Annotated in this window: 381 protein-coding genes, 9 tRNA genes and 4 pseudogenes (2 of these 394 running past the window's edge); 167 read left to right on the top strand and 227 right to left on the bottom strand. The window is 59.9% G+C overall.

Features of this window, described 5'->3' with window-relative positions; all coding sequences use genetic code 11:
* Positions 1-271 carry the final stretch of an ATP-binding protein gene (locus tag AC1DK3_RS06190; protein WP_477191388.1) on the top strand. The gene continues 593 nt to the left of window position 1, outside the view, so 271 of the gene's 864 nt are visible here — the last part of the coding sequence; the start codon falls outside the window, past its left edge; the stop codon is at positions 269-271.
* A 295-nt stretch (positions 272-566) separates the two neighbouring features.
* Here AC1DK3_RS06190 and AC1DK3_RS06185 read toward each other — a convergent pair whose 3' ends face one another.
* The 13 genes from AC1DK3_RS06185 to AC1DK3_RS06125 all read right to left on the bottom strand — a co-directional run bounded on the left by AC1DK3_RS06185 (position 567) and on the right by AC1DK3_RS06125 (position 14,690).
* A complete protein-coding gene (locus AC1DK3_RS06185; RefSeq protein WP_477191387.1) occupies positions 567-2,225 on the bottom strand; it encodes a LysM peptidoglycan-binding domain-containing protein in 1,659 nt (552 codons plus the stop codon).
* Positions 2,226-2,512: 287 nt separating this feature from the next.
* Complete coding sequence (surE, locus tag AC1DK3_RS06180) at positions 2,513-3,277, bottom strand: 5'/3'-nucleotidase SurE (RefSeq protein WP_477191386.1); 765 nt, start codon at positions 3,275-3,277, stop codon at positions 2,513-2,515.
* 8 nt (positions 3,278-3,285) lie between these two features.
* A complete protein-coding gene (gene serS, locus AC1DK3_RS06175) occupies positions 3,286-4,566 on the bottom strand; it encodes a serine--tRNA ligase (RefSeq protein ID WP_477191385.1) in 1,281 nt (426 codons plus the stop codon).
* Positions 4,567-4,684: 118 nt separating this feature from the next.
* Positions 4,685-4,834, bottom strand: coding sequence for a hypothetical protein (locus AC1DK3_RS06170; protein ID WP_477191384.1), 150 nt, complete (start codon positions 4,832-4,834; stop codon positions 4,685-4,687).
* Between the two features lie 146 nt (positions 4,835-4,980).
* Entirely contained in the window at positions 4,981-5,814 is an 834-nt protein-coding gene (gene tatC, locus AC1DK3_RS06165) for a twin-arginine translocase subunit TatC (RefSeq protein WP_477191383.1), read from the bottom strand.
* 4 nt (positions 5,815-5,818) lie between these two features.
* A complete protein-coding gene (tatB, locus tag AC1DK3_RS06160; RefSeq protein WP_477191382.1) occupies positions 5,819-6,298 on the bottom strand; it encodes a Sec-independent protein translocase protein TatB in 480 nt (159 codons plus the stop codon).
* Between the two features lie 47 nt (positions 6,299-6,345).
* Complete coding sequence (locus AC1DK3_RS06155; protein ID WP_477191381.1) at positions 6,346-6,558, bottom strand: twin-arginine translocase TatA/TatE family subunit; 213 nt, start codon at positions 6,556-6,558, stop codon at positions 6,346-6,348.
* A 248-nt stretch (positions 6,559-6,806) separates the two neighbouring features.
* Positions 6,807-7,688 carry an SMC-Scp complex subunit ScpB gene (scpB, locus tag AC1DK3_RS06150; RefSeq protein WP_477191380.1) on the bottom strand — a complete coding sequence of 294 codons (882 nt, stop codon included), beginning with the start codon at positions 7,686-7,688 and terminating at the stop codon, positions 6,807-6,809.
* Positions 7,689-7,728: 40 nt separating this feature from the next.
* Positions 7,729-8,565, bottom strand: a complete 837-nt coding sequence (locus AC1DK3_RS06145) for a segregation and condensation protein A (protein WP_477191379.1) — start codon at positions 8,563-8,565, stop codon at positions 7,729-7,731.
* A 68-nt stretch (positions 8,566-8,633) separates the two neighbouring features.
* On the bottom strand, positions 8,634-9,656 hold the full coding sequence (gene nagZ, locus AC1DK3_RS06140) for a beta-N-acetylhexosaminidase (protein ID WP_477191378.1): 1,023 nt from the start codon (positions 9,654-9,656) through the stop codon (positions 8,634-8,636).
* A 108-nt stretch (positions 9,657-9,764) separates the two neighbouring features.
* Entirely contained in the window at positions 9,765-11,567 is a 1,803-nt protein-coding gene (locus AC1DK3_RS06135; protein ID WP_477191377.1) for an SPOR domain-containing protein, read from the bottom strand.
* Between the two features lie 62 nt (positions 11,568-11,629).
* On the bottom strand, positions 11,630-13,387 hold the full coding sequence (argS, locus tag AC1DK3_RS06130) for an arginine--tRNA ligase (protein ID WP_477191376.1): 1,758 nt from the start codon (positions 13,385-13,387) through the stop codon (positions 11,630-11,632).
* 76 nt (positions 13,388-13,463) lie between these two features.
* Entirely contained in the window at positions 13,464-14,690 is a 1,227-nt protein-coding gene (locus tag AC1DK3_RS06125) for a deoxyguanosinetriphosphate triphosphohydrolase (protein WP_477191375.1), read from the bottom strand.
* A gap of 106 nt (positions 14,691-14,796) precedes the next feature.
* On the opposite strand from AC1DK3_RS06125, the gene erpA reads away from it, so the two are divergent.
* Complete coding sequence (erpA, locus tag AC1DK3_RS06120) at positions 14,797-15,120, top strand: iron-sulfur cluster insertion protein ErpA (RefSeq protein ID WP_477191374.1); 324 nt, start codon at positions 14,797-14,799, stop codon at positions 15,118-15,120.
* Positions 15,121-15,229: 109 nt separating this feature from the next.
* Positions 15,230-16,012, top strand: a complete 783-nt coding sequence (gene xth / locus AC1DK3_RS06115; RefSeq protein ID WP_477191373.1) for an exodeoxyribonuclease III — start codon at positions 15,230-15,232, stop codon at positions 16,010-16,012.
* A 54-nt stretch (positions 16,013-16,066) separates the two neighbouring features.
* On the opposite strand, the gene AC1DK3_RS06110 is transcribed toward xth, so the two are convergent.
* Both AC1DK3_RS06110 and ilvD read right to left on the bottom strand, forming a co-directional pair.
* The gene (locus tag AC1DK3_RS06110) at positions 16,067-17,161 is read right to left on the bottom strand and encodes a tetratricopeptide repeat protein (RefSeq protein WP_477191372.1); all 1,095 of its coding nucleotides are present in this window, start codon (positions 17,159-17,161) and stop codon (positions 16,067-16,069) included.
* A complete protein-coding gene (gene ilvD / locus AC1DK3_RS06105; RefSeq protein WP_477191371.1) occupies positions 17,148-18,872 on the bottom strand; it encodes a dihydroxy-acid dehydratase in 1,725 nt (574 codons plus the stop codon). The genes AC1DK3_RS06110 and ilvD overlap by 14 nt, the downstream gene beginning before the upstream one ends.
* A 418-nt stretch (positions 18,873-19,290) precedes the next feature.
* Here ilvD and AC1DK3_RS06100 point away from each other — a divergent pair, with 418 nt between their 5' ends.
* Together AC1DK3_RS06100 and AC1DK3_RS06095 are read left to right on the top strand one after the other, a co-directional pair.
* Complete coding sequence (locus AC1DK3_RS06100; protein ID WP_477191370.1) at positions 19,291-20,412, top strand: M48 family metallopeptidase; 1,122 nt, start codon at positions 19,291-19,293, stop codon at positions 20,410-20,412.
* Positions 20,413-20,536: 124 nt separating this feature from the next.
* On the top strand, positions 20,537-21,142 hold the full coding sequence (locus tag AC1DK3_RS06095) for a DUF2939 domain-containing protein (RefSeq protein WP_477191369.1): 606 nt from the start codon (positions 20,537-20,539) through the stop codon (positions 21,140-21,142).
* A 192-nt stretch (positions 21,143-21,334) separates the two neighbouring features.
* Here the strand turns inward: AC1DK3_RS06095 and AC1DK3_RS06090 are convergent, their stop codons facing one another.
* The 5 genes from AC1DK3_RS06090 to AC1DK3_RS06070 form a co-directional block, all read right to left on the bottom strand.
* Positions 21,335-24,103: a valine--tRNA ligase gene (locus AC1DK3_RS06090; protein ID WP_477191368.1), complete on the bottom strand. Its 2,769-nt coding sequence runs from the start codon at positions 24,101-24,103 to the stop codon at positions 21,335-21,337.
* A gap of 128 nt (positions 24,104-24,231) precedes the next feature.
* Entirely contained in the window at positions 24,232-24,972 is a 741-nt protein-coding gene (locus AC1DK3_RS06085; protein WP_477191367.1) for a DUF2497 domain-containing protein, read from the bottom strand.
* Positions 24,973-25,304: 332 nt separating this feature from the next.
* Positions 25,305-26,954: a DUF2497 domain-containing protein gene (locus tag AC1DK3_RS06080; RefSeq protein ID WP_477191366.1), complete on the bottom strand. Its 1,650-nt coding sequence runs from the start codon at positions 26,952-26,954 to the stop codon at positions 25,305-25,307.
* A gap of 253 nt (positions 26,955-27,207) precedes the next feature.
* Complete coding sequence (locus AC1DK3_RS06075) at positions 27,208-28,671, bottom strand: TolC family outer membrane protein (protein WP_477191365.1); 1,464 nt, start codon at positions 28,669-28,671, stop codon at positions 27,208-27,210.
* Positions 28,672-28,961: 290 nt separating this feature from the next.
* Positions 28,962-29,615 carry a protein-L-isoaspartate O-methyltransferase family protein gene (locus AC1DK3_RS06070; RefSeq protein WP_477191364.1) on the bottom strand — a complete coding sequence of 218 codons (654 nt, stop codon included), beginning with the start codon at positions 29,613-29,615 and terminating at the stop codon, positions 28,962-28,964.
* Between the two features lie 254 nt (positions 29,616-29,869).
* Between AC1DK3_RS06070 and AC1DK3_RS06065 the strand changes: the two genes are divergently transcribed.
* A tRNA-Cys gene (locus tag AC1DK3_RS06065) sits at positions 29,870-29,943 on the top strand.
* A gap of 864 nt (positions 29,944-30,807) precedes the next feature.
* Positions 30,808-31,287, top strand: coding sequence for a hypothetical protein (locus tag AC1DK3_RS06060; RefSeq protein WP_477191363.1), 480 nt, complete (start codon positions 30,808-30,810; stop codon positions 31,285-31,287).
* Positions 31,288-31,333: 46 nt separating this feature from the next.
* Here AC1DK3_RS06060 and AC1DK3_RS06055 read toward each other — a convergent pair whose 3' ends face one another.
* The 5 genes and pseudogenes from AC1DK3_RS06055 to AC1DK3_RS06035 form a co-directional block, all read right to left on the bottom strand.
* A complete protein-coding gene (locus tag AC1DK3_RS06055) occupies positions 31,334-31,870 on the bottom strand; it encodes a DUF488 domain-containing protein (RefSeq protein WP_477191362.1) in 537 nt (178 codons plus the stop codon).
* Positions 31,870-31,989: an HVA1 family protein gene (locus tag AC1DK3_RS06050; RefSeq protein WP_477192881.1), complete on the bottom strand. Its 120-nt coding sequence runs from the start codon at positions 31,987-31,989 to the stop codon at positions 31,870-31,872. The genes AC1DK3_RS06055 and AC1DK3_RS06050 overlap by 1 nt, the downstream gene beginning before the upstream one ends.
* Before the next feature lie 500 nt (positions 31,990-32,489).
* On the bottom strand, positions 32,490-32,816 hold the full coding sequence (locus tag AC1DK3_RS06045; RefSeq protein WP_477191361.1) for a cupredoxin domain-containing protein: 327 nt from the start codon (positions 32,814-32,816) through the stop codon (positions 32,490-32,492).
* A gap of 12 nt (positions 32,817-32,828) precedes the next feature.
* Positions 32,829-33,342, bottom strand: a pseudogene (locus tag AC1DK3_RS06040) (DUF4142 domain-containing protein).
* A 175-nt stretch (positions 33,343-33,517) separates the two neighbouring features.
* Positions 33,518-35,344, bottom strand: a complete 1,827-nt coding sequence (locus tag AC1DK3_RS06035) for a methanol/ethanol family PQQ-dependent dehydrogenase (protein ID WP_477191360.1) — start codon at positions 35,342-35,344, stop codon at positions 33,518-33,520.
* Between the two features lie 791 nt (positions 35,345-36,135).
* Here AC1DK3_RS06035 and AC1DK3_RS06030 point away from each other — a divergent pair.
* From AC1DK3_RS06030 to AC1DK3_RS06010, 5 genes are all read left to right on the top strand, one after another.
* Positions 36,136-37,545: a cbb3-type cytochrome c oxidase subunit I gene (locus AC1DK3_RS06030; protein WP_477191359.1), complete on the top strand. Its 1,410-nt coding sequence runs from the start codon at positions 36,136-36,138 to the stop codon at positions 37,543-37,545.
* Positions 37,542-38,546 carry a cbb3-type cytochrome c oxidase subunit II gene (locus tag AC1DK3_RS06025; protein ID WP_477191358.1) on the top strand — a complete coding sequence of 335 codons (1,005 nt, stop codon included), beginning with the start codon at positions 37,542-37,544 and terminating at the stop codon, positions 38,544-38,546. Before AC1DK3_RS06030 ends, AC1DK3_RS06025 begins: the two co-directional genes overlap by 4 nt.
* Positions 38,547-38,559: 13 nt before the next feature.
* Positions 38,560-38,724 carry a hypothetical protein gene (locus AC1DK3_RS06020; protein WP_477191357.1) on the top strand — a complete coding sequence of 55 codons (165 nt, stop codon included), beginning with the start codon at positions 38,560-38,562 and terminating at the stop codon, positions 38,722-38,724.
* Between the two features lie 15 nt (positions 38,725-38,739).
* A complete protein-coding gene (locus AC1DK3_RS06015) occupies positions 38,740-39,201 on the top strand; it encodes a cytochrome C (protein WP_477191356.1) in 462 nt (153 codons plus the stop codon).
* A gap of 525 nt (positions 39,202-39,726) precedes the next feature.
* Entirely contained in the window at positions 39,727-40,074 is a 348-nt protein-coding gene (locus tag AC1DK3_RS06010; RefSeq protein ID WP_477191355.1) for a carboxymuconolactone decarboxylase family protein, read from the top strand.
* Between the two features lie 141 nt (positions 40,075-40,215).
* Here AC1DK3_RS06010 and AC1DK3_RS06005 read toward each other — a convergent pair whose 3' ends face one another.
* From AC1DK3_RS06005 to AC1DK3_RS05995, 3 genes are all read right to left on the bottom strand, one after another.
* On the bottom strand, positions 40,216-40,488 hold the full coding sequence (locus AC1DK3_RS06005) for a hypothetical protein (protein WP_477191354.1): 273 nt from the start codon (positions 40,486-40,488) through the stop codon (positions 40,216-40,218).
* A 194-nt stretch (positions 40,489-40,682) separates the two neighbouring features.
* A complete protein-coding gene (locus AC1DK3_RS06000) occupies positions 40,683-41,303 on the bottom strand; it encodes a response regulator transcription factor (RefSeq protein WP_477191353.1) in 621 nt (206 codons plus the stop codon).
* On the bottom strand, positions 41,293-41,961 hold the full coding sequence (locus tag AC1DK3_RS05995) for a sensor histidine kinase (RefSeq protein WP_477191352.1): 669 nt from the start codon (positions 41,959-41,961) through the stop codon (positions 41,293-41,295). Before AC1DK3_RS05995 ends, AC1DK3_RS06000 begins: the two co-directional genes overlap by 11 nt.
* A gap of 491 nt (positions 41,962-42,452) precedes the next feature.
* On the opposite strand from AC1DK3_RS05995, the gene fdxA reads away from it, so the two are divergent.
* Entirely contained in the window at positions 42,453-42,797 is a 345-nt protein-coding gene (fdxA, locus tag AC1DK3_RS05990) for a ferredoxin FdxA (RefSeq protein WP_477191351.1), read from the top strand.
* The gene (locus AC1DK3_RS05985; RefSeq protein ID WP_477191350.1) at positions 42,794-43,093 is read left to right on the top strand and encodes a TehB family protein; all 300 of its coding nucleotides are present in this window, start codon (positions 42,794-42,796) and stop codon (positions 43,091-43,093) included. The genes fdxA and AC1DK3_RS05985 overlap by 4 nt, the downstream gene beginning before the upstream one ends.
* Before the next feature lie 668 nt (positions 43,094-43,761).
* Here AC1DK3_RS05985 and AC1DK3_RS05980 read toward each other — a convergent pair.
* The 3 genes from AC1DK3_RS05980 to AC1DK3_RS05970 all read right to left on the bottom strand — a co-directional run bounded on the left by AC1DK3_RS05980 (position 43,762) and on the right by AC1DK3_RS05970 (position 54,293).
* Positions 43,762-49,746 (bottom strand): DUF3320 domain-containing protein, encoded by a 5,985-nt coding sequence (locus tag AC1DK3_RS05980; RefSeq protein ID WP_477191349.1) that lies wholly within the window; start codon positions 49,744-49,746, stop codon positions 43,762-43,764.
* Between the two features lie 333 nt (positions 49,747-50,079).
* A complete protein-coding gene (locus tag AC1DK3_RS05975; RefSeq protein WP_477191348.1) occupies positions 50,080-53,154 on the bottom strand; it encodes an AAA family ATPase in 3,075 nt (1,024 codons plus the stop codon).
* Entirely contained in the window at positions 53,151-54,293 is a 1,143-nt protein-coding gene (locus tag AC1DK3_RS05970) for an exonuclease SbcCD subunit D (protein WP_477191347.1), read from the bottom strand. The genes AC1DK3_RS05975 and AC1DK3_RS05970 overlap by 4 nt, the downstream gene beginning before the upstream one ends.
* A 74-nt stretch (positions 54,294-54,367) precedes the next feature.
* Here AC1DK3_RS05970 and AC1DK3_RS05965 point away from each other — a divergent pair, with 74 nt between their 5' ends.
* Positions 54,368-55,180 carry a BrxR family transcriptional regulator gene (locus AC1DK3_RS05965; protein WP_477191346.1) on the top strand — a complete coding sequence of 271 codons (813 nt, stop codon included), beginning with the start codon at positions 54,368-54,370 and terminating at the stop codon, positions 55,178-55,180.
* 1,047 nt (positions 55,181-56,227) lie between these two features.
* Here AC1DK3_RS05965 and AC1DK3_RS05960 read toward each other — a convergent pair.
* Both AC1DK3_RS05960 and AC1DK3_RS05955 read right to left on the bottom strand, forming a co-directional pair.
* Positions 56,228-56,449 (bottom strand): phage holin family protein, encoded by a 222-nt coding sequence (locus AC1DK3_RS05960; RefSeq protein WP_477191345.1) that lies wholly within the window; start codon positions 56,447-56,449, stop codon positions 56,228-56,230.
* Positions 56,446-57,195, bottom strand: a complete 750-nt coding sequence (locus AC1DK3_RS05955; protein WP_477191344.1) for a COG4280 domain-containing protein — start codon at positions 57,193-57,195, stop codon at positions 56,446-56,448. The genes AC1DK3_RS05960 and AC1DK3_RS05955 overlap by 4 nt, the downstream gene beginning before the upstream one ends.
* A 377-nt stretch (positions 57,196-57,572) precedes the next feature.
* On the opposite strand from AC1DK3_RS05955, the gene AC1DK3_RS05950 reads away from it, so the two are divergent.
* The 5 genes from AC1DK3_RS05950 to AC1DK3_RS05930 all read left to right on the top strand — a co-directional run bounded on the left by AC1DK3_RS05950 (position 57,573) and on the right by AC1DK3_RS05930 (position 60,876).
* Positions 57,573-57,647, top strand: a tRNA-Asn gene (locus AC1DK3_RS05950).
* A 74-nt stretch (positions 57,648-57,721) separates the two neighbouring features.
* A complete protein-coding gene (locus tag AC1DK3_RS05945; protein ID WP_477191343.1) occupies positions 57,722-58,264 on the top strand; it encodes a HipA domain-containing protein in 543 nt (180 codons plus the stop codon).
* Between the two features lie 363 nt (positions 58,265-58,627).
* Positions 58,628-58,930 carry a hypothetical protein gene (locus tag AC1DK3_RS05940; protein WP_339084956.1) on the top strand — a complete coding sequence of 101 codons (303 nt, stop codon included), beginning with the start codon at positions 58,628-58,630 and terminating at the stop codon, positions 58,928-58,930.
* Positions 58,931-59,356: 426 nt separating this feature from the next.
* A complete protein-coding gene (locus tag AC1DK3_RS05935) occupies positions 59,357-59,545 on the top strand; it encodes a hypothetical protein (RefSeq protein WP_477191342.1) in 189 nt (62 codons plus the stop codon).
* A 395-nt stretch (positions 59,546-59,940) separates the two neighbouring features.
* Positions 59,941-60,876: a DUF5996 family protein gene (locus AC1DK3_RS05930; protein ID WP_477191341.1), complete on the top strand. Its 936-nt coding sequence runs from the start codon at positions 59,941-59,943 to the stop codon at positions 60,874-60,876.
* Positions 60,877-60,951: 75 nt separating this feature from the next.
* On the opposite strand, the gene AC1DK3_RS05925 is transcribed toward AC1DK3_RS05930, so the two are convergent.
* Positions 60,952-62,937, bottom strand: coding sequence for a DEAD/DEAH box helicase (locus tag AC1DK3_RS05925; protein WP_477191340.1), 1,986 nt, complete (start codon positions 62,935-62,937; stop codon positions 60,952-60,954).
* Positions 62,938-63,823: 886 nt separating this feature from the next.
* Here AC1DK3_RS05925 and AC1DK3_RS05920 point away from each other — a divergent pair.
* The 5 genes from AC1DK3_RS05920 to AC1DK3_RS05900 all read left to right on the top strand — a co-directional run bounded on the left by AC1DK3_RS05920 (position 63,824) and on the right by AC1DK3_RS05900 (position 69,075).
* A complete protein-coding gene (locus AC1DK3_RS05920; RefSeq protein ID WP_477191339.1) occupies positions 63,824-64,789 on the top strand; it encodes a LysR family transcriptional regulator in 966 nt (321 codons plus the stop codon).
* Positions 64,790-64,875: 86 nt separating this feature from the next.
* Positions 64,876-65,715: a hypothetical protein gene (locus AC1DK3_RS05915; RefSeq protein WP_477191338.1), complete on the top strand. Its 840-nt coding sequence runs from the start codon at positions 64,876-64,878 to the stop codon at positions 65,713-65,715.
* Positions 65,712-66,779: a putative urea ABC transporter substrate-binding protein gene (locus tag AC1DK3_RS05910; protein ID WP_477191337.1), complete on the top strand. Its 1,068-nt coding sequence runs from the start codon at positions 65,712-65,714 to the stop codon at positions 66,777-66,779. The genes AC1DK3_RS05915 and AC1DK3_RS05910 overlap by 4 nt, the downstream gene beginning before the upstream one ends.
* A 45-nt stretch (positions 66,780-66,824) precedes the next feature.
* A complete protein-coding gene (locus AC1DK3_RS05905; protein ID WP_477191336.1) occupies positions 66,825-67,859 on the top strand; it encodes an isopenicillin N synthase family dioxygenase in 1,035 nt (344 codons plus the stop codon).
* A gap of 331 nt (positions 67,860-68,190) precedes the next feature.
* The gene (locus AC1DK3_RS05900) at positions 68,191-69,075 is read left to right on the top strand and encodes an alpha/beta fold hydrolase (RefSeq protein WP_477191335.1); all 885 of its coding nucleotides are present in this window, start codon (positions 68,191-68,193) and stop codon (positions 69,073-69,075) included.
* A 40-nt stretch (positions 69,076-69,115) separates the two neighbouring features.
* On the opposite strand, the gene AC1DK3_RS05895 is transcribed toward AC1DK3_RS05900, so the two are convergent.
* The 7 genes from AC1DK3_RS05895 to AC1DK3_RS05865 form a co-directional block, all read right to left on the bottom strand.
* Complete coding sequence (locus AC1DK3_RS05895) at positions 69,116-70,021, bottom strand: alpha/beta fold hydrolase (RefSeq protein WP_477191334.1); 906 nt, start codon at positions 70,019-70,021, stop codon at positions 69,116-69,118.
* A gap of 40 nt (positions 70,022-70,061) precedes the next feature.
* A complete protein-coding gene (locus AC1DK3_RS05890; protein WP_477191333.1) occupies positions 70,062-70,319 on the bottom strand; it encodes a hypothetical protein in 258 nt (85 codons plus the stop codon).
* Positions 70,320-70,417: 98 nt separating this feature from the next.
* Complete coding sequence (locus AC1DK3_RS05885; RefSeq protein ID WP_477191332.1) at positions 70,418-70,693, bottom strand: XRE family transcriptional regulator; 276 nt, start codon at positions 70,691-70,693, stop codon at positions 70,418-70,420.
* Positions 70,694-71,814: 1,121 nt separating this feature from the next.
* A complete protein-coding gene (locus AC1DK3_RS05880; RefSeq protein WP_477191331.1) occupies positions 71,815-75,066 on the bottom strand; it encodes an efflux RND transporter permease subunit in 3,252 nt (1,083 codons plus the stop codon).
* A gap of 13 nt (positions 75,067-75,079) precedes the next feature.
* On the bottom strand, positions 75,080-76,420 hold the full coding sequence (locus AC1DK3_RS05875) for an efflux RND transporter periplasmic adaptor subunit (RefSeq protein ID WP_477191330.1): 1,341 nt from the start codon (positions 76,418-76,420) through the stop codon (positions 75,080-75,082).
* A gap of 730 nt (positions 76,421-77,150) precedes the next feature.
* The gene (locus tag AC1DK3_RS05870) at positions 77,151-77,765 is read right to left on the bottom strand and encodes a pyridoxamine 5'-phosphate oxidase family protein (RefSeq protein WP_477191329.1); all 615 of its coding nucleotides are present in this window, start codon (positions 77,763-77,765) and stop codon (positions 77,151-77,153) included.
* 30 nt (positions 77,766-77,795) lie between these two features.
* Positions 77,796-78,395 carry a glutathione S-transferase family protein gene (locus tag AC1DK3_RS05865; RefSeq protein ID WP_477191328.1) on the bottom strand — a complete coding sequence of 200 codons (600 nt, stop codon included), beginning with the start codon at positions 78,393-78,395 and terminating at the stop codon, positions 77,796-77,798.
* 135 nt (positions 78,396-78,530) lie between these two features.
* Here AC1DK3_RS05865 and AC1DK3_RS05860 point away from each other — a divergent pair, with 135 nt between their 5' ends.
* The 5 genes from AC1DK3_RS05860 to AC1DK3_RS05840 all read left to right on the top strand — a co-directional run bounded on the left by AC1DK3_RS05860 (position 78,531) and on the right by AC1DK3_RS05840 (position 84,187).
* Positions 78,531-79,442: a LysR family transcriptional regulator gene (locus AC1DK3_RS05860; protein ID WP_477191327.1), complete on the top strand. Its 912-nt coding sequence runs from the start codon at positions 78,531-78,533 to the stop codon at positions 79,440-79,442.
* 163 nt (positions 79,443-79,605) lie between these two features.
* Positions 79,606-80,688, top strand: coding sequence for a glycosyltransferase (locus AC1DK3_RS05855; protein ID WP_477191326.1), 1,083 nt, complete (start codon positions 79,606-79,608; stop codon positions 80,686-80,688).
* A 243-nt stretch (positions 80,689-80,931) separates the two neighbouring features.
* Positions 80,932-81,339 (top strand): hypothetical protein, encoded by a 408-nt coding sequence (locus AC1DK3_RS05850; protein ID WP_477191325.1) that lies wholly within the window; start codon positions 80,932-80,934, stop codon positions 81,337-81,339.
* 276 nt (positions 81,340-81,615) lie between these two features.
* The gene (locus AC1DK3_RS05845; protein WP_477191324.1) at positions 81,616-82,650 is read left to right on the top strand and encodes an alpha/beta hydrolase family protein; all 1,035 of its coding nucleotides are present in this window, start codon (positions 81,616-81,618) and stop codon (positions 82,648-82,650) included.
* Positions 82,651-82,924: 274 nt separating this feature from the next.
* Entirely contained in the window at positions 82,925-84,187 is a 1,263-nt protein-coding gene (locus AC1DK3_RS05840; RefSeq protein ID WP_477191323.1) for an ABC transporter substrate-binding protein, read from the top strand.
* On the opposite strand, the gene AC1DK3_RS05835 is transcribed toward AC1DK3_RS05840, so the two are convergent.
* Both AC1DK3_RS05835 and AC1DK3_RS05830 read right to left on the bottom strand, forming a co-directional pair.
* On the bottom strand, positions 84,175-84,945 hold the full coding sequence (locus AC1DK3_RS05835; RefSeq protein ID WP_477191322.1) for a FadR/GntR family transcriptional regulator: 771 nt from the start codon (positions 84,943-84,945) through the stop codon (positions 84,175-84,177). The genes AC1DK3_RS05840 and AC1DK3_RS05835 overlap by 13 nt on opposite strands.
* A gap of 14 nt (positions 84,946-84,959) precedes the next feature.
* Positions 84,960-85,703 (bottom strand): hypothetical protein, encoded by a 744-nt coding sequence (locus AC1DK3_RS05830; protein ID WP_477191321.1) that lies wholly within the window; start codon positions 85,701-85,703, stop codon positions 84,960-84,962.
* A 441-nt stretch (positions 85,704-86,144) separates the two neighbouring features.
* On the opposite strand from AC1DK3_RS05830, the gene AC1DK3_RS05825 reads away from it, so the two are divergent.
* The 10 genes from AC1DK3_RS05825 (at position 86,145) to AC1DK3_RS05780 (ending at position 97,666) form a co-directional block, all read left to right on the top strand.
* A complete protein-coding gene (locus tag AC1DK3_RS05825) occupies positions 86,145-87,938 on the top strand; it encodes an APC family permease (protein ID WP_477191320.1) in 1,794 nt (597 codons plus the stop codon).
* A 101-nt stretch (positions 87,939-88,039) separates the two neighbouring features.
* A complete protein-coding gene (locus AC1DK3_RS05820) occupies positions 88,040-88,642 on the top strand; it encodes a dimethylamine monooxygenase subunit DmmA family protein (protein ID WP_477191319.1) in 603 nt (200 codons plus the stop codon).
* Entirely contained in the window at positions 88,639-89,601 is a 963-nt protein-coding gene (locus AC1DK3_RS05815; RefSeq protein WP_477191318.1) for a PDR/VanB family oxidoreductase, read from the top strand. Before AC1DK3_RS05820 ends, AC1DK3_RS05815 begins: the two co-directional genes overlap by 4 nt.
* A gap of 37 nt (positions 89,602-89,638) precedes the next feature.
* Complete coding sequence (locus AC1DK3_RS05810; protein WP_477191317.1) at positions 89,639-90,679, top strand: heme-dependent oxidative N-demethylase family protein; 1,041 nt, start codon at positions 89,639-89,641, stop codon at positions 90,677-90,679.
* Positions 90,680-90,741: 62 nt separating this feature from the next.
* Positions 90,742-91,869 (top strand): aminomethyl transferase family protein, encoded by a 1,128-nt coding sequence (locus tag AC1DK3_RS05805; protein WP_477191316.1) that lies wholly within the window; start codon positions 90,742-90,744, stop codon positions 91,867-91,869.
* A gap of 58 nt (positions 91,870-91,927) precedes the next feature.
* A complete protein-coding gene (locus AC1DK3_RS05800) occupies positions 91,928-93,289 on the top strand; it encodes an NAD(P)-binding domain-containing protein (protein ID WP_477191315.1) in 1,362 nt (453 codons plus the stop codon).
* A 106-nt stretch (positions 93,290-93,395) separates the two neighbouring features.
* On the top strand, positions 93,396-95,747 hold the full coding sequence (locus tag AC1DK3_RS05795; RefSeq protein WP_477191314.1) for a DUF1989 domain-containing protein: 2,352 nt from the start codon (positions 93,396-93,398) through the stop codon (positions 95,745-95,747).
* A 113-nt stretch (positions 95,748-95,860) separates the two neighbouring features.
* Positions 95,861-96,850: an acrylyl-CoA reductase (NADPH) gene (acuI, locus tag AC1DK3_RS05790; RefSeq protein WP_477191313.1), complete on the top strand. Its 990-nt coding sequence runs from the start codon at positions 95,861-95,863 to the stop codon at positions 96,848-96,850.
* Positions 96,851-96,890: 40 nt separating this feature from the next.
* On the top strand, positions 96,891-97,283 hold the full coding sequence (locus AC1DK3_RS05785; RefSeq protein WP_477191312.1) for a tautomerase family protein: 393 nt from the start codon (positions 96,891-96,893) through the stop codon (positions 97,281-97,283).
* Positions 97,284-97,294: 11 nt separating this feature from the next.
* Complete coding sequence (locus tag AC1DK3_RS05780; RefSeq protein WP_477191311.1) at positions 97,295-97,666, top strand: tRNA-binding protein; 372 nt, start codon at positions 97,295-97,297, stop codon at positions 97,664-97,666.
* Positions 97,667-97,711: 45 nt separating this feature from the next.
* Here the strand turns inward: AC1DK3_RS05780 and AC1DK3_RS05775 are convergent, their stop codons facing one another.
* Entirely contained in the window at positions 97,712-99,475 is a 1,764-nt protein-coding gene (locus AC1DK3_RS05775) for a PQQ-dependent sugar dehydrogenase (protein ID WP_477191310.1), read from the bottom strand.
* A gap of 62 nt (positions 99,476-99,537) precedes the next feature.
* Complete coding sequence (locus AC1DK3_RS05770; RefSeq protein WP_477191309.1) at positions 99,538-100,500, bottom strand: SMP-30/gluconolactonase/LRE family protein; 963 nt, start codon at positions 100,498-100,500, stop codon at positions 99,538-99,540.
* A 393-nt stretch (positions 100,501-100,893) separates the two neighbouring features.
* Here AC1DK3_RS05770 and AC1DK3_RS05765 point away from each other — a divergent pair, with 393 nt between their 5' ends.
* Positions 100,894-101,886 (top strand): FecR family protein, encoded by a 993-nt coding sequence (locus tag AC1DK3_RS05765; RefSeq protein WP_477191308.1) that lies wholly within the window; start codon positions 100,894-100,896, stop codon positions 101,884-101,886.
* A 41-nt stretch (positions 101,887-101,927) separates the two neighbouring features.
* On the opposite strand, the gene AC1DK3_RS05760 is transcribed toward AC1DK3_RS05765, so the two are convergent.
* Positions 101,928-104,102, bottom strand: coding sequence for a CHASE2 domain-containing protein (locus AC1DK3_RS05760; RefSeq protein ID WP_477191307.1), 2,175 nt, complete (start codon positions 104,100-104,102; stop codon positions 101,928-101,930).
* A 323-nt stretch (positions 104,103-104,425) separates the two neighbouring features.
* Here AC1DK3_RS05760 and AC1DK3_RS05755 point away from each other — a divergent pair, with 323 nt between their 5' ends.
* The 3 genes from AC1DK3_RS05755 (at position 104,426) to AC1DK3_RS05745 (ending at position 108,392) form a co-directional block, all read left to right on the top strand.
* Complete coding sequence (locus tag AC1DK3_RS05755; RefSeq protein WP_477191306.1) at positions 104,426-105,670, top strand: PQQ-dependent sugar dehydrogenase; 1,245 nt, start codon at positions 104,426-104,428, stop codon at positions 105,668-105,670.
* A gap of 294 nt (positions 105,671-105,964) precedes the next feature.
* Complete coding sequence (locus AC1DK3_RS05750) at positions 105,965-107,518, top strand: amino acid permease (RefSeq protein ID WP_477191305.1); 1,554 nt, start codon at positions 105,965-105,967, stop codon at positions 107,516-107,518.
* A 106-nt stretch (positions 107,519-107,624) separates the two neighbouring features.
* Positions 107,625-108,392, top strand: a complete 768-nt coding sequence (locus tag AC1DK3_RS05745; protein WP_477191304.1) for an SDR family NAD(P)-dependent oxidoreductase — start codon at positions 107,625-107,627, stop codon at positions 108,390-108,392.
* Positions 108,393-108,474: 82 nt separating this feature from the next.
* Here the strand turns inward: AC1DK3_RS05745 and eutC are convergent, their stop codons facing one another.
* From eutC to AC1DK3_RS05730, 3 genes are all read right to left on the bottom strand, one after another.
* Entirely contained in the window at positions 108,475-109,260 is a 786-nt protein-coding gene (gene eutC / locus AC1DK3_RS05740; RefSeq protein ID WP_477191303.1) for an ethanolamine ammonia-lyase subunit EutC, read from the bottom strand.
* Positions 109,257-110,642: an ethanolamine ammonia-lyase subunit EutB gene (locus tag AC1DK3_RS05735; RefSeq protein ID WP_477191302.1), complete on the bottom strand. Its 1,386-nt coding sequence runs from the start codon at positions 110,640-110,642 to the stop codon at positions 109,257-109,259. Before AC1DK3_RS05735 ends, eutC begins: the two co-directional genes overlap by 4 nt.
* Before the next feature lie 116 nt (positions 110,643-110,758).
* A complete protein-coding gene (locus AC1DK3_RS05730) occupies positions 110,759-111,451 on the bottom strand; it encodes a TetR/AcrR family transcriptional regulator (RefSeq protein ID WP_477191301.1) in 693 nt (230 codons plus the stop codon).
* A 350-nt stretch (positions 111,452-111,801) separates the two neighbouring features.
* Here AC1DK3_RS05730 and AC1DK3_RS05725 point away from each other — a divergent pair, with 350 nt between their 5' ends.
* The 8 genes from AC1DK3_RS05725 to AC1DK3_RS05690 all read left to right on the top strand — a co-directional run bounded on the left by AC1DK3_RS05725 (position 111,802) and on the right by AC1DK3_RS05690 (position 122,607).
* Positions 111,802-113,187, top strand: coding sequence for an aspartate aminotransferase family protein (locus AC1DK3_RS05725; RefSeq protein ID WP_477191300.1), 1,386 nt, complete (start codon positions 111,802-111,804; stop codon positions 113,185-113,187).
* Positions 113,184-113,936 carry a gamma-glutamyl-gamma-aminobutyrate hydrolase family protein gene (locus AC1DK3_RS05720; RefSeq protein WP_477191299.1) on the top strand — a complete coding sequence of 251 codons (753 nt, stop codon included), beginning with the start codon at positions 113,184-113,186 and terminating at the stop codon, positions 113,934-113,936. The genes AC1DK3_RS05725 and AC1DK3_RS05720 overlap by 4 nt, the downstream gene beginning before the upstream one ends.
* Entirely contained in the window at positions 113,933-115,279 is a 1,347-nt protein-coding gene (locus AC1DK3_RS05715; RefSeq protein ID WP_477191298.1) for a glutamine synthetase family protein, read from the top strand. Before AC1DK3_RS05720 ends, AC1DK3_RS05715 begins: the two co-directional genes overlap by 4 nt.
* Positions 115,280-115,290: 11 nt before the next feature.
* Complete coding sequence (locus AC1DK3_RS05710) at positions 115,291-116,778, top strand: aldehyde dehydrogenase (RefSeq protein ID WP_477191297.1); 1,488 nt, start codon at positions 115,291-115,293, stop codon at positions 116,776-116,778.
* Between the two features lie 17 nt (positions 116,779-116,795).
* Entirely contained in the window at positions 116,796-118,250 is a 1,455-nt protein-coding gene (locus tag AC1DK3_RS05705) for an NAD-dependent succinate-semialdehyde dehydrogenase (protein ID WP_477191296.1), read from the top strand.
* 80 nt (positions 118,251-118,330) lie between these two features.
* Positions 118,331-119,620, top strand: coding sequence for a 4-aminobutyrate--2-oxoglutarate transaminase (gene gabT, locus AC1DK3_RS05700; RefSeq protein WP_477191295.1), 1,290 nt, complete (start codon positions 118,331-118,333; stop codon positions 119,618-119,620).
* A gap of 114 nt (positions 119,621-119,734) precedes the next feature.
* Positions 119,735-121,057 (top strand): omega-aminotransferase AptA, encoded by a 1,323-nt coding sequence (aptA, locus tag AC1DK3_RS05695; RefSeq protein WP_477191294.1) that lies wholly within the window; start codon positions 119,735-119,737, stop codon positions 121,055-121,057.
* A 53-nt stretch (positions 121,058-121,110) separates the two neighbouring features.
* Positions 121,111-122,607: a CoA-acylating methylmalonate-semialdehyde dehydrogenase gene (locus AC1DK3_RS05690; protein ID WP_477191293.1), complete on the top strand. Its 1,497-nt coding sequence runs from the start codon at positions 121,111-121,113 to the stop codon at positions 122,605-122,607.
* 96 nt (positions 122,608-122,703) lie between these two features.
* On the opposite strand, the gene AC1DK3_RS05685 is transcribed toward AC1DK3_RS05690, so the two are convergent.
* Positions 122,704-123,063, bottom strand: coding sequence for a hypothetical protein (locus tag AC1DK3_RS05685; RefSeq protein ID WP_477191292.1), 360 nt, complete (start codon positions 123,061-123,063; stop codon positions 122,704-122,706).
* A 278-nt stretch (positions 123,064-123,341) separates the two neighbouring features.
* Positions 123,342-124,466 carry an alanine dehydrogenase gene (ald, locus tag AC1DK3_RS05680; protein ID WP_477191291.1) on the bottom strand — a complete coding sequence of 375 codons (1,125 nt, stop codon included), beginning with the start codon at positions 124,464-124,466 and terminating at the stop codon, positions 123,342-123,344.
* Positions 124,467-124,627: 161 nt separating this feature from the next.
* On the opposite strand from ald, the gene AC1DK3_RS05675 reads away from it, so the two are divergent.
* Positions 124,628-125,107 carry an Lrp/AsnC family transcriptional regulator gene (locus AC1DK3_RS05675; RefSeq protein ID WP_477191290.1) on the top strand — a complete coding sequence of 160 codons (480 nt, stop codon included), beginning with the start codon at positions 124,628-124,630 and terminating at the stop codon, positions 125,105-125,107.
* Positions 125,108-125,159: 52 nt separating this feature from the next.
* Here AC1DK3_RS05675 and AC1DK3_RS05670 read toward each other — a convergent pair whose 3' ends face one another.
* The 13 genes from AC1DK3_RS05670 to AC1DK3_RS05610 form a co-directional block, all read right to left on the bottom strand.
* The gene (locus AC1DK3_RS05670) at positions 125,160-126,512 is read right to left on the bottom strand and encodes a L,D-transpeptidase family protein (protein WP_477191289.1); all 1,353 of its coding nucleotides are present in this window, start codon (positions 126,510-126,512) and stop codon (positions 125,160-125,162) included.
* 247 nt (positions 126,513-126,759) lie between these two features.
* Positions 126,760-127,809, bottom strand: coding sequence for a thiamine-phosphate kinase (thiL, locus tag AC1DK3_RS05665; protein WP_477191288.1), 1,050 nt, complete (start codon positions 127,807-127,809; stop codon positions 126,760-126,762).
* A 33-nt stretch (positions 127,810-127,842) separates the two neighbouring features.
* Complete coding sequence (nusB, locus tag AC1DK3_RS05660) at positions 127,843-128,340, bottom strand: transcription antitermination factor NusB (protein WP_339085015.1); 498 nt, start codon at positions 128,338-128,340, stop codon at positions 127,843-127,845.
* Positions 128,337-128,840 carry a 6,7-dimethyl-8-ribityllumazine synthase gene (gene ribH / locus AC1DK3_RS05655; RefSeq protein WP_477191287.1) on the bottom strand — a complete coding sequence of 168 codons (504 nt, stop codon included), beginning with the start codon at positions 128,838-128,840 and terminating at the stop codon, positions 128,337-128,339. The genes nusB and ribH overlap by 4 nt, the downstream gene beginning before the upstream one ends.
* Before the next feature lie 8 nt (positions 128,841-128,848).
* Positions 128,849-130,000: a 3,4-dihydroxy-2-butanone-4-phosphate synthase gene (gene ribB / locus AC1DK3_RS05650; RefSeq protein WP_477191286.1), complete on the bottom strand. Its 1,152-nt coding sequence runs from the start codon at positions 129,998-130,000 to the stop codon at positions 128,849-128,851.
* Positions 130,000-130,593 carry a riboflavin synthase gene (locus AC1DK3_RS05645; protein WP_477191285.1) on the bottom strand — a complete coding sequence of 198 codons (594 nt, stop codon included), beginning with the start codon at positions 130,591-130,593 and terminating at the stop codon, positions 130,000-130,002. The genes ribB and AC1DK3_RS05645 overlap by 1 nt, the downstream gene beginning before the upstream one ends.
* Positions 130,594-130,629: 36 nt before the next feature.
* Positions 130,630-131,748, bottom strand: a complete 1,119-nt coding sequence (gene ribD / locus AC1DK3_RS05640; RefSeq protein ID WP_477191284.1) for a bifunctional diaminohydroxyphosphoribosylaminopyrimidine deaminase/5-amino-6-(5-phosphoribosylamino)uracil reductase RibD — start codon at positions 131,746-131,748, stop codon at positions 130,630-130,632.
* An 8-nt stretch (positions 131,749-131,756) separates the two neighbouring features.
* Positions 131,757-132,284 (bottom strand): transcriptional regulator NrdR, encoded by a 528-nt coding sequence (nrdR, locus tag AC1DK3_RS05635; RefSeq protein ID WP_477191283.1) that lies wholly within the window; start codon positions 132,282-132,284, stop codon positions 131,757-131,759.
* 347 nt (positions 132,285-132,631) lie between these two features.
* On the bottom strand, positions 132,632-133,933 hold the full coding sequence (gene glyA, locus AC1DK3_RS05630) for a serine hydroxymethyltransferase (RefSeq protein ID WP_477191282.1): 1,302 nt from the start codon (positions 133,931-133,933) through the stop codon (positions 132,632-132,634).
* Positions 133,934-134,128: 195 nt separating this feature from the next.
* Complete coding sequence (gene hemA, locus AC1DK3_RS05625) at positions 134,129-135,361, bottom strand: 5-aminolevulinate synthase (protein WP_477191281.1); 1,233 nt, start codon at positions 135,359-135,361, stop codon at positions 134,129-134,131.
* 253 nt (positions 135,362-135,614) lie between these two features.
* Positions 135,615-136,958 carry a L,D-transpeptidase family protein gene (locus AC1DK3_RS05620; RefSeq protein WP_477191280.1) on the bottom strand — a complete coding sequence of 448 codons (1,344 nt, stop codon included), beginning with the start codon at positions 136,956-136,958 and terminating at the stop codon, positions 135,615-135,617.
* Positions 136,959-137,190: 232 nt separating this feature from the next.
* Entirely contained in the window at positions 137,191-137,700 is a 510-nt protein-coding gene (gene ldtR, locus AC1DK3_RS05615) for a transcriptional regulator LdtR (protein ID WP_477191279.1), read from the bottom strand.
* 216 nt (positions 137,701-137,916) lie between these two features.
* Entirely contained in the window at positions 137,917-139,032 is a 1,116-nt protein-coding gene (locus AC1DK3_RS05610; RefSeq protein WP_477191278.1) for an enoyl-CoA hydratase/isomerase family protein, read from the bottom strand.
* 258 nt (positions 139,033-139,290) lie between these two features.
* Here AC1DK3_RS05610 and AC1DK3_RS05605 point away from each other — a divergent pair, with 258 nt between their 5' ends.
* The gene (locus AC1DK3_RS05605; protein ID WP_477191277.1) at positions 139,291-140,511 is read left to right on the top strand and encodes an extensin family protein; all 1,221 of its coding nucleotides are present in this window, start codon (positions 139,291-139,293) and stop codon (positions 140,509-140,511) included.
* Positions 140,512-140,692: 181 nt separating this feature from the next.
* Positions 140,693-141,730, top strand: a complete 1,038-nt coding sequence (hemB, locus tag AC1DK3_RS05600; RefSeq protein ID WP_477191276.1) for a porphobilinogen synthase — start codon at positions 140,693-140,695, stop codon at positions 141,728-141,730.
* Between the two features lie 33 nt (positions 141,731-141,763).
* On the opposite strand, the gene AC1DK3_RS05595 is transcribed toward hemB, so the two are convergent.
* Together AC1DK3_RS05595 and AC1DK3_RS05590 are read right to left on the bottom strand one after the other, a co-directional pair.
* Positions 141,764-142,255 carry a DUF2155 domain-containing protein gene (locus AC1DK3_RS05595; protein WP_477192880.1) on the bottom strand — a complete coding sequence of 164 codons (492 nt, stop codon included), beginning with the start codon at positions 142,253-142,255 and terminating at the stop codon, positions 141,764-141,766.
* 176 nt (positions 142,256-142,431) lie between these two features.
* Complete coding sequence (locus AC1DK3_RS05590) at positions 142,432-142,830, bottom strand: NADH:ubiquinone oxidoreductase subunit NDUFA12 (RefSeq protein WP_477191275.1); 399 nt, start codon at positions 142,828-142,830, stop codon at positions 142,432-142,434.
* 687 nt (positions 142,831-143,517) lie between these two features.
* Between AC1DK3_RS05590 and AC1DK3_RS05585 the strand changes: the two genes are divergently transcribed.
* A complete protein-coding gene (locus AC1DK3_RS05585) occupies positions 143,518-147,276 on the top strand; it encodes a vitamin B12-dependent ribonucleotide reductase (RefSeq protein ID WP_477191274.1) in 3,759 nt (1,252 codons plus the stop codon).
* Between the two features lie 27 nt (positions 147,277-147,303).
* A complete protein-coding gene (locus AC1DK3_RS05580) occupies positions 147,304-147,861 on the top strand; it encodes a hypothetical protein (protein ID WP_477191273.1) in 558 nt (185 codons plus the stop codon).
* 296 nt (positions 147,862-148,157) lie between these two features.
* Here the strand turns inward: AC1DK3_RS05580 and AC1DK3_RS05575 are convergent, their stop codons facing one another.
* On the bottom strand, positions 148,158-148,436 hold the full coding sequence (locus tag AC1DK3_RS05575) for a hypothetical protein (protein ID WP_477191272.1): 279 nt from the start codon (positions 148,434-148,436) through the stop codon (positions 148,158-148,160).
* A 264-nt stretch (positions 148,437-148,700) separates the two neighbouring features.
* Between AC1DK3_RS05575 and AC1DK3_RS05570 the strand changes: the two genes are divergently transcribed.
* Together AC1DK3_RS05570 and AC1DK3_RS05565 are read left to right on the top strand one after the other, a co-directional pair.
* Positions 148,701-149,639, top strand: coding sequence for a hypothetical protein (locus AC1DK3_RS05570; RefSeq protein ID WP_477191271.1), 939 nt, complete (start codon positions 148,701-148,703; stop codon positions 149,637-149,639).
* Positions 149,640-149,915: 276 nt separating this feature from the next.
* Positions 149,916-150,530 carry a hypothetical protein gene (locus AC1DK3_RS05565; protein ID WP_477191270.1) on the top strand — a complete coding sequence of 205 codons (615 nt, stop codon included), beginning with the start codon at positions 149,916-149,918 and terminating at the stop codon, positions 150,528-150,530.
* Between the two features lie 30 nt (positions 150,531-150,560).
* Here the strand turns inward: AC1DK3_RS05565 and AC1DK3_RS05560 are convergent, their stop codons facing one another.
* Positions 150,561-151,316 carry a competence/damage-inducible protein A gene (locus tag AC1DK3_RS05560; protein ID WP_477191269.1) on the bottom strand — a complete coding sequence of 252 codons (756 nt, stop codon included), beginning with the start codon at positions 151,314-151,316 and terminating at the stop codon, positions 150,561-150,563.
* Between the two features lie 89 nt (positions 151,317-151,405).
* On the opposite strand from AC1DK3_RS05560, the gene sfsA reads away from it, so the two are divergent.
* The 7 genes from sfsA (at position 151,406) to AC1DK3_RS05525 (ending at position 163,345) form a co-directional block, all read left to right on the top strand.
* Positions 151,406-152,128: a DNA/RNA nuclease SfsA gene (gene sfsA / locus AC1DK3_RS05555; RefSeq protein WP_477191268.1), complete on the top strand. Its 723-nt coding sequence runs from the start codon at positions 151,406-151,408 to the stop codon at positions 152,126-152,128.
* A gap of 108 nt (positions 152,129-152,236) precedes the next feature.
* On the top strand, positions 152,237-152,734 hold the full coding sequence (gene msrB, locus AC1DK3_RS05550) for a peptide-methionine (R)-S-oxide reductase MsrB (RefSeq protein WP_477191267.1): 498 nt from the start codon (positions 152,237-152,239) through the stop codon (positions 152,732-152,734).
* A gap of 513 nt (positions 152,735-153,247) precedes the next feature.
* A complete protein-coding gene (locus AC1DK3_RS05545; protein ID WP_477191266.1) occupies positions 153,248-154,600 on the top strand; it encodes an efflux RND transporter periplasmic adaptor subunit in 1,353 nt (450 codons plus the stop codon).
* On the top strand, positions 154,597-157,746 hold the full coding sequence (locus AC1DK3_RS05540) for an efflux RND transporter permease subunit (protein ID WP_477191265.1): 3,150 nt from the start codon (positions 154,597-154,599) through the stop codon (positions 157,744-157,746). The genes AC1DK3_RS05545 and AC1DK3_RS05540 overlap by 4 nt, the downstream gene beginning before the upstream one ends.
* A 3-nt stretch (positions 157,747-157,749) precedes the next feature.
* On the top strand, positions 157,750-160,872 hold the full coding sequence (locus tag AC1DK3_RS05535) for an efflux RND transporter permease subunit (protein WP_477191264.1): 3,123 nt from the start codon (positions 157,750-157,752) through the stop codon (positions 160,870-160,872).
* Positions 160,873-161,237: 365 nt separating this feature from the next.
* Positions 161,238-161,876, top strand: coding sequence for a GIY-YIG nuclease family protein (locus AC1DK3_RS05530; protein WP_477191263.1), 639 nt, complete (start codon positions 161,238-161,240; stop codon positions 161,874-161,876).
* Between the two features lie 242 nt (positions 161,877-162,118).
* On the top strand, positions 162,119-163,345 hold the full coding sequence (locus AC1DK3_RS05525; protein WP_477191262.1) for a GNAT family N-acetyltransferase: 1,227 nt from the start codon (positions 162,119-162,121) through the stop codon (positions 163,343-163,345).
* A gap of 47 nt (positions 163,346-163,392) precedes the next feature.
* Here AC1DK3_RS05525 and AC1DK3_RS05520 read toward each other — a convergent pair whose 3' ends face one another.
* Positions 163,393-169,026, bottom strand: coding sequence for a MupA/Atu3671 family FMN-dependent luciferase-like monooxygenase (locus tag AC1DK3_RS05520; protein ID WP_477191261.1), 5,634 nt, complete (start codon positions 169,024-169,026; stop codon positions 163,393-163,395).
* Between the two features lie 272 nt (positions 169,027-169,298).
* On the opposite strand from AC1DK3_RS05520, the gene AC1DK3_RS05515 reads away from it, so the two are divergent.
* A complete protein-coding gene (locus tag AC1DK3_RS05515; RefSeq protein WP_477191260.1) occupies positions 169,299-175,754 on the top strand; it encodes a type I polyketide synthase in 6,456 nt (2,151 codons plus the stop codon).
* Positions 175,755-175,802: 48 nt separating this feature from the next.
* Here the strand turns inward: AC1DK3_RS05515 and AC1DK3_RS05510 are convergent, their stop codons facing one another.
* Positions 175,803-176,867 carry a hypothetical protein gene (locus AC1DK3_RS05510; RefSeq protein WP_477191259.1) on the bottom strand — a complete coding sequence of 355 codons (1,065 nt, stop codon included), beginning with the start codon at positions 176,865-176,867 and terminating at the stop codon, positions 175,803-175,805.
* A gap of 71 nt (positions 176,868-176,938) precedes the next feature.
* Positions 176,939-177,607 carry a 4'-phosphopantetheinyl transferase family protein gene (locus AC1DK3_RS05505; protein WP_477191258.1) on the bottom strand — a complete coding sequence of 223 codons (669 nt, stop codon included), beginning with the start codon at positions 177,605-177,607 and terminating at the stop codon, positions 176,939-176,941.
* Between the two features lie 933 nt (positions 177,608-178,540).
* Here AC1DK3_RS05505 and AC1DK3_RS05500 point away from each other — a divergent pair.
* On the top strand, positions 178,541-179,923 hold the full coding sequence (locus AC1DK3_RS05500; protein ID WP_477191257.1) for an undecaprenyl-phosphate glucose phosphotransferase: 1,383 nt from the start codon (positions 178,541-178,543) through the stop codon (positions 179,921-179,923).
* A 53-nt stretch (positions 179,924-179,976) separates the two neighbouring features.
* Entirely contained in the window at positions 179,977-181,128 is a 1,152-nt protein-coding gene (locus tag AC1DK3_RS05495) for a glycosyltransferase (RefSeq protein WP_477191256.1), read from the top strand.
* A 34-nt stretch (positions 181,129-181,162) separates the two neighbouring features.
* Here the strand turns inward: AC1DK3_RS05495 and AC1DK3_RS05490 are convergent, their stop codons facing one another.
* Complete coding sequence (locus AC1DK3_RS05490; RefSeq protein ID WP_477191255.1) at positions 181,163-182,476, bottom strand: glycosyltransferase family 87 protein; 1,314 nt, start codon at positions 182,474-182,476, stop codon at positions 181,163-181,165.
* Between the two features lie 420 nt (positions 182,477-182,896).
* Between AC1DK3_RS05490 and AC1DK3_RS05485 the strand changes: the two genes are divergently transcribed.
* Both AC1DK3_RS05485 and AC1DK3_RS05480 read left to right on the top strand, forming a co-directional pair.
* Positions 182,897-183,922, top strand: coding sequence for a glycosyltransferase family 4 protein (locus tag AC1DK3_RS05485; RefSeq protein ID WP_477191254.1), 1,026 nt, complete (start codon positions 182,897-182,899; stop codon positions 183,920-183,922).
* A gap of 293 nt (positions 183,923-184,215) precedes the next feature.
* On the top strand, positions 184,216-185,724 hold the full coding sequence (locus AC1DK3_RS05480) for an apiosidase-like domain-containing protein (protein ID WP_477191253.1): 1,509 nt from the start codon (positions 184,216-184,218) through the stop codon (positions 185,722-185,724).
* Between the two features lie 218 nt (positions 185,725-185,942).
* Here AC1DK3_RS05480 and AC1DK3_RS05475 read toward each other — a convergent pair whose 3' ends face one another.
* Entirely contained in the window at positions 185,943-187,301 is a 1,359-nt protein-coding gene (locus AC1DK3_RS05475) for a polysaccharide biosynthesis/export family protein (protein ID WP_477191252.1), read from the bottom strand.
* 414 nt (positions 187,302-187,715) lie between these two features.
* The gene (locus AC1DK3_RS05470; protein WP_477191251.1) at positions 187,716-189,851 is read right to left on the bottom strand and encodes a GumC family protein; all 2,136 of its coding nucleotides are present in this window, start codon (positions 189,849-189,851) and stop codon (positions 187,716-187,718) included.
* Between the two features lie 691 nt (positions 189,852-190,542).
* Here AC1DK3_RS05470 and AC1DK3_RS05465 point away from each other — a divergent pair.
* Complete coding sequence (locus AC1DK3_RS05465) at positions 190,543-191,589, top strand: NAD-dependent epimerase/dehydratase family protein (RefSeq protein ID WP_477191250.1); 1,047 nt, start codon at positions 190,543-190,545, stop codon at positions 191,587-191,589.
* A gap of 106 nt (positions 191,590-191,695) precedes the next feature.
* On the opposite strand, the gene AC1DK3_RS05460 is transcribed toward AC1DK3_RS05465, so the two are convergent.
* Positions 191,696-192,751: a hypothetical protein gene (locus AC1DK3_RS05460; protein WP_477191249.1), complete on the bottom strand. Its 1,056-nt coding sequence runs from the start codon at positions 192,749-192,751 to the stop codon at positions 191,696-191,698.
* A complete protein-coding gene (locus tag AC1DK3_RS05455; RefSeq protein WP_477191248.1) occupies positions 192,748-194,253 on the bottom strand; it encodes an HAD family hydrolase in 1,506 nt (501 codons plus the stop codon). The genes AC1DK3_RS05460 and AC1DK3_RS05455 overlap by 4 nt, the downstream gene beginning before the upstream one ends.
* Positions 194,254-194,457: 204 nt before the next feature.
* Between AC1DK3_RS05455 and AC1DK3_RS05450 the strand changes: the two genes are divergently transcribed.
* The 6 genes from AC1DK3_RS05450 (at position 194,458) to AC1DK3_RS05425 (ending at position 201,422) form a co-directional block, all read left to right on the top strand.
* The gene (locus tag AC1DK3_RS05450; protein ID WP_477191247.1) at positions 194,458-195,441 is read left to right on the top strand and encodes a glycosyltransferase family 2 protein; all 984 of its coding nucleotides are present in this window, start codon (positions 194,458-194,460) and stop codon (positions 195,439-195,441) included.
* An 80-nt stretch (positions 195,442-195,521) separates the two neighbouring features.
* The gene (locus tag AC1DK3_RS05445; RefSeq protein WP_477191246.1) at positions 195,522-197,018 is read left to right on the top strand and encodes a lipopolysaccharide biosynthesis protein; all 1,497 of its coding nucleotides are present in this window, start codon (positions 195,522-195,524) and stop codon (positions 197,016-197,018) included.
* A gap of 382 nt (positions 197,019-197,400) precedes the next feature.
* Positions 197,401-198,690 (top strand): methyltransferase domain-containing protein, encoded by a 1,290-nt coding sequence (locus AC1DK3_RS05440; RefSeq protein WP_477191245.1) that lies wholly within the window; start codon positions 197,401-197,403, stop codon positions 198,688-198,690.
* A gap of 3 nt (positions 198,691-198,693) precedes the next feature.
* Entirely contained in the window at positions 198,694-199,479 is a 786-nt protein-coding gene (locus tag AC1DK3_RS05435; protein WP_477191244.1) for a sugar phosphate nucleotidyltransferase, read from the top strand.
* Between the two features lie 9 nt (positions 199,480-199,488).
* Positions 199,489-200,142, top strand: a complete 654-nt coding sequence (locus AC1DK3_RS05430; protein ID WP_477191243.1) for a PIG-L deacetylase family protein — start codon at positions 199,489-199,491, stop codon at positions 200,140-200,142.
* Between the two features lie 170 nt (positions 200,143-200,312).
* Entirely contained in the window at positions 200,313-201,422 is a 1,110-nt protein-coding gene (locus AC1DK3_RS05425) for an acyltransferase family protein (protein WP_477191242.1), read from the top strand.
* A gap of 40 nt (positions 201,423-201,462) precedes the next feature.
* Here the strand turns inward: AC1DK3_RS05425 and rfbC are convergent, their stop codons facing one another.
* On the bottom strand, positions 201,463-202,011 hold the full coding sequence (gene rfbC / locus AC1DK3_RS05420; RefSeq protein ID WP_477191241.1) for a dTDP-4-dehydrorhamnose 3,5-epimerase: 549 nt from the start codon (positions 202,009-202,011) through the stop codon (positions 201,463-201,465).
* Positions 202,012-202,054: 43 nt separating this feature from the next.
* On the opposite strand from rfbC, the gene AC1DK3_RS05415 reads away from it, so the two are divergent.
* The 5 genes from AC1DK3_RS05415 (at position 202,055) to AC1DK3_RS05395 (ending at position 209,792) form a co-directional block, all read left to right on the top strand.
* Complete coding sequence (locus AC1DK3_RS05415; protein ID WP_477191240.1) at positions 202,055-203,392, top strand: DUF4910 domain-containing protein; 1,338 nt, start codon at positions 202,055-202,057, stop codon at positions 203,390-203,392.
* A complete protein-coding gene (locus AC1DK3_RS05410) occupies positions 203,389-204,552 on the top strand; it encodes an acyltransferase family protein (protein WP_477191239.1) in 1,164 nt (387 codons plus the stop codon). The genes AC1DK3_RS05415 and AC1DK3_RS05410 overlap by 4 nt, the downstream gene beginning before the upstream one ends.
* 184 nt (positions 204,553-204,736) lie before the next feature.
* Positions 204,737-205,996 carry a glycosyltransferase family 4 protein gene (locus AC1DK3_RS05405; protein ID WP_477191238.1) on the top strand — a complete coding sequence of 420 codons (1,260 nt, stop codon included), beginning with the start codon at positions 204,737-204,739 and terminating at the stop codon, positions 205,994-205,996.
* On the top strand, positions 205,993-208,023 hold the full coding sequence (locus AC1DK3_RS05400; RefSeq protein ID WP_477191237.1) for a glycoside hydrolase family 9 protein: 2,031 nt from the start codon (positions 205,993-205,995) through the stop codon (positions 208,021-208,023). The genes AC1DK3_RS05405 and AC1DK3_RS05400 overlap by 4 nt, the downstream gene beginning before the upstream one ends.
* A 257-nt stretch (positions 208,024-208,280) precedes the next feature.
* The gene (locus AC1DK3_RS05395; RefSeq protein WP_477191236.1) at positions 208,281-209,792 is read left to right on the top strand and encodes a lipopolysaccharide biosynthesis protein; all 1,512 of its coding nucleotides are present in this window, start codon (positions 208,281-208,283) and stop codon (positions 209,790-209,792) included.
* 29 nt (positions 209,793-209,821) lie between these two features.
* Here AC1DK3_RS05395 and AC1DK3_RS05390 read toward each other — a convergent pair whose 3' ends face one another.
* The 14 genes from AC1DK3_RS05390 to AC1DK3_RS05325 form a co-directional block, all read right to left on the bottom strand.
* Entirely contained in the window at positions 209,822-210,418 is a 597-nt protein-coding gene (locus AC1DK3_RS05390; RefSeq protein ID WP_477191235.1) for an acyltransferase, read from the bottom strand.
* Positions 210,419-210,901: 483 nt separating this feature from the next.
* On the bottom strand, positions 210,902-212,287 hold the full coding sequence (locus AC1DK3_RS05385) for an O-antigen ligase family protein (RefSeq protein WP_477191234.1): 1,386 nt from the start codon (positions 212,285-212,287) through the stop codon (positions 210,902-210,904).
* A 54-nt stretch (positions 212,288-212,341) separates the two neighbouring features.
* Positions 212,342-213,364 (bottom strand): aldo/keto reductase, encoded by a 1,023-nt coding sequence (locus tag AC1DK3_RS05380; RefSeq protein ID WP_477191233.1) that lies wholly within the window; start codon positions 213,362-213,364, stop codon positions 212,342-212,344.
* Between the two features lie 8 nt (positions 213,365-213,372).
* Positions 213,373-214,851, bottom strand: coding sequence for a GMC oxidoreductase (locus tag AC1DK3_RS05375; protein ID WP_477191232.1), 1,479 nt, complete (start codon positions 214,849-214,851; stop codon positions 213,373-213,375).
* Between the two features lie 9 nt (positions 214,852-214,860).
* Positions 214,861-215,694 carry a phytanoyl-CoA dioxygenase family protein gene (locus AC1DK3_RS05370; protein WP_477191231.1) on the bottom strand — a complete coding sequence of 278 codons (834 nt, stop codon included), beginning with the start codon at positions 215,692-215,694 and terminating at the stop codon, positions 214,861-214,863.
* Entirely contained in the window at positions 215,688-216,926 is a 1,239-nt protein-coding gene (locus AC1DK3_RS05365) for a glycosyltransferase family 4 protein (protein ID WP_477191230.1), read from the bottom strand. The genes AC1DK3_RS05370 and AC1DK3_RS05365 overlap by 7 nt, the downstream gene beginning before the upstream one ends.
* A 608-nt stretch (positions 216,927-217,534) precedes the next feature.
* A complete protein-coding gene (locus AC1DK3_RS05360) occupies positions 217,535-218,740 on the bottom strand; it encodes a hypothetical protein (protein ID WP_477191229.1) in 1,206 nt (401 codons plus the stop codon).
* Positions 218,740-219,132 carry a GtrA family protein gene (locus AC1DK3_RS05355; protein WP_477191228.1) on the bottom strand — a complete coding sequence of 131 codons (393 nt, stop codon included), beginning with the start codon at positions 219,130-219,132 and terminating at the stop codon, positions 218,740-218,742. The genes AC1DK3_RS05360 and AC1DK3_RS05355 overlap by 1 nt, the downstream gene beginning before the upstream one ends.
* Entirely contained in the window at positions 219,129-219,830 is a 702-nt protein-coding gene (locus AC1DK3_RS05350) for an HAD family hydrolase (protein ID WP_477191227.1), read from the bottom strand. The genes AC1DK3_RS05355 and AC1DK3_RS05350 overlap by 4 nt, the downstream gene beginning before the upstream one ends.
* Positions 219,827-220,810 carry a UbiA family prenyltransferase gene (locus AC1DK3_RS05345; protein ID WP_477191226.1) on the bottom strand — a complete coding sequence of 328 codons (984 nt, stop codon included), beginning with the start codon at positions 220,808-220,810 and terminating at the stop codon, positions 219,827-219,829. Before AC1DK3_RS05345 ends, AC1DK3_RS05350 begins: the two co-directional genes overlap by 4 nt.
* 55 nt (positions 220,811-220,865) lie before the next feature.
* Positions 220,866-222,137 (bottom strand): ArnT family glycosyltransferase, encoded by a 1,272-nt coding sequence (locus AC1DK3_RS05340; RefSeq protein WP_477191225.1) that lies wholly within the window; start codon positions 222,135-222,137, stop codon positions 220,866-220,868.
* 411 nt (positions 222,138-222,548) lie between these two features.
* Positions 222,549-223,760, bottom strand: coding sequence for a glycosyltransferase family 2 protein (locus AC1DK3_RS05335; RefSeq protein WP_477191224.1), 1,212 nt, complete (start codon positions 223,758-223,760; stop codon positions 222,549-222,551).
* A 129-nt stretch (positions 223,761-223,889) separates the two neighbouring features.
* On the bottom strand, positions 223,890-224,642 hold the full coding sequence (locus tag AC1DK3_RS05330; protein ID WP_477191223.1) for a WecB/TagA/CpsF family glycosyltransferase: 753 nt from the start codon (positions 224,640-224,642) through the stop codon (positions 223,890-223,892).
* A 243-nt stretch (positions 224,643-224,885) separates the two neighbouring features.
* On the bottom strand, positions 224,886-226,004 hold the full coding sequence (locus tag AC1DK3_RS05325; protein ID WP_477191222.1) for an NAD(P)/FAD-dependent oxidoreductase: 1,119 nt from the start codon (positions 226,002-226,004) through the stop codon (positions 224,886-224,888).
* A gap of 391 nt (positions 226,005-226,395) precedes the next feature.
* On the opposite strand from AC1DK3_RS05325, the gene AC1DK3_RS05320 reads away from it, so the two are divergent.
* Complete coding sequence (locus tag AC1DK3_RS05320; RefSeq protein WP_477191221.1) at positions 226,396-227,214, top strand: hypothetical protein; 819 nt, start codon at positions 226,396-226,398, stop codon at positions 227,212-227,214.
* Positions 227,215-227,302: 88 nt separating this feature from the next.
* Here AC1DK3_RS05320 and AC1DK3_RS05315 read toward each other — a convergent pair.
* Positions 227,303-227,377, bottom strand: a tRNA-Gln gene (locus AC1DK3_RS05315).
* Positions 227,378-228,401: 1,024 nt separating this feature from the next.
* On the opposite strand from AC1DK3_RS05315, the gene AC1DK3_RS05310 reads away from it, so the two are divergent.
* Together AC1DK3_RS05310 and AC1DK3_RS05305 are read left to right on the top strand one after the other, a co-directional pair.
* The gene (locus AC1DK3_RS05310; RefSeq protein ID WP_477191220.1) at positions 228,402-229,445 is read left to right on the top strand and encodes a helix-turn-helix domain-containing protein; all 1,044 of its coding nucleotides are present in this window, start codon (positions 228,402-228,404) and stop codon (positions 229,443-229,445) included.
* A complete protein-coding gene (locus tag AC1DK3_RS05305; RefSeq protein ID WP_477191219.1) occupies positions 229,445-230,431 on the top strand; it encodes a helix-turn-helix domain-containing protein in 987 nt (328 codons plus the stop codon). Before AC1DK3_RS05310 ends, AC1DK3_RS05305 begins: the two co-directional genes overlap by 1 nt.
* Before the next feature lie 79 nt (positions 230,432-230,510).
* On the opposite strand, the gene AC1DK3_RS05300 is transcribed toward AC1DK3_RS05305, so the two are convergent.
* Entirely contained in the window at positions 230,511-231,680 is a 1,170-nt protein-coding gene (locus AC1DK3_RS05300) for an alpha/beta hydrolase family protein (RefSeq protein ID WP_477191218.1), read from the bottom strand.
* Between the two features lie 241 nt (positions 231,681-231,921).
* On the bottom strand, positions 231,922-233,028 hold the full coding sequence (locus tag AC1DK3_RS05295; RefSeq protein ID WP_477191217.1) for a lysophospholipase: 1,107 nt from the start codon (positions 233,026-233,028) through the stop codon (positions 231,922-231,924).
* Between the two features lie 185 nt (positions 233,029-233,213).
* Between AC1DK3_RS05295 and AC1DK3_RS05290 the strand changes: the two genes are divergently transcribed.
* The 3 genes from AC1DK3_RS05290 to AC1DK3_RS05280 all read left to right on the top strand — a co-directional run bounded on the left by AC1DK3_RS05290 (position 233,214) and on the right by AC1DK3_RS05280 (position 234,682).
* Entirely contained in the window at positions 233,214-233,348 is a 135-nt protein-coding gene (locus AC1DK3_RS05290; protein WP_477191216.1) for a hypothetical protein, read from the top strand.
* Between the two features lie 191 nt (positions 233,349-233,539).
* A tRNA-Pro gene (locus AC1DK3_RS05285) sits at positions 233,540-233,616 on the top strand.
* A gap of 136 nt (positions 233,617-233,752) precedes the next feature.
* The gene (locus tag AC1DK3_RS05280) at positions 233,753-234,682 is read left to right on the top strand and encodes a glycosyltransferase family 2 protein (protein ID WP_477191215.1); all 930 of its coding nucleotides are present in this window, start codon (positions 233,753-233,755) and stop codon (positions 234,680-234,682) included.
* Here AC1DK3_RS05280 and AC1DK3_RS05275 read toward each other — a convergent pair.
* The gene (locus AC1DK3_RS05275; RefSeq protein ID WP_477192926.1) at positions 234,679-234,960 is read right to left on the bottom strand and encodes a hypothetical protein; all 282 of its coding nucleotides are present in this window, start codon (positions 234,958-234,960) and stop codon (positions 234,679-234,681) included. The genes AC1DK3_RS05280 and AC1DK3_RS05275 overlap by 4 nt on opposite strands.
* On the opposite strand from AC1DK3_RS05275, the gene AC1DK3_RS05270 reads away from it, so the two are divergent.
* Complete coding sequence (locus AC1DK3_RS05270; RefSeq protein ID WP_477191214.1) at positions 234,853-236,064, top strand: acyltransferase family protein; 1,212 nt, start codon at positions 234,853-234,855, stop codon at positions 236,062-236,064. The two genes, AC1DK3_RS05275 and AC1DK3_RS05270, sit on opposite strands and share 108 nt — an antisense overlap.
* A 1,057-nt stretch (positions 236,065-237,121) precedes the next feature.
* On the opposite strand, the gene AC1DK3_RS05265 is transcribed toward AC1DK3_RS05270, so the two are convergent.
* The 3 genes from AC1DK3_RS05265 to AC1DK3_RS05255 all read right to left on the bottom strand — a co-directional run bounded on the left by AC1DK3_RS05265 (position 237,122) and on the right by AC1DK3_RS05255 (position 240,064).
* The gene (locus AC1DK3_RS05265; protein WP_477191213.1) at positions 237,122-238,012 is read right to left on the bottom strand and encodes an SGNH hydrolase domain-containing protein; all 891 of its coding nucleotides are present in this window, start codon (positions 238,010-238,012) and stop codon (positions 237,122-237,124) included.
* A 76-nt stretch (positions 238,013-238,088) separates the two neighbouring features.
* A complete protein-coding gene (locus AC1DK3_RS05260) occupies positions 238,089-238,406 on the bottom strand; it encodes a hypothetical protein (protein WP_477191212.1) in 318 nt (105 codons plus the stop codon).
* Positions 238,403-240,064: a DUF2793 domain-containing protein gene (locus tag AC1DK3_RS05255; protein WP_477192879.1), complete on the bottom strand. Its 1,662-nt coding sequence runs from the start codon at positions 240,062-240,064 to the stop codon at positions 238,403-238,405. The genes AC1DK3_RS05260 and AC1DK3_RS05255 overlap by 4 nt, the downstream gene beginning before the upstream one ends.
* A 202-nt stretch (positions 240,065-240,266) precedes the next feature.
* Between AC1DK3_RS05255 and AC1DK3_RS05250 the strand changes: the two genes are divergently transcribed.
* A complete protein-coding gene (locus AC1DK3_RS05250) occupies positions 240,267-241,274 on the top strand; it encodes an NAD-dependent epimerase (RefSeq protein ID WP_477191211.1) in 1,008 nt (335 codons plus the stop codon).
* Positions 241,275-241,326: 52 nt separating this feature from the next.
* On the opposite strand, the gene AC1DK3_RS05245 is transcribed toward AC1DK3_RS05250, so the two are convergent.
* Positions 241,327-242,106 carry an SDR family NAD(P)-dependent oxidoreductase gene (locus tag AC1DK3_RS05245; protein WP_477191210.1) on the bottom strand — a complete coding sequence of 260 codons (780 nt, stop codon included), beginning with the start codon at positions 242,104-242,106 and terminating at the stop codon, positions 241,327-241,329.
* 181 nt (positions 242,107-242,287) lie between these two features.
* Between AC1DK3_RS05245 and AC1DK3_RS05240 the strand changes: the two genes are divergently transcribed.
* From AC1DK3_RS05240 to AC1DK3_RS05230, 3 genes are all read left to right on the top strand, one after another.
* On the top strand, positions 242,288-243,190 hold the full coding sequence (locus tag AC1DK3_RS05240) for an AraC family transcriptional regulator (protein ID WP_477191209.1): 903 nt from the start codon (positions 242,288-242,290) through the stop codon (positions 243,188-243,190).
* On the top strand, positions 243,187-244,470 hold the full coding sequence (locus tag AC1DK3_RS05235; protein WP_477191208.1) for an FAD-dependent oxidoreductase: 1,284 nt from the start codon (positions 243,187-243,189) through the stop codon (positions 244,468-244,470). Before AC1DK3_RS05240 ends, AC1DK3_RS05235 begins: the two co-directional genes overlap by 4 nt.
* Positions 244,471-244,550: 80 nt before the next feature.
* On the top strand, positions 244,551-245,459 hold the full coding sequence (locus AC1DK3_RS05230) for an MBL fold metallo-hydrolase (protein WP_477191207.1): 909 nt from the start codon (positions 244,551-244,553) through the stop codon (positions 245,457-245,459).
* Positions 245,460-245,547: 88 nt separating this feature from the next.
* Here the strand turns inward: AC1DK3_RS05230 and AC1DK3_RS05225 are convergent.
* Together AC1DK3_RS05225 and pdxH are read right to left on the bottom strand one after the other, a co-directional pair.
* Positions 245,548-245,985, bottom strand: a pseudogene (locus AC1DK3_RS05225) (DUF1499 domain-containing protein); the annotation flags it as partial.
* Between the two features lie 434 nt (positions 245,986-246,419).
* The gene (gene pdxH, locus AC1DK3_RS05220) at positions 246,420-247,088 is read right to left on the bottom strand and encodes a pyridoxamine 5'-phosphate oxidase (RefSeq protein ID WP_477191206.1); all 669 of its coding nucleotides are present in this window, start codon (positions 247,086-247,088) and stop codon (positions 246,420-246,422) included.
* Between the two features lie 157 nt (positions 247,089-247,245).
* Between pdxH and AC1DK3_RS05215 the strand changes: the two genes are divergently transcribed.
* From AC1DK3_RS05215 to AC1DK3_RS05205, 3 genes are all read left to right on the top strand, one after another.
* A complete protein-coding gene (locus tag AC1DK3_RS05215; protein ID WP_477191205.1) occupies positions 247,246-247,698 on the top strand; it encodes a hypothetical protein in 453 nt (150 codons plus the stop codon).
* 258 nt (positions 247,699-247,956) lie between these two features.
* The gene (locus AC1DK3_RS05210; RefSeq protein ID WP_477191204.1) at positions 247,957-248,646 is read left to right on the top strand and encodes a hypothetical protein; all 690 of its coding nucleotides are present in this window, start codon (positions 247,957-247,959) and stop codon (positions 248,644-248,646) included.
* Positions 248,613-249,290 carry a hypothetical protein gene (locus AC1DK3_RS05205; RefSeq protein WP_477191203.1) on the top strand — a complete coding sequence of 226 codons (678 nt, stop codon included), beginning with the start codon at positions 248,613-248,615 and terminating at the stop codon, positions 249,288-249,290. Before AC1DK3_RS05210 ends, AC1DK3_RS05205 begins: the two co-directional genes overlap by 34 nt.
* Positions 249,291-249,813: 523 nt before the next feature.
* On the opposite strand, the gene AC1DK3_RS05200 is transcribed toward AC1DK3_RS05205, so the two are convergent.
* Together AC1DK3_RS05200 and AC1DK3_RS05195 are read right to left on the bottom strand one after the other, a co-directional pair.
* The gene (locus tag AC1DK3_RS05200; protein ID WP_280140547.1) at positions 249,814-249,948 is read right to left on the bottom strand and encodes a hypothetical protein; all 135 of its coding nucleotides are present in this window, start codon (positions 249,946-249,948) and stop codon (positions 249,814-249,816) included.
* A 174-nt stretch (positions 249,949-250,122) separates the two neighbouring features.
* Positions 250,123-250,365, bottom strand: a complete 243-nt coding sequence (locus AC1DK3_RS05195; protein ID WP_477191202.1) for a hypothetical protein — start codon at positions 250,363-250,365, stop codon at positions 250,123-250,125.
* 269 nt (positions 250,366-250,634) lie between these two features.
* On the opposite strand from AC1DK3_RS05195, the gene lexA reads away from it, so the two are divergent.
* Positions 250,635-251,441, top strand: a complete 807-nt coding sequence (gene lexA, locus AC1DK3_RS05190; RefSeq protein ID WP_477191201.1) for a transcriptional repressor LexA — start codon at positions 250,635-250,637, stop codon at positions 251,439-251,441.
* Positions 251,442-251,480: 39 nt separating this feature from the next.
* On the opposite strand, the gene AC1DK3_RS05185 is transcribed toward lexA, so the two are convergent.
* A complete protein-coding gene (locus tag AC1DK3_RS05185; protein WP_477191200.1) occupies positions 251,481-253,844 on the bottom strand; it encodes a ComEC/Rec2 family competence protein in 2,364 nt (787 codons plus the stop codon).
* 113 nt (positions 253,845-253,957) lie between these two features.
* On the opposite strand from AC1DK3_RS05185, the gene gltX reads away from it, so the two are divergent.
* On the top strand, positions 253,958-255,499 hold the full coding sequence (gene gltX / locus AC1DK3_RS05180; RefSeq protein WP_477191199.1) for a glutamate--tRNA ligase: 1,542 nt from the start codon (positions 253,958-253,960) through the stop codon (positions 255,497-255,499).
* 186 nt (positions 255,500-255,685) lie between these two features.
* The gene (gene gltA, locus AC1DK3_RS05175; RefSeq protein WP_477191198.1) at positions 255,686-256,996 is read left to right on the top strand and encodes a citrate synthase; all 1,311 of its coding nucleotides are present in this window, start codon (positions 255,686-255,688) and stop codon (positions 256,994-256,996) included.
* Here the strand turns inward: gltA and lpxB are convergent.
* The 35 genes and pseudogenes from lpxB to AC1DK3_RS05000 all read right to left on the bottom strand — a co-directional run bounded on the left by lpxB (position 256,957) and on the right by AC1DK3_RS05000 (position 297,328).
* A complete protein-coding gene (gene lpxB, locus AC1DK3_RS05170) occupies positions 256,957-258,219 on the bottom strand; it encodes a lipid-A-disaccharide synthase (RefSeq protein WP_477192878.1) in 1,263 nt (420 codons plus the stop codon). The genes gltA and lpxB overlap by 40 nt on opposite strands.
* Before the next feature lie 429 nt (positions 258,220-258,648).
* Positions 258,649-259,443, bottom strand: a pseudogene (locus AC1DK3_RS05165) (LpxI family protein); the annotation flags it as partial.
* 20 nt (positions 259,444-259,463) lie between these two features.
* Positions 259,464-260,270 carry an acyl-ACP--UDP-N-acetylglucosamine O-acyltransferase gene (gene lpxA / locus AC1DK3_RS05160; RefSeq protein WP_477191197.1) on the bottom strand — a complete coding sequence of 269 codons (807 nt, stop codon included), beginning with the start codon at positions 260,268-260,270 and terminating at the stop codon, positions 259,464-259,466.
* Entirely contained in the window at positions 260,263-260,766 is a 504-nt protein-coding gene (gene fabZ / locus AC1DK3_RS05155; RefSeq protein ID WP_477191196.1) for a 3-hydroxyacyl-ACP dehydratase FabZ, read from the bottom strand. Before fabZ ends, lpxA begins: the two co-directional genes overlap by 8 nt.
* 48 nt (positions 260,767-260,814) lie before the next feature.
* Positions 260,815-261,876 carry a UDP-3-O-(3-hydroxymyristoyl)glucosamine N-acyltransferase gene (lpxD, locus tag AC1DK3_RS05150; protein ID WP_477191195.1) on the bottom strand — a complete coding sequence of 354 codons (1,062 nt, stop codon included), beginning with the start codon at positions 261,874-261,876 and terminating at the stop codon, positions 260,815-260,817.
* A gap of 189 nt (positions 261,877-262,065) precedes the next feature.
* Positions 262,066-264,462: an outer membrane protein assembly factor BamA gene (gene bamA, locus AC1DK3_RS05145; RefSeq protein WP_477191194.1), complete on the bottom strand. Its 2,397-nt coding sequence runs from the start codon at positions 264,460-264,462 to the stop codon at positions 262,066-262,068.
* A 284-nt stretch (positions 264,463-264,746) separates the two neighbouring features.
* Entirely contained in the window at positions 264,747-265,889 is a 1,143-nt protein-coding gene (gene rseP, locus AC1DK3_RS05140; RefSeq protein WP_477191193.1) for an RIP metalloprotease RseP, read from the bottom strand.
* Between the two features lie 61 nt (positions 265,890-265,950).
* Positions 265,951-267,195, bottom strand: coding sequence for a 1-deoxy-D-xylulose-5-phosphate reductoisomerase (locus tag AC1DK3_RS05135; protein ID WP_477191192.1), 1,245 nt, complete (start codon positions 267,193-267,195; stop codon positions 265,951-265,953).
* A 4-nt stretch (positions 267,196-267,199) separates the two neighbouring features.
* A complete protein-coding gene (locus tag AC1DK3_RS05130) occupies positions 267,200-268,072 on the bottom strand; it encodes a phosphatidate cytidylyltransferase (RefSeq protein WP_477191191.1) in 873 nt (290 codons plus the stop codon).
* 11 nt (positions 268,073-268,083) lie between these two features.
* Entirely contained in the window at positions 268,084-268,842 is a 759-nt protein-coding gene (locus AC1DK3_RS05125) for an isoprenyl transferase (protein ID WP_339085102.1), read from the bottom strand.
* 72 nt (positions 268,843-268,914) lie between these two features.
* The gene (gene frr / locus AC1DK3_RS05120; RefSeq protein ID WP_477191190.1) at positions 268,915-269,478 is read right to left on the bottom strand and encodes a ribosome recycling factor; all 564 of its coding nucleotides are present in this window, start codon (positions 269,476-269,478) and stop codon (positions 268,915-268,917) included.
* An 82-nt stretch (positions 269,479-269,560) separates the two neighbouring features.
* A complete protein-coding gene (gene pyrH, locus AC1DK3_RS05115) occupies positions 269,561-270,292 on the bottom strand; it encodes a UMP kinase (RefSeq protein ID WP_477191189.1) in 732 nt (243 codons plus the stop codon).
* A gap of 178 nt (positions 270,293-270,470) precedes the next feature.
* The gene (tsf, locus tag AC1DK3_RS05110; RefSeq protein WP_477191188.1) at positions 270,471-271,394 is read right to left on the bottom strand and encodes a translation elongation factor Ts; all 924 of its coding nucleotides are present in this window, start codon (positions 271,392-271,394) and stop codon (positions 270,471-270,473) included.
* Between the two features lie 107 nt (positions 271,395-271,501).
* Positions 271,502-272,491, bottom strand: a complete 990-nt coding sequence (locus AC1DK3_RS05105) for a 30S ribosomal protein S2 (RefSeq protein WP_477191187.1) — start codon at positions 272,489-272,491, stop codon at positions 271,502-271,504.
* A 371-nt stretch (positions 272,492-272,862) separates the two neighbouring features.
* Positions 272,863-273,207, bottom strand: a complete 345-nt coding sequence (locus tag AC1DK3_RS05100; protein WP_477191186.1) for a hypothetical protein — start codon at positions 273,205-273,207, stop codon at positions 272,863-272,865.
* Positions 273,208-273,311: 104 nt separating this feature from the next.
* A complete protein-coding gene (locus AC1DK3_RS05095; protein WP_477191185.1) occupies positions 273,312-273,569 on the bottom strand; it encodes a hypothetical protein in 258 nt (85 codons plus the stop codon).
* 136 nt (positions 273,570-273,705) lie between these two features.
* Complete coding sequence (dnaE, locus tag AC1DK3_RS05090; protein WP_477191184.1) at positions 273,706-277,251, bottom strand: DNA polymerase III subunit alpha; 3,546 nt, start codon at positions 277,249-277,251, stop codon at positions 273,706-273,708.
* A 102-nt stretch (positions 277,252-277,353) separates the two neighbouring features.
* Entirely contained in the window at positions 277,354-278,064 is a 711-nt protein-coding gene (locus AC1DK3_RS05085) for an ABC transporter ATP-binding protein (protein WP_477191183.1), read from the bottom strand.
* Between the two features lie 5 nt (positions 278,065-278,069).
* A complete protein-coding gene (locus AC1DK3_RS05080; RefSeq protein ID WP_477192877.1) occupies positions 278,070-279,293 on the bottom strand; it encodes a lipoprotein-releasing ABC transporter permease subunit in 1,224 nt (407 codons plus the stop codon).
* Between the two features lie 181 nt (positions 279,294-279,474).
* Entirely contained in the window at positions 279,475-281,010 is a 1,536-nt protein-coding gene (gene proS, locus AC1DK3_RS05075) for a proline--tRNA ligase (RefSeq protein WP_477191182.1), read from the bottom strand.
* 342 nt (positions 281,011-281,352) lie between these two features.
* Complete coding sequence (locus tag AC1DK3_RS05070) at positions 281,353-281,577, bottom strand: DUF1467 family protein (protein ID WP_477191181.1); 225 nt, start codon at positions 281,575-281,577, stop codon at positions 281,353-281,355.
* A 39-nt stretch (positions 281,578-281,616) separates the two neighbouring features.
* Positions 281,617-282,021 (bottom strand): methylmalonyl-CoA epimerase, encoded by a 405-nt coding sequence (mce, locus tag AC1DK3_RS05065; RefSeq protein ID WP_477191180.1) that lies wholly within the window; start codon positions 282,019-282,021, stop codon positions 281,617-281,619.
* Positions 282,022-282,066: 45 nt separating this feature from the next.
* Entirely contained in the window at positions 282,067-283,779 is a 1,713-nt protein-coding gene (locus AC1DK3_RS05060; RefSeq protein ID WP_477191179.1) for a ribonuclease J, read from the bottom strand.
* Positions 283,776-284,534, bottom strand: coding sequence for a biotin--[acetyl-CoA-carboxylase] ligase (locus tag AC1DK3_RS05055; RefSeq protein WP_477191178.1), 759 nt, complete (start codon positions 284,532-284,534; stop codon positions 283,776-283,778). The genes AC1DK3_RS05060 and AC1DK3_RS05055 overlap by 4 nt, the downstream gene beginning before the upstream one ends.
* A 2-nt stretch (positions 284,535-284,536) precedes the next feature.
* Positions 284,537-285,997, bottom strand: a complete 1,461-nt coding sequence (gene nuoN / locus AC1DK3_RS05050; protein WP_477191177.1) for an NADH-quinone oxidoreductase subunit NuoN — start codon at positions 285,995-285,997, stop codon at positions 284,537-284,539.
* Positions 285,997-287,496 (bottom strand): NADH-quinone oxidoreductase subunit M, encoded by a 1,500-nt coding sequence (locus AC1DK3_RS05045; RefSeq protein ID WP_477191176.1) that lies wholly within the window; start codon positions 287,494-287,496, stop codon positions 285,997-285,999. The genes nuoN and AC1DK3_RS05045 overlap by 1 nt, the downstream gene beginning before the upstream one ends.
* The gene (gene nuoL / locus AC1DK3_RS05040; RefSeq protein ID WP_477191175.1) at positions 287,493-289,451 is read right to left on the bottom strand and encodes an NADH-quinone oxidoreductase subunit L; all 1,959 of its coding nucleotides are present in this window, start codon (positions 289,449-289,451) and stop codon (positions 287,493-287,495) included. Before nuoL ends, AC1DK3_RS05045 begins: the two co-directional genes overlap by 4 nt.
* 6 nt (positions 289,452-289,457) lie before the next feature.
* A complete protein-coding gene (nuoK, locus tag AC1DK3_RS05035) occupies positions 289,458-289,766 on the bottom strand; it encodes an NADH-quinone oxidoreductase subunit NuoK (protein WP_291166964.1) in 309 nt (102 codons plus the stop codon).
* Positions 289,763-290,413: an NADH-quinone oxidoreductase subunit J gene (locus tag AC1DK3_RS05030; protein WP_477191174.1), complete on the bottom strand. Its 651-nt coding sequence runs from the start codon at positions 290,411-290,413 to the stop codon at positions 289,763-289,765. The genes nuoK and AC1DK3_RS05030 overlap by 4 nt, the downstream gene beginning before the upstream one ends.
* A gap of 11 nt (positions 290,414-290,424) precedes the next feature.
* The gene (gene nuoI / locus AC1DK3_RS05025; RefSeq protein ID WP_477191173.1) at positions 290,425-290,913 is read right to left on the bottom strand and encodes an NADH-quinone oxidoreductase subunit NuoI; all 489 of its coding nucleotides are present in this window, start codon (positions 290,911-290,913) and stop codon (positions 290,425-290,427) included.
* A complete protein-coding gene (gene nuoH, locus AC1DK3_RS05020; protein ID WP_477191172.1) occupies positions 290,910-291,980 on the bottom strand; it encodes an NADH-quinone oxidoreductase subunit NuoH in 1,071 nt (356 codons plus the stop codon). Before nuoH ends, nuoI begins: the two co-directional genes overlap by 4 nt.
* A gap of 5 nt (positions 291,981-291,985) precedes the next feature.
* Entirely contained in the window at positions 291,986-294,082 is a 2,097-nt protein-coding gene (gene nuoG, locus AC1DK3_RS05015; RefSeq protein ID WP_477191171.1) for an NADH-quinone oxidoreductase subunit NuoG, read from the bottom strand.
* A gap of 16 nt (positions 294,083-294,098) precedes the next feature.
* A complete protein-coding gene (nuoF, locus tag AC1DK3_RS05010; protein WP_477191170.1) occupies positions 294,099-295,385 on the bottom strand; it encodes an NADH-quinone oxidoreductase subunit NuoF in 1,287 nt (428 codons plus the stop codon).
* A 5-nt stretch (positions 295,386-295,390) separates the two neighbouring features.
* A complete protein-coding gene (nuoE, locus tag AC1DK3_RS05005) occupies positions 295,391-296,617 on the bottom strand; it encodes an NADH-quinone oxidoreductase subunit NuoE (protein WP_477191169.1) in 1,227 nt (408 codons plus the stop codon).
* Between the two features lie 231 nt (positions 296,618-296,848).
* Positions 296,849-297,328 carry a hypothetical protein gene (locus tag AC1DK3_RS05000; RefSeq protein ID WP_477191168.1) on the bottom strand — a complete coding sequence of 160 codons (480 nt, stop codon included), beginning with the start codon at positions 297,326-297,328 and terminating at the stop codon, positions 296,849-296,851.
* Positions 297,329-297,546: 218 nt separating this feature from the next.
* On the opposite strand from AC1DK3_RS05000, the gene AC1DK3_RS04995 reads away from it, so the two are divergent.
* On the top strand, positions 297,547-298,269 hold the full coding sequence (locus tag AC1DK3_RS04995) for a hypothetical protein (protein ID WP_477191167.1): 723 nt from the start codon (positions 297,547-297,549) through the stop codon (positions 298,267-298,269).
* Between the two features lie 102 nt (positions 298,270-298,371).
* Here the strand turns inward: AC1DK3_RS04995 and AC1DK3_RS04990 are convergent, their stop codons facing one another.
* The 7 genes from AC1DK3_RS04990 to AC1DK3_RS04960 all read right to left on the bottom strand — a co-directional run bounded on the left by AC1DK3_RS04990 (position 298,372) and on the right by AC1DK3_RS04960 (position 302,527).
* Positions 298,372-298,767 carry an SRPBCC family protein gene (locus AC1DK3_RS04990; RefSeq protein WP_477191166.1) on the bottom strand — a complete coding sequence of 132 codons (396 nt, stop codon included), beginning with the start codon at positions 298,765-298,767 and terminating at the stop codon, positions 298,372-298,374.
* A gap of 8 nt (positions 298,768-298,775) precedes the next feature.
* Entirely contained in the window at positions 298,776-299,966 is a 1,191-nt protein-coding gene (locus tag AC1DK3_RS04985; protein ID WP_477191165.1) for an NADH-quinone oxidoreductase subunit D, read from the bottom strand.
* A 3-nt stretch (positions 299,967-299,969) separates the two neighbouring features.
* Positions 299,970-300,419 (bottom strand): thioesterase family protein, encoded by a 450-nt coding sequence (locus AC1DK3_RS04980; RefSeq protein ID WP_477191164.1) that lies wholly within the window; start codon positions 300,417-300,419, stop codon positions 299,970-299,972.
* Positions 300,420-300,430: 11 nt separating this feature from the next.
* The gene (locus AC1DK3_RS04975; RefSeq protein WP_477191163.1) at positions 300,431-300,730 is read right to left on the bottom strand and encodes a hypothetical protein; all 300 of its coding nucleotides are present in this window, start codon (positions 300,728-300,730) and stop codon (positions 300,431-300,433) included.
* A gap of 211 nt (positions 300,731-300,941) precedes the next feature.
* Entirely contained in the window at positions 300,942-301,547 is a 606-nt protein-coding gene (locus tag AC1DK3_RS04970) for an NADH-quinone oxidoreductase subunit C (RefSeq protein ID WP_477191162.1), read from the bottom strand.
* Positions 301,548-301,577: 30 nt separating this feature from the next.
* Positions 301,578-302,171, bottom strand: coding sequence for a NuoB/complex I 20 kDa subunit family protein (locus AC1DK3_RS04965; RefSeq protein ID WP_477191161.1), 594 nt, complete (start codon positions 302,169-302,171; stop codon positions 301,578-301,580).
* Entirely contained in the window at positions 302,162-302,527 is a 366-nt protein-coding gene (locus AC1DK3_RS04960; protein ID WP_092867606.1) for an NADH-quinone oxidoreductase subunit A, read from the bottom strand. The genes AC1DK3_RS04965 and AC1DK3_RS04960 overlap by 10 nt, the downstream gene beginning before the upstream one ends.
* Before the next feature lie 835 nt (positions 302,528-303,362).
* On the opposite strand from AC1DK3_RS04960, the gene AC1DK3_RS04955 reads away from it, so the two are divergent.
* Positions 303,363-303,710 (top strand): hypothetical protein, encoded by a 348-nt coding sequence (locus tag AC1DK3_RS04955; RefSeq protein ID WP_477191160.1) that lies wholly within the window; start codon positions 303,363-303,365, stop codon positions 303,708-303,710.
* A gap of 104 nt (positions 303,711-303,814) precedes the next feature.
* On the opposite strand, the gene AC1DK3_RS04950 is transcribed toward AC1DK3_RS04955, so the two are convergent.
* Positions 303,815-304,264: a YaiI/YqxD family protein gene (locus tag AC1DK3_RS04950; RefSeq protein ID WP_477191159.1), complete on the bottom strand. Its 450-nt coding sequence runs from the start codon at positions 304,262-304,264 to the stop codon at positions 303,815-303,817.
* Between the two features lie 292 nt (positions 304,265-304,556).
* Between AC1DK3_RS04950 and AC1DK3_RS04945 the strand changes: the two genes are divergently transcribed.
* Positions 304,557-305,669, top strand: a complete 1,113-nt coding sequence (locus tag AC1DK3_RS04945) for a DUF2778 domain-containing protein (RefSeq protein WP_477191158.1) — start codon at positions 304,557-304,559, stop codon at positions 305,667-305,669.
* A 30-nt stretch (positions 305,670-305,699) separates the two neighbouring features.
* Here the strand turns inward: AC1DK3_RS04945 and AC1DK3_RS04940 are convergent, their stop codons facing one another.
* Positions 305,700-306,566 carry an NmrA family NAD(P)-binding protein gene (locus AC1DK3_RS04940; protein ID WP_477191157.1) on the bottom strand — a complete coding sequence of 289 codons (867 nt, stop codon included), beginning with the start codon at positions 306,564-306,566 and terminating at the stop codon, positions 305,700-305,702.
* 130 nt (positions 306,567-306,696) lie between these two features.
* Here AC1DK3_RS04940 and AC1DK3_RS04935 point away from each other — a divergent pair, with 130 nt between their 5' ends.
* Entirely contained in the window at positions 306,697-307,596 is a 900-nt protein-coding gene (locus AC1DK3_RS04935) for a LysR family transcriptional regulator (protein WP_477191156.1), read from the top strand.
* A gap of 228 nt (positions 307,597-307,824) precedes the next feature.
* Here the strand turns inward: AC1DK3_RS04935 and AC1DK3_RS04930 are convergent, their stop codons facing one another.
* Positions 307,825-308,598 carry a TorF family putative porin gene (locus AC1DK3_RS04930; protein ID WP_477191155.1) on the bottom strand — a complete coding sequence of 258 codons (774 nt, stop codon included), beginning with the start codon at positions 308,596-308,598 and terminating at the stop codon, positions 307,825-307,827.
* A 489-nt stretch (positions 308,599-309,087) separates the two neighbouring features.
* Here AC1DK3_RS04930 and AC1DK3_RS04925 point away from each other — a divergent pair, with 489 nt between their 5' ends.
* Together AC1DK3_RS04925 and AC1DK3_RS04920 are read left to right on the top strand one after the other, a co-directional pair.
* A complete protein-coding gene (locus tag AC1DK3_RS04925) occupies positions 309,088-309,144 on the top strand; it encodes a hypothetical protein (protein WP_477192876.1) in 57 nt (18 codons plus the stop codon).
* 1 nt (position 309,145) lies between these two features.
* Positions 309,146-310,000 (top strand): MurR/RpiR family transcriptional regulator, encoded by an 855-nt coding sequence (locus AC1DK3_RS04920; protein ID WP_477192875.1) that lies wholly within the window; start codon positions 309,146-309,148, stop codon positions 309,998-310,000.
* Positions 310,001-310,211: 211 nt separating this feature from the next.
* On the opposite strand, the gene AC1DK3_RS04915 is transcribed toward AC1DK3_RS04920, so the two are convergent.
* The 8 genes from AC1DK3_RS04915 to tig form a co-directional block, all read right to left on the bottom strand.
* Positions 310,212-310,288: transfer RNA gene (locus tag AC1DK3_RS04915), tRNA-Asp, on the bottom strand.
* A gap of 130 nt (positions 310,289-310,418) precedes the next feature.
* Entirely contained in the window at positions 310,419-310,925 is a 507-nt protein-coding gene (locus AC1DK3_RS04910) for a DUF1993 domain-containing protein (RefSeq protein ID WP_477191154.1), read from the bottom strand.
* A 1,133-nt stretch (positions 310,926-312,058) separates the two neighbouring features.
* Positions 312,059-312,133: transfer RNA gene (locus AC1DK3_RS04905), tRNA-Val, on the bottom strand.
* Positions 312,134-312,227: 94 nt separating this feature from the next.
* A complete protein-coding gene (locus AC1DK3_RS04900; protein WP_092867617.1) occupies positions 312,228-312,506 on the bottom strand; it encodes an HU family DNA-binding protein in 279 nt (92 codons plus the stop codon).
* A gap of 248 nt (positions 312,507-312,754) precedes the next feature.
* On the bottom strand, positions 312,755-315,181 hold the full coding sequence (gene lon, locus AC1DK3_RS04895) for an endopeptidase La (RefSeq protein WP_477191153.1): 2,427 nt from the start codon (positions 315,179-315,181) through the stop codon (positions 312,755-312,757).
* 276 nt (positions 315,182-315,457) lie between these two features.
* Positions 315,458-316,708 (bottom strand): ATP-dependent Clp protease ATP-binding subunit ClpX, encoded by a 1,251-nt coding sequence (gene clpX / locus AC1DK3_RS04890; RefSeq protein ID WP_477191152.1) that lies wholly within the window; start codon positions 316,706-316,708, stop codon positions 315,458-315,460.
* Between the two features lie 346 nt (positions 316,709-317,054).
* Entirely contained in the window at positions 317,055-317,705 is a 651-nt protein-coding gene (locus AC1DK3_RS04885; protein ID WP_477191151.1) for an ATP-dependent Clp protease proteolytic subunit, read from the bottom strand.
* Between the two features lie 98 nt (positions 317,706-317,803).
* Positions 317,804-319,162: a trigger factor gene (gene tig / locus AC1DK3_RS04880; RefSeq protein WP_477191150.1), complete on the bottom strand. Its 1,359-nt coding sequence runs from the start codon at positions 319,160-319,162 to the stop codon at positions 317,804-317,806.
* Between the two features lie 484 nt (positions 319,163-319,646).
* Here tig and fdnG point away from each other — a divergent pair, with 484 nt between their 5' ends.
* Genes fdnG through fdhE form a run of 4 tightly spaced genes read left to right on the top strand, consistent with a single transcriptional unit; the run spans position 319,647 to position 325,315 of the window.
* Positions 319,647-322,724, top strand: a complete 3,078-nt coding sequence (gene fdnG / locus AC1DK3_RS04875; protein ID WP_477191149.1) for a formate dehydrogenase-N subunit alpha — start codon at positions 319,647-319,649, stop codon at positions 322,722-322,724.
* Positions 322,725-322,735: 11 nt separating this feature from the next.
* The gene (fdxH, locus tag AC1DK3_RS04870) at positions 322,736-323,704 is read left to right on the top strand and encodes a formate dehydrogenase subunit beta (protein ID WP_477191148.1); all 969 of its coding nucleotides are present in this window, start codon (positions 322,736-322,738) and stop codon (positions 323,702-323,704) included.
* Complete coding sequence (locus tag AC1DK3_RS04865) at positions 323,701-324,375, top strand: formate dehydrogenase subunit gamma (protein ID WP_477191147.1); 675 nt, start codon at positions 323,701-323,703, stop codon at positions 324,373-324,375. The genes fdxH and AC1DK3_RS04865 overlap by 4 nt, the downstream gene beginning before the upstream one ends.
* A gap of 10 nt (positions 324,376-324,385) precedes the next feature.
* Entirely contained in the window at positions 324,386-325,315 is a 930-nt protein-coding gene (gene fdhE / locus AC1DK3_RS04860) for a formate dehydrogenase accessory protein FdhE (RefSeq protein WP_477191146.1), read from the top strand.
* A 7-nt stretch (positions 325,316-325,322) separates the two neighbouring features.
* Here fdhE and AC1DK3_RS04855 read toward each other — a convergent pair whose 3' ends face one another.
* The gene (locus AC1DK3_RS04855) at positions 325,323-326,390 is read right to left on the bottom strand and encodes a permease (RefSeq protein ID WP_477191145.1); all 1,068 of its coding nucleotides are present in this window, start codon (positions 326,388-326,390) and stop codon (positions 325,323-325,325) included.
* 159 nt (positions 326,391-326,549) lie between these two features.
* On the opposite strand from AC1DK3_RS04855, the gene selD reads away from it, so the two are divergent.
* Positions 326,550-327,596: a selenide, water dikinase SelD gene (gene selD, locus AC1DK3_RS04850; RefSeq protein ID WP_477191144.1), complete on the top strand. Its 1,047-nt coding sequence runs from the start codon at positions 326,550-326,552 to the stop codon at positions 327,594-327,596.
* Between the two features lie 55 nt (positions 327,597-327,651).
* Here the strand turns inward: selD and AC1DK3_RS04845 are convergent.
* From AC1DK3_RS04845 to AC1DK3_RS04805, 9 genes and pseudogenes are all read right to left on the bottom strand, one after another.
* Positions 327,652-327,747: transfer RNA gene (locus AC1DK3_RS04845), tRNA-Sec, on the bottom strand.
* Positions 327,748-327,864: 117 nt separating this feature from the next.
* Positions 327,865-329,697, bottom strand: a pseudogene (gene selB / locus AC1DK3_RS04840) (selenocysteine-specific translation elongation factor); the annotation flags it as partial.
* Between the two features lie 5 nt (positions 329,698-329,702).
* Complete coding sequence (selA, locus tag AC1DK3_RS04835) at positions 329,703-331,136, bottom strand: L-seryl-tRNA(Sec) selenium transferase (RefSeq protein WP_477191143.1); 1,434 nt, start codon at positions 331,134-331,136, stop codon at positions 329,703-329,705.
* Positions 331,137-331,182: 46 nt separating this feature from the next.
* Positions 331,183-331,725, bottom strand: a complete 543-nt coding sequence (locus tag AC1DK3_RS04830; RefSeq protein WP_477191142.1) for a DsbA family protein — start codon at positions 331,723-331,725, stop codon at positions 331,183-331,185.
* 161 nt (positions 331,726-331,886) lie between these two features.
* The gene (locus AC1DK3_RS04825) at positions 331,887-332,912 is read right to left on the bottom strand and encodes a lysylphosphatidylglycerol synthase domain-containing protein (protein WP_477191141.1); all 1,026 of its coding nucleotides are present in this window, start codon (positions 332,910-332,912) and stop codon (positions 331,887-331,889) included.
* Positions 332,909-334,117, bottom strand: coding sequence for a bacteriohopanetetrol glucosamine biosynthesis glycosyltransferase HpnI (hpnI, locus tag AC1DK3_RS04820; protein WP_477191140.1), 1,209 nt, complete (start codon positions 334,115-334,117; stop codon positions 332,909-332,911). Before hpnI ends, AC1DK3_RS04825 begins: the two co-directional genes overlap by 4 nt.
* Positions 334,118-334,211: 94 nt before the next feature.
* Positions 334,212-335,060: a hopanoid biosynthesis-associated protein HpnK gene (gene hpnK / locus AC1DK3_RS04815; RefSeq protein ID WP_477191139.1), complete on the bottom strand. Its 849-nt coding sequence runs from the start codon at positions 335,058-335,060 to the stop codon at positions 334,212-334,214.
* A 14-nt stretch (positions 335,061-335,074) separates the two neighbouring features.
* On the bottom strand, positions 335,075-336,379 hold the full coding sequence (locus AC1DK3_RS04810; protein WP_477191138.1) for a protoporphyrinogen/coproporphyrinogen oxidase: 1,305 nt from the start codon (positions 336,377-336,379) through the stop codon (positions 335,075-335,077).
* Positions 336,380-336,590: 211 nt separating this feature from the next.
* Positions 336,591-336,675, bottom strand: a tRNA-Leu gene (locus AC1DK3_RS04805).
* A gap of 227 nt (positions 336,676-336,902) precedes the next feature.
* On the opposite strand from AC1DK3_RS04805, the gene sseA reads away from it, so the two are divergent.
* Positions 336,903-337,793: a 3-mercaptopyruvate sulfurtransferase gene (gene sseA, locus AC1DK3_RS04800; protein ID WP_477191137.1), complete on the top strand. Its 891-nt coding sequence runs from the start codon at positions 336,903-336,905 to the stop codon at positions 337,791-337,793.
* Positions 337,794-337,875: 82 nt separating this feature from the next.
* Here the strand turns inward: sseA and AC1DK3_RS04795 are convergent, their stop codons facing one another.
* Complete coding sequence (locus AC1DK3_RS04795) at positions 337,876-339,477, bottom strand: OpgD/OpgG family glucan biosynthesis protein (protein ID WP_477191136.1); 1,602 nt, start codon at positions 339,475-339,477, stop codon at positions 337,876-337,878.
* 79 nt (positions 339,478-339,556) lie between these two features.
* Entirely contained in the window at positions 339,557-340,078 is a 522-nt protein-coding gene (locus AC1DK3_RS04790) for a glutathione peroxidase (RefSeq protein ID WP_477191135.1), read from the bottom strand.
* A gap of 272 nt (positions 340,079-340,350) precedes the next feature.
* Here AC1DK3_RS04790 and AC1DK3_RS04785 point away from each other — a divergent pair, with 272 nt between their 5' ends.
* The 11 genes from AC1DK3_RS04785 to cobB all read left to right on the top strand — a co-directional run bounded on the left by AC1DK3_RS04785 (position 340,351) and on the right by cobB (position 349,861).
* Complete coding sequence (locus AC1DK3_RS04785) at positions 340,351-340,629, top strand: hypothetical protein (protein ID WP_477191134.1); 279 nt, start codon at positions 340,351-340,353, stop codon at positions 340,627-340,629.
* Between the two features lie 266 nt (positions 340,630-340,895).
* Entirely contained in the window at positions 340,896-341,978 is a 1,083-nt protein-coding gene (locus AC1DK3_RS04780) for an HlyD family secretion protein (protein ID WP_477191133.1), read from the top strand.
* A 362-nt stretch (positions 341,979-342,340) separates the two neighbouring features.
* Positions 342,341-342,559: a hypothetical protein gene (locus AC1DK3_RS04775; protein WP_477191132.1), complete on the top strand. Its 219-nt coding sequence runs from the start codon at positions 342,341-342,343 to the stop codon at positions 342,557-342,559.
* Between the two features lie 23 nt (positions 342,560-342,582).
* On the top strand, positions 342,583-343,005 hold the full coding sequence (locus AC1DK3_RS04770) for a hypothetical protein (protein ID WP_477191131.1): 423 nt from the start codon (positions 342,583-342,585) through the stop codon (positions 343,003-343,005).
* 212 nt (positions 343,006-343,217) lie between these two features.
* Positions 343,218-343,781 carry a hypothetical protein gene (locus AC1DK3_RS04765; protein ID WP_477191130.1) on the top strand — a complete coding sequence of 188 codons (564 nt, stop codon included), beginning with the start codon at positions 343,218-343,220 and terminating at the stop codon, positions 343,779-343,781.
* A 108-nt stretch (positions 343,782-343,889) separates the two neighbouring features.
* Entirely contained in the window at positions 343,890-345,104 is a 1,215-nt protein-coding gene (locus AC1DK3_RS04760) for an ABC transporter permease (RefSeq protein WP_477191129.1), read from the top strand.
* A 20-nt stretch (positions 345,105-345,124) separates the two neighbouring features.
* Positions 345,125-345,865: an ABC transporter ATP-binding protein gene (locus tag AC1DK3_RS04755; RefSeq protein WP_477191128.1), complete on the top strand. Its 741-nt coding sequence runs from the start codon at positions 345,125-345,127 to the stop codon at positions 345,863-345,865.
* Between the two features lie 179 nt (positions 345,866-346,044).
* Positions 346,045-346,896: an enoyl-ACP reductase FabI gene (fabI, locus tag AC1DK3_RS04750; RefSeq protein WP_477191127.1), complete on the top strand. Its 852-nt coding sequence runs from the start codon at positions 346,045-346,047 to the stop codon at positions 346,894-346,896.
* Positions 346,893-347,510 carry a histidine phosphatase family protein gene (locus tag AC1DK3_RS04745; protein ID WP_477191126.1) on the top strand — a complete coding sequence of 206 codons (618 nt, stop codon included), beginning with the start codon at positions 346,893-346,895 and terminating at the stop codon, positions 347,508-347,510. Before fabI ends, AC1DK3_RS04745 begins: the two co-directional genes overlap by 4 nt.
* 542 nt (positions 347,511-348,052) lie before the next feature.
* On the top strand, positions 348,053-349,141 hold the full coding sequence (gene aroC / locus AC1DK3_RS04740) for a chorismate synthase (RefSeq protein WP_477191125.1): 1,089 nt from the start codon (positions 348,053-348,055) through the stop codon (positions 349,139-349,141).
* 15 nt (positions 349,142-349,156) lie between these two features.
* On the top strand, positions 349,157-349,861 hold the full coding sequence (gene cobB / locus AC1DK3_RS04735) for a Sir2 family NAD+-dependent deacetylase (RefSeq protein ID WP_477192874.1): 705 nt from the start codon (positions 349,157-349,159) through the stop codon (positions 349,859-349,861).
* Here cobB and AC1DK3_RS04730 read toward each other — a convergent pair.
* Positions 349,858-351,084, bottom strand: a complete 1,227-nt coding sequence (locus AC1DK3_RS04730; RefSeq protein WP_477191124.1) for a class I SAM-dependent RNA methyltransferase — start codon at positions 351,082-351,084, stop codon at positions 349,858-349,860. The two genes, cobB and AC1DK3_RS04730, sit on opposite strands and share 4 nt — an antisense overlap.
* Entirely contained in the window at positions 351,077-351,808 is a 732-nt protein-coding gene (locus tag AC1DK3_RS04725; protein WP_477191123.1) for a TlyA family RNA methyltransferase, read from the bottom strand. The genes AC1DK3_RS04730 and AC1DK3_RS04725 overlap by 8 nt, the downstream gene beginning before the upstream one ends.
* 77 nt (positions 351,809-351,885) lie before the next feature.
* Between AC1DK3_RS04725 and AC1DK3_RS04720 the strand changes: the two genes are divergently transcribed.
* On the top strand, positions 351,886-352,308 hold the full coding sequence (locus AC1DK3_RS04720) for a DUF4399 domain-containing protein (protein WP_477191122.1): 423 nt from the start codon (positions 351,886-351,888) through the stop codon (positions 352,306-352,308).
* A gap of 22 nt (positions 352,309-352,330) precedes the next feature.
* Here AC1DK3_RS04720 and AC1DK3_RS04715 read toward each other — a convergent pair whose 3' ends face one another.
* From AC1DK3_RS04715 to AC1DK3_RS04685, 7 genes are all read right to left on the bottom strand, one after another.
* On the bottom strand, positions 352,331-352,699 hold the full coding sequence (locus AC1DK3_RS04715; protein ID WP_477191121.1) for a DoxX family protein: 369 nt from the start codon (positions 352,697-352,699) through the stop codon (positions 352,331-352,333).
* A gap of 45 nt (positions 352,700-352,744) precedes the next feature.
* Entirely contained in the window at positions 352,745-354,652 is a 1,908-nt protein-coding gene (gene dxs / locus AC1DK3_RS04710; RefSeq protein ID WP_477191120.1) for a 1-deoxy-D-xylulose-5-phosphate synthase, read from the bottom strand.
* Between the two features lie 220 nt (positions 354,653-354,872).
* Positions 354,873-355,151, bottom strand: a complete 279-nt coding sequence (locus tag AC1DK3_RS04705) for an exodeoxyribonuclease VII small subunit (protein WP_477191119.1) — start codon at positions 355,149-355,151, stop codon at positions 354,873-354,875.
* 37 nt (positions 355,152-355,188) lie between these two features.
* Positions 355,189-356,133, bottom strand: coding sequence for a histone deacetylase family protein (locus tag AC1DK3_RS04700; protein ID WP_477191118.1), 945 nt, complete (start codon positions 356,131-356,133; stop codon positions 355,189-355,191).
* A 42-nt stretch (positions 356,134-356,175) separates the two neighbouring features.
* Positions 356,176-357,057, bottom strand: a complete 882-nt coding sequence (locus AC1DK3_RS04695; protein ID WP_477191117.1) for an SDR family oxidoreductase — start codon at positions 357,055-357,057, stop codon at positions 356,176-356,178.
* A gap of 102 nt (positions 357,058-357,159) precedes the next feature.
* Positions 357,160-357,933: a crotonase/enoyl-CoA hydratase family protein gene (locus AC1DK3_RS04690; RefSeq protein ID WP_477191116.1), complete on the bottom strand. Its 774-nt coding sequence runs from the start codon at positions 357,931-357,933 to the stop codon at positions 357,160-357,162.
* Positions 357,930-359,699: an acyl-CoA dehydrogenase gene (locus tag AC1DK3_RS04685; RefSeq protein WP_477191115.1), complete on the bottom strand. Its 1,770-nt coding sequence runs from the start codon at positions 359,697-359,699 to the stop codon at positions 357,930-357,932. The genes AC1DK3_RS04690 and AC1DK3_RS04685 overlap by 4 nt, the downstream gene beginning before the upstream one ends.
* Before the next feature lie 81 nt (positions 359,700-359,780).
* Between AC1DK3_RS04685 and AC1DK3_RS04680 the strand changes: the two genes are divergently transcribed.
* Complete coding sequence (locus AC1DK3_RS04680; RefSeq protein ID WP_477191114.1) at positions 359,781-360,743, top strand: L-threonylcarbamoyladenylate synthase; 963 nt, start codon at positions 359,781-359,783, stop codon at positions 360,741-360,743.
* Positions 360,744-360,763: 20 nt separating this feature from the next.
* Here AC1DK3_RS04680 and AC1DK3_RS04675 read toward each other — a convergent pair whose 3' ends face one another.
* From AC1DK3_RS04675 to AC1DK3_RS04660, 4 genes are all read right to left on the bottom strand, one after another.
* Positions 360,764-360,952 carry a hypothetical protein gene (locus AC1DK3_RS04675; protein WP_477191113.1) on the bottom strand — a complete coding sequence of 63 codons (189 nt, stop codon included), beginning with the start codon at positions 360,950-360,952 and terminating at the stop codon, positions 360,764-360,766.
* 110 nt (positions 360,953-361,062) lie between these two features.
* Positions 361,063-362,172 carry an acyltransferase family protein gene (locus AC1DK3_RS04670; protein WP_477191112.1) on the bottom strand — a complete coding sequence of 370 codons (1,110 nt, stop codon included), beginning with the start codon at positions 362,170-362,172 and terminating at the stop codon, positions 361,063-361,065.
* A 124-nt stretch (positions 362,173-362,296) separates the two neighbouring features.
* Positions 362,297-364,000: a Clp protease N-terminal domain-containing protein gene (locus AC1DK3_RS04665; protein WP_477191111.1), complete on the bottom strand. Its 1,704-nt coding sequence runs from the start codon at positions 363,998-364,000 to the stop codon at positions 362,297-362,299.
* Between the two features lie 225 nt (positions 364,001-364,225).
* Positions 364,226-364,909: an SOS response-associated peptidase gene (locus tag AC1DK3_RS04660; protein ID WP_477191110.1), complete on the bottom strand. Its 684-nt coding sequence runs from the start codon at positions 364,907-364,909 to the stop codon at positions 364,226-364,228.
* A gap of 88 nt (positions 364,910-364,997) precedes the next feature.
* Here AC1DK3_RS04660 and AC1DK3_RS04655 point away from each other — a divergent pair, with 88 nt between their 5' ends.
* Together AC1DK3_RS04655 and AC1DK3_RS04650 are read left to right on the top strand one after the other, a co-directional pair.
* On the top strand, positions 364,998-365,426 hold the full coding sequence (locus AC1DK3_RS04655; protein ID WP_477191109.1) for a TIGR02301 family protein: 429 nt from the start codon (positions 364,998-365,000) through the stop codon (positions 365,424-365,426).
* 136 nt (positions 365,427-365,562) lie between these two features.
* Entirely contained in the window at positions 365,563-365,829 is a 267-nt protein-coding gene (locus AC1DK3_RS04650) for a hypothetical protein (protein ID WP_477191108.1), read from the top strand.
* Between the two features lie 30 nt (positions 365,830-365,859).
* Here the strand turns inward: AC1DK3_RS04650 and AC1DK3_RS04645 are convergent, their stop codons facing one another.
* Entirely contained in the window at positions 365,860-366,525 is a 666-nt protein-coding gene (locus AC1DK3_RS04645) for a LysE family translocator (protein ID WP_477191107.1), read from the bottom strand.
* 229 nt (positions 366,526-366,754) lie between these two features.
* On the opposite strand from AC1DK3_RS04645, the gene AC1DK3_RS04640 reads away from it, so the two are divergent.
* Together AC1DK3_RS04640 and AC1DK3_RS04635 are read left to right on the top strand one after the other, a co-directional pair.
* The gene (locus AC1DK3_RS04640; protein ID WP_477191106.1) at positions 366,755-367,264 is read left to right on the top strand and encodes a hypothetical protein; all 510 of its coding nucleotides are present in this window, start codon (positions 366,755-366,757) and stop codon (positions 367,262-367,264) included.
* Positions 367,265-367,389: 125 nt separating this feature from the next.
* Complete coding sequence (locus AC1DK3_RS04635; RefSeq protein WP_477191105.1) at positions 367,390-368,139, top strand: L,D-transpeptidase; 750 nt, start codon at positions 367,390-367,392, stop codon at positions 368,137-368,139.
* A gap of 36 nt (positions 368,140-368,175) precedes the next feature.
* Here the strand turns inward: AC1DK3_RS04635 and AC1DK3_RS04630 are convergent, their stop codons facing one another.
* The gene (locus AC1DK3_RS04630; RefSeq protein WP_477191104.1) at positions 368,176-369,513 is read right to left on the bottom strand and encodes a dihydroorotase; all 1,338 of its coding nucleotides are present in this window, start codon (positions 369,511-369,513) and stop codon (positions 368,176-368,178) included.
* An 83-nt stretch (positions 369,514-369,596) separates the two neighbouring features.
* Between AC1DK3_RS04630 and ygfZ the strand changes: the two genes are divergently transcribed.
* The 8 genes from ygfZ (at position 369,597) to AC1DK3_RS04590 (ending at position 377,058) form a co-directional block, all read left to right on the top strand.
* Positions 369,597-370,502: a CAF17-like 4Fe-4S cluster assembly/insertion protein YgfZ gene (ygfZ, locus tag AC1DK3_RS04625; protein ID WP_477191103.1), complete on the top strand. Its 906-nt coding sequence runs from the start codon at positions 369,597-369,599 to the stop codon at positions 370,500-370,502.
* Positions 370,499-371,107, top strand: coding sequence for a DNA-3-methyladenine glycosylase I (locus AC1DK3_RS04620; RefSeq protein ID WP_477191102.1), 609 nt, complete (start codon positions 370,499-370,501; stop codon positions 371,105-371,107). Before ygfZ ends, AC1DK3_RS04620 begins: the two co-directional genes overlap by 4 nt.
* Positions 371,104-371,712 (top strand): HD domain-containing protein, encoded by a 609-nt coding sequence (locus AC1DK3_RS04615; RefSeq protein WP_477191101.1) that lies wholly within the window; start codon positions 371,104-371,106, stop codon positions 371,710-371,712. Before AC1DK3_RS04620 ends, AC1DK3_RS04615 begins: the two co-directional genes overlap by 4 nt.
* Before the next feature lie 109 nt (positions 371,713-371,821).
* Positions 371,822-372,877: an NUDIX hydrolase gene (locus tag AC1DK3_RS04610; protein WP_477191100.1), complete on the top strand. Its 1,056-nt coding sequence runs from the start codon at positions 371,822-371,824 to the stop codon at positions 372,875-372,877.
* Positions 372,878-373,063: 186 nt separating this feature from the next.
* On the top strand, positions 373,064-374,122 hold the full coding sequence (gene nadA, locus AC1DK3_RS04605) for a quinolinate synthase NadA (protein ID WP_477191099.1): 1,059 nt from the start codon (positions 373,064-373,066) through the stop codon (positions 374,120-374,122).
* A 35-nt stretch (positions 374,123-374,157) separates the two neighbouring features.
* Positions 374,158-375,822, top strand: a complete 1,665-nt coding sequence (locus tag AC1DK3_RS04600; RefSeq protein WP_477191098.1) for an L-aspartate oxidase — start codon at positions 374,158-374,160, stop codon at positions 375,820-375,822.
* Positions 375,810-376,694, top strand: coding sequence for a carboxylating nicotinate-nucleotide diphosphorylase (nadC, locus tag AC1DK3_RS04595; RefSeq protein ID WP_477191097.1), 885 nt, complete (start codon positions 375,810-375,812; stop codon positions 376,692-376,694). The genes AC1DK3_RS04600 and nadC overlap by 13 nt, the downstream gene beginning before the upstream one ends.
* Positions 376,695-376,830: 136 nt before the next feature.
* Entirely contained in the window at positions 376,831-377,058 is a 228-nt protein-coding gene (locus AC1DK3_RS04590; protein ID WP_477191096.1) for a hypothetical protein, read from the top strand.
* On the opposite strand, the gene ppdK is transcribed toward AC1DK3_RS04590, so the two are convergent.
* Positions 377,055-379,766 carry a pyruvate, phosphate dikinase gene (gene ppdK, locus AC1DK3_RS04585; RefSeq protein ID WP_477191095.1) on the bottom strand — a complete coding sequence of 904 codons (2,712 nt, stop codon included), beginning with the start codon at positions 379,764-379,766 and terminating at the stop codon, positions 377,055-377,057. The two genes, AC1DK3_RS04590 and ppdK, sit on opposite strands and share 4 nt — an antisense overlap.
* A 150-nt stretch (positions 379,767-379,916) precedes the next feature.
* On the opposite strand from ppdK, the gene AC1DK3_RS04580 reads away from it, so the two are divergent.
* On the top strand, positions 379,917-381,323 hold the full coding sequence (locus AC1DK3_RS04580) for a dipeptidase (RefSeq protein ID WP_477191094.1): 1,407 nt from the start codon (positions 379,917-379,919) through the stop codon (positions 381,321-381,323).
* A 57-nt stretch (positions 381,324-381,380) separates the two neighbouring features.
* Complete coding sequence (locus tag AC1DK3_RS04575) at positions 381,381-382,352, top strand: ribonuclease T2 family protein (RefSeq protein ID WP_477191093.1); 972 nt, start codon at positions 381,381-381,383, stop codon at positions 382,350-382,352.
* Positions 382,353-382,374: 22 nt separating this feature from the next.
* On the opposite strand, the gene AC1DK3_RS04570 is transcribed toward AC1DK3_RS04575, so the two are convergent.
* Both AC1DK3_RS04570 and AC1DK3_RS04565 read right to left on the bottom strand, forming a co-directional pair.
* Positions 382,375-383,130, bottom strand: a complete 756-nt coding sequence (locus tag AC1DK3_RS04570; RefSeq protein WP_477191092.1) for a hypothetical protein — start codon at positions 383,128-383,130, stop codon at positions 382,375-382,377.
* 269 nt (positions 383,131-383,399) lie between these two features.
* The gene (locus AC1DK3_RS04565) at positions 383,400-384,221 is read right to left on the bottom strand and encodes a TorF family putative porin (protein WP_477191091.1); all 822 of its coding nucleotides are present in this window, start codon (positions 384,219-384,221) and stop codon (positions 383,400-383,402) included.
* A 388-nt stretch (positions 384,222-384,609) separates the two neighbouring features.
* Between AC1DK3_RS04565 and AC1DK3_RS04560 the strand changes: the two genes are divergently transcribed.
* The 3 genes from AC1DK3_RS04560 (at position 384,610) to AC1DK3_RS04550 (ending at position 388,455) form a co-directional block, all read left to right on the top strand.
* The gene (locus AC1DK3_RS04560) at positions 384,610-385,350 is read left to right on the top strand and encodes an SDR family oxidoreductase (RefSeq protein ID WP_477191090.1); all 741 of its coding nucleotides are present in this window, start codon (positions 384,610-384,612) and stop codon (positions 385,348-385,350) included.
* 195 nt (positions 385,351-385,545) lie between these two features.
* On the top strand, positions 385,546-386,931 hold the full coding sequence (locus AC1DK3_RS04555) for a glucosaminidase domain-containing protein (protein WP_477191089.1): 1,386 nt from the start codon (positions 385,546-385,548) through the stop codon (positions 386,929-386,931).
* 30 nt (positions 386,932-386,961) lie between these two features.
* Entirely contained in the window at positions 386,962-388,455 is a 1,494-nt protein-coding gene (locus AC1DK3_RS04550; protein ID WP_477191088.1) for a glucosaminidase domain-containing protein, read from the top strand.
* 43 nt (positions 388,456-388,498) lie between these two features.
* Here the strand turns inward: AC1DK3_RS04550 and AC1DK3_RS04545 are convergent, their stop codons facing one another.
* Positions 388,499-389,470 carry a hypothetical protein gene (locus tag AC1DK3_RS04545; RefSeq protein ID WP_477191087.1) on the bottom strand — a complete coding sequence of 324 codons (972 nt, stop codon included), beginning with the start codon at positions 389,468-389,470 and terminating at the stop codon, positions 388,499-388,501.
* A gap of 132 nt (positions 389,471-389,602) precedes the next feature.
* Here AC1DK3_RS04545 and uvrC point away from each other — a divergent pair, with 132 nt between their 5' ends.
* The 6 genes from uvrC to AC1DK3_RS04515 all read left to right on the top strand — a co-directional run bounded on the left by uvrC (position 389,603) and on the right by AC1DK3_RS04515 (position 397,296).
* Positions 389,603-391,594, top strand: coding sequence for an excinuclease ABC subunit UvrC (gene uvrC, locus AC1DK3_RS04540; RefSeq protein ID WP_477191086.1), 1,992 nt, complete (start codon positions 389,603-389,605; stop codon positions 391,592-391,594).
* 32 nt (positions 391,595-391,626) lie between these two features.
* Complete coding sequence (locus AC1DK3_RS04535; RefSeq protein WP_477191085.1) at positions 391,627-394,368, top strand: mechanosensitive ion channel domain-containing protein; 2,742 nt, start codon at positions 391,627-391,629, stop codon at positions 394,366-394,368.
* A 97-nt stretch (positions 394,369-394,465) separates the two neighbouring features.
* Positions 394,466-395,053: a CDP-diacylglycerol--glycerol-3-phosphate 3-phosphatidyltransferase gene (gene pgsA, locus AC1DK3_RS04530; protein ID WP_477191084.1), complete on the top strand. Its 588-nt coding sequence runs from the start codon at positions 394,466-394,468 to the stop codon at positions 395,051-395,053.
* Positions 395,054-395,060: 7 nt separating this feature from the next.
* Entirely contained in the window at positions 395,061-395,339 is a 279-nt protein-coding gene (moaD, locus tag AC1DK3_RS04525; protein ID WP_477191083.1) for a molybdopterin converting factor subunit 1, read from the top strand.
* A gap of 1 nt (position 395,340) precedes the next feature.
* Positions 395,341-395,808 carry a molybdenum cofactor biosynthesis protein MoaE gene (locus AC1DK3_RS04520; RefSeq protein WP_477191082.1) on the top strand — a complete coding sequence of 156 codons (468 nt, stop codon included), beginning with the start codon at positions 395,341-395,343 and terminating at the stop codon, positions 395,806-395,808.
* Positions 395,809-396,114: 306 nt separating this feature from the next.
* Entirely contained in the window at positions 396,115-397,296 is a 1,182-nt protein-coding gene (locus tag AC1DK3_RS04515; RefSeq protein WP_477191081.1) for an N-acetylmuramoyl-L-alanine amidase, read from the top strand.
* Positions 397,297-397,901: 605 nt separating this feature from the next.
* Here AC1DK3_RS04515 and AC1DK3_RS04510 read toward each other — a convergent pair.
* From AC1DK3_RS04510 to AC1DK3_RS04500, 3 genes are all read right to left on the bottom strand, one after another.
* Positions 397,902-398,840 carry a diacylglycerol/lipid kinase family protein gene (locus AC1DK3_RS04510; protein WP_477191080.1) on the bottom strand — a complete coding sequence of 313 codons (939 nt, stop codon included), beginning with the start codon at positions 398,838-398,840 and terminating at the stop codon, positions 397,902-397,904.
* A 160-nt stretch (positions 398,841-399,000) separates the two neighbouring features.
* Positions 399,001-399,906, bottom strand: a complete 906-nt coding sequence (gene rpoH, locus AC1DK3_RS04505) for an RNA polymerase sigma factor RpoH (RefSeq protein WP_477191079.1) — start codon at positions 399,904-399,906, stop codon at positions 399,001-399,003.
* Positions 399,907-400,083: 177 nt separating this feature from the next.
* Positions 400,084-401,136, bottom strand: a complete 1,053-nt coding sequence (locus AC1DK3_RS04500; protein WP_477191078.1) for an RluA family pseudouridine synthase — start codon at positions 401,134-401,136, stop codon at positions 400,084-400,086.
* 34 nt (positions 401,137-401,170) lie between these two features.
* Here AC1DK3_RS04500 and AC1DK3_RS04495 point away from each other — a divergent pair, with 34 nt between their 5' ends.
* Positions 401,171-401,548, top strand: coding sequence for a hypothetical protein (locus AC1DK3_RS04495; RefSeq protein ID WP_477191077.1), 378 nt, complete (start codon positions 401,171-401,173; stop codon positions 401,546-401,548).
* A gap of 127 nt (positions 401,549-401,675) precedes the next feature.
* A tRNA-Glu gene (locus AC1DK3_RS04490) sits at positions 401,676-401,751 on the top strand.
* 556 nt (positions 401,752-402,307) lie between these two features.
* Here AC1DK3_RS04490 and AC1DK3_RS04485 read toward each other — a convergent pair.
* The 8 genes from AC1DK3_RS04485 to ftcD all read right to left on the bottom strand — a co-directional run bounded on the left by AC1DK3_RS04485 (position 402,308) and on the right by ftcD (position 412,213).
* On the bottom strand, positions 402,308-403,711 hold the full coding sequence (locus tag AC1DK3_RS04485; protein ID WP_477191076.1) for a bifunctional folylpolyglutamate synthase/dihydrofolate synthase: 1,404 nt from the start codon (positions 403,709-403,711) through the stop codon (positions 402,308-402,310).
* Complete coding sequence (locus AC1DK3_RS04480; RefSeq protein WP_477191075.1) at positions 403,692-404,315, bottom strand: cyclodeaminase/cyclohydrolase family protein; 624 nt, start codon at positions 404,313-404,315, stop codon at positions 403,692-403,694. The genes AC1DK3_RS04485 and AC1DK3_RS04480 overlap by 20 nt, the downstream gene beginning before the upstream one ends.
* A gap of 236 nt (positions 404,316-404,551) precedes the next feature.
* Entirely contained in the window at positions 404,552-405,445 is an 894-nt protein-coding gene (gene metF / locus AC1DK3_RS04475; protein WP_477192873.1) for a methylenetetrahydrofolate reductase [NAD(P)H], read from the bottom strand.
* A gap of 60 nt (positions 405,446-405,505) precedes the next feature.
* Complete coding sequence (locus AC1DK3_RS04470) at positions 405,506-406,798, bottom strand: bifunctional folylpolyglutamate synthase/dihydrofolate synthase (protein WP_477191074.1); 1,293 nt, start codon at positions 406,796-406,798, stop codon at positions 405,506-405,508.
* A 61-nt stretch (positions 406,799-406,859) separates the two neighbouring features.
* A complete protein-coding gene (locus AC1DK3_RS04465) occupies positions 406,860-407,483 on the bottom strand; it encodes a cyclodeaminase/cyclohydrolase family protein (protein WP_477191073.1) in 624 nt (207 codons plus the stop codon).
* Positions 407,484-407,593: 110 nt separating this feature from the next.
* Entirely contained in the window at positions 407,594-409,276 is a 1,683-nt protein-coding gene (locus tag AC1DK3_RS04460) for a formate--tetrahydrofolate ligase (RefSeq protein WP_477191072.1), read from the bottom strand.
* A 229-nt stretch (positions 409,277-409,505) separates the two neighbouring features.
* Positions 409,506-411,113 (bottom strand): APC family permease, encoded by a 1,608-nt coding sequence (locus AC1DK3_RS04455; protein ID WP_477191071.1) that lies wholly within the window; start codon positions 411,111-411,113, stop codon positions 409,506-409,508.
* A gap of 158 nt (positions 411,114-411,271) precedes the next feature.
* Positions 411,272-412,213 (bottom strand): glutamate formimidoyltransferase, encoded by a 942-nt coding sequence (gene ftcD / locus AC1DK3_RS04450; RefSeq protein ID WP_477191070.1) that lies wholly within the window; start codon positions 412,211-412,213, stop codon positions 411,272-411,274.
* Between the two features lie 682 nt (positions 412,214-412,895).
* Here ftcD and AC1DK3_RS04445 point away from each other — a divergent pair.
* Together AC1DK3_RS04445 and AC1DK3_RS04440 are read left to right on the top strand one after the other, a co-directional pair.
* Positions 412,896-413,582: a TetR/AcrR family transcriptional regulator gene (locus AC1DK3_RS04445; RefSeq protein ID WP_477191069.1), complete on the top strand. Its 687-nt coding sequence runs from the start codon at positions 412,896-412,898 to the stop codon at positions 413,580-413,582.
* Positions 413,583-413,587: 5 nt separating this feature from the next.
* On the top strand, positions 413,588-414,307 hold the full coding sequence (locus AC1DK3_RS04440) for a type 1 glutamine amidotransferase (RefSeq protein WP_477191068.1): 720 nt from the start codon (positions 413,588-413,590) through the stop codon (positions 414,305-414,307).
* 164 nt (positions 414,308-414,471) lie between these two features.
* On the opposite strand, the gene AC1DK3_RS04435 is transcribed toward AC1DK3_RS04440, so the two are convergent.
* The 10 genes from AC1DK3_RS04435 to AC1DK3_RS04390 all read right to left on the bottom strand — a co-directional run bounded on the left by AC1DK3_RS04435 (position 414,472) and on the right by AC1DK3_RS04390 (position 429,521).
* Positions 414,472-417,636 carry an efflux RND transporter permease subunit gene (locus tag AC1DK3_RS04435; RefSeq protein WP_477191067.1) on the bottom strand — a complete coding sequence of 1,055 codons (3,165 nt, stop codon included), beginning with the start codon at positions 417,634-417,636 and terminating at the stop codon, positions 414,472-414,474.
* Positions 417,633-419,093, bottom strand: a complete 1,461-nt coding sequence (locus AC1DK3_RS04430; RefSeq protein ID WP_477191066.1) for an efflux RND transporter periplasmic adaptor subunit — start codon at positions 419,091-419,093, stop codon at positions 417,633-417,635. The genes AC1DK3_RS04435 and AC1DK3_RS04430 overlap by 4 nt, the downstream gene beginning before the upstream one ends.
* Positions 419,090-419,485: a FixH family protein gene (locus AC1DK3_RS04425; RefSeq protein ID WP_477191065.1), complete on the bottom strand. Its 396-nt coding sequence runs from the start codon at positions 419,483-419,485 to the stop codon at positions 419,090-419,092. The genes AC1DK3_RS04430 and AC1DK3_RS04425 overlap by 4 nt, the downstream gene beginning before the upstream one ends.
* A 104-nt stretch (positions 419,486-419,589) precedes the next feature.
* Positions 419,590-419,970 (bottom strand): hypothetical protein, encoded by a 381-nt coding sequence (locus tag AC1DK3_RS04420; RefSeq protein WP_477191064.1) that lies wholly within the window; start codon positions 419,968-419,970, stop codon positions 419,590-419,592.
* A gap of 316 nt (positions 419,971-420,286) precedes the next feature.
* Positions 420,287-421,336, bottom strand: coding sequence for a DUF2776 family protein (locus AC1DK3_RS04415; protein WP_477191063.1), 1,050 nt, complete (start codon positions 421,334-421,336; stop codon positions 420,287-420,289).
* A 451-nt stretch (positions 421,337-421,787) separates the two neighbouring features.
* Positions 421,788-423,206, bottom strand: coding sequence for an ATP-binding protein (locus AC1DK3_RS04410; RefSeq protein WP_477191062.1), 1,419 nt, complete (start codon positions 423,204-423,206; stop codon positions 421,788-421,790).
* Positions 423,203-423,868 carry a response regulator gene (locus AC1DK3_RS04405; RefSeq protein WP_477191061.1) on the bottom strand — a complete coding sequence of 222 codons (666 nt, stop codon included), beginning with the start codon at positions 423,866-423,868 and terminating at the stop codon, positions 423,203-423,205. Before AC1DK3_RS04405 ends, AC1DK3_RS04410 begins: the two co-directional genes overlap by 4 nt.
* Before the next feature lie 158 nt (positions 423,869-424,026).
* Positions 424,027-425,214, bottom strand: coding sequence for an efflux RND transporter periplasmic adaptor subunit (locus AC1DK3_RS04400; protein ID WP_477191060.1), 1,188 nt, complete (start codon positions 425,212-425,214; stop codon positions 424,027-424,029).
* The gene (locus AC1DK3_RS04395) at positions 425,215-428,409 is read right to left on the bottom strand and encodes an efflux RND transporter permease subunit (RefSeq protein WP_477191059.1); all 3,195 of its coding nucleotides are present in this window, start codon (positions 428,407-428,409) and stop codon (positions 425,215-425,217) included.
* Between the two features lie 221 nt (positions 428,410-428,630).
* Complete coding sequence (locus AC1DK3_RS04390; RefSeq protein ID WP_477191058.1) at positions 428,631-429,521, bottom strand: bestrophin family protein; 891 nt, start codon at positions 429,519-429,521, stop codon at positions 428,631-428,633.
* 175 nt (positions 429,522-429,696) lie between these two features.
* Here AC1DK3_RS04390 and AC1DK3_RS04385 point away from each other — a divergent pair, with 175 nt between their 5' ends.
* From AC1DK3_RS04385 to AC1DK3_RS04365, 5 genes are all read left to right on the top strand, one after another.
* On the top strand, positions 429,697-431,043 hold the full coding sequence (locus AC1DK3_RS04385; RefSeq protein ID WP_477192872.1) for a dicarboxylate/amino acid:cation symporter: 1,347 nt from the start codon (positions 429,697-429,699) through the stop codon (positions 431,041-431,043).
* A gap of 260 nt (positions 431,044-431,303) precedes the next feature.
* A complete protein-coding gene (locus AC1DK3_RS04380) occupies positions 431,304-432,392 on the top strand; it encodes an ABC transporter ATP-binding protein (RefSeq protein ID WP_477191057.1) in 1,089 nt (362 codons plus the stop codon).
* Between the two features lie 18 nt (positions 432,393-432,410).
* On the top strand, positions 432,411-433,574 hold the full coding sequence (locus tag AC1DK3_RS04375) for a polyamine ABC transporter substrate-binding protein (RefSeq protein ID WP_477191056.1): 1,164 nt from the start codon (positions 432,411-432,413) through the stop codon (positions 433,572-433,574).
* Between the two features lie 102 nt (positions 433,575-433,676).
* A complete protein-coding gene (locus tag AC1DK3_RS04370) occupies positions 433,677-434,543 on the top strand; it encodes an ABC transporter permease (protein ID WP_339085253.1) in 867 nt (288 codons plus the stop codon).
* Complete coding sequence (locus AC1DK3_RS04365; RefSeq protein ID WP_477191055.1) at positions 434,543-435,376, top strand: ABC transporter permease; 834 nt, start codon at positions 434,543-434,545, stop codon at positions 435,374-435,376. The genes AC1DK3_RS04370 and AC1DK3_RS04365 overlap by 1 nt, the downstream gene beginning before the upstream one ends.
* 11 nt (positions 435,377-435,387) lie before the next feature.
* Here AC1DK3_RS04365 and AC1DK3_RS04360 read toward each other — a convergent pair whose 3' ends face one another.
* A complete protein-coding gene (locus AC1DK3_RS04360) occupies positions 435,388-436,194 on the bottom strand; it encodes a ribonuclease HII (protein WP_477191054.1) in 807 nt (268 codons plus the stop codon).
* Positions 436,195-436,286: 92 nt separating this feature from the next.
* Between AC1DK3_RS04360 and AC1DK3_RS04355 the strand changes: the two genes are divergently transcribed.
* Positions 436,287-436,505, top strand: coding sequence for a ChaB family protein (locus tag AC1DK3_RS04355; protein WP_477192871.1), 219 nt, complete (start codon positions 436,287-436,289; stop codon positions 436,503-436,505).
* 188 nt (positions 436,506-436,693) lie between these two features.
* On the top strand, positions 436,694-437,113 hold the full coding sequence (locus AC1DK3_RS04350; RefSeq protein ID WP_477191053.1) for a CBS domain-containing protein: 420 nt from the start codon (positions 436,694-436,696) through the stop codon (positions 437,111-437,113).
* Between the two features lie 101 nt (positions 437,114-437,214).
* Here AC1DK3_RS04350 and AC1DK3_RS04345 read toward each other — a convergent pair whose 3' ends face one another.
* On the bottom strand, positions 437,215-437,748 hold the full coding sequence (locus AC1DK3_RS04345) for a MarR family winged helix-turn-helix transcriptional regulator (RefSeq protein ID WP_477191052.1): 534 nt from the start codon (positions 437,746-437,748) through the stop codon (positions 437,215-437,217).
* A 329-nt stretch (positions 437,749-438,077) separates the two neighbouring features.
* On the opposite strand from AC1DK3_RS04345, the gene AC1DK3_RS04340 reads away from it, so the two are divergent.
* Complete coding sequence (locus AC1DK3_RS04340; RefSeq protein WP_477191051.1) at positions 438,078-439,835, top strand: putative bifunctional diguanylate cyclase/phosphodiesterase; 1,758 nt, start codon at positions 438,078-438,080, stop codon at positions 439,833-439,835.
* A 10-nt stretch (positions 439,836-439,845) separates the two neighbouring features.
* On the opposite strand, the gene AC1DK3_RS04335 is transcribed toward AC1DK3_RS04340, so the two are convergent.
* The 4 genes from AC1DK3_RS04335 to AC1DK3_RS04320 all read right to left on the bottom strand — a co-directional run bounded on the left by AC1DK3_RS04335 (position 439,846) and on the right by AC1DK3_RS04320 (position 443,623).
* A complete protein-coding gene (locus AC1DK3_RS04335) occupies positions 439,846-440,298 on the bottom strand; it encodes a chemotaxis protein CheW (protein ID WP_477191050.1) in 453 nt (150 codons plus the stop codon).
* A gap of 67 nt (positions 440,299-440,365) precedes the next feature.
* Positions 440,366-442,039 (bottom strand): methyl-accepting chemotaxis protein, encoded by a 1,674-nt coding sequence (locus AC1DK3_RS04330; RefSeq protein WP_477191049.1) that lies wholly within the window; start codon positions 442,037-442,039, stop codon positions 440,366-440,368.
* 583 nt (positions 442,040-442,622) lie between these two features.
* On the bottom strand, positions 442,623-443,192 hold the full coding sequence (locus tag AC1DK3_RS04325; RefSeq protein ID WP_477191048.1) for an HdeD family acid-resistance protein: 570 nt from the start codon (positions 443,190-443,192) through the stop codon (positions 442,623-442,625).
* Between the two features lie 122 nt (positions 443,193-443,314).
* A complete protein-coding gene (locus AC1DK3_RS04320) occupies positions 443,315-443,623 on the bottom strand; it encodes a hypothetical protein (protein WP_477191047.1) in 309 nt (102 codons plus the stop codon).
* 403 nt (positions 443,624-444,026) lie between these two features.
* On the opposite strand from AC1DK3_RS04320, the gene AC1DK3_RS04315 reads away from it, so the two are divergent.
* From AC1DK3_RS04315 to AC1DK3_RS04305, 3 genes are all read left to right on the top strand, one after another.
* The gene (locus AC1DK3_RS04315; protein WP_477191046.1) at positions 444,027-445,574 is read left to right on the top strand and encodes a cytochrome P450 family protein; all 1,548 of its coding nucleotides are present in this window, start codon (positions 444,027-444,029) and stop codon (positions 445,572-445,574) included.
* Positions 445,575-445,743: 169 nt separating this feature from the next.
* Positions 445,744-446,448 (top strand): YoaK family protein, encoded by a 705-nt coding sequence (locus AC1DK3_RS04310; RefSeq protein ID WP_477191045.1) that lies wholly within the window; start codon positions 445,744-445,746, stop codon positions 446,446-446,448.
* A 106-nt stretch (positions 446,449-446,554) separates the two neighbouring features.
* A complete protein-coding gene (locus tag AC1DK3_RS04305; RefSeq protein WP_477191044.1) occupies positions 446,555-448,090 on the top strand; it encodes an FAD-dependent oxidoreductase in 1,536 nt (511 codons plus the stop codon).
* A 30-nt stretch (positions 448,091-448,120) separates the two neighbouring features.
* Here the strand turns inward: AC1DK3_RS04305 and AC1DK3_RS04300 are convergent, their stop codons facing one another.
* On the bottom strand, positions 448,121-448,384 hold the full coding sequence (locus tag AC1DK3_RS04300; protein ID WP_477191043.1) for a hypothetical protein: 264 nt from the start codon (positions 448,382-448,384) through the stop codon (positions 448,121-448,123).
* Between the two features lie 538 nt (positions 448,385-448,922).
* Between AC1DK3_RS04300 and AC1DK3_RS04295 the strand changes: the two genes are divergently transcribed.
* Complete coding sequence (locus tag AC1DK3_RS04295; protein WP_477191042.1) at positions 448,923-449,330, top strand: Hsp20/alpha crystallin family protein; 408 nt, start codon at positions 448,923-448,925, stop codon at positions 449,328-449,330.
* 88 nt (positions 449,331-449,418) lie between these two features.
* Here AC1DK3_RS04295 and AC1DK3_RS04290 read toward each other — a convergent pair whose 3' ends face one another.
* Entirely contained in the window at positions 449,419-450,114 is a 696-nt protein-coding gene (locus tag AC1DK3_RS04290) for a DUF2092 domain-containing protein (RefSeq protein ID WP_477192870.1), read from the bottom strand.
* 355 nt (positions 450,115-450,469) lie between these two features.
* Here AC1DK3_RS04290 and AC1DK3_RS04285 point away from each other — a divergent pair, with 355 nt between their 5' ends.
* From AC1DK3_RS04285 to AC1DK3_RS04275, 3 genes are read left to right on the top strand one after another with little or no spacing between them, the layout of a single operon-like run.
* Positions 450,470-451,609: an FUSC family protein gene (locus AC1DK3_RS04285; RefSeq protein ID WP_477191041.1), complete on the top strand. Its 1,140-nt coding sequence runs from the start codon at positions 450,470-450,472 to the stop codon at positions 451,607-451,609.
* Between the two features lie 27 nt (positions 451,610-451,636).
* Positions 451,637-452,026: a fluoride efflux transporter CrcB gene (gene crcB, locus AC1DK3_RS04280; RefSeq protein WP_477191040.1), complete on the top strand. Its 390-nt coding sequence runs from the start codon at positions 451,637-451,639 to the stop codon at positions 452,024-452,026.
* A gap of 12 nt (positions 452,027-452,038) precedes the next feature.
* Positions 452,039-452,443, top strand: a complete 405-nt coding sequence (locus AC1DK3_RS04275) for a CrcB family protein (RefSeq protein WP_477191039.1) — start codon at positions 452,039-452,041, stop codon at positions 452,441-452,443.
* Positions 452,444-452,449: 6 nt separating this feature from the next.
* Here AC1DK3_RS04275 and AC1DK3_RS04270 read toward each other — a convergent pair whose 3' ends face one another.
* The 10 genes from AC1DK3_RS04270 to AC1DK3_RS04225 form a co-directional block, all read right to left on the bottom strand.
* A complete protein-coding gene (locus AC1DK3_RS04270) occupies positions 452,450-453,535 on the bottom strand; it encodes a hypothetical protein (RefSeq protein WP_477191038.1) in 1,086 nt (361 codons plus the stop codon).
* Between the two features lie 54 nt (positions 453,536-453,589).
* Positions 453,590-454,636, bottom strand: a complete 1,047-nt coding sequence (gene yut, locus AC1DK3_RS04265; protein WP_477191037.1) for an urea transporter — start codon at positions 454,634-454,636, stop codon at positions 453,590-453,592.
* A 9-nt stretch (positions 454,637-454,645) separates the two neighbouring features.
* Positions 454,646-455,557 (bottom strand): urease accessory protein UreD, encoded by a 912-nt coding sequence (locus AC1DK3_RS04260; RefSeq protein WP_477192869.1) that lies wholly within the window; start codon positions 455,555-455,557, stop codon positions 454,646-454,648.
* Positions 455,557-456,195: an urease accessory protein UreG gene (ureG, locus tag AC1DK3_RS04255; RefSeq protein ID WP_477191036.1), complete on the bottom strand. Its 639-nt coding sequence runs from the start codon at positions 456,193-456,195 to the stop codon at positions 455,557-455,559. Before ureG ends, AC1DK3_RS04260 begins: the two co-directional genes overlap by 1 nt.
* 15 nt (positions 456,196-456,210) lie before the next feature.
* Positions 456,211-456,954: an urease accessory protein UreF gene (locus AC1DK3_RS04250; RefSeq protein WP_477192868.1), complete on the bottom strand. Its 744-nt coding sequence runs from the start codon at positions 456,952-456,954 to the stop codon at positions 456,211-456,213.
* Positions 456,914-457,549, bottom strand: a complete 636-nt coding sequence (locus tag AC1DK3_RS04245; protein WP_477191035.1) for an urease accessory protein UreE — start codon at positions 457,547-457,549, stop codon at positions 456,914-456,916. The genes AC1DK3_RS04250 and AC1DK3_RS04245 overlap by 41 nt, the downstream gene beginning before the upstream one ends.
* A gap of 33 nt (positions 457,550-457,582) precedes the next feature.
* Complete coding sequence (locus tag AC1DK3_RS04240; RefSeq protein ID WP_477191034.1) at positions 457,583-459,304, bottom strand: urease subunit alpha; 1,722 nt, start codon at positions 459,302-459,304, stop codon at positions 457,583-457,585.
* Between the two features lie 72 nt (positions 459,305-459,376).
* Complete coding sequence (locus tag AC1DK3_RS04235; RefSeq protein WP_477191033.1) at positions 459,377-459,853, bottom strand: urease subunit beta; 477 nt, start codon at positions 459,851-459,853, stop codon at positions 459,377-459,379.
* A gap of 58 nt (positions 459,854-459,911) precedes the next feature.
* Positions 459,912-460,214: an urease subunit gamma gene (locus AC1DK3_RS04230; protein WP_477191032.1), complete on the bottom strand. Its 303-nt coding sequence runs from the start codon at positions 460,212-460,214 to the stop codon at positions 459,912-459,914.
* Between the two features lie 394 nt (positions 460,215-460,608).
* Positions 460,609-461,373, bottom strand: partial view of a HoxN/HupN/NixA family nickel/cobalt transporter gene (locus AC1DK3_RS04225; protein WP_477192867.1) — the 3' portion only. 330 nt of this gene lie beyond the right edge of the window; the window shows 765 of its 1,095 coding nt (coding positions 331-1,095); its start codon lies off the right edge, out of view; its stop codon occupies positions 460,609-460,611.

Here is a 461,373-nt window from a genome sequence, read left to right as displayed (position 1 = left end):
GGCGATCAATCCCGGCGAAGCGACGGAAGAGAAAGTTTCGCTCTCGGATCGATTCGGACTCTGGCTCGGCTTTCACAACGCGAGCCAGGACGACTATCTCGCGATGGTTCGAGCCTATGTCGATCACTTCGGCATCGAGGTCGCGGATGTCGAATTGCAGCGGGACGCACTCGAATGGGCAACGACGCGCGGCGCCCGCTCGGGCCGTGTCGCGTGGCAATACGTGCAGGATCTCGCGGGGCGGACGAAGACTTCGATGGATAGGGTTTAGGAGCTTTCGTCATCCTGGAACGCGTGAGCGCTGCGATGCGCGTTCGGGGATCCAGCGTAAAGGCGGTCGAAGACACTATATTTTAGAGCCTCCGGCGATTCTTGCGCTGGATCCCCGGCCATCGACGCGCCGAAGGCGCGCTCGGCCGAGGATGACGACGTAGGTCCGCGCTTGGCGGCCGGCTCGCGTAACGCGTGTCGCCAAGCGCCAAACAAAAAGAGAGCCGGATCGTTTCGATCCGGCCCCCAGTTTTCCCTCAGTGCCAGCGCGTTTTCCCCCGCGCTAGATGAAAGCGTCAGAGCTTCTCGAGATACGGCATCGGATCGACCGGTTTCGAGCCTTGACGCAATTCGAAGTGGACTTGCGGCTGATCAACTGAGCCGGTTTTGCCTGCCTTCGCGATGACCTGTCCGCGCTTGATCTTGTCGCCGCGCTTCACGAGCAGTTCGTCGTTGTGTGCGTAGGCAGTGACCCAGCCGTTGTCGTGGCGAAGCAGCACGAGGTTGCCATAGCCTTTGAGCTCGCTGCCTGCGTAGGCAACGATGCCTGACTCTGCGGCGTGGACTTCCGTTCCGAGCGGCACCTGCAGATTGATGCCGTCGTTATGGGTCCCGTCGGAACGGCCGCCAAAGCCCGCTACGATCTTGCCGATCGTCGGCCAACGGAGCTTGCCGGTATTGTTCGCCGAACTTGCCGCGCCTTCCGCGACTGCGGAGGGAACTGCAACGGCGACTTTTTCTTCCGGCGGCGACTGCTTCTGTTCCGGGGGTGCCGGCCGCGTGGGCTGCGTGGCATTCGCTTGCACAGGCGCAACGGCCGGCGAAGCATCGGGCGACGCATCCGTCATCTTGTTATCCGAAAGCGATGCCACGCGCTTCTCGCCGTTGATGACGGTCGGCTGCGCCGTCGTCGAGTCGCCGTAGCGCGCGGGCTCGGAGGGCGTGATCGGGGCGACCACGGCCGCTGTCGATTGAGCTGGCGGGAGCGGCGCTGCAGATGCCGATGCCGACGCTGGGGCAAGCGGAGGCGCGGTATGCGGCGGCGCATAACTGGGTAGCGCGGGCGTATTCTCGGCCATGCGAGATGGCGCTTCGTTCGCGCTTTCGCCCGGCACCCTCAGAACCATGCCCGGTTTTACGCGACGCGGGTCGCTGATGCCGTTGACCTGCTGAAGCTCGGCGAACTTGACCTTGTTCGACCGCGCGATGCCGTAGAGGGAATCACCCGGCTTCACAGTGTAAGTCCCGTTGTAGTTCGCCACGACGTCAGGCGTCGCGGGAGCAAGCGGCGCAGGCAACGGCGTTGCGGCCTCGACGGCCTTCGCCGCAGCAACGCTGCTACGATCGATTGAGCCGCCTGCGGCCGGGAGATAAAGCTTCTGCCCAGGCTTCAGGTTCGGGTTGCTAAGGCCGTTCAAAGAGGTCAATTCGGTTAGCGAGACTTGGTGACGCCGCGAAAGCCCATAGAGCGTATCGCCCGGCTGCACCTCGATCATCTCACCCTTCGCGGCCGGCGCGACCGGCGGCGCAGACGGAACGGCGGCGCTGTCACGGCCGTAGCTCGGCTCGTGTGCCGTACGTGCGAAGGGCTTCGTGGGGCGATAGGATGCCGACGGTGAAGGCTGCTGTGGTGGCGGAGGTGCGTAAGACGCGCCTTGATCGCCGGTCGCCTCGGGGAGCGCTGCGACTTGCACGGACGATGCGCCAGCGCCGTAGGGGCCGCGCGGAGTTGAAGCGCCGACGGTTTGGTTATCGCCCAGTGAACTTGTGCGCACGGGTTCCGACGGGATTGGCGTCGCGCCCGGACTATCGTTAAAATTGAAGGACGTGCTGTCGAAGCGCGTGACATCCGCGCTGCAGCCGCTCAGGCCAAGGCTTGCAATTATTAGAGAAACAGCCGTCGCGGACTTGAGGCTCAAGCGCCCGCATTGGCTAACGCCAAAACAACTCATCATGGTACGCACCTCTACTCGCACCATCCATTAACCTTTAACCGGTTAACGGAGAGTAAACGTCCAGCTGTGATTTTATGTAGAAGTCTCGAGTTGCATTGACTTGCGATTGAGGTGCCTTCCCCGCCCTCACAAGACATACGACCCGAATAGGAAAGTCAGTGGCCTTCGACGGTGCTTTGCACACCGCCGGAGTTTTTTCGAATTAGATGAGAATTGCGCTCTATTCGCGGACGGATTTCGTCTTTATGGCGACTTTCGCGAACGTCAGCCGGCGGAGCAGACGCCGTTCAGCTCAGCTTGGCGTTGAGCATTTTCAATGAGCCATGGTTGGTGAGATCAACGCTCAGTGGCGTTACGGAAATTTTGTTGTCCGCAATTGCCGCAAGATCGCTTCCGGGAACGAGCGTCGATTTCCGCCGTTCGAATCCGAACCAGAAATACGGCGTGCCCCACGGATCAATTCGGCTGTCGATATCGAGCAGCGCTTGATCTCTGACACCCTGCGATGTGACGGCAATGCCTTTCACATCATGCGGATCGGCGTCGGGGAAATTGATGTTGATGAGGGTTTTCGGTTCCCATTTCTCTTCGAGCAATTTCTTGATGAGCGATGGCGCGTGCGCGAGCGGCGTTTCCCACAGCGCGCGCCTTGCGCCTTCCTCAAAGCCCATCATCAGCGACAGCGCGATCGAGCGGATGCCGAGAAGCGCGCCTTCCATCGCTGCCGCGACGGTGCCGGAATAGGTGGTGTCCTCGGCGAGGTTCGAGCCGTGATTGACGCCCGATAGAATGAGATCCGGCGGCTGGTCCTTGAGGATGTGGCGCACGGCCATGATTACGCAGTCCGTCGGCGTGCCCGCGATGGCATATGTGCGCTCATCGAGCTTTCGCAGGCGAAGCGGCGTGTGCAGCGTCATCGAATGCGACGTGCCTGATTGGTTCGTCTCCGGCGCGACCGTCCAGACATCGGGCGAAATGCCGAGCGCAATCGCTTTCAGGATTTCCAATCCCCGCGCATTGATGCCGTCGTCGTTGGTAATAAGAATTCGCATGAAAGGAATTACGCTTTCTGTATTTGCGCGAGGCCGCCCATGTAGGGGCGAAGTGCTTCGGGAATGACGACGCTGCCGTCGGCCTGCTGATAGTTCTCGAGAACCGCGATCAGCGTGCGTCCGACTGCGAGGCCCGAGCCGTTCAACGTGTTGACGTAGACGGGCTTGCCGCCCTCTTTCGGGCGATAGCGCGCGTCCATGCGGCGAGCCTGGAAGTCACCGCACACCGAGCACGACGAAATCTCGCGATAGGCGTTCTGCCCGGGCAGCCAGACTTCGATGTCGTAGGTTTTCTGCGAGGCAAAGCCCATGTCACCCGTGCACAGAAGCATCGTGCGGAACGGCAGGCCGAGGCGCTTTAAAACCTCTTCGGCACACGACGTCATGCGCTCGTGCTCTTCGAGCGCTTTTTCGGGCGTGACGACGGAGACGAGTTCGACCTTCGTAAATTGATGCTGGCGGATCATGCCGCGCGTATCGCGTCCGGCTGCGCCTGCTTCAGAACGGAAGCATTGCGTCCACGCGGTCATGCGCTTGGGAAGCTGCGCTTCCTCGAGGATCTGTTCGCGCACAAGGTTGGTCAGCGGGATTTCAGCCGTCGGGATGAGCCAGAAGTCATTCGTGGTCTTGAAAAGGTCCTCGGCGAACTTCGGAAGATTGCCGGTGCCGTAGGCCGCCTGATCTTTGACGAGCAGCGGCGGGTTGACTTCGGTGTAGCCGAATTCGCCGGTGTGCAAATCGAGCATAAAGTTGCCGATGGCGCGTTCGAGGCGCGCGATTGCGCCCTTCGTGACGACAAAGCGCGCGCCTGAGATTTTCTGCGCCGCTTCGAAGTCCATCAGCCCCAGCGCTTCGCCGATTTCGAAATGCTGCTTGGGTGCGAAGTCAAACGTGCCGGGTGTGCCGACTTTGCGGATTTCGACGTTGCCCGTTTCGTCCGTTCCGAACGGCACGTCCTCGCGCGGTGTATTGGGTATGACGGAAAGGGCGTCGCGAATTTCCGCGTCGAGCTTGCGCTCGTCCTCTTCGCCTTTGGCGATCGCTTGCTTGAGTTCGGCGACCTCGGTCATCAGCCGGGTTGCCGTCGCCTCGTCTTTCGCGGCCTTCGCCTTGCCGATTTCCTTCGACGCCGCGTTCCGCTGAGATTGCGCTTCCTGCAGCTCGGTCAGAAGCGCGCGGCGCTTTTCGTCGAGTGCGATAAGGCTCGCCGACTGCGGCTCGAGCCCGCGCCTGCGCAGACCCTCATCGAAGGCGGTGGCGTTGTCTCTGATCCATTTGATGTCGAACACGGGTCGGCCTCTTCACGTGCGGGGGTGCGTGGAGCCGTCCTATACGATGCGTTTCGCGCGGTCCAGGGCGCAAAGAACGGGGATGACGCCCGGTAACCGGCGTCATCCCCAAAAGGCCTTAGTGGCAGTCCCACATTCCGAATTGGGTGTAGTCGTGTGCCTCGCAGGCCGCGACCGTACCTGCGTCACTTGGGGAGGCATTGGCCAACGTACTGGCCGCAGCCGAGAGGGCGGCGACAGCTACAAGAACTTTTAAGAATGCGGTCATCAAAAAACTCCTAAAGCAACATTGATCATTACGAGCTCCGCTCGCCGATGCGACGCTCGTCGTTGGAAGTATGTTTGATGATCGGGATGCGTTACTGCGGCATTTCGTGAAATGCCCATATTCGTCAGCGCAGAAACGAATGGCAGCTATGACTGCGACTTGTTCTCTTTTGCCTGGCGGCGCTCAACGAAGCGAACAGCTAAGATTGAGAGTTCGTAAAGGCCGATCGTCGGCAGCGCCATGATGCACATGCTCAAGGCGTCGGGCGGCGTGAGAAGCGCGGCGGCCGCAAAGATTCCGACGATGGCGTAGCGACGGCCCTTGGCCAAGGCATCCGACGTCACGATCCCCGTGCGTGCAAGAAGCGTCAGGATGACCGGCAGCTGGAAGACGATGCCGAAGCCGAAGATCAGCGTCATGATCAGCGACAGGTATTCGGACACCTTCGGCAGCAACTCGATCTCGGGCACGCCCTCGCCCGACATATGCGTCAGGCCGATCGAGAAGCGGATCAGCACCGGCATCGCGATGAAATAGACCATCATCGCGCCGATGACGAAAAGCACGGGCGTCGCGAGCAAGTACGGCAGAAAGGCGCGACGTTCGTTTTTGTAGAGACCGGGCGCGACGAATTTATAAATCTGCGTCGCGATCACCGGGAACGACAGGAAGGCCGCGCCGAACATCGCGAGCTTCACTTGCGTCATGATCTGTTCGAGAAAGTGGGTCGCGATCAACTTCACGTGGTCGCTGCCGGACGCCCACATGTAGGGCCACACGAGCACGTTGTAGATGTGGCCGGCAACCGAGAAGCACAGGAAGAACATGATGACGAAAGCGCCGAGCGCCCACATCAGCCGCTGTCGCAACTCGATCAGGTGATCGAGCAACGGCGCTTTGCTGGCGTCGATGTCTTCTTGGCCTTCGCGCAGGGGTTCGATACCCGGGGCTGCTGCCGTCGGCGGTAACCGCTCCTGCATCGCGTTAGGACTCCGTCCGCTCTGCGGGAGATGAATATTTCTCTGGGGACGCCGGTAGAGGCGGCGCCGGCAACGGAGCCGCCGCAATCGGCGGTGATGGCGCCACTTCCGGCGACGGCACTTCCGGCGATGGCGGTGGCGGCGATGGCAGCGGCGGCTGAGGCGGAATCGCTTGCGAAGGCTGCGGCGCGCTCGCGTTCGCTTCTATCTTCGTCGCGGAGCTCGCTTCGTCGATCGAGGACTTCGCCTTCATGACTTCCGAGTTAATCGAGTTCTGCATCTGCTCGACTTCCTTGCGCATCGAGTCGAGCTCGGCTTCGCGCATGGCGGCATCGAATTGTGCCTTGAACTCGTTCGCATGGCGACGCGCGACGCCGGCGTAGCGGCCGAGCGTCCGCATGAAGACCGGCAGTTCCTTCGGGCCGACGAAAACCAGCGTCACGATCCCGAGGATCAGAAGCTCGCTCCAGCTGATATCAAACATCGAGGAACCTTGTCGGGATCAGCCGCGAACTTATGAGCGTGAAGGGATCATCCGACCTTGGTGCGGTCAGGATTCACAGCCTCGTTCTCGATCGTCCGCGGTGCGGGCTTAACCGGCTGCTCTTCGTCGTCGGCCATGCCCTTCTTGAAACTCTTGATGCCCTTGGCGACGTCGCCCATCAACTCCGAAATCTTGCCACGGCCGAAAAGCAGCAGAGCAATCACCAGGAGCAGAAGAATGTGTTGTGCGCTAAAACCCATTGGAAGACCTCTCGGCGGCAGCACGGCGTTGGCCATTGGCTGAACCGCTTCCTCGTATCTATGCCCTTATCGCAGAACCACCAGTGCGCGGCAAGGTTTGCGAAAGCGCGGCAGACCGGCAGAGGCTGCAAAATTCCTATTCGGGGTGGTGGTTTAGGCCCGCTTCACGGGGTGAAGCAGACAGACGGGGCTCAAATTAATGATAAGTAATATTGCCCTCTCCCATCGACCGGCGAACCTGGACGCGGTCAGTCTTCGCCCTCTTTTTTCTCGGGCTCTCCGCTCTCGTCGGGCTCTTGGGCCTCGCTTCCCTCGTCGCCATCGTCGTCGAGGGGCAGCACTGACTGCTCTTCCTCCTCGTCGTCACCATCGTCGGTCAGCGGGAGTTCATCTGGCATCAGAGCTGCGACGTCCGTCGGCGACGGCACGGTGAATCCCGGCGGCAGGTTGGCATCGAGAAGGCCCGCCGCCTTGAGATCGGCGAGGCCCGGCAGATCCTTGATGTTGTCGAGGCCGAAATGGATGAGGAAATCGTCCGTCGTGCCGTAGGTGAGCGGCCGTCCGGGCGCCCTGCGGCGTCCGCGCGGACGGATCCATCCGGCCTCCATCAACACGTCGAGCGTGCCGGGCGAGGTGGATACGCCCCTGATCTCTTCGATCTCGGCCCGCGTAACGGGCTGATGATAGGCGATGATGGCGAGCGTCTCGAGCGCCGCTTTCGAAAGCTTGCGCTCCTCCTTCTGCTGACGTTCGAGCAGGAACGAGAGGTCGTCAGCGGTGCGGAACTGCCACCGGCCCGCGACGCGAACGAGCGTTACGCCGCGATCCTTATATTCGGCCTGAAGGGCGATCAGCAGGCTATGGACATCGTCGTTGGCATCGAGGCAGCGCGCGAGAGACTTGGCGTCGAGGGGTTGGGATGAAGCGAAAAGCATGGCTTCGAGCCGGCGCAGCTTCTCACGCCCGGCACTTTTCGAGAGGTGGTCGATTGCGGCGTCGGGGTCGCTTAGAGCAGCGGTTGACCGGCTCGCTGCTCCACCGGCGCGCGAACCTTCCGCGTCCTCGCCGGGAGCCGTTTCACTTTTCTCGCGCGTGTTATCCGACACCAATGTCAGTCTCGGCGGAACCATGGCTTTTTCGAGCCCCCTTATAGCGGTGTTTTCGGCGTTGTTAGCCGATCTTTTCCCACGTCGCCCCTGCTTCGCGTTTGCGCATATAGATCGGCGCGAAAGGTTCGTCCTGGCGAAGCTCGATTAACCCTTCGCGCGCCATCTCAAGAGTTGCACCGAAAGAGCTTGCGAGCGCCGAACGCTCTTCCTCGTTCCGCGGCAGATACTGTTCGAGGAACAGATCGAGCTGCGCCCAGTCGCCAGCGCTTGCTCCGACCAGCCTTTCGAGACGCTGCCGCGCCTCCTTGATCGACCACACGCGCCGAGCCTTCACGACGTGGACGAGGCGAATGGTGCGCCGTCTCTGATCGGCGTAGGCCTTGAGCAGATCGTAGACCGTCGCAGTGTAGGTCGTGTCGCGCGTGACCTTGACGTGCTCCGGCTGGCCGCGCGCAAACACATCCTGGTCGAGGCGCCGGCGCGTCAGCAATATCGCGGCCTTGTCGCGCATCGCTTCGAGCCGCATCAGGCGGAACGACAGACGCTGCGCCATCTCTTCGGCGGAAGCAGTCTCGGCGTTGTCCTTTTCCTTCGGCAGCAAAAGGCGCGACTTGAGGTAAGCCAGCCATGCCGCCATGACGAGGTAGTCGGCGGCGAGCTCGAGCTTCATGAGCCGCGCTTCAGCGATGAAGCCGAGGTACTGCTCGACCAAGGCAAGGATCGAAATCTTCGTCAGGTCGACTTTTTGGGTCCGGGCAAGAGCCAGCAACAGGTCGAGCGGGCCTTCGAAGCCCTCGATATCGACGACGAAGGCTTCGCCGTCGGCCGGCATATTTTCAAGGCCTGACGCGTCCCAGCCGGAGTCACCGCTTTCGCCTTGCGCTGCCGTCTCGTCCATCGGATCTCGATTTTGTTCCTGTCTGGCGCCGCTCGCAATCGAAGGCGCGGCGTTGACACTACACTGATTCAGACAGCGGGAGTCTGCTGGCCCTGGAGGCCTGCCAAGAGTTGCAGCGCCTCCTCTTTATCGTAGGGTTCGATGCGGCTGATGCAAGAGCAAGCGGCTGCGAATCTTTCGGCGGCCCGCCCGTCGAGGGCCGGCACGCCTTCTGCCGCCGCGCGCATTTCGTCGAGATCGCCGTTGCAATGGAGCGCGAGGTCCGACCCTGCGGCAATTACCGCTTCGGCCCGGGCTCGCATCGGCCCGCTCAGCGCTTTCATGCTGAGATCGTCACTCATCAGAAGGTTATCGAAGCCGATTTCGCCGCGGATGATCTCGCGCGTCACGATCGCCGACGTGCTTGCCGGATTCGCGGCATCGATTGCCGAATAGACGACGTGGGCCGTCATCGCGGCCGGCAGGCCTGCCAGCGCCTTGAAGGGCGCGAAGTCCGTCTCCGACAGCGTTTGGCGCGAGGTCGAAACGACGGGCAACGAGAGGTGGCTGTCAGCCGTCGCCCGGCCGTGACCGGGAATATGCTTTGCGACCGGAACGACGCCGCTTGCGAGGTAGCCCTTCGCAACGGTCTCAGCCAACGCCACGACCTCCGCGACAGTGTTGCCATAGGCGCGGTCGCTGATGATCTCGTGCGAACCGTCGACGGGAAGGTCGGCGACGGGCGCGCAGTTCATCGTGATGCCGAACGCCCGGAGGTCCTCACCCGTGAGCCTCGCCACCGCAAAGGCTGCACGTTTCGCCGCCTCCGGATTCTGAGCATAGAGCGCCGCGTAGACGGCTGCGGGCGGAAGCGATCGCGCAATCGGGGGCCTCAGGCGCTGGACGCGGCCTCCTTCCTGATCAATCAGGACGAGGAAATCCTGCCGTCCGACCGCGTCTCGCGCCTCCTCGACCAATCGCTTCAACTGGTCCCGATCGGCGACGTTGCGGGCGAATAGAATCAATCCCGCGGGTTGGACGTCGCGATAGAAGCGGCGCTCGTCATCCGTCATGGCGACGCCAGAGAGGCCGGCAATCAGGCTTGCGGTCATCGCAACTTGGCCCTCCGGGGCCGATGTCTTGGCGCATCAAACGYCGCTCAAATGCAACCGGCCGGTGCGGGTGCACCAGCCGGATAAATATCACGGACGTTCAGGATATCAGTAAGAGGTGACCCAGCAATCTTTGTAGCCTTGAGCCTTGAGCTGCGAACACACGTTGCTCGCCTCTTCCCGCGATCCCGGCGGCCCGACGACAAGGCGGTCGTACGGGCCCTTGGCGAGGGTCGCGGACGCGATGTCCGGCGTTTTTCCCGCAAGCGCGTTACCGTATTTCTGCTGCATGTCGGCAAAGAGCTTCAATGCGTCGATGCGGCTTGTATCGGAGCGGGGGACGGATGCGAGCACGGCGACGAAGCCGGTGCCTCCTCCCGAAGATGGGATAACCGGCGGCGCATCCGCCGTGGCGTCCGTTTCGACCGTCGGCTCGGCCCGCGCGACCTTCTTGAGCTTTTTCGGTGGCGCGACTGGAGCTTCGGCGCTGTCGTCGGCGCTGCCGGTCGCATCCACGGAATTGATCTTCGCGACCTTGACGGGTTTCACCACCTTCTTGACCGGCGCGGGCGTTGTAGCCTCGGCATTCATCGGTTGCGGCCGTACGGGCGGACTATTCATCGTGGGTGCGGCCGCCGGACCGCCCATGCCCACGACCGGGTGCTGCCCGAAGTCGACCAGCGCGGTGCCGGGAACGCCTGTATCACCCGGCTGGGGCCGCTGTTCAGGTGGGGAGGAAGACTGGATCGACCCGTCGCGGCCGACGACCAAAGTCGAGACTTTGCGTGCGCCGCCATCGTCGGCGGGCGCTGAATTCGCCGAGTTATCGGAGCTGTCGGACGGGGCGCCTTGGCCGGAATTGTTTGCCTCATCCGCTTGCGCCGACGATGTGCCGTCGCCCAGGCGGCCCATGATTTTCGTATCGGAATAGGGAAACTGCTTACCGCCAGCGTCGGCGGGCTTCGTCTTCGAGGGCAATTCTGCGCTCTTGATGACCGGCGGCTCACCCTGCGGATTGGGGGCGCCTGTGAGTTTTTTGTACCCATAGGCCATGGTGCCGCCGATCACGATGGCGCTGACGAGAGCCGCCACGATCATCAACGGCCGCCGGCCGCGTGGCGCCTCTTCTTCGTCCTCGTATTCGACCTCTTCCTCGCCGTAGACGGGCTCCAAATCGCCGCCCTCGGCTTGGCCGAAACCGAGCTGTTCATCCCCGTGGTGTGGCCCATGATTCTGCTGATACGGGTCGTGCCCAAAACTGTCATGGGGGCCCGCCCAGTCGGCCGCGCTCAATTCGTTGTCGTGATACTGCTGTTGTCCGAAGGTCGGCTGCGCATGCATCGGCTGCGGTGCCGGTTGCGGGGCAAACGACGGAGCGGCGTAGCTGCCGTTATCGAAGCCGTGCGGATCTGCGTTCCGGTCTAAATTCCGGGCGGGCCACTGGGGCGCCGGTTGGCTCTGGGCGCCGTAACCCTGCGCCGGCTGCGCCTGCTGGGGGGCGAAGCTTGGCCGCGACGGCGGCACGTAGGGCTCGAATTGTGGTGCATATGGGTCAGCCTGCTCGGCGTGGCCCGGCTGTTGATAGCCGCCGTAACTTCCGCGGCTCGGGGCTGCAGACGGCTGCAGCTCGCTCCACTGGCCACCGCCACCGTAAGGCGCCTGCTGCTCCGGGGCCTGGCCGCCGAAGCCGGGCTGAGGAAAGGCTGGATAGTTCGGCGCGGGCTGCTGGCGCTGGTCTTGCTGACGCTGGTCTTGTTGGCGCTGGCTTGGCCAGCCATTGTCCGATTGCGGCGCGCGGGGTGCCTGAGGCTGCGGATTGACCCACGGCGGCTGGGAGTTTTGCGGTTGCGCGTTGGGGCGGGCAGCCGGCCTGGCGGCGTTCGGCCCGGGAAATGCGTTCTGCGAGGACATCGCGGAAACCCCCTTAAAGTGGGGCGCAAGCTGTGGTTGCGCCTAATCGTCGATTCGAGACTTTAGCGCATCGCTTCGGGCGCCTCGACGCCGAGGATTTGGAGTCCCGATCTTATCACCGTCTTTGTCGCGAAAATCAGCCCCAACCTCGCCGAAGTCGCAACCCCGTCATTTGCCTGAATAAATCGTAAATGTGGCGAATCATTGCCTCGCGTCCATTGGGTGTGGAGAGCGCTCGCGAGGTCGTAGAGATAGAATGCAACCCGATGGGGCTCGTGCGCCGCCGCCGCTCCCTCGATCAGTCGTGGGAAACCAGCGAGGCGCCGGATCAGGTCGAGCTCGCCAGGATCCGTCAGGATCGAGAGGTCGGCCTTCTCGAGAGCTTCAGCAGACACGTCTAATCCGGCAACCTGCTCGACTGCGTTCCGTAGAACACTCGCCGCCCTAGCATGCGCGTATTGCACGTAGAAGACGGGGTTGTCCTTCGACTGCTCCGTCACTTTGGCAAAATCGAAATCCAGCGTTTCCTGGTTTTTCCGGTAGAGCATCATGAAGCGAACGGGATCCCGGCCGACCTCGTCGACAACATCGCGCAACGTGACGAAGGTGCCCGCCCGTTTCGACATCTTGTACGGCTCGCCGGCTTTGAAGAGCCGCACGAGTTGCACGACCTTCACGTCGAGATCTGCCTTTCCATCGGACAGCGCCGTGACCGCCGCCTTCATTCTCGGGATGTAGCCGACGTGATCCGCGCCGAAGACGTTGATCAGGTGGCGGAAGCCGCGTTGCAACTTGTCGTAGTGGTAGGCCACGTCGCCTGCGAAGTACGTGTAGCTACCATCGGATTTCTGAAGCGCGCGGTCTTCGTCGTCGCCGAAGGCGGTCGACTTGAAGAGCGTCTGGACGCGATCTTCCCACTCGGCATCGTCGTGGCCCTTGGGCTTTTCGAGCGTGCCCTCGTAGATCAACCCTTTCTTGCGCAGCACCTCGATCGCGGCTTTGACCTGATCCCGGCCGTCCGTGAGGGAAGCTTCCGAGAAAAAGACGTCATGGCGAATGTTGAGAGCGGCCAGATCGTCCTTGATCATCTCCATCATCTTCGAGATCGCGAAGGAGCGAACGAGCGGCAGCCAGCGTTCTTCGGGCATGTCGAGAAGCGACGCGCCGTGGTCGGCCGCGAGTGCTTCACCGACCGGCTTCAGATAGTCGCCCGGATAGAGGCCCTCTGGGATGGCGCCGATGTTCTCGCCCAGCGCCTCGCGGTAACGGAGAAACGCGGACCGTGCGAGCACGTTCACCTGACCGCCGGCGTCATTGATGTAATATTCGCGCGCCACGTCGAAGCCCGCGAAGACCAGCAGGTTAGCAAGCGCATCGCCGAAGACGGCGCCGCGGCAATGCCCGACGTGCATCGGACCGGTCGGGTTTGCCGATACGTATTCGACGTTGAGTTTCTCGGCGTGACCGGCTGTGCCGCGGCCGAAGGCCGGTCCCTCTTTCAGGATCGTGCGGACCAGCGACTGCCAGACGCCGGTCTTGAACGTGATGTTCAAGAAGCCCGGACCGGCGACGTCGATCTTGGCGACGTCGGGCGCGGCTTCGAGCTTGGCTTTCAAAGCTTCCGCGATGTCGCGCGGCTTCATCTTTGCGGGCTTCGCGAGAACCATCGCGGCGTTGACGGCGACATCGCCGTGGCTCGGATCGCGCGGAGGCTCGGCGTCGAACGCCGGAAGGTCGATCTCCTTGGGAAGAAATCCCTCGGACTGAAGATCTGTCAGCGCAGTGCGGACCCGGGCAACGACGTCAGCGAAAATATTCATAGGAATCCTTTATCTTCGCGCTGGCGACTCTCCTTCGTCGAGCCGGCCGCCAGCGCGGGAATGCGAAGTCTCGCGCCTAGCCCAGTTCCGGGGTGGCGTCAAACAGGCGGCGATGTTCCGCGAGCGCGTAACGGTCGGTCTGTCCCGCCAGAAAGTCGCAAGCGACGCGGGCCCGGTGACGGTCATCCAGGCCCCGCAACGCTTCGCGCCAGCCAGCGGGCAGCGTAGCGGCGTCGGAATAGTATTTCCTAAACAGGTCGCGAACCACGTTCTCGGCCTTTTCCATGACGTCGAGAACCCGCCGGTGGTGATAGACGGCGCCGAACATAAAGTTCTTCAGGTGCGCGAGGTCGAGCGTCATGGCGTCCGAAAAAGCGATTGCCGCGTGGCCCGCGGTGCGGATGTCGTCGGGCGAGCCTGGAGCTAAGCCCGCAAGCCGCCGCCGGCTTTCGGTCACGACGTCGCCGACCATCGCGGTGATCATGCGCCGGGTCACTTCGTAGATGGCGCGGCCACTCTCGGCACCGCGTGCGACAGCCTTCACCTCGCCCGCGATCGGCCCCGCGAGCGGCGCGCCATGGAGCGTATCGAACGTGATCAGCCCGGCGCGAAGCCCGTCGTCGACGTCGTGCGAGAGGTAGGCGATATCGTCGGCGAGGCTCGCGACTTGCGCTTCGGCGGAGGGCCATTGATCGAGCTTCAGGGAACACCAGGCCTCGATGTGGCGCGCGACTTTGGCGACAGCGGACGCGCTCCGCACGGGTCCATTGTGCTTCGCCAGACCTTCAAGCGTTTCCCAGGTGAGGTTCAGACCATCGAACGACAGATACTTGCGTTCGAGCGTGGTCACGACGCGCAGCGACTGCGCGTTATGATCGAAGCCGCCGAAGGGGCGCATCTCGGTATCGAGCGCACGCTCGCCCGCGTGACCAAACGGAGAGTGTCCGAGATCGTGGGCGAGCGCGATCGTTTCCGCGAGGTCTTCGTCGAGGCGAAGCTGCCGTGCAATCGTGCGGGCGATCTGCGCCACTTCCAATGAATGGGTCAGGCGCGTTCGAAAGTGATCGCCCTCGTGCGGCAAGAAGACTTGCGTCTTATAGGTCAGCCGCCGAAAGGCGGTTGAATGGAGAACCCGGTCGCGGTCGCGCTGGAAAGGACCGCGTGCGCCGCATTCCGATTCGGCATGGTAGCGGCCTCGGGATGGAACTCCGCTCGCGGCATAGGGGGCCGGAGAGCGTTCCCCCGGCCTTAGGCTCAGCCCGTAATCCAGGGTCTCGGAGACCGGTTTAAGGCTCGCTATCATTGTTCGATGCGCTTAGCATTTGACTTCGTCAGCCGCTTTCCTATCTCTTGCGTACCGCCACCGCTAGTAGTGGTGGTTGGATAACTGTCTGCAACCGATGACACAAATGACCATTACCGTCACAGAGCGCGCCGCGACCCGAATTTCCGAGATAACCGCGACCGAGGCGGAAGCGCCGATTTTGCGCGTTTCGGTCGAGGGCGGCGGTTGCTCCGGTTTCCAATATAAGTTCGATCTGGTCGGCGCCCGCACTGATGACGACCTTGTCATCGAACGAAACGGCGCAGTCGTCGTCATTGACCCGGTTTCGGCGCAGTACATGGAGGGCGCCCAGATCGATTTCGTCGACGATCTCATCGGCGCCGCATTCAAGATCACCAACCCGGTCGCCACCGCCTCCTGCGGCTGCGGGACCAGTTTTTCGATCTGAACCATCCCGATTTGATTTGTCGCGGATTGAGTGGCACATCTGGTTTTCGGTTCATCGCATTTCGTGCACGCGAACCAGTGCCCCCTTCGCTTGAAATCGCCCCCTCGCCATGATCATCGCAACTTGGAATATAAACGGCGTCAAGGCGCGGCTTGAGTCGGCGCTCGCATACCTGCGCCAGCATTCCCCCGACGTCGTCTGCCTCCAGGAAATCAAATCGGTCGACGAAGGCTTCCCGACTTCGGCGTTTCAGGATCTCGGATACAACGTCGAGACCAACGGACAGAAGGGCTTCAACGGCGTTGCCATTCTCTCGAAGTCGCCGCTCGAAGATGTGACGCGCGGTTTGCCCGGCGACGAACTCGATCAGCATGCGCGCTGGATCGAGGCGTCGGTTGCGCTCGGCGACCGCATGGTTCGCGTCGTTTCCCTTTATCTCCCGAACGGCAATCCGATCGGCACCGAGAAGTTCGCCTACAAGCTCGCATGGATGAAGCGGATGCAGGCCCGGGCAGCCGCTCTGCTCGAAGACGAGATGCCGCTTGTGCTCGCGGGCGACTTCAATGTCATTCCGGAAAACGAAGATGCGAAGCGTCCGCAGGCCTGGGTCAACGACGCGCTGTTTCAGCCTGAGAGCCGCGCCGCTTGGCGCACGCTCGTCAATCTCGGTTTTACGGATGCGACTCGCGCCTGCCATCCGGGGCCCGGCGTCTACACGTTCTGGGATTATCAGGCCGGTGCGTTTCAGAAGGACGACGGCATCCGGATCGACCACATGCTGCTGTCGAGCCAAGCTGCCGATCTCTTGCGCTCGTCAGGCATAGATCGCGATACGCGGGCTCAAGAAAAGCCCTCTGACCACGTGCCCGTCTGGATCAAGCTGGATTCTTGAGGCGTTTGGCGGCCGGCTCGACGAAGGAGAGTCGCCAAACGCGAATAAAAGCTCTTAGCGAGCCGTGGATGCGCCGGATCCAAAGCCGAGCATTGGGGCTGACGACGACAAAGCGGGCGCTGACGGCGAAGCCGCTGCCGGCTGCAATGAGGTCGCCGCCGGAATGACGGCGTTTCGCTGAGGCGAAGCCGACGGTGTCGACGTGATGACCTGCGTCGCGGGTGTCGGCGTCGTGACGCCCATTGGACGTACCAGTTCGCCGTTCGAGCACGTTCTCACCGGTTCGACCGCCAAATTATCGAGACCGTCCTTGTCATCGCGCGCCGCGGGGCTGCGGCCATAGAGGTTATGCCATTCGGCGACGCGTCCCGTCGCTTGCTGGCGGACGCCCTCACCCGCATTGCAGAAGATGTTCTGATAGATATCCTCGATCCACACGCGCTCGCTCGGCGGCGCGTTGGCGACGGCAACGTCAATGAGGTTCAGCGCGGCGGTTGGATTCTTCTCGACGAACCGTCCGCGCCACATCAAATCGGCAAGGAACGCCTGGGCGCCGGGATGACCGGCTTGCGACAGGCGCGAGAGCCAATGGCGGCCGTTCGCAATCTTGCTCGAGGGGTCTTCGAAGCCAGCGACCGAAATGTCCGGCCCCTCGCCTCTCAGAAACACCTTGGCGAGTTCAAACTGCGCGTCCTCGTCGTTGAAGGTCAGCGCGGCCCGCTGCAAAGCGCGATTCGCTGCTTCGACATCCGGCTTCACGCCGGCATTGGCAACGCCATTTCGCAGATACGTCGAAACGGCTGTCAGGGATTTCGCGGCGATCGGCGCGAGATTGTCGTCGTCCGGATCGACGTCTTGCAGATCGTCCGCAAGCGACTTGTACAGGCGGAAAGCTTTGCCGTGGTCGGTGTAGGCACCTTCGTTATCGCCGTAGATGCGCGCCATGTAAAAGCGCGCGATCTGCGGTTTCGAAGTCTCGAGCGCTTCGAATGCGGGCAACGCCAGTTCGTAGTAACCGCCGTTGAACGCCGATATTCCTTGCTTCATCGCATCGTCCGGCGAGCGGAAGACAATGTCTCCCGCCATCGCCGAACCCAGCATCAGAAGGGTCGCAACGCTTCCCGCAAGTGCAAGCCTAAATGTCCGCATAGCAGAGAACTTCCGCCTTTCCTCCCGCATGGGTGACAGCGCCATATCGCGCCGGTCCCACTTGGTCCGCAAATTTCCTCAGCGCCCCCGACTGATACATGTTCGGCGGTACCTTCCAGTCCTTGCGACGCCGTTCCAGCTCTTCCTCACTGACCTCGAGGTCGAGCGTGCCCTTTTCAGCGTCGATCGTGATGATGTCGCCATCCTGAACCAGCGCAATCGGACCACCAACGGCTGCTTCCGGTCCGACGTGACCGATGCAGAGCCCGCGTGTGCCGCCTGAGAAGCGTCCGTCCGTTATGAGTGCTACGTTATCGCCAGCGCCTTGGCCGTAAAGTGCGGCCGTCGTCGACAGCATTTCGCGCATGCCCGGACCGCCCTTCGGTCCCTCGTAACGGATGATGATCACATCGCCATCCTTGTACTTTCGATCCTCAACCGCCTGGAATGCATCTTCCTCACAGTTGAAGCACAATGCCGTGCCGCGGAACTTCTGCGTCTTCAGACCCGCGACTTTCACAATCGCGCCGTCGGGAGCGAGCGTGCCCTTGAGGCCCACGACGCCGCCCGTCGGCGTGATCGGATTGGAAACCGGAAATACGACTTTCTGATCGTGATTGAATTTCACGCTCTCGAGATTTTGCGCGAGTGTCTTACCGGTCACGGTGATGCAATCGCCGTGCAAAATTCCACCCTCGAGCAGAGCCTTCAGGATCTGCTGAACGCCGCCGATGTCGTAGACGTCCTTGGCGACGTATTTTCCACCCGGCTTCAAGTCGGCGATATAAGGCGTCCGCTTGAAGATCTCGGCGACGTCGAACAGATCGAAATCGATGCCGACCTCGTGAGCCATGGCGGGCAAATGCAGCGCGCCGTTGGTCGAGCCACCGGTTGCCGCAACGATGATAGCCGCGTTCTCGAAGGCCTTGCGCGTGCAGATCTCGCGCGGACGAAGGCCATCGGCGATGAGACGCATGACGGCCTTGCCGCTTTCGTGCGCGTAGGCATCGCGGCTTTCATACGGAGCCGGCGCACCGGCCGAACCGGGAAGCGCCAAGCCGATGGCTTCCGAAACGCAGGCCATCGTGTTCGCCGTGAACTGGCCACCGCAAGAACCGGCCGACGGGCAGGCGACGCATTCGAGCTCGTGGAGTTCCGCCGCCGACATTTTGCCGGCGTTATGCATACCCACGCCCTCGAAGACGTCGACGACGGTGACGTCGCGGTCCTTGAAGCGGCCGGGCAGGATGGAGCCGCCGTACATGAAGACGCTCGGCACGTTGAGCCGCAGCATCGACATCATCATGCCGGGCAAGCTCTTATCGCAGCCCGCGATGCCGACGAGAGCGTCGTAGGAATGGCCGCGCATCGTCAGCTCGATCGAATCGGCGATGACTTCGCGCGAGACGAGGCTCGACTTCATGCCCTGGTGGCCCATGGCGATGCCGTCGGTGACGGTGATTGTGCAGAATTCGCGCGGCGTGCCGCCGGATTCCTTGACGCCGGCCTTGACCGATTGCGCCTGGCGCATCAGCGAAATGTTGCATGGCGCGGCTTCGTTCCAGCACGAGGCGACGCCGACGAACGGGCGGTTGATCTCCTCCTCGGTCAGGCCCATCGCGTAATAATACGAACGGTGCGGCGCCCTCGAGGGGCCCTGCGTCACGTGACGGCTCGGAAGCTTCGATTTATCGAACGTCTTGGCGTCCATTTATTCCTCTTTGGGCATCCTCGCCCTTGTCAAACCACCCGAATTCGGATGGCGCAGGGATGCCAGTCGCGTGGGCTCGGCGGAAGTGCTCTGCCTGATAAAAAATGACGCTGCATAAGCCGACGTCGCAAGTCAGCAGGTGCGCGGTCATTGTGGCTCGAAAGTGGCGCGGTGGCTCCAGAAAGTTGCTTAACCGCCACATCAGCTATGCAACCCAACGATCATCGTTAACGGGGGCGCTGACTGTGTCGAAAATCCTGGCCCTGCGCGTTGCGTCGACGACGGGCGCTGGCTGTGCCATTTGGGCTGAGATTTCGACGCGACAAGGGCCCGAGTTTGTCGTCCGGGAGACATTTCTTTACGGGCAGCCATGCTTAAATGTGGGCGGTCGCGCTCCAACCTTAAGCGGAATCATTCGATGACTTCAGCCCCGGCGGCCAATCCGGCCTTCCCGAGTTATTGCCGCTTTATCGCCCGCCGTGGAGCTACACCAGTCGACGGCACCGTGTCCCTCGGCGCGTCCGGCATCGAGATCGGACTCCCCGCCGGTTCTCGGCATACCTGGCCGTACGCCAAACTCCGCTCCGAAGAGCCCATCCGGCGAAACGCCATCGACGTTCTCCTGACATCCGGCGATGAGCCGGGCGCATCGCTCTTCGTCCAGGGAGCGGGCTTTGCCGCGGCGCTCAGGGAGCGCGCGCCGCGTCTGTCGGTCCGCGCAGCATGGCTTCGCGAGAAGCGCATGTGGTTTTTTATTCTCGCGTTCATCGCGGGGCTGGTCGTTGCGGTCTACCTGCTCGGCTTCAGTCCGTCGAAGTCGATCGCGCAACACCTTCCCAACACCTGGCGTGAGCGGCTCGGCGATGCCACCCGGTCATCGATGACCAAAGGTCATAAGGAGTGCGTCGACCCTGCCGGTCTCGCGGCTCTCACGCGGTTGACCGAGCGGCTTTCGCAAGGCGCGTCGGGAAGCGTCCCGTTCCATATCCACGTTTACGACTGGCCTTTGATGAATGCCTTTGCCGTGCCGGGCGGCCAGATCGTCCTGACCAGCGGTTTGCTCGACAAATCGGAAAGCCCGGATGAGGCCGCCGGTGTGCTCGCCCATGAAATGGGTCATGGGATCGAGCTCCACCCGGAATCTGCAATCATTCGCGGCGTCGGTCTTGGCGCGACGCTCGAAGTCATGCTGGGGAATACGACTGGCGGCGGGCTCGCCAACGTCGGGCTTATGCTGGCGCAGCTCGGCTATTCCCGCGACGCCGAACGGGAGGCCGACAAGCATGCGCTCGAGCTGCTGAAGGCGGCGGACATTTCGCCGAAGGGTCTCGGAAACTTCTTCACGCGCGTCACGAAGATGGAAGCCGAAGACGGCGACGAAGGGCCGGGCGCTTTCAGCTGGTTTCGCACGCACCCTCCGGCCGCCGAACGCGCGCGTGTCGTCAGCGAGCAGAAGGACTATACTTCGAGCCCGGCGCTCAGTGCGGAAGCCTGGCAAAATCTGAAATCGGTGTGCAAGAAAACGCGCGACGCGGAATAGGCGCAATAGCGGCACGGAACAACGGCATGCTTCCGCTCCAAGTATCGGCCCGAAGTTCGTCAGAATTTGTCCGTAAGAGGACAATGACGGCGCGAAAGAATCGCACGCTGCAACGGATCTCTGCATGAAGCCGGTTTCAATCGTATTCGGATTTTTTCTCGTTGCCGCAGCGATTTACATCGGCTCGCCCTTCGCGACGGCCTGGGGCATTCGCGAAGCGGTCCGCAACGGCGATTCGGACTACCTTGCCACCGCCATCGAGTGGCCCACGGTTCGCGAAACGCTGAAGCCTTCGATTGCGCGGATCGCACTCAATCTTCCCGATGCGAATGCCGATCCGGCAGCGAGCAATGGGCTCTGGACGCGCTTCAAAGCCTATTGGGGCCAAAGCGCCGTCGACAACGTTATCGAAACGTACGTGACGCCTGAGGGGCTTCCGCAGCTTTTCACGCTGCGTGCAAAGTACCGCGATTTGGTGGCCAGCGACGCCGACGAAGCGAAGACCACGCCGGTTCTCGATCGGATTCAACGCGCATGGGCTCGCGTGAAGCGCGCGGAGTTCACGAGTCCGACGAGCTTCGAAATCGACATGGAAGACAAGTACGACCCGACGCGGATTTATCTCGGCAAGCTCGAGCTTCGATCGGTCGGTTGGAAGCTCACGGAGCTACGCGTCAAATTTCTGACGACGGCGAAGAACGCGGTGCAGAGGTTCAGCACGATTGAGTAGCGCGACCGCGCGCCTGTCGCTCTGGGGTCGTCCCCCGCTCTTCGCTGCCTATCCCGCGACGTCATCCCCGCGCAGGCGGGGATCTGCCCAAGTGTACGTTCATCGCAAGTATCCGGCCTGGATGGATCCCGGCCTTCGCCGGGATGACGGTGGGAGTTGAGTAGCGCCTGATTCAATGAGCAATGACGCAAGTCAGGCCGCGTCGCTCAGCCTCTTCAATGCTGCCGAGAAGCGTATGATCTCGGCTTCGAGTTCGGCCTTGCGCTCCTTGGCTTCCTCGATCGCTTCTTCCTTGGCGCGCTCGATGAACTGCGGATTGGAGAGTTTCGCGTCCATTTTCTTCAGATCGCCCTCGGCGCCTTCGATAGCTTTGGCGAGGCGACGCTTCTCGGCGGCCATGTCGATGATGCCAGCGAGCGGCAACGCCGCCGTCGTCTCTCCGGCGACGACCAGTGCCGCACCTTTGGGTGCAGAATCTTCGAAGTCGATCTCGTCAATGCGGGCGACTCGCTTCAGCGTCTCCTCGTTGCGGCGGACGCGCTCGCGGATCGCATCATCGGCGCCGACGATGACGAGCGGAATCTTCGCGCCGGCCGGCACGCTCATTTCCGTCCGCACCGAGCGGATCTCGGAGATGAGGTTCACAAGCCAATTCACTTCTTCGACCGCGTCGATCTCGACGAGGCCATCGAGCTGCGGCCACTGGCTGAGGACGAGAAGACTGTCACGCTTCACGCCGTATTCGACCATGTGGTCCCAAAGCTCTTCGGTGATGAAGGGCATGAACGGGTGCAGCATCTTGAGAATCTGGTCGAGCGTCCAAGCCGTCACGGCGCGCGTTTCGGCCTTTGCGGCTTCGTCGTCGCCGGCGAGCAGCGGCTTGATCAATTCAAGGTACCAGTCGCAGAACTGACCCCAGACGAAGTCGTAGATTGCGCTAGCTGCTTCGTTGAACTTATAGGCTTCGAGCGCGGCGGTGACGGCCTTTGCCGTCAGCTCCGTTTCGCCGATGATCCATTTGTTGAATGTCTGCGATGCCGACTTCGGATTGAAGTCGCGCTGGCGCACGCATTCATTCATCTCTGAGAAGCGAGCGGCGTTCCAGAGCTTCGTTGCAAAGTTGCGATAGCCTTCGACGCGCGATTTCGCGAGCTTGATGTCGCGACCCTGCGCCGCCATCGCCGCAAGCGTGAAGCGCAGTGCGTCGGCGCCGAACTCGTCGATCAGGACGAGCGGGTCCATGACGTTGCCCTTCGACTTCGACATCTTCTGCCCCTTCTCGTCGCGGACGAGGGCGTGGATGTAGACGTCCTTGAAGGGAACCTCTTTCATGAAGTGGATGCCCATCATCATCATGCGGGCGACCCAGAAGAAGATGATGTCGAAGCCGGTGACGAGAACGCTCGTCGGATAGTAGCGCTCGAGTTCCGGCGTATCTTCGGGCCAGCCGAGCGTCGAGAACGGCCAAAGCGCGGACGAGAACCAGGTGTCGAGGACGTCCTCGTCACGCGTCAGCGGAACATCCTTGCCGTAGTGCGTTCTGGCCAAAGCCTTGGCTTCGTCTTCGTCGGCGGCGACGAAGTATTTGCCGTCCGGGCTGTACCACGCCGGAATCTGATGGCCCCACCAGAGCTGGCGCGAGATGCACCAGGGCTGAATGTTGCGCATCCACTCGTAGTACGTCTTCTCCCAGTTCTTCGGGACGAAGTCGGTCTTGCCGCTTTCGACAGCGGCAATAGCGGGCTTCGCGAGTTCTTCGGCGTTGACGTACCACTGGTCCGTCAGCCACGGCTCGATGACGACGCCGGAACGATCGCCGTGCGGCACCGTATGTCCGGTCGGCTCGATCTTTTCGAGCAGACCCAACGCATCGATATCGGAGACGACTTTCTTCCTCGCGTCGAAGCGATCGAGGCCGCGATAGGCTTCGGGCGCCTCGTCGTTAATCTTGCCGTAGGCATCGAGAATATTGATTTGCGCGAGATCGTGGCGCTTGCCGACTTCGAAGTCGTTGAAATCGTGCGCGGGGGTGATCTTCACCGCGCCGGTGCCCTTCTCGGGATCGGAATATTCGTCCGCAACGATGGGTATCTCGCGGCCGACGAGCGGCAGCTTCACCTTCGCGCCGGCTTTGACTAGCGCCGCGTAGCGTTCGTCATCGGGATGCACGGCAACGCCGGTATCACCCAGCATCGTCTCAGGTCGCGTCGTTGCGACGACGATGTAATCCTTGTCGTAGCCCGGAACCTTCGCCGCCAATGGATAGCGGAAATAATACATATGGCCGCTCGGGTCTTTGCCGAGGACCTTTGCGAGCGCCGCGGCATCGAACGGTTCGTCGCCGTCTTTCGACCAGGAGAATTTTCCGCGCGCCTCGACCTGCACGACTTCGAGGTCGGAGATCGCGGTCTGGAACTTGGGGTCCCAGTTGACGAGTCGCTTGTCCTTGTAGATCAGCCCTTCGTTGTAGAGCTGAACGAAGACCTTCACGACGGCCTTCGACAGGCCTTCGTCCATCGTGAAGCGTTCGCGGCTCCAGTCGCAGGACGCGCCGAGACGCTTCAGCTGCGTGACGATGGTGCCGCCCGATTCTTCCTTCCACGTCCAAACGCGCTTCAGGAATTCCTCGCGGCCGAGTTCGCGGCGCGACGGTTGCTTCTCGGCTGCGAGCTGGCGTTCGACGACCATCTGAGTCGCGATGCCGGCGTGGTCGGTGCCGGGCTGCCAGAGCACGTCACGGCCGCGCATACGCTCGAAGCGGACAAGAATGTCCTGCAGCGTATTGTTCAGAGCATGCCCCATGTGGAGCGAGCCCGTCACGTTGGGCGGCGGGATGACGATCGAATAGGCGGCATTCTTGCCGCCGGACGCGCTCCGTCCGGCTTGGAAGGCGTTGGCCTTCTCCCATTCGGAATTGATACGCGGCTCGATTTCGGCCGGTCGAAAAGTCTTTTCAAGCATCTGAGGGAGCGTCGCTTATCAGCTATCTGGCCGGGGTTTTGGACCCCGGTCGTACGGCCGACCTTCGCCGGCTGTCAACCGTCGCTCCCCAATGTCCGGATATTCTCCGGTTGCAGGCACCCTTCGCGTCAACGACGCGAAGGTCCGTTCAGCGGTCCGTTCAGCCCGGCGCCTGCCTCGTTCATGAGGGCCTTCTCGACGATTTTGGGCATATTCTCGGTTAGCCACTGTCTCAGGATCGGCCGCAAAAGCTGGGCAGCCACGTCCTCAGCGCCATCGGCCGGCTCGGCGGAGGCGTAAAGCTCGGGCAGGCGCGGCGGTTGCGGGCGCTGCGGCTGTGCGCGCTGTGGCAGCTCGGCTTTGGGTGCGGGGGCCGGTGCCGGCTCGGGCTGCGGCTCTTGGACCGGCTGTGACATCGCGCTCATGCGATTGAGGCGGGTGTCGAAGAAGGTCGGCATGTTCCGCTTCTGGCTGTCGTTTTCGGCGGTAATCTTCTCGGCTGCCGCCGAAGAATCTTCCGAGACCGCGACCAGGGTAACCGGCGGCGGTTCGATCATACGGCCGTGCGCCGGCTCGAACGGTATTACCGTGCGGGAGCGTTCGCGCTCCTGTTGTCCACTTGATGCCAATGCTTCACTCAGCCTCCCAAGTAAATTGGGCCGCTCGGAGGTCTGCTGCACCGCCGTCTTGAATATTGCCGGCAGTTCGAACTCCGCGGCTTCATCTGCAATCGTGCTACGGCCGCGCAGAGTTGTAATGCGGACCTCGCGCTTTTCACTTTCAAACATCGGAGATCGATCGGCGATGCTGGTTCGGATCGATGCCAGAATGTCTTCGACGTCGTGCTTCGCACCATTCATCATTGTCATGACGCTTCCTCTTCTGCGTACGAACTTCAAATTCGCAGAACCGCGTCGGCAGCCCCGTGTTGCCCCTCCGGTTCGTCGTATCTGGACAGATGAGGAAGTGTCTCAACGCGCCCCCATCACCCCAGTGACGTCGCGGGCGTCCCGATCATTCACGCTTTGATCGATGCGTCCCCCCGCGGAAGGTAAATTAGGAGCAGGTCGAGGCAGCCGTGTGGCGAAAGCCACGCGCAAGAAAAAAATTTGTTGTAACGGCCTAGCGTGTGGATACGCACGCGTCACCGATCTCCAAGACAAACGTCATGGAGTTGCGTTTTCCGGCGCTGATCAAGACCCTAGTCGCGGGGGTTCTTCTGACCTGGCAACAGCCGCTCGGACATTTCGCGGCGAAGCGCACGCTCGAGAATCTTCGGCATGTTCTCGGCGAGCCAAGTTTTGAGCAGCGGCCGCAGCAGATCGGCGACCGCATCTTCCATCGGCCGATCGCCGCTGGTCAATTCGGTCGACGGCGAAGGCGATGTAGCCTCGAGGGCAGTTTCGTTGCTCTCGCTGCGAAGCGCGGCAGCCGACGGCTCCTGACGGGTGCGATCGGGCTCGGCTGAGCGAACAGGTTGCTGAGGCTCGGGCGCGAGTTCCGCCGTCGGGATCGTTCTTTCCGGCACGCTCAATCCGAACGACGGCCGGAACGCTTCCGACAGAGGCTCGAGCTTGCGCGATGGTCCGAGCGTCGCGGAAACGCTTGGGACGACGAAGGTTTGACGCGGCTTCGGTGTGGATGCCGGTGCTTCCGAGCTTCCGAAACCGGCGCTCTTCGGGACCTCGAAGGCATGGCTAGCATGCGAACCGTTGGCCGAGCCGTTCACGGGCATTTCGTTGACGCTGGAATAGGCCGGCCGAGCGTTAGCGAGCGGCGGCTCGAACGGTGTCATCGCCGGCTGGGGCGCCGGTGCGGCTTCGATTGGCCGGGCCGGTTCGACCTTCGGTTCGACCTTCGGTTCGAATTTCGCTTCAGCCTTGGTTTCGAATTTCGGTTCGATCTTGGGTTCGAGCTTCGACTCGATCTTCGCCTCGATCTGGGGCTCAAACTTCGGCTCGATCCTCAGATCAGCCTTGGCTTCGGGTTGCAGCTCAATCTTCGCCGCACTCTTCGCGAACGGCGACGGTCCAAGATCGAAGGCGAACGGATCGGCGCTGTCGGCCGGCTCGCCGGACGGAGACTCAGAAGGCGCTTTGCCGGACGACACTGCGGGCACTTCGGCCTTGCCAACGACTGGCTGGCTGGCCGTATCGTGAGCCGACGCGCTGCGGCCCTGACGCAGAGCGTTCAGATCATCATTGAGCAGCTCAGCAAGCTGCGCCTCGATCCGTGCGGTATCGCTTTCGATGACCGGATCAACATCGGCGGGCGTCGCTTCAATGACCAGGGCCGGCTCGACGGGTTCAGGTTGTGCCGCGATCGTCTCGATCGAGATCGACTCGATCGTGATCGATTCAACCGACACCGATTTTACTGACGCTTCCGGCGACGCGTATCCGTTGCGCTCTTTCGGCGCGGGCTCCGCGGCAGGGAAATCATTTTTCTCGATTGGCGTGAACGATGGCGTCCGCTGCTCGGCTTTGCCCGCAGCAGTTCCTGCTTCCCGGGTATCTCCCGCGGGGTGCGATCTCAACGGCGAGGGCTTTTCCGCATCGATGGGCGGGGCCGGATTTGAGAAACCGTGCGCCTGCTTGACCTCAGGCTCGGGATCAGCCGGCTGCGAGGATTTTAGAAAAGCCTCTCGCGACATGAAACCACGCTGCGGCGTGGGTGCGGACGGCGACGGCGCGGGCGCAGGCGACGTCTTCATGGCCGGGGAAAACGGAGCGCCCGGTCTCGGCGAAGTCGACGGTGATCTCAGGCCGGACGAATCCTCCGCGATAATCTTGCGGATCGAGGCGAGGATTTCCTCCATGCTCGGCTCGGCTGTGGATTCCAGTCTCGACATACCCTACCTTTTTCGCAAACAGGCCGCTTTCACCGAAAGCGTAGCGAACTCACCGTACCCGACCGCCCTTGCCTTCCGTAGGACTCATTGGAGGCCCTCGGAGATCCATCATCGTGGCAGGTTGCGGAAAAACCGCAACGATCCCACGAGCAGTTATCCCCGGAGAGAGGCACTCTCAAGGCGACGGGGCACAGTGAAATTTAAATCTTTCGGGCAAAAAATCCAGCCCCGGCAAAGCATAAGTTGCGGCCGCTCACTTGATCGGCGCTACTTCCATGTGCTCCTGGCGCCCATCGTCGTGGGTGATGTCCAAGCCGAACCACTTGTTCCGGACTTCGAGGTAATGCACTTCCGGATTATAAACTGCGGTCGCAGCGCCGACCTCAGAAACGCTGAGGCGTCCGATGGCCGAGACCACCGTATAGGACGCGACCAAGATGTTCCGCTTCGTGGTTTCGAGGTTCACCTGGGACTGAAGCAGTTCCTGTTGGGCGTTCAACACGTCGAGAACGGTACGCTGGCCAACCCGCTCTTCTTCACGGACGCCGTTGAGAGCGGTCGTGTTGGCGACGATCGAGGCCTTGTCGGATTCCTGCTGAGCCTTGAAGCCTTGCAGCTGCGCCCATGCCTGAACGACTTGGGATTGAGACGCTGCGCGCGCCACTTCGATCTGCTGTAGCGCTGCGATTTGATTGTGCTTGGCCTGCCGCACGCGGGCATAGACTTCGCCGCCTGCCGGATAGATCGGAACGGTCACGCGCCCGACGATCGAAGCCGACGTCGCCTCGTCGATGCCGTCCGACGGATCGAACTGATCGGTGTAATTTGCCTCAAGTTGAGCCTGAGGAAGCAAGGCGCCCCGGATCTGATCGACCGTGAACCGCTGAGCCTGCTCAAGATAGAGAGACTGCACGACCTGGGGATTCTCTTTCACGCCGATCGCAATTGCGTCTTCGAGCGACCGCGGGACGAGCTTCGTATTCGGATTTGCCTCGATCAGCCCCGTTGGCGGATGGCCGACGACCTGCTCGAAGATGGCGCGGCTCGACTTCAGATTGGCTTTGGCCTGATCAAGATCCGATTGGCCAAGGGCGCGCCGGGCTTCCGACTGCGCAACGTCAGTTCTCGTCACTTCGCCGACGCTGAAGCGGTCCCGCTGCGCTTTCAGTTCAGCATCGAGAAACTTCAAGTTGTTCTCGTTCAACTTAACGATGGCCTGGTCACGGGTCACATCGCCGAACGCCGTTACGGCATCGAGCAAAACCTGTTGTTCCGTCTGCCTCAGCGTCTCGCGCCCGGCGCGGTCGTTGGCTTCAGCGGCGTTGACCGCGTTCGTGACTTGAAAGCCGGTGAAGAGGGGCTGCACGAGATCGAGTGCATAGCCGCGCGGGGACGTAATCGCGCGATTAGATTGTCCAATGAGCGGTGAGATGGTCGTGCTCTTCTCGCGGCCGACATTGGCGGAAGCGTTGATGTCCGGCCGGTAGCCGGCATTGGCTCTCGAGATATCCTCATCGCGCGCCCTTTGCGTCGCGCGGGCGGAATCAAGCGTCGGACTGTATTGGTAAGTTGCCGTCAGGGCGTCGAGCAGCGTTTCTGCATGCGCCGTTGCAGTCATTGCGACGCCAACGGCCAAGGCCAGGAAGGCTTTGGACGCGTAACGGCCGACCGAGATCGCGCCGTTGCGTGATGATACTTTGACGTTGGAATTAGCCAATTGAATTCACCTGCGCACCACTCAGTCGCGACTGAAAGAGTGGCCCCCCAATTATTCCCGTCTAGCCGATTCGATCTGAATCGACTAAGCGGTTTCACTTCCCCGTAGCGTGGCTGTTAACTTATGGCGGTATTCGCGCCACGCCAGTGCTCTCAGCTAAATTCTTCGAAAGAGTTGCTTTTTTCGCGCTTCCCCCCGAAGCTCCCCCATAAACGTCTGAATTTGCAAATCCCGTCTGCGACGACCGTGTACGGATACCTGTGTCTGGTTTGCCGCTCACAGAACGCGACTCAGAAGACAAAAGCCGGCCGCGCCTCCGCAAAACCGGAAATCAAAGGTGCGGCAGCCTGGAATGCGTCTCGCCGGGCGAAGATGCTGGCGCGCTTATGCAGGAGGACCGCCCGTCCTATTTTGTCATTTATCGCAATCGAGACCAAGCGGCCGTTTTCGCGTATCTGATCCTTGATTGTGTCGGGTATCTTTTCGATGCCGCCTTCGATCAGCACGACGTCATAAGGGGCGCTCGCCGGCCAGCCCGATGCGGCCGCACCCGAGACAGCGACGACATTTCCGATCGCAAGCGACGTGAAGGCTTCAGCGGCAGCCTTCGCCCCTTGGCTGTCAGCAAAAAGGGCGACGACCTTCTTTGCCATCTCAGCCACAACGGCCGCAGCATAGCCCGACTCGCTTATCACGAGAACATTGTCGCCAGCATCGAACTCGGCAAGCTGGATCAGTTTAGCGAGCACCATCGGCGGCAAGGTTTCCCGCCCCGGCGCGATCATTAAGCTCTCATCGCTATAAGCGAGGCTTGCGAGGCGAGCGGGCAGAAATTTTTCGCGCGGGATGGCCGTCATGGCTGTCATGATCCGCCGGTCCGTCACGTCGCTTGGACGGATTTGACTTTCGACCATGTTCTTGCGCTGCAATGCCACGTCTGCCATCGCTTCTCTCCCCGCCCCCGAGATTTGTCGCCGAGGAGACCTCTATAGACGACGCGCTAACGGAGTGCGACGGGAACGCCGTCGCATGTGGAAATTTCGTTCGTGGCCGTAACGGCTTGTAAGGAGAGACTGGTGTATGGTAGATGCCCGATCGGTCGGCGGGTATCTCGTCTTGGTCCAGTGGAAGCTTTTTCGAAACTTTCGGAACCGCGCTTCATTTCAGGTCCGAAAAGACGGCCGCACGATCGCAGAGAGGCCACGTGGCGGAGTGGTTACGTAGCGGACTGCAAATCCGCGTACCCCGGTTCAATTCCGGGCGTGGCCTCCAATCTCAAGCAAAAAAACAAATGAAATCAGTATCGGCGCTCGCGCTCGACGCTCTATGCGCGCCGTGGGTGGGCACAAAAGTGGGCACACGATATTCGGGTGTAACGGGCCGCATGAAGTTGCTCATTTCTACGCGAGTTGACGGCGCGCAATTTATTTTCGTCTGAAAAGCAGAGATAGCGGTCATCTGGACTTGTTCTCGCTCGGGCCGATCTGCTTCCAACGGCCACGTCTGGAAGTCTGCCCAAAGCGGTTTCGGCGGTCGTCGCTATGGGCCAATAGAGGCTATCATAGACAAACTGGCCTGACCGTCAGAACGGCCGCTCAAGCGGACATCGAAGGCGCTATCTATGTGAGCGACACAAAGAAGAACCTCGCGTCAGCTCCCAGGTGAACAGCTGCCGCTCGTGTGCCGGCCAAACGGTAGTCAGTGACCCTTAGCGGAAGTTCCGGCCTAGACCCCGGTTTTCCACGCAACGTCTGCTTTGCCGAGAAAGCCGACATCCAACACTCGATCGCGAATACCAGTCATATCGGTTCGTGGCGCGACAGCTGCTCATCGGTAAGCGGACGTTGCTGGTTTGCAGCTGTGGGCCGATTTTGTTGTCGAGAACATGGATCAGCGCCCACACGTCTTGTTTGTACTGTGGGCCTTCAGTAGTGCCTTTGGAATTGTTGCCTCGGTTAAAACGTCGGTTTGCCGGTAGGGTCGAGCATCGGGAGGTACAGACATAACGATTACATCGAAGTGCATTCACAGGTTCGATTGTAAGAAACGTTCACCAGGAATTCAATATGACGGATACTCGCTTTATCGGGCGTGTCTACGTTGCGACAGTGCGGGTTATGACGGAGGAGAATGCCCATGAGCATTGATATTGCCGTCGCACGAGCCCTGCATGTGCTGGCCGTCGTCATCTGGATCGGCGGCGTGTCGATGGCGACGACGGTCATGTTACCGGCCATCCGGCGAGGTGATCTCGGCGGCGATCCGCTCCACGCGTTTGAGTTAATCGAGCGCCGCTTCATTTGGCAGGCGCGGTTCGCCGTTCTCGTTGTCGGTCTTAGCGGCCTCGATATGATATGGCGTCTCGATCTTTGGGATCGATTTCATTCCCTCACGTTCTGGTGGATGCACGCAATGGTCTGCGTGTGGCTTCTGTTCGCTTTTTTACTGTTCGTTGCCGAGCCCCTTATTCTCCAGCGCCACTTTCGTCGATGGGCGGCGGCTCAACCGGAAGCCGCCTTAGCTTGTTTGCATCGAGTGCACGGGGTCCTACTGGTCCTCAGTGTCGCGACAATTCTGGGTTCGGTGGCGGGAAGTCATGGATGGTCGCCATCCTGACGATCATAACATGATAAACGGATTTAACTGCTATTCACGCCTCCGATCAATTCGAAGCGGGGTAGATAACCGTCCCATCGGGTTGAACGACAGCTCCCGGAGTAAGGCGAGCAGGCTCCAGGCGCTCCCGTCCCATAATGTGGAAAACGGCTTCTCCACTGGCGATAAGATAGTCGGCGACGATGCGGCGATGGCATCGCCACCATACCGCTTCCGAACACATGATCGCGCAGCGTCGATTGCGTCCCTCTTCGAGCAAATGCGCAAGGCCCGCATGGAACCCTGCTGAGAGCGCGTAGTCGGCGTAGTTATGAAAGCTCTCATTCGTCCAAAAACCATTGACGCCAGAAGACAAACTTTTGGCCTTCCTGCGAAGGCCGCCAAGCGCAGTCACATGTTCGTACGAAATGTCGAAGGCCGCCAGCGCTTTGGGTAACGTGTCCTTGTTGAACTGCGGATTGGATCTCGATCTCGGAACCTTTCTGATGTCCACGATTCGACCGACACGGGGGCCGCGCAACAGCTCAACGAAATCCTCAAGACTTCGGTTGGAATGGCCGATGGTGAAGAACGGAAGCTTCATCACGCGTAGTCGAGCGCACCGCCCTTATGGGCCGCGATATGATCGATAATCGTTCCTGACACGCGGCCCGCCTCGGAATTCCAGCGTACATGATCGCCGATTTTGAACCTTTTAGCCATCTCGCGGCGTTGATCGCGTTGGTGTTTTTGGCCCAACATCGGATTACCCTCTGCGTTGCTCAACTCTCGGACGGCATCTCTCGGTATCTCGCGATTAAGTAAGAAACGAACGACGCGCATATACCCATCATGAATATGGCGTCGGTTTCATCGACGTTCGCTGCGGCATCATCAATCAAGGCGTGGCGAATTCCACTCTCATCGTTCGTATATCCATACAATTTACTGAATCCATCTCGCAGCGCCGGGTGTAGTTTGTGCGACTTCTCGATGACCTTTAAGGCATCGACAAGAGTAACCTTGGCCGCTGAAGTATTACGCGCTACAGCCTTCGACGGAGTGAACACCTTCGCGGATACTGTCGGCATTCTACGTATGCACATTCACGTTCATCGACATTGTCCTCGGCTGTCGCGCCAATAGAGACAAACTCTCCGTTAGCGGTTCGCAAAAAATTCGTGGAATTGCTGATCGCCTTTGTCGTCGGCGCCAGACGTCCGTTATTCCGCGACGATATGGATCCTGCCCGTCATGCCAGGGTGAATGCGGCAGAAATAGTCGATCGTCCCAGCATGCTCGAGCTGAAGCCGTGCGGATTTTTCCGCAATGACCATGACATCCCAAACTCCGTTTTTCGCGGTGGCTGTATGGTCGACGAAATCGCCGTTCAACCACTCTACGGTGTCGCCCATTTTGACGGTGATGTCTGCCGGTAGAAATGCGAGGTCGCTGATCTTGACTTGCACCACCTCGCCCGCGAGTGCCGAGGTGGCGTTCGCCATTTGCAGCAGTATGAGCATGGCCGGACGACGCAAAGTAGCTCGCATCGACGTCCTCCGTTAATGTTGCTTGCTTGCCAATTGCTCGGCGTGCTGCTCGTGACCCTCGAAAATCTTGAGGCCGGTCTCGAGGAGACCCTTGAGCTCGGCGTTGTTCGCCGAGGGGATAAGGGTGCTCTTCAGCGCATCATTGACGGTCTTATGGTACGCGACCTCGTTGTCGACATACGCCTTGTCAAATGCCGAGCCTGAGCGCTTGCTTTTCGGCGGACTGCTTAGAAAGGCTCTTGCTCGTGTCGTTGTCTTCGGGCGTGACGTTGAGCTTTTTAACTAGCGCCAGCGCCTTGTCATTCACTGCCTTGTGGTCACGAACCATGTCACTAGCGAATGCACGCACGCCGTCGTTCTTGGACTTCTCGAGAGCCAATTCCGCAGCCTTGATGTCGAGCTCTCCTGCCGTATAGGCGATGTGGGCGATCTGCGCATCGGAAGGCTTGTCGGCTGCTAGTGCAGGCGCAATCGTGGTTGCCAGCAGGATCACTGCGGCTAGGCCGCCTGTTTGCGAAAAAAGCATCTTCTTTACCTCCAGGGTTGCCGAGCCGTAATCGGTTCTTTGCATTCAATAAGGATTGGATGCGCGCTCGCGCCAAAGGTTCGCAACAGTCAGGCAGGCACGAGTTTGCGGTCGATCTCTTAGATCAAAAATCCGGCGCAGGTTTCCGCCGCGCCGGCCAATCATTGAGCCTGAGTTACGGCAGCGCCCACACGGTGAGCGAACCGCCGAGAGCCGTGTAGCTCTCGAGCCCGGCGTAGCCACCTACAGTACCAAGACCGTCTGTCGGGTTCGTCAAGCCAGCTGCGAGACCGATACCGGCCCACCCACCAACGCCCGAGAAAACGCCAATGTATTGCTTGCCCTTGTGCGTATAGGTGAACACGTTACCGATGATGCCCGACGGTGTTTTAAACTTGTAAAGGTTCTTGCCGTCCTTCTGATCGTCACACTTGAAATAGCCTTCAAGCGTGCCGTAGCAGGCAATGCCCCCGGCCGTTGTGAGAACACCCGACCAGACAGAGAATTGCTCTTTGTTCGACCAGACGATCTTACCTTTGCCAGCATCCCAGGCGATAAAGTTTCCCATACCGCCGTGGCTATCTGGTGCAGGGAACATCGACACCGTAGCGCCGACATAAGGCTGTCCCGCTGTGTAGGATACCTTGAAGGGCTCGTAGTCCATGCAGACGTGGTTCGTCGGCACGTAGAAGAGACCCGTCAACGGCGAATATGAGGCCGGTTGCTCGTCCTTTGTCCCGAGCGCGGCGGGGCAAATGCCCTTCGTGTTGACATCCTGTCCACTCGTGAAGGGAGATTTGCTTGCGACGACTGCCGGACGGCCGTAGGTCGCGCTCTTCGGATCCAAGTCGACGCCGGTCGTCCAGTTCACCATCGGATCGAACTTCGCGACGACCAGCGGAATGCCTGTCTTGCGATCCAACGTATACGCCAGACCGTTACGATCGAAGTGCACGACGACGTCGCGCTTCTCATCCTTTACATCGAGGTTGTCGACCAGGATCATCTCGTTGACACCGTCATAGTCCCATTGGTCGAACGGAGTCATCTGATAGGCCCACGCCGCGATGCCCGTGTCCGGATTGCGGGCGAAGATCGTCATCGTCCACTTCTGATCGATCGGCTTGCCATCGGGACCCGCCCGCTGGACCGAGTTCCAGGTCCCTGGGTTCGCTGTGCCGTAGTATAAGAGGTTCAATTTGGGATCCCATGAGTACCAGCCCCACGTCGAGCCGCCGCCGATCTTCCACTGATCGCCGTTCCACGTCTTGAGCGAGGAATCCTTGCCGACGGCCTTGCCGAGCGACATCGTCTTCTCGGGATCAACGAGGATTTCGTTGTCGGGGCCAGCCGAGTAGGCGCGCCAGACGAGCTTGCCGTCCGCGATATTGTAAGCGGAGATATGTCCGCGAATTCCAAATTCGGCGCCCGAAACCCCGACGATCACCTTATCCTTGATGACGAGCGGGGCGGCTGTGCCGGTCTCTCCCTTCTTGGGATCGCCGTAAAAAATCTTCCAAACTTCCTTGCCGGTCTTGGCATCGAGCGCCACCAGCGTCGTGTCGGCCTGGTTTAGAAAGATCTTGCCATCCGCATAAGCCAGGCCGCGGTTCACCGTATCGCAGCACATCACCGGGATGACGGACGGATCTTGTTTGGGCACGTACTTCCACAGGATCCTCTGGTCGTTGTCGAGATCAAGCGCAAAGACCGGATTCGGGAATGGACCATGGACGTACATGACGTTGCCGATGACGAGAGGCGAGCCTTCGTGGCCGCGCAGCACGCCGGTCGAAAACGTCCAAGCCGCCTTCAGGCTACCGACGTTCTTTGTATTGATTTGATCGAGCTTGGAGTAGCGCGTGTTAGCGTAATCGCCTCCTTGCTTTGCCCAGTTATTCGGATCGCTGATATTTTTAATGACGTCATCATTGGCCATCGCGGGTAGTGACAGGGCGATCATAGCGCACGTGGCGCTCAACGGCATTTTGCAGATGTTCATGAAGCTTCTCCATAGTTGCGGAGTTCTTGATTTTCACTCCGGTGCGAGCGGCTTGAGAGACAGCGCATGTCGCAAGGCGACAAGCTCTCAGGAGACGCCCGCCGCATCTGCGCGGAACGCCGAGTGGGGGTGAACAATCGCGATCTCAGCGACGGACGTCTCTAAGCCAATCTAATAACCAAGCCGGATGCTGAGAATCGGCAGTTCTACCTATGCCAAATCAAGGCAGTGTTTTGATGGCGAAGCAAAAACGCGCGTCGGTGCAAAATCGATCTTGGACAGCCGTCTCATAAAAGACTGCAGATAACAAAATGAGCCGCCGATGATGAATCTTCAAAAAGAGTACCTACACAGATTCAATCGTCGTTGATCTGGTGATGGCTGAAATAGCTGTTTCGCGCTTTAATTCGATATGAAAGCCGCCTACGGAGACGACTTCCTCTAAGAGATAAGCTGCGATATGGACGGCGAACGAAGGAATGTCTCTGAAATTGCTCCTGGACGGGAAACATCGGCGCTAAAAACTTGAACGCTTTCCGAGGTCCTGTCGAAGTACGACGGGCTCGAGCTTTCGATGCATTCACGGGATATTGACGCCTCGTGCGTCTATTGGGGATCTACATTGCCCACATAAGATATATGTGCGATATATGTTATGGTGGTGCGTCGCGCCACACGCGCTCAGTGTGAGGATCATCAGCGTGACGGCGTAACTTTTTGTGCCGAGCTCGCTATCTAGCGTACTGCTCCAGCCGACCACCGATGGTGGCGAAGAAAATAGAGGGCCTGCTATGCAGCCGGCTGCGCATCCATCAAGCGTACTTAAACAGAAAGATCTGGGGTTGGCCCGGGTCTTTGCGGCCTACACGATCTCGGCGACCGCTTGGCTTGTCTTCGCGACCTTCATTGGCATCTTGCTAGCTTATAAGTTCGGCGCACCGGATTTCGGATCCGGTGCATGGCTCACTTTCGGCCGCTTACGGCCGATTCATACGAATGGCACGTTTTACGGCTGGGCCAGTATCGCACTCGTCGGCTTGGCTTATTATGTTGCCGTTCGCAGTTGTCGCACTCAGCTCTACAGTGTGCGACTGGCCTGGATCGGGCTGTTGCTATTCAATATCGCAGCCATTGCGGGCACTATCGCGTTGGACCTCGGCTACAATGACGGAAATTTGGAATACCGCGAGTGGCCATGGCCAATTCGGCTAATATTCCTGTCGGCGCTCCTGGTCACAGCCTGGAACTTGGTCGGCACAGTGGCGCGGCGCACCACAGACGACATCTACCTGTCCAATTGGTACACGATGGGTGGCGTCCTATGGACATGCATCATCGCGGTGGTGGCAATCCTGCCGTGGTATCAATACGGTCTCGGCCAGGTCGCGGTTTCCGGCTACTACATGCACAATGCCGTGGGCATGTGGTTCACGCCGCTGGCGCTTGGTATTTTCTATTACGCACTGCCCAAACTGCTTAGCCGACCGATCTATTCTTATGCGCTTGGTGTTTTCGCGTTCTGGACCAATCTGGTATTTTACCCGATTATCGGTTCCCATCATTTCTTGTTCAGCCCGCTTCCTTGGTGGCTACAGACCACGGCCATCGTCTTCAGCGTAGCCATGCTCGTGCCAGTGTTGGGCGGTAGCGCCAATTTTCTGCTGACCATGCGGGGCCGGTTCGGCCAAATGCGCGAGTCCTATCCGCTCGCCTTCATCTTCGTCGGCGTGATCGGCTATCTGGTGGGGTCGTCTCAAGGAACAGTTGAAGCGTTCCGCTCAATGCAGGCAGTCTGGCATTTTACCAATTATACCGTCGGTCATTCGCACCTCACGATGTATGGCTTCGTCAACTTTGCCGTCTGGGGCTGCATTTATGCCCTGTTGCCAGCAGCAACCGGAAAGTACCCCAGTCAAGCGGGCTTAGCGTTGCATTTCTGGATGGCCCTCGTCGGAAGCTTTATCTATGTCCTTTCCCTGTCGATCGGCGGCACCATCCAGGGTTTAAATTGGATACAGGGATCGCCCTTCATTCAGTCTGTCGTGGACATGGGGCCATTCCATGTATGGCGAGGCGTCGGCGGCATACTCATGTTTCTGAGCCACGTGGTGTTCGCCTGGAATGTCTGGTGCATGACGTACGGCCCCAGTGCCAGGGCGGCGCCGCTGGTGCCGGCGCTGGCCAGGGATGACACGGCATGAACAAGCTGGTCGCGATAGCCGGTGGTTCGACGTTGGTCTATGCGGGCCTCGCGCTCCTGATGGGAGTTTTTCCGGGCATCACCCTTTCGCAGACACCGGCTGGCCCGGGAGTAAATCCGCTTACGCTGATCGAAGCCGAAGGCCGCGACGTATACGTCGCCAACGGCTGCAGCTACTGCCATACGCAGCAAGTACGTCCATTGGCTCAGGACAAGGTTTTTGGGCGGCCGTCGGCGCCCGGCGATTTTGCCTATCAGACGCCGGAGCTGCTGGGCTCGGAACGCACTGGTCCCGACCTCACCAATATCGGTGCCCGGCAGCCAAGTGCGGTATGGCAGTATATTCACCTCTATAATCCGCGTGCGGTGGTACCTGAATCAATCATGCCATCGTTTTCTTGGATGTTTGACGTCGTGGACAAGGCCCCAGCCGGCATCACCCCGGTGCCTCTGCCCAAGGCTTATGCGCCAGCAAATGGTGTCGTGGTTCCTAGCAGTGAGGCGCAAGCTCTGTTGGCTTATCTGATGTCATTGAAGCAAACCGCGTGGCAAGAAAACAAAACGGCCGCAGGCACCGCACCATCGCCTTCCGAACGGCCTGCCACACCCAGCGTAGCAGCGACGCAAGCTCCGTCCGCTGGCGCGTCGGCCCCCACTATCAGCGGTTACGACGCCGCCAAAGGCAAACAGCTGTTCAGCGCCAATTGCTCGGCCTGCCATCAAGAGGCCGGGGAAGGTCTCGCTGGCGCGTTCCCGCCGCTCAAGAACAACGCTGTCGTCAACGACGCGAATCCGGGTGCGCACATTCACACCGTATTGTTCGGCCTCGAAGGTGTGCCTGTCGATGGCGTCAAATATGAAAGCGCGATGCCTCCATTTGGCACCGTGCTCAACGACGCTGACATCGCGGCAATCGTCAATTACGAGCGCAGTTCCTGGGGCAATCACGGTAACCTTGTGACGGCGCAAGACGTGGCCGCCGAACGCGCCAAGGGTAAGTAAAGCAGAGGACGTCATGGAACATGAAATGGCAGGACCGTTGCTCGGCAACCTCATCATCATCGTGATGTCGGGCGCGGTTACGGTTGGATGTTTCGTGGCCATGTTTTGGATGTTGCTGTGGCCCGGTGAAACGGACCGGCGCCATCCCAAATACGATATTCTGCGTCACGACCGCTAAGGCAGAGGTGCAGTCATGGAAAATCCGCGCGTACGCATTTACCTTGATGACGAAACACAACCGATTGCCGATCAGGAACTGCGTACGGAGTTTTCGGTCGATACCACCAAATTAACGGATGGGCCGCATCGACTGACCATCATGGCGCGCGGCGAGAGCGGACACGAGGGCTTCAAGCAAATTCCGTTTGTCGTACATAATGGCCCGGGCATCGTCGTCTCGGGACTGCGCCCGCACTCAGTTCGGCACGGCGAAGTCCGCTTCACCGTAGATGCATTCAGCGCCGACGATCCGTTCGATCCGCGCCGCGCCGAGGCGCGCTCGTCGATTCCGGTGTGGGTTTGGGTGATGTCGCTGTTCGTAGTCGCTTGGGCGGTATGGTACGCCGCACGCATGTGGGATGTACCAGCGGAGTTTTTGCATTCACCGACGTACGGTAGCCAGAACCTTCGGGAACACCAAACACCGCCGGGGTGAAGACAACAGACTCTGCCTCGGCATGAGGGCGCCCGTATGCAGCACCGGCGGCCTGATCATCAACTTCCCGGATGTTGTGGAAGCCGTCATCTGTGTCATCAAATGCCACCGACAGCGAGCACGCATGGCTACGCCACTTCGGCGCGCGGCATCTCGGTGAGACGAGCACGTCCAAATTCGTGTGACCGCACGGGTGTTCTTCGGTTTCGCTGACGACGATGCGAGCTGAAGTGTCTCTGCTTGCGTAACGGGCCAGTCCGTGGGGCCGCATCTTCGGCTGTTAGAAGACGACTCGTCGATGGTTATCTGAAAGATGTGACTGCGGCGAACCTTCTTTCTCACACCGCCACGGCGAGCATGAGAGACCAACGTTTACGATTTGAAGTCACCGGGCCCTGCACGTAGGTAGAACTGCCGATTAACCCCGACCACCTAATCATTATATTCAAGCCAGAAAACCTGTCCCCGTGCGGTCTCACCGTCTGGAATCCTTGACGCCCTTTCTCAAAGAACGAAGAGGCATTTATGTCGAACGAACTGTTTCCATCAACCACACGAGAGCTCGCCCAGAAGCGTCGAGACTTGTCGCCAGAGACCGAGGCCGCCTTTCAGGCGTTTAGCCAGAAAGTATTCGAGGATGGAGTGTTATCCGCGAAGGTCAAGCAGATCATTGCAGTCGCGGTGGCGCACGTCACCCAATGCCCCTACTGCATCAAGGGTCACACTAAGGCAGCCTTGCGGCACGGCGCGACAGAAACAGAACTGATCGAGGCGATCTGGGTTGCGGCTGAAATGCGCGCCGGGGGTGCCTACGCTCATTCCGTCCTCGCGATCGAGGAAATGGAGAAAGCAGCGGCAGTAAAGAGCGTATAAATGTTCTTTTCCAAGCAAGACAAGAAATGCTAGGTCGCGCTGCGCGCCAAAGCGGACGAGACACCGAACATCGGCAGTTCCACCTATGCGGACCTCCTGACCGGGGCCGTCAATGCCAGCCCCGGTCTGAGCCCAACGAACTCAGTTGATTGCAGCATCGGAACTTTTCACTTCGGGGTGCTCCCCATGATTTGACGGCGTGCGATCCGACGTTTCGCCGTCCGAGGTGGTGTCAATTTGAGAGCTCGGCGTGGGTGAATGTTTGGTCGGCGTGCGGTCCGACGTTTCCCCGGGCATCACACCGCCGGAATTGGACCGGATTTGTGGTTCTGTCAGTACAGTTTGTGCACTCGCAATCGGCGAAAGCGAAGCAAGCGCCCATGCTAAAACAACGAACCCAATGGATTTGTTCACGACGTCCTCCTAGGAGCAGATAAGCTGCTCAATGAAAATTGCACATCGGTTCCCCAAAGGTTTTTGATTGGCAGGCGTGAACCGAAGCGTCTTCCATACCTAGGAACTAATATTGCGATATATATTGGTATTTCTGCCCATGCAGAGAGGGGCATGAATACAGAGACAATTAAATCATTGAGCAGGCGCGACGTTTATGGCGCTGGTGAATCCAGATTGACAAGCGACATCCTGACCAAGTGTGAAAGACTTCGTGCACTCAACTTCGTCATGATGTGAGACCGGTGGTGCTCGGCGGTGCGCGTGCTAATCCCGAGGCGTCCGGCAATCTCCTTGTTCAGATGACCTTCGACAAGCAAGGCGAAGACTTCGCGCTCGCGAGATGTCAGCTTTTGGAGACACGTTTGTGCTTCATCGCGCCTGGCACGCTGCTCGGCCAATTTTCTCTGGCGGGCGAGAGCCTCGTTGAGAGTTTCAAGCAGCACCTCAGGGTCGAGTGGCTTCTCGATGAAATGCAATGCTCCGAGACGCATGGCCTGGACCGCGATTGGTACATTGGCTTGTCCCGTCATGACGACGAGCACAGCGTCAATTTCTCTCTGGGCTAGGTGCTGCTGAAGCTCAAGGCCGCTCATTCCTGGCAGGCAAACGTCGACCAGAGCGCAGATCGGTCGCTTGTCTTTGAGAGACGCAAGGAACGCTTCCGCCGAAGAGAAGAGACGCCCATCGAAGCCAGCTGTCCTTAGGAGGACGGACAAGGAATCCCGTATAGCGGGGTCATCGTCGATAACATGCACAGTGGGCTCATGCTGCATGGCTGCCACATCCATCGACTGGCAGGCAAAGGTGGAAATTCGTGCCTCGCGGAACTGCCCTTTCCCACCAAATCAGCCCGCCGTGGGCTTCTATGATCTGCTTACTAAGTGGCAACCCAAGTCCCATGCCGTGAGGTTTCGTCGTTTGGAATGGTTCGAACACGTGTTCCGCGATTTCAGACGAGATGCCCTTCCCATTATCAGAGACTTCAATCTCAATCTTAGAGCTATCGTGGCAACACCGGACGCTGACCATGCCGTCTGACGTCTCAGCGGCGGCATCGATCGCATTGTTGATCAGTATGAGCAGTACCTGCTTGATCTGTATGGCATCTGCCATCAGGGCCGGCAACGACCCGGGCTCAATCTCTATGCGTACGGCTCTTGCCGCAGCATCATGCTGCAACAAGCGCACGACCCAATCCGTGATCTCAACCAAATTCACCGGCAAACGCTCGGCTCTTTCACCAGATGCCAAGAGGCGAAGGTGTTGGAGAACGTCGCGCGTCCGTTTCAATTCGATTTCGGCCTTCTCCATGGTTTCGGCAAGACTCACCTGATCGACGGGAGTTATTTGGAGGAGGCGCCGTGCTGCATGCACATAAGTCGCTAGGGCCGAAAGCGGCTGGCTCATCTGGTGCGCCAACCCCATACCCATGACCGCTGCCGCCTTGAAACGTGACAGCCGCTCGGCTTCGCCCAGTTGCGGCCGTATCTCGAATTGAGGCCCGTCACAGCGGAGCGAGGCAATTGGAGGATAACCGGACATTACGTCACCTCAAACAGTCATGGGCAGTTCCAGCGGAGATTTGCGGCTTGCAGGCAAGGCCTGGCACCACGCACTCGCCGCGGTGAAACGCAATGCCAAGCTTGAGGGATTCTGCGATCTTCTCGCTCCGAAAAAGGGATGCATGAGCTCTTGGATCATCGTTTCAGTAACCCCGGCCTCAAGGCCCGAGGATTTGGGATGTGGCACACGCATGGAGTAGCTCGCTCCAACGAACCATGATAAGATGTATCGTTCGTACATCTTAAACTGAAGCTCCACAAAAGCAAGTTTCCCACGCTCATGTGTGACAGCTGCTATGCGATTGACGGTCCTGTCGCACTATTCCTTGCGAATTCTGCGCCGGTAACCAAGTGAGCTACATGACCTTCGTCGTCACCGAAAACTGCATCAAATGCAAATACACCGACTGTGTGGAGGTGTGCCCCGTGGATTGCTTCTACGAGGGCGAGAACATGCTCGTCATTCATCCGGACGAGTGCATCGACTGCGGCGTGTGTGTTCCGGAATGTCCTGCCGAGGCGATATTCTCGGACGCCGATCCCGAGGCCACGCCGCACTGGCTCGAGGTCAACCGGACGTTCGCCGATCTCTGGCCAAACATCACGGGTAAAAAGCCTCCGTTGCCTGATGCGGATAAGGAAAATGGCCGGAAAGGCAAACAGGCCGAGCTGTCGCCGCAGCCTGCATCGGAGGATATCACGTGACCGTCCACGGCAGCTTTCCGCCAGGATTGACCTGTTACAAGAGAACCGCTCAGTTCACCCGCGAGACTGTGCCGGAAGGCCTTTTGGCGGAGCACAAAACGAAAATGGGCGTGTGGGGTTTGCTGCGAGTGACGGGTGGCCGGATTCGCTACTGCATCGACCATCCTCGGTCGAGCGTTGACGTCGCCGCGGGCCATGCGGCCGTTATCGAACCGCAGGTTTTGCACCACGTGGAGCTTCTCGATCCCGACAGTTCTTTCTTGGTGGAATTCTATCGTGCTGGGCACGGTGACTAGATCTAAATCTTCGGCGGGTGCCTTCCGCTCCATACGATGCGCGTGTCCGGAAAACTAAGGCGCGTCATCGAACCCAACGATACCCCTCGCCGTCGTGCTCGCGATGGCAGCATCCTTCATACTGTCGAGAACTTTGGTTCCGTCTGTCGCGTCGCTCATGCTCAGCGCGCGCGACACGAATAAGCGCCATCGCCCGGGCCTCGCCTCTTGCTCGGGCATTCCAAGATCGAGAGCACGGTTCGCTATCTCGGCATCGAAGTAGATGATGCCATCGAGATTCCAGAGAAGATCGACGTTTGACGCAATGCCTTGGTAAGCAGACCTGGTCGGTGGCCGGTCTCGCGTCGCCGATCACGGGCCGGCGACTTCCGCAATTGGCCCTTCGCGGACCTTGCGTTCGGCCGCACGATCCCAATTGCAGACATCGGTCAGGGCAAAGGTCTGCGCTAATAGTGCCTTGCTATTAACGTCCGCTTGCTGCCGCCGACCGGACGACTAAGGCGCGGCGAAATAGGCCGCTTCGGACCTAAGCGGAAGATCTCGGGCGGGGCGCTTGGTTGACGGCGATGTCTGCGCTGCAGAGATAGCGGACATAGGCCAGACTTTCTCTGCGCTTCAACACGATCACAAAATGTATGACCGCATTCGCTTGCAGAGCAGAGGCGGGGCTAAGTCGATCCGAGATGCACTCTGGCCCGACTGATAGCTTCGTCGAGCCTGAAGCGTGAGACCGCAGCGAGCCGCTCGACGCCCAAGAGACGCGCAAGATCGAGAGCTGGGTCAGACTGGTTTAGCAGGTCCTTGTTCGCCAGGACAACCGATGCGAGTTCGGCGATGGGAATGTCCGCAATCGCTCTTCGCGCGTTTAGATTGAAGGGAGGTCTATAGTCGAGAAGGTCGACGATCGTGCCCTTCTTCCAAATAAAATTACCGCCGGATTCTGTGGTTCTTTCGATGTCCTGGAGATGCCATTCTATGCGTTCTCGAATTTTGTTGCCGGTTCGAAGCCAGCCGTGTGCCCTGGCAATGCGCTGAGCGAGGACGTCTTCGCGCAATGGGCCTTCTTGTTCTATCACGCTATCGACCATAGCCTGCAAAGTTCCGCGATAGGAGAGTTCGTAGAACTGCGCAGGATCGACTGTGAATGCGGTGAGGTCGGTGAGGCGATAACAACCCTCTACGGCGTGGTTGGTTTCTTCTGGGTTCGTCACTGAATCCAAAGCGGACGCCTCAGTTAGTGCGTGCTTATACGGCTCGCTTGGAGCCGTGACGAGTTCTGCATCCAATTGATCCGAGGCTGGCGGCACATCGTCTATCGGTGCATCCTGATCAGTAGCCTGCTGCTCAGTCGGTTGCGAATCGACGGGGCCGATCTCGTGGCCCATGTCCCAACGGGTTGTTTTCTCTTCGCCTTCTCGTTGGGTCGACTTACGACGGCTAACATCAAGCAAGCCGATCAGATCAGCGTGCAGGCGTTTCACACAACCTTCAGGATCGAACCACCAATCCGTCGACCACACCCTAACGATGTTCCACCCCAGCCCGCGGAGAACTTGCTCGCGGACCTTATCGCGATCACGCGCTGTAGCCGATCGGTGATAAGTGGCGCCGTCGCATTCAACACCGGCTAGATACGCGCCGGGCAAATCGGGATGCCGAACGCCAATATCCACCCGAAAGCCGGAAACGCCGACCTGGGGGATCAACTCCCAGCCCATTTTTTCGAGTTCAGCCGCGACCGCTTCTTCAAACGGCGATTCAAAACCATCGCCATCGCGCACACTTACAGATGGCAGCGCAATGGCTCCGCGTTCGGCGAAATCGAGAAAGCTCTTCAAATCTCGAATGCCGATTGCTTTGGTTCGGCCCAGGTCAATCTGATCAGCGGTAAAACCGGAGAAGACAATCAGTTCCTGTCGTGCGCGCGTGACAGCGACGTTTAGACGGCGCTCGCCGCCGTCCCGGTTGAGTGCACCGAAGTCCATCGTGCGCTTGCCAGCAGCGTCTTGCGAGAAGGTGACTGAAAACATGACCACGTCGCGCTCGTCGCCTTGAACATTTTCAAGATTCTTGACGATCGTGGGTTCGATACGTCCGTCGGCGAAGAACCATTCGAGATCGGAGTGGGCGCGCCGAGCTTGGTCCAAGAGATCTTGGATTAACGATTGCTGCTGAGCATTCAACGTGATGACAGCAAGGGTGGGACGATCCTTTTCATCCAGGCTCATCCAGCGGCGCATCCGCTCGACGGCTTCAGTCACGAGAGCCTCGGCCTCTATCCGGTTGGTGCGGCTCTTTCCACGATCATAAATTCCGGCTGCCACTTTACGCAGCTGCACCGCCCGATCCTCGACTGAAGGTGAAGGGAATGTGATCAACCGATTCTGATAATAGTGATGGTTGGAGAATGCGATCAGCGATTCATTGCGACTGCGGTAGTGCCAGCGCAGGTCTCGTACGGGCAAGCCAGATGCTCTGGCTTCGTCCAGGATGCTCTCTAGATCTTTTTCGTAATCGACCAAGCTCTCATCACTGTCTTCGTCATTACGTCCAAAGAAATTCGTGGGCGGAAGCTGCTTCGGATCGCCCACAATGATCGTCTGGCGTGCTCGCGCGATGGCACCGATTGCATCCCACGTGGTAATCTGAGAGGCTTCGTCAAAAATGACCACATCGAACGAGGCCTGATTGTGGGGTAGATATTGCGCGATAGAAAGCGGCGACATGAGCATACATGGCGCCAACTTGGGAAAGCTGGCCGGCAGTGCGCCAATCATATCCCGGATCGAGCGGCTGGGCCGCTGCAATTCCATTTGATGGCGCAACAGTCCGAGTTCGGAATTGCGGGGGACTTCCTGTACTGCGGGCAAGTTATGCGCCAAGGCGCTGGTCACGCGTATGCTCGCGTTAGCACGAACGAGATCGTCAATCTCCCGAAATTCTGCAATGGCATGTTCATGCTGGAAGCGCCGGAAATCTCGGAGCACGGGATCGTTGTCCAGCGTCAACGGCAGCCACCAGCGCGCATAGGCCAAACGGAAGCTTGCTTGTGCTTCGCTACAGGGCACAACGCCGGTCTCGATATCGTCTACGAGCGCGCCTAAGTTCTGGCTCTCGGCCTTCCTGCGCGCTCTGCAGCAGAAAGACCAATCGCGTAGAAGATGTTTGGCGCTCGTGAGCGCGTCCATCGAATCGCACAACTCAGCGAGCGGCTTGTCGCTTCCCTTGGCCGAAGGCATTTTGCCAGCAAGGGCGGCGAATTGTGAAATCGAGTTGTTGAACTCCGCATACGCAGAGAGAAAGTCCGCCGCAGCCTCGCGTGCGGGTTCTTCTTTTTCCCCGCTGCACAATGCCGGCTCGATAGTCTGGAGGATCGCTCCGATATCGTCCGTGTTACGCCCCAGAGCCGCAAGCGTTCGACGAAATTGGTCGCCGAGTTTCAAGGTTTGTTCGACATGGCCGATATCGGTGTCGAGTCCAGCGAAGCCAACCGGCTTAGCTGCAAGTAGGTTCGCGTCGGCGGCCTGCTGCGCTTTTTGCATCCGTCGCAAGAGGGCCAAGTCACTTTCGAGGCTCGCCGTACCTTCAATAACGTAGCCTTGAAGCAGCCTTTGCACCTTCCGCTTGCCCAGATGACTATTTGGCCAGAACGAAGCGCAGGCATGTCTCCACTGGAGTTCGATCTCATCGACGGCGATGCGCGGTACATCCTCATCGCTATAGCGCGCTGAAAGCTGATCGCGGGCCGAAGTGTACTCGCGGATCGCGTTGCCGAGAGCTGCCAGTGCTGGGCCGCATAGGCTGAATTCCCGGTCGAACACTACGGACAGCTGAAAACCGGAGCTTCGCACTAGCCAATCAGCCAGCTTCCGAAGTGCATCCAACTCCGAATGTGGGGCGTCTCCCTTGGCCGGTAGCCCGATGTTGATAAGGAACCCATCGAGGCGGCGGCTCAGCGCTTCTGACGCACTCTTCAGCGCAGCTGTGGCCGTGAGCAATTCGCTCTCCCAACTCGATGTCCAACTCACAACATCGATCAAGCGCAATGCGGGCCGAATTTCGGTAGATTGAAAGGCTAATCCGATTTCATGAGCGGTTTGCTCGAAACCCAGCCGCGTCTTTTCGTCATGAAAATCGTCCGAGGGCCAAGTCAGGCTGGGCGCATATCTCTGCTTGTTCTTAAGCGCGAGACCAAGAGCCATATATGGAGTAAGCCCGCTACCGTGCCGCTTATGAAGCGCTTGAACATATGCATTCAGCTCATCGCGACGCAGGCGCAACCGCTCATTGATGGCGATCCATTCGGCATCGTCCGCACGCTGACGCTTTTCCCACGAAGCTTTCAGCTGAGTGAGAAAGCTTCTCCGGTCCGCCTTGTTGGAGTGCAATTCTAGACAACAGTGTCCGAGCCCGTGTTCGCGGAGACGACGATAGACGACATCGAGGGCCGCCGTTTTCTCCGCGACGAAGAGCACCGTTTTGCCGACCGCCAAGCAGTTTGCGATCATGTTCGCGATCGTTTGGCTCTTTCCGGTCCCGGGCGGTCCAACGATGACGAAGTCACGTCCCTCCGCAGCGGCGATGCTCGCGGCGACCTGCGATGAATCGGCAGGAAGCAGCGACACGATGTCGGCAGGGGCGTATTTTTGATCGAGTTCACGTTCATCGAGGAACGTCGTGGCATTCCCGTCAAATACTTTGTCCGGCGTGTCGATCAAATGACGTACGACCCGGTTCTCTCTTAGCGAGCCGGTTCTTTCGACAAGATCCTTCCACATCAGGAATTTGGCAAAGGAGAAGGTCGAGAGGGCAGTCTCGTCGATGACCTCCATACCAGGGACATCGCGCACGGCCTGCCGCATCGTGGCAAGGACACGGGCCACATCGACGCCGCTTTCATCCTGAGGCAGGTCGCCCGAAAACCGTGTGATCTTCAGATTGAAGTCGCGTTCGAGGAATTGAATCAAGGTCGCGTTGAACCGAGTTTCGTCCTCATGATAACGCAGAGTGAAGTTCGATGACGCGCTGCGACGGTCGATCTTGACCGGGACGAGCAACAAAGGTGCGCGATAGCTGCGTTCGTCGCCTGTTTTCTTTTTCCATCGAAGAAATCCAACGGCGAGAAAAAGCGTGTTCGCTCCGCCCTCTGCAAAATCGTTTTTCACCTGCCGATGGAGGTCTATCAGCCTGGCCTCCAGCTGACGGCCATCGAGCGTTGAAGCAAGCTCGTCGCGAAGGAGTGCGTCAGCCGCAAAGCCCCGCTGGAGATCCCTTCCACGTACCTCACGGAAAAGCGCGGCGTCGCGTTCACCCAGAGGATTCTGTTCGGGCAGAGAGATCAGACGTATCGCGGCGCCTTTGACCAAGCGATCCTCGAGGTAGCCGACATCCGTGCACAGAAACGGAATGGTCTTCTGTGAATCGGGAAAATTCAACAGGCGATTCCGCAGCGTCAAATCCAGCAACTTTTTCTGCCAGCGATCGATCCGGCCGGCAGCGGTGGTCGGCTTAACTTCGACCTCATCTGCGGGCAGATTACTGACCGACGCCACCGCCGGCAGTGGCAACGAGGTGGGCTGGAGAGGTTCGCCTTCGTCACCTGGCGCAGCCATTGGATTGTGTGAAGCAAGCGGGGTAATCCCTCCGCTGCGAGAGCGGCTGACGTCGACAGCCGCCTCAAACTCGGCAGTCTTATCTTCATCAAGCCGATGGTCGAGCGCACGTTGCGCCCCTTCAAATGTCATGACGGGGCGATGACTAACGCCGGTGCTCTCGAATACGATCAACTCTCGCGACGCTAACGCTTTGCGTATCTCCATCGCGTCGAACTCGATGGCGTTGGCCAGCGTCTTCTTAGTCAGCCAGACGCCGACAGCAGCATGCCCCTCGAACAGGAGAATGATAGGATTGAGTCCAGTCGCTTCCAAAGCGGATGCAAACAGCAGGGTTGTGTCCAGGCAGGTTGCCAATTTGGAAGAGATAATTGTCGATGGCCGGCGAATTTTCTGGCCGCGTGTCTCAAAGCTGGCGGGTGGCTCGGCGTAGAGCAGCGATTGAGCCGCCACTGCTGAATAAACAGCCGCCGCAAGCATGAATGCTCGCTGTGGCATGCCGCTTTGATATCCGTCGAGCGACGTCGAATGACCATGAGTCGAAAGAATATCAGCGGCATCTCGCAAGACCGTTGCCGTCGCGGGATCATTCGGCATGACAAACGCCGGGAGTAATTGGGCCATGTCGGCCACGCCGCCCCATTCATCGCGAGCCAGGAGGCGCACGACAATGCGCTGCTCGGCCAGGATTTCGGTGCCGATGGAAAGGCGAAGCGTCAGCTCGCCACGCTCAGCCTCATTTAACCCCGCCAAATAACCTGCATCGAGGTCAACCTTCCTATCGGTGAGGGAGATAGTTTCGCCTGCGGCGATCCGGTCGATCTGCCAGATCTTGCTTCTTAAGAATGGCGGATTTGACGTCAATTCCAGCCTGCAGGATTCCAAGCTGATCGCGGTCGAGTTACTTATCCCAATCGATCGGATCACCGGAACGGCATTTTGGAAAGAGGCGTATGTGAAGCTCTCGGCGATTTGACATACGATCTCAGGGGAGAGCGTTGGCGGCGCTTCAATTTGATGGCAATCGTTCAGTACCGTCATGTCGCGCGCCCCTTTCGCGAAACCCTAGATTGCGAGTATCGCCCTCGGAAGTGGAATTTGCCTTATACGGTGGAAAGTCCACCATCTATGAAGAGAATCCGAACGCTCGAACTGAATTTTGAAAGCCTATTGAAAGGCAATTTGGTTCGCGCCTCGCTGGTGTGTGGAGACTAATAATTCCGATGATAACTCAGACGAGCTTAGACAACATATCTGGCTATGCTGCTATTGGGTCGGTGCAATAAAAATTGAGATAGGGTGGAATGCTTGTGAGAAACGCTCTCCAAGAGATGCGCCATGCATCGCCGGTCGCCTCATCCAGGGTGTTCGCATTCAGACCACTCCTCTGACTTCCACTTTGCTTCCAGAGATGTCTTTCCGGACATAAAACCCATTCGGGACGGCTTCTTGAACGAGCGGGACGTGCGAGATGATGCCCACCGCCCGGTTTTGACTGACCAGCGAACTCAGGACTTGCAGGACTTGGTCGAGAGTGCCCGTTCCGTTTTCGGTGTCGAGACTGCCGAACCCCTCGTCGATAAAGATGGTGTCGAGCCTGATCTTGCCGCTGGCGCTTTCAACGACATCGGCCAGACCCAACGCGAGTGCCAGAGCGGCGATGAATGTTTCGCCGCCAGAAAGCGTGGTCGTTGGGCGTGCCTTACCAGTGAAGAAGTCGAATACCTGTATTCCAAGACCGCGACGCCCGCGCCCTCCTCCTTCAAGGTCGCGCTCAAGACGGTAGCGATTGGTTGTCATTGGACCGATCCGCAGGTTTGCTGCCGCAAGCACCTGATCGAACATCGCGCCGATGGCGAACGTCTCCAGGTCGAGATTCTGCGAGTTATATCCGTTCACTAGCGCCGCGAGATTGCGGAGAGGTCCCGATGTCGCCTCCGCCTCGTCGAGCCTACGCAGTGTCTCGGCGAGTTCGTCGCGCAGCTTCGTCAGGTGATCCAGATGGTGTCCGGCCCCTGACCGCTGGTCGGTGGCCACCTTCATTTTTTCCTCGGCCTCGAGCTGCTTCGCCGCTATACCTTGCACGTCAGGACGGATCTGCTCCCCGATGGCCGCTGTGGTTTTTTTCACCGTCTCCTTTGCGTTCTCATGCTTGCGGCGATGATCTTCGACGGTTTTGCGATCCTCTTCGATGGTCGCAATGGCAGGCTTCAGGGCGCAGAAGTCATCATCCGATAGAGCAGTGTGCTCGAGGCGCGATCGGAAGGTGTCAACCGCCTTACGGCGGCGCTCGCGGCAGATTGAAAGTGCATTGTCGGCAGCCTGCTGATCTTTCTGCGCCGTCAAGGTAGCTTCGCGGGTTACAGTCGCCGCTGTCTCGGCAGTGGCTTTCGCCGTTCGACGGGCCGTCAGTGTCTGCGAGGCGCTTTCTTGGGCGGCGATAAGGGCGCTCTGATCGCGCAGTGATTCTGGAACGGTCGAGAGCATCTCTTCAAGACGAACACGTTCGGCAGCAGCGTTTTTCTGACACTCAGAATAGGAGTCGCGCGACGTGTCGCGTTCGCTTTCGAGCGACACGATCTCGCCGTTCATGCGCTCAATGTCCGCTTCCGCTTGGGCGACGTCAGTTGGCGCGCCGAGGTCGTCAAGCGCCTGTTGCTCGTCCCGAACCTTTGCGTTTAGCGCGGCGGCGTTCGCTTCGGGAAAATCCACGGCGGCTAGCCGGCCCTGCCGCTCCTTGAGGACGCTCCGGGCTGCAGTAAGGTTCTGCTCTACCTCGCGTGCCGCCTTGTCCGCCTTCTGCCAGTGGGCCTTGGCTTCGCGGAACGCCTGATCGCTTTCAACATGTTCGATCGCACGTGTCGCTGGCGCCGGATGCTCGGTTGCCCCGCAAACGGGACATGGCTCGCCCGCTTCGAGTTTCGAGGAGAGGTGCAGGGCTTGAGCCGCGGAAAGGTTCTGCTCGGCTGCCTCGAACTTGGCCCGAGTCTCTTCAACGTGGTGCGCGGCCGTCTCGTGCTCGGAGCTGAGCTTCTCGACAGCGGCGTTTGCGGTCTGAATGTCCTGACAGGCTCTTTCGAAGGTCTCGGCGGCGGCGAAGGATGATTTCAGAGTTGCAAGGCGACCGGCGATGTCCTGACGGCGCGCCTCGGTCTGGCGGCTCGCTCTGAGCGCCTCGGACTTTTCACGTCGTTCGTCCTGAAGGCCCGTCAAACGCCGCTGGGTTGCATCAAATTTTCCAGCCGCCTCACGCTCATCCGCCTGTGCTTTTTCAACCGTGCTCCCGATTCTCCCGGCTTTTTCCAGGGCGTGCTTGTGACGGTCGAGTGCCTCGACCTGTCGGCGCAGATCGTCGATCTCTCCAGCGCGATCCGTTTCCTTCTTCAGCACTTCGGCAGCCGATTTGGCCTTCGCTTCTGCCTCCGCAGCCGCCCCTTGCGTTTGCCTTAGCGTCGCTTCGGCGTTGCGGACTTCGTCGGCTGTATCCGTAACATTGGTTTCCGCATCGAGCAGGGAACGCGCGCGCTCCGCCCTAGCAACGCGTTCCGCCAGCGCATTCATGTCGCCCTCGCCGGCCTTGAGCGCGGCGAGCGCGTTCGCGGCATCCTCGGCAGCCTTGAACTGCGCCTCTGTCTTCTCGGCCTCCTGCAATGCGCTACGAGCGACCGCAAAGAACGTGCTAGTCGCTTCCTCAACATCCATCAGTTCCGCATGGCGCGCTTGCGCATTCGCGATCCCCGCGGACAGCGCGTCCGTGCTCTCGAAGCTTTCCGCCGCGAGGCGCCGGATGCAGAGTTCCCGCTCTTCGCGCACATGCCGCTCCGCGGCTTCGGCGTCCGTCTTCAGCTTGGACGCGAGGGTTCGGTAGAGTGAGACGTCAAACAGGTCGCGCAGGATTTCGAGGCGCTCCCTCGTCTTCGCGGAAAGGAACGTCTCAAACCGGCCTTGCGGCAGCAGAACGATCTGCCGGAACTGTTCCGGACCATAGCCCAGCATCTCGGAGACGGCCGCGTCCACAACGCCCACCTTCTTCTCTGCGATGATCTTGCCGCGCTCATTCTCATTAATCGCATCGACCGACAGCCCCGTCGCGTCGAAAAGGAATGCGGCGTGTGGGTGCTTGGTCGCGCCCTCTCCCTTCTGCTTCGGCCTTTGCTGTTCGGGCTGACGCACAATGACGAAGCGACGCGCGCCGACCTCGAAGACGAACTCGACCTCGGTCAGACTACCGGCGTCCGCATGATCGGACCGCAGCGACGGCGCTTCCTGATCCGGCTTCGCCGGCGCACCGAACAACGCGAAAGTCATTGCGCTGAAGATGGTCGATTTTCCTGAGCCGGTCTGGCCGTAGATCCCGAACAGCCCGGCAGCGACCGCATCACGGAAGTCGACAACCACACGTTCCGGATAAGGCCCGAAGGCCTGCATCGTCAATCTTACGGGCCTCATGCCCCGTTGTCCCCGTTCCGAATGATATCAAGAGCCGGGGCTATGACGGCCTTATCCTTTTCGGTCATCGGCTCGTCTCTGATGAATTTCAGGAATTCACCGATGACCTCGATCGGGTCTGCCACTCTGGTCGTTGTTCCGCTGAGCGACTTGATTTCGAGGGAGCGCTCGTCGCGCTGGTACGTCAGATCGCATGCGCTTGGGAATAAGGTGCGCAAGCGCTTCATGCCATCAATAACTGGCGCATCGTCGGTCAGAATGACTTTGACGAAATCCGTGGAGGGCTCGGCGAGCAGCAGTTCGGCGTGCTTTCCCGTGAGAATGCGAACGCCGCGAAGAGGCTTGAACGAGATTATTTCGATGGTCGTTTTACCCGCCCAATCGATGTCGACGAGACTCATGGACTTGGCAGCTTCCGCTTCGTCGAATCCGAAGGCCAGCGGTGAACCCGAATACCGGATGTGCGGGACACCGACAAATTGCGGCTGATGCAGATGCCCCAAGGCAACGTAGTGCGCTCCGTCGAAGATCTCTGGCCGGACCGTTTGGACCCCTCCGACCCGGGCCAGCGGCCGCTCACTGTCGCTTCCGTGTGCACCCGACACGAAGGCATGGGCGACGATCACCCAACGTGCACCCTCCGGAATATTGCTTCGGGCCGATGCGACCTGCGCTGCAAGAACATCCTCCGGTGTCTGCATCGCCTCATCGGCGAAGCACTCGCGCGCTGCATATTCGTACGAGAACGGTAAGCCGGAGAAGGCGACGGTGCCGTGCGTATCCGTGAGAAGAAGCGGCCTCTCATCAGCACTGACCGCTCCTCGGATGAGAGCGCGACGCGTGTCGGTCATGATCGACATCGACGCAATTCGGTCCCCGGAATCATGGTTGCCCGCGATCATCACGACGGCGGCGGCCGTCTCTGAGGCGACGCGTGACAGGAAGGAGTTGAACTGGCGAACTGCGCTCGCGGGCGGGGCGGCACGATCAAAGATATCGCCCGCGATGACGAGCACATCGGCACGATAATCGACAATCGCACGGGCGATCTGGTCGAGGACTGTCGCCTGATCATCATCGAGAGAGATCCCGTCGAATTGTCGGCCCAGGTGCAGGTCGGCGGTGTGGAGGATCCTCATGATGCGTCCGTATAATTTTTAAACGTATAATTTCTATATGGACAATATGCGGAAAGTCAAGATAGTGAGGGGTCATGACTCTCGACGATCTCAAGCATGCGCAGAGAGAGCGCATGATCTTCCTCGACCGTTGCCTCACTTGGCGAGGAATGGCGAACCGGCGGGATTTGGTCGAGCGCTTCGGAATTTCGATGGCGCAGGCCGCATTGGATTTCCGAACCTATCTCGACCTCGCGCGCGCTACGCCACCCTCCTACGATCCAACGCGCAAGACTTACTTCGCATCAGACAGGCACGACCCGCTGGTGCCGTGCAGCGCTACAGAAGCCTTTGGCATCCTTGTCGATGAAAAAGAGCTAGCGCCCACATCCGCGCTTCCAAAACCTGAGCGGAAGGCAGTCCCGAAGACGATCGCGCGCCTACACCAAGCCATCCGGTCAGGAAAAGCTCTCCACATTCGTTACACGTCGATGTCGTCGGGCGCGGACGAGGGGCAATGGATTGCTCCGACCCGTTTCACATCCGATGGGGAAAGCGTTCACCTGCGAGCCTTTAGCTTCAGCCATAAAGAGTACCGGAATTATCTTCCGGTCCGGATCGAGCCTGACAGCTCGTTCGAAGAGAAGCTATTGGCCGAACCGCTGCCGGAGGACAAGGATTGGAATACTAGGGCGATCATCTGGTTGCGGCCGAAATCGAGTCTCTCCGATCAGCAAGCCTGCGTGGTTCGGCGGGAATACGGGTTCGAGGGTGAACTCCTACGTGTGGAGACGCGCAAAGCTCTCGAGTTCTTTTTCGATCATCGCTGGGGGTTGGATCAGAAAGGCGCACGTATCGAGCGGGCGAAGACAGAGTACGAACCATTATGCGGTATTTCCGATAGCTGACCAGACGATGGCGTCACGCGATGGCTCGGATGCAGAGCTTAGAATTCACATCAGCGGTTTGAAGCCGAGATGACTCAAGTCCGAAAACTGGATGAACCACTCTTCGTCCGCTTATCCACCTGTTAGCGGACGCGAACCTTCCGTCACCGACAATTGGTGGGGCAGACCGCGTCGATGTCTGCACCTATATAACAGCACTCGTTCGTCGAGAAACGGCGCAGCTCGATCGACAGTCAGCTTGGTCGGCTACTGGCTCAAAGCGACGACCGCCCAACGACCGATTTGGGCAGACTTCCAGACGTGGACGCTGGAAGCAGATCGGCCCGAGCGAGAACAAGTCCAGATCACCGCTATCTCTGCGAATCGGATGTATCTGCATTGAAGTCTCAGTGCTGGGGCGCTTTGAATGCAGGCCGAAAATTTCTGTCGGTCCGATACATCAAAATCCGCAGAAGCGATGAATTGCTTCACCTTGTATGGGCAAAACGATGAGGTGACTTCGAACATCCGTATACGGATGCCGCAAGCGGATTTTCGGGGGCACACGGTTTAAGGGCTTGAAAGTCCGAAGCATGAGAGTTGCATCGCAACCCGAAAAATTCGGCCCAACCAGTGTTCCACGCGCTTGTGCCCCCATTTGTGCCCCCTTCTGTAATCGGACTTTTGGGGGCACAAGGCGATAAAGCGTTACGAGACAAAGAGATAACGCGCCGCTGCAATTTTTATGTGACGGACTGCAAATCCGCGTACCCCGGTTCAATTCCGGGCGTGGCCTCCATAAATCTTCATAGAAAATTGATAAGTTTCAACGGACGGGGACGTGCATTCTCCTGCCGGGGACTGCTGGTCTTGGCGCCGCCCCGACAGCGCCTGATACCGCGCCCGATGACGTACGGCTGCGACGCCCCCCCTCCCCCAATGCCTGCTGGATATTTATTCCAGAGTCTCGCTGTCGAGGCCTACAGCTTTGGCAATAAGCGTCATAGCGGCTGTCGCGTTCTGTACAGGCACCGGTCGCGATAAGTGTGCAGCCTGGGCGACCGCGCTTCAGTCGCGCCGCGCGCTGTTCCGGGCCGTTCGCAACACGCTTCCCGCCAGAACCAAAACGATTGCGATCAGCAGGAATGCGCCCGCCCACCTCGGCTGAGTTTCAAGCCAGATGGCCAAGAAGGCTGTCAACGCGACGACGCCGAGGATTGCGAGGGCGAGGAACTCGTCGTCCAGGAAAAGGCCGATGAGGCTGCGGGAAATTTCTCCGATCGTCGTCATTGGGAAACCCTTCCGGTTGTACGCCGGAGCAATGCCGCGAGCGCAAGGCCGGTGATCAAAAATACGCCGACGAATTCGACGATCACCAGATCTTCTCCGGGCCACGCGATGCCGAGCCCTTCTCCCGTCCAGAACACGCCGAACGCCGACAGCATGACTCCGACCCCGAATTTCAGGGCGTTCTCGGGCACGCGAGACAGTGGCTTGTGAACGGCGAGCCCGATCAGAAGGACGAGGCCGCAGGCTGCCAACGCACCGACGCTCGCCGGCCAGAGCATGTCTCGCACCGAGCCGACGGCGATGACGATGAAAACGACCTCGAGACCTTCGAGCAAGACCGCCTTGAACGACGTCACGCCGGCGATCCAATCGAGGCGCGATTTCCGGCGTTCGGCTTCGTCGCGAATGAGCGACGTTTCCTTGGTGAAGGCGACGGCCTCGTCGTGGAGCGGGATGATGCCCGCGGCGCGCAGAATAGCTTTCCTCAACCATCGCATGCCGAACAATAGAAGCAGCACGCCGATGACGAACTGCAGCGCATGAATGGGAAAGATGCTGAGAACCGGTCCCAGCGCAATCACGATCGCCGCAAGCGTTACCAATCCTGCGACGGACCCGAGTATTGCAGGACGCCACCCTTGGAACGTGCTGGCCGCGAGGACGATGGTGAAGGCTTCGACCGCTTCCACCAGCGAGGCGAAAAAGGCCGTGGCGACCGCGGGCCAGACAATCGAGAAACTGCTCATCGAAAAAGCATTCCATCACTAGCGACTGCTGACGCTGGGAAGCGTCGGCCGGCGCCCCCCTCGGCGTACGAGCGACCCTAGCATGAAAGCCTACCGGCGAGCTGTCGCAGGCAAAGTTGCGCAGGCCGCGGAGTTCGCTCGTGAATTACCTTCCGAAGCGTCGTTCGCCCCTTGCGCCCCCCATCAAAGAAGGCTACCAACCCGCCCTGTCGGACGGACTGAAGACCTGCGTGTGCCACTACTTCCCGCCTGGTCGTCGCCTTCCACCTATGTGCTTCCTCTTGTCGCCGCTTGGCGCCGTTGAAGGCACTGAAGAAAATAGCGTTGAGGCCTCGCCAGCGCGGATACGTTCTGCTATGCGGGGCGCTTCTCGGCATTCCGCGGTAGCTCAGTGGTAGAGCGTCCGACTGTTAATCGGATGGTCGTAGGTTCGAATCCTACCCGCGGAGCCAAGACCAACATCGACCCCATCGATTTCCGAAGAACTCCTATAAATTTCTAGCTTTTTCGCGCCCGAAGTCCGAAATTGCGGTATGGCGCGCTCGGTTTGCCGGTCGCGGCGACGCAAATTGCCGATTTCGGCGGAAGACGCGTCTTCACGAAAGACAACCGCCTGCTGCGCATACCGCAGGAAGATTTTTGTCAGGTCCTGTCCGTACCGCCGAGCCAAAAATATCAAAGTGACGGCTGCCCGACTATCGTCGATATCTGCAAACAATTGCAGGGCAACGATCAGCCGCAAATTGACCGTCGTATATTTTTCAAAGCTCAGGTCGTGTTCTGGCTGCTCGCTGCGATCGACGGCCACGCCAAGAATTTCAGCATCCCGCTCTCTTCGAAGGGGCGTTTTAAATTAGCGCCTCTCCACGACATCACGTCGGCGCGACCGGCACTGGAGAACGGCCAAATCCGTCACAATAAAGCGAAGCTTCCCATGTCGGTGGGAAAAAGCCGCCACTACGTTGTTGACCGAATTTCCCCGCGCAACTTCGAGCAGACCGCTGACGAGTGCGGCTTGACTGCAGGAACCGCCCGGGAGGTTTTTTGCAGAGCTCGTCGAAGCGGTTGATGATCGTCCAATCTGTCCGTCTACAGCTGGACTCGCGTTCGAAGACATATCTGCACACAGCCCATCGAAAGCGTATGTCTACTCCCGGACAATCCGAATTACCGTTCAGTGCGGTTCTCGTCAGATGCAGTCGCTCTGTTGATCATAACCGAACGAGCAGAGAAAGCGGACGTTGCGATAAACACGAAAGGTCGTTTTAGTCGCGAAGACGATAGGTCTGCCACGCTACGCCGAATGGTGGCAAATGCGGCACGCCTTCCGGTTTCTTGCGGGATTACCCGTCTTGCAGCAGGCCAGTTCTGTTGTCGAGGGCCACGCGCTCAACTAGTTTCCAGACGGGATAAATCCTTTTTGGAGGGGCAAATGCGTTCTTTGAAACTAGGCTTGGCCGCCGCGGCAGCCTTCTGCGCACTTTCGGCAACGGCTCAGGCTGATTGCGTCAAGGTCGGAGCGGTCGGCGAAGCTGTGACCCACGATATCGCCGAGCTCTTCTCGACGCACGGCCTTGCAAACATCATCTATGGGCAGGGCCGCGTGGGCAAGGGCCCCGTCCACACGAAATGCGAAGATGGCTCAGGTACGACGACGTGCCACTCCACGCAGACGGCGTGCAAAGTGACGACACCCAAAACCTGCTTAGGCGCTTGGCTTTGCTTCCCCGCGTGACCCCGATGCTTGGCGCAAATGAAGAATAGCGCGACTTTGGAAGAGGGCTTTGATTCTACTGGGTCGGAAGAGGATTGCAGGCCAGCGAGGAAGTTCATCGCGTTGGCTGCAATGTTTTCGACCCAGAGCATTTGGCGACGGGCGCATTCGCACCTTGATGTCCGCTCCTGTATGCGAGCGGTCGTAGCCGCTGACAGAAGGATTCCCGGGCAAAAGTTTTTGTTTGAGCCTCTACGGAGTGCATTGAACGCCGGCCCGGAAACTGGCAATCTCGATATGAGCCACGGGGCGAAGACATCGCTCACTGCACTGCCGAAAATCATATTTCCAAAATCTGGACTTGCTTACCCCGCCCTGTGAACTCCAAGCATTCACCTGCGCGAATGGCACGGAAAATTCAGACCAATTTTTTTGGGAGATGATTTCATGGCTGATTCTGCTCTGGGCATTTTGCAACGCGAGGGTGAGCAACGTGGCGCTTCGGGGCATATTCCCGACACCCAAGATTTTGACGAGCATGTGCGCTTCTATCAAGCTGCGCTGCGGATGGCGAGAACGTTCCTAGCGTTCATGGCGGCACTCCTGCTGGGAATGTATTTTTTTCTCGTCAGATGAACTTCGATGGCTGAATTGAACGCGCCCGTCGCTTTCCTTTCCACACTGGATGGAGCGATGGGCGCACGTGTTTGCCTTTCCGATCAAGGGGACGGAGCAACGAGACGTCGCAAGAAGGAAGAGGCGGGCGCTCAAGTGGGCCGAGCAGCAAGACGACATGTGATCGACTTGCGTTAGAGGTCAGCTTCTGGCTCGGGGCGTCGGAAGTTAAACGGCAGCTATCGGATCAACGCGACCTTGGGCCAAGCGGCCCGGCGCCCCATGTCACTCGATCCCAATTGCAGACATCGTTATCGCGAGACATCTGCAAACAGGTCCATTCGCGAAACTTCCGCTTATCAATGCTAAGCGGATACTCAGGGATCGCCGCTAACGGTCGCGAAAGGTGACGAGACATGACAGATGCGTGGCCCGACATTCCTTATGCGCCATGGAAAGATTCCTGCGCCACCTTGCATTTATGGACCCAGAGTGTGGGCAAGTATCGTCTCGCGCGCACTCCATGGGTCAACCATTCCTGGCACGCGACGTTCTATGTCACGTCCCGCGGCCTGACGACGTTCTTGATCCCTGTGGGCAGTCGGGGCGTACAGTTCGACTTCGACTTCATAGACCATTGCCTGATCGGCACAGCCAGCGACGGCTCGAGAGGAGCTTTCGTACTGCAGCCGATGAGTGTGGCTGATTTCTACAAGCGCTTTGGCGAATTGACGGACGAGCTCGGAGTTACGACCAAAATCAATGGCAGACCAAACGAAGTCCCTGACGCGGTTCCATTCGAGAGGGACACCACGCATAGGTCGTACGACGCGGATGCGGTGAACCGTTTTTGGCGTGCGCTCGTCCAAGTTGATCGCGTGCTGAAGTGTTTTCGAACGGGCTTCCTGGGCAAGGTCAGCCCGGTCCATTTATTTTGGGGCAGTTTCGATCTTGCCGTAACGCGATTTTCCGGACGCCGCGCGCCCCTCCATCCGGGTGGCGTTCCTGGGCTGCCTGATGCCGTGACGCGTGAAGCCTATTCGCACGAAGTCAGCTCTGCCGGATTTTGGCCAGGGGGAGGTCCGGTCGACTACCCTGCATTCTATTCCTATGCCTATCCAGCACCGAACGGCTTTTCATCTTACCGGGTCACGCCCGATCAAGCCTTCTTTGATGAGAAGGCGGGTGAGTTCATCCTGCCGTACAGTGTTGTGAAAAGTGCGTCCGATCCCGATCAATTGCTTCTGGGCTTCCTCGAAACAACGTACGAGGCAGCCGCACGGCTGGCCAATTGGGATCGAGCATCCTTGGAATGTCCGCGCGGCCAAATCGATGTTCCTCGACCTCTCTGACGTTTCGCGCCCCCAACCTTCGCGTATTCAAGCCCTGAGTAGAGTTGTTCACGCCCGGAAATCGATTTCCCAAGTCTACGACGCCGGGCGGTTCTTCTTTTTATGAAAGGCCTTTGAACCCGGCTTATTTTCGCCCTTTGATTTTGACGGACCGGGGTGAGGGCCCGGACCCTTGGGATGAGCTTTTGATGCGTCACGCTTTCGATGCGGATGCGCGCCGGCCTTCTCCTTGTTTCGATCCCGCCACGGCGTTTTCGCGCGGTGATCCGTTTGAGGACCGGACGAGTTTGCCGCTTTGGCCCCGTCGTCTTTCCGCGGTCCGGCAGCTGGGGCCGGATTGTCCCGCGAACCAGCGCCGTCATCCATGGAGGCGCCAATGCGCGAGATCCGCCCCTCGTTGGGCTTCATTGAACTCGCGGCATCCGCGAACTTGTCTGCAAATTCGGCGGCGATTTGGAAGCGCGTGTCACGGTCGAAGATCTTGATGGAACCGATCTCGGCCTTCGTCACATTGCCGGCGCGGCAGAGAAGCGGCAGCAGCCAGCGGGGTTCGGCTTTGCGCTCGCGGCCGATATCGACCCGGAACCACACCATCTCGCGGCCTTGATCGCGAACGGGGCGCGTGGAGCGGCTGTCTCCTGGGCGCATGCTCGGGCGCTCGTCCCTGTCTTGCGGCGCATGACTGCGTTCTTGCCGATGCTCGCCCCGCTCCCGGGGTGCTCGCGCACGGTCATCGCGGCGCGGCGGCCCAGCATCCTCAGCAAGATCTTCCGGCGCGGGAAGCTGGGCACGGTGGATGCGGACCAGGGCGAGAGCAATCTCTTCTGCCGTGCGGTTGGCCTGAAGGGATTGCGCAAGCTTCAGATCCTCGTCCGTCGCTGGATCGGTGAAGATAGAACTGGCCAGGAAGCGCTCCTGGTCGCGCGCGCGGATCTCCTCAACAGTTGGTGCAGGACCCCAGGTGACCTTGAGCTTGGCACCGGCCAGCAGAGCTTCGGCCTTGCGGCGGCGGTTGAACGGGACAATCAACACACACAGGCCCTTGTTGCCGGCCCGGCCCGTGCGACCCGAGCGGTGAAGGAGCGTCTCGGCATCGTTGGGCAGATCGGCGTGAATGACGAGCGCGAGAGCCGGCAAGTCGAGCCCGCGCGCCGCCACGTCCGTCGCGACGAGGACGCGGGCGCGGCCATCGCGCAGCGCTTGCAGCGCATGCGTGCGCTCGGTCTGCGTCAACTCTCCCGAAAGGGCCACGGCTGAAAAGCCGCGCTCTACGAGGCGGGCGTGCGTCCGCTTTACAGCTTCGCGCGTCGAACAGAACACCAGAGCGGCGCCGGCTTCATGGAACCGCAGCACGTTGACGACGGCATTTTCGATGTCGCCCGGCACAACGCGAATGGCGCGATATTCGATATCGGCGTGTTGCTCGTTGCGCTTTGCCGTCTCGATGCGAACGGCGTCGCGCTGGTAGCGCCGTGCCAGCGCTTCGATCTCTCGCGGCATGGTGGCCGAGAACAGGAGTGTCTGGCGCGTTTCAGGGGTTGCGTCGAGAATGAATTCCAGGTCCTCGCGGAATCCGAGATCTAGCATCTCGTCCGCCTCGTCGAGCACAACGGCTGCGAGTTTCGTCAGGTCAAGCCGCCGTCGTTCCAAATGGTCGCGCAGGCGTCCGGGCGTGCCGACCACAATATGGACGCCGAAACCGAGTTGGCGGGCCTCCGCGCGCGCGTCCATGCCGCCGACGCAGGCCACGATACGCGCCCCGGTGTCCGCGTAGAGCCAGTCGAGTTCGCGCTGCACCTGCATGGCAAGCTCACGCGTGGGGGCGATGATCAGGGCCAGCGGCTCGGCGGCTTGCGGCAAACGTTCCGCGTCTCCGAGCAACGTCGGGGCGACGGCAAGTCCGAAGGCGACCGTTTTCCCGGAGCCGGTCTGGGCCGAGACCAGCAAATCGCGCCCCACCGTGTTGGACTCGAGAACGGCGAGTTGCACGGCGGTCGGCGCCGAGTAGCCGCGCGTGACAATTGCGCGGCCGAGCGCGGGATGAACCGACGGGAAGGTCATGATCAGGAAGACTTTTCGAATGGAGGAAGCCTGCCGGGCTCTATCCGAGTGGCAGGCGCACGTTGCCAAGAATGTCGCAACTTTGCACGCCTAGACGGTATTCGGCGTTAACGCTAGCGGGCACGTTGGCGCGCTTCGCATGTTAGTTAGTCTGCCACAAACTTTGGCCCGCCTTTCGGCCGGCATGGCCCATTATTGGACATTCGAGTGTTCGGCCTGAATTCTCTTATGTCGATTTGGGGTGGCGCTAATGACGAAGCCTTCGACGGATCTGCAATGACCGGACGCTAGCCCCAGTTCCAGCCGATTTCTCCGCCAGACGGCTTCGCGCCGCTGGCGATGATATTCCTCCAAATTCATGGCGCGTTCCTGAGACGCTTGTCAGCGGTGCAGCATATGAGCGGGGCAGTAAGCGCACCGTTAAGCCGCGCGACCAGTCGACATATCCAGCATTGCCTCAGAAGCAATTTCCCGGCGATCGACCAGCACCGCCGTCGCTGTTCAACGATGTGATTTATGCCGTGCACGTCGCTCTCTGTTTCACTGATCGACCTGCGATCCCGAGCCAACTCCCAAATTGATTTGCGCGTTTCCGGCGGACCGAACGACACTGGCTTCATGCATGAAATTCAGGCGTTCTTTGCACAAGCAATGAGCTTGACGCGACCGGCCAATTGCCAAAAGCTGGAGCATTCATTCGAGCGTTTGCTCTCGTCACTTTGCGTGACCGCTCGATTACGATGTGAGCAGTCGGCCGCACAAAGTCGTCCACTGCATGAATGTCAAGAACGAGCGGGGTAAATGGGCAGACTTCGCCCTAGACGCGAGACAAATCACCTGATCCGAGCTGCTCGGAAGCGCTAACGCACAGGATAAGCTGTCCTACATGGCCGACGGACTACGCGTATCAAAGAACGGTCAGCTCTTCGCCCGCAATCTCGATTGGAACCTGGTCAAGTTGTTCCTCGGCATCGTGCGGTCCGGCGGTATCAGCACGGCTGCACGCGCGCTCAACAAGCAGCAGCCGACCATAAGTGCGGGCCTCAAACGCCTCGAAGATCACATCGGGGCCAAGCTTTTTGTCAGAACGGCAAGAGGTGTCGCGTTGACGCCCGCCGCGCGCTCCTTCCTCAAGTCCGCCGAGGAAATCGAGGTTTTGATATCGGGCCTCCCCGGCGAAGTTGCGAGGACCTCGGCAAATCTGCAGGGGCTTGTAACTGTGCGCGTAATTTCCGATCTCGTCTCTCCCGAATTCGACCAGGCGATGGTCGCCTTCCATCAAATCAATCCTGACGTTGAGATTCGTCTCGATATTGCGCCGTGGCGCGACGTGGTGCTGTCGGTCAAGGACGGCAGCGCCGATATCGGGATTGCTTGCGCCGCGGTCGCTAGTCCGGAGCTTTGCTATCGCCCACTCATGCGTGAATGGCAGCAGCTTTACTGTGGCCGGGGACATCCGGCATTCGGCAAAGGGATATCGGAACCCGAAATTGCGGCCGACGAGATTTTCGTTTTGACGGGAAAGGATGAGCCCGCGGAGCTTACCGACTTTCGCCAACGGTATGGGCTCGGCGAACGCGCAGGCGCGTCTGCGGAGACGCTTTACGAGGTGAAACGTCTTATTCAAATCGGCATCGGGATCGGCTTTCTACCGACGGCGGTTGCGGCTGAGGCTGTCGAAGCTGGTGAACTTTGGCCGATGCTCGATCCGGCTATTTTGCCGACGTATCATGTTTTCCTGATAACGCGCGACGCCAAGCTTAGTGCGCCGGCACGCGCGCTTCTCGACATGACAGACTCGAATTTGAAGCCGGAGGCTCCGGGATATATCGCGGAGCACGTCGAGCCATAGATTTTTTCTATGACTCGCATCGATATGCGGCGGCTTCTGACGATCCCTTACCGATGTCATGCTGCCTTCTCTTTCGTGAGGCGCAGATGGTTGAAGTCAAAGATACGATCGGCTTGTGGGAGCGCTCGCTCATCGCGTGGCCGGACGGTCGAAAAGATACGACAACGTTCGTCGCATGGCTTCAAGGCCCGAGCCTGTTCGCCGATCTGCGGCAACCGCATAATCCGCCATCGTTTGATGACGTGGCCTGTCTCGATGACATGCAGCGCGATCATTTCGAATGGCTGGCGCGTCAGGAGGGCTTCGCGGGCCGGTTTGCGAGTGCCGGCGACGCCTTCGAATGGCGCCGCATGATGGATTATCAGTGCGCGAGTGACATCGCAGATGCCGGCTACCTGAATTTCTCCGACGGCGTTCTCGTCGAGCGCGGCCGCGACATTCCCTACATCGAGCACTGGCATCAAACTTCCCCACGCACTCGTCCGCACTTCGCTGCGCGAATGCAAGACCTGAACGGCATCGAAGGATTTCTGGTCCAGGTCGGCGATGTATTCATGTACGCGCGAAACCGAGCGGTGGCGCTTCCCCGCGGAGGTTCGCTTGTCGATCTCGTGAGGGACCGCTCGCCTGAAGAAGCGCGGACGCTGCTGGATTGCGAAATCTCATTGGGCCGCGTGCGTGGCGGCTCGTGGCTGATCGATCGATCCAGCCTGCCTTTCCGCGTCAAAGCGGATCTCGCACCATCATTTTCGGTCGATGGCGAAAGTATTGCGGTTGCGGACATCACTGCGGCCGGCAGAGCGACAGTGCGAAACTGGAAGATCGTCGACCTCGAAGTCGACGCTCAACAACAAAATTCATCAGGGCAGGAACACGACGAAGGAGCGATTCCCTTTTTTCGATCAATGACCGGGAGAGCCTTATGACGATGCGTTCGATCCTTCGTCTCGTATTCTGCGCGTCTGTAATTATTTTTGCGGGTGCAGTTCATCCGGCGCGCGCAGAGCCCACCTTCAAGGTCGCGTGGTCTATTTATACCGGATACCTTCCCTGGCCCTATGCGCAACATGCCGGCATTCTTCAAAAGTGGGCGAAGAAATACGGCATCAATATCGAGCTGGTGCAGGTCAACGACTACATCGAATCGATCAATCAGTTCACCGGCGGCAAGGCCGATGCCGTCGCCGCGACAACGATGGACGCGCTGACCATACCCGCAGCCGGAGGCGTCGATACGACCATTCCGATCCTCGGCGACTATTCGAACGGGAATGACGGGATAGTCCTGAAGGGCGCGAACAAGACATTTGCCGATCTCAAGGGCAAAAAGATCAATTTAGTCCAATTCTCCATCTCGCATTACATGTTGGCCCGCGCGTTCGCGGCGCATCACATGAATATCGACGACGCGAAGCTGCAAAATGTTTCGGATGCGGACTTCGTTGCGGCCTTTCAGACATCAGACGTCGATGCGGTCGTCGCATGGAACCCGGCTTTCATCGAGCTGAAGAAACAGCCGAATGTCAGCATCGTCTATCAGTCGACCGAAATGCCCGGTGAGCTGGTCGACGCGCTGCTCGTCAACACGAAGGTGCTGAACGACCATCCCGAATTCGGCAAGGCGCTGACGGGGGCTTGGTTCGAGACGCTCGCCGTCATCAATGGCAATGACGAGGAGAGCAAGGCCGCACGGAAGTTCATGGCCGACCTCTCTGGGACGACTGTCGAGAGCATCAATTCGCAGATCGAGACGACGGCGTTCTATTACGATCCCGCGATTGGCGCGAAGTCGATCCGCTCGCCGGACATGGTGACTGCGATGGATCTCATCCGCAGCTTCAGTTTCGATCATCAGCTCATGGGCAATGGCGCCAAGTCCAAGGATGCGATTGGCATCGCGCTTCCAGGGAAGACGCTCGGCGACGCCTCGAACGTAAAGCTCCGGCTCGACGATACGTTCATGCAGCTTGCCGCCGACAACAAGCTTTAGGGGCAGCGATCAGGTTTCCTATTCAACGGATTTACGAGGCAAGAGATGAGCACATCGGAAAACTTCTCGAGTATCCCCATCGTCGATATCACGAAGCTCCGCATCGGTACGTTTGCCGAGCAGAAGGCGGTCGCTGAAGAGCTTGGAAAGGCGGCTCGCGAAGTCGGCTTCGTCTACATCACGGGCGGCGGCATCGATGAGTCGCTTTTTGACGGTGTTCTCGATGCGACCAAGCGCTTCTTTGCGTTGCCGCACGACGAGAAAATGAAGGTCTATATCGGCAACTCCCGTTGTCATCGCGGCTACGTTCCGGAGGGCGAAGAGGTGTTCGCCTCTGGAACAAAAGACAAGAAAGAGGCTTACGATCTCTCGATGGATTTGCCGGCCGACGATCCGGATTTTGCTTCAGGCAATCCGCTTCTAGGACCCAATCAATGGCCAGAGCTGCCGGGCTTCGCCAATGCGGTCGATGACTACTACAGGGCGGTCTTCGCTTTGGGCCGCATCCTATTGCGGGGCTTCTCGATGGCAATCGGCGAAGAACCGACGTTCTTCGATCAATACGTGACCAAGCCGCCAAGCCAGTTGCGGCTCATCCATTATCCTTTTGACACGAGCGCGGAAGATCGCCCCGGAATCGGAGCTCATACCGATTACGAGTGCTTTACGCTGTTGAGATCGACGAGCCCCGGACTTGAAGTCATGAACGGCGCCGGCGAATGGATCGATGCTCCTCCCCTTCCCGGCGCCTACGTCGTCAATGTCGGCGATATGATGGAGATCTGGACGAATGGCGAGTTCACCGCAACCTCGCATCGCGTTCGGAAAGTGTCGGAAGAGCGCTATTCGTTTCCGTTATTTTTCGCGGCCGACTATGACACGGTTGTCGCTCCGTTGCAGCGTTACGCGACCGGTGACAAGCCAATGCGCGCTTCTCTGAAGGCAGGTGAACACCTCTTTGCTCAGACGATGCAGAGCTTCACCTATTTGAAAGAGCGTCGGGCGCGCGGCGAGATCGTGTTGCCCGAAGGATCGGCGCCCTTGTCGTCGTTCGGACAGGAAGCCCGGCAGAAATATTGACCGGGGACGCCAAGGGCGCATCACGAGTCGTGGCGGATTACACTCAACGACCCGCAGCCCTCGCGTTGGGTTGCCGGTCGGACAAGCCGCAATCGTACGCTCGTGGCTCATCGTGGCTTGTCGTGTTTCTCGATATCGATGCCGAGCTGGCACGATGCTCTCAATCATCGGATGACCGGGCAAGAGCTCGACTGCGCGCGGATTCGAGTGCGGCGGTTGATCAGCGCTGCCTTCGCGCGTCGCAATAGACGGGCTTTCGGCAAATAGGGCTGGGTCATGCGCGGCTCGTGGACTAATGTTGCTGTGCCATCCGAAATATTATCGAGCGGCCATGTTTGACGGGTTCAAATCAGAACTGATCGACGTCGGCGACGACGTTAGAATATTAACGCGCTACAAGGGCTCGGGACCACCGCTTCTATTGCTGCACGGTTATCCGCAAACGCACGTTTGCTGGCACAAGATCGCCGAACCTCTGGCAGAGCGTTTCACCGTCGTTGCCACTGATCTCAGAGGCTATGGCGCCTCGAGCAGGCCAGTGGAGGGACCAAACCATCTCAATTATTCGAAGCGCGCGATGGCCATAGACCAGGTGCGCGCGATGTCCGCGCTTGGCTTCGAGCGCTTCTACCTTGCCGGGCACGACCGGGGCGGCCGCGTCGCACACCGCCTCGCGCTCGATCATCCCGAGCGCGTCCTTCGGCTTGCTGTCCTCGACATTGCTCCAACGGCAACCATGTACGCGAATTCGAACCGGGACTTCGCCGAAGCCTACTACCATTGGTTTTTTCTCATTCAGCCCTTTGATCTCCCCGAACGCCTCATCGGCGCGGAAGCCGAATTCTACCTGCGACGAACCTTGAGCAGCTGGTGCAAGCAAGACGGGGCGATTACGGATGAGGCTATGGCAGCCTACGTAGCGGCGTTCACCGCTCCGGGCGCTGTTCATGCTGCGTGCGAGGACTATCGCGCGGCGGCGACCATCGACCTGGAGCACGACCGCTCAGACGACGTCGCGTCGCATCGGATCGCGGCGCCCATGCTCGTGTTGTGGGGAAGCCGCGGAACAGTGGGGCGCCAATTCGACGTACTCGCATGCTGGCGGGAGAAGACTCGCGGTCTCCTCCAGGGCGAAGCTCTCGATTGCGGACACTTCATTCCCGAGGAGGCGCCTCAGGCGACGCTCGCGGCCTTCTTGCAGTTCTTCGCAGATTGATATCGTCCTAACGAAGCACCGGGGCGTTAGGCGACAGCTGTCATTGGAGGAATTCGCGGACGATGCGAATGGTTGCTTGCGGATTTTCCTCCATGATCCAATGACCGGAGTTCGGCACGACGGCCTCGCGAACGTCGACGGCCGCAAAGCGCATCACGGTCGCCATCATCGGCCCGAACGATTTCTCGCCTCCGACAGCGAGAACCGGCATCTCGAGCTTGCCTTTTGCTAGGAACGCTTTGTTGTCGATGGCGTCCTGGTCGAAGGCCGCAAACTGGGCGAAGCCAGAATGCATGGCCCCGGGCAACGCGTAGAGCTTTGCATAATGCTCACGCGCGGCTTCGGTAAAGCGCGCCGGCGTCGCCGAGAACTCGTTCCAGAAGCGATCGAGATAGATTCGCTCCCGTCCCGCAACCAGCCGCTCCATGTCTGGTCCGCCAAAACGAAAGTGCCAAAGCAAGGGATTCTTGAGAACCTCCTCCCATGGACCGACACCGGGCAGCGGCGCGTCGATGACGACGAGCTTCGCCACGCGGGCTGGATACTGGGCAGCGAACGCGTAGGCGACCATGTTGCCAATGTCGTGTGCGACGACCTCGGCCCGCTCGATGTGAAGCTGGTCGAGCACGCCGGCGAGGTCCCCGGCTTGCGTCTTCTTATCGAAGCCTCCGGCCGGCTTCGATGACAGTCCGAGACCGCGCAGGTCGGGAACGACAACCGTGTGATCGCGCGCGAGATCGGTTGCCATCGGCACCCACATGTCCCCGGTCTCGCCGTAACCGTGCACGAGCAGCACGGCGGGGCCGGCACCGCCGGTCCGGACATGGATTGTGGTCCCATTGGTCGTAAGTTCCTGGGTCGTGAAATTCGACGGATAGGACAGGCTCTCAGCGGCGGCAGAGGTTGTGAGCAGGCCAAGGAAGAGCGTGAGAAAGAATGGGCGCATGTATCACCTTGTGTGAAGCGTCTGGAGCCGTTGCACGCAATCACGCGTCGTGCCGCAAAACGATTTTGCGGCGCGGACGTGAGCGCATCCCGTCGAGCATCTCGTGGGCCGCTCTGGCCTCCGCGGGCGGCAGCATCGTGCCGATGCTGGTCTCAATCTCGCGCGCATCCAACATTGCCGCAAGCTTTCTGAGACGCGCGGCGGTGATCTCTACAGGGAAGAACAGAGAGCGTATGCCGCGCCGCCGGGCTTCCTCCATGCCGGGCTCGAGACGTCGCACGCCTCCTTTGTGAGGCATTGATCCGCAGTCGGCGCGAACCAAACGCGATGAAACTCGCGGACTGCAAAGGAGAGCGGGGAATGCGCACGCGGAGGTTGACGAGTTCGTCCGCAGTATCAACCATCCCCTTTGGGTACGACCTTCAGCTCCAGTTCCACCTCCACATCGGGATCGACGATCCAAAGCAGACGAACCAATCGCTCAAGCGAGAACCGATCGAACTTTCCGTGACGAATGCGAGAAATTTCCGTCTGGCAAATCCCCGTTGCTGCCTCGAGCGCGACGGCCGTTCCCCACTTGGTCTTGACCGACTCCACAATTTGCGCCGCGACCAACTTCCTCGCGTCATCGAGGCGCGCGTTCCACCTTTCATCGATGTTTTCCTCGAACAATGTTCGTTCCTTTTGTTCGAATGCGGATCGTCGTGCGTTACAGCGAGCCGCTGAAATTTGTGCTTTGCTCATGTCAGGAACCGGCCTTGCGGTAGGATGGGTTTCGCGACGCAACGCTGAGGCGCCGCAGGCACCTCAGCGGCCAGCCTCCGCCTATCCCTTCCCGTATTGAGAGTTGGAGCCGCAGCCTCTTGTGCCGGTCGTACAGTCTTTCCGAGTATCGGCGTCGGATCCCGAACGGTGGGGTGTGTCGGTGTTCGGTGGCCAATTCTGTGGAAGGCGATCTGCCTTGTGGCAGTACGTTCGCGTAAATAGATTGTGACAATGCCGATAAGGGTGCGCGTCGGCGACGACAAGTCCGCCATACGAAAGTGTCGTATCGCTCGTTACGGCACTCTCCGCGGCAAACGAAAAGGCACTCCCGATTGAGATAAAGACGGCTGTGGCGGCTCCTGTCAGGAGACCGGCGGACGGAATTAGCTTCGTCGTATACATCTGACGATGTCCTCGTTTTGAGATGGTTCGTGCAATCGGCGTCGGGCGCGTGAGGGCGCAATTCGATCGCCGAGCGAAATTCGGTGAGCGGCGGATTTCAGACGGAAGATCGCGAAGCTTCGTGCGCGACGAGCCGTTTGCCGCTCCTCGTGCTGACGTCTAATTCAGCAACACCACAGTCCTGAGGGTATCCAGGCGTGGATCGGGCATCCTCAGATGGACTACCGCGAGCCGCGATGTGAGGTGTGCCAGCCACTCAGCGCTGGCCCTTAGATCGATATGGAAATCTCGTCCGAGAACTGGTTCTACGCTTGGCCGGGGTACGCAACGCGGTTTTGATTTGGCGACCAGCGGGAGCAGCAGCTTATCTTGACAGTCCGAACCGCTGACATGAGGCGTGTGCCGAGCATCTTCCGGCTCGATACTGTGTTTCGCATCCGGCTCGGCATGGGTGAGCACTTTGGCGTGCGCAATTTCGATGGCTCGATGGCCGTTCTGTCCCGCGCAATAACGAAGCGGCGCTGCGATGACCGCTGCAGGCAAAATCAAAGCCAGCACGAACGCCGAGATGTATCTGATCAGCCCTCCCCCAGATCTCGCCCGCAATGAATTATGCTTTTTGCATCTCATGTGGATGCCGCTCCCGAAGAAGCCGCCAAGGCTTGCGCCCGGGTGTCGCGTTCATCCTTCGCTGTCGATGTATTTCCAAACCTGGCGCAAAGCGCTGGTAGAATGAGCAACGTGAGGATGGTCGCGCTCGCGAGCCCGCCGATCACCACGGTTGCGAGTGGTTTTTGAACTTCCGCACCGGTGCCCGTGGAAAGCGCCATGGGCACAAAACCGAGGGAAGCTACGAGCGCCGTCATGACGACGGGCCGGAGCCGGGTCACCGCGCCATCGTAAATCGCCTTTTGGCGTTCAACCCCCTGCTCGACGAGCTGATTTATGCTCGTCATCATCACGAGCCCGTTGAGGACCGCGACACCGGAAAGCGCGATAAAGCCAACAGCCGCCGACACCGAGAACGGCATGTCTCGCAACCACAAGGCTATGATGCCGCCAGTCAGGGCAAGCGGCACGGCGGAAAACACCAACAGCGCATCTCGCGGTGATCCGAGCGCCGAATACAAGAGCAAGAAGATCAAGAAGAAGCACGCCGGCACGACGAGCATCATTCGCTCCTGTGCCGCGGCAAGGTTCTCGAACTGACCTCCCCAGGAAATATAGTATCCCGGCGGAAGTTTAATTTCGTTCGCAACCTTCCCTTGTGCGTCCGCTACGACTGAAGCGATATCGCGGCCGCGAATGTTGGCCGTCACGACGACGCGCCTTTTGCCGTTCTCACGACTGATCTGATTGGGACCTTCCGTGAAGGCGAAGCTCGCCACCTGTTCGAGAAGTACGGAGGATGTCTTGCCAGAGCTGTCGGGCGGCAGCGCCACCGGCAAATGCTTCAGCTCCTCCAGATCCTCGCGCATGCCGTCAGGCAAGCGGACGATTATCGGATACCGGCGGTCACCTTCGAAGACGACACCGGCTTCGCGACCGCCGATTGCAGCGCCAATTACGTCTTGCACGGCCATGACACTCAGGCCGAGCCGTGCGATTTCATCCTGATTGATCGTGATTGCGAGGAACGGAAGGCCGGACACCTGCTCGACGCTGATATCCGTCGCGCCGGCGGTGTTTCGCAAGATGGACGCAACCTGATTGGCGGTTCTGAGCATCGGCTCGAACTCTTCGCCGAAGACCTTTACGGCCAGGTCGCCTCGCGCGCCGGCCAAGAGCTCGTTAAACCGCATCTGGATGGGTTGCGAGAATACGAGGTTGTTCCCGGGCTGCTTTTCGATTGCGGCATGGATTTTTGTCACGAGCGCATCTTTGCCGAGCGCCGGATCCGGCCACTCCTTCGCCGGTTTCAGGATGATGAAGGTATCGGAAACGTTCGGCGGCATGGGGTCGGACGCAACTTCCGCCGTGCCCGTCTTTGAGTAAACGAATGAGACCTCGGCGAGCGTGCTGACGACTTTCTCCAGCTCGAGTTGCATCTGTTGAGACTGCGAAAGCGATGTACTCGGGATACGAATCGCGTGCATCGCCAAGTTTCTTTCGTCGAGGGTCGGGATGAATTCCTGTCCCAGCTTCGCGAACAGCGAACCAGCGAACACCAGCAATCCCAATGCACCCACGACAAAGAAGAGAGGTTTCGCCATAGCTCTGCGCAGCAAAGGCTCGTAAATGCGTTTGAGGATGCGAACGAAAATGTTTTCCTTTTCCTCGACGCGTTTCGATAACGCGATTGCGATTGCCGCCGGAACGAAGGTCATCGAAAGTGCAAACGCTGCGACAAGCGCGATGATGACCGTCAGAGCCATAGGCTCGAACATCTTGCCTTCGATGCCGGTGAAGGTGAGTAACGGCACATAGACGAGGATTATGATCGCCTGCCCGTAAACGGATGGCTTGATCATTTCCTCGGCGGAGCGAATGACCGCTTGCAGGCGCTCTTCGAGCGCGAGTTTGCGCCCGAGGTCGCGCTGATGCTCAGCTATTCTGCGCAGCGTATTCTCGGCGATAATGACCGCCCCATCGACGATCAGACCGAAATCGAGCGCTCCAAGGCTCATCAGATTGGCGCTGATCTTAGTTTGCACCATCCCCGTTATTGTCATGAGCATCGCCAGCGGGATGACCAAGGCGGTGATCAGGGCGGCGCGGAAATTCCCGAGCATCAAGAAAAGGACGACGATGACGAGGAGCGCGCCTTCGGCGAGATTCTTACTCACCGTCGCGACCGTAGCGTCGACCAACAGCGTGCGATTGAGTACGGTTTGCACCTCGACGCCAGGAGGAAGGTTTTTACGAATGTCTTGCATCCTGGCGTCTACAGCGGCTGCGACCGTGCGGCTGTTACCGCCGATCAGCATGAGCGCGGTTCCGACCACCACTTCCTGGCCATTTTCGCTGGCGCTGCCGGTCCTGATCTCGCGACCGATGCCGGCCGTTGCGACGTCCTTGATGCGAATTGCAACGCCACCACGGGTCGTGATGACGACGTTCGCAATCTGCTCGGGCGTTGTCAGGCGTCCCGTGCTGAGGACCGCGAAACCTTCACCGTTTCTCTCGACGTAACCGGCGCCTCGGTTGACATTGTTTTGCTCGAGCGCCTGCGCGATATCGGCGAACGACAGTTTAAGTGCCGTAAGGCGCGCGGGATCGGGCTGCACGACGTACTGCTTCTCATAGCCCCCAATGACATCGATGCCTGCAATGCCCGGCACCGTGATCATCTGCGGTCGAATGATCCAATCCTGCACTGTCCTCAAATAAGCGGCACGCTCAACGTCGGTCGTAAGTTGCTGGCCCTCGGGAGTGAGATAGCTGCCGGCGCCTTGCGGTCCCGGCCTGCCATTGTCGACATGTATGGAACCCGCCGGGGCGTATTGCACGGTCCACATGTAGATCTCGCCAAGCCCCGTCGAGATGGGTCCTAGCTTGGGTGTTATGCCGTCAGGAAAATTCTTTTCGGCTTCTCGCAGGCGTTCGCCCACCTGCTGACGCGCGAAATAGATATCCGTTCTCTCCGAAAATACGGCAGTGACCTGTGAGAACCCGTTTCGCGACAGCGACCGCGTGTATTCAAGTCCGGAAATGCCCGCGAGCGCGGTCTCGATGGAGAAGGTTATCTGCTTCTCGATATCGACCGGTGAGAGCGACGGCGCGATCGTATTGATTTGCACCTGGTTGTTTGTGATGTCGGGAACGGCGTCGATAGGCAGCTTATCAAGCGAATAGACGCCGTAAGCCGCAGCCGCGAGCGTCAGCATCACGACCAGCCAACGCTGATGAACCGAAAAGGAAAGCAGTCGAGCGATCATGTCATGATCCTATTCAATGGTCGTGCGCTGCTTCCGACTTCCCAAGCTCGGCCTTGAGCAAGAAAGTGTTCGCCACTGCGATCGGCTCGCCGGATTTCAACCCGGACAGCACCTCGACCGCCTGTCCGTCGTCCTCGCCGACCGTAATTTCGCGGGCCTCGAACCCTTCGGGTGTCCGAACGAACACGCGCGTCTTGCCTTCGATCGTCTGAAGCGCGGTTTTTGGGATTACCAGCTCGGCTTTCGTTTCGGAGACGGCGATATCGGCGGTCACGAACGAGCCGGGACGCCAAGCGCCGTCGCGATTGTCGACCGACGCGATGACGCGAGCCGAACGCGTATCCTGATTGAGCACGGGACTAGTGAAGACGATGGTGCCATCCGACTTGGCCGTTCCCTCGATGGTGAGCTGCTGTCCTTCTCTGATCGAAGGCAGATCCTGAGGCGATACCGTCAATTCCACCCAGACCTTCGAGAGGTCCGCGAGCGCATAGAGTTCGTGTGCCTGGCCTTCCCCACCCATCGGCGTTCCAATATCAACGAGCTGCTCGACGATGCGGCCGCTAATGGGTGCTTTGATCTCATAGCGCTCGAGACCCGCAGTCTCCTGGCCAGCGTCGGCCAGCTTCGCGATCGACTCGTCGCCGACGCCCAGCGCGGAAAGCTTTTGCTTTGCGGCGTCGCGGCGGACCTGTGTTTCCCGAAAGGTTGCATCGGCGCGAAGAACGCGCTGCTCAGACGAAACCTGCTTCTCCCACAGCGTTTTTTCGCGTTGGTAGAGCGTCTCCTGCAGTCTGAAATTTACACTCGCCGCGATGTATTCGCTTTTCGCATCGGCGACCTCGCGGCTGTCGAGGATCGCAATGACCTCGCCGGCTTGCACGAAATCGCCAAGACCTTTTCTGAGTTCGGCAACCGTGCCGACGACCTTGGACGGCACGCGGCCCACACGGTTGCGGTCGGGAGTGATCGTTCCCGGAACGCGAAGTCGCGCGCGCAGGACGCCGGATTCGGCCGGTTGAACGGAAATCTTCGATTGAGCGATTTGCTCGGCGTCGATTGCGAGCCTTTCACTTCCTTTCTCATGGCCGCTCTCGTGCCCGCTCTCCTCTGGCTCACCACCACTCTCAACCGCTGACGCGTGGTCATGCCCGTGGTGATCCTCTTCCGCCGCATGCGCGGATAGGGCTTGTGATTCCGGTCCGATGACATTCTTCAAACCGAGCGGAAAACCGCCCTCATGAAGAAAGTACACACCGACGAACGCGCCGACGAGAATACCGCCGGCGACGAGACCAAGTCGCTTCATAACGTGACAATCCATGCCGAACGCCGCGCCGATTTCAGAGCGCACGCCAAGCTTCAATTTTTTCAGAGGATGGAGGATCTGCCCGCGCGATCGCGCAGGCCGAAGCGCTTACGCGCTGATGCCAAACCGGGGTGGTTTGTGAAGGGGATCCGGCTCGCAGGACGCCCCGAGCGTATCGAAGTAAGCCGCATAGCTGACGCGCGTGCCGGCAAAATAAGCCGCCTTATGGCCAGACCGCGTCTGCAATGCTTGGAGGAGACACGGGCAACTACAAGGGTGATCCTCTATCCCACCAAGTGGTGAGGTGTCGGCATCGGAGCTGTTCTCAGCCCCGACATCAGCGGATTTTACCGCGCTCTCTGCGATGTGGGATTTCTGACCTTCGAAGTGAGGTGTCGCGTGCGACGCCGAAATCGGAACACCAGCAAACAAGATCAACGCGGCCAAAAGCGCTTTCACGAACCGACCCGCGCGGGACCGCACGCCGATACGCGGACGGGCATGCCGCACGCCGCGTGAGAGCCGATGGATGTCCTGTGTCGAACCGTTCATTGGCCCGAAACTGGTTTCTGATGGTGGCGAAGTCAAGTCGAACGCAAAAGCGCAATAGCAGAAAGCAGGCTCGCGCTGCATTTGACGCGGGCCTGTTTATTTCAGGCCACTATTAGTTCGGCGAAATTGACGGCTGGCGTCAATTGCTTGACGTCCGTTGCCAATTTTATTGACGGCTACGGACATCCTTCTCAACCGGCCCGCAACAGAGAACGTCGAATGTCTATTCTCGCCGCTTGCCAGTGGTACGCGCGAGTTCGCTCTCGAGTTCTTCGATGCGCTGCCGGAGCTGCCGCACAACCGCCTCCGCATCCTCTATCGGGATCAGTTGCGGGATGTGTTGCGGGCAGTTGCGGTCCCACGCCTCGATCGTGAACAGAATGATTCTTTCGGCAATCGCATTCCCTTCGGCGGGGCGCAGTTGGGCCAGCAAGGCATCATCATTTTCAATGATCCGCGCACTTCCCCAGATCTTCACCCTCCGACGGCGTGCGTAGTCCATCAGGAAGATGAATGCGCGTGGATTCTCCGCAAGGTTCCCGGCAGTAATATATTGGCGGTTGCCGGAGAGGTCCGCGAACCCCAGCGTGCGGTCATCGATGACTTTCAAAAATCCTGGCGGTCCGCCGCGATGCTGGATGTAGGGCTGGCCGGCTGCGCTTGCGGTTCCGAGGTAGAATGAGCGCGCGGTTGCGAGAAACGCAGCGAGATCAGGCGTCACCGTGCGCGGCCAGCCGCGACCTCGCTCCATCGCCTCAAACTGATCGCGCGAGCCCCGCCGTCGCTGCTCGGCCTTCACTGCCGGCGTAAATGCAATATCGGACGCGTGGCTGTTCATCCTCACACCCATTCAAATAAGTTCAAAAAATCAGATGGCCGGCATTCCTATGAAACCCGGCATTGCCTTCATGCGGTCGATCCAGCCGCGGATCGCGGGGAAGTCGTCGAGCGGCAATCCGCCCTCATGGCCGAGCGCGACGTACGGCATGCAGGCGATATCGGCTACGGTCGGGCGGCCCAGCGCCAACCACTGCTCTTTCGACAAGTGCGCTTCCAACAGGGCGAAGACTCGATGCGCCTTCTTGCGAGCGAGGCCGACGTTCAGATCGTAGCCGAACTTATCGTGCAGTCGCGCATCGTTCGGCCCACGCGCGATTTCGTTCTCCGCGGTCATCAGCCACTGAGAAACACGCGCGAGTCCGGAAGGATCGATCGGCAGCCAGCTCTCTCCGCCCCACTTGCGCGCGATGTAGATGAGAATGGCTTGGCTGTCGCGCAGCACCACGTCGCCATCCTGGAAGATGGGAATCTCGCCCAACGGATTGAGCGAGAGCAATGGTGGTTTCTTGTGCTCGCCGGCAAGGAAATCGACTGGCACAATCTGCAACGGAACGCCGAGCAGGCTGGCGAACAGGCGCACCTTGTAGCAGTTGCCCGAAAGCTCGAGGTCGTAAAGTTTCGCGGTCATGGCGCAAAATCCTCCCGCCGGAAATTACTGACCCGGCCCGCACAGACTCCCGCATCCGCGCTATTTCTGCTAGTGGGTAAGTTCAGCAAGGATATTTCCATTTTTCGGAAGACTGTCGTGGATCGACTTCGTGCCATGGCTGCGTTCGTAGCGGTGACGGAAGCCGGCAGTCTGTCGGCTGCGGCCCGAGCGCTCGGCGAACCGCTCACAAACCTCAGCCGAATGATCTCTCAGCTCGAAGCGCACCTCGGGTGCACTTTGCTTCACCGGTCGACGCGGCAGATGGTGCTGACGCCGGCCGGCAGCGAATACCTGGATACCTGCCGCAGTGTTCTCGATACGGTCGCAATGGCGGAGCGACGCATTGCCGGCCAGGCGGATGAGCTATCGGGCGACCTCGCGGTGACGGCGCCCGTACTCTTCGGACGCATGTATGTGGTGCCGCTGCTCGCGCAGTTCTTGGCGGAGTATCCGCGCATCAATGCACGCCTGTTGCTGGTCGATCGCGTGGTCGACCTTCTTGAGGAGGGGATTGACATTGCGCTCCGCATTGGCGAATTGCCGGACTCCGCGCTTCTTGCGACGCGCGTGGGCTCGTTGCGCCTCGTCACCTGCGCGGCCCCGGCCTACTTGGAGCGTTGCGGCACGCCCTCTGCGCCCTCGGCTCTTGCCCAGCACGATTGCGTAACGTTTGCCAATCTTCCTGGCGGTACGCGCTGGATTTTCAGGAGCCGCCGCAATGGCCGCAAAGCCGTGCGTGTGCGTTCCCGCTTGTCCGTCAATACTGCCGACGCAGCCGTTGCAGCGGCGACCGCGGGTATCGGCATCACGCGCGTTCTCTCCTATCAGGCAGAGGACGCGTTGCGCGAGAAGCGTTTGCTGCCAATCCTGGACCGTTTCGAGGACACCGAAATCCCGGTACAGCTCGTTTATAGCCCGACGTCTTCAAGCAACGCTCGTGTGCGGTCATTCGTGACGTTTGCAGCCGGGAAGCTGCGGTTACTGCCGAACGCCTCATTGCGTAAGAAACATGGCCTTGTTCGCTAGCGGCGGGCGGGATGAGGCCGCACAGTAGTTCGCCCCGCGCGCCTGTGCGTAAGATCCTGTGTTCTCGCCTAGCTGTTGATATCGTCCACGCCGTTCATTTCTCATATTGCTCGCAACGAGTATCCGCCCTTAGTTGCACCAACAAACGCAAAAGTGAATCGCGATGCGCGCCAATATCGACGTCATAATGCCGGTGAAGAACTGCGCAGGCTTTGTCGAGACGGCGGTCGCGAGCGTTCTGTCAGACCTGCGACACATCAACCGCCTGATCATTATCGATAATGGGTCGACGGACGACACCGCAGACATTCTCGCGAGAATTCCTCGCGATGTTCCGACGACAATCTTGAAGCAGGAAACCGGGGGATTGGTCGCGGCCCTCAACAGGGGCGTCGAAGCATCGCGAAGCGATTTCATCGCGCGCATGGACGGGGATGACATCTCGCTTCCGGGCCGCTTAAGCGCTCAGCTGAGCTTTCTACGGCAGAACCTCGATGTTGCGGCCGTCGGCACCCAAGCGGAATATATCGACGAGCATGGACGCGTGATCGGCTCCAGAACGACGTATCCGACATCTCCGCTCGATGTCCGCCGTGATCTTCTGGGCAACAGATGTGTCGTTTGCCATCCGAGCGTCCTCATACGGCGTAGCGCGCTCATCGCGTGCGGCGGATATCGCGCCGCGTTTCAACACGCCGAAGATTACGATCTCTGGCTACGTCTCATCGATAAGTATCAGATCGCCAACATCCCGGACGTTTTCCTGCAGTACCGACGCCACGATGGGCAGGTCTCGAACGGAAAAAATCTTAGGCAATCGTTCTCGCGGGACTTGGCCTTGTATTGCTCTCGCGAACGAAGAGCGGGTCGCGCCGAGCCGATATGGGTCAGTGCGTTGCCGACCACTTATTCCGGCATGCAGTCGTTATGCCCGAAGCCGAGCGTGGTAGACGACCTCGCGTTCGCCTACGGCGCCGTCGAACGGAAGCTCGCCGGCGTCGAGGCATCCCTGTCGCGACGAGCGATTTCGATCATACCGAAACTCGCTCAACGACGGTACCTCGGCGACAACCGTCGCGTTCGCTATCGCTATATCTGGATGTCCGCGACTGCAGCCGCCAGGCAGCTGCACCTCGTTGGAGCGCTCGCTGCAATCAGCATCCTGATGCAAAGCCGACTGTCCGACAGCCGACTTTTCAAGAAACTCGCCGGCGGATGCAAACACTCGCATTTCCCCGCGCGGTGATTGCGACCGGGCATACGTTGTCCCCAGCCGGCGCCGAGCCGCCCCTTCCCGCGCCGCACTGAACTCCTGTGTGACGCGAACATGCCACACCGTCACGACAAGCGGCTTCAACCGGCTCCGGTTTGGGCGGATTGGGGTTGTACGGACATATCCCAAATGCAGTATCCAAGGACGATCTGTCTACGGAGCGGGCACAAAGGTCCGCGTGGCAATTTTTTGACGATTGGGAGGGGGGAGCAGCATATGAGAAAATTGCTTTCGCTCATCGCGCTGAGCTGCGCGATGGCCATTGCATTTGGGGCTAATGCTCCGCAGGCGCGCGCCGCGGTACTTACGACCAACATTTCGACGTTGAAGGCGGAGCAATCCGCGACCGTTCAACAGGCGCGTTACCGCTGCTGGTGGCGTAACGGGTATCGCCACTGCGGTTACCGGCACCATCGCTGGCATCATCGCCATTGGGGTAATGGATACGGGCATCATCACGGCTGGCGGCATCGGCATTGGCGCGACCGGAACTGGCGCCACCGTTATTATTATCGCCATCACCAGCAGTATCGCCGGCACTATTATTACAACTCGTATCAGCCGGCTTACCGGCGCCATGCCTATCCGCGGTACGGCTACTGCATCGGCGTGTGCTGGTGGTAAACTCAGCGTCTGACGAATAGCGATCACGAGCGCCGGGCCAAGTCCCGGCGCTTTCTTTTTGTGAGATCGGCCACGCTCGCAATCGCTTTCCAGCGCGCGTGAAATGCGGAGATTGTGCGACCGTCCGTCGCCGCGTCAGGAATGCGCGGATCAAGAATGATCAGTAAATACGGGCTTCGGTGCATGAGTTCGGGGTGTGTCGCCTGTGCTCTTGACGCGAGCGCTATAGGGCTTTCCAATGCCACTGCAAAGACGCGGTGGCGCGGGGAACTTTTGATGACTTTCGTAAGGGGAACTTTTCTGTCCCGCTTGCCGGGCAGATCGGCCCAGCTTGTGAATACGCAAAACATCTTGATGGCCGTAATGATGCTCGCCCTCGCGCTCTGCGGATCAGCGAACGCGGCTGAGCAGCAATTCGGAGCTTTCGGGCCCGAGGGTTCGCGCATGCGCGAGCAGCTTTGGATCTTGCCGAGCGGCGAAGAAGGCCGCTCGCTGCGCGCGACGGTGTTCCGCCCCGACGACGATGCGCCGGAACCCAATAAGAAACATCCGCTCGTCGTCATCAATCACGGCACAGACGAAGCGACACGCCTCGCCGTCGCGATGCCGGTTTACTACTGGCTATCCCGTTGGTTCGTCGAACGCGGTTACGTCGTCGTACTTCCGCAGCGTCGCGGTCACGGCGCCACCGGCGGCGCCCTCTCGGAATCCGTCGGCACCTGCCAACAACCGAACCATTACGCGTCCGGTAACATCGCAGCCGACGATATCGCCGCGACCGTCAATTACATGACCCAACAGCCGTTCATCGCACAGAAGGCGACGATTGTTGCCGGCATCTCGACCGGCGGATGGGCATCGTTGGCGCTCGCTGCACGCAATCTTCCGCAGGTGCAGGCCGTCGTGAATTTCGCGGGGGGCCGCGGCGGTCACGCGTACGGACGGTCCAACGCTATTTGCGGCAAGCCGGACTTGGTCGCGGCGGCGCACAAGTACGGCGGCACGGCGCGCGAGCCGAGCATCTGGTTTTATTCCGAGAACGATAGCTATTTCGGTCCGGCCCTTGCACAAGAACTGTCACAGGCCTGGAATGGTGCGGGCGGCAATGCGGAAGAGCATATCCTTCCCGCCTACGGCAACGATGGCCATTCCATTGCCGACGATCGCCAGGGCTGGGACATCTGGGGCCCAAGTCTCGATGCTTTCCTGACGAAAGTTCGTGGCGGTCAGCTGGAAGTCGCAGCGGAGCATCAGCCGTCGTCACCTCCGGTCGAGACTTCGGCAATCGCCACCACCGGGGCGACACGCTAGCGGAGCGCCCCTCCCTGCTGTTTTGGCCGCCGTTTTGTTCGCGGCAATCACGATGCTGTCCGGGGGGTGGGCATCCGGACCTATCGACAAGCTCTAGCTCCGGCCTTAGCCTGACCGTTCGTTCGTGAAATTCCGTGAAAGCCGATGCGACAGCGCACGGCTCCGGCAAGCCGCCAAGAAGTTGATCCAGTGTTTCGACAGTTTTCAAGCCGGGTAAAGCCAGGCCATGGCCGTTAGACCCAGGAGCGCCGTCGCATCGGCTCTGGCGGTTGCCATGAGAGACTTCGGACTCGGTTCACAAACGGTTCTGAAGATCGGCATCCTCGCTCCGCTGACAGGACCACTCAAAGCGTGGGCATTGCCGGGATTCAACGGCAGTCTCATTTGGGTCGAGCGGATCAACGCTGCCGGGGGCCTGAAGGTCGGCAGCCGAAAATACATGCTCGAGCTCATCCAGTTCGACACCAACTATCAGCCCGACCGGGCGCTTCAAGGCGCACGGAAGCTGATCGTGGAGGATGGCGTGAAGCTTATCCTCATGATCGGCGGCGACGACCTGACGGCTGAAGTCCGGCGGCTCATCAGCCAGCATCGCATGCTCGTCGCGACGCTTCTGCCGAGCGATCTCTCGCCGGACGTGCCGACGCTCATTGCACCGAGCGAAGTCCATCCAATCTACAATGTGACCGGCGTCGAGTGGCTGAGGCGGAAACATCCTGAACTCAAGACGGCGGCGTTGTGTGCGCAGCGCGATCTTCTCGGTCTGCCGTCCATCGCGACCTACAGAGCGGCATTCGAAGCGGCCGGCATCGAGCTTGTCGCCGAACGCGTATTCGAGCCGGAGACGAGCGATTTTGGGCCGATCGTCGACGAGCTGATGGCGAAGAAGCCGGACATCCTCTGTTGGGATACGGCGTACGAGCCCTTTGTCCATTCGCTTACGATCGAAGCGTTCAAACGCGGCTTTCGCGGCCGCCTTTTGTCCTGCACGTGCGACAACTATCCGGAGCTTATCCGGCGCACGAGCGTCGAATTCATGGAAGGCTTCATCTTCCAGTTTCCAGACTTCGACGATCCTCGCCTCAACGACGGCCATACGAACTTCGAAGATCCCGGCAAATTCTACGAGGAGTTCTGCCGTCGCTTTCCGGGTACATGGAGCGCGGTGTCGTGGGAATACGCTTCGACGCTGGAACTTTGGAAATCAGCCGTGCAGCGCGCGCGCACGTTCGAGCCGTTCTCCGTTCTCGCTGCGATGAAGGTCGGCGGCATCGGTCCGCACGCTTTCGGCGAAGCGAGATGGTGGGGAAAAGATCTGTTCGGGATCGATAATGCGCTCGTCGGAGAATGGCCCGTCGTCGCGATCGTCGACGGCAAGGCGCGGATTCAGGAGTTCGGATCGATCGCGGACTGGTGGTCTAAACACCGATCGATCCTCGTCAAGCACATGCGGTCAATGAACCTGATGTGGGATCAGCGCGAACACCTCGCCGCTTCCGCCGAAACACTCGATCGTTTGACGGCTCAAGACTCGTAGATCATGTCTTCGTGGGCGTTGGCAAAGTAGAGCCGGATGATCTCGACGGCAGTCTCGACGTTTCGCCTCTCGATGGCATCGTAGAGCGACCTGAACATCAGCTGGATGCTCTTGATTTTCGCCGGCGTCAGTGCCTGCTGACGGGCTGACGCCCATTGCGGATGGCGCCGCACCTCGTGCAGAATTGCGTACATCGCGACGATCAGCGAGTTATGCGTGCCGCGGGCGATGGCCATCATGAATTCCTCTTCCAACATCGCAAACTTGTCGGATTCTGTGACGATCGCTTCGAGTTGGATGAGCTGATTTTGAAGATCGGCGACGTCTCGCGCCGACATGTAAATGGTCGCGAGGCGCGTCATCTCAGGCGCCAGGATGGAACTCGCTATATTCATCGCGAACGGCGACGCGGTCTCGACGAGTTGGTCTACACCGGGAAACGACGAGGTGCGTTCATCCCTGCTGTCGTGAGACGAGCGCTTTCGTTGATATGAAACGAACGTGCCGCTTCCCGGACGGCGGGCGACGATCCCGTACGTGGCCAAGAACTCTAGCGCTTGGCGTATCGTCGCCCGGCTGTCACCAAACGCGTCGGCCAAGTCCCGCTCGGCCGGAATTCGCGTTCCGAACGGATATTCCCCCGACGCGAAGCGGGCGAACAGGCGTGTGGCGATCTCTTTCACCCGCGGTGTGACGAGCGGATGGCGCGTGACGTCGTCGATCCAGGGAGGCGCTTCGAAGTCGTAAGTGTCAGACATGATTTCAGCTCAAGCTAATGTGGCATTCCAATTTCGGAGCGGGCCTTTTCGTTTTTCCGCAGACGACTGACTGCAGAAAATGTCTGGGGCCCGAGCAGTGCGGTGAGCGCGACGGCGGTTTCCAAAGCCGCACAGTCCTCGGAAAGAGCCTCCGAAAGCGTTTGCTGGCGATGCGCGAAATCCGCGGCTTTCGCCGCGTAGCTCGCAAAGACAGATGCGTCCGCTGCTTGCTCAGCAGGCGTCGCCAGCAGGCGAACTTCGGGTGAGCCTGGCCCCAGTATGTCCCTGAGCATCGCTGTCAGGTCGCGCGCCTGGAGCGCCACGATTTCGGACGCCGGATCGCCGTCATCGACAAAGAGAAGATTGAAGCGGGTGATGGCAAGCGCGGCTTCCGCGAGCTGACGATATCGCTCGCGGCGCGCTTCGATCAGCGCGTGCGGGACCTTCGTTGCGAGCCGGAAGTGAAACGAGGTTGCGCCCGTCATTGGGATGTCGAGCGTCGCGATGTCTGCGATCACCAGCCGCCAACCTTCCTCCCCTTTGCGAAAGGCGTGACGGGCATCGCGTGCGTTGTCGAGAATGAGATGCGCGACGCCGGCGTTCGAACGGCTTGCTGCGAGCGATGACACCGGAGATTGGGCGCCCTCGGCAATCGACGCCGCGCGAAGCCACAAGCGTGCAGCATCATCGATCTGTGCGCGTGCCATCGCCGCGAACGCATGCAGGCTCTGATCCGTCCACGTCTCAATATCAGTCACGCGCGCCTGCAATTCCGATTTGGGGAAATTGCCAATCCCCAATCGGGAGAAAGGATGCCTTTCTCTCAACCAGAATGCAACCGAATTAAACCAATGCACACCAATGTAGGTTCGCACATGCGATATAGCGGCTAACCGCGTTTAATATCGATGAAATCTGGTTTTTGTGCCTGCGAAATGAACAATACCGTTTCTTTTTGGTGATTTTTTTGACTTGCGGGTAATTCGTCACCCCGTAACATGGTCGCGTTGGGCTAATAGTGGTAATTTCTGGTTTAAATTGGTTTATGTCGCAAAATCATCTGCTTGCGCCACGCCAACGCCGGGCCCGACGGGGGATCGTGCTTTTTTGCTTCACGTGGCAGCGCCGCTTGAGCGCCTAGCCCGGGGACTGATCACTGCACGAAGCTTTATGAATGAGCAGGCTCAGCTGGAGCGATCATGGCCATAGATACTGGAGTGCATACTGCGGGCAGCGCGTTTAACGCGTCGTCCGGGAACCTCGTCCGAGCCATCGACTGGAGGGGAGCGTTTTGGGTCGCCAGCGGCGTCCCGGCTCTCGTCTTATTTTCCATCGGCGGCATCGCGGGGGTCGCGGGAAAGGTTGCTTTTCTCGTCTGGTTCATCTCGATGCTCATGGGGCTCATACAGTCCTTCACATACGCAGAAATAGCCGGCCTCTTCCCAAACAAGTCGGGCGGCGCCTCGGTCTATGGCGCGGCGGCATGGGTGAGATATTCCAAGCTGATTGCGCCGTTGTCCGTCTGGTGCAACTGGTTCGCGTGGTCGCCCGTGCTCTCGCTCGGGTGCTCGATCGCGGCCGCCTACATCCTGAATTCTCTAGCAGCCGTCCCACCGGCTGACGCGCCGCAGGTCGCCGCCTGGGTCAGCGCTCATGCCGCGTCGATCCCACTCGATTCTCCTCGCATCGCCGAGTGGCTCGGGGCCAACCAAGGCAAGACGGCGGCGGACGCTGTCGCAGCTCTCCTTTCAACGGATGCCATCGCTGCGCTGACGCCGGGGATCCGCAACTGGTCTCTCTTCCACGGAACTCTCGGGCCTGTGGCGTTCTCCTTCAACGCCGCGTTCTTCATCGGCGCGGTGCTCATGCTGATCACGTTCGCCATTCAGCATCGAGGCATTCTCGGCACCGCCAGCGTTCAGAAATATATCGGCCTCGCGGTGATCATTCCGATGTTCATCGTCGGCGTCGTGCCAATCCTCACGGGCCAGATCAACTGGTCGAACTTCACGCCGCTCGAACCGCTCAAAGCGGCCTATGCTCCGGAAATGGGCCATTGGGATATCGCGGGCTGGACGCTCATTCTCGGCGCCATGTTCATCGCCGCGTGGTCCACGTATGGATTTGAAACGGCGATTTGCTACACGAGCGAATTCCGGGATCCGGGCCGCGATACGTTCAAGGCGATCTTCTATTCGGGCCTGTTGTGCCTCGTGCTCTTCACGCTCGTGCCCTTCACCTTCCAAGGGGTTTTGGGTCTTGATGGCATGCTTGAGCCGTCGATCGTCGATGGTTCCGGTGTCGCCGCGGCCATGGCCAACATGGTCGGCCATGGCGGAATGCTCACGAGCCTGCTCGTCATGCTGATGATCCTAGCGCTCATGTTGTGTCTGATGACCGCGATGGCCGGATCATCGCGCACTCTCTATCAGGGCTCGCGCGATGGCTGGCTGCCGCGCTACCTCAGCCACGTTAATGAACATGGTGCACCAACGCGTGCGATGTGGACCGATCTCGTGATCAACCTTGCGGTCCTTGCGATCGCCTGTGCGGACGCCACGAGCTTCTTCTTCATCCTCGCCGTTTCGAACTGCGGTTACATCATCTTCAACTTCCTGAACCTCAATTCAGGTTGGATCCACCGCATCGATAACGCTGGCGTCCATCGGCCGTGGCGGGCACCGGGCTTCGTGCTGGCCCTCGGCACGGTGTTCGCTTTCGTCAATGCCGTCTTCATGGGCGCGGGAGCGAAGGTCTGGAACCCCATCGCATTGTGGGCCGGGCTGTTCACCGCAGCGCTGATCATTCCGGTGTTCTGTTTCCGCCATTATGTGCAGGATAAAGGCGTGTTTCCTGCCCACATGCTGGAGGATCTTGGGCTCACGCAGAGCGACTTGAAAACGCGGAAGGCCGGGGTGCTTCCCTATCTCGTACTCGCCGCGGGCTTGCTCGTCGTCCTGGTGTCGAACTGGTTCTTCCAGCTACCTGCCTAGAGAAATTGCAGGTCGGGGCGGTTTCCTCCGCCGCTCCGATCTGTTCTGATCACTTTCCGCAGGTCCCGGGCATGTGGCTTGACGGATTTAGGGAGCAATTAATGACGGTAAGCACTATCAAAAGCCGGCCTATCTACCCGGGTCTCACCCCGGATCTCAATGCGCGACGCAATATCATCGTCTGCGACAAAGCGGGTGCGGCAGCGGTCGCTGAGTTGCTTTCGCGCGCGGACAGCGCCTTTGCGGAGCGGGCGACCATCATTCTGGCAGACAGCCTGTCTGCTACTGACGCCCAAACGCTCAGTCGCGATCTTGCGCCGGCTGCAGTCGAAATTCAGCCAACTCTTGCCGACGGCATCGCACGTCTGCGGCAACTTCTTGAAACGGCGCCCATGGGCTTGCGCCTTTACGCGGCCGGTTCCGAGCCTCTCATTGGTTTCGTCGTGCAGGCGGGCCTCGATTTCTCGATCGATCACTTGTCGATCCGGACCGAGCATCGCGGCTCGCTGAAGCGCCGCGTCCAGTGCGTGCATTGCAAGGGTTACATCGAGAACGTCACGACGAGCCCGGTGAAATGCACCCATTGCGGCATAACACTGTTTGTTCGCGACCACTATTCCCGGCGGCTTGCCGCGTTCCAAGGCGTGTGCATCGACGCGGAAGTTCCGGGTGAAATTCCGCCGACGGAGGCGCTGTACCAATGAGTGGATCTCTTCTACGGCGCGTTCGAGTCGCCGAGGTGGAACGTGTGGCGAACCGCATCAAGCGGTTTCGCCTGGTCGATGCCGACAATGCTCCGCTGTCGGAGTTTTCCGGCGGATCTCACATTTCGGTCGTCATGCACGCGGGCGACCGTCTCTTGCGTAATCCCTATTCGCTCATGGGAGCGCCCTCGGATACGTCGAGCTATCAAATCAGCGTTTTGAACGTCGAGAATTCCCGCGGCGGCTCGAAATTCATGCATGAGAACGTCTCGGTCGGCACGGAACTCGAGATCGGCCAGCCGCTCAACCTCTTTCCGCCGGCCAAGCTCGCGAAGAAGCATGTGCTGGTCGCGGGCGGCATCGGCATAACGCCTTTCATGTCGATGATGAACGAGCTCGACGGACTGCATTCCGACTTCGAGCTGCACTACGGCGTTCGCTCGCTCGAAGACGCTGCCTACTGCAAGTATCTGCAATCGCGCTACGGATCGCGCGTGAATATCTATCGCCAGGACCAGGGTCAGCTGATCCCGCTCGAGCGCATTCTGGGCGACCAGCGGCTCGGCACGCATATGTACGTCTGCGGGCCAAAGCCAATGATCGACTGGTCGTTGCAGACGGCGAAGCTGCTCGGCTGGCCCGACGAGAACGTGCACTCCGAGCAATTCAGCGCTCCACCTCCCGGTAAGGAGTTCCTCGTGAAGTTGGCGCGGTCGGGCCGCGAGGTCATCGTTCGCGGACATCAAAGCATTCTCGAAGCACTTGAGGAGAATGGGGTCGACGCGCCGTTCCTCTGTCGCGGCGGCGCTTGCGGTCAGTGCGAAACGCAGGTCGTCGCGTGCGAGGGCTTCATCGAGCACAACGATCATTTTCTCACCGAGCCCGAGCGCGTGAGCGGCAAGAAGATCATGATCTGCATGTCTCGCATTCAAACAGGATCGATCACTCTCGATCTCTAGAAAACAATTCAAAGATTCCTATCCGGGAGATCATGGTATGGGACTGACATTCAGAGACGAGACTTTTCGGGACGACTTCACGTACACGAACAGTCCGTCCAACATTCGGCGCTTTCCGTTTCCGTTCGTCGAGGATCAGTACCGGTATTCGGTCAACATCGAGCCGCATACGCCGGGTCCGAAGGGCTCTCCCTTCGAACACCACTTCGATGTCGACGAGCACTACGTTTCGGAAATGCGCGATCGTGCAATGGTTCTCGCCGCAGATCCTTTGCGATGCCAAGCTCTGCCGCACATGATGACGGCGCAGTGGGACATGCTCGAGCTGCTCATGACATCGCTCGCGCGCGATTATCCCGAGCACTTCACGCTCCATCGAGACGGCTCAGCGTGGCATTGGATCAACCGGCCGCTCGGCATCGACCAGAAGTTCACGTTCCTCGATGCGAGCACGCTGCCCTACCAGCCGATGGAATTCATCGGCCGTCAGGTGCAGGGCGATTTCTCGATCCAGGACCAACGCGACAACCAGCTTTGGATGGATGCCGGCATCATCACGTCGCAAGCCGACTGGTCGCTCGATTTCGACGTCGGCATGAACTTCTTCGAATGGCATGGCCCCGTGCCGCTGGCGCACGAGGCCGGCGTGTTCGAGCGCGCGTTGAAATTTCTTCTCAATCTGCAGATCGGCAAACCCGTTCGCCGCTTGAACTGGACGATAACGATCAATCCACGTCTCGATACGAGCCCTGAGAATTATCACAAGTGGGCCAGCGATCGCATGACTGTGACGCCGGAGAACGTCGGCCAGAAAGTGCATCTGCGCGTCGAGATGCAGGGCCTCTTCAGGCTGCCCCGATCGAACGCAATCCTGTTCTCGATCCGCGGCTATCTGATGAGCCTCGAGCAGATCGTTACGGTGCCGAAATGGGGCCGCCGCCTTCCGCGCGTTCTGAGTTCTCTGCCCCCCGAACTCGTCGAGTACAAGAGCCTTGGCCGCTACCGCGATATGGCGCTCGCGTACCTTTCGCCATACGACGACGGCGCTCCGACCTCGCCTGGTGGAGGTCCCGACTAAGCGATCCTTTCCAAGACAGACTCCGTTCAGAACCAGCACAAAACAAACAAGAGGTAGTGCTCATGTCCCTAGCCGATTTGCCACGCCAGTCCATTCTCAACGATCGCCATCGGGCGAACGGCGGCGATCTCGAGGCTGTGTCGTGGAACAACATGCCGCTTCCGCAGACGTACGCGACGGATCCCTATGTGGAAGTCGAAGCCGTTCGTTGCCGGGCGGGCCTTTTTGACGTCTCCTCGCTGCAGCTGCTGAACGTGTCGGGCCCTGACGCCACTAAGCTACTCAATTACGTGCTGACGTCCGACATCTCCAAAGCCAAGCCGGGCGACTCGCATATTTCCAATATCGTCAATGAAAATGGCGGGCTGATCGACGACGTTCTCATCTACGTCGACAGCCCAACCGAGTACCGCCTTTCTCACGGAGCGGGAAAGCTTGAAGAGGCGATCCGAGCGCTCGCACCGAAGTTCGACGTCAAGGTCGAGCGGGACGACGATGTTCACGTTCTCGCTCTGCAGGGGCCGCTTTCGCTCGAAATCCTCGCACCGCATACGCCGATGGACCTCGCCGGGCTCGGCTACTTCAAGCACGGAACGTCGACGCTGTTCGGCACGCCGGTGCGTCTCGCCCGCGGCGGCTATTCGGCCGAGCTCGGATATGAAGTTTTCTGCGCGGCCAAGGATGCGCACAAGATGTGGGACTCCATCCTTGCTGCCGGCAAGGATAAGGGCCTCATCCCGGTTTCGTGGGCATGCCTCGACATCGTGCGCGTCGAAGGCGGCCTGCTGTTCTTCCCGTGCGAAATGACGAACGAAGATACGACGCCTTGGGAAGTGAAGGCCGATTGGACCGTCGATCTTTCGAAACCGGACTTCATCGGCAAGAAGGCGCTCGTCGAGAAGAAGGGCAAGGAACGCAATTTCGTTGCAGGCCTCGAAATCGATCACACGAAAGCCATCGCGCCCGGCGCCAAGATCACGGCGAACGGCAAGCAAGTCGGCGTCATCACCAGCACGACCTACAGCAAGCATCTCATGAAATCGATTGCCTTGGCGCAGATCGAACCCGCTTACACAAAGCTGGGCACCGAACTCGTCGTTCATGACGGCGGCGACTGGCCGGCGACCGTGGTGCGGACGCCGTTCTACGATCCGCTCCGCCTTCGCACGCATCCCCGCGACAAAGCCTGATCCACGCACCTACGCAGTCAGAAAATCCGAGCGAATTGATTTTTCGGAAGGACACCAAATGGCAGAGCGAATAGCTATTATCGGCGCCGGCCCGAGCGGCATGGCGGTTTTGCGCGCGTTCGAGAGTGCCCGGCGCAAGGGCGCGGATATCCCCGAGATGGTCTGCTACGAGCGGCAGAAGGATTGCGGGGGTATCTGGAACTACACGTGGCGCACCGGAACGGACGAGTTCGGTGAGCCGGTTCACGCAAGCATGTATCGCTATCTTTGGTCGAACGGACCGAAGGAATGTTTGGAGTTCGCCGACTACTCGTTCGAAGAGCACTTCGGACGTCCGATACCGTCGTTTCCGCCGCGGGCCGTGCTGCATGACTACATCAAGGGCCGCATCGAACGCAGCGGCATCATGCACTACATCAAGCTCAGCACCGCGGTTCGCAACGTCACCTTCAACGAAGAAACACAGAAGTTCACCGTCACGGTGAAGGATCTCGTCACTGACGCGCTCTCGTCATCGGAATTCGACTACGTCTTCTGCGGCAGCGGCCATTTCTCGACACCGAACATTCCGGAATTTCCCGGTCTGACCCACTTCCTTGGGCGCACGCTGCACTCGCACGACTTCCGCTCGGCTGACGAATTCGCGGGCAAGGACGTTCTATGCGTCGGCGCGAGCTACTCGTCGGAAGACATCGGCATTCAGTGCCACAAATATGGCGCCAAGTCCGTCACGTTCTCGTGGCGCACGAGGCCGATGGGCTTCAAATGGCCCGCCCGCATGGACGAAGTCCCCTTGCTCGAGCGCGTCGAAGGCAAGACCGCCTTCTTCAAGGATGGCACGAAGAAGGACGTCGACGCGATCATTCTGTGCACGGGATATCTGCATCACCATCCGTTCATGGAAGACTCGCTGCGCCTCAAATCACGCAACCGGCTTTATCCGCCGAACCTCTACAAGGGCATTTTCTGGATCGACAATCCGAAGCTGATGTACATCGGCATGCAGGATCAGTTCTATACGTTCAACATGTTCGACGCGCAGGCTTGGTACGCGCGTGACGTCGTGCTCGGACGCATCAAGCTGCCGTCGAAGTCGGATATGTTCGACGACATCCAGAAGTGGACCGAGATGGAAGAAGCCATCCCGGACGCGACCGCTGCGATCGACTTCCAGACGGAATATATGCGCGATCTTCTCGCTCCGACCGACTACCCGCGCCTCGACGTCGACACCGTCGCGAAGATGTTCAAGGACTGGGAGCACCACAAGATGGAAGACATCCTGACCTATCGCGACCGGTCGCACAAATCGGTCCTGACCGGCACGCTGGCGCCAGTCCATCACACGGCTTGGATGAAGGCTGCCGATGACTCGATGGAAGCGTTTCTCAATCAGCCGAGCAAGGTGGCTGCCGAGTGATCGGTCTGGGCACGTATCTGGCCACGTAGAAAGACAAATCGGCGACTGGCCGCATAAACGGCCAGTCGATCATTTCCGTCCGGCTCTTCAGCGAAATGAGGACAAGATGAGCGAAACTGTTCTGACGTCCCCCGCGCGACCGAAACTCTTCGTTCCAGGACAATCATCGCTGGCGCCCGGCGTCGAGCGCTACGTGCTCAAAGGCGGCGGCACGGCCGTCTTCGAACTCGACAAGGGCGACCGCGTCGAACTCAGTCCGCTCGAAGGCGGACAGGGCGTGGAAATCGCGGCGTTCGCGCCGGGAGGCAAAAGCGATCTCGAGGGGCTCGGTCTCAAGGGCCGCGGTAAGCCTACGGGCATTCAGCAGGCGCTCGAAGTCGACAGCGAAGACGCGCAACGCGTGCGCTTCGGTTTGTTCCGGCGGGGGCTCGATATCGGTCGCGTGAAAGCTGCGAGCGTGCTCGGGCCGGATTGCGTTCCGGGCGATGTCGTTTCGCTGGAGGTCGAGCGATCCGTTCTCGCCGTCTTCGGTGCGCCTGCAGAGCCGATGATCGTATGGGAGCAGACGCCCGCAACCGACATTCTCGTCTTCATTCAGCGAGCCAATCCGCGGCTTCTCAACGAAGCAAAGCTTCCGGAGCCTATCGCCGAACCGCGTCTCGACATCCGGATCAACATCTCGAGCGCCGAAAGCTTCGAAGTTCGCGAAGGCGAGTACATCCAGATCATCGACGTAGCGGGGCGGCAGTGCTCGGACTTCCTGGCCTTCAACCGCCGCGCCCTCGATCGCGGCGAAGTCTTGGGGCTCGACTCGACGACGACACGGTCAATGATCGGCGCCGCTTATCCGAAGCCGGGCCTCTGTTCGAAGTTTTTCGACAGGGACCGCAATCCGCTCGTCGAAATCGTGCAGGATACGGTTGGGCGCCACGATACGTTCAACCTTGCATGCACGACGCGCTATTACGAGGACATGGGCTACTTCGGCCATCCGAACTGCACCGACAATTTCAACGATACACTCAAGGATTATCCCATCGGCAGCTACAAGGGCTGGCCGGCCATCAACTTCTTCTTCAACACCAATGTCGACTGCCACAACAACATCTGGTCGGACGAACCGTGGTCCCGCCCTGGCGACTACGTGATGATGCGCGCGCTGACGGATCTCGTCTGCGGCACGTCCTCATGCCCTTCCGACATTGACGCCTCCAACGGGTGGAACCTGACCGAGATACACGTTCGGGTCTATCCGAAAGACACATCCTTCAAGCGCTCGATCGGATACAGAATGGCACCGGATGCTCCGCTTCAGCTGACAAGAGAATCGGGATTTCACCCGCGCACGTCGGCCCTCACCCGCGACTTCGGCGAATACCGGAATTTCTGGGTGCCTCACTGCTATTCGAACGCGGGCGCCATAGAGGAGTACTGGGCGTGCCGCGAAGGCGCGGTCATCATGGATCTCTCGCCTTTGCGGAAGATGGAGGTTCTCGGGCCTGACGCCGAGCAGTTCCTGCAAGGCATCATTACGCGCGACGTTCGCAAGCTGTCGGTCGGGCAAATCTACTATACGCCGATGTGCTACGAGCACGGCGGGATGGTGGACGATGGAACGCTATTCCGGCTCGCCGAGAATAATTTCCGCTGGATCGGTGGCGACGATGCGAGCCTCATCTGGCTCAAGGAGCAGCTCGCCAAAACCAACTACAAAGTGACCCTCAAGACCGCGACGTCCGAACTCAACAACGTTGCCGTTCAGGGTCCGAAGTCGCGGGAAATTCTTCAGAAGTTCATCGAGACGCCGCCCGGCCGGCCGACGATGCAGGAACTCGGCCTTTTCCGCTTCACTATCGGGCGCATCGGCGGCGTCGCCGGCATTCCGGTTCTCGTCTCGCGGACGGGGTATACGGGTGAGCTCGGGTTTGAAATCTTCTGCCATCCAAAGGACGCGCCCGGCGTGTGGGATGCGGTGATGGCTGCGGGCGCGCCGTTCGGCATTCAGCCGTTTGGGTTCGATGCACTCGACATGGTTCGTATCGAAGCCGGGCTCGTTTTTGGCGGTCACGATTTCGATTCGACGACAGATCCGCTCGAAGCCGGCATCGGCTTTACGGTGCCGCAGAAAAAAGAAGAGGACTACATCGGCAAGGCCGCGATCGAGAAGCGGCGCGCAAATCCGGTTCGGAAACTCGTCGGTCTCGAAATTCAAGGCAACGAAAAACCAGCGCACGGCGACCCCGTATTCGTCGGCCGCGCGCAGGTCGGCGCGGTGACAAGTGCGATGCGCTCGCCGCTTCTTAAAAAGACGCTGGCGTTCGCGCGGGTGGACGTCACGCATTCGGCGACGGGGACCGCGCTCGAGATCGGACGTCTCGACGGACTGCAGAAGCGCTTCAAAGCAACGGTCGTGCCGTTTCCGTTCTACGATCCGGAGAAGAAGCGCGTTAAAATGTAAGGTTTCGCATATCTCCCATACGAAAGGGGCGGCCGCCAGCGATGGCGGCCGTTTCGCGTCTTGCCTCCGATGACGACGAAGAGTAAACGCGCCGGACCCGTCGGAGGCACGAGATGTTCAAAGCAATCCTGATAGAAAAAGACGGCGAGCGCGCAACGCCTCGTCTTGCCGAACTCGACAAGACCGCGCTGCCCGAGGGCGATGTCACCGTCCGCATCAGTCATTCTACACTCAATTACAAAGACGGCCTTGCGATTACCGGCAAGGGGCCAATCGTCCGTTCATTTCCGATGGTGCCGGGCGTCGACTTCGCGGGCATCGTCGAAGAGAGCAGCAACGCCCGTTTCAAAGCGGGCGACGCTGTCGTGCTCAACGGGTTCGGCGTCGGCGAATCTCACTGGGGCGGGCTCTCGGGCTACGCACGCCTCAAAGGCGATTGGCTCATTCCGCTTCCCGAAGGCTTGACCGCTCAACGCGCGATGGCGCTTGGCACAGCTGGATACACGGCGATGCTGTGCGTGATGGCGCTCGAACGCGAAGGCGTCACGCCGGACAAGGGCGAGATCATCGTAACGGGTGCGGGCGGCGGCGTCGGCGGCGTTGCCGTTCTCATTCTGTCGCGCCTCGGGTTTGATGTCGCCGCATCGACCGGCCGCGTCGAAGAAGCCGAATACCTCAAAGGTTTGGGCGCGAAGACGATCATCGATCGCAAAGCGCTTTCCGAGCCCGGCCGGCCACTTCAAACGGCTCGTTGGGCCGGCGCTGTCGACAGCGTGGGAAGCCACACACTTGCGAACGTCTGCGCGAGCATGAAGGACGACGGCGTCGTCACGGCGTGCGGCCTTGCGCAGGGTCTGGATTTCCGGACGACGGTCGCTCCGTTCATTCTTCGCGGGGTGACGCTCGTCGGGATCAATTCGGTTAACCGATCTATCGCTGATCGCATTACGGCTTGGGAGCGTCTCGCCCGCGAGATCGACTTCAGCAAGCTCGACGGCATGACGCACACCATTCCGCTGGAACAGGCCATCGATGCCGCACGCGATCTGCTCGACGGAAAGGTGCGCGGCCGTCTCGTTGTTTCGATCGGCGATCAGTCCTAAAGAACGTCTTTCGGCACTCTAAAACTCAAAGGAATATTCTATGCCGTTTTTGCGATTTGATCTCATCAAGGGGCGTACCGACGCGGAAATTGCAACGCTTCTCGATGCGGCGCACGACGCTATGCTCGAAGCCTTCAAGGTGCCCGTGCGCGACCGTTATCAAATCGTCCATGAGCACGAGCCGAGCCGCGTGCGGATCGAGGATACGGGGCTTGGCATCGAGCGCACGGACAAAGTCGTTCTCGTTCAGGTGACGAGCCGACCGCGCACGACTGAAGAAAAGCAAACGTTCTACCGGCTTCTGGCCGAAGCTCTTTCCAAGCGTTGCGGCATCGCGCCGAGCGATGTGATGGTCAACTTCATCATCAACACCGACGCCGATTGGTCGTTCGGAAACGGCGAAGCGCAATTTCTAACGGGCAAGCTCGGGTAGAGGCCACGCCAATGCATCTCGTCCAAGATCCGAATGCGCCCGCGGCGGCCGCGATTACGTTCGACCAGTTTCTCGCGGTCGATATCCGCGTCGGTACGATCGTTGCCGCCGAGCCTTATCCAGAAGCAAAGAAGCCCGCGCTGAAGCTCAAAATTGATTTCGGGAGCGGCATCGGCGTCAAGCAATCGAGCGCGCAGATCACGCGTCATTATGATTGCGCTACGCTCGTTGGGCGGCAGGTGGCGGCCGTCGTGAATTTTCCGCCGCGGCAGATCGGCAAGTTCATGTCGGAAGTGCTGACGCTCGGCTTTCCGGATGAGAACGGCGAGGTCGTGATGTTCAAGCCCGACATCAAGGTGCCGAACGGCGCACGCCTGTTCTGATTGGAGAAGAGCGCGCCGCCTCGAGAAGCTGCGCGCTCTTGGTTTCTACTTCTTCTGATGTCCGAGCGCCCAGACGTACGCGGCCACGGCCTTCACATGATCGTCCGACATTTCGACGCCGCCCTTCGGCGGCATGGCGCCGGGATGCTCCTTGGGTTCGGGTACGCCTTCCAAAATAGTTTTGGTGATGCCCGCGACGCTGCCGTCGCTCCATAACCATTTTCCGGACGTTAGATCGGCGCCAACCGGACTGCCCACCCCGTCCGCGCCATGACATCCGGCACAGGTCGCGCCGCCGACGTCACCATCGAAGACTTTCTTTCCGAGCGCGACTTCATCGGCAGTCGAGCCCGGCGGTACCGGGAGCGCCGCCAATGCTCCGGCCTCGGGATGCACCCCCTCCGGCGGCGAAGCCTGACCCGCGTTCGCCGCCTGTATTTGAACTTCAGGCGCTGCATCGAGAGTCTTCGAGTTCGGATCGCCGGAATAGGTGACGCGCCAGATGCGGCCGTTTACGTCGTCCGAAATATAGAGTGCGCCGTCCGGGGCGACGGCAAGTCCCGATGGCCGGTGCGCAGCGCCGCCCGGATCCTTCTTGGCGCCGGCGAAACCGTCAGCAAAGACAATGAACTTGCCCGTGGGCTTACCATCGGCAAACGGCTGATAGACGATGTTGTAGCCGCCTTGCGGACCGGGCGCGCGATTCCACGACCCGTGAAATGCGATGAACATGCCGTTGCGATAGGGTTCGGGGAATGCGAGAGCCTTGTAGATCTTCATGTCGTTCGGCGCCCAATGTGCCGGAAACCAAGCGACAGGCCCGAGCTTCTCAGCGCACACTCCGACGGCTTTGCCGCCATCGCCGCCGTATTCCGGAGCCAGCACGAGCTTCTGCTGCGCGCCGTCGTGGTAGCAATGCGGCCAGCCGTAATCGCCGCCCTGCTTCAACGCGACGACGACCTCAGCCGGCAGATCGAACCCCTGTTGCGCGGTGTAAAGCTCCGGCCAATTCTCATGCAGCTGGTCGCGCCCGTGCTGGGTTACGTAAAGCTGACCCGCGGAATCGAAATCGAAGCCCTCGCCGTTCCGGATGCCGGTTGCATAGCGCTCGGCGGGCGAGAATTTCTGGCCGAGCTTGTTGGCGTCGTATTTCCAGATGCCCGCCCGCGTCTCCAGCTCGACACACGGCTCGTGGCCTTTCGAGTGCGGCATGCGGTTCTTGATTTCGCAGTTGTTCGTCGCCGAACCCATGCTGACGAAGAGATTGCCGTCGGCGTCGATGATGAACGGGTGCATCGGATGGTCGCCGTTGATCGGCATGCCGGAGAGAACGGTCTCGGGTTTGCCTTCGGGCGCGATCTCTCCGTCCTTCAGCGGGTAGCGATCGATGCGATCGTTGATCTCCGCGTAGACGTAATTGTTGTAGAGAGCGATGCCTGTGCCGCCTTTGCCGCCTTCTGCCTGCGTTTCGCCGAAGCGCTTGACGACGTCGGCGGTGCCGGTGCCCTTCGTATCCTTCAGCGCAACGACGAAGCCGCCCGGCGGCAAATCGCTATTCTTGTAATAGACGCCGCTCCACGTGTTCACGAAGACGGTGCCATCCTTGCCGACCGCCATTTGACGAGCATGGCCGATGTTGTCAGCGAAGACCGTCGCGCAGAACCCCTTCGGCAGACTCAATCCGGCATTGCCGCCCGGACAAGTTTCGGCGCGCGCCTCGGGCGTGCCGGCAAATTGCAAACCGAGAGCGAGCGCGAGCGCTAACGACGCGGCAAAAGCTGCAGCGCGCTTTGTTACGGCAGGTTGCATGGCTTAACTCCTGTACTTTGAAAGATCGAAGCCGCCCGGACGAAAACCCGGGCAGCGGTATTTCAGTTGCCGACTGTTACCGGCACGGCTTGGAACGGCAGCTTCGGCGGTCCGTTCTCCTTCGACGAAAAAAGATGATTGAGCTGACCCTCGCCGACCCAGACCGTGCTGCCGATCTTCGCAAGAGACGTCGGGCCGATAAGGCCATCCTTCAAGGTTTCGACCGTGACTTTATCGCCGTCCACGGTCACCCGATCGAGCGTGCCGCCGCCTTCCACCATGAGGAACGTGTTGCCGTCGAGCTGGCGCAGAGCATCCGGGAACTTCAGCGGGCGTGATGTCGCCAGCTTCGTCACGGCGCCGGGCACGCCGTCCTTGACGTCGATGCGGAAGAATTCGCCGCCGCCATAGGTGTTGACGTAGAGGTTGCCGTCGCTTCCCAAGGCTATGCCGTCAAGGCCCGCGCCGTTCTTCGGAACAAGCAGATCGTTCTCGACCCAGACTTCGAGTTCTTTCGCGCCGGGCTTCAGCCGCAAGATTTGCGGAGCTGCGGTATTTGTGACGTACAGCGTTCCATCGGCGGCGACGACCATGTCGTTGCAGATTGTGGCTTTGCCCGGAAACGCGGCGCTGACCTTTCCTTCACCCGTCGCGAGGTCGAAGCCTTTCAAGTGCGCGCCGGGAACCGACGTCGGGCCGGGAACACCCAAGCCCGAAACATCGTTGGAGCAAACCCACAGCGTCTTCGACGGTTCATCGACCAGCACGCCGAACGTTGAACGCGTATCGAACGCGCCGGGCTTGATCCACATTTCAGCTTTCGACGATCCGGGCTTGACGCGGGCGACGCCGCCGGAGGCGAGGCTGCTAATGTAGATCGTTCCGTCGGACGCCGCGGACATGCTTTCGGGGTAGGCTTGATCGCCTGGAATTTCGATCGCCTTCAAGTCATCGGCAGTCGCGTGCGTGGCGGCTATGAGAGCGCCGATACAGGCAAAGGCGGCCAGGCCGTTAAACAGCTTCATGATTACTCCCTCGCCAGGCATCGGCCCGCCGCACCGTGCCCTGCGTTTTGCAAAATTGTCTGGTCGTCGACGGTGTTGGATATGCGTTGGCGGGATTGGTCGGCTTCCGCGAGTCGAACCCCCGGAAGCATTAACTGATCAACGCGTAAATGGTTCGAGTCTCTTCAAAACGTCGTTCGGGTCAAAACGGCGTTCGGGAAACTCTCACCAACCTTCGTTATAGTTTAATTGCTATTTCGAAACGATTGAAAATGAAAGGGGGCCCATCACTTGCTCGTCGCTCTGTCACCCGGGGAACAACCCGGAATACCGAGCATCCGTTAGACGCAAAGCGCAACTGTGCTATTCATCAGGCGCATAGCCTTCAGGCCGCTGATTTTGAGGACCCTTGCCATGTCGAGAGCTTGGAAGAAACTCGCGATCATCGTGGTGACCGCTACGGCGAGCACTCTCGCCAGCCATCCCCAACCGGCGCGCGCCGCATCGGGCGAGCGCATCGGCGATGCCGTCGTGATTACCAACATCGTCATGGCGGATTACGCAGAAAAGCAGCGCAAGCTCGCGCGCGGCGACGATGTTCGCCAGGATGAAATCATCGAGGTCAACACGGACGCGCAAGGCGAGTTCAAGCTCGACGACGACACGAAGCTTGCGCTTGGGCCCGGTTCGCGGCTCGTGCTCGATAAATTCGTCTACGACAGCGACAAGAAAACGGGCTCGATCATTCTCAACGTTGCAAAGGGCGCGTTTCGCTTCATCACAGGCGTCGCTGCGAAACCGACGTATGTCATCAACACGCCGAACGCATCGATAACGGTTCGGGGCACGATATTCGACTCTTACATACTGCCGGACAAGTCGGTGTGGGTGCTGCTTCACGAAGGCGCGCTCGAGGCGACCGGCAAGAAGAATGTCTGCCGCGTTCTCGACCGGCCGGGGCAGATGATGCACATCGCGAGCGACGGGACGGTCACGGGGCCATTCAATTGGGCCAAGCTTCCTGACGGCAACGCGGTTGCGTTCGATACGGCCTTTCCCTTCGTCATCAATACGCCGTCGATCGATCCCAACCCGCTTTTGACGCGCGCGCAAATCATCGAAGCGTCATTGCCCGACGCACCGGCGAAAGATTGCATCAACCCGCATTCGCCGATCGAGATTCAGAAGCCGGTCAAAACACGCAAAGCCGAGACGCCGCGCAAAGAGCCCAAGAAGCAGAAGGTTGTGACGCGGAAGCCGACGAAGCCGGGCAATGGAGGATACGGTGACGATTGCCCAGGTTGCATGACCGGCATGGGCATCGTCCTCGGCGGTGGCGGAATGGGCGGTTTCGGTGGCCATCGCGGTGGTGGCGACGGAGGCAATTACGGCAACAGGGGACGCTGATGCCCGGCAACAGACGACTTCGTCTCTAGTCAATCATTGCATCAGGTCGCGAGTTTTTCATTCGCGTTGTTGCGATAGTAGGTGACCATGTCTTCCGGCGCGATGCGGATGCAGGCGGCGAGAGCTTCCTCGGCTCGTCGCGGGTCGCCGGCCAGACGCGCGGCAAGGAACGCAAGATGCGCACTGCGCACATTCAGAAACGCCTCGGAGGCGGAATAGGTCTCGTCTCCGAGCAGAGCGAAGATGTTTTCGGGGCGATCCTTCCCGCGGGGCGTGACGGAGCCGAGTTCCAGAAATGCGAACCGCGGAGCCTGCGCCGCTGTCCGCTCGCCGACGACGATCCTCGCGCCGAACGTCTTCGTTGCTTCCTCGAACCGGGCGGCGACGTTCACAACGTCGCCCAGAACCGAATAATCGAAGCGTTGCGGCGAGCCGACGTTGCCGACGACGCATTCTCCCGTGTTCAACCCTATCCCTAAGCGCACCGGCATGAACGGCACGCCGGCAGCTGCGGCCTCCGCCTTCAGCGCGTCGTTCAGAGCCGCTAAGCGGTCGAGCATTGCAAGTGCGGCGCGGCAGGCATTGCTCGCGTGATCGGCGTCATGAACCGGCGCATTCCAGAACGCCATCACCGCGTCGCCCATGAACTTGTCGATGGTGCCGCTGTGACCGAGGATGACATCCGTCAACGGCGTGAAGAGGCGATTGACGAAGCGGATCAATTCGTCTGCGCGCAGACCTTCCGATATTTTCGAGAACCCGCGCACATCGGCAAAGAGAAGCGTGACTTCGCGTGTCTCGCCGCCGAGCTTCAGCTTGTCGCGATTTCTTGCCAGTTCTTCGATCAACGGCGCTGCCACGTAATGACCGAATGCCGAGCGGATCTCGGCGCGCTGGATTTCGGATTTTATGTAGCTCGTGAGCGATACGCCGAAATAAAGGAGCGCCACGGAGAGCGATGGGTAAACGGGGTCGAACAACAATCCGGCGCGCGAATACGCAAGCCACGAGAGCAGGATAATGAACGCGATCGACGCTAGTCCGGCAATTGCTGCGACCACGGCGCCCGATCGTTCTATCAGCCAAGCGACCAGCACTCCGACGACGATCAGGAACGCGATCTCAGCGCCGGTGGCATAGGCTGGGCGGAGGAGATGATCGCCGGCCAGCATCTGCTCCAGGGCTTGAGCATGTATTTCGACGCCGGGCACAGCAGGCTCGAGCGGTGTGGCCCTGAGATCGAGAAGGCCGGTCGCGGTCGCGCCTATAATGATGTGGCGGGATTTGATGTCGCCGGATTTGGCGGTGCCGTCGAGAACGCTCAGCGCCGATATGGTGCGCCGCGGATCGCTCGGCGCGAACTTCAGCCAAAGCTCCCCGCGCCCGTCGGAAGGAAGAACCGTTTCGCCAACGCGGATGCTTTCGATGCCCGTCTTTTGTCCGAGCGCCTCGACGCCGCTTCCGCCCGAAGACTTGATGAAGATCGTCGATTGCTTCGTGCCGACCCGGAGCGCTTCGAGCGCGAGGGACGGATAAAGCGCGCCGCCGATCGACACGAGCAGCGGTATCCGGCGCAAGACCTGATCGCTGGACGGCAGCCAATTGACCGCGCCGATACCGCGAGCCGCCTTCGTGAGGTTCGGGAGATTCTCCACTCCGCCGCCGAAGGAGTGGACGAACATCAGCGGGTCGTCTCCGGCAAAGGATATGGCGCCGGGATATGGCGCTATCTTGCTGGTAACGCTGGAATTTCCGGCCACGCCCAGGACCACGGGCGCTCCTTCAATCGCCGCCGCCAGCCGAGCGTCGTTGGACGAAAGCCGACCGAGGCTCGCGATGGCTGCCGCCTGCCCAGGGTCGTCCATCAAGGAGCGCAGAAGGACTTCAGGCGAAAGTCGATCCGGTTCGGCGAAGACCATGTCGAACGTGACCGATGCGGCGCCGACGGCGACGAGCTTCGACACGAGGTCTGCAAGTTTTGTTCGTGGCCACGGCCATTGCCCGACCGCCGCGAGGGAGGCCTCGTCGATCGCGACGATGCGCACGGGAAACGACGGGTCGACCTGACGCGGCGCCGCGCGGAGGTAGGTGTCGAAAGCGGAAAGCCTGAGACGCGCCACCGGCTCGGGGTCTGCGATGCGCAGTGCGAGACAGGCCGCGAGCAATGCGACGGAGATGAGCAGTGCGAGTGGCAAACGGCTCAATCCAGCATTCATCGGCCAGCATCCATTGGTTGGGCGAACTTGTCATCGGAGAAGTAATTCGGCGTCGGCCACGACGGGTTGAATCGCGCAACTCTCGCACGCTCACATAGCGCGGCATAGTGCCCGGCGCGGTCGTCGTATGTGGTCGAGGATCTTCCGCTTCCGGCCGGTGAATTCGGCGGAGTCGAAACGAAGCCAATTTTTTTGGGGCGGTTCAGACCGGTCAGATGAATTGGACATTCATTTTTTGGGCTTGCTCGCGCCAATTTTCTGCATAGTCTTAAAAGTATCACAAACGGCCAAAGAGCCGGAAGACCAGGGAAAACGGGGGCATTTTGGACACCATCACATCGGCTCTCGGGCGGGCTCTCGGCTTCCGTTCTGGATTCGCCACAGCATTATTCGCCGCCCTCGTCGTTGGCTCTCCAGATCCCTCTCGGGCCGAAATCGGAAGCGAAGAGACGCATATCGATTCACTGGCGCCCCAGCCCGATATTCACGAGATTCCGGACGGCGATTTCCCATTCAACCTGCGAAAAATAGCCGACAAGCTGGAAAGCCCCTGGTCGATTGGTTTCCTGCCGGACGGCCGAATCCTCGTGACCGAGCGGCCCGGACGCCTTCGCATCATCGAAGGTGACGAACTCGTGCCGGCTGGAATCGCTGGCGTACCGACCGTTCTTTCGGGCAGTCATTCGGGCCTCCTGGATGTCGTCGTCGATCCCGAATTCCAGAAAAATCACCGCTTGTTTCTGTCCTACATGCACGGGACGCCGGATGCCGGAACGATACGGATCTCCAGTGCCGTCCTCGACGGTATGACCCTCGTCGACAAGCAGGTGATTTTCGAGAGCCGGCCGGCGGCAAAGGGGCTCGATCAAATTGGCGGGCGCCTGGCCTTCGGCCCCGACGGCGTTCTTTATTTGGCGATCGGCGATCGCTTCCAGAAAGAACGCGCGCAAAACCTGCTCGATCATGGCGGCAAGATCATCCGGATCAACACGGATGGGTCGATCCCCGAAGATAATCCGTTCGTCGGCCGCAGCGACGTGCTGCCGGAAATCTACAGCTACGGGCATCGCAATCCGCAGGGACTGATCGGCAACGTCGGCGATGGGCAGCTCTGGTCGATCGAGCAGGGTCCCAAAGGTGGCGATGAACTCAACCTCATCACCGGCGGCAGCAATTACGGCTGGCCGCTCGTCACGTACGGCGTCAACTACGACGGCTCGATCATTTCGGATAAGACGTCCGCCCCCGGCATGGTCGACCCGATATACGTGTGGGTACCGTCAGTTGCCACGGCCAGTCTCGTCTCCTACTACGGCAACGTCATGCCCGACGATTGGCGCGGCGACTTCCTGGTCGGCACGCTCGTCGGAGAAAGTCTCATCAGGCTCCGCATGGATTCGGGCAAAGTCGTCAAAGAAGAACGCTATCTGCATCATACGATCGGACGCATCCGGGACGTCTCGGTCTCGCCGGACGGCTACATCTATCTGCTGACCGATAGCTCAGAAGCATCCGTCTACCGGATCGAGCCGCTGACCGATCAGATCGCGAAGGCGAAGCCGCAATAGCCGGCGAGCGATTCGCCGAAAACGCGTTTTACCGAAGGCTGGGCATTGCCAAGGGCTTGGCGGCAATCGGAGGCGCGAGCGGCTTTCGTTTGCCAAACGACCGGGGCGCGCACAATTGATGTGCATGCGGAAACAACGCTTGCACACTGTTTAGCCCTGCCTGCCGATTGACCTTTTGTTGGCTTCCGACCAAACTGTACGCGGAAGAATTGGACGCCGTCACGCTCGAGTGACGACAAGCGTCACGTCGCCCAAGATTTCCCAAAGGGAATGACTTTCTTGGGGACCTCATACATGTCATCCGAATCAAAAGTGGTCGATGAGGACGTAAAAGTCCTTCACTCGATGGGTTATGCGCAGGAACTCTCCCGGCGCATGCACGCGTTCTCGAACTTCGCTATTTCGTTTTCCATCATCTGTATTCTTTCGGGCGGTATCAACTCGCTCGGACAGGCCACCGCCGGCGCGGGCGGGGCGGCAATCGGATTGGGATGGCCTTTGGGCGTTCTGATTTCCGGCGTGTTTGCAATGGCTTTGGCGCAAATCTCATCGGCATATCCGACCGCTGGCGGCCTCTATCACTGGGGCTCTATCTTGGGCAACCGGTTCACCGGCTGGCTTGCTGCGTGGCTCAACCTGCTCGGTCTGATCACGGTGCTCGGCGCCATCAACGTCGGCACGTTCTACTTTTTCTTCGGCGCGTTCGGTCCCTACTTCGGCGTCGAAGACACGCTGACCCATCGCGTGCTGTTCATGGCGCTGATCACGGGCCTGCAGGCGCTCGTCAACCATCTCGGCATCGGCCTGACGATGAAGCTCACCGACTTTTCGGGCTACATCATTCTGATCGGTGCCGTGCTCCTCGCGGCGGTGTGCCTGATCTTCGCACCGAGCTACGACATCTCGCGCTTGTGGACGTTCTCGAACTACACGGGCACGGAAGGCGCTAGCGGCGTCTGGCCGAGCGCGGTGTCGTTGAGCATGGCGTTCGCGCTTGGCCTGCTGTTGCCGATCTACACGATCACGGGCTACGACGCTTCGGCCCATACAGCCGAAGAAACCGTCAACGCGTCGATGGCTGTGCCCAAAGGCATGGTTTCGGCCGTGCTGTGGTCGGGCGTTTTCGGCTACATCATGCTGTGTGCGTTCGTGTTGATGATCCCCAACATGGACGAAGCCGCAAAGCAGGGCTGGAACGTTTTCTTCTGGGCCATGGATCAGCAGGTTCCGCCGGGCATCAAGAATGCGATGTACGTGTTGATCTTCGTGTCGCAATGGCTTTGCGGCCTGGCGACCGTGACCTCGGTATCGCGCATGCTGTTCGCCTTCTCGCGTGACGGTGGCATTCCGGGCATTTCGGGCTTGCTGGCGAAGGTCAGCCCGACATACCGCGTGCCCCAGAATGCGATCTGGTTCGGAGCGTTGCTGGCGACCCTGTTTGTCTGGTTCACGTCTGCGATCACCATCGCGGGCACGCCGGCCTACTCGATCGTCGTTTCCTGCACGGTCATCTTCCTGTTCCTGTCGTTTGCGGTGCCGATTGCGCTGGCGCTGTTCAAATACGGCGGCCCGAGCTTCCCGAAGCCCGGTCCGTGGGACCTTGGCCCCGGCCTCTTCAAGCTCGTGTGCGTGCTGTCGCTGATCTCGATGGCCGTCATCTTCTACATCGGCATCCAGCCGCCAAACGACTGGGCGCTCGAAATCACGATCGGCTTTATCGTGCTGTCGCTCATCATCTGGGTGTTGTTCGAGAACCGCCGGTTCAAGGGTCCTCCGATCGGCGCGGACATCGCACGGCGCGCGGCTGAGATCAAAGCGGCCGAGGCGGCTGTCGGCGAAGGCCACTGACGGGTCGAAAACTCTCTTCGATGTCAAAAAATCGTACGGGCCGGATCAAACGATCCGGCCCGCATCTGTTACACACCTCGCCAAACGTCTCGACAGGAGCAAGAAAATGGCAGACCGGCTTAAGGGTAAGATTGCGATCATTTCGGGCGGAGCGACGGGCATGGGCGGCGCCTCATCCCGGCTTTTTGCCGCCGAGGGCGCGGCGGTCGGCGTGATCGACCGCAACGAAGAGGCCGGCCGCGCCGTGGTTGCCGAGATCAACAACGCGGGCGGCAAGGCCGTTTTCGCCGCTGCCGACGTTGCGGATCAAGCGCAGGTGAATGCCGCCGTCGCGAGCGTCACGTCCGCCATCGGCCAGGCCAACGTGCTCTTCAATCACGCTGGCACGATCATCATCAAGCCGTTCCTCGAGACGACGCTGAAGGAGTGGGAATGGCTGATGGGCGTCAACGTGACGAGCATGTATCTGATGACGCAAGCTGTTCTGCCCGGCATGCTGGAGCTCGGCGGCGGATCGATCGTCTGCACGTCGTCGATTTCCGCTATTGCGGCGACGCCTATGGAGACGGCGTACAATACGTCGAAGGGCGCTTGCCATATGTTCGCGCGGTCTATCGCCGTCGAATACCGCGACAGGGGCATTCGCTGCAATGCGGTCTGCCCAGGGTTCGTCAAGACGCCTCACGGCCTGCACGAAGTCGCCGAGCTGTCGAGGCGTGGCGTCGATGCGTCGGACGCCGCTCTTGCCGTACAGCAGGGCCGTCTCTGCGAGCCGGAAGAAGTCGCGCGGGCGGCCCTCTTCCTCGCCAGCGACGAAGCGAGCTTCGTCAACGGCGCGCACCTGTTCGTCGACAACTGTTTTACGGCGGTCTGAGGAATCTCGTCATCCTCGGCCGAGCGCGATGAAGTCGCGTCGAAGGCCGGCGCGCTCGGCCGAGGATGATGAATGAGGGCGGCTAACCGATCAGCTCGGGTCCGGGCTGGCCTTCGATCAGGAACTGGGAGTCGTCCTTCAAGTTGACGCCGGTCAGCCCGCGCCGGAACGCTTCCCGCAGCAGCCACGCCGTTTTGAACGTGCCCTCATCGTAAGAGAGCCCGCGCTGACGAATGTTCGAAATGCAGTTGCGGTCAGCATCCTTGATGCCGATGCGTGGTGAAAACGTCAGGTAGACGCCGAGGCTGTCTGGCGACGACAAGCCCGGCCGCTCACCGATCAAGACGAGGACGGCTTTGCCGCCGAGAATTTCACCGGCCTCATCTCCCAGCGCGACGCGGGCGTCGTCGGCGAGCAGCACCGGCGATAGTTTCCAGCCGGACTTCACGACATAGGGCATGAACGCCGACATATACGCGAGCGTATTGGCTGCGACGCCCAACGACGAAAGCCCGTCGCCGACGAGAACGACGAGATCGGGTTTCGCCGGTCCTTCGACCTCGGATGCGCGAACGAGCGCCTCGCGCGAGACGTCGGACAGGCGCCGGCCGAGGTCGGGACGGCGGAGATATTCGGACCGATCGGTGGCGGCGCTCGCTATTCTCAACGTCGAAAGACCGAGATTTGACAGGCCTGTCTCGATCGGCGTCCAGTCGATCGGCGTCGTCACCGCGTCTCGCGCCATGGCGTGCGAGAGGGCGAAATTCAGAACTTCGCGCGTCGGCATCGCAGAGCCCGAGCGGCCGAGGCCGATGCGCGCGTCCGTGAACCGCTTCAGATTTGCCCAAGGATCCTCTGTCATGGTCATGCTGCCAATGCCTGTGCGTGCGTGAGGAGCGGATTGCCCGGAGTGTGCGGTGCGAGGTGACCGCTTGTGTCCGTCACCCCAATGCGGGAGAGCCACGCTTCGAACTCGGGCGCGCGCTTCAGCCCCAGCGCTTCTCGCACATAGAGCGCGTCGTGGAACGACGTCGACTGATAGTTCAGCATGATGTCATCGGCGCCTGGAATGCCCATGATGAAGTTGACGCCTGCCGCGCCGAGCATCATCAGCAGGATGTCCATATCGTCCTGGTCGGCTTCGGCGTGGTTCGTGTAGCAAATATCGCAGCCCATCGGCAGGCCCAGCAGCTTGCCGCAGAAGTGATCCTCGAGCCCGGCCCGGATGATTTCCTTGCCGTTATAGAGATATTCCGGCCCGATGAAGCCGACGACGGTGTTGACGAGAAGCGGCTTGAACTGGCGGGCCACGGCATAGGCGCGAGCTTCGATCGTCTGCTGATCGCAGCCGTGATGTGCATCCGCCGATAGTGCCGACCCCTGGCCCGTTTCGAAATACATGCAGTTGTCGCCGACCGTTCCGCGCTTGATGCTGAGCGCGGCTTCGCGGCCTTCCTTCAGATGCGCGAGCGTGACGCCGAAGGATGAATTAACACCCTCCGTGCCGCCGATCGACTGGAATACGAGGTCTACCGGCGCACCCTTGGCGATGGCGTCGATCGTGGTCGTGACGTGGGTCAACACGCAGCTCTGCGTCGGGATTTCGAAGCGGGTGATGATGTCGTCCATCATCACCAGAAGATCGGTGATCGCGGTAAGGTTGTCGCTCGCCGGGTTGATGCCGATGACGGCATCGCCGCAGCCGTACATCAGGCCGTCGACGATCGAGGCCGCGATGCCCTTCTTGTCGTCGGTCGGGTGATTGGGTTGCAGGCGGACGGCCATGTGGCCCGGAATGCCGATCGTATTGCGGAACTTCGTGATGACGTGCGCCTTCTTGGCGCCGAGCACGAGATCCTGGTTGCGCATGATCTTCGAGACGGCTGCGACCATCTCCGGCGTCAATCCCGGTGCGAGGGCGGAGACTTTCTGCGGCGTCGCATTTTCGGAGAGAAGCCAGTCACGGAATTCCCCGACCGTCATATGTGAGATGGGCGCGAAGGCTGCCAGATCATGGGTATCGACGATGAGGCGCGTTACGTCGTCGGCTTCGTAAGGAATGATCACTTCGTTGAGGAACTGCTTCAGGGGGACATCGGCGAGCGCCATCTTGGCTGCCACGTTCTCGGCGGCCGATGTCGCTGCGACACCGGCAAGCACGTCGCCCGAACGAGGCGGGGTAGCTTTGGCCAGAAGTTCTTTGAGGGTCGAAAATGTGTAGGTGGTTCCGCCAGCGTGCACCCGATACATGGCATTCTCCCCGGTCACCGGTCGTTCTTACCAATAATGTCGCAAGAGGCTATCTACGCAAGCTTCAATTCGTGCTCACCCCATTGTCATCAGCACGTTTGCAGTGCAAGCGCAGGCTAATGCGCGGCGAAGCCGGCTTTTGATTTGTGGGAGGCGTTTTCAGGCCGGCCCGCTGCGAGAGCCGCCACACCCAAGATGAAGACGTTGATCGAATTGTCGAACGCCGCGTCGGGATCGAGTGTCTTCAGCGCGGGAATAAGCGACCTCGTTGCCTTGTAGGTCTCGGGCTCGAGGCCTTCGAGTTCCGTTTCATCGCCCTGCCCGATAGGGCGCAAAAGGCCCTCGGCCTCGGCGAGCGCGAACCCCAAGACAAAAGCGTAAAACGCGAGGCCAAGGCCGGCCACCTCAGCGTCGGCAAGCCCGGCCTGCCGCAGCGCGCAATAAACGACCTCGCTCGATATGTGGTCGGTCGGCCCCGTCGCGTTGTAGCGAAAATGTAGAGGAAAAACGAGCGGATGGCGGTGCGCGAGCGTCCGATAGGCGTTGGCGACGGCCTTGAGGTCGCTTTGCCAATTCGAGGTCGATACCGGCATTTCGATGTCTCGCAAGGCGCGGTCGGCAATGGCGCGAAGCAGCTCAGCCTTGGAGCCGAAATGGTGCAAGACCGTCATCGGGTCGACGCCGAGGGCCGCGGCAAGCTTCCGGATCGAAAAACTCTGCTCTCCAGTGCTCGCGAATAGATTAAAAGCGGCGTCGAGGATCTCGGATCTCTCGACCCCACGCCGTGCCCGGGATTTCGGTTCTGCCATTTCGCGTGGCCCTTGACACTTCTACACTGTAGAGAATAGTCTAGAAGCCATTGAATAAGCAAGTATCGCTGTCGTTCGTTATCGAGTGTCGCATCGCGAATGGTGCGGCCGGACAGGGAATATCGGTATGGCGCCGTCGGGTATCCGGCTCCCGGCTATTTTCGCTGACAGTGCACCGGCGCGGACCGGCTGCAGCGAGACCTCGCGCCTCATGAAAAGCGCTCCTTATCCGAAGCGCGAGCTTCTGAAGCTGTGCGCGCGCATCGGCTATACGCCGCACTGACGTCTCCAGCTTTTTTTCACCGACTGGGCCGCAACAGGCCTCAACCGTTCCGCTGGAGAGAAAACACGTGTCCAACCGATTTCAGACAAAGCAGATCCAAGACCTCGACGCGCAGCACCATTTGCATCCCTTCTCGGATCACCAGTCGCTGCGGGCGGGTTCGAACGTCCGCGTCATCGTGAAGGGCGAAGGTCCTTACGTCATCGACAGCGAAGGCCACCGCATTCTCGATGGCATGGCCGGCCTTTGGACGACCAACATCGGCTACGGCAATAAGGAGCTTGCTCAGGCCGCTTACGACCAGATGGTCGAGCTGCCGTTCTACAATACGTTCTTCAAGACGACGCATCCGCCCGTCGTGGCGTTGTCGCGCAAGCTTGCCGAAATCGCACCGGCTCACATCAATCAGGTCTTCTTCGGATCGTCGGGCTCGGAATCGAACGACACGGCGATCCGCCTCATCCGTCACTACTGGGCGCTCAAGGGCGAACCGAAACGCCGGATCATCATCAGCCGTAAGAACGCGTACCACGGGTCGACCATCGCAGCGGGGTCGATGGGCGGCATGAGCCACGTCCATCAGCACAGCTATCCGGTCTACGAAGGGTTCCGGCATGTGATGGATCCCTATTGGTATGGAGATTCATTCCCAGGCGAGACGCCGGAAGCTTTCGGGCTTCGTGCAGCGCGCGCGATCGAGGAAGAAATGCTTCGCTGCGGACCGGAGAACGTCGCGGCATTCGCGGGCGAACCCGTTCAAGGCGCGGGCGGCGTCAAGATTGCGCCATCCACCTATTGGCCGGAAGTGCAGCGCATCGTCGACAAGTACGGCATTCTGCTGCTGGCTGACGAAGTGATCACCGGTTTCGGCCGGGTGGGGACGTGGTTTGCGTCGGAATTCTATGGTATTCGGCCGAACCTCATCACCTTCGCGAAAGCCGCGACCTCCGGGTACATTCCGCTCTCCGGCGTTCTCGTCGACGACAAAATCGTCGAAGCGCTGATGTCGACGAACGACGACTTCAACCACGGGTACACCTTCTCGGGCCACCCCGTTGCCTGCGCCGTCGCTTTGAAAAACCTCGAGATCATGGAGCGGGACCGGCTCGTTCCGAAGGTCAAGGAAACGACGGGTCCGGCGCTCGCGAAGCTTTTCGCCCGCTTTAAGGACCACCCGCTCGTGGGCGAAGTTCGCACGGTCGGCATGCTCGGCGCGATCGAACTCGTCGCCGACAAGAAAACGCGCAAGCGTTTCGACGATCCGGGCCGCGTCGGCCTCATCTGCCGCGATCACTTCTTCCGCGGAGGCTTCATCATGCGCGCCGTGTACGACACGATGGTGTGCGCGCCGCCGTTGATCTGGACCGAAGCCGAATTCGAACAGGCTGGTGCCGTCATTCAGAAGGCACTCGATCAGACGCTCGCAGACGTCAGTGGAGAGCTTGCGGCATGAGCCGGCCGATCATCATCATTCCCTGCAGCACGGAGACGGTCGGCGGCCTCGCTGCCGACGCCGTCGTGCGGAAGTACGCGGTCGCGGTCGTCGAAGGCTCGGAGTGCCAGCCGCTCTTCGTGCCGGTGGGGCAAAACCTCGCCGATATCCCCTCCCTGCTCGATGTGGCGTCCGGCATTCTGCTGACGGGCGCCATCTCGAACGTTCACCCAGAGCACTACAGCGACGAAGAGCCCGTCCTTCCGCATGCGATCGACCGGGACCGGGATGCGGTAACGTTGCCGCTCATCCGGGCGGCCGTCGAATGCAAGCTGCCGCTCTTTGCGATTTGCCGTGGCTTCCAGGAGTTCAACGTCGCGCTCGGCGGCACGCTGCACCAGGCCGTGCACGCACTCGAGGACTACGCCGATCATCGCGAGCCGGAGGTCAAGGATTTCGACGTGATGTTCGCGGCTCGCCATCCGGTTACGCTCAAGGGCGAGCTCAAGAAGTGGCTCGGCCAGGACCAGATCATCGTCAACTCGCTACACGGACAGGGCATCAAGTCACTCGCCCAGCCGCTCGTCGCCGAAGCGTTCGCGGAAGATGGTTTGATCGAGGCCGCGCGAGCGGCGGCTGGGCATCCATTTTCGCTCGGCGTGCAGTGGCATCCCGAGTGGCAGATCCATTCAAATCCTCAATCCCTGGCGCTGTTCCGTCGCTTCGGCGACGCTGCGAGAGGCAGAATCGCAAAAGGACAGGCCGCATGACCGACACTTTCATCACCATCGACGAAGCGGCCGCATTTCTCGACGCCAATCCGACCGTCACCTGGATCGACATCATCCTGTTCGACATGAACGGCATGGCTCGGGGCAAGAGGGTCCGGCGTGCCGATCTCATCGGCGCAGTCAAGAACGGCCTCTTGCTTCCGGCGTCGGTTTACGTGCTCGACCCGCGCGGCAACTCGATCGCTGAGACGGGCCGTCTCTGGGAAACCGGCGATCACGACATTCCATTCCGCATTCTTGCCGGCACGCTCAAGCCGGTGCCGGTCGGCGCGGGTACCCACGCGCAAGCCGTGATGGTCCCGGCGGATTTCTGCGATATGTGTCCGCGGGGGGTTCTTGCGGCCCAAGTCGATCGCCTTGCTGTCGCCGGGCAGACGCCTGTCGTTGCCGTGGAACTTGAATTCTACGTCACGCGCCGCTCGGCCGATGGTCATTTCACTCTCGAGACACCGCCCGGTCTCTCGTCCGATCCCGAACGCCCGATGACTTTCCAATTCGAGGAAATGGATACGCTCGGGCCGTTCATCGACGACGTTTACCGGATTGCGGAAGCTCAGGGTCTGCCGGTCGATGCCGTGATGCAGGAGTCGGGTCCCGGACAGTTCGAGATCAACTTGAAGCACACCGATGCGCTGTCAGCGGCACTCGACGGCGTGCTTTTGAAGCGCGCGGTCAAGGCTGCGGCCCGCGCTCACGATCTCGATGCGAACTTCATGGCCAAGCCGCATCACGACTGGACCGGTTCGGGGATGCACATCCACGTCAGTCTCGTCGACAGCCAAGGCAAAAACCTGTTCGCCGGCGAGCCGATGGCGCCGATGTTCCGTCAGGCCATCGGCGGTCTGTGCGAGTCCATGCCAGACTTCATGGCCATCTGGGCGCAATCGGCCAATGCCTATCGCCGCTATGTGCCGGAATCCTACGTTCCGATGGCCGCACACTGGGGCTTCAACAACCGCACCGTCGCGCTTCGCGTTCCGGCCGGCTCGGGCCCTGCGACGCGCATCGAGCATCGCGTGTCGGGAGCGGATGCAAACCCGTTCCTCGTCGTTGCCGCGATCCTCGCCGGTATTCGCCACGGCTTGACCAATGCGAGCGACCCTGGACAGCATGCCGAAGGCAACGCGGAAACGCTCGACGGCGCCTCGCTTCCGACAGCCTGGGTGAACTCCCTCGAGAGATTCCGGTCATCGAAAATCGTGCGGGAAGCATTCGGTGCGCCGTTCCAGGACGTCTATTATAGGCTGAAGCAGACCGAACGGATCGCCTTCGAACGCATCGTCACCTCTCTCGACCACGCGTGGTACGCTCAAGTTGCATAAGGCATAGTGTCATGACATCGCTCGCGCATTTCGAAGCGGTTGCTGGTTCGATTAAGCTTCCGGGAGAGGCCGTCATCGACGGCCGCCTCACCGGCAGCGCGTCGGGCAGAACTTTCGACAACATCACTCCCCGCAACGGACGAATTCTCAATCGAGTCGCGCAGTGCGACGCGGCCGACGTCGACGCCGCCGTTAAAAGCGCACGCCGGACATTCGAGAACGGGTCATGGCGCAAGCTTCATTATCGCGAGAAGAAAAGGATCCTTCTCAAGCTCGCCGATTTGATGGAGCGCGATATCGAGACGCTCGCCGTTCTCGAAAGCCTCGACGTCGGCAAGCCGATCTCGAACGCGCTCGGCGGCGATGTTCCGAATGCGATCCGCTCCCTCCGTTATTACGCCGAGGCGCTCGACAAGATTTATGGCGAGGTCGGCCCCGAAGCGCCGGACCGGTTTTCGTTCGTGGTCCACGAACCGCTGGGCGTGATCGGCGCCATCGTGCCGTGGAATTTTCCGCTCCACATGGCGATGTGGAAGGTCGCTCCGGCGCTGGCGATGGGGAACTCCGTCGTTCTGAAGCCCGCCGAGCAATCGCCTCTCACGGCGCTCAAGCTTGGTGAGCTGGCGCTCGAGGCCGGGCTGCCGGCTGGGGCTCTCAACGTCGTTCCGGGTTTCGGCACTGAAGCCGGCAAGGCTCTCGCGCTGCACAACGACGTCGACATGATTGCTTTCACCGGATCGGGCGCGGTGGGCAGACTGCTGATGCAATATTCCGGGCAGAGCAACTTGAAGCGCGTGAGCCTGGAGCTTGGCGGCAAATCTCCGCACATCATCTTTGCAGATTGCCCGGATCTTGATCGCGCTGCCACAGAAGCCGCCTGGGGCGTCTTCTATAATTCAGGTCAGGTATGCACTGCCGGATCTCGCCTCCTCGCGCAGGATTCTGTAGCGGATGATTTCCTCGATCGGCTCATAAGGGTCGCCAGCAAAATCGTTGCCGGTGATCCCCTCGAGCCTTCGACCGCCACGGGCGCAATGGTGAACGAAGAGCAGATGAAGACGGCACTACGCTACATCGAAACAGCGAAGCGCGAGGGCGGGTCCCTGGCGCTCGGCGGCAGTCGCACGCTGGCTGACACCGGCGGCTTCTACGTCGAGCCGACGGTATTCGATCAGATCAAGCCCGAGAACACGCTGGCGCGTGAGGAAGTTTTCGGTCCCGTGCTCGCCGTCACCCGGTTCAAAGAACCGGACGACGCCATTCGCATCGCCAACGATACGAACTATGGCCTCGCGGCCGGGCTCTGGACGAAGGACATTTCGCTCGCCCACCGTGCCGCCCGCGAGATCCGCGCCGGTCTCGTCTGGATCAACGGCTGGGACGCCTGCGATATCACGCTGCCGTTCGGCGGGTTCAAGCAATCCGGCTTCGGTCGCGACCGCTCGCTTCACGCACTCCATAAGTATGCCGACCTGAAGTCGGTATCGATTACCTTCTGACGCCTTCGGAGACAGTAATGAATATCAAGCCCTCCACCCCCTTCCCGACCGCCGCACTCATCGATGGGCAGTGGGTCACGTCGCCGAAGACGTTCGCGGTTCTCGATCCCGCAACGGGCGCGAAGATCGCGGATGTGCCGGATCTGACGCCTGAAGACACGAAGCGCGCCATCGATGCCGCCGCCAAGGCGTTTCCGGCCTGGGCCGCCAAGCCCGCAAAGGATCGCGCGCAAATTCTCAGGCGCTGGTTCGATCTCATCATCGCCGAGACGGAGTCGCTCGCGCAGCTGATGACGGCAGAGCAGGGCAAGCCCATCGCCGAAGCGCGCGGCGAGGTCGCTTATGGAGCGTCGTTCATCGAGTGGTTCGCTGAAGAAGGCAAACGCGCCTACGGCCATACGATCCCGACGACGGTTGCCTCGCGGCGCTATGTGACGATCAAGCAGCCGATCGGAGTTTGCGCCGCGATCACGCCGTGGAATTTCCCGATCGCGATGATCACGCGCAAGGTCGGCTGCGCACTTGCCGCCGGCTGCACGATCGTCGTCAAGCCTTCGGAAGAGACGCCCCTTTCGGCTCTCGCTCTTGCCAAGCTCGCCGTCGATGCGGGCGTGCCAGCCGGCGTGTTCAACGTCATCACGACGCTCGATGGCCCGGGCTGCGGCAATGTTCTGACCGCCGACGACCGCGTTCGGAAGCTGACGTTCACCGGATCGACCGAGGTTGGCCGCATCCTCTATCGCCAGTCCGCTGATACGATCAAGAAGCTGACGCTCGAGCTCGGCGGCAACGCCCCGCTGATCGTCTTCGACGACGCCGACTTGCAGCAGGCGGTCGCCGGGACGATGGCTTCGAAGTTCCGCAATGCGGGCCAGACATGCGTCTGCGCCAACCGCATCCTCGTGCAGGCGGGGATCTTCGACAAGTTCGTCGCTAGCCTAAAGGAAGCCGCCGGAAAGCTCGTCGTTGCTCCTGGCCGCGATGCGACATCCACCATCGGGCCGCTGATCAATTCGGACGCGATCGTGAAGGTGAAATCTCTGCTTTCCGACGCCGTCTCGCATGGCGCGAAAGTCGAGATGGGCGGCAAGCCTGACGCCCATGGCGAGCTCTTCTTTTCGCCGACCATCGTGACCGGCATCACGGATAAAATGGCCATCGCGACCGAGGAAATCTTTGGGCCGGTCGCTTCGATCTTCCGCTTCGAGACGGAAGCCGACGCGATCCGCATCGCCAACGACACGCCGTTCGGTCTTGCGGCTTACCTCTTCAGCCAGAACCTTTCCCGGGCATGGCGGGTCGCGGAAGCGCTCGAGGTCGGAATGGTCGGCGTCAACGAGGGCGTCTTCTCCAACGAGGTCGCGCCATTCGGCGGCGTTAAGCAGTCTGGCCTCGGCCGCGAGGGCGCGGAGGAAGGTCTCGACGAATATCTCGAGACGAAATTCATCTGCCTTGGCGGCATCAGCGCCTAGCAGTCAAGTTTCGGCGGAGCAATTCCACTATTGCTCCGCTGAGCCATCAAACACAGACAGCCCAACTTGAAGGACCGACAATGGCTACCTCCGCCGAACTCCAGGCCCGTCGCGTCGCCGCCATTCCGCGCGGCGTCGGCAACGTCACGCAGATCTTCGCCAAGACGGCGAAGAATGCCGAGATCTGGAGCGAGGACGGCAAGCGCTACATCGACTTCGGCGCGGGCATCGCGGTCGTCAATACCGGGCATCAGCACCCGCGCCTGGTTGCTGCGATCCAAGAGCAGCTGAAAGCCTTCAGCCACGTCTGCTTTCAAGTCACGCCGTATGAGAACTACGTCAGCCTCGCCGAGCGGCTGAATGCCATCGCACCCGTTCCTGGGCCTGCGAAAACGATGCTCGTCTCGACGGGCGCCGAAGCCGTCGAAAACGCCGTCAAGGTTGCGCGTGCGTTCACCGGCCGCACGGGCATCATCTCGTTTGCGGGCGGCTTTCACGGCCGCACTCACATGGGCATGGCGCTGACCGGCAAAGTCGTTCCTTACAAAAAGGGCTACGGACCGTTTCCGTCGGACGTCTACAATGTCGAGTTCCCGAACCTCTATCACGGCGTCAGCACCGAGCAGAGCCTCAAAAGCCTGAAGTCTCTCTTCAAGCACACGGCCGATCCGTCGAGCATTGCCGCGATCATCATCGAGCCGGTGCAGGGCGAAGGCGGCTTCAATATCGTGCCGAAGGATTTCATGGTCGCGCTCAGGAAGCTTTGCGACGACAACGGCATCCTGCTGATCGCGGATGAGATCCAGACCGGCTTCGCGCGAACCGGCAAGCTCTTCGCGATGGAGCACTATGGCGTCAAAGCCGACGTCGTCACCATGGCGAAGGGGCTAGCAGGCGGCCTTCCGCTCTCGGCCATCGTCGGTCGCGCCGACGTGATGGATGCGTCGAACCCCGGCGGCCTCGGCGGCACGTACGCCGGCAACCCGATCGCGTGCGCTGCCGCTCATGCCGTGCTCGACGTCATCGAAGAAGAGAAGCTCTGCGAGCGCGCCAACGCCATCGGCAAGATCATCATGGATCGCTGCGCGTCGCTTCAGCAGAATTCGAACCTCAATTGCATCGGCGATGTGCGCGGTCTCGGCGCCATGTGCGCGGTGGAGCTCGTGAAGGACAAGGCGAGCGGCGAACCGGCGCCCGAACTTACCGCCGCGCTGCTCAAAGCCGCCAACGCGCGCGGCCTGATTTTGCTATCGTGCGGCACCTACGGCAACGTCGTCCGCTTTCTCGTACCACTGACGGCGAGCGATGACCTGGTTCGCGAGGGCATGGATGTTTTCGAAGCGGCGCTGACCGACGCCGTGGCGGCTTGATAATTGGCCTCGGCTGCTCCCTCCGGGGAGCCGGCCGCCGAGGCCGAAGAGATAGAATAATTGACCTCGGCCACTCCCTCCGGGAACCGGGGCCGAAATAGAGGAAAGTGACCCATGAACGTCCAAATCAAACCGAACGATCTTGAAGCGTTCTGGATGCCATTCACCGCGAACAAGCAGTTCAAGGCGAACCCGCGCTTGTTCGTCGGCGCCAAGGACATGCACTACATCACCAACGATGGACGTCGTGTTCTCGATGGCACGTCGGGTCTCTGGTGCGTCAACGCCGGTCACTGCCGGCCGAAGATTGCCGAAGCCATCAAGGCGCAGGTCGAGACGCTCGACTTCGCAGGCACCTTCCAGATGGGGCACACGCGCGCTTTCGAAGCCGCGACCCGTCTCGTCGATCTCGCGCCTGAAGGGTTCAACCACGTTTTCTTCACCAACTCGGGTTCGGAGTCGGTCGAGAGCGCTCTCAAAATGGCCATTGCGTATCACCGCGCGAAAGGCAACGGCTCGAAGGTGCGCCTGATCGGCCGTGAGCGCGGCTATCATGGCGTCAACTTCGGCGGCATGGCGGTCGGCGGCATCGGTCCGAACCGCAAGATGTTCGGCGCGCTCGTCGCCGGCGTCGATCACATGCGCAACACGCACGATATCGCCCGCAATGCTTTCTCGCGCGGCGAGCCGGAACATGGCGCGGAGCTTGCCGACGATCTCGAACGTCTCGTCGCCTTGCACGATGCTTCGACGATCGCTGCCGTCATCGTCGAACCCGTCGCCTGCTCGACGGGTGTCTTGATCCCGCCGAAGGGATATCTGAAGCGCCTCGAAGCCATCGCGCGCAAGCACGACATTCTCTTGATCGCGGACGAAGTCATCACCGCGTTCGGCCGTCTCGGCGTGCCGTTCGGCTCGGATTACTTCGGCATCTCGCCTGATATCATCACGACGGCGAAGGGCGTGACCAACGGCACCGTCCCGATGGGCGCGGTCTTCGTCAAATCGCACATCCACGACGCATTCATGAACGGCCCGGATTGGATGATCGATTTCTTCCACGGCTACACGTATTCGGGCCATCCGGTCGCCTGCGCCGCCGCCATCGGGACGCTCGATACCTATGCCGATGAGGGCCTGCTGACGCGCGCGGCCGAGCTTGCTCCCTATTGGGAAGAGCGCGTGCATGCTCTCAAAGGGCTTCCGCACATCATCGACATTCGCAACATCGGCCTGATCGGCGCCATCGAATTCGCGCCGGATCCGGCTCAACCCGGAAAGCGCGCCTACGAGCGGTTCGTCAAAGCGTTCGAGGCAGGCCTTCTCGTCCGGCAGACGGGCGACATCATCGCACTCTCGCCGCCGCTCGTCATTTCGAAGGGTGAGATCGACCAGCTGTTCGACACCCTCACCAAGGTGTTGAAGGCGGACTACTGAGGCAGGCGAAATCGCGCACGCATAGCAAACGAAAAACAGAAAACGAGCTTTCAATGCAGATGATCGAGAATGCCATCAACGGCCGCCGCGCCGCCGTCCATGCTGCGCGAACGCAGCCCGTCTTCAACCCGGCGACGGGCGAGGAAGTTGCGCGGCTGCCGCTGTCGAGCCCGGAAGATCTCAATGCTGCTGTAGCAGCGGCCAAGGCTGCCGCCGCTTCGTGGGGCACGATGCCGCCAATGAAGCGCGTCCGGCCGTTCTTCAAGTTCAAGGAGCTTCTGGAGAAGAATGCCGACGAGATCGCACGCGCCATTTCGCGCGAGCACGGCAAGACACATGCCGACGCGCTCGGCGAATTGGCGCGCGGGATCGATGTCGTCGATTTCGCGTGCGGAATTCCTCATCTCCTGAAAGGCGAGTTCAGCCGTAACGTCGGGCCCGACATCGACAGTTGGTCGGATCGTCAGCCGCTCGGCGTCGTCGCAGGCATCACGCCCTTCAACTTCCCGGCCATGGTGCCGATGTGGATGTTTCCGGTCGCCATTGCGTGCGGAAACACTTTCATCTTGAAGCCCTCGGAGCGTGACCCCTCGGCGCCGATGCTGCTCTGGGAGCTTTTCCAGGAAGCGGGCCTGCCGGCCGGTGTTTTCAACATCGTGCACGGCGATAAGACGATCGTGGATGCGATCCTCGACCATCCGGATATTTCGGCTGTGTCGTTCGTCGGCTCGACGCCTGTCGCGCAATACATTTACGGCCGCGGCTCTGCCAATGGAAAGCGCGTGCAGGCTCTGGGTGGCGCGAAAAACCACATGATCGTCATGCCGGACGCGGACATGGATCAAGCCGTCGACGCTCTCATGGGGGCGGGTTACGGCTCGGCCGGCGAGCGCTGCATGGCGATATCGGTCGCGGTTCCGGTCGGCGAGAAAACGGCCGATCGGCTCGTCGAAGCTCTCGCGCCGCGCGTCGCCAACCTGAAGGTCGGCCCCGCATCGGATGCGGCATCCGAAATGGGCCCCGTGGTCACGGCAGATGCGAAGCGGCGCATCACGTCACTCATCGACAAGGGCGTCGCCGAAGGCGCGAAGCTCGTCGTGGACGGCCGCGGCCTGAAGCTTCAGGGTTATGAGAACGGCTACTTCCTCGGCGGCACGCTGTTCGATCGCGTCACCCGCGACATGTCGATCTATCGCGAGGAGATCTTCGGGCCGGTTCTTTCCGTCGTTCGCGCCCAGTCCTACGACGAAGCCGCCGACCTCATCAATACGAACGAATACGGCAACGGCACCGCGATCTTCACTCGGGACGGCGATACGGCGCGCGCCTTCGCGGATCGCATCGAAGTCGGCATGGTCGGCATCAACGTGCCGCTGCCGGTTCCGGTCGCGTATCATTCATTCGGCGGATGGAAGAAGTCGGCGTTCGGAGATCATGCGATCTACGGCCCGGACGGCGTGCACTTCTATACACGCTTGAAGACGGTCACCTCGCGGTGGCCGGCCGGCATCCGCAAGGGCGCGGAGTTCAATTTCCCGAGCTTGAAATAAAATAAATGCGGCGCCAGATCATCCGATCCGGCGCCGCACTTCTTTGAGAATAAGAGAATGTTCCGCGAGCGGACGACTTAGCTCGCCAAGGCTACATCAGCGAAGATAGGGGCAGACCCGTTCGACGCCGCGGCGATCGATGTACGTGCCGGTCCGATAGCTGAACTCCGGAAAATCCCGCGCGCAGCGATCCATATCCACGTGATCGGCACGATGCTCGGCGACTGCAGACGCGATCAACGCGCCGCCGACGATACCGCCGATGAAAGCTCCCGGTCCCCAGCCCCAACCACCGCCGCCGCCGCGCCAACCGACGTTCGTCACGCCGTTGTTTTGCGTCAAAGCCGGTACGCCAGCACTGAACGGGGCTGCGGCGGCATGCTCCGTCGCCGCGAAAGTTGCCGTCATGGATACGGCAACGAGAGAAGATGCGATTAGATTTTTCAGTTTGGTCATTGATGCGTTCCCACCGAAACGATGTGCCTTTCCCGCCTAACGCGGCAAACGAATTGATCCGTCGCTAAACCGCGAAACGATCACAGGCATTGATGAATCGTTGCAAAAAAGATGGCGCGCGTTCGCGACATTTCGAAGGCACCAGGTGGCGCAATACGTCGCCGATAGAACGCTTCGGAGAACAAGTGCCGGAATGGAAAAGCCGGCCGCTCCGGGGGGAGGAGCGACCGGCTTGATGGCCGCCGGTGAGGGATCCGGCGGCACGGGGGTTCTTCAAATTACTCAGCAGCGAGACGAAAATTACGACTGGTTTCTACACTGTCGAAACCTAACGATGTGGCCACCGCCGCATGCATTATACGTCCATCCTTCACGTTCAGCCCTGCTGCTAGATGGGGATCTCTATCAAACGCCGCAAGGCCTCTTTCCGCAAGCTTCAGGACGAATGGCAGTGTTGCATTATTGAGGGCCTGCGCCGACGTGACGGGAACGGCGCCAGGCATGTTGGCGACGCAGTAATGAATGATGCCGTCGACTTCGAAGGTCGGATGAGCGTGGGTCGTCGGCTTCGATGTCTCGAAACATCCGCCCTGATCGATGGACACGTCGACGAGGACGGCGCCCCTTTTCATGTGCTTCAGCATCGCGCGATTGACGAGCTTCGGCGCGCTTGCGCCCGCGATCAGCACCGCGCCGATCACGACATCGGCTGCGAGCACTTCGTTCTCAATCGTCTCCATCGTCGAGGCCAGCGTCGTGGCGCGCCCTTTGAAGACTTCGTCCAGCTGACGCAGGCGCGGGAGCGACCGGTCTATAATGGAAACCTCGGCACCGAGACCGACGGCCATCCGGGCCGCATGCGTGCCGACGACCCCGCCGCCGAGCACGACGACCTTGGCGGGCTTGACGCCCGGAACGCCGCCCAGCAGAACGCCACGCCCGCCTGTCGGACGGCGCAGGGCAATCGCGGCTGCTTCAATCGAAAGCCTGCCGGCGACCTCGCTCATGGGAGCGAGAAGCGGCAGGCCGCCTGCTGGGTCCGTGACCGTTTCGTAGGCGATGGCCGAGACGCCCGAATCCATCAGGCCAATCGCCTGGGGGGCGTCGGGAGCAAGGTGCAAATAGGTAAACAGTATCTGGTCGGGCTTCAGGCGCTTCCACTCGACCTGCTGGGGCTCCTTAACCTTCACGATCAGCTGGGCTTCGGAGAACACCTCGTCCGCTGTCTTGACAATGCGAGCGCCGGCCTTTTCGTAAACGGCGTCGTCGGCGAAAATGCCGGCTCCGGCGCCGGACTGGACGATGACCTCATGACCGCGGGCCGCCAGCTCGCGAACCGAGCCTGGCACCAGACCCACGCGAAATTCGTCAGTCTTGATTTCCGTAGGAACACCGATCCGCATATTCCCATCCCCTCGATTGGCGCCTCAATAGGCCGCCGAGCCGCCGTGGTCTTCTACGGCGTAGGCTGACACAAAAGGCGTGCCGTTACCCAGCAATTCCGCTTGCCCTTGGCCGATTTTTCGCAGCAAATCATCGTCACTCGGCTGAAGGACGCTGGAAAATGGCGGAAATTGCGATGGATGCGCTGGATAAGGCGATTCTGACCGCGCTTCTCGCCGATGGCCGCCAGAGCCAAGTCGAACTCGCGGAGCGCGTGCCCCTGTCGCCCACGGCGATCGGCCGCCGGATCCGCGCCCTTGAAGAGTCAGGCGTGATCTCGGGGTATGAGGCCAAGGTCAATCGCAAGGCGCTCGGCTTCACGATGATGGTCGTCGTGCAGATCAGCCTCGAAAGCCAGAATCAGGATCTGCTGGTGGCGTTCGAACAGGCGGCTGCCGCGGCCCCGTCCATCGTGTCCTGTTACATGATGTCGGGGCAGGACGATTATCTGATCACGGTGCTGGCGCGGGATCTCGCCGATTTCGAACGGATCCATAAGGAGCAGCTGTCGCGGCTCCCCGGTGTTTCCCGATTGCATTCAAGCTTCGTGCTGCGCGAGGTCACAAGCCGATCCCTGCCGGGATCGAGCTTGCTCCGCTAGGCGACGATCGTGCGATGACCGCGCGTTTGATCACGCGATGATCACTGGCCGCTCAGGGTGCGAGAGCCGCCGCAGCCGATGCAGGCGGGGCATCATCGGCATCGCGCTGATAGGACGTCTGCATGGCAGAGCCGTCGCGGCCATAGATATCCGGGCGGAATTCAATCGATCCGGTGGTCGGCTCAGCCCACGCTGTGATGTAGGCGAAGTAAACCGGGATGGGGCGCGTCAGCTTCAACTCCATGGGCTGGCCCGAATTGAGCTGCTGACGGACGCGGCCCGGCTGATCCCAACCGGCCTCGTAATGGGCGATCCAATCGCCCAGATCGAATACGTTCTGCACACGAACGCATCCGGCACTGAAGGCGCGGCTGCGCTGGTCGAACAGATTTTTCATCGGCGTGTCGTGCATGTAGACGCCGTATTGATTGGACATGTCCAAACGCAGCAGGCCGAGCGCGTTCTTATCTCCCGGATCCTGCTTGAACTTGTAGCTGGCGGTCTGGGGCGACGACCAATCAATGGTCTTGCGATCGAGCTCGGGTCCGTTGACGCCGTTGTAAACGCGGATGCCTTCTTCCTCGAGGTAGCCGGGTTCCTTCCGCAGGCGCGGGATGAGGTCGAGCGTTGCGACACTGTCGGGCACGCGCCAAAATGGGAAGAAGTTGAGCGCCTTGATCGTCGCGCGGACATCGGGCGTTTCGCGGCCCTGCCGTCCAACGATCACGCGATGGCGAAGCTGTACTTCGAACTTGTCGACGGCTTCGAGCTGGAATGCCGGAACATTGACCAGCACGTACCGATCTTCGACGCCTTGCATCAGGCCGCGGAGCCGATCGTAGTTCAGTTTGAGCTGTGCCAGGCGCTGCTCGGCCGTGATGTTCAGCACGGGATAGACCGATTGCTCGATGCGTCCCGTCTCGCGGAGACCGTTACGCTTCTGGAAGCGCTTCACGCCTTCCGTCAGTTCGGAATCGAACGTTTGGACATCGTAGTAGGAGCCCTTCGCGGGCATGTCGCCGCTGATCCTCAGACGCTTCCGCAGAATGGGAACGCGCGGATCGTCGTCGCCTTCACGCAGCATGCGGCCCTGCGGGACGACCGGCCAGCCACCGCTATCGACGATCTTCTGATAACGCTCGATCGCTGCCGCGACGGCATTGAGCATCGTGTCGCTGCGCCACGGGGTTGCGTCCGGTCTCAGGTCATCGAGCACAACGGGCGTCGCCGGCGGCGGACCATCGCTCGCGCCGCGACCATAGCTCGGCCCTTGAATCTGATCCCAAAGGCTGATCTGTGCGTGGCCCGGCGTCGCGAACTGCGGGAGCAGCTGAATGACCGAAACAACCAACATCAGCGCGGCTGCCTTCAGAACCGAAGTTCCAAACCGCGTTGTCAAAATCACATCCCTCATCCCGCTTGCCCGGCTTTCCGCTAAATGATGCGTACCAGTTATAAAATTTCTTCCGGCTACGCTTTTGAATTTCGACGCCGCTCATCCATGTGGTAGCACACGTGCCTTTTCAGCCACTTAACTACCAGCACGCATATGGCCAAACAGTGACGATCTACCAACCCGATCCCGTCGCTGCCAGAGGCCGAAATGCAGATCTGTGTTGCAGACGGGCCCCGCTTCGCCACCCATTTACGGCCTAGCGGGTGAAATGGTCGTAGCCCAACTGCCGCCCGTCGATCAGCGTTCCCTGCTGGTCGAGAATTTCGAATTTCCGCCCGGCCTCGAGCACACCGAGGTGACTGATCGCGATTCCGGCTTCCTTTGCACCGCTTTTGAAATCCGCGATTGAGGCGTGAGGGACGGCAACAAGCAGCTCATAGTCGTCCCCCCCTGTCAGGATGGTTTTGGCGAACGCGGCGTCATGGGCCAGTGCGGCGCTGACGGCCGGAGACTTGGGGACGGAGCCGAGGCCGAGAGAAATTCCCGACGGTCCGGCGAGCCGGGCGAGGTCCTTCATCAGGCCGTCGGAGATATCGAGCGCGGCGGACGCATGATTTCGCAATGTTTCAACGAGCGCGATCCGGGGGCGCGGCCGGAGATAGCGGCTGAGAACGAAGGCTCGCTCATCGCCGGTCAGGACACGATCGAAAGCCGAGGGATCTCTGCGGACGGCTAGTCCAAGGGCCGCATCGCCAATGGTTCCGGTGACGAAGACGTGGTCGCCGGCTGCCGCTCCCTGGCGGGGTACGAATTTACCGGCCGGCACGGCACCGAAGATCGTTATGCCGATCGAGAGCGGACCGGGCGTGCGGTCCGTATCGCCACCGATGAGACGGCAGCCGAAGCTTTCCTGTGCGCTTCTGAGGCCATCGGAAAACCTCGTCATCCAGGCGCGGGTGGGTGCGTCCGGCAGGGCGAGCGTCAAGATATAGGCGAGCGGTCTTGCGCCCTTCGCAGCCATATCCGAGGCGTTTACTGCGAGCGCTTTCCAGGCGACGTCCTCGGGCGCGTCGTCGATGAAAAAGTGCACGCCGGCGATGATGGGATCGCTGCTGACGACGAGATCGGTTCCGGGCTCGGGAGAGATCAGAGCGGCGTCGTCGCGAAGTCCGAATGCGCCCGGGCTACCTGCCGCGAGCGGCGCCAAATAGGTCTGCACGAGATCGGTTTCGCTTTGAATCCGATCTTCTGACCGGTCTTCTGGCCGGTCCTCTGGCTCTGGCGCGTTGGCCTGCGTTGGCAGCATGCTTTCCAAGCCCAGCGCTCGCGCGCTACGTCCTCAGGATGGCGTTACTCGCCTTACGAATTCGTGGCCTCGGACCTTGCGCGCGATCTTGTCGAGCACGCCATTGACCACGCGCGGCTCTTCGTCATCGAAGAAGACGTGCGCGACATTGACGTATTCGTTGATGGCGACGCGGGCCGGAACGTCGGCCCGGTCAACGAGCTCGGCAACGCCTGCCCGGAGAATGGCCCGCAAAATGGAATCGACGCGTATCAGGCTCCAGCCGATCGCGAGCTGCTCGTCGATCATCGGATCGATTTCGCGCTGCCGGCGCAGTACCGCACGCAGGATGTCGGCGAAGAAAACGCGGTCCGCCGTCGCCAGAACTTCATCGCGACTATCGCCTTCGAAGCGCTGCTCGATGAACTCGGCTATGACATCGTTGACGTCCGTTCCCGCCATGTCCATCTGATAGAGCGCCTGCACGCCCGCAATCCGGGCTGCGGTACGAGGCGTTATTTCCTCCAGCTTTGATTTGCCTTTGGAGGTCATGCCGTCGTTTCCCAGAAAGCGCGCTTCGCCTCGATAAGCCGCAAGCATGCGCGCGCGGCATCGCCGCCTTTACCCGTAATTCCGCCTTCTGCGCGCGCCACTGCCTGTTCGCGCGTATCGACGGTGAGAATGGCATTGCCGACCGGAATATTCTGGCCGATGGCCACATCCATCATCCAGTGGTTCGCGTTGTTGCACACGATGTCATAGTGCGCCGTCTCTCCGCGAATGACGCAGCCGAGAGCGACGGCACCGTCGAACGCGGTTCGTCCGGCTGAGCGCGCGTCCGCCGCGGCGGCCAACACCTGGGGAATTTCGAGCGCACCCGGAACGACAATTCGCTCGTATGTGGCGCCGCGCTTTTTGCACTCGGCGATCGCGCCCTCGATGAGCAGATCGGCGATATCGTCGTAGTAGCGCGCTTCGATGAAAAGAATATGCGCGCGAATCGGAGCCGCGCTCTTTTCGTCCCGCGGCGCTCCTGGCGTTTTCTGAATCATGTGTCGTGCTACTCGATTTTTCTGGTGCCGGTCACGCGCAGCCCGAATGCTTCGAGGCCGACGTAGACATGCTGCGGTTGTGTCGTGAGAAGCACCATGTCCTTGACGCCAAGGTCCGCAAGGATCTGCGAACCGACGCCGATTTCAACTTGGCGCCGTTCCTTGCTCAAGTCTGCGAGTGCGCCGGGTGTGTTTCTCCGCGTCACCCAATCAGACACGGATTTGGGACGCAAGTCTCGAATGAGAACTAAGACGCCGCGGCCCTCGGCTTCGATGGCGCGCATCGACTGCTCGATAACCGTGCCGCTCTCGGTGTGGCCGTCGATGCCGAGCACGTCGTGCAGCACGTTCAGGGCATGGACGCGCACCAGGACGGGACCGCCCTTGGCGACGTTGCCTTTGACGAGCGCCAGATGCTCTCCGGTCTCCACCGTCGTCTCGTAGACGTGCAGATCGAAGCTGCCGGCCGTCGTCGTCTCGACGGGCGTCTGCGCGACGCGCTTCACGATGCGATCGTTCTTGAAGCGGTAAGCGATCAGTTCCTCGATGGCGCCGATCTTGAGGTCATGGTGCTTGGCGAAGCGGGCGAGGTCTGCCATGCGCGCCATCGTGCCGTCTTCGTTCATCACTTCGCAGATGACGGCGGCCGGCGAAAGTCCGGCGAGCTTCGCAAGATCAATCGACGCTTCGGTGTGGCCTGCGCGGACGAGGACACCGCCGTCGCGCGCGATCAGCGGGAAGACGTGACCGGGCGAGACGATGTCGCTCGCGCCTTTCGTCGGATCGATGGCCGTCGAAATCGTGCGAGCCCTATCGAACGCCGAGATGCCGGTCGAGATGCCTTCGCGTGCTTCGATCGATTGGGTAAAGGCGGTGCGGTTGCGCGAGCCGTTCGAGCGCACCATGAAATCGAGATTGAGTTCGTGCGCGCGCGCGGGCGTCAGCGCGAGGCAGATCAACCCACGGCCGTGCTTCGCCATGAAGTTGATGGCATCGGGCGTCGCCATCTGCGCCGGGATGATGAGGTCGCCTTCGTTTTCGCGATCTTCGGCATCAACAAGAATGACCATCCGGCCGTTCTGCATTTCCTCGACGATCTCTTCGATCGGCGAGAGCGCGCTGTTGCTTCCTGCGGATTGCAAATTTGTCGTGCCCGACATCATGGGCGAAACTCCATCAGGCGCGCAACGTAGCGCGCGAATACATCGACTTCGAGATTGACCAGATCGCCGGGGGTTTTCGCGCCCCAGGTCGTCACCGTCAAGCTGTGCGGAATGAGATTGACGCCGAAACGGGCTTCCGCAACCTCGTTGACCGTCAGCGAGGTCCCGTCCAAGGCTATAGACCCCTTGGCAGCTATATAGCGAGAAAGATGCTCGGGTGCTTCCAAAAGAAAGCGTTTGCTGTCGCCGTCACGGGTGATTGCGATGATTTTGGCGGTGCCGTCGACATGGCCGGACACGATGTGGCCGCCGAGTTCATCGCCAGCCCGCAACGATCGTTCCATATTGACGCGCTTGCCGGGTTGCCAGCTGCCGAGCGTCGACTTGGCCATCGTCTCATTGGAAACGTCGACCGAAAATTCGGCGCCATCAGCACGCGGCGTTATACTCGTCGCGGTCAGGCATACGCCGTCGCAGCAGATTGAAAGCCCAGTCTCTTCGGGCTTGAGCGCGTAAGCCGTTTTCAAAGTAAATCCGCCGGGCGATTTCGCGATCACCGCGCCGACATCCGTAATCAATCCAGTAAACATCTGATCAGCGTCCTTCCTTGTCCGCTAGGCCTTGTCCTAGGCCTTGTCCGCTAAGCGGCGAAGCCGCCACATCGTATCGGTGCCTATTGTCCGCCGTTCGACGGCCGTCATGCCGAGTGGTCCGAGCCAGCGCGAGAGTGCATTCTGTGCATCGAGATCGGTCGGGTCGCCGGCCATGTAAAGAACGATCTCGTCGACGAGAGAGGCTGCCGCGAAGGAGCGCCATATCGCCGGGCCGCCTTCGACGAGCAGCCGGGTTATCCCGCGCGCAACGAGCGCTTCCATGACCGAGGGCAGCCACAACGAATTTCCGACAACGCCGACGTCGACGATGTCCGTGCCTCCGGCCGCGAGCGCATTTCTCTTTCCGGGGTCGGCATCCGGAGCCGTCATCAACCAAACCGGAACTTTAGCCGCGCTCTGAAATAGCTTCGCGCGCGGCGAAAGATCGAGCGAGCGCGAAAGCACGACGCGAACGGGCGAGCGGCCTATCAGGCCGGGCAGTCTGCACGTCAGTTCCGGATCATCGTCTCTGACCGTCGCGCTGCCGACGAGGATCGCGTCGAATTCACTGCGCAGCAGCATTCCGTGAGCGCGCGCTCTTTCGCCGGTGACCCAAACAGGTGCCGAGCCCGAGCCCCGCGCGATCTCGCCCTTCTCGTCGAGTGCGAGCTTCAGGGTGACGAACGGGCGGCGCTCGGTGATCCGAACAACGTGCCCTCGCGTCAGCCATCGCGCCCGGGCGGCGCCTACACCGCGAACGACCTCAATTCCGGCGTGTCTCAGCCTATCGAGACCACGGCCGGCGACGCGGGGATCGGGATCTTCGATTGCGACGACCGCACGCTTCAGCCCGGCCGTTACGATCGCATCGGCGCACGGGCCCGTCTGGCCGTAATGCGAGCACGGCTCGAGCGTGACGTAAATCGTGGCGCCGCGCGCTCTTTCTCCCGCCGCTGCAATCGCTGTCGTTTCGGCATGCGGACGGCCTTTGTCTGCCGTCCTCGCGCGCGAGATCAGCTCGCCTGTCGCCTCATCGGCAATGACGGCGCCGACGGATGGGTTCGGCGCCGTTGCGCCAAGTCCGCGCTCGGCCATACGGAGCGCGATCTCCATCATCTCGTCGTCGAACGCACGACTTGGGAAACTCGACATACTTGCGCTCAGTGCTTTTTCTGGCTCGCGATGGCGTCGAGAGCGGGTGTGCCGAAGCGCTCGCTGAGATCGAGCGGATCGCGGGTATCGCTCGCGAGGTCGCGGAGAACGGCATGAAAATCGGCGGCGTCGCGGAAGTCTCGATAGACGGACGCGAAGCGCACATACGCGACGGGATCGAGTTCGCGCAAGGCCGCCATGACGAGCTCGCCGATTTCCGCAGATGTGATCTCGGTTTCGCCTGAGCTTTCGAGCTGACGAACGAGACCGGAGACAAGCCGGTCGATCCTCTCGGGTTCAATCGGCCGCTTGCGCATCGCGACCGAGATCGATTTGGAAAGCTTGTCGCGATCGAACAGTACCTTGCGGCCCGAGCGCTTGACGACGGTCAGCTCGCGAAGCTGCACGCGTTCGAACGTCGTAAAACGTCCGCTGCAATCGGCGCAGATGCGTCTGCGGCGGATCGCGGCGTTTTCATCCGACGGCCGGCTGTCTTTGACCTGGCTATCCTCGCTTCCGCAAAATGGACAGCGCATCCTTAGCTCCTCGCAATCGGCGATCGCTCTCTATCGGCGCCGCCTCTTTCCCGCTCAAACTGACTTCGTCTTAACCACAAGCCAGATTCCGGCGGCGGCACACATTCCCGAGATGGCCTACGGCGAGGTTTTCAACAATGAGAAAAGGCCTGCACCTGCCCGTCGTAGCCCGAAACGCGTGATTATCGTTACTTACAGCCTGTTCGATGCGGCTTCTCGTGAAGCGGTGTCACATTGCGGGGAGCGTCGAGCATAATGACACCCATGCCCAAATAAAAAGAGCGCCGGACGTATCCGGCGCTCTCGATCGATTGAACCGAGCGTTTAGCTCAGGACTTAAGTTCAGCTCAGGCGTAAATCGGGAAGCGTTCGCAAAGCGCCGTCGCCTTCGCCTTGACGGCGGCTTCGGTTGCAGCGTTGCCCTCTTCGCCGTTCTTCGCCAAACCGTCGAGAACTTCGGTGATCAAACGGCCGATCTCCTGGAACTCCGCGACGCCGAAGCCGCGCGTCGTGCCGGCGGGCGAACCCAGACGAATGCCCGACGTCACCATCGGCTTCTCGGGATCGAACGGAATGCCGTTCTTATTGCAGGTGATGTGAGCGCGTTCGAGCGACTTCTCAGCCTTGTTGCCGGTCAGCTTCTTAGGACGGAGGTCGACGAGGATGACGTGCGTGTCGGTGCCGCCGGAAACGAGCGCGAAGCCGTTCTGAACAAGCACTTCGCCCAGCGCCTTGGCGTTATCCATTACGCTCTTGATGTAGACCTTGAAGTCGGGACGCAGCGCTTCACCGAAGGCAACGGCCTTCGCAGCGATGACGTGCATCAGCGGGCCGCCCTGGATGCCAGGGAAGATCGCCGAGTTGACCTTCTTCGCGATGTCTTCGTCGTTCGTCAGGATCATGCCGCCGCGCGGACCGCGCAGGGTCTTGTGCGTCGTCGTCGTGACGACGTGAGCGTGCGGGAACGGGCTCGGGATGAGGCCTGCTGCAACGAGACCGGCGAAGTGCGCCATGTCGACGAGGAAGTGCGCACCGACTTCATCGGCGATCGCGCGGAACGCGGCGAAGTCGATCTTGCGCGGATAGGCCGAACCGCCAGCGATGATGATGCGCGGCTTGTGTTCGTGGGCGAGCTTCTTCACTTCATCCATGTCGATGAGGTGGGTGTCAGGCTTCACCATGTAGTGCACGGCCTTGAACCACTTGCCCGACTGGTTGACGGACGCGCCGTGAGTCAAGTGACCACCGGCTGCGAGCGACAGGCCGAGGATCGTGTCGCCTGGCTTGGCAAGTGCGTTAAAGACGCCCTGGTTGGCCTGGCTGCCCGAATTCGGCTGCACGTTGGCGAAGCCGCAGTCGAACAGCTTCTTGGCGCGGTCGATCGCGAGCTGTTCGGCGATGTCGACGTATTGGCAGCCGCCGTAATAGCGCTTGCCCGGATAGCCTTCCGCGTACTTGTTCGTCAGGACAGAGCCTGCAGCGTCGAGCACGGCTTGGGAGACGATATTCTCCGAAGCGATCAGCTCGATCTCGTTCTGCTGGCGTCCGAATTCCTTCTGGATGGCGCCGAAGACTTCGGGATCGGTTTCAGAAAGATGCGCTTTGAAAAAGCGCGAGGTTTGCGAAGTTGCTGCCGGTGCAGTCGACATGGGCTTTCCTCTAAATTGGGGAAACGTTTTTTTAGCGCTGGCGGGCACTTTGGAGCAAGCCCGGACCGGCTTTCAACCATAGTTGCGAGCCACTATGCCAGCGCTCAACTCTATCCGCACCCGCGTAATAAAGGCGCGGGCCGCGGGTATTGCAGCGCAACTGAGGTGGTGCCGCCCAGGCGTTCCCGTAGGGCCTTACTCAGCCGCCTCGGCAAGGCTCTCGATCAGCGCCAGCGGGCACTGAGACCAGAGATCCGCCAGAGCGTTGACGAGGTGCTCCATATCGGCGTCCGTATGCTGAGGCGACGGTGTCAGCCGCAGCCGCTCGGTGCCACGCGGAACCGTCGGATAATTGATCGGTTGAACGTAGATACCGTAGCGATCGAGCAGCACGTCGGTCAGGGCCTTGCAGCGCACCGGATCGGCGACCAGCACGGGCACGATGTGGCTCGGTCCCGAAATGACGGGGAAATCGGCCGCCGCGAGACGCCGCTTCAGGGAGCGGGCGCGCTCCTGGTGCTGCTCACGCTCAACGTTGCTCGACTTCAAATGGCGGATGGACGCGAGGGCGCCGGCCGCGATCGCGGGCGCCAGCGAGGTCGTGAAGATGAAGCCTGGGGCATAAGACCGAATGGCGTCGCACAGCGTCTTGGACGCTGCGATGTAGCCGCCCATGACGCCGAAGCCCTTCGCGAGCGTGCCATTGATGATATCGATGCGATGCATGACGCCGTCGCGCTCGGCGACGCCGCCGCCGCGCGGGCCATAAAGCCCAACCGCATGGACCTCGTCGAGATACGTCAGCGCATTGTACTTTTCTGCGAGATCGCAGATCGCAGCGATCGGCGCTACGTGACCGTCCATCGAATAGACGCTCTCGAAGGCGATGATCTTCGGTGTGTCGCGCGGCACTTTCTGCAGGCGCGCTTCAAGATCGGCGAGATCGTTATGAACGAAGATCTGCTTCGGCCCGCGGCCGTTGCGGATGCCCGCGATCATCGACGCGTGATTCTTTTCGTCGGAAAAGATTACGCAGCCGGGAAAGAGCGTGGCGAGCGTCGATAGCGCTGCCTCGTTGGCGACGAATGCCGACGTAAAGAGAAGCGCCATCTCCTTGCCGTGGAGATCGGCAAGCTCGCGCTCGAGTTCGACGTGGTAATGGGTGGTGCCTGCGATGTTGCGCGTGCCGCCGGAACCGGCGCCGACGAGATCGATGGCCTCGTGCATCGCGGCGAGCACCTTCGGGTGCTGGCCCATGCCGAGATAATCGTTCGAGCACCAAACGGTTATCTGCTTTGCAGCTTCACCTTTGACGACTTCAGCTTTGGGGAAGGCACCTCTGCGGCGCTTCACATCAGCGAAAACCCGATAGCGTCCCTCACGCTTTACTGTATCGAGGGCGTCCGAGAGCATCTGCTCGTAGTTCATCAGTCGGTTTCCGCTCCCTAAAGCACGGCGTTCATTATTTTGGTCCTTTTATGTACCCAGGGACCTGAAAGGACCAGTGCCGTTTCGTCGCGCAGAGGATGAAAATTTGGTCAGGTCAAAAAGACCTTTCATCCGGTATTGGGGCTTTGTTTCTGGCAGCTAACGGCTCTGGCAGCAAGTCGTCGGGCGCATAACAGGCCTCCCGCATCTAGAAGCTATGATGCCATCGCGACCGTAAGGTGGCATCGACATGTTAATAGGAAGCTGCCACCTCGCCGATGCCGTCCTTCTGGTAAATGTCGCGCCGGAATTGCACGACCCCGTCTTCGGTCGCCCAGGCGCTGATGTAGACAAACATCAATTGAACGGGCTTTTTTAAGCGAACGTCCAGACGCTGTCCCTGTTCTTTCAGTTGCGCGACCCGATCGGCATTCCAGCCTTTCTGATCGGCGAGCAACCAGGCCGCCAAGTTTTCGATGTTATGGACGCGGATGCAGCCCGAGCTTTCCGAACGGAAGTTGCGGCCAAAGATGCGATCCGACGGGGTGTCGTGCATGTAAACGGAGTGGGCGCTGTCGAAGTTGATCTTCAGGAACCCGAGCGGGTTCTCCTTGCCCGGCTGCTGGCTGTACGTGTAGGTGCCGGGCGACACCTTCTCCCAGTTGATGCTCTGCGGATCGACCTTCTTTCCGCCTGCGTAGGCGTCGATGCCGAATTGCACCAGAACGTTCTGGCCCTTCTTCTGCATCTCGCGTCCACGCGGGATCAGGTCTTCCGAAACGACCGTCGGCGGCAGCCGCCACATCGGATTGAAGTTGAGGTCGGTGATCGGCGTGCGCAGAAGTGGTGTCGGACGCTCGGGCTTGCCGACGACGCCTGCGTACCGGGCAACGATCGCGCCGTTCTCCACGGCTTCGATATGTGCCGCTGGAATGTTTACGACGACGTATCTCTTCGATGTCGTCGGAATGGCTTCCTGCAAGCGCGCCAGATTGACCTTCAGCTGCTTCAGGCGGGCGTCCGCGGGCACGTTCAGGGCGGCGATCGTCCGCTTGTCGGCGATCCCTGTCGGCGTCAGGCCGTTCGACGCCTGGAACCGCTGGAGCGCCTTCTCGACATCGCTGTCGAAATAGCTCGAGGTTGTATTGGCGCTGCGGAGGTCTGCCGAGGCCGCTAAGCGGGCGCGGAGCAATGCGACGGCCGGATCGGTCGTCCCGGACTGCATGAGACTGTCACGGGGTGTCTTAGGCGGGGGCTCGGGAATTTGCGGCCAGCCGCCCTTCCCCACGATCATCGTGTACTGCCGGACCGCCATCTTGGTCGCTTCGATATTTGCCTTAGCGAGCGTCGCGTAGCCTTTGGGCGGGTTGGCTTCCCATTCGCGGACGAAGTCGGGATCGGTCCGGTTGCTTGTGTAGGACGGGCCGTCATTGCCGGAGCCAAAATTGAACCAGCTGAACCCCTGGGCCGCCGCACCGCCTAACCCGAGCCAGCCGGCCGCCGATATCGCAATAAATCCAATGCTCAGGATGCTGGCTATGAGCCGGCGGTCTGACAGGCCGATCCCTGCCCTAAGCTTCCGTTCCCCCAAGCCCACGTCCGTCCCCCGGCGCTTGCGATTCCAATTTGCGTTGGGGGCACACTATCTGAATTCCGAGCATTTGACATCGGATAGATGCCCCGCTGGCTTTCGGCGGACGGGCATGTCCACAGGTGCCCGTCGCCGCCGCCGTCGCGAACGAAAAAGGACCTCTCCGCGGATGCAGAGAGGCCCTCAACGCCCGTCGTACGACGGCGTCCAAAAGCAGGTTATGGGCGTCGGCCGTTTTTTAGAGGCGGTAACGAATCTGATCCGACCAGAAGCGTTCCAGACGAACCAGGGCTTTGTTCAAGCCTTTGACGTCGTCGTTGGAAACTTCGCCGACGGTCTGCACCGAGCCCAGCTGACGAAGATAGAGCTTCGAAACGATGTCCCGCGCCTCGAGGCCCTTGTCGGTCAGGCTCACACGCACCGACCGGCGATCCGTGTCGGACCGCTTGTAGTGAATGTATCCCATGTCGACGAGCTTCTTAAGATTGTAGGACACGTTCGACCCAAGGTAGTAACCCCTGGTCTTCAGCTCGCCTGCCGTCAGCTCGCTCTCGCCGATGTTGTAAAGGAGCAAGGCTTGCACGCTGTTGAGTTCGGCTCCGCCACGGCGATCAAACTCGTCCTTGATGACGTCGAGCAGAAGGCGATGCAGGCGCTCGATCAAACGCAGCGCCTGAAGGTATTCACCGCGAAACCCTTCTTCCTGGGCCGGCGCGCGGTGACGCGCCATATCGTACGCTAAACTCATAACCTGCCTCGCAATTGTTTGACGCCACCCGGTTTGCCCGGGTTTTGATAAATTGATAACGCGGAGGCCTGAATTTCGGCTAAATAGATATAGTAAAAGAATAGTAGGGGGGTGTCTTTGGAATGAATTTTTAACCAATATTCAGGGCAATTCTCCGAATTGGTAACTATCGTCCTAACGCGGCGACGACAATTAACAACAATATAGCCAGATTTTTTAAACTCGCGCCGCCTGCATCTCTGTTCTCTTCGGCAATTCGAGCTCTGCCCCTGGCAATGGCGCAAAATATGCTTCGACTACATCAGCAATACTATCATCATAGCGATTTGGTTTCCATGCTGGGCTGCCATCCTTGTCGATGAGCAGCGCGCGAACGCCTTCGTGGAAATCGTGGCTTTCGATGGATCGCAACGCTAGACGATAATCTTCGATGAGTGTTTGACGTATATCAAACGAAAGCGCCGATTGAATATGGCGGATCGTAATGGCCAGCGATATCGGCGAACACTTCGCCAGATCGGCGAGCGTCTTCTTCGCCCACTCCGAGCCTTTGGCCTCTGCATTCGTCAGCGACCGCAGAATACCTTGGAGCGTCGGCTCTGAAAAATGCTCGAGGATATGGCCCCGGTCTTTTTGCAAATCGCCAGGAGCTTGAATTTCGTTAAGGGCGTCGAGCATGGGGTCGACGGGTTCGGCGTCTTTCAATTTCGCCAGAATGCCGGGGAAATGCGTCGCGGAGATGCAATGCGTAACGAGACCTAGCCATTGCGCATCGGCGCGTCCGATCGCGCGGCCCGTGAGACCCAAATAGATTCCGATGGGCCACGGCATTTTCGCCAGCACGCGCGATATGCCAACGTCAGGGAACAGTCCGATCTTGGTCTCGGGCATCGCCCATTTGAAATTTTCGCCGGCGATGCGATGCGTATTGTATGCGGTCAAGCCGGCGCCCGAGCCCATGCACAGCCCATCGATGAACGACACGGTCGGCTTGGAGAAGCATTCAAGAAGCCAGTTGAGCGAATACTCGTTGCGGAGATAGCTCTTCGCGGTCTCGATATCGTCCTTTGCAGCAACCGACAGCGCCCGGACGTCGCCGCCGGCGCAGAAGGCCCGCGGATTATTGGAGAGAAGCGCGACGATGTAGACATCGGGATTACGAGCGACGGCCGGGATGGCGCTGCTCAACGTGCGGCACATCTCATCGTCGAGGGCGTTGAGGACGTTCGGCCTGCTCAGCGTGAACATCTGCAGCGCCTGCGATCGTTCCGCTATGATCTTCGGAGACTGCCCGACTGTCGATGTTTTGAGATCGGTGTTGTGCTGGTTCACTGCATGCTCGGTAAGTATCGGTGGCGCGACTCGGTTGTGAAATTCGATGCTATGGCCTGTTTCATACGAACTCGCCATATTTTGCGGCTATGGAATGATCTTCCACACTCCGGACGCTTGCCGTATCCCCGATCGGATCAACGGCCGAGTTTAGTATGAGCTTGGCCTGAAAAGGGAATTCTGGAATATTCAGGCTCCCGCCGAGATCAGCGCTCGCGTCGACTTTGTAGAGCGGCCGTGAAGGATGTACAGACAGAAATGATGACATCCCCCAGCACGACGGGCCCCAGCACGGGGCACGACACCAGACCGTCGCGCCTTCGGCACTTCGCAACTGCCGCCATTTTCGCCGCTTCATTGCTTGTTGGCGGAATGCCGGCTGATGCTCAGGCGAAGCAAAAGCCAACGCATCCCGCATCGGAAGCGACTTCCGCGGCCGAGCCCGCTTCTGCAGCGCCGCCGCCCGCTCAGGCTCCATCAGACGCGGCGAAGGCTGCTCAGAAACCGGAGGATGGCGCAAAGCCAGATGCTCCGGCGACGACTGCCGCCGCACCTGCGCCGAAGGCGCCCCCGACGTGGTCCGCAGCGGAGATTGCAGATGCCAAGGCGCATTGCGCGGTCGTTCTCAAGCGCATCCACGCCGTCGCCTTGCCGCATGAGCCGATCAAGGAGGGTGCATGCGGCACGCCTGCTCCCATCGAACTCATCAGTATCGGTCAGAACCCCCAGGTCGCGTTATCGCCGCCGGCGGTCGTGACCTGCGATCTCGCTGAGTCTCTGGTCAATTGGTTCGAAGGCGATGTGCAGCCGCTCGCTCGCAAGCACCTCAAATCCGAAATCATCACGATCCAGACAATGAGCTCCTATTCGTGCCGCAACGCTTACGGCCGCAAGAAGACGAAGCTCAGTGAGCACGGCTTGGCGAACGCGCTCGATATCGGCGGTTTCGTAACGGCGACGACGAAAACGGCCGATGTGCTTCAAGACTGGGGAAAGCCGCAACGCCAAATTTTGGCCGAGGCTGCCGCCGAGCAGCGCGCCGCAGAGGAAGCGGCTGCCAAGGCCGCGGGAACGGCGGTCGCGACCAATCCGGCTCAGGCCGCGCTCCCGTCGGCTCTGCCGTCAACCGCGGGAGCAGCTGTTACTTCGCTCGCGCGTTCGACAATCATCGACGGCGTCGGGGATGGCGAGCTCGCCGCAACGCCGACTTTGGCAACGGCCGATCCGGTCGTCGCTAACAAACTTGGCGGGCCACTCGGGAAGCCTTCCAAAAAGGGCTCGCCGGTTCAGAAAACGTCACAGGTGGGTGCACGTTCGACGTCCGATCCGAACCCCGAGGTCAAGGCGTTCCTGCGCGAGGCGCACGACGCCGCATGCCGGATCTTCGGAACGACGCTTGGGCCCGAGGCGAACGACGATCACCGGAATCATTTCCACATCGATATGGCGCAGCGCAAGTTTACCAAGATCTGCGATTAGCGGGCTTTGCGACGGTCAACTCCTGCAATCGGGCGGGGGCATTCCTGACCTGCATCGCTGTCATCCCTGATGGCACATCTGCGGCACGTCCAGCGGCTTGCGCCGAGGCGCGGCTCGTGTCCATTGTCGGCCGAAATTCGAGCGGCGCAGATTTCGCTGCTTCTGCCCAGGAAACTCGTTCATGTCCTCCCGCACACGCCCACCGGCCCCCCACCTCGAAACAGAGTCGCTTTCCGGCGGCTTTCCGGCGATCCGTATGCGCCGCAACCGGAAGGCCTCGTGGTCACGCCGGCTCGTCGCCGAACACCAATTGTCGCCCGCCGATCTGATCTGGCCGATGTTCGTCGTCGACGGCGCTGCGCTGCGCACGCCTATCGCGTCCATGCCAGGCGTCGAACGACTGAGCGTCGACCTCATCGTCGATGCCGCGAAGCACGCCGTCGATCTCGGCATTCCGGCGATCGCGCTCTTTCCTTTCACCGATCCGAAAAAGCGCAGCGAGGATGCGGCCGAAGCCTTCAATCCGGACAATCTGGTTTGCCGGGCGACGCGCGCGATCAAGGCTGCGAACCTCGATCTCGGCGTCATCCTCGACGTCGCTCTCGATCCCTACACGAGCCACGGGCATGACGGCCTTCTCGTCGGCGAGGAGATCGTGAACGACGAGACGAATGCGGCACTCGTCAAGCAGGCGCTCGTGCAGGCGGAAGCGGGCGCGGACGTTCTTGCGCCGTCAGACATGATGGACGGGCGCATCGGCGTTATTCGCGGCGCGCTCGAAGGGAACGGATTCAAGAACACCCAAATCATGTCGTATGCGGCGAAGTATGCGAGCGCGTTCTACGGTCCGTTCCGCGACGCGGTCGGATCTTCGGGACTTCTGAAGGGCGACAAGCGAACCTATCAGATGAACCCCGCGAACACCGAAGAAGCACTTCGCGAGGTCGCCATCGATCTCGACGAGGGCGCAGACATGGTGATGGTGAAGCCCGGGATGCCCTACCTCGATGTCGTGCGTCGCGTATCGGAAACGTTCGGGGTGCCGACCTTGGCTTATCAAGTCTCGGGCGAATACGCGATGCTTGCCGCGGCCTTCGAAAAGGGCTGGCTCGATCCGGATAAGACGATGCTCGAAAGTCTGCTCGCGTTCAAACGCGCGGGCGCTTCTGGCGTTCTCACGTATTTCGCGCCAAAGGCGGCGCGGCTGCTCGCGGAATAGCAGCGTTCGTCCGAGGATGACGGTGGCGGCAAACTAGCGGCGGACGCGGCGGCGGTAATCCTGGTCGGCAGGCGCTTCGCCGTTGTCCTGATAGCCGCTATCCGGCGGTTGCTGGCCTTCGGCCGTCGCGGGCGCGCCTGTTGGAGCGCCCTCGGGCGTGACGGGCTTCTGCTCAGAGATCGTGCGGGCCGGCTTGTTGCACTCGGTCAGCCAGACGTCATAGGTCGGATGCTCGAGGCCATAAATGCCGGGGCTCTCGGCAAACATCCAGCCCGTGAAAATTCGCTTTTCCGAACCATCGAGCTGCGTTTCGTCGATCTCGACGAACGTCGTCGTCTTTGGCTCTTCCGTCAGCGGACGCGAATAGCATGCGCGCGGCGTGACCTTGAGCGCGCCGAACGTCGCCGTTTCGCCCAGCGCCACCTCGAATTTCGAGATGTGCGCCGTCACCTTGTCGAGCGCGGAAAAAACGGCAACCTGATTTTCGATGCGATCAGCCTTGGCGGGCGCGGTCGCCGCGCTCATTGCACCGGCGAGCAATAGCGTCAGCGACGTAACGGCCGCTCCGCGACGGTGAAGCCGTACGCTCAGCGCAAAATTCAAAAGCAACGGCTTTCTCAATTCAGAATCCAGTGAGGGGGGCGCTGCCCGGCGGAGGCCCTCGATTGAGCCTCAAAGCGGGCGAATTTTCGATCAGGCGGTCAGTGCGGCTTCCACGCCTTGTAATCGCTGGTCGACTTGGCGCGCTCGCCTTTACCCAAGATCGAGCCTTTCGGGCGATACGCGAGCGGCGTACCCGTCAGGTTCATCTGGTGCGGCTTCTGCCACGGGCGGGGATGATAGCGTTCGTCAGTCGGGATCGTATCGACGGTATAATGAAGCCAGCCGTGCCAATCGGGCGGCACCTGGCTCGCCTCGGAAAGCTTCGGATATATGACCCAGCGCGCGGGCACGCCGAGCGGTCCGACGCCCGACTTTTGGACGAAGTAGCGATTTCCAAATTCGTCCTGGCCGACCTGCTTGCCTTTCCGCAGCGTGAAAAGTCTGGTTCCCCAGGTATTTCCGCCCCACCAGCTGAAGATTTCGCTGAGTAAGCCCATGTCTTGAAGGTCCTTTTCCCGCCGCGCCTCGGTTTCGACTTAGCTGCACCGCGGGGCTTATGTCCAGACTGTAGGAAGGAGATGCAGCCGCGCAACAGCGACTGTGCGGAATCGCACTAAGCTCTGGGTCGTCAGGGTGAGCAAAATCGAGAAATCCCACCTCATCCACATGGTCAACGACTTAGAACCACGTTGAAACATACTAAAATCAGCGCGAAACGCGTCATCCGCTCGAAGTTACCAACAGCACTAGATATAGTATGTGTTGCGGCTGCTACCCCAATATATATCCCAGAAAGCGTGACGAGCGGATCGAATCGTCCTACCTTTGATGAGTGTTCGGCGAGTATGCGACAGTCCGTGGGGAAGTTGTGGACCGAGCCGTCGTCGAGTTGAGACTAAGCATTCCGGAGCGTTATTTCCTGTCGCGTCCAGCGTAGCGCACGAGCACCTCGTCGCCACCAAACACCTTTGTGGTTGGCAGAACACCGGCGGATTGCGGCCATTGGCCGTCGTCGCTGGCGCGGAGAAGTGCGCGCTCTAAGCGCGGCAAGTTGTGTGCGTCTCGGTCATGCGTCGTCGTCATCACGCCTGAGCGCCGGAAAGCAGGGTCCAGCGCAAGGCAATCATTCCATACGGCAGGCGGACGAGCGTCCGTTTGCCGCGAAATTTCGGGGGCACTTACCTATGAAGATTACGCGGCGTTTCACTGAAGCCGGACTCTCGCCTTATGCCTCGATCCCGTTCCGCCGTGCGACGTCTGAAATCAAGAACCCCGACGGCTCGATCGTTTTCAAACTCGACGGCTTCGATGTTCCAGAGCAGTTCAGCCAGGTTGCAGCAGACATTCTCGCGCAGAAGTATTTCCGCAAAGCCGGCGTTGCGCGCCGCCTAAGGCGTTGCGAAGAAACGCAGGTTCCCTCGTGGCTCTGGCGCTCGGCACCCGATGACGCGGCGCTTGCGGAGCTTCCCGAGAACGAGCGCTTCGGCGGCGAGACGGATGCGCGGCAGGTGTTCGACCGCCTCGCCGGCACGTGGACCTATTGGGGCTGGAAGGGCGGCTACTTCACGTCCGAAGCCGACGCTCAGGCCTTCTTCGACGAGCTTCGCTATATGCTGGCGATGCAGATGGCGGCGCCGAACTCGCCGCAGTGGTTCAACACCGGCCTGCACTGGGCTTACGGCATCGACGGCCCTGGCCAAGGCCACATGTACGTCGATTATCAGACGGGCGAACTCGTCAACTCGACGTCCGCCTACGAGCACCCGCAGCCGCACGCCTGCTTCATCCAGTCGGTTGCCGACGACCTCGTCAACGAGGGCGGCATCATGGACCTCTGGGTTCGTGAAGCGCGGCTCTTCAAATACGGTTCCGGCACGGGTTCGAACTTCTCGTCGCTTCGCGGCGCCAATGAAAAGCTATCGGGCGGCGGTCGTTCGTCGGGCCTGATGAGCTTCCTGAAGATCGGCGATCGCGCGGCTGGCGCCATCAAGTCTGGCGGCACGACGCGCCGCGCGGCCAAGATGGTCGTTGTCGACGTCGATCATCCCGATATCGAGGAATACATCACCTGGAAGGTGCGCGAGGAGCAGAAGGTCGCCGCCCTCGTTACGGGTTCCAAGATCTGCCAGAAGCGGCTCAAGGCCGTCATGAAGGCTTGTGTCAACTGCGAAGCCGAGGGCGATGCCTGCTTCGAGCCGACGAAAAATCCGAAGCTCAAGATCGCGATCCGCGAAGCCAAGCGCGACGGCGTTCCGCAGAACTACATTCTGCGCGTCGTCCAGTTCGCCAAGCAGGGCTATAAGGAAATCTCGTTCGACACGTACGACACCGATTGGGATAGCGAAGCCTATCTGACGGTCGCCGGGCAGAACTCGAACAACTCGGTGCGCGTCACCGACGAATTCCTCAACGCCGTTGCCGACGACAAGGACTGGCAGCTGCGCGCCCGCCTTACCAACAAAGTGACGAAGACGATGCGCGCCCAGGACCTTTGGGAGCAGATCGGTTTCGCCGCGTGGGCTTCGGCCGATCCCGGCATCCAGTTCCACACCACCATCAACGACTGGCACACGTGCCCGCAGTCGGGGCCGATCCGCGCGTCGAACCCATGCTCGGAGTACATGTTCCTCGACGATACGGCGTGCAATCTCGCGTCGCTCAATCTCTTGCGCTTCCGCCGTGAAGATAAGTCGTTCGACATCGAATCCTACGAGCACGGCTGCCGCCTGTGGACGGTCGTGCTCGAAATTTCGGTGCTGATGGCGCAGTTCCCGTCGCGGCAGATCGCTGAGCTTTCCTACCGTTACCGCACGCTCGGTCTCGGCTTCGCGAACATCGGCGGGTTGCTGATGTCGGCTGGCATTCCTTACGACTCGGCTGAGGGCCGCGCGATCTGCGGTGCGATCTCCGCGATCATGACCGGTGTTTCCTACGCGACGAGCGCGGAGATGTCCGCCGAACTCGGGCCGTTCCCCGGATACGGACCGAACGCGCAGGACATGCTGCGCGTGATGCGCAACCATCGCCGGGCGGCACACGGCGAATCCGAGTTCTACGAAAAACTCGCGACCGCGCCGGTTCCGCTCGACCATGGCTCGTTGAAAGACGCGCGCCTCGGTGAAGCCGCGAAACGTGCGTGGGATAACGCGCTCGAACTCGGGCAGGAGCACGGGTATCGCAATGCGCAGGCGACCGTCGTCGCGCCGACCGGCACGATCGGCCTCGTCATGGACTGCGATACGACCGGCATCGAGCCTGACTTCGCGCTCGTCAAGTTCAAGAAGCTTGCGGGCGGCGGCTACTTCAAGATCATCAACCAGTCCGTGCCGGAAGCGCTGCGTGGTCTCGGCTATCGCGAAAGCCAAATCGCGGAGATGGAGGTCTATGCCGTCGGTCATGCGTCGCTGAAGCAGGCGCCTGCGATCAACACGCAGACGCTTAAAGCCCGCGGCTTCACGGACGAGGCGCTCGCCAAGATCGAGAAGGGTCTCGGCACGGCGTTCGACATCAAGTTCGTGTTCAACCGCTGGACGCTCGGCGACGCATTCCTGACCGAGACGCTCGGCATCCCGGCCGACAAGATCAACGATCCGTCATTCGACTTCTTCGCGCATCTCGGCTTCTCGAAGAAGGACGTGGACGCTGCGAACGAACACGTCTGCGGAGCGATGACGCTCGAAGGTGCGCCGCATCTGAAGCCCGAGCATCTGCCGGTCTTCGATTGCGCCAACCCGTGCGGCAAGAAGGGCAAGCGTTACCTTTCGGTCGAGAGCCACATCCGCATGATGGCGGCATCGCAGCCGTTCATCTCGGGCGCCATCTCGAAGACGATCAACATGCCGAACGACGCTACGGTGGCGGATTGCAAACAGTCCTACATGCTGTCGTGGAAGCTGGCGCTCAAGGCCAACGCGCTTTACCGCGACGGCTCGAAGCTCTCGCAGCCGTTGAACAGCCAGGTTCTGGGCGATGACGTCGATGACGCGGAAGAAGCCGCCGACGCGCTGATGTCACAGCCGATGGCAGCACGTACGGCCGCCATTACGGAAAAGATCGTCGAGAAAATCGTCGAACGCATCGTCTACGTCAAAGAGGAAGCCGCCGCCCAGGATCGCGCCAAGCTTCCCGGCCGGCGCAAGGGCTACACGCAGAAAGCTGCCGTCGGCGGCCACAAGGTGTATCTCCGCACCGGCGAATACGACGACGGGCGGCTCGGCGAGATCTTCATCGACATGCACAAGGAAGGCGCCGCCTTCCGGTCGTTGATGAACAACTTCGCCATCGCCATCTCGCTCGGCCTGCAGTACGGCGTGCCGCTCGAAGAGTACGTGGAAGCCTTCACCTTCACGCGCTTCGAACCGGCCGGCCTCGTGCAGGGTAACGAGACGATCAAGAACGCGACGTCGATCCTCGACTACATCTTCCGCGAACTCGCCGTGTCGTACCTCGGCCGTCACGACCTTGCGCACGTCGATCCGCGCGAGATCGTCGGCGAGACGGGTCTCGGTTCGAGCGAAGACACGACGGACGAGCAGCTGGCGCTCAACTTGCCGGAAGTGTCGAAGATGGTGTCGAAGGGTCTTGTTCGCGGCAATCCGATCGTTCGGCTTGCCAGCAGCACGACGCAGAGCGGACCGAAGGCTTCGTCTCTTGGCGCTGCTGCCGTCCAGAGCAAGGGCAGCTTCGACGCCAGTTCGCGGTATGTGGAGCAGACGCTGACGCATGGCGCCAACGCGCTCTCGACGGTCAGCGAAGAGAGGCACGCGGTTGTTTCGTCATCAGCCGTTCTGACGAAGTCGGAGATCTTCAAGCAGCGCGTCTCGGAAGCGAAATTGCGCGGTTATGAAGGCGTTTCATGCAGCGAGTGCCACAACTTCACGATGGTGCGGAATGGCACGTGCTTGAAGTGTGACACGTGCGGATCAACGAGCGGGTGTAGCTGATTACCAAACGGGGATAGAGTGACCGGTATGTGGGGCATAATCACCGGCGAGTTTTTCTGGGGTATCGTTGTTGGGCTCATCCTCTCTTTCTTGGGGGGGTGGGTCCTTGCTTTCTTCACCATAAGACTTACCCAGAAAAACCAAAGAGAAGTGGTGCGAAATTTCTCCATCGACACGATACAAAATCTTCAAGCAATAATTCGCGACATGGACGCCACAACTACGCGCGCTCAAGCTATACATCATGATTTTCTAGCGTTGATCGATATTGAAATTTCAATTTATGGTCGGAATCGAGAGCATCTGATCCATTTGCCCGAAGGTGTGCGAAATGATTTTCGAAAATTCATGAACGAGTGTGCGATTAGAAAAGCTGAGATAGCATCTCAATTGGATCGCTTCTACCAGATCAATTCGCTCGCAGACCAAATTCAAGCAGAGGGCCGTGCTCCTGAAGCCGAACGTACAAGACAGCAGACTTTCAGTTACCTTGAAGGAGCTCGCAGGGCTTCTGATAAGCTGGTAGCGACCGCAAATAGCGCAAGCGAAATTCTGAACAAGCTTCGGACCTCCACAAAATTTTAAACAGTGAGGCCCACGCTTCGTTCGGCATCCTCGAACGCGCGAGCGGAGCGACCGCGTTCGGGGATCCAGCGTGAGACTCGCCGCAGACGACCGAATTTCTTCAAGGCGCTTCAGCAAGGGGCGCCTTGTTTGTTTTTTGACTTGGCTGGATCCCGGCCTGCGCCGGGATGACGAAGTTTGCAGATATGCGTCTCGGAAAAAAAACAAAGCCGCCAAGGGCACCCTCCGAACGCGGAACGGAAAGTGCCCTTTGGCGGCGGCTGATAACGCTATCCCGCCCCCCGGCCGGAACGCGATCAGGGCTGGTGTTTCACCTTCTTGATCTTGTGCGCATGAGCCTTATGCGCGGGCGCCTTGTGCGGTTTGGGCTTCGCGTGCGCTTCAGCGACCTTGTGCTTGTGCTTGTGAGCCCGGTGCGCGTGAGCGTGCTTTTTCTTCTTCTCGTCCTTCACCGTATGCGAGACGAGCGTCTTCGCGCCCGGAGCATGCAGCTTCGGCGCGGACGTTGCGGCTTCGGCGGAGATGCTCGCGCCCAAAACGAACGCCCCAAGCAAAACCAATTTCGCGATTTTCATTTCATCTTTCCCCGAGCTGGTCCCAGCCGTCTTGAGCTGTTCCGCAACGCTAGGGACCGGTTCCCCAAAAGCGAACGAAGAAAAAGTAAAATGCTCTGCAGGAAACTTTCCGTATGACAACGCCTATCAATCGGGATTTCCAGTGCCGGCATCAGCGGCAGAACGAGGTGAAATCGTTGGCGTACGAATAATTTTGCCGTCGACAGTTGACGCGCCGCGGCGTTTTGAGGACTGTTCATCATAGCGTTGCTGTTGGAGGTTCCTTTGCCACCGGAAGCCCTCGCCCTCACCTGGGCCCTGCTCTTCGTCATCGCCAGCGGCCTTGTTTTCCGGTTTTTCTCCTGGCTCGGCCGTCGTTCTCGAGCCCGGCAATCGTCGAACGTCACGCCGAATAGAGCGGAAGATGCGGTTGCCACGAAAGCGGCGGCGGCACCGCTTCCCGTTTCTGCACCTCCACTTGCTCGCCCGGCCGTGGATGTGCCGCGAACCGCGTCGCGCCCAGCCGCTGCCGCAAATGTGCCGAAGCCGGCGCCTGCCCGGGCTTACGCTTCGCCGCGATCATCAGTCGAACCTACCGCGCCGAACATCGAACGCGCCATTAGCGATATCCCGGCAGCCGTCATCGCGGAGCCGCCGAAACCTTTGCTTCGCGCGCCGCTAAAGCCGAACATTGGGGCGACCCTCGCTCCAACGCCGCCGCCGACGGTGCTGCAAAAGGCGAGCATTGCGGCCACGCTGCCGCCCGCGACGGCTGAGCCGGTTGCGCAGATTGCGCAGGTGGTTGTGGAGCCTGTCGTGGACCCGGTCGCAGAGCCTGCCGCTCCGGCTGTTGCGATCGCGTCCGATCCGGCGCCGGATCTTCCCGCACCTGCCGCTCCCTTCGTCACGCGCACGAAGTTGTTCGATTCAAAGCTTCTTCGGGCTTGGAAGCTCGGCGCGATTGCTCCGCGGCTCGACGTTCGCCTTAAGGAATCGCGGAACCGGAAAGTGGTTGCGGGTCCGAAGACGAGCCGGAAGCCGCCAGAGGTGGTAAGCACGAAGGAACTGAAGGTGCTTGCGCAACGAAGCGCCCCAGACCGGCCACCCGTTCGGCGCATCCGTCGCGAGCGGGCTGAAAACATTCTGGCCTCGGCGCAGGCTCAAACCCGGATCGTTGGAGTGCCTCCGCGCGGCTATCGCGTCCTCGCGGCGAATGAGCTGTGAATTTCTGTGCGACTGTGGCTGATTAGGCGAGCCAAAAGCGACCCTCTCGAACCGTCTCAGCACGCCGTTTGCTCAATCGTGATTCTTCCGGATTGACGGTAGACGCTCGGTTTTGGGCGATTTTCCTCATGTTCGGTATAAGCGGCTGAATGCCGTCCACACCTTATCCTCATCTCTCCCCATTGTTCGGGGGCTACACGGTGTCCGGCTGGCTCCGACCTCGCGAATCAGGGCACTTTCCGGCCAGATTAATCTTTGAGAAATGCGGAGTTAGAGATGGCACAGCACGTGCGGGCACCCCTGTCGGTTTACATGCTCGCTGATCATCTCGATGCCGCGCTTGCAGCGGGCGAAGACTTGATGGCTCGCGGCGGCGACTGGCGCGCGCTTACCGAGACGCCTGCCGATCCGAGCGACTTCATCCTGCGTCAGCGCGCTGTTGCGGAAGAGGTCCGCAGCTTCGAACTGATGCTCGTCGCCCGTATCCTGAAGGCCCGCAGCCACGCCAGCTCGCTCGCCGAATGTGATGACCGCTTCCGCGCCATCGCCAAGCTCTTCGTCTCTGGGACAGCTATCCTGCTCGATGCCGTCGAGGAAAGCGGCGATGCCAGAGCCACGGATTTCGACACTGCGGACGACATCGTCGCCTACGTTCGCAGCCGTGGCCTCATCGCGCCCGACGCACCGGCCATGCGGATCGCTTCGGATCTGACGATCGACGACAATTTCCTCGTCGCGAAGCGCATCGCCCTCGGGCCGCTTCTCGATATGGCGGCGGCATTTCTCGATGCGCTCGACGTTCAGTACGATCTTTTTGGCGGCGACGCGCCGGTTACGTCGAATGCGCGTACGGCCGACGCCGACGAGAGCGAGCGGGCGCGGCTGAACTGACGCGACTGGCCTGACACGACTGGCCGCGCCTCACACGCCCAAAGCCGCTTTGAGCGTGTCGACTGCCTCGGTCAGGCGGTCTCGATCGGAACAGCGCAGCACCAAATCCGACGCCGGCCGACCGTCGCGCAGCAGCGGGTAGCTTCCCATCTGCACATCCCGGTAGCGGCTCTGGTGGGCGGAGAATATGTCGGCGATTTCGCTCTCCGGACGATTGACCGGGATCGTGACGGACAAGAGCCTGGCGCCGGTCTCCAGGGTTGGCGTCAGGGATTGGAGCATCTCTCGCATGATGCTCGGCACGCCGGCCATCACGAAGACATTCCCAAGGCGAAAGCCGGGCGCGGCCGACACAGGATTTTCGATCAAGTCAGCCCCTGAGGGTATCCGCGCCATGCGAAGACGCGCCGGCGTCAATTCGAGGCCCTTTGCGACGTAATAATCGCTCAGAATTTTCTCAGCTCGCGCGTCGATAGCGATCGGCACTCCGAAGGCCTTCGCAAGACTGTCCGCCGTGATGTCGTCGTGGGTCGGGCCGATGCCGCCGGTTGTGAAGAGATAGTCGTAGCGGCGGCGCAGGGCATCGACGGCGGCGACGATATCGGCCTCATCGTCCGGAACAACGCGGACCTCACGCAGCCTAATGCCGACATTCGTCAAGTGATCAGCGAGGGCGCCGATATTCTGATCTTTGGTTCGCCCGGAAAGGATTTCATCGCCAATGACGAGCAGAGCCGCTGTCACGATCCGTTCTTCTGCCAAGGTGCCACTCGCCGATATGTGCATTGCTTCCTCGTCTTAGCATTCCCTTAGCATTCCCGGGCGCCGCACGAAAACACTTGCCCGCCGGTCCCGCTCGCCGATAAGGGCTAGCGATGAAATTCGCACATCCCCTCGTTCCCGGCATACTCATTCAACGCTACAAGCGGTTCCTCGCCGACGTTACGACATCGGGCGGCGTCACGGTGACGGCCAGCTGCCCGAATACGGGCTCGATGCTTGGGCTCGCGACGCCCGGGTCGCGTGTTTGGCTCTCCGAAAGCGACAGCCCAACGCGCAAATATCGCCATACGTGGGAATTGATCGAAGCCGATCTCGGCCAGGGGTCCCATATCGTCGGCATCAATTCCGGGCGTCCGAACGGGCTCGTGACTGAAGCCATTCAGGCGGGGCTGATTGCGGAGCTTTCCGGCTATTCGACGCTGCGCCGTGAGGTGAAATACGGGCTCAACAGCCGGATCGACATCCTCCTTTCGGGCGGGCCCGATAAGCGCGATTGCTATGTCGAAGTGAAAAACGTGCATCTGATGCGGAGTTCAGGGCTCGCAGAATTCCCAGATAGCAAAACCGAGCGGGGCGCCAAGCATCTGCGCGAGCTTTCGAGCATGGTCGAGCAGGGACATCGCGCGGTCATGGTGTTTCTTGTGCAGCGCAGCGACGCCCAGAAATTCTCGGTCGCCGCCGATATCGACGCCGCATATGCCGCGGCATTTCAGACCGCGGCAGCTTCCGGCGTCGAAATGCTCTGCTATACGTGCCGCCTCAGCCCTATGGAAATCGAGGTTGAGAAGCGGATCGAGATTGCCGATCTTTCATAAGAAAAAGCCGAACAACGGCCGAAACGAAAAAGAGAGAGACAACGTACTCTCCGAAAGACGACGGCGTTAGGGCGCCGAAAAAGGAAACGGAACCCAAGGTGACGAGCCATGTATTCACGGCGCGATTTTTCACAATTGGGCATCGCTCTGGGCGGAGCCTTGGCGATGCTGAAGTCGGCTTCGGGGTATGCTGAAGCGGCGTCCGAGACATTCGAGATTACGAAGTCCGATGACGAGTGGAAGAAAGAGCTGACGCCGGAACAGTTCAACGTCCTTCGCAAGCAGGGCACCGAGCGCGCCGGGACATCTCCCCTCGACCAAAACGATGCCGCCGGCACGTATGACTGTGCCGGTTGCGATTTGGCGCTTTTTTCTTCGGCGACCAAGTTCCATAGCGGCACGGGCTGGCCGAGCTTTTGGAAGCCGCTCGATAACGCCGTCGCCACAACGACCGACAACAGCTTTTTCATGACGCGTACGGAGGTTCATTGCCGGAGATGCGGTGGGCACCTCGGGCACGTCTTCGAAGACGGCCCGAAGCCGACGGGCCTGCGCTATTGCATGAACGGCGTGGCGCTGAAGTTCATTCCGAAGTCGGTTGGTTAATCATCGCCCAAATACTGGCGAGCAACACACTTCATGGGCCGTCGCGCAATTTCGTGGCGGCCTTTTCGTTTCTGGATTGCGTGGTGGCTCGCGACAGCGCCCTCGTGGGGCATGGCCGTAGATCCCGGCCATCGCCGGGATGACCGGGCGGCGGGGAACCCGTTATGCTCGCTGGTGAGTGCTACCGACGCAGCGCGGTCCTGACCGTTTGAAATAAGACGTTAATTTTACAACATATGACGTTCACGCCTTGCGCACGGTGCGCGACGAGCCCGTCCGAGCATAAAAGGGCCTCGGATATAGGCCTTTTTCGAAATATTGGGTCTGGAGCGCGGCGGCCTCGCCAGGCGTTGCATGTCGCAGGCGAGGCTTGGCGGGTATAGATGTGGGACCTGCGGGGGCAACGGATTTCTCCGAACCGTGCGTTTCATGACCGGGTGATAGGACGAACAGTGCCGGTGTGTGTCGTAATGTGACGGCATCCGGCCGGGTTGAAAGCGGAAAAAAGCGGCGATGACGCTACTTCGGTGGGTTTCTACGGTGGTCGTCGTCGGCGCGCTCGCCGGCGGCGTTTATTATACGATGCAAGGCCGGACGCCTGATGGCAGCGCCGCCGCAAGCCGGCGTGCCGGGATGGGTGGCGGCGGTCCTGTGGCTGTGGTCGCCAAGAATGCCGATACGGCGGACGTACCGATTTATCTGGAGGGCGTCGGCTCGGTCAAAGCGCTCAACACGGCGACTGTCCGCGCGCAGGTCGACGGCAAGCTGTTGAGCGTCAACTTCATCGAAGGCGAAGACGTCAAGAAGGGCGACGTGCTGGCGAAGATCGACCCGGTGACCTACCAGGCGCAGCTCGATCAAGCCATCGCCAAGAAGGCGCTGGATGAGGCGCTGCTCGCAAACACCAAAAAGGATCTCGAGCGCTTCCAGAAGGTCGGCACGCTGGCGATTTCACAGCAGCAGATCGATACGCAGATCGCGCTCATCAAGCAGCAGGAAGCGCAGGTCAAATCCGATACGGCGTCGATCGAGAATGCGACTGCGATCCTCGGATATACGACGATCGTCGCGCCATTCGACGGCCGCACTGGCATCCGCCTTGTCGACGAAGGCAACCTCGTCCATGCGGGAGACGCCGGCGGCATCGCCGTCATTACGCAGGTGCAGCCCATTTCGGTGGTGTTCACGCTGCCGCAACAACAGTTGCCGACGTTGACCAAATCAAGCTCCGAAGGAACGCTGGCCGCGCATGCGTTGTCGACCGACAGTCAGACCGAGCTTGATACCGGCACTCTCAAGGTCATCGACAATCAGGTCGATCAGCAGACCGGCACGATCCGTCTCAAAGCCGAATTCCCGAACGACAAGCGCCAGCTTTGGCCAGGACAGTTCGTCAACGTCCGGCTTCTCGTCGATACGCTGAAAGGCGTCGTCGTCGCGCCGACGGAAGCCGTGCAGCGGGGTCCGGACGGCACATACGTTTACGTCGTTGGCACCGGCAATGTCGCCGAGATGCGGCAGGTGAAAATTTCGCGGCAGGACGACAAGTTCGCCGTCATCGCCGAAGGTTTGACGGCGGGAGAGAAAATCGTCACGAGCGGTTTCGGCAGGCTCAAAGACGGCGCGACCGTATCCGTCACCGACGGCACGGCGGCTCCTGCAGATAAGCCGGCGATGTCGAAGAAGCCCTCGGATGGAAAGAAAGCCGCCCAGGCCGACAACGCCGCGAGCGCTAGCGTGCAAGCGGCACAAGCTGCCTCTTCGGCCTCACCGGAAGCAGCTCTAGTGACCGGCTCGACCAGCGAGGGCGGCAAGCGTTCGGGCAGACACAATCAGTCTCACCGGGATAGCGGCGCATCGCCATGAGCGTTTCCCGGCCCTTTATCGAGAGGCCGATCGCGACGTTCCTGCTCGCGGTCGCGACCGTTCTCGGCGGTATGCTCGGCTACTTCGCGTTGCCGATATCGTCCCTGCCGCAAGTTGATTTTCCGACCGTCGAGGTCACGACCGAACTTCCGGGCGCGAGCCCAGAGACGATGTCGACGCTCGTCACGGCATCGCTCGAACGCCAGTTCGGGCAGATCCAGTCGCTTGCGTCGATGTCGTCGACCAGTTCGTTCGGCCTCAGCCGCATCACGCTGCAATTCAATCTCGACCGCGATATCGACGCGGCGGCTCAGGACGTGCAAGCCGCCATCAACGCGGCCGGCTCGACGCTGCCGCGCAACCTCCCCTACCCTCCGACATACTCTAAGGTGAACCCAGCCGACACGCCGATCGTCACGCTCGCGCTGACGTCGGACACCCAGTCGCTGCGATCGCTTTCGGATCTTGCGGATACGCTGCTCGCGCAGCGCCTCGCCTCGGTGTCGGGTGTCGGTCATGTTGCGATCGAGGGCGGCATCAAACCCGCTGTGCGCGTCGAAGCCGATGTCTCGCGTCTTGCGAGCTACGGCCTCAGCATGGCCGATCTCAGCACCGCTATTGCCAGCGCCAACGTCGCCGGGCCCAAGGGCTCGCTCGACGGCGAAAAGCAGTCGTACACGATCGCCGCCAACGACCAGATCGATCAGGCGAAGGCCTACGACGACGTCATCATTGCGTATCGAAACAGCGCGCCGGTCCGCATCAAGGACGTCGCGCGCGTTACAGATGGTCTCGAAAACACGCGCGTCGGCGGCTGGTACAATGGCAAGCCCGCGGTCATCGTCGACGTTCAGCGGCAGCCGGGCGCCAACGTCCTCGACACCGTGTCGCGCATCAAGCAGGAATTGCCGCGCGTCGAACGCAGCATGCCGGCCGGTGTCAATCTCGCAATCGTCAGCGATCGCACGGGTACGATCAAGGCGTCCGTCAATGACGTGCAGTTCACGCTCGTCCTCAGCGTCGGCCTCGTCATCATGGTCGTCCTTTTGTTTCTGCGCTCGTTCCGCGCCACGATCATTGCGGGCGTCGCTTTGCCGGTGTCGTTGATCGCCACGTTCGGCGTCATGTATTTCTGCGGCTTCAGCCTCGACAATCTCTCCTTGATGGCCCTGACGATCGGCACCGGCTTCGTCGTCGACGATGCGATCGTGATGATCGAGAACGTGGTGCGCCACATCGAAAAGGGCGAGAAGCCGATGAAGGCCGCCCTCGATGGCGCGCGCGAGATCGGCTTCACCGTCATCTCGCTGACGCTGTCGTTGATCGCGGTTTTCATACCTTTGCTTTTCATGACCGGCCTCGTCGGACGCATGTTCCGCGAGTTCGCCATGACGCTGACGATCGCCGTCGTCGTCTCGGCGATCGTATCGCTGACGCTGACGCCGATGATGTGCTCGAAGCTCCTGCGCAGCGGCGGCCATGACGAAAAGGAAGGCGTGATCGGCCGCTTCATGGAACGCGTAATCAGCGGCTATGGGCGCTCTCTGGAGTTCGTGTTTCGCCATCAGGCGGCGACGCTGCTCGTCGCGCTGCTGACGGTCGTCATCACGATCTGGCTCTATGTCATCATGCCGAAAGGCTTCTTGCCGGACCAGGACACCGGCGCAATCACAGCCGTGGTCGAAGGCGGCCCGCAAATCTCATTTTCCGAGATGTCGCGCTTGCAGAAGGATGTTGCCGCCATCGCCGCGGCCGATCCGGATGTTACGGGCGTCGCGTCCATCGTCGGCATCGGACAGCTCAACGCCACGCAGAACGTCGGCAGCCTCAAGATCATGCTGAAGCCGCGCGACGAGCGAAAATCGAATGTCGTGCAAGTGATCCAGCGGCTAAAGCACGCCGTCAGGCCAACACCCGGAACGATCGTTTACTTCCAGCCCGTGCAGGACGTGCAGATTTCGACGCAGGCGAGCCGCGCGCGCTATCAGTACACGCTCGCGAGCACCGACGCCGATGAGGTTTCCGAGTGGTCGAAGAAGATGGCGGCCGCTCTTCATGAATCACCGTTCCTTCGCAATGTCGCATCGGAGGAAGTCGACGGCGGACTTATTGCGCGCATCGACGTCGATCGGGTTACCGCCGGACGGCTCGGCGTCACGATGCAAGCTATCAACGATGCGCTGAGCAACGCATTCGGCCAGCGTCAGGTTTCGACGATTTACGAGCAGGCCAATCAGTATCGCGTCGTTCTGGAGGCGGCTCCCGAATATCGCAGCGATCCGTCGCGATTGAACCGGCTCTACGTTCCGTCGAGCACGACGGGGACGCAAGTCTTGCTGACCTCCGTCGCAACTATCGCATACGATACGGCGCCGCTCGCGATCAGCCATCAGGATCAGTTCCCGGCCATAACGATCAGCTTCAATCTGGCGCCCAATGCATCGCTCAGCGATGCGCTTGCTGCAATCGACACGGCAAAGAAAGAGGTCGATCTGCCGGCATCGGTGACGGGCACGTTCTATGGCGATGCAGCTGAATTCTCGAAGTCGCTCAACAACCAGCCCTGGCTGATCCTCGCCGCTATCGTCACAATCTATATCGTCCTCGGCGTTCTCTACGAAAGTCTCATTCATCCGTTCACGATTTTGACGACGCTGCCGTCAGCCGGTATCGGCGCGGCTCTGGCGCTCGAGCTCACCGGCAACGATCTCTCGTTCGTCGCGCTCATCGGCATCATTCTACTGATGGGCATCGTGAAGAAAAACGCGATCATGATGATCGACTTCGCGCTCGATGCTGAACGCGAGCGCGGACTTTCCCCGCGGGATTCGATCAAAGAGGCGGCGCTGCTCCGCTTCCGGCCGATCATGATGACGACGCTTGCCGCGCTTTTCGGCGCCCTGCCGCTGGCGCTCGAAAGCGGGACGGGTTCGGAGCTTAGAAATCCACTCGGCATCACGATCGTCGGCGGTCTGCTTTTGAGCCAGCTCCTGACGCTCTACACGACGCCGGTCATTTATCTAACGATGGAACGGCTTCGTGCGCGCCTCGGCGGCGGCCGGTCTGTCGATAAGAGCGAAGAGATCGAGCCAACTGCTGCCGGGCTGACAGCCAGACCAAATAGCCTCCCGGCGGCCGCGGAGTAGGCGATGAACGTCTCGCGCATCTTCATCGAGAGGCCCATCGGGACGGCACTCCTCGCCATCGGCCTGTTTCTCGCGGGCGCCGTTGCGTACGGGCTCCTGCCCGTCGCGAGCATGCCGGCGATCGAGTTTCCGACCGTTCGGATCATGGCGACACGTCCCGGCGCCGACCCCTCGACAATGGCGTCCAGCGTCGCCTCCCCGCTTGAACGGCGTCTTGGCGAAATCGCGGGCGTCACGGAGATGACGTCGACGAGCTCGCTCGGCTCGACGTCCATCGCGATGCAGTTCGACCTCAACCGCAACATCGACGGCGCGGGCCGCGACGTGCAGGCGGCCTTGAACGCAGCGACCGCGGATCTTCCGGGCGACCTGCCGCAAGTTCCGACATTCCGGAAAGCGAACCCTTCAGCTTCGCCAATTCTCATCCTCGCGTTGACGTCAAAGACGATGACGACGAGCGCGATCTACGATACCGCCGACACCGTCATCGGCCAGCGTATTTCGCAAGTCGATGGCGTGGCGGACGTGACGGTAAGCGGCGCCGACCAACCGGCGACGCGCATCCAGGTCGATCCGACGCTCGTTGCTGCGATGGGCGTCAGCTTCGAAGACGTGAAGAATTCCGTCTCCAACGCCAACGATCTCTCGCCGATAGGCTCGGTGGACGGCGAACGGCAAACGATCATCCTGCAGTCCAACGCGCAGATGACTGAGCCCGAAGAATACAAAAACATCGTCGTCAAGAACATGCCGAACGGCGATATCGTCAAGGTGGGCGACGTCGCGAAAGTCATCACGGCGACGCGAAACGCGCGCTCATCGGCGCGCTTCGGCCATGATCCCGCGGTGCTGCTGATCATCACGAAGACGCCCGAGGCAAATGTCATCGACACAGTCGACCGGGTGAAGGCGCTGCTTCCCCAGCTCAAAGAGTGGATACCGGCGGGCATCGACATTTCGATCCTCAGCGATCGGACGACGACGATCCGTGCGTCAGTTCACGACATGCAGTTCACGCTCGGCTTGACGATCCTGCTCGTCATGTCCGTCGTCTTCGTCTTTCTCAGACGCCCGACGCCGACGATCGCGGCCGGTATTACCGTGCCGCTGTCGCTTGCAGGTACGTGCGCCGCGATGTGGGCCGCCGGGTTTTCGATCAACAACCTTACGCTGATGGCGCTCGCCGTTGCCGTCGGCTTCGTCGTCGACGATGCGATCGTGATGATCGAGAACGTCTATCGCAATATGGAAAAGGGCATGAAGCCCTATGCGGCGGCGCTCGCGGGATCGCAGCAGATCGGCTTCACCGTCATTTCAATCTCGGTATCCCTCGTCGCGGCATTCATACCTGTCCTGTTCATGACCGGCATCGTCGGCCGGTTGCTCCACGAGTTCGCCCTGACGCTGACATTCGCCATCGCCATCTCGGCCGTCGTGTCGCTCACGGTCACGCCGATGATCTGCGCTCACTTCATCAAGGCCGGGGCCGAGGCACATAGGAACCTCGCCGACCGTATTTTCGAAGGGGCGCTCGCTCTCGTCGTGCGGAGCTATGCGTTTACGCTCAGAATTGCCCTTCGCAATCAGCTGGTCATGCTCGCGGTCTTCGTGGCGACGATCGTGCTAACGATCCATTTCTATACCGTGCTGCCGAAGGGCTACCTGCCCGAGGACGACACGGGCCTGATCATCGCCGCGACGGAAGCCAACGCCGACGTGTCGTTCGCGGAAATGAGCCGGCTCCAGAGACAAGCTCTCAGCGTGATCCTCGCCGACCCGGCGGTCGACAACGTCGGCTCATCCATCGGCGCCGGCGGCCCAAATCCGACGCAGAACCAAGGCCGCATGTTCATTAGCCTGAAACCGATCGAAGAGCGCCACAACGTTTCGACTGCGGTCGTGATCGATCGACTGCGCGCGCCTCTCGGCAAAATCGTCGGACTGGCGACAAGGCTCATGCCGTCTCGCGATATCCGGGCCGGAGCGCGCTCGGGCAAGGCCGATTATCAATATACGCTGTGGGCGATCAACGCCGAGGATCTCTATGAGTGGGTCCCGAAGGTCATCGACGCGGTTCGCGCCGTTCCTGGACTTGCGGACGTGACCTCCGATCGCGAGGCGGGCGGACTGCAGCTCAACGTCAACATCAATCGCGACGTCGCGTCACGACTGAACGTCGCGATCGTCGACATCGACAACGCGCTCTCGAACGCCTTCTCGCAAACCCAATTCTCGACGATTTACGGCGATCGCAACCAATATAAAGTCATTCTGGAAGTCGATCCGAAGCTCCAGGTTCATCCCAAGGATCTGTCGCGGATCTATGTGCCGACGATCGACCGCACGCAGCAGATCCCACTCTCGAGCGTCATTTCGACGAGCGAAGGCATCGCGCCGCTGGTCGTCAACCATCAGGGCCCGTTCCCTGCCGTAACGATCAATTACAATCTGCGGCCTGGCGTCAGCATGGATACGAGTCTTCAAGGCATCGACGCCGCTCTCCAGGCTTTGCATATGCCGGAGACAATTCACGGTGAACCCGCGGGCGACGCCAAGGCGTTCATCGAGCAGGCGCGCCAGCAGACGCTGCTGATCCTGGCGGCGCTCGTCGCGATCTATATCGTGCTCGGCGTGCTCTATGAAAGTCTCGCGCATCCGCTGACGATCATCTCGACGCTGCCTTCGGCGGGCCTCGGCGCGTTGCTCGCGTTGCAGATGGCAAGCATGGACCTCTCGGTCATTGCCCTCATCGGCGTCATTCTGCTGATCGGCATCGTGAAGAAAAACGGCATCATGCTCGTCGATTTCGCATTGCATGCGGAACGCGAGCGCGGGCTCTCGCCGCAGGCTGCGATCTACGACGCCTGTCTGCAGAGGTTCCGTCCGATCCTGATGACGACGCTGGCCGCGTTGCTCGGCGCCATTCCGCTCGCGGTTGCGGTCGGCCCGGGGTCGGAATTGCGCCGGCCCCTCGGTATCACGATCATTGGCGGCCTTGTCGTCTCGCAGGTGCTGACGCTTTACACAACGCCGGTGATCTACCTGCTGCTCGAGAAGCTCAAGGCAAGATTTGCGCGCGGCGGCGAGAAGAGTCCGCCGGCGGTCTCGACGGCCGAAAGCACCTAATCGAGAGGCCTAGTTCTCCAGCGCTTCATTCCGACTATCCGAGATGACGGAAGCACGCCGGTACAATTAGCTAAATCTTGTCATTCGGCTGCACACAGACGGATTCGCTCTCGACACTGCCGCGATTGGTAAGATAGCGTCTTTAATCTTCCTTGCCGTTCAGGACTGGCTGGATTTCTCGTCAGCTTCCTCAAGCGTCGCCTCAGAAGAGATCGAGCGGGATGAACGACCACCCCGTAGGGATGTGCGCATTCGGAACGGCGGCGCCGCCGGTGGAAACACAAAAGCGGCGAGAGGCGTCCTGTTGGCGATTGCTCAACATCCTGAACTCCTTTTTATTACCGGATTGGCGTGAAGAATCCTTCGTGTCCGCGAACGACGTCGAAGGATTGTTTGGCTGCGTCGCGCGGCGAGATTCGCTCGACTGGTTTACCATCGCCGGTCAGCTCGGATATCCGTCGGCTCGGCTCGCGGCGACCATTGCTGGGGAAATCCGCGCTCTCAGCGCAGCAATCAAAGACAGGGACCGGGACGCTTTTGCTGATGCGCGAACGGTCCTTCTCGGGCTTCCTACTCGCCGCTGTGTCTATGCCTTTCTGAAGCGGAAAAAGATTACGGACGAGCCGAAAGCCGGTTGGATTTTTATGCTGGCCAATGCCGAGAGCGAGCTGATCTCGGCCGGCATGACGACCCGCACCGTCGAGCATCGGCTCGAGGAAATCAATCGGGCGACAGACGTAGGGAATACGTTCGGGATCTACCGCTGCTGGCGCGTTTCGGATCCGGTCCGCGCCGAAAACATCGTGATCGAAACTCTTTCGAAAAGTGGATGCTTCCAGGCGCCAGCTTCCGTCGCCGGAAAGACGTTAGACGCCGCCATCGACGACAGTGGGCTCGAAATCAGGACGCTGAATGCCTTGGGTTCTTTGGAAGAGCGTCACCTCTGGGGAATTTTCCCTCGTCATTTCGTTGGCGGATACCGCAAGACGTCGAGCCGCCACTAGCTCCGCATTTCGGTCACCTTGGCACTCCTTCAGTAAAGTTGGCTATACCCGCTTTTGCCGTCTAATGCGGTGGGCCGCATAATGACTTTCTCGCCATATCGGCCACCGCATTTGCCGCGATTCACCTATAATTTCTGAATTTCGGTTTAGGAATGTGGTTACAAGGATTTTCCGCTGGCTGAGTAACGATTGCTGTGTTCAATTCCGACACCCGGAGCGCAATATCTACGACCGGAACGACGATGGTGAAACCACAGGCAGGCGTCAAAACTTCCGCACATCTTTGCGCCGAAGGCGATCCGATGCTCAGCGTCGAGACGATCATCGACGACTCTAGCCTGCACGATTTGATTGCGCAGTGGGATTCGCTCCACGAGCGCATCTCGCCTCGCCTGCCGTTTACGACGCATTTATGGGCTTCGACTTGGTGGCAACATTACAAGCGCAACAACGTAAAGGCGAAAGACTTCCCTCGCATTTTCCTATTGCGTAACGACAGCGGCGAGCTTGTCGCGGTTGCGCCGATGGTTGTGACGCAACGGCCTGGCTATGGGCCGCTGAGCGCGAAGGAACTGCAGTTTTTCGGCGCGGACTCAAACGTTACAGAATTCCGCGGTCCCCTCTGTCTGCCCGAGCACACTCCAGCGGTCGTTCGCTCGATCTCTGCATTTTTGGATAACGCGAATGGCGCCGACTGGGTGCAGTGGCGCGGGCTGCGATTGCAACAAGCGTCGACGATGTTGCCCGCGAGAATCCGTCAAACGCCTTACCTAGGCACGACGGTTCATATTCTCCATCTGTCATCGACCTGGGAGCAGTTCAGAGCGAACTTATCCAGGAATATGAAGCAGGCCATCAGAAAGTGTTACAATTCTCTGGCCAGCGAAAAAATGACGCCTCAGCTCCGCATCATAGAGAAGCCTGAGGATGTACCAGCAGCGCTTGATCGACTATTTGCTCTTCATGCGGCTCGTGCGGATGCCGCCGCTTCGATCAAACACAACAATGTCTTTGCTTCGCCGGTCAGCCGTTCCTTCATGCTTCAGTACTGCACGGAACTCGCCCAGCGCGGAGCACTGCGAATTTTTCAACTCGTGATAAACGACGAGGTCGTGGCGACCAGAATCGGCTTCAAATTCGGGGATGAATTATATCTCTATTACTCTGGTTACGATCCTCGCTGGGGCCGCTACAGCGTTATGACGACGGTCGTCGTGGAAGCGGTTAAATGGGCGATCGACAACAAGTTGCGGATCGTGAACCTCTCTACCGGAACTGATATTTCGAAAGCTCGCTGGGAGCCGGACGTCATCTCCTATATTGGCGGATTTTCGGTCCGCAAAGGCTACAGGAGCCGAGCTCTGTTCGATATGGTTTCCCGCTACCGGGAGCGATCGCTCCGAGCGATAATTACTGCGACTCTCGTCGCTCCCCAGCTTCAGGATAAACTGGGGTTACTTGTCGTATAATCGCTGAAGCGCCGCGCGTGCAGGAAAGCATGCCTGCGGACGATCAACTATCGAGCGCGTGCTCCGCGCCGGCGCTGCATCGAGTCTTTGCGGAAACTGGCGCGGTTCTGTTCTGGCGCAGCAGATGCCGCATCACGTTCGCGGTTTGCGAGCGAAGCGGCCAAGCTTCGCAAAGTGGGGAACTGAAACAGGCGCACAAGCGACACTTTCGTTCCCATCCGCGTGCGGATCTTCTCCACGATACTTACCATCGTTAAGGAACTTGCGCCAAGGTCGAAGAAGTTGTCATCGAGCCCGACCTCGGCCAACGCCAGTGCGTCCTGGAAGATGCTCGCAAGCTCGCGTTCCACGTCCGTCGCCGGCGCGACAAAGGCCGTCGCAGTCTCGTGGCGCGCGCGATCGGGCGCCGGCAGAGCCTGCCGATCGAGTTTGCCGTTGGGAGTTAAAGGCAACGCATCGAGCAAGACAAACGCCGACGGCAGCATGTATTCCGGCAGCGCCTTGCGTAGATGCTGACGCAAAGCCGGCATGAGCGAATCTTCCGATGCGGCCCGGAGCACAGGGCGATTGGCATACTGAGACCAATCCGGCGAAGCGCTATCATCGGGGTTTGCAACACCAATGGCTCCTGCATCAGTCGCGCGTGCTACTCCCGCCGCGCGCGGACGATAAACAGCATCGAAGAATTCTCGTCCGGCGGCTGACCACTCGATGGCCACATCGCCCTTTTCTGCGAGCGATCTCACGTCTTCGGGGTCGATCCCGACGGAGTGCTGAAGGCCATTGGTGGAGTCACCAGCCAGAGAGCCTAGTTTCTGCGAAGGTGATAGCGCGTTGAGCGCGTCAAGTGCCGTCACCGCCGATGCCACGCGGGCATTCGTGATCCCGGTCACGCGGATGGGCGATTGGGCGGATCGCAAGATGTCGCCCAACGCCTCGATCGTGCATGGTTCCGGCGCCTGAACCGTCGTCGTCGCGAGGGGCGAAAGCGATATTCCACCTTGCTTACGGATGACGACGTCGTACCGGAAGCGCGTCATCTCGGTCTGCGCGCTCCCGGTCTTGAGTTCCACTTCGACACTTTCGACCGAGGGAATGAATCTCGGTAGTGTCCGAAACAGCTCCGGGTCCAGCACCAATTCCGCTTCGTCATCGTACCGCTTGCGCAGACGCGTCCGAAGCTCGTCCGCCTGCGTCTCCGGCGAGGCTTTGAGCAATTCGATTTCCGCCAGCATGACCTCAAGTAGGGCACGGCTACGCACATCGCCCACGAAGATCGCCCCGCCCGGCGCCAGCTTTTCGATGCACTGCTCGAGAACATCGACGAAGTAATCCACGTTCGGAAAGTACTGCGCCACGGAATTTATGACGATCGTGTCGAACGGTCCGGCGTCCATGGAAGCGAGTGTGTTTGCCGCCCGCTGCTCGAGAACGACGTTGCCTAGACCCTTCTGATCAGCCTCGTTTCTCACGCGGGCAAGTGCAGCCGCGGAGAGGTCTATGCCGTGGTAGCGATCGCAGTTCGGAGCAACGCGCAAAAGGATCATGCCCGTTCCGCAGCCGATCTCGAGGATGCGCTGTGGCCGGAGATCCTGAACCCGCTCAACCGTCCGCTCGATCCAATCCTGCATCTCGGCGTCGGGGATTTGTTCGCCGGTGTAACTGCTCCGCCAACCAACTGTTTCAGAGACCGCGTCACCGTTGCCGCGATACGTCTCGTCCCAGATCGTTTCCCAATGCGCCGTGCTCGGAGCGGCAGATGCGCCGCTGCCATTGGCTACAGGCACGACATAGGCAACGAGGCGCTGTTCGCCGCTGCTTTCGTCGGACCGCGAGACGACTGCGCTTTGCTTCACCGATGGATGCCGGCTCAGCACCGACTCGATCTCGCCAGGCTCAATTCTATGACCACGAATCTTGACCTGCTGATCGAGCCGGCCAAGGTACTCAATCGTACCGTTGGGGAGCCAGCGCCCGAGATCGCCCGTGCGGTAGAGATGCTCATCGCTGCGGCCGAACGGATCGGGGACGAACCGCTCTTCGGTCAGCTCTGGCCGTCCCAGATAGCCGCGCGCAACGCCTGCGCCGCCGATGACAATTTCACCGGGCACGCCGATGGGCAGTGGACGCAGGGATTGATCGACCACGTAGACACGGGTGTTCGCGATCGGCCCGCCAATGGTGATCGGATCGCCGGCGCCGCCGACCTTGGCCGTCGTCGACCAGATGCAGGTTTCGGTCGGGCCGTACATATTGTGGATCGGTCCCTGGTATCTGGAACGCAATCGATCGATCAGCACAGGCGGGAGCGCCTCGCCGCCCAGCAGCAGCATGCGCAAATGTCCAAGCGCATCGAGTGAGACATCGTCGGACGCCAGGATGCTCGCAAGAGATGGCGTGGCCTGCAGGTGCGTCACGCCGTGGCGGGCGATTTGAGAGGGGATATCCTCGCTCAGTTCATCGGCGTTCGGATTGGCCATCCGGCGCAATTCATCGAGATGCGGAAGGTTAGCCAACACGTCTTCAGTCGAGATACCGAAATCGATCAAGCAGGCGATTTCGTCGACGCCATACGCCTTCAGTTTCTCGATCTTGGCGACGCAAGATGCCGGCGTTCCAAATAAGCCTGCAGTTTCGAAGTAGCGCGCGAATGCGTGCTCCATGATGGCATCAAGTTCTTCCGGCTGCAGATCCGACAAGGCCATACGAGGGTCGGAACCGTCGCGGTCATCGCGCTTGGCAAAGGGGGTCAACTCCCACCGCATTTTCGCGACCAGGTCGGTGGACGTCTTGAGGTATTCGATGAAAGGGCCGCGAACCTTGCGTCGCACTTCTTCTTCATCTGCACCGACGAAGGTGTGCAGCATCAGCGACACCGATCCCCGCCCCTCATGGCCCGCTTCACCCCAGGCCTTGCGATAAACGGCAACGTTCTCCACGAACTGCTCGGGCTTCATCACTAGGAGGTTCGTCAGCACGTTGGCGCCCATTCGCCCCGCGAGCGCAAACGTATCGGGGTGCGAACTGGCGGTGACCCATAATTTGGGTTCTTTCTGCACCGGCGGCGGGAACGTCTTCACCTGAACCGTCTGCCCGTCGCCATCGATCGTCTCGACGGCCTCGCCGCGCCACAGCGCTTTGACCGTTTCGATACCGCGGGCGAAAAGCTCGCGCCGGTTTTTGTAGTTTTGGGGCTGCAAAGCGAAATCGCGTACGTGCCAGCCGGAGGCGAAGCTCAGACCGACGCGGCCGTTGGACAGATTGTCCACGATCGACCACTCTTCGGCGATACGAAATGGACTGTGCAAGGGGAGCACTACGCTACCGGCGCGGATGCCGATGCGGCGGGTGACGGCCGCGACCGCCGCACCCGTCACCGCGGGGTTTGGGTACAAACCGCCAAACGGATGGAAGTGACGTTCCGGTGTCCAGATAGCGGAAAAGCCATGCTCGTCAGCAAATTTTGCGCCTTCAAGCAACAGACGGTATCTGCCRCTGGCTTTGCCCGCAGCGTCATCGGAGTCGGCTGCAAAATAGAATAAGCTGAAATCGATGGGTGTGGCGCTTACCCGTTGCTGGGCTGCGCGTGCCTCGCGCTCAGCTTCTTTCTGGATCACCACCTTAAATCCGCGCGCCAACGTCCAAAACAGCTCAAGCACCGAGATGTCGAACGAGATGCTGGTTGTCGCGAGCCACACGCCGGGTGCCGTTCCGAGGGCCTGATCCATCCCGGTGAAGAAGCTCGTCACGTTGCGGTGTTCCAGCATCACGCCTTTGGGGCGTCCTGTGGAGCCGGACGTGAAGATCACATACGCCAGGTTGTTGCCGGTGACCTCGACCCGCGGCCGCTCGTCATTTCCACTCTGACCGATTGGGTCGGCGCAGATGACATTCAATCCCGCGGGCAATTTGGTGCGCAGGTCCGATGTCGTAACGACGATCCGTGCGCGCGTATCTTCGAGAATGATCGCGAGGCGGTCGCTCGGGTAAGACGGGTCCATCGGCACATAGGCCGCGCCGGCTTTCAAAATGCCGAGTAGGCCGACCACCATCTCAATGGAACGCTCGATGAATATTCCGACCATCTGATCGGGCGCCACGCCTTGCCCGAGAATCTCGTGGGCCAGCTGATTGGCGCGTTTGTCCAACTCGCGGTAGGTGATCGACCTGTCGCCATCAACGAGCGCTGCTGCGTCCGGCGTACGATCGGCCTGCGCCTCAAAGGCTTCGTGAATGCAGCCCGGGCCGGGCAACGGCTTGTCCGTCGCGTTCCAGGTCTCAAACACCAACTGGGCATCTTGCGATGGGAGACGCGGGAGACTGGTAATCTTCGCATCTGGATTGTCGGCGATCGCATCCAGCAGCACCTGCAGCATGTCGCCGATCCTGCCGGCCGCCGACCCTGAAAAGCAACCTGCATCGTAAGACAGCTTGAACGTTATCTGAGGCCCGTCGTAGGCCATCACGTTGAATGCAAAGTTCGTCTGGTCGTGGAGCTTGAAACGCCGGTGTTGCCACTTAGGTCCAAACGACTTGAAGCGCGCGTCGTTGGTCTCTGCGTTGAAGACGACGATCGTGTCGAAGAGCGTCTGCGAGCGTGGCACCTCGCTGTGGCGAAGCACATCCGGCAAGGGGGAATGCTCGAAGGCGCGCGTCTCCACCTGGTTGCGCCGCAATTGCTGGCAGAATTCGAGCGCACTCAGATCACCGTCAAGCTTGACCCGCACGGGCAACGTATTGATGAAAAGTCCGACGATCCGATCGGCGTCCTCGATCGATGACCGGCGGCACGTCCGCGTTACGCCAAAAGCCACATCGTCACGGCCGGAAAACGCTGAAAGCACGAGCGCCCAGGCCGCCTCTATGACGGTCGACGTTCGCAGCCCAGCCTTATCGCAGAATGCATGGAGCTTCGTCGTTTGCGCCGGAGACAGCGCAAATTCGATCGTGGCGTGAGGCCCGGATGTGCGCGTCGCGCCACTCGACAGGCGCAGCGCCTCCAAGTTGGTCGGCGTCTGAAAGCCCGCGAGGGCAGTCCGCCAAAAGGTCTCGGCAGCATCGGCGCTCGACGCAAGATGCTCGCCGAGCCAGGTTATAAAATCGCGATACGGCGGTCGATATGGAAAGGACGGTTGGTCACCCCGAGCAAGGGCGGCGTACGTATCAAACACGTCCTGGACAACGAACGCGAAACAGGAGTCGAGGATCGCATGGGAGTAGGTGAAAACAAGCTGGTGCCGGTCTGCGCCAAGGTGAATCAGAGTTACACGCCAGAGCGGCGCGACGTCCAACGGCAGAGCCGTCAATCGATCTTCCGTCAGGAAGGCATTGAGCGCCGCCACCTGATCGTCAGCCGACAATGCCGATAAATCCCGCACTCCGAACGGGACTTTAACCTCGCTTAAAACTTCCTGACTCGGGTTTCGCAAATCCTTCCAGCTGAAGCGGGTGCGAAGGATCGGATGCTGCGCGGCGACAATGGCCCAGGCGCGCACGAGAAGGTTGACGTCGATCGGCTCGTTGAGCTCGACCTCGAGTTGCTCCACGTCGACGCCGGGAGCTTGCGCCTCGAGATGGTGGAAGAGCATTCCCTGCTGGAGGGGGGAAAGAGGATACAAATCTTCAACCATGGTTCCGGCTTCCGATATCACGCGCGCAAGTTCGAATTGTTGAATGGGCACCTCGTCCTCCCCCTCAAAACCCGGGAGGACATCATACGGAAAATTTGTATCGAGACTTTACCGTTTAGGGTGTAGAACCCGCAGGTTGCCGCGCACACTTACAATGCAATCCATCCTTTACATTAATTTTAAGTCTACCCTGCGCTAATAATTGCCAGGATTGATTAAAGACTGAAACAGGTTCAGTTTGGCGCCCTTCTCGCGCCTCTTCGTCCAATACACCGATTGGGGATTTGCTATCGGGAAACGATTTTGGGGTAAACGGAGGCTGCATGACACAGGGGGATCGGACTGATAGCGAAGATAGTGCGATTGCCGTCATTGGCCTCTCGGGCAGGTTCCCCGGCGCCTCCAATGTCGCCGCGTTCTGGAAAAACCTCCGGGAAGGCCGCGAGACCATTCGCGTATTCACCGAAGAGGAATTGCTCGCCTCAGGCGCTTCGCTCGAAATCGTTCGGGATCCGGCATACGTCAAAGCTTGCGGCTATCTGGACGGAATAGATCAATTCGACGCCGCATTCTTCGGATTGTCGCCGCGCGACGCCGCGGTCTTTGACCCGCAGCACCGTTTCTTTCTGGAATGCTCTTGGGAAGCTTTCGAGGACGCGGGATACGTCGGCGAAAAAATCGACGGACGGGTCGGGGTCTTTGCCGCCTCCGGCGCCAGCGAATACTTCACTTATAATCTCGTCACCAACCAAGAGGTGCTGGAAACAATCGGCGCATGGCTTTTGCGCCATACCGGCAACGACTCCAATTTCCTTGCCACACGTGTTTCATACGAGCTGAACCTCAACGGCCCGAGCATGAACGTGCAGACGGCCTGTTCGTCGTCGCTCGTTGCAGTGCACGTCGCATGTCAGAGCCTGCTCAACGGCGAATGCGATGTCGCGCTGGCCGGCGCTTCAACGATCTATCCGGAGCAAACCGGCTATCTCTATCGGCCGGGAGAGATCCTCTCGCCCGACGGCCATTGCCGCCCCTTCGACGCCGATGCCAGCGGAACCGTCATGGCTTCGGCTGCGGGTTGCGTCGTGCTGAAGCGGCTTTCGGACGCCGTCCGCGACGGCGATTGCATTCGTGCGGTGATACGAGCTTCTGCCGTCAACAACGACGGTTCCGACAAGGTGGGTTATCTTGCGCCAAGCGTCAGCGGGCAGGCGCGGGTCATCTCCGAAGCGCTCGATCTGGCCGGCATCGACCCGGGCGATGTATCGTACATTGAGGCCCACGGAACCGGTACGCTGATAGGCGATCCGATCGAGGTCGCGGCGCTTGTCGAGGCGTTTGGTCCGGAAGTGCCGAAGCAGTCGTGTGCCATCGGCTCGCTCAAATCCAATATCGGGCACGCGGGAGAGGCCTCCGGTATTTGCGGCCTCATCAAAGTGATCTGCGCACTCGAGCACCGCGAACTTCCGGCAAGTCTTCACTACCAAAAGCCAAACCCGCAAGCCGATCTGTCGAACACGCCGTTCTTCGTCAATGCCGGCCTTCAGCCATGGAATGTTCGGTCGGGCAAGCGGCGGATCGCCGGAATCACAAGCTTGGGCGCTGGAGGTACCAACGCTCACCTCGTGCTCGAAGAGGCACCGCCGCGAAGGACGACCGTTGGCCGCGAAAACGAACCGCAGTTGCTGGTGCTCTCGGCACGCAGCAACAAGGCGCTCGATGCGGCTTCGAAGAACCTCGCCGATCACCTGCGCGCAGATCACCATCAGCGGCTGGACGACGTCGCCTTCACGCTGATGAATGGACGCGAGACCTTCGAGTATCGCCGGGCGATCGTCGCGAACAGCGCGGCTTCAGCTGCTGCATTGCTCGATGAGAACGATGTGCGCCGTGTGTTCACGGGCAAGGCCGCGCGCGAGCCTCTTTCCACGGCATTTCTTTTCCCCGGCGGCGGGGCGCAGTATTGCGGGATGGGGGCAGAGCTTTACGAAAAGTACCCTGAATATCGCAAGGCGATCGACGAATGCCTTGCGGTCGTCCAGCCGGAACTCGATGTCGATCTGCGCTCGCTGATTTTCGCGCCGCCGAGCTCGGCCGAGATCTCGAACCTGCGGCTTGCCGCACCATCGCTGGCGTTGCCGGCTCTCTTCGCAACAGAATACGCATTGGTCAAACTGCTGGCATCATGGGGTGTTACGCCTTCTTCCCTGATCGGCCATAGCGCCGGCGAGTATGCGGCTGCCTGCGTCGCCGGCGTTCTTTCAATGCGGGATGCGATTTCGCTCGTCGCGATGCGCGGCAGACTGTTCGAAAAGCTGCCCCGCGGTGCGATGCTGTCCATCCCGCTTCCCGAGGCGGAAGCGCGTGCATTCCTCTGCGATGAACTCTCGATCGCCGCGATCAACGGTCCGGCGCTGTGCGTCGCATCGGGTCCCATCCGCGCGATCGCGAACCTCGAGCAGAAGCTATCCGAAGCTCAGGTCGAGTACACGCGCGTCCATATCGATGTGGCGGCGCATTCGGCGATGCTTGCGCCAATCCTGCCGGAGTTCGAACGCTACTGCCGGAAGATTGCTTTCCAGAAGCCGCGGATCCCATTCGTTTCCAACTTGACGGGAACGTGGATCACCGACGCCGAAGCAACCGACCCTACTTACTGGGTTCGCCATCTGCGGAATACAGTGCGCTTCGACGAAGGCGCGGCAACGTTGTTGCAAACCCGTGGCGCCGCGCTGCTCGAGGTGGGTCCCGGACGTACGCTTTCGAGCCTCTGCCGGCATCAGCCGGTAAAGGCCGCAGTCGTCGCCAATACGTTGCGCCATCCTCAGGAGAGCGTGTCCGACGTCGGGTTCCTGCTCGAAGCGGTCGGTAAGGTCTGGGCCGCTGGCGGCGACATCGATCTCAGCCGGTTGGAGCGCGGTTCCCGATGCCGGGTGCCGCTCCCGACGTATCCCTTCGAACGTCAGCGGTATTGGATCGAGAAAGGCTTGGCCCCTTCCGCTCAGCCCGTGCTGAACCGCAGGAGCGATCTGACAACGTGGTTCTCTGCGCCATCCTTCCATCGTTCTGTTCAGCCCAATCCGCTGTCTGCGGAAGAACTCGGGAAGCCATGGCTGATATTTACAGACGGCTCATCGTTGGCCCAGGCACTCGTGACACGTCTTCGCCGGTCCGGCGCGACGGTGGCGACCGTGGAGCCGGCACCCCGCTTCGCCGTGCGTGGCGGGCTGACTTTCGGTATCGATCCGTCGAATGCTGAAGACTACGCAATACTGAAGGCAGAGTTGCGCCAGGAAAATGCGAGCCCTGCACATGTCGTGCACCTGTGGGCTTTGGCGCAGCGTCCATGGCGGCTCTTCCGTTCCGCACCCGACGCCGATCTTGCCGCGTGGGATCGCGACGTCGTTCGCTACTACGACAGCCTGTTTCATTTATCGCAAGCGTTTGCGTTGGGCGGGGACAGTTTCCGGCTGACTGCAATCGGTACCGCGATAGAAGCGCTCGAAGGCGAGCGCGAGGTGCATCCCGAAAAGGCGACTTTGGCTGGCGTCTGCCGAGTCTTGCCGCGCGAAACGCCCGAGGCCTCATGTTCCGTTGTGGATGTGGTGATCCCTCCGACCGGCTCGGACGCCGAGGCCCAACTGGCGGATCGCCTTCTCACCGAGGTTCAAGGCGACAATCGCAGCCCCCTCGTCGTCCTTCGCAAGAACGGACGTTGGGTGCGACGTTTCGAACAACTGCCGCTCGAACCGGCGCCGGCGCAGCGTGCCTGGCTGCGAGAACGCGGCGTCTATCTCGTCACGGGCGGACTTGGCGGCATCGGCTTAGAAGTCATGGAGCATCTGGCGCGGCATGGGAAAGCCCGCCTTGTAAGCGTCGGCCGCTCTGAACTTCCTGAAGAAGCGACATGGGATTCCTGGCTGAACGACCACGGCGAGGATGACGATACCTCGCGCAAAATCAGGGGCGTCAGGAGCCTCCGTGCCATGGGCGCGGAGGTGATGCTGGCCGCAGCCGATGTCACGGATCGCAAGGCCATGGCTGGCGTAATTTCGGAGGCGCGACAGCGCTTCGGCCGGATCAACGGCGTCTTCCATAGTGCCGGCCTGTTGCAGGATCAGCTGATCGCGCTCAGGCCGCCGATCGCCCGCTCGGCGGTGCTCGATGTCAAGGCCAAGGGCGCCTTGGTATTGCAATCGCTCTTCGGTGAGAGCGAACTCGATTTCCTGGTGCTGTTCTCATCGGTCAGCTCGGTCCTCGGTCTTCCCGGACAGGTGGACTACACGGCCGCGAACGCTTTCCTCGATGCACTCGCAAAGGCCCGCGCGGCACGCGGTTGCCGCACGCGCACCATCAGCATCGACTGGAACGCATGGAAAGTCGGCATGCTTGCGACACTGGTTCGCGAGCCGCAACAGCATGGCGCTCGAGCTGACGCCCGTTCGGGTCCGCCGCTCGGCGATTGTCTGAGCGACGACGCTGAACAGTCACGTTTCCGCTCGGTGCTGAGCCGCAAGACGCACTGGCTGCTCGGAGATCATGTGGTCAAGGGCGGCCAAGCGGTGATGCCGGGCACGGGATACCTGGAGCTTGCACGCGCTGCGTTGGCCCATCGGCCCGAAGACAGACCTATCGAGATCCGCGATCTCACTTTCCTGCAGCCGTTCACTGTCGGCGCCGATGAGACGCGCACGTTGAACGTCACTCTCAGCCGCAATGACGATCATACCTTCACGGCGTTTGGCGATTCCAAGGAGCAACCTTTCGCGACGGCTCACGTCGCGTATGTCGACGCGCCGGCAGCGCCCCAGGAATCGGTGCCGGCCATCCGGGAGCGTTGTTCCCGTACCGTCGAGGCTCCGAACGGTCGACTTGTCCAGCACTTCATGGATTTTGGTCCACGTTGGGCCAACATCGAGTCGATCCAATTCGGAGAGAACGAGGCGCTGATCCACATCGCCTTGCCGGACGCCTACAATTCCGATCTTGCAGAGTGTGCGCTGCACCCCGGTATGCTCGACATGGCAACGGGCGCAGCACAGATGCTTATCGCGGGCTTCAACGCCCTCGAGGAATTCTACGTCCCGTTTTCATATGGCCGCGTTCTGATGCGGCAGGGCCTTACCTCGAAACTTTATAGCCACGTGAGATTGCGCTCGGCGGACGGCAAAAGCGCGATTTTCGATGCCACGCTGCTCGACGAGCACGGCAACGTGCTCGTCTCAGTCGAGCGCTACATCATGCGCCGCGCACAATCGTTCGCTACTACGGGCGTCGCGGTCTCAGGCACCGCCGCTTCGACTAAGCCACGGGCTGCGGAGAGCGCCGCGGAAGGTTACCTGCGCGAGGGCATGACGCCTTCAGAGGGACTGGAAGCGCTCGACCGCATTCTCGCTAATGACATTTCTCCCCAGGTTATCGCCTCCACGCTCGACGTCGAACTTTGGCTTTCCCGGTTGGATACCGGCGCTCATCGCGTGTCTGGCGGGCAGACGAGCCCAGCCCAACCTGCTACGGACGCTGCGCGCAGCGACGCCGATATCGTCGCGCCCCGCGACACGGTCGAGCGGGAGCTGGCGGCAATGTGGAAGGAGATGCTCGGCGTACCGCATATTTCGATCACGGACGACTTCTTCGAACTCGGGGGTCAATCGCTGATCGCGGTCCGTCTCCTCAATCGGATTTGCAAGCACTACGCGGTCGAGTTGCCGCTTTCCGTTCTGTTTCAGGCTCCGACGATTGCCGCGACGGCCGAACTGCTGCGCGGTCCTTTCAAGCCGGACGAAGCAGAAGCTTCATCGCAGCCCGCAGCAGACGAAGCGCCGACGGTTCCGGATTCTGCTACAGGGGTCAATCCGCCTGAAACAGCCAACGCGGTTGGCGTGAGAACGCAACCCGCGCCGAAGCGCTTTCAATATCTGGTCAGCATCGCCAAAGGGGGAAATCGCCCCGGGCTGTTCTGCGTTCATGGCGCCGGCGGCAACGTGCTCAACTTCCGCGATATTTCCCGCGGACTGCATAAAGAACAACCATTCTTCGGTCTTCAGGCACGCGGCATTGATGGTACCAACCGGCCGCACGAGTCCATAGAGGAGATGGCTCGGGCCTATCTCGAAGAGATCCGCTCACAGCAGCCGCAGGGTCCCTATCTGCTGGCTGGCTATTCCGGCGGGGGCGTGGTCGCGTTCGAAATGGCGCGCCAGTTGACCGAACTCGGGGAGGACGTACCTCTCGTCGTCTTCTTCGATACCTACCACCCGCAGATGCCCCTCCAAATCCTAGACTTCGCGCGCAGGGTTTCACGCCTGCGTAATGAAGGCCTCGACTACCTCAGCCACATCGTATCAGTCCGACTTCATTGGCTCCGCGAAGCACACGAGCGGTGGCAGATCTCACGTTGTCTCAGGCAAAATAAGGCTGTTCCTTTGCACCTGCGCAACCGTCATCTGACGGACAATTTTGGGAGCGCCGCTTCAAGCTACCGCCCCGAGCCGTGGTCTGGCCGAGCGGTGCTCTTTCGGGCAGCCAACGCGAGCTACGTCTTCAGAAGTGGAGAACTCAGCTATGGTTGGGACAAGGTGATAACCGGCGGCGTTGAAACCGTAGTGATCCCCGGCAATCACGATACCCTTATGCTCGGAGCCAATTCGCAAGTGCTGATGGTGCATCTCAACAGGGCTCTCGAACGGGCGTGTGATCAGCCTGGTGATCAACCCAGTCCGGCTGCGGTTTTCGGTTTCGGCAGCAAAGCCGAGCTTTCCGATGTGCGCGCGATTTAAGCGGGCGGCATCGCTGCCGCCGCGCACGAGCGCTGTCGCCGCGTGATCCTAGGGTGACGCGAAGGGGTTCTCGGGATCCTGTCCGCCCGCGTAGTCGCGCCGGCACGAATTGGTGACAAGCTGACGCTTCAGTGCGCTCAGCACTGGCATCCCCGAGCCATGCAGAAATTCAGCGTAGGCCGGGCAGACTTTCTCCTGCATCAGTGCACGGCAGTCGGACATATCCCGCCGCGCGGCGGCATTAGCGCGATCGCCGTACGCGACCGCATGCTGCCACGCGAGCGTTTGCATGTACCGGCCTGTCTCCGGGGAGATTGACGCGGGAACCGCGGCTCCCTCGGGGCTCCGCCCAAAGAGAACCGCATAGTGGACCAGCGCGATATAGTAACGTCCGACGTCGCTCAAGTGCACGGTATCGGAGAAAAGCAGGCGCACTCGCGCAGCCGGGGAAGTTGCCGCAATGCCCGGCACCTTGCCTTCCCAGAGGGCCGCCGCCAATTCCGCCAACGCTCCTGCTCCCGGCAACACGCGAACGCGCGGAACATCGCCGCGCGCCGGCAAGTCAAGATTCGCACGGCTCGCGATGCACTCCCACATCAACGAAACTGTCCGCTCGTAATTGATCCAGGGCCAAGGCGCGTCAGGGTCCACGTTGAGCCACGTGTGATAGAGCATAACCTCGCCATCGGGATTGCCGGCCAATAGCTGCTTTGCCATCTCCGTCAGATAGAACGCCGTACGCTCTTTGCGCGCGATGGCCGGGAGATCGTGACGTTCGGTGACAACCAGCACGTCGTACCTGTCGCCGGGCGACAAGCGTCGGGGCGACCGCAGCTCCTCGGCGACGTTCAAGCCGGCACCCTCCCGATTGTGGCCGGCGCTATATCCCGTCCACTCGGAGGCGGACGCCACCTCCCCTTTCGTTCGTTGGCGCAAAAGTGAGTAACCGAGAACCTGCACCTCGAAATCCAACCGGTTTCCGAGAGACCGCGCGATCAGTTCGATGGCCTCCGGAACACCTTCGCTGAGGCTGTGGCCGGAATAGAAGGCGCGAACGTGATCCTTCGGCTCCCATGCCCGCGTGCCGGAAGCTTGACGCGCTTCTTCGCTCATGGCCGAGCCTCCGTTGCCAGTGAAGATTATCAGGGCCGCTAGAACGACCAGCCAGCCGGTACGCGCCTGGCTCACGACGCAGGTTCCGACGTCATGACCACCGCACACGCGATATAACCGTCTTTGAGGGCGAACCGCCCAACCAATCTATCGTGCATCTGGAATCCTGGCACGGCCCTCTGATATGTCGCCCCAAATGTACCGGCTCGAGCGTCGACGTCGACTGCGAAATCGGCGAACTCGAGCATCGTCCCGCTGAGCGGATACTGGCACTTGAAGGCCGCCTCCTTCATGCAGAAGATGAGGTGAGCTGCGACGCCCGGCGTCACACCGTAAGTGACAGCCAGCGTCGCCCGCTCCTCGGCCGTGCAAACCGAATCCCATAGATCGAACGCGAGTTCGTCTGCCGGCTCGAGATCGATGCCGATCGCGGCGAAACCCTGGTCGCGCCGCGCCACGGCCGCAACTGCCCACCCGTCCGTATGCGTAATGCTGCCGACGAGATCGACCGGCCAGTCCGGCATTCGATCCTGCCCGCGGGGCAAGGCCGTATCCGCGTGGCCGAGGGCCGCCATGGCTTTGCGCGCGCAATCCCGACCAATTGCAAATTCCAAACGGCGGCGTGGGAGGGCACGGGTGACGACGAGCGCTTCGCCGGGCAGAAGGTCGGGAGGTTCACCCGTGATTGGCGCTTCGGCGATCGCAATTCTGGGATCGAGCAACTCTGCGAAGTATCTCACGGCATTAGTCCACACGACGCCCGGAGCGAGCCTTAAGTTCTTGGCGCCGTGCCGCTGCGAGGCTGGCCACGGATGCGAGCTCGGCCGCAACGCTAGTTATGTCCGGAAAGCGAACGAGATCGATGGCAATTAACTCGAGCGAATTGCTGGCTTTAAGATTGCGGTTCGCGTTTAACACCAACCGTGAGTGGCCGGGAAAATTAAAGTTGCTATCGTTCATTCCCCATTCACCCGTTTCAACGTACGCGCGATATTCCACAATTGTACAACGGCGACCCCATTTAAAGCCGCCGGCAGCGCCTATAGGGCAAAGATAATTTGTAATTCGCCTGATTTTGTTCGCTCAATGCAGCAATCGCCTGGTCAGGTTTTGGGAGCGGATTTTTTCGGGTTTCTTTTCAAATCGCCAAGCCAAGCAACACGTTAGAATCCGGCTTTTGCTTTTCAGAGGCTGAGATTGCGAAAGGAAGCAACGCCCGGGGCCGGATGTTCCCTACTCCGACAGTCCGCAATCTCAATGGGCCTGTGAGACGCTGTTCAATTGGAAGCTGCAGTTTAATTCGCGATGCGGAAGGCTGCGCCGATAAAGCGGCGACTACCTAAAGCGGAAAGACGTCGAAAGAAAAACGACGGGCTATTCGGTTTGGCATGGGCAAGCGAAAGAGACCAATTGTCATAGTGCTTTAATCATACTACATACTAATACTTGCTAAATGCTTAACCCGCGCTAAATATTCTCTCTAAAATTAGCGACATTTCAGAGAGATCGGGTGCTAACTCCCGAGAGGGCGCATCAAGCCCTCCTCACGGCTCTTCCGATTATGATCTAATTCAAGCTGTGTGGCGGCGTATATGGCTAACCCTAGTGCCCGCGTTGAGCTTGGCGCCCTTTCTCGCCAACGACTTTCCCGGTTTCCGCGCGCCTCGGCTTCAATGTTTTCGAAGATCGATACGTGCGTTTCTGTGTTGGCAATTTTCGAAGCTGCTTCGATCATCTTGGCGGCATCCGCTGCCAAATTCCTTTACATCGATCTCTTCATCGGCCGACTGCAGCCGTGGTGGCCATATTTAGCGCCTGCTCCGCTATTGGCGACCACCCTTTATCTTTTCTTGAAGCGGGCCAACCTCTACGACCCGAGCTCTGTCAGTCAACCGGCCGTGCCATATGGTAGGATCTTTGGTGCGTTGGTGACTTCGTTCCTTCTTCTTCTCGGAATTCTATACATTCTCAAGGTTGCGGATTGGTACTCGAGAGGGTGGTTCCTCACGTGGTTCGGCATAAGTGCGTTTCTTTTGATCACCGTGCGGATCGTTGGAATGCACCATGTGCGCCGGATGGTGGCGCAGGGCAGAATTCGACAGCGGATTGCGATGTTCGGCGATCCCGATTTCATTGCCGCCATGAAAGCCAGCGTCGAAATCGCTAGTCCCTCACCCGTGATCGAAGGGATTTATCTGGCCCCGACGAACGCTCGTTCCGAAGACCTTCATTCCGATGGCGGGCTCAACGAACTTAAGAACGCGATAGAGCGGAGACGCTACGATACGATCATCATCGGTTTCCCAGCGGAACGCGTTGAGGCCATAAAAGCGGCCGTGAACGATCTGGCGTCGTATTCCTCGGAACTCCTCCTCTGCACAAAGCTCGAACGCGAGCCCCTCATTGTTCGCGGGGCACGGCATATCGGAACGCTTCGGGCTGATATCGTCAATTTGGTGCCGCTGTCGGAAAGCAATCGCGTTCTCAAGGCGGCCCTGGACTACATTTTGGCAGGTGTCGGCCTTTTCCTCTTGTCTCCCCTCCTCATTTTTATTGCGATCGCCATCAAACTCGATAGCCCGGGACCAGTGTTTTTCCGGCAGCGCCGGTACGGTCAGAACAACCGCATTTTCCGGATTTTCAAATTCCGAACGATGTCCGTCACCGAAGATGGACATCACATCAAGCAGGCAGAACGCAACGATCCGAGAGTTACACGCATCGGATGGTTTCTGCGCCGCACGAGCCTCGATGAGCTTCCGCAGCTCATCAACGTTTTGTCCGGAGACATGTCGATCGTCGGGCCCCGTCCGCATGCCTTAGCTCATGATCAATTATTCGATCAGCAGCTCGATCTCTTTTCGCTTCGCCGTCGCGTTCGTCCGGGCTTGACGGGATGGGCGCAGGTCCATGGGTTTCGGGGAGAGACCAAGACGACCCTGGATATCAGCAAGCGCGTGGAACATGATCTCTATTACATCGACAACTGGTCGATATGGCTCGACGTTGAGATCATGATCCGAACGATTTTCGTTTTGTTTCGCGGAGCGTTTTGAGACTGCTATCGATCGCACATCAGCGAACATCCTGACATAAAGCGGGTGCGACTATGAACGTTCAAGTCGATGCGTTGCGAATTTCGGTGCCTTCTGATCAACGACCGGCGTACTCTCCACCGGTTCTTTCAGTCATCATACCCACATTCAATGAGCGGGATAATGTATCGCTCATCGCGGAAGTCCTGGGCAAAGCGCTAACCAATACCACGTTTGAGATCGTGTTCGTGGACGATGACTCCACCGATGGGACACTTGACGAGCTCACTCGGCTTTCTCACCGCGATCCTCGCATTCGCTTCATTCATCGCATCGGGCGGCGGGGCCTTTCGAGTGCGGTGGTCGAAGGCATGCTGAGCACGAGCACTCCCTACATTGCAGTCATTGACGCCGACCTTCAGCACGACGAGCGCATCCTGCCCGAGATGCTCTCCCTCCTGAGGATAGATGTGGCGGACTTGGTCATTGGATCCCGCTATGTCGCTGGTGGAGGTCTTGGCGTATGGGACAACAATCGCGTTCGGGTTAGCGCCATCGCCACTCGGTTGGCGAAGATGATCACGACGGCGGACGTCTCCGACCCGATGAGTGGCTTTTTCGTCATCAGCCGTCCAGCTTTGGAAAGCGCCATTCGAGGTCTTTCCGGGCAGGGTTACAAAATTCTGCTCGACATCTGCGCTTCGGCGAAGCAGCCGTTGCGCATCCGAGAGGTACCCTACGAATTCCGCACGAGACAGGCCGGCGAAAGCAAGCTCGACGCGCTGGTGACGTGGGAGTACCTGATGCTTTTGGCGGACAAATTGGTCGGCCACATCGTGCCCGTCAGCTTTCTATCGTTCACGTTGATCGGGGGACTGGGCGTTGGCTTGCATATGGCTGTACTTTATTCACTTGTGGCAATCGTCCGGGCGAAATTTATCGTTGCGCAAATCGTGGCAACAGTTGTCGCGATGATTTTCAACTTTTTCGTCAACAACACTCTCACGTACCGGGACCGTCGCCTGAAAGGCTTTCGGGCGCTCTCTCGTGGCTTGGCGACTTTCATCGCGGTCTGTTCTGTAGGCGCGCTGGCCAATGTCGGCATTGCGAACTACCTATTTTCAGATCGCCAGTATGTATGGTGGTTGGCTGGCTTTGCAGGGATTCTTGTCGGTGCGGTCTGGAACTACGCCACCACCTCGGTCGTCACTTGGCGCGCTCGATAAACTCTGCGTTTTCCCGCAGGCGGCTGCCGCGAAACTAGGCTCCCCCGACAGATAGGTGCGCCGTTCGCCGATCAATGAAACGGCGCAACAAGACCAGCGAAGCGCCGAAGGCGAGGACAACACAACTTACGCCGATCAACTTCAGCCCGCTCGCACTACCCTGGCCGAAGATACTCTCCACCAGATTCTGCGATTTCTCCAATTGCCAGAAGCCGACATAGAAAATGATGGGAATTACGAAGAGGAGGACGGGAGGCCAATCGTCCGACTTCACGGGTCTGCCGAGGTAGACGATCACTGGCCCGAGCAGAGAGATTGCATCATAGTGGTGATGGTAGACGCACAGCATCGATAAGCATACCAGCGGCCCAAGGAAGGCGACGGTGGTCTCTGGTTCATCGGCGAAGCGTCGTATCCGGTAGAATTCCAGCAAGAGCCAGGAGGCGGAAAACGCCGTCAGGAGCATCCCGATAATTTGGGATCGAGGGATATTTGTACTGAGCGCGTTCAAGAGATATGGCCAGTCCAGCCGCTGCATAGAGTTCGATGCTCGGAAGTCGGGATAGTTGAGCTGATCGGGGCGCTCGAAGATGGCCATGTTGGCACGGTAACCGTCGACCGCCTCCATTCCACCCATAAACGCGAACCCAAGTGCATTGGCGGAGACCCACACCGTCAGCACAACGGCAACCAGCAGCACTCGGCCTCGGATCAGCGCCAAGCCAGCGAATGGCAAGAAAAGCGTGAATTTAAGGCAGATCACTAGCGCGCAGATTACCAGAGCGCTCACGTTCCGCTGCTCATGGAGCTCCCAGAGGAAGAGTCCCAGTAGCCCGAATATCAGAGGCGCCGCCTGCAAGTAGAAGAACCCCCAGCGAGCGCCAGAGCTGCAGAGCAACGCACCCAGGATCAGAACCCTGGTGCCGATCCGGAGACCGTCGGTGTACAGCTGCATGAGTCTCCACGTCCCGCCCAGCAGTACCGCAATAGACAGCAGGAAGTAGAGCACCTTGGCGCTTTGATAAGGCAACGACGCCAGGGGCAAGAGTGCCATACCCGCTGAGGGCGGGTTGAAGATACCCCAAGGCACAAACCTGTCGGAGTTGAGATAGTCCCGATAAACTGCTGGCAAATCGGCGGCGGTGGCGCTGTAGATATTGAACCTTTCCAAGATAGACTTGCTGATCACAAAGAGGTGGCCAAAGTCCTCGCCGCGCAGTTGACCGTTGCGCCAATTGAGCGCTAATCCGGCGCAAAGCAAAACCAACCCAAGGATGAATGCCGCGCGCTGCCCAAGCGAACTTGCGAAGGAATGTCCTGTCAGTGAGGGAGGAAGCGTCTTGAGCACTGCACGGCGCCCCAGAAATCAACTGAAYGATGAATGGCACCATATCAACACAACAAACTACTGTCAGTATGCTGATTTTCTTTGCTCAACAATTCAGCGGAAGCGTATCTATCCGCCCCTCCACAAAGCTCAATCCGACGAGCACCGAGTTGACCGAGCGTGATAATAAATGCCTGTCAATCAATAGGATCTTTTAACGGCATATATATATATCGGGGCGACATCTCTCATTGCCAGATAATTGAACATTGTGACCCAATAGATTAGCAATGAACCTCATGATAGTTTCAGGCCTATCAGCGAGGCGGCGTCGAGTTTCATGAAGGCCGGCCGTTACGAAATCGCTCTTTTGGGGAAGCATAGCCGATGCATCGCGTTGCTCTAGCAATCTTGAGGGGGGCTCGAGCTAGACAGCCGCGCTTGGATGATCCCACTGGCGAAACAGCGCCACGCGGTCAAGTGTTCGACAACGCATTCTCTCCTGTTTGGGACGAAACGATCCTCGACAAGTCCCCGTCGCCGGGGAAAGGGCCAGAGTGGTGGCGTTTGGCATCGGAAATTGTACGACGTGGCAGCGAGTACGATGCCGTCGTCACCTGGGGCGAGAAATTAACATTGGCCGTCGCGGCACAGCAGCGATTTGCGCAGAACAGAAAACCGCATATCGCCATGATGTACTACTTCGACAAGCCCAATATCAAATATCCGATGCGGCTGTTCGGGAACACACTGCACGCCGTCGTGACGTGGACGACCGTGCAACGAAGAGTTCTGATTGACGACCTGCACTTTCCGTCCAAGCGTGCTTTTCTCGTCCGGCACTACGTGGATCAATTGTTTTACAGTCCCCGGCCAGCTAACGAGGACATGATCTGCGCGGTCGGCGCAGAAATGCGCGATTACGCGACTTTTGTCGAGGCCATCCGGGGAACAGATTTGCGATGTCACATCGCAACGGATCACGTGCGCATTCCAGGCAAGGTTCGTCTGATCAACGATCGGCGCTTGCCGATCGGCGATGTTGTTACCCAAACAGACGCCCAAATCACCTCAGGCCGGATGTCTCTGCTTGAACTTCGTAAACTCTATGCGCGGTCGAGATTTGTCGTCGTACCTCTGCTCCCGTCCGATAGCGACAATGGCGTGACAGTCATTCTCGAAGCGATGGCGATGGGGAAGCCCGTCATCTGTTCCCGGACACGCGGACAGGTTGATGTCATTCAGGATGGATTGACGGGCCTCTACGTGCCGGTCGGCGACGCAGCTGCGTTGCGCGCGGCGATGCTGTCACTCTGGAATGATCCGCAGCGTGCTCAGGAGATGGGTCGTCGTGCGCGGGCTTATATCGAGGCGCACCACACGCTGGAGATATTTACGTCCGGCGTGAGATCGTCAGTCGAAGCGTCCCTCGACGGCCGCCCTGCACGAGATGCATGGTGGGCCTAGGCGTCCGGCTCGATTTTACGTCGTCACGAATTCGAAAGAAGCGTCCGACGGCCCGCCCGGTCAGGGTTGGATAACTTGTCGCCTCGAACCTCTGGAATTTTTCATACCATCGGCTGACGACGAGCCGCCCTTCTCTCCTCACACTGCACTCTGTTAATTTGGTGGTCGGGATCCGTAGGCATCGACCCAATGCACCGGCCAGAGCCGAGGCGCCTCTCGGCATCATTCAGTTGTCAATTTTCTGGAATTCCGTATGGCTGCCCGATATATTCCCTATATGAGGGAGACGAGACGTGATTTCTTATATCGGTCGCCGCTCGATAAAAATCGCAAATCTCGCCATCGCATTCGCTGCAATCGGCACTCCCCTTGCATTCATATTACTGACGCCTCAAATTTCCGCGCGATTGCAGCATTATCGGATGAAAATAGACCTACGCCTTTTCGGCGGTGCTTGCAGAGAAGTCGCGTCCAACACACCGATCAGCGGGCGCGGCGACTCCGACTTCAGTTTCTCCTATCCGGCGCGAACGTCCGGTCGCCGGTTTGTCGATGAGAGCGGAAAAGTTTATTTACTCAAGATGATGGCGTCGTGGGCAATGGCACAAAGATGTTCCAATGCCACGATCACAAATGCCTTGGAAGGATTGAAATCGCTCGGTTTCAACGCCGTCCTCGTGGCGCCGTTCGGCGTTCATCTGAATGACAGTTTTGGCGACCGCTACCGAAACAAATCCGGGCAAAGATTTTTTGCAGGTGCGCCGTATGCATCGGCTTACGGCCCCGCATGGTCGTCAATGGACTGGGTTGTCCAGGAGGCAACGCGGTTGGAAATGACCGTCGCGCTTTCCATATTTCTGAGTTTTGATGATACTGGTACGGCACGAGATTTGATCAACGCCGGACCAGCGAATAGCTACGACTATGGGAAGGCTCTCGCTCTTCGCTATGCGAAATATCCGAATATCATCTGGCATGTCGAAGAAGATACCGAGTGGCCTTCGGACGGTCCGGTCGGTCAACAACTTGATGCGGTATTCCACGGCATAAAAGACGGAGAAGGCTCTAAGCACCGCTTAATTATTGCAGAACAGCAAAGAGGGATCACGGGCTACAGACAGTTCGTGGAAGACGGAAGCTACCAATGGTTCAAGCCCAGTGCCAACACGTTGTACAGCTACGAGGCCAATTCCGTTGAACTGTTCGATGCAGTCTATGAAGAAACAGGGGCCGGCAGCTATGGGGTGATTGATATCGAACCCCCCTATGTCAACTCACCACATTATACGGGCGACAAAGATCAACAGTACAGAGAACGAAATTATTCGGTATTTCTTCGGGGTGGCATCGGCATTAATTTTGGTCACGAGAAATGGTGGCCGTTTGGCGCTGCAGGGATCTACGATGGCGGTACAGGATGGTTCGAAATTCTCAACGAGGCACCGCAGCGACAGACCAAGTATGCGTGGTCCTTGATCGACAGGTATATAACCGATCCCACCTGGAGCCGCGACAGCGGAACATTTCTGAAGCTGGGCACCGGGGACGGAGATACCAAAGCTGCATCCGGATATTCTAAATCGGCAGCGGTTGCTTATTTCCCTACGAACCGATCGATAACGGCGGACACCACTGTGATAGCGGGACAGGCAAATGTGAAGCTGAGCTGGTACGATCCAACCTCGGGCAAATATACCGTCATTTCCAATTCGGAAGCCGCAACAAACAATAGGTCAATTGCATCGCCGGGAGTCCACCCGGACGGTTCTGCCGACTGGGTCCTTGTGGTCGAAAGACCGTAACTTCACGTACTTGGCTCAGGACGTTGAAAGATCAGCAAAAATTTATGATAGTCGCTTCCTCATGGATTATTGTGTCACCCACCCGGCGCCGGAAGTCTTCGGTTCTGTGATTGCTCGTGGCATCTTGCGCCTGGCACGTTGCTCACGCAGCGGCCAGCATCGGCAGGAAACCTGAACTAAGAAAATCGCTACACGCACCAAAGGGGCTGACGGCTGTCCTACGGTGCTGCGGCTCCGCCGACGACCAGAGCGGTGGCTGGGCCACCACCCCCGAGAATTTGGGCGCTGGTCAGCACAGTCGCAGCGTTGCCTACGTAACCGGCCGCAGACGCACTCCAGAGTGTCATGTAGTTGAGTGCTTTCCCGACCTCGACGGAGTCCGCGTTGGCGACGTAAAGGATGTCTTTGTCGCGCATCTGGAACTTCTGGGCCATGAAGAAGGCCGAGGGGTCTCTAAAGTTCACTCTGTAAACAGTCGGTATCAACTGCTGATTGGGTGCGAACTTACTGAGGTTTACATCCAATTTCTCGAGCGTCTGACGTCGCTCGCCGCGATATACGAATATCTGCGATGGGTTTGCGCGCTCGTCCAGCAGGCCGCCCGCCTTAGCAACCGCCTCGCTCAGCGCCAGCCGCTCTTGACCAAATTGGAAGATGCCATCCAGTCCGGATACATCGCCGCCACCGACTGTCGTCCCGCCCGTAGCATTTCCTAACGCGCCAAACGCCACGAACGTTCTTGGCCGTCGATGGACGTATATGACGTCGCCTGCGTTGACGTATATGTTTTCACTTGGATTATCGATGATGCTCGAAAGACGGACTGTTCCAATCCGGTTTTTGCGCTGGAGCGTTATTTCGAGGTCATATGGGGCAAGCTTGCCGCCGCCACCTCCGCCTCCGCCTGCGCTACCGGCTTTCGAAATCATGTCCAATATGCGCTCGCCAGAGCCCGTCAGCTTAATTCTGCCTTGTCCAGCATCGCCGATAACGATAGCCGCATCCGAATTCTGCTCGGTTATATTGATGACGACCTGAGGTTCGATAGCGCGAGTGGCGAGCTTAGTCTCAATATCCCGCTGAATTTCGTACGATGTCCGTCCGGCAGCTTTAATTTGGCCCGCGTAGGGAATGGAAATTGTCCCATTGCCCGCGACTGTTTGGGGCGGGAGCGTAACGTAGTTACCCACTCGACCTGCCGCGTCCCCAGAAACAAAAAGACCGCCAGCTGACGATTCGAAAATGGATGTCTGCACGACATCGCCTACGCCGACCCTAATCACGGGCACCGGGCCACGCTGCGTACCAAACGTTCCGTGGAATGAATCCTGAGAAACTCCACCAAGGACATTTATAACGTACGGATTCAGATCGATGAGCGCGTAATTGAAATCCACGGCGTCCCGGCTCGTGTAGACCAGGAGCGGGTCTCGGCCATTGGATAATGTTGTGGCTGCACCACTCTTGATGTCGCGATAGCTGGGTCCGACTTTGGGCAGCTGCGTGCAGCCAGATAACATGCCGAGGATGGCAATTACCGATACAGGAACGATGATCCTCTGCCAGCTAACGATCATCGCCCCTCTCGAACTTACCTATTGCGAACAAACACTCAAATGCGCGGCACACGGAAGCCGGGCATAGGCTAGCCCCGATATAAATGATTCGACCACTGGGAAACTGGCTTTGAGGGGATTGGAGATAAAGTGTTGCTCAGAGGCGTCACAAGCTTCAAGCGGCAGGCAGCACACGGCTCACCAACGAACAATTAGGGGCCGCCGAGCGGCACTGAATTGCTGTTTATTTTCAATTCCGTACGGACCTATTTGTGATCTGATCGTCCGCCGCAAGATCAACGGCAAGGTCGCACGCGTGCGTGGCGAACACGTTCTCACCACGCGTTGACCGAATGGGCTCTCATCGTTGTTAACTATTGAGAAAGGCTTTGAACGGAGCGTTTCGAATCACTAAACGTTATTCAGCGAGGATTCTCACTCTTCGAAATACTCCGAAATCCTCCGGCCTTTGTAAGATTCGATGGTTCGCAGGGTTGCAGGGTCTGCTTTGTTGAGGACCATGCACGCGATACGATCGCGAATAACATCCGCTTCGGAAAGAGCCTCTTCGACCAAACTCCGCTTCGTTTTTCCCCACTCGACGACGAAGATAAATTTATCGACCAGATGCTCGATCATTTTGATGTCGACGACAGATACGATCGGCGCAATCTCGATGATGATGAAGTCGTAATTCTCGCGGGCGACAGCCAACAGTTTCTGCATCCGGGACGAACCCAGCAACTCCGCCACGTTCGGATTGCGTTCCGAAAGAGCGCACGGCAACACGTCAACCCCTGATCGCTCGCGCTTCGAAATGTACTTCGCCAATTGAGTGGGGTCGTCCAAAGCTTCCAATAGGCCTTCGCGTGCGTCCGGCGCCAACTCGGCTGTGAGGTTCCGCCGGTGGAGGTCGCAATCGATAATCAGGGTTTTGCACTTCGAGTACGCACTCAAGAGAGATGCGAAATTATGGGCAACGGTCGTCTTGCCTTCGTTCGCAACCGACGAGACAACACCGATGACCTTGTCGCCATTCGGGCTCGGATACGCCCGCATCGATGCCCTGACTTTGCGAATTGCCTCGGTATATCGCGAGTATGGCGCGTCCAGAACGTAATCGTCGAGACGCCCGCGTTTGCGCATGTCGACCGTCGGAAGGATAACGCAATATGCGCCGGTATCCCGCGTCACCTGCTCGGGGGTGCGGTATACACCCCGCGCCCATTCCCGCCCCATGACCAGTCCGATGCCCGACAAGAACCCGAAGACGATACCGCCGCCCAGCACAAGCATTGACTTATTGGAGTCCTTGCGCAGGGGCGGAGCTCCCTTCGTAATGATATGGGCATCTTCGGTGTCGGGGCGAGTTTGGTTCAACTCGTCGAACTTGCGCAGATCGGTGTGATACAGAACTCGCAACGTGTGCGCGGTGAAATCGAGATCCCGGTACTTGGCCCGCGCCGCGCTATCCAATTTATTCAAACGAGCGAGAAGATCGTCGTTTGGCGGCTCCGGTGCAAGGTCCTCTTCGATGTTGTGATATTCTCGTCTCGGGTCCGTTGTGTTCAAGTCTTCGGAACCCGTGATCCGCTCCGATTCTGCGCGGATCGCGGCGTTCAAGCCTTCCATTTGCTTGCGAAGCTTCGCCACCGCCATGTGGTCCGGTCCAACGGCGTCAGCTATGTCGGTAGCCTTTCTCTCCAAGTCCACATACTCGGAACGCAGCCGCCCGATGAGAGCGTTGTCGGGCGTCGTTACGCCGGTTAAATTGTGAGCTGTTTTGAATTCCTGCAGCGCTCGATCCGCGTTGATCGACTGCTGCTTCGTTTCCTGCAGCCGGTCCTCGAGAAATTGATTGACCAACTTGTTGGACGCAACTTTGCGCGCGCCGGATTGCGCGATGTAAGTGTCCGCGATGGCGTTGGCGATTTTCGCAGCCTTCGTCGGATCTTCCGAACTGAAGCTGATGCTGATTACGTTATTGACGTCTCCGCGTTCGATCGTGAGCCGGCGGAGAAACGCCTCGGCGGCGGTCCGCTCGAGCAAGGTATCCGGATCGAGTGGGGAGGCGGGCTTCCAACCCATCAGCCCCTTGAGGAAATTTTTCGCCTCGCCGATCCCGTATGAAACACACGGACCTCCAAAACTTTTTGTGCAAGGATTTTCATCGGCTTCGCCGGCGGCAGCGCGCAGGGCAGCGCGGCCAACAAATTCCGGGTCTTGAGTCAAATTCAACGAGCGGATGACGGGTATAATAATACTGTCCGATGACAGAACGTAGAACTGTCCCGCCATATCGACGTCATCGAGAGTCGGCTGATCCAGAATTTTGCTGGATTGCAAAAATCGATTCACGCTCCGGTCGACGAGAATGCGCGCGGTGCTCGTATAAAGTTGCGGCATGAACGCCACAACCGTAAGGGCCAAGAGCAATCCGATGAGCGCCCCAGCTACGGGGAATAGCCAACCTCGTCTCAGTATCCAGCGAATATCTGAGAGGCTAAACGGACCAACACTCGATTTATGAGGTTCAACCGGAATGGAAAAATTATCGTCTGTTGCAAGCATGTTTTTGGATCTACCTCGAAAGGTCAAAGGGATCTGCGCGATGAATAAGCGACTAAACCCCACAACTTCCATAATAACATTGATCAGTAGTTTACGTATACAGCGCTCAGTGGCAGAGAGATCGCGTCTATCCCTTTGTGCGCTTTCTTGGCCGGATTTTCGGGTGGCGTGTGCTGTTTGGTCTCGGAAGGCCGTGCGCTTTTTAGCACAACTACGTTAATCGAATAAGAACATTCGAGGCGTACGATAAACGGCTGTTTGTTTCCTGACCTCCGAATAAAGGCTCGCGTTCAAGGGTGCCGCTGCATGTCCCTCCACCACCTCACGCACGCGTCGCATTATGGATCGTACCCGAACGATGCCAGCGCGATTGGCTCATCAGCGAAACACAAAAGCATCTTGAAAGCTTCGTGAACGTCTGCGGAAAAGCGAAACCCGCGCTGAAAAACGGCGGCCGAAGCCGATTTACTAGCTGGCCACATGGTCCTTGTTTGGACGACACCAACTGATAAAACCGCAACAACGAAGCTTCGGAAGTGGTCGCAGACCTGAGACGCAAAAAAACCTCGAAATAGAAGCGCGCAAAGTGCTCTTCTCGCTTCACCCCAATCGGACCACCCTAATATTCAAGGGGTAGGATTTGGGGAAGCACAGCAGTGAACATCGATCAATGGGCGGCAGAGTTTTATAAATGAGAGTCTTTCTGACCGGCCACATGGGCTATATCGGCACAGTGATGACGCCGGCCCTCCTCGCTGCAGGTCACAGTGTTACAGGTTGCGACAGCGATCTTTATGAACGCTGCTCCTTCGCCAGCGGCGGAAAGATCGTCGATATTCCGTCGATCCGAAAGGACATCCGTGATCTTGAAACCAGCGACCTGGCTGGCTTCGACGCCGTCGTTCACCTTGCGGCCCTTTCCAACGATCCGTTGAGCGATCTCAACCGCGATACGACGTACGCGATCAATCACCGTGGCAGCGTGCACGTTGCTCAGGTCGCCAGGAGTGCCGGGGTCGGCCGCTTTGTCATGGCCTCATCGTGCAGCAATTATGGATTGGCGGGCGACGACTTCGTCGACGAGACCGCGGCCCTCAATCCCGTGACAGCATACGGAGAATCGAAGGTCTGGTCCGAGCGCGACATCTCGAAATTGGCGAGCGACGATTTCTGCCCGACGTTCCTGCGTCCCGCTACCGCCTACGGACTTTCGCCGAGAATGCGTTTCGACATCGTCCTCAACAATCTCGTCGCCTGGGCTGTGACGAAGCGGCTGATCTACTTGAAGTCGGATGGCACACCCTGGCGGCCAATCGTGCATATCGAGGATATTTCACGGGCGTTCGTTGCTGCGCTGGCTGCTCCGGCCGACAAGGTCTTCAACCAAGCATTCAATGTCGGTAGCACGTCCGAAAACTACAGGATCAGTGAGATCGCAAACATCGTCGCCGAGGTCGTGCCGGGCTGTCGCGTCGAATATGCGAACGACGCCGGTCCCGACAAGCGCTGCTATCGTGTGAACTTTGATAAAATCACCGCCGCGTTGCCGGATTTCAAACCGCAATGGACGGCGAAGGCTGGAGCCCAACAGGTTTACGAAGCGTTCAAGGCATCCGGCTTGACCCTCGAAGAATTCGAGGGGCCGCGCTACCAGCGCATCGCGCATATCAGAGGGCTTTTGGCGGATGGCATCATCGATACTACGCTTCGCCATACGGCAAATGCTGCGTTCGGTTAGAGCAGGCTCATTCAGATGTTAGCGTACGATTCAAGACGCATTCGCGCGCTTGCCGTGACCTCTGCGTGCAGCCAACTGCTGACGACCAAATTCTTTGCGACGGGTATCAAAACCCGTGGGCGTCAGCTGTCGTCTCCAGCTTTGGCTGTTCAACCCGCCGGTCATCGGCGACCCTCTCCAGCCAGATTTCACGCCACCAGGGAATGATGCTCCTCGGACAAAGCATTCTGCAATCAGAGTATTGTCCCAAGCAAATCGGCCCTTCCAAAGATACGGCTCGATTCTTCAGTTGCCTTAGTCGCCCTGTCTTCTCATCAATGAACGTCTCAATAATCGTTTTTATCCGGAATTCCTTGCCGCAGTAGGGCGCCATTTCTGCGTCGAAAGACAACCCTCTGTTTTTTTGATTGGCATCGATTGTCTGCAGAATTTCATCAAGCGATTTCACGCGGACTAGGTCTCCGGGCTGGAAATTCGCAACTACCCATGGCGCAGGCTGTCCTTTGGGCAGCTTCCCCTTTGCTCCTGGGTATGGCCCCCACACAAATGAAAAGAGATTGTAAGCCCAACGCAACGGCCGCCCGATCTTGAGGCCGGACCTCATCAATGTCGCGAAGGTTCCGAAAGCCAGGCCATTCAAGATCGTCCGCAAATCCACATTACCCGATCTGTAGTCTTGCGCATATTGCCGTATGTCCCACCACGCCATTGGTGCCGAGAATTGCATGACGTCCGTGCCTTGGCACATATAGACTGGTCCGTCCTTGTCGCGCTTCAACTCGGCGCTGGCATAGACGTCTGCTTCCGAACAAATAGTCCCATTCAACTCGATTGAGGGTGGTTTCGAAGACGCAGGCTCTGCGCCAGCGCGCTTCAGCCAAGCCGTTTTCCAATATAGAAGGCAGGCATGCTGGCAACCGCCGTGCGATTCTCCATCACACCGGAGAGGCAGATGCACCGTTTCCGGGATTGATCGCGATTCGCCCGTATAAACATAATCACATGTTTTGTGAGCGCTTTTGTAAATCCTAAATTTCTTGCCGCAATACTTGAACATCTCCGGTAGGAAAGGAAGTCCTTCCAGCCGTCCGCTCTTGTCCAACGTCGCCAAAATTTCTTCTTTGGAACGGACCTCAAACCATTCGCCAACTTGGATCGTCATTGCCCTGCAACCTCACCCGGTTGCGCACGATTCTGCGGATCCATGATCCAGGAGTTGCTGGAAGCGCGATCGTCCCGGGTCTCCGAAGAGACATCAACACGCCGCGCGGATTCGAAAACCTCATGGAGGTCTACCCGGGCCAAGAATACAGTCCAAAGCAATAAGCCAAGTGCACACCACGTTATGAGCGCCGCGGGTCCTATCGAGGCTACCGTGATCAAGGAAACCAGAATGAAAGATATCAAACGCACGAGGCCAATTCGCGCCTCAGGCCAGTCGGAAGACGGCCGTAGCCGGTATATCAGGTACGGAAGCCACCGGGAAAACAGATGAGCGGATAGCGCTGCGATACCCGCAGGCTCGATCCTCACCACGACCGTAAAGGCTGCGATGCGGCCAATTTGGAGAAATGGATAGAGCCAGATGCGGGTCTGCTTGTTCAGGCGGTTGTAGGAGCGGAAGCAGGTGTAGATGACGACCAGCAATGCCATCCAAGCGACGAAGTGAATAGCAAAAGCGTTTTGCGAGGGATGCAACATTGCTATCCCGGCCGCGCCGCTGATCGTCGCCCAGATCCATGGTTGTATCGGGGGTGTACTAATTAACTCCGTACTGAACGCTGCAGTGAGTTTTGGATCGCTTTCATGCTGGGACGCGACCAAATCGTTATCGACATAGCCACGTTCATAAATTGCCCAGAACGATAGAAGGAGGAGAAAAAGGCCTCCGAAATGGGCGTATCGATTGGCTGACAACCCGATCGAGCTCAGCACCCAATATGCGAAATCACTCAGCAATATCGCGCGAAAAACATAGCGCTCGCCTGGATGCTTGATGCGCGCGACATATTCTCCCGGCAGGTAGGCGTCACCGAGCGCACGCCGATAACTCGCTTGAGGCCAGCGCGTTCGCAGAGGAGTTTTACATGCACGCAACAACTCCACATCAGCTGTGGAATCCGTCACCACCAAAGACTGAGCTACCGCGGCGTGGCCGAGTTTGCGGACAGCCATCTTCAGCTTGCCGTCTCGACGGTCTGCAAATGAACGCATACGGGATGCGATCAGAGGTAAATGCGCGTACCCCATAGCTGCAAGCAGAGGTTTGACGATCGAAACAAAGCCAACCGTTACAACGACTGGCTCATTGGTCCGAGCCTTCAGCGTAGTCATAAGTTCGGCATTAACGTGTTGCTTGGCAAGAGAAGCTACCCGAGCGCGCCAACGCCAGAGGGTCCACGGGAGCGCAATACAAACGATGATTGTTCGCCAGTTGTCTTGGGTATCGCGGCCGGTAAGACGCCACGGCTTCAAAACATCGAGAACCCGCAACAACAGGGCTGCCAACCACATCGGTCGAGCGCAATCGATAAAGTCTTCGGTTGAGTTGCGGAGATACAGAGTTTCATCGAAATCGATCAGCAACGGCCCTTCGTGAGCTGCCAGCGCCACGAGCGCCGCCTCCGGCGTTACGTCATATTCGCACGTGCTGCCATAGCTCATGGAATTAAAGACCGCCGAAACGTACCCCGGGCTTTAATGCAAATTCCATAGAGGTGTATCATGAATCAAGCCTGCGAGGTAGGGATCATAGGGTTCGACGCAATCGCTTTACTGATCAATAATTACTTTTCCAATTGGTTAGCGTGCCCAACTGAAGCCCTACGACTCTGACTTCATTACAGACGGAAGGCCTTGCGAAGAACGATGTCCACGGATTGCCAGCCTCACGTCAGCATCGTGACGCCGATGCACAACAATGCCGAGCACGTTGCAGAATGCATCGAGAGCGTTCTAGCTCAAACCTACTCGAACTGGGACTACGTGATCGTCAATAATTGCTGCACGGACGGATCAGACGAGATAGCGCGCAAGTTCGCCAAGACAGATTCTCGCATACGAATAATCGATAACGAAAAACTGCTTCCGGCGGTGGTCAATCATAACCATGCGTTGCGTCAGATCAGCCCGAAAAGCAAATACACGAAGATGGTATTTTCCGACGATTGGCTTTTTCCGCATTGCATCGAACAAATGGTCAACCTGGCTGAGGCCAACGCTTCGGTAGGAATTGTCAGCGCCTACGGGCTCCAGGGCGTCAATGTGGTTTGGACCGGGTTATCATATCCCAGCAACCGTGTGCCGGGCCACGAGCTTTGCCATGATTATTTCCTAAAGGGCCTCTACGTCTTCGGCACTTCCCAATCCGTACTCTATCGATCCGACGATGTTCGGAGGAGGGATCCGTTCTTCAATGAAGCAAGCATGCATCCGGATCGGGAAGTCTGCCTGGACATACTGCGCGATTCCGATTTGGGCTTCGTGCATCAGGTTTTAACATATTCGCGTGTCAGGCCAGGCTCACTCACCGACAAGGCGGCGCAGTTGAACACCAGTATTGCGGGCCGTCTTTTCGAGGCGACCAAGTACGGACCCGAATTCCTGTGTCCGGCCGAACTCAGCGAGTACGTGAAAAGGTTGCTTGACGAATACTATAATTATTTGGCCATCAGCTTGATGCAGCGAAAGGAAAGTGCGTTCTGGAACTATCACAAGCAAAAGTTCGCAGAGGCTGGTTTCACCTTCTCTTACCCTCGCCTCGTAGCAGCATTTGTGAAGAGATGCCTCATAGCGTTGGTCAATCCCGCAGAAACACTGGCTAAGCTGAAGCTGATGCGACCCGCCTCCTAGGTCGATGCTCACCTCATTCCCGCAGCCAGTTCGAATGATCCTCTCTTTATCTATATCAGCCGAAGCCGCCGGAGCGACGCGTGGACAACTTGAAACAGACGGCGTTGCGCAGCGGCCTCGTAAAGCTCGTCGGTCAAGGACTCAGCCTTTTTCTCCGGCTCATTTTCCTTTTTGTATCCGCACGCTTGCTCGAGCCGAGCGATTTCGGCCTGATCGGGATGGTCACGGCTGTAACCGGCGTCTATCAACTGTTCACGACAGCGGGTCTTTCGACGGCAACGATCCAGAAACCCAACATCACCGATCAACAGCTTTCGACGCTTTTCTGGATCAATGTCGTTTTCGGAGCGGCTTTAGCCCTCCTTTGCGCGGCAACCGCGCCGCTCGTCGTCCATTTTTACAATGAGCCGCGCCTCTTCTGGGTGACGATCGCCGTTTCAGCCGGTTTTTTCTTCACCGGCTTGGGCGTGCAGCACTGCGCGCTACTCAATCGGCAACTGCGCTATTACGAGCTTGTCGCAATTGAGCTTTTTAGCCAAATAGCGGCCATGGTCGTCGCGCTCGGTATGGCGGCGTTGGGTTTCGGATATTGGTCGCTCGTCGCGAGCGCGACCATTCCTGCGGCTCTGATAACGGCGGGTGCTTGGACGGTTGCAGGCTGGATTCCGGGCGCGCCGCGCCGGACACACGGCGTCCGATCAATGCTGTTTTTCGGCGGCACCGTCACGCTCAACGGTCTCGTGACGTATGTCGCATATAACATGGACAAGGTTCTTTTGGGTCGCGTATGGGGCCCAAGTGCCGTCGGTATTTATGGCCGGGCGATTTCCTTGATCGACATACCCACATCAAGTCTCAATCAGGCGCTCGGCAGCGTGATGTTTGCCACACTGTCTCGATTGCACGACGATCCTCAGAGGCTCAAAACCTACTTTCTCAAGAGCTATTCGGTGCTTGTTTCGATTACCCTGCCAGTGACGTTTTTCTGCGCGCTATTCGCGAACGAGATTATCCGCGTCGCGTTAGGGCCAAAATGGGCGGAGGCTGTGCCCATCTTCCGCTTGCTGGCGCCGACCATCGCGGTGTTCGGCATGATCAACCCCCTTTACTGGTTCCTTCTTGCGGCGGGGTTGCAAAGAAGAAGCCTTAACATTGCGTTGTTCATAGCGCCTTGGGTGACGGCCTTTTATCTCATCGGGTTGCCGTACGGTGCCCAAGGCATTGCAGCTGCCTTCTCGGCAGCCATGGTGATCGCTCTAATCCCGTGCTTGATGTGGTGTCTGCACGGCACCGTCATTTCGCTACGCGAGCTGCTGCTATCGATATCCCGGCCCGTTGCTTCGGTCGTCATATCTGCGGCGGTCGGGCTCACATTCCTGCAATTTGCCGGTGACTGGTCCTCCGCGCTGATCAAATCGATCATCGGGGGCGGTATTATGGCTATGACCTATTTGTTCGTCCTGCTGTTCGTATTCGGACAACGAGATTTTTATCACGGCCTGTTCAAGAGCTTAATGGGAGGCTCGGCGGCATCGGCCGGTCCCATTGATCTTGAAGGCCAAAGTTCGATCCCCTGACGGCAGATTTCGCGCCACCAAACCAGGATTGCAGATACGCCCCATTTCAGGTTCGCTTGAGGCACCAGGGGCATTCATCAGTCGGCGGAGGGACATCGGGATGCAGGCGCTGGCGGCGCCTTATCGTCGTTCGCTGCGGTTATTTTCCGTTATTAAAAATGGGATATATCGACGGTTAATCGCTATTGTGCCCTCGTCCGCCCACGCGGAACGAGTCACGTGATTTGCCTATGCCGTTAATCTCAGAATGTCCGGCACCATTCACCCTTGGCCTCGAAATTATCCTGAATGAGGGATCGTCCATATAAGCTTGCAGCCGGCGCCTCGGGCAGGAGGCACGTTTTCTTCACCAAAAATACTATGTGACGGCGGGATTTTATCAATGCAGATCGACGCGCTGACCGCTTCCGAGCCTTCTCATCGCGAGGGCGCAGGCAAATGTTGCCGGCTTTGTCAGGCGCCGTTGATGAAGACATTTGTCGATCTTGGAATGTCGCCTCTTTGCGAAAGCTTTCTGGCGGCCGATCAGACCGATCGCATGGAGCCCTACTTTCCGCTCCACGTTCTTGTCTGCGATAAATGCTTCCTGGTTCAATTGCAGGAATACGTGAACCCCGAAAGCATCTTCACGGAATACGCGTACTTTTCTTCGTACTCGACGTCATGGGTCGAGCACGCCAAAAAATACACTCACATGATCAAGGATCGCCTTGGTCTTGGTCCTCAAAGTCAAGTCTACGAGATCGCGAGCAACGACGGATACCTGCTGCAGCATTTCCTACCGCTGGGCATCCCTGTTACGGGCATCGAACCCGCCGCTAACGTTGCGGAGGTGGCGCGCGCCAAGGGCGTTCCGACGCTCGTGGAGTTTTTCGGAACGGAGCTCGCCCGCCGCCTCGCTGACGAGGGGCGCCGGGCAGACCTTGTCATCGGCAATAACGTGCTGGCGCAGGTTCCGGACCTGAACGGCTTCGCGGCCGGCATGGCGCACTTGCTGAAGCCTGAAGGTGTGATCACGATCGAGGTGCCGCATCTGACGCGCCTCATCGGCGAAAATCAGTTCGACACGATCTATCACGAACACTTTTCCTACTTCTCGCTCACGAACATGGATCAGCTTGCTAGGCGCCACGGTCTCAGGGTGTTCGATATCGAAGAGCTACCGACACATGGTGGGTCGATCCGCGTTTATATGTGTCGTCAAGATGCCAGCCACGTCGCCACGCCATCAGTAGCGAAAGTGCGCGCCGAAGAACTGGCGATGGGCTTCAATGCGATCGAGGCGTACCTGAAATTCGCGCCCAAAGTGCACGCGACCAAACGGAAGCTTCTATCGTTCCTGATCGATTGCAAGGAACGACGGAAGCGCATTTGCGGCTACGGCGCGCCCGGCAAAGGTAATACCCTACTGAACTACTGCGGTATCGGCGTCGACTTCCTCGACTTCACAGTCGATCGCAATCCCTACAAGCACGGGCGCTTCACCCCGGGAATGCATATTCCGATCCTTCCCGTTTCGGCAATCGACGAGGCCCGTCCCGACTACATCCTGATCTTGCCCTGGAACCTGCGCGACGAGATCGCCGCCCAGCTTCACTATACCTCCAAATGGGGCTGTAAGCTGATCGTGCCTATTCCTGAAGTTTACGTGATTGATCCGCGTGAGGCTTGAGAAATGAAAGTCGTTCTGTTCTGCGGCGGGCTCGGCACGCGCATCCGCGACTATTCGGAGGCGATCCCGAAGCCAATGGTCCCGGTCGGCCACCAGCCGATATTGCTGCACATCATGCAGTACTACAGCAATTTCGGGCATCGCGATTTCATCCTGTGCCTCGGTTACAAGGCGAACGTCATCCGCGAATATTTTCGCGATTTCGATCCCTCCGCCTACAGCGACTGCGTGATCTCGGAGTTCGGCAAAAAAGTCGAAGTCCTCGGCCCGCAACCGCCGGACTGGCGTATTTCCCTCGTCGACACCGGAATGTGGCGCAACATCGGCCAGCGCTTGCTCGCAGTGAAGCACCTCGTTCAGGACGAAAAATATTTTCTGGCAAACTACAGCGACGGCCTCACTGACGCCCCCATCCCCGAAATGATCGATCGCCTGAAGAAAAGCGGCGCCGTGGGATTGTTCGCGGCCGTTCGCCCGCCGTTCAACTTTCACCTTGCGGAATTCGGCAACGACGGCCTGGTCAACCGCATGCGGTCGAACCAGCAAAGCGATATATGGATCAATGGCGGATACTTCGTATTTTCCAGTAAGATCTTCGACTACATCCAAGAGGGGGACGAATTGGTGCTGGAGCCGTTCAATCGCCTGATTGCGGAGCGACGGCTCATCGCTTTCAAGCACGATGGATTTTGGCGTGCGATGGACACTCTGCAGGACAAGCGCGTGCTGGAGGAGATGGTCGAGAAGGGGAGCATGCCCTGGCGCATGCAGTCGAATGCCGCCGAGTAGGGATACCAGATGCTTCCGCTAAAGCTTCCGGCAGCAGGCGAACGGCTTTCCGTTTTGTGCCTAGGTGCGCATTCCGACGATATCGAAATCGGCGCCGGCGCCACGCTGCTACAATGGATTTCGACGGGCGCAAAGCTCGATATTCTTTGGTGCGTCTTGAGCGGAATCGGCGACAGGGAAGCGGAGGCGCGAGGATCGGCGAAGTCTTTTCTTCAAGGGGCAGAAACCGCCGACGTTGAGGTGATGTCGTTCAAGGACGGCTTCTTTCCGACGCAAGGAGAGCAAATCAAGGGTTGGTTTGAAACGCTCAAGGACAGGTTCAAACCGGACCTGATTTTGACGCACCGGCGCGACGACGCCCACCAGGATCATCGGGAGGTCTGCCGCCACACGTGGAATACGTTTCGCGACCACCTGATCCTCGAATATGAAATTCCGAAATGGGATGGTGACCTGGGTCAGCCCAATTTGTACGTTCCGATTGCGGGTGCCATTTTGGGCCGCAAAATCGAACTTCTCATGAAGCATTTTGGCACGCAGCGTTCGAAGCACTGGTTCGACGACGAGACCTTTCGCGGGCTTGCGCGTTTGCGGGGCATGGAGTGCCGGGCAGCCGAGCGTTATGCGGAAGCGTTCGTCGTTCGCAAACTGACTGTCGCGTAGAACCTGAAATTTATAAGCAACGGATTGCCGTAAATTGGCCACGCTGCCTGTTGTCCAATTCCAAATGCCTCGTGAGGCATTAAAGTTGCAATGCTCGAAGATCTATTTAGCGGTTATGGGCCCCTGACAAAGGAGATTTCTCTAGCCATGCTTTCCGGATCGACACGCGTATGAGCAAGGCGCATGCGCTCAGCATCCCATCACTGGACGGCATTCGCGCGATCTCGGTTCTGATTGTTGTTTTGTCTCATTCAGGCTTCTCGGCCGTGCCCGGCGGCCTCGGCGTCACGATATTCTTTTTTCTAAGCGGATATCTGATCACGACGCTCCTGCTCGCCGAGAATGAGATGACTGGTGAAATCGATATTTTGAAGTTCTATGCGCGCCGCGTGTTCAGATTGATGCCGCCACTGCTGATCACGCTCGCGATCGCGTATAGCCTCACGTATTTCGGATGGCTGCAGGGGGGCATATCATGGTACGGGCTGGCGGCCCAAGTCACATATTTCGCCAATTACTACGGCATATTTTTTGATCCCGGGAACACGGTTCCGGATGGGACAGGCATCCTGTGGTCACTCGCGGTCGAAGAACACTTCTACATGTTTTACCCGCTGCTTATGTCCTTCCTACTGGGTAGCAATGTGCGTCCACGCACGATTGCCGTGCTGCTCGGCATCGGCTGCCTCGCAATCCTGGCTTGGCGCATCCATCTCATAGCCACGCCGGGCTTTATGTCCCTTCGAACCTATTACGCCTCCGATACGCGGATCGACTCGATCATTTACGGATGCATCCTGGCCATCGTCGCGAACCCCGTCAAAGCCATGCATCGAGGGGGCGCGATGTCTCCTATGCAGTGGGCATTGTTGGCAATCGGGGGCGGCACGCTGTTGGGGACTTTGCTTTATCGCGATGAAACGTTTCGCGAAGGCATCCGCTATAGCCTGCAGGGCCTCGCCTTGATGCCGATATTCTATTTTGCGATCCGGTTCTCCCATCGCCCGCCGTTTCAGTTTTTGAATTTGCCATTGGTAATGAAAATCGGCGTCTACTCGTACGTGATCTATCTGAGCCATTACGTGGTCATCAGACTTTTTGCGGCAGATTTCCCCGCAATCGCCGCGAAGCCCTACCTCATGTTTCCGATAGCCCTTTCGATCTCGATCGCCTTCGCGGCAGTCATTGATCGCTTCGTTGATCCCTATTTCAGACAGCTCCGGCGGCAGTTCCGGCCGGGAGCTGTCCCAAGACCTGCTGTTTTAAGCGCCACCGAGTGATCGATGGCACAACATTCTAGTGGTATACGAAAAGCTGGCTCTAGCTTTCCGAACGAACTTTTTCGGAGAAATCCGGCCAGCGCACGTCCTTTGCCGAGATATCCGTCACCGGCATCGGCCATGAAATATTGAACGCCGGATCGTCGTAGCGAATGCCATCGGATGCATCGGCCGAATAAAACTCAGTCATCAGGTACGAGATTTCCGTTTCCGGTTCGAGCGTTTGAAAACCGTGAGCAAACCCGCAAGGAACGTAGAGTTGCAGTCCGTCGCCGGCGCTCAGCCTGTAAGATTCCCACTGCATATAGGTCGGCGACGTGGGCCTGATATCTAGCAGCACGTCGTGAATTGCACCCACAAGGCAGCGGATCAATTTGACCTCTTCATGCGGGGCACGCTGAAAATGCATGCCGCGCAAAGTGCCCGTTTTCAAAGTCCGCGAAACGCTTCCCTGCACGAATGCCGTCGCGAGACCTGCAGCTGCGAACTCGTGGACACAGAACGTCCTCGCAAAGTAGCCTCGCTCGTCCTTTACTGGTTCGAGGGCGATTAGCTTGACGTCTTGCAGTCGAGTGGCTTGAAAGCGCATGCTATCCCGTCGAAGATCGATTTAGAGGCGATAAGGTTATCAGATGGACTTCTGGCCTGACCCCGAGAAAATTGGCGGAGACATCTACAGTCTAGCTACTCAAATCTTTCCGATTTGCCGAAGTATCACCGGGAACGGCGTTCGCGCAACGCTGGACCACCTCGCAGAGCACATTAAGCTTGATGTCTATGAGGTGGCGACCGGGACGCCGGCGTTCGACTGGACGGTGCCGCGAGAATGGAACATTCGTGACGCCTACATCAAAGACAGCGCAGGCAACAAGATCGTCGACTTCGCAGAGTCCAACCTGCACGTGATGAGCTACAGCGTACCCGTTCGCGCGCATCTCTCTCTCTCCGAGTTGAAGAAGCATCTGCACTCGCTTCCGCTTCAGCCCGAGCTCATTCCTTACCGCACATCGTATTATGCGGAAAACTGGGGCTTCTGCGTCCGCCACTCGCTGCTCGAAAGCCTCAAAGACGATACGTACGAAGCCGTCATCGATTCAACGCTTGCGGACGGTTTCCTTACCTATGGAGAGTTTCTGCATCGAGGCGAAATCGATGACGAGGTTCTGTTATCGGCACATATTTGCCATCCGTCCCTGGCTAACGACAATTGCTCGGGACTCGCGCTGCTGACGTACCTCGCAAAGGCCATCGCTCAGCAGAAGACTCGATACAGCTACCGGCTTTTGTTCGCTCCAGGCTCGATCGGGGCGCTCACCTGGCTCTCACGGAACGAAGACAAGATTCATCGCATCAAGCATGGGATCATAGTTTCGGGCGTCGGCGACGGAGGGGGGCCAACTTATAAGAAAAGCCGTCGCGGCAACGCCGAAATCGATCGGGCGGCATCACATGCGCTGAGATATTCGGGCATGCAGGCCAACGTTATCAACTTTTCTCCCTATGGATATGACGAGCGGCAGTATTGCTCTCCGRGATTCGACCTGCCCGTCGGCCTATTTCAGCGAAGCAAATGGGGAACGTTCCCTGAATACCATACGTCTGCCGATAATCTCGAATTCATAAAGCCGGAGGATCTAGGCCAGTCCTTCAGGCTCATCACCGAAGTCATTGGCATTCTCGAAGGCAATTTCTGGTACCAGAATACGTCTCCGAAGGGCGAGCCGCATCTGGGCAAGCGGGGTCTTTATGGCGCGATCGGCGGCGACAAAGCGGGACCGGCAAGGATCATGACAATGTTATGGGTACTCAACCTATCGGATAGCCGGAACTCGCTGCTCGACATTGCCGAGCGTGCCGAGTTGCCTTTTTCGGAAGTCTCGTCGGCTGCTGCGATGCTCGAAAAACATGGCCTTTTGCGAAGGGTGACGCCGGTGGACGCCGCCGCGGGACCGGCTGGCGACCGGCAGTGACATATCGGTGGAATGAAATAACCGCAGGTAAGCCGGGCCTACGGGATGCCGGCCGTTTCGCGATGATCGACGGGCTGCGCGGCGTCGCGGCCTTCGCCGTCTTTCTTTTTCACTGCGGCGAAGGCGGTCACCTTACAAACCTGATGGCCGTCACTCCCGCTTGGTTCGAATGGATTATCCACCAAGGGCACCTAGGCATTGCGATCTTTTTCGTCCTCAGCGGTTTCGTCATTGCCCATTCGTTACGCAGAAATTCAGTCACATTTCCCCTTGTAGGCAGATTTTTGCTTCGCAGATCCGTTCGGCTGGATCCGCCGTATTGGTTCGCTATTGCACTGACGATCGGGCTGGCCGTCGTCTCGGCTTACTTCGTTCCAGGCAAGCAGCTACCCTCGATTTCTGCGGGGCAATTCGTTGCGCATGTCTTCTATTTGCAGGAAGTGCTTGGATACCCCGAAATTGGCCCGATCTTCTGGACGCTTTGCCAGGAAGTTCAGTTCTACCTGATATATGCCCTTCTTCTTGCCGTGACGCGCAACGATCCGGCTCAGAGCATGCAGGGACGCGCAACCGTCGTGGGGATCGCGGTGGCGGCGCTAATCAGTTTGCTGTGGCCGCTGGGCATCGTCACCTGGGAGCCGTGGCGCGGCAGCTTCCTTCCCCTATGGCATTGTTTTCTACTGGGCGCCGGAGCCTATTGGACGTGGCAATACCCACGGATGGCGATCTATTATTTTTCCTACGTCGCAATACTGACTTTTGCCGCGGCGTTGAAACTCGACGACGTGACGCTGGCCGCCGCATTGACGGCTATCGCATTGTGGTATGCGACCACGACGGGCGGCATTTATCGCTGGTTGAATTGGCGCTGGTTGCAGTTCCTGGGCCTGATCTCCTACTCTCTTTACCTCGTCCATAATCCGGTTTCCGGCGGTCTATTTCGCATCGGGTATGACCTCACGGGGCGTTCGGTTTTGACCGAGGCCTTCTGGTGGGTGATCGTTATTCTGGGGTGCGTGTCGTTTTCCGCAGCAATGTGGTGGTTGATCGAGCGGCCGAGCATGGCGTTGGCGAAGCGCATCAAGCTCGAGGCTCCGAAACCTGTGAATTCGGATAGGGAGAAGCCTGCCTCCCTCTTTCCTGAATCGCAGGCTAAATGAGGCACGCGCGATAGAGATCGCGTGATCGAACCCCGTTCTATTTAGCGTATTTTCGGTTTCTATTCGGGCAATTGGGAAGTTGGTCATCCAACCTCATTGACACTGTCTTAAAGACATTGACAGACTACTGTACGAGCCAGTTTCGGCCAGTCTTCCAGCCTAGAATGTATGACCGAGAATCCGGATGAGTAATCCAGAACGCCTCAGCGTTCTCTACGTCTCGCAGATGCCCGCCAGTCCTCCGCGCTTTGGTGCGCAAGCGCGGATACACGGACTGATGACGCAACTGGCCGAGCGCCACCACCTCACCGCCGTGATGCTGGTCGACGATGAGTTCGACGAAGACGAGAGCCGGGCGGCCATGCAGGCCTATTGCCGTGAGGTTGTGCTTGTTCCAAATCCGCATAGTCACGAAGGTCCGACCAAAAGATTGGAGCAGCTTAAGTCCCTGATCTCGACCCGAAGCTTCGAGCGGTTGCGCGCCACGGTCCCGGCGCTCCAGTCGGCGCTTGACCGTGTTCTTCAGGCAAAGCGGTTTGACATCGTCAATCTCGAATTCTCGTTTCTTGGCCACTGCAATCTTCGCCAGGCTCCGGCCGGCGAGAGGCCGCCCGCTCTCGTCGTCGATTCGCACAACATCGACTTCGAGCTCGCGAAGCAGTACGCGCGTTCGGGCAGCAGCCTGATCCGTCGGCTCTACGCCGGGGTCAACTGGCGCAAGCTCAGAAGAGAGGAACTTGGAACCTATCGCGACGCAGATGGCGTCTATCTTTGCAGCGCTGCGGATGAACGGCGCGTGCTCGGCGAGATTCCGGACGCAATCACGGCCGTCATCCCCAACGCGGCTGACGTTGACTACTACCAGCCGCGCCCGACCGATCCGCCATCGGACGGCCGCACCCTACTTTTCTTCGGGCTGCTTTCTTACATCCCCAATGTCGACGGTGTGCTGCACTTCGTCGAGGACATCTGGCCGCTGATCGCCAACGCCCATCCCGACGCGCGCCTGAAGATCGTCGGCAAAAACCCTCCGCCGCAGCTCAAGGCACTGGCCGGGCCGCGGATCGAATTCACCGGATTCGTACAGGATCTGCGGCCTCACCTTGCGTCGGCCGCCGTCGTCATCGTGCCACTTCGCCTCGGCGGCGGTACGCGCCTCAAGATCGTCGAAGGCATGGCGATGGGCAAGGCCATCGTCTCGACTGCACTCGGTGCCGAGGGAATTGAAGCTCAGCCCGGCCGCGATCTTCTGATCGAGGATGAGCCGCAAGCATTCGCGGACGCTGTCGGCCGGCTCCTTGCCGATCCAAAACTCGCGGCCCAGATCGGCCAAGCGGCGCGGAAGCTCGCGGTCCAGCGGTATTCCTGGGCGAGCGCAGCACAGAAGCTCGAAGGTTTCTATCGTCAAATCTTGAATGCCGGCTCGCGAGGTAAGCGCTCATGACTTTGAGATCGACGCGCAAGTTAGCGCTTTCCGGTTTGGCGCTATCGATCGCTATCCTCGCGAGCCCTGAAGCCTCGGCCGCGGATGCACAGTCTGCAACTTCCACGTCGGCGGATAAACCGACCACTGACACATCCTGGAACCAAGGACTGAAGATCGGCGTCAACGGCGCGATCCCAGTCATCGTCGTCGATCAATTCGGCTATCAGACAAAAAGCCCCAAGGTTGCCGTTATCAGAAACCCCCAGACGGGATACGATAAAAGCGCTTCGTTCACGCCCGGCCACGAACTTCAAGTGGTCGACCGCAGCTCCGGCAAAGTCGTAAAAAGCGGAAGCCCGACTCCCTGGAACAATGGCGCGATGGATGCAGTCTCAGGCGACCAGGCGTGGTGGTTCGACTTTTCGGACGTCAAAACGCCGGGGACCTACGCGATCGTTGACGTCGAGAGCCAACTCAGATCCGTAGACTTCGACATCGACGATCATGTTTTTCAGCGTGTGATGAAGCATGCCGTCCGGATGTTCTTTTACCAGCGCGCCGGCATGAAAAAGACGGCGGAGACGGCCGGCGCATCGTGGGCCGACCGGGCGAGCCATCTCGGTCCGGGACAAGATCCTTATACCCATTCGTGGCTCGCCAAGGATGACGCGTCTCTGGTCAAGGACCTCAGAGGCGGATGGTTCGACGCCGGCGATTACAACAAATATACGAACTGGGCGGCGCGCAACATTATCTCTCTTCTCCGGTCCTACGACGAAAACCCGGCCGCATTCGGAGACGACTATAGAATTCCGGAATCGGGCAATGGCATTCCCGACATTCTCGACGAAGCGAAGTGGGGCCTGGATTGGCTCGTACGCATGCAGAATGGCGATGGTTCGCTGCTTTGCGTTCAATCGCTGTCGGAAGCGAGCCCGCCTTCGGCGGCGACCGGGCCGAGCTTTTACGGTCCTCCGACCACCAGTGCCAGCCTCATGGGAGCGGCCGTATTCGCCTACGCTTCCAAGGTGTTTTCCGCCCGCCCCGAACCAGAACTGAAAGCGTATGCGGCGGACCTTGCCAAGCGAGCAAAAACGGCATGGGCCTGGGCGACGGCAAATCCGCAGGTTCTCTACTACAACAACGACAATGGGAAGCAGCCCGGTTCGCAGGGTCTCGCATCCGGTCAGCAGGAGATGGATGACGCTCATCGTCTCGCCGCGCGGTTTGAAGCCGCCGTATATCTCTTCGAGATTACGGGCGAGGAGGGATACGCAAAGTTCGCGGAAGCAAACTTCGCATCCATCGTGCCTCACTGGGGGCCTTCGCAGTGGGATGCGGCCGGCCAGGAAGCCTTGCTCCATTACGCGCGACTTTCGGGCGCGAGCGCTTCCGTCAAATCGGCGATCATCGGGCAATTCGTCACCACGATGACGCAAAAGGCCGACCAGTTGCCAATGGTCCTCGACAAAAAGGACCCGTACCGGTCGCCGATGAAAGATTTTACCTGGGGGAGCAATCAGTCGAAGGCGACCCAGGCGAGACTCTACGAACTTCTCGCGATCCACACGCCCGACCCGAAGGTAGCCGCGCAGGCAAAATCCGCCGCGGCCGAATACCTTCACTATATCCATGGCGTGAACCCACTCGGACTCGTCTACCTCACAAACATGAAAGCGGCGGGCGCCGAGAATTCGGCGATAACGATGTACCACGCTTGGTTCTCGTACAGTTCGCGCCGCTGGTCGAAAGTCAGCGGCATCAATCCAGGCCCGGCGCCGGGCTACCTCGTCGGCGGCCCTAACCCCTCCTATGCCGTCGACCCGTGTTGCTTTTCCCCGTCCGGATCGCCGAGCTACAAATGCTACATGGCTGCTGCTTTTTCGCTGTGCCGCCGCGGGTTCTCACCGCCGTTGGAGCAACCCGCCAGCAAGTCCTATCTCCAGTTTAATGATCCGTGGCCTGCAGATTCCTGGGCGATCACCGAACCGAGCACCGCCTATCAGGCCGCATATATTTTGGCCCTCTCAAGATATCTGAATTGATGGATAGAGGTGCGGCTTGTAGGCATCCATGGCTCGGGGATCTTCATGTTGGCGCTTTTTTAGTACGTCCGTGAATTTGGCGGCTGTGGACCCAAGACGAAATCCTGTCTATTCGGTGCGAAAGGTGGACGACGCGGCTCGTCGCGTTAAACCGTTCGAAGTCAGCTTGCGATACACAAGGCGTGGGGTTTTCCGTGCGAATGGTGCCAGATGCCAAGGGACCGTCTCGGGATGAAAATTAAAAGCGAGCGGATTCGTTGAGCCAAACCGACAAATATTTCCAAGATAACGAGCCGACGGAAGGCCTCGGCCGTGCCTCTCTGCACAGTGGAATGATCGTCGTTGCCGGGCGGCTGATAAGTGTCGGGTCACAAGTTGTATCGATGATCGTGCTGGCGCGCCTGCTCGATCCTCATGACTTCGGACTGACGGCAACGATTTTTGCACTTATCGGCTTCGGACCGATGCTTATAGATCTCGGGACGTCCGACGCTACCAGTCAAAAAGCCCATATTTCGCGGGCCGAAGTCAGCTATTTATTTTGGCTGAATTGCACGATTGCCGTTGTATTGTCCCTTCTTCTCATCGTCAGCGGCGGCTTCATCGCCAGGTTTTATAATGAGCCCGCACTGAGCGGCATTGCCGCTGTATCATCTCTGACGTTTATCGCGGTTGGAATATCGACCCAACATTTGGCATTGCTGCGCAGGGGGATGCAGTTCCGCAGCCTCGCCATTCTCGATATCTGCTCGAACGGCATCAGTAGCATCCTCAGCATTGCCATGGCGCTTACGGGTTGGGGATACTGGGCACTCGTCGCAAAACCTGTCACGATGGCAGTTCTGACTGTTGTCGTCGCATGGATCGCTTGCCCGTGGTTGCCGGGACGGCCACGGCAAACAAAAGAAACCGACGCCTCCGTCCGATTTGGACTGGGTGTTGCTGGCTTCACGTTAACGGACACATTCGCGCAATCGTTCGACCGGCTTGCTCTCGGCTATTTCTACGGCGTTGGCACGCTCGGATATTACCAGAACGCCTTCCTTTTCTACACCAACCTCCTCAATCTTCTCATCGGACCGCTGCACAACATCGCGGTCTCCAGTCTGAGCAAGCTCAGAGGCAACCTGGCCGAGTTCAGAAAATCGTGGACCGCTGCGCTGTCGATGGTCAGCTTTTTGTCGACTCTCGCATTCGCGGTGCTGGCCGTGACGGGGCCCGATGTCGTCACAATATTGCTTGGTGAGAAATGGGCGCCTGCGGGACCTGTGCTGTGCCTCTTCGCGGTCAGGGGTATCGCTCAGGCAGTCGAACGGACGCTCGGATGGCTGCACGTCTCAACCGGCCGGTCCGATCGCTGGATGCGGTGGGGATTGCTCAGCTCCGTATGCCAAATTGCAGCCGTCGCTATTGGCCTCCCATTCGGGCTTATGGGGGTGGCGGCGACGAGTGCAATTGCGATTTATATCCTATTCGTACCGGCATTGGCCTATGCTGGACGGCCGGCCGGAATCGGTGCGAAGGACGTACTGGCGGCCGTTGGCCCGCAAATGGCGGCCGGATTGATCGCGGTTGCTGTTGGACTTGGCGTGCGCGAAGCGTTCCTCGTTGATCTCTCCCATTGGCCGAGATTCTTGATCGCATCATCTCTCAGTCTGACGACGTATCTGGTCGTGGCGATCGCGCTCTTCAAGGTGACGCAACCCGTGTACTTGGCGCTGTCTGCCTTGCGTAATTTCGGTCCACAGCGGCTACAGGGGAATTCCTAGGCACGATTGACGCGGACAGTTTACCGGCGTCAGGAGATTGGACTTATCACTCTCGCAGGATGTCCCGCCGCGACAGAGCGTGGGGGTATGTCACGCGTCACCACACTACCCGCGGCTACGACACTGTCGGCTCCGATCGTCACGCCGCTAAGAACGATTACGCGCGCGCCGAGCCATACGTTCTCCTCAAGGATGATCGGTGCAGAGGCCGGTCGAATACCTCGTTTCGTAGGATCGATATGATGGTAGTCGTTGTCCATCATGAGCACGTCCATGCCGATTTTGCAGTCGGGCCCGATGCTGATCAGCTTGGTCGCGGAAATCGAGCATCCGTAATTCATGAATGTGCGCGCACCTATCTCCAGCTTTCCGTTGGGGTCGGTGCTCAGCTGAATTGGGACGGCGGTCGAGCTCAGACTTGCGCGCTGACCTATGATCATGCTGCCGGAGTTTCGAACGATGACGCGTCCCCATACTCTGACGCGCTCGCCGACCGAAGTGGCGTTGCGCAGGTGCCAGCGCGCCCGCAATAGCGCAAGCACGTCGTCCCCAATTTGGGCCGGTCGCCTGCCTCGCGCAAGCGTCTCCCTCACATCCGGAAGAAGACGCCCCAAAGAGGGGATCATAGGTATGTCCTTTGCTGAGGGCAGTGTACGGCCCGAGCCGCGCATTCCAGGGCAGACCGGCCGCCATTCGCACCGATATCGAGGATGGTGCAGTTCGGCCTCAAACGACGCACGTAGACGTAATCGGCTTCGTAAGTGACGCCCAAAACGTGGCGTCCGAGCAAATGTAAAATATGCGAGGACCCCGCGCATTTCGAATTTTATCCTGGACGCGTTGATCAGCACCCATCCTGATTGGTCCTTTCAGAAACGGCTCAAGAGAATCTGGCACGAAGCCTCGATCAACAACAGCAATTAATAGAAGTTTGCCTAAACCCAATTTCAGAAGACCGGATCGTCGCAATCAAGAAGCGGACGCTGGGATTTCGACGACGAAGTTTGGGGCTGCCACGGATTTAGTCAAGCGGACTTCACGGCTGAAACTGTCGCGGCCTCCGGTGCGCCCATGTGCCATATCTCGCTTTTTGGACGCCGGCTTTCGGACTATCGATTGGGGCGAAGACTTTGAGGTAGACGTCCCTTACGAAAGGCTTGGCTCCCTCGTAGTGGTTGAAGTCCAGTCGTCACGTACGAAGCCCGCTTCGCTGAGGCCGAATACCGGGTGGTCTCGGCGGCAACCAGAACAAAAAGAAACCACATCGGGTCATTCGTCGACAACCACAGGGTCTCAATCAAATTGGTGATTGTGACGTACATAGCCAGGGAAAGCAGGATCCAGGCTCGAAGCGGATCCTGCCGTCTTACGCGCTCTATTGCATATAATGTCGCCATTATAAAAATGATAAACAACCAATATCCTATAATTCCGGTTTCTATTCGAACATCGAGATAGCCGCTATGGCTACCGGTCATGTTTTTTACCCAATATGGTGCCAGAGTTACGCTGGGGGCATCATTCCCGACCAGCCAAAATGAGTGAAACCCCCACCCAAGCCAAGGCCTTTGGGCAATTTGCCAATTAATGAAATCCCATATCACGGTGCGGCCGGTCAGAGTCGAATCACCATAAATCGCGTACGAAATGCGATTTACCAAATTGCCGCTCGAAACCATTGACGCCACGACGTAGCTGGCCGGGATTGCGAGCAATACGACAAGCGCAGATATTCGCAGCTTGCCGCTGATCATGAGGGCCACTCCCGCAACACAGGGAGCGACCAGCATAAAAGCCAGCGAGCCTTTAGATTCACTCGCAAGAACCAGGAAAACGGCGCCGATCGCCACAAGGATAGCAACGTACCGTCTCCAACCCGGGAATAGGACCTCATAAAATGACAAGAGAAGCGCAGCGGAAGCGCATTGACCAAGATACTGTTTGAAGCCGAAATATCCAAAATATCCGAATATCGTTCCGCCGGCGGTCAAGACCGGCTTCTGATTCAAGACGACAATAACATTAATAAGTACCGCAAGCGCATAACACCAAAACAGGCCTCGCACCGTATCCTTTATTGGCGATCCCATAGCGAATGGCAAAATGAGCGGGGTTAGAACCATCAACTCCAGGCAGTATCTGGCAAAGGATATTTCTTGGTTGTATGCCCATGTGACGCTTGCCCCTGCGAACAGCAAAAACGCGGCGAGGCTCATGATTGGCGGCGACCAGAGGCGCGCAAAATTCAACCGTGATCGGTTGACCAATGCGAGCAGCAGGGTGATCGCGAGGAGGGCAAAAAGGAATAACCTGTTTTCCCAGTCGGCGGAGGTCACCCCTATCGAGCGCGCGGATTCGGTTGCTTTGACTGCTGGCGCCGTAAAGTATGCCATCAAAGGGCGAAATATCAGATACCAACTGAAGAGGACGAACGGTATCGCCGCAAAAAGCTTGCTCGGCAGTGACGGCGGGCTCGGGCGAGCATAGGCAACCAAGGTATTCTCTCCAGGGTGTCTTCTGTTCAGTCGATATTACAGCGCGCCGGCCACTCAATCGTAAACTGCCTCTTCTTCTTTCAATTCCCGGATGTGGCCAAGGAGTTCGGCGTGTTCCTGGTCGGTCAAGTTCGGAGAACGGAAATAGTGTTGGTTGTCGCTCAGATGCTTTTCCGTGTGCATTCCGAGTAAGGTTACGCTGACAGCGGGCGTCGCACGACAAAATTGTAGGGCAATATCGAGCAATGGACGGCCCAGGTTCTGGCTGAGCGAGCGCAGGGCCAATATTTGGCGCCACTGGGGTGTGGCGGCCTTCAGCGCGACTTCATCCAGGCCATCTTTCAAGAGCCCGCCGCCAAAGCATCCGCGGGCAATCACCCCGAGGCCCCGCGCCTCAGCGGCCGCCAGGATGCCCTGATCGAGCGCTTCGAGGTCGAGCAATCCGAAGCCGAGTTGCATAGACGAGATACCCGGAGCCGACACGCAGAACGGGGCGTCCTCGACCACTTCGGTTGCTACTCCGTAGAAGCGAAGCTTTCCCTGCCCCTTCAGCCTTTCCAGCGTTTCGAGCGCTTCGCCGAAGGCACCGGTCTGAATGAACGGCGCGCGCGGACTATGCAGCTGGTAGAGATCGACGTAGTCCGTTTGCAGGCGTTTCAGGCTCGTCTCGAGGGCCGCAGTCAAATACGCCGGCGAGAAGTCCTGCGACAGCGCTCCGGAAACAACCGAGGGCAATCTCGAGCGCTTCAATCCCAACGCATGCACGATCGGGCGCACTAAGGGTTTGACCCGTTGCAACAGCTTGCGCTGCGCCGGAAGGCAGTATCCGCCCTTCGTCGCCAGGACGACCTGCTGCCGCCGGCCGCGAAATGCTTTCCCGATCAGGGCTTCGCTTTCACCCTGCGCGTACATGTCGGCGGTATCGTAGAATGTGATGCCAGAATCTAGAGACTTCTGGAGAACGTTCAGCGCTTCCTTGCCACCGTTCTTATTTGCGAAAAACCCGCCTATCCGCGATCCGCCAAAGCCGATCTCGGAAACTTTCAAACCGGTTTTGCCGAATTCATTGATCTTCATGAGATGAATCAGGCGTGCTTCAGATCGCGAGCGAGGCGCGTCGCCGCCCGCGCCGCAATCGCCATCACTGTCAGGGTTGGGTTCTTTTCAGCGGCAGTCGTGAAGCAAGCAGCATCGCAGACGAGCACGTTCGGCGCGCGATAAACGCGATTCCAGCCATCCACCACGCCATACTCCGGCTTTGCATGCATGCGCGCCGTCCCGCCATAGTGAGCGACGGTTCCCGGGTACAAGGTCGGTACGATCTCTCCGATCTTTGCACGGCAACCTGCATCCTCCAACACGTCGATGAGGTGCTGGCGAGCACGTACGACATTGTCCACTTCCGCATCGCTGTAGCGAATGCAAACATCGAGGACGGGAAGTCCGAATTCATCCTTCTTCGTTGCCGAAGGCTTCGCGACGCACGCCTCCGTGGGGATCATCGTCCCAATCATCTGCACGCCGACCGTCGTTCCCGCCTGACCGAAGCGGCTTCGAACGCGATCGCTGATATTCGCCGCTCCGAGCGTCCACGAGGTTGCCATGAGTGGGGGAGAGGTCTCGTAAGGCAGGCGCGTCATGTAGGCGGCGGGAGAGAGGAGCTTGCGGGGACGCTCCATCTCGAACGCCCACCATTCACGAGGGTGATCGTGCAGGAAGCGCCCGAGCAATCCCTCCGAGTTTCCGAGGCCTTCCGGGAAGTCCTTGGAAACCGAGTTGTGCAGAAGTTTGGCCGTTCCCAGAGGACCACACGCAACGATCACGGCTTCCGCTTCAATGCGTTTCGTCTCGCCCGACTGACGGTCGTGATAAAGCAGCCCGTCGACCTTCCCCTTTTCCGGAGACCACTCAAGCGACAAGGCGTAGGCGCTGGTCACGAAGCGGAAATTGGACGACTTCAGCAAAGGGGAGACAATGTTGGTGAAGCTATTGAAGGCCGTGCCCCGGCGGACGAGCATCGTCGGCGGGCCGTCAGCTAGAGGATAGATGGTGAAGCCCTGGCCATGGCGGTTCGCCGCCCTCTCCACGACTTCCCAATCCTCCGGGATGCGGCGGTCATAAGCAGCATAGCCGCCGGGCAGCTGGGGCTTATCGCGGCGATCGGCCGTGATTTCGAGAAATCGCTCTACCTTTTCATAATAGGGCGCGAGATCCGCGTACGAGATGGGCCACCGATACCGTTCGTGCAGCCTCTCGCCTTCGGTGAAATCCTCCGGCGCAAAGCGCGGCACTGCGCCGGTCCAGCAATTGGAGAGCCCTCCCGGTGCGAGCTTCGCATAGCACACGGTTTGCGGATCACCCGACACCGAATGGCCGCCCTCCTCCTGCAACGGGGGCGTTCGACGGTAAAGATTCTTACCGCCCGAGCGCACGAGCAGACCAGGCTCAAAGCGCGCGCCGGCCTCCAGCATTGTCACGGAGATGCCGGCTTCCACGAGCTCGCGGGCGGCAGCCGCGCCCGCCGGACCGCTGCCGACGATCACGACTTGTCGTTCATCCTGCATGGCTGTTGCTTAGTACTCTTTGTCCACGAGAGAACGGGCAAAGCGCAGCGCAGAATAGGTAACGGGCACCTTCACGAACAACTCCTCGCGAAGCCGTCCTGCTTTGGTCGGCTTGAACCAGTTCGGGAGGAATTTGATCTTCCCGCCCTCGGCTGCAAACGGGTCAGCGAGGTTGTTGCCGCCGTCCTCCCACGTCATGGCAAGCATCGGACGCGGGGCCGAAGTATGATTTGCCGTTCCTCGATGCCAGACGTTTGAGCTGCGGACCAGAACATCCCCCCGCTTCAGCGGAACGCGCACGGCATTGCGAGCGACGCGCTCAAAGACGAACTGCGTGTATTTATAGAAGCGCTTGTGCGTCCCTGGGATTGCCTCCATCGCGCCATTCTCGATCGTCGAGTCGACGACGGCAACATTGGCGATCATGAAGTCGCGCGTGAACGGACGGTCGAGGTGATAATGCTGCGTGTGGCTGCCGGGCAGATTGAAGTTGCACCCGACATTCGGCATGCGGACAACGCGGGGATCCAGTTCCTTGATCAGGTCGATGATGCCCTTGTCTTGCAGCGTGTCGTAGACGAACCGCGCAGCTTGACCCGGGAAGCAGTTGAGATGACCGCTTTTCAAACCGCCGCCCGAAAATAACGCGCCTGACTTCGATTGCGCCTCGAATTCCTGCTCGAGAGATTTGTGCAGTTCAGCCAATCGCTCCGGCGAGACGACATTGCGAATGACAAAGTAGCCATCGCGATCGAACGCCTGCTTCAGATCTTCTTTTTCAGCCGCGGTAAGAGGACTGGCTTTTTCACTTGCCGTAGGCGCACCTTCGTCAACTGTCAGCATCGTGGACCTCCATCAACTCCCAATGAATTCGGAATGTTTCGCCGCGCTTCACCTCTGGATGCAGCGACGAGATTTTCGTAGCGCGTCGCCACTTCGCGACACTGCTGGCGCGGCGCGAAACGGAGACGGATCGTTTGGCGGGCGTTCACGCCCAATCGCCGGCGGAGTTCGGGATCGCCCATCAGCGTCGCAATTGCCTTCGCGACGGCCTCGGCAGAGCCCTCCTCCACAAGCATCCCGTCCACGCCATGCGTGATGATTTCGGGAACGCCGCCTGTGCCGCAGGCTATGACCGGTTTTTGCATCGCCATTGCCTCGGCGATCGCGAGCCCGAAGGGCTCCCCATAGGACGGATGTACGAACAGATCGAACTCACGAAGAAACGGCCGGACATCCTTTTGAAATCCGCCGAAATGCAAGCGATCGGCGATGCCGCCCTCGCGCGCCTTCCTTTCGAATTCCGCCCGGACCTCAGGCACGTCGGAGCCAAGGATCATGATATGCAGATCGGGATGGGTCTCTCGCAACAGCGATACCGCGCCGATAAGTTCAAGCTGTCCCTTCCAGGGGTTCATCCGCGCCGCAATTCCCAGGAGCGGTGCATACTCAGGAATGCCAAACTGCTTGCGAATCCCCTGGGGGCTTTCAGGACATCTTTGGGGATCGAAGTGATCGGTATCAACCGCATTATAGATCGTATGGATCTTATTCAGATCCAATCCCATATCACTCAGTCCATTGCGTATGTAATCCGAGATGGCGAATATCGCGGTGGCATTGCGCATTCCCCAAAGCGTCGGGCCGATGTGATAATCGCCAAGGTGCGAATGCATGTGCACGACCGACGCGACCCTGGTCACGCGCCCGAGCAAGCTCGCGTAGCTGGCATCCCTTGGCCGGTCTGTGGCATGAATGATTTGTATGCGGTTGCGCTTGATGAACGCGGCAGCCTTCGCTAACGACGCAGCGCTCGGTCCGTAGGCAAGCGCTTTGCCTAGTATGCCTCTGCTCGCCAGCGCCTCGGCGGGCTTCCCCAGCGGCAGGAACGCACTCGATACATTCGGCATTCCAGCGAAGCGAACCCGCATCTCCTCTGCATCGGCCGCTTCACTGTTCGACAGAACAAAGACCTCAGCTTCGTCCGGAGCGAAGTTGGCCATGAGCATCAGATGCACAGCAACGTCCGCACCGCACTGATCGCGAGTATTCAAGAACAGTACACGGATTGGCATATGCAGAGTCCGGCCGATCGATGAGCTAGGTTATTCCTATAATACGTTTACTTGACATTCTCTCATCGGGACGACGGTCTGTCTTGCGACTTCTCATCCCTCCCGAGGATTGCAATCGGCCGACCCGTCGTCGTCGCCTCAATTGCGTTTTCTGATGGAGGTCAAATCTCGTGCCTATTTTTCAGATGGCGGTGTCGTCAGGTCCGCAAAATTGCCAATCCAGAAGGCATCCGGCCGCCAAGTCCGATTCAGCGAGGCGTTCGCGAGCCCAGTCGATGATTTAACGTCCACTGAACGAACGGGAATTCCCGCGCCTTATTCCCTCCAAACGCTTTTGCGGATTTCCGCTCCTCATCGGCTGTTAGCAACAAAAGATTGATGAATTGACTGTAAGCCGGATCTACCCTGCCAAAGCGCCCTTTCTTTCTGGAAAGTTAATTGCCCAATGGATGATCCTTGGCATGTAATTCCAGTCCTTTAATGGCTGGATCGGGGCGCCGAGGGCCAATTTCGGCGGGCGGCAGATGGCTTGATCGCGACTGGCGCGGGCGCTTGCGGCGTGGTGAATAGCGGGCAGATATGCCATGCCTACAAACTGAGCCGGCGCGTTACGGCTCGACGTAGCGCCATAGTCCCGTGGCCCACATCGAGCCGACGAAGATGTTGTGCGTGCCGTCGGATGTTACCGCAACGCTGTTGGGTCCCCAGACAAGACCCGCGGGAAGCGCCGTTTCTTTGGTCCAGGTGCCTGGATCCCCGGGCTGCGGTGCAGTTTGCAGTTTTGGACCTCCCTCATTCAATCCGCAGCTTGCGCACGCCCATCCCCACATGGCGTAGACCGTCTTTGCCGATCCCCAGACGACCGCGACATCACCATCGCTAACGCGCGTCCAGTTGGCGCCGAGATCGACGCTGCGATGGAGGCCATAGCCGGTGGATGGCCGCCAACCACCGATGAAGAGCGTTCGGCCCGTCTGGTAGATCTGTGTGCCGCCATGCGGATGCGTCAAGCCCTCGATGCCCTTGGGCTCCGTCCAGGTCGCGCCGCCGTCATGGGTCATGACGGCCGAGCCGCTGCCTTGCGGAATTGCGAACCAGGTCTTGCGTGTCGTTTGGGCGTCGCCCGTCTCGACGAAGTACGGGAACCACGATACGCCACCGCTCGGCCATCCGGCGCCCACCACAAATTTCCAGGTTTCTCCGCCATCGGTTGATTCTGCCAACCGGTCCGCTTCGTGGAAACCTGTGATGAGATGTGTCGGATCGTGCGGATCGACGACGATCGAATACAAGCTCGCCTCGTATTTTACCGGCAGCAATCCCGTGAGCCGAAATGTCAGGCCCCCGTCAGTCGACTTGAATACCTTCTGATCGCCATAGACGTTCGCCACCCAGAGGGTCGCGGGACTAGTGCCCGCTATCGCCAGCACATGGCCGAGCGCCAGAGACGGCGGGATGGGCCGGCTCGGAAGCTGGGCCCAGGTCTTGCCGTAGTCCGTCGATTTCCAGATCGATCCATAGCCGCCGACGTAAAGATCGGTAGGCCGCGCAGGATCAACGACAATGTTGCCGACGCCGAAGCCATCCACGCCTTTGAACAGCGATGCCGGCATTTCCGGCGAAGTCACATTTTCCCAGACGCCGCGCGCGGTCTGCGACTTCCCCTGACACGCGGTGACCACAAAACAAATGAACAGAATTGCCAGTCCCTGGTTCAGGCGAGCAAATCGGGAATTGGCCATTTGGCTTTTAAACAAGCTGATCAATATCCCGTGCTTCGACTGAACGTAGTTCTCGATCGTCACCAGAGCCATCACGGCGCCGGGCCAAGGTCTCGAGGTGGAGCCCTGAAGACCCAAAGCAGATTGATAAAAAAATTGACGACGAACGCGGTGCCTATGCCGATCACCTTAGAGAGCATCGGGGCGATACCGATCAGCGTGGCGCAGATCAGCGTAACGGAGACGTTGATGGAAAGTCCGGCGGCTGCGCCGACCAAAAACTGCAGCAGCCGGCCTCGGCTTGTGGCTTGCTCGAAGACGAACCGGCTTGTCAGGTGATAATTGACGAACGCGGCGATGAGCCAGCTGAGGCTCGCCGCAATTGCGATCGTAAGGCCTGCATTCAGCAGAACGTGAAATCCGGAAACGTCGACGATGGCTGCAGCCCCGCCGGTTCCGATATAGCGGACAAATTTGGAGATCATCCCGGCGACCGATCGAACAGAGGTGCGAACAGCGCATCAGAGTACGTCGGGAAGTGGAGCCAGCCATCGAGCGGCCGAGCTGAACGGATGAGCGCCGTCGCTCCGGCCCTGCGTGCCGCTGCGCCGTCTCTCTCGATCCGATCCCCGATGAGAATCGTCTCGGCGGGGTTTGCTCCAGCCGCTTTCATCAGCACTTCGAGGCCCCGCGGATGTGGTTTAAGGATTCCGACATTGGCATCGCCCGCAGCAACCACGTAGTCGGCTGCAAGTCCCATCGCACTCAGCTTATCGAGTGCAGGATAGTCTGAGAAGATGCCGATTGTCTTCCCCCTGAATTTCAATGTCGAGAACAGCTCGACAATGTTCGGATAGCGACAGGCGCGTATGTGCGCGAGGGGGCGCTTCTCCATCCACTCGGCGACAATTGTGCAGACAATCGCCGGATCGACCCCATTCGCCTCTGCCGTACGAGCGATCAATACGCCTTCGAAGCCGTCGATCTCATCATCGCCGGCGCTCTCACGAAGCCGGCGATACGTGCGAAGGACGCGCAATGCGGTCAGGCTGCGCGTCTCAACCGCGTTGCCCGCGATCTCGCGCAACATGCGCAGGCGCATGGCCTTCTGGTCGTACAAAGTTCCATCAACGTCGAAGACGACAAGCCTGATCCCGTTCCAATCGATCTTCGCATCGGTCATTGGAGCGTGATGTAGCGCTGCTCGGCGAGCGTTTCCAGGAACGGTATGTTGACAAAGCTCGTGAAGAGAAATGTTGCAATCAACGCTAACACGATCAGGATGAGCCCGGACTCGCGGAAAAGCTTTTCGGGCTTTTGAGCTGACGATCCCGGGAGCGTCGACATCGAGAAATAGGTTGTGAAGAGCAGCACGACTATCGGAATGATGAGCACGAATTCGATGCGGTACTTCACCAGGAATACCGTCAGAAAGAAGACCGAGAACAACGAATAGGCGAAGCAAGAGGCAGTCAGCGACACTTCGGTATACTGAGCGAAGCTGGCGCGGTAGCGCACCAGGAGATCGAGCCCTTTGAACGCAACGATTTCGCGATATTCGGAAAGGCGTTTGGCGGCCATGAGGAAGGCACCGCCGAACCAATACGACAGGATGATCGATCCCGGAGGCAGCGACGTCGGATCGATGATCGCCCAACCGATCACGAGGCGGATCGGATTGTTGATCGATTCCGAGATCACGTCGAGATAGGCTTTGTCTTTGCTTCGCAATGGATTGACGTTGTAGACGATGCCCTGGGCCGCAAAGAGAAAAGCGACAATGAACATGAGTTCGCTCGACAGCGCCGCGCACGTGAGACCGGCGGCGACGAGGAGACCCCATTCGGCCGCGACGATCGGACCGCTCATGACCTTTTGCACGGCCGAACGCTGCGACTTGTCAGGGTGGTGCTTGTCGAAATCGCGATCAAGCCATTCGTTGATGACGTAGTTGGCCGAGGCGATGCAGATCGCCGTCGCGAAGCCGAGCACCAGGGACAGGAGAAGATGGTCAGTCCGGACACCGCGAAGAAGGTACGCGAGAATGATGCCGGGAATGATGAAGATGTGTTTGGTACTATGATCGAGGCGCGCGATCGCAAGGTATTCCATGAAACCCGCCCGTTGCGGCGCTTCGACCGGTGAGCTTTCCGACAAAACCATGGGTTAAAATCATTCCTTTCGCGCGCCGCTGAAGCCAATGACTGCCGCCCTCACGTCAGGCCACTGCCTCCGACGATTTCGGTGCGAGGGTGACCGTCCCTCGCCGGCCTAACAGAGTATCGATGCCGAATGCAGCCATGATCGTCAGCAGAGGCAGTATCGGCACTGAATAGCGTCCCAGAGGTATCAAGAGCGCGACGAACACGTTCATGAGGACGATTGGAACCCAGAGAAGCCAGGCTGGCCGCCCCTCCTCGTGGGACCTCCGCCAGCCAATGAACGCAAGTACCCAACCGATAACGGCCAGAACGCCCGGCACCAACGAATTCGGCAAGGATGTCATCTCGTACCAGAATGTGAAAAGTCCGACAAAGATCTTGCGGGCCGTGTCGAGCGGCTGCTCGACAATCATCTGCTTGGCGACACGCTTGTTGTTCTCTTCGTCGACAACCTCGTCGGCTTCCCAGGTGGTGCCCGCGTCGCGGGCGATTTTCTGGAACCACGCGTTCGACTCGTTTTCGGCGTCGGTGAACGGCGGCTTTTGCAGCGTGGCGAACTCCATCCGCGTGAAGATGTAACCGCGCAGGAAGGAGTCGCTGGATCCCGGCGTCAGGAGCACAAACTTGCCGGCCGTGACTTGATAGTTTCGATATGTCCAGGGGGCCAGAATGAGCGCCATCGTCACAAAGATGGCGCCCACTGCTACGACTTCCTTTATCGACCGCCGCTTGAGGGCGAATACGAAGCTAATAATGCCGAAGACGGCTACGAGAGGCAGAATGACCCCCTTCGTCAGCGTCCCGATCATGCCGACCGCACCAAGCAGGATACCGTTGACCACCGTCGGATGTTCGTGAAATCGAACGGATAGCCAGACCGTCAGCACGCAGAGGAACGTCAACATCGTTTCCATGTGCAGGTCTGCGACGTAGCGCAACAGCATAGGGTGAAGCGCGCAAATAAGCCCGGCCAGCAATCCTGTTCGCGCGTTGTAGAGATGCTTGCCGAGCGAAAACACGAGCAAACAGGTGCTCACGTGCAGGAGACACTGCAGGAGCACGACCGTGAAATCGCTGCCGCCAAGCCGATAGACCATGGCGATCGCTTCCGGGTAGAGCGATGCAGCCCGGCGAGTCAAATTCGTGAAACCATGCTCGACAAATCCGCGCGCGATTTCGCCGTACATATACGGGTCGCCAGGGTTTGCGACAAAGCTTTGAAGGCGAAAAACGCCGAAGACCATCGACAGCGACGTGACCAGCGCGACGATAGCAATGATCAATGGGTAATTGGCATACAAGGGCCGGGCGTTCGTCGTGGCAGTCATATTGATCTCCGTGCCGCGACGGCGCGTATTACGCCGGATGTCCAATACGTTTCCGGATCCCAAGACATCGCCAACTTAGGCTCCCTTTGTAACAACCATGAAACGCAGGTTAAGCGGGGCATTCATGGGCAATGCCCGCGATGGCTCTCCACTTTGCGGCTCGGCGATTCAATAGGCCATGCGCCAAGGCATCGCCCCAGTAAAAGTGCAAAAACCTAAATAAACGTTCCGATGCAAACGCAATGAGCCTATTGCCGAAAAGTAGGTCGGTATCAACGCGAAAAAGACTGATGGAAATCACCGGCGTAAATCATTTACTTTTAGCGATGAGACATGCAGCCCCGCGTGTATAGGCAATCGGCGCAATAACGCCGCTTAAGGTGAGCCCCCCATAACCCGACGAGGGCTTCGTCAGCTCCTATCTGTTCTCACCCACGTCGTGGCGCGGCTACCGCCAAGAATGCGGATGTAGTGATGCAGTTTCGAGTAGACGTAGGGAACGATCGACAGCAGGGATCTGGGCGGCAGCGCATCGCGGCCGTAGCGGAACCAGGCAATCACTATGCTCAGTGTCAGCGCCGCAACAGCTGTGGAACTGATGTAAAAAGGAACGGCTGATTGGCCCAGTGCGGCTGCCGATCCTGTGATCACCACGACCGCCGCCAACAACAGAGCGAGAAGGAAAATGGGCGGCACGGCCAAGTCCAGCGCCATCGCCATCAGACGCCAATCGCGTTTGGAAAAAGCCGAAGACAGAACACGCGGAACGGTTGAGAAAATCAGCTCTCGGTGGCCCTGCTCCCAACGCTGCTGTTGTGTGTTGCGTCCATGTGACGACGAAGCAAAGTGGCTTGTCACGGTCGCCGATGGGCAGAACAGCGGCAAGTGCCCCCTGATCGCGAGGTCGAGCCCAAGCTTCAGATCCTCGGTCAGCGCGCCGGTTGCGAGATTGGCCGAGTTCAAGGCGCTCCACGGAAATGCCATTCCTGTACCGACCAGCTGACACGGGAGACCGAGGTTCGCGAGACCAAGTGGACGCACCCAGTTCTTCAAGCGCCACGTGAATTCCGATACTTGTTCATTCACGGATGAACCATCCGGGGCTTTCATCAGATAGAGTGCTTGAATTGGCCGGCCGGTCGTGACTGCACGTTCGGCCAGAATTTCGACGACGCCCTTTTCCAGACGACAGTCCGCATCGACTATAATTACGACATCAGGGGCGGCCCCCGAGAGATGCCGAAGTCCAAAGTCAAGCGCGTGACCTTTTCCGCGGTTTTCGTCATCTCGACGTTCGATGACTTCCGCTCCTGCCGAACGAGCGACCTCCGCCGTATCGTCCGAACAATTATCTGCGACCACCAGCAGGCGATTACGCGGGCAGATCTGAGCCAAAATGTCAGTTAATGTCGGGAGGATACTTGTTCCCTCATTGTGAGCGGGAACGAGCACGGCCAGAGAGGGGCTGATGGAATTGGGTTTACGGCCGGAGTTTCTTCTCGGAATTGCGGCCAGAACTTCGATCAGAAGAACAAGAACGGGAATGCTCACGAGCAACGCAATCGCGCCCAGGGCTCCCGAAACCAACGCATTGGCGGCAACAGACATTTCGGGGAAAACCATCAAGCGTTATTTATTCACGAGGCCATTAGCCAACGCACCCCTCACACCTCGTTAAATACCGCGAAAAAGTGCGAAAGCCGACTTCAGTGTACATATTATTTGCAAAGAGCCTAGAGCAACATTTCGTAATCATGAGCGAAATCGCGGATTCATCATTTGCGCCACGACCAGGCCGAATATTTTTGGGCTTTTAACCAGGTACCGCTTCGCGAGGCGCTTGGGGTCCGATAACAGCCGATGCAGCCATTCCAGACCCGAATGCTGAACCCAGCGCGGGGCCCTCTGCTGCTTTCCGGTGAGAAAGTCGATCGAAGCACCGATGCAGAGAGCCACTCCCCTCGCATCAGGATTCTTAAAGAGCTGGTAGGCCAAAATCTCCTGTTGCGGCGATCCAATGGCTAACAACGTGATGTCCGCGCCGGCACCCAATATGAACGCGATGCACTTCTCCACCTCGGTATCGGAGGCGATGAAGCCCATCGGCGGCGTGTACGAGGCAATTTCTAGGCCCGGAAAACGACGGCCGAGGATGGCGCAGTCCGAAGCGCTCGGCCCGACAATTGCGATTTTCCGTCCAAGCTCGGATGCTCGCGCTAAAAGACCGGCGGTTAGATCGCTGCCCGTTACGACATCGAGCTTCGCCCCGCACAATCTGGCCAATTTCCCGAGCACGCGGCTATCGCAATAAACTCGCCATGCCGCAGCGTATTTGGCCCTTAGTTCTTCTCCCTGCTCATGAATTTCGACGACATGCTGCACATTGGGGGTAACGACATATATGAACGGCGTTCCATTGGCGCCCAATATTTCATCGATTGCTGTCTCGGTCGTACCACCGTCGAATTGGAGACCGAGAAAAGCCGCTCTGTTGGGCGCCGCCATACGTCTCCCCCACCGACGAATTGGTTATTTCTTCGCCTTTTCCGGGCAGATTCACAAGTGGAAGATGGCTTTAAAATTGGCGACTTGCGCGACAGGTTAATTGGCATCCGATCCCGGGCAAAGCCCGCTCGACATGAGGCTGCTGCAATCGAAGCGGCGTTCACGGAACAAATGCCGGGCGCCACGATGTCTTTTTGAGATTTTATAGAGCGATCGCGAATTTGGGCGCAAAGCGAAAAGTTTTCAATTCAGTAGGCGCTGTACATACGCGGCAATCGCCAGCGACGACGTGAGCCCGGGGCTTTCGATGCCGTATAGTCCCACGAAGCCCGGAATGCCGTGTTGCTGTTCGCCGTGAATCGCAAAGTCGGCGGGCGGCATGCCATTCGAATAAATCTTCGGACGGATTCCCGTATAGGCGGGGACGAGCGCGCCTTCGGGGAGCGCCGGCCAATACCGCTTGATCTCTTTCGCGAAAATCTCGCGCCGCGCCTCCACGTCGACAAACGCGTAATCGATGTCGTCCTGCCAAAAGATGTCGGGCCCAAATCTAGCGCCGCCCGATATATCGAGCGTCAAATGGATGCCGAGGGCATCGGGCGTCGGCATCGGATAAATGAGGTGCTTGAAGCGCGCCCGCGCCGACAGTGCGAAGTAATGGCCTTTCGCCGGATAGAGGCTCGGCACCACGTATTCGGACTTTGCGGGCTGGATCATTCGTCCGACGCGCGTTGCGCTCAAACCGGCGGCGTTGATGAGGCGAGCACAGGAGAGTTCGGAGGCCTCGCCCACCGATAGGATCGACAGCTGGAATTCGCCCTCGGTCGTCCGCTTTACGCCGACGACTTCGGAGTTGAAGGCGATTTGGCCGCCAGCATCGAGAAGCCGGGCTTCGAGCGCCGCCATCAATAGGTGGCTATCGATGACCCCGGTCGACGGCGACAAGGTCGCGGCGACGCACCGAATATCAGGTTCGAGGCTCCGGACTTCTGTTGCCGTCAAACGGGTGAGATCGTGGACACCGTTGCGTGCCGCCTTTTCCTCGATGACTGCGAGCTGCGCTATCTCCGCTTCGCTCGTTGCGACGAGAAGCTTGCCGCAACGGTTGACCGGCACCTTGTAGTCTTCGGCGAATGCGTAGAGGCGTTCGCGGCCCTCGACGCAGAGCTTGGCTCGCAGCGACCCTTCCGGATAATAAATTCCAGCGTGGATCACCTCGGAATTTCTCGAAGACGTCTCGGTGCCGAATGTGTGGTGCCGCTCGAGGACAAGAACGTCCTGTCCGAGGCTCGCGAGTTGGGCTGCGATGGCGAGACCGACGACGCCGGCTCCGATGACCACCGTTTCGACTTCGACTGGCATTTTAGGAATGCCTCTCCCCGCTTGTTCCGAGCTGCCGCCGGATCGTGGATGGATTTGCCCGGGAACACAAACGGCATTCGCGACTATCGTGAAGGCGAAGATTCAAACACATAAACCAACGCTCAGGCGGGTCTGCTCCATCGCTTCCTGCTCATGCTCGCATTCGCTCCATCCGCTTCATGCTCGTGCTCGTGCTCGCATTCGCTCGCCGGGCAATCTTCGCCAAGCGCACAACACGACGAGCTTGCGCAGGCTCTTCTCGAGGCCAACTTCAGTCAACAGGTTTGACGTTCAAAAACTTGAGTTGACCGTATCGATGAATTAGAAAAACGGCATCGACTATTCACAGGTCGGACCGCACTCCACACTCACTGCACGAGAATTGTGAAACATGAAAATGCACGACGCCGACCTGATCCTTTTTCACGGCATGAAGCGCAGCGGCAATCACGCGGTGCTCAATTGGATGACGGACAACGTCCGCGGGATCAGGCACTTCAACAACGTGTTTCCGCTTCGGGTTGAGTTAGAACAGCCCGGTTTTTTCGAGTTCCCCGTGGCCCTTGGAGATGTCCTTCGCGAGCAGAAGCGGTGGTCCGACGTCTTTGCGAAAGCGCCGGCGCACACGATTTGCAGCATCGAAGACTGGGACTTCGGCCGAAATTACTTTTCCGGTGCGGAGCGCACGCTCAACATTTTATTGCTGCGGTCGGCTGAAAACCTGTTCTCGAGCCGGATCCATAAGGCATTCAAGATGCGCATGGCTGCTTATCCTCGCGAGTTCGACCACGTGATGCGCCGGGCCATGAACGTATGGGTCAATCACGTCGAAGCATTGCTCGAAAATAGTGGTGAGCCTGATTTCGTCTTGATCGTGTTCGATGATTGGGTGACGAAGCCACCGTATCGCCGGGCCATCGCCAGCCGGCTAGGCTTCAAAGCAGTCGCGCAGCCGAGAGCTTCGCGCGCCAAGGCCGGAGGCGGAAGCTCCTTCGACGGTCACGCCCAGGTCGCCGGAACGGACCCAAGCTCGCTCTTGCAGCGCAGTCAGCGGTTGAGCCCTGCGGAGCGCGATTTGCTTGAGCAAGTTCTGGCTGACGCGGCGATCGTCGAAGCCCAGTGCAAGTTGCGTGCATTTCGCCAGAGCGAAGAGCGCCGTAAAGAAACGTCAAGCAAAGCAGGTCGCTCACATGCCGGCGAGCCCGGATGACGGCGACGCCGAAGTTGTAAGGGCTTGTTATCGGGGACTTGAGGCGCTGATCGATCGCCGCCGCGCCGTCGCTCCGACGCATTGAAAATGGCTGGGATGCCAGGATTCGAACCTGGGAATGGAGGAATCAAAATCCTCTGCCTTACCACTTGGCGACATCCCAACGCGGAGACGGGGCGATAGCAGTGTTTAAGCCGGGTATCAAGGTGCACTTGCGGGCGGCGATTTGATGCACAACGGCCCAGCAAAGCGATCTGGCGCCCGACTTGTTGCTCAATTGTCCTTCACCGCAGCTAGACGCAGAATCGCAGGCCGCTAAAGCGGCGCAGTGGGGCCTATGGCATCTCCACGGGCTCGGGCTGCGCCGGAGTTTTGGGCGCTGGTGGCCGCGAACCTTGCCCATCATTCAAGATGATTATTTTTCCACGCGAGCAGTGTCGTCGTGTTCCAAGACGATGAGGTCATTCCAGTTCTTCAACAGGCGCACGAGGACGTCCAAGCTCCCTTGAAAGCTTCCGGTCATGGGTTCCGTTTTGGAGACAAGCTCGATGCCCTCACTCGCTCGTGTGCGCGATGGAGGAAGGATATTCGCCCGTGCCTGAGGATGCGGAGGATCAACCAGATGCCGAACCAGAGAACTTGAACCCGCTCAGCAGTTCGAAATCGACAACTTGAGCAATACGATCGAACAGTCCATCTTCGCCTTGAGCTTTCATACTTCCACCCGCCGACGCCTCGCCCATTCACAAAAAGGATCTGTGATGAACTTGCAGGCAGCGCTTATAATTTTCGCAAATGCCCGCGAGCGAATGACGTCGAGCAACTCCGCGGCGCGGCTCCCAACATAACTCAGGCCGGCAGTGAAATCCGTGCACCTTTTGGATGAGTGGTTGTGTCGTTTGCAACTTCACCGATCCGATCGCGCGAGCCGCGCCGGCGAATGGAGAACGATACGTTAAACAGCGGCCATCGTTAGCTTTAAAGTGAAGTGGTGTCTCACAGAACCTCCGTTATTAAGCTGCGTGCGTATGGTTTCGAAGCACCGCGAGCAACAAAGATTTACTGTGTGACCCAACAGTTCCAACTCAGTGCATCAAACAGATTTTTGCTGCGGCGTTCGCGTTCGTTGGCTATTCTCCCTGCAAAAGAGAACAGCGCTGACGAAGCGAAAAACTGCGAGTGAGTCCATGGAGCGAAACGCCGATACGCCGACGGATTTGGTCGTCTGGGACACTGAATATTTTCCATCAAGACAAGCACTGGAAATCTTCAATCACGGCGTTCGCACGTCGTCGTTGCCTTGGACCAACGACTTCACGACATCATCGCAACTCACCGGAAGAATAGAAACGCGTCCGCACAGTTTCGGAGCGGTCAATCGCGTTCGGGTTTCGCCGCATATAGCGGAGCGTTCCGCGGCCGACATCCGCATGTCGTCGGCGGAATGCGTTTACGCGACCTACATCCTCGGCGGCGATATGCAGATCAATCAGGCAGGGCGGCAGACGACCGCTCGCAAAGGCGACATCGCTCTCTACCGGAGCGACCTGCCGATCGCCATCAAGCTCGAACCCGATACGCCGCACCAAGTCGTGGTCGTGCTGATGTCGAAAGACGGCGTCGACAAAAGGTTCCTGTCCGACAGCGACTATACGAACGTCGTTATCCCGCGCGAGAAAATGGCGAGGCCCCTCGCCGCTTGCGCATCGTTCCTTGCACGCCAATATCGTGTCTCGCAGCGCGAAGAACTCGATTCCGTCGTTGACGCCATGGTCCAGTTGCTGCCGACCGTGTCCGCAGAGGCACAGCTCAATGCAGCCGGCGCAATCGATCTGCCTGACAACTCGCTCCGCACGAAGCTTGTCGCATTCGTGGACGAGAATATTCAGAGCCGCGGCCTCACGCCGAGATTGGCAGCGGACCATCTGAAAGTCTCCACGCGCTACATTCACAAGACGTTCGCGGCGACTGGGCAAACGTTTTCCACGTATGTCGCGTGCGAGCGGCTCAAGCATATTCGCCGGGAGCTGGCCTCCGCCAGCGAGCAACGCCAGCCGATTTCGTCTTTGGCCTACCGTTGGGGCTTCGACAGCATCTCGACGTTCAATCGCGCCTTCAGGCGACGGTTCGGTTGCTCGCCGAGCAGCTATAGAGAAAAGGCCTTGAGCCTGCTTGCGCTGCTCACCGTCGGCCTGCCCGATGTCGTTCAGCTCGCTGGATCTTGTCTCTGATGGGCAGCAGCGCGAAGCCGGACGTGCAGTTCCACGAAATGGCCATCGGCCCGGCGACCGTTTCGAAAGGCAGCACTTTCGATGTTTTCCAGGAGCTGATCGCGGACTTTCCAGTTCGCTGCACGTTCGAATATTCCGGCGACGACCCGTTCCATACACAATGGATCAGCAGTCAGCAGCCCAATGGATCCGCGATCCGATGGTCGTGTGAGGCCCACACTACGAGGCGTACGGAAAACGATATCGCGGATTCGATCCGCTCCGGCCACGGCATTCTCTACGCGGTCTCCGGCGGCGCGATGATCACGCATAAGCGCGAAGAGACCCTCGTGTCTCCCGGACATGCCGTTCTTTACGATCTCGATCAGCCGGTGCAGGTCGACATGCTGAAGGCGGCCAAGCGAGATTTCCTGCTGATCACCGTTCCGCATGAAATACTACCGGAGCCGTTTTCTCCCGTGGATGCCGGGCTTTTTCCCCGGCTCTTGTCGAACCATACGCCGCTCTTGCAGTGCGTCGATCATCTCGCGAGCATGATCGCCGAAAGAAATTCGTATGAGTTCAGTCGCGTGTTTCGTGCGTGCGAGAGCCTCGTCACAGCTGAACTTCTGGCGACGGATCACGCCGGTCCGGAGGCCGCACAACGTCCGTCGATTGCGAACGATCTGCTCGAGCGGATACGGGGCGTTATCGAAATGGAGATCGGAAATCCGGAGCTTTCTCCACAATGGCTCGCGGATAAATTCGGCATCTCCGTCCGGTATATCCACAAACTGTTCGCGAGCAGGGATCTTACCTGCCAGGGATACATCACCAACGAGCGGCTCTCGCACGCGCGGCAGGATTTATCGGCCTCGGCCAATACCATCAGAATTTCAGCCCTCGCCTATCGATGGGGGTTTGCCGATTCTTCGTCGTTCGGGCGCGCGTTCAAAAACCGCTTCGGCCTAACGCCTGGTCAGTACCGTACCAAACGCCGAGCATAGAGCCACGTAACCCCGCAAACTTAGCGACGCGCCGATTAAGGCGCGTCGCTGGCCGGCTTCTAGAGCCACGGACAAGAGATCACTTCTTCTTCTGGTCCTTGTCGAGGCCGTACTTCTTCAGGAACCCGGAGACGAAATCTGCGATCTGCAGGCTGTTCGTGTCGAGGAACAGGAAGTGCGTGTTGCCACGGATCCCCCGCTCCTTGGTCCAGATGAACTGGGCCTTGCCGCCATTGGCGTTCAGAGCGTTCACGAAGCTGCGACCCTTCTCAGGGTTGAGCTGATGGCCGTCGCGGATCAGGTTCGGCATGGGGCAGGTGACGGTATTGTCACCGTACATGACGAGAATCGGAACCTGCGTAAGACGCGTGAAGTTTGCAACGCTCGTTGCCGAGCCCTGCGTGACGTCGTTGCCGGCACAGTTCTTCAGCGGAGCCGGAACATTGTTCTCGGGGAACACATAGCCACCCTCGAACGTGATGATGCCCTTCACCTTGTCAGACTTGTAGCGAGCCATCCAGCCGTGGATGCCCGACTGCGAGTGCGTCACGAGAATTGCCGGGCCGATCTTGTCGAGCAGCGCGACGATGCTGTCGGTGATGATGTCGTTGTTGTCACCGAAGAGCGGAACGTTGCCCTGCAGGAAGTCGTCCAACACGCCAGCCGGGAACTTGGAGTTCGGATCCAGGTTCGGATAGGTGGTGCTGCCGAGGCGCCAGCTGTAGTACGCCTGCTTGTCGCCGACTGCGAACGATGTCGTCGGGCCGATCTGCTCACCGTCGAGGTTGCCGAGAGGACCAGTGAACGTCGGGATACCTGCGCGGCCGCGACGCGGGAAGTCGACGACGTAGGTCGGATGACCGCGACGTACGAACTCGACTGCGAAGCCTTCACGGCCATCGGGAGTCGTTTCCCAGACCTTACCCGTGCCCGCGCCGCCGTGAATGAACACGATCGGGAGCTTCTTCGAGCCCTTCGGCTTCAGGTACTGCGCGTAGATCTGATCGATCTGGAAGCACTGGCCCTGGTTGCGCGAACCTGCGCCTGGGACGGTCGGATCGAACGCGCCCGGCGCGCAGACCTTGCGGCCGCCAGCGGTCAAGCTGCCGATGGCATCGAGCTGCAGCGGCTTGGACGAACTGCTGACAGGGGCCGGATTATTCTTGTCTTTACCGGCCATGGCTGCGCCGGTCATCGATGCCATGCCGACGAGGAGCGCCGCGGTCGCGGTACTCAGACGTGATTTCATAGCGTGTCCTCCTGATGCCCTCAGGTTCGATCCCGAGAGCCTTGCTTTTGCAATGGAGGAAAGCTCGCAGCGTCAGCCCACATCAGCAATGATCCGGCGTGCAAAGGATGCGCGTTCAGCGAACGCGCCGAAGAACACATCAGCGGCGGGACAAAAAGATCCGCAGACCGCACAAAAAATGCCGCGATCCTTGCGGACCGCGGCGTCAAAGTTTCAGTTAGTCATTCTTACTACTTCTTGATTACTTCTTGCCGATTTTGGGTTTCGCGGTCTTCTTGTTCACCCACTTGATGAGGTAGTCGGCAACCTTCAGGTTGTTCTTGTCCTGCATCAGCATGTGCGTGTGGCCGACGAGTCCGACGTCCGCCAGCTTGACGATGTCCGACTTGCCGCCTGCCGCGTTGATCTTATCAACCGTTACCTTGCGGCCGTCGTAGCGGCTTTGGCCGATACCGGCGGTGCTGTGGAGGTTATCGCCGAACACGTCGATGGTCGGAATTTTTGTGTAGGCGGCGATCTGTGCATTCGTCGGCGGGAGACCTTCAAAGCCTTCGACGTTGATGACGGCCTTCACGAGATTAGGCCGCGCCTCGACGACCGGATCAGGGAACGGACCCGATTGCGAGTGAACAACGAGGATCGCCGGGCCGATCTGATCCAGAAGATCGATCAGCGCTTCAGCACCCCAAACGAAGGAGTTGCGGTCGGTGATCGTGCCGTCGGTGCTGTTGAAGCCCTGAGCGATCAAGCCGTCCATGGCTTCAACCGGGAACGCCGTGTTCGGAAATTTCACGCCGTCAGACGGACCGAAGCGGAAGGCCGGCCACAGACGCTCAGCGCCGCTGCGCGAAAACGTCGGAATGCCGCTCCAGTTTTGATTGTAACGCGCCTCGTGAAGTCCCGTCGGGTCAAATCCCGCACGGCCACGCGTCGGGAAATCCACGACGTAGGTCGGGAAGCCCTTGCGCGCGAAGTACGTGGACCAGCCCTCGCGGCCATCCGGCGTCGTCTCGTACGACTGGCCGGTGAGGCCGCCGCCATGCACGAACACGATCGGATAGTTCTTCACCGTCGCCGGAATGCGATAGTGAACGTACATCTGCTCGACCATGATCGTCGCGGGTGCCGGAGGCGTTGCTCCCGGCGTCACCGCACCGATAAATGACGAGGTCTTCTTCTTACCGTGCACGTAGAACGTGCCTTCGTCCTTAAGCGTGAGCTTGCCGCCCAACGCCTGCTTAGGCTTGGCAATTTGAGCTTCTGCTGCCGAGCACACGGCGAGAGCCGCGACGCCAACAGCGATGTTACGAAGAATGCGTTTCCCACCCTGTAGTGTTGTTATTGTCATTGGTTGACCTTTTTTAAGTGCACTTCCGGCGCGATCTTAAAATGTGGTCGGGGCCAAGTGATCGCAGAACACTGCGCGAGGAGTGAACTTCCTGGGCGCGGGAAGAACTTCCCGGAGCGTTGCGCGCGCGTTTACCAAGCGTTGCGAAATGCGACTTCTGACCCGCCATCGGTATTTTCAGAAGAATGGCATACGGCGCCGCCGCTCTGATCGGTCGAGAGAGCCGCTCGTTCAAAGATGCTGCGCTGCGCGCCGCGGGCATTCGTATCGCGCTACGGGCGGCGCCCATCGATGGGAACCTCGCGCTTGCCGCCGAGTAACTAGTCCGACGGTCGCGACGCTTTGATATCTCCCTGTTTCAACCCCAAAAAAGCTGTCCGGGTCGTTGCATGAGGAACCTGCAACATTCCGCGAAGAGGCGCTTGCGGGACGTGATCGGGGTCGCTATAACCCCGTTCTCCCTGGTGTCCCTGCGGTGCCGGGGGAAGCCTTTGTTAGGCTGACGGTCGGGCGGAGCGTAGCGCAGCCTGGTAGCGCACTTGCTTCGGGAGCAAGGGGTCGGAGGTTCGAATCCTCTCGCTCCGACCAGTTTCCTTCGAAACCATCGAGGTTGGATATCCAAATCTCACGATGGCCGGTTCCGGCGGAAGCCGAGGGACGACCTCCGTTTCTCTGTGATATCGTGAATGCCGGCATATCCGCCTGGCCGCGCTAAGGATCACGCATGAGGGGGTTGATTTCCCGCCTAGCCCGGCAACTCCGCGGCTGGCGAGATCCGAGCATCACGGCTTGCCTGATCATCAAGGATGAAGGCCGGTACCTGCCGGAATGGATCGCTCACTACCTCGCGCTTGGGTTCGATCGCATCGTCATCTATGACAACGAGTCCAGGCCCGAGACGCTGGCCGTCGAACGCATCTGCAGCCAGCAAGACGCGCGGATCACCGTCATCCCCTGGCCCGACGTTCCGTCGCAATTCGCGCAAATAACGGCTTACGACGATGCGCTCCAGCGCTGCGCGACCGATTGGATTGCGTTCTTCGACACAGATGAATTCCTCGTTCTCAAAAAGCACGCCTCGATCCAAAGCTATCTCGAATGCGTTCCGGTCGGTGCCGGGGCTGTCTGCATCAACTGGGTCATATTCGGCTCCAGCGGAGAAGCTCGTTATCGGCTCGATTTGGTCGCTCGGCGTTTCCGCCGATGCTCACTGACGACGGGCATCAACCACCACGTCAAAAGTATCGTGCGAAAAGCGGGCGCAAAGCGCATGTCCCATCCCCACTCGCCCGAATTGAGGAAACGCTTCACATACGTCGATAGCGACCTGAAGCCCATCACGCTCGAACAGCGCGCTTTCAACGCGAACCACTCGTATGAAACGGCGCAGCTCAATCATTACGTCTTGAGATCGCGTGAAGAGTACCAGTGGAAACTGGAACGCGGGAGTCCCGAGCCACGAGAGGGAGGATTCAARGACCGGAAATTCGCCGATCCGGAAGCCTTCTGGGCGAAGCACGATTTCAACGACACCGACGATCGATCGATCGATGTCTGGGTCGACAGGGCGAGCGAACTCAGGTCGAAGTTCAACAAGGCACTCGACGAGCAAGATCATGTCGCCGAAGGGCGCGCCGTTCCGATTTCCACTTAGGTCTTCTGTTTCATTTCGTGCATGGGTGATGATGGCGCCGGCCAATCAAAATTCACAGGCTTGGCGGTCTGCACTTCATCTGGATAGTCGCGACTCGCCGCGGGCAACGACATTGCGATTTGGCCAAGCAGAATGGTAACTTCCGGCTGAGTTACCTTGGGGGCCACCAGATGAAGACGATTTTTAATGCCGCGTTGAGCGGCATCATCCGCGATGTGCGCTATCCAGCGATAGATGGCATCCGATGGTACGCGGCCGCTATCGTCTTCCTTGTCCACGCAGGTGACGCCGCGACGGGCCTTCTCAAAGAGATCCCTCGAATCCAGCATACGGATCCATCGGAGCTAAGCATTCAAATTTCTGAGTTTATTCACCGAGGGCAACACGGCGTAGACGTGTTTTTTCTGATCAGCGGCTTCTTGATGGGCCGGATCATCGCCGCTCGTGGTGATCGCTTTTCTTACCCCGAATTTCTTCGCTCGCGGTTCGTTCGAATCTATCCGGCGTTCTTGGCAAGCCTCCTGATCTGCATCGCCTACTTTCCGCAACAGTATGGTTGGCGTTTCACGCCATATGATTTTCTGGGCAACCTCGTGTTCCTGAACGCTTTGCCATCGCTGAACGTCTTCGGTTACAATTATGTCAGTTGGTCGCTCGGATTCGAGTTTGCCTTTTATCTCGTCATCCCGCTCGTTGTGATGTTTCGACGGTTTCCAGCGAAATACGTCGCAGGAGCCGCGCTCGCCTTGGCGCTTCTATTCGTCGGACCGCCGGTCCTAAGGATGCAAGGTCTATTCGTCGGTTTTTTCATTAGCGCGTGGTCCGATGATGAACTCAAGAAGATCGCGGCACGCATTCCGCTCTGGCCTGTACTTATGGCCTATGTTGCGGTCGTGACTTTGTATCGGAGCGAAGTTCTCGACTTTGGACGGACTTTCTATTGGCTATTCATCGCCGTCGCCCCGATGTTGTTCGTCAAGGTTGTCTTTGACGACAATTTCTTGAACCGACACTTCAGGTCCACCCCAATACGTGTGCTGGGAACGATTTCGTATTCCTTCTATCTGTTCCATCCGGTCTGCATCAGCATCGCGCATGCGCATATCTTGCCCATGTTTAGCCCTCACCTCCTGTCGCCCTGGACGGCAGTTGCCGTGTTCCTAACTGCCAGCATGGTCGTTACGTTGGTCGTTTCATTCCTCAGCTGGTACCTCTTTGAACGGCCGTACTTTGCCGGCAGACACCATCCCAAGGTCGTCGATCAGGCAACGGACGGAAGGACCCGTTCAATGGGAGCAGCTGACGGACACAACGCTGGCACATCGCACACAGTGCCGGTGATGTCGGCGGCAATCCCAATAAGTGCAGCGCGTACCTCCTGAACCGAAAATGTTCGGGGTGATACTTTGGCGGCGCCGTCCGCTGAATACTACCGCTAGCGCCGCTTTGGCGGCTTCAGCTGTCTTGGCTTCAACGCCGCGCACAACGCCTATGCGTGGCGTGAACCGATAGTCTTCCGGCTTTTGGCCGATCATCGAAAGCCGCGCCCACGACCGCCGCAAACCGTCGTGCGCTGGCAGCGCTCGGCTCATTTGCGCCTGCGATCGGAACTGCGGCGCTGGCGACATTCCCGTTCTACCTCCTGCACGAAATCGTCGGCACTTCGGTTCTTCGAGCGCTCGCGATCAACGGCATTGAACGTTTCTCTGCGCTGCTTCTCACCCTCTTGGTGATCGGCGTGGCGAGCGTCGTCGTCACCATTTATCCCGAGCGTTGGCTGCGGCAGGTATTGCAGGCGGTAACTTTTCAACCGCGCCAATCACATAGCGTGGCCACGACTGCACCGTGATCTGCTTCCGCGGGCGTGCGAAGACGGGCAACAGTCGATGCCCGCGCACGCTGGCAATTGACTTATTCATTATTTCCAGAACATAAATCCCTGGTGTGATTATCTGCCTACGGCGCAATCCCTATAACAATCAGGAATCGCGCAATGGACGCCGAAAAGTTCGACGTTTGCGCACTTGCGCAAAGGACTATCGACGCAGCGCTTGACGCTCCTATTGTCGTGGCGAGGGCGACAATTCCGATGCAGGTTTCGGAATTTGTCGACGCCTCGGGCGATGCGCGATCTTTTCAAGTCCTCTCCGCTGACGCGGGGCTGTTTTTAATCGTGTGGCGCATTGACAATTCCTTTGGTGTTTTCGACATAAACAACAAGCCTATTCCGCTCGAGATTTAAAGCTCCGGCGGCAAATTGAAATCTATCGAATGGGCGACGGCTAAAAGCTCGGCAGTACTTGACGCTGTTCCAGTCGCGGCAGCATCAATCCTTACCGGGGCCTTCGCGCACCTCCAGAACCGAAAATGCTCGGGGTTCACTTTGGCAGCCGTCTGCTGAATGCTACCGCTGGCTCAATTGCTGCGTGAGATTGAGCTTTATCCACCCGGCCAAAGAAGCGGCGCGAGGAGGTTTTGAACGATATACCGAGCACCGGAGAGCGACGGATGCTGGCTGTCGAAATAGAAGACGGTGCCCTCAACGTATGCCTTACAGCTTGTCGCGTCGCAGAGCACCGGCAGCACCGGCACAAATTCGACGCCCGCCTTTTTGGCGGCTTCGGCTGTCTTGGCTTCAACGCCGCGGACTATCTCCATGCGCGGCGTGAACCGATAGTCCTCGGGCTTTTTGCCGATCATCGAAAGTCGCGCCAAAACGGTCGGGAACCATTGCTTATTTGGGTGTGACGGCGCGTCCCCCAGAAGAATGACACGGTGGCCCGCTTTGCGAAGCGTCGATAGTGTCGTCGCCAACTTCGCCCATGTATCCACCGGCAGATAATCCGCGCTCATTGCCAAAATTATTGTAGAAGCCGCGGTAGAAATCAGCGCCTTTACGATTTCTGCATTGTACGCGGCACACTCCGGTCGGTCGAACCGACGGAATTCCAATATTGGCGGACAGCTTGATGCAGAAAGCTGCCGAACGCTCTCGCCCTTGGCCTTGACGATTTCTCCCAGAGCGTAGCTTAGCTCCGCCGCGTGGCTATCGCCGTAGACTACGTATTTGGGGGCGACCGGCGCACCGAAGATGCACGACTTCTCAAACGTCCCAGCCATTGTGCCGTCGAAGTGGCACGGCCATCGTTTTGGATGGTAATCGTTCTTTGCGTTTGCCAGATGCAGGGTCAGCGCGCTGAAGCGTTCAGGCAATCCATTGCCAACTTGTATGACGTAACCCACAAGCGCCAACGCGCCGAGCACCAACAATCCGGTTAGAATCGCAGGCCAACGGCGTACAGGTGCCCGGTCCGCCGCTTTCGTTTCCATGCTCGACAATTATCGAGATCCCCCGCTCATTCTTTGAGTGGGATTGAGCACAAGGCACGATGGATTGGAAGCTCTGCTACATCATATTTGGTAGCTTGATGCCGACTTCCTCTGCCACCACGATCAGCTCCGCCGCACCCGACGCTGTTCCAGTCGCTTCGGCGTCAATCCTCACCAAGGCTTCGCGCACCTCTGCAGCCGTGAATGTCCGGGATGGCGCTCGCGCCGCTAAGTTCGCTCGCGCGAGGACATCATATAGCTCGACCTCGTTCGCGATCCGCGTCACACGGTCAATCGGCCACTCGGTGACGTAGGCAGCCGCCGCACTCGACCAAGCTTGGCTCGCGTCGTCTCCGATGACCCAAAACCAGGCCTTAGAATCAAATGGCGTCATGCGTATTGGCCTCCTGTTGCCGTGGCGCCGGCCGTTCCGCCGGGGAAGTAAGTCGCGCCCGCGCCAAAAACTTGAATGACGCCGTTGAGCGTCGCCGAATAGCGCACGCCCGTTGCGGACCCGCTCCAAGTGACGCCGGCCGACGTGACGACGCTGCCCGATTGCGCTTGCGCAAATGAACTGGAAAATGCCGGAGTTCCCGTGATGTTGACGGTCGCCCCTGATGCGAGCGTTATCTGGCCGCCCGACTGCGCCAGCGCGTGAATCACCGCCGATCCGGAGATGTCATAGTTGCCGGTATTTATCACCTGGCCGCCCGTGTTCACCGATATATGAAACGAGGCGCAGGCACCGAAAACGATATTGTCGAATTGAACTTGGCAATTGCTGCCCGCGAAGATGCCGCTTCCGCTCGTTGTCGTTTGAAGCGTCATGCCTCGAACGTTGACCGACGGGCCCTTGTAGGAAAAGCCGAAGCAATTGGCGCTCGTCGTGCCGATGATGACGTTCGCGGGCGTCGTTGGATTGCCACGAACAATAACCGCCCCCCCAAGTGGAGCGAGGGCCGTTACGATGCCAGCCGTATATGTGCCGTCCGCCACCTGTATGGTGACGGAGAACCCGGCGAGATCCAACGTGAGGATGACGTTCCAGGCCTTCTGAAGCGTCAGAAACGCGCCTCCCGTGGTGTTCGCAAGACCTGTGTTGCTATCGCTACCATCGGTCCGGACGTAGTAAGTCCGGTTGGCTGTCAAAACTTCGCGCGGACCGCCCGATTGGGGAAACGTGACTTTCCCCGTGGCGCGATCGATCTTTATCGCTTCGCGCCACGTCGATCCGTCGGCGCTGACCTTGAAGTGAAAGTCGTCGTCGCCCGTCAGGCCCAATTCGGCGCGGCCCGAATAGTTCGTTTGATAAAGCTGGCTCGCCGTGTCGCTCGCTGCGGCCTTGTTGATTTTCTGCTGATGTCCGTTGCCGGCGTTATCGAAGAGGCTGGCTTGGCTTTTGATCGCGAGCTTGTTCGTTGCATCCGCCGTCGCGTTGACGCCGACGAGCGGGACATTGCTCAGGTCGCGCCACGTCCCATCCTCGCGCAAATATTTGGCCGTTCCGGCGGTCGCGCCAGGATCGGGGACAAGACCTTTCTTGTGGCTCGTGCCGGAGGCTGTGAAGACATCGAGCAGCGCCGTCGCGTCTGCCGCGCTCAAGTCTTCCGGCGAACCGCTGCCAGAACTCTTTCGACCCTTGATCGTGCCAGACGAAACATTGGCAAGATCGGCGTTGCCGACTGGTCCCGTAAGACCGCTGCCGCCGCCTGAACCCGCAAACAGTGACCAGGCCCCAGCGTCGTAGATAACGAGGGCTCCTTCGTCCGCGACCCAGGCGATCCAGCCGTCTTTCGGCCTATAGAAGGCCCACGCGCCGTCTTGAAATGCCGCGATCTCGTTGGCGTGGCCGGACCATGCGCCGGTCGGCGACGCGGCGATCAAAAACCTGTCGCCGTCGGTTGGGGCAGACGGCGGCGCCGTCAGCGCCCGGCTTTCGACGGAGAGCTGCACGAGGCAATCGAGCGCGCGGATCGCCTCGTTGTGCGTGACATGCTTCTGCGCCTGGGCGGCCAGGATATAGGGCAGTGCGAGGTTCGGCGTATCGTTCATGTTCACGCTAATGTCTGCAACGAAGCTCCCACGCAGGAAGATAAGGGCCGGCCAATGGGCGGGGATAAGTTTTTTGGGTGGGGGCGCCCGGCGCGGCGTTAAGGCTCGGCTATTGGGCGTGATTGACAGTTTCAGCGGACCTACTAAACCGGGCCTTCGCTATCTCGCCCAAGCCAGAAATCAGACAAGGACTCGCTCGCCAATGAAGTTTCTGGTCACTGGCGTTGCCGGTTTCATCGGCTATTACACGGCAGCCCGTCTTCTCGACCGCGGCGACGAAGTCGTCGGCGTCGACAACGTCAACAGCTACTACGATCCGGCTCTCAAGAGAGCGCGGCTGGCGAAGCTCGGAGGCCGAGAGGGCTTTTCGTTCCAGCATCTCGATATCGCCGATCGAGCGCCTATGAATGAGCTGTTCAGGGTGCAGCGGTTCGACAAGGTCATTCACCTTGCGGCGCAGGCGGGCGTTCGCTACGGCAGTGAAAACCCGAGCGCGTATATCGATTCCAATATCGTCGGCACAGCGAACCTTCTCGAAGGATGCCGCCACAACGGCGTGCAGCATCTCGTGTTCGCGTCATCGAGCTCGGTCTATGGCGCCAATACCAAGCTGCCGTTCAGCACGCACGATAACGTCGATCATCCTCTGAGCCTCTACGCCGCGACGAAAAAAGCCAATGAGCTTGCCGCGCACGCGTATGCTCATCTCTACCGCCTGCCCGTCACGGGCCTTCGCTTCTTCACGGTCTACGGGCCGTTCGGGCGGCCGGACATGGCGTATTTCACCTTTACGCGGAAAATTCTCGCGGGCGAGCCGATCGACGTTTTCAACAACGGCCATCATGCGCGTGATTTCACGTACATCGACGACATCGTGGAAGGCGTCGTTCGCACGGCCGATCGGATTGCCGAGCCCGACCCGAATTGGAATGCCGCGCGGCCTGATCCCGCCAGCTCGGACGCGCCCTTCCGGCTCTACAATATCGGCAACAACAATTCGATCGGTCTGATGGATTTCATCACCGCGATCGAAAAGGCGACCGGGCGCGAGGCGAAGAAAGTCTTTCTGCCGATGCAGCCCGGCGACGTCGCGAAGACGTACGCCGACATCGACGATCTCGCGCGCGATGTCGGCTTTCGGCCCTCGACACCACTTGCCGAGGGCATCGGCCGCTTCGTCGATTGGTATCGATCGTACTACGGCGTGTGAGCGGCATCACCGGCGGTTGGCCGGAGATGCCGATCGAGTCAGTCTGCAGACGTTAGAGGTTCACGCCGCCGGAGACCTCGAGGCGCTGCGCCGTCATCCAGCGGTTTTCATCAGCCAGCAGCAAAGCGATCATCGGGCCGACGTCGTCGGGAACGCCGACGCGCCCCAGCGCCGTCACCGAGGCGATGTGCTTGTTGATTTCGGCATTGTCGCGCACCAAGCCGCCGCCGAAATCGGTTTCGATTGCTCCCGGCGCCACGACATTGACGGCGATGCCGCGCGGTCCGAACTCTTTCGCCATGAAGCGCGTCAGCACTTCGATCGCGCCCTTCATCGCGCCATATGCGGCGTATCCCGGCATCGTGAAGCGCGCGAGGCCGGACGAGAGATTCACGATGCGGCCGTTGTCGGCGATCAGCGGCAGCAGCTTCTGCGTCAGGAAGAACACACCCTTCAGGTGAATGTTGTAAAGCTGATCGAAGTCGGCTTCTTTCATCTCGGCGATTGGCGCGCTCAAACCGATGCCGGCGTTGTTCACGAGATAATCAAAATTATCGCGACCCCAATTGTCTCTCAGAACCTTCTTGACCTCGGCGACGAAGGCATCGAACGAGGCGACGTTGCCCGCGTCGAGTTGCAGGGCGACCGCTTTACGTCCGTGCACCTCGATCTCCGAGACAGTCTTCTCGGCCTCCGCTCGATTGGAACGATAGGTGAAGATCACATCGACGCCCCGCTCCGCGAGGCTCACCGCCGTGTTCTTTCCAAGCCCGCGGCTGCCGCCCGTGACGATGGCGATCTTGGGGCCCGATGCGCTTTTTACCTGTGCCATTTGCTTGCTCCTCAAACGAATATTTGTGAGCGGAGTATCTATACCGCGACGGCCGTCTCTTGAATGCCGGAACTCTCGAATTTCTTGCCTAATCCTCTAAACGGGCTTGGGCAGCGCGCCCTCTCGCTCTATGATAACGCCCAGTTCGGCGCGAGATCGCCCGCAGAGGAAAGCCTTCGAGATGCTCAATTTGAAGACGGCGCTTAGCACCTACGCCGATGCGAACGGCGGCGGCGAAGGCGTTTTCGATACGCCGATCCCCGGCTTCACCTTCATGCGCACGAGCCGCGCCACACTTCCGCGTCACATGGTGTACCGCCCATCGCTGTGCATCGTCGCGCAGGGCGAAAAGCAAGTGCTGTTCGGCGAGGAGACCCTCACCTACGGCGAGATGCAGGCGTTGGTCTTCAGCGTCGAAATTCCAGCGCTCGGGTGGGTCTCGAAGGCGAGCGCGGAGAAGCCGCTGCTCGGGCTCATTCTCGAACTCGATCTCGGCATCATGCGAGAGGTGATGGAAGAACTCGAAGCGCCGCCTCCTCCCAACGACGATGGCGGCGTCGGCGTCTTCGTCAGCAATCTCGAAGCACCGCTTGCCGATTGCACGGCGCGGCTCTCACGGTTGCTCTCGACGCCGAACGCCATTCCCGTTCTCTATCCCACGATCATGCGCGAGATCTCGTTCTGGCTGCTGACGGGCGAATACGGCGGCGAGTTCTGCAAGCTCGTCTTGCCCAACAGCCGGACGCGGCGGCTCGCCGAGGCGATCCAAGTCTTGCGCGAGGATTTCTCTCGTCCCATCCGCATCGAGCAGCTCGCCTCCGTTGCGCGCATGAGCCCGTCGTCGTTTCACGCGCATTTCAAAATGCTGACGTCGATGACGCCGCTGCAATATCAAAAGCAGCTGCGCCTTCTCGAAGCTCGGCGGCTTATGGCGGCAGGCGACATCAACGTCGCCGGCGCTGCGTATCAGGTTGGCTACGAGAGCGCCTCGCAGTTCAGCCGCGAATACGCGCGCATGTTCGGCACGTCGCCAAAGCGCGACGTCGTCGATCTCAAATCGCTGGCGCTCGGGAGTCCGGCATGATTTTTGAAGCGGGCGCCGCGCCCATTCCGGAACCGTCGGAGAACGAAGAGAACACAGCGGCAAGCCGCGAGATCAGCACGACGTGCGCCATCGTCGGCGCGGGACCCGCCGGTCTCATGCTCGGCCTGATGCTCGCGCGTGCAGGCATCGATGTGACCGTCGTCGAAAAGCATGGCGATTTCCTGCGCGACTTTCGCGGCGATACGATCCATCCGTCGACGTTACAGGTGATGCACGAACTCGGTCTTGCGGATGAACTTCTGAAGCTCCCGCATACTGAAGCGCGCAAGCTCCATGCGGAGGTCGACGGGAAGGACATCAAAATCGCGGATTTCTCCTGGCTGCCGACGAAGAACCGCTTCATCGCGTTCATGCCTCAATGGGACTTTCTCGATTTCCTGGCGCGCGAAGCGAAGCGCTATCCGAATTTCCGTCTGCTGATGCAAAGCGATGTGACGGACCTCATCATCGACGGCGACCGTGTCACCGGGCTTCGTGCGACGACAGCCGAGGGGCGGCTGACGCTCCATGCGTCGCTCGTCGTCGGCGCCGACGGGCGCAATTCGGTGACGCGCAAGCTTGGGGGGCTCGAAGTCGAAAGCTTCGGCAATCCGAGCGAAGTGCTCTGGATGAAGCTTTCGCACGCCGCCGGCGATCCTGTGCAGACCATGGGTCATGCGGGGCCGCGCCAGGGCTTCGTGATGATCGATCGCGGCGAATACTGGCAGTGCGGATATGTCGTTCGCAAGGGAACCTACGAGGATATCAAGGCTGCAGGCATTGATGCATTCCGCAAAATGGTCGGCGCGGTCTCGCCGCTGCCGACGGAGCGGCTCGATGAAATTCGATCGTTCGACGACGTGCATCTCCTGAGCGTCAGGATCGATCGCTTGAAGCACTGGTGGCGGACGGGCCTTCTCTGCATCGGCGATGCGGCGCATGCGATGTCGCCGATCGGGGGCGTCGGCGTTAACCTCGCAATCCAGGACGCCGTTGCCGCAGCGAACATTCTGACGGCGCCGCTGAAAGAACGCCGTCTTTCCAATGCGCATCTCGCGGCTGTGGAAATGCGCCGCACGTTTCCCACGAAGGCCACACAAAAATTGCAACTGATGATGCGCCGAGATCGTAGGAAACGGGAAGCCGACGAGGCAACGAAATCCGGTCCGCCGGGGTTTGTGCTCGGCATCGCCCGATGGCCCATCCTGGCGCATATTGCTGGCCGTTTGATCGGACTCGGGTTCCGTCCGGAACATGTGCGAAATCGCGCGCGGCATTAACCTGCGTCGAATTTCGGGGTATTCGTTGCTTGCCGGTGTTCCCTATAAGCGGGCCATAATTCATCGAGGGGTCACGGGGTTTGGATTCACTTAATTTCAAAACAGAGATGGCATTCTCCTACGGCGTGCCGTCTCCGATGGGACCAGGGGTCATCCGTCTCGTCGCAGACAATCCGAGCCCTTTCACATTCAAGGGCACGAATACCTATCTCGTCGGCTCAACGTCGCTTGCCGTCATCGACGCCGGACCCGACAGCGCGGAGCATCGCGCGGCCATTCTGAAAGCCGCGGGCGGCCGGCCGATCACGCACATCTTCTCGACGCATGCGCATCGCGACCACGTCGACGGCATCGCCAAGCTCAAGGCGAAAACCGGCGCCGTAACCGCCGCCTATGCGCGCGATCCCTCCACGGGGAAAATGGCGCTCGAGAACAGTCCCTCGGGAAGCTACTTCGTCGACTACGACTTCATGCCCGATATCGCGCTCAATGGCGGCGACACGATCGCGGGCGCCGATTGGGCGCTGACTGCGATCCACACGCCCGGGCACGCGCCGGATCATCTCTGCTTCGCGCTCGAAGGCCGCCGCGTCGTCTTTTCGGGCGATCATGTAATGGCGTGGAATACGACCGTCATCGCGCCGCCCGAGGGGCGAATGTCCGACTACGTCTCATCGCTCGAAATTCTGCTCGATCGCAACGACGACGTTTTCCTGCCGGGTCACGGCGACCGCCTCAACGATCCGCAGCGGACCGTCAAAGCCTATCTCTTGCACCGAACGTGGCGCGAGAAATCCGTGCTCGATGCGCTAACCGGCGGTGCGACGACTATTCGTCGAATTGTCCCCGAGATTTACCGCGGCCTTGCCCCCCAGCTGATCCCGGCTGCAACGCTTTCCGTTCAGGCGCACGTCGAATATCTGATCGAGAAAGGTTTGGTCGCTTCCGATCTGCCTTTGACGCCTGACCGCGACCTTTCTCCGCTTTGAGCTTGTTCCTCTTCTCGACCGCGGCTTTGGTTTCCTTGTCGACGTCGGGAACTGAAGCTTCGAAGCGGCTCGCAACTTCCTTCAGGATCGCACGGACGTGCGCGGCGTTGCGGCCGAAGTCGTTCGCGCCGTAACGCGACGCCGATCTGATATCGACGCGAGACGCACCGTCCTCGCCCAGCACGCGAATGATGATGTCGTCGACGAGACCAAGAACGGGCGATTGGTCCGACAGCTCGATGAAGCCCGGCGCGTCCTGCTCGTCCTCCGGCGGTACTTCGAGGGTCGTCTTCATCTTGAGCTTGGCGAGCGCCTGCAGCACGAGTTCGTAGCCTTCCTCGGTCGAGCGCGGAAGGATCAGGCTTTTGAGATCGGGATAATGCTCGCGCTGGAGCGTCGCGAACTCGTCTCCCGGATATTCGGTCGGATTGGCATCAGCCGCGCGCTCATCCTTCGCCTCCGTGAATTCCGGCGGCTCGGCGAGATCGGTCGAGACGTCGTTGATCGGCGGCCACTTGAAGCTCATCGCCCAAACGCCTGCCGGAATGGCGAGCAGCCCAAGCGCCACGAGCGCGCCGCAGAACACGCGCGCCGCGCCGAGCCTTCCCGTCACCCAGATATCGAGACCGGCGACGAACGCCATCAGGAGCGACAGCCCAGCGCTGAGGATGACGATGTAGGCGATCGTCAGGGCGACCGGCGTCGGCAGCAAATAGAGGCGATGCAGAACCGCCGTCACGAGGGCCGCGACGGCTGCGAACAGGGCGATGCGGCTCGTCCATTTCGCGAGAAAGGACGGCGGCCGTCCGGCGGCGTAATAGATCCGCGTCGACTTATAGCGGTCGCGCACCCGCCTTCTCGGGCGGCGTTCGTCGATGCGATCCGTTACCATTCAAGCCTCAAAACTCGAACCTCGCCACCGTACTTCGTTATGCCACAAGCCGTGCCTTTTGTGGTCACTCAAGGATAGAGCCGGGTTTTCTGCCAGGAGTCGCGCGGGGCGTCGCGGCGGAAAACGATGCGATCGTGCAGGCGATACGGCCGGCTCATCCAGAATTCGATCTCCACGGGAAGAACGCGGAACCCCGACCAGTAGGCGGGGCGCGGAATCGAATCTTCCGGGAACTTGGCTTCGAAATGATGAACCTTGGCTTCGAGCACCTCGCGCGACGACAGCGGCCGCGATTGATGCGACGCCCAGGCGCCGATGCGGCTCAGCCTGGGCCGCGTCGCGTAATAGGCGTCGGCCTCGCCGTGGGAGACGAGGGAAACGGGACCACGAATGCGGACCTGCCGTTCCAGGCTCTTCCAATGAAAGAGCAGCCCGGCTTTCGGGTTTGCGAGCAGCTCGCGGCCCTTCGCGCTTTCAAAGTTCGTGTAGAAAACGAAGCCGCGATCGGCGCTCTCTGCCCCATCGAGGCCCTTCAGCAGCACCGTCCTCACGTTCGGCATGCCGCCTGCGTCGACGGTTGCGAGCGCCATCGCGTTCGGATCGTTCGGCTCGGATTTCTCGGCCTCCGACATCCACGCTTCGAACAGCTGGAACGGATCTTCCGCCGATGAGAAATCCGGCGCCGCGAGCGGGGCCGTGCCTGGAGCCGATTGGGAGGCGCTTTCGCTATCACTCATGTTGCATGCTCAATGCTTGATCTTAGTTTCCGCGGCGCGCCGTTACAGCACACAGCGATTGCACGTGTTCAGTACCTTTTAACCATACTGAGGCAGAGTATCCTTATCGTCTTGTTGGGCGAAATATCGAGTTCGGTCCGCGTAAGAAAGTAGCGTCATGTCCACAAATGCGTCTCTTTTCTCGACTGCCGCGGCCGGCGTAACGGCTTTCGCGCTGGTTGCGGCGATTTTCCTACCTTACGGGTTTGCCTGGGCGGGAGACCAGCCCCTAGACCGGGCGCTCGCGGCGGCGGCTTGTCCGAAACCCGGCGCCCTCGGCGACAAACCCAATTTCACGGACATCAAGGTCGCCCTCAACCAGGAGGACGAATATGCGGCGCTGGAAAGCGTGCAGTTCGCCCTGACCGAGGTCGCAGACGGCTCGAGCTATGTCTGGCACCGCGCGCATGGCCGCCTATCCGGCGTCGTCAAACCCGTCTCGTCGTTCAAGGACACGCGCGGCAGCGTTTGCCGCCACGCCCTCGTCTCGCTGACCGGCCTCGACGCGACCAAGCAGACCGAAATCGTCGCCTGCCGTTTGCCGACCGGCGTCTGGCAGCTCGAATCCTGAGATTCCCCAAACTACTGTTTACCGATCCTCCCAAACGAGAATGAAAAAGGCGGCGCAAGCTGCCTTTTTTGTTTGGCGCACGGCGACTCCCCTCCGGGGAGCCGGCCGCCGTGCGCGGGCCTGGGGTGGCGTTCGAGTGGTTGGCGCGGAACGGGCCCACTCGGCGAAACGATCCACAGAATTCCTTATTCGATTTGTTTCCGAAGCTCAGCATTCGGATCAACCTATTGCTCAATTCTGGATGATTCGAGATTTCCGATGCTTTTAACGCCGATTGCCTTGTGGGATCTTACTGTGAACCCCCACAATGACCGTCACGGTGAACTCGACGACGAAGCGTCCGCTATTCGCTGGCTATTTTCGCACCGGGAACAGCACATGCGGAATCTCGCCGCCGATATCGTTGCCCAGCGAAAAATTTACGAGTGTCCACTCGTCCGCAAGGAAGGAGAAAAATTCGTCGTTTATGATGGCAATCGACGCATAACATGCCTCAAGCTTCTCGCGTCTCCTTCCATCGCGCCGACACAGCAACTACAAGAGGTGTTCCAAGATCTTCGAGAAAAGTGGTTGGGCGATTTTCCAGCAACTATCGATTGCCAAATTGAGGCTGATCAAGAAGTAATCGATCAAATCTTATTCAGGCGGCACACAGGCTCTCAGTCTGGCATCGGTCAAAGTCACTGGGACGATACGGCCAAAGACAACTTCAAAATTCGAACGGGCCAGAAGTCAGGCCGAAACATCGCCGAAGCTATTGAAAAGAAACTTCTGGCTGCAGGATATCTGACGAAAGAAGGAGATCTTCCGCGATCGAACCTTAATCGACTGCTATCATCAGAAGATCTTCGTCAGTGGTCGGCATTTCGCTCGTCGATGGCAAACCATGTTTTACGGCACCTCCCAAAAAAGCCATGTCGGCGCTCGATCGCATTGCGTCCGATTTAATTTCAAAGCGACTTGTCTTGGGACATATTTGGAACAACGAGGGTAAACGACGGTATCTGTCGGAACTCGATAGCCAAGGAGTTTTACCAGCGTCAACGGATGCTTTAAGAATTCCTATTCCGTTCGGAGAAATTACGCCCACCAAAAGAATACATCCAACCTCTCAGAAGGCACCCACAGGGCCGCGGGGCACACTAATTCCAACCGACATAGATTTCTCAGTCAGTTGGTCCGCCCAAACGATCCGACTAAAAAATATTTGGCAGGAACTTCAAGGGTTGTCGGTTGAGCGATATCCGAACGCTGTCGCCGTGAGCTTCAGGGTCCTGCTCGAGCTAGCAGTAGACCATTATTTAGCGATTTCACCCGGTATTGGCGCGCTGGAAAGCGATAGGCTGGGAAAAAAAATTGACCGGGTGGCCGCACATATAGCGGAACGGGGGCTTATTTCGGAGAAATACAAAAAGGAGGTGCAAAAATTTGCGTCGTGCGAAGCGCTCATTTCGACCAGCACTATGCATAGATACGTGCATTCTCTCACGTTTGCGCCGTCACCAGGCCATCTCACCGCCCTCTGGGATACCTTGGCCGAATTTCTCGTTCGTTGTTTGAACCGCTCTTCTGATAGTCGGCAAGCGGCCTAATCGGAGCAGAGATCGCAAGGACAAGCGGTTCTGTTGGCACTGCTCATATTCATCCGTGTCAAAAAAACTTATCCCCGCTCTCGCCTTCCCTCGCATAATCGTTTCGCCCATCCGGCAAAGGGCTCGTGCGCAAGGCGTTGCGCCGGGCTCGGGTGGGGCAGCCCGACCCGGGGCGTGACGCGCGCTTCCGGACAAGGCGATCGACCGGTTCGCACAGGGTGAGAAGCCTGTGTGCGGAGCATCCCGCTGACGTAAAGTGACCGCGCTCGAGACCCTGTTCTCGGTCTGTCACGGAGCGGATCGGTTCCGAGACTTCATTGCTGCACGACCCAGCCGCGGAACCCGTCCGCTTCGTGCTTTTTGATTGCGCACGGCGACTCCCCTCTGGGGAGCCGGCCGCCGTGCGCGTTCGATGTGGCGTCGTTCTTCGTTGTGGGGGCCAACGACTCCGCTGGCGCGGAGCCGGGCTTTTTGCTTGGCACCGGCGACACCGCTTACGCGGAGCCGGCCGCCGGTGCGGAAATCAACGTCGAGAGGAAGCGTGGAAGCTCGGGATGAAATGGTGTCCGGCGCGGCCGCCGGTGACGGCGTTGGCTATGAGCGTTCCGAGAACGGTGACGATGACGCCTATGACGATCTGCGAGAACCAACCCTGCATGGCCCGACAATGCCCGCTCAAACAGCCCATAGTCCCAATGGCGCGTCCGGTGTTGAACCGGCGGCGACCGGGTTTCCGTCGCACGGCACGCGTGCTTTTGCGCGGCCGCGTCGCGGCGGAATTCGGGCACCCCTATTGGCGCGGGTCATTCCGGCGCGGTCTATTGCGGCGCTTCTATTCCGGCTCGGGGGCCGCCGGCTTGCAGACGAGATCGATCTGCGTGCACGTCGCGTCGCGCACGTCGATCAGCGCCTTGCACTCGGCGGTCGACTGCTCCTTCGTGCATTTCAGGGCCTTCGCCGTCGCTTCCTTGCAGAGCGCCTTCATGTCGTCGCAGCCGTCGGCGCGGGCCTCTCCTCCGCAAAGCGCCAGCACCGCCACGGCTGTCAGGAACAGCGGAGACCATTTCATCTGCATTTCGCGTTCTCCCGTTACCGCTCATCAGCGGAGTTTGGATTCGCGGAGCCGTTCAATCTGGCCGCTTAGCCATGCGAGGCATTCGAGCCACTCGCGCGTTGCCATTGACGCTGTCGAATAGGGATAACGCGGGGCGCGCTTGCGGAACGAGACAAGAACGTGTAGCGTACATACATGATTTGTACCGTCATTCAGCGGGTGCCCGATCGGTGGTCAGCGTTTCGGCCCACGGTCCCCGCGCAGCCATGGAAGGCTTGAGACGAAACGCGATGCTCACCGAGAAACAGAAAGACCTCCTGCTCTTCATCCATGCGCGCATGCAGGAACGCGGCGTGCCCCCATCCTTCGACGAAATGAAGGATGCGCTGGATCTGAGGTCTAAATCCGGCATTCACCGGCTGATCACGGCCCTTGTGGAGCGCGGGTTCATCCGCCGGCTGCCGCACAGGGCGCGGGCGATCGAAGTGATCAAGCTGCCGGATAATCAGACCGGCGGGCAGACAGGCGTCCAGAATGGCGGCCAGATTGGTGGCCAGGCGGTTGCGCCAAATGCCGGCCACCACGCGGGCCACACTTCAGGCGCGTCCGTCGCATCCATGCCCCAACGTGGCGGCTTCCAGCCCAGCGTGATCGAAGGCTCCGGGCCGCGGGCGAGCGTTTCTCCGCCGCCGCCGTCGCACATCATCGATGCGCGGACGGTATCGATCCCCGTCATGGGGCGGATCGCTGCCGGTACGCCGATCAGCGCCATTCAAAACCACACGCACGACATCGCCGTGCCGCCGGACATCCTGACGAACGGCGAACATTTCGCGCTCGAGGTGAAGGGCGACTCGATGATCGAGGCGGGTATCCACGACGGCGATACCGTCATCATCCGCCGGTGCAATAACGCCGAGAACGGGGACATCATCGTTGCGCTCGTCGAAGGCGAGGAAGCGACGTTGAAGCGGCTTCGCAAGAAGGGCTCGACGATTGCGCTCGAAGCGGCCAACCCCGAATTCAAGACGCGCATTTTCGGGCCCGACCAGATCGACATCCAGGGCCGGCTCGTGGGGCTGTTGCGGCGCTACTGAGCTGCTACTGAGTGACTACAGAGCTGGGCGCAGAGGGAGTTACTGGGCGTCGTTGGCGGCCGGCACGGCATTCGTGAACTCTGCTGTGAACTCTGGCTCAAAGTCCGGCTCCTCGCCCGGATCGCTCTCGGCGAGCGTTCGCGGCTCGACTTCAGCTTCCGCCATTGACCGCGGAGGCGCCGCAGCCGGTGGCGCTGCGCCGGGTGTCTCTAGGATGCGGGGTTTCGGAAGGCCGCCGCGCGTTTTCCTTTCGGGCATGACGCTCCACGGCCGCTCGCCGCGGCGGGATGCGACCGTCTCAAGGCGAACGCGCGGCTCGGGGTTATCATCGCTTCGATCGATGTAGAGGGCGTAGGAGCCGTTACGCCAACGGTCGAAGACGTCGATGACGGTCGCCGGCACCGCGCAGTCTTCGGGCTTCGGGTCATTGATCACCAGCACATCGGCATTCAAGCAATCGTCGGTCACGGCTGCCGGATGCCGGGCGACCGCGACCGTTGCGCCTTTGACGTGGGCAATGCAGCCGACCGCATCACACGAGAACGCGTCGCCGGATTGCGCGTCGCGCGCCGTCCGGCCGTCTCCGTCGTATTCGAGCCAGCGGTCCAGGTCGTATTTCGCGCCCTTGTTCGGGAGTGCTGAAAGTTTTCCGGACGTATCGCGCACGGCGATCAGGCCTTTCTGGCCGATGAGGATATCCGGGCGTGACATCAATGGCGCTCCGAGCAGGCCCAGAACGAAGAGAGCGACGCCGAAGAGCCGGATTCGCGTTTGCCAAAGCGAAAGCCAAATTCCGCCGGCAAGCATGAGAATGAATGCGAATGCCGGGATTTCCGGAAGGTGGCCGACGGCGCCGGGCAGCGCGCCGACCTTGTTCGCGCACCAGGCCATGCCTTCGATGCCCCAACCCATCGGCTTCAGGCCGAACCATTCAAGCCCGAACGGCATCAGAACCATCGCCAGCAATGCTGCGGGCATAACGATGATGTTGCAGATCGGGATGGCGATCATATTGCCGAGCACGGCATATTGCTGGCTCTGGTGAAAGTTATAGGCGGCGAGCGGAGCGACGGCCACGCTCGCGATGAGTGTCGAGGCGACGATCTCGCCGAAGAATTTCAGCACCTTCAGCGCCGGGTGCGGCCTCGACTGACGTCCGAGAAAATTACTCAATGTTTCGTGCGACGCGATCAGGGCCGTGACGGCGGCAAAGGACATCTGAAAGCCGGCGTCGAGGAGGCTTTCGGGATAGACGATGAGGATCAGGAATGCGGCGAGAGCGACGTTTCGCAACGCCAACGCGGGGCGATCGAGAAGGACGGCTCCGAATATGATGAGGATCATCAGCGCCGAGCGCACGGTTGCAAACTGTCCGCCGGAAATGGCGAGATAGGCAATCGCGCTCAGTATTCCCGCTACCGCCGCGATCTTCTTGATCGGCATCGTCAGCGCGACTAGCGGAATGGCCGCAAGCAGCAGGCGGACCGAATAGAATACGGCGCCGGCCGCGATCACCATGTGCAGGCCCGAAATCGACAGGATGTGAAAGAGGCCCGAATTTTTGAAGGCGTCATTCGTCGCGGCGGTGATCCCTCCGCGCTCGCCAGTGATCAGCGCCAGCGCGATCTCGCCGGTTTCTCCCGGCAGCGCCTGGCGAATGCGCGCAGCGATCGCTTGGCGAATATTTTCGATGGAGCGCCGGTACCACTGAGAAAGCGTGCCGCTATCGCTCTGACCCTCGATCTGAGGCGCCGCGAACGCGTAGCCAACGGCGCCGACGGAATCGAACCATGCCGTGCGAGCGTAATCGAAGCCGCCCGGAAGCGGAGGTTTCGCGGGCGGCGACAGGTTTGCCTTTATCCGGATGCGGTCGCCGGGCGCCGCGGGCGAACGCGCCGACATCGTGCGCACGCGAATGACTGCCGGCGTTTGCTCGGCCGCGAGGCCTGCGATGCTCGGCGATTTGATCGTGAGGCGCTGGCCGCGTGGGATCTTCGCTTCGACCATCGTCACGGTGCCGGTGATTTCGACGCCGTGGAGCGCCTTGGTCAGAACCGGCGCGCGCACCGCTTCGACGCGCAATTTCGCGATTGCAAATCCAGTTCCGGCCAAGACAAAGGCCGTCATCATGATTGCAGCCAGCGTTCCTCCGCGGACGGCCATGCGCAAGATGAGCGCCAGCACGAGGGGCGCGCAGGCGATGATCGCTGAGGGCTCGATGGGTAATGCGAAGTAGGCCGCGATGCCGCCACCGAGACAGACCGGAGCCCAAAGGAAAAAGCTTTCCCGCTCGGCTTCGAGAAGAAGCGCAGCGCTGCTGATCCCGCGCTCGGGGAGCGCCGGAAATCCGATCTCTTTCGCCGCCTCCCGACCTAATTCCGATCCCGCCGCTTCGACTGACATGCCCCGCCCAACGCGCTGCCGAAGGCCGGTATTTCCGCCCTCTTAACTTGTCCCACCTCACATGCTACGAGCGGAACTTCATTCCCTCAATGGCAGGCGAGCAAAAAGGTCCAATGTCCGTGACCACTACACCGAGTGCGCCCATCGTACGATTTGCACCCTCTCCTACAGGGTATCTGCATATCGGAGGGGCCCGCACGGCGCTTTTTAATTGGCTCTATACCCGCGGCCGCGGCGGACGCTTCCTTCTGCGCATCGAGGATACCGATCGCGAGCGCAACAACGAGGCCGCGGTGGCCGCGATCCTCGACGGCGTCAAATGGCTCGGCCTCGACTGGGATGGCGATGTCGTTTCGCAGTTTTCGCGCGCCGACCGGCATCGGGAGGTCGCGAACGAACTGCTGAAGCGCGGCGCCGCCTACAACTGCTATTCCTCGCCGGCCGAGATCGACGCGGCGCGTGAGAAGGCAAAGGCCGAGGGCCGTCCGCAGATCTTTCTTTCTCCCTGGCGGGATCGCGATCCGCAGGATGCACCGAAGGACGTCAAGCCGGCGGTCCGCCTCAAGGCGCCGCGCGAGGGCGAGACGATCGTCAACGATCACGTGCAGGGCCGCGTCGCGTTTCCGAACAAGGATCTCGACGACCTGATCATTCTCAGATCAGACGGCAATCCGACGTACAATCTCGCCGTCGTCGTCGACGATCACGACATGGAGATTACGCACGTCATCCGCGGCGCCGACCATTTGACCAACGCCGCACGCCAGACGCAGATCTATCAGGGCATGGGGTGGACCGTTCCGGAGTTCGCGCACGTGCCGCTCATTCACGGTGCGGATGGCGCGAAGCTCTCGAAGCGTCACGGCGCGCAAGGCGTCGAAGAATACCGCGACATGGGCTACCTGCCGGTCGCGCTCCGCAATTATCTCGTGCGCCTCGGCTGGAGCCACGGCGATGACGAGATCATCTCGACCGACGATCTTCTCCGCTGGTTCGACATCGACGGTATCAACAAGAGCCCGGCGCGGCTCGACTTCAAGAAGCTCGACGATCTGAACGGGCACTACATCCGCGCATCAGGGGACGAAGAACTCGAAGCGCACGTGCGCGGAATGCTGCCTCATCTCAATTTTCAGGCGCTCGTGGAACTGCCGTCCGATCCGAAAGCGCCGGTACGCCCCGACATCGCACTGGCGCGCGAAGTGTTGCGGCAGCTTCCCGCCGTTTCGACGGGCAAGGAACTCGCAGATCTTTTCGCCGCCAAGGGATGGGAAAAATTCACGGCGGCCATTCCGTCCCTCAAGGAACGCTCGAAGACGCTTGCGGAACTCGTTGGCGGAGCACTGTTCATCGTTGCCGAGCGGCCGCTCAAACTCGAGGATAAGGCAGCGAAGCTTCTCGGGCCGGAAGGCCGCGCGTCGAACGCCGAGATTCTCAAGCTGCTTTCGGGTGTCTCCGAGCAGGAATGGTCCGCGGCCCTCCTGGAAGCGAAAGTAAAATCCTTCGCCGAGGAGAAGGGTTTGAAACTCGGCAACGTCGCGCAACCGCTTCGGGCCGCGCTGACGGGACGCGCGGTTTCGCCCCCGGTGTTCAATGTGCTCGAAGTGCTCGGCCGCGACGAGAGCCTCGCCCGCATTGGCGACGCCGCCGGTTAACCCGGAATCCGGATGTCTTAACGATCTCTTGCCGCACCGCAAAAAATCCGTTAAATCCTTCAATAGCCGACTGCTTTTGTGAAGGCCGCCGACCATTCTCTGGGCCGCCCACATCGCGACCTATATACGGGGAATGCGATAGTTACTTCAGGCATCGGCGTGTCTTCCGGGGCGAAGGTGGCGATCATGAATATTCACGACAAAGCTTCAAAGGGCGCGACCAAGCCCAGCGCGACATTGACGGTCGACAACAAGCAGGTTCAGCTCTCGGTGCGTTCCGGTACCATCGGCCCTGACGTCGTCGACGTCGGCAATCTCTACAAAGACACCGGCTGCTTCACATACGATCCCGGCTTCACCTCGACGGCGAATTGCAAAAGCTCGATCACCTATATCGACGGCGATAAGGGCGAACTGCTCTATCGCGGCTATCCGATCGATCAGCTCGCGGAAAATACCAATTTCTTAGCGGTCTGCTATCTGCTGCTTTACGGCGACCTGCCGACGAACGGCGAATTCATCAATTTCCGCAAGACCATCACGAACCACACGATGGTTCACGAGCAGATGACGCGGTTCTTCACCGGATACCGGCGTGACGCGCATCCGATGGCGGTCATGGTCGGAACGGTCGGCGCGCTGTCATCGTTCTATCACGACTCGACCGACATCAACGATCCGGCGCAGCGCGAAGTCGCGAGCCAGCGCATGATCGCGAAGATGCCGACGATGGCGGCCATGGCCTACAAATATTCGATGGGCCAGCCCTTCATCTATCCGCGCAACGATCTCGATTACACATCCAATTTCCTGCAGATGTGCTTCGCCGTTCCGTGCGAGCCCTACGTCGTCAATCCCACCATCTCGCGTGCGTTGGATCGCATCTTCATCCTGCATGCCGATCACGAGCAGAACGCCTCGACCTCGACGGTGCGGCTCGCCGGCTCCTCGGGCGCCAATCCTTTCGCGTGCATCTCGGCCGGCATCGCTTGCCTTTGGGGCCCCGCACACGGCGGCGCCAACGAAGCTGCGCTCAACATGCTGAAGGAGATCGGCACCGTCGATAAGGTTCCTGAGTATGTGAAGCGCGCCAAGGACAAGACGTCCGGCTTCCGGCTCATGGGCTTTGGCCATCGCGTCTACAAGAACTACGATCCGCGCGCCAAGGTGATGCAGAAGACCTGCCACGAGGTGCTCGATGCCCTCGGCCACAGGGACGATCCTCTGCTCAAGGTCGCGATGGAACTCGAGCGCATTGCGCTTCAGGACGAGTACTTCATCGAGAAGAAGCTCTATCCGAATATCGACTTCTATTCGGGCATCACGCTCAGGGCGATGGGCTTCCCCGTCGATATGTTCACCGTGCTGTTCGCAGTCGCGCGCACGGTCGGATGGATCGCGCAGTGGAAGGAAATGATCGAGGACCCGGAGCAGCGCATCGGCCGCCCGCGCCAGCTCTACATCGGCCCGCCGCGGCGCGATTTCCCGGCTGCCTGATCGGCGACATCCGAAAGCACGACTTGAAGCACGACCTGGGCTGCCGCCTCACTTGGACTTGAGGCGGCGAGGCGTAGCTTTTGCGGGGCCAGGGAGAGTCCGTCGAGCTGCTCAGTGCGCGCATCGCTGTCGCTCATAAGCGGTTCGATGGCGTTCGCTAGATTTTCGGCCGTGCACGCTTCCTGCAGATATTCGGGATAGACGTTCTTGCCGATCACGAGGTTCGCCAGCACGATGCTCGGCACCTTCAACAGGAACCGCAGGTTCGCCATCACCACGTCGACCTTGTAGGCAACGACCGATGGTGTGCCCGCGAGCGCAAGTTCAAGCGTTACGGTGCCCGATGCCGCGAGGGCAGCGCGCGCAAGGCGCATGGCGGCGTATTTATCATCCGTGTCGACGATGTGCGGTTTCGGCGTCCATGTCGCCGTCTTCGCGGCGATGCGATCGCGGACATGCTTGACGGCCGGGATGACGACCTCGATCGGGCCCTTGGCGGATGAGACGCGCGCGACGGCCTCGCCGAACACGTCGATCAAACGCTCGACTTCCGATGTCCGGCTTCCGGGCAAGACGAGCAGCACCGGACGATCCTTCGGGATACCGAGGCGCGATGCGAGGCCGCTCGCATCGGCATTCTGAATGTCATCGAGCTTCTCGATCAGCGGATGGCCGACGTAGGTGCACGGCGGGCCGCCGAGACGCGCGTGCGCTTCCGGCTCGAACGGCAGCAGCGCCAAGACGTGATCGACGTAGGGGCGCATTTTCTTCGCGCGTCCCGGCCGCCAAGCCCAGACGCTGGGACTGACATAGTCGACGATCGGAATATTCGGCGCGCGCTTCCTGATGCGCTTCGCAATCGGGTGCGTAAATTCAGGGCTGTCGATGATGACGACGACGTCCGGCGCGAAAGCGATGGCGGCATCGACGGTCTGGTAGACGCGGCGCAGGATACGCGGAAGCTTTGGCAATATGGACAGCGGGCCCATGACTGCCACGTCTTCGATGGGAAAGAGCGAGCGAAAGCCTTCGTGCGCCATCTCCTCGCCGCCGACGCCGGAAAAGACGATCGGCGCGGGATGCAGGTTCGCGAGGGCCTTGATCAGTTTGGCGCCGAGCGCGTCGCCCGAGTGCTCGCCCGCCACCAGGAATATTTTCAACGGCTTCGGCCCCTCTCCCAACGCCACGCCAGATGTCGAACGCTCAGGCGCCGCGACAAACATCGCGGACCTGTTTGCCAACTGAATGACTGGGGAAGATTTTTCGAGAGCCGAGCCGTTTCCGGTGATTGCAACGCCGATCAGGTGAGCGCTTTCAGCTGCAGTGATCAGAGCTTCGTCGAGCCCGTAATCCGGTCCGACGACCAAGACGCCACGGCGGCGCGTACTTTTACCGCGAAGCGTTCGCACGCGTTCGGCGACGGCGATGGGATCTTCCGAGGAGCCGACTGCAAAGACGCGCCCGCCGTCGATGACGATAGCCGAGCCGCCGCCGAATGGCGAAAGCGCCGATAAAGCGCCCGCGGCTCGCGCGATATCCGCCTCGGCCGAGGGGTTCATCGGAAGATCGCCCAAGGTCCGTGTTTGGATGTTCGGAGCGCGCCCCGGTTCCGCTTGCCTTTCCTCGGCCTTGATCCCGGCGACGAACAGCCCTCGCTCATCGGCGAGCGCGATCATCTGCGAACGGTTGGCGGCGAGGACGTGATCGGCCATGACGGCGATGCCGCAAAGCCCCGCTGCGTCGGCCTGGGCGATGGTATTCGGTCCGATGGCCGGTAGATCGACGCGCAGATCCTGGCCGGGCTTCGGACGCTTGACGAGAACGCCGTAACGTTCGCGATCGCCCCGCGCTGCGCGCGCTTCGGCGACGCGCTTCAGCATGCGGTCCGTACCTTCGGCGCCTTCGATTGCCTCGATGCGGCCGCGGCTGACGACCACCGCTTGTCCGATATCGTAGCGGCCGAGAGCGGCGACGAGATCGAAGCCGCGCGCGATGTCTGCAGCGTTTTCCGCCGAGGCTGAGGCTTTCGTCAGGCTGCCTTCGGCGACCAGAAGTTCCGGCGCAACGTCGCCGACACCGACGACGGTTAAGCCCTGTCTATCCAATACGCCGAGCAGGCCGCGTAGAACCGCATCGTCGCCACCGGCCTTAAGCAGACGCAATACGTTAGGCAGCTCACGAAAAAATGCGAAGTCGGGCCGTGCGTTGCGAAAGCTCGGACGTGCGCCACCACCGAGCACGAGGATTTCGCGAATTCCGGCACGCTTGAGAGCGCTCGTTACGCGGCCTAGCTGGGCCCAGTTCACGGCCGTATGCGGGAATTTTTCGAGCGCCGCGTCGGCCCCGTCGAGCATGATAATGTGGACCGCGCCACCATGATCGACGACGCTTTCGGCGACCTCAAGAGGAAGCGAGCCGGCGCCAGCAAGGATACCGATGCGCTTCATCGGACCGTCCATGGGCGGTTTCAGCTCTCTTCGCCGTTCTTCGGCGTGCACAGCGAGCGCTTGCCGCCCTGGCGAATGAACGCGAGGATTTCCTGCACGGAGGCATGGCCCGCGAACTCTTCGGCGACATCTTCGACGCGTTCGCTCAGCGTGCCTTCAGCGGCGAACAGCAGCCGGTAGGCGCGGCGGAGATCGTGAATATCGTTACGGGAAAAACCACGCCGCTGCAGGCCGACGATGTTGAGGCCCGAAAGATAGGCGCGATTGCCGATCGCCATGCCGTACGGAATCAAATCGTTCTCGAGACCCGACATGCCGCCGACGAAGGCGTGATGACCGACGCGGGCGTACTGAATGACTGCGGCGCCGCCGCCGATGATCGCGAAATCGCCGACGTTGCAATGGCCCGCGAGCATGACGTTATTGGAAAAGATCACCCCATTGCCGACATGGCAATCGTGGCCGACGTGGCTATTGGCGAGGAATGCGCAGCCGTTGCCGACGCTCGTAACCGAGCCGCCGCCCGCGGTGCCCGGGTTCATCGTTACGCCTTCGCGAATGATGCAGTCCGACCCGACGGTCAGCGAGCAGGGCTCGCCCTGGTATTTCAAATCCTGCGGCTGATGGCCGATCGACGCGAACGGAAAAATGCGCGTGCCGGTGCCGATCTCCGTCGTTCCGGCGACGACGACATGGCTCACGAGTTCGACGCGCTCGCCGAGCGTTACCTCGCGGCCGACGACACAGAAGGGCCCGACCTTCACCCCGGCGGCTAGTTTTGCCCCGTCTTCGACGACGGCCGTCGGATGGACTTCCACTTCAGCCATTTTGGCTCGCAAATGCGCGCGCATCGGCGGTGTCCGCCAGCATGGCGCTGATTTCGGCCTCGGCCACGGTTTTGCCGTTGACCTTCGCTTCGCACTTGAAGCGCCAGACGCGGCCGCGATTGCGGACCTTGCGCACGTGGTAGTGGAGCTGGTCGCCCGGCAGCACGGGTTTCCGAAACTTGGCGTTATCGATGCCCATGAAATAGACGAGCTCGGCCTTGTAGTCCTGGCCGACGTTCGAAACGCAGAGCGCGCCAGCCGTCTGCGCAAGGCCCTCGATGATGAGCACGCCCGGCATCACCGGAAACTGCGGGAAGTGGCCTTGAAAGAACGGCTCGTTGATCGTGACGTTCTTAACGCCGACGCAGCTCTCGTCGGCGTCCATGTCGTACATCCTGTCGACCAGCAGGAACGGATAGCGATGCGGCAGGAGCTTCATCACCCGGTTGATATCCGCGGTGCCCAGGGTTTTGACCGCCGTTGCCTTGCCTTCCATCGTCGTGTGCTCCAAAAAATTATGCTCGACCGATGAGCCTGCCGGGCGTCAGCCTTCTTCAGGCTCCGGCGTACCGTCCTCATAGCTGTCTTTATCGCGCGCGACGAGCCGCTTGATCATGGCCTGTTCACGGGCGGATTCGCGCAGTGGTTTTGCCGGAGTGCCGAAATAACGGGCGCCCGGCGGCACGTCATGCGTCGGGTGCGAGGCCCCGCCGACTTGTGCGCCGCTTCCGATCTTGATGTGGCCGACAGTTCCGGACTGGCCGCCCATGATGRCAAAGTCGCCAAGTTCGGTCGAGCCCGAGATGCCGCACATCGAGACGATCACGCAATGGCGACCGATAATCACGTTGTGCGCGATCTGGACGAGATTATCAATTTTTGAGCCCTCGCCGATGATCGTATCCTTAAGGGCGCCCCTGTCTATGGTTGTATTTGCCCCTATTTCCACGTCGTCCTGGACGATCACCCGGCCGATTTGCGGCACTTTGAGGTGGCCCGTGCGCCCCATCGCGAAGCCGAAGCCGTCCTGGCCGATGCGGACGCCGGAATGGATGATGACCCGGTCGCCGACGAGCGCATGTGTCACGGTCGCCAGTGGGCCGATAAAGCAATCGCGCCCGATGGTGACGCGCGCCCCGATCACCGCACCCGCCGCGATACGCGTTCCGGCCCCGATTTGAGCCTCACGGCCGATAATGGCGCCGGGCTCGATCATTACGCCGGCTTCTAGGACCGCCGTCGGATCGATCGGTGGCGCGCCTGCGGTCGTCACCAGCGGCTGCATGGCGCCGGGATAGAACAGCGCCAGGGCGCGGGCAAAGCCATGGTAGGGCTGCTTGGTGATGAGCGCCGTCGTTCCAGCCGGAACGCGGTCCGCGATTGCCGGAATGACGAGACAGGCACCGGCCTTCGTCGCGTCGAGCTGGGACAGATACTTCTTGTTGTCGATGAAGGAGATATGGCTCGGGCCTGCTTCGGAAAGCGGGCGCACGTCATCGATTTTGACCGCCGGGTCTCTGCCGTTCGCGATTTCCGCGCCGACAGCCGCTGCGACTTTCGAGAGCGCAAACGGTCCGGCGCGTTCAAAGAATCCGGGATGCTCCATAAACGCCGCCTCCGGTCGCCTTTGTTTCAGATCTGTCAATGTTGGAAGCGTTGAATGAACGACCCGAAGGATGTTGGCAAGACCCTGGGGAAATTAGCCCATTCAAGTAGGTGATAACTCAATGAAAAAGAGCGGCGCTTTTGACGCCGCTCTTCAAAAGTCAAGTCGCTCGGCCGTTCGGCTCAGACGTTAGAACTTCGTCTGGGCGCCGAAGCGGAAGAACTGCGTCTGGTCGTATGCCTGCTTCGTCAGGACCTTGGCGAAGTCCATACGCAGCGGACCGACCGGCGAGTTCCACATCAAGCTGCCACCGACCGACGAACGGACGGAGTCGCTGTCACCCAACGTGTCCGTACCAACGGACTCGATTGCACGCTTTGCACCTCCCGTCGCGTCCCACAGCGAACCAGCGTCGGCGAAGACGGCGGCGCTGATGCCGAGATCGTCAGGCACGTAAGGGATCGGGAAGCGGACTTCAGCAGTCGCAGCCCAGTACTTCTGACCACCAAGCGCATCCGAGTTGGGCGAACCTGGACCGATGTCGCGGGGGCCATAACCCGAGCGGTCGAAACCGCGGATCGTCTCGCCGCCTTTGAAGAAAGCGTCGAGCAGTCGAACGTCCTCGCCACCCCAGCCCTGGATCACGCCGCCGATGGCGCGGCCGACGAAGGTGATCTTGTCGGTGATCGGGTAGTAGAAGCGGCCTTCCGCGTTGACGCGCCAGTACTGAGCATCGCCACCAAGGCCAGCGAAGTCGTTGGCGACCTCGATGTAATAGCCGCGGTTCGGGTTCTGCGCGTTGTTGCGCTTATCGTAGCTGATCGTCGTGCCGATCAGCGACGTCCAATAGCCGCTGTTTTTGCAGTCGGGCGTATCACCAACTTTGAAATCGGTGGCGCCACAAGCCTCCTTGATCGCAGCCGAAGCATTGTTCGAGACGTTGAAGATTTCGTCGCGTGAGAGCGAGTAGGCCGTCTGCATCCAGAGGTTTTCGGCGATCGGGAAGCCGAGACGGACCTGACCGCCCATCTTCTTCTGTTCGAAGCCGGACTGCTGCGTGTAGTCGAGCTGCTTATAGAAGAGGTCGAAACCGGCAGAGAGGTTACGGTCGAGGAAGCGCGGCTCGGTGAACGAGAAGTCCGCCTGCAAGCGCTCGAAGGAACCTGCGAGCTTCAGTCGAACGAACTGGCCGTTACCGAACAGGTTGCGCTCGGTGATCGAAACATCGCCGATGACGCCTTCACTCGTCGAATAGCCGGCGCCGAACGAGAGTTCGCCTGTCGACTGCTCTTCAACAACCACATCGAGAACGACGCGATCGGGTGCCGATCCGGGACGCCGCTTGACGTCGACGTTCTTGAACAGGCCGAGCGACTGCAATCGCTTCTTCGCGCGGTCGACCATGAGGCTGTTGAAGGCGTCGCCTTCAGCCAAACGGAATTCGCGACGGATGACGAAGTCTTTGGTGCGCGAGTTGCCGATGACGTTGATGCGCTCGATGTAAACGCGCGGGCCTTCGTCCACGACGTAGGTGATCGCGATCGTGCGGCTCGCGACATCCGGGATCGGGCGCGGACGAACGCGCGCGAAGGCATAGCCCTTATCCGCGATGCTGAGCGTCAGCCGCTCGGACGTCTTGTCGATCTGAGAGGCGTCGTAGACCGTGCCGCTTTGCGTCAGCAGATCGGTCGTAAGCGTGCTGCTGTCGATATCCGGCAGAGAGCTTTCGACGTTGATCGCACCGAAGGTATAAGGCTGGCCTTCGTCGATCGCGAACGTGATCAGGAAGCCCGAACCATCGGGGTCGATCTCAGCGTTCGCGGCCGTGACGGTCGCGTCGGGATAGCCGTTCTTGAGATAGTACTGACGGACGAGCTCGCGATCGAGATTCATGCGGTCAGGATCGTAGATCGACGTGCCCTTCAGGAAGTCGAACCAGCCGACCTGCGTCGTCGAGATGATGTCGCGCAGCTGGCTATCGGAGAACGCGTGGTTGCCCACGAAGTTGATGCCCTTGACCTTGGTCGCGTTGCCTTCGTCGATTTCAAAGACGAGGTTCACGCGGTCTTGCTCGAGCTGAATGATTTTCGGCTCGACGCTGGCAGCGAAGCGGCCCTGCCTGCGGTAGACGTCCAGAATACGCTGCACGTCGCCCTGCGCCTTGGCGCGGGTGAAGACGGAGCGCGGCTTCAACTGGACTTCACCAGTCAACGTCGCGGTGTCGACCTCGCTGTTGCCTTCGAAGGCAACCTGGTTGATGACCGGATTTTCTTTGACCGTGATGACGACTGTCGAGCCCTTGTAGTCCATCGAGACGTCGGCGAAGAGGCCGGTCCCGAACAGGGCCTTGATCGACGCATCGATCTTGGAGGCGTTGTATGCGTCGCCCGCACTGAACTGCAGGTACGAGCGCACGGTTTCTGGTTCGACGCGCCGATTACCGACGACTTCGATGTTCTTGATCACGCTTTGGGCGGACGCAGCACCTGAAATCCAGGCGGCATCACCCATCGCGACCACCGGCGAGAGGACTAGAAGCGCCAAAACAAGGCGCAGTCCCGCCAAGATGATCTTAAATTTCTGCATACGCGGAATAGCCCCCGTGTGCCGCCGACCCCCAATTTCACATGCGCGCTGTCGGCGGCAGCGTCACACTCATGCGTAGTGTTGTTATTAGAGTTTTTATTGTTCTTGTCGGTCGTTTCTTATGGTCGTTAAGGCTCTTAGTTCCCACCGCAGCCGATCCAAGACTCCAACTCGGCCCCCCGATTCGAAGACTTAACCTGCTGCGCACCATACCGCTTTTAACGATTCAGAAAGCCTCCGGAAAGTGGTAAGTTTACGTCACTCTACAGGGAATCGGCAGGCGTTCAGCCGGTACCGACCAAACGTCGCCAAACGTTCAAAATGTCGTTGAAATTGACGAAAACCATCAACATCATGAGCAGCGCCAAACCGACCTGGAAGCCCATCTGTTGAAGGCGTTCGCTCGCGGGCTTTCTGCGGATTGCCTCGAACGCGTAGAACATAAGGTGACCACCGTCGAGGACGGGAATCGGCAGCAGGTTCAGGAAGCCAATGTTTGCCGAGATGAAGGCGATCCATCGCAGCATCGGCTCAATTCCAAGCTCGGCGACCTTGGCCGTCACCTCAGCCATCATGATCGGACCGCCCATTTGCTCGGCCGACTGGCGACGCGTGACAATGTCGCGCAGACCAGCCAACGTCTGCGTTAAATTGACATAGGTTTCGGAAACGCCGAGCGCGACCGCTTCCGGCAGGCTGACCTGGACGGTCTTGACCTTGTCCGGGGTAATGGCGCGCTGAATGCCGATGAGACCACGCCTAAACGTCCGGCCCATCGCATCTTTTTGCTCGTCGACGTTTGGCGTCGCGTTGAGCGTAATCGTGTCGCTGCCGCGTTGAACGGTAAACTTCAGTTCTTCGCCGGCGCTCGAGCCCACGATGCGCTGGAGGTCGTCGAACTTGTCGATTTTGGTGCCGTCGATCGCGAGGATCGTGTCGCCCGACTTGAAGCCCGCCCGCTCGGCCGGAGAATTGGCGACGACGGCGTCAACGAGCGGCGGCAAAATGCGAATGCCGACCGTGGCGTTGATTGCCGAATAGAGGACAATGGCGAGGAGGAAGTTGGCGATCGGTCCGGCCGCGACGACCGCTGCGCGTGCACCAACGGATTTCGAGTGAAACGCCCCTGCCCGATCGGCTGGCTTCAGGTGCTTCTCGCCGCCGAAAGACGACGCGTTTTCGTCGTCGATGAACTTGACGTAGCCGCCGAGGGGAATCCACGCGAAGCGCCAGCGCGTTCCGTGCTTGTCGTAAAAGCCAAAGATTTCAGGGCCGAACCCGATAGAGAAGGTTTTAACGGTGACGCCGCACCAGCGCGCCACCAGAAAATGCCCCAGCTCGTGGATGAAAACGACGAGCGTCAGCACCAGGAGGAACATGACCCCGTATTGCCAGATCCCACCTGCGAGCGACGTCAAAAATTCCATTTGAAAATCCCTTGAGTGCTGAATCGAACAGCGGAAAGCCCGAGCCTAAGCGCGAGCCGCCCTAATAGCCACTGAGTTTGTCTTCCGACAGATAGCGAGCGAGCTCGTCCACGGCCAGTATATCGTCCAGTGTTTCCGCAGGGCAAATGGCACCCTGCCGCTCCGCCGCCTCGAGCGTGTCTTCGACGAGGGCGGCGATGTCCAAAAACCTGATCCGGCGGTCCAGAAAAGCCTTAACGGCGATCTCGTTTGCGGCATTCAGTACCGCGGGGGCCGTGTCGCCTCGCCGCATCGCTGCGCGGGCGACGCGGAGCGCCGGAAAACGGGTTTCATCGGGTGGTTCGAACGTCAACGTTGCGAGACGGGCGAGATCAAGCTTTTCAGTCGGCGCGATCATCCGGTCGGGCCAAGCCAGCGCGACAGCGATGGGGGTGCGCATGTCCGGCGCGGCCATCTGGGCCAGCACCGAGCCGTCGACGTAGCTCACAAGGCAATGGACGATCGATTGGGGGTGTACGATGCAATCGAGCGCATCGACCGAGACCGGAAAGAGGTGAAATGCCTCAATCAGCTCGAGGCCCTTGTTCATCAGGCTGGCGCTGTCGATCGTGATTTTTGCGCCCATCGACCAGTTGGGATGCTTCAGAGCCTGCTCGGGCGTCGCCGCCGCGATCTGCTCGTGGGTCCAAGTTCGAAAAGGTCCGCCCGATGCCGTCAGAACGATCTTCTCGATCGAGTCGGGGTCGGCTCCCGCCAACGCCTGGAAGGCTGCGGAATGTTCGCTGTCGACGGGCAAAAGCTCAGCGCCGGAGCGCGCGACCGCCGCGGTGAAGACGTGGCCGGCGGAGACGAGGCATTCTTTGTTCGCGAGTGCGACGCGGGAGCCCTGGGACGCGGCTGCAAATGTCGGCTGCAGCCCGGCCGCGCCAACGATTGCCGCCATGACGCAATCGGCGGGCTCCAGAGCCGCTTCCACGAGCGCCGAGGCGCCGCCCGCTGTCCGAATGCCGGTTCCCGCGAGTGCGTCCCTCAGCTCTCCCAAGCGGCTTTCGTCGCCGATCACCGCGAGCTTGGCTTTGTGAAGGCGCGCGAGGTTCGCCAGTTCCTGGGCGTTCGATTGCGCGGTCAGAGCGACAATCTCGAAGCGCTCCGGCGTGCGGCCGACGAGATCGAGCGTGCTCGTTCCGATCGACCCTGTCGCGCCGAGAACGGTCAGTCGCATAACTCGAGACGCGGCTGGCGAACCAAGACGAGCCGCTGACGCTTTCTCAGGCAACCGGTAAGGAACGCTCGTTGTCACTGCCATTCGCTTATGACCCGTAAAGAAGAGCGCGCGCCGGCGCATAGGCATCAATCGCAAGGCCGATCAGGGCCGCAAGGACGCTCGCGGTCACGATGCCGTCCATGCGATCCATGAACCCGCCGTGGCCCGGTATCAAGCCGCCCGAGTCCTTCAATCCGAAGTGCCGTTTCAAGGCCGATTCCGCCAGATCACCACACTGCGCCACCAATCCTGTGGCAAGACCGAGGCCCGCGAGCCAAAGCGGTGAGCCCGAACCGGTGAAAAACGAAAAAAGCAGGCCCGCAAGGCCAGCGGCAGTGATACCGCCCAGAAGGCCCGACCAGGTCTTGTTCGGGGAAATCGCCGGCCAGAGCTTCGGTCCGCCGATGGTCCGCCCCGAGACGTAGGCTGCGATATCCGTCACGGCAACGGCGATCAAAACGAACAGCGTTGCAAGAAATCCCAAAGGTTCGTCCGATCTCAGCCAAACGAGCGCAACGACCGGCAGCGCCGTGTACATCACGCCGGCGCCGGAGAGCCGCGCCCGGCCGGATCCTATCGCCAGGGCCGCCACGACGGCAGCGCCGACGACTGCCGTCAGGACACTCAGGCCGGCCATATCGTTGGTCACAAGGACAGCCGCGATGAAAACCGCGATGATGTGGACGGCTAGCGCGCGGTCCGGCATTTCGCCTCGGACGATCCGGCCCCACTCCCAGCTCATCGCCACCGCGATCAGAAACGTCAGCACGGCGAAGGCGGCGGGGCTCCAGTAGAGCATCGCGAACGCAACGATACCGATGGCGACGCCCGACGCGATGCGCAGCCTCAACTCGCGCGGGATGAAATCGAGCGCGCCTCCGAGAAACGGCCGTTGATTGTCGGGATTATCGGCCGGCATTTTCCAAACCTTCAAGCTGTCGAGCGTTTGGACAAGCCGCCGAAGCGACGTTCGCGCGAGCGAAATTCTGCGAGGGCGACTTCGAACGCCGCCTTGTCGAAATCCGGCCAATAGCAGTCCAAAAACACAAATTCCGAATATGCCGTCTGCCACAGCAAGAAGTTGGAAAGCCGCATCTCGCCCGACGTCCGGATCAACAGGTCGGGATCGGGAATGCCGGATGTATCGAGCGCGTTGGCGATGCGCTCGACGGTGATCTCGGACGGATCGAGTTCGCCTGCCGCAACTTGCTCGGCGAGCTTTCGCGCCGCTCCCGCGATTTCGGTGCGCGAGCCGTAATTGAAGGCGATGACGAGCGTCAAAACATCGTTGCCGCGGGTCAGCTCGACGGCTTCATCGATCAAAGTCGTCAGCTCGTTGTCGACGTGCTGGCGCTGGCCGATGACGCGAATGCAGACGCCGGCTTCATGCAGTTCGGCAAGATCGCGGCGGATGAAGCGCTTCATCAGCCCCATGAGATCGTCGACCTCTTCGACCGGCCGGTTCCAGTTCTCTGACGAAAAACTGAAGATCGTCAGGTAAGTGATTTTGAGTTCGATCGCTGCACGGACGGCGCGGCGAACGGCCTCGACGCCCTGGCGATGGCCCAACGCTCTCGGCAGCCCGCGCTCCCGCGCCCACCGCCCGTTTCCGTCCATGATGATCGCGACGTGACGCGGAGGGACCAGTACGCCGGACCCATCGTCGGTAGGCTTAGCTGCTGGCGCCACTGTCGAATGGCCTCTGGAATCAAAATCTCAAAATCAGTTACACGACTTACTGCCCCCGAAAGGGCCGGGAGATCAAACCTTCTGAATTTCGGCTTCTTTTGTGACGAGCGTAGCGTCGATCTCCTTGATGAGGCGATCTGTCAGCTCCTGGACCTTATCGGAATTACCCCGATGGTCGTCCTGGCTCATTTTGCCGTCTTTCTCAAGTTTCTTCAGAACGTCCATCGCCTCGCGCCGGACGTTGCGGATCGAGACCTTCGCCTGCTCGGCATACTTGTGCGCAAGCTTGACCAATTCCTGGCGGCGGTCGGCCGTCAGCGACGGAATTGGAAGGCGAAGAATCTGGCCGTCCATAATCGGATTGAGACCGAGATTGGCTTCACGGATCGCCTTATCGACGGCCATGACGTTGCTGCGATCCCAGACCTGAACGCTAATCATTCGCGGCTCTGGAACGGAGACCGTCGCGACCTGATTGAGCGGCATCCGCGAGCCGTAGACCATCACCTGGACAGGGTCGAGCAGGTTGGCGCTGGCGCGCCCTGTCCGAAGCCCTGAAAACTCGCGCCTCAACGCGTCGATCGAGGCGCGCATGCGCGTTTCGATTTCTTTGATGTCGTGAACTACCAATGCCATTTTCCTATTCCTCCCAGCGCGCGAAACCTCAAACCGCAGCTGCCGTCAACAAGGCCGCGCGAGGTTGGGCTTTCAGCGGCGTTCAGCCGGCTCCCTCGATAAGGGTCTGGCGAGCTTCTCCGCGCAGAGCTTTCAAGAGATTTCCCGGTTCGTCGATTGAAACCACAATTAGCGGAAGTCCGTTATCCCGGGCAAGGGCAATGGCCGCACCATCCATCACTTTGAGATCCTTGGCCAAAACCTCCGAATAGGTCAGCCGGTCGTAGCGGACTGCGTCCTTGTGCTTCTTCGGGTCGGCCGAATAGACGCCGTCAACCTGCGTCGCCTTCAAGACCGCATTACAGTTCATCTCAATGCCGCGCAGAACGGCTGCCGTATCGGTCGTGAAAAAGGGGTTTCCGGTGCCGGCTGCGAATATCACGACGTTGCCCCGGCTGAGGTACGACAGGGCCTTCGGGCGAACGAAGCTTTCGCAGACCGTCGGCATCGGAATTGCCGAAAGGACGCGAGCCTGGACGCCGCGATGATCCAGCGAATTCTGGAGGGCCAGCGCGTTCATCACGGTGGCGAGCATGCCCATGTAATCGGCCGTGGCGCGGTCCATCCCCTTGGCCGCACCGCCGAGGCCGCGGAAGATGTTGCCACCGCCGACAACGATCGCGATTTCGGCGCCTTCGGCCACGGCGGCGGCGATATCGTTCGACAAACGGTCGGCGACGCCCATGTCGATGCCATAGGGCTGCGAGCCCATCAGAGCCTCGCCGGAAAGCTTCACCAGCAGCCGTTTGTATTTGAGACCCTGCGCTCCAGGCATCGGCGTCACTCCCCTAGGCACTACCATTGGCACGACAATCTGAGATGGCACAAAAAACGGCCGGTCGCGAGGACCGGCCGGCTGATACCTAACGCTCTGAAGCGATTCCATCCAGCCTTTACCGGGCCATTCGGCCCGGCGGGCCAGCGTCTACCGGGCCACTCGGCCCAGCGTTCGCTTAGCCGCCGCTTGCGAGCTTGCGGACTTCCTCGCCGAAGTCTTCTTCCTTCTTGTCGATGCCTTCACCGAGCGCGAAGCGGACGAAGCCTGCGACCTTGATCGGTGCACCGACTTTGCCCTCGGCTTCCTTGACGGCCTGCGCGACCGTCTTGGTGGTGTCGTGGATGTACTGCTGCTCGAGCAGGCAGTTTTCCTTGGCGAACGCCTTGATGCCGCCGGAGATGATCTTCTCGAGAACGTCCGGCTTCTTGCCCTGGTTCTTGTCGGCGAGAATGGCCTTCTCGCGCTCGATCACTTCGGCCGGCACTTCGGAAATGTCGAGTGCGACGGGGCTAGCGGCTGCGACGTGCATTGCGATCATGCGCGCCAATTCGAACAGCGTCGGCTCGTCGCCGGCACTTTCGAGAGCGACGAGAACGCCGATCTTGCCGAGGCCATCGGCCACGCGGTTATGAACGTAGTCGGCGACGACGCCTTCCTTGACGGCAACTGCTGCCGTCCGGCGAACAGTCATGTTCTCGCCGATCGTTGCCACTGCTTCCTGGATCGTCGTTTCAACGGTGTTCTTGCTGCCGGGATAGGTTGCAGCCAAAAGCGCCTTGAGATCGCCCTTCGCGGCCGGAGCCAGCGCAGTGACCTCGCGGACGAGCGTCTGGAACTGCTCGTTACGGGCAACGAAATCCGTCTCGGAGTTCACCTCGACAACGGCGCCCTCACGGCCCTTCGCGACGATACCGATGAGGCCGTCGGCTGCGACGCGGCCGGACTTCTTCGCGGCCTTCGAAAGGCCCTTCTTGCGCAGCCAATCTACGGCTGCTTCGATATCGCCGTTCGTCTCGGTCAGCGCCGTTTTGCAATCCATCATGCCGGCGCCGGTCATATCGCGCAGCTTCTTCACATCTGCAGCGGTGATCGTCGTCATTCTGTCACCTATGAGGTTCGAGGCGCCACGATGGGCGCCTCATATCAGTTCATTCACAGTCGCGCTTCAAGGGCACGACAGTTCGATGTCGGACACCAACGCCGGAATTAGACGGTGGCTGCTTCAACGAGCTTCTTGGCCTGAGCGACCCAGTCTTCCTTGGCGATCTGCCCCCTCAGCTTCAGCTGACGGTCGAGCGACTCGACGTAGTCGGGCGTGAGGTCGGCGATCTGCCAGAAGTGGTAGACGCCGGCGTCGTTGAGGCGCTGCTCGACCTTCGGATTGATGCTCGTGATCCGCTTGAGGTCATCAGCTTCGCCGCGCGGCGCTTCGATGCCCTTAAAGACGACCTTCGGCAGCTCTTCTGCCGGCGGCGTCTCGGATGCACCGACGTCGACGCCAGACGAGCCTTGCGAGCGCTCGAGACCATCGAGAGCAGCGCGGGCCATCAGATCGCAGTAAAGGGTGATTGCGCGGCCCGCGTCGTCGTTGCCCGGAACCGGATAGTCAACGCCGTCCGGATCGCAGTTGGTATCGACGATCGCGACGATCGGGATGCCAAGCTTGCGCGCCTCTTGAATGGCGATCGCTTCCTTGTTCGTATCGATGATAACGAGGAGATCGGGCGTGCCGCCCATGTCCTTGATGCCGCCGAGCGACTGGTTGAGCTTGTCGCGCTCGCGCGTGAGGTTCAGGATTTCTTTCTTCGTGCGGCCCTGCGGGTCGGCCAGGATCTCATCGAGCTGGCGGAGACGGCGGATCGACTGCGAAACGGTCTTCCAGTTGGTCAGCGTGCCGCCGAGCCAACGGTGATTGATGAAGTACTGGGCGCTGCGCTTTGCGGCGTCGGCGATGCCCTCGGAAGCCTGGCGCTTCGTCGCGACGAAAAGAACGCGACCGCCGCCGGCGACCGTGTCGGAGACCTTGAGCAGCGCCTGATGCAACAGCGGCACCGTCTGCGTCAGATCGAGAATGTGGATTTTGTTGCGCGACCCATAGATGAACGGCGCCATCTTGGGGTTCCAGCGGTGTGCCTGGTGGCCGAAGTGAACGCCAGCTTCCAATAGCTGACGCATGTTGAAGGCAGGAAGTGCCATCGTATCGTTTCCTTTTCCGGTTAGACCTCCGCGAGACTTAAGAAGAGATCTGCCAGCCTTTTCAGGGGCTTGAGCTGATCTCCACCGGAGCGCGATGCGGGGCTTTTCATCCGCATTGCGCGAGCGTCTCGCGTGTGAGATGGCGGCTATATACGGGGGATTGCCCGAATGCGCAACCCATGAGGGTCGCGTGTATGCCCTTACGAGGGGCGGCGCGCCCTCCTCTTCGGCCGACCTCCAAAAGCAGAATGCACTGCCACCGACCGACGTGGTGCGGATGGCAGTGCGTCCATGATTTTTCGGGGTCTTTTATCAACCGGCGCGGATCGCTCCGCTGCGCTACCGGCTGCGTCTTCCGGGTTTCGTCGCCGTTACTTGCACTTGGCATCAAGCGCCGCAACGGACTCGTCCATCGCGGTTGCTTCAGGAGAGCCGTCAGCGGCGTCCTGGCCGGCGTCCCAGGCGCTCTCGAAATCGTCGCCTAGCGTTTTGAAGTAGCCGTCGATTTCGTCGCCTGCGGCCTCAGCCTTCTTCTCGTCATCGCCGATCTCGTCCATCTTTTTCGACATCGAGCAATAGGCTTTGATCTTCGCGGGGTCGGATGTTGCCGCTTCGAGGTTTTTCTTGATATCGGGTGCGGCCATTTTCTGGTCGGCGGCATAAGCAGCGGGGGCGAGCAGCAAAGCAGCGACCAAGGCGGCGTAGAATTTCGACATGTCTTGCCTCTTATTTGGCTAGCTCAAAGGAGCGGAGCTATGAACGCAAACTGTGTCAGAAGAAGGCAGCGCTGACGCGCTACCTTCGCTTGCGTTACAGGCGCTTAGCGCCAAGCGCAGTGGCGGTGACCATGACGGTAGCGGCAGACCCACTTCTTGTGGTGCCTCTGGTGGCCCCAGTTCCGATGGTGGTTCCGCTTGTAGTAACGCTTTTTCCTGTAGTCGACGTGTTCGACAACAGACTTTTCAGCATGGGCGCCGATGCCGTTCAGGCCAGCACCGGCAACGCCGGCATTCGCACCGCCGGCAAGGCCGAGGGTGACAGCTGCGAGCGTCGCTGCAGCGATCAAGCTCTTTTTCATTGATAGGCTCCTATCGGAAAACTAGACGCGTCTCTCACGTCTGGACCCTTAACGCCTATCCGAGGAGAAAGCCGTCGCTCATTCGATTAAAATATTCACTGGCCGGAGCAGAACAGCCGATCCGCAACCGCTGGTTTTAAATTTCGATGATTTCAGACACGATTGGCAGCGCTTCAATGCGAAGGGCTTCGCGCGGAGAAACATCATATCTGCCGGGCAATATGAATTCCATTTCGCGATTGCGATCATCGAGCGCTAGCACAAGACGAATTTCGCCACCCCGCGCATTCGGCTTCAAATATTTTCCGACATCTGAAACGGGGGCCGCTTTTGCGACAACCGACCGGCGATCAAGCACAAGCTTCAGATTGCGCGGAACGGCGGCCGCGGCCTTGTCGAGCTCTTCGATCGACTGCACACGCAGTTTCATCGTCTCGCCATCGCGTTCGGCTTCGACGGAAACGATGACGGGCGTTCCAGGCTCGAGAAGATGGCGGCTCGCTGCCAGCGTGTCCGAGAAAATGATGGCCTCGAATTGTCCGGTTGCGTCGGAGAATGTGGCGAACGCGAACTTATTGCCTTTCTGGGAGCGCCGCTCGCGGGCCGCGATCACGATGCCGGCAAGACGCCCCGCGCTTGCTCCGCGCATCACCAGCGCCTCGAACTCGCTCACTCGCTTGACGCCGAGCTTGCCTAGGACGCGGTCGTACTGATCGAGCGGATGGCCGGAAAGATAAAATCCGATGGCTTCGAATTCAGCCGACAGCTTTTCCATGCTGGTCCACGCGGGCGTCGCCCGCAGCACGAGATCAGCGGGCTTCCCGCCCGAACCGAAAAGATCCGTGATGCCCTGCGCTGCATCGGACGTTCGCCGCTGCGCCGACGCGAGGATGGTATCCGCATTCGCCGCAACAAGAGCGCGGTTCGAATTCAAAGAATCGAACGCCCCGGCTTTGGCCATCGTTTCAACGGCTCGTTTATTCAAAGCCTTGGCGTCGACGCGGCCCGCGAAATCGCCGAGCGCACTATAGGGTCCGCCGGTGCTCCGCTCGCTGACAATCGTTTCAACGGCACCCGCGCCGATGTTCTTCAAGGCCGCAAGCGAATAGCGGATAGCGCCCAATTTGGAATCGCCCGCCGGCGGCTCGACGCCGAAATCGACGCCCGATTGATTGACACACGGCGGCAGCATTCTAATGCCGGACTTGCGCGCTTCGGACGCAAACATCGCGAGCTTGTCGGTATTGCCCATATCGAGCGTCATCGATGCTGCGAAGAATTCCTCGCGGAAGTTCGCCTTCAAATAGGCGGTGTGATAGCTGACGAGCGCGTAAGCGGCTGCGTGCGATTTGTTGAAGCCGTAGCCCGCGAATTTATCGACCAGCTCGAAGATGTAGATCGCGTCTTCTTTTTTGACGCCGTTGCCAAGCGCACCTTCGACGAAGCGCGCTTGCTGCTTCGCCATTTCGGCCTTGTCTTTCTTACCCATGGCACGACGCAGCAAGTCTGCTTGTCCGAGCGTGTAGCCGCCCATCACCTGAGCGATCTGAATGACCTGCTCCTGATAGATGATAACGCCGTACGTCTCCTTCAGGATGCCTTCGAGCATCGGATGCAGGCAGTCGACCGGCTCTTCGCCATGCTTGCGGTTGATGTAAGTCGGGATGTTGTCCATTGGGCCCGGGCGATAGAGGGCCACCATGGCGATGATGTCCTCAAAGCGGTCGGGCTTCAGCCGCTTCAAGCTTTCGCGCATGCCCGTACTTTCGAGCTGGAACACGCCGGCCGTATCGGCCTTGGCGAGCATCTCGTACGCCGGTTTATCGTCGAGCGGCAGTGCCGCCAGATCGATATCGATGCCGCGGCCGCGCTTGATCAGTTCGAGCGCCTTCGCGAGAACGGTCAGCGTCTTGAGGCCGAGAAAGTCGAACTTCACGAGGCCCGCCGCCTCGACCATTTTCCAGTTGTATTGGGTGATCGGGAAGTGGGATTTCGGATCGCGATAAAGCGGTACGAGCTCTTCGAGCGGCCTGTCGCCGATCACGATACCGGCGGCGTGGGTCGAAGCGTGGCGATACAGGCCTTCGAGCTTTTCGGCGATCTCGAGCAACCGCGCGACCAGCGGTTCGCTGTCGCGCTCTTCTTGAAGCTTGGGCTCGCCGTCGATCGCCTCGCGCAACGTTACCGGCTGTGCGGGATTGTTCGGTACGAGCTTGCAGAGCCGATCGACCTGCCCATACGGCATTTGCAGCACGCGACCGACGTCGCGGAGCACGGCGCGGGCCTGCAGCTTTCCGTGTGTGATGATCTGCGCGACGCGATCGTCACCATATTTCTTCTGCACGTAGTCGATGACGCGATCGCGCTTTTCCTGACAGAAGTCGATGTCGAAGTCCGGCATCGAGACGCGCTCGGGATTAAGAAAGCGTTCGAAGAGCAAGCCGAAGCGAAGCGGATCGAGATCGGTGATCGTCAACGCGTAAGCGACGAGCGAGCCCGCGCCCGAGCCGCGGCCCGGTCCGACCGGCACGCCGTTCGATTTCGACCACTTGATGAAGTCGGCCACGATCAGAAAGTAGCCAGGGAACTTCATCTGCGTGATGACGTCCACCTCGTAGGCGAGGCGCTTTTCATAATCTTCGACCGTGAAGCCAAGCGCGGGGCCATGCGCTTCGAGCCGGACCCGGAGACCTTCAATCGCCTGGTTCTTCAGTTCGGCGGCTTCGAGGCGGACGTTCTCGATTTCGCTCAAGCTGTCGTCGGCGACAACGAAGCGCGGCAGGATCGGTTTCCGGCCCTCGGGCCGGTAAGCGCAGCGGATGGCGATTTCGACGGTGTTCGCCAAAGCCTCGGGGAGATCGGCGAACAGCGCCGCCATCTCGTCTTCGCTTTTCAGATAATGCTCGGGGCTCGCACGGCGGCGATTGTCTTCGACGACGTAACGACCGTCCGCGATGCAAAGGAGTGCATCGTGCGCCTCATAGTCGCCGCGCACCGCGAAATAGCATTCGTTCGTCGCGACAATCGGCAGACTGCGCGCGTAGGCGAGTTCGATCAGCTGCGGTTCGACTTCGGCTTCTTCAGGAAGGCCGTGACGTTGGAGTTCAACGTAGAGCCGGTTGCCGAAAATCTTCTCGAGCGTTTTCAGGCGTTCGACAGCCTGCTCATGCTGGCCGTCACGAAGGGCTGCATCGATCGGACCCTGCGGGCCGCCCGTCAGCGCGATGATGCCTTCCGACAGTTCCTCGAGACGCGCGATTTTCACGTGCGCTGGCTCGTCGGCCGAGGGCTCGAAGTTGAGCACTTTCGAAAGCCGCATCAGGTTGGCGAAGCCCTCAGCGTTCATGGCGAGAAGCGCAACCTTGCCGGCGGGCTTGACGCGCGGCTCATTGCTCATCGCCTTGAGCACAACCGTGCCGTTGTCTCGATTGTCGCCGAAATCGATATCGAGCGTCGTGCCTGCAATCGGCTGCACGCCCGCGCCCCAAAGCTTCTCGGAAAATTCGAGAGCGCCGAAGAGATTGTTCGTATCGGTCAGTCCCAGCGCCGGGAGATTCATCGCGGTCGCGAGCTTGGCGAGCTTCGTTATCGGAAGCGCGCCTTCGAGCAGCGAGTAAGCCGAATGCACCTTGAGGTGGATGAACTTCGGGTTTCGCGCGGGTGGCCGAATCGGGTGTTCCATGTGCCTACGTTATGTACACGACGGCATGCCGCAAGTTAAACGCGCCGCCGCCGCACAGCTGCAGACGCGCAGGCTTCGGCCAACCCATTATTCCGTGGATTTTCAGCGCGTTTTTGCCAGCGAGATCTCGACAAGGCGGCCATCATGAACCTGCAGAACGCGGTCCATGCGGCTCGCGAGCTCAAGATTGTGGGTCGCGATCAGCGCTGCAACGCCCTGGCGGCGGATAACATCGATCAGCTGACGGAACACATGTTCTGACGTATGCGGATCGAGGTTTCCGGTCGGCTCATCGGCGAGCAGAAGCCGCGGGCTGTTCGCCAGTCCACGGCAAATGGCGGTGCGCTGCTGCTCGCCCCCCGACAGTTCCGCGGGACGATGCTCGGCTCGTCCGGCGAGACCGACGGTTGCGAGAAGCTCGCGTGCGTGTTTGTCCGCCGCCTTACGGCTGGTGCCGAGGATGAGCTGCGGAATGACGACGTTTTCGAGCGCACTGAATTCCGGCAACAGCTGATGAAACTGATAGACGAAGCCGATCTCTTTGCGCCGGAGCTTCGTGCGCTCGCCCTCGGTAAGCGTCGCGCAGTCGTGCCCGTTGATGATCACGCGCCCGCTCGTCGGAGATTCGAGCAATCCCGTTATGTGCAGAAGCGTAGACTTGCCGGCTCCCGAGGGCCCGACGAGCGCCACGGCCTGACCGGGCCATAGAACGGCGTCGACGCCCGTTAGAACCGTGATCTCCTTCTCGCCTTGGCGAAAGGATCTCGTGACGTTCTCGAGCTGCAAAATCGGCGCAATGGGTGTGGTGTCCATGGGTCTCACTCGTACCGCAATGCTTCGACGGGATCGAGCTTCGAAGCTTTCCACGACGGGTAGAGGGTTGCGATGACCGACAGCACAAGCGCCATCAAGACGATGCCTCCCGTTTCGTGGACATCGATCTCAGCGGGCAACTTCGTCAGATAATAGACGCTCGGATCGAAGACCGTCGTGCCCGATACCCACGATACGAAGTTCTTGATATTCTCGATGTTCCAGCAGAAGACAACGCCGAGCACCAATCCAGCAAGCGTGCCGACGATGCCGATGGATGCGCCGGTGATCAGGAATATTCGCATCACGGCGCCCTTGGTCGCTCCCATCGTCCGCAGGATGGCGATGTCGCGGCCCTTGTCCTTCACGAGCATCATCAGGCCGGAAATGATGTTCAGCGCCGCGACGAGCACGATCAGCGAGAGGATGATGAACATGACGTTTCGCTCGACCGCGAGCACGTTGAAGAACGTCTCGTTGCGTTGACGCCAATCGTTGATGGTGGTCGACGGGCCCGTCGCTTCCTGGATCAGCTTGTTATAACGATCGACATCTTCCGGATTGTCGACGACGACTTCGACGACATCGACTTCGCCGTTCTTCGAGAAATATTTCTGCGCTTCGGCGAGCGGCATGAAGATCATCATGCGGTCGTATTCGGACATGCCCAATTCGAAGATCGAAGTGACCTGATAGGCTTTAGATCTCGGTGCCGTCCCGAACGGGGTTGCTGCGCCGCGCGGAGAGACGAGCGTCACCGTATCGCCGAGGCCGACGCGCAGCTGATTCGCAAGGCGCACGCCCATTGCGATGCCTGTCTGATTGTCGAAACCATCGAGCGTGCCGGCGCGGACGTTGCTGGCGACGAGCTTCAACGATTTCAGATCGTTTTCCCTGACGCCGCGAACGAGACCGCCGAGCGCTTGCGAGGTCGAGGAGACCATCACCTGGCCTTCGATAACGGGCATCGCCGTCTGGACGCCGGGCACGCGCGAAATCGTGTTGGCGACATCCGTGTAGTCAGTGAAGGGATCGCCGAGCTTCTGGACGATGACGTGGCCGTTGAGGCCCATGATCTTGCCGAACAGATCGTGCCGGAAGCCGTTCATCACCGCCATGACGATAATCAACGTCGCGACGCCGAGCATGATGCCGAGGAACGAGAACCCGGCAATGACGGAGATGAAGCCTTCCTTGCGCCTTGCGCGCAAATAGCGGCCGGCGATCATCCATTCGAACGCCGAGAATGGTTTCGTCCCGCTGGACGCCGCCCGTTCCCCGCCGAGTCCAGTCGCCGTTTCGCTGTGCCCTGAAACAGTCATCGTGGCCTCACCGCCGTTACCCCAATCGCGCGCCGCATCGCAGCTCCCTGTGTCGCAGTTAAGGCCGTTTGACCGTATTCCAGCCGTTTTAGTATGCGCGTGCGATCAGCACGTACTCCTTCGCCGCTTCGCTCGTGAAGAGACATGCCCCTGCGACCGCCTCCTGCGCCAGGGGCGCGTTGCGAATGGTGAGCTTCAGGGCCTTCAGCCGATCGGCGATGGCGTCGAGCGCCGCCCCTTCTGGACGCGACCAAGGCACGCGTACCCAGCCCTTGAACGCTCCGGCTTCGTCGTCGCCCTCGGCCGCCGGTCCGAAGTACTCTTCGAGTTCCTTGAACGACTTAATGTTCGTGATGATGTTGCTGTCGAGGCGCGCCTTCGCCTCGCTATAGAGCGTCGACTGAATCTCTTTCAGAAGCGCGGGCGCCTCGGCCACGAAGTCGGCGCGCGGCTTTGTATTCGAGATGACTTTGTCGCCGTCGCGCAAGCGGTCGCGGCGCATGAACGTGACGTTGCCGCCGGTGGCATCGCGACCGCCGATCTCGACAATGACGGGCGCGCCACGGCGCACCCAATTCCAGCGCTTCTCGGCGGATTTCGTCAGTTTCAAATCAACGAGGGTGCGGATGCCGGCCGCTTTCAGTTCTTTTTCGAGCGACTTGCAATATTCGATCAGTTCAGCATCTTCCGGCTTCTCGCGGAGCATCGGCACGATGACGATCTGGCGAGGCGCAATCATCGGCGGCAAGCGCAGGCCGTCGTCGTCGCCGTGGGTCATGATCACGCCGCCGATCAGCCGCGTCGAGACACCCCAGCTTGTCGTGTGGCAATACGTGAGCGCGCCTTGCGCGTTCTGGAATTGGATGTTCTGCGCTTCGGCGAAATGCGTGCCGAGATAATGCGACGTTCCGGCTTGCAGAGCTTTGCCGTCCTGCATCATCGCTTCGATCGAATAGGTATTGTCGGCTCCGGGGAAGCGCTCGTTCGGCGGCTTCTCGCCCGCGACGACCGGCATCGCGAGCACGTCTTCCGCGAACGTGCGATAGACCTCGAGCATCTTCAGCGTCTCGGCAACCGCATCGTCGCGATCCGCGTGGGCTGTATGGCCTTCCTGCCAAAGAAATTCGGTCGTGCGCAGGAACAGACGCGTGCGCATTTCCCAGCGCACGACGTTGGCCCACTGATTCACAAGGAGCGGCAGGTCGCGATAGCTCTTGATCCAGCGCTGGAACGCGTCGCCGATGATCGTCTCCGACGTCGGGCGGACGATCAGCGGCTCTTCGAGCTTGGCGTCGGGATCGACCACCAGCTTGCCGCCTTCGTTCTTAAGGCGGTGGTGCGTGACGACCGCCATTTCCTTGGCGAACCCCTCGACGTGCTCGGCCTCCTTGGCGAGGAAGCTCATCGGGATGAAAAGCGGGAAGTAGCAGTTGTCGTGACCCGTATCCTTGATGCGGGCATCGAGCTCGGCCTGTATGCGTTCCCAGACGCCCCAGCCCCACGGCTTGATGATCATGCAGCCGCGGACGGGGCTGGTCTCGGCCATGTCGCCGTCGCGAACGATCGCCTGGTACCAGTCCGGAAAGTTCTGCTCGCGGGTGACGGAAAGGGCGCGCTTGCTCATCGTGCTGCCTCCGGCGCGTGTGCGCGCGGACGGGATGGATTGCACGGGAAGGCCTGTGAAATTCGCATTGCGAGCTCGCTCGTTAAATTCGCGCGGGCGAGCCGCGCCTCAAGTCTCTCGGCAGTCAGGAATTGAGCCCAAGCCGAATAGCCTTTTCATGCAGGCGTTGCAACGGAGCAAAGCCGGCGAGCGAAGAGATCAACCTGCTAAAGACATGCGGCATCGGGCCTGCGAGATCGACAGGGCGCAATAGCGGGTAAGTGCTGGACTGGCAATTGGCGGGCGCGTTGAAGTTGTGGGCATCGATCCCCGGCTGATCCCGATGCGAGAACGCGAATGATCTCAGATATTCGCGATCACCGCATAGACGCCTGCGAACGTGATGGCCGCGACCACCGTATTGACCCACAGAAGCTTGACGACGTTCATCTTGTGAGGCGCGCTTTCAGGAGTACCGGGAATGACGTCGCCCGCCTCCTCCTGAGTTTTCGCGAAGAAGGGCAGCACTGCGAACAGCGTGATGAACCAAAGGCAAAAGAATGTTGCCACAGCTACCGACGTACGCATTACACCGCCCCTTGTTCTCTAGGTTTCGCCAGGGCCTCTTCAGACCTGCTCCAACTCGACGAGGGTGCCGCAGAAGTCCTTCGGATGAAGAAACAGCACGGGCTTGCCGTGTGCACCGATCTTCGGAGTGCCATCGCCGAGCACGCGAGCCCCCTGAGACTTCAACTGGTCGCGCGCCGCGATAATATCATCTACCTCGTAGCATACATGGTGAATTCCACCGTCGGGAGATTTTTCGAGGAATTTCGCGATCGGCGAACCTTCGCCCAGTGGCTCGAGCAGCTCGATCTTGGTGTTTGGAAGCTCGATGAAAACGACGGTAACGCCATGGTCCGGTTGGACAAGCGGCGGACCCACCTGCGCTCCGAGAGCGTTTTTATAAACGGCCGAGGCCTTTGCGAGATCTTTGACGGCTATGGCGACGTGGTTAAGGCGTCCAATCATGCTCCGGTCTCCAGCACGGCAAAGTCGAGCGAATTGTTGCGGCGATTAGTTTCTGCCATCCACCACGGAGACCAGCACTTTGACAACTGGCTTCTTGCCCCAGGCCTCGTTGATGGCGGAGCGCACTGCACGGAGCACTGCGTCCTGAACCATGCCGTGGTCACCGCGCCGCTTCGGCGGAATTGAGCGGAGCGTTCCGTCGATGGCGTCGAGCACGATTTCGCGCATCGATTCGCCATCACGATCCGCGGCCGGGATGCCCTCGAGGACGACGCCCGGTTCACCAATGATTTCACCGCGCCGCGACAGCGCCATCGCGACCACCGCTATGCCGACGAACGACAGTTTGCGGCGGCTCTTGACCGGTCCTTCGGCGTCCGGAACGATGAGGTTGCCGTCGCGATAGAGGCGGCCGACCGGCGCTTGATCGATGACGGCTGCGGGCCCCGGCCACAACTTCAAGACGTCTCCGTCGACGATCGTGAACGTTTCGCTGACACCGCACGCGCGAGCGAGCTTCGCGTGCTCCCGTAGATGCCTCGCCTCGCCGTGCATCGGAATGGCGATCTTCGGGCGGATCCAACCGTACATGTCCTTGAGCTCATCGCGACGCGGATGACCGGTGACATGCACGAGCGCTTCGCTGTCGGTGACGATGTCGACGCCGAGCCGGGCCAGCCCGTTCTGAATGCGCGAAACGGCTTTTTCATTCCCGGGAATGGTGCGCGAGGAAAAGATGACGATATCGCCCTTGTCGAGCGAGATATCCGGATGTTCGTCTTCCGCGATGCGCGCCATTGCGGCGCGTGTCTCGCCCTGACTGCCGGTGCACAGAATGAGAACCTTATCTCGCGGGAGATCGGAAAACCGCTGCTGGTCGAGATACGTGAAACCCTCCGGCAGGTAGCCCGTTTCGATCGCCACCTCGATGATGCGATGAAGCGCCCGGCCGGCGACGACGAGCGTGCGCCCCGCGGCATGGGCAGCCGCCGCGATAGACGAAACGCGCGCCACGTTCGACGCGAAGAGCGTGACGGCGACACAGCGCGGCGCGTCGGCGATGAGTTTGCGCAGCGTCTTGGCGACATCGGATTCCGAAGCGGATCGGCCTTCCCGCATCGCGTTCGTCGAATCGCCGACCATTGCGAGCACGCCTTCGTCGCCGAGCGCTTCGAGCCTTCCGGCATCGTGCGGACGGCCGATAACGGGCGTCGGATCGAGTTTCCAGTCGCCAGTATGGAAGACGAGACCCGCAGGCGTTCGGATCGCGAGACCATTCGGTTCGGGAATCGAATGCGTTACGCTGACGAATTCGACTTCGAAGGGGCCGGCATTGAAGCGGCCGCTGAGCGGCACTTCCTTGATCGGCAGCGAGAGCGTGCCGCCATATTCGCCGACCTTCGTCTTCAGCATTCCCGCCGTGAAGGGCGTCGCGAAGATCGGGCATTCGAGCGACGGCCAGAGATCGATGATGGCGCCGACGTGATCCTCGTGCGCGTGAGTCAAGACGAGGCCGACGAGGTTTTTGCGTTCGGCGACGATGAAGCGGAGGTCGGGCAGCACGACGTCGGCGCCCGGCTCGCTTTCATGCGGGAAGGTTACGCCCAGGTCGACCATCAGCCAGGAGCGGGCCCTCGGCGGCCCGAAGCCGTAGAGATAGACGTTCATGCCGATCTCGCCGAGACCGCCGAGCGCCATGAATACGAGTTCGTCTGGTCTGGAACTTCCCGGTCGCTGAGGTGGTGCGCGTTCGCTCATGGAGTTCCATCGCGCGCAATCTGACCAACGAGCATGACGTCGCCGTAGCTGATTTCTTTGATGGTGCCCCCAACGTCGGCACGCAGCGCGCCGGTTTCGGAAAGTCCTTGATAGGTTGCAGACAAGAGGCCTTCGGCCGTATTTATCGCGATGCGTTCACCCATGGCTCCTGCGCGCTCCATCCACGCCTCGCGGATCGCGGCGAAGCCCTCCCCCGCCTGCCAGCGGTCGAGCCAGAACGCGACCTTTTCGGAAAGCATCTCGAGGAAGACGAGCGGCTCGGGAGATTTGCCGTGTTGGCTGAGCGCCGTGACGGCACGACCGAGACTGTCGGGTGCGCTTATCAAATTCAATCCAAAGCCTAATATTGCTAAAAAACCGGGGCCAGCGCGAACGGAAGTGCTCTCGACCAGAATCCCCCCGGCCTTGGCGCTTCCGACCAAAATGTCGTTCGGCCATTTGAGGCGAAGTTCTGTTCCCGGCGCAAGATCCATTGTGGCGCGAACGGCGTCTATCACCGCAATTCCAGCGAGTAGTGACAATTGGCCCGCCTTTTCCAGCGGGGCATCGGAGCGGAACGCGAGGCTGGCGTGAAGGTTGCCGGTCTCTGATACCCAGGCTCGGCCCGAGCGTCCCCGGCCGCCGGTCTGAGTGTCGGCGATGACCCAGAGGGGAAGTTCCTCGCCGCTCAGGCCGAGACGCATGGCGTCGGCGTTCGTCGACGCGGTCTCAGCGAGATGGACGATGCGCGGCATGATTACAGGGGATGGGCCGGCACGAGCACCGAAGCTGCAGCCGTTGCCGCATCGACCACGGTTCCGCCCACGAATGGCAGAACGAACGCCACAACGAAGGCTGCCGAAAGCGCCATGACTGCAAAGGTCCGGCCTTCAGGCGGCGAAAAGCCCTCAGCCGTCTCGTCGAAGAACATGATCTTCACGACCCGCAGATAGTAGTAAGCGCCAACGACGCTCGTTACGACGCCGATCACGGACAGCGGATAGAGCCCCGCCTTGATCGCCGGCAGGAAGACGTACCATTTCGCCCAGAAGCCAGCGAGCGGCGGGATACCCGCGAGCGAAAACATCAGAACGGCGAGGATCGTTGCGAACGTGAGGTTCGTTTTTGCGAGGCCCGAAAGGTCGGAGATGCTCTCGACGTTGCGGCCGTTGCGCTGCATCGCGAGGACGCACGCAAACGCGCCGAGCGTCATCGCCACGTAGATCACGAGATAAATGAGTACGCCGGCCGTACCTTCGGTGTTGTTCGCGGCAAGTCCTATCAGGGCGAAACCGATGTTGCCGATCGACGAGTAGGCGAGCAGTCGTTTGATATTGTTCTGGCCGATCGCCGCGAAAGAGCCGAGCACCATCGAGGCAATCGCGAGGAAAATGACGATCTGCTGCCACTGGGGCGCGACGCCCGGAAGCGCTGCCTGGGTGAAGCGCAGCAGGAGCGCCATGGCGGCAATCTTTGGTGCGCCGGCGAAGAACGCGGTGACCGGGGTCGGCGCGCCCTGGTAGACGTCGGGCGTCCACATGTGGAACGGCACGGCTGCGATTTTGAACGCCAAGCCGACGAGAACGAACACGAGCCCGAAGGTCAGGCCGATGTTCGTCGACATTTCCGGGAGCGTTGCTGCGGCTGCGATCGTTGCGTAACTCGTCGAGCCCGTGACGCCGTAGAGCATCGAGGCGCCGTAGAGAAGCATGCCCGAGGACAACGCTCCGAGGACGAAATACTTGAGGCCCGCTTCGCTGGATTGCACGTCGTCGCGCCTGAACGCGGCAATGACGTAGAGCGCGAGGGACTGCAACTCGAGGCCGAGATAGAGCGCGATGAGGTCATTCGCCGAGACCATCATCAGCATGCCGAGGGTCGCGAGCAGCACGAGCACCGGATATTCGAACTGCAGAAGCTTGGCGCGGCCGAAGTTGTCGAACGTCATCAGCAGCGTCAACGCGGCGCCGATGAGGATCACGATCTTCAGAAAGCGCGTGAACCCGTCAGAGACGAACGCCCCGCCGAAAACGATCGAGCTGCCGGTGCCCTCGAAAACGGCGATGGCGGCCGCGATCAATACGGCGATCGAAAGCCAAGTGACGGTACGGCCCGCCGCTTCGCCGTTCGATGTGAAGACGCCGAGCATCAGCAGCGAAATGGCGCCGATTGCGAGTATCAGCTCCGGCGCGACGACATATAGGACCGAGCTATCCATTATTGGGTTCCTTCAGGCGCCGCCGATGCGGCAGCCGTCCCCTGGGCGGATTGATAATTCTGCACGAGGTTCTTCACCGATGTCGCCGTCACGTCGAGGACGGGAGAGGGATAGACGCCGTAGAAAATCGTGAGCAGCACGAGCGGGGCGAGGATCGCGATCTCGCGCGGAGAGAGGTCGAGCAAGCCTTTAAGGCTGGCCTTTTCGAGCGCGCCAAAAATGACCCGGCGATAGAGATAGAGCGCGTAAGCCGCTGAGAGAATGATGCCGGTCGTCGCCAGGATCGCGACCCAGGTGTTGGCCTTGAAGGCCGCCAGCAGCGTCAAGAATTCGCCGACGAAGCCGCTGGTCCCGGGCAGGCCGACGTTCGCCATGGTGAAGACCATGAAGGCGACAGCGTATTTCGGCATCCGCTCGACGAGGCCGCCATAGGCCGCGATTTCGCGGGTGTGCGTGCGATCGTAGATGACGCCGACACAGAGGAAGAGAGCGGATGAAATGATGCCGTGCGACAGCATCTGAAAGATCGCGCCGTCAACGCCCTGCTGGGTAGCCGTGAAGATGCCCATCGTCACGAAGCCCATGTGCGCCACCGAAGAGTAGGCAATGAGCTTCTTGATATCTTCCTGCACGAGCGCGACGAGCGAGGTGTAGATGATCGCGACGATCGACAGCGTAAACACCAGAGGCGCCAGGTCGGCGGACGCGTTCGGGAACATAGGCAGCGAGAAGCGCAGGAAGCCGTAGCCGCCCATCTTCAAGAGAATGCCGGCAAGAATGACCGAACCCGCAGTCGGCGCCTCGACGTGCGCATCAGGAAGCCAGGTGTGGACGGGCCACATCGGCATCTTCACAGCAAACGACGCAAAGAACGCGATCCATAGCCACCACTGCATATCCGGCGGGAATTTCGTCTGCAGCAGGGTCGGGATGTCGGTCGTTCCGGCGTGCCAGTACATCGCCATCATGGCGAGCAGCATCAGCACCGAACCAAGCAGCGTGTAGAGGAAGAACTTGAAGCTTGCGTAGACGCGCCGCTTGCCGCCCCAAACGCCGATGATGATGAACATCGGAATGAGGCCGCCCTCGAAGAAGAGGTAGAAGAGAACCATATCGAGCGCAGAGAAGACGCCAAGCATCAACGTTTCCAGAACGAGAAACGAGATCATGTATTCCTTGACGCGCTCCTGGACCGAAACCCAGCTTGCCAGAATGCAAAGCGGCATCAGGAATGTCGTCAGGATTACGAACAGCATCGAAATGCCGTCGACGCCCATTTTATATTTCAGCGGACCGAGCCAGGCATGCTCCTCGACGAACTGGAACCCTGCGGTGGTCGTGTCGAAGTTGATCCAGATGAGAAGCGAGACGGCAAACGTGACGAGCGTCGTCCAGAGCGCAATCCAGCGCGCGTTGCCCTTGGCTTCCGGGTTGAGCGTCGCGATCAGCAGCGCTCCGACGAGCGGCAGGAATGTCGTGACAGTCAGAATGTTGCTCATTTGAGCACCCCGCCAAAGAGCCCGTTGTAGGTGAGCCATGTCAGGATGGCCGCGACGCCGATCAGCATCGCGAAGGCATAGTGGTACATGTAGCCGGTCTGCAGTTTGACGACGCGATCGGTAACGCGGATGACGCCCGCCGCCGTGCCATCGATGGCGCCATCGATGACGGCCCCGTCACCGCCCTTCCAAAGGAAGCGGCCGATCGCGAACGCGGGCCGCACGAAGATCAGATTGTAGAGCTCGTCGAAGTACCACTTGTTCAGCAGGAAGAGGTAGAGCGGGCGGAACGTACGCGCCGTTGCCTCCGGCAGCCAAGGGGCACCGATGTAGTAGACCCAAGCAATCGCAAAGCCCGCGAGCATCGCGATCAACGACGAATAGGGGACCCATCCCGGCACTTCGTGCATTTCGTGCAGGATGTGGTTGTGCTCGCCGCGGAAAATCGCAGCGCCCCAGAATTCGCTCTGATCATGTCCCATGAAATACGGAGCGAAAACGAGACCCGCGAGAGCGGCTCCGAGCGACAGGACCGCAAGCGGCACCATCATCGTCGGCGGACTTTCGTGGGCGTGGTCGTAGGTGTGATGGTCGGCGCGTGTTTCGCCGTAGAACGTCATGAAGATGAGGCGCCAGGAATAGAACGACGTCATCAATGCCGCGACAACGAGGAGCCAGAAGGCGTAGTTGTTCGGCGTGTTGGCGGCATAGGCCGCCTCGATGATTGCGTCCTTCGAATAGAAGCCGGCGAAGCCTGCGAGATGCGGAATGCCGACGCCCGTCAACGCGAGCGTGCCGATCATCATCGCGGCGAAGGTATACGGGATTTTCTTCCGCAGTCCGCCCATCGCGCGCATATCCTGCTCGTGATGCATGGCGTGAATGACGGAACCCGCGCCGAGGAACAACAGCGCCTTGAAGAAGGCGTGCGTGAAGAGGTGGAAGATGCCGACGCCGTATGCGCCGATGCCGCATGCAACGAACATATAGCCGAGCTGAGAGCACGTCGAATAGGCGATGACACGCTTGATGTCGTTCTGGACGAGGCCGACGGTCGCCGCGAAGAAGGCGGTAATGGCGCCGATGAACGTCACGACGACGAGCGCATTGGGTGCCAGTTCGAAGATCGGCGACAGGCGGGCAACCATGAACACGCCGGCCGTTACCATCGTCGCGGCATGGATGAGCGCGGAGACGGGCGTCGGGCCTTCCATCGCGTCAGGCAACCACGTGTGCAACATGAACTGAGCAGACTTGCCCATCGCACCGACGAACAACAATAGCGAGAGCGTCGTCAGGATATCGACTTCGTAACCCGCGAAGTTGAAGGTTTTGCCGACGGCGCTCGGCGCCGCAGCAAACAGCGCGTCGAGGTTCACGGTGTGAAAGACGAAGAAGAGGCCGAAGACGCCGAGCGAAAATCCGAAGTCGCCGACGCGGTTGACGATGAAGGCCTTGATGGCGGCAGCGTTGGCTGCGGGCTTCTTATACCAGAAGCCGATAAGCAGATAGGACGCGAGGCCGACGCCTTCCCAGCCGAAGAACATCTGCACGAGGTTACCGCTCGTGACGAGCATCAACATCGCGAAGGTGAAGAGCGAGAGATACGCGAAGAACCGCGGCCGCGAGTCATCCTCGTGCATGTAGCCAATCGAATAGAGATGCACGAGCGAGGAGACCGTCGTTACGACGACGAGCATGACGGACGTCAGGGTATCGACCTTGAGCGACCATGAGACGTCGAGTTCGCCCGACGTGATCCAGCGCATCAGGGTGATTTCGCGGGTTTCGTGTCCGAGGCCGACCTGGACGAACACGACCCAGGACAGCACGGCGGCGATCATCAGGAACGCGGTCGTGACGATCTCGCTCGGACGACCGCCGATGACACGGCCGAACAGCCCGGCAATCAGCGCGCCGGCAAGCGGCAGAAAAACGATGGCGGCGTAAATCATTCCGCCTCACCCCTTCATCATGTTGATGTCTTCGACCGCGATGGAACCGCGGTTGCGGAAGTAGACGACCATGATCGCGAGGCCGATGGCGGATTCGGCCGCAGCGACGGTCAGTACGAAGAGCGCGAAAATTTGCCCGACGAGGTCGCCGTTGAAGTGCGCGAACGCGACGAAGTTGATGTTGACCGCAAGCAGCATCAGCTCGATCGACAGCAGGATGACGATGACGTTCTTCCGGTTCAGGAAGATGCCGAAGATGCCGAGCGTGAAGAGACACGCGGCGACGACCAGATAATGTCCAAGACCGATGGTCATTCCGCAGCCTCCGGATGTTTGGCGGGTGGCGGGATGACCGAGCCGCCGCTCGGGACCTTGACCACTTCGAGGCCGGTCGCCGGTCCGCGCGCGACCTGCGCGCTGATGGACTGGCGCTTGATGCCTTTGCGGTGCTTCAGCGTCAGGACGATCGCGCCGATCATTGCGACGAGCAGAATGAGGCCCGCACCCTCGAAGTAGTAGACGTACTTCGTATAGAGGATTTCGCCGAGCGCCCGGGTGTTGGTGATGCCGGAGCCTGCAGCCGGCACGGGCGACGACGGGCTCATCACGGGCGAGACCGCGAGACCCTTGTATCCTACGAGCGCGAGAAGCTCCAACAGAACGATGCCGCCGATCAGTGCGCCGATCTTGGCGTTTTTGATGAAGCCGGCTTTCAGTTCGGCGAAGTCGACATCGAGCATCATCACGACGAACAGGAAGAGCACGGAAACCGCGCCGACGTAGACGATGACAAGCAGCATCGCCAGGAATTCGGCGTTGAGCAGGACGAACAGACCCGCAGCGTTGAAGAACGCCAGGATCAGGAACAGGACGGCGTGAACCGGGTTCTTCGTCAGAATGACGGATGCGCCCGATGCCACCGCGAGGACCGAGAAAAGATAGAAGAAGAGAGCCGATGCCATCGCCTTGCCTTCTATCGATACTTCGCGTCGAGCGCGAGGTTCTTTGCGATTTCGCGTTCCCAGCGGTCGCCGTTCGCGAGCAGCCGGTCCTTGTCGTAGAAAAGTTCTTCGCGCGTCTCGGTCGCGAACTCGAAGTTCGGTCCTTCGACGATGGCGTCGACGGGGCACGCTTCCTGGCAGAGTCCGCAATAGATGCACTTCGTCATGTCGATGTCGTAGCGCGTCGTGCGGCGCGTACCGTCGTTGCGGCGCGGGCCGGCCTCGATCGTGATCGCTTGCGCCGGGCAGATCGCCTCGCAGAGCTTGCAGGCGATGCAGCGCTCTTCGCCGTTCGGATACCGGCGGAGCGCGTGCTCGCCGCGGAAGCGCGGTGACAGCGGGCCTTTTTCATGAGGGTAGTTCAGCGTCTTCTTCGGCGAAAAGAAGTAGCGCATCGTCAAGAAGAACGCCGAGACGAACTCCAAGAGGAAAAGCGATTTTGCTGCGCGCGCTACGCTCATGAGAGGAAGCCTCCGAATTGGAGCACGGCGGCCGTGATGACGACCATGACGAGCGACAACGGCAGGAACACCTTCCAGCCGAGACGCATCAATTGATCGTAGCGATACCGCGGCACCATCGCCTTCACCATGGCGAACATGAAGAAGACGAATACGACTTTGATCAGGAACCAGAAAATGCCCGGGACGGCGTTGAGCGGCCAGATGTCCAGTGGCGGCAGCCAGCCTCCGAGGAACAGGATCGTCGTCATCGCGCACATGGCGACGATCGAGACGTACTCGCCGAGCATGTAAAGCAGATAGGGGGTCGAGGAATATTCGACCATGAAGCCGGCGACGAGTTCCGACTCGGCTTCGACGAGGTCGAATGGCGGCCGGTTCGTCTCAGCGAGCGCCGAGATAAAGAACACGACGAACATCGGAAAGAGCGCGAACCAATACCAGTCGAGCAGCGAGTTCGTCAGGCCGATGTGCGTGCCGATCCCGGTCTTCTGCGCGTTGACGACGTCGGTCACGTTGAGAGAGCCGACGCACAGCAGCACGCAGATAATGACGAAGCCGATCGAGACCTCGTAGGAGACCATCTGCGCGGCGGAGCGGAGCGCGCCCATGAACGGATATTTCGAGTTCGACGCCCAGCCGCCCATGATGATGCCGTAGACGCCAAGCGACGAGATCGCGAGCAGGTAAAGAATTCCGACGTTCATGTCGGAAATCACCCAGCGGCCCCAGCTGTTCTCGTTGACCGGGATGACTGCCCACGCGGCCAAGGCACAGGTCGCCGTTACGAGCGGGGCCAGCAAGAAGACGACCTTGTCCGAGCCCGATGGGATGATCGGCTCCTTCAGGACGAACTTCAGAAGGTCGGCGAATGATTGCAAAAGGCCGAATGGCCCGACGACGTTCGGGCCGCGACGCATCTGGACTGCGGCCCACACCTTGCGATCCATCAGGAGCAGGAAGGCGATGATGATCAGGAGCACGACCAGCAAGAGCAGCGAAAAGCCGATCAGCACCAGCAGGTTCCAGCCGTAGTCGTTCATGAATGTCTGCAGCGTGTCGAGCATGTTCCCTATTCCGCTGCGTTGAGTTTCTGTTGATGTGACGCCCGAAGCGCGCTCATGCCGGCCATGACGGCGGAAGATCGCGCGATGGGGTTCGTCATGTAGAAGTCAGCGATCGCCGGAGCAAAGGGTCCGGATGAAGGTTGTGCGCCGAGCTTCGCGAGCGTCTCGAGCCCGGATACGGCGCGGACTTCGATCGTATCGAGGGCTGCGAGTTGTGGGCTCGTCCGGTACATCGCCGCGCGAAGCTCTTTCAAGCTGTCGTAGGGCAGCTTGGTGCCGGCACGCTCAGAGAGCGCGCGGATGATCGTCCAATCTTCCTTCGCGTCTCCCGGTGGAAACACGGCTTTCAGCGTCTGCTGCGCGCGGCCTTCGGTGTTCACGAAGGTTGCGTTCTTTTCGGTGTAGGCGGCGCCCGGAAGAATGACGTCGGCGCGTTCGGTGCCTTTGTCGCCGTGCGTTCCCTGGTAGACGACGAACGCGGACGGGCTCACCTTCGACAGATCGCATTCATCGGCGCCGAGCAGATAGACGAACTCTGAATCGGGTCCGAGAATTCCGGCGACATCCTTGCCGCCCTTCCCTGGAACGAAGCCGAGATCGAGACCTGCGACGCGGGCCGCCGCTGTGTGCAGAACGTTGAAGCCGTTCCACGCTGCGTCTTTCCCGGCGGATGCTGCGAGGAGGATGCGCGCTGCGAGCGATAGTACAGCGAGACCGTCGGCGCGGGCGAAGGCGCCCTGCCCGACGATGACCATAGGCTTGCTCGCGGCCTTCAAGACTTCGGCGAATGGGTGCTTGCCGTTCGCGATCTCCGACAAGGTGTCGGGCCCGGCGCCCAGATATTCATAAGGGTACGCGAGATCGACCTTGGCGCCGACAAGCGCGATTTTCGTCGGCGCGGCGCGCCAGCGCTTACGGATGCGTGCGTTGAGGACGGCTGCTTCGAGACGCGGGTTGGCGCCGACGATCAGGATTGCGTCGGCCTCCTCGATGCCTTCGATGCCAGAGTTGAAGAGGTAGCTCGCGCGGCCGAGCTTCGGATCGAGCTTGTCGCCCGCTTGGCGGCAATCGAGAGACGTTGCGCCCAAGCGCGTGAGAAGGTCTTTCAGCGCGAACATTTCCTCGGCGGCCGCGAGGTCGCCCGCGATGGCGCCGATCTTTTCCGCCGGAGCCGCCTTCAAATTCGCGGCAACGAGACCCAGCGCTTCATCCCAGCTTGCGGGCTCAAAACGGCCATTCTTGCGAATGTAGGGTTGATCGAGGCGCTGCGTTTTCAGGCCGTCGGCCACGTGACGCGTTTTGTCGGAGATCCATTCTTCGTTCACGGCGTCGTTGTTGCGCGGGAGGATGCGCATGACGGCGGCGCCGCGCACGTCGGCGCTGACCGACGAGCCGACCGCGTCCATCACGTCGATGGTCTCGAACGTTTCCATCTCCCACGGTCGGGCTGCGAAGGCCCACGGGCGATGCGTCAGCGCGCCGACAGGGCAAAGATCGACGGCGTTGGCGCTCATTTCGGAAAGGATGCCGCGCTCGAGATAAGTCGTGATTTCGGCATCTTCGCCGCGGCCGATCAGGCCGAGTTCTTCGACGCCCGCGACTTCCGTCATGTAGCGAACGCAGCGCGTGCAATGGATGCAGCGCGTCATCATCGTCTTGATGAGCGGGCCGATGTGCTTTTCTTCGACGGCGCGCTTGTTCTCGGTATAGCGCGAGCCGCCCATGCCGAAGGCCATCGCCTGATCTTGCAGATCGCATTCGCCGCCCTGATCGCAGATCGGGCAGTCGAGCGGGTGGTTGATGAGCAAGAACTCCATCACCCCTTCACGCGCCTTCTTCACCATCGGAGAGGCGGTATTGACGACCTTCGGCGAGCCGTCTCTGTTCGGCGGGAGATCGTTGACGAGCATCGCGCAGGAAGCGACCGGCTTCGGCGAACCCTCGACCTCGACCAGACACATGCGGCAGTTGCCGGCGATCGACAGCCGCTCGTGATAGCAGAAGCGCGGAATGACCGAGCCCGCCAATTCGCAGGCGTGCATCAGCGTCGTGCCGTCCTCGACCTCAATCGGCTTGCCGTCGACAATAAGTTGCTTGGCCATCGTTTTTTTCCGCAGCCTACTCTGCCGCCATGCGCGAATGTTTTGCCTGGTAATCGTCGATACGTGCTTCGATCACCGAGCGGAAGTTCTTGATCAGGCCTTGAACGGGCCATGCCGCCGCGTCGCCGAGCGCGCAGATGGTGTGGCCTTCGACCTGCTTCGTGACATCGAACAGCAGATCGATCTCGCTCTTTTCGGCCTCGCCGCGCTCCATGCGCTCGAGGACGCGCCACATCCAGCCGGTGCCTTCGCGGCACGGCGTGCACTGGCCGCAGCTCTCGTGCTTATAGAAATAGGCGATGCGCCGGATTGCGCCGATGATGTCCGTCGATTTGTCCATCACGATCACGGCGGCCGTGCCGAGACCCGAGCCCAGCTTGCCCAGCGCGTCGAAATCCATCGTCACCGCTTCGGCTTGCTCGGCCGTGATGCAGCGGACCGACGATCCGCCAGGAATAACGGCGAGCAGATTATCCCAACCGCCGCGGATGCCGCCGCAATGCTTGTCGATCAGCTCTTTAAGCGGGATGCCCATCTCTTCTTCGACGACGCACGGGCGCTCGACGTGTCCGGAGATCTGGAAGAGCTTGGTGCCGGTGTTGTTCGGCTTGCCGAGGGCTGCGAACCACGCCGATCCGCGACGCAGGATTTCGCCGGCGACGGCGATGCTTTCGACGTTGTTGATGGTCGTCGGCGCGCCGTAAAGGCCAACGTTCGCCGGGAACGGCGGCTTCAGGCGCGGCTGGCCCTTTTTGCCTTCCAGGCTCTCGAGCATCGCCGTTTCTTCGCCGCAGATGTAGGCGCCGGCGCCGTGGTGCACGAAAATGTCGAAGTCCCAGCCGTGGACGTTGTTCTTGCCGATCAGCTTGGAGTCGTAGGCTTCATCGATGGCGCGCTGGAGCGCTTCGCGCTCGCGGATGTATTCGCCGCGCACGTAAACGTAGCAAGTATGCGCGCGCATCGCGAAGGAGGCGAGCAACGCGCCTTCGATCATAAGATGCGCGTCGTGCCGAAGGATCTCGCGGTCCTTGCAGGAGCCGGGCTCGGATTCGTCGGCATTGATGACGAGATAGCTCGGCCGTGCATCGGCCTTCGGCATGAACGACCACTTGAGGCCCGTCGGGAAGCCCGCGCCGCCCCGGCCGCGCAGGCCCGACTTCTTCATCTCGTCGATGATGTAGTCGTGACCTTTGTCGATGAAGAACTTGGTGCCATCCCACACGCCCCGGCTCATCGCGCCTTTGAGGCTGACGTCGTGGAGGCCGTATATATTGCGGAATATTCGGTCGCGATCATGCAGCATGCGCGCTACCCTTTCGGCCTTTTGCCGGCTTTGCTTTCCGGACGCCACCCGGATGCGAGCTTCTGCGCCTGCTCGATCCATTTGTCACGCGTTACGCGACCCATGAAGCCATCGAGCTGGACTTCGAACCACGCGACGTTCTGCGGCGTCCACTTCGCGATCTGATCGAAATGCCAGACGCCCATTGCGCCAAGCTTATCGCGTACGTCGGCGGTGACGCCCGAGATCAGCGTAAAATCGTCGCCTTTGCCGCCGCGCGGCGCTTTCAAAAGCTCGGGCTCGACGGACCGGCTTGCGGCGGCAGCGCCAGCAATTGCCCTGTCGCGGATCATGTCCCCCTTGATCTTATCGAGTTCGCCCGCGGAAATCGCCTTGCCGCCGCTACGCTCTTCGAGCTCTTTCACGAGCCCAGCGTTCGCCATCGCGGTCAGCGCTGCGGGGTGAACCGGCGCAGGCTTTCCAGCCGCTCCTCCCGGTGACGCCGGCGAGCTGCCCGCCGCGACCTCGGACTTGTGCGCCGGGGAAGCGAGAGCAGAAGGCGGCGTCGTTTCGTTGGCGTCGCCAGCGGGTCCGCCCGATGTTTCTTCAAAACGCTTCTTCCAGGCGCCGATTGTTGAGCCATCGTAAAGCGCCGGATCGGTCAACGTGGTTGGGCCGGTCTCCGGGCAAGACGCCACGCGGCCGATCTGAGATCCGGCTTTCGGCTGTCTACCGCCAATGAAGCCATCGATAATCTTGTTCAGCTGCTCTGGCGTCAGGTCTTCGAAGGTATCCTTGCCGACCTGAACGACGGGAGCGTTGGCGCAGACGCCGATGCATTCGACCTCTTCCCACGACGCCGTGCCATCGGCGTTCAGGGTGTGGGAATGCTCGTCGATCCGGCTCTTGCAAACTGCGATGAGATCGCGCGAGCCGCGGAGCATGCACGGGGTGGTGCCGCAGACCTGAACGTGGAGTTTTGTTCCGACCGGCGAGAGCTGGAACATCGTATAGAAGGTGGCGACCTCGAGGCCGCGAATGTGGGCCATTCCCAGCATATCGCAGACAAGCCTGATCGCAGGCTCCGGCAGCCAGCCGCCCGCCTGCTCTTGTGCACGCCACAGCAGCGGAATGATCGCGGAAGCCTGCTTGCCTTCGGGATATTTCGCGATCACCTCGCTCGCCCACGCGAGATTTTCGGGCGTGAAGGCGAACTGCGCAGGTTGCACTGGATTTAGTCGGCGAACGCCCATCCACGGCTCCTCGAACGTCGGTCGTATGGCGCCGAAACACAACGTCGCCATGTCACAAACTGTGATTCGGCACGTCACGCAGCAATGTCGACTCTCAGAGTGACATTAAACCCTCGGCCACCAACGCGGTCCAGTACGAGGAATGCCGCGCCAAAGCAAGCATTTGCCGATCCCTGTGAAGGAGCAAGCGCTGTTCGCAGTGGAGATTTAGGTGCGACGAAAAGCGCGAAGCTATGGAGCCGATTTCGGCGGCGGCGTTGGTGACGTCACCCCCGCATCCGGGTTGAGAATTCCGCGACGCTGAAGTGTTTCGGAGGGGCGCTCCATTGCCCACCGGCGTTCGGAAAAGCCGAGCGGCACGGCGAGCCAGCCGAGCAGCAGAAGAAACGTAGCGATAGGCGCGAGAAACAGCGCAAGCTGCGAGCCGACGCGGAGAAAACCGGTCCAAAGACTGGCGAACAGTAAACCCAGCGCAATGATCATCCAGCCGCCGTCGTCGGCGCCGCGTGCCGTCGCAAACAGCAAACCGGCGAACAGGCCACCAAGCCCGATCAGAACCGGAATGAACGGCAGATCGGCTTGCAGCGCGCCCATCGGCCAGCTCCGCGAACGGGCGAAAAGCCTATAGGTCGCAAGGCTCAAGCCCCAGCCGACGGCGGCAACTGCGAGCAGAAACAAGTTGTCGACCATCGGCGCAGCACCGGGAAGCATACTCGGTTCCTTTGATTTGACGCTCGGCCTCGACCGCAATCTGCCAGGGCTTCGTGGCAAGCGCCAGCGCGTTTCGCGGCCAGTCCGTCCTGCCGTTACCGGCCTCCGGACTTCGACGACGACGGGCCGAAACATCCGCGCACAGATTGGCAACGGGTTCACCACGCGTGCGCCGTTATGGAGTGTCACCGACCCAAAAACTGAAGGGGGACAGCCGCTTGCAAGCCGATATCACTGTCGTCGCGACCCGCCGGCCCGAACTTCTACGGCAGATGATCGCGAGCTTTTCGAAGAACGTCTTTCCGAAGTTGGAAATTGGCCACGTCTACGCCAACGTAGACCCAGCATTCGGATCCAACGACGATCAGGCGGAAGCTGTCCATATCATCCGGCAGCGTTTCCCTACGGCGACGGTGTTCGAGCCCGAGACTCCGGGCTTCGCAGCAGCAGTGGTCCGCGTCTGGGCCGCGACCAGCTCCCCTTTCGTGCTGCATGTGGAAGAAGATTGGCTCGCCATCAAAGATGCGGGAGATTTCTCCGCTCCCTTCGCGGGCCATCCGAAGCTCGCGCAGGTCGTCCTGTCGATGCCCTTCCAAGAAAAGCGGTCGGGGATACGGCGCAAGTTCCAATCCCGAAGGTTTATCGGTCTGACGGCCCCATTCACGCGCAAACCGTGCAACCATATCGGCACGTCGCCCGGCCTTTTTCGTGGCTCATTCTGCCGCGAGGCGGCCCGAATGATGGACCCGGCACTTGATCCCGAAAAGCAGTTTTGCGGCGGCCACAACCCGCCGCTCGAGCGATACGCGAGAGGGTTCGACAGCTTCATTCATTCGCCCGACGGCGACTACGTTCTCGCCGATCTCGGCCGCGATTGGATGAAATCGCACGGCCGCCGGAAACAGATCGTCAACGGCGTCGTGACTTGGCCTGAAATATAAGAGCGCGCCCGCGCCGGGAGTGATCCGAAGCGCTCGCCAGCGCATTTCGCGGCAACTCGTCCTGCCGTTACCGGCCTTCGGACTTTACCTTCAGTGCTTCGTTCATGGCCCGAAATCCGCGCTCCGTGGCGTCCAGACACCACCGAAGAAAGGGATAAGCAGCCCTGAAAACTGTTCCGAATGCTCGAAGCGGGTGTTCGATCCTTCCGCGCTGAGGGCGAACCGATGCACACCGACAAAGAGACCTGGAATTGGGAGCGATCCGCGCCAGGAGAAAACCCGCTCGGGCTCGACCTCGACGACAATAGGCCGAAACGTCTGCGCTGTGAGCCCTGGGGGCTCGATGCCGACCTCAAGCCTTGCACCCGTTCGCTGTTCACCCTTGATGGTGCGGATGAACGGGTTCCAGGCGGGGTAGCCGCCGAAATCCATCAACACGGACCAGACCCGCGAAGCCGGCGCCGCGATCAAAATCGATGTCTCGATCGCGCGGGCCATGGGCGTTTTCAGCGATCGATTTCGCCGAAGACGATGTCGAGGGATCCGAGGATCGCGGAGACGTCCGCCAACATGTGGCCGCGGTTGATGAAATCCATCGCGGCGAGATGGGGGAACCCGGGAGCGCGGATCTTGCAGCGATAGGGCTTGTTCGAGCCATCCGACACGAGATAGACGCCGAACTCGCCTTTCGGCGCTTCGACCGCAGCGTAGACTTCGCCGGGCGGCACGTGGAAGCCTTCGGTGTAGAGCTTGAAGTGGTGGATCAGCGCTTCCATCGAGCGCTTCATCTCACTGCGCTTCGGCGGCACGACTTTCTTGTTGTCGGCGACGTGCGGGCCCTGACCGCGCGCGGATTTCAGAAGCTCGCAGCACTGCTTCATGATCTTGGTCGATTCCCGCATCTCCTGCATCCGGATGAGGTAGCGGTCGTAGCAGTCGCCGTTCTTGCCGATCGGAATATCGAAATCGAGATCGGCGTAGCATTCGTAGGGCTGCGATTTGCGCAGGTCCCAGGCGGCGCCGGAGCCGCGGACCATGACGCCCGAAAAGCCCCACGCGAACGCTTCATCCAACGAGACGACGCCGATATCGACGTTGCGCTGCTTGAAGATGCGGTTTTCCGTCAACAGCGCGTCGATGTCGTCGATGACTTTGTAAAACGGGTCACACCAGGCGTAGATATCGTCGACCAACTGCTCCGGCAGGTCCTGGTGGACGCCGCCCATGCGGAAGTATTTGGCGTGCATGCGCGAGCCTGAGGCGCGCTCGTAGAAGACCATCAGCTTTTCGCGTTCTTCGAAACCCCAGAGCGGCGGGGTCAACGCTCCGACGTCCATGGCTTGCGTCGTAACGTTCAAGAGATGCGACAGCAAACGGCCGATTTCGGAGTAGAGCACGCGGATCAGCTGGCCGCGGTAGGGGACTTCAAGCCCCAGCAGCTTTTCTGCAGCAAGGCAGAACGAGTGCTCCTGATTCATCGGGGCAACGTAATCGAGACGATCGAAGTAGCCGATCGCCTGCATGTACGTTTTGTGCTCGATAAGCTTCTCGGTGCCGCGGTGAAGAAGGCCGATATGCGGATCGACGCGCTCCACGACCTCGCCGTCGAGTTCGAGAACGAGGCGAAGCACTCCGTGCGCCGCCGGGTGCTGCGGCCCGAAGTTGATGTTGAAGTTGCGGATTTCAGTCTCGGCCATGGTTCAAACGGTCCCGCGGGTAATCGGTGCAAGTCTGGCGAGCTTCGCCTTGTCGTTCACTCGCTGCTCGAACTTATCCCAGTTGACGACGATACGCTGATGCTCGCCCTCGCCGATTAAATCAATCCCATCATGCGCTTTGACATGAAAGAAAAGGCGGCGCCCTGCGACCTTCGTGCACTCGGCGTCGACGGTTACCGTTTGTCCGGGAACTGTGGCGGCTGCGTGCGAAACGTTGACGTGAACGCCAAGCGAACCCTCTCCGTCGTCGAGATGCGGCGTTATGATATGCAGGCAAGTCCATTCCATTAGCCCGACCATGAAGCCCGTAGCAAAGACGGTCGGCATCAGCTGAAATTCGTGCGCCTCGGGATAGAGATGCGGCACGGTCTTGGTCGCCGGCACACGATAGGAAAATTGCGTTCGGGCACCAGCGTGAAGCGTGTCTTTCACGGCCTCAGTCCTTACAGCCGGTCTTTAAGGTTGCGGATCGTAATATAGAGGCTTGAAGCGGTGCCCGCGACGGCAAAGAGACCGAAGAAAAAGCTCCAGAAATGCGGCTCCGTCGTGCGGCCGAACCAGGGATAGAGCAATTCTGCGGCACCCGAGACAATGATGACGCCGGCCGGAATGAAGATCGTTCCATAGGGCAAATACCGGCAGACGATGCCCAGCGCCAAGCCGGCGACCGCACGCGGCCAATCCAGAATGAAGGCTCCGACCATGAGAACTGTCGCGATTGCGACGCTGACCTCGAATTGCATTGCGATCCTGGCCCCCCGAACAAATTAGAATTCCCGGCCGGCGCACTATTGAACGGCGGCGCCCCGGCGGGAAGCGAAGGTCGCGCTGAACCCATTGCACTCAAGGCCGATTCCCTCGTCGAATCTTCCCCCTCGAACCACAGCCAGCGAACGCCGGGCATACCGCTGCCAGGAAAACGGGTTCAGAGGCCGTGCGCAGGCTTACGACAACTCACGATTTCGGGCCGGCTTTCTCGTCGCCCGGCAGGACGTGGCTCGGGCTCTCCCAAGGGCTCTCGAAATCGAAATCCCGAAATTCCTGCGTCAGCTTCACCGGCTCGTAGACGACGCGTTTCTTTTCGTCGTCGTAGCGCACTTCGACGTAGCCGGTGAGCGGGAAATCCTTCCGCAAAGGATGGCCCTGGAAGCCGTAGTCGGTCAGGATGCGGCGAAGATCGGGGTGGCCCGTGAAGCGGATGCCGTAGAGGTCGTAGGCTTCCCGCTCGTACCAATTGGCCGCCGGAAATACGCCGTTGACGCTTGCGACGGGCGTCGCCTCGTCGGTCGAAATCTTGACCCGCAGCCGCTGATTGAGGCGCATCGACAGCAGATGGTAGACGACGTCGAACCGTTCGGCGCGTTCGGGATAGTCGACGCCGCAGATGTCGATCAGGACTTCAAACTGGCATTTCGGATCGTCGCGAAGCTTCGTCAGAACTTCGACGATGTTCTCGCGGGCGACGGTGATCGTGAGCTCGTCATAGGAGACGCTGGCCTGTCGTAGGGCTCCGCCCGCGATCGCCTTCGCGGTGTCCTGCAGCGCGGTTAACTCCGTCATCTAGCGGCGATCTCCAAGATTCAGCTCGACTTAGCGCTCGATCGTGCCGGTGCGGCGTATTTTCCGCTGCAGCAACAGAATTCCGTAAAGGAGCGCCTCGGCGGTCGGCGGGCATCCCGGGACATAGACGTCGACCGGCACGATGCGATCGCAACCGCGTACGACAGCGTAGGAATAATGATAGTAGCCGCCGCCGTTGGCGCAGCTTCCCATCGAGATGACGTAGCGAGGCTCCGGCATCTGGTCGTAGACCTTGCGGAGCGCCGGGGCCATCTTGTTCGTCAACGTGCCGGCGACAATCATGACGTCCGACTGCCGCGGCGACGCGCGGGGGGCGAAGCCAAATCGCTCGACGTCATAACGCGGCATCGAAGTGTGCATCATCTCGACCGCGCAGCAGGCAAGGCCGAACGTCATCCACATCAGCGAGCCCGTCCGGGCCCAGGTGATCAGATCGTCGACGCTCGTGACGAGAAAGCCCTTATCGGCAAGTTCGTTCGAAACGTCAGTAAAGAAGGGGTCGGCGGCGGGCGATACCAGGCCTGGCGAGCCTTCCTGAGCGCGGTCGAAGACGCGATCGAAGAGAAGGCCACCCGGACGCTCGTCCTTGAGGATCAATCCCATTCCAGCGCGCCCTTCTTCCATTCATAGATGAAGCCGATGGTCAGCACGCCCAGAAACACCATCATCGACCAGAAGCCGAATACGCCGATTTCCCTGAACGCGGCGGCCCATGGAAAGAGAAATGCGATCTCGAGATCGAAGATGATGAAGAGAATCGACACGAGATAGAACCGCACATCGAATTTCATGCGCGCATCGTCGAAGGCGTTGAAGCCGCACTCGTAGGCGGACACCTTCTCCGGATCTGGGTTCCGAACCGCGACCAGAAACGGTGCAACCATCAGGGCGCCGCCGATAAACAGCGCGACGCCGATGAAAATCGCGATCGGAAGGTATTGGGAGGTAAGATCCATCATCGCCGTCAATCCGCTAGCGTGGGAGAGTCCGAGCGCTTTCGCAGCTATGGGGGTGTTAACCTACGGCGTTCTAAGGCGCAACTCCCCACCCGCTCCTCTCCATTTGAAGACTATGGGAAGCGCAAGAGCCAACTTTTAGTCCCAGAGCTTAGCACCCGAGCCTGACGGCAATCTGTCACACGGTGGGCGTTCGCTGTGCCGGTGCCCTCGCGGGGGCAATTGCCAGATGGGCGGCAGTTCGAATTCCGGCCGGCGCGCCATGCTCATCGCAAAGACGCATCAAGTCGGCCTGGTACTCGGGCGCTCCATCTCGGTTTTCTGGAAGAGGCGTGCCAAATGCGATTTGGCGGTCGAGAGCGCGATCGCGCTCGAATCGGCTGCTTCCTTCTGGGACACGCCCCCCAACGAGCGCCGTTAACAGTCTGCGCTTCGCGGGGTGAACCCAGCGCAAAGTTTCCACCGAGTCTTTGGGCTGGACCGCGCAGTCGTATAACGCGTCGACGAGTTCGAATCGGCGTCGCGACGTTTGCCCGAATGAAGACTGCAACGCGCGCGGACAATACCGCAGTGAGAGCGGATCAATCCAAACGGCGAGCCTCATTCAACGCGATAAGCGGCGCTATTCTCTTGCAGGGATCATTCGAATTCGGGTGCGATATTCGAATGCGCGTCGATAAATGTTTGGTTGACCGCTTCTCCGAATGCCGTCGCGGAATACCACTGCTTTGAGCAATAGCCTTAATACGGATCAACTCCGTCAACTCGACGTCGCTCGTTCAGCAACCATTCACGGGAGGTAGCGTTTTTTAGATCTACTTCTGCAGGGAGCATTTTCATGAGAAATCTGATTTATGCACTTCCCGTGCTCGCCTTGGCGGCCTTTACGCCTCACGCGTCGAAAGCGGCGGATCTCGGCGGGGATTGCTGCGAAGGACGTCCGGCTGTTGTCCAAGGTCCGCCGGTCTATCGAGACTATTACGAAAATGAACCCGTTTATTACGGCCGTCCTTATTACGGTCCCGCCTATTACGGTCCGCGATATTATCGGCCATTTCCCTATTACGCTGGATACTATCCCTACCGATGGGGACCTGGACCACGGTGGTACGGCCATCGCGGCGGCTGGGGCGGATGGCGCGGCGGGTACGGGCACCGGTTCGGCGGTCATCGCGGCTGGCGGTGACGGACGCTCAAGAATTCGTCTGAACGAAAGCGCGACTGGAGAAATTCCCTGTGTTCACTCCGTGCCGCGTGGGCGGCACGGAGAATGTCAGCGAATGAGGACGCTCATCCCCTCCTCTTCCCTGCCTGGATTGCATTTTCCAGCGCCTGCAAAAAAAGCGACCGGTCGCGCGGCGTGAACGAGGGATTGAAGCCGCGACTTTCGCCGGTTTCGCGCAAGTGGCGCTGCATCTCCCGCATCGCGACCGCCATACCGATGTTCGCGTCGCTGAATGCCTTGCCCGTCGGCCCGATGCATTGCGCCCCTGCTTTGAGACAACGGGCGGCGAGCAGAATATCCGCGGTTATGGCGATGTCGGACGGACCGATGCGCTCGGCAATCCAATCGTCAGCGGCGTCGGGGCCTTCTTCGACAACGACGAGTTTGACCAGCGGGCTCGCGTCAATCCGAATCCAACTGTTCGACACCATATGCACGGGGAGGTCGTGCCGCGTGGCGACGCGCACCACTTCTGCTTTCACCGGGCAGGCGTCCGCGTCGACGTAGATTTGCATCGTGCATCATCTTTCCAAGCACCGCGGCGCTCGACGCGCGCGCGGGATCGTTTTATTCACGAGCTGAGCTTAAGCGAGCCGTAAATCGCGAACCGGTGAGGAAATGGTCAGATCCATCGGGGCGGCCTCTCTCTTGCCCAGACTTTCGGGGTACGAGTGAGCTATGGACCATCTCTGCTTTGCCGAGAACCAAGGGATGTACATGCCGTGCCGTCGCACATCTCAGTCCTGGGGTGAGCGAGGTCGCAGATTCCATTCGACATCCCGGTGCCGAGCTTATTCTAGAATGCCCATGGATCGCATCAAAGCGGCACTGCTCGCAGCCCTCACCGGCCTCCTGCTGATGTCGAATTACAGCCACGCGCAGCAACCGGTGAAAGCCGACGCGAAAGCTGCAGCGGGCGCGGCGGCGGGTCAGATCGCCGACTTCTTCAGCGAGGTCGGCGATCAAATCTACGAAGACTGCATCTTCGAATTATCGCAGGAACAGATTGAAGTTCAGCAGGCGCTGATCCTCGCCTACATCAAGGCAGGGGCCGAGAGTTCGGTTGCCCGACGCTTAGCGGTGAAACAGATTCAGCCGCCGAAAGTCTCTGCCAAATGCGAGCAAATCCGGCACCTGCCGAAGGTCGTCGCGCCGGCGGTTCCCGATTTTCAGCCCCCGGTCATCCAGAAGCCGACGGTCGCCGCCGTACCGCCGTCAAAAGCGCTGCCTCCGCCTGTCGTCGTTGCGAACAAGAAAACCCTGCCGCAATGGGACTGCGCGCCGGGCGTCGATTACGTGACCATCCAGCTCAACGGCTATCCGCGAAAGCTGACGGGGGGCGAAATCTGCAATCCCTTCGATGACGTGGTCCACGAAGTTCCGCCGAACGTTCAGCGCTTCCGCCTTGGCTATACGATCCGGACCGGCCGGCTTTTCATTATTTCCGATGACCCGGGCGCACGTGGGCAAACCATCACCTGGGCGATTTCCGGTAGAGACGTGTGCAGGAACAATCCGGATCCCGACTGCCTCGCGACGCGCGCGGTCGGACCGCTGCCGCCGGGGGAGTATTCCTTCGGCTCGGATAAGGGCCCGCGCATTACGTGGGGTCCGAAGACCAAGCGGAACGTTGCCGGGATTTACCTGACCAAGCTCTCGAACAGAGACAAGTTCACCCCCCAGCAGACCGCTGCAATCCTGGCGCGCGGAAACATTGCGATTCACGAACGGCTCAAGGGCGAGATGTCGGAAGCGTGTCTCGGGCTCGAGCCGAAGGGCTGGGCCTACGTCGCATCGCTGATCAAGGAGACGCGGGCAACAGGCGTCAGCGTCTATATCGACGAACCCTATCCGAAGGTCGCTGAAAACCCGCCCATCGTCGTCGCCTCTTCTTTCTCACTTACGTCGCTGTTCAAGTGAGACGACATCGGGCCGTTAAGGGACGACTCGTTACTGCGCCGCTTCGACCAAGCCCTTCAGCACGGCTTCGAGACCGGTCGCGCCCTTTACGCGCGTATCGGCTGCGCCTTCGAATTCGATCCATCCCTCGTTGAAGCCGTCGAGCATTTGGATGCGCGGGATTGGATCTTTCATGCCTTGGGATTTGAACAGCGCGCCCCACGTGTCGCGCGGCACGACTACCGCTTTTATCGGATGACCGAGGATCTTCGCGAGCGCCGCCGCCACTTCGTTGGGCGTGTAACGCTTCGCCGCTTCGAGTTCGACCACCCGCTTGCCGTCGTAGTCTGCCTGAATGAGTTCTGCCGCCAAGCGGCCGATGTCGGCCGTCGCTATCATGGGAAAGGCTTTATCGAGCGGCTGGAGGAAAGACGCGATGACGCCGCTGTCACGCGCGGATGCGACGTCCCATGAATAATTTTCCATGAACCAAGCGGGACGCAAGAACGTCACCGGCATCGGTAGACGTCTAAGCTCCTGCTCCATCAGCGTTCGCTGCGTGAGGAGGTTGGGCTGCGCCGCCTGTGCGCCGATCGTCGAAAGGCATACGACATGGCGGGGGCGCGATTTTTCGAGGGCCGCTTTTACCGCCCCTATGACGGCCCGCGCCTCGGGAAAGCCGGGTGATGGATCGAATTCGCTTGGCGGCAAGACAAAGACGCCGTCCACGCCCTTAAAGGCTTCGGCAAGGGCCTCGGCATCCTGCATATCCGCGACCGCGATCTCGCAGCCTTGCGATGCCCATGGTTCGCTCTTCGTCGCATTCCGAATGACGGCGCGGACGGGCTGGCCCGCGTCCAGCAATGAGCGGGCGAGCGCTCCCCCGACTTGGCCCGTTATTCCCGTGATTGCGTACATTGCTGTCTCCTGAGCCGTTTCTCCTCGATCGAACTCGATCGTGGCGGCCACAATTTCGCATCGCGTCGAAGTTGACTGAAGTGCGCTTACATCCACATATTGATGACTGAATATCAACTATGGGCTGGCCATGGCTTTCGATGGGCGTCTGCTTTCCGGCGTGACGGTTCTTTCCGCGGTTATCGAGGGCGGCAGCTTCGTGCGTGCCGCGGACGCGCTCGGCATCACGACGTCCGGGGTAAGCCGCGCGATTTCGCGGCTGGAGGAACGGCTCGGCGCGCGCCTTCTCGACCGGACGACACGTTCGGTTTCACTGACCGATGAGGGTCGGCGTTTCTACGAGAGGGTGAAGCCAAGCCTCGCCGACATCGAGGATGCGGCAACGATCGCTTCGGGCGCCGCCAATATCGTGCGCGGGCGATTACGGGTGAATATCGATCCCGTCGTTTCGCAGCTCATCTTGCCGGGGCGGCTCGGCAAATTCCTGGAACACTATCCGGAACTCTCGCTCGACTGTGTGACGCGCGAACAGGTCGGCGATCTCGTGAGCGACGGCATCGACGTTGCGGTGCGATTCGGTGAGCCTCCGACTTCATCACTCATCATCCGCAAGCTCGCGGACCTGCGGATCGTCGCCGTCGCCGCGCCGAGCTACTTGAAGCGCCAGGGGCGTCCGGAACATCCGAACGATCTAGCTGGACACGCGTGTATCGATTTGCGCGATCCGCTGACGCGGCGGCCCTACGCGTGGGAATTCCACAAGGGCCACAAGGTTCTGCCGGTGAAGACCAAGAGCCGGCTGCTATTGAGCGATGCCGGAACCATGCTCACGGAGACATTGGCCGGCACCGGGATCGCTCAGATTTTCGAAGTGGTCGCCAGGGATCCGATCAAGAGCGGCAAGCTCGTCGAACTCTTTCCCGCGTGGGCCGACGAGCGATTCCCGCTCTATGCCTACTACCCTTCGCGGCACCATCCAGCAGCGAAGGTTCGCGCGTTCGTCGATTTCATTCTAGCCGCGGTGCGCTGAGCGAGGCGCGAGCGGTGCGGTGCTTGTCCGATAAATCCGCGATCTCTCGCTCTCCAACGTGACGCCGTCAGCCGAGCGAGTCGCGGCTAGTACGGGCGGTTTCTCCGCCCGATAGCGCCGCACAAACGAAAGCCGCCGCACGGGGGTGTGCAGCGGCTATTCAGCTGGGCGTTGAGAGAGATCAAACTCCAGCGTCCTCGACCGCGTGAGAGCGCGGCCGAAAGTTAGTTACGGAAGGAGGTTTACGCCTGCCGAAAACACGAAGCGAGAATCCGAAAGACCAGTGTCGAGAGCGCCCGCGCCGATGTCGGTATCCGAGTAGCGGAAGTCCATGAAGTACTTGTCGACGTTGACCTTAACGCCGGCGTTCCAATACGTGTAGGACTGCACACCATTCCAGTAACCGGAACCCGCGGCACCGTTATAAAATGCGTTGTTGCCCGCGTCCGTGTGGCCGATCAGGGCCGTGAACTGCGGAGCGAAGACGTTGAACTTCGGAAGGTCGTAGGCAATGGTGCCTTCATACGAGATGTTGCTGGTAGCAGCAGCGCCCTGGTCCGGCGTCAGCCAGATGTTCGCACCCACCGTCAGCCCCTCGCGAAGCGTGGTCGTCGCGCCGATCTTGAATTCGAAATAGTCGGTCAGATGCGTATAATGCGTGGGACCGTACATGTAGTACAGCGCCTGCAGATCCCAGCTGACCGGGCCGGTAGTAGGACGGATACCGACATAGATATCCTGCTCCCATGGGCCGTACGTCGGACCGTTGTTCAGGGTCGACGTCCACGCCGCCGCATAGAGCATGCCGTAGCTGACTTCCTGATAAACGTTAGCCGTCGGACTGTTGTCCGTGAATGAGATGCCGCGGAACAAGTAATCCGAAGAGCCCGTGATCGTCAGCGCGTAGCCGAACTGTCTCTCTTCTGCGGAAGCTACGTTGGCGGAGGCAAACAATGCCAAAGCCGCTGCACAAACCCCACCCGTGACTTTACGTCCGAACATCTAAATCCCCTATTCTGCAGAGGAAGCGGCCCCGCGCCCTCTGTCCCCGAATTCACCCATCGCCCCGGACTGCGTATCGCTTTGGCGACTCGCCCCAGACCCGGCATACTTTTTTGTAATGGTACGGGTGTGCCATTCAATCAAATAGTACGAATGTGCGTTGCACTCGGTACAGAGTGTGACGCCTCTGCAACAAAGCAGGATCTTTTGCCTAAATACCGTTCGATTTGCCCGCGCTCAGGGCCCAAAAGCAGGTCGCTTTGAGGGTTGGGAGCGCCGTGGGGAACGGCGCCGCAGATGGGGGTTTGCGTGGAGACGGGCTTGATGGCCGCGTCCCAATATGTTCGACTGTATACTGATTATTAGCGACTCGGGGGTCGCCTCCGATAACGTTCGGCAGCTCTTTTATTGCCCGTCAGGGCCGTCACTTGGTTTGCGCGACAGCCTCTTATTTCGAGCGGCTTGGAATTAGCACCCGTTTATTTCGCCATGAGAACAAATGGATCAGTCATTTACTCGACCAGAAGACGCCACTGGGGTCCTTGACCTGCTGGCAAAAAGCCTTGGTGCCCTGACGCCGGAACTGAGGAAAGCTGCCACGCACGTTCTGGAGCACTCCAACCTCATCAGTGTCAGCTCCATTCGCGAGATGGCCGAGCAGGCGAACGTGAAGCCAAACACCCTCGTGAGGATGGCCCGGGCCATTGGCTTCGAAGGATACGAAGATTTCCGCAAGCCATTCCGCGAAAAGGTCATCAAGGGCCAGGACGATTTCCCCGACCGGGTCCGCTGGCTTCAATCCCTCGCCCAAGACGGCAAGCTCGCGGGGCTTTATTCCGAGATCGCCACAGCCTCGATCGCCAACATCGAACGGCAGTTTTCGGGGACGACATCAGTCGCCATCAAGGCCGCGGCAGACGATATCGTCCATGCGCCAACGACCTACGTTCTGGGTACGGGGATGGCCAATTCGATTGCCGCGTATTTCGCCTTCATCGCGAGCCTGGCCATCGGTAAAGTCACAGCCATCCCGCGTGACGGCCTGCTACCCACAGATGGTCTGGCACGGGCGGCGACGAGCGACGTCCTCCTTGCCATGGCATTCAAGCCCTATCAGCACGAAGTCATCGACGCCGTGGAGTTGGCGGTTTCGCGGGGCATTACGGTCATCGGCATTTCGGACAGCCCTGCCTCCCCCATTCTGACGGGGGCGGGTCACCGCTTTGTCGTTCCGATGATTACGACGCAATTCTTCGCATCGAGCGTTGCACTGATGTCCCTTCTTGAAACGATCATTGCGTTCGTGATCGCTGCAACGAGCCCGGAAGCCGTCAAATCGATCGAGGTGCTCCAACAGCACCGGCAGGAACTCCATCGCTATTTGAGCGACGGCGACCGCTGATCGATTGTCAACGTCGCCGGCCGCCAATGCGCACGTGAGGTCCGACCGACGGCAGTCCGCCCAGGCCGTGCGTGCGGCCTCGCACGTAGTTCTAAGATTTCGCGTAGCGGGATGGTCTGGGGCGGCTCCAACGAAGGGCTCGCCAAGATTGAAGCGCCATCTCCATTCAGAAAACACAACAGCTTGAAAACCGTTGTCGCTTCAATGGAAATGGCGCGAGAGACGGGACTTGAACCCGCGGCCTCCGCCGTGACAGGGCGGCGCTCTAACCAACTGAGCTACTCCCGCAATCCAGAAAGTGACGGGCGCCGAAGCGCCCGCCGTCACGACGCTGGGAATACGTGATGGCCGTCCGGCCGTCAAGCCGGAGATCGCATTCCAAAGACAACAAAAAATCGCGATTCGGCCCTGCAGTTGCTCACGTCCGGCCGAGAAAATCCCGCTTGCCGACTTCGAGGCCGTTGTGTCGCAGGATGTTGTAGGCGGTGGTGCAGTGAAAATAGAAATTGGGCAATGCGACGTGGAGCAGGTATTCGCGCCCGCTCAACGTCACATCGTTGCCTGCGAGCTTGAGCGTCAATTGCCTGCTATCGGAGCCGTCGAGCTGCTCGGGCTTGTACGCGGCCAGGAGAGCCTGGACCTTCGCGATGCGCGCCTTGAGCTCGGGAAGCGTCGTTTCCGTATCGGGGAAGCTCGGAACCTCGATACCGGCCAGCCGGGCCGGCGCCGCCTTGGCGAAGTCGGTTGCGAGCTGCACCTGCCGGGTGAGGTTGAACATATCGGGATAGAGCCGCGCGGCGAGCAGCACCGCGATATCGACTTTTTTTGCCGTGGCGTAGGCCTCGGCTTTATCGAGGATCGCATCGAGTGCGCTCAGCTGCTTCTGAAACGTCGGGATCGCAATGTCGTACATCGAGACGGACATGGGTGTTCTTTCTTCGTTGGACGGGACGGACGGGATAAGCGAGACGCCGCTTCACTTGGGAGGTTCAGGGCAAATTAAAAGATGCGTGGCGACCTCGACGAGAAAATGCGCCGGAGCATGAAAACCTTGTTCAATAACGCTGCCGTCCGGACGTTGCCTTTTGACGTGAACCGACCCCGTGAAAACAGCTGGTTGTATGGTCAAGATTGTGCTTGTACCCGTGAACTTTATCACCGACTCCTGCCAGAACATTCGGCCGGATCCGGATATTTCCAGGCACCCATCCCATCAGTTTGTCCTAGAGAGTTTCGGGGGGAAGCGACATGTTGAACGCATTGAGGCACGCCGCGTCACAAGGCGCCGTGTGGCCGCCGATCGAATATGAACTCATGGATCTCAAACCCCGCCTGACGGGCAAAGTACTTAATGCCGGTTCAGGTTGGCGCGATATTTCTCACTTGGTCCCCGGTGAATTGCTGCTCCCTTGTGTTTCAGGCTCTCTTAAGGGGACATTTGAGGTCGAGCATGGCGCGGCGTGCGTGTTGGGCCAACTGCGGGCCGCTGCCCTGGTATACGTATCCTGCGATTGAATTCCTCAGCGCCCGTCCGTTCAGAGACCGATCCGTCCGGGAATTCGGCGGTGGTCAATCGACACTGCGGTGGGTCGCGTGCGCTCGGCGCGACTTAACCATCGAGCGCGAAGTATCGCGGTACTTGGTCCTCTCGAACTTCTTCGGCTTCGCCCGTGGCGTTTCGTTGCGCCACCCAACGTCGATGTTTTTCAGCGAGGGCTGCTTTTTGATAAAACCGTCAATCGGCATCTCTAAGTTAGATGTTGGTTGAAACTCAGTCTCCCGTAAGCGCCAAAGATGTCGTCAATGACGGCGTAACGCTCAGGTTGGTGGATAGATGAGAACAGCCGTCAGTCGCTCATCATCACTTCAAGCCCGACAGCCATATTCGTCTTCGGATCGCGCTTGACCGCATACTTCCGCTTGCCGACCTGAGCTCCGATAGCCCGACTCGTGCCGTCGCGAAGGATCTGCCGTGGCGCACTCCGCTCTTCCTGCATCTGGGCAAAAACGTCGAAAAATTGTTGCGTTGAACAGGGAACACATAACTATTTGAAAACATGGTGGGCGGTGAGAGGGTCGAACTCCCGACATCCTCGGTGTAAACGAGGCGCTCTACCACTGAGCTAACCGCCCGAAGCGCCTTTGCTAATCGGTCTGCAAAGGCCTGTCAAAAACAAACACGCGCGCCGCTGACGCGACGCGCGCAAAAAAGATCGCTGATGCGGGCCTAGTTCAAATTCAACGCGTCCTTAAGACCCTTTGCCGGCGTAAACTTCGGCACGCGCGAAGCCGGGATCTGAATGGTTTTGCCGGTTGCGGGGTTGCGGCCTTCGCGCGCCTTACGGGCTGCGACCTTGAAGGTACCGAAATCGGGGATGCGCACTTCGTGGCCATCCTTCATCGCCGCGCGAATGTGCGCGAGAACGGCGTCAACCACGCCACCGGCCTTTTCCTTCGTCAGCTCACAATCTCTCGCAACGGCATCAATCAAATCTTTCTTGCTCATCTCGTCTTTCCTCTAATGTGGGAGATGGGTTTCAGCTCAGGGCGCGAAGCCCGAGGCGGCCACAATCGGGGAGTAGCCGGCCGCGCATGTTCGGYTAAAAGCGCCCAATCGCCCCTTCCGTCAAGCACAAAACGCCCGTGTTTCCGGACAAAAGCACATCAAAATGCTCAATCGGCACCTAAGAAAATGCCCCTGCACGGTTACCGCGCAGAGGCATCTATTTCGATAAATTTTCTGTTCAGGGGGGCTTAGTGAGCGGTGATCCGCGCACTGGCTTTTCCTGACTCTTTCGCCTCGAGCGCCTCGGCTTCCGCCGCCTCGTCCCAGGTGATGGGTTCCGGCACGCGAATGAGAGCGATCTTCAAGACTTCATCGAGACGCGAGACCGGGATGATATCCATCTTGGTCTGCACCTCGGCCGGAATTTCCGCCAAATCCTTGGCGTTTTCTTCCGGAATGATGACCGTCTTGATGCCGCCGCGGAGGGCCGCAAGGAGCTTTTCCTTGAGGCCGCCAATCGGGAGCACGCGACCGCGCAGCGTTATCTCGCCCGTCATCGCCACATCCTTGCGGACGGGAATGCCGGTCAAAACCGAGATGATCGCCGTCGTCATCGCGATACCTGCGGAAGGTCCATCCTTCGGCGTCGCGCCTTCCGGCACGTGCACGTGGATGTCGCGCTTCTCGAACAAGCTCGGATGAATGCCGAAGTCGATCGAGTGCGAGCGCACATAGGCGTTCGCGGCCTGAATCGATTCCTTCATCACATCGCGCAGGTTGCCGGTGACGCTCATTCTGCCTTTGCCCGGCATCATGACGCCTTCAATCGTCAGCAACTCGCCGCCGACCTCGGTCCAGGCAAGGCCCGTCACGATACCGACCTGATCCTCGAGTTCGGCTTCGCCGTACCGGTACTTCGGCACGCCGAGGAAGTCGTGGACGTTATCGGTCGTGACGACGATCGAGGTCTTCGACGACGTCAGGATTTCCTTCACCGCCTTACGGGCAAGCTTGGCAATCTCGCGCTCGAGAGAGCGGACGCCTGCTTCGCGCGTATAACGGCGAATGACTTCCTTCAGCGCTGCATCCTCGATGGACCACTCGCCCTGCTCGAGCCCGTGAGCGGTGTACTGCTCAGGAATCAAGTGGCGCTTGGCGATCTCGAGCTTCTCGTCTTCCGTGTAGCCCGCAAGACGAATGATCTCCATACGGTCCATCAGGGCCGGCGGGATGTTCAGCGTGTTGGCGGTCGTCACGAACATCACGTTCGAGAGGTCATAGTCGACCTCAAGATAGTGATCGTTGAACGTGCCGTTCTGCTCGGGATCCAAGACTTCGAGCAGCGCAGCTGCCGGATCGCCGCGGAAGTCCTGACCCATCTTGTCGATCTCGTCCAAGAGGAAGAGCGGATTGGTCCGCTTCGCCTTCTTCATGGACTGAATGACCTTGCCCGGCATGGAGCCGATGTAGGTCCGACGGTGGCCACGGATTTCGGCTTCGTCGCGAACGCCGCCGAGCGACATGCGCACGAACTCGCGGCCGGTCGCGTTCGCGATCGACTTTCCAAGCGACGTCTTACCGACGCCCGGAGGCCCGACGAGGCAGAGGATCGGCCCCTTCAGCTTATTCGTACGCGCCTGCACGGCGAGATACTCGAGGATGCGTTCCTTGACCTTCTCGAGGCCGTAGTGCTCCAGATCGAGAATCGTCTGCGCTTCGGCAATGTCCTTCTTGACCTTGCCCTTGATGCCCCACGGGATCGACAAGAGCCAATCGAGGTAGTTGCGAACGACCGTCGCTTCGGCCGACATCGGCGACATCTGCTTGAGCTTCTTCAGCTCAGCCAGCGCCTTGTCCTTGGCTTCCTTCGACAGCTTCGTGTTCTCGATCTTTTCCTCGAACTCGGCGATGTCATCGCGTTCGTCGGAATCGCCAAGCTCCTTCTGAATGGCCTTCATCTGCTCATTCAGATAGTACTCGCGCTGCGTCTTCTCCATCTGGCGCTTGACGCGCGAGCGGATCTTTCTCTCGACCTGGAGAACTGAAATCTCGCTCTCCATGAGCGTGTAGACGCGTTCCAGCCGCTCGGAGATGCTCGCGGTCTCGAGCACGTCCTGCTTCTCGGAGATCTTCACAGCGAGGTGCGAGGCGATCGTGTCGGCGAGCTTCGCGTAGTCCTCGATCTGGCCGACGTTGCTCAGAACCTCGGGCGAGACCTTCTTGTTGAGCTTCACGTAGCTCTCGAACTGCGTGACGACGGAGCGCGCAAGCGCCTCCAGCTCGTCCTTTGCGCCCGGAACTTCCGCGACGCGCTCGACCTCGGCTTCGAAGTAGTTGGCGTTGGTGGTGTAGCGCACGATCTTGGCGCGCGCGTTGCCCTCGACGAGAACCTTCACGGTGCCGTCGGGAAGCTTCAAAAGCTGGAGCACGGACGCGAGCGTGCCGATCTCGTAAATGGCGTCGGGCGCCGGATCGTCGTCGCCGGCGTTCTTCTGCGCGGCGAGCAGGATCTGCTTGTCGGCGCGCATGACTTCTTCGAGCGCCGCGATTGATTTCTCGCGACCGACGAAAAGCGGCACGACCATGTATGGGAATACGACGATGTCACGAAGAGGCAGAACCGGAAACAGCTCTTTGCCGGTGGCTTTCTCTTTGGTCTTTTTGTCTTCGCTCATTTCACTACCTATTCGCCGTGCGACGGAAGACTGTAACAGCCTTCCGCTGCATTCCACACTCGTTCCACTTAGGAGCCACGCTTCCCGCCCCTTTTTGTGGCGGCGGTCGGCATGCTCGTGAGCGCGAGCGCGGGGTGAGACCCAAGCTCAAGACACCGGTTTCAGGATTTCCTCGGCTGGCCGCTTGATGCCATTCCCTCCGAACAAATAGGGACCGGCGTCCCGCAAACAAGTCCCGGGACCAAGCCCCCGGAAGGCCGTTATTGTCGCGATGGGCTAAGCCGTCGAACCCTTTTCCTCGGCCCGGTCGGAGTAAATTCTGAGCGGCTTGGCCGAGCCTTCGACGACTTCCGGTCCAATGACAACCTCTTCAACGCCCTTCAGCATCGGGAGATCGTACATCGTGTCGAGCAGAATGCCTTCCATGATCGACCGCAGACCGCGAGCACCCGTCTTGCGCTCGATGGCCCTGCGCGAGATCGCCTTCAGCGCGTCGAGCGTGATCGTCAGCTTCACGTCCTCCATTTCGAAGAGGCGCTGATACTGCTTCACGATGGCGTTCTTCGGCTCGGTCAGGATCTGGACGAGCGCGGTCTCATCGAGGTCTTCCAGCGTCGCGATGACGGGCAGACGGCCGATGAATTCCGGAATGAGGCCGAACTTCAGCAGATCTTCCGGTTCGACGTTGCGCAGGATTTCGCCCGTGCGACGTTCGTCGGGTCCCGTGACCTTCGCGGAGAAGCCGATCGACGAGCCTTTGCCACGACGCGAGATGATCTTCTCGAGACCGGCGAAGGCGCCGCCGCAGATGAACAGGATGTTCGTCGTGTCGACCTGCAGGAATTCCTGCTGCGGATGCTTACGGCCACCCTGAGGCGGAACGGAAGCGACCGTGCCTTCCATGATCTTCAGAAGCGCCTGCTGCACGCCCTCGCCCGATACATCACGGGTGATCGAGGGATTGTCAGACTTGCGGCTGATCTTGTCGACCTCGTCGATGTAGACGATGCCGCGCTGCGCCCGCTCGACGTTGTAGTCGGCCGACTGCAGGAGCTTCAGGATGATGTTCTCAACGTCCTCGCCGACGTAGCCCGCTTCCGTGAGCGTCGTGGCGTCCGCCATCGTGAACGGCACATCGAGGATGCGCGCCAACGTCTGCGCGAGCAGCGTCTTGCCGGAGCCCGTCGGGCCGACCAGCAGGATGTTCGACTTCGCGAGTTCGACGTCGTTGTTCTTCGAAGCGTGGTTGAGGCGCTTGTAGTGGTTGTGGACCGCGACGGAGAGAACGCGCTTCGCGTGGAACTGCCCGATGACGTAGCTGTCGAGCACGTTGCAAATCTCTTGCGGCGTCGGAACGCCGTCACGAGATTTAACGAGAGTGTTCTTGTTCTCTTCGCGGATAATATCCATGCACAGCTCGACGCATTCATCGCAGATGAACACCGTCGGACCGGCAATTAGTTTACGAACCTCATGCTGGCTCTTGCCGCAGAAAGAGCAGTAGAGAGTGTTCTTCTCTTGAGCCATTTGTTCTCACCTTCCGTGCAAGACCCATCAATGCGATGTTCTTGCTTTGGCCCGCCATTCACGTCCGGCACTGAGCCGATTCTACGGCACGTGAACCTCATAACCAATCTGAGCACGCTAACGTTCGCGAGATCAAGATTGGATTAATGGAGCCCAGGCCGCCATGGGCCGCAAGCGGCGCTATTGCCACAGTTGATAAATGATCAGGCAACCACGCCAATTCAATGCGATAATTTACCTAAACGCCCACCGGCGTGCCGCGTTTGTTCTTGGCCGTCCCGGCGTGCGCTCAGTTCAAAGAACTCTGCGCACGCGCCGGGCGACTTAAGTGTTGCTTCTGCACTCGTCAACCTGACGATTTGCTCTCGAATACGCCGGCGTCGACCTCGTCGCGGTTTTCGAGGACCTTGTCGATGATGCCGAAGTCGCGGGCCTGGTCGGCGGTCATGAAGTAATCGCGGTCGAGAGTTTTATCGATCATCTCGTAGGTCTGACCCGTGTGTTTCACATAGGTCTCATTGAGACGCCGCTTCATCTTGATGATGTCCTCGGCGTGACGCTCGATATCGGACGCCTGACCCGAGAAGCCGCCCGAGGGCTGATGCACCATCACGCGGGCGTTAGGGAGCGCGTAACGCATGCCCTTCGCGCCGGCGCAGAGCAGGAGCGAACCCATCGACGCAGCTTGACCGATGCACAGCGTCGCGACCTGCGGCTTCACGAACTGCATCGTGTCGTAGATCGCCATTCCCGCCGTCACCACGCCACCCGGCGAGTTGATGTACATCGAGATCTCTTTTTTCGGATTCTCGGATTCGAGGAACAAAAGCTGCATGCAGATCGATGCAGCCATATGGTCTTCGACCGGTCCCGTTACGAAGATGATCCGTTCTTTCAAGAGGCGCGAAGGCAGGTCGTAGCCGCGCTCGCCGCGCGTTGTCTGCTCGACGACCATCGGCCAGAATGTATTCGTCAAAGTACTTACCGGATCGCGCATCGCCTTCGTCTTTCCTAATTTCGGCCGGCCCGTTCAGCAGACCGGCCAGACTCGCACGCTTCAGTCTCTAGCTTTCACTGCTCTGCAGATGAAGGCAATCAGCGTTCGGTCGCTTCTTCGACGGCCTTCAACAATTCGTCCCGCGTGACTTTCTTCTCCGCCGGCTTTGCGTTTTCGATGACGTGGTCGATGACCTTGTCTTCGAAGATCGGAGCGCGAAGCTCGGCCAGGGCGCCCGGCGTTTTCTCGTAGTATTCGTAGACCTGCTTTTCCCGGCCTGGGTAGCGGCGAGCCTGCTCTACGAGCGCGCGACGCAACTCATCCTGGGAAACCGTCAGAGTGTTCTTCTCTCCGATCTCGCCGATCACGAGGCCAAGGCGAACCCGGCGTTCGGCGATACCGCGGTACTCGGCGCGAGCCTCGTCCTCGGTTTTGCCTTCGTCGGCGAACGTCTTATTCGTGGCTTTGAGATTGTTCTCGAGCTGTGTCCATATATTGTTGAATTCGAAATCAACAAGAGAGGCGGGAAGCTCGAACGTGTGCGCCGTATCGAGGGCGTCCAGAATCTCACGCTTCAGCTTCGCCCGCGACGCTTGGTCGTACTCGCGCTTGATCTGCTCGGTTACGAAACCGCGCAGCTGCTCGAGACTCTCGGCGCCCAGGCCCTTTGCGAAGTCTTCGTCGATTGCGGGCGTTCTCGGCTTTGCGACCGCAGTCACCTTCACATCGAACTGCGCCGTTTTTCCGGCCAACGCCTGCATCGGGTAATCTTCGGGGAACGTCGCGTCCACGACCTTCTCGTCGCCGGCCTTCAAACCGACGAGGCCTTCCTCAAAGCCCGGAATAAACTGCTTTTTCCCGATAACGAGGCTCTGGCCTTCGGCGGAACCGCCTTCGAAGGCTTCGCCATCGATCTTGCCGACGAAATTCATCGTCACGAGGTCGCCCTCGGACGCTGCGCGTCCCTCTTCGGGATCGTAGGCCGTGTTGCGCTCGGCGAGATTCGTCAGCGCCTTCTCGATTGCCGCATCGTCGACGTCGGCGACGAGGCGCTCGAGCTTCAGCGACGACAGGTCTGCGAGCGGAATTGGGGGCAGAACTTCGAACGACATTTTATAGGCGAGATCGCCTTCGCCCTTGGCTATCTTCTCGAAGGTCTGTTCGTTGAAATCGACGAGCTCGACCTTCGGCTGCTGCGCCGGGCGCTCGTTGCGATCCTTGATGGCCTGAGCGCTCGTATCGTTGAGCGTCTGCTCCATCACTTCCTGCATCAGCGACTTGCCGTAGACCTTCTTCAAGTGCGCCAGCGGGACCTTGCCGCGACGAAATCCCTTGATCTGCACACGGTCTTTGAGTTCATCAAGGCGAGACGTGAAGCGCTCGTTGAGCTCTGCCTGACCGACAACCACCTCGAGTGTGCGCTTCAATCCGTCTCGTGCCGTTTCCGTGACTTGCATCGCCGTATCCTATTGCCGGTGCAGGCCGCTGCACCTCGCCGTTCAACTATTTGGGGAGACGCCGGCGCGTCTACAAAGCGCTAGCGCCGCCGGCTGCGCAATACCGGTGCAGGCAGACGTTGCCCTCCAGCTATTGCGTTGAATTTGCTTCGTTTTTTAAGCCACCGCGTGCCGCGGATTCATAACAGTCCCTGGAGGGGTGCCAGCATCGCGCGCCTGGAAGCCTAAGGGAGGCCTTAAACAGCCTTTCAGCGAGATTGGCAATACGCTGTCGTGATTGCTTCAAATTTTGAACCCTGCGCCTGATCGCGGCTCGGATCCGCGAGCGTCCGGCTTCCTCGCGGCGGCGGGTCGAGTAATTTGGAAGATGTCGAAAGTTTTAGGTAAGACCCAGAGGACGCTGAAAATTTTTCGGCAACCTTCACCGATTCTGGTATGTTGTTCATGCACGACGGCGTTTACACGCATGAGACGGAGTGCCGGTATGACTCTGACACGCAGAGGCTTCATCAAGCTGTCGGGCGCGACACTCGCCTCATCGAGCATGAGCGCGATGGGTTTTGGGGGCTGTGGCGCTGCGCTTGCCGAGTCCGTCCGGCCCTATAAGCTCGCCGCGGCCAAAGAGACGCGCAATACTTGCACCTACTGCTCGGTCGCCTGCGGCATCCTGATCTACACCTCGGGTGACGGCGCCAAGAACGCGCACTCCAACATCATGCACATCGAGGGCGATCCGGATCACCCGGTGAACCGGGGTACGCTTTGCCCCAAAGGTTCAGCCCTTCTCGACGTCGTGCATTCGCCCGGCCGGCTCCAGGTGCCGAAATATCGCGCGCCGGGAAGTAACGAGTTCAAGGAAGTTACGTGGGATTTCGCGCTCGACCGCATCGCACGGCTGATGAAGGACGATCGCGACGCGAATTTCATCGCGAAGAATGAGCACGGCACGACGGTCAACCGGTGGCTGACCACCGGCATGCTGGCGGCCTCGGCCACGTCCAATGAAACCGCACTGCTGACATGGAAGGTGGCCCGCGCGTTCGGCATGCTTGTCTTCGACAATCAGGCGCGTGTCTGACATGCGCCGACGGTAGCCAGTCTGGCTCCAACATTCGGTCGCGGTGCAATGACCAACACTTGGCAGGATATCAAGAATGCCAATCTGGTTCTGGTCATGGGCGGCAATGCCGCCGAAGCGCATCCTTGCGGCTTCAAATGGGCGATCGAAGCCAAGATCGAGAACGCCGCCAAGCTCGTTGTCGTCGATCCGCGCTTCACCCGAACTGCTGCGGTCGCAGACTACCATGCGCCGATCCGGCCTGGAACGGACATCGCGTTCCTGTCGGGCGTCATCCGGTATCTGTTGGAAACAGATCAGGTGCAGCACGAATATGTGCGCGCGTTTACGAGCGCGAGCCTGATCGTCAAAGAGAGCTTCAGTTTCGCCGACGGTCTTTTCAACGGCTATGACGCCGAGACCCACAGCTACGACAAGACGGATTGGGCCTACGAACTCGACGATCAGGGCTTCGCGAAGATCGACGACACGTGGGAAAATCCGCGTTGCGTCATCAATCTCATGCGCAAGCACGTCGACCGCTATACGCCCGAGACGGTGTCGCGCATCTGCGGAACTCCGATCGACAAATATCTGCACGTTTGCCAGTTGATCGCGTCGACATGCCTTCCCGACAAGGCGATGACGAGCCTCTTCGCGCTCGGCTGGACGCAACATTCCATCGGTTCGCAGAATATCCGCACGATGGCGATGGTTCAGCTTCTGCTTGGCAACATCGGCGTCGCGGGCGGCGGCATGAATGCTCTGCGCGGCCATTCCAACATTCAGGGACTTACCGACGTTGGACTCTTGTCGAACCAGATGCCCGGATATCTGGCGATGCCGAAGGATGAGGAAGTGACCTTCGAGGACTACATGAAGACGCGGCAGTTCAAGCCGCTGCGTCCAAACCAGATGAGCTACTGGCAGAACTATCGCAAATTCTTCGTCAGCTTCCAGAAGACCATGTTTGGCGAGGCGGCACGCGCCGACAACAATTGGGCTTATGACTGGCTGCCCAAGCTCAATGTTCCAATGTACGACATCATCAGGGCCTTCGAGATGATGGTCCATGGCGAGATCAACGGCTACATCTGCCAGGGCTTCAATCCGTTGCAGGCCTTTCCGGAAAAAAACAAAATCCGGCGCGGACTGAGCAAGCTCAAGTATCTCATCGTAATGGACCCGCTCGACACGGAGACGGCGCGCTTCTGGGAAAACGTCGGGCCGCTCAATCCATCCGACCCGTCCAAAATTCCGACGGAAGTTTTCCAGCTGCCGACATCATGTTTCGCAGAGGAAGACGGATCACTCGTCAACTCCGCGCGCTGGCTGCAGTGGCACTGGAAGGCTGCGAACTCACCGGCCCAGTCAAAATCCGACATCTGGATCTTGTCCGGCATCTTCCACCGGATCCGGGAGTTATACCGCAAAGAAGGCGGAGCCTTCCCCGATCCCATTTTCAATCTCTCGTGGAAATACACCAATCCCACCGATCCAAGCCCTGACGAATTGGCGAAGGACTTGAACGGCAAAACGCTCGCCGACATCAAAGATGCATCGGGAGCGGTCGTGCTCAAAGCGGGCCAACAACTCGACGGCTTCGGCCAGCTTCGTGACGACGGCACCACGGAAAGCGGTTGTTGGGTCTTTTCGGGTTGCTACACCGAGAAGGGCAACATGATGGCTCGCCGCGATACGTACGATCCGCGGGACCAAGGCATCACGCCGGATTGGGCGTGGGCTTGGCCGGCCAACCGCCGCATTCTCTACAATCGCGCCAGCGCCGACGTTGCCGGCAACCCGTGGAACCCGGCGAAACCCATCATCCAATGGAACGGCAGCCGTTGGGTCGGCATCGACGTTCCCGATTACGGACCAACAATCCCACCGTCGGAAGGCGTCGGCCCCTTCATCATGAACGCCGAGGGCACGGGCCGTTTCTTCGCGCTCGATCAGATGGTGGACGGACCATTCCCCGAGCATTACGAGCCGTTTGAATCGCCGGTGGAAAATCTGCTGCATCCCAAGGTTCAGAACAACCCGGCAGCCCGCGTATTTCCGGATGATCGCGCCGACTTCGGAACGTCCGCCGACTTCCCGTATGTGGGCACCACCTACCGGCTGACCGAGCACTTTCACTATTGGACGAAGCACGCGCTGATCAATGCGATCCTGCAGCCGCAGGAATTCATCGAGATCGGAGAAGTGCTGGCGAACGAAAAGGGTATCGCGAACAACAGCTGGGTTCGGCTGAGTTCGAAGCGCGGGTACATGGTCTGCAAGGCGTTGGTGACCAAGCGGATCAAACCGATGATGGTCGCGGGAAAACCCACGCACGTCATCGGCGTTCCGATCCACTGGGGCTTCACGGGCCTAGCGAAGAAGGGCTACGGCGCCAACATACTCACGCCGTCGGTCGGCGATGCAAACACCCAGACGCCCGAATACAAAGCGTTCCTTGTCAATGTCGAGCCGAGCAACGGACCTGAAGGCGAGGTCTGACGGAGTAGCCGATGACGAATTATCAATCGCAGAACTACATCCGCATCTCGGCGACGACCATCACGCCGCCCGCCGCGCGCAATTACGAAACGCAGATGGCGAAGCTCATCGACGTCACCCGCTGCATCGGCTGCAAGGCATGCCAAGCGGCATGCATGGAGTGGAACAACCTCAGAGATCCGGTCGGAACGTTTCACGGGACGCTGCAAAATCCCATGGATCTCGATCCCGAAACGTGGACGCTCATGCGCTTCACGGAATGGGAGAACGACAAAGGCGATCTCGAATGGCTGATCCGGAAGGACGGCTGCATGCATTGCGAGGACCCCGGTTGCCTCAAGGCGTGCCCCGCGCCCGGGGCCATCGTTCAGTACGAGAACGGCATTGTCGATTTCATCAGCCAGAATTGCATCGGCTGCGGCTATTGCGTGAAAGGCTGTCCTTTCGACATTCCGCGCATCAGCGAGGTCGATCACAAGTCGTATAAATGTACGCTGTGTTCCGATCGCGTGGCCGTCAACTTAGAGCCCGCGTGCGTGAAGGCGTGTCCGACCGGCGCGATCCTGTTTGGAACGAAGAAAAACATGACGGACTGGGCCGGCGAGCGGGTCGAAGATTTGAAGTCGCGCGGTTTCGAAAATGCCGGTCTTTACGATCCGCCCGGCGTCGGCGGCACGCACGTCATGTACGTCCTTCACCATGCCGATACGCCGACGATCTACGCCGGGCTGCCGGACAATCCGAGGATCAGTCCGACGGTCGAATTCTGGAAGGGCCTCATCAAGCCCGTGGCGCTGGTCGGCATTGCGGCGGCGGCCTTCTCGGGGTTCATGCATTGGGTCATTGCCGGTCCGAACGAAGTGCAGCCGGAAGATGAAGAGGCCGCCGAGCACCTCATCGAGGCCAAGGCAAAGGCGCCGCCACCGCCGGAAGCGGGCGGGAAACCGCGCCGGCCGGAGCCAGTGGAGCCTCAGGTATGACCAGACCACCCGGCGCATTGACGCGAAACGATACGGTGACGCGGATCAATCACTGGATCACCGCAATTTGTTTCATATTATTGATGATATCCGGACTATCGATGTTCGATCCGCTGCTCTATTGGATGTCCGCCCTGTTCGGCAGCGGGCAATGGGCGCGGGCTTCACATCCTTGGATCGGCATTGTGCTGTTCATCAGCTATAGCGGTCTCATCATTCAGTTCTGGCGCGACAATCTTTGGAACAGGGACGATCTTGCCTGGATGAGGGCGATCAATCTTGTTCTCGCCAATGACGAGGAAAACGTTCCGGAAGTCGCGCGTTTCAACGCCGGGCAGAAATTCGTCTTCTGGTCGATGGCGCTTCTCGTGCCGGTGCTCCTCATTAGCGGAATCTTGATTTGGGAAGTGTACTTCGGAACGTCCACGTCGATCCCGACGCAGCGTGCTGCGCTCCTTATTCATTCGATGGCGGCCATCGCCGCGATCATTATCTGGATCGTTCATGTCTATGCGGCGATCTGGGTTCGCGGATCGATGCGGGCAATGACCCAAGGCTACGTGACGCCCGGGTGGGCCTGGCGTCATCATCGCAAATGGTTTCGTTCGCTGGTGGCTACGGGGTCCAACGGGCCGAGGCCGAATGTCGTAACGCGAGAGACGCGCGAATGAGGTTGCGTTCATGAGGCAAGGTGGAGCGCCGCCAACGGGCAAGTGGATCGGTAACCCGCAGGGCGGCGTCAAAACTCCCGAGGCGTTATTCCTGCCCGATCCCACGACGCGTTTTTCCGCAACCGCTCATCGTATGCGGACGTTGTCGGTCGATCATCCCATGGCCGAATGGCTGACGTTCATGGCCGATCTTTCGGATGCGCAACACATCGCGGCGACGACGCTGGCGCCGATGCCGCCCATCGACCGTTCGCTGATCGACCGCTCGGTGGCGGGGCGGATTCCGCCACTCGCCGCAGACGGGCATCACCGCAATTCGGCGTGGCGCGACGGTCTCGCGCTCATTCTCGATGCGCTTGAAGGATGTTCGCTTCCGGCGCCCGCGCGCGAGACGATCACCAAAGTGCGCAGCTCGACAACCGAGACAATCGAAGATCTTGCGGATGGCTTCCTTCGCGATAGCGTCCGCGGCGACGACGCCGGCGCTGCTCTTTATGTGGCTGCGGCACTTCAAGTTTATTTCACGCGGCTTGCCGGGTCTCTCGACGCTTCGGCGTTGCGGCTGCTGCCACAGCGGGGGCTTTGCCCGTGCTGCGGTTCGACGTCGGTTTCGGGATTGATCACCGCATCGGGAGACGCGCCGGGAATTCGCTACCTCTATTGTTCGCTGTGCTCGACGGCCTGGAACCACGTTCGCGCGATATGCATCACCTGCGAGAGTTCCCGCAAAGTTTCCCTCAAGGAGATCGAGGGCGGCCCGGGCGTCGTCAAAGCAGAGACCTGCGACGACTGCCAGACGTACGCAAAGATGATTTATCAGATCAAGGATACGAAAGCCGATCCTTACGCCGACGACCTCGCGACGCTCGGTCTCGACATCATGGTTTCCGAAGCGGGCTGGGCACGGCACGCACCCAACCCGATGCTGCTCATCGGGTAGATCGATCTTATAATTTGAGACCGGCGGCAATCAGTCCGGCGATGATGCCAAACGCCACGATCCCGCCCGCCACCGTGAGAAGCGTCTGTGCGCGGAACGATCCACTGACCATCGCGAGAGATGGCAGGCTCACCGGCGGCAGCGTCAGCAATAGCGCCGCCGCGGGTCCAGCGCCCATTCCGAGCGCGAGCATCGCTTGAACGATCGGCACCTCACCTGCTGTCGGGATCACAAACAGCATTCCGGCGACCGCGAATGCCACGATCCAGCCGATGTTGTTGTCGACCGCGGGGCCGATCTCGGGAAACAACCAAGCGCGGGCTGCTCCGAGCAGCAAGACCAGGATTATGTATTCCGGGATCAGGCGCACCGACATGCGAACGAAAATTTCGATCCAGCGAACGAACGCGTTCGGGCCCGTCGCTTCCGATGTCGCGGACTTGGCTGTCAGTTCCGCAATACGCGCTTCGGCTGCTGCGGCCTCCTTCGGCGTCACCATCAGATTGACGAGGTAGCCGAGACCGAACACCATCGGCACACCCAAAAGGACGCGCAGGGCTGTCCAATTCCAGCCGAGGACAAACCCCATGAACACGAGCGTCGCGGGATTGAGCACCGTATTGCCGAGCCAGAAGGCGATCGCGGCGCCGGGGGATGCCTGACGTTCGCGCATTCCGACGACGACGGGAGCCGCACAGCACGTGCACATCATGCTCGGCACCGAGAGCATTCCGGCGACCGTGACAGTGCCGAAGCCCGTCTTGCCCAGCACGCGCGCCACCCAATCAGCGGGCAGCAGCGCTTGAATTGCCGAGCCTAGCAAAAGCCCGAGCACCATGGCCTGCCAGATTGCTTTGCCGTAAGCCAAGGCGTAGCCGAACGCCGCGTCCCATGATGGTGCGGGCGGCGTGGCTGCCGTTCCCATCAGTATTGAATTTCCGATCGAATGGTTCGCCGCAGCGACGAACGCGCGGTTATAGTATGGGAACCATTTTACGTAGAAAAGCCCGACGACCGCCAACGTCAGAAAGACGATCCACCTCAGCGTCATCCCGGATTGGCGAGCGGCGTTCATCCATTCCTCCGACTGATAATGCGGGTGGCGATGCGGGTGAGTATTTCTGCCGTAGCGTATACGGATCGTCTACATATATATCCTGGTACGAGGCAAACAGATTTGAGTTATATTCAGTTTCCTCCTGATAAACCTGCGCTCCGCAACGAGGCATGAAATATGCTGGGCACTGTAATTCGCCTGACCGATCTGGCGCATGGCGGCGGCTGCGGGTGCAAGCTCGCTCCTTCCGTCCTACAGCAGCTGCTGGCCGGGCAGCCGGGGGCTGGCCCCTTTTCGCAACTGCTCGTCGGAACGGAAACCGGCGACGACGCTGCCGTCTGGCGTTTCGACGACGATCAATGCGTTATCGCGACGACCGATTTTTTCATGCCCATGGTTGATGACGCGCGCGACTTCGGCCGCATCGCCGCGGCCAATGCCATTTCCGACGTATACGCCATGGGCGGGCGCCCGATCATGGCGCTGGCGATCCTCGGAATGCCGCTCGACAAGCTTCCCGTCGAGACCGTGCGTGAGATCCTCGCGGGCGGCGCGTCCGTTTGTGCTGAGGCAGGTATTCCCATCGCGGGCGGCCACTCGATCGACACGCCGGAGCCGATCTATGGGCTCGCCGTGATCGGCCTCACGAAGCATCAAAACGTCCGCCGGAATTCCGGCGCGATGCCGGGTGACGCGATCATCCTGACGAAGGGGATCGGCGTCGGCATCTATTCTGCAGCTTTCAAGAAGCGCTCGCTGCCCGCGGATGCCTACGCCGAAATGATGGCTTCGACGACCTTGTTGAACCGCATCGGCCAAACGCTCGGCGAGGTTCCGTCTGTGCACGCAATGACTGACGTGACCGGCTTCGGACTACTCGGACATGCTCTCGAGATGGCGCGCGGGAGCGGCGTCAGCATCGATATCGCGTATGACCGCATCCCATTCCTATCGTCCGCCGAAGCCCTGGCGGAGGCGGGCTTTGCGACGGGCGCGTCGGCGCGCAACTGGGCAAGCTATGGGCACGAGGTCGTTTTGCCGGCAAGCCTGCCGGCTACTGGACGAACGCTGCTGAGCGATCCGCAGACATCGGGCGGCCTCTTGATCGCATGTGCCGACGAGCACGCCGAAGATATCCGCAGCACGATCGAAGAAGCCGGTTATCCATCGGCGCGCATCATCGGCATGGTCAGAACCGGCGAACCGCGGATCAATATTTTCTAGTGCGATTGCCGCCACTATTTCGGGCGCGCGTCGCGGGTACTTTTTTCGGCAATGTTGGCGGAGGCGAGTGGGAGTCGAACCCACCTGGGACAGGCTCGCTGCCCCACTCGGATTTGAAGTCCGAACGTCCCACCGGGGACGCTTCGCTTCCGTGCACATCAGCGGACGAAAGCACGACACTTCCGAACAAGTCCAGCCGATGCTCATTTATGCGCCGGAGATCTCCCTTGCGCAGCGTTACGCCATGCCGGTCCATGAACTCCAAGATCTGAATCGCGACCTTGCGCCCGTTGTCGAGGCGATTGCGGAGGTCGGCGGCGTTGAACGATTTGCTTTCCGACCGCGCCTCTATGCCAGCCGCGATGGCCACGATCTCGCGGATGGTGCCTCGCAGGAAGAAGTGGTCGTGCGCGACCTCGTCGACCCATCCCAGCCGGCTTGCGAGTTTCAGCAGGCGGCGAACCTCGCGCTCAGGGTTTCCCGTCGCCGCCGCGATATCGCGCACGCGCGGCGGGCGAAAGCGCTCATCGCCCCCGAGAAGCTCCGCGGTCGCTATCCAGGCCGCCTCGTCGCCGGGTGCAAGCCGCACGCTATGGGACGTGAGGCGAACGAATGCGCCGTCGCGTGCGATGCCGCCTGCTTCCGACAATTTCTGGAGTGCCACTGCGAATGTTGTTTTGCCGAGGCGCGGCTGCAGCATGAGGCGAAGCTGCTCGCGTCCGATGCCCTGGAGATCTGGATTCGTGGCGTGATATTCCGCGACCTTCTCGCTGAGGCTCTGGGCAAACAACTTCCATCGAAGCGGCGACAGGGCTGTTAGGGCGTCACGGGATTCCAGGATCGTCAGTCCGAGACTGGAAGCGAGCCGTCCTATTTGCACGCTGGAGAGCCCCCGATCGCGCGCGAACGCTGCGAGATCGACAGAAAACGGCGCCACCTCAAGTAACGCCGATAACGACGCCGGGGGATCATCGATCGCCCATGCTTCGCGTTGCGCCTGCCGCTCCGGCGTTCGCCGCTTTCGGGACAGCGCACGGAGGTCGATAAACTTGCCGCCGCCGATGGTGCGTTGTGCAGACACATCCCGCAAAACGAAGCGATCCTGCACACCTGCAGCGATCGGCTGATCGAGAACGAGTTGGACGTGGGCTGCGGCTCCCGGCTCAAGAGATTTGTCGTCGAGCAGAACGATACGCGCACCGACTTCGGTCGCCGCGTGATGCAAACGCACGGGAAACCATTGTCCAATCGGCTTTTCCTCCGTCGGCAACACCCGCAACACCGCGTCGATGCGATCTGTCGGCGCGTGAAGTGCCGGATCGAGCACGACGTCACCACGATGAATTGCATCCTTGGAGATATCCGCTCCGCTCAGGTTGAGCGCGCTGCGGTCGCCGGCTTTTGCGAACTCGGCAGGTGTGTTTTGAGCGTGGATCGAACGCACGCGCGCCGGTAATCCCGACGGACTGAGCTGCACCTGATCGCCGAGGCGCACCTGCCCAGAGAGAACCGTGCCGGTTACGACGACGCCCACGCCGGGCAATGTGAAAACGCGGTCGACCGCGAGGCGAAAGCGCCCTTCCGCCGATCGCGCGTGGATCAGCGAGGCAGCTGCAATAAGATATTTCCGCAGTTCATCGATGCCCTGTCCGGTGATGGCCGAGACGGCCATGACATCGGCGTTCGCGAACGCCGTACCGGCAATCGCCTCTTTGATCTGGCCCGTGACTTCGGCGATGCGCTCGCCGCTCACGAGATCGGCCTTCGTCACAACAGCGACGCCCTGGCTGATGCCGAGGAGATCGAGGATCGCAAGATGTTCGAGCGTTTGCGGTTTGACCCCGTCGTCGGCGGCGACCGTGAGCAGAGCAAAGTCGATGCCGCTAGCGCCCGCCAGCATCGTGTGCACGAAGCGCTCGTGGCCGGGAACATCGATGAAGCCGAGGATTTGACCTTCCGGCGACGGCAGATATGCAAAGCCGAGATCGATCGTGATCCCGCGCGCTTTTTCTTCCTTCAGGCGGTCGCCGTCGACGCCGGTCAGCGCTTTGACCAGCGCCGTCTTTCCGTGATCGATGTGGCCAGCTGTGCCGATGATCATCTGTTTTATCGGCTGCGTTGCCCGTTCCCGGATTGGGCCGGGACGCTGCGGTCGAGTTCATTCAAAACAGATAGAAATGCGGCTTCATCGGTCAAGCATCTAAGATCGAGAATAAGAGCCCCGTCGTCCAGTCTGCCGATGACAGGGCGAGACAAGCCGCGCAACGCAGCTGCCAGATGCTCGAGCCCACCACCACCGGCATTCGAAGCGATAGCGAGGCCGGCGCTCGATATCGTATCGAGCGGCAGCGCACCTGAACCGATCTGGCTTTCGCATTCGCAGATCGTCGCGGTGAAGGCTCGTCCGACCGCGCGCCGAACATCTGGCAGAAGACGCCGCGCTTGGTCTTCGATTTCAGAATGACTGCGCGCGAGCAGCCGGAGCGTCGGCAAGCGTTCAGCAAGGCGATCCGGATCGCGATACAGCTTCAGCGTCGCTTCGATCGCCGCGAGGCGGATCTTGTCGACGCGAAGCGCGCGTTTCATGGGATTGCGGTTGATGGCTTCGATGATGGCGCGCTTGCCCACAATGAACCCCGCTTGCGGGCCTCCGAGAAGCTTGTCGCCCGAGAATGTGACTACGTCCGCGCCTTGCGCGACGGCCTCGCGCACCGTCGGCTCTTTCTTCAGGCCATACCGGGACAAATCAACGAGCGTGCCCGATCCGAGGTCGTTCATCAGCGCGACGTTTGCCTCCGCCGCGATGCGGGCGAGCTCCGCGCCACCGACTTCGGACGTAAATCCGAGAATGCGATAGTTCGAGGTGTGGACCTTCAGAATGACGCCGGTCGCTTCGGTGAGCGCGGCCGTATAATCTTTCGCATGCGTCCGGTTCGTGGTTCCGACTTCGACGAGCGTCGCTCCGGCTCTGGCCATGATGTCGGGCATGCGGAAAGCGCCGCCGATCTCGATCAACTCGCCCCGGGAGACGATGGCTTCGTGTCCGCCCGCAAGGGTGTTGAGCGCGAGAAGAACTGCGGCCGCATTGTTGTTAACGACGGTTGCATCTTCGGCACCGGTCAACGCGCAGAGAAGCTCTCTCACGTGATTATCGCGTTCGCCGCGCCGGCCTGTCGCCAAGTCGAATTCCAGGGCGACCGGTTCTCGCATCGCTTCGACCGCGGCCTCGATCGCGGCTTCAGCGAGCACCGCGCGCCCGAGGTTGGTGTGGAGCACGGTGCCCGTGAGATTGAAGAGCGGGCGCGGACCGGAGCGATCCTCGTCCACGAGACGGGCCAGCGCCAGGGTCGCCACCTGTTCGACCGTCGGGACGACTGATGAGCCGGACTTAAGGGCTACCCTTGTTTCCGCCAGGACCCTGCGGATCGTCTCGGTCGAGGCGGCGCGTCCGAAGCGCTCCACGAGCGTTGCGGCGGTCACGCTATTCAGAACGGCATCGACGGAAGGTAATTCGCGGAGGGCTGCACTCGAAATTTCCACTTCGACCTCAAGGGAAGAGATTCAACATACGCCCGCCGTTACGCCGTCAGCCGTCGAACCCTGAGCGGCCGGACCCGGTGGCGTCCAAGGCCGCGACGATGGCTTCGACATCGCGCGGTCCATCGAAACGCTGCCCATTAACGAATAAGCACGGCGTTCCGTTCACGCCGCTGCGAACGCCGCCTCGAAAATCGCGCTTGATATGATCGGCATAGCGGCCGCCGAACGCCTGTTGGACGGCGTTATCGCTCAACCCGACTGCACTGGCGTCAACCAGCAAGTCGTCATCCGCGAGCGCCATTTGGTTCTCGAAGAGAAGATCGTGCATCTCCCAAAAGCGGTCGATTGCGCCGGCCGCTTCAGAAATTTCTGCCGCGTGCAATGCGTGCGGGTGAAGCCGTATAAGCGGGAAATGCCGATAGACGAACCGCAGCTCGTCGCCCATGGCCTCTTGCACCGCCTTGATGACCGAATAGGTGTCACCGCAGTAGGGACACTCGAAATCACCGTATTCAACCAAGGTCATTGGCGCATTCGGCGAACCTTCGATGTGATCTTCGCGGGAAACCGGTACAGATAATTGGCCCATGATTTGCCTCTCATATGCCAACGTTCAGCGGACTGCCTATATGGTCAGTAAAGCGCTTTCGCTATCGCAAGACAACAGAACACCCGCGCCTAACACGCCGTTCACAGGTCCACGGCAATTCGGGGTCGACCGTTAACGATTTTGGGTTGAAGGCGAGCGCGCTATTTGCGGGAGGCCGCAAGGCGGCCGTGCCAGAGGCGTTTGCCTTCCGCGAAATGCCACGCCAGGAGACCGGGGACGCCGGAGGTTATCTCGCGGGCACGTTTCAGCAGCGATAGGGCGAGAGCGACATCGGGGCCCAGTCCGAACAGCGCGCCGACAACGACATAGCCGCCCTCCTGCACACCCGCAGCCCAAGGAACAATGAAGGCCGCCGTTCGAAGTGCGAAGACAAGGCTTTCGAGAGCAAGGACGTCTCCTGCCGAAAGCGTGTGGTTCATGAACCAAAGAGCGATCCACGTTTCGGCGGCGCCCGCGAGCCAGCCCAGCAGGTGCAGGAAGGTCGACGCGATCACCGCGCCCTTCTTGCGATAGATCGCCTGGACGGCTGCGTGAATGCTGTCGCTGTCGGATAGCCCTTCCCAGGCGCGCGTGAAGCCAAGCTTTGCGGGTAATGTTTCGAGAAAAAGTATCAGGCCCTTGTTCTGCGCGATGAGGAAGCCGACGACCGCGATGGTTGCGATGCAGAGGCCGGCGGCCGCCCACCACGCGGCGGCTTCATCCGGATGGTAGATGAAGAGCAATGCCAGCCCCATGAAGGTATAGATGAGCTGGCTCAGCATCTCCGTCGTCATGTCGGTAATCGTCGTCGCGGCCGCAACGTTCACCCGCAGGCCGTGCTTGCTCAATTCCCGGGCGCCAGCAGCCTCGCCTGCTCCGGGGATGATCGCGAGCAGGTTGCCGATGCTGTCACGAATCCAGCGCGCCCAGAGGAATAGCAGACCGCTGTGCTCGGGATGGCTCTCGACGAGCAGCACGCGCCAAGCCCACGCGCAGAGCACGAGCGAGGCGAGATAGGCCGCGAGGATTGCCGCCATGCCGCGCAAGCCTGCCGTCGCCATGGCGTCCCAGACACCGGAGATGCCGAAATAAACGACGAGGCAAATCGCGACAGCTATTCCCGCCATCGCGGCGATAAAGAACGCGATGCGCGAGCTAGGCGGACTTGAGACCGGCTCGGCGCTCATCGCTTGTCTCCGAGCGATACGGCCTCGCGATCAGAGCCGGCGGAGCGAGCGTTACGACCGTCAGCGATGAGCTTGCGGAAGGTTTCGTACGTGAAGATGTTCTTACCCCAGCGCACTTTGTTGCCGAAAAGGCCGAAAGCCCAAGCGAAGAAGCAGACGCACTCGCGCAGCGGGACCAGCCAAGGCTGAGGCGGCGTGTTCATCCGGAAGCTTTGGCGAACTTGGTAATGGAGCGCGATGCGAAGCACGATCTCCAAGACGATGATCGAAAGTCCGACGATGGACGGCCACGGAAGCAGCAGAACGAGAAGCAACGGCAGCGGCCAGGTGATGACCGACATGAAATGATCGGCCGGGCGGCAGAAGCGCTCCATCCGCTGCCACAGGATTTCGTGGCGGAACAACTCGCTGAAACTCTTCTCCGCTACGATGGTGTCACAACAATAGGATGACAGAACGATCTCGTAGCCGCGCTGAGCCGTGAGGTTTCCGAGCGCGAAGTCGTCGGGGAAGAAATTGGAGAGATGATCGAAGCCGCCGAACGAGTCGAGAGCCTCGCGGCGAACGCTGCACATTGCGAATGCGAAATCGATACCGCGAAGCCCGACGTCCACCAGGACCGACGGTGCGAACCAGTCGCTGATATTGAGGGTGCCGAAATCGGCGGCGGCGGCTCCTCCATAGGGAAGGCCTTTGTAGATGGACGCGACCGCGCCCACCTTCGGATTGACGAACGGAGCGGCCATCGACGCGATGCAATTTCTATCGACGCGAAGGTCAGCGTCGGCGACGAGCAAAATGTCGTAACGCGCGGCCTTATAAATGTTCGCGAGGTTGGATGCCCGCGGATTGGGTCCGACGAGATTTGCATCGACCACGAGCCTGATATTGCGATCGGGGAACTCGGCGATCAGGCGCTTGACGACCGCGACGGCGGGATCGGTCTCCGAGTGCGCGCCGAAAATGACTTCGTACTCCGGCCAATCCTGATCGCAGAACGTGCGAAGGCAATCGTAAAGGAATGGCTGGGCGCCATGGACAGGCTTCAACACCGAAACGGGCGGGCGCCATCCGTCTACCGATACCGGACGTTCACGGAAGCGCCGCGTGAAATACAGCGCGAGCACAAGATAGGCCAAGGCCGCAAGACCCAGGATGATACCGGCGATCACCGCGGGATTGAGGACCACGATTGGCAAGTGCATGCGGCAGAAGTCTCCCCAGGCGATGAGATCAGGCGGCTAACGCGCGGCGACGATTATTCCGGTCGGCGTAGCACATGCTGCAGCTTTCGACACCTCAGGCCGAGAAGGCTGCTTTGAATGTCAGAGGCCGCAACCCAAGGGCTGCAACTTTGGCGCGGACAACCGGGCTGACGAGCCCGCTGTATTCCTCGGCCGAGCCGTAGGTTTGAGGCTGATTTTCCATGCGCTTCGCGGGGTGCGCATAAAGCTCCGTCACGCCGTCGGGCAGGTGGTCCAGGTAGGCGAGAATGCGCTTTTCGGTCATGGCGCCCGTGTCGTTGACGCCGAAGATGTGATCGTTGAGCGCCAACCCTGCGCTTTTGAGCTTTCGACGCATCCTTGACGTCAACCCAGCATAGAGCGCCCAGTTGAAGAGCCGCCGAACAGGTTTGTCGGCGCCCGCTTCCCACGATGGCCAAAACGGCTCGACCGGATATCGAACCGGCGGCGATCCGTAACGCGGTGCGAACTTCGCGATAGCGTCCGTCACGGCCGGGTGCATGTGGAAATGGTGATGGCCATTGATGTGATCCATCACGAGGCCGGTGCCTTCGAAACGTTGGAACTGCGCTTCGATCTCGGCTTCGGCCTGACGCCGCATCTCGCCCGAGAAGTACAGATTGAAGCCGAACAGCTCAGGGTTATTCGAGAAGCATCCGTCGCGATCGACGAGCAGGGGTATCTTTTCGGGCGGCAGGACCGGGCGGCTATCCACCAAATGGATGTGCAGGCCGACGCCGAGGTTCGGCAGGCGCTTCGCGCGTTCGACGGCGTCGGAAAATGCATCGCCTCCGCACATCAAGCTCGTCGCCGAGAGAATTCCGTCGCTGTGGGATGCTTCAATGCCGTCGTTGACGGGGATCGACATTCCGAAGTCGTCGGCGGTCACGATCAATGATTTCACGCGGCGGCCTCCTCTCATCCGGTCAGCGCTTCAACCGTAGTTAACGCCGAGCTAATCGAATCTTCCATGCCCACATAATCCCATAGTCCATACCGTCCGATGGGATGAATTCCCGCCGCATTCAGCCGCGAGAGAATGTCGCGCACGAGCTGATCGCGTTCCGGCGTGTGATGAACGTAGGCGCAGCGGATCACATGCGCCACCGTGCAGACGATGTCTTCGCTTCTGACCCATCCGAGTTTTTCAAGCGCGGCGATGACATCCGTCTGAAGTTTACTCGCGATGTCGGTGCGGTCGATATCCTCGCCCGGAACGCCGACCTCGACGTATACGGCGTTATAGCCATTCGAGCACATAGCCGGGCTGATGTTTGAATAGCAGCCGAACCGATAGAATGGGATGTCGCGGTCGGGCACATAGACCCAATGGGCGTCCTTGAGTGCGCTCGGCAATTTTCCGCGAACGCCGAAGTTGAAGCTGATGGTTGAGCTGTGGCTCAGCTGTTCGGCGGCAGCCGTCAACTGCGGGTCCCGTGTCAGCTTGCAGAGCGCCTTGAGAGGAATGCTCGGCAGCATGTTTTCCCATGCGATGCTGCGGCCCGCGCTCGTCGTGACGACGCGGCGTTCGAGATCGATGCCGATAATCTCTTCGTTCGTTGCAACGCTCTTCAGTCCTTGGGCGAGGCCACGCGTCAGAACGTCGATGCCGCCGCGCTTCGGATACCAGAACGTTGAATTGTATTCGGCGGTCTCCACGGCCTCATTCGCGAACCCGGCGCGGATACGCTTTTCGTCCGGCTGCGGGAAAAACCTTTTGACGGCGCCGATCGAGAGACGATTGAGCGGCGTCGCCATCGTCTTCTCGTTTTGCGGAATGAGAAACCGATCGGCAACGGCCTGGCCGAAGCCTGAAACGATGAACTCGCGAAAGCCTTCGATTTTGCCGCCGGGTGTGGGTCTCTCGTCGTAGGACGTCTCACACTCTTTGCGCAGCTCGTCCGGCAATTCGCCCAGGTGATATTGAATGGGCGCATCGACGAGACGGCCGCCAGCGAAGAAATAAGACTTCCTCTCGACCGTCTCCCAGTCATCGTCGTTCAAATGCGCGTGGGGAATCTGCGACGGCGACGGAAAGCGGCGAAGATGAAGAAAGTGCCCGGTGTAGTCGAAGCAGAAGTCCTCGACTTGTGTCGTGCGCGTCAGGCCGCCGACAGCGGGGCAGCGCTCCAGCAACAGGTAATCTCGGCCGCTCGCCTGCAAAGCCTGAGCTGCGGCGAGGCCCGAGATGCCTCCCCCGGCGACGAGCCATTTCCGAGACATCTCAGTCAGTATCCGAGGTTGTTGGTCCGAGAGCGATTGGTCTGAGACTGGCGCCAACGCGAGGCATCAACCGATAGCGACCTTCGCGTTTGCGTAATGGGGCGGCAGAACGGGCTCCCTTTAGATGCGCAGCACCAAATCTGCAAGCGTGCAACGCACAGGCCGAAGCAGTCGCCGAAAGGTGGCGCTTTTCAGCGCGCAAAAGAAAAGCTGGTGCGGGCGGAGGGATTTGAACCCCCACGACTTGCGTCGTTCGGACCTAAACCGAGTGCGTCTACCAGTTCCGCCACGCCCGCACATAATCCTGACACCGCAGGGACCTTTGCCCCTCCGGTTGGCCGGGAAGCGGTCTCATACTGAAAACCGCATCCGAAAACAACGCGTAAACGGATCGGCCCCACTGCGCAGATGCCGCAAAATGCGTCAGCGGCTTGGCCCAGCAGGAGCCCTGCTCCAATTCGCCGCTTCAACTTGCGGGCGGGCCCAGATTTGCCTATGTGCTTCAGGCCGCAAAAACAAAGCCATGATCAGCAAACCGTGGGAAATTTCCTTGCCTGTGACAGCGAAGAACTGGATCGTCGAGACGGATTGGCTCGCTGAGCACCTCTCCTCGCCCGATTTGATCATCCTCGACGGCAGTTGGCACCTTCCGACTGCTAACCGCGACGCGAAGAAGGAGTATCTCGCCGAGCACATTCCCGGCGCCTTATTCTTCGACATCGACGACCTGTCGGACGAAAAGTCGCCGCTGCCCCACATGCTTCCGTCGACCGTGAAATTCGCGTCGCGGATGAAAAAGATGGGCATCGGCGACGGCGCCCGTATCGTGGTTTACGATACGACCGGCATCTTTTCGGCCGCCCGCGTGTGGTGGACGTTCCGCGCCATGGGCCATCGCGATGTCGCCGTGTTGAACGGAGGCTTGCGCAAATGGAAGGCCGAAGGGCGGGCGCTCGAGGATGGACCTCCGCCGAAGCGATCGGAACGGCATTATTCGCCGCTTCAGAACACCGAGATCATCCGCGATCTCGACGACATGAAGGCGCTGCTGAAGAAGAACGGCGTCCAACTCGTCGACGCGCGTCCCGCAGGGCGGTTCGAAGGATCCGAGGCCGAGCCGCGTCCCGGCTTGCGACAGGGGCACATTCCGGGTTCGAAGAACATTCCCTCGCAGCACCTTCTGAACTCAGACGGCACGTATAAGTCGCCTGAGGAGATCCTCACGCTCTTCAACAATGTCGGCATCGATGTTTCGAAGCCCGTGGTGACAACGTGCGGATCGGGCGTGACGGCCTCGATGCTGGCGCTCGCGCTTGCCGTCGTCGGCCAGACGAACGCGTCCGTCTACGATGGCAGCTGGGCGGAATGGGGCCAGGAGAACGGACTTCCCATCGAGACGGGACCGGCGAAGTAAAGTTGGTCCAAACGAGACGCGCGTCCCGCCATAGGCGTCCGATGCGCGTCTGACACCTATTCCCCTCAACATCGGTGCGGACTTAGGCCGACGCCGGAAAATACTGATAGATCCACGTCTCGGACAGGGCGGCGTCGCCTTTGCGCAGATAGGCGCGGAGATCTATCGGTTCGACCCCCTGCTCCTTGAGATCGAACATCGCGCGCCAGCGATGGCGCTGGCCGACCACCGGGTACGTGGCAATGCCCGAAATCGATCCACGAGAGCAATTGACGACGAGTTCGACGCCGCTGTCGCGGCCTAGCCCTTCGAATACCTCTCCGGCGAAATCGATCACGAACTTCCGCGTTGCCGCCGGGCGTGCGCTGAAGCTCAACCCCGGAGGTCCGCCAATGCCGGACCATGTTCCGATCGTGCGCCCGAGCGTGCCGGGAAATGGAATGTCGTCCAGCCACGAAAGGCGATAGCGGAACACGCGGCGTTGGCCAGCCTTGCATTTTTCTTTTGGCACCCAACAGGCGACGATGTTGTCCCAGGTCTCCGTATCGGAGTGCAGTTCGACGAGATGCACGGCGCCCTCGCCCCACGCATCGAGCGGCTCGACCCAAACGGACGGCCGCCGTTCGTAGAAAATTCCGTCGTCCAGATAGTGTACGAAATCGCGGTCGCGTTGGAGCAGCCCGAAGCCTTTCGGGTCGCGATCGGAAAAGGCGTTCGTCATGGCGTGGGGCGGATTGATGATCGGCCGCCAGATGCGTTCGCCGTTGCCGGTCAGGATCGCCAATCCATCGCTGTCGTGAATTTCCGGCCGCCAGTCCCGCGGTTCGACGTGCGAGTCTTCGCCGTACCAGAACATGCTCGAGAAGGGCGCTATGCCAATGCGAGCGATATCTGCACGAATGTGCAGGCGCGCCTCGATTTCCATGTCGCAGCGATACGAGCCGTTGGGCTGCGTCACGCGCTTGGTCGCCATGCGGTAAGCGCCGGCGATGCTTGGCCCGTCGAGCAGCGCATATATGACGACCGGTCCGCCGGGCTCGGGCGATGCTTCAAGCCAATAATGCGTGAAACGTGGAAATTCCTCGTGCTTCGACATTGCCGTATCGATGGCGATGCCACGCGCCGACAATCCATATTGGTTGTAGGGACCGGAGCTTCTGAAATACGAAGCGCCCATGGCGGCGAACCAATCGGTCTTCTGATCTTCGGCCATGATGCGAAAGCCCGCGAACCCCGCGCCCGCGCGGAGCCCTTCGGCCGGATGCCCTGCAGGGATTTCGAACAGATCCTGATTGTAGATGAGCTCGCGTGCTTTTCCGCCTTCCACAAGACTGATGCGAACCGGATCGGACGCATACTTGTTCATATGGAAGAACTGGACCGGGTAATGCCCCGCGCCGTCGAGATCCACGGTGCGGTCGGCCCGGTAACGGATGCGCTGAGATTGATCGTAATTTATTTCGGCGAGGACGTTTGGCGACGGCGTGATCGCCGGCTCGTAGCTGTAGCGGGCGAGGCGCTGCGCTTCCTGGTCGAGGATATCGAACGAGAACGGTTCCGGTGCCTTGAACTCATTTTGAGGAATGCCGGAGGCAGCCATCGCTTTGAGCGGGTTGCCGGCGAGCACCCAAGCCAGCCCCAACCCTCCTCCGGACTTCAAAAGTGAACGGCGGCTGGTCGTCATTATCCGCCCTTTGCGATCGTCTATCGGTCTCATTTGCGTTCCTGCCCTTGAACCGGGCCTGAACACCAACGCGCGACGATCAATTTAGTGCGGTCGAAGCCGAAACTTTTTTCTCAAGCGCTTTCTCAATCCAAGATATCATTTCGTCGGATGTGGGCGCCAATTTGGCCGGAAACGAACGGAGCAGACGGCCGTCGCGGCCCACCAGATATTTGTGGAAGTTCCAGGCCGGCGTACCGGCGGGTCCCATGACTTCGGCCGCCCATTTGTAAAACGGATGCGCCTCAGGCCCGACGACGGAGTGTTTGGCAGTCAACGGAAACGAGACACCGAAGACACCCTGACAGAAAGTCTGGATCTCGCCCTCGGGCGCCGGTTCCTGTTCACCGAAGTCGTTCGAAGGAACGGCAATGATGATGAGGCCTGCTTTCTCGTAGCGCGTCCACAGTTCCTGCAGTCCCGCGTATTGCTTGGTAAAGCCGCAAAGCGATGCCGAATTCACAACCAGCAGGGGCTGGCCGTCCCAATCAGAAAGCTTCATCGGGCTGCCGTCGATGCTGACGAATTCAAAGTCGTAGGCTGAGCCGGCCACATCCGCCACGGGTGCTGCGCTCGGCGGTGCCCTCCAGACCGACCAGAGACTGCGACCGGTATTCCAAAGTTTTAGCAACTTGTGTGCCTCGCGATTTCAGGTGCTTACTGATGTTTTGATACAGTGCGCCATACTACTCCCGTATGCCTGCCATCAAGTGTGCGCGACATCGTGGGCTCGTATATGGCGTGTTCCGCCCGTAACAGCCTTCGGCGCTCATCGCGCCTAGGTTGCCTCCATCAACTCACGAGCCCCGAGGCTCACCCAAGGAGGAATTGGCAATGTCGAAATTCAGCTTCACGTTCGCCGCAGGCGCAACCTTCGCCATTCTGGCCGGCGCGATGTCGTTCAATACCTCGGCCGCATTTGCCGGCAGCGGTGCCAAAGAGTTCTTTGTTCAAGACTATAATTTCTCGAAGCCGATGCACGGCTATTCGGGACACTCGGGCAATTATTATTGCGATTATCAGCGCCTTCCGACCCGCAAGTGCGTGACGAACGCGAATGGCTCCGAGAGCTGCAAAATCGTCGGCTGGACGCTCCGCGAGATGTGCCAGTAAGACATCAGGCCCAGCGTTCCAATAGCTCCCCCGACTACGATACCAAAAGCTCCGGATACTTCCGGAGCTTTTTTCGTCTCAGCTCATGCTCTCGCTGCTGATCTTGAATTGCTCAAATCCATCAGCGTTCCGCCTATGATATTCACCGAATTCAGGGCCTGTTCCGCCCGAAACAGCAAAGACGCGATAGGATCGATAGTGTCGCTCGTGATGGTGGTCCGGATTCAAGTTCCGGCCAGCTTTGCATTTTTAAGGAGGACTATGACATGAGCACTGACGAAACCTATCACCCGCGCAGGGGAGGCTTTCTCGGAAAGCTTCTCTTTCTGCTCGTCGCGGTCGGCATCGGTGCGTTTGGCGCAATCGCCATTTCACGCAGCGATTTGCTCGGCGCAAAAACCGACGATAACGACACCATTAAAAGCGAGGAAGCAGCGTCGAAAATCGACTGGGTGGCCGCAGCGCCAGGCCGGATCGAGCCAAAGTCCGGACTTGTGCGCGTCGGCGCGCAGCTTCTCGGCCGCATCGCCGAGGTCAACGTAAAACTCAACGACAACGTCGAGGAAGGTGAGCTTCTGATCCGTCTCGACGACGACGAAGCACGGGCTCGCTTGCAGGCTGCCGAGACGGAGGCCGCGTCCCGCAAACGCGAGCGCGACGCTCAGCCTCTCGACAAAGCCCGCGATGACCTTCGCAACGCGGAAGACAATGTCTTCACCGCCGAACGGGCGCTGACCAATGCGCGCTTCGGGCTTGAATATGAACTTCAGGCACAGCGCCAGGGCAATGGAAGTGCCGACCGCGTCAACGATGCGCGCAAGTATCTGACCAAGGCGAAAGCCAAGTTGCAAAAGGAGCGTACCACTTACGCTTCGGCGCAGTCGAAGGCCGATATTCCGGCGCCCAATCGTCTGGAATCGGCATTGCAGGCGGCACGTTCGGACGTCTCGGTTGCTGAGGCTTTGCTCGAAAAAACGCGTATCCGCGCGCCGGTCGCCGGAACTATTCTGCAACTTCCGGCGAAGGCCGGAGAGATGGTTGCGCCCTCCCCCGACCAGGCTCTCGCCGTCCTCGGCGATATGTCGGTGGTGCGTCTCAAGGCCGAAGTCGATGAGACCGATGTCTCGAAGATCAAAGTCGGAAGCAAAGTGACCGTGAAGAGCAACGCGTATCCCGGCAAGGCATTCGCAGGCACGGTTGCGGCGCTCGCTCCGTCGCTGTCTTCGCCGCAGTTCGCGCTTCGCGGCGCGCGCCGTCCGACCGACGTCGAAGTTCTCGAAGTCACCATCGACCTCGACGGCAATCCTCCGCTGCTGCCTGGAATGCGAGCCGACGCTTTTTTCAAGTGAGGGGGAAGACGAATGCTCCTGAGGGAAAACGCCGGCGCGTAATGCTCGCGAACGACTTCTGAAAACGGAGCCCACGAAAGACCAGCGGCGGCCAGCTTCCTCCTTAGTGAAGCCGTCGCCGGTCCTGAAGGCGGGGAGGCATGTGCTGAATGGGAATGCGGTCCCGATCAGCACGCCTCCCCGCCGGCGTTTCATGCGTTCGTTTCGATGTCGTTCATAGGCTCGCAACGACGCCAACCTACGTCTCCACAAATATTATCCGCGTAAGTCGTGTCCCCCCAGGAACAGCGTAGAATCAATACTTTTTGCATGATGCAGACATTGGACAACAACGCCGCCAAGGCTCACTCAGGGAGAGACGAATGTACGGAGAGATCAAAAAATTCCGACGCGATCTCGGAGTCGGGGTCATTCGCGCCGAGGATGGGCGTGCCTATCGTTTCGAGGGCACCGACATTCGCAACAGCTTCGAAGATCTCGAAGGCCAGGAAGTGCACTTTCAGCTTGGTGAACTCAAGGCTCGCGACATCATCGTTCTTGCGGGTTCGCCGTGGTCGGCTTTCGGCAGCATCGGCATTTGATCAGCGCGTGAGGAGAAAGTGTCATGCGTGCGAATATCAATCTCGTTGACGTACCGGCGGTCGAAGCCAGAGAGCTTCACTTCGTCATGGATATGCTAATCCGAAGCGGGCAAGGATTGGCGCTCCTCAGAGGTCTCAAAGAGCACGAGATCCGATCGCTCGAAACTCGCATCTGGGCTGACTTTGAAGGGTCGGACGTCGCCCGCTTGGCTGTCGCCTTGCGCTTTCGCGCGCTGCTCGACGTGTTTGCCAGCCGTCGCCTCAAGGCTCTTTTCCTCGACCGCGGCTTCCGCCTTCTGGCATCTGCGGCGGGGGAAGCTGCGCGGCGTCCACTGAACATCCGTTTCGGGTTCAATGCGCAGCAATTGCTTCTGGCGCTCGACGCGGGAACCGCTGCCGCGCTCAGTAGCGTTCGCGAAGAGCCGATGCTGGCAATCGCTGCGTAATCGGGATCGAGAAAAGACGAGACCGTACGCGCTAGGCACTTCTGTCTCCGCTTTATAAGCCATTGATTAAACTGCCTAAAATTTTAAACTCTGAAGTCATCTGCACTGTTCCGGCTGGAACAGCCGCAGACGGGGCGATGAGGCATTCTCCTCTCATAGCCGGTGAGGACCGGCGACGAGATAGAAACAAAAAATCACCGCTGGAGGCTCACATGACCAAGATCGCTTTCGCCCTCGCCGCCGCTGTTCTGGCCGGCACGACGATGACCAACGCAGCGAATGCCGGTGTTCGCCTCGGCTTCGGTTTCCCGCTCGGATCTTTCATTGCGCACTCGAACGAGAATTACAGCGCAAACGATTATCGGCGTAACGATCGCCCCCGCACTGTGCGCCGCGATTATCAGGATGATGCTCCGGCCCGGAAAGTTGCAAAGATCAAGCGCGCTCCGAAGGTTGAGGTTGCAGACGCGCCGGTGGTGAAGGCTCCCGCCGCCCCGGCCGTTCAGACAGCCAAGCTCGAGGACAAGCTCTCTTCCGATCCCGCCACGACAACCGAGATTGCCAAGACCCCGGCATCCACATCGGCGAGCGAAACGACGAAGCCCGCCAGCGAGATGACGACAGGTTCGATCAAGCAGGCTTCGACGACGACGGATAAGACTGACACTGCGGTGAAGGCCGATACCGAGACTACCGCGGCCGCCACCGACACGAAGCACGTCTGCCGCCGCTACTCTGCCGCCATCGCCGGGCTCGTCGACGTTCCTTGCGAATAAAGCCTAACGACATTCGCCAGGGCCAGCGAACAGCTCGGCCCTGGGAAAGCTGAAACCGAGACGCTATCGTTGAAATCTCGACCATTGCCTCAAGGAGGGGAAAAGGTCATGGAACTTGCAGCCACAGCGCCCGCACTGGCGAAAGCGCGAACCGCGAAGTCACCCCGCCCCCGATCGGGGAAGCGCACAGTGCCGATGGTCGTCAAGCTCGCTTACCGCAATCTCTTCCATGACCGCTTAAGCTTTTTCGTTACCGTCGTCGGCATCATGTTCTCGGTCGTGCTCGTCGCCGTGCAATCCGGAATCTATCTCGGCTCTGCGAACAAGATCGCTGCCATCATCGATGCGGCGCCTGCGGATCTTTGGGTGGTTCCACTCGGGACGAAAAGCTACGACGATCCGTCGTTTCTGTCGGGACGCGAGCGCTACATGGCATTGTCGGCGCCTGGTGTTGCTAACTCGGAAGATATGCTCGTTTCGTTCGCCCGCTGGCGGAAGCCGCTCGGTGGAGAGACGACGGTTCTCCTAATCGGTACTGCCGGCGAGAGCCCGAAGGCGCTCCCGCAGAATATCACCGACGGCAGCCGCGAGGCGCTCGAAGCGCCGAACACGGTCGCGATCGACCGGAGCTATTTCAACGATCTCGGCGTCAGTCAGCTCGATGACGTGGCCGAACTCAACGGCACAACGGTCAAGCTCGTCGCGATCACCAAACGGGTGCGTTCGTTCACCACGCTGCCTTTTGTCTTCACGTCTCTCGAAGAGTCGCGTCGCCTCGCTGGCGCCAATCAAGATCAGGCGAGCTATCAGCGCGTCACTCTTCTGCCCGGTGCAAATATCGAGACCGTGCGCAAGGAAATCGAAACGCGGCTACCCGACACGGAGGTATTGACGCAGGCGCAATTCCGCACGCGCAGCCAGGATTACTGGCTGAAACAGACGGGCGCCGGTGCGGCACTCGACGCAGGCAAGCTGCTTGGTCTGATCGTCGGTATTGTCATCGTTGCCCAGACGCTTTATTCGAGCACCAAAGATCACATCAACGAGTTTGCCACGTTGCGTGCGCTCGGTGCCGGAGCGGGCTACATCGTAAAAGTCATTCTCATCCAGGCCATTTTGTCCGGCCTTATCGGCTACACACTCGGCATGAGCCTGGCACTCATCGCCATCCAAGCCGCACAAGATACGAAGCTGACAATCATCATGACGACGCCGCTCGCGGTGCAGCTTTTCGCGATCACGATCGGCATGTGCATTTTCGCTGCCACTAGCGCCATCATCAAGGTCGTCCGTATCGACCCGGCCGTCGTGTTCAGCCGCTAACCGAATTCTGGAGACCTAACATGACCGAGCCGAGCAACAGCAAAGTGATCGTCCAGGCGGAAGGCATCGTGAAGGTGCTTGGGACGGCGCCGAACGAGATCAAGGTTCTCAAGGGTATCGACCTCGAGCTTCAGACCGGCGAGTTGACGCTCATGATGGGCCCGTCGGGTTCCGGCAAGACGACACTGCTCTCGATCCTTGGCTGCATCCTTTCGCCGACCGAGGGAAAGCTCACGGTCGCGGGCCTCAAGACGCAGAACATGAGCAAAGAGCAGCTCGCCAATCTCAGACGGAAGCACGTCGGGTTCGTGTTCCAGTCGTACAATCTCGTGCCCACCCTATCGGCGGTCGAGAACGTCATGCTGGCGCTCGATCTTCGCGATATCAACGGTCCGGGCGCCTACGACCAGGCCGCCGAGGCTCTCGAGTCGGTCGGACTTGGCCATCGCATCAACGCCATGCCCTCGAAAATGTCGGGGGGCGAAAAGCAGCGGGTTTCGATCGCCCGCGCGCTGGCGGGCTCGCCCTCGGTCATTCTGGCCGACGAGCCGACGGCCGCTCTCGACGCCAAAAACGGCATGGCGGTCATGGAATTGCTCGCGCAAGTTGCTCAGGACACGCGCCGGGCCGTTCTCGCGGTCACCCACGACCACCGCACGCTCCAATTTGCCGACCGCATCATAACGATCGACGACGGGCGGATTGCGGGCTCCGAGCGGCCCAAGGTCACCGGCAACGCAGTCGAGATGGCGGCTCATTAGGCCCTGAAGCGCCCTGAAGCCCGATTCCGGCCCTCGAAATGGCCCCGGGGCCAAGCCGGACCCCCGGGCCAATGGCCGCGCATTCAACCCAACCGGGCATCTGGACCGGCAGGGGCATTTGTGTAGGATGCGCCCAAACTCACCAATCCCAAATTGGAATAATTAAGGAAATAGCGCCCATGGCGGGGCCTCAGCCGAACACGTCCATCTCCCCAGGCCAACTGATGGCGGGCAAGCGCGGCTTGATCATGGGTGTCGCGAACAACCGATCGATCGCGTGGGGCATTGCGAAGGCCTGCGCGGCGCAAGGCGCGGAAATTGCCCTGACGTATCAAGGGGATGCTCTCAAGAAGCGCGTCGAGCCGCTGGCCGCCGAATTGGGCACGAAAACCGTTCTCCACTGCGACGTGACCGACGGCGCGTCTATCGACAACGTGTTCGATACCCTCGCGAAAGAATGGGGCAGCCTGGACTTTCTCATTCACGCCATTGCTTTTTCCGACAAGAACGAACTCGACGGCCGCTACGTCGACACCACGGAAAAGAACTTCACGCAGAGCCTGCTGATCTCCTGCTATTCGTTCACCGCGCTTGCCAAGCGCGCCGAAAAGCTGATGCCCAACGGCGGGTCGCTCGTGACGTTGACTTACTACGGCGCCGAAAAGGTGATGCCGCACTACAACGTCATGGGCGTCGCCAAGGCGGCCCTCGAGGCGAGCGTGCGCTATCTGGCGGCGGATCTTGGCCGTACGGGCATTCGCGTCAACGCCATCTCGGCGGGTCCCATCAAAACGCTCGCGGCGGCCGGCATTGCAGACTTCCGCTACATTCTGAAGTGGAACGAATACAATTCGGCGCTTCGGCGCAACGTAACGATCGACGACGTCGGTAACGCCGGACTTTACCTGGTTTCCGATCTGTCGCGCGGCGTGACCGGCGAAATCCATCACGTCGACAGCGGCTATCACGTCCAGGGCATGAAGAACGAGGACGCCCCGGACATCTCCGTCGTCAAGAGCGACGAAGCTTGAGCGACGGGGCGCCAACTACTGTCTCGTTGAAGCCCGGCATCACGCTCTATTTCATTCGTCATGGCGAGACCGATTGGAATCGGGAATCCCGCTATCAGGGTCAACGCGACATCCCTTTGAATGAGACCGGATTGGCGCAGGCGCGCCGTCACGGCGAGGTATTAAAAGAGATCCTGCCGCCGGTCGCCGGCTTCGATTTCGTATCGAGCCCGCTTCAGCGCGCCGTCGAAACCATGCGGCTGACGCGCTCGGCGCTCGGGCTGGATCCAGATGACTTTCGCATCGCTCCCGAGATCGCCGAACTCAGCTACGGCTATTGGGAAGGCGAGCTAGCCGCCGAGCTTCCCGCAAAGGATCCTGAGGGCGTCGCCGGTAAGATGTCCGATCCCTACGGCTGGCGGCCTCGCGGGGGCGAAAGCTATCACGATCTCGAGCAGCGCGTTTCCGACTGGCTGGCTGGCCTCACGACCGATACCGTTGCCGTAAGCCACGGCGGCGTCAGCCGGGTCGCTCGGGGCGCGCTTCTCGGCATCGAGAGAGGCATCGTGCCGTTTCTCGAAGTTCCGCAGGACAGGATCCTGAAGCTTTCCGGCGGCAGAATGCAGTGGATCTGACGGCGCTTGGCCGGCCGAACTGAGCCGGCACAAATGAGCAGGGACGAAAAAGAGCCGGAGATGCGGCTCTCCGGCTCTTCCACACTCAATCAAGAGTGCATGATGAAAGACCCCTCGACCACGGACGCTCAATCCGGGAAGAATGGTCTTTTATGAGCCTGTAGCGGACTTCGTGCGAAACGACGCGACACGGCTTGAGACCGCCGTTCAATGAGAACGGATGATCCGCATTGCCGCCACCTGCGATCTCTCGATGCGCCGCGAGCTGCGGTCGGGCAGCGGACGCGGGCTCGGCCGAGTTGTCGATCCAATACGGATGCGTTGGTCTCGCCTTGTCCCGTCATCAGCTGAAGGACGTACCGGCGAACGCGTACTGTGGCTGAGTTAATCTGCGTCGCCGGAGCTTGTCACGTAGCTTTGCGGGCGATGCGGTCTTGCCCCCTCCCGCGACGGCTCCTAAGAAGAACGGTGACGCAGCCCGGCAACAATCGTTGCAGAGCCACCGAATTCGCTCATCGGGCACCACTCCGAATATTCAGGCAATGTCTCACAACACCTTCGGCCATCTTTTTCGCGTGACGACCTGGGGCGAAAGCCATGGCCCGGCTATCGGCGCCATCGTGGACGGCTGTCCGCCCGGCATCGGGCTCGAAGAAGCAGATATCCAGGCCTACCTCGACAAGCGCAAACCCGGGCAGTCGCGCTTCACGACGCAGCGCCAGGAAGCCGACGCCGTCAAAATTCTTTCCGGCGTTTTCGCGGATGCCGCGGGCAAGCAGGTAACCACCGGCACGCCGATTGCGCTCGAAATTCAAAATACCGATCAGCGCTCGAAGGACTACGGAGACATCAAGGAGTCGTACCGGCCGGGACATGCCGACTTCAGTTACGACGCAAAGTACGGCATTCGCGACTATCGCGGCGGCGGACGTTCGTCCGCGCGTGAGACGGCGTCCCGAGTGGCGGCCGGCGCCGTCGCGCGCCGGGTCATTCCCGGCGTCAAAATCCGCGGCGCGCTCGTTCAGATCGGGCAGATCAAAATCGATCGCGCCAACTGGAATTGGGACGAGGTCAACAACAATCCATTTTTCTCGCCGGACGCGACGGCTGCCGGGCATTGGGCCGATTATCTCGACAAGATCCGCAAGTCCGGCTCGTCCGTCGGCGCGATCATCGAGGTCGTTGCCGAGGGAGTTCCGGCGGGTTGGGGTGCGCCGCTTTACGGCAAGCTCGACCAGGATCTTGCCAGCGCGATGATGTCGATCAACGCGGTCAAAGGCGTCGAGATCGGTGCGGGCATGGGGTCCGCCGAGCTGACCGGCGAGCAGAACGCGGATGAAATCCGCATCGGAAACGACGGCGCGCCGGATTTCCTGTCGAACAATGCGGGCGGCGTTCTCGGCGGCATCTCGACGGGACAGCCCGTCGTTTGCCGTTTCGCGGTGAAGCCGACCTCGTCAATTCTCGCGCCGCGCCGGACGATCGACCGGCAGGGACACGAGACCGAGATCATCACCAAGGGCCGGCACGACCCGTGCGTCGGCATCCGCGCCGTGCCTGTCGGAGAGGCGATGATGGCCATCGTGCTTGCCGACCATTTCCTGCGGCACCGGGGGCAAATCGGCGCTTAGCCCGGAGGCGACACAATCGCGCGTTTTCGGAACATCGTCGTTCTTACCGGCGCCGGACTTTCGGCGGAAAGCGGACTTTCGACATTTCGCGATCCCGACGGCATCTGGTCGAAGCATGATTTGCGGGATGTCGCGACGCCGGAAGGATTCCGGCGCAATCCAATCCTCGTGCACGAATTCTATAACGCCCGGCGGCGCGCGCATCGAGACATCAAACCGAACGCCGCGCACATCGCGCTCGCCCGCCTCGAGGCGGAGCACGGCAGCGTGATGATTGTCACGCAGAACATCGACGCGCTGCATGAAGCTGCGGGTTCGAAGTCGCTGATCCATATGCATGGGGAGCTGCTCAAGGCGCTCTGCACGTTTTGTTCCCATCGCACGATGTGGCGGGACGATCTTCGCGCCGACACGGCTTGTCCGTTTTGCGGACTTCCCGGCGGCATGCGGCCGGACGTCGTCTGGTTCGGCGAGATGCCGTACGAGATGGGGCGGATCAATGCTCTACTGGCGAAAGCCGATTTGTTCGTCTCGATCGGGACGAGCGGGAATGTGTATCCGGCAGCCGGTTTCGTCGCGGAGGCGGCCGCGCATGGGGCGCACACGGTCGAGCTCAATCTCGAACCTTCCGAAGGCGCGAGTCATTTCGACGAAGCGATTTACGGACGAGCGACGGAGATCGTCCCGGCTTTCGTCGAGCGTATTCTTCGCGATGTCTAGCGGCGGAAAATTGCGACGACCTCGACGTGCGCGGAATAGAGGAACTGATCGATCGGCGTAACGGATTCGATTTTGTATCCGCCGTCGACGAGATGACGCGCATCGCGCGCGAGCGTTGCCGGATTGCAGGACACGGCGACGACGGTTTTCACTTTCGATTTCGTCAGTCTTTGCGACTGCGCTTCCGCACCAGCGCGCGGCGGGTCGAATACGATCGCGTCGTGCTCGTTCAGTTCGAGCGTTGACAGCGGCTCGCGAAAAAGATCCCGAACGGTTGCCGTAATCGGCTTTAGGCCGAACGCTTTTTTCGCGGCGGACGTGAGCGCGGAGATGGCAACCTTATCGCCGTCGAACGCGGAGACGCGTGAGCGCGCCGCCAACGGAAACGTGAATGCGCCCAAGCCACAGAACAAGTCGGCGACGGCTTTGGCTTTGCCGACGGCCGCAAGTACGCGACGCGCGATATCCGTTTCCGCTTCTTCCACCGCTTGCACGAAGACGCCCGGCGGCAAGATCACGTCCGCGGTGCCGAACGTGAAAAACGGATGAAGTGTCTCGACGACGAGTTCGGTCCCGACGATGAGACGCGCAAGCTGCATATCGCTTGCCTTCGAAGCGAGGGCGCTTCTCACTTCCGGCGTCAATTGCCGCTCGGTTCCGGTGATCTCGACGTCGAGGCCGGATTTCGTCAGCGTGATGGCGACGCGCGCTTCCCCGCGCTTTGAGAGGAGCGGCGCAATCAAGCTCTCGATGGCGGGAAATGCCGCGACGATCTTCGGTTCGAGAACTGGGCATTCCTCGATGGCCACGAGGTCATGCGATGACGCCTCATAGAAGCCCAAAGCGACGCCGGTTGGCGTTCGCACCGCTTTCATTACCGCGCGGCGGCGTTTGCCTGCGGTTCTTTGCAACGGATCGACGATGGGTTCGAGGCCGCGCGAGCGAAACGCGTCGACCACCATATTCCGCTTCCATTCGGCGTAGGTTTCGGACGCCATATGCTGGACGCTGCAGCCGCCGCACTTGCCGAAGTGCTTGCAGACCGGCGCGATGCGCTCAGGGCTCGGTTCAAGCACGCGCAGCAGACGTGCGCGTTCGCCGTCGACTTCGATCCGCTCTCCCGGCAGCGTAAACGGCACGAAGACGGGCTCGCCATCGAGGTCAGCTACTCCATCGCCTTGCGCGCCGATACGGCGGATCAAGAGTTCGCGCGCGTCAGTCATTACGAAGTGCTCCAAGTAGAAATTCCGAATTGCCGGAGCCGCCGAGAATGGGCGACGGCATTTCACCGACGACGGTCCACGCGGGCTGGCTTTCGATCCACGCGCGTACGCTTTCAAGTGCGCCCCGACGCGCCGCCTCATCGCGCACGATGCCGCCGCTGCCGATGTTGTCGCGTCCGACCTCGAATTGCGGCTTCACCAGGACGACCATCCAGGCGCCCCGAGCTGCAAGTTGTAGCGCCGGAGCCAGCAGCTTCGTGACGGAGATAAAACTGACATCGACTGTGATCGCCGAGATCGGATCCGGCACTTCCGCGGGCGACAAACGGCGTGCGTCGAAGTTTTCGAGCGAGACCACGCGGGCGTCGTCTCGCATGCGCGCGTGAAGCTGCGCCGTGCCGACATCGACGGCATAGACGCGAGCGGCGCCGCGTTCGAGCAAGGCTTCCGTAAAGCCGCCGGTCGAGGCTCCGACATCGAGACAGGCGCGCTTCGAAGGGTCGAACCCGAAGTGATCGAGGGCTGCCAAAAGCTTTTCGGCTCCGCGCGAAACGTAGGCCGGAGCCGCGGAAGAAATCTCGATCGTCAGATGATCTTTCACGTCCTGCGCCGGCTTATCGCAGACGCTGCCGCCAACGAGCACGAAGCCGCGTTTGATCAGATCCTGCGCACGGGCGCGCGATGGCGCCAGTCCGCGCGTCACGAGCATCTGATCCAAACGCATGATCCTTTGCCAACCTAATTGACGTTGCCCAGCATCGGCCCCATCTCTGTCGACGGGAAACAATGGAGAGCACTTATATGAAACCTGCAATCTTCGCAGCGCTGGTTGCGCTGACGCTGCCGATGGCGGCCCTAGCGGACAGCGCCCGCGCGCCGTCTCCAAGCGGTGCGAAGGTCTTTATCATCGAGCCGAAGGACGGCGCGACCGTTTCGAGCCCGGTTACCATAAAATTCGGCATCGAGGGCATGGAGGTTGCTCCTGCCGGCTCCGAAACACAGAATAGTGGCCACCATCATCTTTTGATCGACGCGCCGGTGCCCAACGTTGGCGAGGCGATCCCCAAAGACGATCACCACGTTCACTACGGCAAGGGCCAGACGGAAGCATCCGTCGAACTTAAGCCCGGCAAACATACGCTGCAGCTCTTGCTCGGCGACAAGAACCACATTCCGCACGATCCGCCGGTGAAATCGGACGTCGTGACCATCACGGTCGAGTGAGAAGCAACGCGGGGCCCGGCTTTCAGTCGGGCCTCAGCGCGTAACGGCCGGAGCCGTTGGCGAAGAGCAGCAGGAAGCCGCCCGCCATGCAGACGTTCTTCATGAAGTTCGTCGCCTGGGCTTGATCAGCAAAGTCGAAGTGAAAGAACGCCGCGCTGGCCAAGCAGAACGCCGCCAGTGCGAGACCAGCCCAACGCGAAAAGACGCCGAGGAGCACGGCGAGACCGCCGATCACCTCGAGGGCGATGACCAGAGGGAGAAGACCGCCGGGCAGCCCATGAGATTCCATGTAGGCTTGAGTGCCCACGTACCCGGAGATCTTGTTCACGCCCGCCGTAACGAAGATTGCCGAAAGAAGTATTCGCGCAACAAGGCTCACGATCGAATGCATTTCATTCCCTCCGAGTCCCTGAGCCTTTGCGGCCCCCTTCTAATTCTAAGCGCGTTCTCCGACGGCCGCGGCACGGCCGAGCGCCGCGAAAACCGTCTCGACGATGCCTGACGCATTGAGGCGAGCGGCTTCGTACATGGCTTCCGGCTTGCCGTGATCTATGAAGACATCCGGCAGCACTTTGGCGCGCACCCGGAGGCCGCCATCGAGCAAGCCTTCGTCGGACAAGAACTGCAACACGTGGCTGCCGAAGCCGCCAATGGACCCTTCTTCGACGGTGACCAGCACCTCGTGGTTCGTGGCCAGCTCGCGGATCATCTCTCCATCGAGGGGCTTGGCGAAGCGCGCGTCGGCGACCGTCGTCGAAAGCCCGGCAGCTGCGAGTTGATCGGCAGCCTTCAGGCATTCGGCAAGCCGCGTTCCGAGCGAGAGAAGAGCGACCTTCGATCCCTGACGGACGATGCGGCCCTTGCCGATCGGCAGCGGTATGCCCTCTTCGGGCAAGTCTACACCGACGCCTTCGCCGCGGGGATAGCGGAGCGCGCTCGGCCGGTCGTCGATTTGCGCTTGCGTCGCGACCATATGGACAAGCTCGGCCTCGTCTGCCGCGGCCATCACGACAAAGTCCGGCAGGCAGGTGAGATAGGCGACGTCAAACGATCCGGCGTGCGTTGCACCGTCCGCGCCGACGAGGCCCGCGCGATCGATCGCAAAGCGAACCGGCAGCTTCTGAATCGCGACGTCGTGCACGACCTGGTCGTACGCGCGCTGCAGGAACGTCGAGTAGATGGTCGCGAACGGCTTGTAGCCCTCGGTCGCGAGACCGGCTGCGAACGTCACTGCGTGCTGCTCGGCGATGCCGACATCGAAGGTGCGATCGGGGAATTCCTCGCCGAAGTGGTCGAGACCCGTACCCGACGGCATTGCCGCCGTGATCGCGACAATGCGTTTGTCTTTCCGGGCTTCCGCGATCAGAGCGTCGGCGAAAACCTTCGTGTAGCTCGGCGCATTGGGCTTCGGTTTGACTTGCGCGCCGGTGATGACGTTGAACTTGTTGACGCCGTGATACTTGTCGTCAGCGGCTTCCGCCGGTGCGTAGCCTTTACCCTTCTTCGTCACGACATGCAGCAGGATCGGGCCCTGCTGGAGATCGCGCACGTTTTTCAAGACGGGAAGAAGCTGATTGAGGTCATGGCCGTCGAGCGGGCCGACGTAATAGAAGCCCAACTCCTCGAACCAAGCACCGCCTTGCCAAAGGTGACGCGTGTACTCTTCGACGCGCGCCGCACGGCGTTCCCACGCCTTGGGAAGCATCTTCGCAAGCTGTTTGGCATAATCGCGCAGATGCACGTACGTGCCGCTCGACGTAACGCGCGCGAGGTAAGCGGAGAGCGCTCCCGTCGGCGGGGCGATCGACATATCGTTGTCGTTGAGAACGACGATCAGCCGCTCATCGCGAGCGCCGGCGTTGTTCATCGCCTCGTAGGCCATGCCCGCGCTCATCGCGCCATCACCGATGACTGCGATGACGTTGTTCGATTTGTTGCTGAGATCGCGCGCGACGGCCATGCCGAGCGCGGCGGAAATCGAGGTCGAGGAGTGTCCTGCGCCGAACGGATCGTAGGGACTTTCCTCACGGTTCGTGAAGCCTGCGAGACCGCCGGGCTGGCGCAGGGTGCGAATACGCTCGCGGCGCCCCGTCAAAATTTTGTGCGGATATGCCTGATGGCCGACGTCCCAGATCAGACGGTCGTCCGGCGTATTGAAGACCCAATGCAGGGCGACCGTCAGCTCGATTACGCCGAGGCCCGCACCCAAATGGCCGCCGGTCTCGGAGACGGCGCTGATCGTCTCGTCGCGAAGTTCCGCGGCAAGCTGCGGCAGCTGATCTTCCGTCAATTGACGCAGATCATGCGGTGTTTGAATTCGATCAAGTAACGGTGTCTGGCTCACGGTAATACCTTGATGCGGCGGCTATCAAATGCCGTTGTGGAAGCGTGCGGTAAACAATGATCCCTCAAAGGCGCGCTTGCATTCATACCGCCTATCTTCGATCACCCCAACTGCGGAGGCTCGTAGAGGACATAATGCGCTTGCGTGCCGCAGAGTAGTTAATATCTGGCGTTGACCCGTATCATCCGCCGGAGCTTGGCGCTATTACGCGCCGTCCGGTTCAAAAGGGCGCATTTCCGTCCTTGTCGAGCGGCGTCGTGCCCGTTGGCGCGCCGTCAGCTCCAAGCGTCAATTTCTCGACCTTTGCCTCCGCCGCCTTCAATAGGCGATCGCAATGGTCCCGAAGCGCTTCGCCCCGCTCGTAAATGGTGATGCTCTCCTCGAGCTCGACATCGCCGCGCTCAAGCTTGCCGACGATGGCCTCAAGCTCTTTCAGCGCGCGCTCGAACGTCATGTCCTTGATGTCGGCGAAGTTTTTTTCCGGTGCTTTCGTATTCATATTGTCCTGCTTCCGGGCGTGTGGATCGGCTTGCCGCTCAATGGCCTGCGTCAATCAACGCCTTTACGTGGGCTGCAACGGATTGAGCAAGCCCCGTGAGATCATATCCGCCCTCAAGCATTGAGACTATTCGCCCGTTGCCGTGACGCCGAGCCACCTCTGAAAGGGATTCGGTCGCCCATTGGAAGTCCTGTGCGACAAGATTGAGTCCGGCGAGCGGATCTCGCTGATGTGCGTCGAAACCTGCCGAGATCAATAGCACGTCAGGGGCAAAGTTGTGCAACGGCCCCAGGATCCGGCTCCTGAACGCTTCCTCGAATTGTTCGCGTCCGTCGCCCGCACGCAGCGGCGCATTGAATATATTACCGACGCCCGTTTCCCGCAACGCACCTGTGCCGGGATAGAGCGGCATCTGGTGCGTCGATCCGTAGAAAAGATCCTTGTCGGACCAGAAGATTTCCTGCGTACCGTTGCCGTGGTGCACGTCGAAATCGACGACGGCGACGCGTTCGGCTCCATATTTTTTCCGCGCGTAATGTGCGGCGATCGCCACGTTGTTGAAGATGCAAAAGCCCATGGCCCTTTGGCTCTCGGCGTGATGACCGGGCGGGCGAACCTGGCAGAAGACATTCGCGGCCTCGCCTGTCATCACGATGTCGACGGCGTCGAGCCCTGCGCCGACGGCCCGGCGGGAGGCTTCCCACGTGCCCTGCGACGCGACCGTGTCGACGTCGAGGTATTTATGGCCCTGTTCGATGTGCTCGATCGCCCCGGTGAGGCCCGCGATATGCTGCGCGCCGTGCGCCATGGCGATGTAGGTCTTGTCATCTTCCCTGAGGGGCGCTTCGCGGCGTTCCAGGAGTGCGAAGCTCTCGTGCGACAACGCCTCGTCGACGGCCCGCATCCGGTCTGGCCGCTCGGGATGACTATTGCCGGTATCGTGGTTGAGGAAAGCGTGATGGGTGATCAATGCTGTCGTCATATGCTTCAGTCACCTGCTTCCGTCACCGCTCGGGTCTGAGCTTCACGCCAATTCCGACAGCCGTGCGATCTGAACGCCTGGAGGCGGCTTGCTTTCCGCCGGGACGAAGAAGTCGGGCGCCAACGGCATCGACTTATCGACGCGATAGCCTTCGAAATCGCGCACCTTCCCGGTCTCATAAAGAAACGTATCGTCGATCAGGAAATGACCGGAGAACGTTTTCGCCCGTTGACTGAAGACGAGATGTGCCGCGTCGGCGACGATATCTGGCGTGCGGCTCATCCGCATGAGCTTGTCGCCGCCAAGAATGTTCTGCACAGCCGCCGTCGCAATCGTTGTCCGCGGCCAGAGCGCGTTGACGGCGATGCCATCCTTCTTCAACTCGTCGGCAAGCCCCAGAACACACAGGCTCATGCCGTATTTCGCGATCGAATAGGCAACGTGCCCTGAGAACCATTTGGCATGCATATCGAGAGGCGGCGACAACGTCAGAATGTGCGGGTTTTCGGCGCGCTTCAAATGCGGCAGGCACGCCTTGGACGTCAGGAACGTGCCGCGCGTATTGACCGCGAACATCAGATCGAAGCGCTTCAGTTCCGTTTTCTCGATCGGCGTCAACGAGAGCGCGCTGGCATTGTTGACGCAAATGTCGATGCCGCCGAAGCGTTCGACCGTTTCCGCAACGGCGCGCTCGACTTCATCCTCGTTGCGAATATCGCACTCGAGCGCGAGCGCTGCGCCGCCCGCGTCCTCGATCTCCTTCGCGGCGGAATGGATCGTGCCTTCGAGCTTGGGATTTGGATCGACCGTCTTGGCGGCGATTGCGATGTTCGCGCCGTCCCTCGCCGCTCTCTTCGCGATTGCCAGCCCGATGCCGCGGCTTGCCCCAGTGATGAAGAGGGTCTTGCCCTTGAGTGACGCCATTTCCGCTGCTTTCATTCCCTGCCGAATATGGAGTTCAACCTAATATGTTGGCCGCGATAACGTAAGGGGCGTCGGATCCGGTATAGGAGCACAACGCCCGATCTATACCGATTTGTTGAAATTCGGAGCACGTTTTTCGATAAAGGCCGTGAACGCCTCGATCGCCTCAGGAGACCGGAGCCGCTCGCGGAAGACAGCGATCTCCTCGTCGATGCGCTTCAGCACTTCGGCTGGATCACCGCGCATCAGGCGTCGCGCCAACGCCAATGCTTCGGGCGGCTTCTTTGCCAAGCGGCGCGCCGCGTCGAGCGCCGCCCCTTCGAGATCGGCGGCCGGAATAATCGCATTCACAAATCCGGCGGCGACCGCGTCATCAGCCGACATCGGATCGCCGAGCGCGAGCATGGCGAAGGCGCGCACGTAGCCCATCCGCTGCGTCATCAGCAGGCTGGAGGCTGCTTCCGGCGTCACTCCGAGATCGAGAAAGGGCGTCGCAAACATCGCGTCAGGTGCTGCGTAAACGAGATCGCAATGAAAGAGCATCGTCGTACCGATGCCAATCGCGTTACCGCTGACAGCCGCGATCAACGGCTTCTTGATGACGGGCAACAGCCTGATAAATCTCACCACGTCCTTGCCGAGATCGCCGGTGCCCTTCGACGTTGCGAGAAAATCGGCGATGTCGTTGCCGGCGGTGAAAACTCCGTCCGATCCCGTTACAATGTGGGCTGCGATGGAACTATCGGCGTCGGCTGCTTCGAGCGCGTCGCAGAGCGCTCGATACATTGCGCCGGTCAGCGCGTTCTTCTTCTCCGGCCGCGCGATGCGAAGAACCTGAACGCCGCCGTCGCGCCATATTGCGATTTCCGATGTCATGCGAACACCGCGCCATGGGCATCGACGAGCACCGAGTCGGCGCCGTGCTGAACGGATTCTGAGAGACTTTTCACTTCTGTCAGCAGATTTTCTGCGAAGAACCGCGCAATCGCGACGTGGGGCGATCCTTCGGGTTCCGTCAGTGCGCCCTTCGCCAAGTACGTGCCGCCGGCCGTCAGGCTCATGAGCCGCAGGAACGGCGTCGCCGATGCGAGGGCCTTTTCGGGATTACCCGGCAGCGTTTGTGCCATCCACAATGTCGCCGACTGCAGGCCGTTCAAGGCTTCTGTCAGACGCTCGGCGGTATGGCCGAAATCGCTGCGCCGTGCGGCGCGCACTTTAGCGATCGTCTCGCCAAGCCCTGCGAGAAACGTCGTCACCGTCGCGCCGCCATCGAGGGTGAGCTTTCGCGTCACGAGGTCGATGGCCTGAATGCCGTTGGTGCCTTCATAGATCGGCAGAATGCGCGCATCGCGGAGATATTGCGCGGCACCCGTTTCTTCGACGAAGCCCATGCCGCCGTGAACCTGCACACCGAGGGACGCGACTTCGTTGGCGATATCCGTCGAGAATGCCTTGGCCAGCGGCGTGAGCAGCGCGGCGCGATTGAGAGCGTCCTTATGCGTTCTCTCATCTGCACCGCGATGCCCGATATCCAGTTCTTTCGCCGTCGCGTAGCAGATCATGCGCGCGGCTTGGGTGAGCGCTTTCATCGTCAACAGCATGCGCCGGATATCGGCGTGCTCGATGATGGGGCTCATGCCGCCCGTACCATTCGCGGTAAAGCTCTTGCCCTGGCGGCGCTCCTTCGCATAGGCGATGGCGTGCTGCGTCGCGCGTTCGGCAACGCCGACGCCCTGGGCGCCGACGCCGAGGCGGGCCGCATTCATCATGACGAACATGGTCGCGAGACCTCGGTTTTCCTCGCCGACGAGATAACCCGTCGCGCCGCCGTTCTCGCCGAATTTCATTACGCACGTCGGGCTCGCCATGATGCCGAGCTTATGCTCAACACCGGCGCAAATGACGTCGTTGCGATCGCCCAGCGATCCGTCGTCGTTGACGAGGAATTTGGGCACCAGAAAGAGCGAAATGCCGCGCGTTCCCGGCGGCGCGTCGGGCAGGCGACCGAGCACGAGGTGGACGATGTTTTCCGCCATATCGTGGTCGCCGTAGGTGATGAAGATCTTCGTGCCGGTGATTCGGTATGTTCCATCGGGCTGGCGCTCAGCGCGCGTCGAAAGCGGGCCCAGATCGGAACCCGCTTGCGGTTCCGTCAAATTCATTGTGCCGGTCCAATCGCCTGCGACCATTTTCGGCAGGAATTTGGCCTTCAGCGCTTCGCTGCCGCCAGCCTCGATGGCGTGGATCGCGCCCTGCGTCAGAAGCGGACAAAGCCCGAACGAGACGTTAGCGGCGTTCCATATCTCGCCGACCGGCGTTGCGACGATTTCGGGAAGGCCCTGTCCGCCATACGCGCCCGAACAGGGGAGCGCGCTCCATCCGCCTTCAACGTACTGGCGGTAGGCATCGGCGAAACCCGGCGGGGTCGTCACTTTTCCGTCAGATAATTTCGAGCCGATCCGGTCGCCGATTGCGTTCAAAGGTGCTAGGACCTCGGCGCCGAACTTTCCCGCCTCTTCGATGACGGCCACGACGGTATCGGCGTCAAGCTCCGGGTAGAGTCCGCTCGTTTCCATTTCGTCGAGGGCAGCCACGGTCTTAAGCGCAAAGACGATGTCGTCTACTGGAGCCTGATAGGTCATGGATCGTCTCTCAACATTTCTCGGGAACTGGCTGCAGACACTATGCCGAACAGAGGTGCGAGCAAACCGGGTGGAAAATTAATGCAGGGCAGGATTGCTCCCGCCAACGCCGGATGGATCGCCGAAGCGGGACAAATGATCAGGTCGGGTGCGCTCGTCGCATTTCCGACGGAAACAGTCTATGGCCTCGGCGCAGACGCGACGAACGGCGAAGCGGTCGCACGCGTATTCGCGGCTAAAAACCGGCCGACGTTCAACCCGCTCATCGTTCATGTTCTGGGGCTCGAGCAGGCCATCATCATCGGGACGTTTTCGCCGGTCGCGCGGCGGCTGACGGACGCTTTCTGGCCCGGCCCGCTGACGCTCGTCGTGCCGCGCACGGCGAACTCCGATGTCAGCGATCTCGTCTCCGCCGGCCTGCCGACGGTCGCGCTGCGTTCTCCCGATCATCCCGTCGCGCGCGCGCTTCTCCTGGAGGCCCAGCGCCCACTCGCGGCGCCATCTGCCAATCGGTCAGGCCATGTCAGCGCGACACGCGCCGAGCATGTTGCAGCGGACCTCGGCGATAAGGCCGCGCTCATTCTCGACGGCGGCCCGACCACACTCGGACTCGAATCGACGGTGCTTAGCCTTGTAGATGGGGCGCCCGTTCTGCTTCGGCCGGGCGCGGTGACGGTCGAAGCGATCGAAGAGGTTCTGGGCAGCCGCCTGGCGCGCGAGGACGGTTCAACAGACCGGCCCATGTCCCCCGGCCAGCTTCAGAGCCATTACGCGCCGCGAGCGGGTTTGCGGCTGGATGCTTATGACTGGGGTCCGGATGAAGCGGTTCTGGCGTTCGGCGGCATTGCGGAAAAGCCCGCACGAACCGTCATCAATCTCAGCCCATCCGGTGATCTTGTCGAAGCGGCGGCGAACCTCTTTGCGGCGTTGCGCACTCTCGATGCTTCCGGCGCGTCGACAATCGCCGCGACGCCGATCCCACGGCACGGCTTGGGTGAAGCGATCAACGATCGGTTGAAGCGGGCGGCCGCGCCGCGCGAATAAGCTGGTGCGGCTCTCAGAGCTCAGAGAGCGCTGATGACGAGGATGATCTTGTTCACGAGCGGACCCAACATCGGGCTTTGCATGACGAAGCCTTCGAAACCGGCTCGGATAGAGTCCAGCACGTGCAACGATGACGGGGTGAACGCATAGGCTGCCCCGTAAAGAACCGCCGTCGTCACGCCGTTGACAATCACGTATCGCTGCAACATGCCCGCCCCCAACGCCCGTTTACGCTTCGTTAAGAAAAGCACGGGCGCGGCGGTGGGCTCAAGGTTTTTTGGCTGACCTTGGTAAACGGAGCGGGGGAAAGACCGGTCAATCAGGTAGCGGGCAGCGGCGCAACCTGCTCGCGCTTCTTCAGTCGCGCGGTAATAAGCGATCTCAGCTTCATGGCCGGTTTCTCGATCACGATCCACGAGCAAACGGCTGCCGGTAGGACGATGGCGAAGGCCATGAGAGACAGCCAAACGGGTGGCAGGCCCGGCATTAGCCACAGCAGCGTCTGCTGCGTCGGGCCGGCAAAGATGTAGATGCCGTACGAGGCGTCGAATTTGTTGCAAACGGCCCGCAGCAGTCCGAGCGCTTTGGTCGCCAGCCAAAGGGCGGCGTAGCCGAGAAAGAGCGCGGCGCTGATTTCCGCGAGGGGCGTTTTTGCAAGACAAACAAAAAGAACGGCCAGAGGCGCAAGCGCGGCACCGTGGATAACGAGATGCCTGCGAGCTATGTACGCAAGAACGCCGCTGAAGAAGAAGACGATGAAGTAGCGCAGATTGTCGGAGAAGCCGTAGGCTTCTGCTTCGGCGGGCAGTCCCAGCGTCACGGTTCCGACGAGGACGGCAAGACCGGCGATCGCGAGCTTGCGCCAGCGCTCTTCGAACAGGCCCGCGACGCCCAGCGCCGCGAGGATGACATAGCAAAGAACCTCGTACTTCAACGTCCAGAGCGAAGAGTTGACGTAACCGGCGTACGGCAGGTTTTCGAAGACGCCGGGCAGCGGTGCTGCTCCGGTCGTCAGAGCGAGCGTTTTGGCGATGTAGGCATAAAGACCGGTGTCGGCGAAGTATTCGCCAACCGTCAGCTGCGAGACCATCGGGCCGAGCACGAACGATGTTACGGCCACGCAGACGATGAGTGCCGGAAAAATTCGTAGCACACGGGCTGCTGCGAAGTTCAGAACGTTGCGGCTGCGGTCGAAGCTTTGGGCCACCAGCACGCCGCTCAAAATGAAGAATACCTGCACGGCATATTCGCCGAGCGACCGGCCAAGCCACGGCTGCAGCGGCTCTGCTGCATCGGTCCCGGCGGCATACAGATAGCTGTGGGAGATCAGCACGAATGTCGCCATCAGCAGGCGCAAAACGCCGAAGCTATTGGCCTCGGGCGACATGATATCCGCGAGGCGTAGGAAGGGGCGATGTTGTGATTGCATGGCGAAAGGTGCTGGCTTTCCGACGAAATGAAGCCGCACCAATTAAGCCAAATCGGTAAACACTGACCTCTCAGTCATGTTAACGAACGATTGCGCCGAGTATCCATTTGAATCGCCCCGTCGCTCAAGCACCGGCTTCCTTGAGCCGCTGCTCTTCGGCCGCGACCGTCGCTTTCGTCGACGGCCAACTGGCGCTGATCCAATCGTCGGTTCCAAAAAGCCAATACATGAAGCGATGCCGGCGATGATATCGCTCGATGATGAAGCGGTTTGTCGCCTCCATGTGGTTGTTCAATGCGGCGAGCGTTTCAGCGGGCAACGCGGCGTCGCGATCGATGCCCGCCAGACGGTTCAGGATATTGGCGACGTCGGTCGCCGATTCCGTGCGCCACTGGTCCATGGAGCCAGCGAGGGTATGCTGGTTCTCGTTGACCTTCAGCAAGGCCTCGTGGACCTCCGTGAGGTCGTGCGCATAGGCTTGGTGCTTCGCGGCTGCCGTTTCGATCTCGGCGGCGACGGCGCGCTCGACCTCGGTCATGCGTTCCACAAGACCGACGGCGAGTTCATTCAACGATCCGTTGTGCGTATCGAGCTTATTCGACAAACCGTCGATCTTATCGAAGCCTCCGAGCAATGCATCGGTTCTTCCGGCATCCGTCGACGTTGCGAGTACCCGGCCGATGTCATCCTCGAGTTTCGCGAGACGGTCGGCGAGGTCGCCGATGCCGCGATGCTGATCGTGTCCGAGCACCGCCTCCTCGATGATGTCGAGACGATCGGCGATGGGTTTCAGATCGACGACGCCATCGGACACCGGGCGCGTTCGTATCGATGCCTCCAGTTCCTGAAGCCGGGTCGAGAGAACCGCCCACGATTGCGACATCTCTTGCAGGCGAAGCTCGAGCGCCGCTTCGATGTTCTCGAGTTTTGAAACGAGCGGAAGTGTTTCGACTGAGGCGGCTCCTCCGTCGCGGAGCGTCGCTTCGAGGGCTCCGATGCGCTCGATCAATACGGCCTGCCCGCGCCCCTGATCATCCTGGTGCGCAAGCGTATCGCGTGCGAGATCGCGGACGAGGCCCGCAATGATGTGGCGCTCATTCGAGAAATCGTGGCTCAGTCCCCGCAGCATTTGCTCGAGCGCATCGATGCGAGAATTCTGGAGTGCGTCAGCCGGTGCTCCCAAATAGTCGTTGCGATAGGAGGGCCGCCCGTAGTCGGCGGAATAGCGGAGGCTGCTTGGCTGATAGCGGCTATCAGCGCGCGTCAACGGCGGCAGAGGCTCGGGCATTTCTCTCGGCATGTCTCTCTGGGCGAGGCGCGAGGAAAAGCGAAAAAGCAATTCGGACTGTGCAAAATCCGATCTTTGATCGAAAAGCACATGCAGGAGATCGTCGACGCTCACTGCAGCATTTCTTCGCGATGCGAACGACGCCGCGAGCCGCAGGAGTTCCGCCAATTCATCCGAGCGTCGCGGTGAGACGGCGCCGCTTCCGGGGGCAGCCGGAATGTCGCCCGCGATGATGGTCGCGGTCTCGCGCTTCAGAGCGACAACGCGCACGCCGTGTGTCTCGAGAGCGACTGCGGCCGGATCGACGCGGGTCATCGCGTTGAGCAAATGCTCGACGCGGACTTCGATCGAGCGATGCGCGGATGCGATGTCATAAGCCTGGTTGAAACAAGCGAGCACCGTATCGTCGACAAGGACCGGTCCCGCTTGAAAGGGTCCGCGCTTGCCGTTCGGCGATGGCGCGTCGGACTGGGGCAAAACATCAGCGGGCGTCCAAGTCTGCTGTGTTCTGAGGTCGAGATCCTCGCCGTGATACGCCATCGCGCTCTCCCCATTTCCCCTGGCCAAATTCCTTGGCCATGTCCCCTTGGCGCCGAACGGGCCCAAGCCACGCGGCCGTAAAAGCCGGCCGTTCCCTTGCTAGCTATCTACACTTGGATAACAAACAGGTCTTCACTTTAAGGGTAATGTTTAGGTTAGCGCCGATTTGGGTGGACTGCGAGCCGGGCGTGACGCGCGAGGCCGGGCTTCCCGAAAAGCGGGTCGCTACAGCAGCGTCGAAAACTCCGGCTGTTGAAGTTCCGGTCCCTCCGCACGCGCATCGTTCAGCTTGGGATTAACCGCGGTCGCGGAGAGGCGCCCGGGGCCATATGGTTTGAGAAGGTGGCGCACGCCTTCGGCGGTTCCCGGCCGGCAGTCGAGCCAGCGATCGAAGTCCCCCTGGTCAAGGATCACCGGCATCCGGTCGTGCAGGCGCGCCATCTCGTCGTTCGCGGCGGTCGTCAGGATCGCCATCGTCTCGATTTCGCTCCCGTCGGCGCCGAGCCATCCTTCCCAAATGCCGGCGAGCGCAAAAAGCTCTTGATCTTTCAGCCGGATGAGGTGCGGGCGGCGGGCGCCTCGCTTACCGGTCCATTCGTAGAAGCCGGTCGTCGGCACGAGGCACCGGCGATGGCGCATGGCACCCCGGAAAGCGGGTTTCTCGGCTGCCGTTTCAGCCCGCGCGTTGATCAGCGGCGAGCCCAGCGTTTTCGGATCTTTCAACCAGGACGGGATGAGGCCCCAGCGCACCAGCTGCAGCTCGGGCCGGTTATGCACGTCGTTTCGGGCGATCAGGACGGGCTGCGACGGCGCAATATTATAGCGCGGCGGGAAATCCTCGACGCTTGGCGCCCTGAAGAAAGCCCGCACGGCCTCAGCCGGAGAGGTCAAACTGTATCGTGCGCACAAGTCCGGTTGGTCCTTTTTGATGCGGGACGAAACTTGAATATAAGCGTTCGCTGCTCTGCCGCCCAGAATCTGCTTTAAGCAGGCCGACATGAGAAAGCCGGACCGGATCGTGGAACGTCGCACACCCTACATTTGGCGAAACCTTGGGTCGCCTCTTCTGGCGTTGATGATGCTTTGGGCAGCGGCCAGTGGTCCGGTCATGGCTGCGTCCGACACGAAGCCATACGACGACAGACTGCTCAGGCTGTCAGAGATCCTCGGCGCCGTTCACTACCTCCGCGAGCTTTGCGGCGCCAACGAAGGCCAGTACTGGCGCGACCGCATGCGCGACCTAATGGACGCCGAGGGATCGACCGCACTCAGACGCGCGAAGCTGACCCGCGCGTTCAACCAAGGCTATCGCAGCTATAGCCGCACCTATAATACGTGCAGCCCCTCCGCCCAGACGGCCATCAATCGATTTCTCTCCGAAGGCTCCGAACTTTCGGACGGCCTCTTGAAGGCGTTTCCAAACTGATCTCGCGAAATCTCGCTTAACGCCGGGCCGTTCCTTTTCACACGGTTTACTGTGAATAGTGGCAGCTTCGACCTATCGCAAAAGGTCGTGCTAGGTGACAACCGGTGGGAGCCGATCGCATAGGCGACGGCCAGGGATGAGGGAAGATTGGGACCGCATGGAGTGCTTCGAGGACATCGATACTAAGAACCCGACGCTGAAGGCGCTGGACCTCATTCTCGCCGCTTGGGACGAGGGCGTCGATACGGGGGTCGAGCCGCAGCAGATGGCCTATGCGGCGCTCTTCACCGCACTCACCGATCTGGTCGCGATCTACGGCGAAGATGCCGTCATCCATTTGACGCGCGGATTGGAAAAGCGCGTCGTCGAGGGCGAATTCACGCTGACGCGCCGCGACCAATAATCAGTCGCGACTAATCAGGCAGGACCGGCGCTAGAAATTGCCGGATTTCATCACGACTTCGGCGATCAATACGCCGCCGAAGAGGGCGAGCAGCAAGCCCGCGACCCTGTTGACGATCTGCAGCACGTGCAGGTCGATACGGTGCCGATAGCGGCTGATGATGTTCGACAGCGTAATCCACCACAGCATGCTGCCGCAGACGATCGCCGCGACCAGCAGCAGGACGTCGATCGTCGAATGGACTTCGACGAATGTGGTGACGCCGCCGAAAACGGCGAAGAGGCCGAGGACGGCCCCGGGGTTTGTAACCGTCAGGAAGAATGTCTGCGGGATGTCCCAGACAAAGTCCCTCAGGCGGGCAGTCTGCGCATCTGCCTCAGACGCCATCTTCAAACGCGGCGCGCTGAAATAGAGGCGAAGGCCAAAAGCGATCAGCGCCAAGCCGCCGATGACCTGGATAATAGCGCGGTGTTCCTGAACGACGCCGGAAACCGTGCCGACGCCCAGGCCCGCACACAGCGCTATCAGGCCGTCGCCCATCACCGAGCCGATACCGGCAGCAATCCCGCCCCAGAAGCCGCGCTCGATTGCGCGCTGGATGCACAGGACGTTGACAGGACCAACGGGGGCGGCAATGAGCATCCCAACGATCAGGCCAATCGGGATGATGAGAGGGTTCGGGATATAACTCAGCAATGGGTATGAGCTCGGTGTCGGAGTTGGGGGCATGTTGTGCTAGGCGGCGTTCGCAAATCCACCAGTGCTCCTGGCAACACGGCCATTGGCGCGACGGCTACAGGGATCAACGGAAGGCGCAACTGCAATGTGGGAAATCCCTCGAGCAACATGCAAAAGGCGACTTAGGTCTGTCCGGCAGGCGCTCGTTCAGAGAGCAGGCCTGCTTGGGGTACTCATAGTACTCGTAGTGGCGGGAACCGCACTTGTCCACGTTGCAGCGGCGGGGACCAACGAAGCCGGCAACAACGTGAAGCTACCGCCTCATGTCGAAGACCTTCGCGATGTGATCCTGACGGCCGCGCACTCGGGCAATATCGAGGAACTGAAGACAGCATTTGAAGTCAGCGGGGTCGTACCGGACCTCGGCATTGACGCAGCGGGCGATCCGATCAAAGCGCTGAAGGAACATTCGGAGGATCACGAGGGCCGGGAAATTCTCGCCGCGCTCATTCAGGCATTCGAGATGCCGCCCGTCGCCCTGCCGCTCGGCAACGACATCGAGAACAACTTGATCTATGTCTGGCCCTATCTCGCCGAGCGCCCGATCGACAAGCTCACGCCTGCCGAGGAAGTGGATCTCTACCGTCTCGTCACGCCAGCCAAGGCTGTCGAAATGCGGGAAAAAAAGCGCTGGTTGTGGTGGCGCCTCGTTATCGCGGCTGACGGGTCTTGGACCTCGTTCAAAAAAGCAGACTGAACGTCAGCGCATTGCTCCGATGCGTTCGTCTTGCATCACCAATTGCCGCAGCCGGGTATTCAAGCTCCGACGGAAAGGGTTATTCCGCTCGTTACAAGTTAAACGAAGAGCGAGGGATTTCATCGATGAAGAGTATGTCGCTTTTGGCAGCAGCCGTTCTGAGCTGCGCCATTGCCGCGCCGGCTTATGCCTTTCATCCTTCCGAAGAGAGTTACGGATACGTCGCCCCCAAAAAGCTGGATCGCAAGCAGCGCGATAGTGCCCGCCGAGACGGACAGCAGCTTTTCGGAATGGGGTGGGATTGGGACCAGCCAGCACCCAGCGACCGCCGTGTTCCCGGCCAGGCGCCGGGTTCCCTGACCGGCGGCGGACAACCGCGCATCGCAGCGAAGGCGCCACCGAAGGTGCCGTTCCAGAGCGGCTATGAAGCCGGTTCGATCGTGATCGATACGGCGGGACGGCGCCTCTATTACGTGCTCGATTCCTCGACGGCCTATCGCTATCCGATCGCCGTCGGCAAGCAGGGTTTTGCCTGGTCGGGCACGGAAAAGATCACGCGGAAAGCTGCTTGGCCGGACTGGATTCCGCCGGCGGAGATGCGCAAGCGGAGGCCGGAGCTGCCCGTCCGGATGTCGGGCGGCGTCCGCAATCCGCTCGGCGCGATGGCGCTTTATCTCGGCAATACGCTCTACCGCATCCACGGCACGAACGAAGCTTCCTCGATCGGAACGGCGTCATCATCGGGTTGCATTCGCATGACCAACGGTAATGTCGTGCACCTTTCGGGCCTCGCCGAGGTCGGCACGACCGTCCACGTGCTGAAGCAGTTGCCGCCGGAACCGTCGCGCGTCGCTAAAACCGGCAGCGAAGGCTGACCGGGTCCGCATCGCGTTCAGCATCAGTTTTCGGCCTCAGCCGGCGAAGCCCTCGAGAAAACCGACGGGCTCTCCGCCGGCGGGGCCGATGATCTCCCCTTCCCACATCACCTTCCGGCCGCGAACGATCGTTCCGACCGGCCAGCCTTTGACTTTCACGCCATCGTAAGGCGTCCAGGCGGCGCGGCTTTCGATCCAGCCGTTCGTAATCGTTGCGGTCCGATGCAGGTCGATGATGGTCAAGTCGGCGTCATAACCAACGGCGATGCGCCCCTTCGAGCGAATTCCGAATAGGCGTTGCGGGCCGTGGCTCGTCAGATCGACGAAGCGCTGCAAGGACAGGCGTCCCGCATTGACGTGATCGAGCATAATCGGAACAAGCGTCTGCACCCCGGTCATTCCGGAATGAGTGTCGGGATAAACGTGATCCTTCTCCTCGCGCGTATGCGGCGCGTGATCGGAGCCCAGAATGTCGACTACCCCTGACTGGAGCGCGGCCCAGATCGCCGAGCGGTGCCGCGCATCCCGAACGGGCGGGTTCATCTGAACGTAGGCTCCGAGGCGCTCGTAGCACTCCGGGCCTTCCAGCGTCAGATGATGGGGCGTCACCTCGACCGTCGCGTAGGTTTTGTGATCCCTCAGGAATTCCATCTCCTCGGCCGTCGAGACGTGCAGCACGTGGACGCGCTTGCCATGCTTCTCGGCCAAGCCGACGAGCCGCTTGGTCGCGATGAGGGCCGCCTCCGGATCGCGCCATTCGGGGTGCGACGAGGGATCGCCCTTCCGCCGCAAATGCATCCTCGACTTGAGCCTTGCTTCGTCTTCGGCATGGAAGGACGCCCGGCGCGAAATCTTGGCGATGATCTGGTCGAGGGTCACGCCGTCATCGACGAGGAGATCGCCGGTAGACGACCCCATGAACACCTTCATGCCGGCCGAGCCTTCGAGCTTCTCGAATTCGGGGATGTCCGCCACATTATCCCGGGTTCCGCCGACGAAGAACGCGAAGTCGCAGAACATGCGGTGGCGCGCGCGGCGAACTTTGTCGGCGAGGGTTTGGGCGCTCGTCGTCAACGGCTTCGTGTTGGGCATCTCAAAAACTGCCGTGACGCCGCCTGCGACGGCCGCCCGGCTGCCGGTCGCGAGATCTTCCTTATGCTCAAGGCCGGGTTCACGGAAATGCACTTGCGTATCGATGACACCGGGAAGTATGTGCAGGCCCTTCGCCTCGATGATCTCCGGGGCCGAGGCCGAGCCGCCGAGATCGCCGACGGCGGCGATCCTTCCGCTCCGGATTGCGATATCGCGGATGCCTTCTCCGTCATGGTTGACGACCGTCGCGCCCCTAATAATGACGTCGAACGTCTCAACCATCTTGCAGTGCTCCTTAGGCTTGCATACGAGAAAAGCCCCGCATACGTAACTCTTCCCCCATTTGCAACCGAGGCGTGAATCTCATGTCTGCCGCAAAGCTAGTGCGCCTTGCTGATCGTGGTGTCGTCAGCGTCACCGGCACGGACAGCGAAAAGCTGCTGCAAGGGCTGGTGACGAACGATATCGGGGGCCTTACCCAAGGTGAAGCGCGTCACGCGGCGCTCCTTTCGCCGCAAGGAAAAATCCTCTTCGACTTTTTCGTCGTCGGCCAAAGCGGCGGGTACCTTCTCGATGTCCTTCGTTCGAGTGTCGGCGATCTCGTAAAACGGCTCTCGATGTACAAGCTTCGCGCCGATGTCATCATCACTGACATTTCGGAGTCGTTTCGAATCGAGGCCGCGTGGGGCGACGCCGCGACGAGTTTTCACCGTAAATCCGCCATGCATTTTTCGGACCCCAGGCATTCACTTCTAGGCGTTCGCCACCTGATCGACGCCCGATTGGACGACGATTCCGCGACCGGATTCGAGGCTCCGAATACGCTTCGCGATTACGATGCGCTTCGCGTTTCGCTCGGCGTGCCCGAGGGCGGACGAGACTACAATTTCGGCGACGCATATCCGCACGAAGCGGATTTCGATCTGCTCAACGGCGTGTCGTTCTCGAAGGGCTGTTACGTCGGACAAGAGATCGTCGCGCGGATGCAGAACAAGACCGTCGTACGCAAACGCGCCGTCAAAATTTCCGGCGCGGCTCCCCTCACCTCAAACGACGATGTGCTTATCGGAGATGTTGCGATCGGACGTGTCGGCACCGTCGACGGTCGCGATGCCATCGCCATGCTTCGGCTCGACCGAGCGCTCGAAGCGAAGGAGAAAAATCAGACACTCACAGCGGGCGGCGTCGCGGTCACTGTCGACCATATCGCGCTCGAGAATTACCGCGCATCGGCAGCGGCGCGATCGTCAGCGGCTCTACCTTCGCCATGATCACATCAAAGGAGATCGAACGCTGCCCGTGGGCCGGCGCGGACGCCACCTACATTCGTTATCACGACGAAGAGTGGGGCGTGCCGATGACCGACGATCGTGCGCTCTTCGAGAAGCTGATGCTCGAAGGTTTTCAAGCTGGGCTCTCGTGGATCACGATCCTCCGCAAGCGCGAAAATTTCAGAAAGGCGTTCCACGATTTCGACGCGGCGCGCATTGCTTCGTACACGGCGCGCGATATCGATCGCCTGCTCAAAAATGAAGGCATCATCCGGAACCGCGCCAAGATCGAGGCGACGATCGGCAATGCAAAGACCTATCTCGAAATTTCCGATCGGATGCCGTTCAATCAATATATATGGGGCTTTGTCGATGGTCGTCCGATTATCAATTCGCTCGCATCAACGAAAGACGTAAAGCCCGAGACCGACGTTTCCAAGAGAATGAGCAAAGCACTCAAAGCCGACGGCTTCCGCTTTGTCGGATCAACGACGCTCTACGCATTCATGCAATCGACGGGCATGGTCAACGATCATCTCGTCTCGTGCTTTAGGCACGGCGCGTGCGCCAAACTTCAAAAGAAGCTGAAGATCGCAGGACTATGAATCCATCACGCGCGAAAATGCCGAGAGCCTGGCAGCGCATGCTGTCGGGACGCCGGCTCGATCTACTCTCGCCGGAGCCTCGCGACATCGAGATCGAGGATATCGCGCACGGGCTCGCGCGCGTTGCACGATGGAACGGACAGACGAAGGGCGATCACGCTTTCTCCGTCGCTCAGCATAGCCTCGTCGTCACCGACATCTTCGAAGCTCTGTGGCCGGAGTCGACATCGAACGAGCGTCTCGCGGCGTTGCTTCACGATGCGCCCGAATACGTCATCGGCGATCTTATCAGCCCTTTCAAAACCGCCATCGGACTCGACTACAAGGCATTCGAACTCAATCTGCTCGATGCGATCCATCGGAGGTTCGGCGTTGGGCAATTAAGTGTCGCTGCTGCGACGGCGATCAAGGATGCGGATACGATCGCGGCCTATTACGAAGCGACGCTGCTCGCCGGTTTCGAGACAGCCGAGGCGGAATTGTTTTTTGGAATTCCGAAGCTGCCGAAGGAACTTCATAGCGCTCTCGCCGTTCTCCATCCCGTATCGGCGAAGGATGCCCAAACTCAGTTTCTTTTGAGGTTTGAGGAATTGTCCGGGCGCTGACAATTTGGCAATTTTGGGGCAGGTTCGCGGTTTTCATTTGGGGCGTCTATCTGAAAATCGCCATGATCGCCCACTAGCTCGCCTCATGGGGAGCACGGGGAAGACAAACATGAACATGGAACTTTCTGGCAGGAGAAAACCGACGCCTGAAAAGTCTCAACTCGCTCCAGAAGACGAGCACGAGTTAGAGCCTTCGTTAGGCATCGGACTAAATGCGGCGATCGTCGCCGTATCAGATAACGAACCAGTCGCACTTGTCGTTCGGGGCGATCCCGACAGCATGGGTGCAACAGACGTATTGCCGTTCGGGCCTTTTAATCCGCGCGAGCACAGAACATTGGAGAGCGGCTTACGAGCCTGGGTTCAAGACCAGACCGGTTTGGACCTCGGCTATGCCGAGCAACTTTATACATTTGCTGATCGCGGCCGGCACGCCACCCCAGGCGACGCTGCGCCGAATTATGTTTCTATTGGTTATCTTGCATTGACGCAGGCTGTCGGACACCATGGATTAACCAATGGTCTCTGGCGGAGTTGGTACCAATATTTTCCTTGGGAAGACTGGCGTCGCGGGCGCCCCGAAATCATCGCCCGGGACATTGAGCCCCGTCTCAAAGCATGGGCCGAGAAGCCTGTGCTGACGACGGGCTCCCAACCTTCGATCGCCCGTGGCGATCGAGCACGTATCTGCTTTGGCTTAGACGGCACGGCGTGGGACGAAGAGAAAGTTCTCGAGCGTTTCGAGCTTCTCTACGAAGCGGGTCTTGCCGACGAAGCCGCACGGGACGGACGCAACGGAGCCGACGAATGGACCGACAGGCCCAAACTCGGTCTACCGATGCAAGCCGATCACCGTCGGATACTTGCGACTGCGATCAGCCGCACGCGCGCCAAGATCAAATACCGGCCCGTCGTCTTCGAGTTGATGCCCGACGACTTCACACTCTACGAGCTTCAGAAGACTGTCGAAGCCATTCTTGGTCCGCATCTCCATAAGCAGAACTTCCGGCGACTCGTCGAAGGCGCAGGCCTCGTCGAACCGACGGGAGAAGTCAAAACGCGGACAGGTGGACGCCCGGCGAAACTTTTCCGTTTCCGCCGTGAAGTCCTTCTCGAGAGACCGGCACCCGGCGTCAGGGTCTCGGCACCTCCGAGCCGCAGCTAACGACCCATGGTCGAAATTCCAGGGCGGGAACCTCCGCCCTGGAAATTTGTTCGAACTTCCACTATTTTATCAGTGTTCAGGGGTGCTCGCGGCGAGCATTTCGATGCACGGTGTGAGCGGCGAATGTGCCGGCGTATTCCACACCCCGAATATGCTCGTTTCGAGCATATATGGAGGGCGACTACAATGGCTGTTTCTGTCTCAGGCTTGGCGACGCCGGTTTCGCCCCGGGTTCTCGCGAAAACGGCGCCCCTGTTTACCTGGTCCCCCGCCCTCGAAGCGGAGATGGCTCCTCTTTATGCCCGAGTTAAGCACATCATCACCCCGATGGAGTGGCCGCACTATGCGCCGCTCATCAAGTCGATCAATGCGCTGAAGGCGCAGCGCAACGCGGTCATACTGGCGCATAACTACATGACGCCGGAGATCTTCCATTGCGTCGCGGATTTCCGCGGGGACTCGCTGCAGCTCGCCAAGGAAGCCGCGCGCACCAACGCGAAGGTCATCGTGCAGGCCGGCGTGCACTTCATGGCCGAGACGTCGAAACTGCTCTCGCCCGATAAAACCGTGCTCATCCCGGACATGCGCGCTGGTTGTTCACTCGCCTCGTCGATCACGCCCGAAGACGTTCGCATGCTGCGCGAGGCTTATCCCGGCGTGCCGATCGTCACGTACGTGAACACATCGGCGGCGGTGAAAGCCGAATGCGATATCACGTGCACGTCGTCCAATGCCGTCCAGGTCGTAGAGAGCCTCGGCGTGCCTCGCGTGCTTTGCATTCCTGACCAGTATTTGGCGAAGTGGGTGCAATCGCAGACCAAGGTTCAGGTGATCGCCTGGAAAGGCGCGTGCGAGGTGCACGAGCGCTTCACGGGCGAAGAGCTTCGCGCGATGCGGGCCGACGAGCCCGGTCTCAAGATCATCGCGCATCCCGAATGCCCGCCTGACGTGATCGAAGCCGCCGACTTCACCGGCTCGACGTCTGGAATGATCCACTGGGTGAAAGAAAAGCGGCCCCGGAAGGTTATGCTCGTCACCGAATGCTCAATGGCGTCCAACGTCGCGGTCGAAGTTCCGGATGTCGAGTTCATCCGGCCGTGCAACCTTTGCCCGCACATGAAGCGCATCAGCCTTGAAAACATCTACGAGAGCCTCGTGCACATGCAGTACGAGGTGACCGTCGATCCGGATGTCGCCGAGCGCGCGCGCCGCGCGGTCGAACGCATGGTTAATCTCACCAACTAGCTCTTCGGGACCACATGCCCCAGGAGGGCAATCTCATGGCCGCATCGACGAAACGTCGCGCCGCTACCGAGTTCAAGGGCTTCAAAGGCGAACCGGGCCCCGGAGACGTCGTGATTATCGGCGCCGGGCTCGCGGGACTTTTCACCGCGCTGAAGCTTGCGCCGCTGCCGGTGACAGTCATAGCCGCCGCGCCTCTCGGTGAAGGCGCGTCGAGCATGTGGGCACAGGGCGGCATCGCCGCCGCTGTCGGCGAAGGCGATAGCACGGCCAAGCATGCCGCCGACACGATCGAGGCGGGAGCGGGCATCGTCGACCCGGAAGTCGCGCGGTTGGTCGCCGAAGAAGGTCCCGATCGTATCCGCGATCTTCTCGCCTATGGTGTGCCTTTCGACCGCGATCTCAAAGGTCACTACATTCTGTCAAAGGAAGCGGCGCATTCCGAGAAGCGCGTCGTCCGGGTGTCGGGTGACAAGGCGGGCGCCGCAATCATGCAAGCGCTTATCGCAGCCGTGCGCGCAACGCCGTCGATACGCGTGCTCGAAGGATACGAAGCCGATGATCTCATCGTGGCGAACGATCGGATCGAAGGCGTCCGGCTGATCCGGCCGACGGCGCTCGGCAATGGCCGGTATGCCTTCGTTCCGGCATCTGCGGTCGTCGTCGCGACGGGTGGGGTCGGCGCGCTATTCGCGCTGACGACGAACCCCTCCTATGCGAAAGGCGAAGCGCTTGCGATGGCCGCATGCGCGGGCGCGGTGATCGCGGACCCGGAGTTCGTGCAATTCCACCCGACCGCCATTGACGCGGGCATCGATCCAGCGCCGCTCGCGACGGAAGCTCTTCGCGGCGAAGGTGCGACGCTCATCAATTCAGACGGCGAGCGCTTCATGCTTGCTATCGACCCACGGGGCGAACTTGCGCCGCGTGATGTCGTTGCGCGCGCCGTTTACAACGAACTCAACGCGGGCCGCGGCGTCTATCTCGACTGCCGCACGGCGATCGGCGCCAACTTCGAAAAAGAATATCCGACCGTCTGGGGCCACTGTCAGCGCGCGGGCATCGACCCGTCGAAGGAACTGATCCCGGTGGCGCCGGCCGAGCACTATCACATGGGCGGGATCGCGACCGACGCGAACGGGCGCACGAGCCTCACGGGACTTTGGGCCGTCGGCGAAGTTGCTTCGACTGGGCTTCACGGCGCCAATCGGCTCGCGTCGAATTCTCTGCTCGAGGCCGTCGTTTTCGGTGCGCGCGTCGCGAGCGACATTCGCAACCTTCTCCCGCACGATCGCGTGGGGCACTTCGTCGTACCGCACCGCATTCCGGGGAGCGGCCGCGCGGCCGATACGGCTTCGCGGCAAGACGCCATGGATGCTTTGCGCGTCATCATGACGAAATGCGTAGGCGTTCAGCGCTCCGGAAAGGGTTTGAAAACGGCGCTTTCGGAGCTTAGGGCGCTTAGCGCCGCAAGTTCGAACGATCGCGTGCTCTCGAACATGCTTCTCGCCGCGCAGTTGATCGCGGCTGCAGCGCTGCTTCGGAAGGAAAGTCGCGGCGGTCATTACCGCACCGATTATCCGAAAACGAACCCTGCGCTTGCGCGTCGGACGTTCATCACGCTCGCCGATCTGGAAACGATTGGCGAAAAATCAAAAAAAGCTCACTGCGAACCACCGGCGCTAGCTCCATGCGGGACATGACGGCCCCCTCTTCCTCTTTCGCCACGCTCCTTCCCAATCTTGTTCTTGCCGCCGTACGAAACGCGCTCGAAGAAGACCTCGGGCTTAGCGGCGACATCACCACGAACGCAACGGTTGCGCCGGACGTACGCACGGAGGCACTCCTTGCGGCGCGCAAACCCGGCATCGTATCCGGCGTAGCGTTAGCGGAAGCTGCGTTCCGCGAGCTCGATCCGGAATGTGCTTTCACGATCGAGATCGAAGACGGCAGCGCGGTGACGGCCGGCGGCACGATCGCACGCATTTCGGGGAACGCGCGCGCCATTCTCTCAGCGGAACGCGTCGCGTTGAACTTCATGGGCCGCATGTGCGGGATTGCGACCTTCACGCGCCGTTATGCCGATGCGGTGGAGGGGACCAGCGCCAGAATTGTCGATACGCGCAAGACGACGCCCGGATTGAGAGCGTTTGAAAAATATGCCGTGCGATGCGGCGGCGGTCACAATCATCGCTTCGGTTTGTTCGACGCGGTTCTCATCAAGGACAATCACATCGTTGCGGCAGGCGGCATCGAAGCCGCGATCAAAGCCGCAAAGGCGACGGCCGGGCATATGACGAAAATCGAGGTCGAAGTCGACACTCTCGATCAGCTTGAAATCGTCATGCGGGAAAAGATCGACTGCGTGCTTCTCGACAACATGGCTCCGGCCGAGCTGCGGAAAGCGGTCGCCATTGTGGCCGGGCGGTGCCTGACGGAAGCCTCGGGCGGCGTTAACTTCGATACGGTCAGAGAAATCGCCGCAAGCGGCGTCGACATGATTTCGGTCGGTGCGCTCACCCATTCAGCGCCCGTTCTCGATCTCGGGTTGGATTTTGTGACGCCCGTGAAATAGACGCCGGCTCGCAAAGCTTGAATTCGCCATAGTCACTGCGCATTTGGCACGGCGCGCCCGGCGTTCGCGCCGGGCAACTTGATTTGGCGGGATGTGCTAGAATAGGAATGTCCGGTTGGACATGGAGGGAAATTCCATGGCGATGCAGTGGATCGTGCTTTGGGGCGGGACCGCAATCGCCGCTTCAATTCTCGCGGGCATTTTGGCTGGCGTCAAAAATCGAGACTATTCGTATTGGGTCGCGTGGAGCTTCGTCGTGCCACCGGTCGTCGTCTGGTTGCTGTTTCTGCCCAAGCTCAAAGGTCCGCGTCCGCGCCAGCCGCGCCTTGACGAGATCGACCGGCGCGACAACGGTCCTTACTAGGATGCCTTCTGCTCACGGCGCCGCCGGCGAATAGCGGCCTGCGCCGCCGAGAGGCGTGCAATCGGCACGCGATAGGGCGAGCAGGAGATGTAGTCGAGGTCGACCGACTCGAAGAAGCCGATCGATCTCGGATCGCCGCCGTGCTCGCCGCAAATGCCGGTCTTGAGATTGGGCTTCGCTGAACGGCCGCGCTCCACGCCGATCTTGACGAGTTCGCCAACTCCCGCCTGATCGATCGACACGAACGGATCGATCGCGATCACCTCGTGCTCGAGGTAGTTCGACAGAATGGGCGCCGCGTCGTCGCGCGAGAGGCCGAGCACCGTTTGCGTCATGTCGTTCGTGCCGAACGAGAAGAAGTCGGCGCCCAACGGTCCAGCTGCGATGTCGGCCGCACGCAGAGCCGCCCGGGGCAGCTCGATCATCGTGCCGATATCGTAGGGTATGGCGATACCCTGTTCCGCTTCGACGGCCTTTGCCGTCTCCGCGATGACTTCGCGCAAAATGTCGAATTCGCGCCGGTAGGCAATGAATGGGATCATGACCTCGGGCCGGATCGCCTCGCCCGTTTTCTTCCGGGCGTTGACGGCGGCTTCGAAAATCGCCCGCGTCTGCATGCGCGTGATCTCGGGAAATTTGATGCCGAGACGGCAGCCGCGGAAGCCGAGCATCGGATTGAATTCCTCAAGCTCGGCGACGCGCGCCTTGAGCCGCATGAGATCCATGCCGAGGGCCGCCGCGACTTGCGCCGCCTCGCGATCCTCGTGGGGCAGAAATTCGTGAAGCGGCGGATCGAGCAGACGGATCGTCACCGGCAGCCCGGCCATAATCTCGAACAGTTCCTCGAAGTCGGCACGCTGAACGGGGAGGAGTTTGTCGAGCGCTTGCTGGCGCCCCTCCTCGTCCTCAGCGCAGATCATTTCGCGGACGGCGAGAATGCGTTTTTCCTCGAAGAACATATGCTCGGTTCGGCAGAGGCCGATGCCTTCGGCGCCGAACGATCTTGCCTGGCGCGCATCACGCGGCGTGTCGGCGTTGGTGCGCACCTTCATGCGGCGCGTGGCGTCGGCCCATTCCATGATCGTCGCGAATGTGCCGGAAAGCTGCGGCGGCAGCATCTTCGCCTTGCCCGCATAGACGCGGCCCGTACTGCCGTCGATCGAGATGATGTCACCGGATTTGAACGTGCGGGCACCCGCCCGCATGATGCCGGCGTTGGCGTCGATCCTGAGCGTTCCCGCTCCCGATACGCAGGGCCGGCCCATGCCGCGCGCGACGACGGCCGCGTGACTGGTCATGCCTCCGCGCGCGGTCAAAATGCCGACGGCCGCGTGCATTCCGTGCACGTCCTCCGGGCTCGTCTCGGAACGGACGAGGATGACGTCCCGGCCCTTGGCTTTCAGCGCTTCCGCCATCTCCGAATGGAACACGATCTCGCCGGAAGCCGCCCCGGGCGACGCCGGCAGGCCTTTCGCGATCAGATCATGCTCGGCGACCGGATCGATGGCCGGATGCAAGAGCTGATCGAGTTGCGACGGCTCAATTCTGAGAATGGCTTCATCCTGCGTGATGAGGCCTTCCGCGGCGAGGTCGACTGCGACCTTGAGCGCCGCTTCCGTCGTTCGCTTGCCCGAGCGCGTCTGCAGAATCCAAAGCTTTCCGAGCTGGACGGTGAATTCGACGTCTTGCATGTCGCGATAGTGCTGCTCGAGGCGGTCGAAGATCTTCCTCAACTCCGCGAACACTTCCGGCATCGCGACCTCGAGCGAAGCCTCGGATGTTTCGCCCGTGCTTTTCTTCGTCAGGGCGTGGGGCGTCCGGATGCCGGCAACGACGTCTTCGCCCTGCGCATTCGGCAGATATTCGCCGAAGATTTCCTTCTCGCCGGTCGACGGATTGCGGGTGAAGGCAACGCCGGTCGCGGAGTTGTCACCGAGGTTGCCGAAGACCATCGCCTGAACCGTGACGGCGGTTCCCCAGCCGTCAGGAATGTCGTGCAGCCGGCGATAGGTCTCGGCGCGCGGATTATGCCAGGAATCGAAAACCGCGGCGATCGCGCCCCAAAGCTGCTCGCTCGTATCTTGCGGAAACGGCGCGCCGTGCTCGCGCTCGATCGCAGCCTTATAGTCCGCGATGATTTCGTGCCACGCTTCGGCGTCGAGGTCTGTATCGGCCGCGAAGCCGTTGAGATTTTTGAAATTCTCGAGAATGTCCTCGAAGGCCCCGTGATCGACGCCGAGCACGACGTCGCCGTACATCTGGATGAAGCGGCGATAGCTATCGAAGGCGAAGCGCGCGTCGCCTGTCAGCTGTGCCAGCCCCTCGACCGTCTTGTCGTTGAGACCGAGGTTCAAAATCGTGTCCATCATGCCCGGCATCGAGGCGCGCGACCCCGATCGCACCGAAACGAGGAGCGGACGTTTTTCGTCGCCGAATTTCGCCGAAACCGTGTTGCCGATGGCTTCGAGTGCCTGCATGACCTCGCCCTTCAGGGCCTCGGGCAGCTTGGAGTCTGCGGCAAAGAAAGCTTCGCAAACCTCGGTCGTAATTGTGAAGCCCGGTGGCACGGGCAAGGCCAGGGACGCCATCTCGGCAAGATTGGCGCCCTTTCCACCCAGCAGTTCGGCCATGCTGGCGCTGCCCTCGGCCCTACCCGGCACAAAGGCATAAACCCATTTCTTTTTGCCGTCGGCGTTCGGCTGTGCCATCAGACCTCCAATGCGGTCTTCATGCTGCCCACCATTCTCGTCAGGAGTGATCGGCGCAGGGAGAGGTGCCATAGCAAACGGGACCCGGTATTCCTAGCTCAGGAATCCGCTTCCCCCGCCGCTGGCGAACAAGTCGGAAAGTCTAGCACGATGCGCACGCTTGAAACCGTTCTCGATACCCTCGGCCAGTCGAAATCGGCGGGCCTCGATCGATTGTTCGAACTTTTGCGCATCGATAGCGTATCGACCGACCCGGCGTATAAGGCCAGTTGCGTCAAAGCCGCGGAATGGTGCGCGGCGACGCTTCGAGACATCGGGTTCGCCGAGGCCAAGGTTGTGCCGACAAGCGGCCATCCGATGGTCGTGGCCCATGATCGGCTCAATCGTGATCCGAATATGCCGCACGTCCTGTTCTACGGCCATTATGACGTACAGCCGCCGGATCCGCTTGATCTCTGGAAGACGCCGCCGTTCGAGCCGCGCATCGCGAATGAGCCGGGCAACGGCGACGTGATCGTCGCTCGGGGCGCCGAAGACAACAAGGGTCAGCTGATGACCTTCTTCGAGGCGGCAAGGGCCTGGAAAAAGGTTGCGGGCGATCTGCCGATCGCCGTTTCGGTGCTGATCGAGGGCGAAGAAGAGTGCGGCTCGCCGTCTCTCCCGGACTTCCTCGCCAAGTATGGCGACGAGCTCAAAGCCGATCTCGTGCTCGTTTGCGACACCGGCCAATGGGACAAGGATACGCCCGCCATCACCACGATGCTGCGTGGCCTCGCCGGCGACGAGCTCGTAATTACAGGCCCGACGCGCGACCTCCACTCGGGCATCTACGGCGGGCCGGTCGCGAACCCCATTCGCGTGCTCGCCAAGGTCATGGCCGCCCTGCACGACGAGACCGGCAGGATAGCCGTTCCGGGCTTTTATGACGGCGTCAAGGAGCCGACGGCCGAACAGCTCGCGCAGTGGAAGTCGCTGAATGTCAGAGCCGATACGTTTCTGGGATCGGTCGGGCTCAACGTTCCCGCGGGCGAAAAGGGCCGCTCCGTCATCGAGCAGCTCTGGTCGAGACCGACGCTCGAGTTCAACGGCGTGACCGGTGGATACCAGGGCGCCGGCACAAAAACCGTCATTCCGGCAAAGGCGTCCGTGAAGATCACCTGCCGGCTCGTTCCCGGCCAAAATCCCGATCTCGTGCTGAAGGCCATTCACGACTACGTCGAAAAACTTATTCCGGCCGATTGCAAGGCGACGTGGCTCGGCCATCGGGGCGGGTCGGGCGCGATCATGTTCGACACCAGCGATCCATCGATGCGCGCGGCCGCGAAGGCGCTCGAAGAGGAATGGGGAAAGCCTGCCGTACTGATGGGAAGCGGCGCGTCCATTCCCATCGTCTCGTCGTTCCGCGACGCGCTCGGCATGGACAGCCTGCTGATCGGATTCGGCCTAGACGACGACCGCATTCATTCACCGAACGAAAAATACAACGTGCGAAGCTTCGAGAAGGGCGCCCGCAGCTGGGCGCGCATTCTTGCGGCACTCGCAAAGCAATCCGCATAGGCTGCGGCGCTATTCGCCGTGGCGCGACTTCGCACGTAACCCGACCGGGACGATGAAATGCTGAGACCACATATTCTTCTCACGATTTTGGTCTTCGCGCTGCTTGGCGTGTACATCGCGCATTTCGCCATCGAGCAACGGACGGCCTTGTCACCTGGCAATGTGACGACCGGGAATACGGGGGCTGGCAGCGGCGCGAGCGGATCAAACTCGAACGAATCAAACAGGCGCGCCGACAACGGAGATTACGGCTCGCGTTCGAACGACAACGGTTCGGACAACCGTTATGGCGGCTACGGCCGAAACGTGCCGGGCGAATTCGATTATTACGCGCTCGTTCTGTCCTGGAGCCCGACCTACTGCGCGGGAGAGGGCCGCGACCGGGCCGATGACACGCAGTGCAATCGCCGCGACGGCCGCCGCTACTCGTTTGTCCTCCACGGCCTCTGGCCGCAATATGAAAACGGCTACCCGTCGAATTGCCGATTGCCGCGACGCCCGTTCGTGCCCGACACTGTCATCTCAAGCATGCTCGACGTCATGCCGAGCCGCGGACTCGTGATCCACGAGTACCGGACGCATGGGACGTGCTCGGGGATGGACCCAGCGCAATACTTCGCGACGGCCCACCGGCTGTTCGACACCATCAACATTCCCGACCGTTTTCGAAATCCTTTCGAGTCACAGATCGTCTCGGCCGCCGACGTGGAGCGGGAGTTCCTGCGGGCCAACCCGCAGTTCCGGCCGGATATGATCGCCGTCGTTTGCGGCGGCGCGGGCGCAAGTCTGAGGGAAGTCCGGTTCTGCCTGTCGAAAGACGGTAAGCCACGCGCGTGCGGCCAGAATGAAACGCGGCGCAAGCTCTGCACGGCCAACCAGGTTTTCATTCCTCCGGCACGTTCGGCGACGGACAGTCAGCCATCGGGACAGCGGTCGGGATCCGCGAACGGAAGTCCGGCTGCAACCGACCGATCTTCCCCGCTTCCGGGGCCGCGAATGGATTACGACTACGGCCGCCACGCCCAGTGAGGGGCGCGCAGTGATGGCGCGGTCAGGCCACTCTACGGGCTCGCTCGGGCCGCCACGACCGCGGCGCGTCCGCAATCCAGCCGACGCCGCGGGGATGCTTGAAGCCTTCCAGCGTCATCGGATTGAGGCTCCAGCCGGCGGCGACGGCAAACACGTTCTCCTCGGTCGGATGCAGCAACAGCTGTCCGCCGACATCGCCGTGGCGCTCCGTGATCCCCCTGATCTCGACGTAGGATAGGCCGAGCCGCCGCTCCTCCGACGTCGGCTTACCCAAATCCCAGACGACGCCCGCCTCGCCTATCGCGAACGCTCTTTTCGGACGTCCCTTGTCCACGCGCGCCCACGCGTAGAAGTCGATGATCGGGAAGGACGCGAAGTACTGGACGCCGCGAAACTGTTTTCCGAGATGTTTCAGCAGCGGCGTCATCTTGTCGATGAACGGAGATCCAGCCGGTACCGGCAGCGCTTCACCTGCGACGATCGTCCAACCCCGAACAGGGGGCGAAATGAAGAGAAGTCCGGCCGAGACTTCGGGGTCATAAATCGCGCCGATGCCGGAATCCCAGTTCGCGGGACGCAAGCCGGTCAATCCCAGCGCGGCAGCCACCGCGTCACTGTCATCCGTTTGGATGGCAAGCCAAGCCATGTCGCGGCCGAAAGCGCGCGGCTGGTCAGGCGCATTCGCCAGCCGGACATGGTGCGTCAGGAAACGCGGCACCAAGACCTTGCCGGCGATCACCGTGGTCAGGATTACGAGCGCGAAGACCGATATGAGCACGGATTGAGCCGCAGATGACCAGGGAACCCTCGCATCAATCTCTGGCGTGAGTTGCGGAATTTCTCAAGTCAGGGCGTCAAGGCCGTTGGTGAAAACTTGAGGGTGTGGCGATGCCGGCTGCTCGCGTTTCGCGAGCCGGCCATAGAGTTTTGGCGATGCTCGGCGACACGCGTTCCGCGAGCCGGCCGCCGAGCATAATCGTCCTACACAAAAAAACCGGGGCCCGCACCGGCCCCGGCTCAATACAGTGACGGGATTAGATGGTCTGATTATGGAAGGTTCACGCCAGCCGTGAAGACGAAACGCGAGTCAGCCAAATCCAGCGATGAAGGATCGGCAAAGTCGGATCTGCCAAGGTTCGTATCCCAGTAGCGGAAGTCCATGAAGTACTTTTCGACGGTGAGCTTGAGACCGGCGTTCCAATAAACGTAGTTCTGAGCGTCGCAGCCGCAGATGGAAAATAGGCCAGCCTCGTTGCGAGAACCTGCCGTGTAGCCGACGACACCGCTGATAACCGGAACGAAGTTATGGAAGGTCGGCAGCGTGTAGGCCGCGTTGCCTTCGATCGTCCAGGTCTCGCCGTAGTTAAAGCCCTGATCAGGCGTGAAGTAACCGGTCAAACCGGTCGTCAAGTTCGTTACAGGCGTGATCGAAGCAGCGATCTTGAACTCGACGTAGTCGCCGTTGTTGTCCGGACCAGGAAATTTCGAACTACCGATCTGGTTGTCCGGATATGTGTAGTACAGGACACCAAGATCCCAGCTGACCGGCCCGGTAACAGGGCGGACGCCCGCATACATGTCGACCTCGAAGGGGCCGAACGGCTCTGCGATGTTCGATCCCCAGAAATCCAGGTACCAGGTCAGGTTTGGCGTTCCATAAGTGAATTCAATGAAAGGCTGGAATGCCGGATCCTGATTGCTGAACGATATACCGCGGAAGATATAATCGCTCGTGCCGGTGATGCTGATCGAGTAGCCGAACTTCCGCTCACCGTCCGCCGCATCGTCGGCAAGTGCCGCCGAGGACATGCCAAGCGCAGCAATCGCTGCGAAACCCGCCGCCCCCAAGAAACCCTTGATATTCGTCATAAGACAACCCCCGTCCCAGATCTGCGGCTCGCAACACCCGCTCAATGCGGACAACGCGACTCTCAACCGCTCCGACGTAAGGAAAACTTTTTCGGGCTGTCCACACAAGTCATTATACGTCGCATATTGTGACTTATGCTGACGATGTAACCGTGGGGCAACTCTGCTGCGATAAGAAGCCTGCGTCTTGCAGATATGCATTGAATTTGAGCAGCGAGACCCTTCGGCAAAGTGTGGCCGACGGTAATGTGCTGAAAAGAGTGGCAACTCGATGTGCGGGGTTTTAGCTCGGGTCGGCGCCGGGATTCGGTCTCGTAGCCGTGTTACGCATGGTGTGCTCGATAAGTCACTATTCCGGACCTGCCTCCCCCCTAATTAAACAGAGATCATGAACCAGCCTCAGAACGACTCTCCGACTGCTCTCATCACCGGGGCCGCGCGCCGAATCGGCCGGGCGCTTGCCATGGATCTCGCGAGCGACGGCTGGACCGTCGCCATCCACTATCGAAAATCGGATGACGAAGCCGAGAGCCTCGTCCGCGAGATTGTGGATGGGGGCGGTCGCGCAAAATCATTCCGCGCCGATCTCGCCGATCCCGATGCCCCGCGTCAGCTCGTGGCCGACGTCGTCCGCGACCTCGCCCCGCCAACGGTGCTCATCAACAACGCTTCGGAATTTCAACCCGACACAATCCAGAGCCTGGAGGATGCCACTTGGGATCTTCATCTCGGCATCAATCTCAAGGCGCCGATGTTCCTCGCGCAGGCGATGGCCGCGAGCCTGCCACCAGGTTGCGAAGGCAACATCATCAACATCATCGATCAGCGCGTTTGGAATCTGACGCCGGAATTCTTCTCGTACACGATTTCGAAAGCCGGGCTTTGGACGGCGACGCGAACACTCGCCCAGGCGCTCGCACCGCGCATCCGGGTCAATGCTATCGGTCCGGGTCCGGTGATGCGCAGCATCCATCAGACTGACGACGAATTCATTAGAGAGAGCAAGTCGACACTGCTCCAACACGGTGCTTCTGCAGAGGAAATTGCCGCGACTGTGAGGTTTATCCTCGCTACGCCATCGCTGACCGGTCAGATGATCGCTCTCGATGGGGGACAGCATTTAACGTAAACCAAACGTTGCGGCCGCTGGCCCCTGCCGCAATCTGACCGCGCATCTTTCTCATTCCCGCCCCATTGCTCCGCGACTCTCGATTCGGGATCCCGCTGGGGGTTTATCAACATTTTATTAACGTTAAGCGTCTACGAACCTTAATGGTTTTGTTGGGCGCCTTTACGGGGGTGCCGCGTGCTTAAGGGTGTATTCATGATTGGCCGTGCTCGGGCGCCGCTGGCGTTCGTCATCGCAGCAGCCGCGCCTTTGGCTGCCATGTCTCTGCCGGTTCAGGCAGCGGATCTTCCACAGGTTAAACTTAGCGCAAAGAACAAGGTTCCGGTGTGTGCCACGCCGGGACGGCTCATGGGCTTCCTCGAAAGCCGCAACCGCAGCATCGACCCGCGCTTCGAAAAAATCGCCGCGGATTACATGCGCGTCGGCAACGAACTCAATATCCGCTGGGACATCGCCTTCTTTCAGATGATGCTCGAGACGGGCAACCTGACCTTCAAGGGCGACGTCTCCTCCAAGCAGAACAACTTCGCCGGCATGGGCGCCACGGGCAAACATGTCCCCGGCGAAAGCTTCGCCGACGTCAGCACAGGCGTTAAAGCACATCTCCAGCATCTCCTGCTCTATGCGGGCGAGCACCTCGACGATCCGGTCGCCGAGCGCACGCGCAAAGTCCAGGAGTGGGGCGTCCTCACCGAGTGGCAGAAGACGCTCAACGGACCGATCGATTACAGCCAGCTTGCCAAGCAGTGGGCGCCGACATCTCGTCACTATGCCCGCGATATTGCTGCTCTTGCGGAGACGTTCTACGGCAGCCCGTGCAAGGGCGCCGACCCGCAGCCTGAACTTCTTGCCTATGCGAAGACGGGCAACGCTCCGGCCAAGACCGACGCCGATGCCAACGCCGCGCGCGTGCAAACCGCTTCGGTTGAAGACCCGAGCAAATCGACTGCCAAGCTTTCCGGCGCCGATCTCGCGCGGCGCGCCGTTGAAGAAGCCCGCAAATCCGGCTCCTTCGTACGCTCGGGTCTTGGCGGCGAATCCCTGATCGAAACAGCGAACGTCACTCCGGCGGTCGGCGAACCCGAAGTCGCGGACCAGACACCCACAGCCTTCAAGATCATCAACGCGGCCACGCCGTCAGACGATGCCTCGTCTGCGACCGGCGCCGATGCATCGGGCGCGACAGCTGACACGCGCGGCCCGGCGGACTCAGCTCCTGTCGAGCCTCCCGCGAAGAAAACTTCGACCAAGAAAATCCAGACGGCTGCGCTCGGCGCCGGAACGAAAGCGTCCGTCACGGCGGGCGCCGCCACAAAGTCGGCGATCATGGTTCCGCCCGCGGGCGTCAAGCCGAACTGCAAGGTCTGGACCGCGAGCTACGGCGGCGGTCATTCCGTCATCATCCGCGCGCGCGCCGATCATCAAGACAATTACACCGTCCTCGACGTCAACGAAGGTGCGGAAAAGCGGGAAGCCGAGGCTTACATCGCAGCCTACGCAAAGGGCGGCGAGACCGTCGGCGAATTCTCCAATCCCTCCCAGGCCCTCGACAAAGCTTTCGAGCTCTGCCCCGACGGCTGAAACCAACACATAATCTCAAAGGATAGTTGAATGGCGACTAAGTCGCTTGTATCGCGTATTATTGCCTGCACTCTAGCGTCTGCGTCGTTCGCGTTAGCGATCGACGCCGCCAACGCTGCGCCGCCCATTCGGATGAGCGAAAGCAACAAAGTTCCCGCTTGCGTTACGCCCGAGCGGCTCATGGCGTTCATTGGCGAACGCAATCCGAATGTCGATCCACGCTTCCGCGAAATCGCGCACTGGTACAAGCACTACGGCGAAGGCTGGCGCGTGCGATGGGACTATGCGTTCTACCAGATGGTCATCGAGACGAACTATCTGAAGTTCCGTCGTGAAGGCGGCAAGCGCGGCGACGTCTGGGAAAATCAAAACAACTTCGCCGGTATTGGCGCGACGGGCGGTGGTGTTCGTGGCGAATTCTTCCCCAACATAGAGACCGGCGTCCACGCGCAGATCCAGCACCTCGTCGCCTATTCGGGTGAGCGTCTTGCGGCTCCGGTCGCCAAGCGGACGCGGGAGAACCAGGACGACATCGCAGCTCAGTCGAAGCGTCTCGGGCGGCCGGTGACATTCGGCGATCTCGCACGCCGCTGGGCAGCCGACCGCGCTTATGGCAAGTCGATCGACATCATCGCCGGCCTCTATCAGAAGCGCTATTGCGATCCTGCGGCGCGTGCCGCCGAAGTGGATGCGGTTCCGGCTCCGCTGCCTATGCGCAGCGAATGGCGAGCCCCATTCCGTCCGCCGTCCGGACTTGGCGGTCCCGTGCCGGACGACCAGGCACCTTCGACGCCGGCTGCTGGTTCGAGTGAAAAGCAGCCTGCGGCCGGTTCGACTGAAAAGAAGCCTGCGGCCGGTTCGACTGAAAAGCAGCCTGCGGCTGCGGGCGTCCCCAAAAAGCCGGCTGCGAAGGCCGCGAAGCCTGCTGCGAAGCCTGCTGCGAAGCCTTCGGTCGCGTCCAAATCGCCGCCGAAGGTCAAGAAGACTTCGGCACAAGAAGCGAACAGCAAGAAGCGCACTCCCGACAGTTTCTCACCTCAGCTCATGAATACTTCATGGGCTGGGACCACTGTTGTGGAGCGGCAATTGCCGGCTGAAAGCAGCGGTCAGGACGATGCGGCGCGAGTTCCGGAGCCGGCGGTTCAACAGGCCGCGGCTCCGTCCGGCCTGTTTTCGATGCCGTGGCTGCCGACGTTCAAGATTACGCCCACTCCGCAAGAGCCTTCGCGTCTTGGCGGACCGCTTCCCGCCGAGCTCGGCGCGGCGGCAAAAGCTGCAGCGTCAGCTCCGGCGATGCCCTGCAAAGTGCTGACCGCGAGTTACGGGGGCACCAAAACGTTGCTGATCCGCTCTCACGCGGGTGCTGAAACGCAGTACACAGCACTGACGATCGTAGACGGCTTCGAGAAGTCGATGTTCGACGCGTATGCGCGAACTGAAGCGGTCGGTGCCGAGATCGTCGGAGAGTACGCGACGCCGGAAGCGGCTCTCCTCGACGCCAAGTTCAACTGCCCGGAAAATTAAGGGCCGACCGCGATCGGCGGACGGCGTTGCCGACCAGAAAACATTAATCGGACGATGGGGCGAAGTACTTGAGAGCGGCGGTCGAAGCGGCTCCGCCGACCACGCAAGGAATGCCGGCTACGCCCATCCCAGTCGCCGCAGCCGCGACGCAGCCGAGAGCGAAAACGGTTTGGCCGGTCTGTCCCCACCAGTTGTAGTTACGAAGACTTTCCGGGCCTTTGGCCTTTAGCTCGTCGATGGATGCGAGCGCGTCCTTGCGTAGTTTTGTCAGCTCGAGCGTTTCGGCGGCCTCGATGACTTCGGTGAGCGGCTTCCTGACTTTGGGATCGCTGTCGCTGGATATCTTTTTCAAAAGCAGCAGCAAATCGTCATTGCGAGACGCATTCTGCGCCAGCGTCCATTTCGCCATCGCGCCGATCGTCAACAGCTCGACCTTGTCTTTATCTTGCGCGAGTTCGAGCGCGCCCACGATGCGGCGGACGGGCGCTTCCCAACCAGTGGCAAAGTAATAGCCCCAGTTGAGATCGATGACGCCCGCGTCGTCCTTGATGGAAATTGCCGTAAGGGTCGGCTTATCGCCGAACATGTATTTGTCGATCAGAACCTTGCGCGCGGGCATGCGCTCGACGAACTTCGCCATCGTGTCGCGCCAGCGCGGGAGCCCCGAATAGGCGATCGCCTTGACGACGAGGACCTGGTCTTCGGGCGGCAGCGGAAACATCTTCGAGATGAGATCGTCGGCCATCTCCGGATTGGAGCCGAGGACACCTGCGACGAAGCCGATGTAGACTCCCGCCTGATCCACTTCCCTGATCGAGCCCTGCGCCGACATCGCCTTCACGGCTTCGGGCGCCCGTCGAGGCTCGGGATTTTTGCGGTAGCCGTTAATCCATTTCAGAAGCTCTTGCGCGTTCTCGAATGGCTTGACCGGCTTTTCCTTCATCGGCTTTGCCAGCGCCAATGCCGGCAAGACAACAATCAACGCGAGGCCGAGAACGGCGATGACGCGACGCATAACACCCCCCTCGGCGCTACTTTTTCCCCAATGTCCTAAAGAGCTTGCACACCACGCCCCTGAGGTGTTGATTTTGTGGCGCAAGCCCGATGCCTTGCTTGACCTCGGCGGCAGCCCAACTTTAGGTGCGCCATGACCGAAGAGCCGACAACAGTCACATCGCCGCCGGAAACGCCCGTAAAGACGGGGCCGGAAGTGATTGCCGCGTATTTGAAGCACCTGCCGCAGAGCCCAGGCGTCTACCGGATGCTCGATGTCGCAGGCGAGGTGATCTACGTCGGCAAGGCGCGCTCGCTGCGCGCCCGCGTCTCCAACTATTCACGCCTCAACGGCCATACGAACCGAATAGCTCGTATGATCCTTGCGACGGCATCAATGGAGTTCGTCACCGTCCGGACTGAGGCCGAAGCGCTTCTCTTGGAAGCGAATCTCATCAAGCGCTTCCGGCCGCGCTTCAACGTGCTGATGCGGGACGACAAGTCGTTTCCGTACATTCTCATCTGCCGCGACCATCCGGCGCCGGCCGTGATGAAGCATCGGGGTGCACGGAATCGCAAGGGCGACTACTTCGGCCCCTTCGCTTCGGCCGGAGCGGTCGGCCGCACGGTCAACATGCTGCAGCGGGCGTTTCTTCTGCGCTCGTGCTCCGACAGCGTCTACGAGAGCCGGACGCGGCCGTGCCTGCTCTATCAGATCAAACGCTGCTCGGCGCCGTGCACGGGCGAAATCGGTCTGGATGACTATGGGGTGCTCGTCGATGAGGCTCAGCGCTTCCTGAGCGGCGGCAGCCAGACGGTGCGCCGCATGTACCAAGACCTCATGCAAGAGGCCGCCGACAAACTCGAGTTCGAGACGGCTGCCAAATACCGGAACCGGCTCTGGGCCCTCGCTCACGTCACTGCGGATCAGTCGATAAATCCGGAAGGCGTCGAGGAAGCCGATGTCTTCGCCGCCTATCAGGATGGCGGGCAGACATGCATTCAAGTGTTCTTCTTCCGGACGGGCCAGAACTGGGGCAATCGCGCCTATTATCCGAAAGCCGACCGCTCGCTCAACGTCGAGGAAGTGCTCGATAGTTTCATCGCCCAGTTCTACGACGATAAGCCGGTACCGCGGCTGATCCTGCTATCGCACGACATTGCGGAGCGGGAGCTTCTCGCCGAGGCTTTGTCGACGAAGGCTGAGAGAAAGGTCGAAATCCGCGTGCCGTCGCGCGGGACGAAATCGACGATCGTCGAACATGCGCTCGCGAACGCGCGGGAAGCCTTGGGCCGGAAGCTCGCGGAAAGCTCATCGCAAGCGCGGCTTCTCGAAGGCATCGCCGAGCGGTTCGCGCTGCCCTCGGTTCCACGCCGCATCGAGGTGTTCGACAACAGCCACACCGGCGGTACGAACGCCGTCGGCGCGATGATCGTCGCGGGGCCCGAGGGCTTCGTTAAGGGCCAGTACCGGAAATTCAACATCAAGTCTCCGGATACGACGCCTGGAGACGATTACGCGATGATGCGCGAGGTACTGACGCGCCGGTTCAAACGGATCGCGGAAGCCGAGGTCATCGGCGAGATCGAATCCGAAGTCGCCGAGATCGAAGCGGACGTGGCGGGCGGACCGTTGGTGCCCGTCGTCGTCGCAGGAGACGATACCGTCGAGGATCGCGTGTTTCCGGACCGGCCGGATCTCGTTCTGATCGACGGCGGCCTCGGACAGCTTTCCGTCGCGCGCGAAGTGCTTGCCGGATTCGGCCTGCACGATATTGCGCTGATCGGCGTCGCGAAGGGGCCCGATCGCGATGCGGGCCGCGAGCATTTTCATATCCCCGGCCGCGACAGGCCGATCATGCTCGAAGCCAAGGACCCGGTTCTCTATTTCGTGCAGCGGCTGCGCGACGAAGCGCATCGCTTCGCGATCGGCACCCATCGGGCAAAGCGCGCGAAATCGCTTGGCGTCAATCCGCTCGACGAGATCGAAGGCATCGGCCCCACGCGCAAGCGGGCGCTTTTGAAGCACTTTGGCTCAGCGAAGGCCGTATCGCGGGCCGGTATCGAAGATTTGAAGGCTGTGGAGGGCATCTCCGCGGATATGGCCAAGAAAATCTACGACTTCTTCCACGAGCGGGCCGGGTAACGGGAATTATTTGAGTCTAGCCAGAAAGGCGCTTGCTGCCCTATTTTGGCGGCACTTGGGGGCCAAGGGCCTACTTCCCGATTGTCATTTCGCTGTTGTCATTCAAAGGTTCTGTTCTGCCGATGCTAAGACGTGCATTTGCGACCGTTGCGCTCGCCGTTCTTTTTGCCGTTCCGGGCGCTGTTGAGGCGCAGGAAGCATGGGCGCCGGCCGTCAAACCTGTCGCGGCTGCGAAGTCAGCGACACCTGCGCCGCATGGCACACCGGCAGCCGCGACTGCGCCCGCGGCAGGAGCCGGTGCGGCGAACGCGCCCGCGGCAGCGACGGCACCTGCAAACGCACCAGCGCAAACGTCACCGGCACAGGCAACACCGGCGCAAGCCGCGCCTGCAGAGCCCGCTGCGGCGAATGCTCCCGCGGACTCCCTCCCTGCTCCCGCTCAAGAGCCCGCAGCCGCCGCGCCGCCTGAGGCGCAGCCTGCGGCCGCTGCTGCTCCGCCGCCGCCACCTCCTCCGCCAGTTCTTACGCCGGAAGTCAGTTCGACGATCAGCAGCATTGTCGGCGACATGGACGGAGCGGAAAAAACGCTGTCGGCTATTTCAGGCGTCAACGCCGATCTCGGCCGGTTGCGCGACAACATCGACGGCGTGATCGCGAAGTCCACGCAGACGGCCGACGGGCTTCGCCCACGTCTTTCCGATCTCCACGTTCAGATCAAACGGCTTGGCGATCCGCCGGCTAAGGAGGCCGCGCCGGAGCCAGCCGCCGTTGCGTCCGAGCGGGCGCGGCTCGATGTGCAGGAAGCCGAGGTCTCAGGCGCGATCAAGACGCTCGAAGTGACGTGGTGGCGCGCGCGTCAGGCGATCGACAAGATCACCGAGCTCAGGCTGCAGATGTTTGTGCGCAGCCTGACGGAGCAGATGTCGAGCCCCCTGCTGCCAGCCTTCTGGAACGATATCGCGCGGCAACGGGCGAGCGTCCAATGGCGCCTTCAATACAATGCCGAGGACTGGTGGAATTCGATCAACAGGCAAAAAGGCAGCGTGCTCGTCCTCTATGCGGCAGCGATCGGCCTTTATCTGCTGTTGAAGGCGGTGGTGCTGTCGCTGACGCGCTACCGGCCCGGACCCAATGCAACCCCGCCGAGCTTCTTCCAACGGGCAGCATCGGCTTCATGGATTGCGCCGGTCCGCGCCATTCCAGGCATTGCGGCGGTCTTGCTGCTTTATGGCGGGCATGAATATCTGGGGCTGCTCTATTACCCGACCGCGGCGCCCGTCGGTGCGGCGTTTTTCAGGTACGCACTCGTTTTCACCGCGGTTTCGGCACTGATCATTTCCGTCTTCGCGCCCTACCGGCCCGAACGGCGCCTTATGGCTTTGTCCGATCGCAGTGCCCGGCGCATCACGACGCTGCTCATAATCCTGGCCCTGATCTATTCGATCGACCTCTTCCTTTCGAAGTTTGGGCAGATCCTCTACTTCCCGCTGTCGATGAGCGTGGCGCAATCGCTCTTTACGAGCCTTGCTTTCGCGTTCGTCCTGATCGGGCTGTTGCTGATGCCTTTCGAGTCGAACGAGACGACGCTGGCCAGGCCGGTCAGTCGCGGCGAGCCGGTTTGGTTCAAGCTGCCGCTCGGAATCGCCGCGGCCGCGATCATCGGCTGCTGCCTTTTCGGCTACATCGCGATGGCACGGTTCCTGTCGCAGCAGCTGGTCATGACCGGTGTCGTCGGCCTCGTCGCGGTGCTTCTCTACCTTGCCATTCGAGCGCTCACTCGCGGGAACACGACGTCTCGTGGCCAGATCAGCGTCATTCTCGAAGAGCGCATGGGATTCGACGAGGTTCGCCGCAAGCAGTTCGGCTGGCTGACCGAGGTCGTCCTCACGCTCGGCGTTGCGTTCGTCACCGTCCCGATTCTGCTTCTGCAATGGGGCTTTGCCGCGCCCGATATCCGGGACTGGCTGGAGCGATTGCTGTTCGGTTTCGAGATCGGACAGATACGCATCTCCATCGTCAAAATTCTTCTGGGCGTCGCGATCTTCGTCGGGCTCGTGTTCGTCACGCGCCTCATCCAGCGGCGGCTGCGCGATAACCTCCTCATCGCGCCGAGGATGGATGCCGGTATCGCGAATTCGATCGACACCGCGGTCGGCTACGCGGGCACGGGTCTCGCGGCCGTCATCGCCATCTCGTACGCCGGCTTCAACATCACCAATCTCGCCATCGTCGCCGGTGCGCTTTCCGTCGGTATCGGTTTCGGCTTGCAGTCGATCGTCAACAACTTCGTCTCCGGCCTCATCCTGCTCATCGAGCGGCCGATCAAGGTTGGCGATTGGGTCGTCGTCGGCAACGAGCAAGGGACGGTTCGAAGCATTTCCGTGCGGTCGACCGAAATCGAGACGTTCGATCGGGCGAGCCTCATTGTGCCGAATTCGGAGCTCATCACGGGCCGCGTGCTGAACTGGACGCACCGCAGCGCACTCGGGCGCGTGGTGCTGAAGTTCTCGGCCGGGCCGGACGTCGATCCGAGGCGGGTGCTGACCATTCTGACCGAGTGCGCCAATCGCCATCCGAGCATTCTGCGCGAGCCCGCGCCGATCGCGGTTTTCGAAGGCTATACGAAGGATACGACGGATTACACGCTCCGGGTCCTGCTGCCCGACATCACGCACGGGCTCAGGGTGCAATCCGACCTCAGGGTGGCGGTCTACGAAGCATTAAGGCGTTCGGGCATCGTCGGCACCTCGGCTTTGCCCGCGGTCGCCTCATGACAAGTGGTGCGGCTTTCTGCCCGGAGATTCACCATTGAGCATCCAGTGGGCCGTCCAGGGATTGACGGGCCCACTCCCCTGCGGCTAACCCAAAAACATGGACCACGTCGCGCACCGCTCGATTTCGACGAGCCTGCCCAATATCCTGACCTACGGCCGGATCGTGGCGGTACCCGTGCTCGCGGGCGTCCTGTTTTTCGGGACAGGCGAGTTTGCGCGGTGGCTGGCGTTTGCGATCTTTGTCGCTGCATGCCTGACCGACTGGCTGGACGGGTATCTCGCGCGGATCTGGGAGCAGCAGTCGAACCTCGGCCGCATGCTCGATCCGATCGCCGATAAGCTGCTCGTCGGGGCAACGCTCCTGATGCTCGTCTATACCGGCACGATCGGCGGCTGGGCGATCTGGGCGGGTCTCATCATCCTGTCGCGCGAAATTCTGGTTTCCGGGCTTCGCGAATTTCTCGCCGAGCTCAACGTCAAAATTCACGTCACGCAGCTTGCCAAGTGGAAGACGGCGGTTCAGTTCGTGGCGCTTGCCATGCTGCTCGTTGGACCGGCGGCGGAAGGCATCCTGCCCGGCACAACGACGGCGGGCGTTTTGCTTTTATGGATTGCCGCTCTTCTTACGCTGTTGACCGGCTATGACTATCTGAAAGCCGGCATTCGCCACGCTATCGATCGCTGATATCGCTATGACCGAAAAACCAAGCACCGGCGAAACTGTACTGCGCTATTTCGCGTGGCTGCGCGAGCGCACCGGCCTCAGCGAAGAGCGCCTGATACTGCCGGCGGATATCCTGACCGTGAGGGACCTGCTCCTCTGGCAGTCCCGTCGCGGTCATCCCTTCGATCAGGCATTCGCGAAGCCGGAAGCGATCCGCGTCGCGATCGACCATAGCCACGCAAAACCCGCCGCACAGATCGGCTCCGCGCGCGAGATCGCTTTCTTTCCTCCCGTGACGGGAGGCTAAGATGGCCGTTCGCGTTTCGGAGGCGGATTTCGATGTCTCGGAAGAAATGTCGCGGCTCGCCGCAGACGATACCGGAATCGGCGGCGTCTCCATTTTCGTCGGTAAGGTGCGCGGCGAAGCCGGGGCTGAGAAGCTCGTCTCGATGACGCTCGAACATTATCCCGGCATGACGGAAGCCGAGCTCGAGAGGATCGAAGCGGAAGCACGGCAGCGATTTCGTCTGTCGGCGTCGTTAATCATACATCGCGTCGGCGAGCTCAAGCCTGGCGACAATATCGTGCTGGTTATCGCGTGTTCGCCGCACCGCGGCGATGCGTTTGGTGCGACAGCGTTCCTGATGGACTACCTTAAGACGTGTGCGCCATTCTGGAAGAAAGAGACGCTCGTCAGCGGCACCACCCGATGGGTCGAAGCCCGCGAAAGCGATGACGAAGCGGCCGCGGCTTGGGTTTCAAACGGCAATAGCTGATTAGCTGCCGCCCAAAGCTTTCCTCGAAACCGCTAATTTTAGCTCTTAACGAGAGATTAACTGCTGTTGCCCGATAATCTTAATAACCTATTGCTCCGACCGCTAAAACGCCATCATCCCCGGGCACACAGAAGCCTCTGTGGCGCACTCGGATGGGTGGTGAGCGCGCCTAGGGGGATTGCACTTATGCGTTGCTCGGCTCGACGCTCAATATGCAGCGTCTTCGCAGCGGCTTTGGCCGCCGGCGCAGTGTGCCCGGCCCACGCTGGGAGCAAGGCCGCAGACACGACCGCTCAGAATTCCGATGTGCAGACCGCAGCCGTCTCGCCGGGCCCCGCGCCTAGGTCGGCCCAAAGCACCACGGGCACCCGCTTCGTCATCGGCCTCGAAAGCAAAGTCGACTATCAGGTCTTTGCACTTGCGAACCCGAACCGGGTTGTCGTCGAGCTGCCGGGCGTCAACGTTCGGCTTCCGACGCTCGAAGGAAAGCAGCCGGCGGGCCTCGTCAAAAGTTTTCGTGCGGGCCTCGCGGCACGCGGCAAAACGCGCGTCGTCATCGACGTCACCGAGCCGGCCGTGATCGAAAGTTCGAAGATCAGCAAAGACAAGGATGGCCGCTACCTCCTCTCTCTCGCGATCCTTCCCGCGGCCGCCGCACTTCCCGATCCCCGCAAATCACTGGCGAAGCCTTCGGCTCTCGGCGCATCCGACCTGCAGCCGCCCTCACCGCGGCTTGCCGAAACCCCGAGGGAACGAGCCGCAAAGGCTTACAAGCAGATCATCGTTCTCGATCCCGGTCACGGTGGGAACGATTCAGGCGCCATGAAATTCGGGACGGTCGAGAAGGAGGTCGTCCTCAAATTCGGCCTCGTATTGCGCGACCTTCTGGAAAAGACCGGCCGGTATAAGGTTTTGATGACGCGTAGCGACGACACATTCATTCCGCTCGACGAGCGGACGAAGTACGCGGAGCGCAACAAAGCAAACCTCTTCATTGCCATCCACGCCGACTACTCAGACAACGGCACGCGGGCGCGCGGCGCCACGATCTATTCGTTGCGCGACGGCGTCGCCAAATCGCTCGAACGCTCCGCGAAAGGCAACTCGGCGCAAATGGTTCTGTCGGCAGACGAGATCGATACGGTCAAGAGCGCTAACGGCGATGTCGGTACCGTCAAAGACATTCTCGCCGATCTCGCCAACCGCGATTTGGAAATGACGCGCGAACGCAGCGGCATGTTCGCGAAGACGGTCATCGAGAACATGGGCGAAAGCACTCCCCTTCGCCAAGAGCCCGAGCAGCAGGCTGCGTTCCGCGTTTTGAAGACGGCGCAGTTTCCTTCCGTTCTGATCGAGCTTGCCTACGTGACGAACCAGCAAGACGCCAGCAACCTGAAATCCGACGAATGGCGCGGCAAGGTTGCGCAATCGATCGCGACCGCGATCGACAATTACTTCTCACACGATATCGCGCGGCTTCCTATGTGAGCGTCTCACGACTCCCCTTAGGGGAGCCGGCCGCAAGGCGCGGAAATAATAAAAAAGAGGTCGGCTCATTGGAGCCGGCCTCTTTTTTTGCGTGGCAGGAGTTCGTCGCACCGACCCCTGCATGCATCAGTTACCTCCTACATGGAGGATATTTGTGCTGTTGTCGCCAGAGCAGAATCAGCCAGCGTCTCCTCGACAAATCGCGCGAGGAGTGGGCCCCGCTTGATCGGAGAAAACCGGTTGGCTGGTGACAGCGCTTCTGCATGAGGCACTCCATCTTCCAGGTGTCCGCCAACTCGCTCAGGAGAGCGAGTGTTCCGATATCGAGGCAACGCACGCGGACTCTCAGCACACGGGCTCGCTGAGCGGCGCGCTAACGTCTGAAGTTCGATGTCGGAAATGCGGAAAGGGTTGGATAGGTACGTGAAGCTGCCGAACCTGGACCAGAACGACGCTCCCTCGGGCAGCCCTATCCATTGCTGCCGCGCGCCATTCGAAGTCATCTGCCGGTCCATCTGGAACCGGTCCAGAGAAGAGAAGGGCATTGACCCTTGGTTCTCGCTCTGACGCTCGCACAAAGTTGTAAGGACACGCCTAACAACACTTCACACTTCATAGGCTAAGCGATTCGCATGACAATTCGTGAGATCAGCAACATAGCGGGGCGGGACAATCAGTCGAACTCGGGGACCGTCGGCACGAACGTCCACAGGAGACATTCCGCCCTCGTCTCCGTCGACCTGGAAATGTGTGGGTTCGCGCCTGCCGATCGTTGCGGCTTTGACCGGCAAAACGTGCACGCCCTTCGGCCTCGCCTCCGGCCGGGCAAGCCATCCCAGCGCCAGCGATAGCAGATTGGCTCCGATTGCCCGGCGAGAGCCTGCTTCCATCACGACGGCAATGAGCGTATCGCGCCCCAACCCGGCATCAGGGGCCAGCGTGAACAGGCTGCCGTAGCGGGTCGCAAACGACAGGATTATCCAGCTCGCTTCGAACTTTCGCCCGTCGAGCTCGACGTCGAAAACGGGGTGCGCCTCGGCAAATGTCCTGATGACGGGATAGACATAGGCGCCCCTGCCGAACACGCGTTTCGTCCGGTAATTGAGCTTCGCGACGACGCGCGCATCGAAGCCCGCGCCCAACATCAGGAAAAACGGTTCGCCGTTGGCGAGGCCGCCGCGCGTTTCGATTTGCTCGCCGGTCAAGAGTACGTCAGCGAGCGCTCGAACGCCTTTCGGCAGGCCGATCTCGCCCGCAAGCACGTTGCCGGTTCCCAGAGGAACGAGACCGACGGGCAGAATCGTTCCGGCCGCCCCCGTCGCCACGGCGCGGAATGTGCCGTCGCCGCCCGCCGCGATGACGGCGTCACAGGCGCCGCGTCTTGCCAAATCCGCAACGCGTTCCGAGGCTTCGGCAGAACTGCGTGCTGGGACCTGGAAGACTTCCGCCTTGCTATGGCGCAGGCGGCCGATCACGCCGTCGAGAAGGCGGGGAATGGCGACGCCGGCGGTCGAATTGAAAACGAGTGCAAACCGGCGGCGCATTGGTGGATCGCAATCCATAAGGCAATGGCGGCGCCAGGTCGGCGCCGCCATGTGAAGCTTACAGAGATAAGCGGGTATGCGCCTTAATCGATCCCGTCAAGCCCGGTACTGGCCCGGTACTGGGGGCCCGGTACTGGGCCGGTATCGGACCGATAATGCGTCAGTGGCGGGCACCTTCGAGAGCCGCAGGCGATTCCGCCTGCCGCGCTGTCGACGTTACCGCCTTCTGCACCTTTTCGAACGCCCTGACCTCGATCTGCCGGATGCGCTCGCGGCTGACGCCGAACTCTTCCGACAACTGCTCGAGCGTTGCCGGGTCTTCTGTCAGCCTTCGAGCCTCGAACACCCGGCGCTCGCGATCGTTCAGGACTGCCATGGCCGACGAGAGATACGACTTACGCCGTTGCAGCTCTTCGTCCTCGACGAGGCGGTCTTCCTGGGTCGGGCTATCGTCAACGAGCCAATCCTGCCATTCGCCCGATTCCGATTCAGCGCGAATGGGCGCGTTGAGGGATGCGTCGCCACCGAGGCGGCGATTCATATTCACCACGTCTTCCTCGGGCACGCCGAGCTTTGTCGCGATCGTCTTGACGTGCTCGGGCTTCAGATCTCCGTCATCGAGCGCCTGGAGCTGGCTTTTCGCGCGCCGCAAATTGAAGAAGAGCTTCTTCTGCGCCGCGGTGGTGCCCATCTTCACGAGGCTCCACGACCGCAGGATGTACTCTTGAATTGACGCGCGAATCCACCACATCGCATATGTTGCGAGGCGAAAGCCCTTGTCGGGATCGAAGCGTTTGACGGCCTGCATCAAGCCGACGTTTCCTTCGGATATGACTTCGCCGATCGGCAAGCCGTAGCCGCGATAACCCATCGCGATGCGCGCGACGAGACGCAAGTGCGACGTCACGAGTTTTTCGGCGGCGTCCGAATCCTGGTGTTCCTGCCAGCGCTTGGCGAGCATAAATTCCTCGTTCGGCGCAAGCATCGGGAATTTGCGAATCTCTTCCAGATACCGAGTGAGGCCGAGCGAACCGCCGGCCAGTGACGGAAGACCTTTAGATGCCATTGCCCTCTGCCGGACCTTCTCCCGTTTCCGGTTCGGTCCGTGCTCCCTTCAGATTGTGGGAGTCTATACGCTCCCCCAACGTCTGATGTTACATAGTAGTGAAATCTAGGAATTCACTAGGGGTTCCCGTCACTTCGTCTTGAACGACCGTGACGATAACCCACATATCCAAGCCACCTACTTCAAACGACGGCCGCGCTTCTTTTCCGTCGTTTTGTCTTGGGTAGGCTTCAACGCCTCTCCAAGCTGTTTAAGGTCGGCTGGCAATTTACTGCTAAACTTAAGCTTTTTGCCCGAAATCGGATGTTCGAACTCCAGTTCGGCGGCGTGAAGCGCCTGTCGCGTCAGGCCTGACGCCGCGTCTTTCGCCTCGCCGCGGAGCGACCCGATGCGTGTTTTAAAGCCGGCGCCATAGGTCGGATCTCCCAGAACCGGATGGCCGATATGCGCCAGATGCACGCGGATTTGATGCGTCCTGCCCGTTTCCAGCACCAACCGTAGGAGCGACACGTCGCCTCCGGGCGTTTCTCCTGGAAATACGTCGATCACCTCATAGTGGGTCTTGGCGCTGCGGCCGACCATGCCTCGCGTTACCGCGATTTTCATCCGGTTGGCGCGGCTTCGTCCGAGGCGGGCATCGATTGAACCGGCCGGCAGCGAAAGCTTGCCCCATACGAAAGCCAAATAGCTGCGATAGAGCCGACCGTCGCGGCCGTGGCTTTGGAACTGCTCCGCCAAGCCCTGGTGCGCCGCGTCCGACTTGGCAACCACGAGCAGGCCCGATGTATCCTTGTCCAGCCGATGCACGATGCCGGGCCGCTTGACGCCGCCAATACCAGAGAGGCTATCTCCGCAATGGGCGATCAAAGCGTTGACCAGTGTTCCCGACGCGTGCCCGGCTGACGGGTGCACGACGAGGCCGGCCGGCTTATCGATCACGATCAGATCGTCATCTTCGTAGACGATATCGAGCGGCACATCCTCGCCCTCGACGCCGGTATCTTCCGCCTGCGGCAGGGTGACTGTATAAACGGCGCCCGGTTTGACCGGTGTGCGCGGCTCCCCTATCGTCTCGCCCGCGCGGACGTGGCCATCGCGTATGAGAGACTGGACACGGGCGCGGCTCACCCCATCAATCTTCGAGGCGAGCCAACGATCGAGCCGTTGGCCGGCATCGTCGGGGCCTGCGACAACCTCGATGATGCTCTGTTTTTGTTCGTCGATGGGCACGGGCGCTCGTAACTATCAGAAAGAAATTCTCGTGATGACTAACGATCAGCCGCAGACATCCTCGGCCGACTTGATGCGCGAACAGCGCCTCCAGCGCAATCTCAAGATCGTCGTCGGTGGACTTGCCGCGCTTATTCTCGTCGGGCTCGGAGCCGTCGCGGTGAAGGTGGTTGGTCTCTCGACGGGGGGATCAAGCGGCGCACAAACGTCGCGGACTGTCACCGTTTCGCCCGGTGCGACGCTTTCGCTGGAAATTCCAAAGGGCGCGCGGATCGTGTCGGTTTCATTATCGGGCAACCGGCTCGCCGTCCACCACGAGGGACCGAGCGGCCCGGGGATTGCGATCGTCGACATCGAAACAGGGCAACGTGTGGCCGAAGTGAAGCCGGTGGAATCGGTGCCGCGCAATTAGCAGGCCCTTCATGGGCTTGCCGTTTCCTTTCCGGCGCGAGTGTCGTTCTCGCCTGCTCAGGTTGTAATTGCCATGCGCTTCAGGGCTTGATCGACTGCCAACACTCGACTACACGTCCTTTGCGCCTGCCCCGTTCGTCTAGTGGCCCAGGACACCCGCCTCTCACGTGGGCAACAGGGGTTCGAGTCCCCTACGGGGCGCCAGTCTGTCCAAGACGGACTTTTTGCCAAGCATTTCACCGCACTAGGTTTGGTAGGCAACTTCCGCAGCGCACTCAGTGTGACCTAGCGAGAGCTGCTAAAATCTTACCCACTTATTCACCCCACGAAATCGTGGAGGTCTACACCTTTCCGTTTCGAGCCAACTCGATGCGTTGCGAACACCCAGCTTCTGGTGTGGTTGGCGAAGTTGGAAATCGCTTCGCGATGAAGGCAATTCCTCTGCTTCATTGGGGCCGTCTCCAAGCCCGACTTCATGCTGTCGGAGATGATGGGCATCTACGAAGACCTGAACGTGGTAGCTCAGGTCACCCGACGCTCGCCCGCCCAGCAATACCGGTGGGACATTCGTCAGAACCATCCGTCAGCTGATTAACGCGTTGAGCGACGATTGCCGAACACCAATGCAAGCATGAAAAAAGCTGGGAGCAATGCTCCCAGCCAAGTTCGAGCACAACTCCACGTGTGTGCTCTGGGACAACCCGTCGAGAAAAATTAATTGGCGCGATTGCGTTGGCCGGGTCGCGTTACCAGGTCCATCTCAGGCGACGCCGGCGGCTTTGATCAACGCCGCTACGACACTCGACGTTTCATGCTTTCGCAGAAAACGTCCATGTAATTTCAGCGCGTGACCCGCGAGATAAAGCGAGCCGCAAATCAACACACGTGGCGCTGGCCGCGCTTGTACCTGTGACAGCAGGAGAGCTTGCCTGATGCCGGTAGCGGCCGTAGCACGCAAACCATGTTTGCGAGCGATCGAAGAAAGCTTTTCGGCGTCGAATGACCCGACTTCTCCTGGGATCTTCACGGTAAATATATGATCTACGCGATCCTTCAACGCTGCCACGGAGGATTCGGCGTCCTTAGATTCCATCATTCCCCAAACCAAATGCACCGGACCATCTTTTCGCCAGCCGAGCTCTTCGACTGACCGGGCAATTACGTTTGCACCCGCCAAGTTGTGGCCGCCATCCAGCCAGATCTCGGTGCCCTCATTCACAAAGGTATGAAGGTTGCCTTCTGAGAGACACTCGAGACGAGCAGGCCAGGACGCCGTTCTCATGCCTCGCCAAAGTCCGTGCTTTTTAAGTCCGCGACCGAAAACAGCCCTAGCGGCAGCAACCGCCACAGCTGCATTTTCAATTTGGTGAGGCCCCTTGAGGTTAGGCAGCGGCAATCTGAGTTGCACGCGGCCTTCTTCGAACAACCAAGGATCCTGAGGGAACGACGCTCGAAATTCTCGACCGAAAACCTTAAGCGGCACGTTCAAAATTTTGGCCCGCTCTTCGATAACGGATAGAGCTTCCACGGGTTGAGGACCAACAATGCACGGCACTCCGAATTTTAGGATGCCGGCTTTCTCTCGAGCGATTGAAGCAAGAGATGATCCTAGAAATTCCATATGATCATAAGAAACGGGAGTGATAACCGTCGCTTTAGGTGAAGCCACTACATTGGTTGCATCAAAGCGTCCGCCAAGACCCGTCTCGAGAAGCAAGAGATCGGCGGGAATGGCCGCAAAAGCTACAAACGCCGCAGCCGTCGTGATTTCGAACAAAGTGATTGGCTGACCGGCATTGACACGCTCCACTTCGGAGAGACACTCAATGAGAAACCCTTCAGAAATCGGCGAACCACCGCCGAAGCCGCCGATCACAATGCGTTCGTTGAAGGAAACAAGATGAGGCGACGTATAAGCGTGCACGCGCTGGCCGAGCGACTCGCCGATTGCGCGCAAGAATGCGATTACCGAGCCCTTGCCGTTTGTGCCCGCGACGTGGACGACAGGCGGCAATTTTCGCTCCGGATTTCCAAGCTTTGCGAGAAGGCTTAGAATTCGATCAAGCGAGGGATCAATTGTCCGAGGGTGCAGTGTGTTTAGGCGCTCGAGAAGCCTCGCGCTCCCCAGTTCGATTCCGCGCTTTTCAAAGCTGTTCGATAACATGCTTGTAAACCGTGTGTTGAAATTTTCGGCCCTCTGCCAGAAGTCCCGTCACCCGGTCCGTCATTTCCCTTTTGTACTTCTCGTCCTTGATCGGAGGGAGGTTGAGTTGGACGTTCATGATTGCGCCCTCCAGACCGGCGAGCGCTTGCTGGCCGGCTACTCCAAGCTCGCCAATGGCATCAGCGTTGGCTTTCCCCGCGATCTTATTTGCAAAGAAAACGACGTCGCGGCATTCCCTCGCAATACTCAAGGGCGATTGCACAGCTTCTTTGTAGGCTCTCTCAATTTCGGCAGCGCGAATCTGCTTTTCGTCGTCCGTGCCGTTGGGCATTTTAAGGGCCGCCATCACGCCGTTGAAAGCTTCGGCGTCAAGATCAACGCGCTTTAGGAGACTTGCCGAAAGCGCTTCAGTTTTTTCCAAGGCATCAGTGAGCGTATTTGCATATTGCTCATATTCTTTGCGCCCGATGCTCAGCCGGCAAACCATAGCCACGAGACTTGCCGCCAACGCACCCGACAAGGCTGCGACGCTTCCTCCACCCGGTGTTGGCGCATCCGAGGCAAGGACCTTGCAGAATTTTTCGGCCGATTGCTTCACCAACATTCAGTTTCCTTCCGTCAACCCGTCACTCTTAGCCTTTTTTAATTAATTGCGCAATTAACTTACGGCCTTTGATGGCTCATCGCCTTGGCAATTTCCTCGGTCATCTTCTTGGCATCGCCCAGCACCATCACGGTGTTGTCGCGATAGAATACCGAGTTGTCGATGCCGGCATGTCAGCAACAATGGTTGCTATAGGCCGCTCGACGCGATTTCAACGCCGCGTATAGGCATTCGCTTCATGCTTCTTCTGCGGCCCGCAAGCCGAGCATATGGCAAATTCCGTAGACGAGGTCCGCGCGATTGAGCGTGAAGAAGTGAAATTCCGTGACGCCCCGATCCACGAGGCCCAGAACCTGCTCCGCAGCAAACGCCGCTGCCGCTAGACGATGCGTCTCGGGATCGTTTTCCAATCCCTCAAAACGGCGCGCCAACCAGCTCGGGATGCTGACCCCGCAGCGCGCAGCAACCGCCGCGACCCGCTTGAAATTATGGATGGGCAGAATGCCTGGAATGATCGGCGCCGCCACTCCTCGTGTTCTCGCCTGCTCTTCAAATCGGAAGAACAGATTGTTGTCGAAAAAGAACTGCGTGATGATCCGATCTGCCCCCGCATCGACTTTGTTCTTCAGGGTAGCGATATCAGCCGCAACAGTCACCGATGCTGGGTGCTTCTCCGGGTAACCGGCAACCGTGATCTCAAAGTTTGCAATGCCTTTCAGGTCGGCAACCATTTCGCAGGTGTACTCATAGTCGTCAGGACCTGGCTCATAAGGATCGCCTGCGGGTGCGTCTCCCTGAAGAGCGACCAGCTGCCGAACGCCTAGGTTCCAGTACGCCGCGGCGGTTTCAGCAATCTCCTGGCGGGTGTTCCCAACGCGTGTGAGATGAACCGCTGGCGCCAGAGTCGTTTCACGAAGAATTCGCTCAACGGTTAGACGAGTGCGTTCTCGCGTCGCCCCTCCAGTACCAGAAGTTACCGCGACGCTCGTCGGCCTCAACGGACCAAGCCTGTCAATCGAGCGCCACAGTGATTTTTCCATCGCCGCGGTCCTCGGCGGAAAAAATTCGAAGGAAACATCGATGTCTCCCTGTCCGAGGAACCGGCTCGCCCGTTGTGTTGGCGGCACGATGCGCGGCATTTCGGGCGGCAAGTCCGACTTTCGTATCATGCTCACGTGCTCTCCACTTTCCTACCGCACGCCTTGCGTCAGATCCGATGCATGCTCGAACTTGAGAACATGGCCTGCGAGGTAAAGTGAACCGAATATGAGGACGCGACCCGGCTCACTCATGGCTGCTTTGGAAAGCAACAGAGCGTGGAGAAGGCCTTGCGTGGGAACAACAGGAAAGCCCTCCGTCTCGGCAATCTCTGCAAGAGCGCTAGCCGAAAAGGCGTTCTCTTCGCCGGGGATCGGGACCGTGTAAACACGCGAGACGCGCCCCTGAAAATGCCGAAGGACAGAGGCCGCATCCTTGGTTTCCATCATGCCCCAGATCAAATGCACTTCCCTGGGATCTCTGACATTCAAGGCGTCGAGATGCGCCGCGACGGCTGCGCCACCCGCTGCATTGTGACCTCCGTCGAGAAAAAGCTCCGTGTTCGGCCCTAAGTACGTCTGATACGGCTCTTTATTCAGGCGTTGCAGTCGCCCCGGCCACGATGCCGTGGAAAGCCCCTGTTCGAGCGCGTCGAGCGAGAGCTTTTGATTGAAAAGAAGGCTCGCCGTGGCGATAGCCGTTCCAGCATTGTCGATCTGGTGCGCGCCTTCTAGACGGGGTAGCGGGAGATTGATCATGCGCGTATGCGACTCGAATATGAGCCGGCCGCCGCGCTCGAAGACATCGAAGTCGCGGCCGAAGACATGCAATTGGGCGCCAACTTCAGCCGCCTTCGCCTCGATGACTGCTAGCGCCTCCGGTTCCTGCCGACCAACGATGCAGGGTACACCAGGCTTGAGGATGCCTGCCTTTTCGGCGGCGATAGAGGCCAAGGTATTCCCGAGGAACGAGACATGATCAATGGAAATGGGAGTGATCACTGTGGCCCGAGGTGATTGGACCACATTGGTCGCATCAAGCCGCCCACCCAACCCTGTTTCGAGCAGAAGAAGATCGGCGTTCTCCTGGGAGAAGGCGACAAAGGCAGCAGCTGTGGTGATCTCAAAATGAGTAATGGGCTGATTGCCATTGACGCTCTCTACGAGAGACAGACATTCAATCAGTCTCTCCTCCGAAATCGGCGCGTGCCCATCCTCTTGCGCAAGACCAATGCGCTCGTGGAAAGATACGAGGTGTGGCGACGTGTACGTGTGCACACGTCGTCTTTGGGCTTCGGCAATTGCTCTCACAAACGCGACAAGCGAGCCCTTCCCGTTCGTACCAGCGACATGCACGACCGGTGGAAGACGGCGCTCGGGATTTCCGAGCGCCGCGAGCAATCTTGTCATTCGATCGAGCGATAGATCGATGGTCTTCGGGTGCAACCCGGTGAACCTCTCGAGCAGAATCTTGCTGCTAGGAAGCCGAGCGAGCGCACTAACCGCCTTAAAGTTTTTCGCTGACGAAGTTGTAGACATCATCCTTAGCCTCGCGACCGCACTTGAGAAGTTGAGAAACCTCGTCCGAAGTTGCGGAGTTGAATTGCTCATCTTTGATGGACGGCAGGTTGATCCTGACGTTCATGATTGAGCCTTCGAGACCCGCATAGGCCTGTTGCGCCGCGACGCCGAGATCGCTTAGGGCATTGGGATTGGTTTTTCCCAAGAGCCTTTTGGAGAGATTGAGCACGCTGACGCACTCGCGTGCGATGGAGAGGGGCGACTGGACGGCGTCCTTGTATCCAGTCTGGATCGCCTCGGTGCGCTTCTGCTTCTCGGCATCGGTCGCCTTCGGCAACTTGAATGCCGCCATAACTGAATTGAAGGCTTCCGTGTCGAGATCGACGCGGCGCATGAGGCCAGTTGCAAGCCCATCGGCCTCAAGCAGACCGGTTTTGATTTCTTGCGCGTGAACCTCAAGATCCTTCCTGCCGATACTCAGGCGGCACACCATTGCTACAAGCTCAGCGCCAAGTGCGCCTGACAGAGCAGCCACACTGCCGCCTCCAGGTGCTGGAGCATCGGACCCGAGTACATCGCCGAATTCCTCGAGCGTCATCTTAACGAGCATTTCTTTCCTCCTGGTTTGGTCGGCGCCCCCTCAGAAGCGCCGACGTCTGTTTGACAGTTGTTCGCAACCGTTCATCTCCGCAGCGCAACTGCGGAAGTTGCTTTGCGACCTCAGAACAAGCCTTCGATGTCGCCTTTTTCGTTGAGCCGAATGGTTTCTGCTGCAGGCACGCGCGGAAGGCCCGGCATGGTCATGATCTCTCCGCAGATCCCAACGACGAACCCAGCGCCTGCCGAGAGACGGACTTCGCGAAGGGGTAAGGAGAACCCTGTCGGCGCACCGCGCTTGTTTGGATCGGTCGTGAAGGAATACTGCGTCTTAGCCATGCAGACGGGGAGATGGCCGTAGCCGTCTTGCTCCCATTGTTTCAGCTGGTCGCGGATCTTCTGGTCAGCCACCACGCACTCTGCGCGATAGATCTCACGCGCTATGGTTTCGATCTTTTCAAAGAGCCCGAGTTCGTCGGAATACAGCGGCTTGAAAGCAGCCGATCCAGAAGCGCAGAGCTCGACCACCTTTCGTGCAAGGTCTTGAGTGCCTTCAGACCCATCCTGCCAATGTTTGCAGACGATGGCCTCGGAGCCCTGAGTGGCGACATATCGCTTGAGAGCTTCGATTTCGGCAGGCGTGTCCTTGGAAAAATGATTGATTGCAACGACGGCAGGGACGCCGAACTTTCGCACGTTCTCCAAATGACGTCCGAGATTTACGCAACCCTTCTCGAGTGCTGCGACGTTCTCGGTACCAAGGTCCTCTTTCTTGACCCCGCCATTCATCTTGAGTGCGCGAACGGTTGCAACGATGACAGCAGCCGATGGCGCCAGTCCTGCTTTGCGGCATTTGATGTCGAAGAATTTCTCCGCCCCGAGGTCGGCGCCGAAGCCTGCTTCCGTCACCACGTAATCTGCAAGCTTCAAAGCCGTGCGGGTCGCCATCACGGAGTTGCAGCCGTGCGCGATGTTGGCGAAAGGCCCGCCATGCACAAACGCCGGATTGTTCTCGAGCGTCTGCACGAGGTTCGGCATCAGCGCGTCCTTCAGCAGAACTGTCATTGCGCCGTCTGCCTTAAGGTCACGGCAATAGACTGGCGAACGGTCGCGCCGATAGGCAACGATCATGTCGCCGAGTCGCTTTTGGAGATCCTTGCGATCTTTGGCGAGGCACAAGATTGCCATGACTTCGGACGCCACGGTGATGTCGAATCCGGCGAGCGCCGGATAGCCGTTTGCAGGGCCCCCGAGTGAGGTCACAATCTCGCGAAGTGCGCGGTCGTTCATGTCGAGCACACGCCGCCAGGCAACTCGGCGCGTGTCTATATCCAGCTCATTGCCCCAATAGATGTGATTGTCGATCAACGCGCTGAGCAGGTTGTGGGCGCTGGTGATGGCATGGAAATCACCAGTGAAATGGAGGTTGAGGTCCTCCATAGGCACGACCTGGGCATAGCCGCCACCAGCGGCGCCACCCTTCATGCCGAAGCACGGACCGAGCGACGGCTCACGCAAACAAATCATAGCTTTTTGGCCGATGCGGTTCAGGCCGTCTCCGAGTCCGACAGTTGTCGTGGTCTTGCCCTCGCCGGCTGGCGTTGGGGAAATTGCGGTCACCAGCACGAGGTGTCCATCAGGACGTGACTGAACTTCATCGATGAATTCGAAACCGACCTTCGCCTTATGCGGACCGAAACGCAGCAGCTGCGATTCGGGAATCCCGGCCTTCTCTGCGACCTTCTCAATCGGTTGCAATTTTGCGGCGCGCGCCACTTCGATGTCGCTGCCTACTATCTTGACCATCTCGTGTATTCCTCAAGTTGCGTTAGTTCTCGGCGGCAGGGCGCTAGAGGGGTTTCCGGACGCGGAAGCCTCTTTCGCCATGCGCAGTTGTTTTCAAAGAGAAGCGAAGATGCGACATCGATCACCGGACAAGAACCGGGAAGACGCCCTGCGGAACCGAAGCCGCATCTTCGTCAGTACGTCACCCAGAAGATGACGTAGGCCGCCGATCTCACGAATGGACCCGCGATCAGCTCCCCCAGAAGATCTGGTACCCGATCAATATTGCGAGCGCATTGCCGGCAAGCGCGAGATAAGGAAGGATGCCTGCTCGGGTAGGAGTGAGTTCGGTCTCGCCTGGCGGGATCAGATCCGACAGCATATAGTCGGGAAACTTGCCGCCGTCGGTTACGTAGTGCCGGTAAAGGAAGACCGGCACGGCGGCAAACAGGACCGTAAAGCCGAGAGGAAGCACTCCATCCCCCCACACGTTCGCACCAGCGCCGATCAAGAAGGCGTTCACAAACGATAGGCATCCCACAACGACCAACCAGAACATCGAAGCGCGATACGGCCGTTTGGAACGCGGATTGTCAATGCGGTGAATCCATGCCGCACTCATGTTGAGTGTGTGGAACATCAAGTAGTTGACGGCGGAAACAGCAAGCACGAACAGATAGTCAGACATGAGCAGAAGAAAGGCATTGAAAAAGAGGTCTACCCACATTGCGCGAGTGGGGACACCGTGCTCGTTGAGGTGGTCAAGGTATTTCGGAAACCAGCCATCATGTGCTCCCTGATAAAGGGTTCTGGCAGAGTCCGCCATGGCCGTCATCACCCCCAGCAGAAGGCTGAAGATCAGCATCACAACCAGCAGGTTGGTGAAGAATGGGCCAGCTCCAACTAGGCTGGCGAACGCAGCGCCTACACCTTCTCCACTTTGGATCCCCGGTGACAGCATGCCTTCGGTCCCCAAGCCCCCTTGGAATACGAAGGATACGAGGGCGTATACGACCAGGCAGATCACACCAGTCCAGATGATCGCCTTTGGCCCGCCCGTTTCTGGATCGCGCATCTCGCTCATAAAACAGACCGAACTTTCGGCAGCGTATGCCGACCAGGCGGCTATAAACAAACCGCCGAAGAACAGCTTCCACCCGTCAAAGTCCCAGGCTCCATTTAATGGTACGAACGGCGTGAAGTGCTCCATCGTGACTTTGCCGCCAAACAACGGCAGGAAGCAAACGAGGACCAGCGGGAAGAGCCCACCAAGAGTCAGCGCGATCTGAACGCGTGCGGTTCTCGTGATCCCGGCATGTTGAATAGCCCAGATCGTCAACATGATGAGGGTGCCAAGAACGAATTGCATGTTGAGGCGGAGAGTCAGACCCGGCTTGATCGCGTTCAGATCGACGAGTGTGAAACTCCAAGTGTTCAAGACGTGATCCGGCGGGACGAAGACCGAAAGCACGTAGCCTGCCCCCAAACCAGAGCCGATAGCAAGGATCGGGCTGTATGCGATCCAGTTGCCCCAGACGGACATCGGCGCAACGACTTTAACGTGCCGGATCCAGGCGGTTGCACCATAGTTCGCGGTTCCGCCGGATTTGTTTGGCATCATCGCCGCCATTTCGGCATAGACAAACGTGGCTATCAACCCGATCGTAGCAGAGACCGTCCAAACCAGCGGTGACACGGTTCCGGTGACCGCGGAAATCCCCCCGAGACTGAACATCACCAGCGCGCACGCGCCTAGTGCAATGAAAACGACTTCCCACCAGCTTACCGCTCGAACCATATTTTCTTTGTGCGATGATGACACTATGACGTGTTCAGGATTCGCAGCTTTAGAATCCATCTGATTTTCCTCCCATAGTTGCCGGCCCTCCCTAGGCGCCGCGTAATGGAATCAAAGCCGGCATCCATTTTCTCGGTGGTTGACACCGTTGTCGTGATGGAGCCGGCTTCGATTTCCTGTTATTTTTTTTGTTGATATTTTACGTGGGGCGTTACGCTCTAGCCTTCGAGCTCGAGCAAATGGTTCTCGAGAATCTGGCTCTTGTAATCCCAAGGACCGTTGATGCCCTCGAGCTGCAGGTACCATTCCGCCGTCTGCACGAGGACCTCAGCCGCGATGGTGCCGCACACCTGACCGGCAAGGACGTTCACGCCGTAGCGTGCGGCCTCAGCCTTCAGAAGATTGTAAATTCTGTGTAGCGGCGTCTGCAGCGGATTGCTGACCTCGATCGAGATGATGGCGACGTCTTTTCCAGTTCGGCGATGCTTATTCGGCAGGCCGATAGTGCCCTGGATGTTGGTGAAGCCGCCGGTCCTGCCTCTGATAAAGCTCGCAAGCTTCTTAGCGATGGCGACATCCGTGGTATCGAGCACGACGTTGAAATAAGCGTCATGCTGCTCAAGAGCGCCAACGATCGTCGCTCCAGCGGTTGGATGCAGCTTAGCGGGACCGAGATCCGGCGCGCGGCTCGGATCCTTGAGAACTGCGTCTCGCAGCCCTTCGTAGTTGCCCTTGCGAATGGCCGTTAGCCCTTCGCGGTCAGGACGGCGAGCGTTTTTGCCCGTGAAGAAGACCGGAACTTGGTGCCGCTTGAAGATCTCGTTGCCGATCTCCTCAGCCAGCTCCCGGCATTCCTCGATCGTAACGTCCTTTGCCGGATAGATCTCGATGGTATCGACGGCACCGATGCGCGGATGGTGGCCCTTCTGCTTCTCCATGTCGATCAATTCGTAAGCCTTGGCGCAAGACTCCAGAATCGCGTCCTTCATCACTTCAGGACGGCCAAGGAGCTCCACCGGAAGGCGATCGAAATCGGCGTCAGGCTCATAACCGATCAGTTTGAGTCCGGGCCTGTTGCGGTACGGAGCAATAATCTGGTCGATGACCTCCTTACGCTTACCGTCGCTGAAATTCGGATCTGAAAGAATGTACTTCGCCATAAAGTCCTCCTGCCCGGATGTAACGATTTGTTACCGGGATATCCCTGTGGTCTTGGGCATCCTGTGCGGATGCCCGCTTTTGAGAGAGCGGCATGACCGAACGATTCTTCCGATCGCAAAAAGCAAGAAACCGGAGAGTGCAGCTTGCCGTCTCCGAGTGAGGCTAGTTTCGGCCTTTTATTTAATCAAGCGATTAATTATATGCGCTGCATCATGAGAGACCGCACTTCGTGACGTCGGAATTACTGACGCGATATCCAGGCCGCAGCGCACGGAGCGCAACCGCTGCGAGAAGAGGCGCAGAATGATGATTTCGATTTCTGGCCGCCTTGTGCGCCGACCAAACGGCCGCATAAACGACGAAGCGCACAGTATCATTGAGAGATTCGGTCAGACGCCAGCCGATGAGTTGCCGGTGTCGGAGGGCAACCTAGGATCAGCGGCACGAGACGGCATGGAAGACGAAGACGTCATCTCAACTGGGATGCGCCATCAGAGAGTGCGAAGCAGCAATCTAAGCATCCGCAGTCAAAATTTTTTTCAGTTGCACGTAGATCCTAGCAGTTTGTTGCAGCTCACCTTAGGGTTTCGCCACGGGCAAGCCGGCCGCTCGCGACAATGAAGTGCTTGACGCTGGGAAACTGTGTAATTAATCCATCGATTGATTTTGGGACGGAGTAACATGGGCCGGAAACGCAAAGAAGTTGAACCAAAACTTGGGCGAAGGGCGGCAGTAGTTGCAGGCCCCGATGCCGATGAGCTCGCACGGATCGCTCTCGATTTATTTGCGGAGCGTCATTACTCGACAGTGACGATCAAGGACATTGGCAAAGCCGCTAACGTCAATAGCGCCATGATCTACTATCACTACCGGGACAAGCTCGCCTTGTTTAACGCGGCGATTGCCAGTGCGACGAGCGAGGCGTTCCAACACTTCGACGACAACATTCACAACGGCAAGCATGAGAACGCGGCTTCAGCGATCAATGCATGGTTCGACGTGCATGTGACCTTGCACAAGCGTCTGCGCAACGTCATCAAGATAAGCATGGACTGCAGTGGCCCAGAATTTTCGGACGCGAGAAGTACAATCAGAAACTTCTATAGTCATGAAAAGAAGATCCTCGGTGACATCATAACCGACGGCATCGACTCGGGCATTTTCCGTAAGGTCGATGTGTCGGTTGTGTGCACCATGATCTCCGCGTTCCTTGACGGCATCTTGGCGAGATCACTCATGCTCAAGGATTTCGACATGCTTAAGACAGTCGAAGAGTTCAAGCGGACACTCTGGCTTCATCTGGGGTATCGCACAGTGCCCGTCCGAACGTCGTCTCGTTCCAACACTACAGATCGCAAATCGGCCTGACACACATGCTTCCCGTTCTCATCGTCCAAAACGACCCCCAAGAAGGGGCGGGCTCGCTCGCCACTTTAATGGCCAAACGCGGTCTATCTCAGTTCATTGTCCAAGGCTTCAACGCACCGTATGCGGAGTTGATGCCTGGGCGTTTTAGCGCGCTCATCATATTGGGCGGTGCTCAGAGTGCGTATGAGACCGAGACCTACCCGTACCTTGAACGGGAAATGGCTCTCGTGAATTCCTTCATGAGTGCTGACAAGCCCATCGCTGGCTTCTGTCTTGGTGCGCAGATTCTCGCTGCAGCACTGGGAGGAGATGTATGCCCTGGCGCGCAAAAGGAAATCGGCTGGTACGATCTCACGCTGCGCGATGAGGCGGCGGAAGATCCTCTCCTGAAGGGACACCCGCAAACGCTTCTTTCTTATCATTTCCATGGCGACGTTATTCGCCATGTTCCCAACGGTATCGTTCTCGCTTCATCCGAGATGACGCCTTGGCAAACGTTCCGTTATGGCCAGAAGGCATACGGATTCCAGTATCATGCCGAAGTGAATAGATCACTGCTTGCCGACATGTGCCGCAACAACGAGAGTTATCTCGCTGCCAACGGCATCGACGCCGACGCACTTATCGTCGCGAGCGAACCGCACTTGCCGGACTTCGAACACCATTGCGCGGGCGTACTCGGGCGGTGGCTCGATCTGTTTTCAATTGCCGAAGAAGCACGGTGATCGAGTAAGGCCAATTCGAGTCACCCTCCGATGCGGCGCAACGTGTGCCAACCGGCGGTGACTTTGGTTTTTTGCACATCCTTCAGTGCTTGCGCGGAGGCGCCACTTACCGAGAAAGCGGACATTCATCGCTCGGTCGGGTCATGCCAGTCGTTGCTCACTTTTCAGCTAGGGGCCACAAACCGACCATCGACGATCGGTGCTGACGCCTCGGCCTTGGTTGGCAGGCGCCAGCCTTTTACAAGGCCGTAGATCGCCGGGATGACGATCAGCGTAAGGAGCGTTGATGAGATCATGCCACCGATCATCGGCACCGCGATGCGTTGCATCACTTCCGACCCGGTGCCGGTGCTCCACATGATGGGCAGCAAACCGGCCATGATCGCCACAACCGTCATCATTTTCGGCCGCACGCGTTCCACCGCGCCCACCATGATAGCACGATGAAGGTCCTCGCGTGTAAATGGCCTGCGCTCACGCAAGCATTCGGCTTGGATCTCGCGCTTGGAATTGTCGAGATAGATCAGCATGACCACGCCGGTCTCCGCGGCGACACCTGCCAACGCGATGAAACCCACCGCCACCGCGACGGAGAGGTTGAAGCCCAGCCACCACATCAGCCAGAAGCCGCCGACCAGCGCGAACGGCAGTGACAGCATGACGATGAGGGTTTCGGTGAGGCGCTGAAAGTTGAGATAGAGCAGGAAGAAGATGATCATCAGCGTCACCGGCACGACCATCTGCAGGCGCGCCTCGGCGCGTTCCATATATTCGAACTGGCCGCTCCACACGAGATATGTCCCCGTCGGCAGCTTCACCTGCGTCTCCACGGCCTTCTTGGCGTCGGCGATGTAGCCGCCGAGGTCGCGGTCGCGGATGTCGACGTAGACATAGGTAGCCAGCTTGGCGTTCTCGGTGCGGATGCTGGTGGCGCCCTTCGTGAGCCGTATGTCGGCGACTTCGCCCAACGGCACCGTGCCGCCGCCCGGCAGCGACACAAGGACGTCCTTGGCGATGGCTTGCGGATCGGAGCGCAAGTCGCGTGGGTAACGGATGGCGACGGTATACCGTTCGCGGCCTTCCACCGTTGTGGTGACGGGTTCGGCACCGAGTGCCGTCGAGACCACGTTCTGCACGTCGGAGACCATCAGTCCGTAGCGAGCCAGCCGCTCGCGGTTGGGGACGATCTCGAGGTAATAACCGCCTAATACTCGTTCGGCATACGCGCTGGAAGTACCTGGGACCGATTTGAGAATGGCTTCGACTTGGCGGGCAACGCCATCCATTTCGACGAGGTCCTTACCGATGACCTTGATGCCCACCGGCGTCCTGATGCCGGTCGACAGCATGTCGATGCGAGCCTTGATTGGCATAGTCCACGCATTGGAGACGCCGGGGAACTGCAGCGCCTTATCCATCTCGGCGATGAGGCTTTCGGTGGTGACGCCGGGACGCCATTCCTCCTTCGGCTTCAGATTGACGATGGTCTCGAACATCTCGGTCGGCGCCGGGTCAGTTGCCGTTTGAGCGCGGCCGGCCTTGCCATAGACCGACGCTACCTCCGGAAACGACTTGATGATGCGGTCTTGCATTTGCAGCAACTCGGCCGATTTGGTGATCGAGAGCCCCGGCAGCGTCGTCGGCATGAACAGCAGCGTGCCCTCGTTGAGATTGGCCATGAACTCACTGCCGACCTTAGTCACCGGCCACACCGACGTCGCGAGCACCGCGCCGGCCAGGACGATGGTCAGCGTCTCGGCCTTGAGCACACCCTTGATCACCGGCCTATAGATGGAGATGAGCGCGCGGTTGATGGGATTCTTTGCCTCGGGAATGATCCGCCCGCGCACAAAGATGACCATCAACGCTGGGACCAGCGTCAACGAGAGCAGCGCGGCCGAAGCCATGGCAAATGTCTTGGTGAAAGCGAGGGGCCCAAACAACTTGCCCTCCTGCGCCTCGAGGCTGAAGATCGGCAGGAACGACACGGTGATGATCAGGAGCGAGAAGAACAGCGCCGGCCCGACCTCGGTGGCGGCTTCAATCAGGATCTCGAGTCGCGGCTTGTCCTTGGGCGCGCGCTCCAGATGCTTGTGGGCGTTCTCGATCATGACGATCGCCGCGTCGATCATCGCGCCGATGGCGATGGCGATGCCGCCGAGGCTCATGACGTTGGAGCCAATGCCGAGCAACCGCATGGCGATAAAGGCCATGAGGATGCCGACCGGCAGCATCAGGATGGCGACCAGCGCGCTGCGTACGTGCAGGAGGAAGATGATGCACACGGCCGCGACCACCAGGCTTTCTTCGAGCAGCGTGTGCTTCAGGGTCTCGATGGCGCGGTGGATGAGTTCGGAGCGGTCGTAGACCGGCACCACCTGCGTTCCGGCCGGCAATGACGGCGCGATCTCCTTCAGCCGTTCCTTGACGTTATCGATGACGGTGAGCGCATTGGCGCCCGAGCGCTGCAGCGCGATGCCGCTCGCCACCTCGCCCTCGCCGTTTAGCTCGGCAATGCCGCGCCGTTCGTCGCCGACGATCTCCACGCTCGCGACGTTTTTCAGCAAGACCGGTGTACCCCCGTCGGCCTTGACCACGATGTTTTCGAGGTCCTGCACGCCCTTGAGGTAGCCCCGGCCACGCACCATGAACTCGTGCTCGGCCAGCTCCAACGTCCGTCCGCCGACATCCATGTTGTTGTTGCGGATGGCGTCGCGGATCTTGTCGAGCGGAATGTTGAAGCTCCTGAGGCGGCTCGGGTCCACCGTCACGCTGTATTGCTTGACGAAGCCGCCGACGCTTGCGACCTCGGCCACGCCTTCGGCCTTGGAGAGCGCGAAGCGTACCTCCCAATCCTGCATCGACCGCAGGTCTGCGAGCGACTTGTCCTTGGATTGCAACGCGTACTGATAAACCCAGCCCACGCCGCTGGCGTCGGGGCCGAGTGTGGGCGTGACGCCGGCAGGCAAGCGCTTGGCGGCGGCATTGAGGTATTCGAGCACGCGCGAGCGTGCCCAATAGATGTCGGTGCCGTCCGCGAAGATCACATAGACGAACGAGACGCCGAAGAACGAGAACCCGCGCACGACTTTGGAGTGCGGCACGGTCAGCATCGAGGTGGTGAGGGGATAGGTGACCTGGTCCTCGACCACCTGCGGCGCTTGTCCCGGATACTCGGTATACACAATGACCTGCGTGTCCGAGAGGTCGGGGATGGCGTCGAGCGGCAGTGTCCTCACCGCCCAGATGCCTCCTACAACGGCGAACGCCGTGGCGATCAACATCAGCATCACGTTCCGGGCCGACCAGCCGATCAGACGCGCGATCATTGGTTGACCTCCGGGGTCGCCGGGGCCTGGAAGCTCTTCAGCGCGGATTGGAGATTGCTTTCCGCGTCGATGAGGAAGTTGCCGTTGACGACGACACGGTCCCCCTCGGAAACGCCGCTAAGGAGTTCGACGACACCGTCGCCCCGGTGGCCCATCTTCACGTCGCGCGGCTCGTAGCGGCCTTCGCCCAGATCGCGAAGCACGACCTGGCGGCTGCCGCTGTCGATGACGGCGCTGGACGGCGCGATAAGCACCGGTTCCTTACCGCCGGTGGCGATCTGGACGTCGCCGTACATGTCGGGAAGCAGTGCCCGGTCGGCGTTGGGCATCTCGATGCGGACCTGCACGGTCCGGGTTTCCTTCATCAGGTGCGGATAGACGACTCTCACCGTGCCTTCGAAGGAGCGCCCGGGGTGGGCGCGCGTGGTGACCGTCACCGCTTGGCCGGGCTCGACTGCGCCGATCTCGCTTTCGGCGACGTTCGCCATCATCCAAACAATCGAATGGTCCGCGATGCGGAAACCGACGTCGCCCGCCTTGAAGCCCTGGCCATCGCTCCAATTGCGTTCGAGCACGTCGCCGCTGATGGGCGCGCGGATGGTGAAGGTGTCCGGCACGCGGCGCTCGCTCTTCACTTGGTTCATGAATTCCTCGGGCACACCGAGGTTTTGCAGGCGGCGCGTGGCGCCGACGACGCCCGCGGGCCCCTTGAGGCCCGGAGGAGATGCGGCCTCGTCGCTGCGAGTCCAGCCCGAGTTCTCCTCGACGAGCAAACGCGCGGCCTGGTCAAGCACGGCTTGGCCGAACACCGTCGCCAACACGTCGCCGGCCATCACATGAGTACCCGTGGTGACGTCGCCGATCTTGACGACATAGCCGTCGAACTTCGGCGCCACCACCGCGATGCGGCGCTCGTCGAGTGCGACTACACCCGGTGCCTGTATGGTTCGCGTCAAGGACCGCTTGATGACGACGACGGTCTCAACGCCGGTGCGCTGGATCTTGCCGGGAGAGACTTTCACCGATGCGTCGTCGCTGTCCTCGCCCTCGTAGACGGGGATGTAATCCATGCCCATGGAGTCTTTCTTCGGCACCGGCGATGTGTCCGGCAGCCCCATCGGGTTGCGGTAGAATTTGATCTTTCGTTCGACGCCGGGAACGGAGGCATGCACTTCCTCAGTCTTGCGCTTCGGTTCGAACGACACGTCCTCGCTGGCGTGGACCGCGACGTAGGGTGCGCCGCCGCCGGTGTTGCGCGGCGCCAGCGAATAGAGCGGCTTCCCATCGGGGTCGCGGTAATAGATCACCGGGCCAGTTGCTTCCGCGTGTGGCGCGTTTATAGCGGCCGTGGGATGGAGCGGCAGGTGGAGCATACCGTTCTGGCCCACCCAAAGTCCGGCTCCCGCCGCAGCGATGACCGCTGCCACGAAAGCCAACCCCTTGCTTAGGGCGCTCATTGGAGGGCCTTGATGATGAGCTTGTTCTCGACCGTCCCGGTTTCACCCTGCACCTTGGCGCCGAGCGACAAGGCCCACTCTCCCGCCATGCCGAGATACGTCTTGAACCGGTAGACGCCAGGCGCAGTCGACGCTTCCAGGTCCAGGGGGGCGGTCATATCCTCCATACCATCGGGGCCGATGTCGATGCGTTTGGCGAAGATCACAGCGTCGCCTACGGCACGCCCCGAAGGCTTGTGGACGAGCTTGACTGAGATTACCGCCGCGCCCTGCTTCACTTCCTTGTCAAGCAGCTGGAACTCGTAGTCCTTGGAATCGGCCAGAGCCGAACCGGTCATGCCCATGAAGAACGCGAAGCCGACGGCGAGCGCGCGCAATGAATGACGTTGCATGTTGTATGTCTCCTGATGTCTCGAACCGACGCACGGCCGCTATGGCGCGCGCGCATGCAGGCCGCGGCAAGCCGCAGCGATTGCTCACGCCGGAATGGCGCAGGTCAGAGACTGGGAGGTCGAAGGAGAGGCGGGATCAGCGAACTCGGCGGCACCGCATAGATCGCGGGCGCCACGCGATCGGCGATGACATCGCCATGTAGTCCGGCCTCGGATGCTGGGGCCGGCAAAGGCTGGAAGCACTTAACTAGGCAAGTGCCCATCTCCGGACAGACTTTCTGAGGACAGTTCGGGCAAGCCTTCTTTATCTTCTTGTGGCAGGGCATCTCGTCGCCGTGTGCCGGCATCGCCTCGGGGGCCGACACCGAGTCCTTGCCCGACATCGCGTACGCGTAGGTTGCGGCGAGCGGCATCGAAAGCAACGCGCCGAACATGGCGAGCAGCCCCAAGAAAACGAACCAGCGATGGTAAAAACGGTGCCTCATCACAGATTACGCTGCCATATGATGGCCGCGGCGGCAATAAGGTTGCGGCGATTTAGGCGAATTCGCTTCCTCCCCTCGCTCGCGGAAATGGGCTTGGCGGAAGATTTGTGAAGACGATGTAAAGAAGACGCCCACCACCGCCCGCGCGGCGATCATCACCCTGGACGTCTATCCGTTCAAGACGACATGCCGGCCGCCTCTGGCTCGGCCCCTCTCACGTCCGGCCAGAAAGCTTATCAAGCGGGGTGAGTCGCTATCGAATATCGCTTCCTGCACCGGCGCGGTCACTGGCGGCCCATGCCGGTCACGCTCATACCTATTTCGATGATGTGCCCGCCTCCAGTATCGAGACGATCGAGAAGAGCGTGAAACACACCGCCCCAAGTCCGACCATGACGCGGGAGGGCACGAAATATCCGGCATTGGCGTCCGTCGCTTCGAACAAGAAGGCCGCGACGAACAGACAGGTCAGGGCGGTCAGAACCGGCAGCAGGGGAATGCGATTGGCCAGCGGAAAGCTTCGGCGCCAGACGAGCGCCAGAAGAAGCGCCTTCGACAGAATGCTGTAGCAGATGAGGCCCAGTCCGATCAGCACGATGCCCGGAGCGAGGCGATAGTCGTGATCGTTGCTGATCAGCACATAGATGCCGAGCAGGATGTTGACCGAGCCCATGACGACGACGAGCCAGCTCCACATCATGCGCTCGCCCTCGGTGAACACGTTGCGGATCTGGCGGACGATTGTTGCGACCAGGGCGGTCAGACTGAGGCAGATCGCAGACAGGCCGAACATCACATGGCCGGCGACATAGCCCGGCTGATCGCCTCGCATCAAAAGCCAATACGTCAATGCGAATCCGACGATCGCGCAGATCACAGGAATAGCTATTAGTTGCAAGGCTACGTGTTTCGTATGCGCGCCGTCCGGCGGCCCATCTTCCGGCTTTCGCCCTGCACTGACCGGAATAAGGGTGAAAACTGTGGACGCCGTGGCTACCGTGCTTACGCAGATCGCGATCAATCCAACACCGATAGCGATGTGTCCGGCGACGATATGGTCCCCCGCATCGAACGAAGCGGTTAGGGCGATGCCGTAGGCGATGGCGGCGAGCGAAACGAAATATCCTAATGCCGGCAGGGCCACGCGCCAGAACTCGCTATAGCGATGGATGAGCTGGCGGATAATCGTCGCCGCTGTGGTGAACAGCGCGTAGCAGATCGCCGTCAGCGCGATGTTGACGTGACCTGCAACAAAGTGATTGGCGTCTGTTGCGCCGTACAGAATGTAAAGGCCAAATGCGAGACAAATCGCGCCCATTATCAGGGGAATGGCGCGGAATAGTACGCTGATCGCGAGATTCATCATGGCCTCTCGGGGTATCCCCGGCCGAGGGTATTGCTCCGGGGCGGCATCAGGTGTGGTGAAAGTGCTCTGCAGGCGCCGGATTACAACATTTTCCGTACACTGCAGTTCCAGCGGTCCCTAGCCGGCTAACTCGATTTTCGAATACGTCTTCGACGACGAGACGTCGCGACCTCGTCAAGCTCTTGGCGCTCGTCGACTTATCCGACGGAACTCGCATCGATATCGCGTATAAGCCACGAGGTTAGAGCGCGCGGGCAGGCCGGCCGCACTCAGTGGCAAAGCCGGCCAATAAGCTCGGCGTTTTGCGAATAATTGACGTATACTCCCCGAAAATCCGAAGCCTTCGGGGCAGTTCGAAGCTACGTCGCTCGCAGCGCTGTCAGGCGACGATCTGCTCGCGGCGACCTTAGCCGCCAGCGGCACGATAGACGTGAACGCGTCGGCGATCATACTAGGCATCTATCGCTTCATGCCGGATGCGCGCGCATTGACCAACCTTATCTGCATCCAGAGCATCGACGCATAGTTCGGAAATTTCGATGCGAAGCTCAGCGCGCAAGCCGCCCTCCGAGCGGTTTGAGAGTGCGAAACTTCCCTTCGCGCGCGCGAGCGCTAAACCCACGATCGAGAGGCCCAGCCCGCTGCCGATAGCAGCCCGATTTCGCCCTCGAAAAAAACTATCCCTCACGTTGGCGATCTCGTCGGCGGGTATTCCGGGACCTTCGTCATCGATGTAGATGACCGCGACGTTACCATCTCGCTCGGCCGAACACCGCACGATGCCGGAATTCGGCGAATGAAGGATGGCGTTCTCGAGGAGATTGCGAGCGGCCATCGCAAATAGGATCGGATCCATGTTCAGCCGAATGCCGTCGAGGCTGCGATCGAAATGCACCTGCGCCGATTGGGATAGCTGGTAACGAAGTTGCTCATCGACGAATTCCAAACTCTTGCGAAGTTCGATGCCATCCTCCGGCGGATAGACTTCACTGGATTCCGCCGCCGTTATATCCATCAGTTGGCGAAGCAGACGGGATGTACGATCAACGCCGAAAGCAACTTGCCGAAGAGCCTTATTGCGCACGGCCGCGTCTTCGCTCGAAAGAGCGATTTGCGCTTGTACTTTTAAGCCTGCGATCGGCGTTCGCAATTCGTGCGCCGCGAATGCCGTAAAGTTTCGCTCGTGCTCGCGCGCCGCGGTGACGCGATCAAACAGGCCGTTGAGCGATTTGATGACCGGCCGGATTTCGGACGGCGCTCCACTCTCAACGAGCGGACTGAGATCAGATGCACTGCGAGTCCGAAGCGCACCAGCCATCCGGTTCAAAGGAGCCAGTCCCCGGCCAACGCTCAGCCAAATGAGGGCAGCCATGATGGGGGCTATCAGCAGGAGTGGAATCAAAAGCCCTTTAATGACTGCAGCGACGAGCTTCTCCCTCACCCGCAAGTTGTCGCCAACCAGCACCCGAATTCCTGCCGCTTTGTTCTCGGCGGCATAGACGCGCCAGCGCTCTCCACCGACACTGTTGTCCGAAAATCCCGACGCATCTCCAGTCAGCGGCGTCTCAGGTGCATCATCCGAGCGCCCGACGAGCGAGCCGTCGAGAGCCCAGATCTGACAAGACAGCTGCCGATCATAAAGCGTGCGGTTTGCGGCTGGACTGAGCAGACTTTGGCCAGGACGATCGGAATGCTTCTCCTGATTGGTGATCAACGAACTCACCATTCGTGCCGCTTCAATAAGGCGGGCATCGAGCGCCCGCTCCACCTCGGCACTCGTGCTGAAATAGATCCAGCAGGCCGCGCCTGTCCAAGCGCCTCCGGTCGTCAGCATCAGGATGAGGAACAAGCGCGCGCGGATGGACCTCATGATGCGTCCTCATACAGCCGATAGCCGATGCCACGCACTGTCTCGATCACATGATTACCGAGCTTGGCGCGCAGGTGATGAATGTGAACTTCGACCGTGTTGCTTTCGACATCCTCCTGCCAGCCGTAAAGCTTTTCCTCGAGCTGGCGCTTCGACAGGATTTGTCCGGGTCGATCCATCAAGACTTTCAAAATTGAAAATTCGCGCCGGGAAAGCCGCACCTGGTCGCCGGATTTTCTGACAGTCATCGACGCGGGCTCGATCACAATATCCCGCCAGGCGATGGTCTCTGTCGCGCGCCCCGCGGCGCGCCGGATCAGCGCTCGCAAGCGAGCGGCCACTTCATCCAGGTCGAACGGCTTTCCGAGATAATCGTCAGCGCCTGCGTCGAGCCCCGTGATCCGGTCTACGACAGTATCTCGCGCCGTCAGCAACAGCACAGGAACGGTGTTCCCGCGTTGGCGCAACGATCCCAACAAGTCCAAACCGGAGCCGTCCGGCAACATCTGATCGAGCACGATCGCATCGAACTCACCTGCGCGCATCGCCGTTTCGGCCTCCGCGTAGCAGGCCGCGATTTCCACGGTGAAGCCACTGAGATTCAATCCCACCTGCAAACCATCGAGCAGAATGGCATCATCCTCAACAACGAGGATCCGCATCGATCTTCCCATCCTCTGCTTCAGCGCAAAGCGCTCAGGTGCCGCTCACGCATTTTCCGGCGAGACCTTCATCATGGCATCATTTAGGCTTCGCTTAAGGCTGGCTTAAGGAGATCGACGATCTGCGACGTTGTCTACCCCTCCGTGCGAAACCGGCATCAGCTCACGCCCTGACCTTTGGCCACTTTAACATCGACCTTATCGCCCTCCCGGAGAAGCGCATTCGGGCTGATGATGACCCGATCTCCGGTCGTCAGCCCTGACGTGACGACGACACTCTGGCCCAGATCGCGATCGACGATAATCGGCTTGATTTGCACCACACCCTGATTGTCGACGACGAAAACAACCTGACGGCCCGCGCGGGTAACGATCGTGTTAGTCGGCACCAGCACGGAACCCTTGCCGCTACTCACATCGATCTTCACTTGGCCGATCAAGCCGGCAGGGATGCGCCGCTCAGGATTGGGCATGAGAAATTCAACGCGCATGGTGCCTGAGGACGGATCGATGAGACCCGATGAGCGCCCGACGCTGGCGTTAAACGTTTGGCCGGGTAGCTCCGCAAACACGACACGCGCCTCGGTACCCGCGCCGACCTTGAGCGAAGCCGATTGCGGGACGTCAATTTCAAGTCTCAGTTCGTCGAGCCGGCCGATCCGAAGCAGAAAGCCTTCTGACTGAGTTTGATTGGCCGTGACTTTGTTGCCGCGTTCGACCTGGCGCGCGATGATCGTGCCGGCGAAGGGAGCACGCACGGTCTGGAAACTTTGAATTTCTTCGAGCCGCTTCACCTCGGCGCGAGCCGCTTCCAGATCTGCCTCGGCCGTCAACTTTGCAGCATAACGTGCATCGCGAATTTGCACCGAGACATGTCCCTTCGGCACCAGAACCTCTGCACGCTCCAGCTCCAACTTTGCAAGGGTGAGCCGCGCTTCGATCTGGCGGCCAGCCGCGCGGGCCCGCATGAGCTCCTGATCGACCTCGGGCGCCTCGATGCGCAGAAGCACGTCACCCGCTTCCACGCGATCGCCAATGTCGACACGCCGCTCACCGACGATGCCGTTCACGCGCGACAAGATGTATGCCTGCTCGGCAGGTGCTGCGCGCGCGGATAATGTGAGTATGGAGGTCTCGGCAGCGGGCTGGGGTTTGACGACACGGACCGAGCGGGCACTTAAGCTTTTTGCGTCGCGCGAGCCGCCGTCGGCTGCTTCGGCCACCCGCTGCAAGCCAACCAGCTTCTTGAGGAAGCCGGCAGTCCCGCCGTCCCGGAACATCAAGCCGCCAAGGCCTGCGCACGAAACGAAGAGAATGGTCGCGGCGACAAATTTCTTCGGGGCCATTCAATGTGCTCCTGCACTTTTCGCGATTGGTAAGGCAACGCCGCTATCCGCATCAGCGATGGGCTGATTTCTGGTTCGACGCAGACGTAAAGAAAGCAGCGTAGCGAAGAGAAACGGCACGAACGTCAACGTTGCACCCGTCCCGAACAAGAGTCCGCCAACCACGGCGCGCCCGAGCGGCGCGTTCTGTTCTCCGCCTTCGCCGAGCCCGAGCGCCATTGGCAGAATGCCGACGATCATCGCCGTGGCTGTCATCAGCACCGGCCTAAGCCGCGTCCGCACGGCATCGAGCGCCGCTTGAGCCGGCGTTTCGCCCTCATGCAAGCGGTCGCGCGCGAAGCTCGTGACCAGCACGCTGTTTGCCGTCGAAACGCCGATGACCATGATGAGACCCGTAAGCGCCGGAACGGAAAGCGGTGTGCCCGTCACGTAGAGTGCAAACATTGCCCCGGAGATTGCGACCGGCAGACCACCCATTGCGATCAGCGGCATCAGCCACGATTGGAAATTCACGACCATCACGAGATAGACGAACACTGCCGCCATCATCAGGCCGGAAATCATCTCGCCGTAGGCCTGAGCCATCGATTGGGCTTGGCCGGCGATTTCGATGCGATTACCGGGCTTCAGGCGCGGCCTCACTGCGTCCACCGCGCTTTCCACGTCCCGGTAGACGCCGCCGAGATCGCGCCCCTCGGTGTTGGCCAACAGGGTCGTCATGGGCTGCAAGGTGACGCGGTCGATGTTGGCCGCCAATGTTCTGAGCTGCAGGGTGGCAAACGATCTAAGCGTGACCTGCTGGCCGTTCGCAGCTGTTTTCACAGGTATATTGAGCAGCTGCTCCGGCGAGTTGAGATTTACCGGCGGCGCGACGACTTGAACCGTATACGACATGCCCTGGCTTGGATCGCTCCAGAAGTTCGGTGACACGGTTCCGGAGGCGCCGAGAACAGTCAGCAACGCGGTCGCTGAATCTTGCGGCGTCACGCCGAGCTGCAGCGCGCGCACCCGGTCGATCTCGAGATAATAAGACGGCAGATCGCGCACTTGCCGCGGTGTGATGTCGACTGCACCAGGGATCTCCTTCATACGCGCCATTAAATCGCCAGCGATCTCGGCGTTGCCGGGAACGTCACGTCCGATCACGCGCACCTCGATCGCGGTCTGGGTGCCGGCCGCGAGAGTTTGAGCCGTCGCGTCCGCCGGACGGAAATAGAACGCAAGTTCAGGGAAACGCTCTTTGAGTTTTTGGCGAATTTGGCTGACGTATCCCGCGGTCGGAGCGTGCGGACTGGCAAGCTGCACGAGGATCTCGCCGTCGAAGGAGCCGATGACCCCACTTTCGACCCACGCGAGATTGATCGGCTCCGGACTGCCGATGGTCTCGGCAATGAAGCCGACTTCGCCTTCGGGAATGATGCTGCGAATTTCGTGCTGCACGTCGGCAAACTTGCGCGCGGTTTCTTCAAGTCTGAGCCCGGTCTGCGCGCGGACATAGATTCGGATCATGCCGGCATCCGCTTCCGGAAAGAACTCACGGCCGACGTTCGTGCCGGCGAACGTACCGAGCGCGAGTGCGAAGACAAGACCCGCAACGGGAAGGACTTTCCATGCGAGCAAGAACTGCGCGATGCGCGCTATTCGCCGTTCGAGGTACGCGAGGCCGCCTTCAACGGCGCGTGAAACGAGGCCCGGGTGGTGGGGCTGATGCGGGTTGTGCGCGCTCAACATGAGCGACGCGAGAGACGGAACCAACGTTCTCGACAGTACGAACGATGCCGCCATCGCAAACACGACGGCGAGCGCCAACGGCACGAAGACGAAGGCCGCGATGCCCGTCAACAGGAAGAGAGGCGAGAAGACGATGCAGATCGCAACCGTCGAGACAAACTCGGGAAATACGACCTCGCTCGCGCTCTTCAGGATTGCTTCCTGCAACGGAAGACCGGCCTCGAGGTTCCGGTTGATGTTCTCGATCTCAACGAGCGCGTTGTCCACCAGGATGCCGATGGCCAGCATCAAGCCGCCGAGCGTCATCAGGTTGAACGTGTTACCTGTCAGCGCCAGCCCGGCAACGGAGGCAAGAAGCGCCAGCGGGATGGACGTGAGTACGATCAGCGACGACCGCCAGCTCCCTAGGAACACCAGAACAACAAAGGCCACAAGAAGACCGACGATGATTGCCTCGATTGCCACGTTATCGATCGCGCGGCTAACGAATTGGGACTGATCGAATACCGGCGCGATGGTCACGCCCTCGGGCGCCGCCGCCTGCAGTTCTCCCATGCGTTGCTTGATCTGCTGGACAATGCCGAGGGTCGACGCATCTCCGAGCTTCAATATCGAGACGATGACCGCGTTTTGGCCGTCGAGACGGGCGATATTGCTCTGCACGGCCTGTCCGTCTCGCACGCTTGCAACATCGGAGACGCGGATCACGCGGCCATCCACGGACCGCAGCGGAAGGTCGGCGAAACTCGCGACCTGCTCGGGGCTCGCATTCGTCGTGATGGCGATTTCGCGGGTATCGATACGAAGCGCGCCAGATGGAAGCGTCAGGTTCTGCGTGGCCGTCGCCCGTGCTACCTCGCTCGGCGAAATGCCATAGGCTTGCAACGCCTCCGGCTTGAGATCGATCATGACTTGGCGCGACGCGCCGCCATAAGGCAGCGTCAGCCGGATGCCGGGGATGGACTGAATCTGCGCGCGGAGTTGAAGCCGCGCATAGTCGTAGAGGGCGCCGTCCGACAGCGTATCGGAAGCGAGTACGAGTTGTAGGATCGGCACGCTGGAGGGAACATAAGGCACAATCAACGGCGGGCTGGTTCCCGGCGGCATCCGCCGGAGAATGGTTTGGCTCACCGATGTCACCTGGGCGAACGCATTGGTCACATCGGTGCCCGGCTGAAACGCAACCCGGATGATGCCGACGCCGTTGATCGTTTCGGAACGCACCTCGCGAAGATTATCGACGTTGTTCATGATCGCGAGTTCGCTGAAGGAGGTCAGCTTGCTCGCCATCTCTTGCGGATTTAGACCCTGGTATGTCCAGATGACGTTGATCGCCGGAATGTTGACCGCCGGGAGAATGTCGGTCGACATGCGCCGGGCCGCCATCCCGCCGACAAGCAGCAGAAGCATGGCGAGCACCCCGATGCTGTGGCGATGACTGATCGCGTAACGAACAATCCACATGCGTTTCTGCCCTCTGATGATTTTCCAGGGCAGCAACCCCCGTGCAGCATCCCCGTGCCTCTCCAATCCTGTGCACCTTAAGCCAAGCTTAAGTTCGCACCCTCGGGGCTTGGAGCGGCCGCGTCATTTTCGGCGGCAAACTTCAACGTGCCATTCGCTGAACGGCCAGGTGCGGCCTCGATAGGCCGGAATCGTCGCGCAGGCGCACTGCCGTTTATGGCTCACAACAAAACATAGCCGACAGGCTGTAGTTCATCGGGCAACGGCCCCAGCCCCAAAAAGTCCATTGTCTCTCGCTCCATCGTCCTGACCAGCGCTCGAATAGGAAGGCTGTTGTCGGCTGATCCGAAGGGTTCGGCCAAATCGTCGCCGATCGCATCCAGGCCGAAGAACGTATAGCTGATGAAGGCGACGATGACTGGCGTGCCCCAGCCAAGCTGAGGCGCAAGAGCGAACGGCAGCAGGGCGCAAAACAGATAGACTGTCCGGTGAATGAGAAGTGTGTAGGCAAAGGGCAAGGGCGTCGTCTTGATGCGTTCACAGGCTGCTTGCACATTGGAAATTGCATTCATGCGGATCGCGGCAGACGAATAACGCCAATCCGAAAGCTCGCCAGATTTATTAAGCGCGAGGAGTTCTCCTCCGATTTGCCTGAGAATGGTATCGCAGACGTTGGGAGCAGCGGAGCCGACTACCTCCCAAGGCCGCGCTGCGGCGATCTCATCTTCATCGCGAAGGCGCGCCGAAAGAGCGTGAACGTAGGCGATAAGGGGGACGAAAATTCGCTTTTTTGCCTCGTCATCTAAATCCGACAATTCCCGGCACAACGATCGGGCTTGCACCAGAAGCTCACCCCACTGCTTGCGCCCCTCCCACCAACGATCGTAAGCCGCGCTGTTCCTGAAACTCATAAATACGGATATCGCGATCCCGATCAGACCAAACGGGGCGGTGCCGAGATGCGCTAGCGGCTCGAAGTGAAAATTGCCGACGTAGACGACCACACAGGCCAACACCGTAATGAAGAGGCAACGCCAAGCGACCCGGCCGGCGATCGAACCACGAACCGCGAACAGGATGTCGAACAGCGAGGCTTTCGGTCTGACGATCAAAGAAATTTCTCCTCGGATTGCAAATCTTGTCTCGAAAGACCTGGCGGACACATGGATTCGTGTCTGTGTTTAGGACATTTCACGACACGCGGACGTGTCTATTCGACTCATCGGCCGGAACTTGGCCTATACTCCCCGATAATTCAAAGCCTCGGGGGTGTTCGAAACAATGTTGCTGACTGCACGGCCAGGCGATGAGCTGCCCGAGGCTCCGTCCAATAGGCCTTTCTATTCCCACCTCTACGTGCAGGTGCTGAGTGCCATCGTGGCCGGCGTTCTTCTGGGCCACTTTTATCCTGATATCGCAGTAGAGATGAAGCCGCTCGGCGACGCTTTCATCAAGCTCATCAAGATGATCATCGCGCCGGTCATCTTCTGCACTGTGGTACATGGCGTCGCGTCGATGTCGAACCTGAAGGCCGTCGGCAGCGCGGGTATAAAGGCACTCGTCTACTTCGAGATCGTGACGACGCTGGCGCTCATCATCGGCATGACCGTCGCGAACGTCGTTCGCCCCGGCGCGGGCATGAATATCGATCCGAGCCAGCTCGACGCTTCCGCGGTGGCGAGTTACGTCACCAAGGCGCACGCGGAAGGCACCGTCGAGTTCCTGCTCGATATCATTCCGAAGACCGCCCTCGGCGCGTTCGTCGACGGCAACATTCTGCAGATCCTGTTCTTTGCGCTGCTGTTCGCCTTCGCGCTCCAGGCCCTGGGCCAACGCGGCAAGCTCGTGCTCGATCTCGTCGATCAGACTTCGCATGTGCTTTTCGGCATCGTCGGCATCATCATGAAAGCGGCGCCCATCGGCGCTTTCGGTGCCATGGCCTTCACGATCGGGAAATACGGCGTTTCGGCGCTCGGCTCTCTCGCAGCCTTGATGGGCACATTCTATCTTACGTGTATCATTTTCATCGTTTTCGTTCTGGGTTCAATTTCCTGGTTCGCGGGCTTCAGCATCTTCAAGTTCATCCGCTACATCAAGGATGAGCTGCTGATCGTGCTTGGCACATCATCCTCAGAGTCGGTTCTGCCTCGGATGATCGCGCGAATGAAGCGGCTTGGTTGCGATGAGTCCATCGTCGGGCTCGTTATCCCGACGGGCTATGCGTTCAACCTGGACGGCACCTGCATCTACCTGACGATGGCGACGCTGTTCCTCGCGCAGGCGACCAATGTCGATCTATCGCTCGCGCAACAGCTCGGCATTCTCGGAGTCCTCCTGCTAACGTCAAAGGGCGCCGCCGGGGTTACGGGATCGGGCTTCATCGTGCTCGCGGCGACCCTTGCCGCCAGCGGTACGATCAACGTGACCGCGATGGCGATCATACTCGGCATCGATCGCTTCATGTCGGAAGCGCGCGCATTGACCAACCTCATCGGCAACGGAGTTGCGACGGTCGTCGTCGCCAAGATGGAGGGAGCACTCGATATTGAACGCATGCATGCCGAGCTTGATCGACGCGCAGGGCCGAGCGTGGGCCAGGACCGTCAGGGCCTTGAACCATCCCGGGTGTCGTAATCCGCGAAGGCAAGGAGACCCCAAGTCCGGATAGCACTTGGCGATAACGTTCCTCAGTTAGATCGACGATTGATCATTGTGCCTGTCGATCAGGCGGCCGGATCACATTGTGGTTCTAGTCAAGGGCTGACTCAGGGTGCCGGCGAAAAATTGCCGTTGCGGTAACGGGGCCGCTTTGCTTTATCTGTCAGGAAACTTCATTCACTACTAAGATCGATCGCCACGCCACTGGGGTTAAGGAAACACACCGGGAATCCTGTTTGCACAATGACATTGAGTTCCGTTCGGTCACCAAGAACTACGGTGCGGTAACGGCCGTTTCGGATGTCGATCTGCAAGTACCGAAGGGGGCCTTTCTCGCGCTCCTCGGCCCTTCGGGCTGTGGGAAGACGACGTGCCTGCGGATGATCGGGGGCTTCGAGCAGCCCACCTCTGGTACGGTATCGATCAGCGGACGGGAAATGAACGGCATCGCGCCGTACCGCCGTCCCGTCAACATGGTGTTCCAGCACTACGCATTGTTTCCGCACCTCAATGTCGAGCAGAACGTCGGCTACGGCCTGAAGCAGATGCGCCCTCGCATCGAGGCGTCCGAGATTGCGCGGAAGGTAGCCCTGGCACTCGAGATGGTGCGCCTTGGCGGCTTCGCGCAGCGACGCGTCCATGAGCTATCCGGCGGACAGCAGCAGCGGGTCGCGCTGGCGCGGGCCATCGTAAACAAGCCCGCCGTTCTCCTGCTCGACGAACCGCTGGCGGCGCTCGACAGAAAGCTCAGAACCGCCATGCAGATCGAGTTGCAGACGCTGCAGCGCGAACTCGGCATCACCTTCGTGCTCGTCACGCACGACCAGGAGGAAGCCTTGTCGATGGCGGACGTCGTGTGCGTGATGAATGCCGGCCGCATCAGTCAGCTCGGCACACCGCAGGAGGTCTACGATCGCCCGGCCGACCTGTTCGTGGCGGACTTCGTGGGCAAGACCAACCGCGTCACGGCGCGGCTCGAAGCCGATGGCCAGACCTTACGGCTCGCCGATGGCTCCGCAATCAACGTGGGTGAGCGGCGGGGCATGACTGCAGGCGATGCGATCCTTGCCATTCGCCCTGAAGCCATTCGCGTCGATCGCCATGCCAACCCCGGCGCCACCGGGTTCCAAGGCACCGTGACAAACCGGATATTCCTCGGCTCGACCGCCGAGTATTCGGTCGCCGTTCCGGGCCTCGGCGACTTCTTGATTACGTCCGACCGCCGCAACCTTCACGAAAGCGAACTCGTCGAACCGGGGCAGACGGTCTTCCTCGGCTTCGATCCCACCACTGCACATCTCTTTCCGGTTTCAAGCGCCACCTGACCATAGGGGAACACGCACATGACCAAGAAGCACAGGGAAAATCTGCCGATCTCGCCTGACGACTTCATGCACGAGTTCATGCGCTTCAAGCGTGGCTCCGTGACCCGGCGCCACTTCCTCGGCGTCACCGGTCTCGGCCTCGCAGCAGCTGTGATGTCACGCAGCCCAGGCGCGTTTTCGACGGCCGCATACGCCGCGGAAGACCTCGGCACAAAGATGTCGATCGCCACTTGGCCGAACTACCACGATCCAGCGACATTCGAAAATTTCAAGGCCGCTACAGGCGTCGCGGTCGAGGTCAATGTCTTCGGTTCGAACGAAGAGATGTTGGCCAAGCTGCAGGCCGGCGCTACCGGCTGGTCGCTCTTCGTGCCGACCAACTATACGATTTCGACCTATCACAAGATCGGTCTGATCGACGAACTCGACCTGTCGAAACTATCGAACTTCAGTGCGTCAACCGAGAACCCGCGCTTCACCAAGGAAGGGCAGATCGACGGGAAGACGTATGCGGTGCCGAAGAACTGGGGCACCACGGGCTTTGCGGTCAACACCTCCAAGATCAAGACGCCGATGAAGACCTGGAAGGACTTCTTCGAGGTTGCCCAGACCGAGGGCGATCATCGCGCGATGGTGCACGATTACCAGCTGACCACGATCGGCAATGCGCTGGTGGCGCTTGGCTTCGGCTTCAATTCGATCAAAGCCGACGAACTCGCCAAGGCGGAAGAACTGCTCATCAAGGTCAAGCCGCATCTTTTCGCGATCAACAGCGACTACCAGCCCGGCATGCGCGCAACCGATGCCTGGATGACAATGTGCTGGACCAACGACGGCGCGCAGCTCAATCGCGACATACCGGCGATCGACTACGTTCTGGGTACGGACGGCGGCGAGATCTGGACGGATTACTACGCTATCCCCAAGGATGCTCCGAACAAGGCGGCAGGCTATGCGCTGCTCAATTACCTGATGGATCCGCAGAACGCGGTGAAGGAGCATATCGCCAACGGCGCTCCGACCACCGACAGCCGGGTGATCTCGCTGCTGCCTAAAGAGGTCGTGTCGAACAAGATCGTCTATCCGGATGAAGCCGCGTTGACGCCGCTTGAATTCGGCGCGGCCGTGACGCTGACCGATCCGGGCCGGGCCGAGCTGATGGCGCGCTTCAAGTCCGCCTAAGCAAGTCCGACCCAGTTGCCTTTGAGACCACAGTCCGGTCCTCGTCATTACGGCGAGAACCGGACGGCCTCAGGGAAAGCACTTCCCGAAAGCCAAGATCACATGGCGGTTTCAGCCGAGAACAAGAGAAGGTTGGTGACCGCGGCCCTGGTCGGGCCCGCCGCGGTCTGGCTATTTACGTTTCTCGTGCTGCCCTTCACCGCCGTCGTCATATTCGCATTTGGCGAGCGGGCACCGGAGGGCGGCTATCAACCCGCTTTCACTCTTGCGCAGTTTGCCAATCTCGGAGCCCGCTCCGCAGCCTTTGTAAATACGCTGACGCTCGCTCCGATCGGGGCGCTCGCCTGTCTGCTGATCGCCTATCCGGTCGCTTATTATCTGGCGATCAAGGCCGATCAAAAATACCGGATGTTCCTCATCTCGCTGATCGTCATACCGTTCTGGACGAGCATGCTCGTGCGGACCTACGCCTGGATGTATCTACTTGGCGCGCGCGGAATTCCTCATCTTCTCGAACTCGCAGGCATCGACGATGTGCGGCTGCTGAATACGCCCGGCGCGGTGCTGCTCGGCATCGTCTACGGCTACCTGCCGCTGATGATCCTGCCGATCTACGTCAGTCTCGAAAAGCTCGACCGGCGTTTGCTCGATGCTTCGGCCGATCTTGGCGCGTCGCCCATCTCGACCTTTTTTGGCGTCACGCTGCCGTTGTCGCTGCCGGGTGTGATGACGGGGGTCGCACTGGTCACGATCCTTCTACTTGGCGAATATCTGATCCCTCAGCTCCTCGGAGGAGGAAAGGTTTTCTTCATTGGCAATGCGCTGGTCGACCTCTTCCTGCAATCGCGTAATTGGCCGTTCGGATCTGCCATTGCCGTCACACTTGTCGTGGTCGTCGTCGCTGTGCTTCTGGTGGCCATGCGCATCGCATGGCGCGTCTCCGGCACGCGTCAGGTGGATCTGATCTGATGCGAGCGCTGGTTTTCGCCCTGTATCTGTTCCTCTATGCGCCGATTGCACTGGTGGTGCTGTTCTCGTTCAATTCCGGCCGCAATGCGAGCGAGCTCGTCGGCTTCTCGACGCAATGGTACGGCCGGGCGCTTTCCAATCCTTTCCTCATGGATGCCCTTCAAACCAGTCTCATTGTCGCCTTCACCAGCGCGAGCCTTGCCGCGATTTTCGGCACCATGGCGGCGATCGGCTTAGAGCGCCTCGGTCAACGGACAAGAGCCGTCTTCGACGGGCTGCTTTCCGCTGCGATCGTCGTACCGGGCGTCGTCATCGGCATCGCAACGCTGGTCGCGCTCGTGGAGCTGTTCTCGTTTTTGAATCCCGCGATCGCCGCTGTTTGGCCCGGCACCGATCCTCCGAAGCTTGGCCTCGGCTATGGCTCAATCGTCGCGGCGCATGGTTTGTTCACCATGGCTCTGGTGACGATGATCGTGAGGGCGCGCCTCGCAAGCCTCGGCCGGGACATCGTCGAGGCATCGAGCGACCTTTACGCGACCCCGCTGACAACGTTCCGCGAGATTGTATTTCCGCAGATCGCTCCATCCATCCTTGCCGGGTTTCTGCTCGCCTTCACGTTTTCCTTCGACGACTTCATCATCGCGTTCTTTGTGGCCGGCTCGAAAACAACGCTGCCGATTTACGTCTTCGCCTCGATCCGGCGCGGCATCACGCCCGAGATCAATGCTATCGCGACGATCGTTCTCGTCGCCTCGCTCGTCCTCATCGTCATGGCCCGCTTCCTGACGCGCGAGAAGAAGCTCAAATCCGGCGACGTGGCTCAAAAAGCCTGAGCTGAGCCCGCTTACGTCGATGGAGCTGACGCAGGAAGTCCAGGCAGCCCGAGCACTTCTCTTACCGGTGCGAATGAACGGCGATGTATGGGGCAAGCGCCAAGCCTCTTCAGAGCAGCGACATGCTCGCGAACCGGATAGCCCTTGTGTTTCGAAAAGCCGTAACCCGGGTGCTCGGCGTCGAGCTTGTCCATCAGCTCGTCGCGTGCCGTCTTGGCGAGAATGGATGCCGCGGCGATCGTCAGACTTTTCGCATCGCCGCCGATGATAGCCTGCTGATCTATGTTGACGTCCTTGATACGGCGCGCATCGATCAGAAGATGTTCGGGAGCGGACCGAAGCCCTTCGACCGCACGGCGCATCGCGAGGATGCCAGCCCAGTAGATATTTATTGAATCGATTTCGGCGACTTCCGCGAAGCCTACCGACCAAGCGAGAGCGGACTCCTTGATTTGCACGGCAAGCCGATTGCGGGCCGCAGCGCTCAGCTTCTTCGAGTCATCGATGCCCGGAATCCGCGAGCCAGGTTTGAATATTACGGCAGCTGCGGCGACAGGGCCTGCAAGTGGGCTCATACCCGCCTCGTCGATGCCCGCGATGTGCACGATGCCTTTCGCCCACAGCGCGTTCTCATACCGCAGTAAATTCCGAAGACGCTGACCCTCGGAGCGATTTGCAAAGCGCCGGCGCGCAATGGCTTCCAAGATGGCTTTGGCGCCTGATCGAGGATCAGCCGCGAGCGCCAACTCGGTGACCGCATCAAGAGGTTGCGCTTCGATCAAATAGCGCTGTCGTATGTAGGCGAGTGAGATGGTCATAACCAGATAAACATACTCAGAACGAGGGCTACGAGTTTAGCGTCATTTGGGTGCAAATTTCGGTCAAGTTTTGTTCTCCGGAGAAGTCCGAAATGCCTTATCCGAACAATCATAGCCTGCCGCCGTCAGTTCGTGATCACCTTCCTGAACACGCTCAGGATATTTATCGCGCCGCATTCAATCATGCGTTCGAGGCGCACATCGGCGATCCCCGACAGGAGGAGGCCTCGCATCGTATAGCATGGGCGGCCGTCAAGCGTGATTACGTGAAGGTCGGGCCTCGTTGGGTTGCGCGAAGCGATGTGGAATGACCCATCCTTTCTTTCCCGTGCCGGCATCGAGATCAATTGTTCTAGACGCTAGCGTTTGCCGTGAACGATGCGCGGTTTCGGCAGTTCTTCATCCAAGTTGCGGCGTTGGAGGCGCATGGTCGTGTCGATGACGTGCGATCGGCCGCTCAAGAGATTTTAAAACTGGATGCATGAAGGGAGTTACTGCCATGAAAGTGATGGAGGCAATGCACAAAGGTGCAGAATGGGTCGGCCCGGAAACGCCGCTAAACCAGATCGCGCAGATGATGAGAAACCTCGATATCGGCTGTCTACCCGTCGGGAAAAACGACCGGCTCGTCGGCATGGTGACCGATCGCGACATCATATGCCGAGGGCTCGCAGACTCTGCCGATCCGTCGAAGCTCACCGCCGAAAGCGTGATGACCAAGGGCATCGTCTACTGTCAGGCGGAAGAGGACCTTGAGGATGCACTCCACATCATGGAAGAGAAGAAAATCCGGCGCTTGCCCGTCATCGACGATAATAAGCGGATGGTCGGGATGCTGAGCCTCGGTGACATTTCGCATTCTGTCCCTCGCGATCTTTCCGGCGAGGTGATCTCTGCGGTGTCAGCTCATCACCAATGATGGGCTCATCCGGCCCGTAACGCTGCGCGACCGGTCGACGCCCGGCCATGTGATTGGGATTCAGCCGGTTGGCCGCCGTCAGATCGCGCTTGCCGTTGCGGTCAACCCGGACCCCGACTTTGAGGGCTCTGAAATTCGCGCAGCGCCTGAAAGTTTTTGCAGAGATAGCTAAGTTCGGCTTCCGAAATATAGAAATTCAAAAGTTTGCAAATATATTGATTGCTCCGGGCGGCGTTCGGGCCCCTCGCCTGGCGAGTCAGTAGAAATGCGCAATCCCTGCACGTACCGAAGGGACGGCGCGGTTGCTCTCCGCCGATATTCGCCAATAGATAGCGCAGAAAATCGCGAAGATGCAGCATGTCGGCGGCGCTTAGATCGTCAATCTCCTGCCCAAGGTGCGCGAGCGGATCCTCTTCCATGACCGCACGTCCCGCTTCGGTAATCGTAAATACCGAGCTTCGTGCATCGCGCGCAGAGATATCGCGCTCAACGTAGCCAGCTTGTTCGAGACATTTGATCGTCTGTGAAGCCGTGCCCGCGGTGGTCGCCTGATACTGAGCCAGTCCCGTGAGGGTACGGCTGTAGGCGTTGGATCGCGAGAAATAGCGAAGGGCGATCCACTGCGCGGCCGTCAATTGGTCTCCGTCGTTTTCCGCAAGTAGCGCGCGACTCAACTGCAAAAGGACGTCAACAACCTCTTTCGCAACCATTCTTCCCCCGAACCAGCAGAGCCTTCATACGCGAATCCTGCCTCCCAAAGTCAACAAAAATTATGGAAAATAAACTGGGATCGAACCGACCGAAACGAAAGGAACTCGTTTCGTATCGCAAGCATCGATTTTCGCGGTGACTCAATATGTCCGGCCGATAGATAGCGTCGACGCAAATTACTCGCCGATTTAGAATTTGCTTCACCATATCGCTCTCACACTGCAGGCGACTGCTTGCAGTGGAAAATTGCCAAATGAGCTTCGTCCCCGGAACAGAGCACGACGAGAAGAATGGAGACGTTCTCTCCTTCGGGGCATTGCGGAGCGATCTACGGCTTACCGTCGAGCAAGAACTCGCCTCGACAATCCTTTCTTGCACGCACGAAGCCGTCATCATAACCGATGCCAGCGGCAGCATCATCAGCGCCAATGCAGCGTTCTCGCGGATAACGGGCTACTCGGCTGACGATATCCGCAACCAGAACATTCGCGTTCTTCAATCCGGCATGCATCCGAAGTCGTTTTATGAAGCAATGTGGACTTGCCTCAAGGCGAATGATTGTTGGCATGGCGAAATTTGGAACAGGAAGAAAAACGGGGACATTTATCCGGCGCTACTCACAATCAGCGCCGTCCGTTCCGAGGCTGGCGAGCTGACGCACTATGTCGGCAGCGGCGCGGACCTCACTCCGATCAAATCATCACAGCGGGAACTCGAACGCCGCGCGCAACACGATGACCTGACCGGACTTCCAAATCGGCGCCTTCTCACGTCGCGACTTGATCAGGCGCTCGCGCGGGCACATGCCAAGCAATCAACGGGTGCCGTCATTTTCGTCGGTCTCGACCGGTTCAAACTTGTCAACGACAGCCTCGGGCATTCCGCCGGAGACGAGGTTTTGATACGCGCAGCCGAGCGCCTTTCCTCCTGCGTGCGAACCTCAGACATGGTTGCCCGGTTCGGAGGCGACGAGTTCGGGTTGCTTTGCGAAGGGACGCCGCGCTCAACGCTTGGCGATCTCGTCAGCAGGATTTTAGATCAGTTATGCCAGCCGTATTTTCTTTCCGGGGGACGGCAGGTGTGGCTCGGCGCAAGCGCCGGGATCAGCCTATTTCCCGATGACGGACGGGACGCTGCGTCGTTGATACAGTACGCAGACGCGGCGCTCTATCACGCAAAGTGCGCTGGCAAGGGCACGTATCGCTTCTTCTCGACCCGCCTGACGGAAGCAGCCAACACACGGCTTTCGGCTGACCTGCAATTGAGGCAAGCGCTCGCGTGCGAAGAGTTCATTCTCCACTATCAGCCTCTCGTTTCTATGCCCGGCGGCAAGGTGACGGGTTTTGAGGCCCTGGTCCGCTGGAAGACTGCGAGCGGTAAGGTCGTGCCGCCGGGGGATTTCATCCCGGCCGCCGAAGAGACGGGACTTATCGTTCCGCTTGGCGAATGGGTGCTTCGGACCGCGTGCCGCGATATGAAAGAACTTCTTGACGGCGGTGCGGACCTCAAGACGATGGCGGTCAACGTGTCGGCTCAGCAGCTCCGCAACGCCGGATTTGTCGATACGCTTCAAAGCATCCTGAAGGAGTTCGATCTCAACCCTTCCGTGGTCGAACTCGAAATAACCGAAGGCACGCTCATGGGGCAAGGCAAAGCCCCTGTGGCTATCCTTCATGCTTTAAAGGCCTTGGGATTGCGCCTCGCCGTCGACGACTTCGGCACCGGCTATTCGTCGTTGGCGTATCTTCAAAAGCTGCCGATCGACAAGCTCAAGATCGACCGCAGTTTCGTTTCGGATTTGGAATCCGGCGGTGCGGCGCAGGCCATTGCCGCGGCCATTATCGGTCTCGGCCGGAGCTTACGCCTCGAGGTTCTCGCGGAGGGCGTCGAAAACCGCTTCCAACTGGACTTTCTCGTGAACAACGGATGCAGAGAAGCACAGGGATATTATTTCGGACTTCCTGTCCCTAAGGAAGCACTGCCTGCTTTAGGGGGGATCAAGTGGAGGTGAGAGGCAGCCGCTAGGCGGCGCGCTGATCCACAGTCGGCAGCACCGTATTCAAGGCAAGAAGGCTGATCATGCGGCCGTCAATCGGGATGACGCCACGCACGAATGACTTGGCCATATCAGAGGCGACTTCGGGCGTCGGCTGAACTTGCGCCAAATCAATTGTCAGAATGTCGGAGACGCCATCGACGAGCAGGCCAATCACTTGCTCGCCCTGCTGAGTGACGACGATGGCGTGACGCGCTGTTGGCTCGGCCGGCGAGAATCCCAGCCGGGCCGCGAGATCGATAATTGGCAGCACGATGCCACGCAGGTTGACCACGCCGCATAGGAAACTCGGCGCATGAGGCAGCGGAGTGGCCGGCGTCCAGCCACGGATCTCCCGCACCGCCACCACGTCTATACCGAAGTCCTGGTTGCCTACGCGAAACGCCAAAACTTCGAGAGTTTTCGTTCCCTCAGTCATTTGGTTCTCGATCATTGTTCAGCCTCGGATCGGACTTCGATCAATCATGGTCATGCGTCGAGAAACGTTAAAATTCCTCCCATCCCTCCTCCGGTTTGCGCGCTGCGGATGAACCTCCCGACGAGGACGACGCTTTCAAAGCCGTCGCCCGGACGTCGCGCCTGGACTTTGCCGCGCCGGGCTTCACGTTCGATTGCCGCGCCGCCGTCATTTGAGCCGACGTTTGCCTCAGCGCCATAATCGACGAGTTCTGATTGACCTTGAACTCACTCATGAGGTCTGAAAGTTGGTTCGTCTCCTCAGTCAGCGAGTGGCAAGCGGCCGTCGTTTCTTCGACCATCGCCGCATTTTGCTGAGTGGTCTGATCCATGGCGTTGATCGCGGTGTTGATTTGCTGCAATCCACTGGCCTGCTCCTGGGAGGCGCCGGCTATCTCGGCGATCATCTGATTGATGCCGACGACATGGGAAATAATCTGCTCCAGCGTCTTGCCGCTTTCGGCAACATAGCGCGCGCCCTGCTCGACCTGTCCACTCGATGTCGAGATGAGCGTCTTGATCTCTTTGGCTGCTTCAGCCGAGCGCTGCGCGAGGGCGCGGACCTCGGAAGCAACCACAGCAAATCCGCGTCCGGCGTCGCCTGCGCGCGCGGCTTCGACACCAGCGTTCAGCGCGAGCAGATTTGTCTGAAAGGCGATTTCATCGATCACACTGATGATCTGAGTTATCTGCCTTGAAGATTTCTCGATGTTACCCATCGCATCGACGGCTTGGCGAACAACTTCGCGGCTCGACTCGGCGGCGTTCTTGGCTGCTGCGGCCGTATCGCGGGCATGGGCTGCGCCCTCCGACGACTTTTTGACGGTCATCGTGATCTCTTCGAGAGCAGCCGCCGTTTCTTCGAGGCTGGCCGCCTGCTGCTCCGTGCGGCGAGAGAGGTCGTCGGCGGCGGCCGCTATCTCGTGAGTTCCCGACGTCATCTTCTGCGAGCTTGCGATGACGGATTGCAAGGTCTCGTCGAACTGCTCGAGAGCCGCATTGAATTCTTTCTGCAGCTTATGATAGGCGTCCGGGAGATCGTCGGTCAATCGGAACGACAGGTCTTTTGCGGCGAGTTTTGCGACCGCCGCCCCAATCGAAGTGGACACCATGGCGCGTTCGCGCCCGATCGCCTCCTCTTCGGCTTTTCGCTCCGCCTCGCGTCTCGCCTGCTCTGTCCGGATACGCTCGGCTTCGGCGTCCTCCTCGTACTTGCGTCTCGCTTCCTCGGCGGCCTCGACATAGACAGAAATGGAGAAATCCATGTCGAGCATCATTGCCTTGACGAGCGCACCTACGCATCGCCCGACGCCGTCGGCGTCATTTTTCTTCCGGCCAAAAGAAAATCCGGACGGCCACATTTCGTTGACCACCGAACGAATGAGGTGTTCGACGACGATGGCATAACCACCAATATACCACCGCGGCTCAAGTCCGATGCGTGCATGCGTCTGGCCAACTCTGCGCACATTGGCAACGTAGCGTGCGTCGAAATCCGCATTGCTGATGGACGCCCAGTGGTTGACCTGGGCCGACTTGGCCGCAACCATGTGCGTCTCGCTTTTGAAGAATTTCCGCGTTTCCGGAGTTTTGCGGATCATCTCGTAAAACATGCCGAGCGCCACGGGCAGCTCACGGTCGATGATGGGTTTAATGCTACGGATGCTTTTGCATCTCTCGTCGTCGAGTTGAATAAAGGACATGCGTTCGGCCAAACCGCCATCAGATGCAGAAGCCGCGTTGTTATGCGCACCGTGACTCATATCGCCCCCCGGGGTTTATGCCCAATGTCCGTTTGCAATTCTCAATCTGATATCGCGCGCGCTATTGCCTTGTGGCTTCCCTAGCCCCATGCCTCAACAATTCGCCACGCATCAGCCGAATAGAATCAGTGCGCTGATTTGCCATCGATCGGCGTGCCGATAATGAGGATCGGTAATATTTTGATGCATTCGCTTGTGGCTGAAATGGAAGCCTATGCGTCACGCAACCATATGCTTTCGATTCGAAATCAACAGTCTGCTGAAATCGGCAAGGCACGAGCTTTTGACTGATCAGTTCCGTCGCCACGCTAGCGGCTCGCTGACCAATAGCTCGGCTTCGTCGAAATGGAGCGCTTAATCGACGACTGCGGCAAGCGTTTGAAGAGCGCGAGGTCCGCACCGCGAGCTTCACAGTCGAGCTTGTGAGCATCACATCTTCCGCCAGCCATCGTCCCCTCATGTCGAAGGCTGGCATCTGCCGCTCAATTGCCGGACGGCGCTCACCCGGATTGTGCCGGATCCGCTAGGCTGGGATGGCGCTTCGCTCGTGACGCAAACGGCCGCCGAGCGATATCCACCACAGGCCGTGAAGCACAAGGTCGATCGCGACCACGAGGCCCAGAACCCACAAACCGCTGGCTGGCCATTTCGAAAGAATGACAAGGCCAGCCGCAATGCCAACTATCCCCGAGACCAACAGCAGCCAACCGTACCATTGCCAGTACTCGACCGCCTGGACGATACGGACGGCCCCCGAGGCGATGAGTGACAGCGCGAAGACCAGAGTGAGTACGACGGAGGCTCGTGCTGGATCGGATACAAGCATCAAGCCACAAACGGCGTACAGAAGTCCTATGAGTAGCCTGGCCACGAAGCCGCGCCAGTGTGGGGCCGCGAAGGCCTGAAATACTTCGGCCGCGCCAGCGATGAGGAGCACAATGCCGATAACAAATGCGCTGATCAGGGTTGCAGCCACGACGTCTCCCAAGAGGAAGAGCCCGGCCACAATAAATACGGCGCCGACCAGCATTGCTCCCCACCAGCTTTGATTTTCTGCTCCCGAATGAGACTCTAGAGTTGGCCTCAATGTCATGGCTATCTCCTAAATACCCTACGAACAAATTGAAAATTCTCAGTTGCGAGCGGCGCCCCTGCTGAGCAGGAAGCGCCGATCGCGATCTTCAATGAACGACCTCAGTCAGGCGCGATAACATTCTACTTGTCCGGTGTGTCCGGGCTCTTCGGGCTCGTCATTTTCGGCACTTCGTTGCTCATTGAGTTCGTGGCAGGAAGTTTGCCTTCGTCGCCCATTCTATGAGACGTGCCTGCGGCGCCCGAGCTTGATCCGGTGCCAGCGCCCATTTCTGGAACTCGAGTATTCACGGCGCCACCTGGTGGAAGCTTGCCTTCTTCGCCGAACGTGTGGCGAGTTCGGTCTGTGGCCGACTGATCTTCGGCGATTGCCAGTGTCGTCGCCGCGGATAGAGAGAGAGCGGCGATTGCGGTCGCGATAATATATTTCATCGTTTGGACTCCTTGGTGATCGGCGATTCCTCCAAGTGTCCCCCGTCTATCGAGAAGTATAGCGCGCCGTGTACGCAATCTGTCTTATGTTTGTATTTAAAAATCGCGATAATTTTTCCTCAGCGTGCCGCGCAATTCAGTTCCAAATCATGCGTCTCCGACTGCATCGTGCGGAGCGGAGAATTGTTAGCGTTAATGCAGCGTGCGGTTGGCAAATTAAAACAGCGAGCGTAATTCTCGCGTTATACGAGACTTTTTTCGTCTGACTATTTCGTCGAATTAAAGCGGCTGCTCAAATGCACTGACCGCGTCTCGCCTGACCACATCCTGTGCGCTTCCCAAGCTTCTAGCCCATCACGCGCTTGTTCTTACGAGGTGTCTCCCCCAACCGCGAGGTATTCAAATGGAACGAAGAGCCTTCCTAGTCGGCACTGCGACTGCTGTTACCGGATTGGCCGCTCGGCCCGCCGCCTCTCAATCTCCGCCCGCCGCCGGACAGCCCCTTGCACCCAGTGACATCGAAGCGGCCGTCGCACGATTGCGCAAGCAATACCTCGCGGAGTTCGATCCCGCCTACGTCGAGAATGTCATCGTTCCGCATTTTCTGGTGAGCACATATCAGGGCGAGCGGCTGCATCTGCCGATGATCGACGTCAAATTCACCAAGGAAAATGCGCTTCCCTATGACCTCTGGGGATTGCTGAGCGAAAGCTGGAAGCCTGCTCCGCAAGACGGCGTCACCGTCTTTCTCCAGGGACTGGAAAAGCGAGGACCCGATAATCGCCGCAAGCGCATTTACATGTCGGCCCTGACGCCGGATTTGTATGGGCCGATGTACAGCGAGAAGGTTGATGCCTTCTTTGACAAGCTGCTCGACGAGCGCAACGCGAACCGGCCTCTGATGCGGCCGTATCTGGAAACGTATTTCGACCTCTACTGGGATTTGCATCTAGGCGTTAAGGGCGACGCCGTTCCGGCAAGAGTTCGCCAGATCGGAGAGAGCTTCAACACCGTTCTTGCGTATCGTGATCCGACGCAGAAGATCGTCTACGACAACTACATGGTCGTGCGCGAGAACCTCGCGTTCCTGAAATCGTGGATCGACCAAAAGATCACCGATCTCAATAGCGGCGCAACGGCCAACCCGGAGAAGACGTTCACTTACTATTGGATCAAGAACGCCGGCGACGGCGAACATTTTGCGCACCAAGATGTGGTCTTCGAAGTCTTCCACAACTTCGTGGCGCTGAGCCAATGGGGAAACACGCTTTACAACATCATGCTCAGGCTCGCGAAAGATAGTGGCGATCCTGATACTCAGGTCTGGTTCAAGAAGACGATGGAAGGCGATTTCGACAACGCCGGAAGCAATGCGTTCACACCGCTCGAGCGGTTCGTCATGGAATTGTTCCGCACGATCACACCGAACGCCGGAAGCATTTCGGCGATGAACGAGGTGAGGACGCCGCCCTATCAGCGATTTGGGTATGTCGTCAGCCCGCATTGGGACACGGGCTTCGATCCTGTGCAGTGGAAGAACCCCGATAAGTTCGACCCCGATCGGTATATCAACGCGCCGACGAGTCATCAGATCAACGAAGCCAAATCCGAGCAAATCGGCTTTGCCAAGTGCCCGTTCGACAGGACGTCATTCGAAGTTCGCGATGGCCGAAAGGCCACCATAAACAATAGCGCGTTTGGCACGGTCTACGGCATCGTCGAAAGCAAGCCGCTGCCTGTGTGCGACCACGCAGGCTTTGCGCCGTTTGGCTTCGGCTATCGGCGCTGCCCCGGCGAGCAGCTGACCATCCAGGTCTTCGAGGACTTTCTGCGGAAAGTGTGGAAGAAGAGGATCGACTTTCAAAAGCTCGACGTCGCCAATCCGGAACCGCTTCCTATCGGTCCCACGACGGTCATCGCGGACAATGTCGGCTTTACCAGGATGGTCTAGCATAAGCCATCGGAGCACTGCAGGCGGCCCACAGTGACCGCCTACGCCCACGCCGGCGCAGAGCGTTATCAAAGCGTTTGATCATCATAGCCGCCATCAAGCGGCTTCCTTGGCTGGAAGCGCCAAGCGAAACCGGTTGCAATCCGCCGTTCGACGGTCGAAAACGTCTGTGATCTTCGCTTTCAGCGCGTTGGACAAAGCTTTGATGCCGTCCGAAAAACGTCTGTTCACGCTGCTAAGCGTGATCGCGGGCATGACTGAACTTCTCGGATATATAACGCTTGGCAATATCTTTGCCGCGCATATGACAGGCAATCTCGTATTGGTCGCCGCTAGCCTCGTCAGCAGCGGGTCAATGAAAATTGCGCAGATGCTCACCATTCCTATGTTTGTCTTGGCCGTCACGGGCACCTCGTTCATTGCAGCACGATCGAAGGCATCTGGCGCTGAACTCTTGCGTCCTTTACTCGTTACGCAATTTGCATTCCTTGTGGGAGTGGTCGTTCTCGCCTGCGCGCTGACGCCCTCTTTGAGGCTGAACGGATTGTTGACCGGCATCGCCGCGATGTGGGCTGTTTGCGCCATGGGGTGCCAATTTACTTTGCGGCATTTCTGCTTTCCCCACGCGCCATCCACTGTTGTCATGACCTCAAATCTGGCGAACGCCGTCCTCAGCTTTGTCGCGGCAATTGCGCGACCGCCGGAGCGCAACGATGATATGCTGTCGTTTGAATGCCATTTTCGCCCCGTCTGCGGCTTCGTGACCGGAGGTGCGTTGGCGGCCCTTGCTGTCTATCATATCGGAAATTTCGCCTGGGTATTACCGGCGGCCTGCGCCTGCATCGCCATCCAGCTTTGTCAGCACAAGGTCTAAGGCGACTGCGCGCGCCAATTGATGACTTCGCCTTTGGGCAGGAATAATTCTGTTGCGGCTAGCCCTACGGTAACTTCACGTTCTTTCAGATGCGGAGACTTATGCGATGTCCGAAACTGCACAGCCAAGTGGGCCGGACTTGACGAAAGGGATCGCTGCCTCGGATCTGTCCTCCGGTGCAATGTTGCTGGGTCATGTCGGCGACGATGCGGTTCTGATTGCCCGGCAGGGCGATGAAATCTTCGCAATCGGCGCAATTTGCACGCATTACAATGGCCCTCTCGCCGACGGCCTTTTGGTCGACGACACGGTCCGCTGTCCGCTGCATCACGCCTGCTTCAGCTTTCGCACTGGGGAGGCATTGCGCGCGCCAGCGCTCAATCCCGTGTCTTGCTGGCGCGTGGAGCGCGATGGCGACATGCTATTCGTGCGTGATAAGTTGAAAGTCGATCGCAAGCATGCGCAGAGCGGCGCCGAGTTGCGGTCGGTCGTCATCATCGGTGGCGGCGCGGCCGGCAATGCCGCCGCAGAGATGTTGCGCCGTTACGGATATGACGGACGCATCACCATGCTCAGCGCGGACGATGCGTTACCTTATGACCGGCCCAATCTGTCAAAGGATTTCCTCGCCGGGACCGCCCCTGCGGACTGGATCCCGCTGCGCTCGGCCGACTTTTACGAGAAGAAGCAGATCGACGTTCGCCTCGGAGCGCGCGTCGCCTCGATCGATGCGACCGCCCGCGTCGTAACGCTGGAGGATGGCTCGCGCGTCGAGTTCGATGCTCTGCTACTCGCTACGGGCGCCTCTCCGGTTCGGCTCGACATTCCCGGCGCAGATCTCGCAAAGCTACGCTACCTGCGCACATTCGATGACAGCGTCGCACTGATCGATAAGGCCAAGACTGCTAAACGTGTTGCGGTGATCGGCGCCAGCTTTATCGGCTTGGAGACCGCGGCGGCGCTGCGCGAGCGCGGCCTCGAGGTGCATGTGATCGGGCCGCAATCGCGTCCGCTGGAACGTGTTCTCGGGCCAGAGCTCGGCGACATGATCAGAGCCATTCACGAGGAGCACGGCGTCAAATTTCACCTTGGCACAAGTGCGGCAGCAATCAACGAGAGAGGCGTCATTCTCAAGAGTGGAGGAGCCATAGAGACGGATCTCGTCGTCGCTGGCATCGGCGTTCATCCCGATGTGGCGTTGGCGTCGCAAGCGGGCCTTCGTGTCGATAACGGTATTATTGTCGATGAGTATCTGCGGACAACCGCGGACGGCATCTTCGCAGCTGGCGACATCGCCCGCTGGCCCGACCCGCATACGGGTTCTTCCATTCGCGTCGAACATTGGGTCGTCGCCGAGCGACAGGGGCAAACGGCTGCGCTCAACATTCTCGGACACAACGAGCGATTCGACGCTGTGCCGTTTTTCTGGAGCCAGCATTACGATGTCGCGATCCGCTACGTGGGTCACGCCGAACGCTGGGACAAGATTGAAATCGACGGCGATCCTGCGGCCCGCGATTGCAAGGTCACATACTTCCAAGCAGGTAGAAAAATAGCGGTCGCTACGGTATCGCGCGATCTCGCAAACCTTCGTGCCGAGGCAGAGCTGGAGCGGGAGATCTTTCAGCGCAGCCAGCGGTAAGCATTCCTCCATTCAGGACTGACTGTCGATCTAACCCGTCGTTCCGGATTTGCGTTTGACGACATCGATCGGACTCGAGGATCCTTCCGCAGCTCGCTCCATCGCGCTTCGATCAGCTTCATCATCCGAATAAAGGTTCTTGACCGCTTCGTCCTGAGCCTTGCTGACAGCATCCTGCCGCTTCCGCGTTCTTTGAACTCCGTAGAATATCATAATGCCGAGAATGATAGGCGCCACGATGTAAGCCAAGACCTGGAACAGGTTGCTGACGCCTTGACTGGTTACGTCGGTCATTGCTCTGACTTTCGAAAACAGGGCGGTCTTGGGTAACAGTCGCTGCTGCTATGAGTTCCAACATTATCGTCGACGCCCCAGAGCGAAGCGTCACTGTTCTGCATAGATCGAGCAGCGCCCGGAGCGAAATCCACGTTGGCGTGCTCAGCACAAATCTCCAGGTTTTGTTCAGAGAACATAAAGATGCTTGGCTAACACTGACCCCTCGCTTAAAGGCCCGGCATTCTGCGACAGGCTGCCGAACAGGCGGCGCGCCAATCGATGCCGTAAAGGCCGCTCGATCAGTTTCAAACGAGCCGGGAGCCACGCACTGCGCGGCGAACGAAGAGGCGAGCGCATCGCGGCCCAACAAGGCAAACGCCGTCGGCTAACTGCATCGCGATAAATGCGGCCCGGCCGGAAACCCGAAACCCCATGATCAAAGCAACGAAAGGATCTCGTCATGAAACTGAGACACCAAGTTCCCTCGACGCTGCGCAATGACATAACCCGCTCAGGCGCTGTACTCTTTGGCCCTTTGCACCGCGAGATCGATCGCTTGTTCGATGATTTTTCACAAGGGCTCGCGGCCCAGCAGAAAATGCCTAATCTGCTGCCCAACATCGATGTTGCCGAAAACAATAAGGAAATCGACATTTCCGTCGAGATGCCGGGACTAGAGCGCAGTGATGTCGACATTTCTCTCGAAGACAACGTGCTGACGATCCGGGGCGAGAAAAAGATAGAGTCAAATCGGGAGGACAAAAATGTTTATGTCAGCGAGCGTGCCTACGGGACCTTTCTGCGAACGATTGAGCTACCGGCCGGCGTCGATTCGTCAAAGGTCAATGCTGCCATGTCAGACGGTGTGCTGAAGATCACCATTCCGAAGCCCGCCCACACCGAAACCAAGAAAATCGAGGTGAAAGAGGGCAAGAACGGCAAGCCGTCTACGCGCGCTCAGTAAGTCACGCGAGTTTACGACCGCAGCGTGAGCATGAGCACATAGTGCCCTGCCGAATTTCGGCGGGGCTTCTTTCAGGGGAAGCGCGTGTCTACTGCGGAGACGCCAATGCACTGCCGACATCGGTCTTCTTGGCTCCCGGCGGCGGCGAAAACACGAAAGTATCCGGATTTAAATTCGGCGCCTTTTCCCAAGTGAATTCGTTGACCTGCGATGTCGCGGCTGGATCGTCCACGTCGCCACTGACGAGCTTGCATGGCAGATGAGGCGCCGGCATCTCTAGCGACACATCCCATTTCTCAACCATCGATGTCACAATGAAGCGATCGCATTCGCGTCCGCCGACCGTTCCTGCGCCCTTGGGGGTAATCTGAATGGAACTTAGCCCGTCCGACGCTTGGTCGAGTGCTGCGAAAAAATCGAAGATGCGCGCCTGAAACCCCATGAGACCGGCAAGCAAGGACATGTTTCCTTGCACCGTCTCACGGGCCGCGACCTGCGCATACGTCCTCTGAGGAATGTTATAAATCGTCAACACGGTGCCATCGGACACATATTCATACGACGCGTTACGGGTCGAAACTTCAATCCGAAACTGATTGGGCTTCCGGACTAGAAAGTGTGCCGACCCTTGCGACTGGATATCCAGGACATTGCTGGATGTCTGGAAGGACGTTTTAAAGTCCATCGTCTGTTCGGCATCTATAAAGGCTCGAAGCTCCTTGAGAGCTGGCGGAAGTGATGAAGCTGCGCCAGGAGCCGATGGAAGGCTTTTCTCCGCCTCCATCGCCGTCTGTGCGCCGGCCGGGGCCACAATTAGACAAAACAAGATATAAACGACTGCGCGACTAAACATGGAACGACGCCCCAGATCTCATATTCATATTTGCGCCAATGACGAATTCAGCACCAGCGCTCTGGCTACTCGAGAATGGCAGATGCGCATTAACATCATTTAGATTTTGATTTTCTTCCGCAAACTTCTCAGCATGTCGTCAATGCGACGTGAAAATTGCGCATGACTATTAATCCGCATGCGTTCTTTTTATCGCCGGCGCCAGACGAAAGCTCACGCGCGGGCCGGAACGCGGCTGCGGCTGCAGCATTAACAAGAATTGGTTCTGCGCCCGCTCGGAGGGAACATGCATTTCCCCAAGATGCCTGTTCCCAGTCCTGATGTTTGGAAGGCCGGCCTACGCACGGCTGTCGCCGGTGGGCTCGCTTATGGTGTCGCGGAGCTTTTCGCCCTTCCCCAAGGCTTTTGGGCCGTCGTAACGGCCGTTGTGCTCATGGGGCAGCCGCGGGTCGGTGCATCACTCAAAGCCGGCGCCGATCGCTTTGTTGGCACGATCGTCGGTGCATTGGCCGGCTTTTTGGTTGCCACGATAACTCCATCGACGGTGCTCGGCACGGCGAGCGGCTTACTCCTTTCCATTGGAGTTCTCGGGATGCTGGCAGCACGCGATTCAAGCTTCCGTGTCGCGCCAATGACAGCGGCGATCGTGCTCATTAGCCCAGCCAGTCATGCCGTCGCCTGGGTCTCTGCGTTGCATCGCGTGATCGAAATTTTGATCGGCTGCATCATCGGCATCCTCGTGTCGCTGTTCGTCGCGCCGGCGCGGTCGGATACGGCAATGCGGGACGAGGCAAACCATGCGCTGACCCTTCTCGCTAAACTGATATCGCTTTCCGTCGATCGCCAGGAAGGCAAGCCGGTCGACAGCGAGATTTCGAAGGCGAACAAAGATATCGACGGTTCATATCGCAAAATCGGGACGCTCACGAAGGAAGTCGCGGAGGAGGAAGCCACCCATATTGCGCGAAGCACTCTCGATCCCGCGAGCCTGCGGCACACTCTGATCGATCTGCGGTCGGCGGTATTCGTCCTTCGCAGCGTCTCCCGGAAGCCGTGGCCGGCGGCGCTCGGCGACGCGATGATCGCCCCGACCCGCATGGTCACGGCTGAGATCTGTGACTACATGCTGGCCCTGGGAGCCGCGATTACCTCCGTTCAGTCCACGCCGTCTAAGGAACTTATGAACACTGCATTTGTCGCGTATTCTTCGGCCGCTGCCGCAGCCCTCGATGCATGGCGAACAGGCGCTAGCCTGCAACCGTCCGGTAAAGCCGGTAAGTCCGCCCTGGCCGATCCGCCAGCTCTCGGCAAGTCCGGCCCCGACTACATTTCGAATGTCTCTTTTGCGCTTGAGCAGATTCGCTACGCGCTCGACGAGCTCGCCGACTGCGTCGATGGCCGCTGCGATGAGGCGACAAGTACGTAACCACACGATAGTCCGAAGGAGGTCACAATGACGGCTCTGGACGTGATGTGGGTTGGCCTCGGCGGCGGGATCGGATCGTTGCTACGTTGGTGGGTCGGACACGTTACAGGACGCGTTTATCACGGCTCCTTTCCACTCGGGACTTTTCTGATCAATATTACTGGCGCCTTCATCATCGGCTATCTATCGGAACTCTTCTCCGTCGACTGGCGTGACCGGTACGGAGCACCTTTGAATTCCGGTGTTCTGACCGGATTCCTCGGCGGCTACACGACCTTCAGCAGTATGCAGCTCGATGCTGCCAAGCTCAACGCATCGGATGGCGCGGGTGACGCCACGTACTATCTGGTGCTGTCGACGATTGTCGGTCTGATCGCCGCGTGGTGCGGGTTCGCGCTCGCCCGACTGCAGGGATAAGGGAGACTGGCGATGATCAATGTCATCATTCTCGTATTCGTCGGCGGTGCGATAGGCGCCATGCTCCGCGAATTCATCATGTTGATGGTTCCACATGTGGAAGGCTTTCCGCTCGACATTCTGGTCGCCAACCTCATAGCTGCGTTTCTGCTCGGGCTGGTGACGGCGCTGCACAAGCGCGCTGTTTTAACCGGCGATGTCAACTCGATGCTCGGCACGGGCGTCATGGGTGGGCTGTCGACTTTCTCGAGCATGATCTATGGCGCGCTCATTCTGATGATGACGTCGACGTCGGAACTGTCGGTCGCGATCCTTTATCTGTTGGCCAACCTGATCCTCGGTTACGTCGTCGTCATTCTCGGTCTGAAGCTCGGCGGCGACGGCGTGACGCCGGTTCCGCGGCCTCGCATTGGGTGAGCGGCATCACGCGGGTTTCGGCGGACTGTGATCAGGCTTGGTATGAGCGTGCGGGAGTATCCAGGGCTCGTCGACCGGCATGCGTGTCGATTTGGCGATCAGGCGAACGCTCTCTTCGAATTCCGCGCGCAGCCTGACGAAATGGGAGCGGCACTCTTCCCGATCGCTTTTCACCGGCAATCCTATTTCGGCAAGCCTGTCGTAAAGGGTGTCGAAATTCGCGATCAGTTTCGGATCGACGCTCTGTGTTGACCAGGCGTCTGCCGGAGTATGCGGATTTAGCTCAACGGCAATGTATTTGAGGCAAACGGTGCCGATACGGCTGCAAATGCGCGCCGATTCCGTATCCTTGTCAGGGAGGCAGGCTGCGAAGAGAGACGCGGAATCGAGTACGGCGGCAGCGGCGCCAACCCAACTCGCTCCACGATAGATCGATGGTACGTAAGCAAGTATCGGCGCGATCGAATGCGTTTCAAAGACGCCGCGAAACCAGATCTCCCATTCTTCCCAGACGCTGTCGTGCTTGAGCTGGCCCGTGCGATGCAGCGTTTCAAGCAGGCTGGACGTGGTGGGCCGCCGACCCGTCCGCGCGTAGAGCCAGCCCACCTTGCGCTCACGGACCTGGACGGCAGCCTGGTAGCCCGGAACGAAGGTGAACAAGAGGATGACAACTGCGAGCCCAATGCCTGCTTCGAAGATTGCGAGGTACTGACCGAGAAGATGCGACGGTGTTTTGTAGCCGAGCGTACTTAGGGCCGAGCCGCTGGAGCTCAGGTCTTCCAGAAAGCCCGGCTCCAGCATCAGACCCCAGAGAATGAAGGTGAACGACATCTGGACAAGAAGGAACCAGCACACGACGCAGATGAAGATGAAGACCGGAAATATCCAGGCCTGAAGCCGTTGCGTCCGCGCATAGTCGCTATCATTCCCGATGAGACTATAGACAAACGACACCGCCGCGGAGCGGGCGCCGATCTCGACGAGATCGGGTTCGCGCCGGTTGATAAGCATTACCCGCACAATCGAACGAAAATAAAAGTATAGTCCGAGGGCGCCGATGATGACGGCCACAACGCGGAATACGGTGTCCATCCAAAAGCTCCGAAACGTGAGCCGAACCGCCTCTCGCAATGGACCGTAACGGCCTTAGGTCGGTGGCAGGTCCTGGGCCACCGGGTGCTTCGTGAAGAGGCCGTTCTTGATCTCTTCGTGGGGGTGCGGTTTCAGCTTGGCCTTGGGCAGCAGGAACAGCCAAGTCGCGAAGACGAACGGCGCAGTAAAAGTCGGTATGCCGATCGGTGTCACCGCCGTATCGAGGGCCGCCTGAACGATGACAGTGAAGATTGTTCCTAGCAGAGCGTAGAGGGTGACGCGCCAAGACGGCGCGTAGAAGACGCAACCGAGTGCAACGGCTGTCAAAACAGGGCTGAAGCCATAGAGGCCATTAGCGATCGAGGTCGGGCTGCCGCCGAAAATCAAGGCTATGATTATGCCGACTGCAGAGCCGACCAGAGCGAAAATGGCGGCGGCGCGGGAATTGATGAACAACCCGATCACGACGAGAAGTCCGCTGATGGCATTGTTGATCAGGAAGACTTGCGCCGGTCCTTTGAACAAATACTCGAGGTAGTTCCCCACCGTCGCATGAAGGTCTGTGACGTTGGCCGCGTGGGGGAGTGCGGGAGCAGACAAACCCGCTATCGGAAGGCGATGGAAGGCATAGGCGCTCAACATCAGAAACCACGTCGTGAGGACGAACGGGAATGTGAGAGCCGCCAATCCCCATGTCTTCATGATGTTGGAGATTGCCAGCATAACGACGGTCGAGACGGCGGCGCCGATGATGAGCAGCAGCCACATCGTCCAATCGGGAGCGATGAAGCTCGGCACGGCGGCTCCAACCAGAATTCCATTGAAGCCGAACAGGCCCTGCTTCAGCGATGGCTCGTCGACATCGAGCAGGACCGCAGTGAAGGTTGCGATTATGAGTGCGATCGTGGCGCCGACCGCGACCTCAACCTGCCCTGCCACGATCGAGCCCCACCAGATGCCTGCCAGGAAGAATAATCCGGTCAGCGGATTGTTCTGAAAAATGACTTGGCCTGAACCGCGGAGACATTCATCGATAAATCCGACGACGGGGTTGCGGTTCGCCATATCGTCCCAGGCATTGATGTTCGCTGCGTCCGCCATGATCCACCTTTACGCCCAGAGGAATTTTTCCGGCGCGGGCACGCCGACGACCTGCTGGCGAACACGCGACCAGAACTTCCGAATGGCTGCATTGACTGGCGTCGTCTCCATGCCGAGAACTTTGAATACCAGACCGGCGTCGCGAGGCAGGCGGCTGGCTCCGATTGCCAGGCGCTCCGCCTTGTCAAATGCAGGCTCTGTGGCATCGAGCAGTCGATCGGCGTGCTCCTTCGGGGTCAACACGATGACGTTTCCAAATACGTCGAACGAGCCCATCGCGCCTAAGCGCGAGACATTCGTCTGGGCGGGCTCGATGATGAATTTCTCGGTGAAAAGTGATGGGCCGTCGGGGCGTGCCGCCGAGACAGTGGACGAGAATACGTCGTACTGGAACAGCTCGTTCTTATGATATTTCCTCCCAGGCATGAGCACTTCCGAGTAGATCAGCGTCGCCGTCGGATCAACCGAGATATGCGTGCGCTGAACGAAGCGGGAGTGCTTGTGAGGGATGATGGGGAACGGCATGTATTCGAGATAGGCATCGGCTCCGAGCGTCAAATTCTGCGTCTGGGTGGCGTAGTTGGCGTCCATCTCGTGAATGCGCGTCGCCGCCTGCGTATAGACGTGAGCCTGTGTGCCCGGCGCCATTCCGATCTCGACGAGGTAGCGGTCACCCTGCAGGATGCCGCCGGCATTGGAGGTGATGCTGACGCAGGGAAGCGCCGGCATTTCCTCATCCCAGTACAGAGCCTGCTGAACGATCAGCGGCGCCCGCCGATGCAGCGTCGACAGCACTGTTCGTTCCGGGCGCGGCTCGAACCCAAGCCGCACCATGCCGACTTTACCGAACGATCCGCTGCGGAGCTGCGGTGGCTCGTCCTGGTAATTCGCCAGTTCACGCGCGGTGTCATGCACTTGCATCAAGCGAGCTGCTTCTGATCATTGACGTCGAACAGCACATTTTCCTGGATGAGTTCGACGAGGCCGGCGATGCCTTCATTGGTCTTACAGTTCGTGAAGACGAAGGGCTTTTTGCCCCGCATCATGCGGGAGTCGTCCTCCATCACCTGCAAGCTGGCGCCGACGTATGGAGCCAGATCGATCTTGTTGATGATGAGGATGTCTGACTGAGTGATGCCTGGACCGTTCTTGCGCGGGATTTTGTCTCCGGCGGCCACGTCGATCACATAGATGAAAAAATCCACCAGCGCCGGGCTGAAGGTCAGGGTCAGATTATCGCCGCCGCTCTCGATCAGCACGATATCGGAGTCGGGAAACTTTGCTTCCATCTCCTCAACGGCGGCGAGGTTCATGCTGGGGTCTTCGCGCACGGCGGTATGCGGACAGCCGCCCGTCTCCACGCCAATGATGCGTTCTTCCATCAGGATGCCACGGAGGGTTCTCTGAACGTGTTTGGCATCCTCGGTCGTGACCACATCGTTCGTGATAACGAGAACGCGGCTGCCTAATTTGACGAGAGCGGGCGTAATGGCCTCGATGATCGCGGTCTTGCCGGAGCCTACGGGGCCGCCGATACCGATACGGGGAATTTTTTTCATATTATTTGTTCCAATCTAATTCATGAACATGCGGACGTGGCCTTTGACGTGCACAGCGGCGAGGATGTCGACCATCGGCAGAAAGCTCGCCATGTCGTTCAACTCGGCGTCGCGGACCTTCTCATAGGCAGGCGCCACCGTTCCGGTCGCTTCGAGAAGGATTTTCTGGGTATCGACGAACGACAGGCGCATCAGGCGCAAGGCCGCGCCAAGAATTGTGGTGGCGATGCCGTATTGCTGTGCGCCGAACGCGTCCCTCGCTTCAACGCCAAGGGCCGCGAGCACGAGCGCGAGGCTGACCGGATGCGTGCCGGCGGTTTGCGCCTGCTTGATCCGGCCGAGCCATTCGTGATTGAGACGGTCTGCCGTGATGGCATCGGCAAGCTCGGTCAGCTTGCGCCCCATCCGCACAGTCATCAACCGTGTTTCCTCGTTGAGTTTACGCTCGAACGTTGCCCGGTCGACGATCATCAGCGCATCGATATCCTTCGCCTTGGCGGCCCGATGGGCGCAGAGCAAGGCAACGCCGTCGGACGTCGCGGATTGATGCATCACGGTCAGAACGAATTCCCTGAGACTGGGGGCATCGCTGACAATCTCTTGCTGAATCGCCGACTCAAGACCGTTCGAAAATGAAAAGCCGCCGATGGGGAGCGCGGAATCTCCGAACTGCAGAAGATGCAGCACCTCCGGAAGGCGCCGATACGAATCCGTCAGGTCAGTGACCGTGGACGTGCGGTTGTTCGTGAGTACCGTCATGGCCGTCATGGTGATTTACCTCATGCTCATGGCCGTGCGAAGGGGGGCCGTGCGAATGGGAGGCCTCTGTCGCGCCGCCGAAAAGCCGCCGGGCTTCATGCGGCGCCATGTAGGGGATCACCTCGGCGCCTGGCATGAATTCGTAGCGAATGCCCGGAAAAGCATGCGTTTTCATTACGGATGCCATAACCTTGCGATCGACAGTGAGCGGCACAAACACCCGAGAGCTTTTGACGACGGCCGGCCAATGCTGATTGCCAAGCGCATGGCCCAGTTCGAACATTGTTCGGAGGGCGAGCTCCGTCGGCTGTTCCATTATGGCTGCCAGGTCGATCACCATGACCTCTTTCAGATTTATCCGCGCGACGATGGCCTCATTGTCCCGCTCGTTCCAGAGCAGAATGTCTCCGTCGTGTAGGTGGGTATTGCGATCCAACGACAGCGCGAGTTCGACATCGTTTTCGGTGGCTTTGCGCAGCCGGCTCTTTTGAGCTTCCCATTGATCCAGTACGAGCCAGTCGACACGCGCACCTTCGAGACGAGATGCCCAATCCGGTTCGCCTGAATTGCCGACGATACCCTCAATGATAATCATGCTCAGTCTCCGTGTTGCAGGGCCTGTTCCAATTCAACTGAAGAAATAGAGCTGGTTGAGCGCGATCGACCTTGGTGGGTCGACCGTGATGTGAACATCATCGACCATGACAGCGAAGGTTTGGGGATTGACCCAGATGTTCGGGAGATAGTCGTTGCGCACCATGTGTCTCTTGCCGAGCACGCGGGTCCGCGAAACGGGGATAACCATGCGCTGGAGGCCGTAACGCTCGACGATGTCGTTGTCATACGAGGCGCGCGAGACGAACGTGATAGAATTCCTAATTCCGGCCTGTCCAATTCCGCCGTACATCGGCCGGTAGTAACAGGGTTGTGGCGTTGGCAACGAGGCGTTCGGATCGCCCATATTTGCCCAGACGATGAAGCCGCCCTTCAGAACCAATTTGGGTTTGGCGCCGAAGAATCCCGGCTCCCACAAAACGAGATCGGCAAACTTTCCCGTTTCGACCGACCCGATCACATCAGAGAAGCCGTTCGTTATGGCGGGGTTGATCGTCACCTTGGCGATGTATCGCAATACGCGGGAGTTATCGTTGCCGTTGTTCTTGTCCTCGCCCAGCGGGCCGCGCGCCTTCTTCATCATATCCGCTGTCTGGAATGCGCGCAGGAACGACTCGCCGACGCGACCCATGGCTTGGGAGTCGCTGCCGATCATCGAGATCGCGCCCATATCATGCAGAACACTCTCCGCCACGATCGTTTCAGCGCGAACGCGGCTTTCGGCGAAGGCGACGTCGGATGGGATTTTTGGGTTGAGGTTGTGACAGACCATGATCATGTCGAACAGCTCGGCGACGGAGTTCACGCCGCAGGGAAGCGTGGGGTTCGTCGAACTCGGCAAGACATTGCTCTGGCCGACGACCTTCAACAGGTCAGGCGCATGTCCGCCGCCGGCGCCTTCGCTGTGGTAGGTATGAATTGTGCGGCCGTCGAATGCGGCGATCGTATCTTCGACGTAGCCGGACTCGTTCAGCGTATCCGTATGGACCGCGACGGATACGTCGTAGTCATCCGCAATCTGCAGGCATGATCGGATAGCGGCCGGCGTCGAACCATAATCCTCGTGCACCTTGAAGCCGGCACAGCCGCCCAAGATTTGCTCGACGAGCGGGTCTTGCCCGGAACAGTTGCCCTTTCCGCAGAGACCGATATTGATTGGAAGACCCTCGATCGCGCGCAGCATCATCTCGAGGTTGCGCGGGCCATTGGTTGTCGTGACGCCATTCGTCCCGTCCGTCGGACCTATGCCGCCGCCCCAAAGCGTAGTGATCCCATTCGACAATGCCGCGTAGACTTGCTGCGGCGATATCATATGCACGTGGACATCGGTGGCACCGGCGGTAAGGATCAAGTGCTCGCCGGAAATCGCGTCCGTCGCCGTTCCTGTCACAAGACCCGGCGTAACGCCCTCCTCGGTCGAGGGATTGCCCGCCTTGCCGATGCCGGCAATATGACCGTTGCGAACTCCGACATCAGCCTTGATCACCCCGAGCATCGCGTCGATGATCGTGACGTTGGTGATGACGAGATCGAGACAGCCGGCCTCCTGAGTCAGCAGGTTGTCGGATCCCATCCCGTCGCGCAGCGTCTTGCCGCCGCCGTACTGGATTTCGTCGCCATAAACGCGAAGATCCTTCTCGATCTCGACATACAGGTCCGTATTGCCAAGGCGTATTTTGTCGCCGACGGTTGGACCATAGAGGTCCGCATATTGTGCGCGCGAAATCTGCGTCATGGTCATGTGCCTCTATGTGTCACCTGAACGACCGATACCGATAGATTGCCTGCGAGAACTGGCTGCGGCCGTTCATTTCTGGGGTGTCACGGACTTGAAGCCGCGCTTTCCGGCGCGCCTGATTGCCATGTCGAAGTTCGGTCGATAGTCCGGGGTTGGACCATCGCCAACCCATCCGTCGACGAGGTTATTGAAGCCGTACGCAAACTTCTTTCCTGCGAAAGGCACGAGGGTCACTTCCTTTTCGTCGCCCGCCTCGAAGCGGACCGCGGTGTTCGCCGGGATATCGAGGCGTTTGCCGAATGCTTGCGCGCGATCGAATTCGAGATAGCGGTTGGTCTCGAAGAAATGGAAATGGGAACCGATCTGTATCGGCCGATCACCCGTATTGCGAACCTTCAATTTCGTGCGCGGCCGGCCGGCATTGATTTCAATTGGGTCCTTCGCAAGAACATAGCCGCCGATAGGCCTTACCGACTTGTGCGGAACATCGGAATGCTCAGGCTGTGGATGTACGGGCGCTTGTTGTTTGCTGGGAGCTTTAGCCACTGACGCCTCCTATGTTTGCGTCGAGATGCAACTGGAATTCGGATAGAGCTGTTGCCAATCAGGTTATGGGATTGTGCAGGCTGACCAGACGGCTTCCATCGGTGAAGGTCGCTTCGACCTGTATGAGCGGCAGCAGACTTGGTACGCCTTCCATCACATCGTCCACCTTGAGGACCGTGCGGACATTATCCATCAGTTCTTCGACGGTTTTTCCCTCGCGGGCACCGTCCAGCACCCAGGCGCAAAGCACTGCGACGGTCTCCGGATGGTTGAGCTTGATGCCCTTGGCTTTGCGCTTCAGCGCAACTTCCGCAACCATATGAATGATGAGCTTGTCGAACTCTCGGGGGGTGAAATGCATGATCAAAACCTCCGGTCGGATCAAAATGCTTGCCGACGGCATCAAATGAGAAACTGACGCGGCCCAATTGGCATCGCGCAAAATCAGATTGGCAATTGCGTAAAATCAGATCGTGCGTATGGGAACCAAAGAACGTGTTGCGTACAATCTGGTCGGCTAGCGGACGTTCCACGCGGTGCCGAAAAAAGTCGTTGCGTTCCGCTTGAGTGGTGTGCGTGAGCGGTGATGCGGCGCGGAACTTACAGAGGGGCTTTTGCTCCGTCTCCCGCTGTCCTTCAACTTCGTTAGGCCTGAGTTACTCAGTGCGCGAATGTGAGCGGTTCCGTTGCGGTACAAGCTCCGTCGAAGCGGGTAATGAGCGCGGCACGATCATCTCGAGATTTCTATTCGTGTTTCATCGTGTCGGCTTTTTCACCAGCGGTGCGCGGCTCGAAGGCGAGAGGTTTTCCTCGACATTCAACGCCTCATATCCCAGGACGCGATAGAGGATGGTCGATATGATCCAACTGCCGATGAAGATACCGACGATGACGATTCCAAAATTCGTCAGATTATCGTTCAGGTCTCCGACAACGCCCCAAAATCCCTCCTTGAGTCCCAGCTTGTCGCCGATCAACCCGAGCGCTTCGATGCCGCCGATAAAAATCGCGACGACAACAGAGGCTGCGGTGATCGTCAGATTGTACCAGAGCTTACGAAGCGGATTGACGAAGGCCCATCCGTACGCTCGCGTCATGAGAATGCTGTCCGTGGTGTCCATGAGCGCCATTCCGGCGGTAAAGAGCGCCGGAAACACCATTATCGTCCAGAAGGACATCCCTTGTGCGGCCTGAGCCGCCGAGATACCGAGCAATCCAATTTCGGTTGCCGTATCGAAGCCCAGTCCGAATAGAAATCCAATCGGAAACATTTTCCAAGAGGATGAGACGATACGGAATAGCGGGCGGAAGATGCGAGCAAGAACCCCTTGCCCCGCGAATAACGCATCGAGATCCTCGTCGACGATCTTCTCTCCGCGCTTCACGCGCGTGAAAGCCGTCCAGACGCTCTTGAGGATTACGAGGTTGATGATGCCGATGATGAGCAAGAACAAGGACGACACCATCGTGCCGAATGTGCCCCCGATGCTGTGAAATTCCTCCAGCTTGCTCTGCATCGC

It is taken from the genome of Hyphomicrobium sp. 01T421 (assembly GCF_056398805.1).
The sequence above is the reverse complement of the archived record's forward strand: the minus strand, read 5'-3'. Positions and strand labels throughout refer to the sequence as shown.

Bases quoted from the DNA above. Each gene is read 5' to 3' on its own strand.
- AC1DK3_RS04900 (WP_092867617.1), bottom strand. From the start codon at position 312,506: ATGAGCAAGAAAGATTTGATTGATGCCGTTGCGAGAGATTGTGAGCTG.
- gabT (WP_477191295.1), top strand. From the start codon at position 118,331: ATGGCTACCTCCGCCGAACTCCAGGCCCGTCGCGTCGCCGCCATTCCG.
- AC1DK3_RS05455 (WP_477191248.1), bottom strand. From the start codon at position 194,253: ATGAGCTATGGCAGCACGTGCGAATATGACGTAACGCCGGAGGCGGCG.
- AC1DK3_RS05440 (WP_477191245.1), top strand. From the start codon at position 197,401: ATGCAGATCGACGCGCTGACCGCTTCCGAGCCTTCTCATCGCGAGGGC.
- AC1DK3_RS05325 (WP_477191222.1), bottom strand. From the start codon at position 226,004: ATGCCAGTCGAAGTCGAAACGGTGGTCATCGGAGCCGGCGTCGTCGGT.
- AC1DK3_RS05370 (WP_477191231.1), bottom strand. From the start codon at position 215,694: ATGCTGACAGTTGACGAAGGTGCGCCTACGGCAAGTGAAAAAGCCAGT.
- AC1DK3_RS05245 (WP_477191210.1), bottom strand. From the start codon at position 242,106: ATGGCACAGGTAAAAAGCGCATCGGGCCCCAAGATCGCCATCGTCACG.
- scpB (WP_477191380.1), bottom strand. From the start codon at position 7,688: ATGGTTCCGCCGAGACTGACATTGGTGTCGGATAACACGCGCGAGAAA.
- AC1DK3_RS04760 (WP_477191129.1), top strand. From the start codon at position 343,890: ATGGAACTTGCAGCCACAGCGCCCGCACTGGCGAAAGCGCGAACCGCG.
- AC1DK3_RS06155 (WP_477191381.1), bottom strand. From the start codon at position 6,558: ATGGGTTTTAGCGCACAACACATTCTTCTGCTCCTGGTGATTGCTCTG.
- AC1DK3_RS04830 (WP_477191142.1), bottom strand. From the start codon at position 331,725: ATGGGCCAATTATCTGTACCGGTTTCCCGCGAAGATCACATCGAAGGT.
- AC1DK3_RS05855 (WP_477191326.1), top strand. From the start codon at position 79,606: ATGCGCGCCAATATCGACGTCATAATGCCGGTGAAGAACTGCGCAGGC.
- AC1DK3_RS05795 (WP_477191314.1), top strand. From the start codon at position 93,396: ATGAGCGAAACTGTTCTGACGTCCCCCGCGCGACCGAAACTCTTCGTT.
- AC1DK3_RS04230 (WP_477191032.1), bottom strand. From the start codon at position 460,214: ATGCATTTCACCCCCCGAGAGTTCGACAAGCTCATCATTCATATGGTT.
- lon (WP_477191153.1), bottom strand. From the start codon at position 315,181: ATGAGCGAAGACAAAAAGACCAAAGAGAAAGCCACCGGCAAAGAGCTG.
- AC1DK3_RS04990 (WP_477191166.1), bottom strand. From the start codon at position 298,767: ATGGCCCGCGCGATCGAGACATCGATTTTGATCGCGGCGCCGGCTTCG.
- AC1DK3_RS05390 (WP_477191235.1), bottom strand. From the start codon at position 210,418: ATGATCCCCTCTTTGGGGCGTCTTCTTCCGGATGTGAGGGAGACGCTT.
- AC1DK3_RS04600 (WP_477191098.1), top strand. From the start codon at position 374,158: ATGGCCGCATCGACGAAACGTCGCGCCGCTACCGAGTTCAAGGGCTTC.
- AC1DK3_RS06050 (WP_477192881.1), bottom strand. From the start codon at position 31,989: ATGGCTAAAAGGTTCAAAATCGGCGATCATGTACGCTGGAATTCCGAG.
- AC1DK3_RS05290 (WP_477191216.1), top strand. From the start codon at position 233,214: ATGGCATACGGCGCCGCCGCTCTGATCGGTCGAGAGAGCCGCTCGTTC.
- selD (WP_477191144.1), top strand. From the start codon at position 326,550: ATGCTGGGCACTGTAATTCGCCTGACCGATCTGGCGCATGGCGGCGGC.
- AC1DK3_RS05380 (WP_477191233.1), bottom strand. From the start codon at position 213,364: ATGAAGATCAATGAATTCGGCAAAACCGGTTTGAAAGTTTCCGAGATC.
- AC1DK3_RS06100 (WP_477191370.1), top strand. From the start codon at position 19,291: ATGACTTCAGCCCCGGCGGCCAATCCGGCCTTCCCGAGTTATTGCCGC.
- AC1DK3_RS04335 (WP_477191050.1), bottom strand. From the start codon at position 440,298: ATGACTGAGGGAACGAAAACTCTCGAAGTTTTGGCGTTTCGCGTAGGC.
- AC1DK3_RS05820 (WP_477191319.1), top strand. From the start codon at position 88,040: ATGACGGTAAGCACTATCAAAAGCCGGCCTATCTACCCGGGTCTCACC.
- AC1DK3_RS04575 (WP_477191093.1), top strand. From the start codon at position 381,381: ATGCTGAGACCACATATTCTTCTCACGATTTTGGTCTTCGCGCTGCTT.
- AC1DK3_RS04975 (WP_477191163.1), bottom strand. From the start codon at position 300,730: ATGCAATTCGAGGTCAGCGTCGCAATCGCGACAGTTCTCATGGTCGGA.
- AC1DK3_RS04435 (WP_477191067.1), bottom strand. From the start codon at position 417,636: ATGATCGCGCGTCTGATCGGCTGGTCGGCCCGGAACGTGATGCTGATG.
- ribB (WP_477191286.1), bottom strand. From the start codon at position 130,000: ATGTCGGGCACGACAAATTTGCAATCCGCAGGAAGCAACAGCGCGCTC.
- AC1DK3_RS04810 (WP_477191138.1), bottom strand. From the start codon at position 336,379: ATGTCTCGGAAATGGCTCGTCGCCGGGGGAGGCATCTCGGGCCTCGCC.
- AC1DK3_RS06110 (WP_477191372.1), bottom strand. From the start codon at position 17,161: ATGCGGACATTTAGGCTTGCACTTGCGGGAAGCGTTGCGACCCTTCTG.
- AC1DK3_RS05585 (WP_477191274.1), top strand. From the start codon at position 143,518: ATGAAGATTACGCGGCGTTTCACTGAAGCCGGACTCTCGCCTTATGCC.
- AC1DK3_RS05965 (WP_477191346.1), top strand. From the start codon at position 54,368: ATGACTCTCGACGATCTCAAGCATGCGCAGAGAGAGCGCATGATCTTC.
- AC1DK3_RS05745 (WP_477191304.1), top strand. From the start codon at position 107,625: ATGGCAGACCGGCTTAAGGGTAAGATTGCGATCATTTCGGGCGGAGCG.
- AC1DK3_RS04305 (WP_477191044.1), top strand. From the start codon at position 446,555: ATGTCCGAAACTGCACAGCCAAGTGGGCCGGACTTGACGAAAGGGATC.
- AC1DK3_RS04275 (WP_477191039.1), top strand. From the start codon at position 452,039: ATGATCAATGTCATCATTCTCGTATTCGTCGGCGGTGCGATAGGCGCC.
- rseP (WP_477191193.1), bottom strand. From the start codon at position 265,889: ATGGAATTTTTGACGTCGCTCGCAGGTGGGATCTGGCAATACGGGGTC.
- AC1DK3_RS06000 (WP_477191353.1), bottom strand. From the start codon at position 41,303: ATGCAGCATGAGCCCACTGTGCATGTTATCGACGATGACCCCGCTATA.
- AC1DK3_RS05905 (WP_477191336.1), top strand. From the start codon at position 66,825: ATGAGCACATCGGAAAACTTCTCGAGTATCCCCATCGTCGATATCACG.
- AC1DK3_RS05675 (WP_477191290.1), top strand. From the start codon at position 124,628: ATGGCGGAAATTGCGATGGATGCGCTGGATAAGGCGATTCTGACCGCG.
- AC1DK3_RS04725 (WP_477191123.1), bottom strand. From the start codon at position 351,808: ATGCGTTTGGATCAGATGCTCGTGACGCGCGGACTGGCGCCATCGCGC.
- pyrH (WP_477191189.1), bottom strand. From the start codon at position 270,292: ATGCCTGGAGCGCAGGGTCTCAAATACAAACGGCTGCTGGTGAAGCTT.
- AC1DK3_RS04260 (WP_477192869.1), bottom strand. From the start codon at position 455,557: ATGCAAGTGCATGACACCGCGCGTGAACTGGCGAATTACCAGGACGAG.
- AC1DK3_RS05705 (WP_477191296.1), top strand. From the start codon at position 116,796: ATGAATATCAAGCCCTCCACCCCCTTCCCGACCGCCGCACTCATCGAT.
- AC1DK3_RS04550 (WP_477191088.1), top strand. From the start codon at position 386,962: ATGGCGACTAAGTCGCTTGTATCGCGTATTATTGCCTGCACTCTAGCG.
- AC1DK3_RS05105 (WP_477191187.1), bottom strand. From the start codon at position 272,491: ATGGCACTTCCTGCCTTCAACATGCGTCAGCTATTGGAAGCTGGCGTT.
- ald (WP_477191291.1), bottom strand. From the start codon at position 124,466: ATGCGGATCGGTGTTCCTACGGAAATCAAGACTGACGAATTTCGCGTG.
- AC1DK3_RS05710 (WP_477191297.1), top strand. From the start codon at position 115,291: ATGACATCGCTCGCGCATTTCGAAGCGGTTGCTGGTTCGATTAAGCTT.
- argS (WP_477191376.1), bottom strand. From the start codon at position 13,387: ATGAATATTTTCGCTGACGTCGTTGCCCGGGTCCGCACTGCGCTGACA.
- AC1DK3_RS06015 (WP_477191356.1), top strand. From the start codon at position 38,740: ATGGAAAATCCGCGCGTACGCATTTACCTTGATGACGAAACACAACCG.
- AC1DK3_RS05270 (WP_477191214.1), top strand. From the start codon at position 234,853: ATGAAGACGATTTTTAATGCCGCGTTGAGCGGCATCATCCGCGATGTG.
- AC1DK3_RS05235 (WP_477191208.1), top strand. From the start codon at position 243,187: ATGATTTTTGAAGCGGGCGCCGCGCCCATTCCGGAACCGTCGGAGAAC.
- AC1DK3_RS05805 (WP_477191316.1), top strand. From the start codon at position 90,742: ATGTCCCTAGCCGATTTGCCACGCCAGTCCATTCTCAACGATCGCCAT.
- AC1DK3_RS04465 (WP_477191073.1), bottom strand. From the start codon at position 407,483: ATGCTCGTTAAGATGACGCTCGAGGAATTCGGCGATGTACTCGGGTCC.
- AC1DK3_RS04615 (WP_477191101.1), top strand. From the start codon at position 371,104: ATGAATCCATCACGCGCGAAAATGCCGAGAGCCTGGCAGCGCATGCTG.
- gltA (WP_477191198.1), top strand. From the start codon at position 255,686: ATGAATATTCACGACAAAGCTTCAAAGGGCGCGACCAAGCCCAGCGCG.
- AC1DK3_RS05355 (WP_477191228.1), bottom strand. From the start codon at position 219,132: ATGATCTCCAAATTTGTCCGCTATATCGGAACCGGCGGGGCTGCAGCC.
- AC1DK3_RS05500 (WP_477191257.1), top strand. From the start codon at position 178,541: ATGTTTTCGAAGATCGATACGTGCGTTTCTGTGTTGGCAATTTTCGAA.
- AC1DK3_RS05085 (WP_477191183.1), bottom strand. From the start codon at position 278,064: ATGGACACCACACCCATTGCGCCGATTTTGCAGCTCGAGAACGTCACG.
- AC1DK3_RS04695 (WP_477191117.1), bottom strand. From the start codon at position 357,057: ATGGCGTCACTCAAGGGCAAGACCCTCTTCATCACTGGGGCAAGCCGC.
- AC1DK3_RS04935 (WP_477191156.1), top strand. From the start codon at position 306,697: ATGGCTTTCGATGGGCGTCTGCTTTCCGGCGTGACGGTTCTTTCCGCG.
- AC1DK3_RS04715 (WP_477191121.1), bottom strand. From the start codon at position 352,699: ATGCATTCGATCGTGAGCCTTGTTGCGCGAATACTTCTTTCGGCAATC.
- AC1DK3_RS06090 (WP_477191368.1), bottom strand. From the start codon at position 24,103: ATGCTTGAAAAGACTTTTCGACCGGCCGAAATCGAGCCGCGTATCAAT.
- AC1DK3_RS04690 (WP_477191116.1), bottom strand. From the start codon at position 357,933: ATGACATCGGAAATCGCAATATGGCGCGACGGCGGCGTTCAGGTTCTT.
- AC1DK3_RS04610 (WP_477191100.1), top strand. From the start codon at position 371,822: ATGAACATGGAACTTTCTGGCAGGAGAAAACCGACGCCTGAAAAGTCT.
- AC1DK3_RS05545 (WP_477191266.1), top strand. From the start codon at position 153,248: ATGACGCTACTTCGGTGGGTTTCTACGGTGGTCGTCGTCGGCGCGCTC.
- AC1DK3_RS05335 (WP_477191224.1), bottom strand. From the start codon at position 223,760: ATGGTTTTCCCCGAAATGTCTGTTGCCGCCAATGCGTTGGTTTCGGGA.
- AC1DK3_RS04485 (WP_477191076.1), bottom strand. From the start codon at position 403,711: ATGTTATCGAACAGCTTTGAAAAGCGCGGAATCGAACTGGGGAGCGCG.
- AC1DK3_RS04675 (WP_477191113.1), bottom strand. From the start codon at position 360,952: ATGTTGCAGCGATACGTGATTGTCAACGGCGTGACGACGGCGGTTCTT.
- AC1DK3_RS05645 (WP_477191285.1), bottom strand. From the start codon at position 130,593: ATGTTTACTGGATTGATTACGGATGTCGGCGCGGTGATCGCGAAATCG.
- nuoE (WP_477191169.1), bottom strand. From the start codon at position 296,617: ATGGGCGTTCGCCGACTAAATCCAGTGCAACCTGCGCAGTTCGCCTTC.
- AC1DK3_RS05825 (WP_477191320.1), top strand. From the start codon at position 86,145: ATGGCCATAGATACTGGAGTGCATACTGCGGGCAGCGCGTTTAACGCG.
- AC1DK3_RS05135 (WP_477191192.1), bottom strand. From the start codon at position 267,195: ATGGCAGTGACAACGAGCGTTCCTTACCGGTTGCCTGAGAAAGCGTCA.
- AC1DK3_RS05940 (WP_339084956.1), top strand. From the start codon at position 58,628: ATGCGTTCTTTGAAACTAGGCTTGGCCGCCGCGGCAGCCTTCTGCGCA.
- AC1DK3_RS04960 (WP_092867606.1), bottom strand. From the start codon at position 302,527: ATGATGGATCTTACCTCCCAATACCTTCCGATCGCGATTTTCATCGGC.
- AC1DK3_RS04395 (WP_477191059.1), bottom strand. From the start codon at position 428,409: ATGTGGATTGTTCGTTACGCGATCAGTCATCGCCACAGCATCGGGGTG.
- aroC (WP_477191125.1), top strand. From the start codon at position 348,053: ATGTCTCACAACACCTTCGGCCATCTTTTTCGCGTGACGACCTGGGGC.
- AC1DK3_RS05375 (WP_477191232.1), bottom strand. From the start codon at position 214,851: ATGCAGGATGAACGACAAGTCGTGATCGTCGGCAGCGGTCCGGCGGGC.
- AC1DK3_RS05955 (WP_477191344.1), bottom strand. From the start codon at position 57,195: ATGAGCAGTTTCTCGATTGTCTGGCCCGCGGTCGCCACGGCCTTTTTC.
- AC1DK3_RS05475 (WP_477191252.1), bottom strand. From the start codon at position 187,301: ATGATCGTTAGCTGGCAGAGGATCATCGTTCCTGTATCGGTAATTGCC.
- AC1DK3_RS06055 (WP_477191362.1), bottom strand. From the start codon at position 31,870: ATGAAGCTTCCGTTCTTCACCATCGGCCATTCCAACCGAAGTCTTGAG.
- AC1DK3_RS05895 (WP_477191334.1), bottom strand. From the start codon at position 70,021: ATGCGCCCATTCTTTCTCACGCTCTTCCTTGGCCTGCTCACAACCTCT.
- AC1DK3_RS05915 (WP_477191338.1), top strand. From the start codon at position 64,876: ATGGTTGAAGTCAAAGATACGATCGGCTTGTGGGAGCGCTCGCTCATC.
- AC1DK3_RS05095 (WP_477191185.1), bottom strand. From the start codon at position 273,569: ATGAAAAAGAGCTTGATCGCTGCAGCGACGCTCGCAGCTGTCACCCTC.
- AC1DK3_RS05560 (WP_477191269.1), bottom strand. From the start codon at position 151,316: ATGCACATATCGGCGAGTGGCACCTTGGCAGAAGAACGGATCGTGACA.
- AC1DK3_RS05860 (WP_477191327.1), top strand. From the start codon at position 78,531: ATGGCTGCGTTCGTAGCGGTGACGGAAGCCGGCAGTCTGTCGGCTGCG.
- AC1DK3_RS04910 (WP_477191154.1), bottom strand. From the start codon at position 310,925: ATGTCCGTCTCGATGTACGACATTGCGATCCCGACGTTTCAGAAGCAG.
- AC1DK3_RS04770 (WP_477191131.1), top strand. From the start codon at position 342,583: ATGCGTGCGAATATCAATCTCGTTGACGTACCGGCGGTCGAAGCCAGA.
- AC1DK3_RS04370 (WP_339085253.1), top strand. From the start codon at position 433,677: ATGGCGGTTTCAGCCGAGAACAAGAGAAGGTTGGTGACCGCGGCCCTG.
- AC1DK3_RS05980 (WP_477191349.1), bottom strand. From the start codon at position 49,746: ATGACGGTACTGAACGATTGCCATCAAATTGAAGCGCCGCCAACGCTC.
- AC1DK3_RS05605 (WP_477191277.1), top strand. From the start codon at position 139,291: ATGATGACATCCCCCAGCACGACGGGCCCCAGCACGGGGCACGACACC.
- AC1DK3_RS04240 (WP_477191034.1), bottom strand. From the start codon at position 459,304: ATGACGCAGATTTCGCGCGCACAATATGCGGACCTCTATGGTCCAACC.
- AC1DK3_RS05685 (WP_477191292.1), bottom strand. From the start codon at position 123,063: ATGACCAAACTGAAAAATCTAATCGCATCTTCTCTCGTTGCCGTATCC.
- AC1DK3_RS05815 (WP_477191318.1), top strand. From the start codon at position 88,639: ATGAGTGGATCTCTTCTACGGCGCGTTCGAGTCGCCGAGGTGGAACGT.
- AC1DK3_RS04355 (WP_477192871.1), top strand. From the start codon at position 436,287: ATGCCTTATCCGAACAATCATAGCCTGCCGCCGTCAGTTCGTGATCAC.
- AC1DK3_RS05870 (WP_477191329.1), bottom strand. From the start codon at position 77,765: ATGAACAGCCACGCGTCCGATATTGCATTTACGCCGGCAGTGAAGGCC.
- nadC (WP_477191097.1), top strand. From the start codon at position 375,810: ATGCGGGACATGACGGCCCCCTCTTCCTCTTTCGCCACGCTCCTTCCC.
- nuoG (WP_477191171.1), bottom strand. From the start codon at position 294,082: ATGGCCAAGCAACTTATTGTCGACGGCAAGCCGATTGAGGTCGAGGAC.
- AC1DK3_RS05200 (WP_280140547.1), bottom strand. From the start codon at position 249,948: ATGCAGGGTTGGTTCTCGCAGATCGTCATAGGCGTCATCGTCACCGTT.
- AC1DK3_RS04670 (WP_477191112.1), bottom strand. From the start codon at position 362,172: ATGCAATCACAACATCGCCCCTTCCTACGCCTCGCGGATATCATGTCG.
- nuoH (WP_477191172.1), bottom strand. From the start codon at position 291,980: ATGCTCGACACGCTGCAGACATTCATGAACGACTACGGCTGGAACCTG.
- moaD (WP_477191083.1), top strand. From the start codon at position 395,061: ATGACCGAAAAACCAAGCACCGGCGAAACTGTACTGCGCTATTTCGCG.
- AC1DK3_RS05510 (WP_477191259.1), bottom strand. From the start codon at position 176,867: ATGAGCGAAGAAGCGCGTCAAGCTTCCGGCACGCGGGCATGGGAGCCG.
- AC1DK3_RS05840 (WP_477191323.1), top strand. From the start codon at position 82,925: ATGAGAGACTTCGGACTCGGTTCACAAACGGTTCTGAAGATCGGCATC.
- AC1DK3_RS05835 (WP_477191322.1), bottom strand. From the start codon at position 84,945: ATGTCTGACACTTACGACTTCGAAGCGCCTCCCTGGATCGACGACGTC.
- proS (WP_477191182.1), bottom strand. From the start codon at position 281,010: ATGAGCAAGCGCGCCCTTTCCGTCACCCGCGAGCAGAACTTTCCGGAC.
- AC1DK3_RS04560 (WP_477191090.1), top strand. From the start codon at position 384,610: ATGAACCAGCCTCAGAACGACTCTCCGACTGCTCTCATCACCGGGGCC.
- AC1DK3_RS05765 (WP_477191308.1), top strand. From the start codon at position 100,894: ATGTCGAGAGCTTGGAAGAAACTCGCGATCATCGTGGTGACCGCTACG.
- AC1DK3_RS05000 (WP_477191168.1), bottom strand. From the start codon at position 297,328: ATGCTTCCCGGTGCTGCGCCGATGGTCGACAACTTGTTTCTGCTCGCA.
- AC1DK3_RS04775 (WP_477191132.1), top strand. From the start codon at position 342,341: ATGTACGGAGAGATCAAAAAATTCCGACGCGATCTCGGAGTCGGGGTC.
- AC1DK3_RS05975 (WP_477191348.1), bottom strand. From the start codon at position 53,154: ATGAGGCCCGTAAGATTGACGATGCAGGCCTTCGGGCCTTATCCGGAA.
- AC1DK3_RS04755 (WP_477191128.1), top strand. From the start codon at position 345,125: ATGACCGAGCCGAGCAACAGCAAAGTGATCGTCCAGGCGGAAGGCATC.
- AC1DK3_RS04580 (WP_477191094.1), top strand. From the start codon at position 379,917: ATGCGCACGCTTGAAACCGTTCTCGATACCCTCGGCCAGTCGAAATCG.
- AC1DK3_RS04590 (WP_477191096.1), top strand. From the start codon at position 376,831: ATGGCGATGCAGTGGATCGTGCTTTGGGGCGGGACCGCAATCGCCGCT.
- AC1DK3_RS05215 (WP_477191205.1), top strand. From the start codon at position 247,246: ATGTCCACAAATGCGTCTCTTTTCTCGACTGCCGCGGCCGGCGTAACG.
- AC1DK3_RS04510 (WP_477191080.1), bottom strand. From the start codon at position 398,840: ATGCGCCGCCGGTTTGCACTCGTTTTCAATTCGACCGCCGGCGTCGCC.
- AC1DK3_RS06060 (WP_477191363.1), top strand. From the start codon at position 30,808: ATGAGCATTGATATTGCCGTCGCACGAGCCCTGCATGTGCTGGCCGTC.
- pgsA (WP_477191084.1), top strand. From the start codon at position 394,466: ATGGACCACGTCGCGCACCGCTCGATTTCGACGAGCCTGCCCAATATC.
- AC1DK3_RS04350 (WP_477191053.1), top strand. From the start codon at position 436,694: ATGAAAGTGATGGAGGCAATGCACAAAGGTGCAGAATGGGTCGGCCCG.
- ygfZ (WP_477191103.1), top strand. From the start codon at position 369,597: ATGTCTGCCGCAAAGCTAGTGCGCCTTGCTGATCGTGGTGTCGTCAGC.
- nuoN (WP_477191177.1), bottom strand. From the start codon at position 285,997: ATGGATAGCTCGGTCCTATATGTCGTCGCGCCGGAGCTGATACTCGCA.
- AC1DK3_RS04700 (WP_477191118.1), bottom strand. From the start codon at position 356,133: ATGACGACAGCATTGATCACCCATCACGCTTTCCTCAACCACGATACC.
- lpxA (WP_477191197.1), bottom strand. From the start codon at position 260,270: ATGGCTGAAGTGGAAGTCCATCCGACGGCCGTCGTCGAAGACGGGGCA.
- AC1DK3_RS05080 (WP_477192877.1), bottom strand. From the start codon at position 279,293: ATGATCGCCGGCCGCTATTTGCGCGCAAGGCGCAAGGAAGGCTTCATC.
- AC1DK3_RS05060 (WP_477191179.1), bottom strand. From the start codon at position 283,779: ATGAGCGAACGCGCACCACCTCAGCGACCGGGAAGTTCCAGACCAGAC.
- AC1DK3_RS05925 (WP_477191340.1), bottom strand. From the start codon at position 62,937: ATGACCTTCCCGTCGGTTCATCCCGCGCTCGGCCGCGCAATTGTCACG.
- AC1DK3_RS04285 (WP_477191041.1), top strand. From the start codon at position 450,470: ATGCATTTCCCCAAGATGCCTGTTCCCAGTCCTGATGTTTGGAAGGCC.
- AC1DK3_RS06170 (WP_477191384.1), bottom strand. From the start codon at position 4,834: ATGACCGCATTCTTAAAAGTTCTTGTAGCTGTCGCCGCCCTCTCGGCT.
- AC1DK3_RS05845 (WP_477191324.1), top strand. From the start codon at position 81,616: ATGACTTTCGTAAGGGGAACTTTTCTGTCCCGCTTGCCGGGCAGATCG.
- AC1DK3_RS04970 (WP_477191162.1), bottom strand. From the start codon at position 301,547: ATGACGGAGTTAACCGCGCTGCAGGACACCGCGAAGGCGATCGCGGGC.
- AC1DK3_RS04405 (WP_477191061.1), bottom strand. From the start codon at position 423,868: ATGCGGATCCTCGTTGTTGAGGATGATGCCATTCTGCTCGATGGTTTG.
- tatC (WP_477191383.1), bottom strand. From the start codon at position 5,814: ATGCAGGAGCGGTTACCGCCGACGGCAGCAGCCCCGGGTATCGAACCC.
- erpA (WP_477191374.1), top strand. From the start codon at position 14,797: ATGACCATTACCGTCACAGAGCGCGCCGCGACCCGAATTTCCGAGATA.
- AC1DK3_RS04270 (WP_477191038.1), bottom strand. From the start codon at position 453,535: ATGGACACCGTATTCCGCGTTGTGGCCGTCATCATCGGCGCCCTCGGA.
- nagZ (WP_477191378.1), bottom strand. From the start codon at position 9,656: ATGACCGCAAGCCTGATTGCCGGCCTCTCTGGCGTCGCCATGACGGAT.
- AC1DK3_RS05535 (WP_477191264.1), top strand. From the start codon at position 157,750: ATGAACGTCTCGCGCATCTTCATCGAGAGGCCCATCGGGACGGCACTC.
- nuoK (WP_291166964.1), bottom strand. From the start codon at position 289,766: ATGACCATCGGTCTTGGACATTATCTGGTCGTCGCCGCGTGTCTCTTC.
- AC1DK3_RS04685 (WP_477191115.1), bottom strand. From the start codon at position 359,699: ATGACCTATCAGGCTCCAGTAGACGACATCGTCTTTGCGCTTAAGACC.
- AC1DK3_RS05775 (WP_477191310.1), bottom strand. From the start codon at position 99,475: ATGCAACCTGCCGTAACAAAGCGCGCTGCAGCTTTTGCCGCGTCGTTA.
- ldtR (WP_477191279.1), bottom strand. From the start codon at position 137,700: ATGAGTTTAGCGTACGATATGGCGCGTCACCGCGCGCCGGCCCAGGAA.
- AC1DK3_RS04290 (WP_477192870.1), bottom strand. From the start codon at position 450,114: ATGGAGGCGGAGAAAAGCCTTCCATCGGCTCCTGGCGCAGCTTCATCA.
- rpoH (WP_477191079.1), bottom strand. From the start codon at position 399,906: ATGGCATCTAAAGGTCTTCCGTCACTGGCCGGCGGTTCGCTCGGCCTC.
- AC1DK3_RS04365 (WP_477191055.1), top strand. From the start codon at position 434,543: ATGCGAGCGCTGGTTTTCGCCCTGTATCTGTTCCTCTATGCGCCGATT.
- AC1DK3_RS04950 (WP_477191159.1), bottom strand. From the start codon at position 304,264: ATGCAAATCTACGTCGACGCGGACGCCTGCCCGGTGAAAGCAGAAGTG.
- msrB (WP_477191267.1), top strand. From the start codon at position 152,237: ATGTATTCACGGCGCGATTTTTCACAATTGGGCATCGCTCTGGGCGGA.
- AC1DK3_RS05960 (WP_477191345.1), bottom strand. From the start codon at position 56,449: ATGACGACGATCGGAGAAATTTCCCGCAGCCTCATCGGCCTTTTCCTG.
- AC1DK3_RS04965 (WP_477191161.1), bottom strand. From the start codon at position 302,171: ATGGGATTGATCCTCAAGGACGAGCGTCCGGGTGGCCTTCTCTTCGAT.
- AC1DK3_RS05365 (WP_477191230.1), bottom strand. From the start codon at position 216,926: ATGCCAATCCGTGTACTGTTCTTGAATACTCGCGATCAGTGCGGTGCG.
- tatB (WP_477191382.1), bottom strand. From the start codon at position 6,298: ATGTTTGATATCAGCTGGAGCGAGCTTCTGATCCTCGGGATCGTGACG.
- AC1DK3_RS04795 (WP_477191136.1), bottom strand. From the start codon at position 339,477: ATGACGACCAGCCGCCGTTCACTTTTGAAGTCCGGAGGAGGGTTGGGG.
- frr (WP_477191190.1), bottom strand. From the start codon at position 269,478: ATGGCATTGGTAGTTCACGACATCAAAGAAATCGAAACGCGCATGCGC.
- AC1DK3_RS04460 (WP_477191072.1), bottom strand. From the start codon at position 409,276: ATGGTCAAGATAGTAGGCAGCGACATCGAAGTGGCGCGCGCCGCAAAA.
- thiL (WP_477191288.1), bottom strand. From the start codon at position 127,809: ATGCTGCCAACGCAGGCCAACGCGCCAGAGCCAGAGGACCGGCCAGAA.
- AC1DK3_RS05495 (WP_477191256.1), top strand. From the start codon at position 179,977: ATGAACGTTCAAGTCGATGCGTTGCGAATTTCGGTGCCTTCTGATCAA.
- AC1DK3_RS05070 (WP_477191181.1), bottom strand. From the start codon at position 281,577: ATGCGTACGTCGGTAGCTGTGGCAACATTCTTTTGCCTTTGGTTCATC.
- AC1DK3_RS05800 (WP_477191315.1), top strand. From the start codon at position 91,928: ATGGCAGAGCGAATAGCTATTATCGGCGCCGGCCCGAGCGGCATGGCG.
- AC1DK3_RS05430 (WP_477191243.1), top strand. From the start codon at position 199,489: ATGCTTCCGCTAAAGCTTCCGGCAGCAGGCGAACGGCTTTCCGTTTTG.
- AC1DK3_RS04520 (WP_477191082.1), top strand. From the start codon at position 395,341: ATGGCCGTTCGCGTTTCGGAGGCGGATTTCGATGTCTCGGAAGAAATG.
- AC1DK3_RS04415 (WP_477191063.1), bottom strand. From the start codon at position 421,336: ATGATGAATCTCGCGATCAGCGTACTATTCCGCGCCATTCCCCTGATA.
- AC1DK3_RS04630 (WP_477191104.1), bottom strand. From the start codon at position 369,513: ATGGTTGAGACGTTCGACGTCATTATTAGGGGCGCGACGGTCGTCAAC.
- AC1DK3_RS04250 (WP_477192868.1), bottom strand. From the start codon at position 456,954: ATGACGGTACTCACGAACAACCGCACGTCCACGGTCACTGACCTGACG.
- AC1DK3_RS05720 (WP_477191299.1), top strand. From the start codon at position 113,184: ATGAGCCGGCCGATCATCATCATTCCCTGCAGCACGGAGACGGTCGGC.
- AC1DK3_RS06125 (WP_477191375.1), bottom strand. From the start codon at position 14,690: ATGATAGCGAGCCTTAAACCGGTCTCCGAGACCCTGGATTACGGGCTG.
- ribD (WP_477191284.1), bottom strand. From the start codon at position 131,748: ATGTCGAGTTTCCCAAGTCGTGCGTTCGACGACGAGATGATGGAGATC.
- nuoI (WP_477191173.1), bottom strand. From the start codon at position 290,913: ATGAGCGTAGCGCGCGCAGCAAAATCGCTTTTCCTCTTGGAGTTCGTC.
- fabZ (WP_477191196.1), bottom strand. From the start codon at position 260,766: ATGGAAGGCAAGGCAACGGCGGTCAAAACCCTGGGCACCGCGGATATC.
- AC1DK3_RS06070 (WP_477191364.1), bottom strand. From the start codon at position 29,615: ATGGCAGACGTGGCATTGCAGCGCAAGAACATGGTCGAAAGTCAAATC.
- ureG (WP_477191036.1), bottom strand. From the start codon at position 456,195: ATGAAAAAAATTCCCCGTATCGGTATCGGCGGCCCCGTAGGCTCCGGC.
- AC1DK3_RS04650 (WP_477191108.1), top strand. From the start codon at position 365,563: ATGAGGGAAGATTGGGACCGCATGGAGTGCTTCGAGGACATCGATACT.
- AC1DK3_RS04705 (WP_477191119.1), bottom strand. From the start codon at position 355,151: ATGAATACGAAAGCACCGGAAAAAAACTTCGCCGACATCAAGGACATG.
- mce (WP_477191180.1), bottom strand. From the start codon at position 282,021: ATGATTGGACGCCTTAACCACGTCGCCATAGCCGTCAAAGATCTCGCA.
- hpnI (WP_477191140.1), bottom strand. From the start codon at position 334,117: ATGCACTTGCCAATCGTGGTCCTCAATCCCGCGGTGATCGCCGGTATC.
- AC1DK3_RS05930 (WP_477191341.1), top strand. From the start codon at position 59,941: ATGACAGATGCGTGGCCCGACATTCCTTATGCGCCATGGAAAGATTCC.
- AC1DK3_RS04315 (WP_477191046.1), top strand. From the start codon at position 444,027: ATGGAACGAAGAGCCTTCCTAGTCGGCACTGCGACTGCTGTTACCGGA.
- fdxH (WP_477191148.1), top strand. From the start codon at position 322,736: ATGACGAATTATCAATCGCAGAACTACATCCGCATCTCGGCGACGACC.
- fdxA (WP_477191351.1), top strand. From the start codon at position 42,453: ATGACCTTCGTCGTCACCGAAAACTGCATCAAATGCAAATACACCGAC.
- AC1DK3_RS04635 (WP_477191105.1), top strand. From the start codon at position 367,390: ATGAAGAGTATGTCGCTTTTGGCAGCAGCCGTTCTGAGCTGCGCCATT.
- AC1DK3_RS05255 (WP_477192879.1), bottom strand. From the start codon at position 240,064: ATGAACGATACGCCGAACCTCGCACTGCCCTATATCCTGGCCGCCCAG.
- AC1DK3_RS05920 (WP_477191339.1), top strand. From the start codon at position 63,824: ATGGCCGACGGACTACGCGTATCAAAGAACGGTCAGCTCTTCGCCCGC.
- AC1DK3_RS06025 (WP_477191358.1), top strand. From the start codon at position 37,542: ATGAACAAGCTGGTCGCGATAGCCGGTGGTTCGACGTTGGTCTATGCG.
- AC1DK3_RS04565 (WP_477191091.1), bottom strand. From the start codon at position 384,221: ATGACGAATATCAAGGGTTTCTTGGGGGCGGCGGGTTTCGCAGCGATT.
- AC1DK3_RS05185 (WP_477191200.1), bottom strand. From the start codon at position 253,844: ATGTCAGTCGAAGCGGCGGGATCGGAATTAGGTCGGGAGGCGGCGAAA.
- AC1DK3_RS05450 (WP_477191247.1), top strand. From the start codon at position 194,458: ATGTCCACGGATTGCCAGCCTCACGTCAGCATCGTGACGCCGATGCAC.
- AC1DK3_RS05460 (WP_477191249.1), bottom strand. From the start codon at position 192,751: ATGACGATCCAAGTTGGCGAATGGTTTGAGGTCCGTTCCAAAGAAGAA.
- AC1DK3_RS04495 (WP_477191077.1), top strand. From the start codon at position 401,171: ATGACTAACGATCAGCCGCAGACATCCTCGGCCGACTTGATGCGCGAA.
- AC1DK3_RS05935 (WP_477191342.1), top strand. From the start codon at position 59,357: ATGGCTGATTCTGCTCTGGGCATTTTGCAACGCGAGGGTGAGCAACGT.
- AC1DK3_RS05055 (WP_477191178.1), bottom strand. From the start codon at position 284,534: ATGCCGCGCATCGTCCATCTCGCTGAGACCGCGTCGACGAACGCCGAC.
- AC1DK3_RS05770 (WP_477191309.1), bottom strand. From the start codon at position 100,500: ATGAAGCTGTTTAACGGCCTGGCCGCCTTTGCCTGTATCGGCGCTCTC.
- surE (WP_477191386.1), bottom strand. From the start codon at position 3,277: ATGCGAATTCTTATTACCAACGACGACGGCATCAATGCGCGGGGATTG.
- AC1DK3_RS05465 (WP_477191250.1), top strand. From the start codon at position 190,543: ATGAGAGTCTTTCTGACCGGCCACATGGGCTATATCGGCACAGTGATG.
- AC1DK3_RS04940 (WP_477191157.1), bottom strand. From the start codon at position 306,566: ATGTACGCAATCACGGGAATAACGGGCCAAGTCGGGGGAGCGCTCGCC.
- AC1DK3_RS04410 (WP_477191062.1), bottom strand. From the start codon at position 423,206: ATGAGGTCCATCCGCGCGCGCTTGTTCCTCATCCTGATGCTGACGACC.
- AC1DK3_RS05265 (WP_477191213.1), bottom strand. From the start codon at position 238,012: ATGGAAACGAAAGCGGCGGACCGGGCACCTGTACGCCGTTGGCCTGCG.
- AC1DK3_RS06035 (WP_477191360.1), bottom strand. From the start codon at position 35,344: ATGAACATCTGCAAAATGCCGTTGAGCGCCACGTGCGCTATGATCGCC.
- AC1DK3_RS05865 (WP_477191328.1), bottom strand. From the start codon at position 78,395: ATGACCGCGAAACTTTACGACCTCGAGCTTTCGGGCAACTGCTACAAG.
- ppdK (WP_477191095.1), bottom strand. From the start codon at position 379,766: ATGGCACAGCCGAACGCCGACGGCAAAAAGAAATGGGTTTATGCCTTT.
- AC1DK3_RS04340 (WP_477191051.1), top strand. From the start codon at position 438,078: ATGAGCTTCGTCCCCGGAACAGAGCACGACGAGAAGAATGGAGACGTT.
- AC1DK3_RS04545 (WP_477191087.1), bottom strand. From the start codon at position 389,470: ATGCGTCGCGTCATCGCCGTTCTCGGCCTCGCGTTGATTGTTGTCTTG.
- AC1DK3_RS04885 (WP_477191151.1), bottom strand. From the start codon at position 317,705: ATGCGCGATCCGGTAAGTACTTTGACGAATACATTCTGGCCGATGGTC.
- AC1DK3_RS04765 (WP_477191130.1), top strand. From the start codon at position 343,218: ATGACCAAGATCGCTTTCGCCCTCGCCGCCGCTGTTCTGGCCGGCACG.
- AC1DK3_RS05310 (WP_477191220.1), top strand. From the start codon at position 228,402: ATGGAGCGAAACGCCGATACGCCGACGGATTTGGTCGTCTGGGACACT.
- AC1DK3_RS04425 (WP_477191065.1), bottom strand. From the start codon at position 419,485: ATGCAACGTCATTCATTGCGCGCGCTCGCCGTCGGCTTCGCGTTCTTC.
- AC1DK3_RS04930 (WP_477191155.1), bottom strand. From the start codon at position 308,598: ATGTTCGGACGTAAAGTCACGGGTGGGGTTTGTGCAGCGGCTTTGGCA.
- AC1DK3_RS05690 (WP_477191293.1), top strand. From the start codon at position 121,111: ATGCAGATGATCGAGAATGCCATCAACGGCCGCCGCGCCGCCGTCCAT.
- AC1DK3_RS05045 (WP_477191176.1), bottom strand. From the start codon at position 287,496: ATGAGCAACATTCTGACTGTCACGACATTCCTGCCGCTCGTCGGAGCG.
- clpX (WP_477191152.1), bottom strand. From the start codon at position 316,708: ATGGCTCAAGAGAAGAACACTCTCTACTGCTCTTTCTGCGGCAAGAGC.
- AC1DK3_RS05205 (WP_477191203.1), top strand. From the start codon at position 248,613: ATGTCGGCGCTCGATCGCATTGCGTCCGATTTAATTTCAAAGCGACTT.
- AC1DK3_RS05735 (WP_477191302.1), bottom strand. From the start codon at position 110,642: ATGTATCGGGTGCACGCTGGCGGAACCACCTACACATTTTCGACCCTC.
- AC1DK3_RS04825 (WP_477191141.1), bottom strand. From the start codon at position 332,912: ATGAGCGCCGAGCCGGTCTCAAGTCCGCCTAGCTCGCGCATCGCGTTC.
- AC1DK3_RS06080 (WP_477191366.1), bottom strand. From the start codon at position 26,954: ATGTCGAGACTGGAATCCACAGCCGAGCCGAGCATGGAGGAAATCCTC.
- ftcD (WP_477191070.1), bottom strand. From the start codon at position 412,213: ATGGCGAAGTACATTCTTTCAGATCCGAATTTCAGCGACGGTAAGCGT.
- AC1DK3_RS05900 (WP_477191335.1), top strand. From the start codon at position 68,191: ATGTTTGACGGGTTCAAATCAGAACTGATCGACGTCGGCGACGACGTT.
- lexA (WP_477191201.1), top strand. From the start codon at position 250,635: ATGCTCACCGAGAAACAGAAAGACCTCCTGCTCTTCATCCATGCGCGC.
- AC1DK3_RS06135 (WP_477191377.1), bottom strand. From the start codon at position 11,567: ATGTCCTCGCAGAACGCATTTCCCGGGCCGAACGCCGCCAGGCCGGCT.
- AC1DK3_RS04855 (WP_477191145.1), bottom strand. From the start codon at position 326,390: ATGAACGCCGCTCGCCAATCCGGGATGACGCTGAGGTGGATCGTCTTT.
- AC1DK3_RS05890 (WP_477191333.1), bottom strand. From the start codon at position 70,319: ATGCCTCACAAAGGAGGCGTGCGACGTCTCGAGCCCGGCATGGAGGAA.
- AC1DK3_RS05995 (WP_477191352.1), bottom strand. From the start codon at position 41,961: ATGGGTATGGGGTTGGCGCACCAGATGAGCCAGCCGCTTTCGGCCCTA.
- sseA (WP_477191137.1), top strand. From the start codon at position 336,903: ATGATCAGCAAACCGTGGGAAATTTCCTTGCCTGTGACAGCGAAGAAC.
- AC1DK3_RS05305 (WP_477191219.1), top strand. From the start codon at position 229,445: ATGGGCAGCAGCGCGAAGCCGGACGTGCAGTTCCACGAAATGGCCATC.
- AC1DK3_RS04455 (WP_477191071.1), bottom strand. From the start codon at position 411,113: ATGGATTCTAAAGCTGCGAATCCTGAACACGTCATAGTGTCATCATCG.
- AC1DK3_RS05730 (WP_477191301.1), bottom strand. From the start codon at position 111,451: ATGGCAGAACCGAAATCCCGGGCACGGCGTGGGGTCGAGAGATCCGAG.
- nadA (WP_477191099.1), top strand. From the start codon at position 373,064: ATGGCTGTTTCTGTCTCAGGCTTGGCGACGCCGGTTTCGCCCCGGGTT.
- AC1DK3_RS04945 (WP_477191158.1), top strand. From the start codon at position 304,557: ATGGATCGCATCAAAGCGGCACTGCTCGCAGCCCTCACCGGCCTCCTG.
- gltX (WP_477191199.1), top strand. From the start codon at position 253,958: ATGTCCGTGACCACTACACCGAGTGCGCCCATCGTACGATTTGCACCC.
- AC1DK3_RS04680 (WP_477191114.1), top strand. From the start codon at position 359,781: ATGCAGGGCAGGATTGCTCCCGCCAACGCCGGATGGATCGCCGAAGCG.
- eutC (WP_477191303.1), bottom strand. From the start codon at position 109,260: ATGACCATGACAGAGGATCCTTGGGCAAATCTGAAGCGGTTCACGGAC.
- AC1DK3_RS04300 (WP_477191043.1), bottom strand. From the start codon at position 448,384: ATGACCGACGTAACCAGTCAAGGCGTCAGCAACCTGTTCCAGGTCTTG.
- AC1DK3_RS05330 (WP_477191223.1), bottom strand. From the start codon at position 224,642: ATGGCGGCGCCCAACAGAGCGGCTTTTCTCGGTCTCCAATTCGACGGT.
- AC1DK3_RS06020 (WP_477191357.1), top strand. From the start codon at position 38,560: ATGGAACATGAAATGGCAGGACCGTTGCTCGGCAACCTCATCATCATC.
- AC1DK3_RS05425 (WP_477191242.1), top strand. From the start codon at position 200,313: ATGAGCAAGGCGCATGCGCTCAGCATCCCATCACTGGACGGCATTCGC.
- AC1DK3_RS05360 (WP_477191229.1), bottom strand. From the start codon at position 218,740: ATGGCTCTGGTGACGATCGAGAACTACGTTCAGTCGAAGCACGGGATA.
- tsf (WP_477191188.1), bottom strand. From the start codon at position 271,394: ATGACGACGATCACCGCTGCAGATGTGAAGAAGCTGCGCGATATGACC.
- AC1DK3_RS04375 (WP_477191056.1), top strand. From the start codon at position 432,411: ATGACCAAGAAGCACAGGGAAAATCTGCCGATCTCGCCTGACGACTTC.
- AC1DK3_RS05345 (WP_477191226.1), bottom strand. From the start codon at position 220,810: ATGGTTTTGTCGGAAAGCTCACCGGTCGAAGCGCCGCAACGGGCGGGT.
- AC1DK3_RS04785 (WP_477191134.1), top strand. From the start codon at position 340,351: ATGTCGAAATTCAGCTTCACGTTCGCCGCAGGCGCAACCTTCGCCATT.
- AC1DK3_RS04780 (WP_477191133.1), top strand. From the start codon at position 340,896: ATGAGCACTGACGAAACCTATCACCCGCGCAGGGGAGGCTTTCTCGGA.
- AC1DK3_RS06045 (WP_477191361.1), bottom strand. From the start codon at position 32,816: ATGCGAGCTACTTTGCGTCGTCCGGCCATGCTCATACTGCTGCAAATG.
- AC1DK3_RS05525 (WP_477191262.1), top strand. From the start codon at position 162,119: ATGGTGAAACCACAGGCAGGCGTCAAAACTTCCGCACATCTTTGCGCC.
- AC1DK3_RS05595 (WP_477192880.1), bottom strand. From the start codon at position 142,255: ATGAGCGCGGCGACCGCGCCCGCCAAGGCTGATCGCATCGAAAATCAG.
- AC1DK3_RS04665 (WP_477191111.1), bottom strand. From the start codon at position 364,000: ATGGCGTATCACGGCGAGGATCTCGACCTCAGAACACAGCAGACTTGG.
- AC1DK3_RS04620 (WP_477191102.1), top strand. From the start codon at position 370,499: ATGATCACATCAAAGGAGATCGAACGCTGCCCGTGGGCCGGCGCGGAC.
- ilvD (WP_477191371.1), bottom strand. From the start codon at position 18,872: ATGGACGCCAAGACGTTCGATAAATCGAAGCTTCCGAGCCGTCACGTG.
- AC1DK3_RS05405 (WP_477191238.1), top strand. From the start codon at position 204,737: ATGAGTAATCCAGAACGCCTCAGCGTTCTCTACGTCTCGCAGATGCCC.
- AC1DK3_RS06010 (WP_477191355.1), top strand. From the start codon at position 39,727: ATGTCGAACGAACTGTTTCCATCAACCACACGAGAGCTCGCCCAGAAG.
- AC1DK3_RS04440 (WP_477191068.1), top strand. From the start codon at position 413,588: ATGCTTCCCGTTCTCATCGTCCAAAACGACCCCCAAGAAGGGGCGGGC.
- AC1DK3_RS04325 (WP_477191048.1), bottom strand. From the start codon at position 443,192: ATGACATTGAGGCCAACTCTAGAGTCTCATTCGGGAGCAGAAAATCAA.
- AC1DK3_RS05030 (WP_477191174.1), bottom strand. From the start codon at position 290,413: ATGGCATCGGCTCTCTTCTTCTATCTTTTCTCGGTCCTCGCGGTGGCA.
- AC1DK3_RS04655 (WP_477191109.1), top strand. From the start codon at position 364,998: ATGAGAAAGCCGGACCGGATCGTGGAACGTCGCACACCCTACATTTGG.
- lpxB (WP_477192878.1), bottom strand. From the start codon at position 258,219: ATGTTTGTCGCGGCGCCTGAGCGTTCGACATCTGGCGTGGCGTTGGGA.
- hemB (WP_477191276.1), top strand. From the start codon at position 140,693: ATGTCCTCCCGCACACGCCCACCGGCCCCCCACCTCGAAACAGAGTCG.
- fdhE (WP_477191146.1), top strand. From the start codon at position 324,386: ATGAGGCAAGGTGGAGCGCCGCCAACGGGCAAGTGGATCGGTAACCCG.
- glyA (WP_477191282.1), bottom strand. From the start codon at position 133,933: ATGTCGACTGCACCGGCAGCAACTTCGCAAACCTCGCGCTTTTTCAAA.
- AC1DK3_RS04420 (WP_477191064.1), bottom strand. From the start codon at position 419,970: ATGAGGCACCGTTTTTACCATCGCTGGTTCGTTTTCTTGGGGCTGCTC.
- AC1DK3_RS06095 (WP_477191369.1), top strand. From the start codon at position 20,537: ATGAAGCCGGTTTCAATCGTATTCGGATTTTTTCTCGTTGCCGCAGCG.
- AC1DK3_RS05515 (WP_477191260.1), top strand. From the start codon at position 169,299: ATGACACAGGGGGATCGGACTGATAGCGAAGATAGTGCGATTGCCGTC.
- nuoL (WP_477191175.1), bottom strand. From the start codon at position 289,451: ATGATTTACGCCGCCATCGTTTTTCTGCCGCTTGCCGGCGCGCTGATT.
- AC1DK3_RS04330 (WP_477191049.1), bottom strand. From the start codon at position 442,039: ATGTCCTTTATTCAACTCGACGACGAGAGATGCAAAAGCATCCGTAGC.
- tig (WP_477191150.1), bottom strand. From the start codon at position 319,162: ATGCAAGTCACGGAAACGGCACGAGACGGATTGAAGCGCACACTCGAG.
- AC1DK3_RS05540 (WP_477191265.1), top strand. From the start codon at position 154,597: ATGAGCGTTTCCCGGCCCTTTATCGAGAGGCCGATCGCGACGTTCCTG.
- AC1DK3_RS05715 (WP_477191298.1), top strand. From the start codon at position 113,933: ATGACCGACACTTTCATCACCATCGACGAAGCGGCCGCATTTCTCGAC.
- AC1DK3_RS04865 (WP_477191147.1), top strand. From the start codon at position 323,701: ATGACCAGACCACCCGGCGCATTGACGCGAAACGATACGGTGACGCGG.
- AC1DK3_RS05810 (WP_477191317.1), top strand. From the start codon at position 89,639: ATGGGACTGACATTCAGAGACGAGACTTTTCGGGACGACTTCACGTAC.
- AC1DK3_RS04445 (WP_477191069.1), top strand. From the start codon at position 412,896: ATGGGCCGGAAACGCAAAGAAGTTGAACCAAAACTTGGGCGAAGGGCG.
- AC1DK3_RS04730 (WP_477191124.1), bottom strand. From the start codon at position 351,084: ATGACTGACGCGCGCGAACTCTTGATCCGCCGTATCGGCGCGCAAGGC.
- AC1DK3_RS04430 (WP_477191066.1), bottom strand. From the start codon at position 419,093: ATGAGCGCCCTAAGCAAGGGGTTGGCTTTCGTGGCAGCGGTCATCGCT.
- uvrC (WP_477191086.1), top strand. From the start codon at position 389,603: ATGACCGAAGAGCCGACAACAGTCACATCGCCGCCGGAAACGCCCGTA.
- nusB (WP_339085015.1), bottom strand. From the start codon at position 128,340: ATGACCTCCAAAGGCAAATCAAAGCTGGAGGAAATAACGCCTCGTACC.
- AC1DK3_RS04360 (WP_477191054.1), bottom strand. From the start codon at position 436,194: ATGACCATCTCACTCGCCTACATACGACAGCGCTATTTGATCGAAGCG.
- AC1DK3_RS05785 (WP_477191312.1), top strand. From the start codon at position 96,891: ATGCCGTTTTTGCGATTTGATCTCATCAAGGGGCGTACCGACGCGGAA.
- AC1DK3_RS04720 (WP_477191122.1), top strand. From the start codon at position 351,886: ATGAAACCTGCAATCTTCGCAGCGCTGGTTGCGCTGACGCTGCCGATG.
- sfsA (WP_477191268.1), top strand. From the start codon at position 151,406: ATGAAATTCGCACATCCCCTCGTTCCCGGCATACTCATTCAACGCTAC.
- AC1DK3_RS04985 (WP_477191165.1), bottom strand. From the start codon at position 299,966: ATGGCCGAGACTGAAATCCGCAACTTCAACATCAACTTCGGGCCGCAG.
- AC1DK3_RS06145 (WP_477191379.1), bottom strand. From the start codon at position 8,565: ATGGACGAGACGGCAGCGCAAGGCGAAAGCGGTGACTCCGGCTGGGAC.
- AC1DK3_RS04245 (WP_477191035.1), bottom strand. From the start codon at position 457,549: ATGATTATCATTGAGGGTATCGTCGGCAATTCAGGCGAACCGGATTGG.
- AC1DK3_RS05750 (WP_477191305.1), top strand. From the start codon at position 105,965: ATGTCATCCGAATCAAAAGTGGTCGATGAGGACGTAAAAGTCCTTCAC.
- pdxH (WP_477191206.1), bottom strand. From the start codon at position 247,088: ATGAGTGATAGCGAAAGCGCCTCCCAATCGGCTCCAGGCACGGCCCCG.
- AC1DK3_RS05210 (WP_477191204.1), top strand. From the start codon at position 247,957: ATGCTTTTAACGCCGATTGCCTTGTGGGATCTTACTGTGAACCCCCAC.
- AC1DK3_RS05240 (WP_477191209.1), top strand. From the start codon at position 242,288: ATGCTCAATTTGAAGACGGCGCTTAGCACCTACGCCGATGCGAACGGC.
- AC1DK3_RS05565 (WP_477191270.1), top strand. From the start codon at position 149,916: ATGGCACAGCACGTGCGGGCACCCCTGTCGGTTTACATGCTCGCTGAT.
- aptA (WP_477191294.1), top strand. From the start codon at position 119,735: ATGAACGTCCAAATCAAACCGAACGATCTTGAAGCGTTCTGGATGCCA.
- ribH (WP_477191287.1), bottom strand. From the start codon at position 128,840: ATGATTCAGAAAACGCCAGGAGCGCCGCGGGACGAAAAGAGCGCGGCT.
- AC1DK3_RS05195 (WP_477191202.1), bottom strand. From the start codon at position 250,365: ATGCAGATGAAATGGTCTCCGCTGTTCCTGACAGCCGTGGCGGTGCTG.
- AC1DK3_RS05350 (WP_477191227.1), bottom strand. From the start codon at position 219,830: ATGACCGATGCGAAGATCGATTGGAACGGGATCAGGCTTGTCGTCTTC.
- AC1DK3_RS05970 (WP_477191347.1), bottom strand. From the start codon at position 54,293: ATGAGGATCCTCCACACCGCCGACCTGCACCTGGGCCGACAATTCGAC.
- AC1DK3_RS06030 (WP_477191359.1), top strand. From the start codon at position 36,136: ATGCAGCCGGCTGCGCATCCATCAAGCGTACTTAAACAGAAAGATCTG.
- AC1DK3_RS04955 (WP_477191160.1), top strand. From the start codon at position 303,363: ATGAGAAATCTGATTTATGCACTTCCCGTGCTCGCCTTGGCGGCCTTT.
- nrdR (WP_477191283.1), bottom strand. From the start codon at position 132,284: ATGCGCTGTCCATTTTGCGGAAGCGAGGATAGCCAGGTCAAAGACAGC.
- AC1DK3_RS06185 (WP_477191387.1), bottom strand. From the start codon at position 2,225: ATGATGAGTTGTTTTGGCGTTAGCCAATGCGGGCGCTTGAGCCTCAAG.
- dnaE (WP_477191184.1), bottom strand. From the start codon at position 277,251: ATGGAACACCCGATTCGGCCACCCGCGCGAAACCCGAAGTTCATCCAC.
- AC1DK3_RS05295 (WP_477191217.1), bottom strand. From the start codon at position 233,028: ATGACAATAACAACACTACAGGGTGGGAAACGCATTCTTCGTAACATC.
- acuI (WP_477191313.1), top strand. From the start codon at position 95,861: ATGTTCAAAGCAATCCTGATAGAAAAAGACGGCGAGCGCGCAACGCCT.
- AC1DK3_RS05130 (WP_477191191.1), bottom strand. From the start codon at position 268,072: ATGCCGGCCGATAATCCCGACAATCAACGGCCGTTTCTCGGAGGCGCG.
- AC1DK3_RS05340 (WP_477191225.1), bottom strand. From the start codon at position 222,137: ATGACTGCCACGACGAACGCCCGGCCCTTGTATGCCAATTACCCATTG.
- AC1DK3_RS05300 (WP_477191218.1), bottom strand. From the start codon at position 231,680: ATGAAATCACGTCTGAGTACCGCGACCGCGGCGCTCCTCGTCGGCATG.
- AC1DK3_RS05400 (WP_477191237.1), top strand. From the start codon at position 205,993: ATGACTTTGAGATCGACGCGCAAGTTAGCGCTTTCCGGTTTGGCGCTA.
- AC1DK3_RS06085 (WP_477191367.1), bottom strand. From the start codon at position 24,972: ATGACAATGATGAATGGTGCGAAGCACGACGTCGAAGACATTCTGGCA.
- AC1DK3_RS05320 (WP_477191221.1), top strand. From the start codon at position 226,396: ATGAAAATGCACGACGCCGACCTGATCCTTTTTCACGGCATGAAGCGC.
- AC1DK3_RS04400 (WP_477191060.1), bottom strand. From the start codon at position 425,214: ATGGCCCCGAAGAAATTTGTCGCCGCGACCATTCTCTTCGTTTCGTGC.
- rfbC (WP_477191241.1), bottom strand. From the start codon at position 202,011: ATGCGCTTTCAAGCCACTCGACTGCAAGACGTCAAGCTAATCGCCCTC.
- xth (WP_477191373.1), top strand. From the start codon at position 15,230: ATGATCATCGCAACTTGGAATATAAACGGCGTCAAGGCGCGGCTTGAG.
- AC1DK3_RS05470 (WP_477191251.1), bottom strand. From the start codon at position 189,851: ATGCTTGCAACAGACGATAATTTTTCCATTCCGGTTGAACCTCATAAA.
- AC1DK3_RS05575 (WP_477191272.1), bottom strand. From the start codon at position 148,436: ATGAAAATCGCGAAATTGGTTTTGCTTGGGGCGTTCGTTTTGGGCGCG.
- AC1DK3_RS05880 (WP_477191331.1), bottom strand. From the start codon at position 75,066: ATGATCGCTCGACTGCTTTCCTTTTCGGTTCATCAGCGTTGGCTGGTC.
- AC1DK3_RS05590 (WP_477191275.1), bottom strand. From the start codon at position 142,830: ATGGGCTTACTCAGCGAAATCTTCAGCTGGTGGGGCGGAAATACCTGG.
- AC1DK3_RS05580 (WP_477191273.1), top strand. From the start codon at position 147,304: ATGTGGGGCATAATCACCGGCGAGTTTTTCTGGGGTATCGTTGTTGGG.
- AC1DK3_RS05260 (WP_477191212.1), bottom strand. From the start codon at position 238,406: ATGACGCCATTTGATTCTAAGGCCTGGTTTTGGGTCATCGGAGACGAC.
- AC1DK3_RS05435 (WP_477191244.1), top strand. From the start codon at position 198,694: ATGAAAGTCGTTCTGTTCTGCGGCGGGCTCGGCACGCGCATCCGCGAC.
- AC1DK3_RS05760 (WP_477191307.1), bottom strand. From the start codon at position 104,102: ATGAATGCTGGATTGAGCCGTTTGCCACTCGCACTGCTCATCTCCGTC.
- crcB (WP_477191040.1), top strand. From the start codon at position 451,637: ATGACGGCTCTGGACGTGATGTGGGTTGGCCTCGGCGGCGGGATCGGA.
- AC1DK3_RS05250 (WP_477191211.1), top strand. From the start codon at position 240,267: ATGAAGTTTCTGGTCACTGGCGTTGCCGGTTTCATCGGCTATTACACG.
- AC1DK3_RS05910 (WP_477191337.1), top strand. From the start codon at position 65,712: ATGACGATGCGTTCGATCCTTCGTCTCGTATTCTGCGCGTCTGTAATT.
- AC1DK3_RS04320 (WP_477191047.1), bottom strand. From the start codon at position 443,623: ATGAAATATATTATCGCGACCGCAATCGCCGCTCTCTCTCTATCCGCG.
- AC1DK3_RS05850 (WP_477191325.1), top strand. From the start codon at position 80,932: ATGAGAAAATTGCTTTCGCTCATCGCGCTGAGCTGCGCGATGGCCATT.
- hemA (WP_477191281.1), bottom strand. From the start codon at position 135,361: ATGAACTACGAGCAGATGCTCTCGGACGCCCTCGATACAGTAAAGCGT.
- AC1DK3_RS04480 (WP_477191075.1), bottom strand. From the start codon at position 404,315: ATGTTGGTGAAGCAATCGGCCGAAAAATTCTGCAAGGTCCTTGCCTCG.
- fabI (WP_477191127.1), top strand. From the start codon at position 346,045: ATGGCGGGGCCTCAGCCGAACACGTCCATCTCCCCAGGCCAACTGATG.
- bamA (WP_477191194.1), bottom strand. From the start codon at position 264,462: ATGCAGAAATTTAAGATCATCTTGGCGGGACTGCGCCTTGTTTTGGCG.
- AC1DK3_RS05100 (WP_477191186.1), bottom strand. From the start codon at position 273,207: ATGTCGAAATTCTACGCCGCCTTGGTCGCTGCTTTGCTGCTCGCCCCC.
- yut (WP_477191037.1), bottom strand. From the start codon at position 454,636: ATGGCGGACGCAGCGAACATCAATGCCTGGGACGATATGGCGAACCGC.
- AC1DK3_RS04555 (WP_477191089.1), top strand. From the start codon at position 385,546: ATGATTGGCCGTGCTCGGGCGCCGCTGGCGTTCGTCATCGCAGCAGCC.
- AC1DK3_RS05780 (WP_477191311.1), top strand. From the start codon at position 97,295: ATGCATCTCGTCCAAGATCCGAATGCGCCCGCGGCGGCCGCGATTACG.
- nuoF (WP_477191170.1), bottom strand. From the start codon at position 295,385: ATGCTGCATGATCGCGACCGAATATTCCGCAATATATACGGCCTCCAC.